Origin of the sequence: Streptomyces sp. SLBN-8D4 (genome assembly GCF_049739545.1) — a bacterium.
Classification (GTDB): Bacteria; Actinomycetota; Actinomycetes; order Streptomycetales; family Streptomycetaceae; genus Streptomyces; species Streptomyces canus_C.
In genome coordinates this window covers 8607300-9065045 of sequence record NZ_JBMGQC010000001.1, presented here as the reverse complement: position 1 = coordinate 9065045, position 457746 = coordinate 8607300, and the positions used below count along the sequence as shown (strand labels likewise).

Genomic DNA, 457746 nt, shown 5'->3' with positions numbered 1-457746 from the left:
GATGGGCCCGAGGAGCGCACCGTCCGGCCCTCCCCCGATGGCCGGGGGACGGCGAACCTGGAGGTGGGAGGCGGATGTGCGACGCCTTTGCGTCGCACCGAGCACCGGAGGTGCGCCATGACCGGACCTGGCGTGAACGGACCTGTCGTCGTCGGACTCGACGGCTCCCCCGCGAGTGTCACCGCCGCGTGGTGGGCGGCCCGTACGGCCATGGACCGGCGGCTGCCCGTCCTGCTGCTGCACTCCTGGACGACCCAGCCGCTCAGTGCGCCCATCCCTCAGGAAGCTCTCGCCAAGCGGCGCTACGGCGGTGAGGTGCTCGAGCGCATGGAGGCCGAGCTGCTGCACCGCTACGCCGACCTGAAGGTGACCACCGAACTGGTGTCCGCTCCCGCCTCGAAGGCCCTCGTGGACCTCGGCCGCACCGCCACCATGCTGGTGCTCGGCTCCCGCGGCCACGGCTCGGTCGCGAGCTTCTTCCTGGGCTCCATCAGCCTGCATGTACTGGGTCTCGCCCGGTGCCCCGCGGTGACGGTGCGGGCGGAGGACACCGACGACGACGCCGAGCGGTACGAGATCGTCGTCGGAGTGCAGGAGGCGGGGGCCGCCTCCGATCCGCTGCTGGAGTTCGCCTTCACCGCGGCCGAGGCTCGGGGGGCGCGAGTGCGCGCGGTTCGCGCGCTGCCGCTGTCGACCCTGGTGACCCACCTCCCCGGCGCGCACCTCGACGAGGGCTACGAGATGGACGAACAGGCCCGTCTCGCCGCCGCCGTGGCACCGTGGCGGGAGAAGTACCCCACGGTCGCCGTCACCTACCAGGTGGCCAGGGGAACCGCCGCGCAGGTGCTGCTGACGGTCTCGGCCCACAGCGCGCTCACCGTGGTGGGCCGACGGCGGCATCCGGCTCCGCTCTCCTGGAAGCTCGGTCCGGTCGCGCACGCGGCCCTGCACCACGTTCCGTGCCCCGTCGCCGTCGTCCCGCACGACTGAGCCCGGCGGAGGGGACTGTCATGGACCGTGCCGTTTCGAGGAGTCCGCTGCGCCGGTTCCTCGCGCCACCGGGGCTCGAGATCGGCCTGCTCGCCGTCACGGCGGTCGCGCACCGTCCTCGCGGGCTTCGCCGCCGTGCTCCTCACCGGCGCGTCACCGGCCCTGCGGCACCGCCTGACCGTCGGCTCGATGATGTGATCGCACCCGGTCCGCTCATCCGGTGACCGGGAGGTCCGGGCGGACCAGAGTGCCCGCGCGGCCGTGCAGCATCTCGTAGGCGGCGTCCAGAGCGCCGATCGCGGCCAGGCCACCTGTACGTTCGACGAATCGGGCGGCGGCCTCGGTCTTGGGCCCCATGGAACCGGCCGCGAAGTGTCCGTGGCGCAGGGTGGTGGGGGTGGCGTCGTGGAGCGCTTGCTGGCGCGGGGTGCCGTAGTGGGCGTAGACGTTGGGTACGTCGGTGAGGACGAGGAGGAAGTCGGCCTTGAGGTCCTCGGCGAGCAGGGCGGCCGTGAGGTCCTTGTCGACGACGGCTTCCGCGCCGGTGAGCGAGGCGGTGTCGGCGTCCGCGGTCACGGGGATGCCTCCGCCGCCGGCGCAGATCACGAGGGTCCCGCCGGTCAGGAGTTCGTGGATCGTGTCCGTCTCCACGATCCGCACGGGCAACGGTGAGGCGACCACGCGCCGCCAGCCGATCGTGTCCTCGGCGACCCGCCAGCCGTACTTGCGGGCGAGCCCGCCTGCCACGTCCTGCGGGTAGACCTGGCCGACGAACTTCGTCGGCCGCAGGAAGGCCGGGTCGTCCGCCCGGACCACCGTGTGGGTGACGAGCGCTGCGATGCGATGCCCGGGCAGGGTGTCGTACAGGGCGCGCAGCAGCAGGGAGCCGATCAGGCCCTGGGTCTGCGCGCCGAGGAGGTCGAGCGGATAGGGGGCGCTGAGGGCCGGGTCGGTGGCGCTCTCCACGGCGAGCAGGCCGATCTGAGGGCCGTTGCCATGGGTGAGGACGACCTCGTGGTCGATGGCGAGGGCGGCGATCGCCGTGGCCACCCGGTCGATGTTGGCGATCTGAACCTCCGCGTCGGGGCGTTCGCCACGGTGGAGCAGGGCGTTGCCGCCGAGGGCGACGACGATGCGCATGGGTCAGTCCTCCAGGGTGGCGACGAGAACGGCCTTGATGGTGTGCAGCCGGTTCTCGGCCTGGTCGAAGACGATCGAGGCGGGCGAGGAGAAGACGGCGTCGGTGACTTCCAGGGCATCCAGGCCGTAGTTGTGCAGTACGTCCCTGCCGAGACGGGTGCCGCAGTCGTGGAGGGCCGGCAGGCAGTGCATGAACCGGACGTCCGGGTTACCGGTGAGCGCCAGCGTCTTGTCGTTGACCTGGTACGGCAGCAGCAGGTCGATCCGTTCGCCCCAGGCCTCGGCGGGCTCGCCCATCGACACCCAGACGTCGGTGTGCAGGAAGTCGGCGCCCCGGACCGCGGTCTCCACGTCGTCCGTGACGGTGATCCGGGCCCCGCTGTTCCCGGCGAGGGCACGGCAGTCGTCGACCAGCGCGGGGTCGGGCCACAGGGGGGGCGGCGCGGCGATGCGCACGTCCATGCCGAGCAGAGCCCCCATCGCCAGCAGGGAGTTGCCCATGTTGTTGCGGGCGTCGCCGAGATAGCAGTAGGCGATGTCCTCCACGGGCTTACGGCTGTGCTCGCACATGGTGAGCACGTCGCACAGGCTCTGGGTGGGATGTGCCGTGTCGGTCAGTCCGTTGTAGACGGGCACGCCGGCGTGGGCGGCGAGTTCGGTGACGAGGGTGTGCGCGGAGCCGCGGTACTCGATCGCGTCGAACATCCGGCCAAGTACGCGGGCGGTGTCGGCGACGGACTCCTTGACGCCGAGGTGGGTGTCGCCGGGGCCCAGGCAGGTGGTGGCGGCGCCTTGGTCGGCCGCGGCCCGTTCGAAGGCGCAGCGCGTGCGGGTGGACGCCTTCTCGAAGATCAGCGCGAGGTGCCGGCCGGTGAGCCGGGGTGTTTCGGTGCCTGCCCGCCTGTCCGCCTTGAGCCGGGCGGCGAGGTCGAGGAGATGGTGGATCTCCCGGGCGGTGAAGTCGAGTTCGCTCAGGAAGGAGCGCCCTCGCAGGTCGACGGTCATGGTGGTCCCCTCCGCTCGGTCAGCCGGCCGCGTCTCGCTCGATCGGGCAGCTCATGCGGCGGGGTCCGCCTCGGCCGCGACCGAGTTCGGCGCCGCTGATGGTGACGATCTCGATGCCCTGCTTGCGCAGGTGGGTGTTGGTGGTGACGTTGCGCTCGAAGCCGACGATCACGCCCGGGGCGACGGCGAGGAAGTTGCTGCCGTCGTCCCACTGCTCGCGCTCGGCGCCCCGGATGTCCTGGGGCGCGGAGAGCATGCGCACCTTGTCCAGGTCGAGGGCTTCGGACAGTGCCGTGGCGAGGTCGAAGTTCGGCCTGACGTCGAACCCGGTCGCGAGGGCGGAGCTCGGCGTGAGCGTCCAGGAGCGCAGGGAGTCGGCGAGACCCGGACAGATGGTGAAGGCGTCCCGGTCGACCATGGTCAGCACGGTGTCGAGGTGCATGTATGCCCGTGTCGGGGGCAGTTGGACCGCGAGCAGTCGCTGTGCCGTGCCCGTGGTGAACAGCCGGGACGCCAGGTTCTCCACGGCCTGTGCGGTGGTCCGCTCCCCCATGCCGACCATGACGGCGCCGTTGCCGAGGACATGGACGTCCCCGCCTTCGAGGGTGCCGACCGGGCCCTCCAGGAGCGGTGGGGTCGCGAGGGCGGCGAACATCGGGTGGAACCGGTAGACGGCCTGGGCGTGCAGGCTCTCGCGGCGCCGGGCGGGCATGGCCATCGGGTTGACCGACAGACGGTCGTACACCCAGCAGGAGTTGTCCCGCGGAAAGAGGTGGTTGGGCAGCGGGGTGAGCGCGAAGTCGTCCATGTCGAGGGCGCTCCACACCAGACTGTGCGGGGTGGCGATCCTCAGGTCGCTCTTGAGGATCCCGCCGATCAGGTACTCGGCGAGTGTCTCCCCGTCCAGCTCCGTGCAGAGCAGGCGCACGGGATCGACCAGCGCCGGGCCGACAGTGGCCGGGGTGACTACCCGGTCGAGCAGCCAGTCACGGGCGTCCGGAACGTCCAGGGTCTGGGCCAGCAGATCGGCGAAGTAGTGCACCCGGGCCCCGTGGTCGCGCAGCACCTGGGCGAAGGCGTCGTGCTCCTCGCGGGCCCGCTTGGCCCACAGGATGTCGTCGAAGAGGAGCGCGTCGACGTTGCGCGGGGTCAGCCGGGACAGTTCGAGTCCGGGTCGGTGCAGGATCACCTGGCGGAGCGGGCCGGCCTCGGAGTCGACGTGGAAGCGGTTCATGGTGTGCCTTCCCAGGGCCGTACGGGCGGATCAGTCGTGGTGGCGCAGGAAGCTCCTGCGCGGGCGGCGGGGCCGCGGGATCCGGGTGACGGGCGATGGTGTCTCGGGCGCCCGGGTCCGCGGGACCTGCGGCCCGCCGGTCACCTCGACGCCGTACTCACCACGGTCACGCTTGAGCCAGACGTAGACCGGCAGGCCGAGCAGCAGCACGAACAGGCCGTAGTAGACGGTCTGGTAGCCGCTGCCCTGGATCGACCAGTACGAGAACGCCATCGCGAGCACGGCGACGGTCCCGTCCCGGGCGAGGCGGCGGGTACTCAGGCCGCCCCGGCCTCGGGCCAGCAGCCAGTACAGCTGGGCGGCGGCCGAGAACAGATAGGGGATCACGGCCGTGAGCACGCTCAGCAGCACGATCCGGGTGAAGACGTCCTCGAACCGGGTATAGCTGAACACGGTGATCAGCGAGGCGAGCACGGTCGAGGCGACGATGCCGAAGGCCGGGACTCCGCTCGTGCCGCGCAGCTTCGCGAAGGCCTCGGGGAAGAGTCCGTCGCGGGCGGCGGCGTACGGCATCTCCGCGCACAGCATGGTCCAGCCGTTCAGGGCGCCGATACCGGAGACGATGGCGGCCACGGCGACCGCGTCACCGGCCCAGGTGCCGCCCGCGATGTTGTTGGCGGCATCGGTGAACGGCGCGGTGGAGGCGCCGAGTTCACCGTGCGAGACGGTGCCGAACACCGCGAGGGTGCCGAGGAGGTAGATGACGGCGCAGGCGAGGGTGCCGTACACGGTGGCACGCGGCACGTTGCGCTCCGGGGCGCGGACCCGGCCGGCGACCACGGAGGCGGCCTCCAGGCCGAGGTAGCTGAACAGGGCGATGGCCCCGGCGGCCGAGATCGCACCGAGGGCGGACTGGTCACTGGCGTTGAACGCGCCGAAGTTGTCGGGATCGATGAACAGCAGACCGAGAGTGGCCATCAGGATCAGCGGGACGAACTTCAGTACCGTGGTGATCACCTGGAAGGCGCCGGTGCTGCGCACCCCGCTGAGGTTGACCGCGGCCGGGATCCACAGGCCGACGAGCGCGATGAGTATCGAGATCCCGGTCCTGTGGCCGGTGTTGACGAAGACCTCGACGTAGCCGACCCAGGCCACCACGATCGCGGCGTTCCCGGCCCAGGCGGTGATCCAGTACGACCACGCGTTGAGGAACCCGGTGAATTCTCCGAAGGCCTCGCGGGCGTACACGTAGGGGCCACCGCTCGCCGGGACGCGCTGCGACAGCGCCCCGAACGTGACGGCGAGTGCGAGCGCGCCGAGCGTGACCACGGCGAACGCCACGAGGGCGATCGGCCCGTAGGGGGCGAGCGCCGACGGGAGGGCGAAGACGCCGGTGCCGATGATGCTGCCGATGACCAGCGCGGACGCGGCGGGCAGGCCGAGTTGCGTACTGGGAGCGGGCCTTGCCCCGCCCCTCGCCGACCTGGACATGGCTGTACTCCTTGTTCTTCGAAGTGCTCGAAGTGCTCGAAGCTGCGGAAGTTCCCTCCTGCTTCGATCCTTCTCCGCCACGTCCGCCGTGGTGAGCGGCCACAGGTCCCGTTGCCGGGCCATTGGTCCTGGTCCGGCCTGCCCGCTCGGCCCACGCCACCGCTCAGAGCAGGTCGAGCACCTCGGTCACGGGCCGGCGGGGCGACGCGGTGCCGGGTGTGCCGTAGCCGAGGCGCAGCACCATGTGCACGAAACCCATGCCGGATGCGGGGTCCCGGGCCAGTTCGCGCAGGTCGCGCTCTTCCAGGGCATGTGAACTCAGGGCCGTGGCCAGTCCGTTCAGTGTGGCCAGCAGCAGGACCCGCTCCAGCGCCTGCCCTGCCCGCAACCAGTCGGCGGGGCGGTCGTCGCCGGTGCCCAGGAGCGCGAGGTTCGGGGCGGTCTCGAAGGCGGCCGTGGGGCGGCCGGGCACGTGTCGGCGGCCGGCGAAGTCCCGGACCGGGGCCCGGCCGGAGCGTGGGCGCGGCCCGAGGGCGTGGTCCGGGATCCCGTCGGTGGCCTGTGCGCCCCTGTGGGTCCACCGCCGCACGTCCTCCAGGCGCTGCGGTTCCAGCGTGTCGCGTCCCTCGGCGTCCCGGACGTGGTCGAGCAGGGCCTCCAGGTGCCAGGCGCGGGGGAAGAGGAGCTGTGCGCCCTCCCGGGCGGCGGCGGCCCGCAGCGCCTGCTGGACGTCGGCCGGCAGCGGCCGGTCCGCGAACGGGTTGCGGCTGGTGTGGCGCCGTTCGATCACCGGGAACAGCGCGGACGCTTCGCGGTCGGGTGGGCCGGTGTCTCCGATCCGGACCGTGGCCAGCAGGTACGGGTCGGACGGATCGGGCAGCAGCCGGGTGTGGGTGTCCAGCCCCAGGTGCGCCGCGGCCACTCGGAGGTTGAACAGGGCCGCGCCGCAGCCGAGGTGCAGGGCGCGGTGGTCGGGATCGGTGCGGGGCATCGCGCGGCCGAGGTCGGCACGCAGTTCGAGGATGCGTCCGGCGGAGCGCCAGCAGAAGTGCCACGGCTGGGCGTTGTGCAGCGAGGGAGCGGCCGTCGCGGCCGTGACCAGCGCCGTGACGGTCCTCTCGTCGAATGGTGGTGCCTGCATGGGGCGCACCTCCCCTCAGGGTTTGCTGAGACCCACGCCGTCGGAGCGCAGCACGGAAAGACGGCGCCCGTACTCCTCCTCGTCGATCTCGCCCCGGGCGAAGCGCTCGGCGAGCAGTTGCTCGGGGGACGGTGGGACGTGGGTGCGCGGCTGCTGCGGAGTACCGGTCAGGGATCGGTACAGCAGTACGGCGACGGTGATGATCAGGGCCCAGAACAGGACCGTGCCGATCGACGTGGTGAACCAGTCCCAGCCGGTCATGTCGTGAGGGTTCCGGTACACGGCGGTCACTCCCTCTCTGTCGTGTCCTCAGGGGTGCGGGACCACGGCGACCGGGCGGTCGACGTGGTGGACGGCCGCGTGGGTGACGGGACCGGTTCGGGGTCCCACGGGCCGGTCGGCGAGCCGGTGACCGACGACGAGGAGGGAGGCACCGGACGCGGCGCGCACCAGCACGGACTGTGCACGGCCGGTGGCGACGGTCGCCAGGACCTCGACGTCGGGGTACTTCTCCCGCCACGGCCTCAGCAGATCGTCGAGGAGTTCGCGCGGGGTGTCAGCGGTGGACTCCTGCGGTTGCGGACCGACCGCTCCCCCGGGCTGCCGCGCGTACACCGCACGCAGTCGGGCGGCGCGCAGCCGGGCCTCCTCGAAGGCGAACTCGATCGTCTCCCCGCTCGGGTCGGCGACATCGACACCCACCACCACGTCGCGACAGCCGGTGCGCGTGGAAGCGCTGCCGTCCGCCGCGGGCAGGTGCTCGTCCGTGGCCTCCTCTCCGGCCCGGACCAGCACCACGGGGCGTTCGGCCTTCGCGATCACGCCCAACGCCACGGATCCCACAAGAAAACCCGTGAAGCCGCTCGGGCCGCGCGAGCCCAGCACCAGCAGGTGCGCCTGTGCGGCCGCATGCAGCAGCACCTCGGTGGCCGGGCCCCTTGCCTGCTCGTCATCGAGGCGCGTGCCGGGGCTCGCCGCACGGACACGATCCTCCGCCTGTCGCAGCACGCGCCGTGCCAGGTGGCGCTGCACCGCGCCCGCCGACGCCTCCCCGCCGGGACGCGGTCCCCGGTCCCAGGCGTGCACCAGCCGCAGCCTCCGGCCGCGGCGCTCCGCCTCACGCGCGGCCCATTCGGCCGCGGCGAGACTCTCGGCGGACCCGTCCACCCCTGCGATCACCGGCGCGAGCATGACGTACACCTCACCCCTACTCGAACTGCCTCTCATGGCCAGCCTCGCGTACGGCGCCGTCGGCCGGTATGGGCTGCCTGGGGCTGTCCGAGGGCCTTCCGGCCCCAGGAGGGCTCGGTGAGCATCCGTCACCGGGTCCGGCCGCCCTCCGTCGGGCCGGCTGCGGCCGCTCGTGGACGGCCACTGTCCTGCTCGCCGACGACGGAACGCACAGCCTCGGGCGGGGTCCTTGCCGCGTGCGCCCCAGAAAGCCGGCGTCGTCCGGGCGGCGCGGAGGGCCGGGGCACGTGCTCGACCAGGTGCGCGCCGCAGGCCGTGTGCCCTGCGTCGGCGAGAACCACCGCCCGCGCCCCGCACCAATGGCTCGGTGCGTCGGGTCGGTCGCGAAGGCGAAGCCGGGTCACACCTGCTGGGGCACTATCGCCACCGGGCAGCGCGCGTGGTGCAGGAGCGTGTGGCCCACGCGGCCCAGTTGCAGGCCGAAGTGACCGGTCCGGCGGCGGGCTCCGACGATCACCAGGTCCGCCGCGGCGGAGCGGTTCAGCAGGACCTTGCGGGCCGGGCCCTCCACGGTGTGACGGTGCACCTGGATTCCGGGGTGGTCGGCCACCGCGTCGTGCAGCAGGGCGTCGAGCTGCGCCACCGCGCGCTCCTCGTGGAGATGCGCCGGGTCCTCGGCCGGCCGGGGCTCGTCGGCGCTCTCGTGCGCGGGGCAGCGCCAGGCGCGTACGACGTCGAGGACGCCGCCGCGGGCCTCCGCCTCACGAAAGGCGAACCGCGCGGCCTCGGCGCCGGACGCGGGCTCGCCCGCGCCGAGCAGGATCCGTGCGTGCGTTCCCTCCACACCGGCCTTGTCACCCCGGACCACGATCACCGGGCAGTGTGCCCGGGCCGCCACGGTCAGACCGACCGAACCGAGCAGCAGGCCCTTCAGCTCGCCGCGTCCACGCGAACCCGTCACCAGCGCGGAGGCTTCGTGTCCCGCACGCAACAGCGCGTCCACCGCTTCCTCGGGAACCACGTCCGCGGACACCTTCACCTCGGGATTGCGCCGCTGGACGCGCTCCACGGCGGTCCCCACGATGTTCTCCGCCATCACCTGCTCGGACGGACGGTCGGGATCCGTCGACGACACGACGTCCTCGTAACGCTCCCACAAGGAGGCGTACACCAGCCGCAGCGGCAGGCCCTGCCGGGCCGCTTCGTCCGCCGCCCAGTCGAGCGCGACCAGGCTCGAGTCCGATCCGTCGACCCCCACGACCAGGGGCAGCTCCATCGTCCCCACCACCTTTCGTCGGACCGCACGGGTGTGCGGCACAAGGCTCCACGTTCACCGTCGCGCCGGTGACCGGACTCTGCCAGGGGCCGTTCGGCTCCCGCGTGGGACAAGGGGAGCGAGCCCCCGCTCGCCAGGGCCACTCGGCCCGCTGACCTGCCCGCTCAGCCCCTGGGCCGGATCGAGCTCCGGCCGGACACTGCAAGCGAAACAGCGAAGGAGGACACACCATGAAAGCCACGAAGATCGGCTCTGTGATGGTCGGGGAGGTAGTCACCGTCGACCGCGGGACCCCGTTCAAGCAAGTCGCCCGCGTGCTGGGCGAGCACCGCATCAGCGGGGTGCCGGTCGTAGACGAGGACGACAAGGTCCTCGGGGTGATCTCGGAGACGGACCTGATGCTCCGGCAGGTCCAAAGCTCACAGGCCCACTCGTGGCTCGGCCGGCTGCGCCGCGGTGTCCGCAGGTCCGTGGCGAAGAGCCGTGCCCGGACCGCCGGTGGACTCATGTCGGCGCCGGCAGTGACCGTGCGGGCCGACGACACCGTTCCCGAGGCCGCCCGGCTCATGGCCCGTCGCCGCGTCGAACGGCTGCCCGTGGTGGACGAGGAGGACCGGCTCGTCGGCATCGTGACCCGCCGCGATCTCCTGGAGGTCTTCCTGCGCAGCGACGAGGAGATCCGCCGGACCGTGGAGCAGGAGGTGCTCCTCAACACCCTGTGGCTGGCTCCGCAGAACATCGATGTCTCCGTCCGCAACGGTGTGGTGACCCTCGCCGGGGAGCTGGAACGCCGCAGCGAGAAATCCGTCGCACTGCGCACGACAGGGCGGGTGGACGGAGTCGTCGGCGTGGTCGACCGCCTCACGTACCGGCTCGACGACACCCGGCTCCAGCCGGCCGAACAGGCTCTGCACGGCGTGGCCGGTGACTGGCTGCGCACGTTGTGACCCCTTGTCGGGCGCACTGAAGATTGGAGACAGCCATGGTTCCTCTCCTGCTGATGGGAGCCGCCGTCCTGGGTGCCTGCCTGGTGTTCGGGTACAGCTCGTTCGTCGTCGGCTTCTTCCTGATGGCCGCCGGCGTCCTGGGCCTGATCGCGTTCATGGCGACGCCGGGCGTGGTCCGGCGGCCCGGTGAGCATGAGGTGGTCATCGAGAAGCACTTCATCGGTGACGGCGACGACCACCGTCACTACCGCACATGACCGGGGTTCCGGCACACACCAGGGGCCGACCGGCACCGTATCGGTGCCGGTCGGCCCGGGCGGTTGCCGGCCCTCCCGAAGCACCGTGTCGGCAGGAGCGACTTCCCGGGAGGCGGCCATGACCGATCACGCCGACGGCGGCGACCGCATCGTGGTGGGTGTCGACGGTTCCGACGCGTCCCGGGCGGCGCTGCGCTGGGCGGCTCAGCAGGCGCGTCGGCTCGGGGCGGAGGTCGTCGCCGTGCACGCCTGGGCTCCGGCCTCCCTGGCCCCCTACGCCTGCGTGCGTGCCCGTCCCACGCGGGCGGAGCAGCGGGAGCGGGCCGCGGAACTCCTCGCCGCCGCCGTCCGGGAGACCTTCGGCCCCCGGATCGACCCCGCGGTACGAGCCGTCCTGGTGGAGGGTGTTCCCGCGCGCGTCCTGGTCCGGCAGGCGCGCGGCGCCCTGCTGCTGGCCCTGGGTCTCAGCCGCCCCGGGCCGGACCGACTGCTGCCCGCGGTCGGACCGGTGGCACGTGAGTGTCTTCGGCACTCCCCGATTCCCGTGGTGACGGTGCCGTCCTGCGGCCGGCCCGCGGCACCGCTGCGGGCCGTGGGGACACACGAGGTCGTCGCATAGCCGACCGGGGGAGCCGGCCCCCTCCGAAACCCGGTCCCCCGGTCGTCGCTGCCTCGGCGGTCCGGCGCCCGGCAGCGGGTCTCACCGACTCACGGGTGTTCTCAGTGGCTCACGGGAGTGCGGTGGTCCTTGGCCGCGGGCCGGGGCCGGACCTGTGCGGTCGGCGGTGTGGGCGGCATCTGCGCGCGGCGCCGTGCGATCCGCAGCGCGAGCGCGTCGAAGAACGCGGTGAGGACGATGGTCACGCCCATCGCCGCGAACAGCAGGAGCACGAACCTCTCCCAGAACTCCGGTGTGAGACTGGTACCCACGGTCCTCTCCCCCTCACGAATCGGCGTCGTTGTCCTCATGTCTCCAGCCAACTCCGCCCTGACCGCCGGCGCATGAGGCGACCGGCCCGTTCACAGGGCCGCAGCGGCCCTTGAACCGGGGCCGACGGCCTCATGTCACCGGACCAGGACCCGCTCGCCCGAGCGGGGCACGACCGCGGTCCAGCCCAGGGAGCGGTCAATGCGGTCGCGCAGTGCGGCGGCTGCCTCGGGCTCACCGTGCACCAGGTAGGTGACGTTCGGGGCAGGGGCGACGCGCAGACGGGGTGTGCGGCCCGACAGTTGTCCGACCGCACACCCACTCCGACCGCTCACCGCGGCGGGCGCTCAGCCCTGCTGCACGGGGATAGTCCTGGTCTCCGTCTTCACCTCCGGGACCGGAACCATGATGGTGAGCACGCCGTCCTTGTACTCCGCCGTGGCATCGTCACCCTTGGCTCCGGCCGGGAGCCGGACGGAACGGGTGAAGGTCCCGTAGCGGAACTCGGTGTGGCGCTTGTCCTCGGTCTTCTCGGTCCGCTCCGCGCGCAGTACGAGCACCCCCTCCGTGACGGTGATCTCGACGTCCTTCGCGGGGTCGACGCCCGGCAGCTCCGCACGCAGGACGTACGTGCCGTCCGTCAACCGCTCCTCGATCCGGATACCGTGCGTCCCCGGCGCGGTGTGCGCCACGGGAAGTCCGGTCTCGACCCAGCCGAACAGGTCGGGCAGTGCCGGCCAGCCGCTGAGCCGCTCGATCATGCCGCTCATGTCACCCTCCTCTTCGCTCTTGACGACTCAAGCGTCGCGCGCGAGGACGGGTACGCGCGTGAGCCGACCGGCCCCGCGAAGGACCCGGTCGGCTCTTTCGCCCGGTCATGCCGCTGCCCTTCCACCGGAGCGGTCGCGCCCTCCACCGCACGGGGCATGTCCTGCGATCCCACCGGTCATGTCCGTCCCCCGCTCGGCGCGACGCGCGCCCACTCCGCCTCCCAGTCGCGCATCCGCCGACGGTCCAGCCGCAGCCGGGCCAGCCGGCCGCAGCCGAAGGCAACGGCGCCGGTACCGACCGCGACCAGCACGCCCGTCAGTGCCGACTGCAGACCCGCCTGGTCGGCGGTGAGCGGTGCGCGCACCAGGTCGCCCTGGCGATCGATCCACACGGTGACCGAGCTCCCCTTCGCGCGACCCGGTTCGGTCCGGGTCAGTCCGGTGTGTGCGGAACCGTCGGGGGCCGTCCAGCACACCTTCGCGTGCACCGTGCCACCGATGCCGTCCTCCGTCACCGCGGGGGTCGCGTCCGCGTCCTTCGTGAGGACCGCCGACACGGCGTGCACGGCGGCTCGCCGGGTGGCGAGGTCGTCCTCCATGGCCGCGCCCGCCGCCTCTCCCGCGAGCAGGCCACCGGCCAGGGCCACGATCCAGGTGGCCAGGACGATCCAGCCCTCCACCCTGTCACTGCGCCGGCGGAGCGGGTTGGGCCGCCACCGCCACAGCAGCTTCCTCTTCACACGCGTACGCCTCGTCCCTGCCATGTGCCGACACCCCCTCTCCCTTGCTCTCGCACCGTCTCGTGCGCGGACGACCCTCCGAAGGGGGCCGTCCGGGCACGTCTGTCAGGAAGAGCGGCCCTCCGACGGCACCGCCCGGACCTCGGCCGCGTCGGCGGTCGGCCTGTCCTCGGGGAGATCCGGGTCGAGATCCGGCCTGCGGGGTGCGCCCAGGAGTGCGCAGTCCACATCGACCACTCCTTCCACGGCCCTCACGAGACGGGCCGCCACGGGCACGATCGAGGTGTCCCGCACCAGACCGGTCAAGGTCACGACGCCGTCGTGCGCCGCCACCCGGATCGGCTCCTCGGGATCGGGGAAGAGGAATGCGACGACCTGGTGACGAACCTCGCTCGCGATGTCCTCGTCGTCCCGCAGGAACACCTTGAGCAGGTCCGAACGGCTCACGACGCCCTCCAGGACTCCGTCGGCGTCCACCACCGGCAGCCGCTTGACCCTGCCGCGCGCCATGATCCGCGCCGCCCGGGCCAGGGTCTCGTCGGCCCGGACGGTGACAGCGGGGGCCGTCATCAGCTCTTCGGCGGTGCGTGCCCCGGCCTTGGCCAGGTCGGTGAGACGGCGCAGCCGGGCGTACCGGTCCGGATCGCGCGTTCACCGAGAAGTACCCGAAGGAGATCTTCGACCTGGTGCTCGGTCTCAACCGCTGGGTGCTGCGGGTCGCCGTATATGTGGCCCTGATGACGGACCAGTACCCACCGTTCCGCCTGGACATGGGAGGCACGGAACCGGACGGACCGGAGCCGCGGGACGCCTCGCCCGTTACCCCCTGAGCCCGCGACACAGGCCGTTCGGCACCGGGCAGGGGACTGGCGGCCCCTGCCCGGTGCGCCCATGCGCACGGATGCTGGAACCGGAGGGGGCCGCAGGAGAAAACATGGGACATCGGATCAGGGAGGTGTTGACCGTGCTTCGTCCGATTGTCGTAGGTCTGGACGGTTCACCTGAAAGCCTCGCGGCCGCCGACTGGGCGGCCCGGGAGGCCCTGCTGCGCGGACTTCCGCTGCGCCTGGTCCATGCCTGGGAGGGGCTGCCGTCCGACGCGGCCGACCTTCCCGAGCTCGAGGTGCCGCGCTACTGGGCCCGGCAAATCCTGCGCACCGCCATGGACCGCCTCGACGAGAAGTACCCGCAGTTGCCTCTGAGTGGGGACCAGATCGCCCGGCCTGCGGCCGACGCACTGGTCATCGCAGGCGCCGAGTCCGAACTGCTGGTCCTTGGCAGCCGCGCGTTCAGCGGTATCGGCGGCTTCATGGCCGGATCGGTGGCGTCGGCGACAGTGGCACACACGGAACGGCCCGTGGTCCTCGTACGGGCCGGCACGACCACCGAGGAAGAGCACCTTCCGGACGCGGCGGGACGGCCCTCGGCCGTCACCCCGTACCGTGCCGTCGTGGTCGGCCTCGACCCGGCGCACTCGTGCGAGGAACTGCTCGCGTTCGCCTTCGAGAGCGCCGCCCTGCACACGGCACCCCTGCGGGTGCTGCACACCTGGCAGTTGCCCTACATGCCGGTTGCGGCCCAGGCCAAGGCGCGCAGGGCACTGCGGGGGACCGCCACTCGGCGGCTGGACCGGGTGCTCGGCCCCTGGCGGGAGAAGTATCCCGGCGTCGAGCTGCACGCACTGACCGAGGAGGGCCGCCCGGCACAGCGGCTGCTGGACGTCACGAAGGACGCCGGCCTGCTGGTCGTCGGACGCCGGATCCGCCCGGCGGTGCTTGGCGCCCACACCGGGCCGGTCGCGCACGCGGTGGTGCATCACGCCCGCTGCCCGGTTGCCGTCGTACCGCACGAGTGACGGGGAACGCACCCTGTCCGGACCCTCGGTGAGGCCGTCCGGCCCCTGAGGGACCCCGCGGTGTCCGAGGCAGGACGGAACAAAGCCGTCTGGAAGGAGGGCGTCGTGTTCCAGGTACGGATTCACGGTCGTGGCGGACAGGGTGCCGTCACAGCCGCGGAGCTGCTGTCGGTGGCGGCGTTCATGGAGGGCCGGTACGCCCAGGCCTTCCCCAGTTTCGGATCCGAGCGGACCGGCGCCCCGGTGATGGCGTTCTGCCGCATCGACGACCGGCCGATCCGCGTGCGGGAGCCGGTGATGCGGCCGGACGCCCTGGTGATCCAGGACCCGACGCTGCTGCACCAGGTCAACGTCTTCGACGGACTGCACCCCGGAGGCGTTGTCCTCGTCAACTCACCTCTCACGGCAGCGGAGTTGGACCTTCCGGAGCTCGTGGACGCCGACCGTGTCCTGACCGTCCCGGCGACGGCTCTGGCCATGCGCCACTTCGGCCGTCCGGTGCCGAACGCCGTCCTGCTGGGCGGCCTCGCCGCGCTCACCGGCTGCGTGGGGATCGACTCGCTCGCCGCAGCCGTACGGGAACACTTCCCGGGCCGGCTCGGCACCGCCAACGCGGACGCCGCCCGGGAGGCGTACGAGCACGTCAAGCACCTGCGGGAGGAGCCCGTCCATGCTGAAACAGACTGAGGGTTCACGTGCGGTCGCGGAGGCCGTCGCGTGCTGCCGGCCGGAAGTGATCGCCGCGTATCCGATCTCGCCGCAGACCCACATCGTGGAGGAGCTCAGCCGGCTTGTGAAGTCCGGTGCGCTCGACCCTTGCGAGTACGTCAACGTGGAGTCCGAGTTCGCCGCGATGTCGATGTGCATCGGCGCCTCGGCGGCCGGCGCCCGTACCTACACGGCGACCGCGAGCCAGGGCCTGCTGTACATGGTGGAGGCCCTCTACAACGCCTCCGGGCTCGGCCTGCCGATCGTGATGACGGTGGCCAACCGGGCGATCGGGGCGCCCATCAACATCTGGAACGACCACAGCGACACCATGTCCCAGCGCGACTCCGGCTGGATCCAGTTGTACGCGCGCGACAACCAGGAGGCCGCCGACCTGCACCCGCAGGCGTTCCGGCTGGCCGAGGAGCTGTCCCTGCCGGTGATGGTGTGCATGGACGGCTTCGTGCTCACCCACGCCTGGGAGCGGATCGAGGTGCCGGAGCAGGCACAGGTGGACGCGTTCCTGCCGCCGTACGAACCCCGTCAGGTCCTGGACCCCGAAGAGCCGGTCTCGATCGGCGCCATGGTCGGACCGGAGGCCTTCACCGAGGTGCGCTACCTGGCCCACGCCAAGCAGATGCAGGCCCTGGAGCTGATCCCGCGGGTCGCCGCGGACTTCCGTGAGGTGTTCGGCCGGGACAGCGGCGGCCTGGTCCACCCGTACGCCTGTGAGGACGCCGACACGATCGTGGTGGCCCTCGGGTCCGTGCTGGGCACGGCCTGCGACGTGGTGGACGAGATGCGCGAGGACGGAATGCGGATCGGAGCGCTGGGGATCACCTCCTTCCGTCCGTTCCCACTGGACGCGGTACGGGCCGTACTGTGCGGTGCCCGCCGGGTCGTGGTGCTCGAACGGGCCCTCGCAGTCGGCATCGGCGGCATCGTCTCGGCGAACGTGCGGACCGCCCTGTCGGGCATCCAGCTGGAGGGTCACACGGTGGTCGCGGGGCTCGGCGGCCGGCCGATCACCAAGGCGTCGCTGCACCGGCTGTTCGGCGACGCGCTCGGCGGGCGACTGGAGCCGCTGACGTTCCTGGACCTCGACAAGCCGCTGGTGGAGCGGGAGTTGGCGCGGATGGCGCGGACCCGGAGGTCCGGTCCGTCCGCGGAGAACATCCTGCGCGATGTGGGGAGCAACCGATGAGTGCGACACCGCAGGTGAAGTTCTACCAGGTCGGCAGTCACGCGGCCGGAAACCGGCTGCTGGCGCCGGAGTTGCGCGCCGACCAGGCTGACCCGGGCCGTTCCAACGCTCTCACCTCGGGCCACCGCGCCTGCCAGGGCTGCGGCGAGGCGCTCGGCGCCCGGTACGTCCTGGACGCGGCACAACGAGCGGCCGGCGGCAAGGTGATCGCGGTCAACGCGACCGGCTGCCTGGAAGTGTTCTCCACTCCGTATCCGGAGACCTCCTGGCAACTGCCTTGGCTGCACTCGCTGTTCGGCAACGCGCCGGCCGTGGCCGCGGGTGTCGCCGCCGCGCTGCGCGCCAAGGGCCGTACCGACGTCCGGGTGGTCGGCCAGGGCGGGGACGGCGGCACCGTGGACATCGGACTGGGCTGCCTGTCCGGCATGTTCGAGCGGAACGACGACGTCCTGTACGTCTGCTACGACAACGAGGCCTACATGAACACCGGCGTGCAGCGTTCCGGTGCCACTCCCCCGACCGCGCGCACGGCGACCACGCAGGCGGTGGGCACGGACCCGGGCGCCCCGTTCGGGCAGGGCAAGAACCTGCCGCTGATCGCGATGGCCCACGAGATCCCGTACGTCGCCACGGCGACCGTCGCGGGCCTGCGCGACCTGGAGGCCAAGGTGCACCGGGCGATGGAGCTGCGCGGCGCCCGGTATCTGCATGTGCTGGTGCCCTGCCCGCTGGGCTGGGGCACGGCGTCCTGCGACACGGTGCGCATTGCCCGGCTCGCCGAACAGAGCGGTCTGTTCCCGGTGTTCGAGGCGCGCGACGGTGAGGTCACCGATGTCACGCCCATCCGGCGGCGGGTCCCGGTCGAGGACTATCTGCGCCCGCAGAAGCGGTACGCGCACCTCTTCGAACCCGAACCGCGCACGGAGGTCATCGCCCGCCTCCAGCGGGCCGCCGACCGCAACATCGCCCGCTTCGGTCTGCTGGAACCCACGCGGGCGCACGAGGAGGCGTCGTCATGAAGGAGAAGCCGTTCGCCATCACCCTGGACGTGGGTTCCAGCCTGGCCAACCGCACCGGGGCCTGGCGGACCGAGCGTCCGGTCTACGTCGACCGGATGCCGCCGTGCAACCAGGCGTGCCCGGCCGGGGAGAACATCCAGCAGTGGCTGTTCCACGCGGAGAGCGGCGACTACGAGTCCGCGTGGCGGCAACTGATGCGCGACAACCCGCTGCCCGCCGTGATGGGCCGGGTCTGCTACCACCCGTGCGAGACGGCCTGCAACCGGGTCCAGGTCGACAACGCGGTCGGCATCAACGCGGTCGAGCGCTTCCTCGGCGACGAGGCGATCCGGCGCGGCTGGACGGTGCAGGTGCCGGAGGACACCTCCGGCAAACGGGTCCTGGTCGTCGGCTCCGGACCCGCCGGACTGTCGGCCGCCTACCATCTGCGGCTGCTCGGCCACGAGGTGACGATCCGTGAGGCTCAGGACAGGCCCGGCGGCATGATGCGCTACGGCATCCCGCGCTACCGTCTGCCGCGCGAGGTGCTGGACGCCGAGACCGACCGCATCCTGGCTCTGGGTATCACGCTGGAGCTCGGGCGGCGCGTCGACGACGTGCTCGCCGCACAGCGCGAGGGCGGTTTCGACGCGGTGTTCCTGGCGGTGGGAGCCGGTATCGGCCGCCGCGCGTACATCCCGGCGGGCGACAGCGCGCGCATCCTCGACGCGGTGGCGCTGCTGGCCGGTGTGGAGGCCGAGGAGCGACCCCTGCTGGGGCGGCGGGTCGCCGTCTACGGTGGCGGCAACACGGCCCTGGACGCGGCCCGCACCGCCCGCAGGCTCGGCGCCACCGACGCCGTCGTGGTCTACCGGCGTACCAGGGACCGCATGCCCGCGCACGATCTGGAGGTCGCGGAGGCCCTGGAGGAGGGTGTGCGGATGAAGTGGCTGTCCACGATCAAACACGCCGACGGCGGGCGGATCACCATCGAGCGCATGGAGCTGGACGAGACCGGATTCCCGCAGCCGACGGGCGAGTTCGAGGAGCTTGCCGCCGACTCGGTGGTCCTGGCACTCGGCCAGGACTCCGATCTGTCGCTCCTCAAGGACGTGCCGGATCTCGCCGTCGACCACGGGACGGTACGGGTGGCCGACGGGCTGATGACGGGCCATGAGGGCATCTTCGCCGGTGGCGACATGGTGCCCGCCGAGCGGACCGTCACGGTGGCCGTCGGACACGGCAAGAAGGCGGCGCGGCACATCGACGCGTATCTGCGGGGCACGACCCACGAGCCCGGCCCCCAGCACGCGCCGGCCGACTTCGAGCGGCTGAACACCTGGTATTACTCCGACGCCCCGGCGGCGGTGCGGCCCACCCTCGCGCTGGCCCGTCGGGTCTCGACCTTCGACGAGGTGGTCCAGGGACTCGACCAGTCCACCGCCCTCTTCGAGGCCCGGCGCTGCATGTCGTGCGGGAACTGCTTCGAGTGCGACAACTGTTACGGCGTCTGTCCCGACAACGCCATCACCAAGCTGGGGCCCGGCAAGGGCTTCGCGATCGACCTCGACTACTGCAAGGGCTGCGGGCTGTGCGCGGCCGAGTGCCCGAGCGGGGCGATCGACATGGTGCCGGAGGAGTGACGCGCGCGCCGCGTGAGTGGGCCCCCGGCGTTCGCCGGGGGCCCACTCACGCGGCCGTCAGCCGACGAACTCCCCCACGGCCGCCTTCAGTTCGCTCAGTCCCTTCTTCGCGTCGGTGAAGAACATGCCGGTCTTGGGGTCGGTGTAGAGCTCGTTGTCGATGCCCGCGTAACCGTGGCCCATCGACCGCTTGATGACCACGACACTCCTGGCCTTGTCGACGTCCAGGATCGGCATCCCGGAGATGGCGTTGCCGGGCTTGCGGGCGATCGGGTTGGTCACGTCGTTGGCGCCGATCACCAGGGCGACGTCGGCCTGCGGGAACTCCGGGTTGATCTCGTCCATCTCCTTCAGCTGTGTGTACGGCACGTTCGCCTCGGCCAGCAGCACGTTCATGTGTCCGGGCATGCGCCCCGCGACCGGGTGCACGGCGTAGCTGACGTCGATGCCGTGGTCGGTCAGCAGCTTGGCCAGATCACCGAGTTCGTGCTGGGCCTGGGCGGCGGCGAGGCCGTAGCCGGGGACGAAGACGACCTTGCTCGCGTACGCCAGCTGGACCGCCACGTCGTCCGCGGACACCGGGCGCACCTGGGCCGGAGCCCCGCCCGTGCCGCCCGCCGCCGGTGCGCTGTCGCCGGTGCCGAAGCCGCCGACCATGATCCCCGCGATCGAGCGGTTCATGGCGTCGGCCATCAGCTTGGTGAGGATGCCGCCCGAGGAGCTGACGAGCATGCCCGCGATGATCAAGGCGGACTCGTCGAGGACGAAGCCCGCCATCGCGACCGCCGACCCGGTGAAGGCGTTCAGCAGGGCGATGACGACCGGCATGTCGGCGCCGCCGATGGGCAGCACCAGGGTCACGCCGAACAGGAGGGCCACGACAACCAGCCCGTACAGCGCCGTACGGGAGTCCGGAGCCAGCACCAGCCAGATCGAACCGGCGACGAAAGAGGCGGGCAGCAGCACGTTCAGCAGCCGTGCCCCCGGGAAGACGACCGGCGCCCCGGACACCAGGCCCTGGAGCTTGCCGGCCGCGACCAGCGACCCGGAGAAGGTCACCGCGCCGATGACGATGTCCAGAGCGCCCGGCAACGAGGTGCGCGCACCCGCGTTCTCGAGGCGAAGCAGGTCGTTCACGGCGATCAGCGCCGCGGCCCCGCCGCCGACGGCGTTGAAGAGGCTGACCAGTTGGGGCATGGCGGTCATCTTGACCTCTCGGGCGGCGTAGAGCCCGAGGGCCGCGCCGACGAGTCCGCCCGAGACCAGCACGAGCCATCCGGTGCGGCTGATCGTTCCTTCGTCGGCGACCAACCACACCGTGGCGGCGATCGCGAGGGCCATGGCCCCGGCCGACAGGGTGTTGCCGCGGCGGGCGGTACGCGGGTGGTTCATCAGGTGCAGGCCGAGCACGAAGCAGGCGGCCGCGGCGAGGAAGACGTAGTGGACGGTGTCGGAGACGTTCATGACGGTCACACCTCCTTTCCGGTGGGCGACTTGGCCTTCTTTCCGGTGGGCGGCTTGGCCTTGAACATCTCCAGCATCCGGTCCGTGACGACGTATCCGCCGACGACGTTCATCGCGCCGAACACCATGGCCACGAAGGCCAGGACGTAGCCGAGCCAGGTGTGCGACTCGGCCGCGATCAGCATGGCGCCGATGACGACGATGCCGTGCACCGAGTTCGAGCCGGACATCAGCGGGGTGTGCAGGGTCGCCGGGACCTTGCTGATGACCTCGATGCCGACGAGGACGCTCAGCACGAACACGGTGATCGCGGTGAGGAGATCGAGTTGGTTCATGACGACGTTCCTCCCATCAGGGCCCCGGTGATCTCGTCGGCCGGGTCGAGGACCAGTTCGCCCTCGCGCACCAGGTGGCGCAGCAGGGCGACAAGATTGCGGGCGTAGGCGGTGGACGCGGCGGTGGCCATCGCGGAGGGCAGGTGTCCGGCGCCGATGAGGGTGACGCCGTTGTCCAGCACCTCGGTCTTGTCGAGCTCACTGCCCTCGACGTTCCCGCCGAGTTCCCCGGCGGCGAGGTCGACGACGACCGAGCCGGACCGCATCCGCGCCAGGACTGCCGCGGTGACCAGCAGGGGCGGCCGGCGTCCCGGCACCTGGGCGGTGGTGAGGACGATGTCGGAGCGGGCGATGTGGTCGTCCAGTGCGGCCCGCTGGGCCTTCTGCTCCTGGGGAGTCAGCTCCCGTGCGTAGCCGTCCCGTTCGGTGCCCGGTTCCTCGTGTTGAGGGCTCTGGACGTCGAGGAACCGGGCACCCAGTGACTCCACCTCCCCTCGGGAATCGGGGCGCACGTCGTACGCCGTGACGACGGCACCGAGGCGGCGGGCCGTGGCGATGGCCTGGAGGCCTGCCACTCCGGCACCGAGGACGAGGACTTGCGCCGGGCGCATGGTGCCCGCCGCGGTGGTCAGCATCGGGAAGAAGCGGTCGTAGGAATCGGCGGCCAGCAGGGCCGCCTTGTAGCCGGCGATGTTCGCCTGGGAGGTCAGCGCGTCCATGGACTGGGCGCGGCTGAGGGTGCGCGGCAGCAGGTCGAGGCTGACCGTGTGCACTCCGCGCCGGTACAGGTCCTGGGCCAGGGCGGGCTGCCGGAGCGGTTCGAGCAGGCCGATCAGCGTCTGCCCGGCGCGGAGCGCCTCGGCGGCCTCCGGTGCGGGCGGTCCCACGCACAGCACGGCGTCGGCCCGCGCGTACAGCTCGTCCGGCTCCACGACGGTCGCTCCTGCGGCGGTGTAGTCGGCGTCGGTGAACCAGGCTCCGGAGCCGGCCCCGGTCTCGACCAGGACGTCGATCCCGGCGCGGCGCAGAAGGGTGACGGCCTCGGGGACGAGGGCGACGCGACGTTCGCCGGGTGCCCGCTCCCGTACGGCCCCTACGGTGACGGTGGCCATGATCTGCTGCCTTTCTCCGGGACCCGGGGGGGGGGGCCGGGTCCCGGACGTCTCAGAACTCGAAGACGAGCCGGGCTTCGGCCCGTCCGCCGAGGACCTCGTCGAAGGACTCGTTGACCTGGTCCAGGCGCCGCGGTTCGGCGATGACCTGGGTGCGTCCGGCCGCGTGCAGCGCGAACACCTCGGTCAGGTCCTGGCGGGTGCCGACGATGGAGCCGATGACGGAGATGCCGCCGAGGACGGTCTCGAAGATCGGCACCTTGATCGCCGCGTCGTCCGCGGGCAGCGCGACCATGACGAGGCGTCCGCCGCGGTTGAGCGACCGGTAGGCCTGCTCGAACGCCTTGGGCGCGGCGGCCAGCACGACGGCCACATCCGCGCCGCCGGCCTTCCTGATCTCCTCGACCGGGTCGTGGGTACGGGCGTTGACGATCTGGTCGGCGCCCAGGCGGTGGGCGAGGCCCAGCTTGTCGGGTTCGAGGTCGACCGCGGTGACGAAACCTCCGACCAGCCGGGCGTACTGGAGGGCGAGGTGACCGAGGCCGCCGACGCCGAAGACGGCGACGCGTTCGGCCGGGGTCACGCGCGCGACCTTGACGGCCTTGTAGGTGGTGACGCCCGCGCAGGTCAGCGGTGCCGCGTCGAAGGAGGTCACGGCCTCGGGCACCTTGACCACCGCGCCCGCGTTCGCGACGGCGTACTCGGCGTAGCAACCGTCGACGGAGTAACCGGAGTTGACCTGCGACTCGCACAGGGTCTCCCAGCCGGAGACGCAGAAGCGGCAGGTGCCGCAGGACGAGCCGAGCCACGGGACGGCGACCCGCTCGCCGACGAGGTCCTGGGCGACCCCGGTGCCGACGGCCTCGACGGTACCGATGCCCTCGTGGCCGGGGATGAACGGCGGCCGCGGCTTGACGGGCCAGTCGCCGTGGGCGGCGTGGATGTCGGTGTGGCAGAGCCCGGAGGCCGCCATCCTGACGAGCACCTGGCCGGGGCCGGGTTCGGGGATCGGCAGGTCCTGGATCTCCAGGGGCTTGCCGAAGTCGGTGACTACTGCTGCCTTCATGGTGCGCTCCTCAACTGACCTGGCGCCGGGGCGCCTTGATGCGGGTCACGAATCGCAGCCCGGTTCCGGCCGCGAGGGAGAAGCCGCCCGGCATGCCCGGTTCCACGTCGAGGACGAAGAAGGGACGGCCGAGGGCCTCGTACTGGTCGGCGTTCATGTGGAAGGTGCATCCGCACACCACGCCGACGAGCATGTCGCCGTCGCCCAGGGCGAATTCACCGTCCGGGAAGCACATCGGGTCGCTTCCGTCGCAGCAGCCGGCGGACTGGACGAACATCACCGGCCCGCCGTGGGCGGCGTGCAGGGCCGTGATCGCCCTGCACGCCGCCCGGGTGGCGGTGACGCGCCCTACGGTGCCGTTGTGCAGCTTCGTGGGCATGTCGGTGCACTCCTTGCGAGAGGGTGGGACTAGAACAGCCCGAGCGGCTTGCTGCCGTAGCTGACCAGGAGGTTCTTGGTCTGGCTGTAGTGGTCGAGCATCATCTTGTGGGTCTCGCGGCCGATCCCGGAGACCTTGTAGCCGCCGAAGGCCGCGCCGGCCGGGTACTGGTGGTAGCAGTTCGTCCAGACCCGTCCGGCCTTGATGGCGCGGCCCATGCGGTAGGCGAGGGCGCCGTCGCGGCTCCACACGCCGGCGCCGAGGCCGTAGAGCGTGTCGTTGGCGAGGGCGAGTGCCTCGGCCTCGTCCTTGAACGTGGTGACCGCGAGGACGGGTCCGAAGATCTCCTCCTGGAAGACCCGCATCCTGTTGTGGCCCTTGAGGACGGTCGGCTCGTAGAAGTACCCGTCCTTGAACTCGCCGCCGACGTCGGCCCGGTGGCCGCCGGTGAGCAGTTCGGCGCCTTCCTTGAGGCCGATCTCGACGTAGGAGGCGATCTTGTCGATCTGCTGCCGGGAGACCTGGGGTCCCATCATGGTGGCGGTGTCGAGCGGGTCACCTTGCTTGATGGCGCGAATCCGCTCCAGGCAACGCCCCATGAACTCCTCGTAGATGTCCTCCTGGACCAGTGCGCGGGAGGGGCAGGTGCAGACCTCGCCCTTGTTGAACGCGTAGAGCACCAGCCCTTCGACGGCCTTGTTCAGGAAGTCGTCGTCCTTGGCGGCCACGTCGTTGAAGAAGATGTTCGGCGACTTGCCGCCCAGCTCCAGCGTGACCGGGATGATGTTCTGCGACGCGTACTGCATGATCAGCCGGCCGGTGGTGGTCTCCCCGGTGAAGGCGACCTTGGCGATGCGCTTGTTGGTGGCGAGCGCCTTGCCGATCTCGGCTCCGGGGCCGTTGACGACGTTGAGGACGCCCGGCGGCAGGATGTCGCCGACGACCTCCATCAGCTTCAGGATCGACCACGGGGTCGGCGAGGCGGGCTTGATGACACTGCAGTTCCCGGCGGCGAGCGCCGGGGCCAGCTTCCACGCGGCCATCAGCAGCGGGAAGTTGAACGGGATGATCTGTCCGACCACGCCCAGCGGCTCGTGGAAGTGGTAGGCGATGGTGTCCTTGTCGATCTCGGTGATCGAGCTCTCCTCGGCGCGGATCGCGCTCGCGAAGTAGCGGAAGTGGTCGGCGGCGAGCGGCACGTCGGCGGCGAGGGTCTCGCGGACCGGCTTGCCGTTCTCCCAGCTCTCGGCGACGGCGAGTTCCTCGCGGTGGGCGTCGATCGCGTCGGCGACCTTGTTGAGGACCGCGGCCCGCTGGGCCGTGGTCGCCTCGCCCCAGGCGTCCTTGGCGGCGTGGGCGGCGTCCAGGGCGAGTTCGATGTCGTCGGCACCGGACTTCGGGATCTCACAGATCGGCTTGGCGGTGGCGGGGCACAGGTTGGGCGCGTACTCACCGGTGGTGGGCGCCTCCCACTTGCCGCCGATGAAGTTCTCGTAGCGGGGCGCGACATCCACGGGGCTTCCTGGCCTGCCCGGAGACTCGTACTTCATGACCGTCCCCTTTCTGAGGGGTTCCATCACGACGCTCGTGGTGACACTCGACACGCTAGGAGCGGGAACGCTGCAACCACGCTGCATGCCGTCCGGGCTGCGGCGGGACGCCTGTTCCGACGTCCAGGGCACGCGCTCTGGACGCGGCGGCGGCGCGCTGCGGGGAGCCGCCCGGCAGGACCCGGGTGAGCGCGGCCCACGCGGTGAGGTCGTCGGCTCCCCAGGAGGCGTCCACCCAGCGGCGCAGCAGCCCGGTGTCGCCGCTGCCGAGGACGGCACCGCGCAACTGCTGTTCCAGGCACCGGCGGTGCTCCACGACGACCGGCGCCTCGGAGCACGGCAGCAAGGGTCCCGGATAGCGGGTGAGGGCCTCGCCGACGCGGCCCTCGGCGAGCAGCTCGCCCACCTCCGTGTAGTCGCCGCGTACAGGATGCAGCAGGGCGTACGGCCGCGAGCCGAGCAGATCGGGGCCGAGGACGGCCCGCAATCGGGTGAGTTCGGCGCGCAGCGTCGAGGCGGGCACCTCCCGCTCCGACAGGTCCACGGCGAGCCGGTCTCCGCTCACGCCCCGGCCGGCCAGCGCGAGTACCAGGACGATCTCGCTGTGCCGCGGGCTCAGCCGGTGCACCTGCCCGGCGTACTCCAGGAGCACACGGTCGCGGCCGAGGGCCCGCAGCCGCACCACGTTCCCGGCGTGCAGCCGGGGTATCCGGGCCAGCTCGGCCTCGGCCGCCAGCGCGGCCCCCCGTACGGCCGCCAGGGCCGGTGGTGTGGCGATGCCGGCGCCGCCGGACAGGTCGATCACGCCGAGCAGCCGTCCGGTGCCGGGATCGTGGACCGGGGCGGCGGCACACGACCAGGCGTGCGCGGCGGCGCTGTAGTGCTCGCCCGTCACGATCTGGACGGGTCTGCCCAACTCCAGTGCGGTGCCGGGGGCGTTGGTGCCGGCCTGCTGCTCGGACCACACGGCACCGACGGCGAAGCGCATGCCCTCGGCCCGGCCGAGGGTGGGGGTGTCCCCCTCGACCCACAGGAGGGTGCCGTCGGTGTCGGCGACGGCGAAGACATGGCCGTCGTCCGCCGCGCCGGTGCCCAGCAGGTCACGGATCAGCGGCAGCACACCGTGCAGCGGATGGGCGTACCGACGGGCGTCGAGTTCCTCCAGGTCCGAGCGGAGCGGGGGCAGCCGGCTGCCGTCCGGGCGCACCTCCGATGCCGCGCAACGCCGCCAGGAGTCGGCCACGATGCTCCGTACGCCCGTCGCCGCCCCGAACGAGGCTGCCGCGCACCGCTCGTGCGCGGTGCGCGAATCCGCGTCCGAGGCAAGAGGGAAAGCGTCCATGGCACCTCCCGTGCACCTTCCGACGACCAGGCTCACCCGCGCGCGGGTGTGGTCGCAGGGGCCGAACGGCCCCGCGCCAGGGCCTGCTGGACCCGACAGGCCCAGGGGCCTCACCATCAGGGTCGTCGGGCGCACGAAAGAGCGCGAGGGGCCGCCCGGCCGTAACACCCGGCCACAGGGCCCCTGTTGGACGGTCGGCTCAGTCGGCCACCGGGGCCCGCCACACCAGGGTGGTGCCGCCCGGCTCGGGACAGTCGATGGTCAGCTCCCCGCCGAGCCCCTCCGCGCGGTCGGCCATGTTGCGCAGCCCGCTGCGGCGGCCCTCGGCCGGAATGCCGACTCCGTCGTCGGACACGGTCAGCCGGACCTCGCGCCCGTCGGTCTCCAGGACCACGTCGGCGCGCCCGGCGCGGGCGTGCCGGGCGACGTTGGTCAGCGCCTCGGAGAGCACGGCGATCACGTCGTCGGCGATCTCACGGGGCACGTCCGTGTCGACCAGGCCCTCCATCCGGATGCTGGGGGCGAAGCCCAGTACCGGTGCCGCCTCCCCGACCACCCGGACCGCCCGGGCCCGCAACCCTGTTCCGGCGCCGTCCTCGCGCGAGCGCAGGCCGAAGATGGTGGACCTGATGATCTTGATGGTCTCGTCCAGGTCGTCCACGGCGCGCACCACGCGTTCGGCGGCCTCCGCGTTCCCGATGCGACGCCCGGCGCTCTGCAGGGTCATACCGGTGGCGAACAGCCGCTGGATGGCCAGGTCGTGCAGGTCGCGGGCGATCCGGTCACGGTCCTTGAGCACCGCGATCTCCTCGGCGTCCTTGCGGCGCTCCGCGAGTTCCATCGCGACCGCGGCCTGCGCGGCGAAACCACGCAGAGGTTCGATCTCCTTGTCGGTGAACGGGGTCCGGCCCGCCTCTCGGATTAGCAGGACGACCCCACGCACCCCGTCGGCACCCGAGCCGATGGGCACCCCGACCGCTGGGCCCAGCCCGGCGAAACGGTCCGCGGCGCCCGCGACCCGCTCGTCGGTGGAGACATCCGCGCTGGTCACGGGCGACCCGGAGGCGAATGCGTGGCCGATGAGGCTGCCGTCCACCGGAAGGACGAGCCCTCGGTGCGCCTCGGCTCCCTGTCCCACGGCCAGTTCCACGGTGAGCGAGTCGGTGTCGCCCATGGGCGTCGCGACCAGAGCGAGCGCGGCGCCGGTGTTCTCCCGGGCCCGGTCCGCGATCAGCCGCAGGACCTCCGTGTGCGCGCCGCCCGACATCAGGCTGTGGGTGATCTCCGCGTTGGCCTGCAGCCAGCGCTCGCGCAGCCGGGAGTCCTCGTAGAGGCGGGCGTTGTCGATGGCGACGCCGGCGGCCACGGCCAGCGTGGACAGCACGGCCTCGTCCTCCTCGTCGAACTGGACGCCGCCTCGTTTCTCGGTCAGGTACAGGTTGCCGAAGACCTGTTCCCGGACCCGGATCGGGACGCCGAGGAAGGTGTTCATCGGCGGATGGTGGGGTGGGAACCCGTACGAGGCGGAGTGCGCGGACAGCTTGGTCAGCCGCAGCGGCTCGGGATGGCGGATCAGCTCCCCGAGGATGCCGTGGCCCTCCGGATAGGGGCCGATCCTGGCGATCTGCTCGTCGGTGACCCCGACGGTGTGGAAGGCGGAGAGACTCCTGCCGTCGGGGCCGATCACGCCGAGGGCCGCGTACTGGGCGTCCACCAGCGCGGCGGCCGCCTCGACAATGCTGTGCAGCGCCTGCTCCAGGTCCAGTTCCCGGCCGACCGAGAGCACGGCCTCCAGGAGGCTGTGCACCCGGTCGCGGGTGCCGCGGGCCGCGTCGAGACGGGCCTGCAGCTCCTCCAAGAGCTCGTCCAGCCTCAGCTGTGGCAGCCTGACACGAGCCTTTTCGGTTCCCTCCGAGCCACCCACCTGTGATCCTCCAGTCCCCCCCGGCCGGCCCCGTGCCGTCAAGTGCCACGGTAATGGTCCGGGGCACCGGGCGGTACGGGATCAGGTGGCCTGGTGACACTCGAGTGGACTCCGAAGATCAGCCGCGCGGGAGGCGGGCGGCGACGTACTCGGTGAGGTCGAGGAGCCGGTTGGTGTAACCCCACTCGTTGTCGTACCAGCCGAAGACCTTGACCAGGTCACCGTGCGCCTGGGTGAGGGGGGCGTCCAGGACGCAGGAGGCGGGGTCGCCCACGATGTCACGGGAGACGATCGGGGCGTCGGAGACCCGCAGCACACCCTTCAGCGGCCCGTCCGCGGCCTCCCGGAACGCGGCGTTGACCTCCTCGGCCGTCACCGGCCGCTCCAGCACCACGCTCAGGTCGGTCAGCGACCCGTCCTCGACCGGGACCCGTACGGCGATCCCGTCCAGCGTGCCGGCGAGCTCCGGCAGCACCAGGCCGACCGCGCGGGCGGCCCCGGTGGAGGTGGGGATGATGTTGACGGCGGCGCTGCGGCCTCGCCGCAGGTCCTTGTGCGGGCCGTCCAGGACGACCTGGTCGTTGGTGTACCCGTGGATGGTCGTCATCAGCCCCTTGACCAGGCCGAAATGCTCGTCGAGCACCTTCACCATGGGCGCCACGCAGTTGGTGGTGCAGGAGGCGTTGGAGACGACGTGGTCGCGCTCGGGGTCGTACGTGCCCTCGTTGACGCCCATCACGAGCGTGGCGTCCACACCCTTGCCCGGCACGGACAGCAGCACCTTGCGCGCTCCGCCCTTCAGGTGCGCCCCCGCCTGCTCACGGGTGCGGAACCGCCCCGTGGACTCGATGACGATGTCGACCCCGAGCTCGCTCCAGGCCAGCGCGGCCGGGTCGCGTTCGGCGGTGACCGTGATGCGGTGGCCGTCCACGGTCAGGGAGCCCTCGTCGTGCTCGACGGGGCGGCCGATGCGGCCGTACGTCGAGTCGTAGGCCAGCAGATGGGCCAGTGCCGCCGGCGAGGTGACGTCGTTGACCGCGACGACCTCCACGGGTGTGCCGGTGCCGTTCTCGGCGCGCTCCAGCACACAGCGCAGGTAGTTGCGTCCGATACGGCCGAAGCCGTTGATGCCCACGCGCACGCTCATGTCCGTCGTCCTCCCCGGTCGGTGTCCGTTTGCCTGCCAGTCTCCCGCCGGGTCCCGCTGCGGGACTTGGGCCGTACGGGGCAACCGCAGGCCGTCCGGCCCATCGGAGTCCGGCGGGGCCCTACAGGCCCGGGCCGGAGGGCCGAGTGGCCTCTGGGAACGGCGTGACACACCGGCCACTCTGGAATCGCCGGTACGAGATCGAAGGGGTGGCACGCATGACTCCCAGGGACACCGGGGCCGACGCCCCCGTCGCGGGGCCTGTCGGGGTACGGGCCGAGGGCGATGTGGACGACCAGGAGCTCGCCTACATCCGGGACAAGGTGCGGGCGGTCCTCGACCGCCCGGGCATCCCGCCCGCCATCGGCGAGGTGCGGATCTCCCGTGCGAGCGCGCATCACGCCGGGCAGCCGTGGACCGCGGCCGGTGAGATACGGGTGGGACGCGACGTGGTGGTCGTGCACGCCCGGGAGGCGAGCGCGCACGAGCTCGCCGACCGGCTGCAGGACCGACTGCGCGGCCAGGTGGAACGCATGGCGCACCGCGAGGATTCCGCACGCAGGGCCGCCGACCCGCCGCCGTGGCGGGGCGGCCCGGCGGGCGAAGAGCGGGGTTAGCAGGAGTGAGGGGCTCCCCGGGACGAGATCCCGGGGAGCCCCTCGTCGTCGCGGCCTTCAGAACCACGCGGGCCTCGTCGCCGCATGCGGAGGGTCCGGGTGGGTACTACATCGGGGCCGATCGGCCCTGTCGGCGCCGGCATCGACCAGCTCAGATGTTTGGACCACGAACGAGCGATCCCCACACTCCTACGGATTCCATCATGATCCTCGGCAACGCCCAGCCCGTCCCTGCCGAACCCCGACGCAGCACGGGGATCGACAGCGTCGAGGCACTGCGGCTCCTGGGCAGTGTCTCCTTCGGGCGGATCGTCTTCACCCAGCACGCGCTGCCGACGATCCGCCCGGTCAACCACGTCATGGCCGACGGCGACATCGTCATCCGGACCTATGCCGGCGCGGCCCTGACGTCGCGGACCCGGCAGGCTCGGGATCTCGGGGTCGTCGTGGCGTACGAGGCCGACAACATCGACCCGGACACCCATCTCGGTTGGAGCGTGGTGGTCACGGGTTACGCCCACCTGATCACCGATCCGGAGGAACTGGCCCGGTACCAGACGCTGTTGCGACCCTGGGTGGAGCAGACCATGGACTACGCGGTCCGTATCCGGCCGGATCTGGTCACGGGGATCCGCCTCACCGCGCCCGGCGTCTGATCCGTCGCCGAGCACACGGGCGCGGGGGTCGGCTCAGTCGTGTGGCACGACCGCCACCGGTGGGACCGCCTCCCGCAGGACGTGGTGTGTCACCGGCCCGATGTGCGGTCCCAGCTGCGCGGACCGGCGCCTGCGGCCCACGACGACGAGCCTCGCGTCGCGGGAGACATCCACCAGATGCGATCCGGCGGTGCCGACCACGGCTTCCTCGGCCACCTCGACCTGGGGGTACTTGTCTCGCCAGGGCCGTAGCGCTTCGGCGAGGATCTCGGCCCGGCGGGCCGGTTGCTCGTCGTTGGGGCCGGCGTCCTGAGGGGTGGAGGGGTTCCAGCCATGGACGACTTTCAGAGCCGCCCGATGGCGGGCAGCGGTGTCGAAGGCGAAGTCCAGGACGGTTTCGGCCTGGCTGTCGCACAGGTCGAGGCCGAGGACCACGTCACGTTGCGAACCGGGCGGCCACGCGGTTCCCGCCCCGTCCGGCCGTGGGCCGGCCGCGGCCCGGACGAGGACGACCGGCCGCTCGGCCCGGGCCACAACGGCCGAGGCCACGGAACCGAGCAGGTAGCCGGTGGTCCGGCCGAGGCCCCTCGATCCGAGGACCAGAAGGTCCGCCCCGCGGGCCGCATCGGTCAGCGCGGCCGAGGGGCTCCCGCCGAGCCGGGCCCACCTCAGACGCAGGCCGGGCCGGCGATGCGCGAGGACCGCCGCGACCTCGCGCAACATCTGGTCGGCACGGTCCATGCCCGGACCCGCCACGGGGTCACCCCCGAACGGCACGTAGTCGTGAGGCGGTTGGTCTTCGGCATGCACGAGGCGCAGTGGGATCGCACGCGACCGGGCCTCGTCGGCAGCCCACTCCGCGGCAGCGAGGCTCTCGGGTGAACCGTCCAGACCGACGGTTACGGTGCGGCACATAGGGGCCTCCTCAAGATCGTGCCTCCACTCTCCTCGGAGGTACGACGGTTGCAGAAGGGGCCACAGGTCTCCCGCGGGGCCGCCGGACGGCCCCCTGGTCACTCCCTGGTCATCGCTGCCGTTCAGCCGTGCCAGGTCCAGTCCGCGACCTCGGGCAGGTCGGTGCCGTGGGCGCGGATCCAGTCGTGGTGCCGCAGCCGGGTGTCCTCCATCCGCTGCCGTACGGCGGCGGCCCGCACCGCCAGCCCGGGCACGCGGTCGATGACGTCCATGACCAGCCGGTACCGGTCGAGGTCGTTGCTGACGACCATGTCGAACGGAGTCGTGGTCGTGCCGATCTCCTTGTAGCCGCGTACGTGCAGGTGCGGATGGCCGGCGCGGCGGTAGGCCAGCCGGTGGATCAGCCACGGGTAGCCGTGGTAGGCGAAGATCACCGGCTTGTCGCGGGTGAACAGCGCGTCGTACTCCGCGTCCGGCATGCCGTGCGGATGCTCCTCCTGCGGCAGCAGCCGGGCCAGGTCGACGACGTTCACCACCCGGACGGTCAGGTCCGGCAGGTGCCGGCGCAGCAACTGCGCGGCGGCCAGGATTTCCTGGGTGGGCACGTCACCCGCGCAGCCGAGGACCACGTCGGGTTCCCGGCCGCCGTCCTCGGTCCCGGCCCAGTCCCAGATCCCGGCGCCGCGCGCACAGTGCGCACGGGCCTGGTCCATGGACAGCCAGTCGAAGCAGGGCTGTTTGCCGGCGACCACGACGTTGACGTAGTCGCGGCTGCGCAGCACGTGGTCGGCGACGGACAACAGGGTGTTGGTGTCCGGCGGCAGGTAGACCCGGACAACTTCGGGGCTCTTGTTGAGGATGTGGTCGACGAAGCCGGGGTCCTGGTGGGAGAAGCCGTTGTGGTCCTGGCGCCAGACGTGCGAGGTGAGCAGGTAGTTGAGGGAGGCGATGGGCGCGCGCCAGGTCAGCCGGCGGGTGGTGCGCAGCCACTTGATGTGCTGGTTGACCATCGAGTCGACGATGTGCACGAACGCCTCGTAGCAGGAGAACAGTCCGTGCCGGCCGGTCAGGAGATAGCCCTCCAGCCAGCCCTGGCAGGTGTGTTCGGAGAGGATCTCCATCACCCGGCCGTGCCGCTCCAGATGTTCGTCGACGGGAAGCATCTGCGCCTGCCACGCCTTGCCGCTCGCCCCGTACACGGCCTGGAGCCGGTTGGAGGCGGTCTCGTCCGGGCCCACGATCCTGAAGTCGCGGCGCCCACCGGTGCGGCGCATGACGTACTCCAGCACGTCGCCCAGGACGCGGGTGGGTTCGTGCATTGTCGCGCCCGGCTTGTCGACCTCGACGGCGTACGCCTCCAGGTCCGGCAGCGGCAGTTCGCGCGTCAGCAGCCCGCCGTTGGCGTGCGGGGTCGCGCCGAGCCTGCGCGCGCCGTCGGGCACGCAGGACAGCACCTGGGCGCGCGGCCGTCCCTGCTCGTCGAACAGTTCCTGCGGGCGATAGGAGTGCAGCCACGCCTCCAGCTGCCGCAGGTGCTCGGGGTTGTCCCGGACGGCGGACAGCGGCACCTGGTGGGCACGCCAGGTGCCCTCGACCGGGAGGCCGTCGACCTCGGCGGGGCCGGTCCAGCCCTTCGGGGTGCGCAGCACGATCACCGGCCAGTGGGCCCGCTCGGGGACACCGTCCTCGCGGGCGCTGCGCTGGATCGCGTCGATGCGCTCCACAGCGTCGTCCATGGCCGCGGCCATGGCCCGGTGCACAGTCATGGAATCGTCGCCGGTGACATGGATCGGCGCATGGCCATAGCCGCGCAGCAGTTCGTCGAGTTCGGCCTCGGGGAGCCGGGCGAGCACGGTCGGGTTGGCAATCTTGTAGCCGTTGAGATGGAGGATCGGCAGGACCGCGCCGTCGTGGACGGGGTCGAGGAACTTGTTGGAGTGCCAGGAGGCGGCCAGCGGGCCGGTCTCCGCCTCGCCGTCCCCGATCACGCAGGCGACCAGCAGGTCCGGGTTGTCGAAGGCGGCTCCGTAGGCGTGCGACAGGGAGTAGCCCAGCTCGCCGCCCTCGTGGATCGACCCGGGCGTCTCCGGCGCCACATGGCTGGGCACTCCGCCGGGGAACGAGAACTGCCGGAACAGCCGCTCCATCCCGGCCGCGTCCCTGCTGACGTCGGGATACGTCTCCGAGTAGGTGCCCTCCAGCCAGGAGTTGGCGAGGACGGCCGGTCCGCCGTGCCCCGGGCCCCAGACGCACAGGGCGTCCCGGCCGCGGGACCTGACGATCCGGTTGATGTGGGTGTGCACGAGGTTCAGGCCCGGGGAGGTGCCCCAGTGCCCCAGCAGCCTCGGCTTGACGTGCTCCGGGCGCAGGGGCTCTGTGAGCAGGGGATTCGCCAGGAGGTAGATCTGACCGACGGACAGGTAGTTCGCGGCGCGCCAGTGGGCGTCCAGGGCTTTCAACTCGTCGTCCGTGAGCTCGGCGGGCGCCTGCTGCGTGTCGACGGACATCGGGATTCCCTTCCGTGGCGGGTCTCGGGACGAGTGTGCACGCTGATCCGCGCCTCACCACCTTCTGCCCGCCGACCGGGTACCCGACAGGGCCGTTCGGGCCACCCCCTGGGGCCCGGGTGCCCCTCATCGGGGTCGGCACCAGGACGACAGGGCGGTGGGGGGCGGCGCAGCAGGCTCCGCCCGACCGCGGCGAGCCCGGACCCGGACGCGTGCCCGTGGCAGTGGGCCCCGACGACCCGCGAGGCGGCCCTCCCGGGTGGCTTCCAGCAGGGCGTGCCGAGGCCGAGACCGGCACCGTCACACCCTCGTCACGGTCGGACACGGCGTACAGGATGTGCGGGGTGACACGCCGGTCTACGGCTTCCTCAGCCGGAGCCGGTCCGCCGTGTGCCTGCTCAGAAGGGCAGCCGCGTGCCGTACAAGGTGCGTCCGCCGACGAGTTCCCGACCCGTGATCAGCTCGGGCTCGATCCGCACGAACACCTCCCGTCGGCGAAGGCGCCCAGGAGCGCGGCCCGACCCGGCACAGGCGTGCGTGCTCGGCCGGGTCGGTCACGACGCCCGCCCGGCCGGTGACGACGACGCTCCAGCCGGACTGGGCCGCAACATCGACCTCGTCGGTCTCGAAGGCGACGACCACGCCGTCGACCGCGCGGACCAGCTCCGAGCCCGCAGCCGTGCGCAGCAGCACGGCCCCGCCGTCGTCCAGGCAGAAGTTGACCGGCAGGACGGCGGGCAGGGCATGACGCGTGTGCACGATCCGGCCCACGGGCACCTTCGCCATCAGGCGCAGGCACTCCTGCCGGTCCAGTTCACGGAAACCGTCGTCGGGATGCATGACCGGTCCCACCTTCGCCGTCCGCTGCTACGTGCGCTCCACACTGCCCCCGTCCGCGGCGGGCGGTGAAGGGCCAACGGTCCCGATTCCCGGGGCGGGACGGCCCTGAAGCGGGACAGGACGAGCGCGCCGATCCGGCAGCCGCGCCGGCCGCGCTCCGCCGCGCTCCTGAGCGGGAGGTACGTCGAGCCCGTACCGCCCCGGCCGGGCTCACGCGCCGGGCCGGGCCCCCTGGACGTGGAAGTTGAAGTCGCCGTGGCCGAGCGTGCCGTACAGGCGCAGCCAGATCGGCAGGAGCATCTCCACACCGCGGGCGCTGGTGATGTCGCCCAGGTCGATCACGCTCGCCTCGGGCCAGCCGAAGGAGCCCAGCAGCGCGGTGACGGTCTTCTTGGCGCCGGTGTCGTCGCCGCTGACGAACACGGTGTGCTCCCCTGTCACCCGGGCCGGCTCCACCATGACGAGGCAGTTCATGGTGTTGAGGGTCTTGACGACCTTGGCGTCGGGAAAGGCACGCTGGATGCGTTCGCCGAGACTGTCGGTGTTGACCGGGTCCAGCGTCGGCGGCATCCCGGCGGAGAAGTCCAACGGGTTGGCGACGTCGATGAGGACCTTGCCGCTCAGGTTGGCCGCGCCCGCCGCTTGGAGGGCGTTGAGGCTCTGGTCGCCGGCGGTGGTGTTGAAGACCGTCTCGGCGAAGGCCGCGGCCGCCTCGAAGGTCTCCAGACGCACCTGCCCGTGGTCGGCGTGCCACTGGGCGAACGGCGGATTGCCCATGCCGTCGGGTTCGGTACGTGCGAGAGTGGCTCCGGGGTCGCGGGTGCCGATCACGACGTCGTGGCCGAGGGAGGCGAGCTTTCCGGCGATCGTCCGGCCGACGATGCCGGTTCCGAGGACTGCGTAACGCATGGGAGTGGGTCCTTCCGGGACTCGGGCGACCGGCCGGGGCCGTGCCCACGACGAATCCGAACAAGGTCGTTCTCTGCCCCCTGATGACGGTAGCTGTCGTAGCGTCGGCCTGTTCCCCTCTATCGTGGAAAATCACATCATGATGGCTCGTGTCGAGGCAGGCTGCACATGAGGAAACCGCAGATCGACTACGCGGCGGTCTTCCGGGCCCTGCCCGGCATGGTGGCGCTCCTGACGCCCGAACTGGTGTACGTCGATGTCAACGACGACTTCGTACGCATCACCGGTCGCGCCCGCGAGCAGCTGCTGGGCCGCTACATCTTCGACGTCTTCCCCGAGAACCCCAATGACTCGGCCGCGGCCGGGATGCGCGAGACGCGGGAGTCGATGCTGCGCACGGTGGCGACCGGCGAGCGCGACACCATGGCGGTGGTCCGATACGACATCGAGGATCCCCAGCGTCCCGGCCACTGGCGGCAACACTTCTGGAGTCCGGTCAACGCCCCCGTCCTCGGCACCGACGACAAGGTGACGCTGGTCGTGCACCGGGTCGAGGAGGTCACCGAACTCATCCGCGCCCGCGGCGGCCCGGGCGGCGACAGCCGGGCACGCGTACTGGAGGCCGAGCTGTACACCCGGGCCCGGGAACTGCAGGAGGTGAACGAACGCCTGCGCCAGGCCCACGCCCACGAACGCGAGGTCGCCCTGGCTCTTCAGGAGGCCCTGCTGCCCGCCCCCGGACCCCTGGGCCACCATCAGGCGGCCGTCCGCTACCGGCCCGCCGTCGGCGCCCTCAACGTGTGCGGTGACTGGTACGACCTCGTCGACCTGCCGGGCGACCGCTTCGCCGTCGCCGTAGGAGACGTGGTGGGGCACGGTCTGGCGGCCGCCTGCGTCATGGGCCAGCTGCGCAGCGCGCTGAGCGCCGCCACCCGCGTCGCCGACGGGCCGGCCCGGGCGCTGGAGGCCCTCGGTCTGTACGCCCGTTCCGTCGCGGGCGCCGAGTCGACCACGGCGGCCACGGCCTTCATCGACTGGGACGACCACACCCTCACCTACAGCTGCGCGGGCCATCTCCCGCCCGCCCTGCTGCACCCCGACGGCACGGTGTCCTTCCTGGACCGGGCCACCGACCCGCCGCTCGGCGCCAGCCCCGAACACGCCACCCGCCCGGAGGCGACCACGCCCTTCGCGGAGGGCGCCACGCTGGTCCTCTACACCGACGGTCTGATCGAGCGCCGCACCGAGGACATCGACACCGGCCTGGCCCGTCTCACCGACGCGCTCACCCGCCACCGTCACGCCGAACCCGAGGAGCTGGCCGACGCGCTCCTGGCGGAGCTGCTGCCGCCGACCGGCAACGCGGACGACACCGCCCTCGTCGTCATCGCCCTCTGAGGGCGGTGACCCGTGCTCCGGGCGGCCCTCAGTCCTCCGCGGGCATGACGCGGGTCACCTTGCCCTTGGGGGTCGCCTCCAGATAGCCGGACTGGCTGTACTCGTTGCTCAGGTAGACGGCCATGCCCAGCGGGGTGTCGAAGGTGTCGTTGGGCTGTCTCACCGTCACGTAACGGGTTTCCGGACCGTCGACGTTGAGCTTCTTCCGGGCCTCTTCGAGCAGCGTGGGCACCTTGCCCCAGTCGAAGCCTCCGAGACGGAAGGGCCGGTCGCCGCCGGACAGGGTGCCCTTGATGATGCCCTTCTCCACGCCCTGCCCCGGGCGGTAGGTGTAGCTGTCGTACTTGCTGTCGCTGCCGTTGACCATCAGCTCGGCCGACACGTAGCCGTCGTACACGGTGAAGTCGCCGAACCTGTCCCGGCCGCTCTGCCGCTCCAGCGCCTTGACGGCGGTGCGGATGCCGTCGGCGGTCAGCAGGGTCGTGGTCGTCGTGTCCTTCGACTGCCGGGCCGCCGGGGCCGCGGTCGGTGAGCCGGTCGATGCCGGGGCCGAGACGGCGGAGGACGAGGCGCCGGGGTCCGCGGCGCCGCCCGAACCGCCCGAGCCCCCTCCGAAGGGCAGCAGCCACCACAGCAGGACCAGGGCGCCCGCGACCGAGGCCCCCGAGACCCCGAGCAGGACGCCCGGCCCGGACCGGTTCCCACGACCCGCTCGCACCGGCGAGGTCAGCGGCTGCCCCGGCCCCGCGAGGACGGGCGGCGGCCCGAATCCGGCGGGGGCATCGGCGAGGGGGGCCGTGGGCGGACCGAAGGCCCCTGGGTACGAAGGGGCCGCAGCGGCGGACGGCGGGTGCAGCGGGTAGGAGGTGGAGGACTGATGCCAGGCGGTCGCCGGACCGCCCTGCCCGGACTCGATCACGGCCAGCTGCCGGTCCAGCACGGCGGACGACGGCCGCGCCGCCGGATCCCTTACGAGCACGCTCATCAGTACGTCGCCCAGGGCACCGGCCCGCACCGGCGGCGCCACGTCGTCGTTGAGGACCGCGGCGAGGGTGGCGAGGGTGCTGCCGCGGCGCAGCGGGTGGTGGCCTTCAACGGCGGTGTACAGCATCATCGCGAGCGACCACAGGTCCGAGGCCGATCCGCCCTCGTGGCCCGAGATCCGCTCCGGTGCCATGAAGTCGGGGGTGCCGATGATGGAGCCGGTGACGGTGAGGCTCGTCGTCTCGCGGATCGCCGCGATGCCGAAGTCGGTGAGGACGGGGCGCCCGTCGGACCTCAGCAGGACGTTGGCGGGCTTGACGTCCCGGTGCTGGATGCCGGCGTCGTGCGCGGCGGCCAGCGCGGCCAGCACACCCCGCCCGATCCGTGCCGCCTCGGCCGACGGCATCGGCCCCTGGGCGAGGCGGTCGGCGAGCGAGCCGCCGCCGACCAGCTCCATGACGATCCACGGGTAGGTGCCCTCGCCACCGTCGACGATGTGGTGGATCGTGACCACGTTCGGGTGGTCGATCCGGGCCAGGGCCCGAGCCTCGCGCAGCACCCGCTCGCGCAGCGTCCGCGCGCTGTCGGGGTCGTACTCGGCGAGGTCCCGGTCGGGCGGGCGGACCTCCTTGACGGCGACCATCCTGTGCAGCACCAGGTCCCTGGCCCGCCAGACCGTGCCCATCCCGCCACCGCCGAGACGGGCCTCCAACTCGAAGCGCCCGTCGACGACTCGTCTGCCGGGGCCCTCGTCTGCCTCACTCATGGGCGGGAGCATACGGCGACGCCGTCAGAGCCACGCGGCCCAGGGGGGCGAAGGCCGGCACCAGGCCGCCGTAGCAGCGGACAGGCCGGTGAACCGGTCCGGTGTACGGGAGTTCAGTGGGCCGGGTTGCCCTCGGCCGTACCCCGCGCCGCCGCCGGCTCCCCGGGTGCGACCTGGACGCCCTGCGCGGCCGGCTCGGCCGGAGCGGCGGTGCTCTGCGCGGTGCCGTCCTCCTTCATGGCCTTGGCCTCGCTCTTGAGGATGCGCATCGACTTGCCGAGCCCGCGGGCGGCCTCGGGCAGCTTCTTCGAGCCGAACAGCAGGATGATCATGATCGCCACGATCAGCAGGTGCCAGGGCTCCAGTCCGTTGCGCAGCATGCCGTACGTCCCTTCTCCGCGCTCATTGTTGCCAGCTTGCGCAACTGTACAACCACGGACACGGCCCCCGCCTCACTCGTCGGAGTCCTTCTTGTTGGTCGCCGCCGCGTACGCCTGCGCCGGTGTCATCGGGACCCCGTTGAGCGCGACCGTTTTGTAGGGGCTGACCTGGGCGCATTTCTTGGCCTCGTCGGCGGTCTGGGCGTGGGCGTTGGAGACCGCGGCCTTCGTGTCGGCGGGCGCCGGCGAGGAAGAGCCGCCCGGGAACGTGGTGCCGCTCGTCCAGTCGCTGCCGATCACCAGAGTCAGGCCGGTACCCGTACCTTCCTTGAGGTGCGAGATGCGCAGCCCGAGCGCCTTGGCGACGGTCTGGGCCTCGGCCTTCCGGCCGGTGCCGTAGGTGAGGATGGTGGTCGTCGCGGGGCTCGGCGCATTGGCGGTGGTCGTGGCGGAGCTGAAGCCCTGGCCGGTGAGCGCGTTCGCGACGACGGAGGCGCGGCCGGTGATCTCGGTGCCGTTCTCGACGGTCACGGCGATCCGGGAGGCGGGCACCGCCGAGGCCTTGGCGGTCGCGGGGGCCGCCGAGGACTTCTTGCCGGAGCCGGTGGAAAGGGACTGGTCGTCGGAGATGCTGGAGAAGAGGGCCTTGGCACCCGCGCCCACCACCACCCGGTTGGTGTCGTTCGGGTCGGCGGCGGTCTGCATCGTGGTGAAGGTCATCCGCTTGGTGGGGACCTTGTTCACGTCGGCGGCGAGTCCGATCAGCTTCTTCACGCTGCCGAGGCCGTCGTCCACGGTCAGCGCCTTGGTCGCGGCGTCGGCCAGGTCGTAGACCGCGGTGGGGTCGGTGAGGGTGCCCGCGCTCTTGAACTTCCGGATCATCGCGCTGAGGAAGATGTGCTGGGAGACCGTACGACCGAGATCGCTGCCGTCCCCGAAGCCGTGCCGCGAGCGGACGAACTCCAGGGCCGCCTGGCCCTTGAGGGTGTGGTCGCCCTTGGACAGTTTCAGGTGCGAGTAGGTGTCGTACACGTTGTTGTCGACGCACACGGAGACACCGCCGACCGCGTCGGACATCTTGACCACGCCGGAGAAGTCGAGCTTGACGAAGTGGTCGATGGGGATGCCGGTGAGCTGGTGGATGGTGGCGACCTGGCAGGCGGGGCCGTACCGCAGCGCGCTGTTGATCTGGCCGTAGTAGCCGGACGTGGACTCGCCGCTCTTGCTGTCCTTGCAGGCCGGGACGTCGACCATGGTGTCGCGGGGGATGCTCATGACGGTGGCGTTGGAGCGGTCGGCGGATATGTGCACGACCATCTGCACGTCCGCGTTGCCGTTTCCGGTCTGCACACCGGTCTGGGAGCAGCCGCCGCCCAGCTTGCAGTCCGCCTTGCTGGTCCGGCCGTCCGAGCCCATGACCAGGATGTTGATCGGGGTACGGCCGAAGGCGTCGGCCTTCTCGGAACCGCCCTTGCCGTCGAGCGCGACGCTGTTGATGTTGCCGTTGAGGTGCTGGTAGAACCACCAGCCGACCCCGGCCGTGCCCAGGACGAGAAGTGCCAGACATATGCCGGCGATCTTCAGCACCCGCCTGCCACGCCGCACCGGGCGGGCCCGGCGACGCGACCGCTTGCCGCCTTGCGAGCGGGCCGCGGCCCGGGCCGCGGCCCGGCCGCCGGGGCGATGTCCGTCCGCCTCGCCCTCCCGCTGTCCCGGCACCCGGCCGGTGCGGCTGCGTGTGGCCTGACCGCCCGGGCTGTCCCACCGGTCGCTCATCTACCACTCCCACGAAACGGTCGGGCCCCTCAGGCCGGCCTTGGAGGGGGCGGCCGGGCGTGCGCGGCGGTGTACAGGCAGGCCAAGCGGGAACCCGCCTAGCTTGCGTAGTTGCGCAATCTAACAAACCCCTGGCGCGACCAGGACGGACCGCGTCGCATTTCACGGGTGAGAGATCTCATGACCGAATGCGGCAACCTCCGGGGCGCCTGGCCCTCCGGGGGGCGAGGTCCCGGTCCTCGGCAGATCCTCCGAGCCGCGGTCCGCCGACGTCCCGACCCTCCTTGACCTCGCCGAACGAGGAATCGCCCCGGGGGGCGCCGGCGCCTAGGAGCTGCGAGAGCCGGCGTTGTGCGCGACCGCCGGGCCGGTACGGGCGGTCAGCTGGCCGACCATCACGCGGACCACGGTCACGATGTCGGGGTCGTCGACGTAGTAGATCTGCCGACGACCTTCACGTCGGGAACGCACGAGCCCGGCGAGTTTCAGTTTCGCCAGGTGCTGGCTGACCGCGGGCAACGCGCCGCCGACCCGGTCGGCGAGGTGGGTGACATCGCTCTCGCCCTGGGACAGCGCCCACATGATGTGCAGCCGGGCCGAAGAGGCGAGCAGTCCGAACGCGGCGGCCGCCTCCGTCAGGACCTCGACGGACGGATCCTCGAAGCCACCGGCGAGTGTCGCCACGATCCCCTCCCGTCCCACCCCGGTCACCGTCGACGCACGTGTGCTGTCTCAGTGTAAGGGGGTGGCACCTCGGCCACGAGAGGGCCTCCACTTCGTTGGTTGCGCAATGTAATAAGCGTGTGAAAGAACATCGACGACTTGTCATCAGCAACCTGTCAGGCCTGCTCCTCCCTGGCCTCACTCCATAAGCTTGCGCAATCAGGCAACCGAAGGGTCGTGAACCGGGCGCACTCCGCCTGGCCTGGCCCGACTGGAGGACTACACCGTGGGCATCATCGGCTGGATCATTCTGGGTCTGCTCGCCGGAGCCATCGCCAAGATCCTGCTGCCCGGCCGCGACCCTGGCGGCCTGATCGGCACCACCCTCATCGGGGTCGCGGGAGCGTTCGTCGGCGGCTGGCTCTCCGCGCACTTCCTCGACCGCCCGGTGGAGAGCCACTTCTTCGACCTCTACACCTGGGGCGCCGCGATCGGCGGCTCCCTGGTGCTGCTGATCGGCTACCGCCTGCTGTTCGGCAACTCCCGGAACTGACCCGCGGGGACGTACCCGCTGCCGTCGCCGTGCCGGCGGCAGCGCAGAGGGGGCGACACACTCCGTACCGCCATGCGGGGGCGTGCCACCACCGCTCGGGGATCCGCGCTCCACGCGGCTCGCCGTGGTCGCCGTGGATGCCCGGCGCAGGGCCGCAGGAACTGGAGCGCCGCCGCCGCAGCAGCCCCTACGCGCGACGCCGCTACGGCGACAGTGGGCCGCACCTTCCGTCAGCGGTGGGAGATCTGGCGCGCCGCGCCCCCTCGGCCACCGAACGCGCGCCAACACCCAGGCGGATCACGCCTGTTCCTCCGGTCGCAACCGAACGTGCCGTTTCTACGGGCCACTCGCTCCCTTCGGCGGGCACTCGTGCCCGCCGACCACGGGTGGGGTGACACTTCATGGAGATCTCAGGCGTGATCACCCCCGCTGCCATCGACATCGTCGCCGACATCAAGGTGAAGGTGCGCCACTGACGGACCGCCGTGTCCGGAGGGCGTGCACATAGTTCGCCGACATGGACGCGGTGGTTGAGACGTTCGGGGACGCCCGCAAGCCGGACGGCGGACGCTACGCGTTCACCCATCGCCGCGACCAGTCTGACGAAGTTCTTCCAGCTGCTGGATTTCGAACGAACCTGCCGCCGCGCAGCCATACCTACCTGTTCCCGCTCTCAGCGGACACCGGGGTGCCGCGCTTGGTGTCCGGCAACCCGGCGCGGGCGATCCGCGCCTGGGCCGATGCCCTGCCGGCCCTGGACTCCGGAAACCTCGATCGCAACGGCGCCCCGCTGCCCTACGACACCGCGGGCACCCTCCCGTGTGCGTTCCGGCACTCCTACGCCCAGCGGTACGCCGACGCAGAGGTGCGCCCCGACCTGCTGCGCGATCACGCGTCTGCGGGTCGTCGAAGGCTCCGGGAAACCCGCGCTCATGGCCTCGATGACCGCCTACCAAGCGCGCTCGGTCGCCGTGCCCTACGGCAACTGCACTGAACCGACCAACATCAAAGCCGGGGGAAAGAGCTACCGTCCGCGCTTCCAATGCGCCGGCTGCGGAATCTACCGCCCCGACTCCTCCTGCCTGCCCGCCATCGAAGAGCACTTCCACCACCCGCGCGGCACTGAACACGAGACCGCTCACACGCTGGGCGCCGCCGCCCTCGTCACCCGCAACCTCCCCGACAAGATCGACGCCTGCACCGAGGCCGCCGAGAAGGTGCACAAGCAACTCCCGGGGGCCTCGCGAGCCGATCAACTTCACTCCGGTCGCCAAGGCAGCGGGCCTATCGAACTGGCTCGTCTACGCCCCAAGCGTCCGCGAGCACATCGAAGCCGCCCGTACCCAGCAGGCCCGCACCCCAGCCCAAGGCAACGAACCCCGATCGGCAGGCGGTGCCACGAGTACGGGCACCAACTTGGTGATTCTTCGTACCGACAACCCGACCGGCTACGGGCGACCGACCTCACAGACCGGATCGGTGAACTGACCGCACAGAATCAAGAGCTGTGCAGCCGGATCACCCAACTTAAATACGAGAATCAGTAACCCCGAGCGAGCCAACGGCGCATGATCCGAATCGAGAACTCAAACTATTGTCTCCACGTTAGAGCTCGTAACACGATCTTGCTGGCGTAGAACGGCTGGTCGGGGGCGCTGTTGAGCAGGTTGCCGCTGCCGGTGCCAAGGTCGTTCAGAGGCCATGACGGGGGGCATTCGGCCACCAGAGTGGAAGGTTGCCCCGGCAAAGCGGGGCTGGGGAGCCGGGCACCCGAGCCATTTGATGACGAACCAGGTGAACCACAAGGTGAAGATGAACCCTGCCATCAGGGCTGGCTTGCGATAACGACCCCTCCGAGGGTGCTGTGCAGGACCACCCACGGAACCGCAGCAGCGACCCGTATGAGATGCGCAAGAAACAGCAAAGTCATGCCACTGGCTCCTGCGCTGCTTCAGACGTCACAAGCAGCTCATGCCCTCCCAACCACAGCGATGGTCACCACTGAAGTCAGCCCACCGAAGAGGACACCAACACAATTCCGCTGCACCAGCGGCTCGGAGGACGCGACGGCCGTGCTCCCACGACAACGGCACCCTTCCGAGCAAAGGCCTCAAGCTATCCAGGGCGACTTGTTGCCGACCTGTTGAAGTCGGCCCACTGTCCATCAATGGATAAACGGGTACATGCTAGGAATATGAACCCTCCGTCGAGTCAACGGCGCCCCGCTCGGATCCAAAACCCTGCTCGATCACACCAGAACCAGCATCCCCGCCGGATTCGACGACGACTCTTATGGACTACCGTAACTTCGACTGCTCTAGTCACAGTAGTTACTGTTTTTGCCTCAGGATTCTCTACTGCTATAGCAACTCAAGTCGGGGGCTTTTTCTCATCTCCAGAGGCGCCGCGTGTCACTAGCACCGATGTGCGCTATGTCAGACTCTTCGATGAAGAAGGTCGCCCCGCAGCTGGATTCACAGAAGATCCCCGGACGAGGACACACGGTAAGTGCTGGGAATCCAGCATCGTAAGCGAGGATCCAGGCGCCTACCGTTGCATCGACGGACGTAGCGGTAGCTATCTCTATGATCCCTGTTGGGAGGTGCGACCTGCTCATAACCTTGTCGGCTGCGTTGAAGACCCATGGAGCCGAAGGATCATTCTAGTGCATCTGTCGTCAGAGCCGAGCTACGGCAGGCCACCCCGAGCCGTTGACCCCTGGGGTCTTGAGGTGCAGGACCCAATAGATTCGTGGAACTTCCTGCGATGCACGTTCCAGGGAGGCGTCAGTTCACCTATAGGTGGGCAGCCCACTCCCTGGGAATGCAAAGATGAGGAAGGGCGTCACACTGGATGGATCATCGGCAAAGTCGACACTCAAGCATCTCTTTGGTGGGTTTACTACGCCGCCGACGGGTCCGACGCCATTGTCCGGGCGACGGTACGCACAGCCTGGAAATAGGTTCAAGCGAGAGCCCAAGTTTGTCAAAGAATACACGCAAATAGCGCTCTATCCTGCGACCATCCGCCGTGCAGATCCACCTATGGCTTTCCCGGCAATCCGTCGGGTCCGCTAGGGACACTAAGAGCTCGTAACAGGATCTTGAATGAGCCTTCTTCAGCCGCTTCAGCGTCGACGGCGGATAGTTGACGAAGCGGGGCGATTAGCCCAGTCTTGGTCGGCTTGGACCCGTCGAGAGGGCAACAGGCATGACTGAGCACGGGAACGTCTACGTCGACATGGTCGGGGACCTGTTCCACCCGGGGCACGTCGCGCTGCTCAGGGCCGCGCGGGACTTCGGGGAGCGGCTGATCGTCGGGGTGCTCTCTGACGAGGTCGTGGGCAGGTACAAGCGCAAGCCCATCATGACGCTGGCGGAGCGGGTCGCGGTGATCGAGGCATGCCGGTACGTCGACGTGGTGGTCCCGAACGCGCCCTACCGTGTCACGAACGAGTTCCTGGACCTGCACGGAATCGACGTGGTCGTGCACGGGGACGACCTCACAGCTGACGCGCTCAAAGAAGTCTTCGGTCCAGTGGCCGATGCGGGAAAGCTGCGCCTTGTGCGGTACACAGCTGGCGTCTCCACGACCGAGCTAATCCGACGGTGTCGCGCGGCGGCCCCTTCATCAGAGGGCACGGCGATCTCGTAAGCTCGTAAGGCGGTCATGCGATCTGGCCTTCTTGAGCCGCCTGAAGCAGATGAGGCTGCAGCCCAACAAGACCAAGGCTTCGTGGAGTTCGAGGCGTCGTTCCCATCGTACGGCGAGGCGTTTGAACTGGTGGAGCAGGGCGAAGGTCTGCTAGACGACGTAGCGGAGCTTGCCCAGGCCCTTGATGTTCGGGGCGCCCTTGCGGGAGATCACCGGCAGGATCCGGCGGCGCCGCAGCTCCCGACGTACGGCCTTGGAGTCGCACGCCTTGTCACCCGGGATGGATTCGGGTCGCCGTCGTGGGCGGCCGGGCCGTCCGGCGACGGGAGGGATGCCGCCGACCAGGTCGAGGGTCTGTCGTTGACCTTCGCGGCGGTCGTGACGACGTGCAGCGGGGTGCCCCTGCCGTCTCAGATCAGGTGGTGTTTGCTGCCAGTCTTGCGCCGGTCGACCGGCGACGGGCCGGTCGCGGCTCCCCCTTTTTCGCGCGAACCGGGGAGCCGTCCACGCATGCGCGACTCCAGTCGAGTTCGCTGGCTGCGTTCAGCTCGGCGAGCAGCACGTGGTGCAGTTACTCGAAGACGCCGGCCTTCTGCCATCGGTCCAGTCGCCGCCAGCAGGTCTGTCCGGAGCCGAAACCCAGCTCCCGGGTCAGGAGTTGCCAGGCCATGCACCGGCGGAAGACGTACAGGATGCCCTGCAGGCATAGCCGGTCCTCCACCGGCTTCGGCTACGGTGACCGATTAGGCCAGGGCGGGAGCAGCGGTTCGATCCGTGCCCGCAAGCCGTCGTCCACGATCCAAGGCAGAGTTGCCACACGACACGAACGGCCTAATCATCACGTCGGTCACGCCCGACCAGGACACCTCAGCAAGATCCTGTTACGAGCTCTTAAGGCCTGTCAGCGGCTAGGCCAACCGAGGCAGGCGCCGTAGCCGCTGTCATGCGTATGGCACCTCGCCGAATCGCTGCCGCCATCAAGAAACCCGCGCCTAGGAGAAATGCCGCAGCAATAACCCATCCGGTGACCCCATTTGGCAGAATCAGAACGGTCACCAGAAACGGGCCGAGTACTTGACTCAATCCAACCCCTGTGGCGAATAGGCCCTGATATTGCCCCTGGGCATCCTCTGGCGCGAGTTCAAAGCTAGCTGCCCAGGATCCGGTTGCATGCAAGATCTCACCGAGCGCGTGCGCAGTGCCGGCCATCAATAGGATACCAATGGTGAGCCATCCCGTCACAGGCCCCGACAGCCCGAGCAGCAAGCATGCTGAAGCCAGGAGAACACCAGCCAGGGAAACGCAGCGGCCCGCATGGCGCAGCGGCCCGAAGCGGCGGCCGACGGGGACTTGCAGAACAAGAATCACCAACGTATTGAGCAAGAAAAGTACGGCAACGAGCCCGCGCGGCGCATCGGTGTATTCTGACACCCACAGAGGGATTCCGACCTCCAGAATGGCATAGTGCAACTGGAGCACTGAGTTGATCAGGACGACGGTCACGTACGAGCGGTCCGCCAGGGCAGCCCACCGGCTGACTTTATTTGCGCCAGCCATAGGAGGTACTGGGGGTACGCGCATTACCGCGACAGCTCCGCAGAGGAAACAGCCACTGCCGACGAAGAGGAGAGTTTCATAAGTCGCCTGGCGGTCGGAGGCTAGGGCGATGCTCGCCAGTGCGGTACCCACTGCGAACCCCAGGTTGGTCACGGATCGGAGATACGCGCGAGTCACTATACGTTCATTTGCCGGAATCAGGTTTGCAATCAGCGTCATGCGCACAGCTGAATCGCCCTGTATTGCGAACGCGAGAAGGCTCGCGGCAACAACGAAAGCGGAATATGACTCGGCTTGGGTGTACAGCAGAACTGCAGCCGCCTGACACGCGAGCAGCGCGATGAGCAGTCCGCGGGAACCCAGTCGGTCGGACAGCCTGCCGAGCGGAATCCCCGCAGTGAGACCAATGAGCGCCGCGACGGCAAGCCCCGCACCGACCTGTGAAACCGACAAACCGATGATACGGGTGAAATAGATCGAGCTCAGGGTCACGACGAGGCCAGTGCCCATCGTGTGCAAGGCAGTACTGAGAGCTAGCGGTCTCGCCTGCTGCGTTGGGGGTAACAAGCTTCGCGACAGCGCTTTTCCTCGGCTTTTTGATTCGACCGTCTCTTGAGAGTCATTGATCGACGTTGCACTGTTCGTCACGCCGATGCTCCCAAGAAGCACCATGAACTGGTGAAGTCGCCCGTCGCGTGGCCTTCGCGCTGCTCGTACTCAACTGGACAGTAAAACACCCCGCTCACCTCGCCGCCGACTTTCCGGTTGACTCGGAGAGATGTTTCGCGTGTGCGGCGGGAATTCCGGCACTCGCGACCACAAATGCGTCGAGAGCATCTCCGGGGATGGCCTGTACGGCGCTGTCCGGCGCATCACCAGTGGACGGGAAGATCGTGATATCGATCTGCGCAGCCAGCTCACGAGCCAAATCCATCGCCCCAGCCGGTGTACGACCGAGCGTGATGACATGGCCCACATAGTCACCACCCCACCTCAGCCCGAACGACCGCTGGCCCGGAGCAGGTACCTCCACCTCCGATACATCGTTGCGGGCCGCCACCTGTTCGACACCAGTGACGCCGGCAATAGTGCCCGCCTGGGCCGTGAGGAACCTGATTGCCGCTGACCTCTGGGCCACGGGCTGACTGCTGACAGAAACGCCCCGTCCGGCTGCGAGCTCGAAGACCAACTGCTCCATGTCGATGCCGTGAGCCAGCCTGACCAACTCGTTGATGTGGCCGCCGGCCCGGCGGCAATGTGACTCCACGACCTCCGGACCCGACGACGTCAGAATGATCTCCGTGTGCGACGGCCCCCACTTGAGACCCACAAGGTCCAGCAGGCCCTGCACAAGTCGGTGACAAGCTTCCAGCTCGTTGGGAGGAACGGGCGCGGGCACCGCGTGCCCGATCTCGATGAACTCATCACTGAGCTCTTTCGTCGTGGCGGCGAGCGGGATGTGCTGTCCATCGATAGAGAAAAACTCGACGGATATCTCGGTCCCGACGAGAAACACCTCAGCCAGCATCTCGGTCAGACCGGCATCGGCAACCCAGCGCCACGCCGCCTCGGCTTCCGCAGGAGCACGCACCAGCCGGACCCCCCAGCTGCCACTGCCCCCTCGAGGCTTGATGATGCTAGGTCCGTGGTTGCTTACGAACCTGGTGAGGTCATCCGCGCAGGTCACCATCTCCGAAGCGGCGTGGCTGAGACCGTGCTTACGCAGCAGGCTTCGGGTGGCGAACTTGTCGTTGAAGATCTCTGCGATCTCGAATGAATTCCCCGGTAATCCAAGTTCTGACGTGAGATGACCGGCGATCATCTGCAATGCTTCGGCATGGCAGACAATATTCGAGAAAGGTGATTCGGAATGCATCTCCCGAACCATCTGAACTATCCCAGCCATGTCGCTAAAATCGACGATTCTTACATCCTGGCAAATCTCAGATGCTCGCTCAGTTAGATCGTCAGTGGCCCTGATGTTTACTATGCGGAGCCCAAGCCCCTCAGCCTTCATGAGGAGTCTGCTGGTGCCCCCGAGGACGAGGATTCGGCGCGGTTCCATTGACTCAGTCCTTCATGTCCAGTCTGATTCAGCCACGGTAATGATCTCCTGCCGATCGACGGCTGGCGTCAGCGGCCTCAAAAACGCGTACAAGCCGGACACGGTTGCTATGGCGAGCGGCACCATGATGCGAGCGCTCGTACCGCCCTGCATACAGCCCGCGTCCAACTCGATGATCAACGGGCTTCTTCCAGCATTGGCAGATATGAAAAAACTTCGTCCGATTTCAAAATGTCGGACAAATCGAGGAGACGGTTGACTGATTCGGACGCTGCTATAACTCGCGCCAAACGGCCGGCAGACGTCCCGCGCTGCCATTCAGGAGATTCTCCGACCTTACAGAAGACTTCGGCCTCCACAACTCCGTCAAGAGCCAGGAGTTCATCAACTGTTGGCACCTTCGAGACCGTCACGTCCCTCGCCGGGGATTGCGGAATGTACTGCCCCGAACTGCGCAACCGCGGCCCCAGTGGCGCAACCTCACGTCCTGTCGCAACTGCAGCCATCGCAGCGACAACGTCGTAGTCGAAACAGAGATGAAGCATCTCTATGACGGCGCCACCGAGCCTGCTGTTGACCTCAATAATGCGAGGTCCGTCAGCGGTGAGCATTATTTCCGTGTGGACCATTGAATTTGTGATCCCGATGGCATCAATTGCTTCTGTAGCACACCCGAGTATCGCATCGACTCGCTGCTCGGGCAGTGTTGACGGCATCAGGTTGCCGTTTTCCCGGAAGGACTCCGAGAGCGGGAACTTGTCCGTAACTACTAGGTGATTGATCGAGCCGTTCTGTACCAATGACTCGACGCTCACGTAGTGGGCGAGGCGCGGATCATCGTGCCACTGCTGGCCTATCAGCATTTCTTCCAGAACGAAGTCCGCCGATCCATTGCCGCGGGGATCCGTCTTGTACCGCCTGGTCGCGTTCTCCCACAATTCCGTGAGATCGATGCCCGGCGTGATCTGATACGTCGCCACACTGCTGACCCCGACGGAGGGCTTGAGTATTGCCGGCAACCCAACCTCAGCCACTGCGCTAACCAGTTCACTCAGGCAGCGCACAGCGGAGAAGCGGGGTATTGGAGCTCCCGCCTTCGCGAGCGCCATACGCTGCTCCTCTTTGCTCCTGAGAGCAGGGAGCGATGAGGGCGAGTTCGCAGGAAGTCCCAACTCCAGCGCCGCAGCATGAGTCTCTGATACAACCAGCTCACTGAACCCGAGGATTCCTTCAGGCTGCCATTCACGGCAGAATTCTATGATCGACCCAAGGGGGTCGCTGCCGCCCAGCAGAGGTGAATGCTCACAAAACTGGCTGATAACTCGAGCGTGCGCCTCGTCCTTTTCTCGGTCACCTGTGGGGGCCCAGAGAACGTGTACGTCGTACCTCGCAGTGAGGCTTGGCATATACCACCTCGGTGGTGGCGGCCCCGGACCATCGAGGAACACCAGCCTTGGCAGTTTCGTTTCACCTGGCATTCGATTACTCCTTAGCAAGAGATCGCAAGGAACGTTCATGGTCAGTCGTAGGCAATTGAGAGGCCAGAACCTCATCAAAGCACTCTCCTGCACGGTTCGAGTGCGCCAGCCGACTAAGCTAGTCACAGACTGCACAAGGAGTCAAGCACTGAGTCATCTTTATGACTTGGGCATTAGCTGCAACCGGTGACATAAGGTGCATATGACCCACAGGTAGAGAGATTCGAGAGACCTCGCGAGGTTGCACGTGGCAGAGCAACCGACTTGATCGCAAGCTCAGTCACATCTGTGACTCTCTATTGACTCGCTAGTCAATCGTCCGTAACGTCAAGAGCACGAGGCGCACAGTCATGACCTACGCGCCAGACAGCATCAGACCAATATGCCAGGCGGATTAGTCGCTTTCTAGAATGAGAGGTCATTGGTGTCCACAAGTGTCACACTCTTAGTCGGCGGTCGGAGTACCGAACACGATGCATCTCTGCACGGATATCATCACGTACTTCACGAGCTACTCAAAGAATCGGACCGTGTCACAATCGACTCGGTCTTCTACATCAGCCGTTCAGGCGTCGTTCACGTCTTCAAAAACGGGCCGTGGCCCGAGGATGAGGCCGGACTCCTCGAAGGCAGCACGCTTCCGCTGGGCTCAGCTGTCGAACGTCTGCGAGAGAGCGGCTCCTTCGTATTCTCTCTCCTGCACGGCAATGAGGGCGAGGACGGGGGATGGCAAGGCTTGGCGGAGGTCTTCGGAGTTCGCGGGAACTTCGGCCCCACGCTGGCCTCGGCCGTGGGTATGAACAAGTATCTCCAAGCCAGCCTGGCGACGGCCTTGCTCCCCGCTCTGCATACCCCGCGTTCTGTGCTGGTGCAGGGGAACGCGTTCGATGCACAGCGCATCCTGAGCAAGATCGGTGCGGGCCCCGTGGTGGTGAAGCCGAACCGGATGGGCGCATCGTTGCTCACAACGTGCCTGCACGCTCCCACCGAAGAAGCCCTGGCAGCAGCAGTCAACGCAGTTGCGCCGTATGACACCCAGATCCTTGTGCAGGAGTTCATTCGCGGGCGCGAGTACTCCTGCAGTGTCTATCGGGAAGAGGGAAAGTTCGTCGATCTTCCGGTCGCCGAGATTGTTTCGCAGGGCTTTTTCGGCCACGAGGAAAAGCACGTCAAGGGGCGTGCGCGCATCGAGCTGTGCGATGAGGATGCAACAGTCACAGCCATCCGTGAGTTGTCGCACTCACTCTTTGAGGCGACCGATGTTGCCACGTTCGCTCGCTTTGACTACATCGTGAGAGACGCCGAGATCTACTTCCTGGAGGTCAACACCCTGCCCGGCTTGATGTCCGGCAGTATCTTCCCGCGTGCGCTCGCCGCATCCGGTCGCACTGTCGCCGATCTCGTCTTGGCCTCGGTTGGGGACTACGACGGCCGTCCTTCACGGAACAAGATCAAGGAATACGAGATCAGTCACTGAGTCCGCCCATTCCCCCGGGTGGGCCCCACACCCTGTCACCGTGAAGGACGGCAATGGCCACGCAGCAGAAGGAAACAATCGAGCCCACCCGCACTCGCATCGTCAGGATGCAGCCACACGGATGGCACAGCATCCTGATCAAGGATGAGTCACAGCAGATATCAGGCGCGTTCAAGTACCGAGGCAACGCTCATAAAGTGGAGCAGTTACCGTCGGAGAGTGCCCTGGTCACAGCATCCACCGGGAACCACGCCTCAGGCTTGGCCCACGCGGCATCGGCTCGCGGGCTGTCGCTTCGTGTCTTCGTGCCCCGAACGACGCCACTGGCCAAGCGGCGCAAGATCACAGGTGCTGGCGCTGACATCGAGTTGGTGGATGGCGGCTATGACGACTGCGAGGTTCTGGCGCGCAGGTACGCGTCCGCACGGTCCGCTGTTTTCGTACACAGCTTCGACGACCCTGACATCATCGAGGGACACCGGAGCCTGTACCGCGAGGTGCGCGAGGAGGCAGGCCTGCCCGACACTGCTTTCGTGCCCGTCGGAGGTGGTGGTTTGGTCGCGGCCGGCATCGCCGAGTGGGGCAATGAGGCCACTGAGATCGTCGGAGTGGAATATGAGGCCGCCCCGGCGATGCAGTTGTCGCTGCAGGCCAGCCGAAGAGTGCAACTCGCGTCGGCTCGCGGCCTGCCGGAGGGCCTGCTGGTGCGACGAATCGGAGCCCGTTCCTTTCAAGCGTGTCGCGACTACGGCCTGAACGTCCGCACCGTCGGCGATGAGGAGCTGCATCGGGCGATGCGCATCCTCTGGGCGGAGGCGGGGATCCGGGCCGAGGGAGCAGGAGCAGCAGCCTTCGCGGCAGCCTTGCAGAACCCTGACCCCCGCAGGAGGGCGCTCTGTGTCGTTTCGGGCGGGAACATCGACGACGAGGTGTGGAAGAACTGCATTCTCGGTTAGCCCATGTCCGGCCGCGTCTGCTGACCTATCGCTCGAGGACTACGCCTCGTTGAGCGAAAAACTGCGTCAGCACGGGCCATGGCACCTCGGCGAAGCGTTGGGAAATCCCAGGCAGGCCCGAGGGGTTGTGGATCTGCAAGTGGCCGGGCGCACACCCGACAGCGAGAACCAGATGCCCGCCGCGGCTGGGCGGCAGGGCCTCCGGGTCCCGGATCGACGGGTGCACGGACAGCATGACCAGCTTCCCGTCGCTGAGGAGCCCCGGGAGCTCGGCGGCCGTCAGGTCTGTCCGGACCTGTGCTTTGATCCCCCAGCGCTGGGCTGCGTGTTGGGCGAATGGCGCGTAGATAAGACCGTCCAAACCATTCTCACGACGCACATATGCGCCAGCATCCAGAAACTCCCGGGCCAGGGTCACCAGGCCGGCCGATGGCAAGTTCCAATAGTCCAGCGCCATGCGCAGGCAGGCCATTCCACATATGCGCCACGACCAAAAGGCATATTCATCTTCGCTGGTGGCTCCTGAACGCTGCCAGAGCGGATCGGCCTCAGCCTGCACCTGGCCTGCTAAAAGGCCGGGCACCAGGTCTGCCGATTCCCATTGCGAGTAGTACGGCACCTCATGCCGGATCGAAATTTCTTTGGCTGAAATTTGCTGCATGTCCTCATTTTCGCACACAGGCTGGCATGATTCGGCGGGCATGCCAGCAGAAGGACAGGACGATAGCACGACGCCAAGTCCTGCGCGACATCCGCTAGTCATGAACTGTGCGAGGGAATTTGCACATGAAGGTTTACATCAGTGCAGACATGGAGGGAATTTCCGGTCTGGTTGACGCGGAGGATGTTCAGCCACCCGGGAGGGATTACGAACACGGCCGTGTCATGATGACCGAAGATGTCAATGCCGCCATTTCCGGATCCTTGTCCGGCGGTGCGACGGACATCTTGGTGAACGACGCACACGGGCCCATGCGTAACTTGCTTCCAGACCGGTTGCACCCAAGAGGGCGCCTCATCAAGGGGCGATCCAAGCCGATGAGCATGCTCGAGGGGCTCGACAGCGATTTCGCCGTCGTGCTCTGCATTGGCTTCCATGCACGGGCCGGCTCGTTGGGAGTCATGAGCCACAGCTTCATGGGGCACGAGATCGAGGACATGTGGCTGAATGGTCAGCTTGTCGGCGAGATTGGGCTGCTGCATGCGACGGCGGCCGCCTTGCGCGTGCCAGTCGGATTGCTATCGGGAGACGACGCCGCATGCGAGGAGATGGCCGCATGGGACACCGGCGTGACAACCGTCCAAGTCAAGTTGGCGCGGGATCGGTTTGCCGCTGAACTGCGGCCGGTCATCGAAGCCCGAGCCTCGATCCAGACGGCAGCACACAATCTCCTCGCGGAACTGTCGGCCGCACCGCGTCAGCCGTCCGCCCCGGCGGCGTTGTTTCCAGCGCTGCCCGCCAGGTCTGAGGACGGCCGCGGCGGGCCGGCGCCCATGTAGACGGGGTCAGCCAGGACCGGGGACGCCTTGACGTTCGCAGATTCGGATGATCCGGTGGGTGCGGGCCGCACTCACGTCGTGAACGCGGCCGGGCAATGCGGGTGAGATCCACAGCAGCCGGCCACAAGGTCGATCACGAGCTGCACGTTCACGCCATGTCGGCGGTGCTTGGCGGAGTAGTCGGCCCGGCCGTCGCCGTTCCGGTCGCGCTCCGCAAGAGTGCCGTCAAGCAGAACGCAGTCGGGATCGGTCTCGCGTGAGACTTCGAACACCTCCCCCAACGGCACGGGAGCCACGTGCGTTGCGCACCCCGTCGGCGTCGCCCAATCGGCGGCCACGCTGAAAACGCTCCCTATGTAAAATCTGTGAGCTTGACTGTCGGTGTCATAGATTTGACATCCGTTTGCCACGTACCATGTCTCCACTTGACACTTAGAGACGCAACACCCGCCCCGCCGCGTCCCTAATCGCCGAGGACAGTTCGAGCAGCGCCGGGACTCTGATCCCCCATGTCAGGATCAGAGTCCCGGCACGACGCAGTTGGATCGCTAAGGCCACTCGATGTCCGTCGTCGTGCAAGGTAAGGAGGGCCGTTCGGCCTCTTCTGCAGCTTGACTGTTGCAGGGTCTCCTCATCGCCACGGCGGGTGTAGCGATTGGGTGGCGCGTAGTGCGGGTCACGCGGATCTCCTAGCGGGTCGAAGGATGTTCAATGGAGATTAGACAGCCAGCTTTCGGAAAAAAGCTGAGGACTCTTCGCCTTGAGAATGGGCTGACACAGGCGGATCTAGCGGGGGGTCCGGTCTCCACCAGTTATGTCTCAAGGATCGAGAGCGGCTCTCGCATTCCATCCGTGGAGACAGTCCGATATGTGGCAGCAAAACTTGGTGTCACCGCAGAAGAGCTTCTTTCCGTCGATACATCTGAAAACTCCTGGAACGTAACAGCAGCGGAGATCTCGACCCTGCTCGCAGATAAAGACTTTCCAGCCGTCATCGACGCGTTGCACCCATACGGTGCAGATCTGTCGGCACGGCTTCCCGAGGGATGGGCCTGGCAGATGCTGTGGGCCAGGTCTCGCGCCCATACGGAACTGCAGGACGGACAGGGGCGACGCACTGATCTGCACCAAATGGTGGCGCTGACCAGGAAATGGGATTCGCCATCTCTGCTTGCCAGACTTCTGGTCGACCTATCGGATTCCGCACGCGTCGTCGGCGACATTGGAGAGGCACTTGCCGCAGCCGAGGAGGCGCTTTCCATCGTCAATCACATTTCTCCGGTTATAAACACGCTAAGGATCCAGTGTTTTCTCGCGTTGATGGCAGCCCAGACCGAGGCCGGCTTGCTGCATCAAGCGATTACGAAGGTGCCACAGGTGCTTGACGCAGCAAGAGACGCTTCACCCTCGATGAAAGCTCGGGCGTATTGGAGCTGTTCCAGCGTCAAAGTGCGGCAGGGCGCCTTCCGAGAAGGGAAGGAACTGATCAACCTGGCCATTTCCACCATGCCGAGTCGGGACGATCTCCTCGGCTGGGCACGATTGCGTATGGCTGCGATTTCCCTTCACCTACGGTGCTCAGAATCCACCTCCCCCATGATGCACACGTGGCTCAAGGAATCTTCCGATGCTCTTGCCTATGTGGGGCATCCGGTTCATCACGCCGAACTCAAGGCCGTTGCCGCGCGTATGCACTTGGCAGAAGGCCGCACTGCCGAGGCGCAATCTGAGGCGGCCGATGCGGAAAATTCTGGGCTCCTGTCCTTCCACGACAGACTGCGCACAAAACTCTTGCGCGCCGAGGCTGCAATGAAACTGGGCCACGGCAGGGAAGGAGCTGGTATCGCAGAGGCGGTTGCCGAGGAAGCTGAATCCGCCGGCTACCTAGAACTCGCCGCCGAAGCATGGAAGACGGTGGCGGTCGCTCATAAATCCCCCCCCGTTCCTTAAGCCCGCCCGTTGCGCTTTCTTCGTACTGCGTTAATGGACCGTTAACGAATACACGTCTTGGAGCCCTTGCGAATCGGACTCAGAGGCATCTCACGATCTTCAACAGGATAACTGTACCGTGAAACGGGAGTGGCACATTAAGCCACAGCACAATGGCTGGAACTGTGCGCCAGTCACTCTCTGGCCTCTCCGCACTTAGGGGCATGACGCCAGGTCAGCCGCTGACAGAGAGATGAACCCGGTTCCCTCGTGGCGTCGCTCTCGCATCGTCAAGGTCCCGTGCTCGGGCCTGTTGTGGCTGAAACTGTTTACCGCTTCGAGGTGTGGCGCTTTCCCTTCCGTGCACATAGCGTCTCGCCTTCCTTGCTCAGGCTGAATCAGCGATGTCCGGGCTGTGGTGACGGGGCGTGATCCCTGCGGTACGACATCCGGGTGAAGCGGGAGGCCGTGCGGCTGGAGGCCGCCAAGCGGTTCGAAGCCGGGGCCGGGACGCCCGGGTTGCGGTGGAGTTACGGGTGTCGGACCGACTGGTGGGCGGCAGGGTGCTGCCGGAGCCTGGACGCGACGGCGGGCTCGATGGTGGTGGAAATGCTGTCTCTGCGGTTGGAGGCAGGGCTGGATGGTGAAGCGAGTGAAGCATGCGGCCTGGCCACCGTGTCCTGGAGATCGGCTCCGGCGGCGACGACAGAGTCCTGAACCCGCCGCCCTGGCCACCGAGCGCATCAGGAACAAGACGACGGCAAGGACCTGTACGAGCTCGTCGTCCACGGTTATAGCGACCAAGGGCGCCTCGCCGCGCAGGAGATGGCCGAGCAGGTCCAGCACTGGCAGCGCAACCACCGCGGCGCCCGCTGCCCCCTCATCACCGCCCGCCCAGCAGTCGGCCGCGCTCCGGCGGGCACGGTCCACGAACCGCATGTGTTCGCCAAGAAGCACACCTGTATCACCGTGGACTGGCCGATCGTGCCCGGCAGCACTGCCCTGCCCACCACTTGCGGGAGATGCGACGCCGGATGAAGGGCGGTGCCTCCTGATCATCGCTCGCCGATCGGACGCGAAATGTGCTGGGACCCGCACACGCCGAGCAGCGAGGTCGGGCTCGGTCTCTGAGGCCGGTCGCCTCTTACGCAACGACTCCGAGGCGATCAGCCCCAGATGTCCGAGCTCAACGGAGCGCGGTCAGCACCAAGTCAGCACGGGAGGCAGCACCGCACCCCCAACTCATCCGATCAGGGCAAGGACGTGCGGGTTTTCATGATTTGGAGCGCCGAAGTCAGCACGGAACCAGCACCGGGATCTCGGTGCGCTGACCGGCACTGACCAGGCCGCACCGCGATACCCGCCGCTGGGCCCGCCGACCGCCGAGGAGTGATCACAGAGCGTTCCGAACCACCGCCCGCCCATGGTTTGGTCCTGCAGAAGATCCGCGCTTTAGGGCCAGGACCGGAACCGGCACGCCCCGCAAGATGCCCGACCCGGCTTGAACCGGGTACCGTCCGCCCGCTGCCGGCTGTGACGATCAAGGACAGCAGGCGGCAGCGGCCGTCGGCGCTCAGACGGAGTTTGATGGTGAACCCGCCGCGTGAGCGGGGTCGCTTCCACCGCCACCACGGGCTCAGCGGCCCCAGCGCAGCGCCGCCGTCTGCACGGGTGCGTCCCACAGCCGCAGCATCTCCTCGTCGGCCCGGCAGAGTGTCACCGAGCAGCCCGCCATGTCCAGCGACGTGACGTAGTTGCCCACGAGCGCCCGCGCCACCGGCACGCCCCGGGCCTCCAGCAGCCGGGCCACCTCGGCGTGGAACCCGTACAGCTCCAGCAGCGGCGTCGCTCCCATCCCGTTGACCAGGGCCAGTACCGGCCCGTCGGCCGGAGGCACGTCCCCCAGCTCCTCGAGTACGGCGCCCACCGCGACCTCCGCGATCTCCCGGGCAGGCATCATCGCGCGCCGCTCTCGGCCCGGCTCGCCGTGGATCCCGACCCCGAGCTCCATCTCCCCGTCCGGCAGGTCGAAGGTCGGGCCTCCCTTCGCGGGAGTGCTGCAGGCGCTGAGCGCCACGCCGAAGCTGCGCGAGAACTCGTTGACGCGCCGGGCGATCGCGGCCACCTGCTCCAGCGGTGCACCCTCCTCGGCGGCCGCCCCGGCGATCTTCTCCACGAACAGGGTCGCCCCGGTGCCCCGCCGCCCGGCCGTGTACAGGCTGTCGGTGACGGCGACGTCGTCGTTGACCAGGACCCGCTCGACCCGGACGCCGTCCTCCTCGGCGAGCTCGGCGGCCAGCTGGAAGTTCAGCACGTCCCCGGTGTAGTTCTTGACCACGAACAGCACGCCCTGCCCGGCCTCGACGGCGCTCGCCGCGCGCAGCATCTGCTCCGGGACGGGCGAGGTGAACACCTCCCCGGGACACGCGGCCGACAGCATCCCGTACCCGACGAACCCGGCGTGCAGCGGCTCGTGCCCGGAACCGCCGCCGGACACCAGCCCGACCCGGCCGCCCTCCCGCGCGTCTCGCCGTACGACCACCCGCCGCTCCACGTCCACGTCCAGCTCCGGGTGGGCGGCAGCCATCCCCCACAGGGCATCGGCGACCACGGTCTCCGGACTGTTGATCAGCATCTTCATGGGACCTCCCGGGTGGAACCGGCGGCCGAGCCTGCGCCCAGTGTCCTCACGGAGCTCAGGCATGGCCGGTGACAGGCGGGCGCATTCGCGATCGCACGCCCCACGAACAGTGTGCCGTCACGCCGTGGACATCCGCGATCCGTGCTCGCTGCCGCCCGCCTGCCAGGGCGAGGGTGCGGCCAACGGTCCAGGCGGCCAGGGCGCCGCACCCGCCGCAGACCATGCCGCAGGTGGCGGCGCACCTCCGCGGCGGGTGCGGCGGCGGAGCTGGTGGTGACGACGACCGCCACGTCGGCCTCTGGACGGCGAAGCAGGTGCCGCCGAAGTGCCGCAGGTCCTGGGAGCCCACCCGGTTGCCGTCGGCGCAGTGCTTGCCCGGGATGACGACGAGGAACCCGTCCGCGTTCGTCGCGAGCACATCGGCGCCCAAGTCGGCTGCACCGCCGAACAGTTGTACCGGGGTGCAGCCGCCCCGCGCGCCCGGCGCGGGCGATGTGCGCTCGAAGGCGTCGGCCGCGGGGCTACGGACCCCGTGCCCTTGAGCTGGTGCAGAAGCGGCGGTCGCCCCCGCAGCGGAACATGCAAGGCAGGCCCAAGCGTCCCCTGCCGGCGGGCGGACTTCCGTCTCCTCCCTGGCCGGGCAGGGGGCGGTATCGCCCCGCACGCGTATGGCGCTGGCCGGTCCTACAATGATTTCTGAGGACTCGGGGCAGTCAACGGCCGACCCTCGGGCCGGCGGGAAGCGGGCACCCATGGCTGAGCGACTCAAGAGATCAGGACTGGTCGGCGAGCTTTCAGCGGAATTCGCCGGCACGATGATCCTCATCCTCTTCGGTTGTGGCGTGGTGGCTCAGGTAGTCGCCGGCGGGGCTCTCACGACTCCGCCGGGCGGCCTGGGAAACCACGACAGCATCGCCTGGGCCTGGGGCCTCGGCGTCACACTGGGTGTGTACGTCGCGGCGAGGCTGAGCGGTGCGCACCTCAATCCCGCGGTGACCCTGTCGCTGGCGGCGTTCAGGGGCTTCCCGTGGAGCAAAGTGGCTCCCTACGCGCTGGCCCAGACGGCCGGTGCCTTCGTGGCAGCCCTGCTCGTCCGGTGGAACTACACCGAGGCGCTGGCGAAGGCGGATCCCACCCACACGATCAAGACGCAGGGCGTGTTCTCCACCCTGCCCGCCAACGGCAACCCGAACCTGCCGGTCCACGAATGGGGCGCCTTCCGCGACCAGATCATCGGCACCGCGATCCTGCTGCTGCTGATCATGGCGGTCACGGACCTGCTCAACACGCCCCCCGGTGCCAACCTGGCGCCGTTCATCGTCGGTCTGATCGTCGTGGGCATCGGTATGGCCTGGGGTACCAACGCGGGTTACGCGATCAACCCGGCACGCGACTTCGGTCCCCGGCTGGCCAGCTTCTTCACCGGGTACGGCGGAGCGTGGCGAGATCAGTACGGGAACTTCTACTTCTGGGTGCCGATCATCGGTCCGCTGATCGGAGGTCTGCTGGGAGCGGGCCTGTACAAGGTCTTCATCGGCCGGTTCCTGCCGACCGCTGAGCCGGAACCCCCCGGACGGATCCCGGCCCCGGACGAGAACTGACCGTCTCCCGGGGTTGCCGTGACCGGCTGCCCCGGGAGAGCCCAAGGAGAGGCGGCACCCCATGGCGGACTTCGTCGGCGCGGTGGACCAAGGGACCACCAGCACCCGTTTCATGATCTTCGACCATGCCGGCAACGAAGTGGCGAGGCACCAGCTGGAGCACTCACAGATCCTCCCGCGCTCGGGGTGGGTCGAACACGACCCGGTGGAGATCTGGGAGCGCACCAACTCGGTGATCCAGAACGCGCTCCGGCACGGAAACCTCTCGCCGGAGGACCTGGCGGCCATCGGTATCACCAACCAACGGGAGACGACCGTCGTCTGGGACCCGCGCAACGGCCGCCCCTACTACAACGCCATCGTCTGGCAGGACACCCGTACCGACTCCATCGCGGCAGCGCTGGACCGCTCGGGCCAGGGCGACGTCATCCGCCGCAAGGCAGGGCTGCCGCCGGCCACGTACTTCTCCGGCGGCAAGATCCAGTGGATCCTGGAGAACGTCGACGGAGTCCGCGAGGCGGCCGAGCAGGGCCATGCCCTCTTCGGCAACACCGACGCCTGGGTGCTGTGGAACCTCACCGGCGGCCCCGACGGTGGCGTCCACGCCACCGACGTGACCAATGCCAGCCGCACCATGCTGATGGACCTGGAGACCCTCGACTGGGACGACGAGCTGCTGGGCTTCTTCGGCGTTCCCCGGGCGATGCTGCCGACCATCAGCCCGTCCTCCCACCGGGAGGCGTTCGGACAGACCCGTACGTCCCGGCCGCTGCGGGCGGCCATCCCCATCACCGGTGTGCTCGGCGACCAGCAGGCAGCCACCGTCGGGCAGGTCTGCTATGCGCCCGGCGAAGCCAAGAACACCTACGGCACCGGCAACTTCCTGGTGCTGAACACCGGCACGGAACTGGTGCGGTCCCAGCACGGCCTCCTGACCACCGTGGCGTACCAGTTCGGCGACAGCCCGGCGATCTACGCACTCGAAGGCTCCATCGCCGTCACGGGCTCCGCGGTCCAATGGCTGCGCGACCAGCTGAAGATCATCAACGATGCCGCCGAGAGCGAACGCCTGGCGCTCACCGTCGAGGACAACGGCGGGGTCTACTTCGTCCCTGCCTTCTCCGGCCTGTTCGCCCCGTACTGGCGTTCCGACGCCCGCGGCGCGATCGTCGGCCTCGCCCGGTACAACGACAACGGCCACCTGGCGCGGGCCACCCTGGAAGCGATCTGCTACCAGAGCCGCGACGTGGTGGAGGCCATGGAGCAGGACTCCGGCGTCCACCTCGACGTGCTCAAGGTCGACGGCGGCGTGACGGCCAACGACCTGTGCATGCAGATCCAGGCCGACGTCCTCGGCGTCCCGGTCAGCCGCCCGGTCGTCGCCGAGACCACCGCGCTCGGCGCCGCCTACGCCGCCGGTCTGGCCACCGGTTTCTGGCAGGACACGGACGAACTGCGCACCCACTGGCAGGAGTCCAAGCGCTGGGCACCCCAGTGGTCCGAGGAACAGCGCGCGGAAGGATACGCGGGCTGGAAGAAGGCGGTGGAGCGCACGCTCGACTGGGCCAAGGTCGAATAGGTTCCGGCCGGGAGCGACCGAAGGGGCCCGCCCGAGCCGCGTGCGCCGCCCGCACCCGCTGCACGAGGAGGAGACCATGGCGAACCCGGTGGCTCTCTCGCCCGGCGCACGCGCGGAGGCCCTCGTCCGGCTGGGAGAGGGCGAGCTTGACGTCCTCGTCGTCGGGGGCGGCGTAGTCGGCGCCGGCGCGGCCCTGGACGCCGCCACCCGGGGCCTGAGAGTCGGTCTCGTCGAAGCCCGGGACTGGGCCTCGGGCACTTCCAGCCGCTCCAGCAAGCTCATCCACGGCGGCCTGCGCTACCTGGAGATGCTGGACTTCCGGCTCGTCGCCGAAGCCCTGAAGGAACGCGGACTCCTGCTTCAGTTCCTGGCCCCTCATCTGGTACGTCCGGTCCCGTTCCTCTACCCCCTGAAACACCGGGTCCGGGAGCGTCCTTACGTCGGCGCCGGCGTGCTGCTGTACGACACCATGGCTGCGGCCTCAGGTAACTCCAGAGGTCTGCCCCACCACCGCCACCTGCTCAAGCGCCAAGCCCTGCACGAGGCGCCCGCGCTGCGCTCCGACGCCCTGGTCGGCGGGATCCAGTACTGGGACGCCCAGGTCGACGACGCCCGGCACACCATGTTCCTCGCCCGCACGGCCGTCGCCTACGGAGCGCTGGCCGCCAACCGCACCCGTGTCAGCCGCTTCCTGCGGCAGGGCGAGCGGGTGGTGGGAGCCGTTGTCACGGATCTGGAGACGGGCGACGAGACAGAGGTGCGAGCCAAGCAGGTCATCAACGCGACCGGCGTGTGGACGGACGACACCCAGGCCCTCGCCGGCACGCGCGGCCAGTTCCACGTCCGCGCCTCCAAGGGCGTGCACCTACTGGTCCCCCGCGACCGGATCAACTCCCGCACCGGGCTTATCCTCCGCACCGAGAAGAGCGTGCTGTTCGTCATCCCCTGGGGGCGACACTGGATCATCGGGACCACCGACACCGACTGGACACTCGACAAGGCCCATCCCGCCCTCAGCTCCAAGGACGTCACGTACCTGCTGGAACACGTCAACAGCGTCCTGACCACGCCGTTGGTTCCGGAGGATGTCGAAGGCGTCTACGCCGGTCTGCGTCCCCTCCTGTCCGGCGAGGCCGCAGAAACCAGCAAACTGTCACGGGAGCACCTGGTCGCACACCCGGTACCCGGTCTCGTCGTGGTGGCCGGCGGCAAGTTCACGACCTATCGGGTGATGGCCAAGGACGCGGTCGACGAGGCGGCCCGCGGCCTGGACGAGAAAGTGCCCGACTGCGTCACGCAACGCGTTCCGCTGCTCGGCGCCGACGGCTATCCGGCCCTCTGGAACTCCCGTCACATCCTCGCCGAGCGCTCCGGGCTGCATGTCGCCCGCATCGAGCACCTGTTGAACCGTTACGGCTCCCTGGTGCACGAGCTGCTCGCCATGGTCGCAGCCGACTCCTCGCTCGGCGAACCGTTGCCGAGCTCCGACGATTACCTGCGGGTCGAGGCCGTGTACGCGGTGACCCATGAGGGTGCCCGCCACCTGGAGGACGTGCTCGCCCGGCGTACTCGGATCTCCATCGAGTCCTGGGACCGCGGTGTGGACGCGGCGCGGACCGTCGCGGAACTGATGGCGCCTCACCTGGGATGGGACCAAGCGCACCGGGACCGTGAGGTCAACCACTACCTGAAGCGGGTGGCCGCCGAACGCGAGGCCCAGCAGCAGCCGGACGACCAGACCGCCGACGCGGTACGGCTCGACGCCCCCGACATCATCCCGGTGCACTGAGCAAGGTCGGACTGCGCGTCCCGGACGACACTCGTTTCGACACCATCGATAACCTGAACCGCCTTTCCACAAGCCGGCATGGTGGCCGCACGCATAGCGAACCCTCAAACTATGTAGCCGCGCCACATGTGTGCCTGACGTGCGGATTCCTACGGTGTGGCGACACGCAAAACGTCCCCGTCACACCCCAGGAAGTGGTGCCGATGTCGTCGCCCGCAGCCGCTCCACCAGCCCCGAACAATCTCAAGCGCATCGTCGCCGCCTCGCTCATCGGCACCACCATCGAGTGGTACGACTTCTTCCTCTACGGCTCCGCGGCCGCCCTGGTCTTCAACAAGCTGTTCTTTCCCGACTCGGACCCGCTCGTCGGCACTCTGCTGTCCTTCCTGACGTACGCCGTCGGATTCGCCGCCCGTCCGCTCGGCGCCCTGGTGTTCGGGCACTACGGGGACCGGCTCGGACGTAAGAAGCTGCTGGTCCTGAGCCTGCTGCTGATGGGCGGGGCGACCTTTGCGATCGGGCTGCTGCCGACGCACGCGACCGTCGGAGCGGCCGCTCCCGTGCTGCTGACCGTGCTGCGCCTGGTCCAGGGCTTCGCGCTCGGCGGAGAGTGGGGCGGGGCCGTCCTGCTCGTGTCCGAGCACGGGGACGCCCGGCGACGCGGCTTCTGGGCCTCGTGGCCGCAGACCGGCGCTCCGGCCGGGCAACTCCTCGCCACGGGTGTGCTGTCGCTGCTGACCGCCGTTCTGTCGGACACGGCGTTCGGGAGCTGGGGCTGGCGGATTCCCTTCCTGCTCTCCGGCGTCCTGGTGATCGTCGGCCTGTGGATCCGGCTGTCCGTCGATGAATCCCCCGTGTTCAAGGAGGCGTTGGCCCAGGCGGAGGCCCGCAAGGCGGCGCGGGACGGCGTGGCCGAGAAACTGCCGCTCGTGTCCGTGCTGCGCCACCACTGGCGCGACGTGCTGATCGCGATGGGCGCGCGCATGGCGGAGAACATCAGCTACTACGTCATCACCGCGTTCATCCTCGTCTACGCCACCACGTCCGCCGGCGTGTCCAAGCAGACGGCCCTCAACTCGGTGCTGATCGCCTCGGCCGTGCACTTCGCGGTGATCCCCGCCTGGGGCGCACTGTCGGACCGCGTCGGCCGGCGCCCGGTGTACCTGCTCGGCGCGGTCGGCGTCGGGCTGTGGATGTTCCCGTTCTTCTCGCTCGTCGACACCGGCGGCTTCGGCAACCTGGTCCTCGCGGTGACCGTCGGACTCGTCCTGCACGGCGCCATGTACGCGCCCCAGGCGGCCTTCTTCTCCGAGATGTTCGCGACCCGGATGCGGTACTCCGGTGCCTCCATCGGCGCCCAGTTCGCCTCCGTCGCGGCAGGTGCCCCGGCCCCGCTCATCGCCACCGCGCTCCTCTCCGACTACGGCAGCTCCACCCCGATCGCCCTCTACGTCATCGCCGCGGCCGTGTTGACGGTCGTCGCCGTCGGTGTCGCCAAGGAGACCCGCCACCGGGACCTGGCCGACGTCGAGACGGACGCCGAGCCCGAACCGGCGGCCAAGTCCCCCGCAGCGGACGCCCGGACCGTCTGAGCCCGGTTCCCCGAGCCCGACCGGCCCCCGCACGCCCGGCGTGCGGGGGTCAGTGCCGTGGCGGCGCCGACAAGCGGTACAGCCGCAGCGCGAGCTGGATCTCCAACGCACGGGAGGGGCTCTGCCAGTCCTCGCCGAGCAGACGGCCCACCCGCTCCAGGCGCTGGGCGACGGTGTTCACGTGGACGTGCAGCTCGTCCTTGGTGCGGGCCGGGCTCATCCCGCACGTGAAGTAGGCGTCCAGGGTGCGCAGGAGGTCGGTGCCCCTTCGCTCGTCGTAGGCGACCACCTGGCCGATGGTCCGCTCGACGAAGCCCGCGATGTCCCGGTCACCGGCCAGCAGAAGCCCGAGGAAGCCGAAGTCCTCGGCGGCCGCGCCGTCCCCCGAGCGGCCCAGAAGGCGCAGCGCGTCGAGGCAGCGGCGGCCCTCCTCGTAGGCGGCGGCCACGGCGTCCAGGTGGACGACGAGATCGCGGACCGGGGCGGAGGCGCCGACGGTCACCGCCTCGTGGACGGCCGTGCCGAGGTGTCCGGCGGTGCGGCGGGCCAGCTCGGTGGCCGTGTCCCCGGCGGTGAGGGGCAGCAGCAGGACGGTGCCGCCGTCGCGGGCGGCGGCCAGGCCGTGCCGGGTGGCGGCGAGGTGGGAGGCCGCGGACCACAGACGTCTGCGGGCGGCCGCCTCCTGGTCGGCGTCGGGCGCCGGGCCGTCGAGACGGGCGGCCAGCACGACGTGGGTGGCGTCGAGGTCGGCGTCCAGCCGGGCGGCCCGCTCGCGCAGCAGACGGGGGTCGCGGTCCCGGGCGTCGAGCAGGTCGTCCAGGAGCTCGCCACGCACCCGCTGTTCGGCCTCGGCGGCGGAACGTCTGGCCAGCAGGAGCAGCGAGGTGACCATCGCGGCGCGCTCCAGGGTGCGCTGGTCCACCGGGTCGAGTCCCGGGTGCCCGCGCAGGACGAGGGCGCCGAGGAGTTCGCCGCCGGCGGCGACCGCGGCGATCCAGTCGTCCCCGTGCCGTACGGCGTGGCCCTCGGCCCGGGATGCCTCCAAGGCCTCGGTGGGCGCGATCTCGGTGAACTCGACCGTGCCGTCGAGGATCTCCGAGACGGCCGCCGCCACGTCGTGCACCCCGCCACCGCGCAGCACCAGTTCGGCGAGCCGGTCGTGGACCTCTGAGGCGCGCTCGATCACACCGCTGTGGTCCCGGATGATCTCGTTGGCCCGCTCCAGTTCGGTCAGGGCCGAGCGGGTCTCGGTGAGCAGGTTCGCGGTGTCGATGGCGGCCGCGGCCAGCGCGGCGAAGGACCCGAGGAGCGCGATCTGCTCCCGCTCGAAGACCCGGGCACGCCGGTCCGCCGCGAACAGCACGCCGATGACGTGGTGCCCCAGCGTCAGCGGTACGCCGAGGATGGCGACCAGGCCCTCGTCCCGGACACCGGAGTCGATGGTGAGGGTGTGCTGGAAGCGGTCGTCCTTGAAGTAGTCGTCGGTGACGTAGGGGCGGGCGGTCTGGGCGACCAGTCCGCCGAGCCCCTCGCCCATCCCGAGCCGCAGCTGCTGGAAGCGGGCCGCGACCGAGCCCTCGGTCACCCGCATGTAGGTGTCGCCCCGCACCGGGTCGTGCAGGCTGAGATAGGCCACATCGGTGCCGAGCAGGGAGCGGGCGCGCTGCACGATGGCCCGCAGCACCGCGTCCAGGTCCCGGAGCCCGGCCAGGTCGTGGGCAGTCTCGAACAGGGCGGACAGCTCGGCCTCCCGCCGGCGCCGGCCCTCCAGCTCGGAGCGCACGCGCAGGGCGACCGCCTTGGCCTGTTCCAGCGCGGCGATCCGCCCGGCCGGCCTTCCCTCGGCGCGGGCGATCAGCACGGGCTGTTCGTAGGCGTCGGCGGACGCGCCCCTGGCCAGCAGTTCGAGGAAGGGTGCCTCGGCACTGCCGGCGGGGCGCTCGAGGGACTGCGGGTGATCGCTGGACATGCCCACAGGATTGCTCATCGCAGGCTCACCCCGTCAGGCCTGTGGAAAACTCCGGTCCGGTGCCGTTCAGTGCGCGGTCCAGCCGCCGTCGAGGACGAGTGACGTACCGGTGACGAAGGAGGCGTGCGGGCCGCACAGGTAGGCCACGGCCTCGGCGACCTCCTCCGGCTCGATGAGCCGCTTGAGCGCGCTGTCCTGGAGCAGCACCTCGGACACCACCCGCTCCTCGGGGATGCCGTGCGCCCGGGCCTGGTCGGTGATCTGCCGCTCGACCAGTGGGGTGCGTACATAGGCGGGGTTCACACAGTTCGAGGTCACGCCGTGGGGGGCGCCTTCGAGGGCGGCCGTCTTGGACAGACCCTCCAGACCGTGTTTGGCGGCCACATAGGCCGCCTTGTAGGCCGAGGCGCGCAGGCCGTGCACCGAGGAGACGTTGACGATCCGCCCCCACCCCTGGCCGTACATGTGCGGCAGGGCGCCGCGGATCAGACGGAACGGTGCCTCCAGCATCACGGTGAGCACCGTGTGGAACACCTCGGGCGGGAACTCCTCGATGGGGCGGACCAGTTGGATGCCGGCGTTGTTGACGAGGACGTCGGTGCCCGCGGCGGCGTGCTCGGCGGCGTCCAGGTCGGTGAGGTCGAGGACGTGCGGCTCGACGGTGCCCGCCAGTCCCGCGGCCCGCTCGGCGAGCGCCTCCAGGCCGGGCGCGTCCCGGTCGACCGCTCTCACCTTGGCCCCGGCCGCCGCGAGCCGCAGCGCGCAGGCACGGCCGATGCCGCCGGCTGCGCCGGTGACGAGGGCGGTGCGGCCGCCGAGGTCGAGTGCGGGGGCGTGGGGGCCCTGGTGGGCGCTGCTGGTGGTCATGTTCCGACCCTAGGCAGCGCCCGGCCCTGACCACATGTGGTCAGGGCCCATACTTCACTCGGAACTCGTGGGGTCGAACCATGTGGGTGCCTCCACCAGCGCCTGCTTGATCCGCAACATCCCGAACTCGTTCAGCTCCGGCAGGGCGTCCACCGCGAACCAACCCACTTCGAGGGACTCGTCGTCGTTAACCCGGGCCTCGCCGCCGACCGCCCGGCAGCGGAACGAGATGTCCATGTACTGGCACATGTCGCCGTTGTCGTACGTCACGGGCCTGAGCGCCTGGACCACGACGACCCGCTCGACGACGCAGTGGACGCCCGTCTCCTCCTCGACCTCCCGCACCGCGCAGGCCGCGGGCTGCTCCCCCGGTTCCGGGATGCCGCCGAGCAGCGACCACTTGCCATTGTCCGAGCGGCGGTTGAGCAGCACTCTGCCCTCGTCGTCGAAGACGACGGCACTGACGCCGGGGAGCCAGAGGAGGTCGTGGCCGATGGAACGCCGCAGGGTGCGGATGAAGTCAGGAGTAGCCATGCCTCGACCCTAACGGCCGCCTTCATGGCTCCAGTGATCTTTCCGGGACGTACGGCCTACGTGCGCCTACGCGCCTTCGGCGCGACGCCTGCGCACTCCGGCGCCGACGGCCCAGCCGAGCCCGCCCGCGGCGACCAGCACCAGAGCCATCTCGGGCAGGATGCCGAGCCGGGTCGCCGGGGTCTGCGTCGACCTCAGCGGCACCTTCTGCACCAGCGAGTCGGCCACGAACATGCCGGTCCTCTGGGTGATCCTCCCGTCCGGCATGATGATCGCACTGACGCCGCTGGTCACCGGCACCGTGACGGTCCGGCTGTGCTCCACGGCGCGCACCCGGGACATCGCCAGCTGCTGGTAGGTCATCTCGCTGCGGTCGAAGGTCGCGTTGTTGCTGGGCACGGAGATCAGCTGCGCGCCGTCGGTCACCTCGGAGCGCACGGCCCAGTCGAACGCGGCCTCGTAGCAGGTGACCAGGCCCACCTTGGCGTTGGCCATCTGGAAGACGCCCGGCTTGCTGCCCCGGCTGAAGTCCTGGCGGACCATGGAGGTCCAGTTCTTGTTGATCGCTCCGACGAGCCCCCGCAGCGGAAGGTACTCGCCGAACGGCTGGATCTGCCGCTTGTCGTAGGTGTCGGTGGGTCCCTTGACCGGGTCCCACAGGATCTGCTCGTTGTAGAGCTTGCCGTCCCGCTCGACGACCCCGCCGACGGAGATCGGTGCGTCGATGGCCTTGGCCGCCTGTTCGATGACGACGGCCGCGGTCGCGTCGGCGAAGGGGTCGACGTCCGAGGAGTTCTCCGGCCACAGCACGATGTCGGGCCGGTCGACCTTGCCGGCCTTCACCTCGGCGGCCAGCCGCTCGGTCTCGCGCGCGTGGTAGTCGAGCACGGCCCGCCGCTGGGCGTTGAACTCCAGGCCCGCGCGCGGCACGTTGCCCTGGATGGCGGCGACGGTCACGGTGCCGTCCTCGGCCTTGTCGCTCACCAGCGTCCGGGCCGCGAGTGCCCCGACCACCGGCACGGCCACGCTCAGCAGGGCCACGGCCGCGGCGGGCCGCCGTACGCCACCGGTGCCCCGCCGCTCGACGACCAGCCGCACGATTTCGTACAGGCCGAAGCCGCACAGGACGACGCCGAAGCCCAGGACGGGCGTACCGCCCACCGCGGCGAGCGGCAGGAAGACACCGTCGGCCTGCCCGAACGCGATCTTGCCCCAGGGGAAGCCGTGGAACGGCGCACGCGCGCGTGCCGCTTCTCCGGCGATCCACACCGCGGCCGCCCACACCGGCGCACCGGGCAGCTTGGAGACGGCGGCGATGCCCACGCCCACCAGCGCGACGAAGATCGCCTCGATCGCCACCAGGGCGAGCCAGGGCCCGGCGCCCACCTCCACACCGGTCCACACCAGCAGCGGCAGCAGAAAGCCCAGGCCGAAGAGGTAACCGAGACCGAAGGCCGCCTTCCAGCCACGGCCGCGCAGCACCCAGCCGAAGACGGCGAAGGCGGGCAGGGCCAGCCACCACAGGGTGCGGGGCGGGAAACTGACGTAGAGCAGCACTCCGGAGAGCGCCGCGGCGGCGGCCGGGACGAGGCGGCGGAGCCGGACGACCCAGCGGGAGGCGGGCGCGGACTGCGGTTCCAGCCGGTCCGACTCGTCCACGGAAGTTGCGGTGACGGTCACTCCGGGAGTGTACGGCGGTTGACCTCGGCGTCCACAGCGCGGTCCGCCCGGTGACCGTGACGCCGCCCACGCGCCCGTGCCGGAAGATCCCGCACAACTCGTCCACAAATCGTCCATCAGCCGTTACGGTGTGCCGGAGTCCCTGTCGTACGGGCCGTCGGCGTCCGGGCGGCGGGGGCCACAGGTCGGGGGACCGGGGTTTCGGGGGGCGGGGTGGGTTCCACGGGGATGACGTCTGTGGCCGGGTCCGAGGAGGACGGCGACAGACGAAACGTTTCTGACGGGGTGGGCGTCCTGGTGCTCGGCGCCTGTGCCGCCTGGTCGCTGATCACCGCGGCCGCGCACGACGGTCGCCCGGAGGGGGTGCTGCTCGCCCTGCTGGCCGTCGCCGCGGGATACGCCGCCGGCCGGATCTCGGGGGCGCTGCTGCCGGTCGCCGCTCCGTGCGCCGCCGCGCTGTCCGGAGTGGCCCTGGCAGCCGGGCTCCCCCACCTCACGCCCGGACCGGAGATCGTCGGTCCCCTGGGGCACGCGGGCGCCACGGCCGCCCTGCTGACCCTCGCCACCGGTGCCGCGTGCTGTGCCGCCTGGACCACCCCCTCCCTCACCCTCCGCGCCCTGCTGCGGCTGCTGGCCGTCGGCATCGTGCTGGCCGCGGCCGCCCTGGATTCGGTGTCCGGGCTGGTCACCTGCGCCGCGGTGCTGCTGTACTCGCTCGCCGCGGGCCGGACGCGCCACCGCGGCCCGGGCATCGCCGTTCTCGCCCTCGCCGCGACCGCGGCGACCGGCCTGACCTGGGCGGTGGCCGGGAACGCGGTGCCGGACGGGCTCACCGAGTCCCTGCGCGGCCGGCTCACCCCGCACCGGATCGAGCTGTGGCACGACGCCCTCCACCTGGCCCGCGAGGACACCGCCCTCGGTGTGGGTCCGGGCCGCTTCGGGGAGCTCAGTACGACGGCGGCCCAGTCCCTGGTCCCCGACGGGAAACCGCACTCGGCACCGCTTCAGATGGCCGCCGAGCAGGGGGTGATCGGAACGCTGCTGCTGGCCGCGGCCTTCTGCTGGCTGCTGTACGCGCTGTGGCGCTCTCCCCGCCCCACGCCGGTGGTCCTCACCGCGGCCGCGGCCCTGACGGTGCTGGCGGCGATCGCCGCGGTCGGCAACGCGCTGAGCTTCACCATGGTGTCGGTGGGCGTCGGGGTGCTGGCGGGCCTGGCGACGGCCCACCCGCTCACCGACGAACCGGCCCGGAAGTGACCGGGTCGGCCCGGTCTCAGCGTCGCGGACCCGAGGCCCTCGGCCGCAGCCGGTCGCGGATGATGCGTACGGCGGACTCCGCGTCGTCCACCGTGACCGTGAACGTATGGCCGTCCCACAGTTGGAGGACCACACCCTCACCACGGCGTACGACGACGGCGGTCCCCTTCTCGGGGCGCCAGCGATAGCCCCAGCCGCCCCACTGCCGCGGGTTGACGTGCGGGACGAACTCGGCTCCGGCGACATGGGCGAGCGGGATGCGGCGGCGCGGCACACCGATGTGGCCGCAGCGCACTTCCAGGGAGTCCATGTCGACCTTGAGGGCGACATGGACGAAGCCGAGCGTGAGGAAGAGGACCAGCAGTCCGGCCGCGATGCAGCCGACCACGGACATGACGAGCGGAGCCACGCCGGAGGTCCACGCCGAGTCGACCGCGAGCTCGATGCCGAGCGCCACGATCGCGGCGCCGCCGAGCGCCAGCAGCCACTGGATCCGGTTGGAGGCGCGGCCGGTCCAGACGTCGGTGTGGTGCGAGGAGTGCTCGCCGTGGAGGTGGTCCCTCATGCCTATGAGGTTACTCAGGTTTCGCCGTGCGGCTACCTCGTCGCGCTGAGTAACTGCTCCGGGCAGGGCTTTCCGGCCGTCCCCGGCGGTCAGCGGGCGGGTGTGGCCGTCCGCAGGAGCCGGCCCTCGGCGTAGGCCAGGGCGGGGGCGGGCAGGGCGGCGCCCTCGCGTCCGCTCAGCAGCACGGTGAGGGTGCCGGTGGCCGCGGCCTCGGGCGCGGGCTGCTCGCCGATTCGGCGCAGTGCCTGGGCGGCGACCGCTCCGGCGGAGCCGTGCAGGACGAGCGGCGGACGGCCGGGGCGCTGTACGGCGGCGCGGATGCGCTCGGCGACCAGTTCGTAGTGGGTGCAGCCCAGGACGACGGTCGTCACGTCCTCGGGGGTCAGGGCGGCGGCCGCGGCGACGGCGGCGTCGATGGCGGCCTCGTCGGCGTGCTCCACCGCCTCGGCGAGACCGTGGCAGGGCACCTCGGTGGCCGGCACCCCGTCGGCGAACTCCTCGAGGAGACCGCGCTGGTAAGGGCTGCCGGTGGTGGCGGGCGTCGCCCAGATGGCGAAGGGGCCGCCGCCGGACGCGGCGGGCTTGATCGCGGGGACGGTGCCGATGACCGGCAGATCCGGCTCCAGACGGGCGCGCAGGGCCGTCAGGGCGTGCACGGTGGCGGTGTTGCAGCCGATGATCAGGGCCTCGGGACCATGGGCGGCGGCGGCCTCGGCGAGGGTGAGCGCGCGCCCGATGATGTCGTCCGGGGTCCGGGGACCCCACGGCATGCCGTCGGGGTCGAGGGAGAGCACGAGATCGGCGTCGGGGCGCAGTCGCCGTACCGCGGCGGTGGCCGCCAGCAGACCGATTCCGGAGTCCAAGAGCGCGATCTTCACCCGGCCACGATAGACGATGAGCCCTTGGAGGCCGGTTCCGTGGGGCAGACTGCGCGCGTGAGCGCCATCGCGTGGACCGCCGCCCTGTCCCTCGCCGCCTGGCTGTGGCTGCTGCTCTGCCAGGGGTTCTTCTGGCGCACGGATGTGAGACTCCCGCCGGAGCGGGAGCCGGCGGCCTGGCCGTCCGTGGCCGTGGTGGTGCCGGCTCGCGACGAGGCGGAGGTGCTGCCCGCGAGCCTTCCCTCCCTCCTGGCCCAGGACTATCCGGGGCGGGCGGAGGTCTTCCTCGTCGACGACGGCAGCACGGACGGCACCGGAGAGCTGGCACGCGAACTGGCACGCCGGGCCGGCGGACTCACGCTGACCGTGTCCTCACCGGGTGAGCCGCCGTCGGGGTGGACGGGCAAGCTGTGGGCCGTACGCCATGGCATCGGCCTGGCACGCGCGCGTGACCCCGAGTACCTGCTGCTGACGGACGCCGACATCGCCCACGAACCGGACAGCCTGCGGCGGCTGGTCGCCGCCGCGCACGCCGGGGGCTTCGACGTCGTCTCGCAGATGGCCCGGCTGCGGGTGGAGAGCCTGTGGGAGCGGCTCGTGGTGCCGGCGTTCGTCTACTTCTTCGCGCAGCTGTATCCGTTCCGCCGGATCGGCAGAAAGGGTGCGCGCACCGCGGCCGCGGCGGGCGGCTGCGTCCTGCTGCGCGCCGAGACCGCCGAGCGGGCGCGGATCCCGGACGCCATCAGGCACGCCGTCATCGACGACGTGGCCCTCGCGCGGGCCGTGAAGGGCGGGGGCGGCCACATCTGGCTGGGCCTCGCCGAGCGGGTGGACAGTGTGCGCCCCTATCCCCGGCTGCACGACCTGTGGCGGATGGTGTCGCGCAGCGCGTACGCCCAGTTGCGCCACAACCCTCTTGTGCTGTTCGGAACGGTCCTCGGGCTCGCGCTGGTCTATCTGGTGCCGCCGGTCGCCGTCGTCACGGGCCTGGCGACGGGGAGCACGACGACCGTGGCGCCCGGCGCTCTCGCGTGGCTCGTCATGACGGGGACGTACGTCCCGATGCTCCGCTACTACCGGCAGCCGCAATGGCTCGCTCCCCTGCTGCCGTTCACCGCGTTCCTCTATCTCCTGATGACGGTCGACTCGGCGGTGCAGCACTACCGGGGGCGTGGCGCGGCCTGGAAGGGCCGCACCTACGCGCGCCCCGACGCCGTCGCCGGCGAGGAGCGGTGAGGCCTCACTTGCGGCCCGGTGTCCAGTTCATGCCCCAGCCGTAGACGTGGTCCACCGTCCGCTGCGGGCTCACCCCGCGGTCGGGCACCAGATAGCGGGCCTCCCGCTGCACGACCAGGTCGTCGCCGGTGTTGGTGATCAGGGCCAGCGCGCACACCGTCGAGGGCACCGTGCACTCGTCGAGGGAGAAGTCGATGGGGGCGCCGTACTGCGGCTGGAGGGTGACCGTGGCGTGCAGGTCGGCGAAGGAGCGCGCGCCCTCGTAGATGGTCACGAAGACGAGGATGCGCCGGAAGTCCCGTGTGTGGTCGAGGTTCACGGTGAGGTTCTCGCCGCTCGCCACGGCACCGGTGCGGTCGTCGCCGTCGAGGTGGATGTACGGCGGCTGGTGCAGGGCTCCATAGGCGTTGCCCAGCGCCTGGACGACTCCCTTGCGGCCGTCGGCGAGCTCGTACAGGGCGCACAGGTCGAGGTCGAGGTCGGCGTGCATGGCCACCGCGCGGCCGCGCTTGCTGCCCCAGCCCGAAAACTGTTTACGCACCTGCCAGTTGAGGTTCACGCGCATCGCGCCCGAGGTGCCGCCCTGTTTGGCGAGGGAGACGGAGGGAGCCGCCTTGGTCAGCGTGACTTTGGAAAGGCGGACCGGTTGCGAAGAAGGGGTGGGTGGTGGTGCCACCGGTGCCGCCTGCTGGGGCTCGTCCACGGTGATCCCGAAGTCCGTTGCCAGACCTTCCAGTCCGCTGTCGTAGCCCTGCCCGACGGCACGGAATTTCCAAGCGCCCTGACGGCGATAGAACTCCCCGAGGACGAAAGCGGTTTCTACGGTCGCGCCCGTGCTGTCGAACCGCGCCGCCACGGTTCCCCGCGCCTCATCCCGCACCTCGATGTAAAGATCCGGAATGCCGGCGAAGGTCCCGCCGTCCGCGGAAGCGACGAGCACGACGGTCTCCACCGACGGCTCCACGCGCGCGAGATCGACGAGCAGCGTGTCGGTCACCCGGCCGCCGTCGGTCCGTTTGCCCTCGTGGCGGACGGCTCCGGAGGAGTGCTGCGGCTGGTTGTAGAAGACGAAGTCGGCGTCGGAACGGACCTTTCCGTCGACGAGCAGCAGGGCCGAGGCATCCGCGTCGGGGACCCCCGGCCCGGAGCGCCAGCCCACTTCGACGCGCAGTGCCGTCGTGGGCACCGGCGCGTTCGACCCTTTCGGCATTGACATGTCCGCCCCCATCAGGTGTCGGCAGGCCAGGACGCGCCCCGGCGGTCCCTGGAGTTCTTCCCGCACAACCTATTCCCCCGGGCCGGTGAACTCCCATCCCGCGCACAGGAAGATCGCCGGGCAACCGGCGGTAACCCGCTCGGAACTCGGCCTTTACAAGGATGGGACCTGGATTCGCGTCCTTTTTTGCCGAGTTCGCTCGCATTGGGGATCCCGCGTCACTGCCGACACGGAAAACAACCCTCTTATCGGTCTCCCCAACCAGCACATCGTGGGCTTAACTTATGTGCCATGACCTCCCCCCGCTCCACTTATGGCGGCGGCTACTACTCCGCCTCCTTCCCGGACACTCCGATCTACGACTCACTCGTGGCCGAGCGGGGCACCCCGCAGATCGCCCCGATCCGGGTGCCGGCCGCGTACGACGTCCCGGCAAGCCACCTGCCCGCGCTGCCGTCCGCGCTGCCCGCTCTTCCCGCGGGTCCCTCCTACTCCTCCTACGGCTATCCGCAGGCGCAGCAGCCCGCTCCGCTGCAGCAGGCGCCCGCGGCGTACATCCCGCAGCAGGCCGCCGCGCCCCGCGGTTACCCCGGACCGCAGCAGCAGCCGCGTCCGGCCGGCCCCGGCATGGGCACGGGCTACGAGGCGATGCGCCCCGCGGCTCCCCGGCCCGCTCCGGCGGCTCCCTACCAGGACCCGTACAACAACCAGCAGTACCGCGGGTACTGATCCCCTCCCGGGCTGTCGGTGCCACCTGGCACGATGGCCCCATGGGGAATGCACAGCTGTTGTCGATTCACGTCCATCCGGTCAAGGCGTTGCGGAGTCAGGCACTCCAGGAGGCCGCGGTGGAGCCCTGGGGGCTGGCCGGAGACCGGCGCTGGGCGCTGGTCGACGACGGGGGAAAGGTCGTCACCCAGCGACAACACCCGCGCCTCGCGCAGGCCGCCGCCGAGCTGCTGCCCGGCGGCGGTGTCATGCTGTCGGCGCCCGGCGTGGAGCCGCTGGCGGTGCCGGTCCCCGAGCCGGGTGAGACCGTCACGCTGGACATCTTCGGGGACAAGGTCGAAGGGGTGCCTGCCGCCGACGCGGCCGCGCACGCGTGGTGCAGCGCATACCTCGGCGCCCAGACCCGCCTCGTCCACATGGACGACCCCGCCACGCGCCGTCCGGTCGAACCCGAGTACGCGCTGCCGGGCGAGACCGTCACCTTCGCCGACGGATATCCGCTGCTGCTGACTTCAGCGGCGTCCCTCGACGCCCTCAACTCCCTGGTCTCCGAGGGCCGACACGCGGCCGAGGGCCCCCTGCCCATGAACCGCTTCCGGCCGAACGTGGTCGTGGGCGGCACCGACGCCTGGGCCGAGGACGACTGGTCGCTCCTCGCCATCGGGGACGTCACCTTCCGAGTGGCCAAGATGTGCGGGCGGTGCGTGGTGACCACCACCGACCAGGACCGCGCCGTCCGCGGCAAGGAGCCCCTGCACAGCCTGGCCCGGCACCGCCGCTTCGGCAGCAATCTCGTCTTCGGACAGAATCTGGTGCCCCGCTCCCGCGGCACGATCCGGGTCGGCGACCCGGTCACGATCCTCGAATAGGGAGCGGGCGGCGGGTCGACGCAGCGGCCTTCGGACAAAGTTCCGCCAAAGATCCACCCGGCTACCGCCGACGGGAACACCGCCCGGGGGCCCGCACGTTGGGGCTTTCATGAGGAGTTCATGAGAGGACCCGGCCGCAGGTGATTTCGCTCTCTCTTCGGCCGGTCCCGCGCGTGAACAACTCCGTCCGGGGTTATCACGGAGCGGGAAGGGGGTGCGGACGGTGCGAGCGATCAGTGGACTCTGGCGTTGGCGGCGCAACCCGCTGCGCCGTGGGACCGACCTGGCCGAGGCCTGGGTCGCCCTCCTGGCCCTGCTCCTGATCCTGGTCCTCGGGCCGGTGATCGGCGCCGTCACCGGGCATGCGGCCCAGGGCGCGCTCCAGCGGTCGGTCCGTGAACAGCAGGCTTCCCGGCGGCTGGTGACGGCGATCGTGATCCGCAAACTGGAGCGCTCGCCGCTGGACGCCGACCCCGAGGCCACCGCGGGGCGGAATCCGCGCACCCGGGTGGTGGCCGACTGGACCGCACCGGACGGCACCAGGCACCACGGCACGGTCCTGGCCGGTCTCCAGACCCCGCACCGCGGTGACCACTTCGGCCTGTGGACGGACCTCCACGGACGGATCGCGGCCCGGCCGCTGGACTCCGCCACCGCCACCACCCATGCCGTTCTCGCGGGCACCGGGGCAGCTTTGCTGACCGCGGGCCTGACAGAGGGCGTCAGGCGGCTCGCCGTCTGGCGCATGGTCCGTCGCCGGTACGCCCGTTGGGACCAGGCCTGGGACCGCGCGGGCCCGGACTGGGGCCGGACCGGCACCGGCAGCTGACGGCCTTGGTGCTCTGGTCAACCCACCGCCCGCGCGCACGCTACGGTGGACCGGCCGAGGTTCCTCGGCAGCACAAACCCGCGTACTACGAGGTGGGGGCACAGCAACGCCATGGCACAGGGCACGGTCCAGGTGACGCACACCGGTACATCGCGGTGGCGGCGCCGCACGGGTGAGTACGCGTCGCTCGCCGCCGCCCTGGAGGCCGCGGCGGACGGTGACGTGCTCACGGTCGCGCCCGGCACCTACCGGGAGAACCTCGTCGTGCAGCGGGCGGTGACCCTGCGCGGCCCCGAGGGGTCGCCCGGTTCCGTGCGGATCGCGCCCCTGGACGGGGTGCCGTTGACCGTGCGCGCCTCCGCCGTGGTGCTGGACCTGCATGTGGAGGGCCAGGACGCGGCCGCGCCCGCCCTGCTCGTCGAGGAGGGCACCCCGGAGCTCGCCGACATCCGGATCGTCACGCGGTCCGCGGCCGGCATAGAGGTGCGCGGCGGCGCCCGCCCGACCGTGCGCCGCTGCACCGTCGACAACCCGGCCGGTGTCGGCATCGCCGTACTGGACGGCGCGGGCGGGGTGTTCGAGGAGTGCGAGATCGTGGCGGCCGGGCAGTCCGGCGTCGCGGTGCGCGGGGGCGCCCACCCCCGTCTGGAGCGCTGCCGGATCCACCACACCTCGGGCGCGGGCCTCTCGGCGACCGGGGAGAACTCCGCGCTGGAGGCGGTGGGCTGTGAGGTCTACGAGGTCCGGGGCAGCGGGGTCCAGGTCACCGGCCGGGCCACCGCGCACCTCACCGACTGCGATGTGCACCGCACCACCGGCGACGGCGTCACGCTCGACACCGACGCGGTCCTGACCCTGGCCGACTGCCGCATCCACGACATCCCGGAGAACGCGGTCGACCTGCGCTCCCGCTCGGTGCTCACCCTGACCCGCACGACGGTCCGTCAGTTCGGGCGCAACGGCCTGTCGGTGTGGGACCCGGGCACCCGCGTGGACGCCAACCAGTGCGAGATCTTCGACAGCACGGGCGATTACCCGGCCGTCTGGGTCAGCGACGGCGCCACCGCCGTACTGGACTCCTGCCGGGTGCACGACGTGCCGGACGCCCTGTTCGTCCTGGACCGCGGCTCGCGCGCGGACGTCGTCGACACCGACATCTCCCAGGTCCGCAACACGGCCGTGTCCGTGAGCGACGGCGCCACCGCGCAGCTCGACGACTGCCGGATCCGGGACGCGGCGACCGGCGCCTGGTTCCGTGACCACGGCAGCGGCGGCACCCTCAACAGCTGCACCGTGGACGGCACCCAGACCGGCGTGATCGTCACCAAGGGCGCCGACCCGACGATCGAGCGCTGCACCGTCGACTCCCCCGCCGAGGCGGGCTTCTACGTGTCGGCGGGCGGCCGCGGCAGCTTCCTGAACTGCCGGGTGACGGGCAGCGGCGGGTACGGCTTCCATGTCATAGACGGCTGCCGTACGACGCTGAGGAAGTGCCGCACGGAGCGCTGCGCGCGCGGGGGCTACGAGTTCGCGGACGCCCCGGACGCCGCCGCCGGAGCGGGCCCCGTCGTCGAGGACTGCACCAGCGACGAGAGCGGGGGCCCGACCCCGCCCGCGGCCCGGGAGACGGTCGTGCAGACGGAGTCCCGCTCCCCCGGTCTGCTGGGGACGATCCCCGGGCAGCGTGTCACCGAGCAGGACCCGCTGATCGCCCCCGCGGAGCCGGAGAAGCCCTCGCGTACCTCGAAGGCCGTGCTCGGTGAACTCGACGCCCTGGTGGGCCTGGACAGCGTCAAGCGCGAGGTGCGGGCGCTCACCGACATGATCGAGGTGGGCCGGCGACGCCAGCAGGCGGGCCTCAAGGCGGCGTCCGTCAAGCGCCATCTGGTCTTCACCGGCTCCCCCGGCACCGGCAAGACGACGGTCGCCCGGCTCTACGGCGAGATCCTCGCCTCCCTCGGCGTGCTGGAGAAGGGTCATCTCGTCGAGGTGTCCCGTGTCGACCTGGTCGGCGAGCACATCGGTTCCACCGCGATCCGTACCCAGGAGGCCTTCGACAGGGCACGCGGCGGAGTGCTGTTCATCGACGAGGCGTACGCGCTGTCGCCGGAGGACTCGGGCCGGGACTTCGGCAAGGAGGCCATCGACACGCTGGTGAAGCTGATGGAGGACCACCGGGATGCGGTCGTGGTGATCGTCGCGGGCTACACCGCCGAGATGGAGCGGTTCCTGTCGGTCAACCCGGGTGTGGCGTCCCGTTTCTCACGGACCATCACCTTCAGCGACTACAACCCCGAGGAACTCCTCCGCATCGTGGAGCAGCAGGCCGAGGAGCACGAGTACCGGCTGGCTCCGGGCGCCGCGGAGGCCCTGCGGAAGTACTTCACCGTGCTGCCCAAGGGTCCCGCCTTCGGCAACGGCCGTACCGCCCGCCAGACCTTCGAGGCGATGGTGGAGCGGCACGCGAGCCGGGTCGCCCACGTGGAGGACCCGACCAAGGACGACCTGACCCTGCTCTACGCCGAGGATCTGCCCGAGTCGTCCTGAGTGCGCGGGCCCGGCACATCCGACTGGAGCCGGCCCAGCAGTCTCGCCCGCTCCTCGGCGAAGACCGGGTCTGCCTGGTAGTCGGAGTGGCCGAGGATCGCCGACGGCAGCGGATGCAGATCGGTGCGGCCGTAGGCGAGCGGGTCCTTCAGGGGCTCCCGGTCCACCTCGGGGCCGCAGTCGCCGGGCAGCCGGACCGGGCCGCCGATGGGGTCGGTGAGCCGGTAGAGGTTGCGCCAGCAGTCCACGTCGTGGTGCAGGGCGGTGAGCGCGGCCGGGCCGAAGTGGGCCGGGAACCAGCGGCCGTAGAGGCGCTCCAGCGGGGAGCCGTAGGTGAGCAGGGCGACCCGCCCCCGGACCGCCGGCTCCAGCTGCCAGGCCGCGGCGGCCGCCAGCACGCTGCCCTGCGAGTGTCCGGAGATGACCAGCCGGCCGCGCGTGGCGCGGATCCAGGTCGCGATCCGCCAGGTCAGGTCCGGTACCGCGCGCTCGGCGTAGCAGGGCGGGGCGAAGGGGTGGGCGGCGCGCGGCCAGAAGGTGCCCACGTCCCAGAGGATGCCGATGGTCCGGCGCGCGGAGGGGTCCTTGTAGGCGCGGCGACCCCAGGTGACGAACAGGATGAAGCCGAGGCCGATCAGCCAGGAGCCGAGTGCCTGCGCGGTGTCGGCGGCGCCCTGGACGAAGGCGTACGCCCCCTCGGTGGCCTTTGCCGGTGTCCTGTGGGAGGTCAGGGCGCCGACGAGGGCTGCGGCTCCGAGGATCAGGGTGCTGGCCGACGTCACTCCGAGCAGGCGGGGTCCCCGGTCCGTCAGCGCCGCCATGGCGCGGGTGCGGGCGATACGGCGGGTGCGTGCCGCGTCCTTGGGCTCCGCGGGGTACTCGCTCTCGACGGCGCCCAGTTGGTCCCGGCCGGAGCGCCAGGTGCGCCGGCCGAGCCACGCGCAGTGGCCCAGCAGCACGAGGAGGACCAGCGGGATCACGGACGCCTGCCAGGTCAGCAGGACCGGCGGGCCGGGGATGGTGGCGCCGGTGCCGTCCAGCCAGTCCGCGACGCGCTGCGAGACGCCGCCGGACATCACGCCGCCCAGGGCGCAGGCCAGTGTCGCCACGGCGGGGCCGGCCAAGCCACGCATCGCGGCGCGCGGGTCGGGATGCGTGCGGTACAGCAGGTGCGCGACCACCGCCAGGGCGACGACCAGCAGGCCTTGCACGAAGGCGATCCCGCCGAAGGTGGCGTCGCCCGAGAGCCGGCCGTGCGACTGCCACCCCGGCCGTTCCCACCCGGCGTACACCGCGGCGAGGGCGAGCAGGACGAGCGCGGCGAGCGGCAGGCGCCGTACGAGATGCCCGTCGAGCTGCCGGTCGAGGTAGTTCTCGCTGCGGCCGCGGCGGCACACCACCCAGACGACGGCGACCCCGGCGGCGACGAGACCGGCCTCCAGGAGGCGGCCGAGCGTGTCGAGGAGGGCGGGGCCGCCCGGTTCGCGGTCGAAGCGGGCCGCCGTGGAGCTGACCGCCGCGGCGATCGTCAGCAGGCCCGCCGCGGTGTGCGCGGCCCGCAGGCGGGCGACCAGCCGGCGGCCGTACCAGAAGCCGGGCCGGCCGAGCGCGGTGCGGTCGTTGTCCTCCTCCGGCTCGCCGGGGCGGGCCATGGGCTGCTGGGACTCGTAGGCGCTCCAGGTGCGGTGGGACAGGTACCAGAGCAGGCCGGTCAGCGCGGCCGGGACCACGGCCGCCAGCGCGAGGCGGCGGCCCGGCCGGCTCCACCAGCCGCCGTCCGACAGGTCGGGCGACAGGAAGCCCAGCCAGGAGTGCGACTCGGCGCACGCGCGCGTGCCGGCGCACTGCCAGGCCGCGAGGTCCAGGGCGACCTCGCAGGCGGCGGCGACCAGCAGCACGGTCAGGGTCAGGCTCGCGAGCCGTACCAGGAGGCCGTAGAAGCGCACGGTGCGTCTGCGGTCGCGTGCGGTGGGGCGCATCCAGTGGGCGAGGTTGACCACCATGAACGGCAGCAACAGCAGCCACAGGGCGCGGGTGCCGTTGCCGGAGGTGAGATTGCACCAGACGTACGCCTCGGGCACCGGGCCGGTGCGCCCGTCGCGTGGTCTCTTCTCGGCGTCGACGTCGTCGGCGCGCCGGAAGACGGCCGCGACCTCGTCGCCGGTGATCCGTACCGTGCGCGGATCGTCGAGCATCTTCTCCGGCGTGGTGCCGCCCACTCCGTGGACCAGGAGTTCCAGGGCGGTTCCGGATTCCTCGGGCCGGGCGGCCGAGCCGTCCGCACCCATGGTGGTGAGAGGTTCCACTGCTTCGCACTTCCCCCGTGACGCGCCGTCGGCATCTGTCCGTGCGCGCACAAGGATCTCCGCTCAGCGCCCTGCGCGCACCACTCGTCACGGAATCTCCCCGATCCGGGTGACGGCCGGAGCCCACTGTCACCCGGGTGACGCGAGCGCGACGGGGCGGTCGGTGGCGCTCCTGGTGGGGGCCCGTGCGAGTATGGGACGTCCCGCGCACCAGGGACGGGCAAAATGTCCTCGTGGGAGAGGGTGCGCAGGGCGAGTCGGACGGCCCCAGGCGAAAGGACCGGAGCGTACGTGAGTGAGAATCAGAACCTCCTCGCGGAGCAGCGGCGCGCCCTGATCCTGGACGAGGTCCGGCGCCGAGGCGGGGTGCGGGTCAACGAGCTGACCCGCAAGCTCGGCGTGTCGGACATGACCGTGCGGCGCGATCTCGACGCGCTGGCCCGCCAGGGTGTGCTGGAGAAGGTGCACGGCGGCGCGGTCCCGGTGGTCGAGGCGAGCACCCACGAGCCCGGTTTCGAGGCGAAGTCGGGTCTGGAGCTGACCGCCAAGGAGGACATCGCGCGGTCCGCGGCGGAGCTGGTCGCCCCGGGCACCGCGATCGCGCTGTCGGGCGGTACGACGACGTACGCGCTGGCCCACCATCTGCTCGACGTGCCGGACCTGACCGTGGTGACCAACTCGGTGCGGGTGGCCGACGTCTTCCACGCGGCGCAGCGCACCACGGGCCCCCGTCAGGGCGCGGCGACCGTCGTGCTGACCGGCGGGGTGCGCACGCCCTCCGACTCGCTGGTGGGGCCGGTGGCCGACCAGGCGATCGGGGCGCTCCACTTCGACGTGCTCTTCCTCGGTGTGCACGGCATATCGGTCGAGGCCGGCCTGTCCACGCCGAACCTCGCCGAGGCCGAGACCAACCGGCGTCTCGTGCAGTCGGCACGGCGGGTCGTGGTGGTCGCCGACCACACCAAGTGGGGCACCGTGGGCCTGAGTTCGTTCGCCTCGCTGGAACAGGTCGACACGCTGGTGACGGACGCCGGGTTGCCGGCGTCGGCGCGTGCGGAGGTCTCGGAGCATCTGCGGCGGCTGGTCGTGGCGGGCGAGTCCGTTGACGGTACAGACATCTGACTGAGCGTCAACTAGGGTGGCCCTCCCGTCGGACTCCAGGGGAGTGTGCCCATGGCTCACCAACTGCGCGAGGTGGGGCTCGACTTCATAGCCGCCGCGCCCGTACGGATGGTGTTCGTGCAGGAGATGTCGGCTCCGCCCAAGGCGGTCCACCGGGCGCTCGCCGAGGACGTACCGGGCTGGGAGGAATGGTTCTCCGCGGTGACGCTGGCCCGCTCGACCGGGGACGGCTCGACCCGGGAGATCCACCTCAGGGGCGGCGGGCGCTTCCAGGAGACGATCCTCGCGGCCGACGCCCCGGAGGTGTACGCCTACCGGGTGGACGTGGCCAACGCGCCCGGCGCCCGTGCCATCGCCGAGGAGTGGCGGCTCACTCCCGCCGGGCAGGGTACCCACGTGCGCTGGACGTTCGCCGTGGACGGCACGGCGGCGTTCCGCACGGTCACCAGGCTCGGCAGGCCCGGGCTGGGACGGGCTTTCCGGGAGGCGGTCCGGACGCTGGACCGGCGGCTCGCGGCGCAGAGCGCGTAGCGGGAGCCCTTCTTTGGAGGGTCCATGGTGAGTCCGGCTTTGGAGGGTCCGTGGTGAGTCCGGGCGCCTGACGCGACGGTGCATGGTCAGCCCGGCCATCTGACGCGCACCCTCGCGCTCGGCGCCCGCGGAGCGGACGTGCGCCGGACCGGTGCCGAGTCGTGGACCGCCGGCCAGAGGCTGCCGGTTGACTAGAGGCTGCCGGAAGCCGCCTGACCAGGCCAGAGCCCCGTCTCCAGCAGGGAGGCGATCGCCGTCGTGTACGGCTCGATGTCCAGGCCCTGCTCGGCCAGCCAGGCGTCCGAGTAGTACTTGTCCAGGTAGCGGTCGCCAGGGTCGCAGAGAAGGGTGACGACGCTCCCCCGGCGACCCTCGGCCACCATCTCGGCGATGATCTTCAGCGCGCTCCACAGTCCGGTGCCGGTCGAGCCGCCCGCCCGGCGGCCGATGGCCCGCTCCAGGGCGCGCACGGCGGCGACACTGGCCGCGTCCGGGACCTTCATCATGCGGTCGATCGCCCCGGGCACGAAGCTCGGCTCCATGCGCGGCCGGCCGATGCCCTCGATGCGCGAGCCGCAGTCGCATGTGACGTCCGGATCGCCGGTGCTCCAGCCCTCGAAGAAACAGGAGTTCTCCGGGTCGGCCACACAGATGCGGGTGTCGTGCTGCATGTAGTGGACGTACCGGGCGATGGTCGCCGAGGTGCCGCCGGTGCCGGCGGTGGCGACGATCCACGCGGGCTCCGGGAAACGCTCCAACTCCAGTTGCCGGAAGATGGATTCGGCGATGTTGTTGTTGCCGCGCCAGTCCGTGGCCCGTTCCGCGTAGGTGAACTGGTCCATGTAGTGGCCGCCCGTCTCCCCCGCGAGGCGGGCGGACTCCTCGTACATGGTGCGCGGGTCGTCCACGAAGTGGCACCGGCCGCCGTGGAACTCGATGAGGCGGATCTTCTCGGCGCTCGTCGTGCGCGGCATGACCGCGATGAAGGGCACGCCGATCAGCTTCGCGAAGTACGCCTCGGACACGGCGGTGGAGCCGCTGGACGCCTCGATCACCGGGCGGCCCGGCCGGATCCAGCCATTGCAGAGGCCGTAGAGGAAGAGCGAGCGGGCCAGCCGGTGCTTGAGGCTGCCGGTCGGGTGGGTCGACTCGTCCTTGAGGTACAGGTCGATGCCCCACTTCTCCGGGAGCGGGAAGCGCAGGAGGTGGGTGTCGGCCGAGCGGTTGGCGTCGGCCTGGACCTTGCGGACGGCTTCTTTCAGCCAGCCGCGGTAGGCGGTGTCGCTGTGGTCGATGTCGAGGGTGTCGCCGGTCCGGATCTGCTGAGGGGTGCTCACGGCGGGGCTCCTAACACTTCGCGCCGACGGCGCGTCGCGCGGCCGATGACTCGATCATAGACACCTTCCGCACGCTTCTCACCTGCATAAACACTCCTTTGAGAGCCTCAAAGGCACCCTGGGGTCGCAACGGCGTGCGGGGGTGGGGGCGCATTCGGGCGAGTGCTCCGGGCGCTCCCTGCGAGATGTCGTGCGTACTGGTGCTCGACGCCCGTGGCGGGCAGACTGCACCGGGCGGGACGGACGTCTCGAACGGGGGCGCACACTGGATCACGACAGAACCCGGCTCTCGGCCCACGCGGCCGCACGGGTCGGCACACCGACGCGCACAAGGGGGCGGGGCGGCATGGCGGAGCCGGAGTTCAGGGCTACGGGCGTGCGGATCGGGAAGAGGTTGCGCTCGCTCACCCGAGCCGGTCAGGTCCGGATCAACGACGGCAGGCTGGAACTGCTCACCAGTTACGGCAGCGAGATCGACAGCGCGCCGGTCCAGGCGGTGCGCGCCTCCAAGCCCTGGTTCGCCGCGGACGACCGTGCTCTCGCGGACCTCAACGGCAACCGGTATCTGCTGACCCTGGGCGAGCACGACCCCGCTCCGGGCGAGCCGGGGCCGCCCGCGGCACGGCGGTTCATCGAGGCCGTACGCCGGGCTGCGGGGCGTAGCCAGTAGGTCACCGCGAGTTGCGGTACCGCGCCTCCTGCGTCACGCTGGTCTCACATCACTCTGGGTTAACCGGCGATCACGCTGCAAACCAGCCCGCCGGGCACGACAGCAGGCGGCCGTTCCACGCAGGCACCTGCTCGATCCGAACTCCGTGTTCTTCCGGACCTCACGTCGGGGAGTCGCAGCCGTGATCAGTCACCCAAGCAGGCATTGCACGGTGGAGCTTCAGGCTCTGCCGTCGCGGATCGGCCAGGTCCGCAGAATCCTTTCTGCGCAATTGCGCTACTGGCATCTTGATCCCCTCATAGACCGGGCCGTGCTCGGTGTGACGGAGCTGTTGACCAACGTCCACCGCCATGCGCAGCCCGACAAGACGTGCACCGTGAAGATCGAGCTGCTGCTCGACCGGCTCATGGTCTCGGTGCACGACCACGACCCGCGTCTACCGGTCGTTGCCGACATCAAGGACACCGAGCCGCTCGCCACGTGCGGGCGCGGGCTCGCGATGGTCGCCGCGGTCAGTGAGAGCTGGGGCGTACGGCCGGACGGCGAGTCGGGGAAGTTCGTGTGGTTCACCCTGCCGACGCCCTCCGCCGCACGGCCGCAGCGGCGCACCGTCCTCGACAAGACCGCGCTCAGGTTTGTCGAGGTGCGGACCGACGCCCGCAGGCCCGAACACGCTCCCGCCCGGTCCGCCGTTGCCGGCTGACCGGGCGGTGACGACTCCTCTGCTGGCGTTCGCTCGTCAGCCTGCGGGGCGCTTCCACGCGGTGTCGTTGCGGCGATCGTGCCCGGCCCATCGGGCCGCCTCGCGTCCGCCGTCGCGACACCGGCGCGCCCCTCCGGCTCGCGCGTGGCCGACGCGCCGGCTCCGTGAGTGTCGGTGGGCTCATGCCGGTGTCACCCGGTGGTTCGCTCCCGCCCGACTCGCGAACCGCGGTTCGGTCCCACGCGACTCACTCGGGGGCGATCGCACGTAGTACGACGAGACGCGCGGCGCGTCGGGCCGGGCGCAAGCCCACGAAGGCTCCCGCGCGTTCGCCGACCCGACACCGACGCGCCCCTCCCAGACTGACCCGGCCGACGCCCCGACTCAGCGAACTGCGGTTCGCTCCCTCGCTGGACCGCGAAGACTCCCGCACCTTGCCGTCCCGGCACCGGCGCGCCCCTCCCGCGGCCTCCCGGCCGAACCGCCGACCCAGCGATCGGCGGTCCGCTCCCTCACCCCAGTCACTCGGTCGCGATCGCCCGCAGTACGTCGAGACGCGCGGCGCGTCGGGCCGGGCGTAGGCCTGCGAGGGCTCCTGCGGTGAGGCCCACCAGGGTGACCACCGCGAGTTGCGGGGGCGGGACGGCGAAGGCGAAGGTGCTGTCGCTCGTGCCGTCCGAGGCCCTGACCAGGACCCAGCCCAGGAAGGCGCCGAGGGTGAGGCCACCGACCGTGCCGAAGGCGGCGACCAGGACCGACTCCCAGCGGACCATGGCGCGGAGTTGGGAACGTGTCTGGCCCACGGCCCTCAACAGGCCCAGTTCGCGGGTGCGTTCGTGGATCGCCAGGGTCAGGGTGTTGGCGATGCCCAGCAGCGCGATGAGGACCGCGAGGGCGAGCAGCGCGTAGACCAGCGTGAGCATCATGTCGATGCCGCCGGCCGACGACTGTGCGTACTCGTCGCGGGTCTGCACCTCGGGATGGCCGTACCGTGCCGCCACCCTCTCCACCGCCGCCTTGCCCGCGCCGGCGCTCACGCCGTCCTTGAAGGAGACCGCGACGAGCGTGTCGGAGTCCTGCGTGCGGTGCGGGGCCCAGGCCGCGCGGGTGATGACGTAGTCGCCCGCCAGCTCGGACCGGCCGTAGACCGCGCGGACCGTGAAGGTGTCCTTCTCGCCGTCGGTGAAGGTGAGTCGGGTCCTGTCCCCGGTTGTGAGGCCCTGTTTCTGCGCCTCCGTCCGGGTGATGGCGATGCCGTCGGTGCCGAGGCCGCGCAGGGAGCCCCGTACGGTGCCGAGGTCGAAGGTGCGCTCCAGGGCGAGTGGGTCCGTGACGGTCAACGCCCTTCCCTTGCCGTCGACTTCGGCGACACCGCGCCCGAGGCCCACGGCCGTGTCCACCTCGGGGAGTGCCCGAAGCGCTCCGGCGAGCCTGGGGCTCAGGCCGCTGCCGCCCGCCCCGAACGACGGGGTGCTGACGGCGACATCGCCCGCGAAGGACCGGGACACGGTCTGGTCCATGGTGGCCTTCAGGGACGCCCCGAACACCGTGAACAGGGAGACCACGGCCACACCGATCATCAGTGCGCTCGCGGTGGCGGCCGTCCTCCTGGGGCTGCGCAGGGCGTTGCGCCGGGCGAGGGAGCCGGTGACTCCGCGGAGCCGGCCGAGGGGACCGCCGAGTACGCGTACGGCCATCGTGGAGGCGACCGGGCCGAGGACCACAAAGGCCGCGAGGGCCAGGACAGCGCCGGTTGCCGCGAGCCAGAGGGACGGTGACACCAGGACGCCGGTGAGGGTGAGGCCCAGGGCGAGCGCGGCCAGACCGGCCCCGGTGACGGCACGGACGCGGGAGGCGCCCGACTGGTCCACGGCAGTCTCGCGCAGTGCGGCCAGGGGCGCGGTGCGTCCGGCGCGTACGGCGGGCAGCAGCGCGGAGCCCAGGCAGACCACGACGCCGACCGCGAGCGGCAGCAGCATCGACAGCGCGCTGATCACCAAGTCGCCCTCGGGAAAGGGGAATCCGATCGCCGGGAACAGCGCCTGGAGGCCGGCGGCGACCCCGATGCCGCCCGCGATGCCCAAGGCGGAGGCGGTGACGGCGACGACGCTCGCCTCGGTCAGGGTCGACGCGGTGACCTGGCGGCGGGAGGCGCCGAGTGCCCGCAACAGGGCGTTCTCGCGGGTGCGTTGGGCGACGACGATCGCGAAGGTGTTGTGGATGGAGAAGGTGGCGACCAGGAGGGCGACGCCCGAGAACACCAGGAGAAGGGTGGTGAAGACGGACAGGAACTGGCTGGAGATCATGTCTGTGTTCTCCTCGGTCGACTCCTGACCGGTGATCGCCTCGACGCCCTGGGGCAGTACGCGGGTCAGCCGGTCGACGAGCTCCCGCTGACCGACGCCGGGACCTGCGCGCACCTGGATGGTCGACGCCTCACCGGGCCTGGCCGTGAGGTACTTCTCGGCGTCGGCCCGGGTCATGCCGGTGAAGGTCACCTGGGCCATGCCGTCCTCGCCGCCGAAGGTCGCGAGACCGACGACGGTCACCTCGACGGGGGTCGGGCGTGCGCAGGACCGTGGTGTCGCCGATCTTCAGGTGGCCCTTTTCGGCGGTGCCACGGTTGACGACGACCTCGCCGGACCTCTTCGGCGCGCGGCCCTCGGCCAGTTCGTACGGGTTGAGCTCCGGGTCGTCGATCCAGTTGCCGGCGAGGGTGGGCGGACCCTGGCCGCCGATGGGTTTGCCGTTCGCGCCGACGAGCTGGCCGGCGCCCTGGATGTCGGGGACGGCGGCAGCGACGCCGGGGACCTGCTCGACGGTCCTGACCAGGTCGATGGTGACCGGCTCGCGCACCCCCTGGCTCTCCCCCGGCGTGGTGATGGCCTCGGCGCTGCGGACCACGGCGTCGGTGCCGCTGGTCGCGTTGCCGAACATGGTGTCGAAGCCGGCGCGGAGGGTGTCGCCCATGACGAGTGTTCCGGCGAGGAAGGCGACACCGAGGAACACGGCGAGGAAGGTGCCGGCGAAGCGCCGCTTGTGGGCGCGCAGGGAGGACACGCTCAGACGGAGGGAGGCGTTCATACGGGATCCTCCGTCCAGGTCCGCGAGGTCGCCGCTGCCCCCGAGGACACCTCGAAGGCCTTCATGCGGTCCAGGACCTTGTCGGCGGTCGGGTTCTCCATACGGTCCACCAGGCGTCCGTCGGCGAGGAAGACGACCTCGTCGGCGTGGGCGGCGGCGACCGGGTCGTGGGTGACCATGACGACCGTGCGGCCCGTCCGGCGCACGGTCCTGCCAAGGAGGCCGAGAACCTCTCCGCCGGAGCGGGAGTCGAGATTCCCGGTGGGCTCGTCGGCGAAGACGACGTCGGGCCTGCCGGCGAACGCCCGGGCCACGGCGACGCGTTGCTGCTGCCCGCCGGAGAGCTCGGCCGGCCGGTGACGGAGCCGGTCGCGCAGGCCGACGACGTCGATCAGCGCGTCGATCCACTCGGGGTCGCCCTTGCCGCCCGCGAGGTCCAGCGGCAGCCGGATGTTCTCCTCCACGGTCAGGGTCGGCACCAGGTTGAACGCCTGGAACACGAAACCGACGCGGTCCCGGCGCAGGAGGGTCAGACGGCGGTCGTCGAGGGAGCCGAGGTCGGTGTCGCCGATGCAGGCGGTGCCCTCGGTGAGCGTGTCGAGGCCGGCCGCGCAGTGCATCAGGGTGGACTTGCCGGAGCCCGAGGGTCCCATGATCGCGGTGAAGCGGCCGGCCGGGAAGTCGACGCTCACCCCGTCCAGGGCCCGCACGCCGGTGTCGCCGCTGCCGTACACCTTCACGGCGTCGACCACCCGGGCGGCCGGCAGGGTCCTCGTCGAGGCGGTCGTGACGGTCATGCCGCACCGCGCTTGCCGGCCGCACGGCCGAACTGCTCGTCCAGGACGGACAGTCGGCGCCAGTACTCGTCCTCGTCGATCTCGCCGGAGGCGAAGCGGCGGCCGAGCATGGCGATCGGCGAGTCGCCGGAGGGGCCGGCCTCGGCCATGGCACGCCACGGTCCGCGACGGCCGCGCCAGAGAGTGCGGCGCAGGACGGTGACGACGCCGAGCACGACGGCCGCCCAGATCAGCGGGAAGAAAAGGATCCACGGGCCGGGGCCACCGTCCCAGTTCGCGAGAGTCTGCATGTCGGTTCGTCTCCCTGGAGTTCTGAAGGTGTCGATCGGTGATGCTTCGAGACTGGCTCCGGGGAGGGGGTCGGGTCGTCGTACGGCCAGCGGCAGTGCGTGTACCTCCCGGGGAGTACGTGGCCCTGTTCGGCCTGCTCCCCAGGGTCTCGACTCTGTAACTACTAGTATGTACAGTGACGGCATGAGCACTTCGGACCGACTGATCGAGTCCACCCGTGAGCTGCTGTGGGAGCGCGGCTACGTGGGGACCAGCCCCAAGGCCATCCTGGAGCGCGCGGGCGCGGGACAGGGCAGCATGTACCACCACTTCAAGGGCAAGCCCGACCTCGCCCTGGCCGCGATCCGAAGGACCGCCGAGGAGCTGCGCGCCACCGCGGAGAAAGCGCTCGGCGGGCCCGGCACGCCGTACGAGCGCATCGAGGCGTACCTGCGGCGCGAGCGGGACGTGCTGCGGGGCTGCCCGATCGGCCGGCTCACGATGGATCCGGATGTCGTCGCCAGCGACGAACTGCGCGCGCCGGTCGACGAGACCATCGACTGGATCCGCGAGCGCATCGCCGGGATCGTCGAAGAGGGCAAGGAACAGGGCCAGTTCGCGACCACGCTCGACGGCGAGGAGATCGCGGCCACCGTGCTCGCGACGGTCCAGGGCGGCTATGTCCTCGCCCGTGCGTCCGGCTCGCCCGCCGCGTTCGACACCGGCGTGCGAGGCCTGCTCTCGCTGCTCGCACCCCACAGGTCGTAGCTGCTCGCACCCCTCTCGCCGTAAAGGAGTCGACACACATGCAGATCACCCGACAGCGCCCCGGGACCCGGCAGGGAGCGGCGGAGAACTTCACCGGGACGGTGTGGCTCGACGAGATAGCCGCGCCCGAAGCCCCGTCCCGGCTGCGGATGTTCAACGTCCACTTCGCCCCCGGCGCGCACACCGCGTGGCACCGACATCCGCACGGCCAGGTGCTCCATGTCCTGGAGGGCGAGGGACTGGTGCAGCGCAGGGGTGCTCCCGCCGAGCCGATCCGCGCGGGTGACACGGTGTGGATCGAGCCGGGCGAGTGGCACTGGCACGGGGCCGGGCCGCGCACCTTCATGACCCATCTCGCGGTCGTCGAGGCCGCGGAGGACGGCACGACAGCCGACTGGGACGCGCATGTCGCCCCCGAGGACTACCCCGCCTGAGGAGACGCCCGATGCACGCCATGCAGTACGAACTCACCCTGCCCGCCGACTACCACATGGACGTCGTCCGCGCCCGCGTGGCCCGGGTCGGGCATCTGCTGGACGACTGGGAGGGGCTCGGCTTCAAGACGTACCTGATGCGCGAGCGCGGGGTGAACGGATCGCCCGTCAACCAGTACGCGCCCTTCTACCTCTGGAACACCATGGAGGGCATGAACACCTTCCTCTGGGGAGGCGCCTTCCAGGGCCTCAGCAACGACTTCGGGCGGCCGTCGGTGCGCCAGTGGTCGGGTCTGTCGTACGAGGAGGGCGGCACCGTCGGCCACCCCGCCCGGTGGGCCGTACGGCGGAGGCAACAGGTGCCCGAGGGTGTGGAGTTGGCCGAGGTGATGGCGGACGCGGTGGGTGAGGCGGGGCGGCTGGCCGGGGAGGACGGCGCGGTGTGCGCGGCGGCCGCCGTGGACACGGCCCGCTGGGAGCTCGTCCACTTCTCGCTCTGGACGCACGAGTCGCCCAAGGCGGACGGCGAGATGTTCGAGGTGCTGCATGTGTCGGCGCCGGGTCGGGAGCGGCTGGGGCGGGGACGGCAGTGGTGAGCGCGGGCGCGGTGCGTACGGTGGCCGGTGACGCTCCCGCCGGGGAGCTCGGGGTGTGCGACGCCCACGACCATCTGTTCTTCGGCAGTCCCCAGCTGCCCGGGCAGGAGCTGCGGAGCCTTTCCGCGGCGCGGGCCGAGCTGGCGGCGTTCGCCGGGCTGGGCGGCGGCACCGTGGTGCAGTGGACGCCGTACGGGCTGGGGCGGCGGGCCGCCGATCTGCCGCCGCTGTCGCGAGAGACCGGGGTGCGGATCGTCGCCGCGACCGGGCTGCACCAGGCCGTCCACTACGACGACGCGACGCTCGCCGGACTGCGCGGTCGTCTCGCCGAGGTGTTCGTCGCCGAACTCACCGAGGGCATCGGCACGTCCGGCGTCCGCGCGGGGCTGATCAAGGTGGCCGGCGGCTTCCACGCGCTCGACGCGCACGCCCGCTGGACCATGTCCGCGGCGGCCGAGGCACACCACGCGACGGGGGCGCCGATCGCCGTCCACCTGGAGTTGGGGACCGGTGCGCTGGACGTATTGGACCTGCTGTGCGGGGAGTTGGGGGTGCCGCCGCAACGGGTGATCCTCGGGCACCTCAACCGCTCCCCCGACTTCACCGTGCACCGCCAGGCCGCGGCCTCGGGCTGCTACCTCGCCTTCGACGGGCCGTCGCGCGCCAACCACGCCACGGACTGGCGCATGCCGGACGCCGTACGCGCCCTCGCCGAGGCGGGTCACGGGGACCGTCTGCTTTTGGGCGGCGACACCACGACCGCGGCCGCCCGGTCCGTCAACGGTGGCCCCGGGATGCCGTATCTGCTGCGCCGGGTGCGTCCGCGGCTCGTGGTCGAGTTGGGTGAGGAACCGGTGGGGCACATCCTCGTCGACAACCCCGGTCGGGCCCTGGCCGTGGAGTGGCGTCGGCCTTGACGCCGCTCACCGGCAGAGCGCGTCGATGTCCTCGGAGAACGCCGGGAACTCGGACCGGGCGGCTGCGACGATGTCGCGGGTGGTCCGGCGCGGGGTGGTCGAGTGGCGCTCGGCGAGTTCGGTCAGCTCCGGATTCGGGCGGGCGTCGTACTCCTCGTGCTCCACGACCTCCATCGGCCCCAGTCCGTCGGCCAGCACCCACAGGAAGTCGGACAGGTTCGCCGCGACGACCCCGCGCTCGCCCTCCGAGCCCAGGAACACCACGGGCTGCTCGACGAGGGGCCGCCCCGGCCGCACGCACCACAGGGCGGCGAGGCCACCGGTGCCGTCCTGTCCGAAGACCCGGTAGGCATCGCCGTCCAGGTCGTGGTTGCCGGTCCAGTTGCGCAGCCAGTCGGTGGTCTCCTCGGCGGAGTCGAAGGCGTCGTACGGCTCGAAGTCGACGCCCTCGCCGTCGTCGTAGTCGAACTCCACGCGGGCCACGTCGGCCAGGGCGGGCGGGAAGGCGCGGTCGCCCTCGGTCGTCTCGATCATGCCCGCAGGCTAGTCGCCACCACTGACAACGGTCCTGCGCCACCGAGATGTCCACCGAGGGCTGCGGTTTCCGCCGCCGCGGCGAGCACCTCGTGCGCGGGACGGCTCACGAAGGCGGCCACCAGGCTCTGGTCCGCGGGGAGTTCGGCGGCCCGCCCATCCCCCGGTGCGGCCGGACCCGCGCACCGGCGACGCGGCTGACGCGCGGGACCGGCCGGACCCCGACCTGGACGGACCGTTCGTCCTCCCCCACCGCGGGCTCCTCCGGGAGGCACTGCTGACGCAGGTCGCGGCACGATGGAGCTTGACGGCGCCGCCGGGGGCCTGATCAGACTGGCCTGCCCGACCTGACACTGATGGGAAGAACATGCGAGTCGTCGTCATCGGCGGTAGCGGGCACATCGGCACCTTCCTGGTCCCCCGACTGGTCCGCGCCGGCCATGAAGTGATCAACATCAGCCGTGGCAGCCGTACCGCCTACGTTGAGGCTCCCGAATGGCGACACGTGCGTCAGGTGGCCGCCGACCGGGAGCAGGAGGACGGCGAGGGGACCTTCGGCGACCGCGTGGCCGGGCTGGAGCCGGACGTCGTGATCGACCTCGTCTGCTTCACCCTGGACTCGGCCGTCGCGCTGGTCGAGCGGCTGCGCGGCGAGGTCGGGCACCTGGTGCACTGCGGCAGCGTGTGGCGGCACGGCCCCGCCGACAAGCTGCCGATCTCCGAGACCACGGGCACCCCGCCCGTCGGGGAGTACGGCATCCAGAAGGACCGTATCGCCCGGATGCTGAAGGAGGAGACCGCTTCCGGGGGCCTGGTGACCACGTCCCTGCACCCCGGGCACATCGTCGGCCCCGGCTGGCACCCGATCGGTCCGCTGGGGAACCTCGACCCCGCGGTCTGGTACACGCTCTCGGCGGGACAGCCGCTGAAGGTCCCCGGCAGCGGCGTCGAGCTGATGCACCATGTGCACGCGGACGACGTGGCGCAGGCCTTCGAGCGGGCGGTCGAGCACCGGGACGCGGCGGCGGGAGAGGACTTCACCGTCGTGGCCCCCACCGCGCTGAACGTGCGCGGGTACGCCCGTGTCGCGGCCGGCTGGTTCGGCCGGAAAGCGTCGCTGGAGCCGGTGACCTGGGAAGAGTTCCGCAGCACCACGGCCCCGGAACACGCCGAGGCGAGCTGGGAGCACCTGCACCGCAGCCAGTGCCTCGCCATCGAGAAGGCGAGGACCCTCCTCGGCTACGCCCCGCGCTACGAACCGGAGGCCGCCGTACTGGAGTCGGTGCGTTGGCTGATCGACCACGAGGAGCTGAAGCCGGCAGTCAAGCTGAGCGTATGACCGGAAGCGCGCTTCTAGGCCCGGCCGGCGTCCAGGCGCCCCACCCGGGCGACGTTCTCCCGGTCCTCGGCGTCCTCGCTCGCCTCCGCGGCGAACCAGGCGTCGAGGATCTCCTTGAGGAGCGGCGCGGAGGTGAGGCGGAGGCTGAGGGCGAGGGCATTGGCGTCGTTCCAGCGGCGGGCGCCGTCCGCGGTGCAGGCGTCCGTGCACAGGGCGGCCCGTACGCCGGGGACCTTGTTCGCGGCGATGGAGGCGCCGGTGCCGGTCCAGCAGCACACGACGGCCTGGTCGGCGGTCCCCGCGGCGACTTCACGGGCCGCGGCCTCGGAACAGACGGCCCACTGCGGGTCGGCCCCGGGGCTCAGGGCGCCGTGCACGGCCACCTCGTGGCCCCGCGCGCGCAGCTCGTCGACGAGGGTGCGCGCCACTGGTTCGTCCATGTCCGAGGAGACGGAGATCCGCATGTCACGAGCCTACTCGGCGGCTCGTCCAGCGGACGACGGGTTCGAGGTATGCGACGTCCGGACCGGCGAGGTCCGGCAGTTCGGCCGGTGAGCCGACGAGGGCGACCCGGTCGAACTCCGGGGCGCGCCCTCGTGCCGTCTCGGCGGCCACGAGCGCCTCGAAACACTCGTGGAGCAGGGGCGCGGGCAGGGGCGGTGCCAGGTAGTGGACGCCGGTCTGTCCGTCCTCGCCGTGGGTGACCAGGCAGCGGGTGAGGTCGGCGGCCGGGAGGTCGACACCCGTCTCCTCGGCCAGTTCCACGGCCGCGTGGCGGCGCAGCGCGTGCTCGTCGAGCGGCTCGTCACCGGTGGGTGGTTCCACCGATCCGCCGGGGAACTGCCAGCGGCCGGGCGCGGCGGTGGACGAGGACATACGGCCCACCAGTACGCGTCCGTCCTCGGTCGGCTGCACGACGCTCACGAACAGGGAACGCGGGACGGTGGCGCCCGGGACGCGGCGCAGAGCGAAGCAGCGGTAGGTGGCGCGGGACCAGGAGACGAGCAGGGTGTCCGGGGTTTCCCGGGACAGTCCCGCGCACACCGCCACCGGGCCGTCGAAGAGGGCCGGGTTGGCCAGGACCGCGGTGTCCCACTCTCGGTCCATGGCTGCCCGCGCCTCGGCCGGGACCACCGGGGGCGCCACCTCGACCAGGCGCAGTCCCCCGGCTTCCAGCAGCTCAGCCACGGGTCAGTGCCCCCAGCGGATCGTCCAGCACCGGCTGCCACGCCAACTCGGCCGCTCCGACGAGGCTGTTGTGGTCCAGGGTGCAGGCCAGGATGGGGACGCCGCCGCTCTGTCCCCACAGGCTGCGCTCGGCGACGACCGCGCGCAGGCGCCCGGGGTCGGCGTCCAGGAGGGTGCGGTGAAGGCCACCGAGGATGATCCGGTCCGGATTGAGGATGTTGACCAGACCGGCGAGGCCCAGGCCCAGGCGGTCGATCAGCGACTCGGCCGCCCTGCGGACGGCGGGGTCGTCGTAGTGGTCGCGGACGAGGTCGTCGGCCTGCCGGAGCAGGGAGTGTTCGGGGCCGGGGTCGAGTCCGGCCGCCGTGAGCAGGGCCAGCGGGTCGGCCTCGACGTCCAGGCAGCCGCGGCTGCCGCAGTAGCAGGGGCGGCCCTCGGGGTTCACGGTGAGGTGGCCGACTTCCAGGGCGAGTCCCGAACTGCCCGTGTGCAGACGCCCGTCGAGCACCAGTGCGCCGCCCACACCCCGGTGGCCGGTCGCCACGCACAGCAGATCGCGGGCACCGCGGCCCGCGCCGTGCCGGTGCTCGGCGAGCGCGGCGAGGTTGACGTCGTTGCCCGCGAAGGCCGGCCCGGTGATGCCGGCGGCGCGCACGCACTCGTCGAAGATACGGCGGACGGGGGCGCCCGCGGGCCAGGCCAGATGCAGGGGGTTGAGGGCGAGCCCGTCGGGTTCGGCGACCGCGGACGGCACGGCGAGTCCGGCGCCCACGCAGCGCCGGCCGGTCGTGCGCAGCAGGTCGGCACCCGCCTCCACGACGGAGCCGAGGACCTTCGCCGGGTCGGCGTCGACGGTCTCGCAGCCGGGCGCGGTGGCGACGATACGGCCGCCCAGACCGACCAGGGCGGCCCGGAAGCCGTCGGCGTGCACCTGTGCGGCCAGCACGACGGGACCGTCCTCGGCGACCGCGAGCCGGTGCGAGGGCCTGCCCTGCGAACCGGCGGCGGCGGTGGGCCGGGCGTCGACGCGGATCAGCCCGAGCGCCTCCAGTTCCGCGGCGACCGCGCCGGCCGTCGCCCGGGTCACCCCGAGTTCGGCGGTGAGCACCGCACGGGTGGGCGCACGCCCGGTGTGCACGAGCTCCAACGCGGGCCCGAGCGCACCGCGCCCCCGGTCCAGCCGCGCCCTGGAGGTGGTCCCTTCCCCCGCCGGCCGGGGGTCCGCCTTGCCGCTCATGAGGGCGAGTCTCCCATGATCCGTTCGTTGTCCCGGTCTAGAGGCCGCTGACCCGCAGCGTGATGTTCAGCCGTCCCGTCAGCCCCAACTCGGGGGGCGCGGTGCCCGGATGCACGCGGGGCACCCCGTGGTAGGCGAGCCTCGACGGGCCGCCGAAGACGAACAGGTCGCCGCTGCGCAGCTCGACGTCCGTCCAGGGCCTGGTCCGGGTCTCGGGGTTGCCGAAGCGGAAGACACAGGTGTCGCCGAGGCTCAGGGAGACCACGGGTGCCTGCGACTTCTCGTCGCTGTCGCGGTGCATGCCCATGCGGGCGTCTCCGTCGTAGAAGTTGATCAGTGCGATGTCGTATCCGGAGGCCTCCGTCCCGAGCGCGTCCCGCACGGCTTCCCGGCCCAGCTCGCCCAGCCGGTGCGGGAAGGGCTTCACCGGTGCCCCGTCGCCGTCGACGACCGTGCGGGCGTAGCCGTACGGGTACCAGTGCCAGCCCAGGCAGACCTGCCGTGCGGTCATCGTGCCGCCGCCCGGGGTGCGGACCGTGCGCAGTCCGGCCGGCGGCCGCGCCCACTCCCGGCAGGCCTCCAGCAGCTCGCGCTGGCGCGCCGGAGCCAGCCAGTCCGGCACGTGCACCGCGCCCGGCGCGACCTCCGTACGGGCTCTGGGGAACAGCTCGGCTTCCATGGGTTCCATCCTGCCCGAGGGGCCTGAGCTGCGGCTCCGATAGCCTGGACGCACGATGGACGACCGAATGACCAGCCCCTGGGGCGAGCTCGCCCTCACCCGCTTCCCCGAGGACCCGCGCGACCGGCTGCGCGCCTGGGACGCCTCCGACGAGTATCTGCTGAGGCACCTCGCGGACGAGGGGGTGGCGCTGTCCGGCACCGTCGTCGTGGTCGGGGACCGCTGGGGCGCCCTGGTCACCGCGCTGGCGGCGCACCGGCCGGTGCAGATCACCGACTCCTTCCTCAGCCAGGAGGCGACCCGGGCCAACCTCGAACGCGCCGGCGTCGAACCCGGCACCGTGCGGCTGCTCACCGCACAGGACCCGCCGCCCGGCCGGGTCGACGTCCTGCTGATGCGCGTGCCGAAGAGCCTGGCCCTGCTGGAGGATCAGCTCTCGCGGCTGGCGCCCGCGGTGCACGAGGGCACGGTCGTGGTCGGCACCGGCATGGTGAAGGAGATCCACACCTCGACGCTCCAGCTGTTCGAGCGGATCCTCGGCCCGACCCGCACCTCGCTCGCCGAGAAGAAGGCCCGGCTGATCTTCTGCTCGCCGCAGCCGTCGCTCGAACGGCCCGCGAATCCCTGGCCGTACGGCTACACGCTCCCGGAGGGCGTCGGTGCCGTCTCCGGACGGCCCGTCGTCAACCACGCGGGCGTCTTCTGCGCGGACCGGCTCGACATCGGCACCCGGTTCTTCCTCCAGCATCTCCCGGACAGCCGCGGCTCCCAGCGGATCGTGGACCTGGGCTGCGGCAACGGGATCGTCGGCACGGCGGTGGCCCTGGCGAATCCCGAGGCCGAGGTGCTGTTCGTCGACGAGTCCTTCCAGGCCGTGGCCTCGGCGGAGGGGACGTACAAGGCGAACGGGGTGCCGGGGCACGCGGAGTTCCGGGTCGGGGACGGTCTGACGGGGGTCCCGGCGGACAGCGTCGACCTCGTCCTCAACAACCCGCCGTTCCATTCCCACCAGGCCACGACCGACGCGACGGCCTGGCGGATGTTCGCCGATGCGCGCAGGACGCTACGGCCCGGCGGTGAGCTGTGGGTGGTCGGGAACCGGCACCTCGGGTACCACGTGAAGCTGCGGAAGCTGTTCGGAAACAGCCAACTGGTCGCCAGTGACCCCAAGTTCGTGGTGCTCAAGGCGGTAAAAAGGTCGAGTGACTGATTCCTCGACGCGGGAGTTCTACGACTCGCTGGCACCTGACTACCACCGGATCTTCGCGGACTGGGACGCCAGCATCACCCGCCAGGCGGCCGCCCTGGGCGCTCTCCTGGGGCCGGGCCCGCACCGGATCCTGGACTGCTCGTGCGGGATCGGGACCCAGGCGATCGGGCTGGCGCTGGCCGGGCACCAGGTCGTCGGCAGCGATCTCAGTCCCGTCGCGGCCACGCGCGCCGCTGCGGAGGCGGCGGCGCGCGGTGCCCGGCTGCCGACGGCAGCCGCGGACATGCGACGGTTGCCGTTCGTGTCGTCCGTCTTCGACGTGGTCGTCTGCGCCGACAATTCCATGGCTCATCTGCTGACGGACCGGGACGTGGCGGCCGCGCTCGCGGACATGCGGCGGGTGCTGCGGGACGGGGGTCTGCTGCTGCTCACCCTCAGGGACTACGACGAGCTCCGCCGGACCAGGCCCGGGGGCGCGCCTCCGCAGGTCTCCGAGGGCTCCGAGGGCTCCGAGGGCTCCGACGGCCGGGTGATCACCTTCCAGCTGTGGCACTGGCACGAGGACGGCGAGCGCTACGACCAGGAGTACTTCCAACTGTTGCCCGGCGACGGGGACGACTGGGCCGTCCGTGTCCGTCGCACGGCCTCCTGGGCGCTGACGCGTGCGCAGCTGACGGAGTTCGTGACCGCGGCCGGTTTCGTCGACCTGCGGTGGCACGATCCGGCGTCCAGCGGGTTCTACCAGCCCGTCCTCACCGCCCGAGCAGCCGGATGATCCGCCGGGCCGCCTCGACCATGGCGTCCCGCCCGGCACTCAGGTACACGCGGGAGTCCACCGCCTCGGGGTGAGCGGTCAGGAACTCCCGGATCGCGCCGGTCATGGCGACGTTCAGCGCGGTGCCGACGTTCACCTTGGCGATGCCGCCCGCGACGGCCGCGGTGAGTTCCTCGTCGCGGACTCCGGAGGAACCGTGCAGGACGAGGGGGACGTCCAGGATGGCGGCGAGACGCTTGAGCAGGTCGTGGTCGAGCGTCGCGGTGCGTTCGGTCATCGCGTGGGCACTGCCGATGGCCACGGCGAGGGCGTCCACACCGGAGTCGGTGACGAAGGCGCGGGCCTCGGCGGGGTCGGTGCGGGCGCCGGGGGCGTGGGCGTCCAGCGGAGGCCGGCCCTGTTTGCCGCCCACCTCCCCCAACTCGGCCTCGATCCACAGCCCTTGGGAGTGCGCCCAGTCGGCCGCGGCCCGGGTCGCGGCGAGGTTCTCGGCGTAGGGCAGGTGGGCCGCGTCGTACATCACGGAGCCGAAGCCGGCGTCGGCCGCCTGCCGGAGCAGCTCGTCGCTCTGGACGTGGTCCAGGTGCAACGCGACCGGTACGGCGGCGCGTTCGGCCGCGGTGGCGGCGGCGCGGGCCAGCGGGCGGAGGCGGCCGTGGCGGAACTTGACGGCGTTCTCGCTGACTTGGAGGACGACGGGCGCATCAAGGGACTCGGCGCCGGCGATGACGGCCTCGACGTGTTCCAGGGTGATGACGTTGAAGGCGGCGACGGCGGTACGGGCGGCGGCGGCCCGGGTGACGAGCTCGCCGGTGGTGGCCAAGGGCACGGGGTCTCCTAGGGGCGGGCGAGGATCACCGAGCGGGTGAGGTGGCGGGGCCGGTCCGGGTCGAGTCCGCGGACCGCGGCGACGGCGACCGCGAGGCGCTGCACGCGGACCAGTTCGGCGAGCGGGTCCAGGGCGCCCGGTACCCACAGTCCGCCGGTCTCCCGCACCTGTCCGGCCAGTCCTTCCGGGGCCTCGCCGAGCATCCAGGTGGCGGTGCCGTGGGTGGTGACGCTGATGGGGCCGTGCCGGTACTCCATCGCCGGGTAGGCCTCGGTCCAGGCGAGACAGGCCTCGCGCATCTTCAGTCCGGCCTCGTTGGCCAGCCCCACCGTCCAGCCCCTGCCGAGGAAGGTGAACTGTGTGCAGTCGACGAGGCCTTCGGGCAGGGGCGTCGAGAGCGCGGTGCGGGCGTCGGCGACGACGGCGTCGGTGTGCAGGCCCAGGTGGGCGCGGAGCAGGGTGAGGGCGGTGGTCGCGAACCGTGTCTGGACGACGGAGCGTTCGTCGGCGAAGTCGAGGACGACGACCTCGTCGGCGGCGGTCATGACGGGGGTGGCGGGGTCTGCGGTGAGCGCGGTGGTGCGGGTGCGCCCCTTCAACTGCCCCAGCACGTCGAGGACTTCGGTCGTCGTACCGGAGCGGGTGAGGGCGACGACCCGGTCGTACGAGCGGCCGCGCGGGAACTCCGACGCGGCGAAGGCGTCCGTCTCGCCCTGGCCCGCGCCCTCCCGCAGCGCCGCCACCGCCTGCGCCATGAAGTACGAGGTGCCGCACCCGACGATCGCGACCCGCTCCCCGGCTGCCGGGAGCGCGTCGACGTGGCGGGTGGCCTCCGCCACCGCCCGGGTCCAGCACTCGGGCTGGCTGGTCAGCTCGTCCTCGACATGGGTCATGCCGTACGCCTCCCTCATTTTGATTTTTCTTGCAAGATACAGCGCCCTTTCAAGCACAATCAAGCATTGGCGCTCAAGGACGGTGCGCTAAGGTCGCCGGAGGTGGAGGAGCGGAGGGTACGGATGTCGCGGGACGCCCGTTGGAAGGCGCTGCTGGAGCTGCTCGTCGAGCGGGGCCGGCTGGACGTCGAGGAGGCGGCCGCCGATCTGGAGGTCTCGGCCGCCACGATCCGCCGTGACTTCGACCAGCTGGCCGAGCAGCAGATGCTGGTGCGCACCCGGGGCGGAGCGGTCGTGCACGGGGTGTCGTACGAGCTGCCGCTGCGGTACAAGACGGCCCGCCACGCCTCCGAGAAGCAGCGCATCGCGAAGGCGGTCGGGGAGCTGATCGCGCCAGGTGAGGCGGTGGGGCTGACCGGGGGCACGACCACGACCGAGGTGGCGCGGGCGCTCGCCGTGCGCGGGGACCTCGCCGGCGGCTCCCCCGCGCTGACGATCGTCACCAACGCGCTCAACATCGCCAATGAGCTGGCCGTACGTCCCCAGTTCAAGATCGTGCTGACGGGCGGGGTCGCGCGTCCGCAGTCGTACGAGCTCGTCGGGCCGCTCGCGGACGGCGTGCTGAGCCAGATCACCCTCGACGTGGCGGTGCTCGGTGTCGTCGCCTTCGACGTCACGCACGGTGCCGCCGCCCACGACGAGGCGGAGGCCGCGATCAACCGGCTGCTGTGCGAGCGGGCCGAGCGGGTGGTCGTCGCCGCCGACTCCAGCAAGCTGGGGCAGCGCGCCTTCGCCCGGATCTGCGCGGCCGAGAAGGTCGGCACACTGGTCACGGACGCGGCGGCGGCGCCGGAGACGGTCCGGCGGTTCGAGGAGGCGGGGCTGCGGGTCCTCACCGTCTGAAGGCCGGGGAGATTCGGTGTGCGGGCTGTTCCCCTGACACCCGTGGCCGATCCTGCCTAGGCTGATCCGCAGGAGGCTGCGATGAACGGATCAGCCAGGGATCACAGCGGATCACCCAGGGCCGACATGGGCTACCTGCCGATCGCCGAGCACGGTCTGATCGGCGACCTGCGCAGTGTGGCGCTCGTCGGGACCGACGGCACGATCGACTGGTACTGCTGCCCGTCCTTCGACGCGCCGAGTGTCTTCGCGTCGATCCTGGACGCGGAGCGCGGCGGCAGCTTCGAGCTGGCGGCGACCGTGCCGGCACGGACCAAGCAGTTCTACTTCCCCGACACCAACGTCCTGATCACCCGGTTCTACACCGAGGACGGCGTGGGCGAGGTCCAGGACTTCATGCCGGTCGACGGCGACACGGTGGAGACCGAGCGGCACCGGCTGATCCGGCGGGTGGTGTGCGTGCGCGGTTCGATCCCGTTCCGCACGCGTGTGGCGCCGCGCTTCGACTACGGCGCCCAGCCGCACACCGTGCGCATGGTCGGGGACGTGGCGGTCTTCGAGTCCCCGAAGCTGTCGCTGGGCCTGACCGCGACCGTGCCGCTGGAGACCGAAGGCCCGGACGCGCGCGCCGACTTCAAGCTCTCCGAGGGCGAGTCGGCGGTGTTCGCGCTGGACCAGGTCGGCGGCGAGGTGACCCCGCGCCGGTGCGCGCGCACCGAGGCCGAGGAGCAGTTCACCAGCACGGTCGCCTACTGGCGGCACTGGCTGTCCGCCTCCAAGTACCGGGGCCGCTGGCGGGAGATGGTGCACCGCTCCGCCCTCACCCTCAAGCTGCTCACCTACGCGCCCACCGGCGCCATCGTGGCCGCGCCGACCACCAGCCTGCCCGAGCAGCTAGGCGGCGAGCGCAACTGGGACTACCGGTACGTGTGGGTGCGGGATGCCGCCTTCTGCGTGTACGCGCTGCTGCGGCTCGGCTTCACCAGCGAGGCCGAGGCGTTCATGGACTTCCTCATCCGGCACGTCAGTCCGGACGGCAACGGCCACTCCGGGCCGCTCCAGATCATGTACGGCATCGACGGCCGCACCGATCTGACGGAGCGTGAACTCGGCCACCTGGAGGGGCATCAGGGCTCGGCGCCGGTCCGGGTCGGCAACGCGGCCGCCGACCAGCTGCAACTCGACATCTACGGCGCCCTGATCGACTCGATCTACCTCTACGACAAGTGGGCCAAGCCGATCTCCAGCGGCCAGTGGGACGACGTGTGCACGCTCGTGGAGTGGGTGTGCGCGCACTGGGACCAGCCCGACGAGGGCATCTGGGAGACCCGGGGCGGCCGCAAGAACTTCCTGTACTCGCGGCTGATGTGCTGGGTGGCGATCGAGCGGGCGATCCGCATGGCCAACCGGCGCGGACTGCCGGCCGACCTGAACCGCTGGCGGGAGAGCCGGGACGCGATCTACCGGCGGATCATGGACCGTGGCTGGTCGGAGACCCGGCAGGCGTTCGTGCAGCACGAGGACGGCGATGTGCTGGACGCGGCCGTGCTGATGATGCCGCTCACCAAGTTCATCGCGCCGACCGACCCGAAGTGGCTGTCCACGCTGGACGCTCTGACCGAGGAGCTGGTGTCGGACTCGCTCGTCTACCGCTACGACCCGACGGCCAGCCCCGACGGACTGCGCGGCGACGAGGGCACCTTCTCGATCTGTTCGTTCTGGTACGTCGAGGCGATGGTGCACGCCGGGCGGATCGACGAAGCACGCCTGGCCTTCGAGAAGATGCTCACCTACGCCAACCATCTGGGCCTGTACGCCGAGGAGATCAGCAACACCGGCGAGCAACAGGGCAACTTCCCGCAGGCGTTCACCCATCTCGCCCTGATCAGCGCCGCGTTCAACCTGGACCGGGCCCTCGGCTGAGCACCCGGAATAGCCGCCACCCGGTCCCACGTTGCCGCCAGCATGACGACGAACACGACGCGGCCCGAGGTCCTGCGATACACCGCCTTCTCCAGCTCTCCCGAGGGCGGCAACCCCGCCGGCGTCGTACTGGACGCCTCCACCCTGGACGACGGAGACATGCTGGCCATCGCCGCCGAGCTCGGATACTCCGAGTCCGCCTTTCTGACCGCGCCGCCCGAGGGACTGGACGGGCCGGAGGGACGGACGTTCACCATCCGTTACTTCAGCCCCAAGGCCGAGGTGCCGTTCTGCGGGCACGCCACCGTCGCGACCGCTGTCGCGCTGGCCGAGCGGATCGGCCCGGGAGAGCTGGTGTTCGCCACGCCCGCCGGAACCGTGCCGGTGTCGGTGGCCGAGGAGGGCGGGACGGTCAGGGCCACGCTCACCAGCGTCGCCCCGCACGTCCAGGAGGTCTCCGACGCAGATCTCGCGGAGGCGCTGGCCGCGCTCGACTGGCCCGCCACCGATCTCGACCCCGCGTTCCCGCCCAAGATCGCCTTCGCGGGTGCCCGCCATCTCGTCCTGGCGGCGGCGACCCGCGCGCGCCTCGCGGAGCTGGCGTACGACTTCGCGCGCCTCGAAGCCCTGATGCACCGACTGGACCTGACCACGGTCCAGTTGGTGTGGCGGGAGTCGGACACCGTCTTCCACGTCCGTGACCCGTTCCCCGTGGGCGGTGTCGTCGAGGACCCGGCGACCGGTGCCGCGGCCGCGGCGTTCGGTGCGTACGCCCGCGAGCTCGGGCTGGTCCCGGAGGACGCCGTCCTCACCCTGCACCAGGGTGAGGACCTGGGCCGCCCCGGCGAGCTCACGGTGACCCTGCGTGCGGGCGACCCCCGGGTGCGGGTCGGGGGCGCGGGGGCCCTCATCGGCTGAGGGTCAGTGGCCGTGTGCGCCGGAGGACTCGCGGGGGGCCTCGTCCATGGGCGCGGCGACCGCTCCTCCCGTGCTGACCGTGAACGCGGCGGTGTGCACCTTGCCGTCGTGCTTGAAGTCGAGGAAGAGCCGGTAGGTGCCGCTGCTGGGCGCCGTGGCCGTGAAGGAGATGTCCGGGCCGGCGGCGGTGGTGCCGTCGCCGGGCTCGCCGTTCGGATGGACGTGGAGGTAGGCGAGGTCGCCGGAGCGCAGGGCGACCAGGTGGCCGTAGGCGCCGAGGTAGGGCTGGAGGTCGGTGACCGGCCTGCCGCCTCGGGACACGGTCGGTTTCAGCTCGTGGGCGGCGCCGGGGCGCAGGGCTCCGCCGAGCTTCACCTCGTAGCCGTCGGTCGTGGCGGTGGTGTTCGGCGCCGGCAGGGGCTGTGGCGCGTAGGTGCCCGACACGGCCAGATCCGCGCCGAGGGTGACGTTCTCGGCGCCCTTCTTCTCCGGGGTGAAGTCGGCGAAGACCCGGTAGCCGCCCGCCCGGGGCAGGGACACGGGGATGCTCCAGGTTCCGTCGGCCGCCCTGGTGGGGTGCAGATGACGGTAGGTGTTCAGGTCGCGTGAGGCGACGATGAGGTGGAGTTCCTTGTCGTGCTCCCGGCGGTAGGCGGTGACCGCGCGCCCGTCGTCACCCCGGATGGCGAAGCGGAGGTCGGCGGTGCGGCCGGCCGCGAGACGAGGGGTCCGCAGATCGAGGGTGTAGCCGTTCTCGGAGATCTGGAGGCCGCCGGCCGGGGACATCTCGTGCCCCGAGTGCCCCTCGCGCCCCGAGTGTCCCGAGCGGTCCGGTTCTCCTGGGTGCTCCGATTGCCGTGAGCCGCCGCCCGTGTGCGCGTCGTGACGGGCGGGCGGCTCGTCGTCGACGACAGGGCCCATGCCCTGGCCCACGCCGTAGGCGGTGCCGAACGTCGCGGCCAGCGCGGCGGCGAATGCGGTGATCTTCAGTCCAGCGTGCATGACCGGCTCCTCCGGCTCGACAGGGGTTCCCGATGCACTTCACCATACCCCTGGGGGGTATCAAGTCAACCCACTCGATCGCTTGCCCTGAATACCTACCCGGGGTATACAGGAGTCGCATCACAGAATACCCCCACCCGGTATCCATGAGGAGCGTCGATGACCACCACCGCAGCGGCCGAGACCGAACTCGCGATCGGCGGCATGACCTGTGCCTCCTGCGCGGCACGCATCGAGAAGAAGCTCAACCGGATGGACGGGGTCACCGCCACCGTCAACTACGCCACCGAGAAGGCCAAGGTCACCCACGCCGCGGGCGTGTCGGTCCAGGACCTCATAGCGACCGTGGAGAAGACCGGGTACACGGCCCGGGAACCGGCGCCGCCGGAACCGTCCGCCCCCGACGACAGGGAATCCGACCAAGGGGAATCCGACGAACTGCGGTCCCTGCGCGAGCGGTTGACGACCGCCGTGGTGCTGGCGGTACCCGTCGTCGCGATGGCGATGGTCCCGGCGCTGCAGTTCGAGTACTGGCAGTGGCTGTCGCTGACGCTGGCGGCGCCCGTGGTGACGTACGCCGGATGGCCCTTCCACAAGGCGGCGTTCACCAACGCCCGGCATGGCGCGGCCAGCATGGACACGTTGATCTCGGTCGGCACGACGGCCGCCTTCGGCTGGTCGCTGTGGGCGCTGTTCCTCGGGACCGCCGGGACGCCGGGCATGAAGCACCCCTTCGAGCTGACGATCGCCCGCGGCGAGGGCACCGGGAACCTGTATCTGGAGGCGGCGGCCGGGGTGACCGCGTTCATCCTGGCCGGGCGGTACTTCGAGGCCCGCTCCAAGCGCAAGGCGGGCGCGGCCTTGAGGGCGCTGCTGGAGCTGGGCGCGAAGGACGTGACCGTGGTGCACGCGGGAGGCCACGAACAGACCGTGCCTGTCGGGGAGTTGAAGGTGGGAGACCGCTTCCTCGTCCGTCCCGGTGAGAAGATCGCCACCGACGGGACCGTCGTCGAAGGCTCCTCCGCCGTGGACGCCTCGATGCTCACCGGTGAGTCGGTGCCCGTGGAGGTCACGCCCGGCGACTCCGTCACCGGTGCCACCCTCAACGCGGGCGGACGGCTCGTCGTCGAGGCGACCCGGGTCGGCGCGGACACCCAACTCGCCAGGATGGCCAAGCTGGTCGAGGACGCGCAGAACGGCAAGGCGGCCGCGCAGCGGCTCGCGGACCGGATCTCCGCGGTGTTCGTGCCGGTGGTGATCGCCCTTGCGCTGGGCACCCTCGGCTTCTGGCTCGGCAACGGCGCGAGTACGGCCGCCGCGTTCACCGCCGCCGTCGCGGTGCTGATCATCGCCTGCCCGTGCGCCCTCGGCCTGGCCACGCCGACCGCGCTGCTGGTCGGGACCGGTCGCGGTGCGCAACTCGGCATCCTCATCAAGGGCCCTGAGGTCCTGGAGTCCACGCGCAAGGTCGACACCGTCGTCCTGGACAAGACCGGCACCGTCACCACCGGCCGGATGACCCTGCTGGCCGTGCACGCGGCCCACGGCACCGACGAGGCCGAAGTCCTGCGCCTGGCGGGCGCCTTGGAGCACGCGTCGGAGCACCCGGTGGCCCGCGCGGTCTCCGACGGGGCGCTGGAGAAGCTGGGTTCACTGCCCGTGCCCGAGGACTTCGCCAACGTTCCGGGGCTCGGCGTGCAGGGAATCGTCGACGGTCACGCGGTCCTCGTCGGACGCGAGCGGCTGCTCGCCGACTGGGCGATGGAGCTGCCCGAGGAGCTCCGGCTCAGGAAGGACGCCGCGGAGTCGGCCGGCCGTACCGTGGTCGCGGTCGCCTGGGACGGGGAGGCAAGGGCCGTGCTCGAAGTCGCCGACGCGGTCAAGGACACCAGCCGTGAGGCCGTCACCCGGCTGCGCGCGCTCGGGCTCACCCCGATGCTGCTGACCGGTGACAACCGGGCCGTGGCCGAGTCCGTGGCCCGCGAGGTCGGCATCGACCCCGGGCAGGTGATCGCCGAGGTGCTGCCGCAGGACAAGGTCGACGTCGTCAAGCGGCTTCAGGCGGAGGGCCGTTCGGTCGCGATGGTCGGCGACGGGGTCAACGACGCGGCCGCGCTGGCTCAGGCCGACCTGGGCCTGGCGATGGGCACGGGCACGGATGCCGCGATCGAGGCGGGCGACCTGACCCTCGTCCGGGGCGACCTTCGGGCCGCGGCGGACGCCATCCGGCTCGCCCGCCGGACCCTGGGCACGATCCGCTCCAATCTGTTCTGGGCGTTCGCCTACAACGTGGCCGCGCTGCCGCTCGCCGCGGCCGGGCTGCTCAACCCGATGCTGGCCGGTGCGGCGATGGCGTTCTCGTCGGTGTTCGTGGTGGGCAACTCGCTGCGGCTGCGGTCGTTCCGAGCGGCGTGACCAGGTGACCAGGGCCTCCTTAGGCGTGGGCGGCGACGGCGATGAGGGCCGGGGCGAGGCGGTCACCCCTCAGCTCCCGGATGTGGCGGCCAGTCGAACGTGAACGGCGGTCAGGGCCAGCGCCAACGGTCCGGGGACCAGGAAGGCCAGCGGCACCAGCATCCAGGCGCACAGGGCCGCCGTGGCCACGGCGAGCAGCACCAGGGCACTCCCGCCCACGTCCCGTACGGCATCGCGGGCGGCCTCGCGCACGGCGGCCGGCCAGTCGGTGAGCGACTCGGGGCGGGCGCAGGCCCTCAGGCCCACCACCAGGGCGGCCGTGCCGATGCCGGCGGCCACCACCGCGAACAGCGGTGCCCCCGGCAGCCCGGCCCCGGCGAGCGCGAGGTCCGCCAGGAACAGCAGCCCACCGGCCAGGGCGACGGCGCCCGCCGCCAGGTCGCCGGCCCGCAGCCGTCGCCGTAGCGCGGCGACGTACCGTCCCGCGGTGGCGGGTCGCCCCTCCCCCGCACCCCGCAGGACCGCGCACGCGGTCGACAGGGCGGCCGGGGCCGTCACCACCGGCAGACACACGACGGCTGTTGCCAGACCGACGCTCAGCATGTCGGCGAACAGGGTCATCCGGGGTCCGAAGACCTCGCCGGGTTCACGAGCACGCATCCCGCTCATCCCTTGAGTCCCGAACTCGCCATGCCCTCCACCAGGAACCGCTGGAAGGCGAGGAAGAACAGCACGATCGGCAGCAGCGCGATCACCGACATCGCGAACATCGGGCCGAACGCCGACTGGCTGGAGGCGTCCACGAACGACCTGAGGGCGAGCGTGAGCGTGAACTTGTCCGGGTCGAAGAGGTAGATGAGCTGGGTGAAGAAGTCGTTCCAGGTCCAGATGAAGGTGAAGATCGCCGTGGTGATCAGCGCGGGCCTGGTCAGCGGCAGCACGATCTGGAAGAAGCTGCGGAACGGACCGCAGCCGTCGATGCGGGCGGCCTCCTCCAGCTCACGCGGCAGACCGCGCATGAACTGCACGATGAGGAAGACGAAGAACGCCTCCGTGGCCAGGAACTTGGGCAGGATCAGCGGCCAGTAGGTGTTCACCAGGCCGAGCTGGTTGAAGATGATGTACTGCGGGATCAGGATCGCGTGGTGCGGCAGCATGATCGTGGCGATCATGAAGGCGAACATCGGGCCGCGGAAGCGGAAGCGCAGCCTTGCGAAGGCGTAGGCGGCCAGGGAGCAGCTGATGACGTTGCCGAGGACCGCGCCGCCCGCGATCAGCAGGGAGTTGGACAGCAGCCGCCAGACGGAGACGTCGTTGACGCCCTCGAAGGCGGTCCGGTAGTTCGACCACTCCAGGTGGCTGGGCAGCAGGTCGAGACTCGCGATCACCTCGTCGGCGGGCTTGAGCGAGGTGGCAAGGAGCCAGGCCAGCGGATAGAGCATCACGAGCAGGGCGGCCGGACAGCCGAGGTGCAGGGCGACCCGGCTCCAGCGAACGGGCTTGCGGGCGGCGGCAGTTGGTACGGAGGTCATCGCTCCCCCTCGGACGCGTAGAAGACCCAGGAACGCGAGGTGCGGAACAGCACCGCGGTGACGACGCCGATGACCAGCAGCAGCACCCAGGCCATGGCGGAGGCGTAACCCATGTGGGAGGCGACGAAGCCGCGGTCGTAGAGGTACATCGTGTAGACGAGGGTGGAGTCGGCGGGGCCGCCCTTGCCCGCGCTCACCGCGAAGGCGGGTGTGAAGACCTGGAAGGCCTGGATGGTCTGGAGGACCAGGTTGAAGAAGAGCACCGGGGACAGCATGGGCACGGTGACGGACAGGAACTGCCGCCATCGGCCGGCGCCGTCGACCGCCGCCGCCTCGTACAGCTCCGCGGGGATCTGCTGCAGACCCGCCAGGAAGATGACCATCGGTGCGCCGAACTGCCACACCGTCAGCAGGGCGACGGAGAGCAGCGCCCAGCCGGGCCTGTTGACCCAGCCGCCGGTGCCGAACAGGTTGTCCACGGTGCCGCCGTCGTTGAAGACGGCCCGCCAGACGAGCGCGATCGACATGGAGGCGCCGAGCAGCGAGGGGGCGTAGAACGCGGACCGGTAGAAGGCCTTGCCGCGCTTCATGGACTTCAGGGCGAGCGCGACGACCAGGGCCAGCGCCAGCTGCAGGGGCACGGCTATGACGACGTACGTCACGGTCGTGAGGACCGAGCGCCAGTACCGCGGGTCCTCGGTGAACATCTGCGTGTAGTTGCGCAGGCCCACCCAGTGGGGCGGGTCGAAGAGGTTGTAGTCGGTGAAGGACAGGTACAGCGAGACGGCCATCGGCAGCAGGGTGAGGACGCTCGCGCCGAGGACCCACGGGGAGAGGAACACCCAGGCGGCGCCCTCGCGTTCGCGCTTGGGGCGGCGCTTCGCGGTGGCGGCGGGTGCACGCTTCTCCCCGGTGGGGATCGCGGTGGTGGTGGTCATGACCTCAGCTCCGCCTTCGCCTCGGTGACGTAGTTCTCGGCCGCCTCGCGGGGCGTCATGCGCTCGTAGGACACCTGGTCGTAGTCGCGCTGGAAGGTGGTCTGGAGGGCGTTGTCGCCGGAGGGCGGAGCCTGCGGCGGATCCTTCAACTTCCCTTCAAGGGACGCCTGGTAGTCGGCGACCGTCCTGTCGAAGTCCTTCAGGAGGGGCGCGGTCTCCTTGCGGACGGTCTCGTTGACGGGGATGCCACGGGTGGCGCCGAGGATCTTCGCCGCCTCCCGGTCGTTGAGCAGGAAGTCGACGAGCTGGGCCGCTTCCTTCGCATGGCCGGTGTGGGCGGAGACGCCGAGGAACATCGACGGCTTGAAGTACTGGCCGGGTGAGCCGTCGGAGCCGGACGGCATGGGCGCCAGGGCGATCCCCGTCGGGACGATCGCGAGGTAACCGCTCGACGGGGCGTCCCAGTTGGTGTCGGAGACCGCCTTGCGGCGGCCCAGCGGGGTGTTCTCCACGGAGCCGTCGAGCTGGGTGGTCTGCTCGGCCGGGGAGACCACCCCCGCGCGCCTCAACTTGTCTGTGAACGTCCACCACTTGGCGAGGTCGTCGGCGGTGAAGCCCAGTCCGCCGCTCTTCGTGTAGAGGGCCTTGCCCCGGCCACGCAGCCAGACCTCGAAGGCGTCCTCGCTCTGGCCGGGGTCGGTGGCTCCGGGCTTGCCGGTCCTGTCCCGCAGTGCGCGCACGGCCTCGGCCCAGTCGTCCCAGGTCCAGCCCGTGCGAGGAAGCGGGACTCCGGAGTCCTTCCAGGTCTTGACGTCGTAGACGACGGTCTCGGTGCCGCGGCCCTGCGGGATCGCGTACTGGACGCCGTGCACGCGGCCGGTGGCGAGCAGCCCGGACTCGATCTCCGAGGTGCGCAGGACGGCCTTCTGCTTGGCCAGGTCGAGCAGGACACCGCCCGAGGCGTACTGGTCGATCTGGCGGTAGTCGAGCTGCATCACGTCGGGTGCGTCGCCGCCCGAGGCCTGGACGGCGAGCTTCTGCTTGTAGGCGTCGTATCCCGAGAACGACGTCTGGACGGATATGTTCGGGTGCTGTTTCTCGAACAGGGCGACGGCCTGGTCGGTGCGCTCCGCGCGGTCGGGGTTCCCCCACCACGTGTAGCGCAGCACGGCCTTGCCGCCGCCGACCGATTCCCCGGATCCCCCGCAACCGGCCGCCAGCGCGCAGAGCGCGAGTGCGACGGCCGAAGCGCAGAACCCCTTTGTCCTGTGTCCGGGCACGCCGAGGTCACCTCATCCCTTTCCTCGGACTTTCTACGGCCCCCCTCGGAACTCCCCCCGGGACGGACGGTGTTACTCGCCGCCGTACGGCAGTGTCGTGCCCGGCAGGTTGTACTCGTCGCGTCTGCCGCACATCCCGAAGCCGCCGAGCCGGGTCGGCGCGGTCTCGTGGGCGGTCGCCTCGCCCAGATACGACGGCTCGCCCGACGCCAGCGCGTCGAGCTGGTCACCGGTGCGCTCGGCGGTCGCCAGGGCACCGGCCTGCCACAGCTCGCGCCAGTGGGGCACCTTGTCCCGCACCAGCCGGGCGGCGGCCCGCTGGAACTCCAGGTACGGGCCGTTGTCGCCGGCGGCCAGGGCCTCGCGCAGCACGAGGTAGCCCTCGACGGCGAGGTCCCTGCGGCGGCGGGCGGCGTCCGCCGTGTCCGACCCGGTGCCGGGCGGGAGTTGGGCCGCCGACGCGTACCGCGCGGGGTCGGCGAGCACCTCCGGCGGGAAGGTGAAGACGGCGTCCCCGGCCTCGGGCAGGCCGCTGTTCTGCATCAGCACGGTGATGCGCAGGTCGCCGCGCTGGACCATGCGGTGCACGGTGCCCGGGGTGAACCAGGCGATCGAGCCGGGCTCCAGGGGGATCTCGCGGTAGCCGTCCGGGCTCAGCGTCTGCACGGCGCCCCGGCCGCCGGTGACGACGTAGGCCTCGGTGCACACCAGGTGCAGATGCGGGCTGCCGCCGCAGACGCCGTCGGCGGCCTCCCAGTCGTAGGCGCTGAGGTGGGACAGACCCACGGCTCCCGGCAGGGGGTGGGGAAGGCCGGGCTTCACCAGGACAGGCCTTCCAGACACGAGGACACGCGTTCCTCGTCCCAGGCGCCGTCGGCGACGACCAGCCGGTAGCGGTACTCGAAGGACTCCCCCGGCGGCAGCTCGAACTCCTCGAAGAACGCCCAGGAGAACGCGACCGTGGGGAAGGGCTGGGAGCGCACGAACCAGTGCGACTCGTGGATCGCGGTCCGCGGATCGAGGTTCTCGGGGGCGTGCGCGAAGACGAGCGTGGAGTGGGCGTCCACGTCGTCGTGTTCGGTGGTGAAGGCGAGCCAGGGGCTCTGGCTGCCCATCAGCTTGTCCGCGTCGCCGTCGGTGTCCGGGGCGAAGACCGCGCCGCCGGTGAAGTCGCGGGGGCCGCGCCACTGGAGCCCGGTGTAGCCGGCCATGTCACGGCCCGCGGTGGTGGGAGAACCGAAGGCGAGGGGCTCGGCCCGCAGGTTGGTGAGCCGGATCGACCAGTCGAGCGCCCAGGAGCCGGCGGCCTCGTCGACCGAGTGGACGGCCAGTCCCCGCTCTTCCCGGGCCCACTCCTCGCCGCCGTTCTCCACCCAGGTCAGCGCCTCGGTGACGTCCAGCCGGGCCTCCGAGACGGTGAACGCGGTGAAGCCGTCGTGCCGCATGGAGCCGACGCGCTCCGGCAGGGGCAGATAGCCCTTTCCGTGGACATAGCAGTTGCCGCCCCAGAAGTTCTGCCCCGACAGATGGCTCGCCGTCATCTGCAGGCCCTTGTGCCAGCGGTGGTCGTTGGGGCGGTAGCCGGTCACCGTACGGCCGCCGAGGGTGCGCACCGGGTGGGCATAGGGCTTCCGGGCCTCGAAGGCCTCGGGGTCGGGTCGGTAGACGTAGCGGAGGATCTCCGTGCCGTTCGCCGCCTCGACGGCGATGTGCTCGCCGTGGACGTGGCTGACGCGGATGCTCATGCGCGCTCCTTGGGGGCCCAGTGGGGGTGGTCGCCGTGCATGGCCGGGTAGAAGGGGTCGCCCGGCGCGATCTCGCCCGCGTGCACTGGCCGCCCGGTGAACGCGGACTTGTAGAGCGCGGCGGCGAACTCGAGGGTGGCACGCGCGTCGGCGCCGCTGCCGGGAGGCCTGACACCGTTGTCGTACGCATCGAGGAGCGTGGCGAGCTGGGCCGTGTGCGAGCTGGGCACGTCCGCGGCGGGGGTGCGCCAGGCGTCGACGCGGTCGGCGGCCACGTGGGGGGCGGGCGTGTAGGTCCAGTCCTCGTTGCGGTGCCCGTACAGATGGGTGAGTTCGACGGTCGCGTCGGCGCAGTCGATGCGGATGCGGCTCACCTCGTCGGGTGACAGCACGCTGTTGACGACGGTGGCGAGGGCACCGTTCTCGAACCGGACGAGGGCCGTGGAGACGTCCTCGCTCTCGGTGTCGTGGACCAGCCGGGCGGCCATGGCGCGGATCTCCGTCCACGGGCCGAGCAGGTGCAGGAGGAGGTCGTACTGGTGGATGCCGTGGCCCATGGTCGGGCCGCCGCCCTCGCTGGCCCAGGTGCCGCGCCACGGTACGGCGTAGTAGGCGGCGTCCCGGTGCCAGGTGGTCTGGCAGTGCGCGACCCGGGGGGCGCCCAGCTCGCCGGCGGCGATGAGCTCGCGCGCGTGGACGGCGCCGGAGCCGTAGCGGTGCTGGAAGACCACGGAGGCGTAGGCGCCGGACGCCTCCTCGGCCGCGGCGATCTCGTCGTACTCGGCCAGCGACAGGGTCAGCGGCTTCTCGCACAGCACCCAGGCGCCCGCCTTGAGGGCGGCCACCGTCTGCTCCCGGTGCAGCGACGGCGGGGTGCCGATGAGGACCAGATCGGGGCGTACGGCGTCCAGCATCGCTGCCATCGAGGTGTACCCGGCGACCTCGCCGCCCGCGAGCTCGCGGAAGGCGTCGAGTCTGCCCTGGTCCACGTCGACGGCGGCGACCAGCTCTGTGCGCTCGGTGTGGGCCCTGAGCGCGGACAGATGGCTGCCGCTGACGATGGCGCCGGTGCCGACCACGGCGACGCGGCGGCGGGCTGGACGGGGCATACGGTCCTCCTGGGACGTCCGGCAAGGGGACGCTGACGTGCGGGGAAAGCGCTTGCTCTCCCGGGGACGACCCTAGATGCCCGGCGATTGTCCTAACAAGACCCCGGGCGGTGATATCGGTGACCACGCCACGCACACCGGTCGTTCACCTGCCTGACTACGCACACCGTTCGCTCACGTGCCTGACTCAGGAGAGTGCGGCGAACAGGTCGTCGAGCGGTGCGGGCACCCGGTCCGGGGCCAGGGCCTCCACGAGGACTCGGCCGTAGTGGATCTTGCGGCCCTTCTTCGTGCCGAGGAAGCGCCGCAACTGCTGGTGCGCGGTGCGGCCCTGCTGGGCGGGCTGGGACAGGAAGGTCTGGAGGGGCCGCAGGTCGCCCTCCTCGCACACGAGCTCCTTCACCCGCGGCACACCCAGCGCACGGATGAGTTCGTCCTCCAGGTCCGCGGCGCAGACGAAGTACCCGTCCGGTGCCGCGCCGGCCCGCTCCCAGCCCCGGGCGTAGAAGGGCTGTTCCCGCTCGTCGCACAGTCCGGTCAGGCGCAGGCCCAGGCCGGACGGGCCGAGGAGGCTCGCGTAGCGACCGACGCTCATCGCCCCGCCCATCGCCAGGACGCAGAGTCCCTCGTCTGCCAGGTCCCGGCCCCGGCTCGCGGCCAGCGCGTCGATCGCCGCCGCGTCGCTCGGTCCTTCGAGCAGGACCACGGTCCGGACGGACAGCCGTGCGGCCAGTTCGTGTGCCGGGTCGCCGGGGCCGCCGGCCGCCCACGCCGTGACCGCGTCCCGGAACTCCCCCATGTCAGCCATGGGTCGAGTCTGTGCCCTCACCGGCCCCGACGACAGGCAATTTCCACGGGGCTCACCGGCCCCGGCGGGAGGCAATGTCCACCGGCCTCACCCGGCCCGACGGACGGCAGTGTCCACCAGCCACAGCCGGCCCGACGGGAGACAACTCGGGAGGCAACGTGCACCAGCCACACCCGGCCCGACGGAAGACAACTCGGGAGGCGACGTCCACCAGCCACACCCGGCCCGACGGAAGACAACTCGGGAGGCGACGTCCACCAGCCTCCACATGCCCTGACGGGACACAACGCCCACCCCCCTCACCGGCCCTCCTCCCCATGCGTCACCCGGATCTTGGACTGACCGTGCGGAAGATCCTCCCAGTCGGCCATGAAACGGGCGCGCAGCCCGTGCTTCTCGGCGAGGGTCACGAGCGTCTCGACGCGGTAGTAGAAGTCCTCCCGGAGCACATGGTGTTCCTCGCCCTCGGTGCGGTCGAAGGTGAAGTCGAACCAGCCGCCCGGGGCGAGGACCCGGCCGACGTGGGCCAGGCACTCCTCGATCACCGGCAGCGGCGAGTGCGAGAAGACGCTGTGCGCGTGGACGACGTCGAAGTGGGCGTCCGGCAGGAAGCGCAGTGTCAGGTCGCGCACCGGGGTCAGGTTCGGCAGCCGCTTCTGGAGGGACATCTCGGCGATCGTGTCCTGGGCGGCGAAGAGGATGTCGGGCGAGATGTCGATCCCGTGGTAGTTGCCCGGCTCCAGGTGGCGGATGAAGCGCCAGCCGCCGCGCAGGTTGCCGCAGCCGATCTCCAGCATGCGGTGCTCGGGACGCAGACCGTGGCCGAGGAGGTAGTCGAACTGCAGCGCCCCGAGCGCCAGCCAGCGCTCCCGGCTGCGGCTGCCGACGGCCGCGTCCGGGTCGGTGCGGGTGTCGGAGCGCATCACGGCGCGGTAGTAGGAGATGTGGTCCGGGTGACGGCGGCGCAGCCACAGGTCGCGGGCGGCGCGGGCCACGTGGTGGGGCACGCGCTCGGGGTGGCGCAGGGCGTAGCCGACCCGGTGGCCGAGGGCGGCACGGTTGGCGGTGAGGTTCTTGGCGGGCATCGGGAGGCCTTTCGGAGGTCTTCGCTCTGCTGCCAAGCCTCGGTGCGGCGGCCGGAGGTCCGGCTCGGTCAACCGGCTCGCGCCCGGGGGAGGTTCGGGCGAGAGCCATGTCAGCCGATCGGTTGATGCGGTCCCGGGTCCGGCACGTTAGACACGGAGCATGAACCACACCGATCCGGACGAGCGCTGGCTGGGCGCGATCGTGCACGGCGCGTTCTTCCTGCTGCTCGGCTCGTCGTTCGCCCGCTTCCTGAGCCGCGACCAGGGCGGGGCGCGCACCGGCTGGGTGGTGGCGCTGTTCGCCTTCTTCTGCCTGCTGTACGTCCTCGGTCATCTGCTGGCCCCGCCGCCCCGCCCGGGGCTGCCGCCCACCCGGCGTCATCTGGTCTGGCTCGGCTCGGTCACCGCCGTCTGGATCGTCCTGCTCGTGCTCGCGCCGAGCGCCACCTGGTGTGTGATGCCCCTGCTGTTCGCCGGGCTGCACGCGCTGCCGCCGAGGATCGCGGTGCCGGCGGCGGCCGTGCTCACCGCGCTGGTCGTGCTCTCGGAGATACGGGTGGCCGACGGGCCGCTCAACCCCAACATGGTCGTGGCCCCGCCGGCCGTCGCCGCGGTCGCCACCGCCGTACTCGTGCATCTGCAACGGCAGGGCGCCCGGCAGCGGGTGCTGATCGAGGACCTGGTGCGCACCCGCCACGAACTCGCCGCCACCGAGCGGCGGGCCGGTGTCCTGGCGGAGCGGCAGCGGCTGTCCGCGGAGATCCACGACACCCTCGCGCAGGAGCTGTCCAGCCAGCGGATGCTGCTCCAGGCCGCCGAGCGGGTGTGGGACACGGGCCAGGCTGCGGCCCGGGAGCACGTGCGGGCGGCGGCGGAGATCACCTCGCGCAGTCTCGCCGAGGCCCGCCGCTTCGTGCACGACCTGGCTCCGGCCGACCTCGCGGAGCGTTCCCTCGCCGAGGCGCTCGGCGAACTCGCCCGGCGGGAGAGCGGTCCGGGACTGACCGTGGAGTTCCGGGCGGACGGGGTGCAGGGCCCGCTGCCGGAGCGGGTCGCGGCGGCGCTGCTGCGGATCGCCCAGGGCGCGCTGGCCAACGTACGGGAGCATGCGGCGGCGACCCGGGCCGCGCTCACGCTGACCTGGCTGGACGACCAGGTCTCGCTGGACGTCGCCGACAACGGGCGGGGGTTCGAGCGGGCCGGGCCCCCCTCCTCGCCCGTACGGCTCCTGCTGTGCGACGACCATGCCGTCGTACGTGCGGGGCTGCGCGCCCTGCTCTCCAGCGCGGACGGCATCGACGTGGTCGGGGAGGCCGCGACCGGGGAGGAGGCGCTCGCCATGGCGGCCCACCTGCACCCCGACGTCGTACTGATGGATCTTCAACTCGACGGTGGCATGGACGGGGTGACCGCCACCCGGCAGCTGACCGCGCGGGGCGAGCGGGGCCCTCGGGTGCTGGTGCTCACCATGTTCGACACCGATGCCGACATCACCCGCGCCGTCGAGGCGGGCGCCATCGGCTATCTCCTCAAGGCGGAACAGCCCGAGGAGCTGTTCTCCGCCATCCGTGACGCGGCGTCCGGCCGCGGCGCGCTGTCCGCGCCGGTGGCCGACCGGCTGCTGACCCGGCTGCGCAGCCCGCGCCCCGCCCTGTCCGCCCGCGAGCACGAGATCCTCGCGCAGCTCGCCCGTGGCCTCGGCAACCGGGAGATCGCCCGGGCCCTGTTCATCAGCGAGGCGACGGTCAAGACCCATCTGGGAAGGATCTACGGCAAGTTGGGCGTCGAGACCCGGGCGGGCGCGGTGGCCGTGGCCAAGGAACGGCGGCTGCTGCCGTGACCGGCGGCGGGAACCAGAGACGTCCGATCCGCACTCTTCCGTTACGGCAGGCACCCTTGACAGCATGCGTACTGTTTGGCGACGTTTGGTCCTTGCCGGCATTTCGATCGGCGGGACGCGGGCGCCGCGTCGTGGGGGGAATTGGGGGGAACGATCGCCCATGCGATCAACGAGCAGTGACACGGACATATCGATCCACAGACCCGAAGAGCTCGACACCTCGCTCCGCAAGGCCTGGCACCGGGCGATGGACGAGTCGTCCGACTACGCCAACCCGTTCCTGGCGCCGGAGTTCGCGGCCGGGATCGACAGACACCGCGGCGGCGCCCGGGTGGCGGTCCTGCACCAGCGCGGCGAGGCCGTGGGCTTCCTCCCCTACGAACGCGGCTCCTTCGGTGTCGGCCGGGCCATCGGGCTCGGACTGTCCGACTGCCAGGGCCTGGTGCACCTCCCCGGGGTCACCTGGGACACCCGGGCACTGCTGAAGGCGTGCCGGCTCTCGGTGTTCGAGTTCGATCACCTCGTGGAGGAGCAGAGACCCTTCGCCCCCTATGTCACGGGTACGTTCGCCTCCCCGGTGATCGATCTGAAGGTGGGCAGCGACAGTTACCCGGAGTGGCTGCGCGGGGCGTACCCGGGGCTCGCGAAGACGACCCTCAAGAAGGAGCGCCGGCTCGCCCGCGACCTGGGGGAGATGCGGTTCGTGTTCGACGAGCGCGACCCGACGGCGCTGCGCACGCTGATGCGGTGGAAGTCCGCCCAGTACCGCAGGACGGGCCGGATGGACCGGTTCGCGCGGCCGTGGATCGTGCGCCTCGTGGAGGACCTGTTCCAGGTCCGCGAGGAGCACTTCACCGGGCTCCTCTCGGTGGTGTACGCCGGTGACCGGCCGGTGGCCGCCCACTTCGGGCCGACCTCGCGCACGGTGTTCGCCCCGTGGTTCACCGCGTACGACCCGGAGCTGCGCTACTACTCCCCCGGCCTGATCATGCACCTGCGGATGGCCGAGGCCGCGGGCCGGCGCGGGGCCCGGCTCATGGACATGGGGCGCGGCGACAAGGAGTGGAAGGACTGGCTCAAGACGCGTGAGCTGCGCGTGGCGGAAGGATTCGCCACCCGTCCCCATCCGGTCGCGACGACCCACCGTCTGTGGCGGCGGCCGGTGCGGGGGCTGCGCAACACGGTCAACGCCCACCCGGCCCTGCGCGAGCCCGCGGACCGCCTCCTGAAGACCGTCGGCACCCTGCGCACGTCCGCGCTCCGCCCGGACTCCGACAGCGCGGGACCGCGGGCGAGCTGAGCCCGTCGGCTCGGACTCCGCCGACGGGGCGCGTTGTTCTGCTCCACCGCCCTTCCCCGGGTTCTCCTGCACCGCCTTTCCCGGGTACTCGTCCATCGCCCTTCCCTGCGTACTCCTCCACCTCCCCTCCCTGGACCGTCGACACAAGGGGTGCCGATGCCGTACGGCTCGCGGCTGGCCGCGACGATGACCCGGCGACTGGGACGCGAGTGCGTCTACACGCCCTCGGCCCGGCTTGCCCTGTACCTGGCGCTCCGGCGCTGGTGCCGGCCGGGCGCACGGGTGCTGATGTCGCCGGTGAACGACGACGTGATCCTGTTCGTGGTCCTCGCGTCCGGACTGCGCCCGGTGACGGCGCCCGTGTCCGTGTGGGACGGCAACATCGACCCGGCCGCCGTGCCGGAGTCGACCTGGCGCGACGTGGACGCCGTCCTGACCACCAACCTGTACGGCGTTCCCGACCGGGTGCTCGAACTGCGCCGCCGGTGCGCGCAGTTGGGGATCCCGTTGTTCGAGGACGCGGCCCACGCGATCGGCAGCCATGTGGACGGGCAGCCGGTCGGGACCTTCGGCAAGGCGGCGGCGTTCAGCCTGTCCAAGCACGTGGCGGGCATGGCGGGCGGTTTCCTCGCCGTGGAGGACGCGCGCACGCGCCGCGAGCTGGAGCTGTTGCGGGACGACCTGCTGACCCCCGGCCGGCTGCGGGAGGACCTGACCACCACCCTGCGCCCACTGGCCCGGTCCGCCGTCCGGTCGCTCCATCTGGTGCGCCCCGTGTGGCGGACCATGGAACGCCTCGGGCTGATGGAGCGTGACGCGTTCCGGATGGACCTGCAGTCACCGCGGCTCGCCGCCGCCGCCCGGGAGGCACCGAGCCTGACCGCCTACGAGCGGTGGGTCCGTGTCGATCTGCACGGCTACCGTTCCCGGCACGGTGCGCTGGTCCGCGGTCAGTTGGCGCTGCGGACGGCCCGGCTCGACGAGGACCTGGCCCGGCGCAGGGCCGGGGTCGCCCTGCTGGCGGCCACCCCGTGGGCCTCGCCCGCGCTGCGCGACCGTACGGCGCACGACGGCCCCCTCCCTCTGTTCCGGGTGCCGCTCCTGGTCCATGACCGCGACGCCCTCGTGCGGCGACTGGTGCGGCACGACGTGGTCTGCGGCTACCTCTACGACCCTCCGCTGGACGACTACGCGGGCGCCGAGTTCGTCGAGCCCTCCCCCGACCCGGCGCCCGCCCGCTGGTTCGCCGCGCACACGCTCCCGGCCGATCCCCTGCTGGCCCGCAGGATCCTGGCCGCGTTCACGAAGGAGCAGGTGGCCGACGCGCACCCCGCGCTGTTGCGCCCGGTACCGGACGCCACACCGCCCCGGCTGCTGGGGCAGTGAACTGTGCCACCCCGACGATCGATCAAAACGTCAGGGGGTTAGCATATGAGCGCCGCCTAGCTCGAAAGAGAATTCTGTGACTGTCAAGGACGACTCGTTCACCGACTGGAAGAACCGCGAGGAGATCGCGGAATCGATGATCCCGATGATCGGGAGGCTGCACCGGGAGCGTGATGTAACGGTTCTCCTGCACAGCCGTTCCCTGGTGAACAAGTCGGTGGTCAGCATCCTCAAGACCCATCGGTTCGCCCGGCAGATCGCCGGCGAGGAGCTCTCCGTCACCGACACCCTGCCCTTCGTCCAGGCCCTGACCGCGCTGGACCTCGGCCCCTCGCAGATCGACATCGGCCGGCTCGCCGAGATCTACAAGTCCGACGACCGCGGTCTTTCGGTGGCCGGGTTCACCGCGGAGGCCGTGGCCGGCGCGACGGGCGGCAACAAGATCGACCGCCGTGAGCCGCGGGACGTCGTCCTCTACGGCTTCGGCCGCATCGGCCGCCTGGTGGCCCGGCTGCTGATCGAGAAGGCGGGCTCCGGCAACGGACTGCGGCTGCGCGCCGTCGTCGTCCGGGGCGGCGGCGGGCGGGCCTCGGAGGATCTCGTCAAACGGGCCTCGCTGCTGCGCCGGGACTCCATCCACGGCCAGTTCCAGGGCACCATCACCGTCGACGAGGCCGAGAGCGCGATCATCGCCAACGGCAACACCATCAAGGTGATCTACGCGAACGACCCCTCCGAGGTCGACTACACGGCGTACGGCATCAAGAACGCCATCCTCATCGACAACACCGGCAAGTGGCGCGACCGCGAGGGCCTCTCGCAGCACCTGCGCCCCGGCATCGACAAGGTCGTGCTGACCGCGCCGGGCAAGGGCGACGTCCCCAACATCGTGCACGGCGTCAACCACGACACCATCAAGCCGGACGAGCAGATCCTGTCCTGCGCGTCCTGCACCACGAACGCGATCGTGCCGCCGCTGAAGGCGATGGCCGACGAGTACGGCGTGCTGCGCGGCCACGTGGAGACGGTCCACTCGTTCACCAACGACCAGAACCTGCTGGACAACTACCACAAGGCCGACCGCCGGGGCCGCTCCGCGCCGCTCAACATGGTGATCACGGAGACGGGCGCCGCCTCCGCCGTCGCCAAGGCGCTGCCCGACCTCAAGGCCCCCATCACCGGCAGCTCGATCCGGGTGCCGGTGCCGGACGTCTCCATCGCGATCCTGAGCCTGCGCCTGGGCCGTGAGACCACCCGCGAGGAGGTCCTCGACCATCTGCGGGACGTCTCGCTGACCTCCCCGCTCAAGCGCCAGATCGACTTCACCACGGCCCCCGACGCGGTCTCCAGCGACTTCATCGGCTCCCGCCACTCCTCGATCGTCGACGCCGGCGCCACCAAGGTCGACGGCGACAACGCGATCCTCTACCTCTGGTACGACAACGAGTTCGGCTACTCCTGCCAGGTGGTCCGGGTCGTGCAGCACGTGACCGGCGTGGAGTACCCGACGTATCCGGCGCCCGCGGTCTGATTCCGCAGGCCCCATCGAGGGCAGCGATCGCGTCGGCGGCGGTGGGGCGGGGTGCGGGTGCAGGGCGCGGCATCCGGCCCCGGTCGCCGGTGGCGGTCGCGGTGCGTGTGCGGGTGCGGGTGCCTGTGCCGGTGCGGTGCCAGCGCCGGTGCGTGGTCCGGTGCCGGTTGGGTATGCCGGTGCCGGACGTCAAGGTCGCCCGCGCCCCGGGGCCGTCCGTACCGCCGCCGCACCGACCAGCAGTCCGACACCGACTCCACAGGTACTCCTAGTGCCCGCGGAACGCCTCCTCCAGCCACCACGCGCCGCGGTCCCGCACCACCTTGGCGTCGATCAGCAGCGGGGCGGAGCGTGGGCCGGCGACCCAGTCCGCCACGGCCTTCAGGTCCGTCCGCGTGCGCACGGTCACCGCTTCGAAGCCGTAGCCGCGGGCCACGGCCGCGATGTCGGTCGGCGGGAACTCGACGGTGTCGAGGGGGTGTCCGTCGGGGCCGAAGTGGTGCACCTCCGCTCCGTAGGCGTCGTCGTTGTACACGACGACGACCATGGGGAGCCCGAGCCTTCGTACGGTGTCGAGGTCGGCGGCGCCCATCAGCGCGCCGCCGTCGCCGAGCGCGGCCACCGGCAGCCGGTCCGGCCGGGCGAGGGCCGCGCCGATCGCGGTGGCGAGGCCGAGGCCGATCGACTGGTAGGCCTGGGTGAAGCAGAAACCGTCCTGGTCGGGCACCGACAGGAACATGCTCGGGTGGCCCATGAAGTTGCCGGAGTCCACGCCGATGACCCGCTCCGCGGGCAGGATGTCGTCGAGCGCGATGCTGAGGGTGCGGGGGTCGATCCGGTCACGGCTGCTCGTGTCCTCGTACGGCAGGTCACGCCAGCGCACGCGCGCGGCGACGGCCTCGGCGATGTCGGGGGTCCGCAGGCCCTGCCGGGTCCCGCCGAAGGCCGCGAGGGCGTGCCGCGCGGTGCGTTCGACATCGCCGGTGACCCCGAGATGCAGTTCCCGGTGCGCGCCGAGTGCCGAGGGGTCGTCGTCGACCTGCGCCACGGTCGCGTCGGCGCCGATGAGGGCGCCGTGCCGCATGGTCCACATGTTCAGTGCGCAGCCCCAGCCGACGATCAGGTCAGCGCTGCCGATGAGTTCGGACGCCAGGGGTGAGGCGAAGCCTCCGGACACGTCGAGCGACCAGGGGTTGCCGCGGAACAGGCCGCGCGCCACGGCCGAGGTCGCCAGCAGCGCGCCACAGCGCTCGGCGAGGGCTTCGAGGGCGTCCCGGGCGGCGGCTGAGCGCGCGCCGCGGCCGGTCACGAAGACCGGTCGCCGGGACTGCTCCAACAGCCGTGTCAGGGCGGCCACTTCGGGTGCGGCCGGTTCGACCGCCGGTCGCGGCGGCGGGGATGCCGCCTGAGCGAGGGCACCATCGGGGACGTCCGACGCCTGCACTTCCAGAGGGAGGTTGAGGAGCACCGTCCGCCGCTCGTGCAGAGCCCGCCGTACCGCCGTGCACGCCTGTTCCACCGCGTCCTCGGCCGAGGTGATCCGCATCGGCACCGCGCCCACCGCGGCGCCCAGCGCGTCCTGGTCGACGTAGAAGTTGGAGGTCGGCCGGGTGACCTCGGCCGCGAGCACCACAAGCGGTGTACGGCTCTTGGCCGCCTCGGTGATCCCCGTCAGCGCGTTGGTCAGCCCGGGCCCCTGGTGCACGCTGACGGCGGTCACCGCGCCGCTCACGCGCGCGTAGGCGTCGGCCATCGTCGCCGCACCGCCCTCGTGGCGGGCGGCGGCGAAACGGGCGCCGGCCGCGATCATGGCGTTTGTCAGATGGAAGTTCCCGGATCCGACGACGCCGAAGACCTGCTCGACCCCGGCCGCGTGCAGGGCCCGTCCGACGGCCTCCGCGACCTTCATGACCGCTCCACCAGTGCCAGCACGCGCGCGGGCGAGCCGGAGCCCGCGACGATGGGCAGCGGTCCCGCGAGGACGACGCTGCCGGTGGCGGGGAGTGCGGCCAGGTTCTGGAGCTGGGTCAGGCCGTACTTGTCGCTGCCCATCAGGTAGGAGTGGCAGGGGAAGGCGGGGTCGAAGGAGTGCCCGCGCCCGGCGTCCGTACCGACCGTCTCCACGCCGAGGCCGATGACGGGCGACTCCTCGGCCACCCAGCGGGCGCACTCCGGGGACAGGCCGGGAGTGTGTGGGCCCCTCTCGTCGGCGTTCAGGAAGGCCTCCTGGGAGTGCGCGCGGGCGTCCCAGCCGGTGCGCAGGAACAGCCAACCCCCGTCCGGCAGCGGCCCGTTGTGCTCCTCCCAGATCTTGATGTGGTCGACCTCCACGAGGAAGTCGGGGTCCTTGGCCGCCTCGGCGGTGAAGTCCAGGACGGCGGCGGGGGCGATCAGCCGCCGCGGCGGGACGGATGCCACATCGGTGAGGTCCTTGCCGGTCACCCAGTGGTTCGGGGCGTCGAAGTGGGTGCCGGTGTGCTCTCCGGTGCGGAAGTTGTTCCAGTACCAGGCCGGTCCGCGGTCGTCGTAGCGGCTGATCTCCTCCAGTTCGAAGACCGCCGTCTGGCCGAACTCCGGCGGCAGTTGGATCACCGGTGTGGACGAGGACAACGGCGAGGTGAGGTCGACGACTTCGATCGAACCGGTCCGCAGGGCGGACACCAGCGCGGCGAGAAGGGACGGCTGCTCGTGCATGAGGGCCTCCTGGAACGCTCCGAGACTGCCAGCATGGCACCGGCTCGGCCGTCGGCGTCACCGTCTCTCCCGAGGCGGCGCAGGCGTGGCACGGAGGGGCCCCGGGAACCACGACGGGCCCCCGATCGCAGGATCCGGGGCCCGTGGGAGTGTTCGGTCAGTTCACGCCGACGTGGGCGTTGACGCCGAGGGCGAGACCCTCGGCGGAGACGGCGGCACCGGCGTCGGCGCAGACCTCGAGGTGCGCCACCTGAAGGTGGAGACCGGCGGCGGTCGCGGCGGCGACACCGCCGGAGATGGTGTCCAGGGCGGCGTCGTCGATCTCGGCGGCCTCGATGTGGGGAGCGACGTTCATGGCGCGCGGTTCCTTTCTCATGAGCAATCCTCGGGGAGGGGGGACACCGGATGGAAGCACGCCGGGCATGGACACGGCCAGTCGGCCGACCGCGCCTTACGGTGCAGGCCGTTTCCCGGCTTCACCGGCATCGCAACACGGTCACCGAATCCATCGGGTTCTTCACAGGATTTGCTGCAGCGGTGCCCGCCCCTTCATCGCCGTGCGGTTCCGAAGACGGACACTCCACCACCAATGAGCCGCGCGGCCCGTGGGGCCATGACTACCGTTCAGTTTCCGCGTGACCGACCGGTGAACGGTGTGCGGGTTCACCGGATTTTCGATGTGGTCATCTCGGTTCCCGGGGCGGAAAACGTTTTATTCGGTGCCGGGGTAGACTTGCGTCGCCCATGGGAAAGAGCGTCCGAGGACTACGTCCTGCCTGGTCGTACGGCTGCAACAGCGAGGGGGTGGACGCCATTTCGGTTCGCCCCGCCCGTATCCAGGACGTCGCGGCCGCCGCCGGGGTCTCGGTCTCCACGGTGTCGAACGTCCTGAACCGGCCCGAGCGAGTCAACGCGCGCACCGCCGAGCGGGTCCGCGACGCGGTCGCCGCACTCGACTACGTCCCCCATCCGGGAGCCGCCGGTCTGCGCACCGGGCACTCCTCGTCGATCGGTCTGGTGCTGCCGGACGTGGCCAACTCGTTCTACTCGCGCATCGCGCGCGGCGCCGCGGACGCGGCGTACGAACACGGCTACTCCCTCGTCCTGTGCGACAGCGGGGACGCGCCGGAGCGGGAGCAGGGCTACTTCACCATGCTCACCGAACAGCGGGCGGTCGGCGCGGTGGTGGTCCCGCTCAGCGCCGACCCCACCCGGCTGTCCCGGCTGCGCGAGCGCGGTATCCCACTCGTGCTTGCGGACCGCGCGATGCCTGCGCAGGAGGGCTGTTCGGTCTCCGTCGACGACATCGCGGGCGGCCGTATCGCTGTGCAGCACCTCCTCGACCGAGGGGCGCGCGACATCCTCGTCGTCAACGGCGAGCGCACGATCCGTCAGTGCGCCGACCGCTACCAGGGCGCCCGCCAGGCCGTGCGCACCCGGCGGGAGGCCCGCCTCGGGCAGGTCGTCGCAGAGGAGATGACGGTGGCGTACGGCAGCGACATCGCCCACGGCCTCGACGAGTTGCCCGACGGGGTGTTCTGCACCAACGACTTCCTCGCGGCGGGACTGTGCCGGGCGCTGGGCGAGCGCGGTGTGAAGATCCCGGAGGACGTGCAGGTGGTCGGTTACGGCGACCTGGACATCGCGAGCTTCGTGGGCACCACCCTGACGACGGTCCGCCAGCCTGTCGAGGAGCTCGGCCGGGCGGCCGTCGAGATGCTCCTGGACGAGGTGGAGGCCCGCACGGAACACGCCCACGAGGCACGGGTGTTCGCCCCGGCGCTGGTCCTGCGGGACTCCACGCGGGCTTCCTCAGACGCGCCTTTCTAGCCGCACCGGCCCCAGCAGTCCCGACGGGAGCTGGGAGGGGAAGGCCCAGGCGGTCGGCGTGGCCTCGGCGAGATACGGCGCCAGGGTGTTGTGGACGGTCACGTCGAGACGGACGGTACGCCCGGCGGTGCCGCGCAGTGCGAAGCGGTACGGCGCGCAGAACGCCTCGCCGACGAGTTCCCCGTCGACGCGCACCTCGACGCTGCCGCGCACCCGCCCCAGGTCCAGCACCGGGTCCGGCCCGGCCGGCACCTCCAGCGTCCGCGCATAGGTCACACCCCCGCTCCAACCGCCCAGGCCCAGCTCACCCCACTCCCCCAGCGGCAGGGGCGCGGGTACCGTGCGCACCCGTACCGGTCCCCGCCAGGCGGAGCCGCCGCGCAGCACGGCTGTAGGAGCGGTGACGACCTCGCACTCGGCCGCCTTGCCGAGCGGTTGGTCCCACGTCAATTCATGTCCCTCCAGGGCAAGTTCGGGGCCGCCGTCGATGCGCACCCGGGCGGGGAGCTCCAGTGGCAGGTCGAGCGACACGGTCCCCGCGGGCACGGTGAACCGGAAGCGCTGCCCGGCCTCCCGGAGATCGTCGGTGGACCGCAGGGACAGTACGGAGGAGCCGAGCACCGGGGCGCCGGCCAGCCACTCGGCCCCGGGCAGCGGGTGCGGCCGTACCGCGGCGCCACAGTGCTGCAACTCCCCCCACCGGCCCTCGTGTTCGACGGTCGACCCGCGCCAGTCCCCCGTCCGGGCCTCCCAACCCGGGCCGCTGACCAGAGCGGTCGTGTCCGCCACGAGGTCGACATAGATCCCGTCGCGCGCATCGACGCTGTCGGCCACGACATCGAGCACGTGATCGCCACCGCTCAGTGTCAGTTCGTGCCGGAAGAACATCGGGACCGCGCCCCAGTCGGACTCGTAGTACTCCACCTTCTCCTGGCGTGCGACGACGGCTCCGTCGAGCAGGACGGTCACCCCGACCGCGGCGCCCACGACGAGGACCGCCGCCGCTCCCCGGTGCGGGGCGTCGACGCGGCCGCGGTAGGTCACGCTGCCGTCCGGCCGTACGCCGTCGGGCAGGCGCATGAACAGGGGGCGCGGCGCGAACCCGTCCGGGCGGGACAGACAGAAGTAGCTGCCCAACGGGGTGTCGGGGGCGCCCGAGATGGTCTGCGGCCGGTCCTGGGCGTCGGACAGCTCGTACTCCAGCACATTGCGGGCCCGTTCGACCTCCACCCGGGCCGACGCCAGATAGCCGCCGTCCGTCTCCAGCCGACTGCCGTTCCACCACACGCGTTTGACCGCCGCCGCGCCGATGTGCAGGTCGGCAGGCCCCCGATGGTCGGTCTCCACGACGGCTCTGACCCGGGCGACCGTCCCGCTCACGGGCACCGGGACGCGCACGAACTCCTCCGGCACCAGGCCCTTGTTGCCGAGCAGACCGTCCGGGTCCGGGATGCCGCGGCTCGTCGAGTACAGGGAGACAGTCCATTCCGGGGATGCCAACTCCCGCTCACCGCACAGGACTTGCTCGACACCGGCAGGGTCCAGGGGAGCCGGCGCCTGCGCGGCGGGCACGGGCGCGAGGACGCGGACACGGTTGCCGTAGGTCACCCGGACCGGCACCCAGGAGTCACCGGTCTCGGTCCACCGCATGGTCCAGATCTGCGGTTCGGCGAGCGGGGCTCCGGCGGGCAGGGCCAGGTCGCCCCAGGTGTTGTCCATGGTGGGAGCGAGCCGGCCCTCCCAGCCGGTCGACAGGTCGAGGGACTCCCTCGACGACATGGGCGACGTGGGCGACGGGGGTGCGGGATCCGTAGGTGTGCCTTCGCGCCACACGACGAGAGCGGCGGGGGCGCCCTCCAGCGGCACCTCGATGGTCGAGACGCCGTCGGTCACGGTGACGCGTCCAGGACGGCGGGTGCCGGTCGCCGGGTTCCAGATCTCGGCCTCGGCGACCGGGGCCCGCACGGTGACGGAGGAGGTGCGGGCGTAGCGCGCGGGGTCGATCTCGTGGCGGCCCCTGGGCGGATGCGTACGGGCGTCGGGGAACGTCCCCGTGACCAGCGCGACCGCCGCGTCGCCGTTCCTTTTGACCAGCAGCGGCACGTCGCCCGTGGCGTATCCGGAGGCGTCGGCCACCGCCGCCGCACCGGTCTCCGCGTCGGACACCCGCTCCAGGCGGGAATGGTCCAGCAGCGCGGCCACCACGGAGTCGTCACCGGCGAGCCCGGCCGCCTGTGTCGGCGGGCGGCCCACGACCACGACCCGCCCTCCGGCGTCGAGGAGTTCGGCCAGTCGGCGGGCCGTCTCGTGCTCCAGGACGCTCGCCGAGGGCAGCAGAACCGTGGTGTACGCCAGGTCCCTGATGCGCAGGGCCCCGTCGCCGGCCTTGGCGGCCTGGACGGAGGCGTCGTCGATGACGTCGAAGGAGATGCGCCGGCCGTCGAGGGCGCCGACGGCGGGCTCGAGCCAGTTGTTGGTGCCGCACAGCTCCAGGTAGTCGCGCTGGGTCTCGTCGACGTCGGCGTGGGCCTCGCCGAGGCGGCCGTCGCCGAAGTGCTGGACGGGAGCGTCCACGGGAAGGAGGGCCTGCATGGTGGCGGTGGGATGCAGGACCGCCACGTCGGCGCTGTAGGTGCCCCAGGACAGGATCGAGCAGATCCGGGCGACGGCACGGGAGAAGGCGGGGTACTGCCGCCAGTAGGGCTGGCGCCAGTCGGTGGAGGGCGGCGCCCATTCGAACCAGCCGCCCGCGGTCCCGAAGTAACTGGCGTGCGGGTTGTAGAGGTTGGCGCCGCTGCGCAGGAACGGCAGCAGCCAGTCGTAGGTCTCCTCCAGGGTGCCGCCCCAGCCGGAGGAGTGGAACGACTCGATCCAGACGCGCTCGTGGCCGTAGAGGTGGGCCATGGAGGAGTGGACCTTGGCGTCGCCGTGGTGGTCGCTGCCGGCGGCGCTGTACCAGCGGTGGGTGCGGAAGTAGTCGGTGTAGAGCTGCGTCGACTGGGCCGGGAAGCCGGAGCGGGCGGGGTGGCTCTGGTCGCAGCCCAGGAGCAGGCCGCGCTCTTCGTGCCAGGCGGCGAGGGGACGGAACAGGGCCTCCTCGGTGAGTTCGGCGCGGACGGCGTAGTAGTCGGCGCGGATCCGCTGTGTCCGGTCGGAGTCGTCCCCCGTGAAGAGGGCGGGAAGGTGTTCGAGGAGGTCGTAGCCGCGTCGGGTCCGGAACTCCTCGGGGAAGCGGCCGGTCCAGGAGTTGGTGGCGGGCAGTTCGTCCTGGAAGCTGCCGGCGATGACGTTGCCGAGGTACTCGGGTACGCGGCGGTCGTACTCGTGGTGGATGGCGTCGAACAGGCGACCGACGGATGCCGGGTTCAGATAGTCGAAGGCCGTGGGGACGGCGAGGACCAGGCGCACCTCGGTGCCGTCGTGGGCCTCGACGCGCGCCGGGCCGGTGACCGGCAGGCGGGCGCCCGAGCTGTCGTACGCGCCCAGCAGTGTCTCCGTGCCCTGCAGCGCGACGGTGCCGCCCGAGACGACCGTCCGGCGCGAGCGCAGGGCGCGGCCCGCCGCCTCGGGGTGCCTACGGGTGATGCCGCCCTGGACGTTGGCGCCGGAGAAGCCGATCTGGTCGTAGAACCACAGGCGCGTGCCCAGGTCCCCGGCGAGCTCGCAGGCGTCCGTGAAGCGGGCCCACCACTCCTCGCCGAACCACACCGGGTCGTCGGTGCGGGCGCCGAAGGTGGGGCCGGCCGGTGCCAGGTTGATCACCACGAGGTTGTGGACGCCGCCGTCCGCGAACCGACGCAGCTGCCAGGCCAGGCGGTCGCGGGTCACCTTCGCGCCGGACCACCACCACAGCGGGGTGGGACCGAAGTCCCGGGGCGGGTTGTCGAACAGCTGTCGCAGGGCTGGAGAGATCACGGATGGGTCCTTCCGACTACGGCCCGGACACTCTCACCGATCAAAAACGTTTTACGCCAGCCTCACCGTAGGACACACCCACGGTGCCCACCAGAGCTGCGGGGCCGTCAGGTCGTTTCCACGGATGGCCGCATGACGTCTTGTTGGAACGTTTTTACCCTCCTATAGTCGCTGGACATCGGCCGAGAACAGCGACGTCCCCCTCCGCTCGGACCCCCTCTCCCCAGACGGAGCCGCATCATGGCCCGAACCTCGCCTGCCCCCAGCCAGCCGGAACCGCCCATCGAGAAGCGCCTGTGGAAGGTCGCGACCCTCTCCGGCATGGCGTCCTATCTCGACGCCGCTCTCATCGTGAGCATCGGCGTCAACCTGGCCATCTACCGCGACGCCTACGACATGGGCGTCTGGATGGCCGGTGCGATCAGCGCGATCGTCACCATCTGCATCGCCGTCGGCTCCCTCGTCGGCGGACGGCTCGCCGACGTGTTCGGCCGCCGCCGGCTCTACAACCTCGACATCCTCTGCTACGCCGTCGGGGCGGTCGTCATCACCCTCGCGCCCGACGACATCACCCTTCTGGTGGGTGTCCTGCTCGCCGGTCTCGCGGCCGGCGCCGACCTGCCGACGTCCCTGGCGGTGGTCTCGGACGCGGCACCCGACCACGCCCGGGGGCGGCTCATCGCGTTCACGCAGGTCATGTGGATGCTGGGCATCATCGTCGTGGTCTTCGCCGGGTTCGCCCTGTCGGACACCGGCATGATCGGGGCGCGGCTCATCACCGCCCATCTGGCGGTCGCCGCGCTGGTCACCTGGCATCTGCGCTCGCGGCTGGAGCTGGCCACCGGTCCGGATCCGGCCCAGGACGAGGTCCCGGTGGACAAGCCGGCCGCCGAACAGGGTGTCGCGCTCAGGAACGTCTGGACCCGTGCCGCCCTGGTGCCCATGCTCGCGACCTTCGCCTTCTACGTCACCTGGGGCCTGGGCGCCAACACCATGGGCCAGTTCACGACGTATCTGCTGGTCACCGTCAGCGGCGCCTCGCAGAGCGTGGCCACCGGCATCAACCTCGCCTGTCTGCCGATCGGCCTGCTGCTGACGCTCGCCTTCGTCCGGATCGCCGACGGCCCGCGGCGCGACCGCATGTTCTACATCGCCACGGTCGTACAGATCGCGGCCTTCGCGATCGGCACGCTCACCCTGGGCGCCATCGTCGGCTTCCTCGTCTTCTACGTCCTCTACCAGCTGTCCTATCCCTTCGCGGGCGAGGCCAACTACAAGGTGTGGTCGCAGCTGACGCTGCCCGCGGACACCCGGGGCACCACACAGGGGATCACCTACGCCGTCTCGCGCGGGGTCTTCGCGGGCGTCGCGTTCGTCACCCCCGCCCTGCTCGACCGGAGCCCCAGCCTGCTGCTCTGGGTGATCACCGGCTGCATGGTGCTGTCGGCCTTCGCGGGCCTGTACATCGTCCGCGTCCTCGTCCCCCGCGCGTCCCCGGCCGCCACCGCACCGGCGGATCTGAAGGTCGCGCAGACCTGAACCGAATCCCGAAGGAGCGCCGACGATGGCGACGACCGAATCCACGACGACGTACGCCGGTGAACGGGAGGCCGGCCTGGGCGAGTTGCTCCCGCCCGTGACCCGGCGCCGCCCGCGGATCGGGCTCGTCTCCGGCGGGCTCGGCACCTACTGGCCGCAGTTCCCGGGGCTGCTGCCCCAGTTGAAGCAGTCGGCGGCCTATGTCGCCGAGCGGCTGGGCCGGTTGGACGCGGAGGTGACGGACGCCGGGTTCGTCTCCGACGCACAGGAGGGCGCGGCCGCCGCCGAACGACTCCGGCTGGTGGACTGCGATCTGATCGTGCTGTTCCTGACGACCTATCTGACCTCGTCGATGGTGCTGCCGATCGCGCAGCGCACGAACACCCCGGTGCTGGTGGTCGACCTCCAGCCGTCCGAGCGGATGGACCACGCCTCCTTCGACACGGGCGACTGGCTGGCGTACTGCTCGCAGTGCTCCGTGCCGGAGGTCGGCAACGTCTTCCGCCGGGCCGGTATCCCCTTCCGGTCGGTGTCGGGGTGGCTGCGGCAGGAGTCGGCATGGCGGCGCGTCGAGCGGTGGGTGCGGGCCGCGCACGTCCGGGCCGCGCTCCGGCACGCCCGGCACGGGCTCATGGGGCACGTGTATCCCGGGATGCTCGACGTGCAGACCGATCCGACGCTGTTGTCGGCGACGTTCGGCTCGCACGTCGAGGTCCTGGAGTTCGACGATCTGCGGCACCGGGTCGAGAAGGTGACGGAGGCGGAGACCCGGGAGCGGGTGGAGCTCGCCCGGCGGATCTTCACCGTCGACGACAGCGTGGTCGACGAGGACTTCGCCTGGGGCGCGACCGTGTCGGTTGCTCTCGACCGGCTGGTGGAGGACTTCGGCCTCGACACGCTCGCGTACTACCACCGGGGACTCGACGGCGAGCAGCACGAGCGGCTGGGCGCCGGCATGATCCTGGGCGCCTCCCTCCTCACCGCCCGGGGTGTGCCCGCGGCCGGCGAGTTCGAACTGCGCACCAGTCTCGCCCAGTTGGCCTCGCAGAGCGTCGGCGCCGGGGGGTCCTTCACGGAGATCCAGGCGCTGAACTTCGAGGACGGGGTGGTGGAGATGGGCCATGACGGTCCCGCCCACCTCGCGCTCAGCGCCCGCGATCCGCTGCTGCGCGGTCTCGGTGTCTACCACGGCAAGCGCGGCTGGGGTGTCAGCGTCGAGTTCGACGTCCGGCACGGCCCCGTGACCCTGCTCGGCCTCGGCCAGGACGCCGACGGCAGCCTGTCGTTCATCACGTCGGAGGGCACGGTGGTCCCCGGGCCGCTGCTGGAGATCGGCAACACCACCAGCCGGGTCGACTTCGGCCGGGATCCCGGGGAGTGGGTGGACGCGTGGAGCGCGACGGGGGTCGGGCACCACTGGTCGCTGGCGGTGGGGCACCACGGCGCCGACTTCGGGGCCGCGGCGAGCCTGCTGGGGATCGATCACCGGGAGGTGTGAGACGGGCGGACCGGGAGGCGGTCCCAAACGCCCCACGGTGTGCCGCGGACGGGTGCCTCGCAGCCGGCCCGCAGACCTGGCCAAGTCCCCCACGGGAGCGGCCCGCAGCAACCCAGCGGGCCATACTCGATCGGCGCCCGGCCGGCCACCCGCCCCACAGTGTGCCGCGGACGGGCGCCTCGCAGCCGGCCCGCAGACCTGGCCAAGTCCCCCACGGGAGCGGCCCGCAGCAACCCAGCGGGCCTACTCGACCGGCGGTCGGCCGGCCACACCCGGAGCCTGCGGAACGCGGCCCCGGTAAGCACTCCCTCCCTGCAGCCCCCTCAGTCCAGGCCCTCTTCCGTACCGTTCCGCCCCCGCACCCGGGCCAGCACCTCGCGGATCATCTCGGCGCTGATCATGAAGTGCTCCCGGGCGATCTCCTGCGCGCGCTCGGGCACACCGGCGGCGACGGCCTCGTACAGTGCCGTGTGTCCGTGACCGGCCCTCTCGTGATGGGACCGCTCACCCTTGCCCCAGGGCTCGACGGGGAAGCCCAGGCTGATCCGGGTCAGCAGGTCCCGGCTAAGCCGGGCGATCTGCGGATTGTGGGTGGCCGCGCAGATCGCCTGGTGGAACGCGCTGTCGGCGGCCTGCTCCTCGCGCGGTGTGCTCGCGGAGAGGTGCGCGGCCAGGGCCTCCCGCATCGGCTCCAGGTCCTCGGGCCGCCGTCGCCGGGCGGCCGTCGCGGCCACCATGCCCTCCACCAGTCCGCGCAGGTCGAAGAGTTGCTCGAACTCGGTCCAGCGGGGCAGCAGGGTGCGGCGGACCGCGTCGGCGGAGGACTCGGTCCAGCTGTCGCGGACGAACGCCCCGCCGTTGCGGCCCCGGCGGATCTCGACGACGCCCAGTGCCTGGAGGCGCGCCACCGCCTCGCGCACGGTGGGGCGGCTGACGTGCAGCAGCGCGGTGAGCTCGCGTTCGGCGGGCAGCCGCTCGCCGGGCAGGAAGTCCCCGACGGCGGTCGCGGTGAGCAGCCGGTCGGTGACCTCGTCGACCGCCGAGGTCACCCGGACCGGACGCAGCGAGGACGACGGGCCGCCGCCGAGCAGAACACGGTCGAGGACGCGGGAGAACTCGTCGCCGGGTTCGGGATCGGGATCAGGTTCGGGTTGGGGTATGGGTTCGGGTTCGGATGTCAGTTGTCCTCCCGTAAGTCGCCGCTTCTGTAAACGCGCGCGGGCCACGTGAACCCGCTGTTACGTCTTGCCCTCGCCCCGCTAAAAGGTCTTGTGGGCTGACCTTTTAGCGCCTCACTATCTCACTCATCCGTCACATCCACCTAGTTTCGGACAGCGGTCGGCTGGCTCCGGCCGGTCCGGGAGGCTTCCCCGTGGCGATCCCCGAACCGAACCACACCGGCACCGTCGACTTCAACGGCCATTCCACCTGGTACCGGATCACGGGCGAACCGGGCAGGACACCCCTGGTCGTCCTGCACGGCGGGCCCGGCGCCGGCCACCACTACACGCTCAGCATCGCGGGCATCTCCGAGCAGGGTCGCCCCGTGATCCACTACGACCAGCTCGGCACCGGGCACTCCACCCATCTCCCGGACAAGGGCGCCGACTTCTGGACGGTCCAGCTCTTCCTCGACGAACTCGACACTCTCCTCGCGGAGTTGGGCATCGCCGACGGCTACCACATCCTCGGCCAGTCCTGGGGCGGCATGCTCGCCGCCGAACACGCGGTGCGCCGTCCGCCCGGGCTGCGCGGGCTGGTCATCGCCAACTCCCCCGCGTCCATGGAGCTGTGGCTCGAGGCGGCCGCCGAACTGCGCGCCGAGCTCCCCGAGGCGGTCCGGCGCACCCTGCACGCCCACGAGGCGGCCGGGACCACGGACCACCCCGACTACCGGGCGGCCGAACAGGTCTTCAACGAGCGTCATGTGTGCCGCTTGACGCCCAATCCGCCTGAGGTGCAGGCCACTTGGGACAACATCGCCGCCGATCCGACCGTGTACCACACGATGAACGGCCCGAACGAGTTCCATGTCGTCGGCACCCTCAAGGACTGGTCCGTCATCGACCGGCTGCACCTGATCGAGGCGCCGACCCTGCTGGTGTCCGGGCGCTTCGACGAGGCGACTCCCGAGACCGTCCGCCCCTTCGCCGACCGCATCCCCGACGTCCGCTGGCACATGTTCGAGCACTCGAGCCATATGCCGCACGTCGAGGAGGAGGAGCTCTACCTCCGCGTCGTCGGCGCGTTCCTCGACTCCACCGACTGACCCCGGGAGTTCCCAGCCATGTCCCGCACCACCAGACGGGGGGCGCTCGCCGCCGCCACCGTCGCCCTCACGCTCACCGCGGCCGCCTGTTCGTCCTCCGATGACTCCGGCTCCTCCTCAGGCCCGAGCGCCTCCTCCTCCGGCTCCTCCGTCTTCCAGGCCCAGCACAAGGGCGGCACTCTCAAGCTGGTCGCCCACGCGGCGGCGGGCAGCTTCGACCCACAGGTCAACTACACGCTCCAGTACTGGCAGTTGTTCCAGTCGATGTACGACGGACTGCTGGCGTTCAAGAAGGTCGACGGGCAGGAGTCCTTCACCGTCGTCCCCGACCTCGCCGCGGCCATGCCGAAGGTGACCAACGGCGGCAAGACCTACACCTTCACGCTCCGCAAGGGCGTCACCTTCTCCAACGGCAAGGCCCTGACCACCGACGACGTGGTGGCCTCCTTCCAGCGCATCTTCAAGGTCTCCAGCCCCACCGCGGGCACCTTCTACAACGGCATCGTCGGCGCCGACGCCTGCCTCAAGACGCCCGCGTCCTGCACCCTGTCCAAGGGCGTGATCGGCGACGCGAAGACCAACACGGTCACCGTCAACCTGACCGCCACGGATCCGGAGTTCGCGTACAAGCTCGCCGTCCCGCACGCCGTCGTCGTACCGAAGGACTCGCCGACGAAGGACGCCGGCACCAGGCCGCTGCCGTCCACCGGCCCCTACATGGCGGCGTCCTACGACCCCAACCGGGCGCTCAAGCTGGTCCGCAACCCGCACTTCAAGGAGTGGTCGCGAGAAGCGGAGCCGCAGGGCTACCCGGACGTCATCGACTACGCCTTCGGCCAGACCGTCGAGTCCGAGGTGACCGCCGTCGAGAACGGCCAGGCGGACTGGATGTTCGACGCGCCGCCCGCCGACCGTCTCAACGAGATCGGCACCAAGTTCGCCTCGCAGGCGCATGTGAACCCGCTGACCGCGTTCTGGTACGCGACGCTGAACGTCAACATGGCACCGTTCAACAACAAGTTGGCGCGCCAGGCGATCAACTGGGCCGTCGACCGGTCCGCCGTGGTCCGGCTGTACGGCGGCACGAACCTCGCCTCTCCCGCGTGCACGGTTCTCCCGCCGGGCTTCCCCGGACACGTCGACTCCTGTGACTACACCAAGGGCGGCGGTACGACGTGGAAGGCCGCGGATCTCGCCAAGGCCAGGGCGCTGGTGAAGCAGTCCGGCACTGCGGGGCAGGAGGTCGGAATCGTCGTCCAGGACGACGACGTCAACAAGTCGATCGGGCAGTACCTGCAGAGCCTGCTCACCCAGCTCGGCTACAAGGCGACGCTCAAGCCTTTGTCGGGGAACATCCAGTTCACCTACATCCAGAACACCAAGAACAAGGTGCAGCTGGCCCTGACGTCCTGGTACCAGGACTACCCGGCGGCCTCGGACTTCCTCAACGTGCTGCTGTCCTGCGCCAGTTACCACCCCGGCAGCGACTCCAGCATCAACATCTCCGGGTTCTGCGACAAGGGCGTAGACGCGAAGATGCAGACCGCGCTGAAGACCATGCATACCGATCCGGCGAGCGCCAACAAGCAGTGGGGCGCCATCGATCAGCAGATCATGGGCGCGTCCCCGGTGGTGCCGCTGATCAACCCGAAGTTGATCGACTTCACGTCGACGCGGGTCGGCGACTACCGGTTCAGCAAGCAGTTCTACATGCTGGTCGGGCAGCTGTGGGTGAAGTGACCCTCGCCCCCTCGGCAGGGGCCCGGCGCTCGCCGGGCCCCTGGCGGACCGCCGCCCGTGACCTGCTGCGCGACAGGACGTCGCTCGTCGCCGCGGCCGTTCTGCTCCTCGTGGTGCTCGCGACCCTGTGCGCGCCGCTGTACGCGGACCACACCGCCCACACCGACCCGTTCCGGTCGCAGGTCTCCGGCACCACGGTCGTCGGCGGGAAGACGGTGCCGGTGCTCACCCCGAGCAGCACCGGCCTGGGCCTCGGCGTCACCCCGATCGGCCCTACCTGGGACCCCTCCCACTACTTCCTCGGCGCCGACAACCAGGGCCGGGACGTGATGGCCCGCCTGCTGTACGGCGGCCGTACGAGCCTGTTCATCGGGTTCACCGCGGCGCTGCTCACCTGCGTCGTGGGTACGGCCGTGGGAGTCGTCGCCGGGTACGCGGGCGGGGTCGTGGACGCCGTCATCTCCCGCGTCCTGGACGTCATCTGGGCGTTTCCGGTGTACCTGCTGGCCATCTGCCTGTCGGTGGTCCTGCTCACCAACGGGCTCAAGCTCGGTCCGCTGAGCGTGGACGCGGGAAGTCTCTGGCTGCCCGTCGCGATCATCGCGGCGATCTATGTGCCGTACATCGCAAGGCCGTTGCGCGGGCAGGTGCTGGTGCTGCGCAACAAGGAGTACATCCAGGCGGCCATCGGCTCCGGCGCGCCCACCGTGCGCATCCTGCGCCGGGAGGTGCTGCCGAACGTGGTGCCCACGGCGATCGTGTTCGTGCCGCTGATGACCGCGCTGGCCATGCTCACCGAGTCGGCGCTGTCCTTCCTGTCCGTCGGCGTCCAGCCGCCGGGCGCCAGCTGGGGCACGATCATCGAGGACGGCCTGGGGCTCCTCTACACCCGGCCCGCCGTGACGATCGCGCCCGGCCTGCTGATCGCGCTGACCACGGGCGCGCTCAACGTCCTCGGTGACGGGGTGCGCGACGCGCTCGACCCGAGCGCCCGGCTGCGCGGAGGGATGTGACCGTGCTCGCCTTCGCCCTGAAGCGTTTCGGCTCGGCCCTGGTGGTGATGTTCGCCATCAGTGTGCTGGTGTTCCTGATCTTCTTCGCCACTCCGGGGGTCGATCCGGCGGCCCGGATCGCGGGCCGCAACGCCGACCCCGCCACGCTCGCCCAGGTACGGCACTCCTTCGGGCTCGACCGGCCGATGCCGATCCGCTATCTGCTGATGATGCGTCATCTGCTGATCGACCGGGATCTGGAGTCGTTCGTCAACCGCGGCTCGCGGGTCGTCCCGCAGATCCTCCAGGCCACCCCCGTGACGCTGTCCCTGGTCATCGGCGCGGCCCTGATCTGGATGACGGCCGGCATCCTCATGGGCACGGCCGCGGCGACCCTGCGCGGCAAGGCCGCCGACCCACTGATCATGCTGGTCGGCGTGGTCGGCGTCTCGCTCCCGGCCTACTGGCTCGGCGAGGTCGTCAACCTCCTCACCCAGAAGCAGCTGCACGACTCGCTCTTCTCCTGGGTGCCCCCGCCCGGTTACGTCGGCCTCGGCCAGGACCCGGGCCAGTGGGCGCTGCACATGCTCTTCCCCTGGCTCACCCTGGCCCTGCTGTACGCCGGGATCTACGCCCGGCTGCTGCGCGGCGAGGTCGTCACCGCGCTGGGCGAGGACTACGTCCGTACGGCCCGCGCCAAGGGCCTGTCCGAGCGGCGGATCCTCGTCCGGCACGCCCTGCGCTGCTCGCTGATCCCGATCGTGTCGCTGTTCGGCCTGGACTTCGGGGCGCTCGTGGGCGGGGCCGCACTGCTCACCGAGGTGGTCTTCGGTCTGCCCGGCATCGGCAAGCTCACCTTCGACGCCCTGCAGAACCTGGACCTGCCCGTGATCATGGGCACGGTCCTGTACGCGGCGTTCTTCGTGGTCCTCGCCAACGCCCTGGTGGACATCCTGTACGCGCGACTCGATCCGAGGGCCCGCCATGCCTGAACCCCTGCTGGACGTACGCGACCTGAGAGTGCGGTTCCGCACCCGGCAGGGCCCTGTCACCGCCGTCGACGGTCTCTCCTTCCGCGTCGATGCCGGCGAAGTCCTGGGCGTGGTGGGCGAGTCGGGCTCCGGCAAGAGTGTGTCGATGCTGGCCGTACTGCGGCTGCTGACCAGTCCGAACGTGACCGTCTCGGGCGAAGTCCGCTTCCGTGGGCGGGACTTGCTCACCCTGCCCGACAAGGAGATGCGCGCGGTGCGGGGCCGGGAGATCGCGATGGTCTTCCAGGACCCGATGACCGCACTGACCCCGGTGTACACCGTGGGCTGGCAGATCGCCGAGCAGATCCGGGCGCACGAACAGGTCTCCCGCAAGGAGGCACGGGCCCGCGCGGTCCAGTTGCTCTCCGACGTCGGCATCCCGGACGCGGCCTCGCGGGTGAACGCCTATCCGCACGAGTTCTCCGGCGGCATGCGCCAGCGCGCGGTCATCGCGATGGCGCTCTCCTGCAGCCCCTCGCTGCTGATCGCCGACGAGCCGACGACGGCACTGGACGTCACCGTCCAGGCGCAGATCCTTGATCTCATGCGGGAGTTGAACGCCCGCGGTGCGGCGATGGTGCTCATCACGCACGACATGGGCGTGGTCTCCCGGACGGCCGACCGGGTCCTCGTCATGTACGGCGGACGGGCGGCGGAGGAGGGCCCGCGGCGGGCGGTGTTCCGCGGTCCGCGGCACCCGTACACCTGGGGACTGCTCGACTCGGTGCCCCGGGTGGGCGGTGCCCGGCTGCGGCGGCTGCCCACCATCGCGGGCGTGCCGGTCTCGCCGGGGGACATTGCGGAGGGGTGCGCGTTCGCACCGCGCTGCCGACTGCGGCACGACCGCTGCGAGGAGCGGCCCGCGCTGTCCGCGGGCAGCGGCGACGCGGCCCATCGGGACGCCTGCTGGCTGCCGCCCGACAACCGTGCCGGACTGCGGCTCACGGCCAGGGCGGCCGCGGGAGAACGCCTGACCACGGAGGCGGCGTCGTGACAGTGGAGGAAAGCGTGATCGTGGACAGGGTGACACCTGACGGGGAGATCCTGCTGCGCGCCACGGACGTCACCAAGCACTACCCCGTGCGCGGCAGACGCCAGGTGCTGCGCGCCGTGGACGGCGTCTCTCTGGAGGTGCGTGGCGGCGAAACCCTGGGTGTCGTCGGGGAGTCCGGCTGCGGCAAGTCCACGCTCGGCCGGTGCCTGGTCCGGCTCACCGAACTCACGGGCGGGCGCGTCGAGTTCGACGGGCGGGACATCTCGACGCTGTCCACGCGCCGACTGCGGCCGGTGCGGCCGGGCATGCAACTGGTCTTCCAGGACCCGCAGGCCTCGCTCAACCCCCGCCGCCGCGCCGGGGACATCGTGGCCGAACCGCTGCTGGTGCACCGGTACGGCGACGCGACCGCGGTCCGCCGAAGGGTCGGCGAGCTCTTCGACGTCGTAGGACTGGCGGCGGCCCATCTGGACCGGTATCCGCACGAGTTCTCCGGCGGGCAGCGCCAACGCATCGGTATCGCCCGGGCCCTGGCGACGAACCCGAAGCTGATCGTGGCCGACGAGCCGGTGTCCGCGCTGGACGTGTCGATCCAGGCGCAGGTGCTCAACCTGTTCGCCGACCTCCAGGAGGAGTTCGGCCTGACCTATGTCTTCATCGCGCACGATCTCGGTGTGGTCCGTCATGTGTCGGACCGGATCGCCGTCATGTATCTCGGTGAGATCGTCGAACTCGCCGGGACGGAGGCGTTGTACTCGGACCCGGCCCATCCGTACACCCAGGCCCTGCTGTCGGCGGTGCCGGACATCGACGACGGATCACCGTCGGAGGAAGGCCCGCCCCGGGAACGCATCGTCCTGACCGGCGAGGTGCCCAGTCCGGCGGACAAGCCCACCGGCTGCCCGTTCCGCACCCGGTGCCCCTGTGCCCGGGAGCGGTGCGCGGCGGAGCGTCCGCGCCTCGCGGTCACGGCTTCCGGCCGCCAGGTGGCCTGCCACTACCCGCTGGCCGGCTGAGGGACCGAGGTCGGGCCCGGGGTCTGCAGCCCCCGGGCCGGCCACCCGGTCCGTCAGGTTCAGCCGAACTGACCGACCACGTAGTCGCCGGCCGGCTGCTGGGTCATGACGTTCAGCCGGTTGAAGGCGTTGATGACGGCGATCAGCGAGACCAGCGCGAGGAGCTGGTCCTCGTCGTAGTGCTTGGCCGCGTTCTCCCAGACCCCGTCCGGGACGCCGGCGCCGTCGGCCAGGCGGGTGCCCTGCTCCGTCAGCTCCAGCGCGGCCCGCTCGGCCTCGGTGAAGACCTTGGCCTCACGCCAGGCAGCGACCATGTGGAGGCGCTGCGCGGTCTCACCCGCGGCGGCCGCCTCCTTGGTGTGCATGTCGAGGCAGAACCCGCAGCCGTTGATCTGGCTCGCGCGGATCTTCACCAGTTCCTGGGTCGTCATCGGCAGTCCCGAGTCCGTGACCACCTTGCCCGCCATGGCGAAATGCTTGAGCAGCTTGCCGGCCAGCGGGCTGGTGAAGACGTCGAGTCGGGCTTCCATGGTGTGCTCCTTCGGCCGTTGTTGATGGCTACACACCTATGACTGAATGGCCCGGCGGATTGTGACACGCACGGATGTGACCTGCGTCTCCTAGTCTCCGTAAGCCTGCTTCCAGCGGGTCCGGTGCCGGGCGTCGCCCTGGCCGCGGCCGTTCACGGGGCTCAGTGACATCAGTGAGGCCCCGTTGTTCCACAGGCCGAGGAGGTCGCGGTGCACGGCGAGGATGTCGTACTCCACGGCGAACCTCTCGGAGGGGCCGGTGAAGCGCGAGGTCGTGACGAACACGGCCACGTCGGCGCGGAAGTGCACCCGCGCGCCCAGCAGATCGCGCAGTTCGCGGTTGGGGATGGCCCTGCTCGGTGCGTACCGTTTGCACTGGACGACCATCGTCCGGCCGTCCGGCAGCCGCCCGAGGACATCGGCGCCGTTGTCGCCCGCGCCGCCCACCCGTCGGACCTCCGTGCAGCCGTCCCGGCGGCACAGCCCCGCGACCAGTTCCTCGAACTCGGTGCCCGTCATGGCGTCCACCTCGGCGAGGGTCCGCCGGCCGGCCTGCACCGCGTCCTCCTGGCGCCAGTGCCGGTCCCGGCCGCGCAGCAGCCGGTCCGTGCGCCACAGCCACCATCCGATCGTCCCCGCGGCACCGACCAGCAGGAAACCCAACAGGTACGGCCACACGCGCGTCCAGAACCCCACCAGGAGGACCAGCGCCAGCGCGCCGCCTCCCGCTCCCCACCTGATCCTCCGCGCCCGCCTTCTGCTAGCGGCCGTACCCCGTCGACGCCTGGCCATGGCGACCTCCCCCCGGTGTCCCTGTCCGGAAGTCTGGGCAGTTCAGGAGGGCGCGGGAAGGGCGCGAGTCGGCCATGTCCGAGCAGTGGCCGTGGACGCCGGTCGGCCGCGACGCCGAGAGGCACCGCGGCCGGCCGGGGAACGGGTCAGCCCTGGACGGGCTTGCCGCGTCCCCAGGCCCAGGCGAGGCGGTCGGCGCCGGTCTGGTTGGTGGTCTCCAGCCACGGGCGGTTGGCGGGCCCGACGAGCTTCTGCACCGAGTAGATGTCGTCGGTGCGCAGGCCCGGCCAGTACACCGAGCCCATCTTCAGCTCGCGGAAGGTGTCGGTGACGGCCTGCACGTAGTTGACGAAGTTGTCGTCCGGGGTCTTCACGTTGTAGTTCAGGCCGGTCGTCATCGGCGCGCCGAACTCGTCCGCCACGGTCCGGTTCGCGCAGTCGCCGATGCGCACCTTGAGGTCGGCGACCCACTCGTCATAGGTGGCGTACGACTTCCAGAAGCCGTAGTGGTGCAGCGACAGGTAGGTGCCCTTCAGGCGCGGGTCGGCGCACACCGTGGTGACGTGGTCGTTGTAGCCGGCGCCGCTGACGAAGACGCGGTTGCGCGGCACCGACTTGTAGGTGTCCAGCCACTTCGCGGCGATGTCGGCCCACTGGGCGTCGGTGTAGCCGTGCGGTTCGTTCATCGGCTCGAAGTAGACCCGGGAGTTGCCCTTGTAGGCCTTGACGACGGTGTTCCACATCGGCCAGTAGGTGGCCTCGTCGTCGATGTAGCCGTCCTTGCGGTCGCCCGTGCCCTCCCAGTAGGACACGATGACCTTGAAGCCGTGGGCCGTCGCGGCGTCTATGACGCCCCGGTACGACTTCCAGTAGGAGCCGTTGACGGTGTACGGGTTGATCGGCAGCCGGACGGTGTTCGCGCCGAGGTTGGCGCGGAACGCCGAGATGATGCGGCTCGCCTTGGTGTACGTCTGGGCGTAGGTGTCGGAGGTCGACAGGCCCGACAGCTGGAGCTCGTCGTCGGCGAAGTTGTCGCGCGGGTCGGCCCAGTTGACGCCCTTGAACTGGGTCGTGTCGGTGGTCGGCGCGGCGGCGGAGGCGGGGCTGCCGGTGAGGGTGGCGCCGCTGATCGCGGCGATCACCACGGCGACGAGCGAGGCACGCAGCCTCGGGGCGCGACGGGTGCTGACGGGGGTCTTGCGCATCGACCAAACCCTTTCGGAATGACAGCATGTTTACGTAAACATGACGGCGCCGGAATCGTGGCATCCGTCTCGGCGACCGTCAAGGTTTCCCACACGTAACATCCGGTGCGACACGCAACAGGTTCGTGTGCGGACTCAGGAGGCAGCAGTGGTGGAGCGGGGAGGTTCCGGTGTCCCCGGGGGCCGGCGCAAGCAGCGCGTGTCCATGGCCGACGTCGCCAAACTCGCGGGCGTCTCCTCGCAGACCGTCTCACGGGTCTCCAACGGTCACCCCGGGGTGATCAGTTCGACGCGCGAGCAGGTCCTGGCGGCGATGCGGGAACTGGGGTACCGGCCCAACAGTGCCGCGCGGGCCCTGCGCTACGGCCAGTTCAACACCATCGGCGTGATCCTGTTCAGCCTCTCCTCCACGGGCAACAGCCGCACGGTGGAGGCGATCGCCACGCACGCTGCGGCCGAGGGCTACGCGATCACGCTGATCCCCATCGACGTCCCGACGCAGGACAACGTCCTGGGCGCCTTCACGCGCATGGGCGAGCTGGCCGTCGACGCGGTCATCGTCATCATGGAGATCCATCTCCTCGACACCGGGACGGTGCAGCTGCCGCCCGGGGTGCATGTCGTCGTGGTGGACTCCGACGCGGGCGACCGCTACAGCGTGGTCGACACCGATCAGGCGGACGGCGCCCGGCAGGCCGTGCGGCATCTGCTCGACCTGGGCCATCGGACCGTATGGCATGTGACCGGTCCGCAGGCGTCCTTCGCGGGGCAGCGGCGAGCCCAGGCCTGGCGTGCGGTGCTCCGGGAGGCCGGGCGGCCGGTGCCGCCCGCGCTGTACGGGGACTGGTCGGCCGAGTCCGGTTACGCGGCCGGGCTCGTGCTCGCCGACCCACCGGACTGCACGGCCGTGTTCGCCGCCAACGACCAGATGGCGCTGGGGCTGCTGCGCGCGTTCCACGAGCGGGGGCTGTCCGTGCCGTACGACGTCAGCGTGGTCGGTTTCGACGACATCCCCGACGCGGCGTTCTTCGTGCCGCCGCTCACCACCGTCCACCAGGACTTCGCGGAGGTGGGGCACCGCTGTGTCCAGCAGGTGCTGCAGCAGATCCGCGCGGGCGAGGGCGGACAGCCCGGAACCGATCTCGTCCCGACGCGCCTGGTGGTGAGGGGCAGCACCGCGGCGCCGCGGTGCTGACGCGGGTCGGATCGCGGGGCGGGCGCCCGCGCCGGCGAGTGGTCCTGCATGATCCGAGGGGCGAGGTGTGCACGAGGAACCGGGGGAAACAGCTGTGATCGTGTGGGTCAACGGGGCTTTCGGCAGCGGGAAGACCACGCTCGTGGAGGAACTGCGCCAGCGGTGGCCCGAGGCGCTGGTCCTCGACCCGGAGATGGTCGGCTATGTGCTGCGGGAGATCGTGGACGTGCCGACCGGCGACTTCCAGGATCTGCCGCTGTGGCGGCGACAGGTCGCCGGCCTGGCCGTCGGCCTGGTCGAGGAGTACCGGCGCCCGCTTCTGGTCCCCATGACGTTGGTCGACCGGGGCTATCTGGACGAGATCTTCGGCGCCCTGAAGGACGCGGACGTCGTCGTCCACCACTTCTTCCTCAAGGTGGCGCCGGAGATCCTGGCGCGGCGGATCGACGCGCGGAGCTTCTTCCCCGACGACCCGGCCCGGGAGGAACGCGTGCGGGCGTGGTGCAGGGCCCGCATCGAGGCGTGCACGGCCGCGGTCGACACCCTGCCCGGTGACACGGTGTTCCTCGACGGCGAGTCCACCCCACGGGAACTGGCCGACCAGGTGCTCGCCCGCGTCGGTTGACCTTCCCCCGAGGGGAGCCCGCAGCATCGCCGCATGGTGCGAGGGAAACGACTGCTGGTCGACGTGGGGCCGCCGCGGGTGGGCGAGTTGCGGAGGCTGTGGGCGGCGGGGATCGTGACCACCCTCGGGGCTCAACTGACCGCGGTCGTCGTCCCGTTGCAGATCTACGAGTCCCCGGCTCGTCGGCCTGGGTGGGCTGCTGCTGGGATCGACACGGTGGTGGCGGCCGGAGGGCTACCGCTGGGCGTCCTCCTGCACGGCACGGTCGCCGCCGCCCTCGGTGTCCCCACGGACCCCGGGCCGGACAAGAGACGGCCGACCGGGCCGCCGGACCGTGACAGTCGACACAAGCGGGAGCGGGGAGCCACGAGCGGGGAGCGCGACCTCCCCGCCTCATGACGACCGTCCTCCCGAGAACCGTCAGACGTTGCGCCGGTACTGGCCGCCCACCTCGAAGAAGGCCTCCGTGATCTGCTGGAGCGAGCAGACCCGGGTGGCGTCCATGAGCACCGCGAACACGTTCTCGCCGCGTACCGCCGCGTCCTTGAGGGCGGTCAGCGCGGCCTGGGCCTCGTCGTGGTGGCGGGCGTGGAAGTCCCGTACCCGCTCCAGCTGGGACTGCTTCTCCTCCTCGGTGGCGCGGGCGAGTTCGACGACGCCGGGCTCGGCGGTGTCGGCGTGGGGGTTGCGGAAGGTGTTGACGCCGATCAGGGGCAGGGAGCCGTCGTGCTTGCGCTGCTCGTAGAGCATGGACTCGTCCTGGATGCGGCCGCGCTGGTAGCCGGTCTCCATCGCGCCGAGCACGCCACCGCGTTCGCTGATCCGCTCGAACTCCTGGAGCACGGCTTCCTCGACCAGGTCGGTGAGTTCGTCGATGATGAACGAGCCCTGGAGCGGGTTCTCGTTCATGGCCAGGCCCCACTCCCGGTTGATGATCAGCTGGATGGCCAGGGCCCGTCGTACGGACTCCTCGGTGGGGGTGGTCACGGCCTCGTCGTAGGCGTTGGTGTGCAGGCTGTTGCAGTTGTCGTAGATGGCGATGAGCGCCTGGAGCGTGGTGCGGATGTCGTTGAAGTCCATCTCCTGGGCGTGCAGGGAGCGTCCGGAGGTCTGGACGTGGTACTTCAGCTTCTGGCTGCGCTCGCCGGCGCCGTACTTCTCCTTCATCGCGACCGCCCAGATCCGGCGGGCGACCCGGCCGAGGACCGAGTACTCGGGGTCCATGCCGTTGGAGAAGAAGAACGACAGGTTGGGGGCGAAGTCGTCGACGCGCATGCCGCGGGCGAGGTAGGCCTCGACGTAGGTGAAGCCGTTGGCCAGGGTGAAGGCGAGCTGGCTGATGGGGTTCGCGCCGGCTTCGGCGATGTGGTAGCCGGAGATGGACACCGAGTAGAAGTTGCGGACCTGCTGCTGGATGAACCACTCCTGGATGTCGGCCATCATCCGCAGGCTGAACTCGGTGGAGAACAGGCAGGTGTTCTGGCCCTGGTCCTCCTTGAGGATGTCGGCCTGCACGGTGCCGCGCACGTTCGCCAGCGCGTGCGCGCGCAGTTCGGCCGCTTCCTCGGGCGAGGGGGCACGGCCCTCCTCGGCGCGGAACCGCTCGGTCTGCTGGTCGATCGCGGTGTTGAGGAAGAACGCCAGGACAGCCGGTGCGGGTCCGTTGATCGTCATCGACACCGAGGTCGTGGGCGCCACCAGGTCGAAGCCGTCGTAGAGCGCCTTCATGTCCTCCAGGGTGGCCACCGAGACGCCGGAGGTGCCGACCTTGCCGTAGATGTCGGGGCGTTCGTCGGGGTCGCGGCCGTAGAGGGTGACGGAGTCGAAGGCGGTGGACAGGCGGGTCGCCGGCTGGCCCTCCGAGAGGAGCTTGAAGCGGCGGTTGGTGCGGAAGGGGTCTCCCTCGCCGGCGAACATGCGGGCAGGGTCCTCGCCGTCGCGCTTGAAGGGGAACACCCCGGCGGTGAAGGGGAAGTGGCCGGGCAGGTTCTCCGCCCGCCAGAACCGGACCAGTTCGCCGTGGTCGGTGAAGCGGGGCAGGGCGACGCGGGGGATCTTGTTGCCCGACAGGGACTCGCGGGTCAGCTTGGTGCGGATCTCCCGGTCACGGACCTTCACGACCTGCTCGTCGCCCGAGTAGGAGGCGATCACCGAGGGCCAGTTCGTGATCTGTTCAGTGATCTCGTACGGCAGCTGCCGACGCGCCTCGGTCAGCAGGGACCGTACGTCCTCGGAATCCAGGCCGGCGTCGGCGAGTTCGGCCTCGACGAGCTCCAGCCGCTGAACTCGCCGTGCCTGTCCGGCCAGTTGAAGGGTCTCGGCGTGGTAGCCGCGGACGGCATCGGTGATCTCGGCGAGGTAGCGCACCCGGTCCGCGGGGACCACCTGGCGGATGCCGGAGGAATGCCGTACGTCCACCGGGACCAGGGACCCCTCGGACAGCGTCAGGCCCTTCTCCGCCAGAGTGCTTTTCAGATGCTGATGGAGCGCGGTGACGCCGTCGTCGTTGAAGGTGGCCGCGGAGGTGCCGTACACGGGCATGTCCTCGGGCCGCTTGCCGAACGCCTCGCGGTTGCGGACCAGTTGGCGGCCGACGTCCCGCAGGGCGTCCTTGGCACCGCGCCGCTCGAACTTGTTGATCGCCACGACGTCGGCGAAGTCGAGCATGTCGATCTTCTCCAGCTGCGAGGCCGCGCCGAACTCCGGAGTCATCACGTACAGGGACGCGTCGACGAACGGCACGATTGCCGCGTCGCCCTGGCCGATGCCCGGCGTCTCCACGATCACCAGGTCGAATCCGGCGGCCTTCACGACGTCGATCACGTCGGAGAGGTGCTCGGGCAGCTCGCGGCTGCCCCGGGTGGCGAGGCTGCGGAAGAACACCCGGTCGCCGTCGAGGGAGTTCATCCGGATCCGGTCGCCGAGCAGCGCTCCGCCGCCCCGCCGACGCGTCGGGTCGACCGCGATCACGGCGATGCGCAGGGCGTCCCGCTGGTCGACGCGGAACCGTCGTACCAACTCGTCGGTCAGGGACGACTTCCCGGAGCCGCCGGTGCCGGTGATACCGAGCACCGGCACGTTGCGCGCGGCCGCCGTGGTCCGCAGCTCGCGCCGGAAGTCCTCGGGCAGCTTGCCGAGTTCGGCACCGGTGAGGGCACGGGCGATCGCGAACCGGTCACCGGTCAGCACCGCGGTGAGGTCGGCCGGCCTGCCGTCCCAGAGGTCGAAGTCGCAGTCCTTGACGACGGTGTTGACCATTCCCGCGAGACCCAGTCGCTGGCCGTCCTCGGGGGAGAAGATCGTCACCCCGCTCTCCCGGAGCCGGGCGATCTCCTCCGGCACGATCACTCCGCCACCGCCGCCCACCACCCGGATGTGCTCCGCGCCCTGCTTCCGCAGCGAGGCCACCAGGTACTCGAAGTACTCCACATGTCCGCCCTGGTAGGACGAGACCGCCACGCCGTGCGCGTCCTCCTCCAGAGCCGCGTCCACGACCTCCCGCACGGACCGGTTGTGGCCGAGGTGGATGACTTCGGCGCCCTGCGACTGGAAGATCCGTCGCATGATGTTGATCGAGGCGTCGTGCCCGTCGAACAGCGCCGAGGCGGTGACCAGGCGGACGGGGTGGACGGGGCGATGCAGATCGCTCATGGCGGAGCCTTCCCGGGGCACGTCGAGGAACGCGAGCTGAGAAAATAGTAGGACGTCCTAGTAAATATATGGGGTCGGGTGACGAGAAGCACAGCGGGACACTCGGACGGCGAGCCGCCGGTACCCGCTGCGGACGCGCCGGGTGCCGCTTGGTGTGGACGGATGCCCACCCTCCCCCACGGTCCGCGGATCGCCGTCGTCGGCGCCGGCATCGGCGGTCTGGCCGTCGCCGGGGGGCAACGGCTGGATCTACGGGTACGACGCCGAGAAGGCCCTCGCGATGCCGTCCTGACCCCGGCCAGGATCCGGCACGGATCGTGGGCTGACTGACTCCCGGTCAAGCGATCTTCACCCGTGATCACTACGATGTGAGCCCAAGACAACTATCCGGCCGGTCCCACGGGGGGACCCTGGGGGACCGGCCGGGGGTCGCCGATGCCAGGGACCGCTCCCCGGGCTGCGGTGATCTTCCTTCCCAGGAGGACCTTCCGCATGTTCCGAAATATTGGCAACGCTGTCGTCCGACATCCCGTCTGGACGATCGTTGCGTGGTTGATCGCAGCTGTGGCGATCGTGGCCACCGCTCCGAGCCTGCCCTCGAACAGTGACGAGAGCAGCTTTCTCCCCAAGAGTTACGAGTCCATCAAAGCGGCACAGGTTCAGGAGAGGGCGTTCCCCAGCGCCTTCACCCCGTCCGCGATCGCGCTGTACCAGCGCACCGACGGCGGCAAGCTGACCGCCGCCGACCAGAAGGATGTCGCCCGGATCACCTCCGAGCTCGGCAAGAAGAAGATCGACCAGGTGCAGAAGGTCGTCCCCGGCCAGCCGTCCTCGGACGGCAGGTACGCCCTGACCCTGGTCCAGATGGACAGCAAGAAGGCCGGCCAGCCCGAACAGGCCGACGCGGCCAAGGTGTTGCGCGACGACGTCAAACAACTCGCCAAGGGCACGCACCTCGACGTCAAGCTCGGCGGCTCGGCCGCTCAGGCCCTCGACCAACAGGACTCGTCCAAGCGCGGCGAGGCACTGATCGGCATCGGCACCTTCCTCATCATCCTGGTGACCCTGCTGATCATCTTCCGGGCGCCGATCCTGGCCTTCCTGCCCCTGATCACCATCGGGTTGGTGTCCGCGATCGCCAACGGACTGATCGCCTACGCCACCAAGCTCTTCGGTCTCCAGGCCAACAGCTCGATCTCGTCGATCCTGATCGTCGTGCTGTTCGGCGTGGGCACGGACTACTTCCTGTTCCTGATGTTCCGCTACCGCGAACGCCTGCGGCTCGGCGACGAACCGAAGCAGGCCATGATCAACGCGGTCGACCGGGTCGGCGAGGCCATCGCCTCCGCCGCCGGAGCGGTCATCATCGCCTTCCTGGCGCTGGTCCTGTCGACGCTGGGCTTCCTCAAGCAGATGGGTCCGGCGCTCGCGATCGCGGTCACCGTCACCCTGATCGCCGGCCTGACGCTGATCCCGGCCATCGTCTCGCTCATCGGCCCGAAGGTCTTCTGGCCGTCCAAGTCGTGGCAACGCGAGCCGGAGAACGCCCGGTTCGCCGCGCTGGGCCGCGGGGTGCGGAACCGTCCGGCGCTGACCGCCGGGCTCTCCGGACTCGTCCTGGTCGCGCTGTCGCTCGGGACGTTCGGCTACAACGCCACGTTCGACCTGGCGTCCGGGTCCATGCCCAAGACCAAGGAGTCGATGGTCGTCCAGGACGAGATGCAGAAGGCGTACTCGGCGGGTGCAGCTGCTCCGACCGACGTGTATCTGTCCAGCACCGACGGCAAGCCGATCGACACGACGGTCTTCGACGCGTACGTGAAGAAGCTGGGGGCCGTCGACGGCGTGGCGAACGCGCGTCTGTCCCAGTTGAACAAGGACGGCACCACGATCGACTTCACCGTCACCCTCAAGTACGAGGCGTCGACGGACAAGGCCATCGAGACGGTGGGCCGGGTCCGCGACGTCGCGCACTCCGGCGCCCCGGACGGCACCGAGGCCCTGGTCGGCGGCATGTCCTCGATCTACAAGGACATCGACACCGCGGTCAACCACGACTACCGGACGGTCTTCCCCGTCGCCGCCGTGCTGATCATGCTCATCCTGGGTCTGCTGCTGCGCAGCGTGGTCGCCCCGTGGTACCTGATGGCCTCGGTGGGCCTCGGCTTCAGCGCCACGCTCGGTGCCACGGTCTGGATCTTCCAGGAGGGACAGGGACACTCGGGCCTGATGTTCATGCTCCCGGTGATCATGTATCTCTTCGTGGTCGCCATCGGCACCGACTACAACATCCTCATGATCGCCCGGCTGAGGGAGGAGGCCCGCGAGGGCCGCGAGCCGCGTGAGGCGGCCGGTATGGCGGTGCGGCACGCCGGTCCCACGGTGGCCGCGGCGGGCTTCATCCTGGCGGCGACCTTCGCCACGATGATGCTGGCCGGCAACGCCCTGCTCACCGAGATGGGCTTCGCGGTCTCCTTCGGCATCGCCGTCGCCGCCTTTGTCATGGCGATGTTCTTCACACCCAGCCTCACCGCCCTGATCGGCCACGCGGCCTGGTGGCCGGGGCACGCGGACCGGGCGAAGGAGACACCGGCCGCCGCCCCCGCGCCCGTCTCCGGCGGCGGCCGGGACACCGCGGTGCAGGATCCGGCAGGTCGGCGCAACTGACGCCGCTGACACCGCTGTGACGCGACGGCGTCTGCCGGGCCGCACGGCCCGGCAGACGCCGTCCTTCGTTTCCCCGTTTCCCGTCCCGCCGGGCGGACGCTTGCGGTCTCTGCCACCCTGGACCCCGTGCCGAACCCCACTCCCGTCACCCCGGACGCTCCCGCCCTCATACGGGTCCCGCTGCTCACCCAGCAGTGGCTCGACCTCGCCTTCATCCACTGGGCCGTCGAACCGGCGGTCGTGGCGGGGCTGTTGCCGCGCGGTACGGTCCCCGACACGCACGAGGGGCTCACCTACGTCGGCCTTGTCGCGTTCCGGATGCACCGGGTCGGCTGGCTGGGGCTGCCGGGGGTGCCGTATCTCGGGACCTTCCCGGAGACCAACGTGCGCCTGTACTCGGTGGACGCGCACGGACGGCGCGGAGTGGTGTTCCGCTCGATGGACGCCTCCCGGCTGATGCCGGTGGTGATGGGACGCCTCGGCTTCCGGCTGCCGTATCTGTGGTCCCGGATGAGCGTCCGCAGGGCCGGTGACACCGTCACCTACACCAGCTCCCGCCGCTGGCCCGGCCCGCGCGGCGCCCGCAGCCTGCTCACGGTACGGACCGGAGAACGCATCGGGAAGCCGACCGGCCTGGAGCACTTCCTCACCGCCCGCTGGGGCATGCACAACGCCTTCTTCGGCGGCCCCGAGCCGCTGGCCTACCTGCCCAACGACCATCCGCGCTGGCCCCTGTACCGCGCCGAGCTGCTCACCTGCGAGCAGGACCTCGTCACCGCGGCCGGCCTGCCCGCCCCGGCCGACGCCCCGGTCAGCGTCCTGTACTCCCCCGGCGTCCCGGTCCGCCTCGGCCGCCCGGCCCGCCCCGCGGGCATCCCCACGCCCTGACGGCGGCGGGAGCGCGTTCTTCGGACATTCACGGCGGGATCACGTCCGAGGGGTTGAACCGGTCCGCGACCGCACTAGCGTCTGTGGGCGTCCCGACCCACACGAGTGAGGTGTCGATGTCCTCAAGACATGTCCTCGCCGGCCTGGCGCTGGTCCCGGTGCTCACCCTGTCGGCCGCCGTGCCCGCGACGGCGTACGAAGGCCAGGGCCCGCCCGCGCCGAAACGGCACTTCGACCTCCAGGCCCACCGCGGCGGCCTCGGTATGACGACCGAGGAGTCCCTGGAGGGCTTCGGGAAGGCGCTGCGTCTCGGGGTGTCCACGCTGGAGCTGGACACCCATGTCACCAAGGACCTGAAGGTCGTCGTCAACCACGACCGGCAGATCAGCGCGGTCAAGTGCCGTGACACGGGGCCGGTGACGACCGGCGATCCGATGTACCCGTATGTCGGCAAGTACATCAAGGATCTGACGCTGGCTCAGATCAGGACGATGGACTGCGGCTACCAGCAGCTGCCCGGTTTCCCCGAGCAGGAAGTGGTCAAGGGCTTCCGGATGGTGGAGCTGAAGGACGTGCTGAACCTCGTCAGGCGTTACCGCGCGAGGCAGGTCAAGCTGAACATCGAGACGAAGGTCGAGGCCGGCGCGCCCGAACAGACCGCGCCGCGTGAGCTGTTCGTACGGCGCGTCCACGAGGAGATCCACCGCTCGGGCATCGAGCGGCAGGTCACCATCCAGTCCTTCGACTGGGGCGCGCTCAAAGAGATGCACGAGCTGGCCCCGAAGTGGCCGCTCGTCGCGCTCACCAACTACGACTTCCTCCAGGTCGGCAAGCCCGGCGCGTCGCCGTGGCTCGGCGGGATCGACGCCGACGACTACGGCGGCGACTTCGTCAGGGCGGCCGCCACGATCCCCGGGGTCAAAGCCCTCTCCCCCAACTACGGCTTCCCGCAGAGCGGCAAGGTCGGCGACCCCGACTTCCGTTTCTACGCCGACCGGACGATGGTCGAGGAGGCCCACGCCCGGGGGCTGAAGGTCATCCCGTGGACCTGCGACGACCCGGCCACCGTGGAGGGGCTCATGGACATGGGCGTCGACGGCGTCATCACCGACTATCCGAACCGCGTACGGCAGATCATGGCCGAGCGCGGCATGGCTCTGCCGAGGGCGTACCGGCCGCGCTGACGGGCTCGTCGCTGGGCGGGCTCAGAGTGGCCGCTCACCTGAACATCCCTTGCACGCCTCACAGTTGGGAAGGCTGTTCGCTGTACGGAGCGACTACGGCCCTCGGGCCTACGGCCGGTAGCTGATCTCCGGGAGAGCCCGCTTCGGGGCGGGACGCCGGGTCACCCATCCGTACAGGACCGCCGAGCAGACCGCCGCCAACGCGCACCAGGTCGACACGAACTCCAGCCGCCACAGCAGCCAGCACACCAGGGCGCCCGCCCCCGTCAGGATGCCGAGCGCGGTGAGCCAACGGTCGCCTGAGAACAGCAGGGCGCCGACCGTGGCGATCAGGTAGCCCGCGACGAGCAGTTCCGCCCGGGGCAGCCCGATGACGTAGGCCATGGTGTGGCCGCGGATCTCGGCCCGGGCCGGGCGGGTGGCGAGGCCGTGGGCGAGGAAGGCGGCGGTCAGCGCACCCAGCGCCACGAACGCGGTCGCCCGGCGGCCGGCTCGGCGTGAGGCCGCGCACCACACGCCCAGCGGCACCCACACGGCGAGCACGGGCAGGGCGATGACGGCCCAGGCCATGGTGGCGGCGCCGGTGCCTCCGCCGGCGTGCCAGACCTGGGCCTCGACCAGTTGGTGGACGCCGAGCAGCAAAGGCAGCGCGGCGAGGGGCAGGTCGCCGGCGCGCCGGGTGCGGATCAGGCAGGCCGCCCCGACGGAGGTGATGGCCGCGCCCGCCACAAGGTCCGCTGTCGCACTCCAGCACATGACACCACCATGTCAGGCCGGACCGTCGACCGTCCGCTCCGCCACGACGCGAACGGGCCGGGCGGCCCGCTCACGCGCTACGCGCAGATGTCCTGCGGTGGCCGGAAGGTGCGGTCGACGCCGGAGTCCGTGTTCACCTGGACGCGTACGGTCTCCAACTGCTGGAGCAGCGAGTCGAGTTGCCGCTGGGTCGGGTCGCGGAAGAACTCCAGGACCGCTCGGTGGAAGGCGTCCCGGAGTTCGGGCGGCATCACGTCGGAGGCGTCGAAGCACAGGGTGCGGGCGCGGGAGGTGAGCAGGGAGTCGATCTCCCGCTCGACCGGTGTCGCGGAGGCCGGCGGCGACAACCCGGCCGTGTCCGGGAACAGCGGCCGTACCGCGGGATCGGCCTCCGCCCACCAGAGCTCCCGGCCTGCCGGGCTCGACAGCCGTTCCACGAGTTGCTGGGCGTCCGGGTCGTCGCTGAAGACGGCGGCCATGTCACCGGAGACCTCGAAGGCGTCCCGGTACGCGGACTGGCCGTCCAGATAGCGGGCCGACGGCTCCACCGTCACGTCGTCGCCCGCGTAGACGTAGCGGATGAAGGCGCTCTGGTGCTCGTGCGTGCAGTCGAAACCGGGCGAGGCGAGCAGGCCGCGCGGCTGTCCGTCCGGGCCGGCCGAGCCCTCGAACGACGTGGTCAGGGAGTGTTCCACCGACTTCGGTGAGCGCTTGCCGAGCAGTTTCGCCCAGGTGGTCCAGGCACGTTCGACAGCCGGGTCCCGCCAGTCGAGGCGGCCGGTGGCCCACTCGGTGTAGAGGGCGGGGCCCGCCTGGTGGAGCACGAGGTCCTCGATCCAGTCGGTGCCGGGCCAGCCGGAGGTGGCCTGCGAGGCGAGGCCGACACACCAGGTGGGCCGTTTGCTCGACGCGCCGCGCTTGCTCCACACGAGGCTCTTGAGGTCGACCTTCAGCGGCACCCAGTAGGTGCGCCGCCGGCTGTCCACCAGCAGGGTCGGCGCCCAGGGCGGATAGGCGCGCTCGGCGCTCGCCTCGGCGAGCGGTTTCAGCTCGTCGCGGCGGGCGTACTCGGTGAGTTCGCCGATGCTGTTGAGGACCGCCACGTCCGGCGGATCGTCGGCCTCCAGCTGTGAGACGAGCGTCTCGCGCAGCGAGCGGGTGCCCTCGTAGGTGTACGTCCGTCCGGTCCCGTCGTCCAGTTTGTCGAGGGCGTCCTCGAAGGCCTTGCCCTCCTCGCCGGTCCACGGTCCGAGGACGACCAGCGGGTCGCGGGTGTCCGACCCGCAGCCGGGGACGAGGGCGAGCAGACACGCCACGAGGAGGACGCGCAGGACACGGCTCATGCGACGGCTCCGGGGCGGGTGACGACGAGGTACTCGCGGCGGTAGGCGTGCAGCGTGCCGGCGATCACGGCCGCGACAGCGAGGCCCGCGGGGAAGACGAACGGGGCGACGCCGTCGAGGAAGGCGAGCCGCCCGGCCGCCAGGTCCTCGTCGATCCGGGCCCGCAGCGTCTCGATGGCCTGCGGCTCCGGCCCGGCGAAGGGGCTTTCCTCGGCAGCCGTCTCCGTCCGGGGCGAGGTCTTCTCGGCCAGCGCGTCCGCGACGGGGACGGTCCCGTGCTGGGCGTCCAGGGCCAGCAGGGCGTCAACCGTCAGGAACGGTACGGCGAGCAAGGGCAGGGCGGCGGCCGCGAGGGGGATGCTCAGCCGGATCCGGAAGCGGTGGTGCAGGAAGGACACCGTCCGCCACAGCCCGGTGGCGAGCAGGGCGAAGGCGAGGACGGCGATCACCGCCGCGGTGATGGTGTCCGCGCCCCAGGCGGCCCGGTCGGCGAGCCGCGCGCGCAGCCGCCCCTCCAGGCCGGTCACCCGGTCGACGATGGAGGTGGCGGCGGAGCCGGTCGCGGCCGGGCAGGCCGGATACGGGTTCCTGCCGGTCGCCGCTACGGGTTGCGAGCAGAGCATGCTGCGCGCGTAGGTGAGTTCGGCGTCGCGCAGGACCGGGTCGGTGGCGTGGCCCTGGGCGCGGCCGATCCAGCCGGTGTAGTCGACGACCAGCGCGGACACCACGCGTAGTTCCTGTTCCTCGGCGACGGTGAGGGCTCCGCTGCGGGTGACCTGGTTCAGGCTCTGCGTGGCGCGGGCGATCCGGGTCCGGTACCGCTCGCTGAGCCCGCTGAGCTCGGCCGCCCGGCCCTCGGCGAGGTTCCGCTCGGCCTCGCCCTGCGCGATGAGCAGCGAGGCGCGGGCGTCCGCGAGGTCGACCAGCGCGGGCGCCGCGCGCTCCCGGATGTACACGGAGTCGCCCCGCACGCCCGCGTAGGCCCAGCCGAGCGCCCCGAAGGCCACCACGGCGAGCAGCGGCAGCGCGACCAGCCGGTCCCGCAGGTAGGCGCGGTTGCGGTGGCCGACGGCGGAGGGCCAGGCGTAGCGGTGGACCCGGCGGACGACTTCGGCGGTTACGGCGGCGACGGCCCGCGTGAGGCGGAGGGTGTCCTGTGCGACGGCGCGTAAGCGACCGTCCGGAGCCAGTCGGCGACTCTCTTGCCGAGCCATGGGCTGTCCCTGTGGTGTCGGAAGGCGAGCGGGCGGACCGCGTAGGCGCGGTCCAGGAGGATTTCGGCCACGGCCGCGTCCTCGGGGGCGGCGGAGCGGGCGGCCTGGTGGGCGAGGGTGACATAGCGGCGGGACAGGTCCTCCCGCAGGCCGTGTTCGTCGGGCGGGAGGCCGAGCCGGGGGTCCGCGCCGGCGGACAGGGCCGCGAGGTCCGCCGCGCCGAGGGCGCCACGGGCGAGGGCGCCCTGTACGGCCTCCCAGACCTCGACGGTCATCCGGACCCTGGCCTCCTCGTCGGTGAGGCCGTGCGCGTGGAAGAGCAGGGCGAGGCGCCCCAGTACCTCGCGCAACCGCTGCGGCGCCTCGTCGTCGTGCCCGGCCCTGCGCACGTACTCGATGCCGATCCGCACGGCCGCGGTGCGCGCGGCGGTCCGGTGCCGCGAGTGCTGGGGTACGGCGTCCAGTTCGCGTACGGCCTCCTCGCGTGCCCTTTCGCCGTCCAGCGCGAGCCGGGCCCGTGCGGCGCCGAAGGCCGCGCTGCCCAGGGACGGGTTGCGCAGCCGGACCGCCTCGTAGAAGGTCAGGGCCTCGTGCCGCCGCCCGAGGCGTTCCGCGCAGTGTCCGAGGGCCAGCTTGGGCGCGTACTCGCCGGGGATCGCCGCGTACACCCGGTCGAAGTGCCTCCAGGCCGCGGCCACTTGGCCGCGGGCGAGGGCCAGGAGTCCGTGGTGCCAGTCCAGCCGCCAGTCGTACGGGGCGCGGCGGGGGCCGATCCGTACCTCGGCCGCCCGCAGTTCCCGCTCGGCGGCTTCCGGTCCGTCGGCCGGGTTCCGCAACCGCAGCCGGCAGCGCAGGAAATGGACCTCCGTCGAGTCCCGCCAGTCGCCGATGTGCTGGAGCAGGGCCTCCGGGGCGGCGTCGGCGAGTCTGCTCAGCTCGGCGTGATGCTCGTCGTGGAGGTCGGGGCGCGGGACGGGCAGGCGCTGGGCGACTTCGGCGGGCGAGGGCGGGGCGAACGAGGACGGCGCGTCGGGGGCGGTCCAGTGGGCGAGGGGTGGCGCGGAGCCGAGGGCGCCGTCGAGGGCGTAGGCCGACTGCAGGAAGAGCGGCGAGGGCTCGAAGGTCTCGGCACCGGTACGCAGCGACCTCAACTCGCGGAATACACCCCGCAGTTGCTGCTCCATCTCCCGCGCGTCGGCGAACCGCCCCGCGGGCTCGCTGAGCGTGGCGCGATGCAGGACACGGGCGAGCGAGAGAAGCCCGAGACCGCGGGGAACGGGGGCGGTGGCGTCGCCGGGCACCCATGGTTCCTTGGCGGTCGCTTCCCCGCCGGCCGCCAGACCTTGCGGGACGGACACGTGGCCGGCGTCCGCTCCCTCCCCCACATCCGACGCGCCCTCAATGGCATCCGTGTCCCGTGGAGGGCTCGGTTCGTCGTGCGACGGCGTGGGCGTGGTGGCGGGGGCGGGCGCCTGTACCACATCCGCACACTCACCGACGTGCTGTGCCGCTTGGGCGCCTGGTCCTTGGGCGCCGCCCGGAGCATCCCCGCCGCCTGGCCCCTGGGCGACACCCGGCGCCTCGCCCCCCAAGTCGGGCTCTACGCTCCGGTCCTCAGCCGCTCCCCGGGCAGGACCCGATCTCCCCCCACCGCCAAAACTCTCCTCAGCCGCACGAGCGTCCCGGGCCGCGGGAGTCTCACCCGCGGCCAAAGCCTCCTCGACGATTGGTGCTCGCTCGGCGGCGAACAAGGCACCCCGGGCACCCCGGGCGGCCGGCCTCTCCTCGGTAGTCGACGCCATCCCCGCAGCCACCCCCGCTGCCCTTCCCGCGTCCACCCCAGTGGGCCCTCCGACACCCTCCCCGTCCTCCCCCGTCCCCAGCGTCCCGACATCCCCAAGGCGGCCCAAGTCCTCGGCCGACGTGCCCAGTCCGCTCAGGCGGCGCAGCGTTTCGCCCAGGCTGAAGAGGTCGTCCTGTGGTCTGGACTCGCCGTACGGCCCCACCGTGGGGGCGCTGAAGCCGGCCGTGGTCATCCCCGGCGCCCCGGCCGGGCGTACGCTGCCCACGTCGATGATCTTCGTCGTGGTGCCGTCGTGCATGACGTTGTCCGGCTTCAGGTCGCCGTAGACCTTGCCGGGCCGGTCGGCGTGCAGATACGCGAGGGCCGACAGGATCCGCACACCGTAGGCGAGCACGAACTCGTGGAAGCGCTGGTCGCCGAACTCCCCCGGGTTCAGCTTCGCCCGCGCCCGCACCTCCTCCAGTGTGAGCCCGTCCACGTACTGCAGGACGAGGAAGTCGCCGACCTCGGGGTGATGGCCGTAGTTGAAGACACGGATGATGTCGTCGTGGCCGAGGTCGACGAGGGCCCGCCGCTCCCGGGCCAGGGCACCCGCCGCGGCCGCCGCCTGATCCGGGTGCAGCATCTTGATGGCGACCTCGCGGTGGTCGACCTTGGTGTCGAGCGCGAGGTAGACCTCGCCCATGCCGCCGTAGCCGAGCGGCCGGATCAGCCGGTACTGGCCCGCGAGCAACTGACCGGGAGGCAGAGGCAGTTCGCCGGGGTCGCTGCCGGGACCCCAGCCGCGTCCCAGCAGCGTGATCGTGGGCAGCACGGTCGGGTCGGGGTTCTCCGCGGGAAGGTCGACATGCGCGGCCCTCAGATACATCGGCTGTCCGGTGACGACGAGCGGACCGAACGACCCCTCGGATTCCGGTGGTTCACCGCACGCACTCCCGCCCCGAGCCCCCTTCATGCCTCCTCAGAATAGGGCCAGGTGCCGGGATCTACCCCTTGCGTTCCCCCGAGAAGCGTGATGCCGCAGGGTTCCGGCCGCGCGACAAGGCCGGGATCGACGTCCCCCACGGTCCGACACCCCTCTAGAGTGAGGGGTTCCTGTCAGAAGAGTCCGGACCGCAGCCGTCCTGGCCAGCAGCGGTGAAGGAGACACGGTGACCCTGCGCGAGAACGATCCGGAGTCCGTCGGCGGCTACCGGATCGAATCGCGGATCGGGACCGGCGGCATGGGTGTCGTCTATCTCGGCAGATCGGCCTCGGGGCGGGCCGTCGCGGTGAAGGTCGTCCACACGCGGTACGCCGGCAACCCCGAGTTCCGGGCCAGGTTCCGGCAGGAGATCGCCGCCGCGCGCAGGGTCAGCGGCGCGTTCACGGCGCCGGTCGTGGACGCGGACCCGGAGGCGGCACGGCCGTGGATGGCCACCGCGTTCGTCCCGGGCCGTACCCTCGCGGAACTGGTCGACGAGTCGGGACCGCTGGACTGGCCCGCGCTGCGCCGGCTCGGCACCGAACTCGCCGAGGCACTGCGGGAGATCCACCGCGCCGAGGTCGTGCACCGGGACCTCAAGCCGAGCAATGTGCTGCTGCTGGAGAGCGAGGGCGACGACGGGGCCGTACGCGTCATCGACTTCGGTATCTCGCGCGCGGCCGACAGCGATGTCCGCACCCAGACCGGCATGGTGATGGGCTCGCCGCCCTTCATGGCGCCGGAACAGTTCAGCCGCCCGCACGAGGTCGGCCCCGCGGTGGACGTCTTCTCGCTGGGCGCGGTGCTGGTGTACGCGGCCACCGGGCACAGCCCCTTCGAGGCGGAGAACGCCTACCTGGCCGCGTACAACACCGTGCACGGTGAGCCCCGGCTCGGTGAACTGCCCGACCAGTTGCGCCCCTTGGTCTCGCGCTGCCTGGCGAAGGAACCCGCGGACCGGCCGACGTCGAGCGAGGTCCTGGAGGGGCTGGCGGGACTCCCGGAAGACCTGCCCGAGGGTCGACCGGCCGAAGAACCGGCCCCGGCGGCGCAGTTCCCTTCGACGGACATGGTGACCTCGCAGCTCGTCGACACCGGGCCGGTCCGGCGCGGGCGCCGCGGGCGGAGACTGTGGGCCGCCGTCGCCGCCGTGGCACTCCTCGGCGGGGCGGGGGCGGCCGCCGTCGCCGTGGTGGGCGACCGACCGGCGAGCACGGTCGACGAGTTCGACGCCCTCGCTCCGCGCACGACGCCCCGCGGGACGGCACCAGCGGGCTGGCGGCCCTGGCACAACGCACTCGGGTCGGACGGGAAGGACCAGCCGATGACCATCGGCCCGTCGTGCACCCCGGACGCACTCGGCGTCTTCTGCGCCTCCGAGCAGGTCGCCCTGATGCGGCTGAACCCGGCGACGGGCACCGTGGACTGGACGAAGTCCATGAGCCGCAAGCAGGTAGGCAGCTTCTCGGTGCGCGAGCCGCTCGTCCACGACGGTGTGGTGTTCGTGTACAGCGCGGACCGCTCGCAGGGCGTCGACGCCTACGACGCGAGGACCGGCACGCGGTTGTGGCAACTGAAGGGTCCGCTGGGCCAGTTCGAGTATCAGGGCGGAGTACTTCTCGTCCGTCTCGACCAGCTCGGCTCCTCCGACACGGCGCGCTATGCGGCCTACGAGCCGCGCACGGGCAAGGAGTTGTGGCGGCGCAAGCTGACCTCCACCTCCCCCAGCCCCTTCTACGCAGGTCCCGAGGGCACGCTCTACGCCGATCTGCGCGGCGGCGAGGGCGGCATAGCCCATCTCGACGCGCGGACCGGCAGGACCCTGGGCCGTGTCGACGCGCCGAAGGGCGACCTGTGGCTGGCGACGGTCCACGACGGCACCGCCTACTACGCGCGCTGGGAGGACGGCTCCGGTGTGTCCGCCGCCTTCTTCGTCCAGGACCTCGACAGCGGGAAGACCCGCCGGATCGACTTCCCCTGGAGCGTCCAGCCCGAGGCGCCGCCGCTGGTGCAGGGCGACACCATGTACATCTTCGACTACGGCAACGAGACCCTGCTCGCCCTCGACGTGAAGCACGGCAAGCCGCTGTGGTCCAGCTCGCGCGACCTGCGCGTGTTCAGCGAACCGGCCTACCACACGGGCCGGTTGTACGTGACGATGCCGGACACCGGCATCGTGGCCCTCGACCCGCGGACGGGGAAGGAGATCGGCCGTACCGCCCCGTCCTTCGACACGGGCGGCCGGTCCTTCGAGGAACTGTCGCCGAGTTCGGTGCCGCCGCTGCTGGTGGGGAAGGTGCTGTACGGGGTCAGCGGCCCGGGGATCTTCTCGGTGGCCGACGTCACCTGAGCCGGCGCGCACGGGTGGGCCCGGCCCGAGGACCGGGCCCACCCAACCGCTCAGGCGGTGTGCAGGGTGAGGCCGTACCGGTTGAGGATCTCGTTGACGGGCTGGAACCAGGTCTCGCCGCCGCTGGAGCAGTTGCCCCAGCCGCCCGAGGTGACGCCCTGGGCCTGGTCACCGCTGATGAACGAGCCGCCGGAGTCACCCGGTTCGGCGCAGACATTGGTCTTGGTCATCTGGTGCACCGCGCCCTGGCTGTAGTTGACGGTCTCGTTCATGGCGAGGACGGTGCCGCAGTGCCAGTGGCTGGTCGAGCCCGAGCGGCAGATCGAGGCGCCGACGGGGGCCACGTTCGAGCCGCGCACGAGCTGGTCGGAGACGGTGCCCCAGCCGAGCACGACCGGGACGGTCCACCAGCCGCTGCCCACGTTGACCCAGGCGTAGTCGTTGTCCGGGAACGACGAGCCCTGGAAGTTGCCGACGTAGCTGCGGTCCCAGCCGTAGACGCTGCCGGTGTGCTGGTCGCAGTGGCCGGCGGTGACGAAGCCGCCGTAGACCGAGAAGCCGATGGAACAGCGGACGTTGCCGGTGTAGAAGGGGTCGCCGCCGACGGTTCCGGCGGCGAGGGTGGTCGGCGCGGCGGCCACCTCGCGCACGGTGACGGGACCCGCCTTCCGGGCGCGGGCGACGAACGCCTGGACATCGTTGTCACGCTGTCGGCCGCTGACGACGCTCACCACCACGGTGCTGGCCTTCGGGTCGACGTGCCAGCTGCTGACGGCGTCCGGTGCGGGGAGGGCGTCAAGCCGGGCCTGGGTGGCGGAGAGTTCACGGGCGCTGTGGGCGACGGTGCGCACCGTGGCGCCGGTGGCGCGTATCTCGCGCAGGGCGGTGGCGGAGGTGCCGGGGGTGACGGCGACGGTCAGCGTGCCCTTGGCGGCGTCGAACCAGGAGCCGCCGAAGGACGCGCCCGCGGCCCGGCGGACCTTGGGCTGAAGAGCCGCGGCCTTCCGCTCGGCGGCGAGCCTCGCGACGGCCTGCTCGGGCGAGAGGCCGAAGTCCCGCTGCATCGCGGTGAGAAGACCGGCGGAGGCGGGCTGCTTCGCGTCGGCGGCGGCGGGGACCGTGCCCGCGGTCGCGCCGACACCGAGCAGGAGCAGCACGGCGAGGCCCGCGCGCATGATTCGGGTGCGTCTCATGGAGATTGCCCTTCGTCGTTCAACGGGATGGCAGAGTTCTCTGAGAGCGCTCTCAGGGTGGCCCGGCAGAGCCTAGTCGCTGAGTATTGACAGGTCCATACCAAACAATGAGGTTGTCGAAATCCCGTCCCCGCCCGGGGATTTCGTCCGGCTCTGCTGGGGGATCTCCCCCAGGAACCCGCTCCTGCCCCGCAAAGGAACAAGATGACACGGAAGAAAGCCCTGGTGGTCCGAGGCGGCTGGGAAGGACACCAGCCGGTCAAGGCCACCGAGCTATTCCTGCCCTTTCTGGAGAACCACGGCTACGACCTGCGCATCGAGGAGTCGACCGAGGTCTACGCCGACAGTGCCGAGATGGCCGACACCGACCTCGTCGTGCAGTGCGTGACCATGTCCGAGATCACCGGCGAGCAGGCGTCGGGCCTGAGCGCGGCCGTCGCGGCCGGTACCGGCCTGACCGGCTGGCACGGCGGGATCGCCGACTCGTTCCGGGCCTCGTCCGACTATCTCCACCTGGTGGGCGGCCAGTTCGCGACCCATCCGGGCAAGGAACCGTGCGAGCGCCGGGGCGGCGAGGAGGACAACTTCCTGCCACACACCGTCACCTTCACCGATCTGGGCCGTGAACACCCCGTCACCGCGGGCATCGAGGACTTCGAGCTGGTCACGGAGCAGTACTGGGTGCTCCACGACGACCTGATCGACGTCCTCGCCACCACCACCCATCCCGCCCGGCCGTGGCAGCCCTGGCAGCGTCCGGTCACCTCACCGGCGGTCTGGGCCCGTCAGTGGGGCGCCGGACGGATCGTGGTGACGACTCCCGGGCACAGCCTCGACGTCCTCGAGCACCCCGCCGTCCGTACCGTCATCGAGAGGGGCATGCTGTGGGCGACGCGCACCGCATAGGCGTCATAGGTCTCGGCGTCATCTCCCGCGCCTACCTGGACACACTCGTCGGCCGCTCCGCCGTGCGCGTCACCGCGGTCGCCGACCTGGACGCCTCCCGGTCGGCCGCCGTCGCCGCCGAACTGCCCGGCGTACAGGCCCTGTCCGTCGAGGAGCTGCTGGCCGCCCCGGACGTCGACACGGTACTGAACCTCACGGTCCCCGCGGCGCACGCCGACATCGCCCTCGGCGCCGTGAGCCACGGCAAGAACGTCTACGGCGAGAAGCCGCTGGCCGCCGAACTCACCGCCGCCCGTGCCGTCCTGGAGGCCGCGGAGAAGGCGGCGGTCGGTGTGGGGTGCGCGCCGGACACCGTCCTCGGCACCGGCGTCCAGACGGCACGGGCGGCAGTGGACGCCGGGGCCGTCGGCCGCCCGCTGTTCGCCTCGGCCGTCATGGTCACCCCGGGCCACGAACGGTGGCATCCCCAGCCGGACTTCTACTACACGGCCGGCGGCGGCCCCCTGCTGGACATGGGGCCGTACTACCTGTCCTCCCTGGTGCATCTGCTGGGTCCGGTGCGTGCCGTGATCGGGGCGTCCAGCCGGCTCCGCACCGAGCGGGTCATCGGGTCCGGCCCGCGCGCGGGCCAGCGGATCCCGGTCGAGGTGGACAGCCATGTCTCCGGAGTACTCGAACACGAGGGCGGGGCCCTGACGACGATCACGACGAGTTTCGACGGCGTCACCACCACGGCCGCACCGATCGAGGTCCACGGCGAGACGGGCACCCTCACGGTCCCGGACCCGAACACCTTCGACGGCGAGGTACGGCTGCTCGAACTCGGTGCGGACCAGTGGCGCACGCTTCCGCCCTCGGCCGGATACGTCGGCGCCGCCCGGGGTGTCGGACTGCTCGACTTCGTCGCCGCCGACGCACAGCGGCCCCCGCGCGCGAGCGGTGAACTCGCCCTGCACGTACTGGAGACGATGACCGCCCTGCTCCGCTCCTCGGCCGAGGGGCGCCGGATCGAGCTGTCGACCTCGGTCGAGCGGCCTGATCCGGTCCCGCTGACGGCTCCGGAGAAGTGGCGGTGATCAGTCCACGGGCCAGGTGTGCGCGGGTGCGTTGAGGTGCATGTAGTCCATGTACGTCAGCGTCATCCGGCGCAGCGCCTCCTGGCGGTCACAGCCCGCCTTCTCCAGGTGGTGGACCGTCTCCGTCTGCCACAGGGCGCCGTTGCGGGCGGTGACGCACCGCTGCTCGATCACGCCCAGCAGGGGTTCGCGCCATTCCGCGTCCATGCCGGCCAGCTCCAGGCCCCGGTGGGCGAGGGGCAGCAGCCGCCGCAACACCAGTTCCGTGACCGGCACTTCGCCCACCCCCGGCCAGTACAGGCGGGCGTCGATGCCGTCACGGGCGGCGGTGTGCAGGTTCTCCTCGGCGACCGAGAAGGACATCCGCGTCCACACCGGCCGGTCCTCGTCGACGAGGGCGCGGGTCAGGCCGTAGTAGAAGGCACCGTTGGCGATGATGTCGGCCACCGTGGGCCCGGCGGGCAGCACCCGGTTCTCGATGCGCAGGTGCGGACCGCTGTCGGTGACGGCGTAGATCGGGCGGTTCCAGCGGTAGATCGTGCCGTTGTGCAGGGTCAGTTCGCCGAGTTCCGGAACGCCGCCGCCGTCGAGCGCCCCCTGCGGGTCCTCCTCGTCGCAGATCGGCAGGAGCGCCGGGAAATAGCGCACGTTCTCCTCGAACAGGTCGAAGACGCTGGTGATCCAGCGCTCCCCGAACCACACCCGGGGCCGTACCCCTTGTGCCTTGATCTCCTGGGGCCGGGTGTCGGTGGCCTGTTCGAAGAGGGGGATGCGGGTCTCGCGCCACAGCTCCCTGCCGAAGAGGTACGGCGAGTTGGCGGCGAGGGCGACCTGTACGCCCGCGACGGCCTGTGCCGCGTTCCAGTATCCCGCGAACTCCTTGGGGGCGACCTGGAGATGGAACTGCGTGCTGGTGCAGGCGGCCTCGGGGGTGATGGCGTCGGCGTACATCGCGAGCCGGTCCACGCCGTCCAGCTTGATGTGCAGGTCCTCGCCGCGGGCCGCGAAGATCTGCTCGTTGAGCAGCCGGTAGCGCGGATCGCCGGACAGGGCGGTCTCGCCGACGTCCGCCTCGCCCAGCGTCGGCAGGATGCCCACCATGATCAGATGCGCGCCGACCGCCGAGGCGCGTTCCTCGGCGTGGTTGAGGGCGTCGCGGATCTCCTGCTCCCAGGAACCGGGGCCGCCGGACAGGAGGCGGCGGGGCGGGACGTTGATCTCCAGGTTGAAGCGGCCGAGCTCGCTCGACCAGGCGGGGTCGGCGATCGCCTGGAGCACCTCGGTGTTCCGCATCGCCGTGAGGCCGTCCTCGCCCACCAGGTTGAGCTCGATCTCCAGCCCGACCTGCGGCCGCTCGCTCTCGAAGCCGGACTCGCGCAGCATCTGCGCGAGGACGTCGAGGCAGGTGTGCATCTTGTCCCGGTACCGTCGGCGGTCCTCCCGCGTGAACACCAGGGCCGGCACGTCACGTCCCATCGGGCCCTCCCGAGTCCCCTCGGCGGTTACCTCTCCCGTCCCAGAGTCCCACCTCCGAGGCGCCCCGGACAGTCGGCGCACAGCACCGGGGCGGTGTGCGACGTCCCGCTCACAGAACGTGCGCCCCGGCCCGCAGCCAGAGCGGGGCCGCGGTGAGGGGGATGCGGACCCGACGCCAGGCGGGGCCGTCGATCGGACCTCCGGAGCCCGCGTACGGCAGCCACTCCCCCGGCGGGAACCAGACCTGTCTGCGGCCGCCGGGCGCGTACAACGGGGCGACCAGCAGATCCGGGCCCAGCAGGTACTGGAGGTCGGCCGCGTGGGCGTCCGGGCGGTCGGGGTGGTCCAGGGCCATCGGGCGGGCGAGCGGCTCGCCGGTGCGGACCGTGTCGGCGGCGGACCGGTGAATGTACGGCAGCAGGCCGGTGCGCAGCCGGGCCGCGTGCAGGACGGCCGCGTACCCCTCCTCGCCGAAGTCCCAGGGCAGCCGGGACGTCATGCCGTGGAACCGGCTGAGGGGTGACAGCAGTCCGAACTGAGCCCAGCGGACGAAGAGTTCGGGGTCCGGGGTGCCATGGAAGCCGCCGATGTCGTGGCTCCAGAAGGGGTGACCGGAGAAGGACAGCGAGAGGCCCGCGCGCAGGGTCGAGGCCAGGTCCTGCCAGCTCGCGTTGGGGTCCCCGGTCCACTTGGCACCGTGTCGCTGGCCGCCGGTCCAGGTGGAGCGGCCCCAGGTCATGCCGTGGCCGGCGACCTCCTGGGTGACCTCGGCGACCAGGTCGTTGAAGAGGAGCGGGTAGAGGTTGTGCAGTCGGTCGCCGGTCATGCCGTTGTGGGCCACCGCCGCCACGGGGACCGCCTCGCCGAAGTCGGTCTTCAGGACCGACACCCCGGTGGCCAGTACCTGGCGGACTCTGCCCCGCAGCCAGTCGGCGGCGGCGGGATGGGTCAGGTCGAGGACGGCCGAGTCCGGGTGCGCGCCGTTCCACACCTGCCCGATCCACGTCCCTCCCGAAGGGACCCGCAGGAACCAGCCGTTGCGGTCGATCTCGGCGAAGTGCGGGCTGTCGACACTGACGTACGGGTTCATCCAGAGCGAGACGTGGAAGCCCTGTGCCGCCAGGTCGGCCAGCAGCCCGCGGGGGTCCGGGAACGCCTCGCCGTCCCACTCCATGTCCGACCAGCAGCCGGGTCGCTGCCAGTACGTGTCGATGTGCAACACCTCGCAGGGGAAGTCGAGTTCGCGGATACGGCGGGCCCGCTCGCGTACCTCGTCCGCGCTGTCCCGGCGGAAGCCGCCGGAGATCCAGGGTCCGAAGGCCCACCGCGGGGGCAGCAGGGCGGGGCCGGTCAGGTCGCGGTAGGTGCGCAGGCACTCGGCGGGGGTGCCGGTGATCAGGTAGTAGTCGAGTTCCTCGTCGGGGACGGTGAGGGACCAGGCGCCGGTGTTGCTGTGTGCGAGGTCGAAGGAGGCCGCGGCGGTGGTGTCCACGAGGACGGCGTAGCCCCGGCTGGAGAGCAGGAACGGGACCGCCTTGTAGGAGCGGGTGCCGGTCGAGCCCTGGGCGTCCTCGACCCAGCAGTCCACGCGCTGCCCACGCAGGTCGAGGCCGGTGAAGCGTTCGCCGAGGCCGTAGAAGTGCTCGTCGGGCTCGGTGAACCAGCTGTTGTGGTAGGCGAGTTGGCCGTCGGAGAGCTCGGTCACCCCGAGGGGCAGGACGGTCGTGCGGTCGCCGGGGTCGCTCACGTCAGTCGCCTGCCATAGGTGACAGCCCTTCAGTTCCATTGTCAGGGGCGAGAGTTGGACGTCGAGTGCCAGGGCGTCGAGTCGGAGGGCGAGAGTGTCCGGTGATCGCTCCACCAGACAGCCGGTGCCGGCCGGTGCGGTCACGACGGAGACCCTGGGCGCCGTCGGCACCTCGTCCAACCGCAGGGTGATCCGCAGCGAGTTGTCCGTCGCCGGGCGCAGGCGGAGCGTGCCCGTACGTCCGGCCGCCGTGCGTACGTCGAGGGTCACGCCGTCCTTGCCGCTGGCGGCGACACGGGCACCGGCCAGGGGATCCAGCAGGGCCGGGACGAGGGGTGGAGGTGGTGCCACCCGGGGCGTGCTGTCACGGGGATGCATGGCGTTCAGCCCCTCACACTGCCCGCGGTGAGCCCGCCGACGATGAAGCGCTGGAAGACGGCGAAGACGCAGACCACCGGAATGCTGATGAGGGTCGCGGTGGCCATCAGGGCGCCCCAGGACGTCCCGTGCTGCCCGATGAAGGCGTTCAGCAGGACGGTGACGGGCTGGACGCCGGGCCCCTCGGTGAGCGTGAGCCCGAACAGGAACTCGCCCCAGCCGATCAGGAAGGACAGACCGGCCGCCGCGACCACGCCGGGCACCATGAGCGGCAGGACGACCCGCAGCAGGACGCCGGGCAGTCCGCAGCCGTCGACCAGGGCCGCCTCCTCCAGTTCCGGAGCGACGCTGCGCATCACGGGACGCAGCACGATCACCGTGAAGGGCAGCGTGAGCGTGGTGTCGGCGGCGATCAGGCCCAGGTAGGTGTCGGTGAGGCCGGCCCGGCGTTCGAGGATGAACAGCGGGGCCGCCAGCACGATGGCGGGCGGGAGCTGGGCGACGAGGAGGGCGAGCACCATCGCGCCCGAGCCGCGCATCCGGATCCGGGCGAGGGCGTAGGCGAGCGGAACGCCGAGCAGCAGGGTGAGCGCGACCACCCCGCAGGAGATGACGAGACTGTTGAACAGGGCGCGGGTCAGGCCCTCGTAGCCCAGGGCCGTCGAGTAGTTCTCGCCGGTGAGAGGGGTGGGCGCCCACTGCGGGTCAGGGGTCTGGATGCGGTCGGGCCGGGTGAGGCCGGTCTTCACCATCCAGTACACCGGCAGCAGGAAGGCGGCGGTGATCAGCGTGGCGAGCGCGGTCAGCAGCCAGGGGTGGCGCGGTGGTCTCATCCGGCACCTCCCGCCGGCGCCTCTTCTTCGCGCCGCAGCCGTCGTACGTACCAGACGCCTGCCAGCAGGGGGAGGACGAGCAGCAGCAGGCCCGCCGCCGCGCCCTGGCCGAACCGGAAGAACGTGAAGAAGACCTCGTAGACGTAGAGGGACAGCACGCGGGTGGAGTCGACAGGGCCGCCACCGGTCATCACGAAGACGAGGTCGAAGACCTTGAAGGTGTAGAGGAGGCCGAGCAGGAGGACGGTCACCGAGACGGGACGCATCAGCGGGAGGGTGAGGTGGCGGAAGCGCTGCCAGGCGTTCGCTCCGTCGATGGCCGCGGCCTCGTGGAGTTCGGGGTCGATGGTGTGCAGTCCGACCAGGAGCAGCAGCATGTTGAAGGGCACGCCGACCCAGACGTTGGCGAAGACCACCCCCGCCATCGAGGTGGAGGGGTCGGTGAGCCAGTCGTGGGAGAGGCCGCTCAGGCCGACCGCCTGGAAGAGGGCATTGTAGGCGCCGGACTCCGCGTCCAGCATCCAGCGGAAGAGGGTCCCGCTGACCACCGGTGGCAGCAGCCAGGCGACCAGAAGGAGGGAGCGCAGCAGGCCGTTGAGGGGGAACGGGCGGGCGAAGAGCAGGGCCAGGGCGAAGCCGATCGTGAACTGAAGCAGCAGCGAGGCCAGGGTGAAGACCAGGGAGAGGCGTACGGAGTGCCAGAAGGCCGGGTCCTCGGCCACGGCCCGGTAGTTGTCCAGTCCGTTGAACCGCTCGGCACCGCCGAGGAGTTGGCCCAGGTCGACGTCGTGGACGGAGGTCCACAGGTTGTAGAGGAGCGGGTAGGCCAGGAAAAGGGCGAGGAAGGCCAGGCCCGGCAGGCAGAACAGGTAGCCGGTGCGGCGGCGGCGCGCGGAGGGCGACAGGGGCTGTCTCATGGCGCGCCCAGAGCTTTGTCGATCTTTCCGGCGGCGGTCCTGGCCGCCGCGGACGGGGACGCGGATCCGGTGAGCACGGCCTGCTCCGCGTCCGCGACGGCCTGCGAGGCCTCGGCGTAGTGGGCGCCGTACTGGCGTGGCCGGGCGAGGGGCAGCTGGCTGAGGAAGAGCCGCAGGGCCGGGTCGGAGGCCCAGCTGCCCTGGTCGGCGAGGTCCTTGCGGGCCGGGAGTTCACCGAAGGACACCAGGTACGGCACCAGGACCGAGGGGCGTTGGGTGTACTCCAGGACCTCCCACACCTTGTCCACGTGCTTGCTGTTCGCCATCGCGACCCAGTTCTCCCCGCCCAGGCAGGTGGCGGCCTCCTTGTCGCGGGGCAGGGCGACGACGTTCCAGTCGAAGTCGGCCTTCTTGAGGGTCGGGATCTGCCAAGGGCCGTTGATCTGCATCGCGGCGCGCTGGCCGAGGAAGCGGGTGTTGACGTCCTGCTGGGTCCAGCCCACGCACTGTTCGGACAGGGAACCCTTGGCGATCAGTTCGTCGAGGAAGGCGAGCGCGGTGGTGCCGTGGGTGCGGAAGGTGTCCAGGTCGCCGCCCGCCTGCCAGAGGAACGGCAGGAACTGGAAGACGCCCTCCTCGGTCTTGATCGCGCTCAGTGCCAGGCCGTAGCGGTCGCCGCTGGTCAGCTTCTGGGCGGCGGAGGCCAGTTCGTCCCAGGTGGTGGGAGGTTCGACGCCGGCAGACTTGAGCACGCGGGTGTTGCAGTAGAGGGCGAGGCAGTTGCTGTTGTTGGGGATGCCGAGGGTCTTTCCGCCGACCTGGCAGCCGGACCACGGTCCCTTGTAGTACTGATCGGCCTGGCCCCATTTCTCGACTCTGGCGGTGAGGTCGGCCAGCAGCCGGCTGCCGCCGAGGGTGTTCATGGCCACGTTGTCGACGATGGCGAGGTCGGGCAGGTCGCCGGAGATCGCGCCCAGGGTGATCTGCCGTTCCAGCTCGGCGAAGGGGAAGGTCCGCCGCTCGATCCGCACGTCCGGGACACCGGCCTCGATGTCCTTGATCAGCCGGTCCATTCCGGGCTGGAAGTTGTCCAGGGTGAAGTAGTCCCACCAGCTCAGGGTCACCGGCCCCGTCGTGTCCGAGCTGCAGGAGGCCAGACCGAGGGCGGCGGTGGCCGCCGCCGCGCCGGAGACACGCAGGAAATCACGGCGGTCAACGGGGTACGACATCGTCTGCTCCCAGTGGTTCGATGATCGGGCACAGAAACCGACGTATCAGAAATCCAGGTCGATATCGGGGAACTCGGGGAGGTCCGGGAGCTCGGACTCGGGTTCCGAGCCCGGCACCGGCCGGCAGTGTCCCGTGCTCCCGCGCAGGGTGATCAGCGGTTTCAGCAGGACGTGCCGGGGCGGCGAGTCCGGTGACCGCAGCCGCCTCATCATCAGGTCGACGGCGACCCGGCTCATCTCCTTGGCGGGTATATCGGCGGCGGTGAGGGGCGGGTTCACCTGTTCGGCCCAGGGGCTCGCCGCCACGCCGACGACGGAGAAGTCGCGCGGCACGGTGCGGCCGTTCCGGGTGAGTCCGCGGTAGACCCCCTCCAGGGCCGCTTCGTTCATGGTGACCAGCGAGGTCGTCGCCGGGTCCTCGCTCAGGATGCGTTCCACGACCTCCTCCCCCGAGGCGAGGTCGTCGCCGCACAGGTAGGCATGCGGGGTGAGCAGCAGTTTCTTCATCGTCTCGGTGTAGCCCTCGTCCCCGAGACGGGCGAAGCCGTAGCCGCTGTCGAAGAGCTGTTCGGACCGGTTGACGAAGGCGATCCTGCGGTGGCCGAGGTCGGCCAGGTGCTGGACGCAGCCGCCGGCCAGACCGGCGAAGTCCAGGTCGACCCAGCCGGCCACGTCGGCCCGATGGTTGCGGCCGATGGCCACGAAAGGGAATCCCGCCTCGGCCAGGTACGCGACGCGGTCGTCCTCGCGGCGGATCTCCATGACGATGACGCCGTCCACCCGCCGGTCGTCGACCATGCGCGGGAACGAGGGGTCGTCGTGGCGACCGGCGGGCGCGAGCAGGAGGTCGTAGCCCTGCTGGGCGGCGGCCTCGGCCACCCCGCCGACGAAGGCGAGCTGCATGGTGGTGTACTCGCCGAGGCGGCCGGCGGGCGGATAGAGGAGCCCGAGCGTGTGGGTGCCACGGCCGGGGTCGTCGGTTGCGGGTCGCGCTGTCATGGTCAGCCGGCCGGGAGGTACTGTTCGGCCCAGATGGTCTTGCCCAGGGGGCCCTGGCGGGTGCCCCAGCCCTGGGTGAGCTGGGCGACCATGTGCAGCCCGCGACCGCCTTCGTCGTAGGTGCGGGCGCGGCGCAGATGCGGGGCGGTGTTGCTGGCGTCGGAGACCTCGCAGATCAGGGTCCGGTCACGGATGAGCCGCAGGCCGATCGGTACGGCGCCGTAGCGGATGGCGTTGGTGACCAGTTCGCTCACCACCAGCTCGGTGACGAACGCCAGCTCCTCCAGTCCCCACGCGGTGAGCTGGCGGGTGACCTGGGCGCGGGCGTCGGCCACGACCGACGGGTCGGAGGGCAGCGACCAGGCGGCGACCTGGTCGGCGTGCAGGGCGCGGGTGCGGGCGAGGAGCAGGGCCACGTCGTCGTAGGGGGTCGCGGGCAGCAGGGCCCTCAGGACGGTGTCGCAGGTGGCTTCCAGCGAGGTGACGGGACCGGCCAGGGCCTCGCAGAGCCGGTCGAGCCCCAGGCCGACGTCACGCTCCCGCGCCTCGACCAGGCCGTCGGTGCAGAAGGCCAGCAGACTTCCCTCGGGCAGCTCCAGCTCGGTGCACTCGAAGGGCAGTCCGCCGACCCCGAGCAGCGGGCCCGGAGTCAGCTCGACCACGCGGGTCGTGCCGTCGGGGAGCAGCACGACGGGCGGGACGTGTCCGGCGCTGGCGAAGGTGCACACGCGGGACACCGGGTCGTAGACGGCGTAAAGACACGTGGCGCCGATCTCGCCGCTGACGAGGTAGGGCTCGTCCGGGTGGATGTCCTCCAGGTCCGTGGCGAGATGCGCGACCAGGTCGTCCAGGTGGGTGAGGAGTTCGTCCGGGGGCAGGTCGACGTCGGCGAGGGTGCGGACCGCGGTGCGCAGCCGGCCCATGGTGGCGGAGGCGTGGATGCCGTGGCCGACCACGTCCCCGACGACCAGGGCCACGCGGGTGCCGGACAGCGGCACGACGTCGAACCAGTCACCGCCGACGCCCGCGCCGGTTCCGGCGGGCAGATAGCGGTACGCCACCTCGACGGCCGCCTGTTTGGGCAGGTCCCGGGGCAGCAGGCTGCGCTGGAGCGTGAGGGCGTTGGTGCGTTCGCGGGTGTAGCGGCGCGCGTTGTCGACGCCGACCGCCGCCCGGCCGGCGAGCTCCTCGGCGAGGATCAGGTCGTCCGGTTCGAAGGGCGGGGAACCGTGGCTGCGGGTGAAGACCGCGACGCCGAGGGTGATGCCCCGGGCGCGCAGCGGGGTGGCCATGACGGAGTGGAACCCGTACTCCGCCACGCTGGCGGTGCGCCTCTCGTGTCCCGCGATCCAGGCGTCGAAGTCGGGGTCGTCCACGCCGCTGAGCACCGGTTTGCCGTCGGCCAGGCAGCGGGCGGGCGGTGAGAACGGCGGGTAGGTGTCCATGTCGCCGAGGTCGATGGCGGCCTCGGGCACGTCCTGCCCTTCGGCGGTGGACTGATGGGCGACCCTGCGCAGCACCACGGCCGCGTCGACCGGTCCCGGTACCGGCTCCTCGCCGCGCAGCACCGAGTCGAGCAGGTCCACGCTGACGAAGTCGGCGAGGCGGGGCACGGCGAGGTCGGCGAGCTCCTGGGCGGTGCGGGCCACGTTCAGGGTGGTGCCGATGAGGGTGCCGGCCTCCTGCAACAGGGCGAGCCGCTGCCGGGCCGCGTGCTGGTCACTGCTGTCGAACGCGGCGGTGCCCACCCCGACGACCTCACCGGTGCCGGGGTCGCGGACGGGCCACAGCTCGATGACCCAGGCACGGTGACGGGCCGAGCCGAGGAGGACGGCGGACGTGGTTCCGGGGCCGCAGGACGGCTCCGGGGCCAGACACTCGTAGTGCAGCGGGACACCTTCATCGGCGACCCGGCGCACAGACCGGAGGAAGCCTTCGTCGGCGAGGGCCGGGGCCCGCCGCTCACCGCCCGTCAGGGGAGCGCGCTCCCCGCCGCCCTGCGCGACCGCGTTGCGCCGCCATGCGCCGGACGCCGTGGCGTGGGTCGAGAGCGCGATCGAGGACTGGTCGAAGGCCCACTGCACCAGGGGCGGGCCGGGGTCCGGGGAGAGGGCCACGACGAAGGACCGGGCCCTGCCGTCGACGTCCAGCGAGGGCTGGGCGTGCAGGGTCGTGGTGACGCGGTGGCCGTCCCGATGCCGTACTGCCGCCGTGCCCCGCCATTCCTGGGAGCCGGTGAGGGAGAGCCCGGTCGCCTCGGGAGCTCCCGCACCGAGGAGCAGCTCGGTCGCGGGGCGCCCTACGACCTCCGGGGCGCGGTGGCCCAGCAGTCGTCGAGCGCCTTCGCTCCACCCTGTGACCACTCCGTCCAGGCCGAGGGTGACCGTCGCAACATCCGATGACCACTCGCTGTGACCGTTCCCTTGATCAAATGTGGCCATTCTTGCTCTATTCGCGCGGTGAGGTGCCTCACAGACCCAGCGTGCGCGCCGCACCGGAATCGGACAAGTCAGATCCGGTGTCCCGTGGGCGCGCAGGCGTCAGCCCGGTATCGCTGACTGCCTCTCCGTATCTCTCGGCATCTTTCACAGCGCGGTCCCCGGGTCGCAGCAGCCCTCACGGCGCAGCTGCCGGCTCACCTCGAGCCATTCCGCGTCGGCCGAGGCATCGGACGGCGCGCCGGAGGACGTGCCTGCGCGCCGCGCGGAGTCGAAGGCGTCCACGAGGTCCGTCTGCTCGAAGGGCACGCCCCCGCGCAGCACCGCCACCGTGCGGATCAGGGTGTCGAAGTCGGTGAAGGGATCACCGTCCACGACCGTGAGATCGGCGAGCTTGCCCTCCTCCAGTGTGCCCAGATCGGCGTCCGCGCCGAACACGCGGGCGGGCAGCACGGTGGCGGTGCGCAGGGTCTCGGCCGGCGAGAGCCCTCCGCGGTGCAGCGCCCGCAGGCCGAGGTGCAGATGCAGGCCGACCGGCACGAGCGGCTGGTCGGTGCCGAGCGCGACGAGCCCGCCCTCGGCCAGGATCCGCCGGTAGACGGCCAGCTCCCGGTCGAGCGTGGCCAGTTGGGCGGCAGTGGGCGGCTGCCCGGACTGCTGACGGACCAGGGCGGTGTCCCACGGCGGCATCAGGGTGGTCACCCGGCGGTCCGCGGCGAGCGCGGGGTCGGCGCCCAGCAGGGCGAGCGCCGTGAACGGGGTGGCGATCAGGTGGAAGCCCGCCTCGGTGTAGATCTCCTGGACGTCCTGGTGGGCGCGGCCCGTGGCGGAGGTGGCGTGCCCGGACTCCAGTCGCTGTGTGGCCTGCAGATGGGTCGTCAGGTCCTGTCCGAGCTGGACGCCCGGGGTGCAGAGGTGGCTGCCGCTGCGCACCCCGAGCCGTTCGTGCGCGAAGTCCGCGGCCTCCTTCATCACCCAGCCCGGGGCACGGACGTACGTCTTGACGAAGTCCCAGTCCAGCGCCGCTGCGCGCGCCAGCGAGCGCCGCAGACCCTCGGGGGTGCGGTGCGCGCGGCCCATGCTGTAGGCGACCCGGGCGCCGTCGAGCAGTTCGCCGGTGGCCAGCAGCCGCGGCCCGGCGAGGGCGCCCGCGGCGACGGCCTCGCGGATGCGGGCCTGCTCGTAGGCGAAGCCGCCCAGGGAGACGGCGGTCGTGATGCCGTAGGCGAGTTGGAGCGCGGTCTGCCGGCCGCCGTAGGTGCTCTGCCAGGGGTGGGTGTGCGCGTCCCACAACCCCGGTAGCACGGTGCGCTCGCTCGCGTTGAACCGGCGTGCGGACGGCCGCCCGGCGCGGTGCGGGGAGACCTCCGCGACCCGGCCGTCACGGATCAGGACGTCGACGTCCTCGCGGACGTCCGGTCCGGTGCCGTCCCAGAACCGGCCGGCGTGCACGAGGATGTCGGCGGGACGGGGACGCCGGTAGTCCAACGGCACCCTGACGGTACGGGCCTTGCCGCTGCGGACGTCGATCAGGCGCAGGACGCCCGCGGAGAGGTAGAGCAGGGTGCGGGCGTCGGCCGACCAGGACGGGTGGTCGGCGGCCTCGGTGGTGAGGCGGCGCGGTTTCCCGTCGGGGCTGCCGTCCGCGTGGACCGGGAGCAGCCACAGGGCGGACTCGGCGATGACGGCCATCCAGCGGCCGTCCGGCGACCAGACCGGGCCCGAGTCGTAGCGGTCGGACAGGGAGGTGTGCGGGGCGAGGGCGTGCAGGGCGGCGGTGCCGGTGGTGGTGTCCACGACCCGGATGAGGTTGTAGCCCTCGCGGAAGCGCTGGTTGAGCCGGTTGCGATCGCACAGGGCGATGTACCGTCCGTCGGGGGACCAGCTGGGACGGCCGGGCAGACCGCCCGCGCCGAGCGGGGCGGCGAGGGTGCGTTCGTCGCCGTCGGGCAGGTCGCGCACGACCAGGTTGCCGGACATGTCCAGGCAGGCCAGCCGGGTTCCGTCGGGCGAGAGCGCGGGGAAGACCCGGCCGCCGTCGGCGAGCACGGTCTCCTCGCCGGAGTCGAGGTCGCGGCGGCGCACGGCGAACAGTCCGTCCCGGTCGTCCGCGTAGAGGAGACCGGTGCCGTCGGGGGTCCAGGTCGGTCCCAGCACATAGCGTGTGCGCGGGACCTGATGGACCTTGCGGGGCGGGCGCCCGCCGGAAGTCCCGGCTGTCCAGAGGGAGTTGAGTGCGGCGAAGGCGACGCTGCGGCCGTCGGGCGAGAGCGCGGGCAGATGCAGGGAGCGCACGGGCCGGATGCCGGCGCCCTCGAAGTCGTACGCCTTGCCGCGGTAGCGGGGCCGGTCCACGGGCATCGCGGCCGTGAAGGGGATCTCCTCCCCCGCCGCGGGTGCCTCGGGGTCGAGGAGGCGGAAGTGGCCGTCCACCGCGATCAGGAGCCGTTCGCCGTCGGTCCAGCGGGGCGGGGCGGGCAGGAGGTCGCCGTCGACGGTGACGGGCGCGCCGTCCACGACGAGGGCGCAGGAGGCGGTGGGTGCGGGCGTGGTGCGCACATACGCGAGGCGGCCGTGCGGTGAGACGGCCGGGGTCATCAGCTGGGCGCCGGAGTCGTCGGTGTGCTCGACGGTGACCGGTCCCGAGCCGTCGCCGGCGACGGAGGCCACGGTGTCGGCGCGCAGGGTGCCCGAGGCGGTGACGGCCGCGCGCACGAACAGCACGCGCTCGCCGTCCGCCGACCAGGTGGGGTCGAAGTCCTCCCAGGCACCGCCCTGCGCCGGGCCCTGCTGTCCGGGGTGTCCGGTGAGCCGGGTCAGCGCTCCGGAGCGTACGTCGACGACCCAGACGCGGTACGGGCCGCCGGTCACGGTGTCGCCGCCGCGCTCGGAGGCGAACGCGATCCGGGTGCCGTCCGGCGACCAGGCGGGACCGCGGTCGTCCCAGGGCCCGTCGGTGAGCCGGCGTACCTCACCGCCGTCGGGCCGCAGCGTCCACAGGTGGAAGCCGCCGCCGCGGTAGGCGCACACGACGAGGCGGCTGCCGTCGGGCGAGAACTGCGGGCGGGTGGGTTCGAGGCCGGGCGGGGTGAGCGCGACGGCGGTGCCGCCGGTGCGCGGGATCGACCAGAGCACGTTCTGCACTTCGGCGACCAGCCGGTCGCCGGCCGGGGAGAGCGTTGCGGAACCGCCGGTGGCGGCTGTGAGGGTGAGGGTGGCCGGTTGGGAGGGGGCGGCCGCAGCGGGTGGACCGACCACCGCGACGGCGGTGGCGGTGACGCCGGCGGCCTGGAGGAATCTGCGGCGGGAGAGCGGGCCGGTCCAGGAAGGGTCGGGTGTGCCGTGGACGTCCAAGGGTGCCTCCGGTGCGCGTGGGTGGTGCCGGACGACAAGGCCCTTCCCCTCAGGGGCGGGCCCTGCGCCCGAACACCGTGTCCGGGAGCGGTTTTTCGCCCCCGGACATCAACCCCCTCAGATCACAGACCGTCACGCACCATCGCGGCGACGATCCGCACGTGGCGGTCGGCCGCCGTACTGGAGAACTCGTTCTCGTAGTTGAGGCCGTAGGGCCAGAAGTGCCCGCCGCCGGTGGACAACTTGGCCGAGGAGCCGTCGTACTGCCGCACGAGGGCGGTCGCCTGAGCACCCGTCCAGGTACCGCTGCCGCCCAGTGCGGACCAGCCCGCGCTCGTGCCCACGCCGATGGTGTGGGCGATCTCGTGCAGCGCGGTGCGCTCGGTCATGTAACTGCGGTTGCTGCCGAAGCGGATGGTTCCGTTGAGGTTGCCGTCCGCGGTGGGCACGCTCGGGTCGTAGCGGACGGTGATGGACTTCCCCAGATCGCTGAGGTTGTTGTAGCGGGCCACCGCGGCGTTCATGGCCGAAGTGATCTGGGTGTACGCCGACTGCTGGTCCGCGGTGGGGCTGCTCGCCCGCTCCAGGGTCCAGGTGATGGTGGCCGCCGCGACCTGCTCGTGGGGTGCGGGCGCGGCGGCCGCGGCGGCCTGTGCGATGCCGGGGCCGGCCAGGAGCCCGGCGGCGAGCGCGGCGGCGACCGCGGCCTTTCGTGGGTTCATGTGGGGGTCCTCTTGTGGGGGGTGGATCCCGTGGGGGGAAAGTCGAGGCATGAACTGGAAAGCGCTTTCCGAAGCGTCCCGGATGCTAATGAGTTGTCTTGACCATGTCAATGATTCCGGCATCCGGCGACGCCTCTCGACCCTCGCCCGTCCCGCTCAGCGCACGAGACAGGGGCGCTTGGCGTCGAAGGCCCAGTCCTTGATCAAGTACCGCATCCCCGCGGCATCGTCACGGCCCGCCGAGGCCACCTTCGCGTGCAGGTCCTCGGCCGCCTGGAGCCGATCGCGGTCCAGCCGGACCCCGAGGCCGGGCGTGTCGGGGACGGCGACTTCGCCACCGGTGATCCGAGGCGGTTCGACGGTGAGCCGCTCCATGCCCTCCTGCCAGATCCAGTGGGTGTCGAGGGCGTTGTACTCACCCGGGGCGGCGGCACCGCAGTGCGTCATCATCGCCAGCGAGATGTCGAAGTGGTTGTTGGAGTGGCAGCCCCAGGTCAGGCCCATCGCGTGGCACAACTGGGCGACCCTGACCGAGCCCTGCATGGTCCAGAAGTGCGGGTCGGCGAGCGGGATGGACACCGACTGCAGGGCAAGGGCGTGAGTCAGCTGCCGCCAGTCCGTGGCGATCATGTTGGTCGCGGTGGGCAGCCCGGTGGCCCGGCGGAACTCCGCGAGGATCTCCCGGCCGGAGTAACCGCCTTCCGCACCGCAGGGATCCTCGGCGTAGGCGAGCGTGCCGACGAGCGGACGGCACAGTTCGACCGCCTCGCGCAGGGACCAGGCGCCGTTCGGATCGAGGGTGATCCGAGCCTCGGGGAACCGCTCCTTGAGGGCGTGTACGGCCTTCACCTCCTCGCTGCCCGGCAGGACACCGCCCTTGAGCTTGAAGTCGCGGAAGCCGTAGTGGTCGTAGGTGGCCTCGGCCTGGCGGACGATCGCCTCGGGGGTCAGCGCCTCCTCGCGCCGGACGCGGTACCAGTCGACGTCCGCGCCGGGCTCGCGGACGTAGTCGAGGTCGGTGCGGTCCGGGTCGCCGACGTAGAAGAGATAGCCCAGGACCCTTACGGCAGACCGCTGTTGACCGTCGCCGAGCAGCGCGGCAACCGGGACGTCGAGGTGCTGTCCGAGCAGGTCGAGAAGCGCCGACTCAACGGCGGTGACCGCGTGCACGGTCGTGCGGAGATCGAAGGTCTGGGCGCCGCGGCCACCCGAGTCGCGGTCGGCGAAGCTGTCGTGGATCGCGCGCAGGACGCGTTTGTAGTCGCCGACGCGGGCACCGACGACCAGGCTCTCGGCGTCGCGGAGGGTCCGGGTGATGCCGTCGCCGCCCGGCACCTCCCCGAGGCCGGTGCGCCCCTCGGAGTCCTCCAGGACCACGATGTTGCGGGTGAAGTACGGGGCGTGGGCGCCGGAGAGGTTCAGGAGCATGGAGTCCCGGCCGGCCACCGGGTGGACGGAGAACTTCGTGACGACGGGCTGGCTCATGCGGGGCGGAGTCCTTCCGGAGAGGTGGGGGATCAGGGGTCAGACCTTCAGGGCGTCCAGTACCTGTTCCAGGACCAGTACACCGCCGAGGCCCAGGATCGCGAGGACCGTCGTATAGGTGGTGCGTGCCTTGATCGCGTCGATGACGGACAGGTTGAAGTACTCCTTGAACATCCAGAATCCCGGGTCGTTGACGTGCGAGAAGGCGATCGACCCGCAGGAGACCGCGAGCACCATGACCTCGGCGTGGACCCCACCGCCCGCGAGCAGGGGCAGCGCCACGCCGGAGGCGGTGACGACGGCGACGGTCGCGGAACCCAGGGCCACGCGGAGAATGGCCGCGATCAGCCAGGCCAGGATGATGGGCGAGATGGACCAGCCCTCGGACGCGTCCTTGATGTAGTCGGATATCCCGCCCTCGACCAGGACGTTCTTGAAGGCGCCGCCCGCTCCGATGACCAGCAGGATCATCGCCATGGCCTGGGCCGCCTCCCGGCACGAGGTGCTGACCTCCGCCAGGCTGCGTCCCATCCGCGGCCCGAACACCCACACCGCGACGAGCAGGGTGAGCAGCAGGGCGATGGGCGCGGAGCCGATGAACGCGACGAAGTGCAGTCCGGCACTGTCCCCCGAGGTGGCCAGGTCGGTCACCGCGGCACCGGCGATCAGCACGACGGGCAGCAGGGCCACCGCCAGCGACCAGCCCATGCCCGGCATCTCCTCCTCCTCGAAGACCCGTTCGCTGACCAGGCCCTTGGGGATCTCGGGGTTCATCCGCCGGACGAACGGCAGGCGCGGCCACAGCAGCGCGATGAACGCGCCGACCGGGACGGCGATGAACAGGCCGTAGAACAGGGTGAGTCCGACGGAGGCGTGGAAGGTGGCCGCGACGGCCGTGGGGCCGGGGTGGGGCGGCAGGAAGCTGTGCATGGTGGACAGGGCGATCGACATCGGCAGCCCCACCCAGAGCAGGTTGACCCGGGTGACCCGGACGAGGGTGAAGGCGACCGGCACGATGATCACGAAGGCGACCTCGTAGAACATCGTGACGCCGATGAGCATCGCGGACAGCACCATGGCGACCTGCACCCAGCGCGGTCCGCACACGTCGAGGAGCTTGCCGGCGATGCGTTGGGCGGCGCCGGAGTCCCCCATCACGCGGCCCACCATGGCACCGAGCCCGATGGTGAGCATGGTGTCGCCGATCTGGTCCCCGATCCCCTCGGAGAGCACGTCCGGAATGTCCTCGAGGCCGATGCCCCGGACCAGCGCGACCCCCACGGCGACCAGCAGGAGGGCGGCGAAGCCGTTCAGTTTCAGCTTCGTCATCAGAAAGAGCAGGACCAGGACGCTGATCCCGACCACCACGAGCGGCATGTGTCAGTTCTCCCTTGAACTGGCAGGGCGGTGAGGAGAGTTCACCGGGCACTCCGCGAAGTCATCCCGCTGAATACGATCCTCATACAAAGACATCGTCTACATATGGGGACGGAGGCTAGATGCATGAATCGCCAACGGTCAATGGGTCTGCGTGAATCGCTTTACGATCGGCCCATGTCGCAGCGCCCAGGCGTACCCGAGGTCAAGTCGGCGGTCCGCACCGTCGCGGTGCTCGAACTGCTCGCCGCCCGGGGCGAACGGCCCGCGAGGTTGCGCGAACTCTCCGAGGCACTGGGCGTCCCCCGGAGCAGCATGTACGCCCTCCTCCAGACCCTCGTGGAGTGCGGCTGGGTCCGCACCGACGCGACCGGATCCCTCTACAGCGTCGGGATCCGCGCCCTGCTCACCGGCACGAGTTATCTGGACAGCGATCTGCGCGTCCGCGCGGTACGGCCGTATCTCGACGAGGCGTCCGACGCACTCGGCGAGACCATCCACCTCGCGCGGCTGGACGGTTCGGACGTCGTCTACCTCGCCACCCGGGAGTCGCACGAGTACCTGCGCACGATCAGCCGCGTGGGCCGGCGGGTGCCCGCGCACGCCGGGGCACTCGGGAAGGCACTGCTCGCGGAGCGCGCCGACGACGAACTCCCGCTCGGCGACGAGCCGTTGAGCGCCTTCACGGCCGGCACGCACACCAGCCGAGCCACCCTGCTGGCCGATCTCGCCGAGGTGCGGGCGCGCGGTTACTCGATCGAACGGGAGGAGACGGTCGCCGGGATCGCCGGGATCGGGTTCGCCCTGCGCTACGAGACACCTGCCGTCGACGCGATCAGCTGCTCGGTGCCGGTGTCGCGGCTCACGGGGGACCACGAGGGGCGCATCGTGGCCGTGATGCGGGAGATGCGCTCGAAGATCGAGTCGGCGGTGCTGCTGCACGGCCAGGGGTGAGGGTGGGGGCGCCTCGGACCGGGCGATGTGTCCATGCGGTCGCCCACCACGGACCATGGGCAGTTCTCACACCGTCGGCGCCTTGCTCCATTGAGCCGCACGGCGCAGAGCGGACGAACTCCTGTGCAGCCGTACGCCGTTGACGACCGATCCGGTTCCCGAGTCGACGAGGACGGATCGGCCGCGGCCGGCGCTCCCTGCGGCCTCGACGCATGCCCGGGCCGGTCGGACGGTCCCCCGCGCCATCCGACCGGCCGTCGTCGGCTCCCTGCTCCCTGCTCCAGAGAAACCCCACGGCACAGAGCCCACGAACTCCTGTGCAGCCGCACGCCGTTGACAACCGATCCCGTGCCCGATCCGCCAGAGACACCCCGGCCGAGGCCGGCACCCCTGCAGCCTCGACGCATGCCCAGGCCGGTCGGACGGTCCCCCGCGCCATCCGACCGGCCGTCGGTGGTGCCAGCGGGGACGTTATCGGCCCGCCACTGTCGCGGTCTTGGAAGAATTTGCACTCCCGGACAGAGCCATCGCCCCCTCCACCCGGCGCGCGGCCACCATCCGCCCCGGCGTGGTCCCGGCGATGGCCCGGAACTCGCGGTTGAGGTGCGCCTGGTCGTAGAAGCCGCAGGCCGTGGAGACCTCGGTCAGACTCGCGGTCCCGCGACCGAGCAACGCCACGGCGTGGCGGAAGCGCAGCACCCGGGCGGACGCCTTGGGGGCGAGCCCGATCTGCTGGGTGAACCGCCGGGTCAAGTACCCCTGGCTCCAGCCCACTTCGGCGGCGATCCGGGCGATCGGGATCGCCCCCGCGCTCCCGGAGAGCAGGTGCCATGCCTGCGCCACCTCGGGCGTGGGCAGCGGGCCGTACTCGAGCCGGGTGAGCAGCGCCTCGTCCAGCAGGTCGAATCGGGCGGCCCAGTCCGGCGCGGCCGCCATCCGCTCCACCAGCACGCCGGCCCCTGGCCCCAGAACATCCCGTATCTCGACGGCCAGGTTCGTCAACTCGCTCATCGGCATGCCGAACAGCCGATACGCGCCCAGTGGCGTGAACTCCACCCGGATCGCCTCCTGGCCTCCGGGATGCGTACATATCGCCGGCCGGTCCTCAAGCCCCACCACGAGCGACCCGATACGCCCGCTGCCCCCGCCCCGCACACCCAGCCGCAGCACCTGCGAGAACGGCTCCGCGAGACTGATCAACACGGTCGCCCGCCCGGTCGGCACCAGTCGGGCCTCGTACGGGGTGGCCACCGCTTCCCAGTAGCCGACGTAGCTGCGTAAGTACGGCCGTAACCCCGGATGCCAGGGCCTTGTCACCCGCCACAGCCCGCCGAGCCTCGCGATCTCAACCGCATTCGCATTCGCACTCGCACCCGCACCCGCACCCGCACCCGCCATGCCATCACGTACGCCAAGAACCACCTGGAGCGCTCCTCCCACCCACAAGGAACCGCCCTGAGCCAACCACCTGGCAGCCCCGTGTCATCCAGCATCCAACGCCATCGCGCCCGACTCACCAGTAACGCAGTGAAATTGGCATGCAGACGGGTGCAGATCTGATGGCGGTGACCGAAGAGCCCGTCCACCGCGCACCACCGACGCAGGTGCCGGTGAGGCCTCCGCACGAGAAGTCCGCTCACCCGAACACCCTTGCCGACAATCGAGCACACACCTACGCTGACTTTGTGCCGCTTATAAACAAAATGCGAACACGCATAACCGTGCCGGACAACTCCCTCACCCGACTCCGTATCGCCCTCACCGTCTTCTTCGCCCTCGACGGCTTCGTCTTCGCCGGGTGGGTCGTCCGCATCCCCGCGATCAAGGAACAGACCGGCGCCTCAGCCAGCGCCCTCGGCCTCGCCCTCCTCGGTGTCTCGGCCGGCGCGGTGATCACCATGATGCTCACGGGACGGCTGTGCCGCCGCTACGGCACCCACCGGGTCACCGTCGTCTGCGCCGTCCTGCTCTCCCTCAGCGTCGCCCTGCCGCCGCTGACCCACTCCGCGCCGGCACTCGGCGCCGTGCTGCTGGTCTTCGGTGCCGCGTACGGCAGCATCAACGTCGCGTTCAACAGTGCCGCCGTCGATCTGGTGGGCGTGCTGCGGCGGCCCATCATGCCCAGCTTCCACGCGGCCTTCAGCCTGGGCGGAATGCTCGGTGCCGGGCTCGGCGGGCTGGTCGCCGGCGGCCTGTCCCCCACATGGCACCTGTTCGGTCTCACCGTGATCGGACTGCTGGTCACGGCCGTCGCGGGCCGCACCCTGCTGCGGATCGAGCCCCCGACGCCCCCGACGCCCACGCAGGACAAGCCGGAGCAGAGGTCCGCACCCCACCTCTCGGGCAACCCCGCCCCAGCCCCCGCCCCTCCCCGCACCCGCGGCCTGGTCGTCACCTTCGGCCTGATCGCCCTGTGCACGGCCTACGGCGAGGGGGCCCTGGCCGACTGGAGCGCCCTGCATCTGGAGCACGACCTGGACGCCACTCCGGGTGTCGCGGCGGTCGGTTACTCGTGTTTCGCGCTGGCCATGACCATCGGCAGGCTGACCGGCACCAGGCTGCTCGAACGACTCGGCCAGACCCGTACGCTCGTGGGCGGCGGCACGACCGCCGCGCTCGGCATGCTGCTCGGCGCCCTCGCCCCCTCCGTCTGGGCGGCACTGCTCGGCTTCATGATCACAGGGCTCGGCCTGGCCAACCTCTTCCCGGTCGCGGTCGAGCGTGCGGGCAGGCTGGCCGGGCCCGACGGGGTCGCCATCGCCTCCACCCTCGGCTACGGCGGCATGCTCCTCGGTCCGCCCGCCATCGGCTTCATGGCCGACTGGTTCTCCCTCCCCGCCGCCCTCACCAGTGTCGCGCTACTCGCCGCCACCGCCGCGGCCATCGCAGCGCTGACCCGACGTGCGGCAGCGGGCTGACCACGGCCGGGCCGGCCCAAGATCTGGTGCCTGGTGCCTGGTGCCTGGTACCTGGTGCCTGGTGCCTGGTACCTGGTACCTGGTGCCTGGTACCTGGTACCTGGTGCCTGGTACCTGGTGCCTGGTGCCTGGTGCACTCTCCGGGATTCGACAGGCCAGGCAGGCCCATCCGGAGCACTCCGGATCACGCCGGTTCACTCGGGATGGGCCACCGCTTCCTTCTGCAACTGCACGGCCGCCAACAGGCTCAGCCCGGGCTCCGCCTTGCGCAGTGCCCGCACCGCCGCGACCGAGGCGATGTCACCCGTGAAGCCGACGGCGGCCAGCCGTGAGCGGACCCAGCGGGCGCGCAGCACGGTCTCGTTGGCCGCGGCGGTGGACTCGACGAGCGCCACGGCGCGTTCCAGCCCAGGGCGCTCCTCGGGCGAAGCTTCGTCCAGCGCTTGGCGCAGGGCGGCCCCGACGACGTCCGAGTCCCGGACGAGCAGCACGAAGTTGTGTTTCTTGTTCAGTCCCGCGATTCCCGGCATGCGGAACATCGTGGCGGTCATGTTCCGTGTGCGACAAGCGACTTGAGGAGCCTCAGAGACTCGGCCCCGCTCGACCCCGCCCGGCCGCCCACCGCTCCGTCACGCACGGGGCGTGACGCTCAGCCCAGCTTCTTCAGCAGTTCGACGGCGAGCGGCGCCGAGGACGCCGGGTTCTGCCCGGTCACCAGGTTGCCGTCGACGATCACATGCGGAGCCCACGGCTCGGCCACCTCGACCTGGACGCCGGCCTCGGTGAGCCGGTCCTGGAGCAGCCACTTCGCCTTGTCGGCGAGGCCGGCCTGGGTCTCCTCGGCGTTGGTGAAGGCGGCCACACGGCGGCCCGCGAACACGTTGGAACCGTCCGCCCTGGTGGCGGCGAGCAGTGCGGCCGGGGCGTGGCAGACGACTCCGAGGGGCTTGCCGCTCTCCAGTGCGCGGGTGAGCAGTCGGCCGGAGTCAGCGTCGACCGCGAGGTCCTCCATCGGCCCGTGGCCGCCGGGGTAGAAGACGGCCGCGTAGTCGTCGAGGTTCACCTCGTCCAGTCGTACCGGGTGCTGGAGTTCGGTGGCCGAGGTGAGCACCCCGGCGATACGGTCGGCGTTCTCCTGCCCGCCGTTGACCTCGGCCGCGAGGCTGCCCTTGTCCACGGTCGGCACGACCCCGCCCGGGGTGGCCACGACGATCTCGTGGCCCGCGGCCTTGAAGGCCTCGTAGGGGGCGACGGCCTCCTCGGCCCAGAAGCCGGTCGGGTGCTGGGTGCCGTCGGCCAGGGTCCACTGGTCGGCACCGGTCATCACAAAGAGGATCTTCGACATGGTGAAACCGTAGTCCTGCCCTGCTATAGAAATCCAATAGGCTCACGCATATGAGGGATAGGAACACCAATGGCTCCGAGGATGCGAGGCCGGGGCCGCCCGTCGGCGCGCCGCTCGACCTGAACCTGCTGCGGACCTTCCTGAGCGTGTACCGCACCGGCTCCTTCACCGCCGGGGCCCGTCTCCTCGGTCTGTCCCAGCCCACGGTCACCACGCAGATCCGCACTCTGGAACGGCAGCTGGGCCGGGAGCTGTTCGAGCGCCGGGCGCGGGGGGTGAACCCGGCGCCGTACGCGGACGAGCTCGCCGCCCGGATCGTGCAGCCCCTGGACTCGCTCGCCACGGTGGCGGGGCCCGCCGGGAGCACGGAGGACGGCCCGGCCGAGCCGGTGCACCTCGCCGGCCCGGCCGAGCTGCTGTCCCGGTGCGTCCTGCCCGGGCTCGCGCCCCTGGTGGACACAGGGCTACGACTGCGCATCACACCGGGTCTGACCGAACCGCTCCTGGACGACCTGCGGGCGGGCCGCCACGACCTGGTGATCGCCACGTACCGGCCACGCGGCCGCACGCTCACGGCCCTGCCGCTCAACGACGAGGAGTTCGTCCTGGTCGCCGCCCCCGCCTTGGCCCGGCGGATCGGCGCACCGGAACACCTCGCGGCCGCGCTGCACGTCGTCCCGCTCGTCGCCTACGCCGAGGACCTGCCGATCGTGCGCCGCTACTGGCGGCACGTCTTCGGCCGCCGCCTGGTACGGCAGCCCGCTCTCACCATGCCCGACCTGAACGGCGTGAAGGCCGCGGTGGTCGGGGGAACCGGATTCACCGTGCTCCCCCGCTACCTGTGCACCGAGGAGCTGACGTCGGGCGCACTGGTCCTGCTGCACGACCCCGCCGACCCGCCCATCAACACCGGCTTCCTGGTGCAACGCCCCGGCACCTCCGGCAACCCCCACGTGGCCCTGGTCCGCGACCACCTACTGCAGGCCGCCCGCGACTGGTAGACGGGCGGGGGCAGTGGCCGGGGGCGGGGCCGGTGACCGGGCCGGCGGCGGGGCAGGGTCTGCGGCCGGGCAGAGCTGGGAGAGGGGTGAGGTCCGCAGCCGTGCGCGATGGCCAGGCAGAGTTGGTGGCCGAGCCGGGTCCATGTCCGCGCGCCGTAGCCGGGCAGAACCGGTGGACGGGCAGGACCCGTGGTCGGGCAGAGCCGGTAGCCGGGCAGAGTCCCTGGCCGGGCGCGAGGTCGGTGGCCGGGCGCGAGGGCTGAACGGTGTCACTGGTGGCGGGCAGGGTCAGCGGCCGCACACAGTGGCCAGGCAGAGCCAAAGACCGGGCAGGCTCCGCAGCCACCCACCGCGGACGAGCAGAGCCAGAGACCAGGCAGGCTCCGCAGCCACCCACGGCAGACGGACGGGGCCGGTGACCAGACAGGGTCCGCAGCCACACACGGTGGCCAGGCAGAGCCAGAGACCAGGCAGGCTCCACAGCCACACACGACGGCCGGAGGGACCGGCGGCCAGGCAAGGTCGCCGCGCGGAGCCCCTGCCCGGGCGGGTCCGTGCTCGCCGCAGGGGCAGTCGCCGCAGGTTCAGCCGCCCGGCCTCGTCAGGCACACTCCCTTCATGGAGACAGCCGAGTTCATCCGGATCCTGGACCGTGAAGGCCAGTCGCTCGCGGCGGCGGCCGAGCAGGCCGGCCCCGACGCCAAGGTGCCGACCTGCCCGCAGTGGCAGGTGCGGGACCTGCTGCGGCACACGGGCACGGTGCACCGCTGGGCGAGGGCGTTCGTGGCCGAGGAGCTGACCGAATTCCGTCCCTTCCCCGACGAACCCGCCCTCGACGGGGAGGAGTTGCTCGGCTGGTTCCGCACCGGCCACCGCCTCCTGGTCGACACCCTGGACTCCGCCGCACCCGACGTCCGGTGCTGGCACTTCCTGCCCGCCCCCTCACCGCTCGCCTTCTGGGCCCGGCGGCAGGCCCACGAGACGGCGGTGCACCGCTTCGACGCCGAGGCGGCGCGCGGCGGCACCCCCGAGGAACCCGGGCGGGACTTCGCGGCCGACGGCATCGACGAGTTGCTGCGCGGCTTCCACGCCCGCGCGAAGAGCCGGCTCCGCAGCACCGAGCCCCGGGTGCTGCGGGTGCGGGCCGGCGACACGGACGGTGCCGTGTGGACCGTACGACTGACCGAGGAGCCGCCCGCGACCGAGCCCGGCGAGGCGGGGGACGCCGACTGCGAGGTGTCAGGGCCCGCCGCGCGGCTGTATCTCGCGCTGTGGAACCGGCTGCCGTTCCCGCGGGTGACCGGAGACGGGTCGGTCGCCGGGCTGTGGCGGGAGAAGTCCGCCGTGGGCTAGGAGGAGGGCTCCAACATCCGGGTGAGGACCGCGCGTTGCACCGGCAGGGCGTCACGGTGCAGCGCGCGCCCCTTGGACGTGAGCGAGACGCGTACGCCCCGCCGGTCCTCCGCGCACATCCCGCGTTCGACGAGTCCGTCCTTCTCCAGCCGGGCGATCAGCCGCGACAGCGCGCTCTGACTCAGGTGGACCCGCTCGGAGATCTCCTGCACACGGTAGGCGCAGCCGCCGTCGGCGAGGACGTCCAGCACCTCGAAGTCGCTGGCACACAGGCCGTGTTGATGGAGAGCGCGGTCCAGTTCGCACTGCGTGCGCGCGTGCAGCGCGAGGATGTCCCGCCACTGCTCCGCGAGTGCCCGCTCGGGCTTCTTCGCCACCATGCGCGGCACCGTAGCAGAGAAGACGAATTATTGCATCGGAATTAAATGTGCTTGCATTCAATGCATGCGCATGTAATGTCTTCGCCATGACCTCTCCGCTCACCACCCCCGCGGACCCGTCCTCAGCGGTCCGCTGGACACCCAGGCTCTGGGGCACCCTGCTGGTGCTGTGCGCCGCGATGTTCCTGGACGCCCTCGACGTCTCGATGGTCGGCGTCGCGCTCCCGTCCATCGGCGCCGACCTGGGCCTTTCCACCTCGACGCTGCAATGGATCGTCAGCGGCTACATCCTCGGCTACGGCGGTCTCCTGCTCCTGGGCGGCCGGGCCGCCGACCTGCTGGGCCGGCGCCAGGTCTTCCTGGTGGCCCTCGGAGTCTTCGCGGTCGCCTCGCTCCTCGGCGGCCTGGTCGACTCGGGCCCGCTGCTGATCGCCAGCCGTTTCATCAAGGGCCTCAGCGCCGCCTTCACCGCACCCGCGGGCCTGTCCATCATCACCACGACCTTCGCCGAAGGCCCCCTGCGCAACCGCGCGTTGTCCATCTACACCACCTGCGGCGCCACCGGCTACTCAATGGGCCTGGTCTTCTCGGGCCTGCTCACGGAGGCCAGTTGGCGCTACACCATGCTGCTGCCCGCCCCCGTCGCCCTGCTCGCCCTCGTCGTCGGCCTGCGGCTGCTGCCGCGCAGTGAGCGCGAGCAGAGCACCGGCGGCTACGACATCCCCGGCGCCGTCCTCGGGACCGCCTCGATGCTGCTGCTCGTGTTCACCGTGGTCCAGGCACCGGCAGCGGGGTGGGGTTCGGCCCGCACGCTCCTCTCCTTCGTCGCCGTGCTCGCCCTGCTGGCCGCCTTCGTGGCCGTCGAGCGGCGCAGCCCGAGCCCGCTGATCCGGCTCGGCGTGCTCCGCTCGGGACCCCAAGTGCGGGCCCAGTTGGGTGCGTTGACATTCCTCGGCAGCTACATGGGCTTCCAGTTCCTGGTGACCTTCTATATGCAGCAACTGCTCGGCTGGTCGGCGCTGCACACCGCGCTGGCCTTCCTCCCGGCGGGTGCGCTCGTGGCCCTGTCCGCCACCAAGGTGGGCACCGTCATCGACCGGTTCGGCACCCCCCGGCTGATCGTGGCGGGCTTCGCGCTGATGGTCGTCGGCTATCTGCTGTTCCTGCGCATCGACCTCGACCCGGTCTACGCGGCGGTGATCCTGCCGACCATGCTGCTGGTCGGCGCCGCCTTCGCGCTGACCTTCCCGTCGCTCAACGTCCAGGCCACCAACGGCGTGGACGAGCACGAGCAGGGCATGGTCTCGGGCCTGCTCAACACCTCGGTCCAGGTGGGCGGCGCGCTGTTCCTCGCGGTGGTGACGGCGGTCCTGACGGCGAACGCCCCCGGGGAGGGCGCGTCCCCGCAGGCCGTGCTCGACAGCTACCTGCCCGCCCTGACGGTGGTCACCGGGATCGCGGTCCTGGGTCTGCTGATCTCGCTCACCGGCCTGCGCGTCCGGCGCCGGCAGGAGAGCGTGGTCGTCGCCAAGTCCACCTCCCTGGAGGAGACGGAGCGCGTGGTCGTCCACGACTAGCGCGCACCGGGGGACGCCTCCTCCGACACCGGGTGCCCGGCGGAGCCTGCTTGCTCCGCCGGACACCCGGCTGTGAGACTCGGAGGATGGAGACGTACGGGGGACGCCGGAACCAGGCGGAGCGGGATGCCGTCACCGTCGAGACCGGATACGCGCTGTGCAGCGCGCTGTTCGCGGCGGCGGTGCTGTTCGGGGCGGTGGCGGGACCGGCGCTGCTGTTCGAACTGCCGGGAACCGTCGAGAAGTTGCTGCTGCGGGTCGGGCTCACGATCGCCCCCGTGGTCTTCGTCGCCCGGGTGATCAGTGTGCTGGTGCGCTTCCGGCGGGAGCGGCCTCAGCCCAGCCAGCCAGGCCGCACCAACCCCGACTCGTAGGCAAGGACCACCAGTTGGGCGCGGTCGCGGGCGCCGAGCTTGACCATCGTGCGGCTGACGTGGGTCTTGGCGGTGAGCGGGCTGACGACCAGACGGCGGGCGATCTCCTCGTTGGACAGGCCGATGCCGACCAGGGCCATCACCTCCCGTTCCCGCTCGGTGAGTCCGGCGAGGGCGCCTTCGGCCTCGGGCTCCTTGGAGCGGGCCGCGAACTCGGCGATGAGACGGCGGGTGACCCCCGGCGAGAGGAGCGCGTCGCCGTCGACCACGGCCCGCACGGCGCGCAGGAGTTCCTCCGGTTCGGTGTCCTTGACCAGGAAGCCGGAGGCGCCGGAGCGGATCGCCTCGAAGACGTACTCGTCGAGCTCGAAGGTGGTCAGCATGACCACCTTCACGTCCTTCAGGGCGGTGTCCTCGGTGATGCGCCGGGTCGCGGCGAGCCCGTCGAGCAGCGGCATCCGGATGTCCATCAGGACGATGTCCGGCCGCAGTTCGCGCACCTTGCGCAGCGCCGTCTCACCGTCCGGGGCCTCCCCCGCCACCTCGATGTCCGGCTGCGCGTCGAGCAGGGCCCGGAAACCGGCCCGCACGAGTGACTGGTCGTCGGCGAGCAGTACGCGGATCACCGGTCGCCCTCCTTGGCCCTCACCTTGAGCGGCAGTACGGCGAGCACCCGGAACCCGCCCTCGGGACGCTGCCCCGCCTCGATCGTGCCACCGAGTGCGGCGGCCCGCTCCCGCATTCCGGCCAGACCGTTGCCGCTGCCGCCCGCGTCGGCACCGGTCGGGGGCCCGTCGTCGTCGATACGGAGCCGTAGCGCGTCGGTGTCGTGATCGAGCCGCACGCGCGCGTGCCGCGATCCCGAGTGCCGTACGACATTGGTGAGCGCCTCCTGGACGATGCGGAAGGCGGCGAGGTCCGCGCCGGGCGGGAGCCCCGGCGCCGTTCCTTCCACCTCGACCGTGAGGCCCGCGCCGGCCGCCTGGGACACCAGCTCGGGCAGCCGGTCGAGGCCCGGAGCGGGGGCGCGCGGCGCGTCTCCGGGGGTGCGCAGGGTGTCGAGCACCTGGCGGACCTCGCCGAGCGCCTCCTTGCTGGCGGCCTTGATGGTGGTGAGCGCGGTACGGGCCTGTTCGGGGTCGGTGTCGAGGAGGGCGAGGCCGACGCCGGCCTGGACGTTGATGACGGAGATGCTGTGGGCGAGGACGTCGTGCAGCTCGCGCGCGATCCGCAGCCGCTCCTCGTCGGCGCGGCGCTGTGCGGCCCGGGCCCGCTCGGCCCGCTCCCGGGCCCACTGCTCGCGGCGGGTCCGGGCCAGCTCCGAGACGGCGACGATGGCGACGACCCAGGCGGCGATCACGCCCTCCTGCCCCCAGGGGGCGGCCGAGTCCTTGGACGGCGGCAGCCACCGGTAGAGCCAGTGGGCCACCAGGACGTGCCCGGCCCACAGCATCCCCAGCGCGGCCCAGGCGGCCTTGCGGTGTCCGGCCACGACGGCGCTGAAGCAGGCGAGGGCGACAGGGAGGAACACGGGCCCGTAGGGATATCCGGCCCCGAGGTACAGCATCGCGGCAGCCGCCGTACCGAAGACGACGAGCACGGGCCGGCGGTGCCGCCACAGCAGGAGCCCGGAGCCGATCACCAGCAGCGCCCGCGCGAACGGATCGAGCGCGGCCCGCTCGCCGACCTGCTGATGGGCCGCGTAGTTCGACCCGCCGAGCACGAAGAACGTGATCAGGAGGGTGGACGGCCACGGCCACCGGGCGCCCTGCCCTTCGCCGCCGGCACCGCGCCACCACGGCGGCCCGTGCCGCCACCGGCGCGGCGAACCTCCCCCGCGCACGTCCTGCTCACCGTCCATGACAGTCACGCTAAACGCCCCGGCCGGGCCAGGACGTCCCCCGAGCGTGGTGATCACGCCTACTCCCGGCGAAGTACGTCGGCGGCAGCGGGACCCGGTGTGGTCACGGCCTCGCCGGACACTCCCTACCGGAGCCCCACGCCTCGCCCCAGCTGCCGCACCGCATGCCGGAAGAACGGTTCCCGCTCCTGCACCACCCGGTGGAACTGGCCGAAGAGTTCGAAGCCGACCAGGCCGAAGAGCTGGGCCCAGGCCGCCGCCAGAGCCGCGGCCGCCGGGGCCGGGAGGTCCGGGGCGAGGTCGGCGGCGATGCGGTCGGCCTCGGCGCGCAGGTCTTCGGGCACTGCGGGCAGCTCCGCCAGGCCGCCCGGACCGCCGTGGGCGTCGCGGACGATGCCGATCAGGAGGAGGCCGACGCGGGCGGCGGGCGGGACGGTGGTCTGCGGTGCGGTGTAGCCGGGGACGGGAGAGCCGTAGATCAGGGCGTACTCGTGCGGATGGCCGAGCGCCCAGCGGCGGACGGCTTCGCACACCGCGACCCAGCGCTCCTGCGGGGCCGCCTGCGCGACAGGCTCGTGCGCCCGTTCCGCGCTCTCTCCCAGGGAGTCGTACGCGTCGATGATCAGCGCGGTGAGCAGGTCGTCACGGCTCGGGAAGTAACGGTACAGCGCCGAGGAGACCATCCCCAGCTCACGTGCGACGGCCCGCAGCGAGAGCTTCGCCGCGCCCTCCGCCGCGAGCTGCCGGCGCGCCTCGTCCTTGATGGCGGCGGTGACTTCGATCCGGGCACGGGCCCGGGCTCCTTGTGCGGTGCTCATACGGATCAGTGTTCCACAGACGCGAGAGCAGTGCACACAATCGAGAGCACTGCTCTTGCTTTAGGTAGCCGATCCGTGCAGACTGGTACCACCGAAAGCGAGAGCACCGCTCTCTCAAACAATGGGGGTCCTCGTGTCCACGCACGTCCAGAAGCCCGGCTGGTTCACGGTCAACGTCTTCAACCGCATGGTGGCCTGGCTCACCCGCCGTGGCCTCAGCGTCTGGGGTTCCCGTGTCCTGGCGGTCCGCGGCCGCAAGAGCGGAGAGTGGCGGACCACCCCGGTGAACCTGCTGACGGTGGACGGCCGGCAGTACCTGGTGGCTCCGCGCGGCCATGTCCAGTGGACGCACAACATGCGCGCGGCCGGCGGCGGCGAACTGCACCTCGGCAAACGCGTGGAGGCCTTCACCGCGACCGAGGTGGGCGACGACGACAAGGTCCCGCTCCTGCGCGCCTACCTCAAGCGCTGGAAGGCCGAGGTCGGCGTCTTCTTCAACGGGGTCGGCCCGGACTCCCCCGACGCCGACCTGCGCCGCATCGCGCCCGACCACCCCGTCTTCCGCATCACGGTCAAGAGCTGACCTCCCCGCCCTCGGGGGCCCCGGCGGGACGCGGGTCCAGCGCGGCCAGCGCCCGCTGGGCCATCGGCCGGCCCCGGACGAGCTCGCCCAGCGAGGTCGCGCCCTGGGTGATCTCCCGGAACGCGTTCCACGCGGGCCGGAAACCCGTCAGCGCCGCGTGGAACAGGCCGGGGCGGCGCTCGAACGCGGTCAGCATCCGCTTGCCGACGCTCATCTCGACACCGAGCCCCGCCTTGACGGCGAACGCGTAGTTCAGCGCCTGGCGCCGGGTGTCCACCGCGTCATGGGCCTCCGCGATCCGCACCGCCCACTCCCCCGCGAGCCGCCCCGAACGCAGTGCGAAGGAGATGCCCTCGCGGGTCCACGGCTCCAGGAGCCCCGCCGCGTCACCGCACACCAGGACCCGCCCGCGCGAGAGCGGCGAGTCGTCGGCACGGCAGCGGGTCAGGTGGCCGGAGGAGATGCTCGGTTCGAACCCGGCGAGGCCGAGCCGCCCGATGAAGTCCTCCAGGTACCGCTTGGTGGCCGCACCTTCACCCCGCGCGGAGATCACCCCGACCGTCAGGGTGTCCCCCTTGGGGAAGACCCAGCCGTAACTGCCGGGCATCGGGCCCCAGTCGATGAGCACCCGCCCCTTCCAGTCCTCGGCGACGGTCTCCGGCACCGGGATCTCCGCCTCCAGGCCGAGATCCACCTGGTCGAGCTTCACCCCGACATGCGCGCCTATCCGGCTGGCGCTGCCGTCGGCCCCGACGACCGCCCGCGCGAGCACCGTCGCGCCGCCCTGGAGGAGCACGGCGACCGTACGCCGGTCGGGCACCGCCGAACCGTGCTGCTCGACGCGCTGCACGGTGACACCGGTGCGCAGCTCGGCGCCCGCCTTCTGGGCGTGCTCGACGAGCTGCTGGTCGAACTCGGGCCGGTTGATCAGCCCGAACAGCATCTGCCTGGAGCGCCGGGTCCGCGTGAAGCGGCCGTTGTTCGAGAAGGTGACCGCGTGCACCCGGTCCCGGAACGGCAGCTCGAAGCCGGGCGGCAACGCGTCCCGCGAGGGACCGATGATGCCGCCGCCGCAGGTCTTGTAGCGCGGCAGCTCGGCCTTCTCCAGCAGCAGCACGCGCCGTCCCGCGACCGCCGCCGCATAGGCGGCCGAGGCGCCCGCGGGTCCCGCGCCCACCACGACGACGTCCCACACCCGCTGCGCGTCGTCCTGCACGCCGTCCTGCACGCCGTCCGCCGAAGAGTCGTCCGCGGAAGAGTTCTCGCTGCTCACGATGGTCTGCTGCTCCCGATCAAGCCGTTGCCGCACCTGTCTCCCGCATCCTACGGCGGGGCCGCCCACAGACCACTGTGGGAGGATCTACGGCACTCACAGGTACAACGTCGCACCCACAAGGAGCGTGCCCATGTCGTCGAATCCGGTCGCCGAGACCGTCGCCTCGCTGATGCCGAGCGCACGGGCGGAGCTCGCCGAACTGGTGGCGTTCAAGTCGGTGGCGGACTTCGACCAGTTCCCGAAGAGCGAGAGCGAGGCCGCCGCCCGCTGGGTCGCGGACGCGCTCACCGCCGAGGGATTCCAGGACGTGGCCCCGCTCGACACCCCGGACGGCACCCAGTCCGTGTACGGCTACCTGCCCGGCCCGGAGGGCGCGAAGACCGTCCTCCTGTACGCCCACTACGACGTGCAGCCTCCGCTGGACGAGGCCGGCTGGACGACCCCGCCCTTCGAGCTCACCGAGCGCGACGGCCGCTGGTACGGGCGCGGGGCCGCCGACTGCAAGGGCGGTGTGATCATGCACCTGCTCGCGCTGCGCGCCCTCAAGGCGAACGGCGGGGTGCCGGTCCACGTCAAGTTCATCGCCGAGGGCTCGGAGGAGCAGGGCACCGGGGGCCTTGAGCGGTACGCCGAGGAACATCCCGCCCTTCTGGAGGCGGACACCGTCGTCATCGGCGACGCGGGCAACTTCCGCGTCGGCCTGCCGACGGTCACCGCCACCCTGCGCGGCATGACCATGATGCGCGTGCAGGTCGACACCCTCGCGGGCAACCTCCACTCGGGCCAGTTCGGCGGCGCCGCCCCGGACGCGCTGGCCGCGCTGATCCGGGTACTGGACTCGCTGCGCGGGAAGGACGGCACGACCACGATCGACGGGCTCACGCCGGACGCGTCCTGGGACGGCCTCCAGTACGACGAGGAGCAGTTCCGGGCGGACGCCAAGGTCCTGGACGGCGTGGAGCTGATCGGTGACGGCACGGTCGCCGACCGCATCTGGGCCCGCCCGGCCGTGACGGTCCTCGGCATCGACTGCCCGCCGGTCGTCGGCGCCACCCCGTCCGTGCAGGCGAGCGCCCGCGCACTGGTCAGCCTGCGGGTGCCGCCGGGCATCGACGCGGCCGAGGCGACCAAGCTGCTCCAGGCGCACCTGGAGAGGCACACGCCGTGGGGTGCGCGGGTGCGCACCGAGCAGATCGGCCAGGGCCAGCCGTTCCGCGCGGACACGACCAGTCCGGCGTACGCGGCGATGGCCGAGGCGATGACGGTGGCCTACCCGGGCCAGGAGATGCAGTACGCCGGTCAGGGTGGCTCCATCCCCCTGTGCAACACCCTCGCGGCGCTCTACCCGCACGCCGAGATCCTCCTCATCGGCCTGAGCGAGCCGGAGGCCCAGATCCACGCCGTGAACGAGAGCGTCTCCCCGGAGGAGCTGGAGCGCCTGTCGGTGGCCGAGGCCCTGTTCCTGCGCAACTACGCGGCGAGCTGATCCGACGGCTCTGCTGTCGGCAGAAGGCCCTCGTCCCCGGACGGGGGCCTTTCTACGGTCGTCCCATGGACGTCATCGAACTCCTCCCCCGCCTCCACCTCCTGCGGTTCCCGGTCGGCCAGGCCTATCTCTGGCGCGACGGCGACGAGGCGACGTTGATCGACGCCGGTCCTGCGGGTTCCGCCGCCGCGATCGCCACCCGGGTCGAAGGGCGCCTACGACGGATCGTGCTCACCCACTTCCACGAGGACCACGTGGGCGGGGCGGGCGAGTTGGCCGCGATGACCGGCGCCGAGGTACTGGCGCACCGGCTGGACGCGCCCGCCGTACGAGGCGAAGTACCGGGCCCGCCCCCGGTGTTCGAGGACTGGGAACGCCCGCTGCACGCGGAAGCGCTACGGCATCTGCCGCAGGGCGAGTTCGCGAGGCCGTCCGAGGTCACCGAGCTGCGCGACGGCGATCAGCTCGACTTCGGCGGCGGGGCGCGGGTCGTCCACGTCCCGGGTCACACGCCGGGCAGCGTGGCCCTGCATCTGACCGCAGACGGGGTGCTGTTCACCGGGGACTCGGTGGCCGCGTCCCCGGTGGACGGCACGGTGATGCCCGGGGTGTTCAACGTCGACCGGGCCCAGCTGCTGCACTCCTTCGCACAGTTGGCGGCCATCGGAGCGAGCATCACGTGCTGTGGCCACGGAGGACCGATCATGGGGTCATGGTCTCCCCCGCGCGTCTCCGCAGCCACGCCGACACCGCCACCGCCCTCGCCCTCCTGAGCGACCGCGACCTCGCGGAGCTCGTGGCGTCCGGCACCCCCGCCGGCAACGGGATCGGCGGTCGGGCGACACTGCTGGAGGTGGACGGCGTGAGGGTGTTCGTGAAGCGGGTGCCGCTCACCGACGCCGAACTCCACCCGGACCACGTCCGATCCACCGCGAACGTCTTCGACGTGCCGGCCCACTGCCACTACGGCATCGGCGCCGTCGGCAGCCCCGGCTTCGGCGCCTGGCGCGAACTGGCCGCCCACGAGATGACGACCAACTGGGTGCGTGCCGAGGCCTTCCCGGGCTTTCCGCTGCTGCACCACTGGCGTGTCCTGCCCGACGCGCATCAGCGGCTTCCCGAGGAACTGGCCGATGTGGAAGGCGCCGTGGCCTACTGGGGCGGCGGCCGTGAGCGCATCGAGGCCCTGGGCACCGCGTCCACGAGCCTGGCGCTGTTTCTGGAGTACCAGCCCCGCACCCTCCACGCCTGGCTCCACGAGCAGCTGCGTTCGGATGACGCCGACTCGGCCTGTGCCCTCGTGGAACACGGCCTCGAAGCGGTGACCGACTTCCTTCAGAAGCAGCAACTCACCCACTTCGACGCCCACTTCCGCAACATCCTCACCGACGGGCAACAGCTCTACCTGGCCGACTTCGGGCTCGCCCTGTCCGACCGCTTCGAACTCGCTCTCCCGGAAGGCGACTTCTACGACAGCCACCGGCGCTACGACCGCGCCTACGCGCTCTCCTACCTGGTCCACTGGCTGGTCGTCGACCAGTACGGCCTCACCCGGGACGCCCGCGAGGACTTCATCCGCGCCTGCGCCGACGGCAAGCGCCCCGAGGCAATCCCCGGGGCCGCCGCCGCGCTCATCTCACGCCACGCCCGACTCGCAAGTGTCGTCGGGGACTTCAACCGGCGCCTGGAGCAGGAGAGCAGGCTCACCCCGTACCCTCACGCCGAGGTCGACGCGCTGTCCCCCGAAGCCGTCAGCGCCGGATCGAGCACGATGTCCTCCTCCCGGGCCTCGACACTCGGCTCCTCAGGGAAGTGACAGGCGGTCAGGTGGCCGTCCGGGTTGCCCGCCAGGCGCACCAGCGGCGGCTCCTCCCGAGCGCACCGCTCCTGGGCCTTCCAGCAGCGGGTACGGAAGCGGCAGCCGGAGGGCGGGTCGACCGGTGAGGGCACGTCGCCGGCGAGCCGGATGCGCTCGCGCCGCCGGGTCCCGTCCGGGTCGGCCTCGGGAACCGCGGACAGCAGGGCGTGGGTGTAGGGGTGCCGCGGCCTCGTGTACAGCGTCTGCCGGTCGGCGACCTCGACGATCTTGCCGAGGTACATCACCGCGACCCGCTCGCAGAAGTGCCGTACGACGGCGAGGTCGTGGGCGATGAAGACGAACGCGATCCCGAACTCCCGCTGGAGGTCCTGGAGCAGGTTGACGATCTGCGCCTGGATGGACACGTCCAGCGCCGACACCGGCTCGTCGGCCACGATCAGCTTGGGCCTGAGGGCGAGGGCGCGGGCTATGCCGATGCGCTGGCGCTGACCGCCGGAGAACTCGTTCGGGTAGCGGTTGTAGTGCTCGGGGCTGAGACCGACTGTCTCCAGCAGTTCCTGGGCCCGCTTCTTGTGCCCCTGCGGCGGGTTGATGCCGTTGAGCCGCATCGGTGTCTCGACGATCGTGCCGACCGTGTGCCGGGGGTTGAGCGAGGAGTACGGGTCCTGGAAGATCATCTGGAGGTTCCGGCGGGCCTCCTTCATCCGGTTCTCCGGGGTGTGGGTGATGTCCTCGCCGTCGAACACCACCTTTCCGGCCGTGGGTTCCAGCAGCCGGGTCACCAGCCGCCCGGTCGTCGACTTGCCGCAGCCGGACTCGCCGACCAGGCCGAGCGACTGCCCGGCGCCGACCGTGAAGTCGATGCCGTCGACGGCGTGCACGGCCCCGATCTGCCGCTGGAAGACGATGCCGTGGCGGATCGGGAAGTGCTTGGTGAGGCCGGTGACTTCGAGCAGGTGCTCCCCGGCGGTGGGCTCGGTGGTGCTCACGGGCTGCTCCTGTTCGTCCGCCGCGGTCACTGCGCCGCCCCGGCGGCCGTACGCACGCGGATCTCTTGCCTGGTCTCCGGGGTGAGGTGGCAGGCGGCGAGGTGACGGCCGGTGCCGGGGACCGCCACCAGCTCGGGCCGCCCCACCGCGCAACGCCCGCCGGGCACCCAGCCCTTGAAGGTGCAGCGGGGGTGGAAGGCGCAGCCGCCGGGCGGGTTGATGAGGCTCGGCGGGGAACCGGCGATCGGGTTCAGTCGTCGCTCCACATCACCCGTGATCTGCGGCATCGACTCCAACAGGCCCCAGGTGTAGGGGTGCTGGGGCTCCTTGAGGACGTCGTGCACGGTGCCGTACTCGATGCGGCGGCCGCCGTACATCACCAGGATGTCGTCGGCGATGTCGGCGACCACTCCTAGGTCGTGGGTGATGAGGATGACCGCGGAGCCGAACTCCTCCTGAAGATCGCGGATCAGGTCCAGGATCTGCGCCTGCACGGTGACGTCGAGGGCGGTCGTCGGCTCGTCGGCGATGAGCAGTTCGGGATCGCAGACCAGCGCCATGGCGATCATCGCGCGCTGCCGCATACCGCCGGAGAACTGGTGCGGGTGGTCCCGCACCCGGCGTTCGGGCTGCGGGATGCCGACCCGTTTCAGCATCTCCACGGCCCGCTCCCTGGCCTCCTTCTTCGAGACCTTGTGGTGGACCCGGTAGGCCTCGGCGATCTGGGCGCCGACGGTGAAGTACGGGTGCAGGGCGGACAGCGGGTCCTGGAAGATCATGGAGACCGTCCGGCCGCGCAGCGCGCGCATGTCCCGCTCGGGCAGGGAGACCAACTCCCGGCCGTCCAGCCGGATCTCGCCCGAGACCTCGGCGCGGGTGCCCTTGTGCAGCCCGAGCAGGGCCAGCGAGGTGACCGACTTCCCCGAGCCGGACTCGCCGACGATGCCGAGGGTGCTGCCCTTCTCCAGGGTGAAGGAGACGCCGTCGACGGACTTGACGATCCCGTCCTCGGTCGGGAAGTGCACCCGCAGGTCCCGTACGTCGAGGAAGGGGGCGGCCGCGGGATCGGCAGCCGCCGGTTGGGGTGAGGTCAGGAGGGACACGGGCTTTCCTTGCTGCGGTGAGGGGCTCAGACGAGGCGGACACGGGGGTCGACGAGGCCGTAGACCACGTCGACGACCACGTTGGCGAGCACGACGAAGGTGGCCGCGAAGAGCGTGGTGCCGAGGATGACCGGCAGGTCGGAGTTCTGCACCGAGTCGACCGCGAGCTTGCCGATGCCGTTGATGCCGAACACCGACTCGGTGATGACCGCGGAGCCGCCGATCAGCGAGCCGACGTCCATGCCGAAGATGGTGATGATCGGGGTGATCGCGGCCCGCAGGCCGTGCTTGAGGACGACCTTGCCGGTGGACAGCCCCTTGGCCCGGGCGGTGCGCATGTAGTCCTCGGCGAAGACCTCCAGCATCGAGGAGCGGGTGAGCCGGGTGTACAGGGCGAGGTAGACGATGACCAGGGTGGCCCACGGCAGGATCAGCCCCTGGAACCAGGCGCTCGGGTCCTGGGTGATGGGGGTGTAGCCGGAGGCGGGCAGGATCTGCCACTTGTCGACGAACAGGTAGAGCAGCAGCAGTCCGACGAAGTAGATCTGCACGGAGACACCGAGCAGGGCGAGCCCGACCGCCGCCTTGTCGGCCGCCTTCCCCCGGCGGACCGCGGCGAGTGTGCCGAGGCCGACGCCCAGGATCAGGAAGAAGACCGCGGCGCCGAGGCCCAGCGACAGGTCTGCGGGGAAGTCGCCCAGCAGGGTGCTGAGGACGGGGGTGTCGGTCTGGAAGGAGATGCCGAGGCAGGGCGCGCCGCAGTGCACGCGCACGCTCTGGTCGCCGAAGTCCCGGCCGACGAAGAGTCCCTTGAAGAACTCCCAGAACTGGGTGAGGAAGCCCTGGTCGAGCCCGAGCGAATGCTTGATCTCGGCCAGCCGGGACGGCGAGCAGGTCTTGCCGCAGGCCAGGAGTGCGGGGTCGGAGGGCAGCGCGAAGAAGATGAAGAAGGTGATCACGGTGATCACCAGCAGGATCGCCGCCGCTGCCAGCAGGCGCCGGATGAGGTAACGAAGCATGTCGTGCTGGACCCTGACGTGAGAGGGGGAGCCCGCCGGCCGGGGACCGCCGGCGGGCCGAGGAAGGCTGCGTCAGCTCTTGACGTAGGCGTGGACCAGGCTGGGCTCGGCGAGGATGGGGTCCGAGATGACCCCGCCGACCTTGGAGCCCGCCAGTTCGCTGAAGTTCATGTACATCAGCGGGACCACGGCGGCGTCCTTCATGATCTGCTCGTCCAGGGCGCCGTAGGCGGCGTCGGCCTGCTTGATGTCGGTCATCTTGGCGATCTTGTCGATCTGCGCGTTGACCGCGGGGTCGTCGAGGTAGGACAGGTCCTGGTTGGACTGCGGGAGCTTCGCGATCTGGCGTCCGTCGAACAGCACGGGCAGCACGGTCGAGGCGTTCGGCCAGTCCGCGATCCAGTCGCCCCAGGTGAGGTCGTACTGGTTCTTCACGTTGTCGATGGTGCTGAAGTAGTTCGCCGCGTCGATCGGCGTGATGTTCACGGTGATGCCGATCTTGCCGAGCGAGGTCTTCACGGCGTCGGCGAAGTGCTCCTCGGTCGTGGTGTTCTCGACCGCCAGCGACATGGTGAGCCTGGGGTTGCCCGCCTGCTTCATCAGCGCTTGGGCCTTGGTGAGGTCCCCGGCGGGGTTGGTGCTGTAGAGATTGAACTTCTGGTGGCCGCCGATACCCGGGCTGAGCATGGTGCTCGCGTAGTCGCCGTACGCCGAACCGCCGAACGCGCCGCGGACGGTGGTCTTGTCGATCGCGTCCTCGATGGCCTGACGGACCTTCAGGTCCTTGACCCGGGTGGTGTTGATGGCCAGGTAGTTGATGCCCGGGGCCGGGATCTTGTAGAGACGTGACTTCAGCGAGGGGTCGCTGGAGATCGTCGTCAGATCGGAGCCTGCGATCGGCCACTGCATGATCGAGGTCTGGGCGGTCCCGGCGTCGGACTTGATCTGCTGGTCGATCGCGGACTGGTCCTGGCCGAGCTTCACGTCGATCTCGTTGACGTTCTGCTGGCGGATCGGGTCGGTCGACTGCTTCCAGTGGGTGTTCTTGACGAGGACGAGTTCCTTGTTCTTGGTGTACGACTGAATCATGTACGGCCCGTCCGACCAGACGTGCGTGTCGTACGTGGAGCCCGTGTCGTGTGCCTTGGGCACCGCCGACCAGCCGGGCATGGCGGTCGTCTGGTTGAAGTCCGCGACGGGCTGGCCGAGTTGGAACACGATGGTGGACGCGTCCGGCGTCCGGATGGAGGCGAGCTCCTTGCCCGAGTAGGGCCCCTTGTAGGAGGAGCCGCCGACCAGCCACTGACTGGCGTACGGCGGGCCGCCGTTGATGTCGGGCGAGAAGGTCCGCTCGACGCCGTACTTGACGTCCTGCGCGGTGACCGCCGTGCCGTCCTGCCAGGTGACGCCCTTGCGCAGGTGGAAGGTCCACACGGTGCCGCCCTTGCTGGGCGTTCCGGTGTCGGTGGCCAGGTCGCCCACGAGCTTGGGCTGGGAGCCGGTCTCGTCCCAGCCGGTCAGGGTGCGCACGAGCTCCTGGTCCATGCTCGAACCCTCGGTCGTGTAGACGCGCTGCGGGTCGAGGTGGTCGAAGTCGGCGTGGTCGAGGACGGTCAGCGTGCCGCCCTTGGTCGGGGAACCGCTGCCGGTGGTGCTGGAGGAGCCCCCGCATGCGGTGGCCCCCAGGGCGATCGCCACGGCGGTGGCCGCGAGCGCGATCGAGCGCCTTCTGCGCGTCATGAGGTAACACTCCGTTCTTCTACGGCTCGGCGAGACGGCTCAAGTGGGGCCGTTCGCACCGGTGTTGAGGGGGACCGCGTCAGCCGCGGGCCGCGCGGGGATCCAGGGCGTCCCGGACGCCGTCGCCGAGGAGGTTCAGCGCCAGGACGAGCATCAGCAGCAGGACTCCGGGGACGAACAGGTACATGGGGTCCTGGAGGAAGAACTGGGAGGCGTCCGAAAGGAGCGCCCCCCAGTCCGGGTTGGGCGGGATGACACCCACGCCGAGGTAGGACAGGGCCGCCTCGGTGGTGATGTTCTGCGGGACGGCCAGCGCGAAGGAGATCAGGACCGGCGCCCACAGGTTCGGCAGCAACTGCCGGAAGAGGATGTGCCACTTCCCGGCGCTCATGATCCGCGCGGCGTCGACGAACTCCCGCTCACGCAGCGACAGGACCTGCCCGCGTACCAGCCGGGCGGTGTAGGCCCAGGCGAACACCGCGATGTTCAGGACGAGGACCAGCAGCCGCAGGTTCTCATCGGTGCCGCCGTGGCTGTTGGTCTGCATCGCGTTCTGGATGACCGGGGTGAGCGCGATGATGAACAGCAGCTGCGGGAAGGCCAGCATCACGTCCATGATCCGCGAGAGGACGGAGTCGACCCAGCCGCCGGAGTACCCCGCCGCGAGGCCGGCCACGACACCCACGACGGTGGACAGCACGGCCGAGGCGAAGCCGACGAACAGCGAGGTGCGCAGGCCGTAGACGATCCGGGCGAACAGGTCGAAGCCCGTGCCCGGTTCGACCCCCAGCAGGTGGGTGAGGCTGACGCCGCCCAGCGCCCCGCGCGGGAAGTTGCCGGTGTCCGGGTCGATCGCCTTGCCGTCGGGGGTGATCGGCCCCCAGCCGGTGATCGCCGTCAGGACCGGGGCCAGCAGCGCGATCAGGATGAAGAGCACCGTGATCACGAACGCGGCCAGGGTGACCTTGTCCCGTCTGATGCGCCGCCAGGCCATCCGGGCGGGCGAGCGCCCGGTGATGACCGTGCCGTCGCTCCCCGGGTCCGGCGAAGGTCGACCGGCTTGCGTGGTGCCGATGTCGGCGGGCATCGGCTGCTGTTGCGTCGTCATCGTGCGGACGTCCCGGGTATGTGCTGGGGTCGGCGCGGGGGTCTCGGCATGAGGCTGTCCCCTGAAGGAAAGGCGTCGGTCGCCGACCGTTGCCGGCGCCGTGAGATTCAGCGGACTTTCGCAACACGCCGAGAGGCCGGTCAAGGCGGAGAATGACCGAAAAGGGGATTGTTTAGGCTCCTTGCCAAAGGTTGACGAGGGCGGGAACTGTCGTTAGCTCTGGCATGGAGGTATCGCGACGATTCCCTTGGCGGGTTCTCGCACTCCGCTTGCCTGAACCGAACATGTCTCGAACATGGCGAGGCCCCGTCGGCGGCGTGCCGACGGGGCCTCACCCCGGATCTCAGCCGATCGGAATTCCGGCTTCCAGGTACAGCGCCGCCCCGCGCTCCCGGGCGCGCAGCGCCCACCTCAACCGCTCGTAGCGCACCGGCGGCAGCAGTTCCGCGGCCTCCTCCTCGCTGGCGAAACACCAGCCGCGCAGTTCGGGACCCGGCAGCAGAACAGCCTGCGCCCGGGTGGAGCCGAGCCGCCCGCCGTCGAAGAGCAGGCGCAGTCCGCCGTATCCGGGCGGGGCGGGCGGTTCCCAGTCGACGACGAGGAGACGCGGTACGTCGTCCAGTCGGATGCCGGTCTCCTCGGCGACCTCGCGCATCCCGGCCCGCGCGGGCGCCTCACCGCGCTCGACGACACCGCCGGGGAACTCCCAGCCCGCCTTGTACGTGGGGTCGACGAGCAGCACGCGGTCCTGCTCGTCGAAGAGGAGGACCCCGGCGGCCACGGTCTCGCCGGTGGGCTCGGGGGTCTGCACGATGTCGCACACGGGCACCGTCCCGGCGCCGAGGCCCTCGGCGATGCGGGCGGCCGTCTCGTACGGGGTGAGCGCACCGGTGTCGATCAGATGGGCGTCGGAGGCGAGCCAGGAGGCGAGGGCGGCCCGGTAGGGCTCGATGCGGTCGTACGCCCAGTGCCCCTGTCCGATTTCGCCGAGCGGCAGGGTCGGCGGGGTCTCCCGCCCGGCTATTCGCTCGCGCAGGATCGTTTCCGCCGGGGCGAGGAGAATGTGGTGCACAGCGATCCGGCGAGCGGCGAGGCCGCCGAAGATCTCGTCACGGTACTCCTGGCGCAGCAGGGTCATCGGGACCACGAGGGTCCCGCCGAGCTCGGCGAGCATCGCGGCCGCGGTGTCGATGACCAGTCGGCGCCAGATCGGCAGGTCCTGGAAGTCGCCGACCTCGGCGAGGTGCTTGGGCGGCAGCAGACGCACGACCGCCGCGCCGATGTCCTCGGGGTCGAAGAGCGTGCTGTTCGGGATCAGTTCGATCAGTTCCCGTGCGGTGGTGGTCTTCCCCGCACCGAACGCGCCGTTGATCCAGACGATCACGGACTCCCCCTCTTCTGTTTGGCCCCCTGTGGCTTGCCCGTTCCACCCTGCCACGGAAACCAGCCGCAGATGAGGGCGCACGAATCGGCGCCGGGGCCCCTCAGGACGAGGGGCCCCGGCGCCGGGTCGTGCGAACCTCGTCAGCCGTCCTGTCCGAGGGCGGTTCCGTCCAGGCCGTCCAGGCTCTCACCGGCGACGGTGTGATCGAGGGTGCTGAGGGTCTTGTCGACGTCGAGGTGATCGAGCTCCTCGCCCAGGGCGTGCGAGGGAGTGATCGCCGCGACGACGAAACCGGTGGCGAGGGAGGCGATGGCGAGCATGCTGCGCTTCTTCATGACCTGATCAACGGCACCGGACGGAATGGGTCACGCTGCCCTGCCCCGCGCCGCTCCCTTCCACCACAGTCGAACACGTTCTAACGTAAACGCCCACATGATGACGCGTACATGCCGTCATCACACCTTCCGCTGGTTCGGAGGAACGTAATGATGCGTCACCTTCACACCCGCACGACCCGCCGAAGGATGGTCGCCGCACTCACGGTGCTGGCGTTCGCGGTGCCCGGGGCGGCTCCCGCCGTCGCGGGCGAGGAGGGCACGGGCTCACCCGCCCTGGCCGACGGCCTGGCCCTCACCCCGCCCATGGGCTTCAACAACTGGAACTCCACCCACTGCCGTGCCGAGTTCAACGAGTCCATGGTCAAGGGGATCGCGGACATCTTCGTCGACAAGGGCCTCAAGGACGCCGGGTACCAGTACGTCAACCTCGACGACTGCTGGGCCCTGCCGAACCGGGACGCCGACGGCAAACTCGTCCCGGATCCGGTCCGCTTCCCGAACGGGATCAAGGCCGTCGCCGACTATGTGCACTCCAAGGGGCTCAAGCTCGGCATCTACACCAGCGCGGGCACCAAGACCTGCGACAGCGTCGGTTTCCCGGGCGCGCTGGGCCACGAGTACAGCGACGCCCAGCAGTTCGCCGACTGGGGCGTCGACTACCTCAAGTACGACAACTGCAACAACCAGGGCGTGGACGCCAAGCTGCGCTACACGACCATGCGCGACGCCCTCAAAGCCACCGGCAGACCCATCGTCTACAGCATCTGCGAATGGGGCCAGAACAAGCCCTGGGAGTGGGCCTCGGACGTCGGCCACCTGTGGCGCACCACCGGCGACATCAGCGACAGCTGGGGCTCGATGCTGTCGATCCTCAAGCAGAACCTGCCGCTGGCGCCGCACGCCGGGCCCGGCCACTGGAACGACCCCGACATGCTGGAGGTCGGCAACGGCGGCATGACGGACACCGAGTACCGCTCGCACTTCTCGATGTGGTCGGTCATGGCCGCGCCCCTGCTCATCGGCAGCGACCTGCGCTCGGCCTCCGCGGAGACCTTCGAGATCCTGTCGAACAAGGAGGTCATCGCCGTCGACCAGGACCCGCTGGGCAAGCAGGGCGGCGTGGTCTCGTCCGAGGGCGGGCGCTGGGTGGTCGCCAAGGAGATGCAGGACGGCAGCCGTGCGGTCGCCCTGTTCAACGAGTCGGGCAGCCCCCAGCGCATCGCCACCACCGCCGCGGCCGTCGGCCTGCCCGACACCCACGCGTACACGCTGCGGGACCTGTGGCAGCACCGGAGCTACAACACCGCGGGCACCATCTCGGCGACCGTTCCCGCACACGGAACGGTCCTCGTACGGGTCGCCGCCGACCGCAGGTGGCCCCAGCACCCGCCCGCCGTCGAACTCGGCCTGGACGGCAGTACCTTGGTCCAGGCCGGCACGCCCGCCGCACTGACGACCACGGTCACCGACCTCGGACGCACCCCGGCCAGGCAGGTCTCCGTACGGCTGACCGGCCCCGCGGGCTGGGCCGTGAAGGCGACGTCGCCCACCTCCGCCCCGGCCCTGTCCACAGGCCGCTCACTGCGCACGAAGTGGTCGCTCACCGCTCCCGAGGGGACGCCGACGGGGTCGTACGACCTGATCCTCAAGGCGAGTTACCGCTCACCGGCCGGTGCCCGGGTCGACAGCACGCTGCCCTTCAGCGCGACCGTGGTGGTCCCGCCGCCCTCGGGCAGCTCCGGCCTCGGCGATCTGCCGTGGCTGTCCGCCGCCAACGGCTACGGTCCCGTCGAACGCAACACCAGCAACGGGGAGAGCGCCGCGGGTGACGGTCACCCGATCACCATCGGCGGGGTCGTGTACGCCAAGGGGCTCGGGGTGCACGCGGAGAGCTCCGTCGAGTACTACACGGGCGCGGCCTGCGAGACGGTCACCGCGCAGGTCGGCGTGGACGACGAGAAGGGCGCGAACGGCACGGTCGCCTTCGAGGTGTGGGCGGACGGCACCAAGATGGCGTCCACCGGTGTCCTGACCAACGCCATGCCGGCCCGGCCGCTCACCGCGGACGTCACCGGCGCCCGGCTGGTCCGGCTGGTCGTCACCGACGGCGGCGACGGCATCGACTCGGACCACGCCGACTGGGGCGACGCGCAGTTGAGCTGCTGAGAGCCGCCGTACGCACGCGGCTGCCGGGCCCGCCTCCGGACCCGGCAGCCGCGTGAACGTTTCTCTCGCACCGGTCGGCTCGGGCGCGGTCAGACCACCGCGGCCGCGTCGGTCCGCTTCGCCAGTGCCGCCGCGGCCGCTCCGACCAGCCCGGCGTCCGTGCCCATCTGCGCGGGCACGATCGTCAGGCGCTGGACGAAGGACAGGGTCGCGTAGTCGGCCAGCGCCTTGCGCAGGGGGTCGAAGAGGACATCGCCCGCCTTGCCGACTCCGCCGCCGACGACCGCGATGTCGATCTCCACGAGGGTCGCGGTGGCCGCGATACCGGCGGCCAGCGCCTGGGCCGCCCGGGCGAACGAGGCCACGGCGACCGGATCGCCGCCCCGGGCCGCGTCGGCCACCGCGGCGGCGGACGTGTCGCCGTCGGGACCGGGCCGCCAGCCGTTCTCCAGCGCGCGCCGGGCGATGTTCGGACCGCTGGCTATGCGCTCCACGCAGCCGCGCGCCCCGCACGGGCACGGGTCACCGTCGAGGTCGACGCTGATGTGCCCGATGTGACCGGCGTTGCCGGTGGGCCCTGCGTGCAGCTGCCCGTTCAGCACCAGACCGCCGCCGACCCCGGTCGACACGACCATGCACAGCGCGTTGTCGTGCCCGCGCGCGGCCCCCTGCCAGTGCTCGGCCGCCGTGATGGCCACCCCGTCGCCGATCAGCTCCACGGGGAGCCCGCCGGCCGCCTCCCGGACCCTGCGGACCAGCGGATAGTCGCGCCAGCCCGGCACGTTCACCGGGCTCACGGTGCCGGTGGAGGCGTCCACCGGGCCCGCGCTGCCGATGCCGAGGGCACCTGCGCGCCCCCACAGCGGCGAGTCCGTGAGCTCGCCGAGGGTCTCCTCGACGGCACGCATCACGCTCTCGCCGTCCTCCTGGGCCGGCGTGGCGCGCTGGGCGCGGAGCAGGATCCGGCCGTGGCCGTCCACCAGCGCTCCGGCGATCTTGGTGCCGCCGATGTCGAGCGCGGCCACGAGGTCGGTGTGCATCAGTGTCAGTTCTCCCCGGTCAACCTTGAGGAATGGACAGGCCGGTCTCGCGGTGGGGGCGCTGGCCGACAGATTGCGGTGGACAGTGTCTCCCGCATCTGACAACGTTGTCCAGGCTCTATGCTCGACGCCACATCCTCATACAAAATCATGGACCAGCGCATCCCCGTCGACGACAGGACAGGACGCCGTATCGTGCCCGAGACCCACAGCCGAGCAGACCGCCTCTCCACGACCCGGTACGGCAACCGTCCGACCATGAAGGACGTGGCCGCGCGAGCCGGCGTCGGGCTCAAGACGGTCTCACGCGTGGTCAACGGCGAAGCAGGGGTCACCCCCGAGACGGAACACCGGGTCCGGGAGGCCATCGAGGCCCTCGGCTTCCGCCGCAACGACAGCGCGCGCGTACTGCGCAAGGGCCGCACCGCCAGCATCGGCCTGGTCCTGGAGGACCTCGCCGACCCGTTCTACGGCCCGCTCAGCCGCGCGGTGGAGGAGGTGGCCCGGGCCAACGGCGCCCTGCTCATCAACGGCTCCAGCGCCGAGGACCCGGAGCGCGAGCAGGAGCTGGTGCTGGCCCTGTGCGCCCGGCGCGTGGACGGCCTGGTGGTGATCCCGGCCGGCAACGACCACCGCTATCTGGAGCCCGAGCTGAAGGCAGGCGTCGCCACGGTGTTCGTGGACCGTCCCGCGGGCCGGATCGACGCCGACGTCGTCCTCTCCGACAACTTCGGCGGGGCCCGCGACGCCGTGGCGCACCTGATCGCCCACGGTCACCGGCGGATCGGCTTCGTCGGCGACATGCCCCGCATCCACACGGCCGCCGAGCGGCTGCGCGGATACCGGGCCGCCATGGAGGACGCCGGCATCGAGGTGGCGGACGCCTGGACGTCGCTGGGGGTCACCGACCCGCAGCGGGTGCGCCGGGCAGCCGAGGAGATGCTCTCCGGCCCCTCCCCCGTCACCGCGATCTTCACCGGCAACAACCGGGTGACCGTCACCGTGATCCGGGTCCTCGCCGAGCACACCCGCAGGGTCGCCCTCGTCGGCTTCGACGACATCGAACTCGCCGATCTGCTCCAGCCGGGCGTCACGGTCGTCGCCCAGGACGCGGCGACGCTGGGACGTACGGCCGCGGAGCGGCTGTTCCGCCAGCTGGACGGCACGCTGCTGACGCCGGAGCGGATCGAACTGCCGACGCGGCTGATCACCCGGGGCTCGGGCGAGCTGCCGCCCGCGGACTGAGCGGCCATGGACGGCTTCACACTGAAGGCACTCGGCCTGGCCGAGGCTCCTCGCGATCATCCGCTGCGGTACCCGGGCGCCTGGCCGGCGGACTCCGCGCTGCTCGACGGCGACCGGCTGGTGCCCCTGGCCGGGCCGCTGCCCCTGGACCGGTGGCGGCGCGAGGACCGCTCCCCCCTCCTCGCGGTCGGCTCCAACGCCAGTCCGGGACAACTGCGGCACAAGATGGCCGAGTTCGCGATCACCTCACCGGTCCCGATGGTGAAGGCACGGGTGACCGGCGTCGACGTGGGCGTCTCCGCACACGTGAGCCGCATGGGATACGTGTCCGCGTCACCTTTCGAAGCGCCGTACGCCGTCCGGGAGTTGTTCGTCATCTGGCTGGACGCCGAGCAGCTCGCGGTGATCGACGCGAGCGAGGGGGTGCCCCTGCCGCACGGCAACTACGGGCGGGCCTGGCTGCCCGCGCCCGAGGTGCGGGTCGAGCTCCCGGGCGGCGTCACGCTGCCCGGCGTCCACTCGTACGTCAACCGCCACGGCGTCCTGCACGACGGCACCGGCGCTCCGCGCACCCATCCCGGCCAGCGGGAGCTGCTGACCGAACTCCTCGTGGGGTCGGCCCGGTTGCGGGAGCTGTTCGGCGTCACACCGGAGGAGTTCGTGGCACGGGCCCGCGCCGACCGGCACCGGTGCGCGGCGGGCACCCGGCTCTTCGCCGACGAGAAGCGGGTCACGGAGTCCGGCCTGGAGCGGTACGTGACGGTTCAGCAGACCGGGAGTCCCGGCACCGGCTCGTCGTTGTTCCCGCCCTTGATGTAGACGTCGCTGACGTAGACACCGGTGTTGCCGCTGTCGTCGTCCGTCCTCGCCCACCACACGTTGGTCCACCCTCCGGACGTCTCGCGACGGCCCAGGTTCGACTGGCAGTAGAAGTAGTTGGTGCCCGCGTTGAGGACACCGGCCTCGGCGCCGGAGGCGGTGTAGGACTTGGCGGTCTTCCAGACGGTGCAGTTGTACTTGCCGCCGCCGATGGCGGTGCAGGCCGGTGCCGGTGCCGGGGTACTGGGGCCGCCTTCCCCGGTCGTGCCGCCGCCGTTCCCTGAGTCGCTGCCGCCCGCGTCGTCGCCACCCGAGCCACCGCCGGAGGAGTGCGCCTTGCCGGACGCGGAGGCACGGCTCGTGGGTTTGGCGCTGCCGTCCTTGCCCGGCGTCTCCTTCGCGCTCGGGGTCTTCTCGGCTTCCCCGTCCGTCAGCGCGGCGCTGCCTGACGGGTCGGCGTCGGTGCGGGCGGAGGCGGAGGAGGCCCGCGCGCTCGTGCCGGACGCGATCGGCCGGGCGTCCGCTTCGGCCTTGCCCGAGTTGTTCATCAACGTGACGGCCGTGCCGGCCACCGCGAGGACGGCCGCGACGGCCGCGGCGGCGAGCAGGACGCGCCTGTTGCGACGGGGCGTACGGGAGGGAGCCATGGGGGTCGTGTCGCGAGACAGCTCGTGGCTGTGCGCCGACGGTCCCTGCGGAGCGGCGGACGGTCCCGGACCGCCGCCTTGAGAAGGGGCACCGACGCCCTGCTCCGGCGAACCGGCCTGTCCCACGGCACCGTCCTGGGCAGCGGACCCCAACCACCAGGGCGCCGGGGCCGCGGCCTCGACCTGCCCCGCAGCACCCCCCGCAGGCTGAACCCGGGCGTGCTGCTGCCCGGTCTCCGCAGTCGGCTCGGTCCCTTCCGTCGCCTGCGATCCGGATTCCGGCGCCGACGCCGGCCTCGTCGGATCCGCCGACGCCGCACCGGCAGTGGCAACAGGCGCCGCCGGAACGTCGGGGACGGTCTCGGTCTGCCCCGCCGGTCCCGCCGTACCCCGCAAGGTCGTCGTGGGGCTGTCCGCCCCGGCCTCGGCGCCGTCCGCCACCGCCTGCAGCAGTTCGCGCGCCTCCTCGGCCCCCGGGCGGGCCTCGGGCCGCTTGTCCAGCAGGCGCTGGAGCACGGGGCCGAGGGGCCCGGCACGGTGGGACTCGGGGAGCGGTTCGCCGACGATCGCGGTGAGGGTGGAGAACGTCGACGTACGGCGGAACGGCGACGCCCCCTCGATAGCCGCGTACAGCGTGGCACCGAGGGCCCACACGTCGGAGGCCGGTCCCGGGTCGCCGCCCTGGGCGCGCTCGGGCGCCATGTAGTCCAGGGACCCGACGAGGTGGCCGGTGCGGGTGAGGCTGGTGGCCGATCCGTCGCCCGGGTCGTCCATGGTGGCGATGCCGAAGTCGGTGAGCAGGACGCGGCCGGAGCGGTCGAGCAGGATGTTGCCGGGCTTGACGTCCCGGTGCAGTACGCCCGCCTTGTGGGCGGCGGCCAGGGCGTCCATGACCTTGGCGCCGATGCCGGCCGCCTCCCGCGGGTCGAGAGTGCCCTGCTTGCGCAGCACCTGGTCCAGGGAGGGGCCCTCGACCAGCTCCATGACGATCAGCGGGCGTCCGTCGACCTCGGCCACGTCGTGCACCGCGACGACGCCGGGATGCCGGACCCTGGCCGCCGCGCGCGCCTCGCGCTGCATCCGCAGCCGCAAATCGGCGAGTTCGGGGCCGTCGGCGTCGGTGTAGGTCCGCAGTTCCTTGACGGCGACCTCACGGCCGAGGACCTCGTCCACGGCCCGCCAGACCACGCCCATACCGCCGCGCCCGAGCTGGGCCACGACACGATAACGCCCGGCCAGCAGCCGACCGGTCTCGTCGTCCTGGCCCTTTCCCCTGGTCTCCCCCGAAGACACCGCTGCCCCGTTCCTGTGACACGTCAATGCGTGCGGTACAGACTACGGGCAGGAGTGACAACTCCAGCCGGTGGTTGCGACTGTGACAGGGCCGCTACGTCTTCCGCCACTTCGTGGAGATGATCTCGTGGAGACGTTTCGTGAAGGCTGTCTCGCGGAGGCTATTTCGCGGAGGCGGTCAGGTCACCGCGCCGGGGCGCCGCGTAGCCCTCCAGGTCGGCCCGGGTCAGACCGGTCAGCCGCGCGACCTCACCGATGTCCAGGGCGCCGCAGTCGAGACCGCGCAGCAGATAGCCGCTGAGCGCCTTGGCGGTGGCGGGCTCGTCCATGACGTCGCCGCCGGCCCGGTTGGCGTACCGGGCGAGTCGGTCGGCCGCCTGCTCGAAGCCCTCGCGGTAGAAGGCGAACACGGCCGCGTAGCGGGTGGGGAGGTGGCCGGGGTGCATGTCCCAGCCCTGGTAGTAGGCGCGGGCCAGGGCCCGGCGCGTCAGGCCGTAGTGCAGCCGCCAGGCGTCGTGGACCTTGGCCGTGGGCCCGACCGGCAGGACGTTCGTGGAGCCGTCCGAGACCCGTACGCCGGTGCCCGCGGCCGCGACCTGCATGATCGCCTTGGCGTGGTCGGCCGCGGGGTGGTCGCTGGCCTGGTAGGCGGCGGAGACCCCGAGGCAGGCGCTGTAGTCGAAGGTGCCGTAGTGCAGTCCGGTGGCGCGGCCCTCGGCGGCCCGGATCATGCGGGCGACGGTGGCGGTGCCGTCGGTGGCGAGGATGGACTGGCTGGTCTCGATCTGGATCTCGAACCCGAGCCGGCCGGAGTCCAGGCCGTGGGTCTTCTCGAAGGCCTCCAGGAGCCGGGCGAACGCGGTGACCTGCTCGGCGTAGGTCACCTTCGGCAGGGTCAGCACCAGCCCCTCGGGCAGGCCGCCGGCGGCCATCAGGCCGGTGAGGAAGACGTCGAGGGTCCGGATGCCCCGGTCCCGGACCGCCGCCTCCATGCACTTCACGCGGATGCCCATGTACGGCGCCGCCGTGCCGTTCTTGTACGCCTCGGCGATCAGCCGGGCCGCGCGGGCCGCCGTCTCGTCCTCCTCGGCGTCCGGGCGCGGGCCGTAGCCGTCCTCGAAGTCGACGCGCAGGTCCTCGATCGGCTCGTGCTCCAGTTTGGCCCGCACGCGCGCGTGGACGGGCTCGGCGAGTTCGTCGGACAGCCCGAGGACGGCGGCGAAGGAAGCGGCGTCCGGGGCGTGGGTGTCGAGGGCCGTGCGGGCCTTCTCACCCCAGGAGCGGACGGTGTCGGCGGCGAAGACGTCACCGGGGACGTAGACGGTGTGCACGGGCTGGCGGGTGCCGGGGTCTCCGGGGTAGCGGCGCTCCAGTTCGGCGTCGACCGGCGCGAGGGAGGCGCTGATCTCCTCGCTGACGGCTCCCGCGAGGCTCGTCGCCACCTGCTCCTGCTGGCCCTGACCCATCCCACACCCTCCTATTTTCCGCTCTACGGAATCAACAATCCGTAGAGCGAAGTTATCCGCGAAGCCTCCCGAGGGTCAACACCCCGTCCACAGCATGAGCCGCCGCGTTCACGCAAGGTGCCGAGATCCCCTACGCCGTCTACCGCACACCGGCTCGACCATTCATCCTGTCCCGTCGGGAGGGAAACAACATGTCGGACACCCACAGAATGACGCGTCGCATGGGCCTCAGAACCGCCGTGGCCGCCGCCGTCACCGTGCCGCTGATGGGCACGCTGCCGGCCTCCGCCGCCAAGCCGTACCACCGCCGACTCGATGTCATGACGTTCAATCTGCGCTTCGCCAGTACCTCCGAACCCAACAGCTGGACCGTCCGCCGCCCGGTGATGCGCCAACTCCTGCGCCAGGAGGCACCCACCGTGATGGGCACCCAGGAGGGCCTCTACCAGCAGCTGCTCGACATCCACTCCGACCTGGGAGCGCACTACGACTGGATCGGCACCGGCCGCGAGGGCGGCAGTCACGACGAGTCCACGGCGGTCTTCTACGACACCCGGCGTCTGGCCCCCGTCGAGCACGACACGCTCTGGCTCTCCGACACTCCCCGGGTCATCGGCTCGAACACCTGGGGCGGCGCGCTCCCCCGGATCGTCACCTGGGTCCGCTTCCGCGACCGGGCAGCCGGCGGACGGGAGTTCTACGTCCTCAACACCCACTTCGACCATGTGGGGCAGTACGCGCGCGAGCGTTCGGCACAGTTTCTCGGGGAGAGGATCGCCGAGTTCGACCGCACGCTACCGGTCCTCGTGACCGGCGACTTCAACGCCGAGGCCCACGACAACCGGGCGTACGACATCCTGCTCGCGACGGGACTCGTCGACACCTGGGACGCGGCCGCCGAACGCAGCAGGCTGTACGCCACCTTCCACGGCTACAAGCCCCTCACCCCCGACGGTGACCGCATCGACTGGATCCTCGCCACCCCGGGCACGACCGTGCACCGGGCCGTCATCAACACCTTCGCGATGAACGGGCAGTTCCCGAGCGACCACCTGCCGGTGCAGGCCACGCTGACCCTGGGATGAGCCGAGGCCCCCGTGACCGCGTCGGCGGTCACGGGGGCCTCGTACGCCCGGAGCGGGATCAGCCCTTGCGGGTCTTGATCTCCTCGGTGAGGGCGGGGACCACGTCGAAGAGGTCACCGACGACGCCGTAGTCGACGAGGTCGAAGATCGGGGCCTCGGCGTCCTTGTTGACCGCCACGATCGTCTTCGAGGTCTGCATGCCCGCGCGGTGCTGGATCGCGCCGGAGATGCCGTTGGCGATGTACAGCTGCGGCGAGACGGACTTGCCGGTCTGGCCGACCTGGTTGGTGTGCGGGTACCAGCCGGCGTCCACCGCGGCACGCGAGGCACCGACGGCCGCACCGAGGGAGTCGGCGAGGGCCTCGATGATCGCGAAGTTCTCGGAGCCGTTGACGCCGCGGCCGCCGGAGACCACGATCGCGGCCTCGGTCAGCTCCGGACGCCCGGTCGACTCGCGCGGGGTACGGCCGGTCACCTTGGTGCCGGTGGCCTGCGCGGAGAAGGTCACGCTCAGCTCCGAGACCGCGGCGTCGGCCGGGGCGGCCTCGACGGCGGCGGAGTTGGGCTTCACCGTGATGACCGGGGTGCCCTTGGAGACCCGGGACTTGGTGGTGAAGGAGGCGGCGAACACCGACTGGGTGGCCACCGGGCCCTCGTCGCCGGCCTCCAGGTCGACGGCGTCGGTGATGATGCCGGAGCCGATGCGCAGCGCCAGACGCGCGGCGATCTCCTTGGCCTCGGCGGAGGACGGGACCAGCACGGCGACCGGGGAGACGGCCTCGACGGCGGCCTGGAGGGCGTCGACCTTGGGTACGACGAGGTAGTCGGCGTACTCGGAGGCGTCGTGGGTGAGGACCTTGACGGCGCCGTGCTCGCCCAGGACGGCGGCGGTGTCGGCGGCACCGGCACCGAGCGCGACGGCGACGGGCTCGCCGATGCGGCGGGCCAGGGTCAGCAGCTCCAGGGTGGGCTTGCGGACGGCACCGTCCACGTGGTCGACGTAGACGAGAACTTCAGCCATGGGAATGCTCTCCTGCGGATTGCGAAGGCTTAAGGGGCGGTAAGGGGGTGAGCCTCGGCGGGCCAGTGACCCTTAGATGAACTTCTGGCTCGCGAGGAACTCGGCGAGCTGCTTGCCGCCCTCGCCCTCGTCCTTGACGATCGTGCCGGCCGTGCGGGCCGGACGCTGCGCGGCGGAGTCGACCGTCGTGTAGGAGCCCTCCAGGCCGACCTGTCCGGCCTCCAGGTCCAGGTCGGACAGGTCCCAGGACTCCACCGGCTTCTTCTTGGCCGCCATGATGCCCTTGAAGGAGGGGTAACGCGCCTCGCCCGACTGGTCGGTGACCGAGACCACGGCCGGGAGGGAGGCCTCCAACTGCTCCGAGGCGGCGTCGCCGTCACGGCGGCCCTTGACGGTGCCGTCCTCGACGGAGACCTCGGAGAGCAGCGTGATCTGCGGGACGCCGAGGCGCTCGGCCAGCAGGGCCGGGACGACGCCCATGGTGCCGTCGGTGGAGGCCAGGCCGGAGATCACCAGGTCGTAGCCGGCCTTCTCGATGGCCTTGGCAAGGACCAGGGAGGTGCCGATGACGTCGGTGCCGTGCAGGTCGTCGTCCTCGACGTGGACGGCCTTGTCGGCGCCCATGGACAGCGCCTTGCGGAGCGCGTCCTTGGCGTCCTCGGGGCCGACGGTCAGGACCGTGACCTCGACGTCGTCGTCGGAGTTCTCGGAGATCTGCAGCGCCTGCTCGACCGCGTACTCGTCGAGCTCGGAGAGCAGACCGTCCACGTCGTCCCGGTCGACGGTCAGGTCATCGGCGAAGTGCCGGTCGCCGGTGGCGTCGGGCACGTACTTCACAGTGACAACGATCCTCAAGCTCACGCCGGCTCTCCTACTGCATCGTCATTTTTCGGCTGCCTCTTGCAGGCAGCATAGGCGCCCCAAGCGGCCGATCCCGGTCGGGGCGGGCTGTGCTCCGACCGCAATATTACTCACCAGTACATCCAGCATGTGCCCGCTAAGCAAGCGCTTTGAACTGTGACCTTCGCAACGCAGCGTAATCGGAACTCGACGGCCCCGCAGCACGGCGGAAGCGTCACTGAGCCGATCAGTCGCGCAAGCCGTTGAACCGGCCCTGGTGGTAGAGCAGCGGCCTGCCGACGCCGGCCGGGTCTCCGAGCCGCACCTCGGCCAGCACGATGCGGTGATCACCGGCGGGCACGCGCGCGTGGACCCGGCACACCAGCCAGGCCAGCACGCCGTCGAGGACGGGGACACCTTCGGGCCCCTCGCGCCAGGCGGTGGGCGCGCCGAAACGGTCGGCGCCGCTGCGGGCGAAGGTGGCCGCCAGCTCCTCCTGGTGCTCGCCGAGTATGTGCACGCCGACGTGATCGGCCCGGGATATCGCGGGCCAGCTGGAGGCGCCGGTCCCGATCCCGAAGGACAGCATGGGAGGTTCGGCCGAGACCGAGGCGAGCGAGGTGGCGGTGAAGCCGACGGGGCCGGCGTCACCGTTCGCGGTGATCACCGCGACTCCCGCCGCATGCCGCCGGAAGACGGAGCGCAGGAGGTCGGGAGAGGCGAGCCGGGGGCTGCCGAGGTCGGACGTGGCCGTCATGCGGTGTTCCTTCTGCGAGGAGTGTCGAGCCGGACCGTGACTGCTCAACAGACCGGACAGCGCGCGCTCGCGGTGCGGGCGAGGTCGACGTGGACCCGCCCGAACAGAAGGAGTTCCGTAGGCATACGGTCAGGCTGACGATAGGTGTGGTGCGCAGTCAAGTGGGTTCCGGCATATGGGAGATGCGTCACCGTGCGGGCACCCGGTGTCACACCGCCTCACCGATCGCCGCGATGACGTCCGCCTTGCGCGGCTGGCCGGTGGCCCGCCGTACGACCCTGCCCTCGGCGTCGAGGACCAGCACGGTCGGCGTCTTGAGGATGTCGAGCGCACGGACCAGGTCGAGGTTCTTCTCGGCGTCGATCTCGACATGGGCCACGCCCGGGACGAGGCCGGCGACCTCGCCGAGCACCCGCCGGGTCGCCCGGCAGGGCGCGCAGAAGGCGCTGGAGAACTGGACGAGCGTGGCGCGCTCACCGAGGTCCTCGCCCAACTCTGCCGCCCCGAGCCTCTTGCCGTCGTCGCGCCCGCGCACCCGAACTCTCCCGCTCCGCCGCCGTTGCAGCACTCCGTAGGCACTCGCCGCCGCGAGCACCGCCACGCACACCACCAGTCCAGTCATCACCCGCACAAGCATTCACGAGACTGCAAAGATTCCCGACTCCCCCCGGTCTTTCCGTTGCGGAATGCTTGATTCATGGACATCGATGCAAGGGGGCCGCGTTTCGGCGCGGCCGTGACGACCGTCGTGCTGGCGGCCGTTCTGATCACCGGCAGCGTCTGGCTGCTGGCCTGGCAGACGCTGGCGTTCGCGCTGGGCGCTGCGGGCGGGGTGGGCCGCTCACCGTACGGTCTGCTGTTCCGCAGGGTCGTACGGCCGCGGATCGGACCGCCGACCGAGTTCGAGGCGCCGGAGCCGCCACGGTTCGCGCAGGCCGTGGGCCTGGGCTTCGCGGCACTCGGGCTCATCGGCTACGGGATCGGACCGGAGTGGCTCGGGCTCGCCGCCACCGGCGCGGCGCTCGCGGCAGCCTTCCTCAACGCCACCTTCGGGTACTGCCTGGGTTGCGAGATGTACCTGCTCGTGCGGCGGGTGGCGGTACGCGCGGAGTAAAGGCGGTTTAAAAGCCCAAGGTGGATCACCGGGCGGACGTGACGAGAATCTCGCCCCAGGCGGGCACCGGGACTGGCTCCCCGCCCGTTCTTGGGGCACGATCTGCGAGATGCCGTAAACCTACGGCTGCGTAACTTATTGCCGGGAGTCGGCTTCCCGGGCAAAGCAGGAAAGGCTCACCCCGCCCATGGCAGAGCTTGTCTACCGTCCCGTCGTCGGATTCGCCCAGGCCCTGTTCAAGGCCTGGGATCTCAAGATCGACTGCAAGGGTTCGGAGAACATCCCGCGCTCGGGCGGCGCCGTGCTGGTGAGCAACCACATCAGCTACCTGGACTTCGTCTTCAACGGCCTGGCCGCGCTCCCGCAGAAGCGTCTCGTGCGGTTCATGGCGAAGGAGTCCGTCTTCCGTCACAAGGTCTCGGGCCCGCTGATGCGCGGGATGAAGCACATCCCGGTCGACCGCACGCAGGGCGAGACGGCGTACGCCCACGCTCTGGAGTCGCTGCGGTCGGGCGAGATCGTCGGGGTCTTCCCCGAGGCGACGATCTCGCAGTCCTTCACGTTGAAGAGCTTCAAGTCGGGTGCGGCGCGGATGGCACAGGAGGCCGGCGTCCCGCTGATCCCGATGGCCGTCTGGGGCACGCAGCGGCTGTGGACCAAGGGGCACCCGCGCAACTTCAAGCGCAGCCACATCCCGATCACCATGCGGGTCGGGGAGGCGATCGAGGCGTCCCGCGACAAGTACGCGGGGGCGATCACCCGGCAGCTGCGCGAGCGGGTCAACGAGTTGCTGGAAGCCGCCCAGCGGGCCTACCCCGTGCGCCCCAAGGGGCCGGACGACACATGGTGGATGCCGGCGCATCTCGGGGGCACGGCGCCTACTCCGGAGCAGGTGCGCGAGGCGGAGGCGCGGTAGCCGGCTCGATCCGCGCCCCCGGACTGAACCTCTCCAGCAGGAAGACGACCGAGGCCGTCTCCTCGGTGAGCCGGGTTCGAGGGCCCTGGCGCCAGTTCCAGCGACGGCAGGTCACGCCGGTCTCGTCGCGCCAGAGCACCTCGCCGGGGTCGGGGTGCTCGACGACCTCCATGCCGCCGGCCACGGTCACGAAGCCCACGTCACCCCCGGCCCGGACGAGGCGCATCCCGCCCTGGACGCGGTCGAGGTCCTCGCCGCCGACGGGGACGCGGTGCGCGGCGCCGATCGCGTTGCAGAGGTCGACCAGGAGGTTGATGCGGGCCGGCCCCGCGTCCGACAAGGCCCTCTTCGCCGGCGCCTCCGCCGGGTCGCGGGTGCGCGACGGCTTCGAGCCGAACGCCGTGCAGACCTCACGCCGGCCGCCATGTGCGGGTCCTCGTGCGGGGCGCGCCCGTCCGGTCGTACGGCGAGCCGGCGGGCCGCGTCGTCGAGCAGCGCCGAACCGGCTCAGGCGCTGGGCCCGTTGACGAGTCCGTGGGCCCTGATGGCGAGGTGCGTGAAGCCGGGTGCGGGAGCGCGCGCCTCGTCGGACACGGTCACGGAGAGGGTCATCGGGTGCCTCGGAGTGCGGTGGGGAGCGTCTTCCAGAGGTACGGCCGGTCGGGGGCGGCCTTGAGGACGCTCAGAACGGCCGGGTGCGGTTCGGCATACAGGACCGGGTAGTCCATCTCGTTGGACTCCGGGTCAGGCCTGAAGGCCAGTCGCTCGCCGTCGAGGGAGAACTGGGCGTCCACGCCCGGCTTGTTGCCCCGGGGGTCCTGGCGGTGCCAGGCGCCGTTGAACCGGACGGCGACCAGGCCGTGCACCACGTCGAACTTCTGGTAGCAGAGCGCGGCCGGGATGTCCTCGGCGCGCAGCAGGGCGGCCAGCGCGTGGGCCTTGGCGTAGCAGATGCCGGTGCCCTGCTCCAGGACGTCGGAGGCCCGCCAGGTGACGCGGAGGTCACCGGAGTCCTGGGAGTGCGGGATCGTGTCGCGGACGAACTCGAAGGCCAGTTGCGCATAGGAATACGAGTCGACCGCCTCTTTGGCGAGCCGTGCGGCCACCTCTCGGACGATCGGGTGGCCATGGTCGATGACCTCGTCGACGGCCAAGTATGCGGAAAGGTCAGGGGTGTTCTGGATCAGCTCCATGCCCGCAGAGCATAGGAAGACGATCACCCCGGAGTCAATCAATTTACCGTGCTCGGTATATTTATGCAGAGTAGCAATGGACGGTCACCACCTGGGACGCGCTCCACCGCTGGTCGACGGTGGCGAGCCTCGTCCAGCCCAGCCGTTCGTAGAGGGCCGCCGCGGCGGTGTCGGACGCGACCACGTCGAGCACCGGGTGCAGGCCGCGGTGCCGTGCTTCCTCCACCGCTCGACCGATCAGCAGGGCACCGATCCCGTGCCCTCTCGCCCACGGGGCGACGAACAACCGGCCGACCACCGCGGCCCGTTCCCCGCCCGTGCCGTTGCGCTCGCCCCAGAGGACAGGGGCCAGGTCGCCTTCGGCGCCGCGGGTGAGACCGACATGACCCGCCACCCGGCCGTCCAGATCGGCGACCCAACTGCCCAGCGCCGAAGCCTGCGTCAGCCAATCGCCGGGCCGGGCAGGCCAGTTCACCGGGTAACCGTCCTGCCGGTGCACCTCGGCCAGCACCCGCACGCACGCCTGGACGTCGTCATCGGTCCTCGGCCGGACCCGGCTCTGTGTCTTGGCCACTCCAGCATGCAACCACAGGTGTGCTCCGGCCCGGCCCGCGTCTAGCGCGCCATCTCCTCCTTCAGCGCCGCCACGAACGCGTCCACGTCGTCCTCGGTGGTGTCGAAGGCGCACATCCAGCGGACGACGCCCGCGGCCTCGTCCCAGAAGTAGAAGCGGAAACGCTTCTGGAGGCGCTCGCTCACGTCGTGCGGGAGCTTGGCGAAGACACCGTTGGCCTGGACCGGGTAAAGGATCTCGACGCCATGGACGGCACGGACACCCTCGGCCAGGCGCTGGGCCATCTCGTTGGCGTGGCGGGCGTTGCGCAGCCACAGGTCCCCGGCGAGCAGGGCCTCCAACTGCACCGAAACGAAACGCATCTTGGAGGCGAGCTGCATGGACAGCTTGCGCAGGTGCTTCATGTGGGAGACCGCGTCCTGGTTGATCACCACGACCGCCTCGCCGAACAGCGCGCCGTTCTTCGTCCCGCCCAGGGAGAGGATGTCGACGCCGACCGCGTTGGTGAACGTGCGCATGGGGACGTCCAGGGAGGCGGCCGCGTTGGCCATGCGGGAGCCGTCCAGGTGGACCTTCATGCCGTGCGCGTGGGCGTGGTCGCAGATCGCGCGGATCTCGTCGGGCGTGTAGAGGGTGCCGAGCTCCGTGGACTGCGTGATCGAGACGACCTGCGGCATCGCCCGGTGCTCGTCCTCCCAGCCCCAGGCCTGCTTGTCGATCAGTTCGGGCGTGAGCTTGCCGTCCGGGGTGGACACGGTGAGCAGCTTGAGGCCGCCCATGCGCTCGGGGGCGCCGCCCTCGTCCACGTTGATGTGCGCGCTCTCGGCGCAGATCACCGCGCCCCAGCGGTCGGTGACCGCCTGGAGCGCGACGACGTTGGCGCCGGTGCCGTTGAAGACCGGGAAGGCCTCGGCCGTGGCCCCGAAGTGGCTGCGGACGATCCGCTGGAGGTTCTCGGTGTAGTCGTCCTCGCCGTACGCGACCTGGTGCCCGCCGTTGGCGAGGGCCAGGGCGGCGAGCACCTCCGGGTGGGCGCCGGCGTAGTTGTCGCTGGCGAAGCCGCGGACGTCCGGGTCGTGATGGCGACGAGCCTGCGTAAAGGAGGCCTTCGGAGGGTTCACGGCTTCTCGGTCAGCCACAGACGGTTTCCGTTCACTTCGGCGGCGGGCTTGTCCCAGACACCTGCGATCGCCTCGGCCAGATCCTTGACGTCCGTGAAGCCCGCGAACTTCGCGTTGGGCCGCTCGGCGCGCATGGCGTCGTGCACCAGTGCCTTCACCACCAGGATCGCAGCCGCGGAGGTGGGCCCGTCGGCGCCCCCGGCCTTGCGGAAGGCGTCGGCGAGAGCGAGCGTCCAGGCCTCGGCGGCGGCCTTGGCGGCGGCGTACGAGGCGTTGCCCGCCGTGGGCTTCGTCGCGCCGGCGGCGCTGATCAGGAGATAGCGGCCGCGCTCGCTGCGCTGCAGGCCCTCGAAGAAGGCGAGGGAGGTGTGCTGCACGGTGCGGATGAGCAGCAGTTCCAGGAAGTCCCAGTCGTCCAGGCTCGACTTGGTGAAGGTCTCACTGCCGCGCCAGCCGCCGACGAGGTGGACCAGGCCGTCGACCCGGCCGAAGTCCTTCTCGATGTGCCTGGCCCAGTCCTGGGTGGACCCCAGGTCGAGCAGGTCGACCGGCTCACCGGTCACGGTGGCGCCGCCCGAGGCGTAGCGTGCCGCGTCCACGGCCTCCGCGAGCCGCTCCGGGTCGTTGTCCGCGCCGACGACGGTCGCGCCCGCCTCGGCAAGTCGCAGCAGTGTCGCGCGGCCCGCGGGACCGCCCGCGCCGGCCACCGCGATCACCGCACCGCTGAGAGCTCCGTTCCCCGTCATGCGCTTCGCCTCCTGAGCTGTTGTGGTGCGGTCGCTCACGCGGCGACCCGCTCGGCATTCTCCGCCGTGATGCCCCGCGTGGAGGCGATCACGTTCTTCAGCTTCTTGGAGAGTGCCTCATAGAACATGCTCAGCGGAAACTCGTCCGGAAGCACGTCATCGACGAGTTTCCGGGGCGGCAGCGACAGATCGAGGGCGTCGGGGCCCTTGGCCCACTTGGAGCCCGGGTGCGGGGCGAGGTACTGCGACACCAGGTCGTACGCGGCGAACCAGTGGACCAGCTTCGGGCGGTCGATGCCCGCTCGGTACAGGTCCTCGATGTCGGCGCACAGCTGGTTGGTGACCTGGGGGGCGCGCTGCCAGTCGATGAACAGCTTGTTGTCGGTCCAGCGGACGACGTCGTGCTTGTGCAGGTAGGCGAAGAGGAGCTGGCCGCCGAGGCCGTCGTAGTTGCGCACGCGCTCGCCGGTGACCGGGAAGCGGAACATGCGGTCGAAGAGGACCGCGTACTGCACGTCACGGGCCTGCGGGACGCCGTCGGCCTCCAGCTTCACGGCCTCCTTGAAGGCGGTGAGGTCGCAGCGCAGCTCCTCGAGGCCGTACATCCAGAACGGCTGGCGCTGCTTGATCATGAACGGGTCGAAGGGCAGGTCGCCGTGGCTGTGGGTGCGGTCGTGGACCATGTCCCACAGGACGAAGGCCTCCTCGCAGCGCTTCTGGTCGTGGACCATGGCGGCGATGTCCTCGGGCAGCTCCAGTCCCAGGATGTCGACGGCGGCGTCGGTGACCCGGCGGAAGCGGGCGGCCTCGCGGTCGCAGAAGATCCCGCCCCAGGAGAAACGTTCCGGCGCCTCGCGCACGGCGATGGTCTCCGGGAAGAGGACGGCGGAGTTGGTGTCGTAGCCGGCCGTGAAGTCCTCGAACTTGATGCCGCAGAACAGCGGGTTGTCGTAGCGGGTGCGCTCCAGTTCGGCCAGCCACTCGGGCCAGACCATGCGCAGCACGACCGCCTCCAGGTTGCGGTCGGGGTTGCCGTTCTGTGTGTACATCGGGAAGACGACCAGGTGCTGGAGGCCGTCAGCGCGGTTCGCCGCGGGCTGGAAGGCCAGCAGCGAGTCGAGGAAGTCGGGCACCTCGAAGCCGCCCTCGGACCAGCGACTGAGGTCCTTGGCGAGGGCGCCGTGGTAGTCGGCGTCGTGCGGCAGCAGGCGCGACAGCTCCTGCACCGCCTCGACGACACGCCGTACGGCGGCCTCGGCGTCCGCGCGCGCGGGCGCGCCCTCGGCCTGGAAGTCGATCGACCCGTCCTTGGACTGCCATGGCCGGATCCGCTCCACGGCATCCTTGAGCACAGGCCACGCCGGGTGCTCCACCACCCTGGTCACGGGAGGAACCAGGTCCCCCGAAGCCGTCTGCACAAGAATTTCCGTCATGTCCCATCCTCCACGGGAGAAGCTCGCGTACAGAGACCGTATACATACGAGGTTCCGCCCAGCAAGAGCGCACTCGGGAAGTTATCCTGCACACCCCAATGGTCACCGAATTTTTTCCTGTCGGAAGCCATGAACGCAGCGATTCCGGGTATCCGGGATCACTCCCTCGCCCGCCTCGGCGATCCCTCGCGCACGCACGGGTCCCTCACGCGGCGTAGCCGTTAGGCTGCGGCTCTGCACCGAGCCGCCGTCGACGGAAGCGAGTTGAACCTTGAACTTCCTTACCATCGGTCATCGCGGAGTCATGGGTACCGAACCCGAGAACACCCTCCGTTCCTTCGTCGCCGCCCAGCAGGCCGGCCTCGACGTCATCGAACTCGATCTGCACCTGAGCAAGGACGGCGCCCTCGTCGTCATGCACGACACCGACGTGGACCGCACGACCGACGGAACCGGCCCGATCGCCGAGAAGACCCTCACCGAGCTGCGCGCCCTGGACGCGGGTCGCGGGGAACGCGTCCCGGTGTTCGAGGAGGTCCTGGACGCGGTGCGGTCGCCGCTCCAGGCCGAGATCAAGGACATCGCGGCGGCCCGCGCGCTGGCCGAGGTCATGCTCCGGCGGGATCTGGTCTCCCGGGTCGAGGTGTCCTCGTTCCACGACGAGGCGATCGCCGAGATCGGCCGCCTGGTGCCCGGCGTGCGGACCGCGCTCATCGGCAGCCGGTTCGGCCCCGACATCGTGGAGCGCGCCGTCGAGTCCGGTGCGCAGACGGTGTGCCTGAACATCCGCCGGCTGACCCTGGAGGTCGTGCAGGCGGCCCGCAAGGCGGACCTCAGGATCATCGGCTGGGTGGTGAACACCCAGGACGATCTGCGCCTTGTACGGGCCCTGGGGCTGGACGGCGCGACGACCGACTACCCGGAGATCAAGCGCACCGGCCGCTTCACCGCGTGACCCGGGCCAGGAACGTCACACCAGCGGCTTGACCAGCAGCTCGAACTGCAGGTCGTCGCGCTGCGGAACACCGAAGCGCTCGTCGCCGTACGGGAACGGCGTCATCTGTCCCGTACGGCGGTAGCCGCGCCGCTCGTACCAGGCGATGAGGTCCTCGCGTACGGAGATCACGGTCATGTGCATCTCGGTGACACCCCAGGTCTCCCGCGCGATGCGCTCCGCCGCCGCGATGATCACCTTGCCGAGGCCGCCGCCCTGGAGGCCGGGGCTGACGGCGAACATCCCGAAGTACGCGTAGCTGCCCCGGTGTTCGAGCTGGCAGCAGGCGACCACCTGCCCGTCCCGCTCCACGGTCAGCAGCTTGCTGTCGGGCGACTTGATGACCGCGAGCACACCCTCCGGGTCCGTCCGCTGCCCCGCCAGGATGTCCGCCTCGGTGGTCCACCCGGCCCGGCTGTCGTCCCCGCGGTACGCCGACTCGACCAGCGCGACCAGCGTGTCCACGTCGGCGTCGGTGGCGTCACGGAAGGTGAGGCCGGCGGTGGTCTCCATGGGGCGCATCTCCACTTCAGGGGCACGACTCGGGCAGAGTCGAGAGTAGCCCCCCGGCTAGGCTCGCCCGCATGGTGCACGTACTGAGCGGCCGCGTCCTGCTGCGGCCCACGGATCCGGAGCGTTCCCGAGTCTTCTACGGCGACCAGCTGGGCCTCGCCGTGTACCGCGAGTTCGGTACGGGCCCGGAGCGGGGCACCGTCTACTTCCTCGGCGGTGGCTTCCTGGAGCTGTCGGGACGCTCCGAGGCCCCGCCGGCCGCGGACGTCCGGCTGTGGCTCCAGGTCCCGGACGTGACCGCGGCGCACGAGGAGCTGCTGGCCAAGGGTGTTGAGATCGTGCGACCGCCGGTCAGGGAGCCGTGGGGGCTGGTCGAGATGTGGGTGGCGGACCCGGACGGCACCCCGATCGTGCTGGTGGAGGTGCCGGCGGACCATCCGATCCGGTACCGGCCGGGAATCTGAGCGCCCCGCCTCGACGACAGGCATCCGATGTGATGCCGATCGTTGCGACGACTTGGATATGCTCCGCCGACCGCCGTGGCCCGAGGGCGCCGAGCAGTGGAGGAGCACATGAGCCTGGACCTGAACGCCCCGGTCTTTCGCCGGCAGAGATGGGCGGCCAGGACGTCCCTGGCGGCGGCCGTCCTCGCGGTCCTGCTCCCTCTCGCCTACGGCGGTCTCGGCGGCGTTCTGCTGCTGGCCGCCGGGCTCGCGGGCGCGGCCGTCACGGCGGCGACGGTGTGGTGGACGCTGACGCGGCGCGGACCGGAGCGCTGGCTGGCGGCGGGCCTCGCGGTCGTCACCCCGGCGCTCGTCCTGGTCCTGTTCGTGGTCACCCTGGGATGGGTGATCCTGCTGTCGCCGGTGCTGTGGAGCGTGGCCGTGTGGAGCGGGCGGTACGCGCTGCGCAGCGCCGGGACCCGGCCGAAGCGGATGAAGGAGCACCGGGCGCGGTCCGTGCGACGCCCCTTCCTGATCATGAACCCCCGTTCCGGGGGCGGGAAGGTCGGGCAGTTCCGGCTGCGGGAGAAGGCCGAAGAGCTGGGCGCCCAGGTGGTGCTGCTCGACCCGGAGGAGCACCTGGACGTGACCGCGCTGGCGCAGGCGGCCGTGGCGGAGGGCGCCGACCTGCTCGGTGTCGCGGGCGGTGACGGCACCCAGGCGCTGGTCGCCGCCGTCGCCGCGGAACACGACCTGCCGTTCCTCGTCATCTCCGCCGGCACCCGCAACCACTTCGCCATGGACCTCGGCCTCGACCGCACCGACCCCTCGACCTGCCTCGACGCACTCATCGACGGGGTCGAACTCCGGGTGGACCTCGGCTTCGTGGCGGACCGTCCGTTCGTCAACAACGCCTCCTTCGGCGCGTACGCGGCGGTCGTCCAGAGTCCCGCCTACCGCGACGACAAGATCGGCACCACGCTGGAGCTCCTGCCCGATCTGCTCACCCGTCAGCGCGGCCCCCAGCTGACCGCGCGGGTCGACGCGACCACCGTCGACGGCCCGCAGGCCGTGCTGGTGAGCAACAACGCCTACCGCACCGGTGACCCCGTGGGCCTGGGCCGCCGCGAGCGGCTCGACTCCGGGCTGCTCGGCATCCTCGGGGTCCGGGTGGACAGTGCGGCCGAGGCGGCGGCCCTGCTGCTCGACCCCGCTCCGCAGGGTCTCGCGGTGCTGTCCGCGCGGGAGGTGGTCGTCGACGCCGACCACCCGGAGATCGAGGTCGGCGTCGACGGCGAGGCCCTGGTCCTGCCCACCCCGGTCCACTGCCGTATCGCGCCCGGGGCACTCCGCGTCCGCGTCCCGAGGAAACGGCCTGGCGTACCGGCGGCCCAACCCCGCCTGAACTGGCGCCGGTTGCGCAAGCTGGCGGCACCGGCCGGGCGGCCGTGAGCGGGTTCCGGCGAAGCGGGTTGCGCTGGAGTGCGCTCCAGCTCCTGGCGTCGTACGCACGACCTGCCTGAAGGGGAACTGATCGTGCGGTACACACTGTTCGGCAAGACCGGTCTGCGCGTGAGCGAGCTGAGCCTCGGCGCGATGGTCATGGGCGAGAATCCCGCCTACGGCTCCGACAAGGAGACCAGCGCCAGACTTCTGGACGCCTACGCCGACGCGGGCGGCAACTTCGTCGACACGGCGGACATCTACTCGGGCGGGGCCTCGGAGCGCATCCTCGGCGAGCTGCTCGACGGGCGGCGCGAGGAGTTCGTGCTGGCCGGCAAGTACACCTGCGGAACCCGTGCGGGGGACGTCAACTCGGCCGGCAACCATCGCAAGAACCTCGTGCAGTCGGTGGAGGCGAGCCTCGGGCGGCTGCGGACCGACCGGCTGGACATCCTGTGGGTGCACGCCCACGACAACTTCACCCCGGTCGACGAGGTCATGCGGGCGCTCGACGACCTCGTCCGCACGGGCAAGGTGCTCTACGTCGGCGTGTCGGACTGGCCCGCCTGGGAGATCGCACAGGCCAGCACCCTTGCTGAGTTGCGGGGTTGGACGGCCTTCGCGGGTTCGCAGCTGCGCTACAACCTGCTGGACCGCACTCCGGAGCGTGAACTGCTGCCCCAGGCACGGGCGTTCGGCCAGGCGGTGCTCGCGTGGTCACCGCTGGCGGGCGGGAAGCTCACCGGCAAGTACCGGCGGGGCGAGACGGGCCGCCTCGACGCCTGGGGCGACAAGCCGAACGCGCGGGACGAGGAGATCATCACGGCCGTCGTGGAGATCGCCGAGCAGGGCGGCTGGAGCCCGGCCCAGGTGGCGCTGGCCTGGCTGCTCGGCCGACCCGGCAATGTGGTGCCCATCGTCGCGGCCACCCGGGAGAGCCAGCTCGCCGACAACCTCGGCAGCCTCGCCGTCCGTCTCGACGCCGACGCCGTCACCCGGCTGGACCGGGTGAGCGCGGTGCCGCTCGGCTTCCCGCACGACTTCGTACGGGAGCCGGCCATCGTCGAGAACATCTACGGCGACCGCTGGCAGGCCATCGACGACCGGCGCTGGGGATATCGGCGTACCGCGACCGACGTGCTCTAGAGCGGACGCCCGTCGGCCTCCGCGGGGGCGAGCGGGGTCACCGTGATCCGGTCGATGACGGGGGCTTGGGCGGAGCGTTGGCCGAACTCGTTCCTGGTGTCCCCGGCGAAGTCGGGGAGTTCGTCGGCGGTGAAGGTGAGCGTGTTGAGGCCCGGGCGCAGGGTGACCGGTAGGGAGAGGTTCCAGAAGTTGTTGAAGTGGAAGGTGGTGGGGAACAGGACGCGGTGGGCGGGGGCGCCGTTGACGGAGATGTCGGCGTGGCGGCAGACCGGGTCCGGGTTGTAGTGGGTGGACGGGGGCTGCTCGCCGTTGGAGTAGCGGATCGTCAGCGCGTGGCGTCCGGCGCGGTCCGCCGTGACCGTGAGGGTGAGCGCGTTCGCGGGCCCGGCACCGACGCCGTCGACCGCCTTGCCGCCGGTGGCGTACGGGAAACCGGTCACCGTCGCCGCGCCGGTCAGGATGCCTTCCTCGGCGGCGTACGCGGTCGTGGGCAGGAGGCCGCGCGAGGGGGCGACGCGCAGCCTGTCGACGATCAGCCGGTCGGAGGTCCCGGTGATCGTGATCTTGTTGACGCCTCCGGCGAGGAAGAGCGGTACGGCACCGCGCTCGACGCGTCCGACCTCCTCGCCGTTCACGCTCAGCACGCCCTCTCCGGGCCCGAGCACGTCGACGGTCACGGAGGCCTCGCCGTCGTCGGCCGCGTACGCCCAGAAGGTGACCGTGCCGCCCCGCGGGAGCACCGCCACGCCGGGCCCCGAGGCGCCGCGGTGCGCGAGGCTGACCCGGGCCCCGCCGCCGAGGTCGGCGAACTCGGCGTCGTACAGCGCGGTTTGGTCCTTCTCCCGCAGCACGACGTCCAGCTTGTCGACGACCGCGTCCCCCTTGGTGAGCCCGAGGTCGGGGTCCTGGGCCGCGAGGGTGATCCGGTGACGGCCCGCGGTCAGCTCCACCCGGGTGTCGGTGTGGCCCCACACCGCCCACTTGTAGCCGAGCGGCAGCCGCAGTTCGCGCGGGTCCTTGCCGTCGACGCGCAGGAAGACGTTGGTGGGGCCCTGCTCCCGCACCAGGTCGGCGAGGTTGTGGGAGCCCGCGAAGACGGCCAGGTCGTAGGTCCCGTCCTCCGGGACCTCGACGTCGAAGGCGAGCACGCCGTCGGATCCGGTGCGCAGTCCGCCCACGTGGTAGCCGCCGGAGGTCGCGAACCGGTCGACGGCGGACGGCGATCCCTCGGGCCCGTTCTTCGAGTAACCGCCGCCCGTGTAGGTGGCGTCCTCGGCCTCGTACGTCCGTCTCCAGCGCACCGCGGGCGGCAGCGTCACGGCCCCGTTGCCGCCCGGCGACAGGATCACCTGGTAGGCGGACATCGCGTCGAGGCCGGCCAGGCTCAGCGTCACCTTGCCCTCGACGACGGGGAGTTCCTCGTCCCGCAGCCGCAACGGCGGTGCGCCGGCCCCCACTTGCCCCGTCCAGGGAATCTCCACCAGGCGCGCGTGGACGACGGTGCCGAACACCTCCGCGTCCACGCCCTCGAACACGACGTCCGCCGCACCGTCCGCGCCCCCGAACAGCACCCTGGCCTGGCGCTTCTCCCCGTCGAGGGCGGCCACACCCTGGAGCGTGTACTGCTCGTTGGGGTGCGGGGCGACGACCCGGACGGTGTTCCCGGTCAGCTGTCCGTAGGCGTTGTACAGCCACCACTGGCCGTTGGCCTTGTTCGCCTCCACCGCCGAGTCGTTGAGGTTGCCGGCGATGTTCCAGTAGGCGAGGTCGGCGTCGACCTTCGACTCCTCGATCGCGGCGATCCACTGGATCATCTGCCCGGGGACCGAGACGTGGTAGTTGTGCGCGTACTCGTTGATGTTGACGGGCAGCGGGCCGATGCCCAACTCCCGTTCCCAGTCACGGTACTTGGCCACGTTCGTGCGGACCTCGGCGGGCGAGGACAGCTCATGCCAGGTGACGATGTCGGGCAGTACGTCGTGCGACTTCGCGAACTCCAGGAAGTCCCGGACCTCGGGGTACAGGACGCAGGTGTTGGGTCCGGCCACGCGGGCGTCCGGGTCGAGGTCCTTGATGAGGCGGTGGGCGGCTTCCCAGGCGGCGAAGTAGTGGTCCGGCCCGGTCCGCCAGGACACCCCGTCGTAGCTCCACTCCCCCTCGCCGAACATGTTGCCCTCGGGCTCGTTGAACGGCACGTACACGACGTGGGATCTCAACTCCCCCAGGGTCAGGACGTGTTCGACCTGGCGGCGGATCACGTCCAGGTGCCCGGCGAGCCGCTCCTCGCCGGTGGCACCCGGCCACTCGTACGGAAACCCCCGGTAGAAGTCGGGCAGATAGACGTACACGTCCTTCCCGCCCGCCGCGACGAACGGCGGCAGGATCTCCAGCGCGTCGCCCCCGGGATGCTGGGTGCCGTCCTGGGCCTTGGTCGTCACCGTCCGCGGGTACATGCCCTCGACCACGACACGGCTCGGTACACCGTCGCCGTACAGGCCGTAGAGCGTGCCGCTCGCTCCCCCGTGGAAGGGGCCGGTCTCGGTGCCGAGGTCGATGGTGAGCTTCTCGCGGGCGGGGCCTTCGGCTGCCACGGCATCCATCCTTCGTTCGACATTCCGTACGACAATCGATGATCCGCACCGACCTGGACGAACGTAGGAAGCGCGGGTGGACCGCGTCAACAGGCAACGGGCTTCGAAACTTCCGAAACCGCAGGTCGCAGGCGTCAGGCGCGCAGCGCGCCCAGGCTCCCCTCCAGTCGGCCGAGCAGCTCTCCCAGCCGGGCGGCGAGTTCGTCCCGCGCCTCGGGGGTCAGGACGGACAGCACGGCCGTCTCGTACTCCAGCTGCTCGGGCAGGATCCCGTCGACCAGCTCGCGGCCGGCGTCGGTGAGCCGGACGTGGGCGACGCGGCGGTCGCGGGTGTCGCCCCGGCGCTCCACCAGGCCCCGTTCGGTGAGCTGCTTGAGGCGCTTGGTGACGGCGGCGCCGGAGGAGAAGGTCTCGCGGGCCAGGTCACCGGGGGTGAGCTCGTGGCCGGTGCGGCGCAGCGCGCCGAGCAGGTCGAACTCGGGGCGGCTGAGCCCGGCCCGGCGCAGGGGGGCGTCCTCGGCCTGCTGGAGGAGGGCGGCACAGCGGTTGACGCGGCCGATGATCTCCATGGGGCCGGTGTCGAGTCCGGGGTGGACGGTCTGCCACTGCCGGACAACCGCGGCGACGGTGTCGTGCCTCGTCGGGTCCGCCGGTCGTCCGTTCGGTGCCGTCATGGACGTACGCCCTCCGTTCTGTGCTGCCGGATCGTCGCGGCGAGCGTACGGTGTCCGGCCCGCTCGGCGCGCACGACCCTCTCCTGGGGCAGGGCACGCTGCCACCATTCGCCGGACGCGGCCTCCATGGTGGCGCGCAGATCGACCAGGGCGGTGGCGAGGACGCGGCGGGCGGAGTCCAGGGCGCCGGGCGCGCGGTGCGGCTCGGCCAGGAGGCGGGCGATGTCTTCGTGGGCGCGTTCCACCGCGGCCAGCGACTGCTCGACACGGTCGCCCGCGCGCCGGTTGGTGACGGCCACGGCGGCGACGAATCCGACCAGCGCCCCGACGAGGGTGTCCATCACCCGCTCGGTGATCAGCCGGCCGGGCTCCTGGTACCCGGCGAACTCGGTGATGAGCAGGGCCATCGGGGTCACGCAGATGCTGCCGAGCCAGTAGTTGCGGGCGATGAGCGCCTCGGCGCCGAAGTTGAACGCGAGGCAGCACAGGACGAGCGCTGCGGGCCCGAGGTGGGCGAGCGGGACGACGGCGGCGAACACCAGCACCCCGACGAGATTGCCGACGACCCGCTGGACGCCCCGGCTCCAGGTGAGGGTGACGTTGGCCTGGTAGAGGGAGGCCGCGGTGACCAGGGCCCAGTAGGGGCGGCCGACACCGAGCGCGAGGGAGACGTAGCCGGCGAGGGCGCAGCCCAGGGCGGTGCGTACGGCGATCGGGGCGAGCATGCGCCACACCGGGTGGGCGGGGGCGGCGAGCTCGATCTCCACGCCGAGGAGTTCGTCGTCGTCCGGCGTCCGCGGGACCGGTGCGGTGCCGCGCAGTGCGCGGGCCCAGGCGCGGAGGCGGTCCGGGTCCGCGTCGGCCGGGGCGGCGAGGGCGACCTCGGCGCGGACGGCGAGGCGTTCGAGGGCGCGCCGGGTTTCGGAGCGGGTTCCGGCCGACAGGAGGGTCTGCCAGGCGGCCTGCACGGCGGCGTGGGCGGCTCCGCCGGCCTGCGGGCGCGGGTTCTCGGCGTACGCGGCGGCCGTGTCCAGGGCGCGGGCGGTGGCCCGTCGCTCCGGGCCGTGCGGCCGGAACAGGCCCGGTGCCATCCCCACCAACCAGGCCCAGGCGCCCGTCGCGAGGGCCAGGGCGAGGTGGCCGGGGACCTGGGCGAGGGTCTGCGGGGCGAAGAGGGAGGCGGAGCTGATGAAGGTGAGGACCACATGTCCCGGCGGCCCGATCCGGGTCGCGTCGCAGAGTGTCTTCTGTACGGCGGCCACCAGCGCGCCGACGGTGACCAGCACGACCGCGCTGCCGGTGAGCGAGGCGGCGACCAGGCCGGCCCCGAGGCCGGCGACCATGCCGAGCACCCCCCAGGCCAGGGCGCGGGCCCGGGCGGCGTAGGGCCGGTTGTGGGCGTAGAGGGCGCACAGGGACCCGGCCATGGTGTACATCGCCAGGTCGAGGCGGCCGAGGGCCAGCAGGGTGAGGTTGGGCGGGGCGACCGCGACCACCACGCTCAGGGCTGGCTTGAACCAGATGTCGGAGGGCCTGCCGAGGCGCAGCACACCGGCCAGCGGAAGACGGCGTACGCGTGGAGTGTCGGGCTGGGGGGTCGCACTGCTCATGAAGCAATACTTTAGCAGGTGTTTTATCTGTAAATGACTACGGGCGGCATTACCGTCATCACCCTGACCTGCTGTGCTCCGCCGCACGCTCCCCGCGTACACCCTTGCGCTCGATTGCGCGCCGCATGGCCCGGGCATTCCTTGACCGACCGTCGATCGGGGAGGTTGGCGTGCACGGACCGGCTTCGTCCGGCTGGCTGCTGGTGACGATCTGCGCGGCGACCGGGGCGTACTGCCTGCTGCGGATGCGCAGCAGCGTCGAGGAGCAACGCCGGGCCGCGGGCGGTGAGGCGCTGATGGGCTTCGGGATGGCCGCGATGGCCGTACCGGCCGCCGTGTTCACGCCCCCGCCGTGGGCCTGGCCGCTCTGTACGGCGGTGTTCGGCGGGGCCGCGCTGCGCGCGCTGTGGGCGGCGCGCTCCAGCACCCATCATCTGCATCACCTGGTGGGGGCGGGGGCCATGGTCTACATGGCGGTGGTGATGGCGGCCTCCCCCGGACACCACGGCGGTGCGGGAGTCCCCGTCGTGACGGGCGCGCTGCTCCTCTACTTCGCGGGGTACGTCCTGCTGTCCGGCGTCCGCCTGATACCGGTGACCGCGGGCGGCGGCACCGTCGGCTGGGGCGACCGGCCCGAACTCGCGCGCGCGTGCCGGCTGTCGATGGGCATCGCGATGGTGGCGATGCTGCTGACGCTCTGACGTGCGCGGCGACTGACGGCGACGGGACTTGCGGCTTCGGCGGCCGCGGTCGCACCCGCGGGAAGAGGAGTTCACCGCCTGCTGACGACCACGGCGGCGCCGGACGGCCGGGGGCATGGACCCGCGGACAACAGGGAACCCGGCAACGACCATGCCCCCATGGCGGACAGCCGGCCATGACCGCGGCCCCGGACAACGGCCGGTCCGGCCCACCCGCACCCCGGAATTCGCCTCCCACCGCACCGGTCGACGAGGATCGCACCATGCACACCCCGTCCGTCGACTCCCCGCCCCGCCCGCCGGAGCACCGGACCGCCGCCCGCGCTTCCGGGGTTCTCGCTGTGTGCTCGGTGCTGCTGCTCGTCCTGGTCGTGGTCAAGTGGCACCCGCTGCTCACCGTGGACGGCGACATCGCCGACGCCACCCACCGCTGGGCGGTCGACGAACCGGGGCTCACGCACGCCTTCCGGATCCTCACGGACTGGGTCTGGGACCCATGGACGATGCGTCTCCTGGCGGCGGCCGCGGCGATCTGGCTGGTCTGGCGCCACAACGCCCGCTGGGCCGCCATGTGGCTGGTGGCCACATGTGCGCTGGGCACACTGGTCCAGCAGGTCCTGAAGTCCGCGGTCGGCCGCGAACGCCCGGTCTGGCCCGACCCCGTCGACACCGCGCACTTCGCGGCCTACCCGTCGGGCCACGCCCTGACGGCCACGGTCGTGTGCGGCCTCCTCCTGTGGCTCCTGCACCACTACGGCGTCGGCCGCACCCTGTGGCTCACGGCCCTGGCACTCGCCGTGATCTCCGTCGTGGGTGTCGGCCTCACCCGTATCTGGCTCGGCGTCCACTGGCCCTCCGACGTGCTCGGCGGCTGGCTGCTGGGCGCGATGCTGGTCACGCTGGCGGTGACGGTCCACCAGCGGCACCGGCCGTGAACGACGGCCCGAGCCGGGTCTACGGCTACGTGGGTCCACCCGCGCCGCGCTCGACGGTACGGCCGGATCGCGCGGGCCGAACCATCCGTTCCGCCGCCGACCTCGACACCTGGCTGTCGGGGCGCGGGGCAGCCGAGACCTCGGAGCCCTTCACCTTCGTCGTCGCCCTGGGCCGCCGGCCGCTGGGCGGTCGACGAGGTCACCAACCACTCCACGGGCTACTGTCCGGACCTCGATTCATGGCAGGCGGTCGGGCGTGCGCTGGACCTGGCCGGCGTCGAGCACCCGGGCCGGTTCACCCACGAATGGTGTTCCGGCTCTGCGACGAGTGCGGGGAGCGGTCGATCGCGCGCGAGCAGGATTTCGTCTGCGTGTTCTGCGGAAACGCCCTCCCCCGGACATGGAACGCCGGCCCGTAAGATCATCGTATGGCTGCCGTCCTGTTCGACTTCTCGGGGACCCTCTTCCGGATCGAGTCCACCCACTCCTGGCTGAGGGCCGCCCTCGACGAGGCGGGACTCCCTCTCGCCGAGGCCGAGTTGACGGGGGTGGCGCGGGAGCTGGAGCACGTGGGGGCCTTGCCCGGTGGGGTCGCGCCCCGGGTGCCGATGCCGGACGGGCTCGCCGCCGTGTGGGACGTCCGGGACGAGAGCGCCGAGTTGCACCGGGCCGCGTACACCGGGCTTTCGCGGCTCGTCACGCTGCCGGATCCCGCCCTGCACGACGCGCTCTACGACCGGCACATGCTCCCCGCGGCCTGGCAGCCGTATCCCGATGCCGCCGAGGTACTGCGCGCACTCCGCGAGCGCGGGACCAAGGTGGGCGTCGTGAGCAACATCGGCTGGGACCTGCGCCCGGTCTTCCGCGCGCACGGGCTCGATGAGTACGTCGACGCGTATGTGCTGTCGTACGAACACGGCGTCCAGAAGCCCGACCCCCGGCTGTTCAAGACCGCCTGCACGGCGCTCGGTGCCGAGCCCCGGGACGTGCTGATGGTCGGCGACGACCGGCGGGCGGACGGCGGTGCGGCGGCCCTGGGCTGCGCGGTGCACTTCGTGGATCATCTGCCGGCGGCGCAGCGGCCCGACGCGCTGCGGCCCGTCCTCGACCTGGTGGACTGAGGCCGGGGTTCCGATCGGGGTTTCCGCTCGGAATCGACAGCAGAAAACTGTCCGAAAACGGGGTGGTCGCCCCGCCAGAAGGTCGCCTGAGGACACCATTGGGGCGTATGCTCGCCCACCCTGGACGATCCCCCGCGTCGCCCAGAGCAGGCAGCAGCCCCGACCAGGCCGTTTTCGGGCCGGTCCGGACGCACTGAGTATAGTTGGCTGATAGCCAGTCAACGCAGGAGTTACAGCATGTCCCCGCGCAGCGCCTCGGTCAACGAAGAGTTGCGCCGCCGTTCCCGGGAGCGGCTCCTGCAGGCGGCACTCGAACTGGTCTCCGAGCGGGGTTACGAGGCCACGACCCTCGGCGACATCGCGGACCGGGCCGGTTCGGCGCGCGGTCTGGTGTCGTACTACTTCCCCGGCAAGCGCCGGCTCGTGCAGTCCGCGGTGCACCGGCTCATGCACCGCACGCTGGAGGAGGCCCTGGAGCGCGAGCCGCGCACCGAGGACGGCCGGGAGCGGATGGCCCGCGCCATCGACGCGGTCCTCGGTCTGGCACAGGACCGGACGGTGCTCATGCGCCAGCACATGGCGGGACTGCTGGACACCGAGGGCTTCGTACAGTGCCCGGAACAGCAGCGCCTCGCCGAACTGCTGCGGGACACGATGGAACGGCACGGTTCGCAGACGGTCGGGACGGACTACCCGATGCTGCGCTCGCAGCTCATGGGCGCCGTCTACGCGATGGTCCTGCCGAACGTGCCCCTGCCGATCGCGACCCTGCGCGCCGAGCTGTTCACCCGCTACCGGCTGGATTGGGAGCAGGGCGTCCCGCCGGGCACCGAGGCACCCGACGGGACGTGCGACAAGGATCTGTCGCGTTTCTTCGAGACGGGCCCGGAGGCCGGGGATCAGTCGAAGTAGTCAGGCTGGGTCTGGACGTTGAGCTCGCCGAGCCGCACCTTCCTGGCCGGATCCGTCCGCTTGTCGCTGAGCTTCAGGACGTCGAAGCCCTTGGCGATGTCGTTGGAGTAGATGAAGCCGTTGTAGTAGTACGCCGACCAGGGGCCGGCGGTCGTCAGCCGCCCGGTGGTCACGGGTCCGCGCTCGAAGTAGCCGATTTCCTTCGGGCGCGAGGAGTTCGTGAAGTCCCAGACGGAGACACCACCCTGGTACCAGGCCTGGACCATGATGTCCCTGCCCTTGACCGGGATCAACGAGCCGTTGTGGGCCACGCACACCTCGACGTCCGCCTGGTAGCGGGGGATCTTGAAGTAGCTGCGGAAGACCAGCTTGCGCTTGTCGCCCTTCCCGACGATGTCGTAGATGCCGTCGGCACCGCGGTTCGGACCGATCTCCGCGTTGCAGGTGGCCGCACCGCCGCCGCCCAGCTCGTCGGTGAAGACGACCTTGTTCGCCTTCTGGTTGAAGGTCGCCGAGTGCCAGAACGCGAAGTTCACGTTGTCCTGCACCCGGTCGATGACCTTCGGGTTCTCCGGGTCCTTGACGGAGAACAGGATGCCGTCGCCCATGCAGGCGCCCGCCGCCAGGTCCTTGTCCGGGAGCACCGTGATGTCGTGGCAGCCTGTGGTCTTGGCGACGCCCGGGTTGGTGGGCGAACCGGGGTTGCCGCCGCCGTCGGGGCCCTCGCCGGGGAAGAGCACCGGGAAGCTGACGACCGCCGCCTCCTCGGGGGCGTCGCGCGGCACCTTGATGACGGAGATGCCGTCGTGCGGCGGCTGGCAGTCGGGGTAGGCGGCGCTCGGTGAGTACGAGGAGACGTAGATGTAGACGTTCCTGGGCTCGGGCACCAGCGTGTGGGTGTGCGAGCCGCAGGCGGTCTCCACGGCGGCGACGTACTTCGGGTTCTCCTTGTCGCTGATGTCGAAGACCTTCATGCCCTCCCACGAGGACTTCTCGGTCGCGGGCTGGGTGGTGCTGCTGCAACTGCTGTCGCTGCGCGAGGAGTCGGTGGACAGGAACAGCAGGTCGCCGGAGACGGAGATGTCGTTCTGCGAGCCCGGGCAGAGCACCTGGGCGATCGTCTTCGGCGCCTTCGGGTCGCTGATGTCGAAGACGCGGAAGCCGTCGTAGTTCCCGGAGAAGGCGTACCTGCCCTGGAAGGCCAGGTCCGAATTGGTGCCGGTCAGTGCGTCCTTGGGGATGTTGACGAGGTGCTCGATGTTGTCGGAGTGGACGATCTCGTCCTGCCCGGGTATCTCGCCGCCGGCGATCGCCGCCTTCACCTCGGCCTCGGTGCTCTTGGAGACACTCTTGCCCGCCGTCGGACCGTCCCCGGGGTCTGGGGTCGCGACGGCGGGGCCTGCGGTCAGCAGCGCGGCCAGGAGACCTGCGGCGGCCGCGGCAACTCCCAGACGTCTGTGGCGGGTTCGGGACTCTTGCAACAGGATCACTGTTTCCTCCCTGTGCCGTTCATGTGGAACGGTTCACGCGTCACCGCAGTATCGTCTTCGCCATGCACAGATCAACGGGAGGCAACGAAATCGTCATGAGGGGTCCACGGTGAGCACTGCGCTTTTCCGCCGCGCGCCGTACGCGACGGCCGCCCTGGTCGCGCTGGCAGCCCTGGTCCTCGGAGGGTGCGACTCCGACACAGACCCGAAGTCCGCCCCGGCGACCGGGCCTTCGGTGCTGGTGCCCGGCAAGCCCGGTGAGGCGAACCGCACACTGTCCGCCCAGGACGCGGAGGAGCAGCGGGCCGACGACGACACCCCCAACTCGGCGGACGTCTCGTACGCGCGGATGATGATCACGCATCATGCCCAGGCCCTGGAACTGACCGAACTGGCCCCGCAGCGCGCCGAGTCGGCGAAGCTCAAGGCCCTCGCCGAGCGGATCTCGGCCGCCCAGGGGCCGGAGATCGAGGCGATGAGGGCCTGGCTGAAGGAGTACGGCCAGTCCGAGAAGAGCGACGCCCACGCGCACGCCAGGATGCCCGGCATGGCGACCGAGGCCCAGTTGGAGAAGTTGCGAGCGGCGAAGGGGAAGGCCTTCGACGAGCTCTTCCTCACGCTGATGATCACTCACCACGAGGGGGCGATCACCATGGCGACGGACGTGAAGGGGCAGGGCAACAACGTCCGGATCGAGGAGATGGCGGACGACGTGGTGGCCCAGCAGACGAGCGAGATCAACCGCATGCGGAACATGCTCTGAACCGAGGCGACAGGTTCCGATAGGCCGGTCGGCCCAAGCGCCCGCTTCACCGCCGCGCGTGACGTGGCGTCAGGAAGCCCGCGTCGCGCGCCTGCGAGATGAGCCGGAGCGACTTGCGGCGGCTGTGTCCGGTCGCGCACATCACGGCGAGGACCGGGTCGACGCCGTCCTCCTGGGCGGCCCGGTACTCCTGCGCCACCAGCCACCGCCCCTCCGGGCCGCGCGGCCAGGCCGGGCGAGCACGACGCGGTCCGGCCTCACCGGCCACCGCCTCGGGCTCCCTTCCGCAAGCCGCGAAGAGCGGCCCCTCGATCCAGTCCGCGAGCACGCCCAGGTCGTCGAGCGGCAGGGCGGGCGTCGCCCGTACGTCCTCCAGGCAGACACCTCCCTGGCCCACCACGGCGAGTGCGTCGACCCGGGCGCCGTCGGAGAAGGCCAGCCGGACGGTGAACCACGCCATCGCACCGGCGTCCTCCCGCACTTCCCACGCGGGCCACACGGACACGCTGCCGTCCGTCGGACAACGATCAGAAAGATTAAGAAAGGATGCTTCTAGCACACACGCAACGTAACCGCATGATCACAATCCATTCGAACGGACACGCACACCCAGGTCGCTCCGGCACCCTGTCAGAGCAGCACCGGCGGTGCGATCCTGGAGGTGTCAGCGACTCCTCTCGTAAGGAGTTCCGCCGTGCTGCGTGTCGCCGTCGTCGGCTCCGGGCCCAGCGGGTGCTACACCGCCCAGAGCCTCGTCCAGCAGGACCCCGACGTGCTCGTCGACGTCCTGGACCGGCTGCCCTGCCCGTACGGTCTGGTGCGCTACGGGGTGGCACCGGACCACGAGAAGATCAAATCGCTCCAGACCAGTCTGCGGACGATCCTGGAGCACGAGCGGGTGCGGTTCCTCGGCAATGTCGGGGTCGGCCCCGGCGGGGTGCCGGTCGCCCGGTTGCGCGAGCTGTACCACGCCGTCGTGTACTGCGTGGGTGCCGCCACCGACCGGCATCTGGGGATCCCGGGCGAGGAGCTGCCGGGCAGTTGGTCGGCGACGGAGTTCGTGTCCTGGTACAGCGCGCATCCCGACTCCACGGCCGACGGCTTCGTGGCCGGCGCCCGGTCGGCGGTGGTCATCGGTGTGGGCAACGTCGCCGTCGACGTGACGCGGATGCTGGCGCGCGGGGTGACCGAGCTCAGCCCGACCGACATCCCGCATCCGGCGCTCACCGCGCTGGCGGCCAGCCGGGTGTCGGAGGTCCACATGGTGGGCCGGCGAGGCCCTTCCCAGGCCCGCTTCACCACCAAGGAGCTGCGCGAGCTCGGTTCACTTCCGGACACCGAAGTGGCCGTGCACGCACAGGAGTTGGCGCGGGACCCGGCCTACCTCGATCCCTCCGCCCTGCCGGCGCCGCAGCGCCGGAACGTGGAGGTGCTGCGGGGCTGGGCGGCAGCGGAGTCACGCCCGTCCGCCCACCGGATCTCGTTGCGCTTCTTCCTGCGCCCCGTCGAACTCCTCGCCGACGGCGGCCGCGTGGGCGCGGTCCGCTTCGAGCGGACGGTGCCGGACGGGCGCGGCGGCGTGCGCGGCACCGGCGAATTCGAGGACATCGAGGCCCAGTTGGTGTTGCGCTCGGTGGGCTACCGGGGAATGCCGGTGGAGGGGTTGCCGTTCGACGCGGACAGCGGCACGGTGCCCAACGTCGACGGCCGTGTGGTGTACGACGGTTCCGCCGTCCCCGGAGAGTACGTGGCCGGCTGGATCAAGCGCGGCCCGACCGGCGTGATCGGCACCAACCGCCCGGACGCCAAGGAGACGGTCACCTCGCTCCTCGCGGACGCCCCCGTGCTTGTACACGAAGAACTCCGCGAGGACCCGCTCGACGCCCTGCGGGCAGCGGGCGTCGAGCCGGTGGAGTGGGCGGGCTGGTGCGCGATAGAGCGAGCGGAGGCGGCGCTCGGCGCGTCCCTGGGCAGGGGTGTCGTGAAGCTCCCGGACTGGCAGTCCCTGATGGGGGTGGTGCACGGACACGCCCGCTAGGGGCGCGGGATACCGAGCCGTCGGCAGCGGATCAGCACCGGGCAACGAACCGGCAACACCGCCGAAATCAACAAACTGTTCAACACCCCTACGGTCTCGGACATGGCCCAAACCACCCCTGTGCATCCCGTGGACGAAGTACCTCCGGTACGACAGCTCGCCGCCTTCGGTCTCCAACACGTGCTCGCGATGTACGCGGGCGCCGTGGCCGTCCCGCTGATCGTCGGCGGCGCGATGCAGCTGTCACCGGCGGACCTGGCGTATCTGATCACCGCCGACCTGCTGGTGTGCGGCATCGCCACCCTCATCCAGTGCATCGGCTTCTGGCGTTTCGGCGTACGACTGCCGATCATGCAGGGCTGCACCTTCGCGGCCGTGTCCCCCATGGTCCTGATCGGCACCACGGGTGGCGGACTTCCGGCGATCTACGGCTCGGTGATCGTCGCGGGACTCGCGATCACGCTGCTCGCACCGGTCTTCGGCAAGCTGCTGCGCTTCTTCCCGCCGCTGGTCACGGGCACGGTGATCCTTGTCATCGGTATCTCCCTGCTGCCGGTCGCGGGCAACTGGGTGGCGGGCGGCGTCGGATCGGCGGACTTCGGCGCCCCGAAGAACATCGCGCTGGCCGTCTTCGTGCTGGCGGTGGTGCTGGGGGTGCAGCGGTTCGGGCCCGCGTTCCTGAGCCGGATCGCGGTGCTGATCGGCATCGTGGTGGGCCTGGCGGTGGCCGTTCCCTTCGGGTTCACGGACTTCGGCGGGGTCGGGGACGCGGACTGGGTCGGGATCAGCACGCCGTTCCACTTCGGGGCGCCGACCTTCGAGTTCTCGGCGATCGTGTCCATGCTGGTCGTGGCTCTGGTGACGATGACCGAGACGACCGGTGACCTGATCGCGGTCGGCGAGATGACGGACCGCAAGGTCGAACCGCGGCCCCTCTCGGACGGTCTGCGCGCGGACGGCCTGTCGACCGTGCTCGGCGGGGTCTTCAACACCTTCCCCTACACGGCGTACGCCCAGAACGTGGGCCTCGTCGGCATGACCCGGGTGCGCAGCCGCTGGGTCGTCGCCACGGCCGGCGGCATCCTGGTCCTGCTCGGCCTGCTGCCCAAACTGGGTGCGGTCGTCGCGGCCGTACCCGCGCCGGTGCTGGGCGGGGCGGGCCTGGTCATGTTCGGGACGGTCGCGGCAAGCGGCCTGAGGACCCTCACCCAGGTGGACTTCAAGGGCAACAACAACCTGACCGTGGTGGCCGTCTCGGTGGCCATGGGCGTGCTGCCGGTCGGCGTGCCGACGATCTACGAGAAGTTCCCCGACTGGTTCCAGACGGTGATGAACAGCGGCATCAGCGCGGGCTGCCTCACGGCGATCGTGCTGAACCTGCTCTTCAACCACCTGCCGGGGAAGTCCCGTTCAGCCGCTCCCGACCCGGACGGCCTGGCGGGCGGCGGCGTCGAGGAGACTGTCAAGAAGCCCCGGGAAGAGATCGTCTAGGTCGTCCCGGCGCAGGCCGTTCATCTTGGCCGTGCCCTGGTAGATCTGCCGGATCACTCCGCTCTCGCGCAGCACCCGGAAGTGGTGGGTGGTCGTCGACTTGGTGACGGGCAGGTCGAAGTGCGAACAGGAGAGCTCGTCGCTGACCGCGGCGAGCTCTCGCACGATCCGCAGGCGCATCGGGTCGGAGAGCGCGTGCAGGACGCCCTCCAGCCTGATCTCGCCACGCTCCGGATGTGGAAGGGCACGACTGCTGACGGCGGGGGAGGTCACGGCGGCTCCACTTCTCCAGGCTTTCCCGGGGCCCCGTGGACTCGGGGACCGGCCTCGGGCACCCCCATTGTACGAGACCTATCGTAGTTTGACATCCGACGTACTACGATGCCTATCGTACGAGTCGACCACCACCGGTCCCGTGACGAATGGAGCCCGCCGTGAGCGCACTCTTCGAGCCCTTCACGCTTCGCGACGTGACGATCCCGAACCGGGTGTGGATGCCGCCGATGTGCCAGTACTCGGCCGCTCCGGACGGCCCCGGGACCGGCGCCCCGAACGACTGGCACTTCGCGCACTACGCGGCCCGCGCGGCCGGCGGCGCGGGCCTGATCATCGTCGAGGCCACCGGGGTCAGCCCCGAGGGCCGTATCACCCCCTACGACCTCGGCATCTGGAACGACACCCAGGTCGAGGCGTTCCGCCGCATCACCCGCTTCCTGGTCTCCCAGGGCACGGTCCCGGGAATCCAGCTCGCCCACGCCGGCCGCAAGGCGTCGACCGACCAGCCCTGGAAGGGCGGCGCGCCGCTCGCCCCGGACGCAGGGGGCTGGCAGCCGCTGGGCCCGAGCGCGCTGCCGTACGACGAGGACCACCCGGTACCGGCCGCGCTGACCGGGCATCAGATCACCGAGATCGTCGCCCAGTTCGCGGACGCGGCCCGCCGCGCCCTCGCCGCCGGCTTCGAAGTCGCCGAGATCCACGGCGCCCACGGCTATCTGATCGGCAACTTCCTCTCCCCGCACAGCAATCACCGCACCGACGCGTACGGCGGCTCGTACCAGAACCGCACCCGCTTCGCGCTGGAGGTCGTCGACGCGGTGCGCGAGGTCTGGCCCGACGACAAGCCCCTCTTCTTCCGCGTCTCGGCGACGGACTGGCTGGAGGAGGGCGGCTGGACCGCCGAGGACACCGTCCGCTTCGCCCGCGACCTGCGGGCCCACGGCATCGACCTCCTGGACGTCTCCACCGGCGGCAACGCCTCGGGCGTGCGCATCCCCGTCGGCCCCGGCTACCAGGTCCCCTTCGCCGCCCGCGTCAAGGCGGAGACCACCCTGCCGGTGGCCGCGGTCGGTCTCATCACGGAGACCGAGCAGGCCGAGAAGATCCTCTCCAACGGCGAGGCGGACGCGGTGCTGCTCGGCCGCGAGCTGCTGCGGAACCCGTCCTGGGCGCGGCATGCGGCGCGGGAACTGGGCGGGAACGTGCATGTGCCGGACCAGTACCACCGGTCGGTCTGACGCCGTTTCCGCGAAGGGCCTTCGGCGCAGGGGGCACGGGCAGTAAGCTCGCCTGCGCACGGTCGGTTCGCCGACCGCGACGGGGAATGGGTCCGGCGTCCCTTTCGGGCGCGTCCACCGAGGGATCGGCGGCGCGTCAATCGCGACAACTTCACACGCGGCCTGCACGCCGGCAGGGCCTCAGTTGATCACCGTCGGTAGCGGGTGGTCGGCCTGAGACACCTGCCATCCCGCCTGCGGCTCGCGCTCGGTTCGATCACCCTCCCTCTCGGAGGAGGCCCCGAGCATGGAGTCGCGGATCGTCCTGGACATCCTGGGCGCGGCAAGCGTGGTGTCCGTGTTTCTGTACGCCCTCACCGGACTGCTCGACCAGGTGCGGGGTCTGCTGCGCTCCTGGCATGCCGTCCGGCGGGACGCCCGCGCACTGCGCCGGAACATCCCGCCGGAGGGCCGCGACGGCCGGTGAGCCGTCAACTCGCCGTACAGGCCTTGCCGTTGAGCGTGAAGGCACCCGGCGCCGCGCTGTTCCCGCCGTGGTTCGCCTGGTAGCCGATGCTGACACTCGCGTTCGGCGCGATCGTGCCGTTGTACGTCGCGTTCGTCCCCGTCACCGCGCCGGAGGACGGGCTGTACGTGGCGCCCCAGCCGTTGGTGATGGACTGGCCGGTGGGGAGGGTGAAGGCCAGCTGCCAGCCGTTGATCGCGGTGGTGCCGGTGTTGGTGATCGTCAGGGAGGCCGTCAGGCCGGTGCTCCAGGCGTTGGTCGTGGCCGTCACCTTGCAGGCGCCCGGCTGGGGTTGGGGCGCCGGGCCCGAGCCGTCGAGGCCGAAGAAGGTGAGGGCGCGGGCGGCCATGCCGGTGGTGTAGAGGTTGTGGCCGACGCCCTGGAGACTGATCGCCTCGACCGGGGCCCGGTCACCGGTGGCGCCGTAGCGGGTGCGGGTCCAGCCGGAGACGGGCGTGTCCGTGGCGGCCGGCGTCTGGCTGACGCCGAGGACGTTCGTCCACTGCTTGATCTCCTCACCGAAGTTGGGGTAGCGCAGCACGTCGTCGGTGGTGCCGTGCCACACCTGCATGCGCGGCCGGGGGCCGGTGTAGCCGGGGTAGGCGGCGCGGACCAGGTCGCCCCACTGCTGCGGAGTGTGGGTGACGGTGCCACCCGAGCAGGCGCTGTTCCACTCTGAGCCGTCCGTCGTGGCGAAGCAGCCGAAGGGGACGCCGGAGAAGGCCGCACCCGCCGCGAACACGTCCGGGTAGTCGCCGAGCAGGACGTTCGTCATCATCGCGCCGGAGGAGATGCCGGTGGCGTAGATCCTGCCGGTGTCGGCGGAGTAGGTGTTCACCGTCCAGTCGATCATCGACTTGATGCCCACGGGGTCGCTGCCGCCGCCCCGCTTGAGCGCCTGCGGCGAGGACACGTCGAAGCACTTGCTGGACCGGGTGACCGAGGGGTAGATCACCACGAAGCCGTAGGTGTCGGCCAGTCGGGCCCACTCGGTGCCGTTGTACATGGCCGGTCCCGAGCCGGTGCAGTAGTGCACGGCGACGACGACCGCCGGATGCGCGGTGACGTTGCCCGGCACGTACAGGTACATCTGGAGATTGCTGGGATTGGTACCGAAATTGGTGATTTCGGTGAGGGTCGCCGTGGGGACGGCCTCCGTGCGGGCGGATGCGGTGGGGACGGCGGCGAAGAGCACCGCCGCGAGTAACGACAGCAGGATCGCCATCATCGAACTCAGCGGTCTCGTGCGGGTGGTGGACACGTCCTTGCCCCTCTCTTTCGGAAGGATCAGCCGGATGAGTTGATCTGGGTCGACAGGGCAGCGCCACGACAGCGCAACAGCAGCAGGGCGAGCAGGGTGAGCACCGGGCCGCCGGCGAACGTACGCATGCATGGAGTCGCCACCTGCTCACCCCTCTCGGAAGGTCTCCGAGATCTCGCGGAAGGGAAGCGTCCGGCGAGCATCGTGGCATGCGCATGGCCGCCATGGAAGCGCTCCCACACCTCGAAAGAATTCGCTCGCGACCACCACCCCCTCCCCCACCTGGGTGGCCGGATGTCTTCTGCGCAAAGCGTTGACCAGAAAGCGCTTACCCTCTACGTTCCGTTCAGCGATGTGACCGGCTCGCCTCACCGGGTCCTTGCATTGCGGCACCGCACTGCGCACGTCGTTCAAGTTTGAGAACACTCTTCACGTACATGACCGACCAGGCACCATGCAGGCACCACGAAGGGACGCACCCGCATGCGTACTCGCCCCCCACGTACACACGCGCAAAGATCCGCTCTTGCCGCCGGTGCGGCCGCGCTCGCGACGGCGGCCGCCCTGGCCGTTCCGCAGCCGGCCGGGGCCGCCGAGACCTCCCCCATCGGTTTCGGCGCCGGCACCACCGGCGGTGGCAGCGCTTCCGCGGTCACCGTCTCCACGCTGAGCGCCTTCAAGACGGCCGTCACCGGCAGCACGGCGAAGGTCGTCAAGGTCAACGGCCTGATCTCGCTGAGCGGCACGGTCGACGTCGGCTCCAACACCACGGTGCTGGGCGTCGGTTCGTCGTCCGGGTTCACCGGCGGCGGGCTGCGGCTGAAGAAGGTCACCAACGTCGTGGTCCGCAACCTGAACATCAGCAAGCCCGTCGCGCCCGCCGACGGCATCGAGGTGCAGGCCTCGACGAAGGTGTGGATCGACCACAACTCCTTCTCGGCGGACCGCGATCACGACAAGGACTACTACGACGGGCTGCTGGACATCAACCACGGCTCGGACAGCGTCACGGTGTCCTGGAACACCTTCAAGGACCACTTCAAGGGCTCGCTCGTCGGCCACAGCGACAACAACGCGAGCCAGGACACCGGCCATCTGAAGATGACGTACCACCACAACTGGTTCAACAACGTCAACTCGCGCATCCCCAGTCTGCGCTTCGGCACCGGGCACTTCTACGACAACTACGTCGTCGGCGCCGAGACCGCGGTGCACTCACGCATGGGCGCCCAGATGCTCGTGGAGAACAACGTCTTCCGGAGCACCGGAGTCGCTGTCACCACGAACCGGAACAGTGACGTGGACGGATACGCCAACCTGCGCGGCAACGACCTCGGCGGAGCCGCCACCGAGGTCTCGCAGGTCGGCACCTTCACCACCGCTCCGTACAGCTACACCGCCGAGCCCGCCTCCTCCGTCGTCGCCTCGGTGACGGGCGGCGCGGGCGCCGGAAAGCTCTGACTTTCCCCCACCAGTCCACCCCCACCACAAGGAAGAAGGATTCGGGACATGACTTCTTCGGCACGCCCACGCGCGCGTACGCGCGCGCTGACCGGCGCCGCGGCCGCCCTCGGCCTCTCGGTTGGCATGATCATGACACTCAATGCGCCGACGGCGAGCGCCGCCACCTGGCCCACCGCGAACGGCAGCCAGGCGGTCTCCTCGACCATCCAGCTGTCCGGCACCAAGGACTACGGGATGAAGCGCCTGTACGGCACGGGCGACCTGGGCAGCGACAGCCAGGACGAGGACCAGGGGCCGATCCTGAACCTGGCCGCGGGCACCGTCCTGAAGAACGTCATCATCGGCGCCCCCGCCGCCGACGGCATCCACTGCGCGGGCAGCTGCACGCTGCAGAACGTGTGGTGGGAGGACGTCGGCGAGGACGCGGCGACCTTCCGCGGCTCCTCGTCGTCGAACGTGTACACCGTCTCCGGCGGTGGCGCGCGGTCGGCCAGCGACAAGGTGTTCCAGTTCAACGGCGCCGGCACGCTCAACGTCTCGAACTTCGCGGTGCAGAACTTCGGCACCTTCGTCCGCTCCTGCGGCAACTGCTCGACGCAGTACAAGCGGACGATCAACCTCAACACCATCGAGGCGACCTACTCGGGCAACAAGCTCGTCGGCATCAACACCAACTACGGCGACAGCGCGACCCTGAAGAAGATCACGATCGTCGGTGACTCCGGCAAGAAGATCGTCCCGTGCCAGAAGTACATCGGGAACAACACGGGCAAGGAGCCGACCACCAACGGTTCCGGACCCGACAGTACTTACTGCAAGTACGCCACCTCCGACATCACCTACAGGTAGCCGCTCGGCAGGTGAAGGCGGCCGTACGAAGCGTCCCCGCACGGCGCTTCGCACGGCCGCCGTGTCATGTGCGGGCGTGGTCCTGAGGGACGGTGTCCGCGAGCTCGCTCTGGTAGGCCGCGTACGCGGACCGCAGTGCGGCGCCCGGCCAGCCGGGCGGCAGGAGCTCGGGCGGCAGCACCGGATCGGCCAGCAGATGACGTACGACCGCCGCGAAGCCGGTGAGCCGGTCCGCGGGCCGGTCCGCGCGGGCGACATGGGCGAGCAGGGCCCGGGAGTCGGCCGCCCAGCGGTCCAGGGGCCACAGGGCCGCGGCCAGCTCGGGGCCGGAACCCGCGGGGCGGGCCGTGCAGCGCTGGGCGATCGTGTCGAGGTCGTCCGGGAGCGGTCGGAGCAGGTTGGCGGGGCGCAGCCAGACGCCCTCGCGGAGTTCGGCGAGCCGGAGGGCGGTCAGCCGTGCGCGCAGTTCGGCGCGTTCGGCCGGTCCACGGCCCGTCGCGGTGATCACGACCATCTCCCAGTCGCCGCTCCACGCGCGCGTGCGGGGGTGCACGGAGTCGTCCTGGCGGCGCTGACGGGCGAGAAGCCGGTCGCTGAGGCCGTAGACCCCCTCGGCGCGCCGCAGGTCACCGGCGCTCACCATCCGGCTGAGGGCGGCACGCAGCGTGGAGCCGCCGACCCCGAACGGCTCCACCGCGCGGACCAGGTCCTTCACCGGCAGCTGCGGGGGATGCGCGCCGAGCAGCAGGCTCAGCACGACCGACCGGGCGGACAGCTGCCGCAGGTCGACCTCACCGGGCTGTTCCGACACGTTCCTGTGCATGGTCACGTACTGTACGACCCCTTCCTGTTGCACTATTGCTACGATCGCACGTTAAGTGCAACATGGATGCCATGGACTCACTCGCCGCGCCAGGACACGCCGCCACCCACGCCGTCACCAACCAGCCCCCTCCCCTGGCCCCGTACGACGCCTCCGACGACCCGGTGCTGCTGGAGGGACTGCGCCGCGAGGGCGCCGACTGGGCCGAGGAGGGCCTCCGGCGGCTCGGTCTGCGGGCCGGCAGCGCCGAGGCCCAGGAGTGGGCGGATCAGGCCAACCGGCACGAGCCGGTGCTGCGCACGCACGACCGGTACGGCAACCGGGTCGACGAGGTCGACTTCCACCCGAGCTGGCACCACCTCATGCGGACCGCCGTCGCCGAGGGCCTGGCGGGCACACCGTGGGCGGAGAACCGTACCGGCGCCCATGTCGCCCGAACGGCGGGCGGCCTGGTGTGGGGACACACGGACGCGGGCCATGGCTGCCCCACGTCGATGACGTACGCGGCGATCCCGGCGCTGCGCAAGGAGCCGGAGCTGGCGAAGATCTACGAACCCCTGCTGACGGGCCGCGAGTACGAGCCGGAGCTCAGGGTGCCGACCGAGAAGCGCGGGCTGCTCGCGGGCATGGGGATGACCGAGAAGCAGGGCGGCTCCGACGTCCGGACGAACACCACCACGGCGACACCCACCGCAGAGGCCGGGATGTACACGCTGCGCGGGCACAAGTGGTTCACGTCGGCGCCGATGTGCGATGTGTTCCTGGTGCTGGCACAGGCGCCCGGCGGGCTGTCATGCTTCCTCGTCCCGCGCGTCCTGCCGGACGGCAGCCGCAACACCTTCCGCATCCAGCGCCTCAAGGACAAGCTCGGCAACCGGTCCAACGCCTCCTCCGAGCCCGAGTTCGACGGGACGGTCGCCTGGCTGGTCGGCCCCGAGGGACAGGGCGTCAAGACCATCATCGAGATGGTCAACTGCACGCGGCTGGACTGCGTGATGATGTCGGCGACCCTGATGCGCAGGACGCTCGTCGAGGCGGGACACCATGCCCGGCACCGCAGCGCGTTCGGCGCCCGGCTGATCGACCAGCCGCTGATGCGCAACGTCCTGGCCGATCTGGCACTGGAGTCCGAGGCCGCCACCACCCTCACGCTACGGCTGGCGGGCGCCGCCGACCGGGCCGTGCGCGGGGACGCCGGCGAGCAGGCGTTCCGCCGTATCGCCACCGCGGTCGGCAAGTACTGGGTCACCAAGCGGGGTCCGGCCTTCACCGCGGAGGCCCTGGAATGCCTCGGCGGCAACGGCTACGTGGAGGATTCGGGCATGCCCCGGCACTACCGGGAGGCGCCCCTGCTGTCGATCTGGGAGGGCTCCGGGAACGTCAACGCCCTCGACGTCCTGCGGGCGTTGCGCCGCGATCCGGACACCGCTCAGGCGCTGTTCGGCGAACTCGCCCTGGCCCAGGGGGCGGACGCCCGCCTGGACGCGGCCGTCGCCCGCCTCAAGGACCAGTTGGCCACGGCGTCCGAGGCGGGCGCCCGCCGACTGGTGGAGCACATGGCGCTGACACTCCAGGCCGCCCTCCTCGTCCGGCACGCCCCGCCGGCCGTCGCCGACGCGTTCTGCGCGACCCGTCTCGGCGGCGACTGGGGGCACGCCTTCGGCACGCTGCCCGACGCGGCGGACGTGGCAGCGATCCTCGGGAGGGCACTGCCCGGCGCCAACTGAGGCCATTCCAGGGCCGCCTGGCGAAAACCGGACTACCTCCCTGTCCGGATCGCTCACCGTCACACACTGATTCCGCTTCGTTGTCGGTCCCGTGGTGCAGACTCCGATCAGTTGGTACTTCGCCTGGGGAGGACAACGTGTTCACGGGGATCGACGAGGTCGACTGGGCCGCGCTGCGGCATGCGTACGGCAGCGCGGCTGACGTGCCCGGACTGCTGCGGGGGCTCGCCTCCGCTGACCCGGCCGAGCGGGAGACCGCCCTCGACGGGATGTACGGCGCCGTGCACCACCAGGGAGACGTGTACGACTCGACCCTGGCCTGCGTTCCGTTTCTGCTCGCGCTCGTGGCAAGCGGGGAGGTCGCGGACCGGGCCGGCATCGTCGAACTCCTCGTCAGCATCGGGGCCGAGAGCGCGGGCGCGGAGGAGGACGCCGAGGACGGTCCGCGCACGCGGGCCCGGGAGGGAGTGCGCGCCGGCGCCGAGGTGTTCGTCCGGCTGGCGGAGGACGCCGACCCCGCCGTCCGCCGGGCCGCCCCGGGAGCCCTCGTGCGGTTCCTGGACGAACCGGCCCGCGTGCTCGCCCTGTTGCGGGAGCGCTGCGCGCTGGAGCGGGACGACCGGGTCCTGCACGCCCTCATCGAGAGCCTGGGCCTCTTCGCACGGCGGCATCCCGGGCACGCGGCCGGGGCACTGGAGTTGCTGACGGCACAGAGCACCGCGCCGTACGACCCCGGGCTGCGCCTCGCCGCCCTCGGCCAGCTCGCCCACCGCGCCCCCGACCGGCTCCCGCCCGACCTGGTGACGGTCGCCGTCGGACTGCTCAGAGAGCGTTCCGCCCGGCGGTCCACCGGACGGCACGGTGCCGACTGCCCCCACGCCGACACCCTCGCGAGTCGGCTACGACGGCTGCGGCCCTCGGACGAGGAGGGCTCGCAGTTGCTGCGGACCCTGCACCGCGGGCTCGGTGACCGGCTCGACGAGCGCACCGCCCTTCTGAAGGGGCAGTTGACCAGCCCGGACGCCGTCGACCGGTGCAACGCCGTGTGGATGTCGGCGGGGCTGTTCCGTGAGTGGCGCGCCGACTGGGCCGAGCCCGTCACCCTTGTCGGCGCTCAACTGGCCACCGGGGAGGGCAGATTGCGTGACGCCGCGGTGTCCGTGCTGGAGGACCTGTTCGACCTGGCGGCACCCGCCGCCGACGACCTGGCCGCCCTGGTGGCCTCCCGGCCCGACCTGTGGGTACGGCGCCGGGAGCACGGGGCACCGGCACTGGGCGGTCCGCTCAAGGCGCTTGCCAGGAGCGGGGATTCCCGGGCGACGCCGGTACTGGCGGAGGTGCTGGCCGGTCAGGTCGTACCCGACGATCTGGGGCATGTGATCGGTCACCTGGGCCCCGGGGCGGCCCCGCTCGCGCCCGCGCTGCGTCGTCGGCTGGGTGAGGTGGTGCCGGACTCCGCCGGGACCTTCGAGCGGGCGGTGCCGCTGTTGTCGGCGCTCACCGCGCTGGGCGACGCGGAGGCCGTACCGGAGGTGTTGCGGCTCCTGCGGGGGCCGGTGCGGCTGCGGTCGCGGGACCCCGTGGTGGAGGCGGCTGTTCGCGCGCTGGAGGCGTTCGGGAGGGCGGCGCCCTCCCTGGTGATACCCGTGCTGCGCGAGCTGCTGGAGACGGAGTACGCGGCGCTCGCCGCAGGGGCGCTGTGGTCCGTGCAAGGGGACGCGTCGGCCGTACTGCCCGTGTTGACCGGCGAGTTGACGGACGGAACGCCTCGGCGACGACTGGCCGCGGGGGCGCTGGCGCGTCTTGGGGCGAAGGCCGGTGCGGCGCTGCCGGGGTTGCGGCGGATGGTTCTGGCGGAGGACCTGTGGGAGCGGGTGTCCGCCGCGTGCGCGGTGTGGCGGATCTCCGGGGACGCGGAGCTCGCCGCGCCGGTACTGCGCACGGCCTGGACGGAGAATCCGTACACGCGCCTGACGATCACCGCCTGCCTCGCCGCCCTGGGGCCTGCCTCAGCGCCGCTGCACGATCTTCTTCGTGCGGAACTGGCGGCTCGGCGACGGCATCTGGCGTCGCCGTCCGGTGGGTACGGCAGCCATGACGTGCTGGACGACGAGCGGTTGGTGCGGGCGTGCGGGGACGTGCTGGGGGGCGCGTAGGGGGCCGCTCACGCATGGAGGGAGCGTGGCGAGTGCGGCGAGGTCCCGGGTGCGGTTCGCGAGGTGTCACTCGCGTCCCGCACACCGGGCGGCCCCGCCTCGGGTGGTTGCACACCGCCGGCCCACCCCACGCGGCCCCGCCCCGCCGGTGCTATCTCCCGTCGGCCCGCCTCCCGCCCCACAACGGTCCGAAGTGCGCCCAGTCCGCGTCCCACTGGTCGAGGCGGCGGCGTTCCAGGCGGCCGCGGAGGACTCGGCCCCCCACGAAGGGGACGGCCGCGGTGCTGAAGCCGACCAGTACGCCGATCATCGCGGCGCGGATCTCGGCCTGACCCTTTGTGGCGGGCTGGGTCATCAGACGGCCCCGGGCGTCGGTCCAGACGGTGACCGGGGTGCCCTGGGTGCTGCCGGGATCGACGCGCACCTGGCCCGAGTGGGCCGAGCCGTCGGCCCCGATCCAGACCACCTCGCCCCACACCCTTTCACCACTCGACGTGCCCGGATCGGCCGTGCCGGGCGCCTGATCGGCGAGCCGGGCCACGACGGGCCGCCACTCGACACGCTCCAGCGCCAGCTGGTGCTCGACGGCCCGGCTCACCCCCAGACCCGCGAGCACCCCGGCCACCACGGTGAGCAGCCAGGCACCGAGCACGACCCACGCCTCGACGGCGTCGGCACGGCGTCTGAGCGGATTGCGCCGCCAGCGCCACAGCCAGACCTTGGGACCACGGAACGCCATCGAGGGCATCCTCCTCATGAGCGACGGGCGCACGAACATGCCGGACCGACCTCCCATACGGGAGAGCCCGCCCCGATGCTCACGGCTCAGGGCGAGTTCTCCGTCACGACGGTCCCACCACCCGCCCGTCCCCGCGCTCATCTTGCCGAAAGCCGCCCGGCAATCGCCGCTGCCGGTTACCATCCCCGCCCTGACCTGCGGTGAAGCCCTTTCCAGAGGTGACTGTCAGTGGCGGGGTGCAGACTGGCCGGTGGCTGGGACAAAGACGTCAGAGCACAGCGGAGGCGATCGGTATGACGGAGAAGCTGCTTGCCGTGGGCACGCGCAAGGGTCTGTTCATCGGGCGCGAGCGAGGCGGCACCTGGGAGTTCGACGAGAGCCCGTACTTCAACGCGCAGGCCGTGTACTCGGTCGCGATCGACACCCGGGGCGCGCGCCCGCGGCTGCTGGCCGGTGGCGACAGCGCGCACTGGGGCCCGTCGGTGTTCCACTCCGACGACCTGGGCCGCACCTGGACGGAGCCGGCCCAGCCCGCCGTGAAGTTCCCCAAGGACACCGGGGCCTCCCTGGAGCGGGTCTGGCAGCTGCATCCGGCGGCGGCCGAGCCGGACGTGGTGTACGCGGGCACGGAACCGGCCGCGCTGTACCGCTCCGAGGACCGCGGGGAGAGTTTCGAGCTGGTCCGGCCCCTGTGGGAGCATCCGACCCGTTCGAAGTGGGTGCCGGGCGGCGGTGGCGAGGGGCTCCACACCGTCCTGACCGACAAGCGGGACCCGCGCGCGGTGACGGTGGCGGTCTCCACGGCGGGGGTGTTCCGCACCAAGGACGGCGGCGCGAGCTGGGAGCCGTCCAACTCCGGTGTCTCCGCGGTGTTCCTGCCCGACCCGAACCCGGAGTTCGGGCAGTGCGTGCACAAGGTCGCCCGGGACGCGGCCGACCCGGACCGGCTGTACCTCCAGAACCACTGGGGCGTGTACACGAGCGACGACGCGGGGACGCACTGGACGGACATCGGCGAGGGGCTGCCGTCCACCTTCGGCTTCGCGACGGCCGCCCACCCCCACCGCGGTGGGACGGCGTACGTCTTCCCGATCAACGCCGACGCGGACCGGGTCCCGGCCGGTCACCGGTGCCGGGTCTTCCGCACGGCGGACGCGGGCAAGAGCTGGGAACCGCTCACGGCGGGCCTGCCTCAGGAGGACCATTACGGCACGGTGCTGCGGGACGCGATGTGCACGGACGACGCGGACCCGGCCGGCGTCTACTTCGGCAACCGCAACGGCGAGGTGTACGCCTCGGCCGACGACGGCGACAGCTGGCGGCAGCTGGCCTCGCATCTGCCGGACGTGCTGTGTGTGCGGGCGGCGGTGGTCGCGTGATCCTGACGGGGCCGCCCCGAGACCTTGGTGACCTGGGAGGGGGCCCGCCTGGTACAGCCGGATCAAGCCGTCGGTGACGCGCCGGTCATCCGGAGGTCGGAGTCATGTCCGGATTGCCGTAGTAGGCGCCGGGGACGTGTTTGCGGGTGTACTGGCGTTCCAGCAGGTGGGCGGGTGGTGGTGCCGTCGGGTTCAGGGACAGGGTGTGCAGGGCGATGTCGGCGACGGCCTCGCCGTTCGGTGTCACGGGCGGGTCGCCGAGGTCCGCACCACAAGGCTGGGCGGTATGACGATGTGGGGCCTGTCGCCGGATGCCGGGATCCCGGCATCCGGGTCACCGACGATCTCGATCAGCGCACGCAGCGCACGCCGGCCGAGTTCGTCGAAGTCCTGGCGGACGGTGGTCAGTGACGGGCCGAAGTACTCGGTCTCCGGCATGTCGTCGAAACCGACCACGCTGATGTCCTCGGGCACCCGGCGCCCGGCCTGCTGCACGGCCCGCAGCAGGCCGAGGGCCATGTGGTCGTTGGCGCAGAACACCGCGGTGACCTCGCGGTCGGCGGCGATCCGTCGGCCGTGCTCGTAACCGGTACGGGCCGTCCAGTCGGCACCGGTCAGCGGTTCGGGCACCGGGGCCCCGCGCTTGTCCAGGGTGGCGCGCCAGCCGGCCTCGCGTTCCTGCGCGTCGAGCCAGGTGCGCGGCCCGACCAGGTGGTGCACCGTGCGATGGCCGAGGTCGAGCAGGTAGGAGGTGGCGAGCGCGGCGCCCGCCTCGTTGTCCACGGCGACCGAGGCCAGCGCGGTGTGGGTGCCGCAGCCCACCGCGACCAGGGGGACGTCCGGCGGCACGTTCGCCAGTGCGGCCACCGCGGCCGTCTGCGGCGCGATGACGATGATGCCCTCCACGCCCTGGTTGCGCAGCCGGTCGACGGCGTCCAGCACCGAACGCCGGTCGAGCGTGCCGACCGCGGCCACGGTGACGAAGTACTCGTACTGTCTGGCCGCCTGCTCGATGCCGTAGAGCATGCAGGCCGGGCCGTACAGCGTGGTGTTGAAGCTGATCACACCCAGGGTGCGCGTGCGGCGCGTCGCCAGGGTGCGGGCGGCCGCGTTGGGCCGGTAACCGAGTTCGCGGACGGCTGCCAGCACCCGCTCCCGGGTGTTGGCCCGCACGTTGGGGTGGTCGTGGAGGACACGTGAGACGGTCTGGTGCGAGACACCCGCGATCCGGGCCACGTCCGCCATCACCGGTGCGCGATCCCCGTCCATGCTCCGCCTCCTCACGCACCGTCACGTTTCTTCGGTGACGAATTGTTAGCGCACACATTCTCGGGGGTCAAGGTCGTCCCGGCACCGTCCATGCGCGTTTTGCGAGTCCTACGCCTTTACCCGCAACCCCTCTGACCTGCCGTTACCTTGCCCGCCAAGACCCCTTTCGGCGCGGCGGCCCACCCGGGTAAACAGACCGCACAGGTTTTGTTTCCGCACTCTTGACCATCGAACGGTGTTGACCCCCTATTCATCCGGCCGTAAAAAGACGGGGGCGCGGAACCGGTCGTTCACTCTGCGACCACGCGAGAACGGCACCCGCACAGGTCTTCAGTTTCTTTCCAGTCCACCGCTCCGACCTGCCGTGATGTTCCCAGCGACACCGAACGACCGGCGCAGCTCGCCATCCGGCTCTCTCTCCCCCCTCCCCTTTCCCGCCCAACCCGACCGAGTGACGACACCCGAGGGCCCGCGTTGTGAGCGCCCACATCCAGATCTCCCGGAGCCTGCGGCGCCGGACGAGACAAGAACGAACGGAAGAGGTTCACAGTGACAGGTCGAGTGACAGGCCGACGCCTGAGAGGGCTCCTGCTCACCGTGGGGGCGGTCCTCACCCTCGTCGGCGGGATCCTCGCCGGGATAGTCGGCGTCGCGGGCACGGCCCAGGCCGCTTCGTCCCTGCCCTGCGACATCTACGCCGCCGCGGGGACACCGTGCGCCGCGGCGCACAGCACCACCCGGGCGCTCTACGCCTCCTACAACGGCTCTCTGTACCAGGTGAAGCGCGCCTCGGACTCGGCCACCACCAACATCGGCGTGCTCAGCGCCGGTGGCTACTCCAACGCCGCGGCGCAGGACTCCTTCTGCTCCGGCACGACCTGCGTCATCACCAAGATCTACGACCAGAGCCCGAACCACAACGACCTCACCGTCGAGGGACCGGGCGGCAACGGCGGCCAGGACGTCGGCGCGATCGCCAACGCCCTGCCGGTGACGGTGGGCGGTCACGCGGCGTACGGCGTCTTCGTGTCCGCCGGCGTCGGCTACCGCGACAACAGCACCACCGGCATCGCCACCGGCAGCTCTCCCGAGGGCGCGTACATGGTGACGAGCGGCCACCACGTGAACAACCGCTGCTGCTTCGACTACGGCAACGCGGAGACGTCCTCCAACGACACCGGCAACGGCCACATGGACGCGATCAACTTCGGCACGGAGTGCTGGTTCTCCCCCTGCTCGGGTTCGGGGCCGTGGGTCCAGGCCGACCTGGAGAACGGCCTGTTCGCCGGCGGCAACGGCTCGAACACCAACAACAAGGGCAACTCCAGCGAGTACGTCACCGCCATGGAGAAGAACAACGGCACGACGACCTACGCCATCAAGGGCGGCAACGCGCAGTCGGGCTCGTTGACCACCTGGTACAACGGGGCCCTGCCCAACCTCGGCGGGTACACCCCGATGCACCTGGAGGGCGCCATCGTCCTCGGCACCGGCGGTGACGACAGCAACGGGTCCGACGGCTCCTTCTTCGAGGGCGTCATGACCTCCGGCTACCCGACCGACGCCGCCGACAACGCCGTACAGGCCAACGTCACCTCCGTCGGCTACACCACCCCGACCGCGAACTTCCCGGTCGCCGGTACCGCCTACCGGCTGACCAACACCAACTCCGGCAAGGTCCTGGACGCGGTGAACTGCGGTACCGGCAACGGGACTTCGGTCGACCTCTGGTCCTCGCTCGGCAACACCTGCCAACAGTGGAAGTTCGCCGGCGCGGGCAACGGCCACTACACCATCACCAACGTCAACAGCGGCACGGTGCTGGACGACAAGAACTGTGCGCAGAGCAACGGCACGGCCGTCCAGTTGTGGGCCTCGCTCGGCAACGCCTGCCAGCAGTGGGACGTCACCAAGGTCGGCACCCACTACACGATCAGCAACGTCAACACCGGCATGACGCTGGACGTGACGAACTGCGGAACGGCCAACGGCACCGTGGTCCGCCAGTGGCAGCAGCTCGACAACACCTGCCAGCAGTGGGACATCGCGCCCTGACCGAACGGACGCAGTCACCGCGGGCCCGTCGGCCCTCCCCACCGACGGGCCCGCGCCCCTCCACACCGCGGGCCTGCTCCCCCGCCGCGCGAAGCCCCCTCCCGGCCGCCCCGGGCGCCCCGTCGATCGTCGATTCGTCCGATGAACAAAGGAACTTCCGCATGCCCTCACAACCCGGACCGTCCCGCAGGACCGTCCTGACCGCCCTCGGTGCCGCGTCCCTGGCCGGGACCTTCGCCGGTGCCGCTCCCGCCTCGGCCGCCGGGCGCTCCGGCACGACCGCGGACGCCGCTGCCGTGGCCCTCCCCGCCGCGGCCGCGCACTGGACCTTCGACGAGGGCACCGGTACCTCCGCCGCCGACTCGTCGGGCAACGGCCGCACCGCCACGCTCCAAGGGGCGGCCGCCTGGGACACCGGCAAGGTCGGCGCCCACAGCCTCAGTCTCACGGCCGGCGGCAACGCCACGGCGTCCGGGCCCGTCGTCGACACCTCCCAGGCGTTCTCGGTGGCCGCCTGGGTCAACCTCGCTCAACTGGGCGGCTACCAGACCGCCGTGAGCATCGACGGCAAGGTCGTCAGCTCCTTCTACCTGGGGCTGCGCGACGACACCGGCACCTTCGCCTTCGCCCGCCTCGACTCGGACGCCACCCAGAACGCCGCCGTTGCGGCCGCCGCCTCGGCCCCCACGGCCGGCACCTGGACCCACCTGGTCGGCGTCAGCGACCCCTCGGCCGGTGTCACCCGCCTCTACGTCGACGGCGTACTGGAAGGGGAGACCGCCTACACCGCGGGCTGGGCCGGCACCGGCGCCACCGCCATCGGCCGGGCGCTCTACGGCGGCGGGCAGGTCGACCAGTGGCACGGCCTGATCGACGACGTGCAGTTGTTCCCGACCGCCCTCACCTCCGACCAGGTCGCCACACTGGCCGGAGTGCCGGTGGAGACCACCACACCGCTGCTGAGCGTGGACGTCGCCCATCCCGCGCACGCCGTCTCCCCCATCCTTCCCGGCCTGATGTTCGAGGACATCAACCACTCCGGCGAGGGCGGCATCTACGCCGAACTGGTGCAGAACCGCTCGATGATGGCCGACGACACCGCACCCGTGCACTGGTCCGCCGTCGGCGGGACGACCCTCGCGCTCGACACCGCCACACCCCTCAACGACGTCCTCAAGCGCTCCCTCAAGGTCGTGCTGCCGAGCGGCACCGGCGCCGGGAACCGCGCCGGGGTGGCCAATGACGGTTTCTGGGGCATACCCGTGCGGCCCCGCACCACCTACACCGCCCGGCTGTTCGCCAAGGCGTCGCGCCGGATCGGCCCGCTCACGGTGACCGTCGAGTCGGCGGACGGCGCGACGGTGTACGCCTCCGCCCAACTGCCCCACATCGGCACCGCCTTCCCCGACCGCCCCTTCGAACTGACCCTGCGCACGGGTGCGGGCGCCCCCGTCACCGGTGACGCGAGACTGACCGTCACCACCGCCGACCCGGCCGCCGCGGGCGAGACGCTGTGGCTCCAGCACGTGTCCTTGTTCCCGCCCACCTACAACCACCGGCCCAACGGTCTGCGCGTCGACCTGATGGAGAAACTGGTCGCCCTGAAGCCGAAGTTCCTGCGCTTCCCCGGCGGTAACTTCCTCGAGGGCAACACCATCGCGACCCGCTTCAACTGGAAGAACACCATCGGTCCGGTCTGGGAGCGCCCCGGCCACCTGGACGACGCGTGGGGCTACTGGTCCACGGACGGGCTGGGACTCCTCGAATACCTGGAGTGGGTCGAGGACATGCGTGCCCAGCCGGTCCTCGCCGTCTTCGCCGGGTACGCGCTGAAGGGCGAACACCTCACCGGCGACGCTCTGAAGCCCTACATCCAGGACGCCCTCGACGAGATCGAGTACGTCACGGGCCCGGTCACCAGCACGTGGGGCGCCCGGCGTGCGGCCGACGGCCACCCGAAGCCGTTCCCGCTTGAATTCGTCGAGATCGGCAACGAGGACTGGTTCGACTCCTCCGGCTCCTACGACGAGCGGTTCGCGGCATTCCACGACGCGATCAAGGCGAAGTACCCGCACCTGAAGCTGATCGCCTCGACGACGGTCACCAGCCGCACGCCGGACCTGATCGACGAGCACTACTACCTCGCGCCGTCCGCCGCCCAGGCCGCCACGCACAAGTACGACAACAGGGACCGCAGTTCGACAAAGGTCTTCGTCGGTGAGTGGGCCGCGCAGGAGGGCCGCCCCACGCCCGACCTGAACGCCGCACTGGGCGACGCCGCTTGGCTGGCCGGTCTGATCCGCAACTCCGACCAGGTCCTCATGGAGTGCTACGCACCGCTGTTCTCCCACGTCAGAAACAACGTCTGGGCGACCAACCTGATCGCCTACGACAACCTGAACAGCTACGTCTCCCCGAGTTACTGGGCGCAGCAGATGCTGACGAGCAGGCTGGGCGACACGGTGCTGCCGGCCACCGCGCGGGCGCTGCCCGGCCTGGCCACCGTGGCCACCCGTGCCGGGAACCGTCTCTACGTCGCGGTCGTCAACTCCGGGACGCAGAAGGTGGATGTACCGGTCGAACTGAAGGGCCTGGTCAAGGGCGTCAGGAAGAACGCCACCGCCACCGTCCTGACCGGGCCCTCGCGCACCACCACGAACACGCTGACCGATCCCGCCGCGCTGGTGCCCAGGAAGAGCACGGTGACCGGGGCCGCGGCGGCCTTCACCAGCACCCTGCCGCCGCTCTCCGTCACCGTCCTGGAGCTCGTCCTGACCTGATCCTCGGGGGTCCGGCGTCTCTCCGTGCCCGTGGGAACGCCCGCGGGCACGGCGGGACGATGCGGCGCTCTACGGCAGTTGCCAGTTCACCGGCTGTCCGCCCTGGCCGGCCAGCAGGTCATTGGCCCGGCTGAACGGGCGCGAACCGAAGAAGCCGCGGTCCGCCGACATCGGTGAGGGATGGGCCGACTCGATCGCCGGGAGGTCGCCGAGAAGGGGGCGGAGGTTGCGCGCGTCGCGCCCCCACAGGATCGACACCAGCGGCTTCCCGCGCCCGGCCAACGCCCTGATGGCCTGCTCGGTGACTTCCTCCCAGCCCTGTCCGCGGTGCGCGCCGGGCTTGCGCGGGGCTGTCGTCAGCGCCCTGTTGAGCAGCAGCACGCCCTGTTCGGTCCACGGCGTGAGGTCGCCGTTGGACGGCCTGGGCAGCCCGAGGTCGGAGTGCATCTCCCGGAAGATGTTCTCCAGGCTCCCCGGCAGGGAACGCACCTCGGGCGCCACCGCGAAGCTCAGCCCGATCGCCATTCCCGGCGTGGGATAGGGGTCCTGGCCGACGATCAGGACGCGGACGTCGTCGAAGGGCTGCTGGAAGGCCCTCAGGACGTTCGCCCCGGCCGGCAGATAGGTCCGGCCCGCCGCTATCTCGGCCCGGAGGAAGTCCCCCATGGCCGCGATGCGTTCGGCCACAGGTTCAAGGGCCTTCGCCCAGCCTGCTTCGACAAGTTCATGCAAGGGTCGTGGTGCCACGGCGCGTCACTCTACTGGCACACGCTGACACCCCGCATATCCAGGGAAGTCTCCCGGCCCGGCCGTCCCGCAGGCGCTACTCTTCCTCCGCATCGAGCTCTTCGACGGGAAGGAAGGGGAGCCTCCCACATGGCGGCCGACCGCGGTTGCGGGGACGGATTCCTTGCCGTCGACTCCGGTGGCTCCGGCCTGCGGGTCGTCGTCGGCACACCCGGCCGGGGGACCACGGCCCCGCGGGAGTCGCGGGTGCCGGTCCGGACCGGCCCTCGCGGCATCGATCCGGACCATCTGATGGAGCAACTGACACCCATGGTCCGGGCCTTGTCGACAGAGGCCGGAGTGAGCGGGCTCGGCACCGCCGTCGTCGGGGCGGCCGGTATGGCGACCCTGGGCGATGCCCTGCGGGCCGAGCTTCCCGCCGCGCTGGAGCGGGAGTTCGGGGTACGGACCGTCGCGCTGGTCGCGGACGCGGTGACCGCCTACACCGGCGCTCTCGGACCGCGCCCGGGTGCGGTCGTGGCCGCCGGTACCGGTCTCGTCGCGATCGGCACCGACCTCAAGTCCTGGCGCCGGGCGGACGGCTGGGGGCATCTGCTGGGCGACTGCGGGGGCGGCGCGTGGATCGGGCGGGCCGGGCTTGAGGCCGCCCTGCGTGCCCACGACGGGCGGCCCGGGGGGTCGGCGGCGCTGCTGGCCCGGGCCGAGGAGTCGTTCGGGCCGGTGCGGGAGCTGCCCGGCCGGCTCTACCCGCGTACCGACCGGCCCGCCGTGCTCGCCTCCTTCGCTCCCCAGGTGGCCGACTGCGCGGAGGGCGACCCGGTGGCCGGGGGGATCCTGCGCGAGGCGGCCCGGCACATGGCCGATTCCGCGGCCGCGGTCTGTCCGGCGGAGGGGGCGGCGCATGTCAGCCTCACCGGTGGCTTGTTCAGGATGGGTGCCGCCCTCCTCGTACCGCTGGAGGAGGAGCTGGAGCGACGGCTGCCGCAGGCGCGGCGGGTCCCGGCGGCGGGCGGACCCTTGGAGGGGTCCGTACAGATCGCCACAGAACTGGCACATGGTGCGCTCAGCCTGCCCGCCGACGAGGCGATGTTGTACGTGGTGACCCCAAAGAGGGGCTGAAGCGGACGTAACTCATCAGACAAAACCGGACGGATACCGCTCACCTGCACCCTCCCCGAACAGGGAAGCCCAGGAAGCCAGTAACATGCGTCGCCATGAGCTCCCCCACTGGACCCGCGTCCGGCCTGCCAGTACGAATGCCGCGACCTCGCCAGCCCGGGCGGCACCGCCGACCCGAGCCGCTGGCGGCTCCCGAGGGCGCGCCCGCGCTCGTCCTCGCGGTGCCGGGCACGCCCGGCGCGGCCACGCGCAGCCTCGCCGAGGAGGTCGTGAGCATCGCCCGCTCCGAGCTGCCCGGCCTGGACGCGCGGATCGGTTACCTGGACGGAGACGACTCGGAGTTCCCCACACTCCAGGCCGTGCTGGCCCACACCGCCGGCGAGCGCACCGCGCGTTACGAGCAGGCCAAGGCCGCCGGGGTGGACGTCAAGGAGCCCGAGGGCCCCGTCGCCGTCGTCGTGCCGCTGCTCGCCGGGCCGGACAGCTCGCTGCTGCGCCGGATCCGCCAGGCCGTGATGGACAGCCGGATCGCGGCCGACCTCACCGATGTGCTGGGCCCGCACCCGCTGCTCGCCGAGGCGCTGCACGTACGTCTGTCGGAGGCCGGGCTGGCCCGCGCCGACCGCGCGCGCCTGTTCGCGGTGACGACCGCCGCGGACGGCATCATCCTCGGTGCGGTGGGCGGCGAGGAGGCCGTGCAGGCGGCCGGGATCACCGGCATGCTGCTCGCCGCGCGGCTGGCCGTGCCGGTGATGGCGGCGGCGCTCGACCAGGACGGCTCGATCGCGTCCATCGCCGAACAGCTGCGCTCCTCCGGTTCGCAGCAGCTGGCGCTCGCGCCGTACCTGATAGGGCCGGAGATCGACCCCGCCGTGATCGAGGACGCCGCCAGGGAGGCCGGCTGCTCCGCCGCCGATCCGCTCGGCCCCTACCCGGCGATCGGCAAGCTCGTGCTAGCCAAGTACACGACCGCGCTGGGCATCGCCCCGCAGCAGGCGCAGGGCGCCCCGGTGCGCTGAGCGCGCCCGCCGCGACCGCTACACCGAAAGGGCCCGCTCCGAGCGTCGGAGCGGGCCCTTCGGCGTGCGCGGTTCCCGGGTCAGCCGAAGATCACGCAGGAGGCGGCCGGTACCTCGACCGTGCCCTCGTACCGCGGCAGGCCGGTCGCCGGGTCCACAGCGAACCAGGTCACCTCGCCGGAGCGCTCGTTCGCCACGTACAGGAAGCCGCCGGACTCGGCGAGGTCCCGGGGCCAGTGGCCGCCGCAGATGACCGTGCCGACCAGCCGCACGTCGTCGCCCTCGACGGCGAACGTGGACAGGACGTCCTCGCCGCGGGTGGCGGTCCACACGAAGCGGCCGTCGGGGGACGCGACGACACCTGAGGGGTACGCGTCGCCCGCGGGGGCGCCCGCGAGCACCTGGGTCTCGTTCAGGGGCTTCAGGGAGCCTTCCTCGGCGTCCCAGCGGCACACGGTGAGGGTCGGGGTGAGTTCGTTGAGGACGTAGGCGCGGGTGCCGTCGGGGTGGAAGGCCAGGTGGCGGGGCCCCGAGCCGGGGCGCAGGGCGATCTCGCGGTGCACGTCGAGCGCCCCGTCGGTGAGGGTGCACACCCGCACGGAGTCCGTGCCGAGGTCGACGCTGACGATCCACCGTCCGCTCGGGTCGGGCTGCACCTGGTGGGCGTGCGGGCCCAGCTGGCGGGGGGCGTGCGGGCCCGAACCGGTGTGCCGGAGCACTCCGGAGGGGGAGCTCGCGAGGGAGCCGTCGGCCCGCAGCGGCACGGTGGTGACGCTGCCGGAGCCGTAGTTGGCGGTCAGGACGTGTCCGGCGTGCACGGCGAGGTGCGTGGGCCCGTTGCCGTCCACCGCCACCGGCGGGCCGGCCGGCTCGGGCCGCTCGCCGGTCACCCGGTACGCGGCCACCGCGCCCTCGGCCGTCTCACTGACCGCGTACAGCACGTCCCCACCGGCCGACAGGGCCAGATACGACGGATCGGGTACGCCGTTCAGCCCGCTCAGCACCTTCAGCGCACCCGTGTCCGGGGTTACCGTCGCCGTCACGATGCCGGGGCCTCCCGCCGCCGTGAACGACCCGATGTAGGCCCGTCGCCGCCCGCCGTCTGCCACCGTCGTCCCCTCTCGGTCCGTACCGTCCGGGGCGACGGTAGCAGTCGATCACTACCGGTCTAGACCAACTCCGGGGAAATTCCCGGCGCAGTCACGGACATGGCGGGGTACGTCAGGCACCGACCAGCGGCGATCCGGACGGGGACCGCAAGGGCGCCGCCAGCTCCGCGAAGGCCCGTTCCAGTCCGTGCAGATGGGCCAGTGCGGGCTCCTCGGCGAGCGGACGGTCCGCCACCGGGAAGTCCCTGCCGTCCGTGAGGGCCTCCACAGCGGCCTCCACCCGCCGGCACGCGGTGGTCAGGCGGGCGTCGTGCGAGGCCTCGGGGTCGGCGGCGACGGCGACCAGGCCCCGGATCTCCCGGGCGCAGCCGTCGAGGAGGGCGAGAACGTGGCGGGCACGCCTCTTGCGGGCCGCCATGGGGTTGAGGGGGTGGACCAGGGGGGCCACCGAGAGGCGGACCCTGCCGAGCAGTTGCTCCAGTTCGGTCACCCGGCCGCCCGGGTCGGCGCCCGGCACACCCGCGAGGCGCGCGGCGGCCTCGGCGGTGCAGGCGTGGACGCAGCGCAGGGCGCGCTGGATCCAGGCGTCGGTGACGCTGTGGGTGGTGATCGGCAGGACGAACAGCACCGCCAGGACGGCCCCGACCGCGCCCACGCCGGTCTCCGCGAGCCGCAGCGCCAGCAGGCCGGGGTTCAGGACGCCGAGAAGGCCGTAGAGGAGCTCGGCGAGCAGGGTGACCCAGAGCATCATCCACGTGTAGGAGACGGCGGCCGTGTAGAAGATGCCGAAGACGCAGACGGCGACCAGGACGGCCGTGGGCGCCGGTGCCCCCTCCAACGGTACGGCGACGAGCAGGCCGAGGCCGATACCGATCACCGTGCCGAGGACGCGGCGGAAGCCGCGCACCAGGGTCTCGCCGCGCGAGGCGGTGTTGACGAAGATCCACCAGGTGGCGCCGACGGCCCAGTACCAGCGCTGCCCGGAGACGAGCTGGCCGACGACGAGGGCGAAGCCGGCACCCGCCATGGCCTGGACCGCCTGGCGGGTGGTCGCGCGGGCGAGGCCGGTGCCGGCGGGCGGGGCCGGTACGGGGGCCGGGGGCAGCCGGCGCTCGTAGCACCACAGGCCGAAGCGGACCGCGGCCGCGGTGAGCACGGACAGCAGGACGGCGGTGTGGAGCTCGGGCAGTCGGTCGGTGGTCGCGTGCAGGAACTGCGCCACGAAGAAGGTCATGAACGCGAAGACGCCGAGGCTGTGGCCGCGCGGGCCCCAGCGCCGGGCGTACACACCCGCGCCGACCACGGCGAGGAAGGTGAGGTCGCGGGCGACGGGGTGGTCGTGGAGCTCGGCCGCGACCGTGAGGACGGGTAGGCCGACGACGGGCAGCAGGGCGGTGGTGAGCGCCTGCGCCCGGACGGTGGCGTCCGCGACGGTGAACAAGGCGAGGAGCGCGGCGAGGCCTCCGGTGACGGCACCGGCGAGCGAGTGTCCCGCGAGGCCGCACACCACGACGGCGAGGCCGATGCCGAGCACCGCTCGCGCGGCGAAGCGCAGCCGGACCCGTCCCGGGTCCGCAGCCATGAACACCCTCTTCAGCACGTACCGCCCCCTGAAACCCTCGGACACCGGGTGCACCGGCATGGAAAAGGCGCCGCGGGGTCCGCAGCGCCATCGACGGGCACATTGCAGCATCCTTGCCGCTGTCGGCTCAAGCGGGCCCGCATATGCTGGTCCATTGGTACAGGGGAAGCGGTCCCGATACGTCCATCGGCGGACCAAAGGACCAGGCACGAGGAGGTCGTACGCCATGGCCGTGGACGAGCTCGACACCCGCATCCTGCGGCTGCTGCTGGAGCGGCCGCGGACGAGCGTGCGGGAGTACGCGCGGATCCTCGGGGTCGCGCGGGGCACCTTGCAGGCGCGTCTTGACCGGCTGGAGCGGGACGGCGTGATCACCGGGACCGGGCCCTCGCTGTCGCCCGCCGCGCTCGGTCATCCGGTGCTGGCGTTCGTGCACATCGAGGTGACCCAGGGGCGGCTCGACGACGTGGGGGACGCGCTGGCCGCCGTGCCGGAGATCGTCGAGGCGTTCTCGATCGCGGGCGGCGGGGATCTGCTGACGCGGGTCGTGGCGCGGGACAACGCGCATCTGGAGGACGTGATCCAGAAGGTGATCAGCCTGCCGGGAGTGGTGCGGACGCGCACCGAGGTGGCGCTGCGGGAGCGGGTCGCACACCGGCTGCTGCCCCTGGTGGAGTCGGTCGGGCGCACGGCCCGGAGTTGAGCGGGCTCAGCGGCGTGCCCCGAGGTGCGCACGTTCGTGGAGGTGCGAGGTCGCCCTTGGCGAACTCGCGCCGGGCGTGGCCGCCGCCCATGACCGGCGCGGAACCGGAGTTGAGGATCAGCATTCGCCCCCGGTTCCGCTGCTGTCCTACGGCCGCGACCCGTGCGTCGGCCTCGGCGCCGGCTGGATGTTCTGGTTCAGGCGGAACACGTTGTCCGGATCCCGGTCGGCCTTGACACGGGCCAGCCGGTCGTAGTTGCCGCGGTAGCTGGCCCGGACGCGTTCCTGGCCCTCGTCCATCATCATGTTGACGTAGGCGCCGCCCGCCGAGTACGGGTGCAGGGCGTCGAAGTAGTCGACGGTCCACCGCTTGACCAGCTCCGCGTTGGCAGGGTCCGGGTCGACGCCGGCGAAGACGGAGGCCCAGTTGGCGTGGCGGTAGGCCCAGGGGGTCTCGTCCTGGCCCACGTCATGGGCGGCGCCGTCGATCGGGTAGAGGTGCATGGTCGACTGGACGGTCGGCGCCTCGGCGCCGAACTTGGCGTGCAGCTGGACCGCCTCGTCGGGAATGGTCTCGACGAAGTCGGCCCGCCAGTACCACTGGTGGCCGGGCGGGTAGAGCCCGTCGAACATGGCCTGGAGGTCGGGGTGCTGCATGACCATGGGCGCGTGCATCAGCGGCGCGGGCAGGGCGTCGAGCAGTGGGGCCATCTCGCGGGCGGCGGCCTCGGTGTCGTCGCCGGCGTAGCACCAGACCACGCCGGCCGTCTTGCGGAGCTGGATCTCCTCGGGGAACGGCGGGGCGGGCGGGACGGTGCCGTGCAGGAAGAAGCCGCCCAGCTCTCGGGGCGCGTTCAGGATGAACTCCCGGTAGGCGGAGAGGACTTCGGCACTGTCGTCGACGGACCAGAAGGTCGGTCCGGCGATCACCGTACTGATCTCGTGGAGCCGGAAGACGAACGAGGTGACGACGCCGAAGTTGCCGCCGCCGCCCCGGATCGCCCAGAACAGGTCGCTGTTCTCGTCGGCACTCGCCCGCACCCTGCTGCCGTCGGCGAGGACGACGTCGGCCTCCAGCAGGTTGTCGATGGTCAGCCCGCAGCTGCGGGTGAGGTGGCCGAGTCCGCCGCCGGTGGCGATGCCGCCGACGCCGGTCGTGGACACGATGCCGCTGGGCGTGGCCATGCCGTGCGCGTTGGTGGCACGGTCCACCTCGCCCCAGACACAGCCGCCGCCGACCCTGACGGTGCGGGCCGCCGGATCCACCTGGATGTCCTTCAGCGGTGACAGGTCGGCGACCACTCCCCCGTCGACGGTGCCGAGCCCGGCGCCGTGGTGTCCGCCGCCCCGCACGGCGAGTGGCAGGCCGTGGGCGCGGGCGAAGCCGATGGTGCGGGCCACCGCGTCGGCGTCGGCGCAGCGGGCGACGAGGGCGGGGCGCCGGTCGATCATCGCGTTGTAGACGGTACGGGCCTCCTGGTAGCCGGCGTCTTCGGGACCGATCAAGTCCCCCGTGAATCCGGTCAGTTCACTCCGTGCGGCCTGGGCGGCTGTGCTGGACATGAGATCCCCGTTCCAAATCGGGTCGATTCGCCCATTTTACTCGCGTCGCACCATGCCGGACATCCGTGACCGTCACCCAGTTCGGCGCCTCGGGCTACCTAGCTCGGGGAGTCGTCGGGCAGCAGGCCGAGCTCGGCCGCGCGCCGGGCGGCCTGGCGGCGGCCCGGGGCGTCGAGTTTGTCGAGCACCGCCCGCACGTGGTTGTCGATCGTGCGGACCGACACGACGAGCCGGGCGGCGATCTCCGCGTTGGTGAGACCTTCGGCGAGCAGCCGTATGACCTGGAGCTGGCGGTCGGTGAGGCCCGCGGGGTTCTCCCGGGTCGCGGCGAGGGGGCCGCGCGGGATGTGCCGCACGCCGAGCCGTCGCAGCTCGGCGCGGAGCATCCGGGCCGCCGGTTCGGCGCCGAGGGTGTCGAAGACGGCGAGAGCCTCCAACTTGTCGGCCGGGTCCGGGCTCTCGGCGAGCGCGGCGGCGTGTTCGTAAGGACAGCCCGCGGCCCGCCAGAGCGCGGCGGCCCGGCGCCACTGCCCGCGCGCCTGCAACGCGTACGGATGGTCCGAGTCGTCCGGTGGGACCGGACGGCCCGCTTTGGTGAGCCAGTAGCCGAGTTCGGACCGGTAGGGGGCGCCGGGCAGCCGGCTCGCCTGGGCGTGCACGGGCGCGGCCGCCGCCACGACGGCCTGCGCGTCCCCGCGCAGCCAGGCCGACTCCGCCCGCGCCACCGCCACCGGCCCGGTGCGCTGCAGCTCCTTGGTCCCTACGGCGATGTCCCAGGCCTCGGTGAGGAGTGCGTCGGCGCCGGGGCGGCCGCAGCGGATGCGGACCCGGGCGAGGACGGTCAGGGCGGGGCAGCGGGCCGGGACGAAATCGTGCATGCCGTACTCGGCGTGCCGCTCGGCGTCGGCCCAGTCGGCGGCCGCGAGCCTGCGCATGGCGAGTTCGACGTGGAGGTAGTTGAGGAAGCCCAAGTGCTCGGCCCGGTCGGCGAGTTCCATCGCCGGGGGCAGGAACGCGTCGGCCTCGTCGTACCGGAGGTTGTCGAGCAGGGTCCAGATGATGTTGGCGTAGGAGCGGCAGGCGTGTTCGACCTCGCCGGCGGCGAGCGCCACGTCGAGACTCTCCTCCAACTGCTCCCGTCCGCCGGGGTCTCCGGAGCGCCAGCGGGCGGTGCCGACGTTGTTCAGGGCGTGCGCGAGGATCGCGGGGTCGTCGGCCTTGCGGGCCAGGGCGATGGCGCGCTCGCCGTGTTCGACGGCCTCGGCGTAGCGCTCGGACAGCATGCGCAGTTGCGCGGTGTTGCTGACGGCGAGCGCCAACAGCCGGTCGTCGCCCGCGTGTTCTAGGACGGTCACGGCCTCCCTGGCGGCCTCCTGGGCCTGGTCGGCGTTGCCTGCCCACCAGTGGATACGGGACAGCCAGCGCAGGTCGGCGCCCAGGGCGAGGGTGTCACCGAGGGCACGGCGCAGGGTGACGGCCTCGCGCTGGGCGGCGACGGCTGCGGCCGAGTCGGCGATGGTGTAGCTCTCGACGGCGTAGCGTTCGAGCAGGTCGGCGAGTTCGGCGGGGGCGTAGCGGTGCCGTTCGCGCAGCACGAGCCGGAGTTGGGCGGCGGCCTCGCGGTGGGCGCCGGTGGCGGAGGCGTCCCTCGCCGCGTCGGGGCCGTAGCGGGCGACGGCGTCCTGGTCGCCGGCCTGGGCCGCGTGGTGGACGATCCGGGCGGCGTCGGAGCCGGGGCGGGCGACGAGTGCCGCTAGGACGGCACGGTTGAGGCCGATACGGCGGGCGGCGGGCAGCGAGTCGGCCACCGCCCGGCGGATCAACTCGTGCCGGAACGCCACCCGTTCAGGGGTGACGGTGAGCAGACCGCGCTGCTCCGCGGCGGCCAGAACGGCCACCCCGTCGGTGAGCGGGCCGCGCCGGTCCGTCGCCGACGGGGACTCCCCGGCAGCGGGCGGACCGCCTCGCTCCTGCGCGGCCATGACGGACGCCCCGTCCGTGAGCAGCGCGTCGACCAGCGGGCGTTCGACGGCCGAGGGCACGACGGCCAACTGCTCCAGCGCGTCCACGGTGGCGCCGGGCAGTCCGCGCAGCCGGGCGAGCACGGCGTCGACGACGGTCGGGGGCACTTTCCCGGTGCCTCCTGCGGCGACGATCTCGGCGACGAAGAAGGGGTTGCCGTTCGTGACGGCGTACACCTGGGCGGGGTCGACACGGCCCGCGCTGAGGGTGCGTACGGCGTCCAGGGAGAGGCGGGCCAGGGGCAGCCGGTGCACGCGGGGCGCGCGGGACACCTGGCCCAGCAACTGCCGCAGCGGATGCTCACGGCTCAACTCGTCGTCGCGGTAGGTCAGCACGAGGAGGGCAGGCAGGCGTTCCGTCCGCCGGACCAGGAAGCGCAGGGCGTCCAGGGAGGCCTCGTCGGCCCAGTGGACGTCCTCGACGACGAGTACCGCTCCGTGTAGTTCTTCGAGCAGGGCCTCGTGGACGCGATGGCGGTCACCGCCCTCCGTCACGGCGCCGGCGAGTTCACCGCCGACGCTGCCGATCAGGTCGCGGAAGGGGCCCAGCGGCCTGCGGGTGGCGAGGTCGTCGCACTCGCCGACGAGAATCCGGGTGCCCTCCGGGAGACGGTCCGGAAGGGCCCTCACCAGGCTGGACTTGCCGATACCGGCCTCGCCGGAGACGAGCACCACGGATCCGGCCCCGTCCGCCGCCTCCCGCGCGGCCGAGGCCAGTCGCGCCAGCTCCGGCTCGCGCTCGAGGATCCCCCAGTCCACGGGCCCGATTCTGCCACCGGGGAGGCCGGGCAGGGCCCTTCACGACGGAGGTGCCCGGCGGCTGCGCTCCGTCGATCAGCCGCATCGGTCAACTGTCGTACGGGAGGAACCGCCAGGGTCGCCCGGGGTGCGGGCGTCTCACACGCCGCCCGTCACCTTGGCGACGAAGGCGGCGAGGTTCGTCACCGTCCGCCGGATCTTCTCGTCCAGGGTGAGCGTCTCGTGCAGCCGGGCACCGGCGCCCACGTCCCTCTTCCCGCGCACATACAGCGAGCAGGCCAGGTCGTCGCAGATGTACGCCCCGACCGAGTTGCCCTGCTGCCCCGCCTTGCCCGCTCTCGGGGCGACCATCAGGGAGACCCCGCCCGAGTGGGTGGTCAGGCACATCGAGCACATGCTGCGCCGCGCCTGCCAGGAGCCGGCGGTCGAGCGGCGCAGTGCGAGGGCTGTGGGGCGCCCGTCCAGGACGGTCACCAGGTAGGCGCGGTCGGGGGCCTGCGGATCGCGCCAGCCGAGGTAGTCCAGGTCCTCCCACGGCTGCTCCGCCAGGTCCCGGGGCACGTTCAGCCGCTTCGTCTCGCCCTTGGTGCAGTTCACGAAGGCGGCACGGATCTCTTGCTCGGTCAACGGTTCCATAAGCTCACGCTAGTTTGCCTAAAAGCTTTAGGCAAATGCATAATCGAATCGGGCAAACGAGAGGACAGGCATGGCGCGGGTAGGGCTGAGCACGGAGAAGCTGGTCCGGGCGGGCGCGGAGCTGGCCGACGAGGTGGGCTTCGAGCAGGTGACCGTCTCGGAGCTCGCCCGGCGGTTCGACGTCAAGGTCGCGAGCCTGTACTCGCACGTGAAGAACTCCCTGGACCTCAAGACCCGGATCGCCCTGTTCGCCCTGCAGGAGCTCGCCGACCTCTCCGCCGACGCGGTCGCGGGACGGGCCGGCAAGGACGCCCTGACCGCCTTCGCCCACGTCTACCGCGACTACGCCCAGGCCCACCCGGGCCGGGCCGCGGCCGCCCGGCTGAGGCTCGACCCCGAGACCGCGGCCGCCAGCGCGGGCGTACGGCTGTCGCAGATGATGCGCGCCATCCTGCGCGGCTACGACCTGCCGGAACCCGATCAGACCCATGCCGTACGGCTGCTGGGCAGCACCTTCCACGGCTACGCGAGCCTGGAGGGGGCAGGCGGGTTCAGCCACAGCTCTCCCGACTCCGGGGAGTCCTGGACGCGGATCCTGGACGCCCTCGACACGCTGTTGCGCAACTGGCCCGCCCCTGACCGACCGACAGGCTGAGGAACATGCACGACTGGATCGCCACCCCCGTCACCGCCGACCTGCTGCGCGGCGCCCTCGACGTGGAGCACACCGAGCGCGGGGTACTGCCGCACCGGCTGCCGGCCCGGGCACGCGCCCAGAACACCGACGACCAGCTCGCCATGGCCGAGTCCCAGCCCTCCGGCGTACGGCTGGTCTTCCGCACCCGGGCCACCGCGGTGGAGCTGGACACCCTGCCGACCAAGCGGGCCTACGTCGGCGCGCCGTCCCGGCCCGACGGGATGTACGACCTGGTCGTCGACGGCCGCCCGGCCGGCCGGGGCAGTGTGCGCGACGGCAACGTCATCACCGTCGACATGACCGCGGGGACGTCCGACGTCCGGCCGGGACCTCCCGGGACCGTCCGTTTCGACGGGCTGTCCGGCGAGGTCAAGGACGTCGAGATATGGCTGCCGCACAACGAGACCACCGAGCTGATCGCCCTGCGCACCGACGCGCCCGTCGAGCCCGCGCCCCGCGGTGACCGCCGCGTCTGGCTGCACCACGGCAGCTCCATCAGCCACGGCTCCGACGCGGCGAGCCCGACGGGCATCTGGCCCGCGGTCGCCGCGACACTGGGCGGCGTGGAGCTGATCAACCTGGGTCTCGCCGGGAGCGCGCTCCTCGACCCGTTCACCGCGCGGGCCCTGCGGGACTCCCCCGCCGACCTCATCAGCGTCAAGATCGGCATCAACATCGTCAACCACGACCTGATGCGGCTGCGCGCCTTCGGTCCGGCCGTCCACGGCTTCCTCGACACGATCCGCGAGGGCCGTCCGGACACGCCCCTGCTGGTCGTGTCGCCCATCCTGTGCCCGATGCACGAGGACACCCCGGGTCCCTGCTTCCCGGACGTCGGTGAGCTCGGTGAGGGCCGGCTGCGGTTCAGGACGCTGGGCGACCCGGCGGAACGCGCGAGCGGGAAGCTGACCCTTCAGGTGATCCGGGAGGAACTGGCCAGGATCGTGAAGCAGCGGGCCGCCGAGGATCCGCACCTGCACTACCTCGACGGGCGCGAGCTGTACGGCGAGGACGACGCGGCGGAGCTGCCGCTGCCGGACGACCTGCATCCGGACGCGGCGACGCATCGACGGATGGGGGAACGGTTCGCGAGGATCGCTTTCGGAACGGACGGTGTGTTCGCCGACGACTCCGGAGACGCGGGCGGGTCCAGCGGCTGAGCCGGCGCGCCGCGCATGCCGGCCATGAGGGCTCCGGGCTGAGCGCTACCCCCTGCGCTTGGGCTTGCCCCGTCGGGCCCCCGCGCCCTTGGAGCCGCCGGACCCACCGGACCGGCCGGACCCCCCACGGACCCCCTTGCCCGCGCCGGAGGTTCCCCGCGCCGTGCCCTTCCCGGCGCCCGCCGGCTTGCGTCCGCCGCCCTTCTCGGGCCGTTGGCCGCGCTCCGGCTCGGGCTGGGTGCGGCCCCGCGAGCTGTTGACGGTCCGCCCCCGGACGATGCCGATGAAGTCCTCGACCATGTCCGTCGTCGCGTCCTCCCGCCAGGCCAGGGCGATCTCGGACTGCGGGGCGTCGGTGAGCGGGCGGTAGGTGAGGTCGCGGCGGTGGTGGAGACGGGCCAGGGACTGGGGGACGACGAGGACGCCGATGTCCGCCGCCACGAGCTCGATCGCGTCCGCCGTGGTGGCCGGGCGTTCGAAGGCCGGTTCGCCGGGCGGCCGTTCCCAGCCGATGACGTCGTCGAGGGGGTGGACGACGACCTCGTCCGCCAGGTCCTCCACGGTCACTTCCTCCACCGCGGTCATCACGTGGTCCTTGGGGACCACGACGACCGAGGTCTCGGTGTAGAGGGGGATCGCGCTGAACACCGTACGGTCGACCGGCAGCCGAACCAGACCGGCGTCCGCACCGCCGTCGCGCAACACGTCGGAGGCCTCCGCGGGAGCCACCTGGACGAGCTCCAGGCGGACGCCGGGGAAGCGCTCGGTCCAGATCCGCACCCACTTGGCGGGCGTCACCCCGGGGACGTACGCGAGCCGGAAGGAGGGGGGTTCTGGCGAGTCTGTCACGCGGCAAGGTTACCCACTGTGGTCGGAGGTCTCGTGCGCGGCCGATACTCTGGACCCCATGACGTCGCACCAGAACACCCAGACGATGAAGCCCGCGACCGCGGCGAAGAAGCTGGGTGTGTACCTCCCCGCCACCCCCGCAGAGTTCCAGGAGGGTGTCGTCACGCGCGCCGAGCTGAACGAGCTCCAGGCGAACCCGCCCCAGTGGTTGCAGGACCTGCGACGCACCGGCCCGCACCCCCGTCCGGTCGTCGCGGCCCGGCTGGGCGTCTCCATCGCCGGTCTCGCGCGCGGCGGGGTCACCGAACCGCTCACCACCGAGCAGATCGAGGCGCTGCGGGACGAGAGTCCCGAGTGGCTGGAGAAGGAGCGCGCCACGCAGGCGGAGGTCCGCAAGGAGGCGGCGCGCATCAAGGAGAAGAAGCAGGGCGAGGAGTCCTGACCCCGGGGCCCGCACCAGCCCGGGGCCCGTACTGATCAATCCCCGGGGCCCGCACCAACCACCCCCAGGCCCCGAAAACTCCGGTGCGCCGAGTCGAACACCTCTGCGACCATTCCGGCATGGTCCACCGTCTCGATTCCCTGGTCATTCGGCATGCCCTCCGGCTGCCCGTTCCCGCGGGCCCCGCCGGTGAGGGCGACGTCGCGGCGCGGCAGTTCGACGCCGCGCTGATGTCCGTCGGCTTCAAGCTGTCGGCGGACGCGCTGAAGGCGTTGTCGGAGCTGTCCGGGAGCACGGTCGTCGACACCGCCGTGCGCACGCTCGCCACCGTCCGTGAGATGGCCGGCGACCATGTGCGGCACAACGTCTACTTCAAGGACTTCCCGGCCAACGTCCCGGACACCTTCGAGTTCTGGATGCGCTGCGTGCGCGAGGCCCTGGAGGACGGCAAGGCCCGCTCCGGCGTCCTCGCCCAGCTGCGCAACGGCGTGGTCAACCTGCTCACCCTGCCGTCGTACGGCACCTACCGGCACACGTACGACGAGATGCTGGCGGCGCACGACGAGCTGACGGCCGCGGTCGGCGACCGGCTCACCGTCCTGCACCTGGGCTCCTGTCTGGAGGACGAGGTCAGCGCTCTGTACCTGGCGCTGGCCGGCAGCACCACGCCCCTCGGGGACGAGCACCTGGCCGATCTCAAGGTGCTCGCCGAGCACTGCGCGGACGGTCCCCAGCCCGAGACGATCCCGGTGCGGGAGAACCGTGCCGTCGTCAACGAGGCCCGGCTGAAGGCGGGTGCGGGCCTGCTGCTGGACACCGTGACGGATGTGCTGAGGCTGGCCTGCGCGTTGTCCGGCGGGGACGTGAGCCTTCAGGAGCCGACCCGGTTCCACAAGCTGTCCCGGCCGGTCCGCCGCGCCCTGCTCGCGGGTCTGGACGAGGTCGTCGCCCTGGCTCCCGCCAAGCTCGCCGACGTCCTCGCGCACCGCGAGGCCTTCAAGCGGCTCGGTGAGCGTCTGCACCCGCACGAGTACCCCCAGTGGCCGCGCGCCGCCGAGGTGTTCGCCGTGGCCCGGGGCGAGAAGAAGGCGTACACCTTCGAGGCCCGCCTGGAGGCACTGCTCGGCGCGGACGACGTCACCGGGGCGGCGGAACTGCTCAGGTCCGCGCCCGGCAGGCTGTTCCGTGCGCTGGACCGGTTGCTGCGCACCGCGCGCACGCGGGAGGAGCGGGACGCCGTGGTGGCCGTCGTCGAGGAGGTCGCTCCCCAGGTCTCCGGGCGGGTCGTGCTGTCGGTGCGCGAGTACCTGCAGAACCGGGCCGACGAGACGGGCCGGAAGCGGGTGTTCGTCAACCGTGCCGGCCGCGCGCACGTCGCCGACGACACGCGTGGGGTCGTACCGCAGGCGGAGCGGGGACGGCTGATCGCCGTGCTGGACGCGGAGATCGGCCGTCGACTCCCTTCCCCGGAGCGCGTGTTGGTCGATCCCGAGGTCCTCGGCGTGGCGCTTCCGCTCAGCGGGCGGGCGACCTCGGCGGGGCTCGGGGTGCTGCCTCGCGGCTCCGTCTCGCCGGTCGACGGGGAGCTGCTGCGCTTCTTCGTGTACTGGAAGCAGGCGCAGCGGGTCACCGACTACGACCTGTCCGCGCTGCTGCTGGACGCGGACTACGAGACGGTGTCCTGGCTGTCGTACACCAATCTCCGCGAGGTGGAGGGCGAGCACTCGGGTGACATCACCAACGCCCCGGACGGTGCCTCGGAGTTCATCAACCTGCGGCTCGGGGCCGTGCGGGGTACGTACATCGTGCCGCAGGTGAACATCTACTCCGGGGAGAAGTTCGAGGAGGCCGAGGAGTCGTTCTTCGGGTTCATGCTGCGCGAGGGGGAGCAGCGGGGCCGGCCCTTCGAGGCGCGTACCGTGCGGATGAAGTCGGAGCTGCGCGGTCCCGGCCGGGTGGCGCTGCCGCTGGCGTTCCGGCGTGCACAGGACGGGAGTTGGCACGCCAAGTGGCTGCACCTGTACCTGAAGGGGCAGCCGGCGTACAACCGCGTGGAGGACAACCAGGTGTCGGTGGCGACGCTGGTGCGCGGCATCGTCGAGCGCGAGCAGCTCACGGTCGGGTATCTGACCTCGCTGATGGCGAACGGCGGTACGGACGTGGTGACTTGGGACGCCGGGTCGGTGCCGGACGGGCCCGTGACCTACATCGGCCTGGAGCGTCCCGAGGGACTGCACCCGGACTCGGTGGTCATCACCCCGGAAAATCTGCGCGACCTGATCCCCGAGTGACTGTTACGGTTACGCGTGGCGAGGCCATGGAAGGGCTTCCTTCTCCATTCGATGAGCCCCCATGGGGCTTGGATCTCCAGCTCTTCCGCTTCCCTCGCCCTCGACGTCACGCACGAGGCCATGAAGGAGCTTCCTTCTCACCGGTTTCAAAACCGGCTTTCCTAGAGCTCCAGTTCCTTCGCTCTCCTCGTCGTCGACGTCACCGGCAGGCGGCCCGGACCGGTGGACTCACCGTTCCAGGGCCGCCTTCGCCGTGCTGAGCGCCTGTTCCGCGTACCCCCGCCCGAACAGCACGGCGTGCACCAGCAGCGGGAACATCTGGTGCAGCCCGATGCGGTCGGACCAGCCGCCGGCGAGCGGCGCCGCGCTCTCGTAGCCGCGCAGCACCTCGTCCAGGTGGGGGCAGCCGAAGAGGTGGAGCATCGCGAGGTCGGTCTCGCGGTGGCCGCCGTGCGCGGCCGGGTCGATCAGCCAGGCGTGGCCGTCGGCACCCCACAGCACGTTGCCGTTCCACAGGTCGCCGTGCAGCCGCGCCGGGGGCTCGGCGGGGCCCGCGAGACCGGGCAGCCGCGCGCAGAGCCGCTCGATCACCTCGGCCTCCGGGAGCGTGATCGTGCCGTCGTCCACCGCGCGCCGCAGATACGGCAGCACCCGGTGCTCGGCGTACCACTGCGGCCACTCGACGCCCTCGACGTTGCGCATCGGCGCCCGCCCGATGTACGCCTCCCGGGGGCCGCCGGGCGGTGCCGAACCGAAGGCGGGCGCCCCGGCGAGGTGCAGCCCGGCCAGCGCCCGGCCCAGATCGAGTGCCGCCTCCCGGTTCGGCCGCCCCCTCGCGACCATGTCGGTGACCAGCCAGCGGCCGTCCTGGCCGTGCCCGGTCGGCACCCGGACCGTGCCGGCCTCGGCCAGCCAGCGCAGCCCCGCCGCCTCCGCCCGGGCCTCCTCAGCGCTGTCGGCGCGCTTCACCATCACCGTGCGGCCGTCGTCGAGGGCCACCTCGGCCGGCGCGCCGGACACCGCGCGCTCCTGCGTCACCGTACGGCCGGTGAGCCGCGCCGCCGCCGCACCCGGGCCGTCGCCTTCGTCGTTGTCGTGCACCCGCGCCTCCCTGGTCCCTCACGCACCGACTTCGCCCCAGCGTTCCAAAAGAGTCTCGTGCACAGCCTCTGTGAAGACTTCCAGCCATGTCTTGACATACGGAAGAAACGATCCGTAGCTTGGCCGATCATTTAGATTCGTGAAGCGGGTTCACGGATATGAACGGAGAGTATCCATGGGCGATCGCCGACGACGCCGCCTGGTCGCGGCGGCCACCGTCGTGGGATTGACGTTCGGAACGGCCGCCTGCGGCTCCGGCTCCGACAGCGCGGGCAGCAGCGATCCGAACACGCTGGAGGTGTGGACCCGGAGCAATCCGGACGACGCCGCCACCTACGAGCGGGTATTCGCCGCCTTCACCAGGAAGACCGGCATCAAGATCGACTATCAGCGCCGGTCATCACCTTCGACCAGCAGCTCCAGAGCCGGGCGTCCACCAAGGACCTGCCGGACGTCATGATCAACGACACGGCGCTGATGGGCAGTTACCAGAGCCAGGGCCTGCTCAAGCCCATCGACCCCGACTCGATCGCGGGCGGCGACCAGATCACCGCCAAGTCCTGGTCCTCCACGGTGGGCGTCGACGGGAAGCACTACGGCATCCCCTACTCCCGTCAGGCCCAGACCCTGATGATCCGCAAGGACTGGCTGAGGAAGCTCGGACTGAAGGCGCCGACTACCTGGCAGGAGATGCTCTCCGTCGCCAAGGCCTTCGCCACTGAGGACCCGGACGGCGACGGCAAGGCCGACACCTACGGCATCGTCGCGCCGGCCAGCGCCCAGAACGGCTACGCGGCCATGTGGGGAGCGAGCTTCCTGTGGCAGGGCGGCGCCCGGATCATCACGTCGGACGGCAAGGGCAAGTACACCCCCGCCATGGACTCGGCAGCCGCCGTGAACACCGTGACCTGGATGAAGGACAACCTCTTCTGCGGCGAGAAAGGGGTCGTCCAGCCCGGCGCGATCACCGCCGTCACGGGAACCGCCACCAACTTCCAGGACGGCAACGCCGGGATGTACATGACCGGGCCGTACAACATCACCACCTACGACACCACGCCCGGCAAGAACACGTACGAGGTCGTCCCCGCCCCCGCGGGCCCGGCCGGGGGCGATGTGCTGGCCGACGGCGAGAACGTCTACCTCGGCGCCAAGACCGGCAAGGACAGGCAGGAACGGGCGCTGGCCGCGTTCCTCATCTCGCCCGAGGGCCAGCGGATCGCCATGACCAGCGTCGACGGCCACCAGCCCGTCGTCCGCATTCCCGTCAACTCCACGCTGGACGCGGCGAAGGTCCGCGGCGACGCGCGCTGGAGCGTCGTGCAGAAGGCCTACGAGGACGCCTCCGAGCAGTTCCCGAACGCGCCGGACTTCGCCCCGATCAAGCAGGACACCGCCGACTCGCTGAACTCGATCTTCACGTACTGCGGCGGTGACGTCCGCTCCCAGCTCAAGGAGCTCAACGACACGCTCGCCGGTGACCTCAAGGACCAGGACCTGCTGAAATGACCGCTACCGTCCCCGCGCACACAGCGCGCAGAGGCCTCGGCAAGAGGACCTTCGACAAGAAGGCCGTCGTCCCCTGGCTCTTCCTCGCCCCGGGTCTGCTGCTCGCCCTGGTCTTCAAGTTCTGGCCGATGGCCAAGGGCATCTGGCTCAGCTTCTTCGACGTCAGGCCCTTCCTCGGCGACCAGTGGATCGGCCTCGAGAACTACACGCGGGTCCTGACCGACCACCGCTTCCAGGACGCGATCGGGCACACCCTGATCCTCGGCATCGGCCAGGCGGTCGGCGCGATCGTGCTCGGGTTCGCCCTCGCGCTGCTCCTGGAGGGCCAGGCACGTTCGCTGAAGTTCCTCCGCACCGCCGTCTTCCTGCCCGCCGTCACGGCCACCGCGGTCGTCGGCGAGCTGTGGCGGCTGATGTACTACCCGACCTCCGACGGCCTGATCAACAGCGGCCTGCACTTCATCGGACTCGGGACCGTCCAGTTCCTCGACAACCCGAACATCGCCCTGTACTCGACGATGGTGATGGGCGTCTGGATCTGGGCCCCGTACAACATGGTGATCTTCCTCGCCGGTCTCGCGGGCGTGGACCGCTCGCTGTACGAGGCCGCGGCGATGGACGGGGTCTCCCTGTGGCAGCGGCTGCGCCACGTCACGCTCCCCGCGATCCGTCCGGCGCTCATGATCGTGCTCACCCTCGCCACGATCCGCGGGCTGCGGGTGTTCACCGAGGTCTACGTCCTCACCGGCGGCGGTCCCGCCGGGTCCACGGACGTCTGGATGACCCGCGCCTACACCCTCGGCTTCAGCCGCAACGACATCGGCGGCGCCTCGGCGGCCTCGGTCGTCCTGCTGTGCGTGACGCTGCTGCTCACCGTCATGGTCAACAACCTCCGCAAGAGGGGAGAAGCGCGATGAGCGCCCCCGTCATCGACCCCGTCCGGCCGGCGGCCCCTGACACCCCGGCCGGGCGGACCACCAAGGCACAACGCACCACCCCGGCCCGCTTCGACACCGCCCTCGGCTGGAACGACAGGCCCGGTCTCGCCTGGGCCCTGCGCCTGCTGCTCTGTCTGATCGCCCTGGCCGTGTTCGCGGCGCCGTTCCTCACCATCTTCTCGGGCGCGTTCACCACCGACCCCAGCGGTTCCTCGCTGTCGTTCCTGCCGCACGACAGCACGCTGTCGAACTTCACGGTGGCGGGCGAGCGCGGCATCTGGGACTACCTCGGCAACTCGCTGGTCATCGCGGGCGGCGGGCTGCTGCTCCAGCTCGTGGTGTGCACGCTGGCCGCGTACGCGCTGGCCCGGCACCGGTTCCGCGGCCAGGCGCTGATCATGATGTTGTTCATGATGACGCTGATGCTGCCCGAGGAGGTCATCGCGATCCCGCTGTCCCTGGTCCTGGGTGATGTGCCCGTGGTCCACGTGGACCTCAAAGGCACGGTCTGGGGCGTCATCCTGCCGCTGGGCGCCTGGGGCTTCTCGGTGATGATGCTGACCGAGTTCATGCGGGACATCCCCGCCGAGATCGAGGAGGCGGCCCGTCTCGACGGCGTCGGAGAGCTGCGGATGCTGTGGCAGATCGTCCTGCCGCTGTGCAGGCCCGCGCTGGGCGTGGCGGGCGTCCTCGGCTTCATCATGATCTGGGACCAGTACCTGCTCCCCCTGATCGCCTCCAAGGACCCCACCGACTACACGGTCACCGTCGCCCTGTCCATCCTGCGCACCGACCCGGAGGTCGGCTCGGGAGTGGTCCTCGCCGGAGCGGTCATCGCCCTGATCCCCAGCCTGATCGTCTACCTGCTCCTCCAGCGCTCACTGGTCACCGGCATCGCCGCCGGTGCCACGAAGGGCTGACCCCGACCCCCCCACGTTTGAGGGAGACATGAAGTTCCAAGGAGTGCTGTTCTTCCCGGTGACGCCGTTCGCCGCGGACGGCTCGCTGGACGAGGAACGGCTCGCCCAGCACATCGACAGCGGCGTCGCGGCCGGTGCGGGCGGCGTGTTCGTCGCCTGCGGCACCGGTGAGTTCCACGCGCTGACGCCCGAGGAGATCGAGCGGGCCACCCGGGTCGCGGTCGAGACGACCGCGGGCCGGGTGCCGGTCCTGGCGGCGGCGGGCGGCCCGACGCCGGTCGCCCGCGACCACGCGGCCCGGGTCGCCGGGGCGGGCGCCGACGGCATCCTGCTGCTCCCGCCCTACCTGGTGACGGCCCCGCAGCAGGGCCTGGTGCGCTACGTCGAGGAGGTCACCTCCGCGAGCGACCTGCCCGTCGTCTTCTACCAGCGCGGCACCGCCCGCCTCACCGAGGAGACGGCCGCCGAGATCGCCGCGCTCCCCAAGGTCGTCGGTCTCAAGGACGGCCTCGGCGACATCGAGCGGATGCACCGCGTCGTGCGCGCGGTGCGGGCCGTACCGGGCACGGAGGACTTCCAGTTCTTCAACGGCCTGCCCACGGCGGAGCTGACCGCGCCCGCCTACCAGGGCATCGGGGTCTGCCTGTACTCCTCCGCCGTGTTCGCCTTCGCACCCGAGATCGCCCTCGCCTTCCACGGGGCGCTCACCGCGGGCGACGGACCGCTGGTCGACACGCTCCTCGACGAGTTCTACGGCCCCCTCGTCCGGCTCCGCGACGAGGTACCGGGGTACGCCGTGGCGTTGGTCAAGTCCGGAGTGGCCCTGCGTGGCCTGGACGTGGGTGGCGTACGGGCGCCGCTGGTCGATCCGGCCCCGGAGCACATCGCGCGGCTGTCCGAACTCATCGACCACGGCCTGGAGGTGGTCGGCGTATGAGCGACCCGACTCGGATCAAGGAGCTGATCGTCACCCCGATCGCCTTCCGCGATCCGCCGCTGCTCAACTCCAACGGCGTGCACGAGCCCCTCGCCCTGCGGATCATCCTGCAACTCGTGCTGGAGGACGGCACGGTGGGCCTCGGCGAGTCCCCCGGCGGGGTCGCCCGCCTGGAGCGACTTGAGGCCGCCGCGAAGGTCGTCGTGGGCATGGACGTCTTCGACACGACGGCTGTCGGAGCCTCGATCGACGCCACCCTGCTGCCGACGGTTCCCTCCAGTCACGAGCGCGGCTGGACCACCTCCGCGGTGGAGGTGGCGTGCCTGGACGCGCAGGGCAAGCTGCTCGACCGCCCGGTCAGCGATCTGCTCGGCGGGACGGTCCGGGACTCGGTGCCGTTCGCCGCGTACCTCTTCTACAAGTGGGCCGAGCACCCGGCCCTCGACGGCCGCGCCGCGGTCGGCGACGAGTGGGGCGAGGCCCTGGACCCGGCCGGCATCGTGGAGCAGGCCCGGCTGATGCAACAGCGGTACGGGTTCAGGTCGTTCAAGCTGAAGGGCGGTGTCTTCCCGCCCGACGAGGAGATCGCCGCGATCAAGGCGCTCGCGGAGGCCTTCCCCGGGCAGCCGCTGCGCCTGGACCCGAACGTGGCGTGGACGGTGGAGACGTCGAAGTACGTCGCCCGCCGACTGGACGGAGTCCTGGAGTACCTGGAGGACCCGACCAGGGGCATCGAGGGCATGGCGGCGGTGGCGAAGGACGCGCCGATGCCGCTGGGCACCAACATGTGCGTGATCGCCTGGGAGCATCTCAGGCCCGCGGTCGAGCAGAACGCGATCCAGGTCCTGCTGACCGACCACCACTACTGGGGCGGCCTGCGCCGCACCCGTGAACTGGCCGCGGTCTGCGAGGCGTTCGGCCTCGCCCTCTCCATGCACTCCAACTCGCACCTGGGCATCAGCCTGGCCGCCATGACCCACGTGGCCGCGGCGATCCCCAACCTCGACCACTCCTGCGACACCCACTACCCGTGGAACCACGCCGACGACGTGATCCGCCCCGGTGTCCTGGAGTTCCGCGACGGCGAGGTCAAGGTCCCGACCGGTCCCGGGCTCGGCGTGGAACTCGACCCCGCCGCCCTGGAGCGCCTGCACCGCCTCTACGTCGACTCCGGGGTACGCAGCCGGGACGACACCGGATACATGCGGCGCTTCCAGCCGGACTACGAACTCCGGCTCCCCCGCTGGTGACAGGACCCCCGTGAGACAGGACGCCCGGTGAACCTGGGCGCCCTGTCTTCTTCGCGGCCGTCCGTGCCGGATGACCCTCCCGCCGAAGATCCGCCGGTGCTTCAATGTCACCCCCTGGGTGGAGGAGCGAGGGCATGGGCAGAGTCCTGGTGACCGGTGGCAGCGGTTTCGTCGGCAGCCATCTGGTACGGCGGCTGCTGGAGCGGGGTTATGAGGTGCACGCCACCGTGCGCAGTCTCACGAACCCGGCGAAGGTGCGCCCGCTGCGGGACATGCAGGGCCAGTTCCCCGGCCGGCTCACCCTGTTCGAGGCGGACCTCCTCAAGGAGGGCTCCTTCGACGAGGCCATGGCGGGCTGCCGCGTGGTCTTCCATGTGGCCTCGCCGTTCTTCATGCCGGAGAAGATCAAGGACGGCCAGAAGGACATGGTCGACCCGGCCCTGACCGGCACCCGCAACGTCCTGGCCGGCATCGAGCGCACGCCGACGGTGGAGCGGCTGGTGTTCACCTCCACGGTCGGTGCGATCTTCGGCGACTACTCCGACGTGCGGGACATGGCCGGGCAGGTCCTGTCCGAGAAGTACTTCAACACCAGCAGCACGGTGGAGAACAACCCGTACCACTACGCCAAGACGGTCGCCGAACGCGCCGCCTGGCACGCGGAGTCCGCTCAGGACCGCTGGCGCATGGTGTCCGTCAACCCCGGCCTGATCCTGGGCCCTTCGCTCGCGCCCGCCTCCGAGTCCGGCAGCCTCTTCCTCCTGGAGGAGCTGTTCAGGGGGTACTTCTTCTACGGCGCACCGGACTTCAGCTTCACCACGGTCGACGTCCGTGACGTGGCCGACGCGCACATCGCGGCGGCGGAGAAGCCCGACGCGAAGGGGCGTTACATCCTGGCCGCGGAGACGATGACGTCGTTCCACGAGATGTCCCGCGTCATCCGCACCCGGTACCCCCGCGGCCTGCGCATCCCGCGCACCGCGCTCCCCCACTGGCCGGTGCGCGTGCTGGGCCCCGCCTTCGGGCTCACCCAGGACTACATCCGCAAGCACCTCGGCATCCGCTTCCGCGTGGACAACAGCCGCAGCGTGAACGAACTGGGCCTCGTCTACCGCCCGGTCGAGGAGACGGTCCTCGACCACTACGAGGCATGGCTCGCTCAGCAGGGCAGACGCTGATCCGCACCGCGGGCAGGGGCCCGTACGCGACGAAGGTCACAGGTACATCTCACACTTTTCACACTTCAATCTTCACGTGAGCCTCACAAGTTGGCTAAGTTGACGGCGAGCAGCACGACGGAAGGGGCATGACTTTCATGGCGCCGGATCGAACTTCGCGCAATGGAGGGTTCAGCCTCCCGGCCAAGCGCAACTCCGCCCTCGCCACGGCCGCCATGGCCTCCGCGGCCCTCCTCTCGCAGACCGGGAACGCCGCGGCCGACGAGGGGCCGAGCCATGACGAGGTGAGCCGACGGGTCACCAACCTCTACGACCGGGCCGAGACCGACTCCGGCACCTACAACGCCACGCGCGCGGCCGGAACGGCGTCGAGCACCCGTGGCCGCACCTCTTCGTCGACCGGCGGTGGGAGCAGGGCGAGCGGCGATCCCGCCCTCGACGACATCGCCCGGCAGTGGTACGGCATGGCCCGCGCGAAGATCGGGCCCACGGTCGAGGCGGTCCTGCCCTCCGACCGCGTCGCCGCCCGCCGCGCCGAGCCACGGCGCCAGCGGCCCGCGGACGCCCCCACGGCACGCGAACCGAAGCCGGCCGCCGAGCGGCCCCAGCTGACCGCCGGACCGATGCTCGCCCTGCCCAGCGCACCGGAGCCAACCCCGGCCGCCCTCCCCGCCGCGCAGGCCCAGACGCCCTCATGGGCCTCGGAAGCGGCCCCGCAGGACCTCACCGGCACCGGCGGGATCCCCACCGTGCGTGCCGCGCAACCGGCCACGGGGGTCCCGGAGTACGCGCCGCAGCTCCTGCCCGTGGTGCCCGAGTACAACCCGCAATCCCCCGGCACCGCGATCCCCACGTACAGCACGCCATCCGACACCGGCCTCCCGGACTACACCGCGTCCACGACCACCGGCTTCCCCGAGTACAGCGCGCAGGCCGGTGCCGGAGCCCCGGAGTACGCCCCCCAGCTCCTCACCGGTGCTCCCGAGTTGGCGCCGCAGCTCCCCACCGGTGTGCCTGAGTACGCACCACAACCCGGCACCGCGATACCGACGTACAGCCCGCAAGCCGACGCCGGCCTCCCGGACTACACCGCGCACACCACCACCGGCATCCCCGAGTACACCTCGCGACCCGGCACGGGATTCCCCGACCACACCGGGCAACTCGGCACCGTCCTGCCCGAGTACACCGCGCAGACCACCACCGGCTTCGGGGACTACAGCGGTCAACTCGGCACCGGGCTACCGGAGTACGCCGCGCCGGCCGCCACAGGGTTCCCCGAGTACTCCGCACAGAACACCGCAGCCTTCCCGGAGTACGCCGCGCAACCGACCGCGGGCCAACCCGAGTACTCCGCCCTGACCGCCCCCCTCGCGACAATCGCACCCCCGCCGGTCGAGACGGCCCGAACCGCCCCGACCGCCCCGGCCTCGACGCAGGGCATTTCTGCCATCCCGGCCCCCCGCACTCCCGACCAGGCCTGGCAGACGCCCCAGCCGGCGCCGGCCCCCGCCGCACCCTTGACCCTGGCCCCCGCTCTCCCCGTCACCGATCCCGAACTCCCCACCCCCGACCCCGGTTACGACTCGAAGGTCATCCAGGTTCTCGCCTTCGCCCGTTCCCAGATCGGCAAGCCGTGTGTCTGGGGCGCTGCGGGCCCCGGGTCGTACGACAACTCCGGCCTCACGCAGGCCGCCTGGAAGGTCGCGGGCGTCTCGCTCCCCCGCACCTGCGTCGGTCAGGCGAGCACCGGCACGGCGGTTCCGCTGTACGCGATGCAACCCGGTGACCTCGTCTTCTTCCACGACGACTTCAGCCACGTGGGCCTGTGCACCGGCAACGGCATGATGATCCACGCGCCGGGTCCGGGAGCGTCCATCCGCGAGGAGTCGATCTACCCGACCGGTGAGTCGATCATCCGAGGCGCGATACGACCCGCCTGACCCGCCTCCCGCCCGGGCGCCGGACAGCGCCATGACGTGCCACTGAGATACCGGGTGCGGCGGCGGCCGTCGGGCTCGACGACCGGCCGGTGACCGTTCTGTCCGGGCAGGCCGTCGGGACCGGCAACCGGGGGGACGCCTGGGCCCGCCAGGTGGAGGACGGCGTCGAGCGGCCGGCCGCCACCGTGACGGCCGCCGAGGCCGGGGAGCTTGTGCTGAGGATCTTCATGGTCGATCCGGCGGTCGCCGTGGACCAGATCGTGATCGACACGAGCGGACTGCCCGCCACCCGGTGCTGAACCCGGCGCCCGGGTCCGGAGGCGCCGGATCAGTAGGGCCACGGCTTCGTGCGGGCCGCCGGTCCCCCGTGCCGGCGGCCCGCACGCGTCGCGGCCGGCGCTGCCGTCCCGCGGGGAGACAGGCGTGTCCGACGGGCCGCCCTCCCCCCACTGCGGCCCGCCGGAGCTTCAATGTGCTGGAGTACATGCGAGAACGTCGATGTTGCTCGGATGAAGTGTGGGTCAGCGAGGTACTGGGCCGGTATGGGTACAACTGCGTATGAGCGGATGCTGTCGGTCGCCGTGGCCGCGCTCCACGAACGCGCCCCCGAGCGGCTGTGGCCCCTGCTCGCGGCCGAACTGCCGGTGCTGTGCGGGGGCGACGCCCTGATCTACAAGCTGGACGACTGGAACGAGCACGAGGGCACGCTGGGGCTGTCCCCCGGAGCCGACGCGGAGTTCACCTCGCTCGGCGACGAGGAGGCGGGACTGCTGCGCGCGGGCTACCCGTTGGCCGCGCATTACGCGGGCAGAACGGACCGGACGCCGGTCACGGCCCGCCGGGTGGCCGGCCGTTCCTGGTCGGGGAGCCCGACCGCGCGGCTGCTCGACGACCTGCTCGACGTCGACCACGTGCTGGGGATTCCCCTGCCGCAGTCGACCACCCCGATCACCGGGTGCCTGGTGTACCGCTCCGGGCGGGACTTCACCGCCGACGAGCTGCGTCTGGCCGAGCAGTTGCAACCGCTGCTGGCCGCCGTCGAACAGCAACGGCAACTCCTGCGGAGGCTCAACGCCCCGTCCGAGGAGGCGGCCGACCTGGCGCTCACGCCCCGGGAGACGACCGTGCTGCTCCTGCTCGGTGACGCCCTGACCGCTGTGTCGATAGGCCGCAGACTCGGGATATCCGAGCGGACGGTCCACAAGCACATCGCGAACATCTACCGGAAGCTCGGCACGCACGACCGCGTCAGCACGGTGCTGCACGCCCAGCGGCTCGGCCTGGTCCCTACGGCATCGGCGGCCCGCCCTTGAGGCGTTCCAGGTCTGAGGGGCGGACCTGGATGACCACGACGGCGATCAGCGCGGCGAGCAGCGCGAAGATCGCGGCCACGACGAAGGCGGCCGAGACACCGGCGGTCAGGACCTCGTCGCCCCAGGAACCCGGGAGCACACCGGTGCGGGCGAACAGCCGGCGCGCCACCGGGGTGGCCTGGGCGAGGAAGAGGGGCACCTGCTTCTCCGCCTCGTTGGTGCTGGCCGTGCCGAACATGGTGACCAGGATGGACAGGCCGAGCGAACCGCCCACCTGCTGCGTGGCGTTGAGGAGCCCGGAGGCCGCGCCGGTCTCCGGGGTGGGCACGTTGGAGAGCGCCATCAGGGTCAGCGACACGAACTCCATGCCCATGCCCAGGCCGAACACGAGCATCGGCCCGAGGACACTGCCCGCGTAGGTGGAGTGCACGTCGGTCAGGGTCAGCCAGGCCAGCCCCGCCGCCGCGAGGATCGCGCCGCCCACCATGAAGGGCTTGGGCCCGTAGACCGGCAGGAACCGCGAGGCGAGGCCGGCGCCGACCGCGATGACCACGCTGACCGGCAGGAACGCGAACCCGGTCGCCAGCGGGCTGAAGTTCAGGACGTTCTGCGTGAAGAGGGTCAGGAAGAAGAACATCCCGAAGATCGCGGCCGCGAGACACAGCATGATGCCGTACGTGCCCGCGCGGTTGCGGTCGGCGAACATGTGCAGCGGGGTGATGGGCTGCCGGGACCGCTTCTCGATCAGCACGAACACCACGAGCAGGACGACCGCGGCGGCGAACGAGGCCAGCGTGAACGCGTCCCGCCAGCCTTCCTGGGCGGCCCGGATGAAGCCGTACACCAGCAGCACCATGCCCGCGGTGGCGGTCAGCGCGCCGGCGATGTCGAAGTTGCCGGGATGTCGCTCGGACTCGCGGATCCAGCGGGGCGTGGCGAGGGCGATGAGCAGTCCGATGGGGACGTTGACGAACAGCACCCACCGCCAGTTCAACCACTCGACGAGGACTCCGCCGGCCAGCAGCCCGATCGCGCCGCCGCCCGCCGAGACCGCGGCGAAGACGCCGAAGGCCCGGTTGCGATCGGGGCCTTCGCGGAAGGTCGTACTGACCAGGGAGAGAGCGGTCGGGGACGCGATGGCACCGCCGACGCCCTGGAGGGCACGGGCGGCGAGGAGTTGGCCCTCGTTCTGGGCGAGCCCGCCGAGCAGCGAGGCGAGCACGAACAGCAGCACTCCGCAGACGAACATACGGCGTCTGCCGAGGATGTCGCCGGTCCTGCCGCCGAGCAGCAGGAGCCCGCCGAAGGTGAGGGTGTACGCGTTGACCACCCAGGCCAGGCTGGTGGTGGAGAAGTCCAGGGAACGCTGGATGTCCGGGAGCGCGATGTTCACGATGGTGATGTCGAGCACCACCATGAGCTGGCAGGACGCGAGAACCAGCAGGGCCATGGCGTTTCCGCCCCCGCCGGAGTCCGGTGGGGTGGTCCGTGGTGCAGAACTCGCCTGCGGGTCGGTGCTCATAATCTCCGTTCGACCGTACGCCCGAGCCCTGGCCCTCACCACTTGAGGACGTGGCACCTCCATGCCTCCAGGGACACGAACAGACCGGAGTCGGTCAGTTCGTCTCCGTCACGGTCGTACACCTCCCCGGTGAGCAGGTCGGTCGCACGGCACGCGTGGCCCCTGAGGTCGTCCCACGGCAGCGGCAGCCTCGCCCGGGCGGGGCGGTCCGAGTCGTTCACGACGATCAGGTGGCGGGCCTCGGCGTGTGTCCAGGTCCAGGCGAGAAGGTGGTGATGGGTGGGGTCGTCCGGCAGGCCCGTCGGGGTCAGCGGCCGCCACTCCCCCCGGCGTACGGAGGCGGCGGCGGGGAGCAGGCGCGCGTAGAAGTCGCGCAGCGGCTCGTCGACCGGCTCCTGGGGACGGCGCGTCAGGAACACGGGCGGACGCACCCGCCGCCCCTCGAACTGGCCCTCGTGCCAGAGCGTGGCGCCGGGCAGCGTCGCGACGGCCACCGCAGCCGCCCGTCCCCGGTCGCCGGGCAGGGTGGCGGCGGCCCGCGGTTCGTCGTGGTTCTCCAGGAAGCGGACGAGACCGCGCTGGTGGGAGGGGTCGGCGGCCAGGTGGGCGCGCACGGAGCCGGCGTCCTCGTGCAGCAGGCGGTCGTGGAGGCGCTTGTCGTAGCAGTGGTCGAAGCCCTGCTGCTGGAGGGGCTGTTCGCGGTCCCAGTAGGCCTCGGCGACGAAGAGGAGGTCGGGGTGGCGGGCTCTGACGCGCGGGATGACGTACGGCCAGAAGTCCTCGGCGGGGGCCGGGCCCGCCCGGTCTCCCCAGGTCCTTTTGAAGATGTCGTTCATCAGCAGCATGGCCATGTCGCAGCGCACGCCGTCGGCCTGGTCGCCGATCGACACGAGGGTCGCGACGGTCGCCTCCCGGAGTGCGTCGCTGAAGGCGTTCAGCTGCACGACGTCGGGCCAGGGCGGGAAGTACGGGTCGCGGCCGCGGGCGTAGATCCCGGCTCCGGCCTGGAGGAAGTCGGCCGGGGCGCGGGCCAGGTCGTCGGCGCTGCCCTGGACGAGCCGGTCGGGGTGCGAGGCGAGCCAGGGGTGGTCGGGGGCCACGTGGTTGGGCACGTGGTCGAGGATCAACCGCACTCCGCGCGCGGCCAGTTGGGCCCGGGCGGCGGCCAGTCCGTCCGGGCCGCCGAGACGGGCGTCGACGACGTAGTCGCGTACGCAGTACGGCGATCCTGCGATGTCCGCCCCCGTGACGTCGGGCAGCGTTTCGCGGAAGGAGGCCACGAGCCCGGGGTCGCGCAGGGCGATCTCCCGGCCGGCCGGGCTGCGTTCCCACACACCCATCAGCCACACGGTGTCGATACCGGGGAGCGCGACGGAGTCCCAGACCTCGCCGGGCACGTCGCCGAGGGTGACGGGACGGCCGTGGTGGTGACTCAACTCGCCCAGCCAGACAAGGGTGTTGATCTCGTACAGCACTGTCATGACAAGGGCTCCTCCCGGCCACGGTTCGCCCACGGGGGAGCCCCCGCGGGCGACCGCGTTCCGGCTCAGGCGATCTCGACCAGCAGGTCACCGCCCTCCACCTGCTGGATCTTGTTGATGGCGAGGCGGGAGACCCGGCCGGCCTTCGCGGCGGTGATCGAGGCCTCCATCTTCATGGCCTCGATGGTGGCGACGGTGGCTCCGGCCGCCACCTCGTCGCCCTCGGAGACCGCGAGTGTGACCACTCCGGCGAACGGTGCGGCGACATGGCCGGTGTTGGAGCGGTCGGCCTTCTCCGTGGCCGGGATGTCGGAGGAGACGGCGGCATCGCGGATCTGGATGGGCCGCAGCTGGCCGTTGAGCGTGGACATCACCGTGCGCATGCCCCGCTCGTCGGCCTCGCCGATCGCCTCCAGCGCGATGAGGAGCCGGACGCCGGGTTCCAGGTCGACGGCGTACTCCTTGCCCGGACGCAGACCGTAGAAGAAGTCCTTGCTGTCCAGGACGCTGGTGTCGCCGTAGGACTGGCGGTGCGTCTCGAACTCGCGGGTCGGGGCGGGGAACAGGAGCCGGTTGAGGGTCGAGCGGCGGTCCTTCTCCAGGCCCTCGCGGTCCTCGGCGTTCAGTTCCTGGACGGGCTTGGCGTCGGCGCGGCCCTGCAACGCCTTGCTGCGGAAGGGCTCGGGCCAGCCGCCGGGCGGGGTGCCGAGCTCGCCGCGCAGGAAGCCGATCACGGAGTCGGGGATGTCGAAGCGGTCCGGGGTCTCCTCGAACTCCTTCGGCGTCACGCCGGCTCCGACGAGGTGGAGGGCGAGGTCGCCGACCACCTTCGAGGAAGGGGTGACCTTGACCAGGTGGCCGAGGATCCGGTCGGCGGCCGCGTACATCGCCTCGATGTCCTCGAAGCGGTCGCCGAGACCGAGCGCCACGGCCTGGGTGCGCAGGTTGGAAAGCTGGCCGCCGGGGATCTCGTGGTCGTAGACACGGCCGGTCGGGGAGGCGAGGCCCGCCTCGAAGGGGGCGTACACCCGGCGGACGCTCTCCCAGTACGGCTCCAGGTCGCCGACGGCCCGCAGGTCAAGGCCGGTCGGCCGGTCCGAGTGGTCGGTCGCGGCGACGATCGCGGAGAGGGAGGGCTGCGAGGTGGTACCGGCCATGGACGCCACGGCACCGTCCACGGCGTCGGCGCCCGCCTGGATCGCGGCCAGGTAGGTGGCGAGCTGGCCACCCGCGGTGTCGTGGGTGTGGATGTGCACCGGCAGGTCGAACTCGCGGCGCAGCGCCGAGACGAGCTTGGCCGCGGCGGGGGCGCGCAGCAGGCCCGCCATGTCCTTCACGGCCAGGACGTGGGCGCCAGCGTCCACGATCTGCTCGGCGAGGCGCAGGTAGTAGTCGAGCGTGTACAGGCGCTCGTTCGGGTCGGAGAGGTCCGAGGTGTAGCACAAGGCCACCTCGGCGATCGACGTGCCGGTGGCGCGTACGGCCTCGATGGCGGGGCGCATCTGGCTGACGTCGTTGAGGGCGTCGAAGATGCGGAAGATGTCGATGCCGGTCTCGGCGGCCTCCTGCACGAAGGCGTCGGTGACCTCGGTCGGGTACGGGGTGTAGCCGACGGTGTTGCGGCCGCGCAGCAGCATCTGCAGGCAGATGTTGGGGACTGCCTCGCGCAGGGCGGCAAGGCGTTCCCAGGGGTCCTCGGCGAGGAAGCGCAGGGCGACGTCGTAGGTCGCGCCGCCCCAGCACTCCAGGGACAGCAGTTCGGGCAGGGTACGGGCGACGGCCGGGGCGACGGCGAGCATGTCCTTGGTGCGCACGCGCGTGGCCAGCAGCGACTGGTGGGCGTCGCGGAAGGTGGTGTCGGTGACGCCGATGGTCGGCGACTCGCGCAGCCAGCGGGCGAAGCCCTCGGGGCCGAGCTCGGTGAGCTTCTGCTTGGAGCCGGCGCGTGGCTCCGCCGCGGTGTCCACCCGGGGCAGCTTGGAGACGGGGTCGATCAGGTCGGGCCGCTCGCCGTGCGGCTTGTTGACCGTCACGTCGGCCAGATAGGTGAGCAACTTCGTGCCGCGGTCCGCGGAGTGACGGGCCGTCAGCAGATGGGGCCGCTGCTCGATGAACGACGTGGTGACGTTGCCCGCCTGGAAGTCCGGGTCGTCGAGGACGGCCTGGAGGAACGGGATGTTGGTGGCCACACCGCGGATGCGGAACTCGGCGACGGCACGCCGGGCCCGGTTGACCGCGGTGGTGAAGTCCCGGCCCCGGCAGGAGAGCTTGACCAGCATCGAGTCGAAGTGGGCGCTGATCTCCGTACCGGCGTGGGTGGTGCCGCCGTCGAGGCGGATGCCGGAGCCGCCGGGCGAGCGGTAGGCGCTGATGCGGCCGGTGTCCGGGCGGAAGCCGTTGGCGGGGTCCTCGGTGGTGATACGGCACTGGAGGGCCGCGCCGTGCAGCCGCACCGCCTCCTGGGAGAGCCCGAGGTCGGCGAGGGTGGCTCCGGCGGCGATGCGCAGCTGGGCCTGGACGAGGTCGACGTCGGTGACCTCCTCGGTGACCGTGTGCTCGACCTGGATGCGCGGGTTCATCTCGATGAAGACGTGGTTGCCGTCGCGGTCGAGGAGGAACTCGACGGTGCCCGCGTTGCGGTAGCCGATCTCGCGAGCGAAGCGGACGGCGTCGGCGCAGATCCGGTCGCGCAGCTCGGGGTCGAGGTTGGGTGCAGGCGCGAGCTCGATCACCTTCTGGTGGCGGCGCTGCACCGAGCAGTCGCGTTCGTACAGATGGATGACGTTGCCCTGCCCGTCGGCGAGGATCTGCACCTCGATGTGGCGGGGCTCGACGACGGCCTTCTCCAGGAACACGGTCGAGTCGCCGAAGGCGGAGGCCGCCTCGCGCGCGGCCGCCTCGATGGACTCCCGCAGCTGGGCGGGGTCCTCGACCCGGCGCATACCGCGCCCGCCACCGCCCGCGACGGCCTTCACGAACACCGGGAAACCGACCTCGTCGGCGGCCCTGACCAGCTCGTCCACGTCGTCGGAGGGTGCCGAGGAGCCGAGCACCGGGACGCCCGCGGCGCGGGCCGCGGCGACCGCGCGGGCCTTGTTGCCGGTCAGTTCCAGGATGTCGGCGCTGGGGCCGACGAAGGTGATGCCCGCCTCCTCGCAGGCGCGCGCGAGCTCGGGGTTCTCCGAGAGGAAGCCGTAGCCGGGGTAGACGGCGTCGGCGCCGGCCTGGCGGGCGGCGCGGATGATCTCCTCGACGGAGAGATAGGCCCGCACGGGATGGCCCGGTTCGCCGATCTCGTAGGCCTCGTCGGCTTTGAGTCGGTGCAGTGAGTTGCGGTCCTCGTGGGGGAAGACGGCGACCGTCCTCGCGCCCACCTCATAACCCGCGCGAAACGCCCGGATCGCGATCTCACCACGGTTGGCGACCAGTACCTTGCGGAGCATTCCCGTTCCCTTCGGCCTGCCGTTGACGCCCCCATGGTCTCGGCAAAGACCGCCTCTGGCCATGAGAGTCAGGTCACGTGTCGCGGACGGTTTGGGGATGATCCGCGCAGGTACGGCGGCGAGGACGGCCCGCGGCCCCGGTCACTTCACCGTGCCGGTGAAGGGGGTCACCGGCCGCTCCAGGCGCTTACCGTCCACCGTGATGTCGACGGCCTCGTTGAAGAAGGCGAGCAGCCCCTTGACGGCACCCACGGCGGGGAGCGGGTCGGGATAGCTCCAGACGATGTTCGCGTGGCCGCCCACCGACCAGTACGCGGCGGTGCCCTTGTAGGGGCAGCCTGTGTGGTGGTCGGTGGCGTCGAGGAGGTCGAGGCGGACGTCCTCGCGCGGGATGTAGTACCGCGTGGGCAGCCCGGTCTCGAAGAGCAGGACGGGACGGCGGGTGTCGGCGACGACGGTCCCGTCGATCTCGACCTGGACATGGCGGCCGCTGGGCATGGCGTCGACGCGTTTGTGCGGGTCACGGGGGTGGACGAAGATCTCTTCCTCCTCCTCGTACCAGTGGTCGAGGCCGGTCCCCCAGCGCCGGAACCACGCGAACGCAATGTGGTCGGCGAGGTCGGCGGCCGGGAAGGTCCAGGCGGCGTTCTCGACGAGCTCGCCGTCGACCTCCAGGTCGTAGAAGACCTGTGATCCGGTGTGGGTGCCGGTCGCCGGGTTCTTCGCGGGGCGCAGCAGGTCCTCGCGGACGTCGGCGCGCGGGAAGGCGTACAGCGGTACCGGCACGTCGGGCTCCCAGACGAGGACGGGGTGCCGGCTGTCGACGACCGTGACGTCCCCCTTGCGGCCGCGCACCCAGCGCTCGCTGGGCTCCCACAGCAGGCCTTCCGGGGTGGTCCGTACGTCTCGTGCGGTGGGGAACGTGGTCATGAACGGCTCTCCCTTCACCTCTTCGCGAAGTTCGCCACTTCGGGAAGTTCACCTCTTCAGGAAGTCTGTCAGTCCCGTCAGGAGACGGTCGACGTCCTCCAGGTCGTTGTAAGGGGCGAGACCGACGCGCAGGCCGCCGGTGTCGCCGAGGCCGAGGTGGCGGGAGGCCTCGATGGCGTAGAAGGAGCCGGCCGGGGCCTGCACGCCGCGCTCGGCCAGGAACGCGTACGCGTCGGCCGTGCTGTGGTTCTCGAAGGTGAGCAGGACCGTCGGGGTGCGGTCGACGGCCCGGGAGTGGACCGTGACACCGTCGAGCGCGGCCAGCCCCTCGTCGATCCGGGTGCGCAGGACGTGTTCGTGGGCTTCGAGGGCGGCGAACCCGGCGGCCAGCCGCTCCCGTCTGCTGCCGGTGGCGTCCGCGTCCAGCCGCTCGGCGAGGAAGTCGACGGCCGCCGCCGTGCCGGCGAGGAACTCGTAGGGCAGCGTGCCCAGTTCGAAGCGCTCCGGGACGGCGTCGGTGGAGGGCAGGAGCTTGTCCGGACGCAGGGTCTCCAGCAACACCGGGCGGGCGGCGAGGACTCCGTGGTGCGGGCCGAGGAACTTGTAGGGGGAGCACACGAAGAAGTCCGCGCCGAGCGTCTCCAGGTCCACGAGGGAGTGGGCCGCGTGGTGGACGCCGTCCACGTACACGAGTGCGCCGAACTCGTGGGCCGCCCGGACGATCGCGGGGATGTCGGGGCGCGTGCCGATCAGGTTGGAGGCGGCCGTGACGGCGACGAGCCGGGTGCGCTCCGACAGCACGGACCGGATCGCGTCGACCGTCAACTCCCCTGTCTCCGGGTCGAATTCGGCCCACCGCACGGTGGCGCCCGACTGGACCCAGGGGCGGATGTTGGCGTCGTGGTCGAGGCGGGTGACGACCACCTCGTCGCCGGACGCCCACGTTTTGGCGAGCGTGCGCGAGAATTCGTAGGTGAGCTGGGTGGCGCTGCGGCCGAAGACGATGCCCGCCGGGTCCGCCCCCAGCAGGTCGGCCATGGCCCGGCGGGCCCCGGTGACGATCCGCTCCGCGTTGCGCTCCCCCAGCGTGATCCATCCCCGGTTCGACAGGGGCTGCGCCAGGGCGTCGGCGATGGCCCGGACGACCGGCTCGGGGGTCTGGGTGCCGCCGGGGCCGTCGAAGTGGGCGGTGCCGGCGGCGAGGGCGGGGAAGTGGGAGCGGAGGGCGGCGATGTCGTACGTCACGTGCGGCTCCTTGGTCCGGCCTGTTGCGGTGATCTCAGACTTTCACGCCGTCCGGAGCGTCTCCCGGTGAGCCCGGTTCACGGCCATCAGTGCGTCGAGGGAGTCCCGGGTGCGGATCAGGTCCGCGATGTGCGCGGAGAGCCGGTCGCGCTCCTCGGCCATCCGCACGAGCGCGGCGTCGGAGGTCTCCTCGCTCGGTGACTCGACGCAGGGCAGGAGCTCGGCGATCGTACGGCTGGACAGTCCGGCCGCGTACATCCGCTGGAGGAACACCACACGCTCGACCGCGCTCTCCGTGTAGTGCCGCTGCCCGCTCCCGCTGCGCGTGCTGGTGAGCAGACCCTGCTCCTCGTAGTAGCGCAGGGCCCGGACGCTGACCCCGGCCCGTGCCGACAACTCCCCGATGCGCACGTGTTCCTCCCTGACGGACTTGACCCTCACGTCGACGTCAGGTTTTAGCGTAACCGCGTGCCCGGGACACGGGTACGACGGATCACGAAGGAGATGTGACGTGACGACGCTTTTCACCGGTTTCCGGCTCGGCGGACTCCAGCTGCCCAACCGGGTGGTCATGGCCCCGATGAGCCGGGTGCGGGCCGCCGAGGGCGGTCTGGCGACCTTGTCGATGGCCCGCTACTACGCCCAGCGGGCCACGGCCGGCCTGATCGTCACCGAGGGGGTGCAGCCGAGCCTGATCGGTCAGTCCAATCCGGGCACACCGGGGTTGCACACCGATGAGCAGGTGGCCTCGTGGCGCCAGGTGACCGGGGCCGTGCACACCAACGGGGGCCGGATCTTCGCGCAGATCATGCACGGCGGGCGCGTCTCGCACCCGGACACCAACGGGCTGCGGCCCGTCGGGCCCTCGGCCGTCCCGGCCACCGGTGAGGTGTTCACGCCCACCGGACCGCAGCCCGCACCGGTTCCGCGGGCGTTGGAGACAGCGGAGGTGCCCGAGCATGCCGTGTCGTACGCCGAGGCCGCGCGCCGTGCCGTCGACGCCGGGTTCGACGGGGTGGAACTGCACGGCGCCAACGGCTACTTGATCTCGCAGTTCCTGTCCTCCAACGCCAATCTGCGCACGGACCGCTACGGCGGTTCGGTGGCCGGCCGGATCCGGTTCGCCGTCGAGGCGGCCGCCGCGACCGTGGACGCCGTGGGCGCGGAGCGGACCGGGATCCGGCTCTCACCGGGCGGCGGCTTCTGGGGAGTCGAGGAGTCGGACGTCCCCGAGCTGTACACCGCGCTCCTGACCGAGCTGGCCGGGCTGGGGCTTGCCTACGTCCATCTGGAGGCCACCGCCCCCGAGGAGACGCTGCTCGATCTGCGCCGGGCCTGGCCGGGCGCGCTCGTCATGAACCCGGTGCTGCCGATGGGCGCCAAGCAGACCGGTCGCTCCGAGGCCGACCACTGGCTGGGGCTCGGCGCCGATCTCATCAGCTTCGGCCGCGCCTTCATCGCCAACCCCGACCTGGTCGAACGGCTGCGCACCGACCTGCCGATCGCCCCCGCCGACGAGGCCACGTACTTCCAGGGCGGTGACAACGGCTATCTGACTTATCCCGCATACCAGTACACGGCATGACGTCCCGGTGGCGAGGACACCACGAATGGGTAACGGGGGTCAACCGCAGGCGATGGCGGGTGGTCTAGCCCGGCATGAAGATCTCTTTCCTGCTCCACAACGCCTACGCGATCGGAGGCACGATCACCACCACGTTCAACCTGGCCCAGGCCCTGGCGGAACGGCACGAGGTGGAGATCGTCTCCGTGCTGCGGCACCGGGAGCTGCCCAACTTCGTGCTGGATCCCCGGGTTTCGCTGCGGCCACTGGTCGATCTGAGACAGGAGAAGGATCACCCCTTGCACCAGAGACCGGCGCGGGTGTTCCCGCGCTCGGAGTACCGGTACGGGCAGTACAGCGAACTGACCGACCAGCGCATAGCGGAGGCCCTCGCCACCATCGACGCGGACGCGGTGATAGGCACCCGCCCCGGGCTCAACGTGCATCTCGCCGGCCAGGCGCCACCCCAGGTCGCCCGGATCGGGCAGGAGCACCTCACGCTCGACAACCACTCACCCCGGCTGCGCACCGCGCTGCGCCGGGCCTACCGCGGGCTCGACGTGCTCACCACGGTCACCGAGGCGGACGCGGCCGCCTACCGGCGCCGGATGCGGCTGCCCGGGGTACGGGTGGAGGCACTGCCCAACAGTGTGCCGGACCCCGTGCTGCCGGCCGCGGACGGCTCCGCCAAGGTGGTCGTCGCGGCCGGACGGCTGGTTCCGGTGAAGCGGTACGACCTGCTCGTCGAGGCCTTCGCCGCGGTCGCCGCCCGGCATCCGGACTGGCAGCTGCGCATCTACGGCAAGGGCGAGGAGCAGGACCGGCTGCGGCGGCTCATCACCGACCTGGGCCTGTGGAACAACGTCTTCCTGATGGGGGCCGCGGCCCCGATGGAGGCGGAGTGGGTGAAGGGTTCGATCGGGGCGGCCGCCTCCGACTTCGAGCCCTTCGGCATGACCATCGTCGAGGCGATGCGCTGCGGGCTGCCCGTGGTGAGCACCGACTGCCCGCACGGGCCCGCCGAGATCATCGCGGACCGGGTCGACGGCCGGCTGGTGCCGGTCGGGGACCGGGACGCGCTGGCCGCCGCCCTGCTGGAACTGGTCGGGGACGACGAGCTGCGCCGCCGTACGGGCCGGGCGGCCCTGGAGAACGCGCGCCGGTTCGCTCCCGGTCCCGTGGTCGAGCAGGCCGAGCGGCTCGTCACGGAGGCCGTGTCGGCGCGGCGGGCGGGCCGGCGGGTCGTGCGGCAGCGCCGGGGCGGGACGCTGACCGCCCGCGGCTCCGCCGCCAGGGACACCGCGCTGATCGCGGCGAGCGGCGCGCTGCGCCTCGTACGGAAGGGACGGTCATGACGACGCCACGCGCCGGATGCGCCATCGACGCGGAGGGCCGGATCACCTTCGCGCTGCCCGCGGGCCACGGGCAGGGACTGCTGCTGCGGCTGCGGCCGAAGAAGGGGCAGCCCGAGGAGACCCTGCACGTCCTCGACCTGGACTCCGTCGGCGAGGGGCGCGCCCAGGCCGTACTGGGCGCGGAACCCGTGCTCGCGGAGGGGCGCTGGGACGTGTATCTGCTGGACGGGTCCGAGCGCACGCGTCTGCGTCCGGGCCCCCGTGATCTGCGGACCCTGGTCGACGGACATCTGCGTGAGCGGCGCGGGCCGCTGGCCGTGCGGGTCCCCTATGTCACCAAGGACGGCTATCTCGCGGTGCGGACCTGGCTGCGGCCCGCGCATGCGGAGGCCGGCCGCGTCGACATCACGGGCGGGACGCTGAGGGTCGCGGCCCGGCTGCACGACTCCTTGCTGGTGGACGGCGCCGAGGTGCGGCTGCGGCTGCGAGGGGGCGAGGGGGCCGTGCGCACGGTGGAGCCCCTGGTCGCGGAGGACGGCCGGAGCTTCGCGTTCACGGTCGACGACGAGAGCCTGGACCCCGGCATCTGGGACATGTTCGTACGACCCGCTCCCGGAGCCCCGATGGTCCGGATCGCCCGCCTCCTGGACGATGTGGCGGACCGCAAGCATGTCCACGTCTACCCCGGTGCCACGGCCGGCGAAGTCGTCGTGCGCCCGTACTACACGGTCGACAACGACCTGTCCCTGGAGGTGAAGCGGACCGGCTGAGGGTCACTCCCGCCGCGGATCAGCCCCACAGCACATTTAGGGTGGGTGGCTTGCGGAAGACCAGGCCGTGCGGGGCGGTCGGATGGTCCGGGTCGAGGCGGAGGGCGGGGAGGCGGTCGAGCAGGTGCCGCAGGGCGATGCGGGTCTCCAGACGGGCCAGGTGGGCCGCGAGACAGTAGTGCGGGCCGTGCGCGAAGGCCAGTTGGAGGCGGGCGTTCGGACGGCGGACGTCGAAGCGGTCGGGGTCGGGGAAGACCGTGGGGTCCCGGTTGGCGCCGGTCAGGGAGACGGTGACGAGGTCGCCCCGGCGGATCGCGGCCGGGCCGAGGGTGAGGTCACGGGTGGCGTAGCGGTCCACGACGGCCGCGCCGGGTTCGAGGCGCAGCGACTCCTCGATCGCGTTGTCCAGCAGTGCGAAGTCGGCCTGGACGAGCGCGAGTTGGTCGGGGTGCCGGAGGAGGAGCAGCAGCGCGTTGGTGATCATCGCCTCGGTGGTCTCTATGCCGCCGAACATCAGCACGGCGGCGTTGGAGGCGACCTCCGGCAGCGCCAGCCGGGCGGCGGCTGATGTCAGGAGCGAGGAGCCGGCCCCCTGCTCGACGGTGGCCTCGACCGCTCGCCGCAGCTGTGCGTACGCCTCAGGGCCCGCCGCTCCCGCCGCACGGCCCTCCGTGATGTCCGAGACCGACCGCACGATGGCGTCGTACCAGGCGAGCACCGTGTCCGTGCCGGCGTCCACCAGTCCGAGCGCCTCGGTGACGACGGCGACGGCGAGCGGGCCGGCGAAGGCGCGGCGCAGTTCGGCGGCGCCCGCCGCTTCGAGTCCGGTGACGAGCCGGTCGGTCTCCCGCTCGATGAACTCGGCGAATCCGTCCCGCACCGCACGCGGGCGGAAGGGCGCGGTGAACGGCTCGCGGTGGCGGGTGTGTGCGTCGCCGTCCAGCGAGAGCATGCTCGGGCCGACGATCCGGGCGGTCGAGAAGCGGGGGTCGTCGACGGTGAAGGTCTCGGCGTCCCGCATCACGTCGAGCGCGAGATCGCGCCGGGTCACCAGCCAGCCGTTCAGCGAGGGCAGCCAGGACACGGGTTCGTGCGCGCGGAGCTCGGCCAGGCGCGGGTGCGGGTCACCGGCGAGGTCGGCCGGCGTGGTGGCCGCGCCGAGCGGGAATGCGATCACGCCCCAGGCTAACCCGGCGAAAAACCGATGGAAGGTGTGGGCGGGGCGGCCTACGCTGCTCCACGATGACGACTCACACTCCTGAACGATTGGGGGTCCCGTCCGCGCAAGGTGAGCGCTGATGCTCACTTCGACCGCGAACGAGGACATCCGTACGTCCTTCTGGCCGCGCGTGCGCGAGTTCGCCGTGCCGGCCTCCATGATCGAGACCGCTACCGCCCGTCGCCTCGCCGGGGACTGGTCGGGGGCGTGTGCCGCCGCGGGCTTCGACGTCGATCTCCACCTCCGTGCAGTGGCGCGCGATCACGGCCGGGAGCTGGCGTCCCGGGTCCGGTCCGATCTCCGCGCCCTCGCTCCCGACCTGCTGCGCTGGCACATGCCGAGGATCGCCCCCGACGGGCTGCTGCGGCCCGGGCTGACCCTGACCCTGGCGCGGTACGAGGCCGTCGAGGGCCCGGTGCATCTCGTGGCCCGGACCGCGCCCGCCTGGGCGGACGCCGGGCAGCGGATCAGCCTCGCCCTGTGGTCCCGCTCCACCGCCGACGCCGTACGGCATCCGCACCCGCGTCCGAACCGACGGTTCCGTCTGGACCTGCACCGGCATCTGTGGGATGCGGGCCGCGCCGGGGAGCTGCGGGGGCGGTCGGAAGTCGGTGAGCCCTCCTTCGGGTCGGCCACCCGTCAACCGCCCCTGACCGCAGCAGAGTTGGCCGTGTCTCCCGACTGCGCCGTCGACCGGTGGGCGGCCGAGGCGCGGATACTTCTCGGAGCCGAAGGGCGGGCCGGCGGTTGCCTGTTGGTGCGGTGGGGCGGACGGCACCGGCTGGTGCTGGAGCTCGCCGCGGACGACGACCTGATCCGTCCCGTGCCGACTCCCTCGGCCGATGTCGTCTCGGCGCTTCCCGTCCTGCCCGACGCGGCGACCTGGGTGCTGCCCGACCGCCGGCTGCTGCGCGCAGGGGCGATCGAGGCGGACCGCCTGCACCCCCTGGTCGCCGCCGCGCTGGCACCGGACCGCACGGCCACCGGACCGCCCCGCGCCTCCGACCTGGTGGAAACACCGCGCCTGGTGGAGTGCCGGGGAGCCCGCCACCGGATCGGCCTGGTCGACGGGGTGCTGGCCCCGCTGGACCACGACCCGGACGAGATCCGGCGGGAGGAACTGCTGGTCGCGCTGACCGGCACCCCGCTCCCCTGCCTCCAGGTGATCGACGAGGCACACCGCCGTCCGCACTGTCTGGAGGGCGTCCGCGAACGTCTCGCGCACGGCGACACCGCCGGCGCGCTGGCCGTCGTGGAAGGACTGCTCGGGCCCGAGGCGCCGCTGCGCGCCGGCCCCCTCCGGGACGCACTGGAGGCGGCCGCGCTACGCCGAATCACCTACGGCCTGTTCAGGACGGGCCTCACCGGACCCGGGCCCGCCTGGTTCCGTCCGCGTCCGAGCGGACGCGATTCCCGGAACCGGCGTACCCATCCCCGGCACGCGACCTGAGTCCCAACCCCCTTCCCCTGGCCCACTCCTAGCCCATAGGTGATCACTCATGCCCATGACCGCCCCTGCCCCCGTCTCCCAACTCGACATCGCCGCCGACCTGTTGACCCTCCTGCGCGACTCCACCACCGAACCGCGCCCCGACTCCCAGCTGGAGGCCCTCACCCTGGCCGTGGCCGCGGATCTGCCCGTGCTGCTGTGGGGGGAGCCGGGCATCGGCAAGACCGCGGCCCTGACCCAGCTCGCCACGGCCCTGGACCTGCCGCTGACCACGGTGATCGCCAGCGTGCACGAGCCGTCCGACTTCTCGGGGCTGCCCGTGGTCGGGGACGATCCCGCGACCCAGGGCGTTCCGATGGCCCCGCCGGACTGGGCGGTGCGGCTGGTGCGGGCCGGCCGGGGGCTGCTGTTCCTGGACGAGTTGTCCACGGCGCCGCCCGCCGTCCAGGCCGCGCTGCTCAGGCTCGTCCTGGAGCGGCGGATCGGCGCCCTCCGACTGCCGCCCGGGGTACGGATCGTGGCCGCCGCCAACCCCCGGTCCTCGGCGGCCGACGGCTGGGAACTGAGCCCGCCGCTGGCCAACCGGTTCGTCCACCTCCAGTGGACCCACGACCACGAGGTCGTCGTCCGCGGTCTCGGCGGAACCTGGCCCCGGGCCACCCTGCCACGGCTCGACCCGCGAAAACTGCCGGAGGCCGTGGCGTTCGCCCGCCGCGCGGTGTGCGGACTGCTCGCCGCGCGGCCCACGCTCGTGCACCGGCTGCCCACCAACGAGACCCGGCGGGGCGGTCCCTGGCCGTCGCCGCGGAGCTGGGACATGACACTGTCCCTGGTCGCCTTCGCGACCGCGGCCGGTTCCGCGCGGGACGTGCTCTCCCTGCTGGTCCGGGGCACGGTGGGCGACGGCCCGGGGCTGGAGCTCCTGGCGAGCCTGGACCGGCTGGACCTCCCGGACCCGGAGGACGTGCTGGCCGACCCCGCGGGGGCCGTCCTGCCCGAGCGGGGCGACCTGCGGCAGGCCGTGCTCGACGGTGTGGTGGCGGCCGTACGCGCGCGTCCGGACCGTAGCCGCTGGGACTCGGCGTGGGCGGTGCTGGTCCGGGCGCTGGAGACCGGGGCCCCGGACCTGGTGGTCGTGCCCGCGACCACGCTCGCCTCGCTGCGGCAGCAGGACTGGGACGTACCGGCCTCGGTCGAGCGGCTCGCCGGGACGGTGGCGCTGTCGCGGCGGGCGGACCGGGCGGCGGTCGCCTCCAAGGGCCGGTGATGACCATGAACACTTCCGAAGAGCTGAACACCGACACGTCCGAAGCGATGAGCGCTCACCCGCCCGAAGAGGGGGGCCGCCTGGACCGCGACAAGCTGTTCGCCGCCCGTCTCCACGCCGCCCGGGCCCGCCCGTACCTCGCCACCGCGCTGTTCGCCCTGCACACCGTCGAGTCGAAGCGGGTGCCGACGATGGCCGTCGACCGGCACTGGCGGTGCTACGTCTCTCCGGCGTTCGTGGACCGGATGCCGGTGGAGGAGCTGGCGGGCGTGTGGGTGCACGAGGTGTCCCACCTGCTGCGCGACCACCACGGGCGCGGTGACCGGGTCGCCCGGGAGCGCGGGCTGACCGGGGTCGGGGACCGGCTGCGGATGAACATCGCGGCGGACTGCGAGATCAACGACGACGTGTACGGCGACGGGCTGGTGCAGCCCGAAGGCGCCGTGCGGCCCTGGCAGTTGCAGCTGTCCGAGGGGCAGCTCATGGAGGAGTACCTGAGCGGGATCAGCCTCGGTGCGCTCACCCTGGACCTGTCCTGGCTGGACTGCGGCAGCGGTGCCGACGGTCTGGAGCGCGCGTGGGACCTGGGCCCCGACGGGGCGGACGGGCTGAGCGAGCAGGAGCGCGACGCGGTCCGCTTCCGCGTGGCGCAGGGCATCAAGGCGCGTCCGGGGAGCACCCCGCAGGGCTGGCAGCGGTGGGCGGAGGAGGCGTTCCATTCGCCGCAGCCGTGGCGGGACCTGCTGGGCGCGGCGCTGCGCTCGGCGGTCTCCGGTTCCGGCTCGGGCGACGACTACAGCTACGGCCGTCCGTCGCGGCGCTCGGCCTCAGTGCCCGGCGCGGTCCTGCCGAGCCTGCGGCGCCGCCCTCCCCGGGTCTGCGTGATCATCGACACCTCCGGCTCGGTCAGCGACGGCGAACTGGGCAGCGCGCTCCTGGAGGTCGCCGCGATCTCCCGTGCCGTGGGCGGCCGCCGGGACCTGGTCCACGTCCTCTCGTGCGACGCGGCGGCCGGGGTCGTACGTCCGCTGTGCCGGGCCGAGGGCATCCCGCTGGTCGGCGGCGGGGGCACCGACCTGCGCACGGGCTTCGAGAAGGCGCTGCGCTCGCGACCCCGGCCGGACGTCGTCGTGGCCCTGACCGACGGGCAGACACCCTGGCCGGCCGCGCGGCCCTCATGCCGTACCGTCGTCGGTCTGTTCCCCCGGCCGGGAAGGAGCCGGGCACGACGCGAGAACAATCCCGAGTACGAACCGGACTCACCGCCCGCGTGGGCCCGCGTGGTGGAGATCGGCTCGGCATCCGGAGCTCGCTGAGCCACACACCCCCGCGGGGTGGACGTGGGGGCGGTGGACCGCGAGATCATGGGGGTCCGCGGAGTCCGGAGCACATCGCGGGCCCGGGTGGGAGGAGCGCCATGACCAATGTCGACGTGCACCAGCATCTGTGGAGCCCGTCGCTGGTGACGGCCTTGAGGGCGCGCCGCGAGCCGCCGTACCTGGACGGCTGGACGCTGTACCTGGACGGTGAGCCGCCCTACGACCTGCCGCCCGCCGACCACGACGTGGCCCTGCGCGCGGACCTCGCCGCCACCGACGGCCTCGGCCTCGCGCTCGTCTCCCTCTCGGCGCCGATCGGCGTGGAGTGGCTGCCCGGGGCCGAGGCGCGGCCGCTCCTCGACGCCTATCACGAGGGCGCGGCCGCGCTGCCCGAGCCGTTCGGGGCGTGGGCCGCCGCCTGTGTGCGGGACATCGATGCCAGGGCGACGGCCGGTCACCTCGACCAGGGGTTCGTCGGTCTCCAGCTGCCCGCCAACGCCCTTGCGGACGCGGCCGGTTACGCCCGGTGCGCGCCTCTGCTGGATCTGCTGGAGGAGCGCGACCTGCCGCTGTTCGTCCACCCCGGGCCCGCGGCCGGTGGCTCCGAGGGGCCCGGCTGGTGGCCCGCGATGGTCCCGTACGTCCAGCAGATGCACGCCGCCTGGTTCGCCTTCCGCGCCTACGGCCGCCCCCGCCACCCACGGCTGCGGGTCTGCTTCGCGCTGCTGGCCGGGCTCGCGCCGCTGCACGGGGAGCGGTTCGCCGCGCGCGGGGGCGGCGGGAGCCGGCCGGACCCGTCGGTGTTCGTCGAGACGTCCTCGTACGGGCCGCGCGCGGTCGAGTCCGTCGTGCGCGCCCTGGGCGTGGAAGCCGTGGTCCAGGGCTCGGACCGGCCGTACGCGGAGCCGCCGCAGCACCCCGGCCACGGGCTCGGCGGAGCGGCGGCCTACGCCTTCCGGATCGCCAACCCCCGGCGACTGCTCACCGGGAAGGAATGACGGCGCGGTGAAGCGGCGCGTTCTCGACCGGAGCGCGCACCCCCCGCCGCGCGAGCCCGGTCGAGGGCGCCGATGCCACAGGCGGCGAGCCCCTCGTCCTCGGCGAGCACGTCCCGTCGTGATCCGCGGATCACGGAGCCTGCAGCCGTACGAGTTCCACGAGGCGGTACTCCACCGCCCGCCGTACGGCCATGGATCTGGCCAACCGGCGTCCAGCCGGCAGCCCTGTCCGCGCGGGCGCTGCTCCGCGCCCGTGACCTGGTGCGGTTCGGCATCGACGGTCACCGCTACGGCGCGGGCTCTCCTTCGCCTTCGTGATCGTGCTCGGCAGACACCGGACCCGGCGACCGAGCGCCCGGCGTACGGTCCCGGCACCCGCCTGGGCCCCGGCTCTGTCCGTGCCGCTCCCGTACGGCCCGCGGCGAGGCCCCCAGCTCCTTGCGGCAGGTCTTGTTGAAGGCCTGGAGGTCGGGAATGCCGACGGTCGCCGCGATCGCCGGGATGGCCAGCGTCGAGGCGATGAGCAGGTGCCGGGCGCGTTCCATGCGGCGGCGCCGGATGTAGGCGACGACGGTGTGTCCGGTGTCCTCGCGGAACAGCCGGGTCAGGTGGGTGTGCGAGACCCCGGCGGCACGGGCGATGCCGGGGACGGTCAGCGGGCCGGCCAGGTGCTCCTCGATGTGGGCGACCGCCGTCCGCAGCGCGGGGTGCCGCGCCCGGTCCTCGCCGGCGCCGGCCAGGCCGGTCGTGCGCCACAGCACCGTCCACAGCTCGGCGGAGGCCCGGGCCGGGGACTGCGCGCTCGCCGCGACCGTCTGCCGCAGCAGCCCGGTCAGCACCGCCGCGTCGGCGCCGGCGTCCTGCATCACCGGGACCCGGCGCCGCTCGCCCCCGCCCGGCAGCCGGAAGTGGGCGTACAGGTGCTCGCAGCGCTTGGCGTCGTAGTGGAAGTGCACCTCGGTGTCCGGCGGGACGAGGCTCACATGGCCGGGGCGGATCGGGTGCCGGGAGCCGCCGAGCTCCAGGGCGCCCGAGTAGCCGTAGAGATGGAGCTGCCACAGGCGCGGGAGGCGGAACACGTCGTGGGGGCCCGCCGAACCGTGCACGCCGACGCCCGCGTTCTCCACGTGCGGGGGCAGGTCGAGGGCCAGGTCGACATGGCGGGTCATGGTGGAAAATTACCAGTGGTCGTCGATTACAGCCCACGACCATCGAGGCGGTTGTTCCTACGGTTGCCGTATGTCAACCACACGACAGCTGCTGAACTCCGCCCAGGTGGCACGGTTCGTGGCCCACGGCTTTCTGCGCCTGGACGGCATCGTGCCCCCGGAGATGAACGAGGAGGCGCTCGCGGTCTTCGCCGCCGGGCTGCCCTCCGTGCCGTACGGCACTCCCGTGCCGAAGGCGTTCCCCGAGGGTTCCTTCGCCCGCCGGCTCGTCGAACTGCCCGCCGTCGCGGGGGCGTTGGAGAGTCTGGTGGGCCCGGACCCGACCGTCGACCACCATTTCGTGCACATCCGTGAGCCGCGTGAGGGCAGCGCGCAGCCGCTGCACGGGGACGCCGTGATCGATCTGCGGCCCGACGCGTTCGACGTCCAGCTCATGTACTACCCGCAGGAGGTCACCGCCGAGATGGGCGGCACGCTCATCGTGCCCGGCAGCCATCTGCGCCGCACCAACGAGTCCGACACCGGCCGCTACCAGAACCTGCGCGGCCAGACCCGGCTGACCTGCCCGGCCGGCACGGTCGTGCTGCTGCACCACGGGATCTGGCACGGCGGGCGGCGCAACGACAGCGACATCGTCCGCCACATGTACAAGATCCGCTTCAACCCGACCGTGCCGCAGGTACGGCTGTGGGACACGGCGGACCTGGACGCGCCCGCCGTCCGGGAGGAACTGGGACGCGGTTTCCCCTGGTACGAGCAGGCCACCGGCCGACTGGAGATCCTCAACCGGATCAGGCTGTGGCGGGCGCTGACCGGTGATCCCGCGTTCGACATCGAGTACTGGGCCACCCGTATCGCCAACCGGCCCGCCGCACGAAGGAGCCAGGCGTGACCAAGTCCACCACCGTGCGCCAGCAGGTTCTCGTCCTGTACCTGGACACCTCCGCGCTCGACTCGCGGGTCGTCGGCTGGGCCCGTTACGACGGCACGGGCGGCACCCGTCCCACGACCGGGGACAGCGACGAGCCGCCGTACGAGACGGGCGTCGCCGCCCTGGAGGACGGCTGGCGGCTCTTCCAGGCCGCGCAGCTCGTCCCGCCGTATCCGGGGACGGAGCACGAGACGTCGTTCCTCAAGCACGAGTTCTTCTTCGAGAAGCTGGTGAGCGGCGGATGAGACACAGCTCATAGCCGTGACACCTCGAAATATGGTCCAATACTCCATAAGTATGACGAAACGGACTCCGGATCTTCGAGGAATCACTCCAGATGACCCACCCCCGCCCGTCCGCGCGCTCCGCCCCCTTCCTGTCCTCGGGGACGCTGCGGGAGCTGTCGGAGGCCCGGGCGGCGGGGACGGGTCAGGCGCTGGACGAGTTGTGGACGGCCCGCCAGTTCCTGGACGGGACACCGGCGGCCGTCGCGGTCCTGGACACCGACCTGCGCTATCTGTACCTCAACGACACTCTGGCCGAGTTCAACGGGCTGCCCGTCGACGAGCACCTCGGCCGTCCCATGCCGGAGGTGATCCCCGGCTCCGGGCCCTCGGCGGAGGTGGCCCGCGAAGTACTCCGTACCGGACGACCGCGGACGGTCGTGTTCGACGGCCGGGTGCCCGACCACACGGTGGACGTGCCGCGCTGGTGGCTCGGCGCCTTTCACCGGCTCGAAGGTGATGACGGCGAGATCCTCGGGGTCGCCGCCGTCGCCATGGAGGTCACCGAGGACATCCGCCGGCGCGAGTCGCTCAGCCGGGCCCAGGAGCGTCTTGAGCTGCTGGAGGAGACCGCCACCCGGGTCGGCGGCACGCTCGACGCGGCCGAGGCCTGCCGGGCCCTGACCGACCTGCTGGTGCCGCGGTTCGCCGACTACGCCGCCGTGGACGTGCTCGACCCCGAGGGCACGCGCAGGGCCCCGGCCACCCCCGTCCCGGTGCGGCTGCGGCGCATGGCGGTGGCCGCCGCTCCCGGTGTGCCCGAGCCGCTCACCCCGGCGACCAGAAGCGGCGAGGTGATCTTCCACCAGGCCAGTTCGTCGATGTCCCAGGTGCTGACCGCGCACAAGCCCACGGTGCTCAACCGGCCCGACGACGACACCCTGCGCATGCTGGCCCCCACGCGACAGCGGCTGGAGCGCTACCGCGCCATGGAGCTGCACTCCGTGGCCTACCTGCCCCTCATGGTCGGCGGCGAGCCCGTCGGAGCGGTCATGCTCGGCCGCAGGGCGCACTCCCCCGAGTTCATGCCGGACGACGTCGAGCTGCTGGAACTGCTGACCGCGCGGGCCGCGACCGGCATCGGGCACGCCCTGCGCTACACCCACGAGCACGAGACCGCGCTGGAGATGCAGCGTGCCTTCCTGACCACCCCGCACATGCAGGGGCCGGGCGTGGAGATCGCCAGCCGTTATCTGCCCGCCGGGCGGGGCGCCGAGGTGGGCGGCGACTGGTTCGACTCCGTCGCGCTGCCCTCCGGGCGCACCCTGCTCGTGGTCGGGGACGTCATGGGGCACGGGGTGCGGGCCGCCGCGGCCATGAGCGAGTACCGCTCGCTGCTGCGTGCGCTGGCCCTGCAGGGGCTCGCCCCCGACCGGTTGCTCACCGAGGCGGACCGCACCGCCCACGCGCTCGACCTGGACCGCGTCGCCACCTGTGTGCTGGCCCTGCTGGACCCCGCCGCCGGACACGCGGTCCTGGCCACGGCCGGCCATGTCCCGCCCCTGCTGGTCCGGCCCGGCACCCGTCCCGAGCTCGCGGACCTGCCGGTCGGACCCCCACTGGGCACGGGTTCCGGCGGATACGAGAGCCGGCACTGCCAGATGCCGCCGGGCACCCTGCTGCTGGCCTACACCGACGGGCTCGTGGAGCGGCGCGGCGAGGACATCGACACCAGCCTCGCCGCTCTGGCCGGTACGCCCATCGCGGCCGGGCATCCGCTGCCGGACATCCTGAACACCGTCCTCGACCGGCTGGCCCCCGCCAAGTCCGAGGACGACGTCACGCTCCTGGCGGCCCGCACCCTGTAGGCGACCAGGAAGCGCGGAGTCCGCTCCAGGCGTCATCTTCGGCCCCTGGAAGGCCAGTTGTGACCCTCGGGCGGTCCTGTCGGTATGGCGTTCGGTCAACGGGAGGCAGTCCCGAAGACCCCCGTGCCCGGCCCCCCGCTCCGCGCATACGGTCCCGGAATCCGGCGGACGGGCCCGACCACGGGTCCGCCGCGATCCACAGACACAAGGGGAGGCACCGTGGCGAGTGTGGAAGTGTCGCTGAAGGAGATGATGGCCGGGACCGAGGGGGCGGTGGCGGCCGCGGTCGTCGACTACACCAGCGGAATGGCGCTGGGCACCCTGGGCGGCGGCAAGGACCTGGACCCGACGGTCGCGGCGGCCGGCAACACCGACGTCATTCGCGCCAAGGTCCGCACCATGGAACAGCTGGGGCTCAAGAGCAACATCGAGGACATCCTGATCACGCTGGAGAACCAGTACCACCTCATCCGCCTGGTGACCGGCCGCACCGGCAACGGGCTCTTCCTCTACCTGGTCCTCGACAAGGCCCGCTCGAACCTGGCGATGGCCCGGCATCAACTCAAGCGCGTGGAGGAGCAGTTGGAGATCTAGAGCGGCTTCCGGCCGGGACGCCGGGCGCCCACGATGTGAAGACTTCTTCAAGTCACCACATCCACATGAGCCCAATCCGTGGCCGCCCGGCGTCCCCGCCCAGCAGGATCGGCACCGACGACCCCGTACCGTCCGGCAGGGAGCGAGCGCCGCCCATGCACGTCCCCCTCTACCAGGCCAAGGCGGACTTCTTCCGCATGCTCGGCCACCCCGTGCGCATCCGCGTCCTGGAACTGCTCCAGCACGGGCCCGTGCCGGTCCGCGACCTGCTCGCCGACATCGACATCGAGCCCTCCAGCCTCTCCCAGCAGCTGGCCGTGCTGCGACGTTCGGGCATCGTGGTGTCCACCCGCGAGGGCTCCACGGTGAGTTACGCCCTCGCCGGCGGTGACGTCGCCGAACTCCTGCGGGCGGCCCGCCGCATCCTCACGGAACTGCTGGCGGGCCAGAACCAGCTCCTGAGCCAGCTCCAGCAGGCCGACACCGCCGAGACGGAACCTCCTGGGGCCGGACGACTCCTCACCGAGCGGGGCAGCCCTCGTCCGACCCCCTGACCCGCCGTCCGGCGCCGTCGGTCACCTCCGCGGTGACCGCGTCGACCGACGGGCGGGTGAGGCGGTACGCGGCGGCGGCCGTGCAGATCATCTGCCGCACCCCGGTGTCGCTCAAGGTGTCCATGCCCGGGGGGAGTTCGATCGTCATCGTGCTCCCCTCGACGGTCACCGTCGGGGCGTCCGACGAGGGTTTGCCGGGCTCGTCGGGGGTGTCTGCGGGGAGGGGTGCGGAGGTCGCCGGGCCCGGTACCTCGGTGAACAGGCCGCCCAGGCGCCCCTCCCCCTCCAGCGGACCGGCCATCAGCAGCCGCAGCGCCGCCTCGGGATCACCCGGCAGCTCGGTGGTGCGGGACGTCGCGACGAGGGCGCCGCTCTTCTCGACGAAGTAGACCGGCGTCTGCGGGAGGGTCCCGCTCGCGGGCCCGCCGGCCTGCACCACCCCGGTCGCGGGGATCCCGCAGGAGGTGAGCGCGAGGAGCGCCAGCAGCGGGACGCGGCGCAGGGCCTTCATGACGGGTCCTCCTCGGGCGATTCGTCCCGCCGCAGCGGCAGTTCCACGGTGAAGACGGCGCCGCCCGCCGGGTGGTTGGCCGCGTGGACGGTACCGCCGTGGATGCGGACGTTCTCGGCGGTGATGGCGAGGCCGAGGCCGCTGCCCTCGGAGCGGATCCGGGCGGTGTCCGACTTGTAGAACCGCTCGAAGACATGGGGCAGGACGTCGTACGGGATGCCGGGGCCGCTGTCCCGCACCTCGATGACGGCCATCGCGTCTTCGGTGCGCAGGCGCACCTGTACCGGCCGGTCGCCGTGCTTGAGCGCGTTGCCGACCAGGTTGGCGACGACCACGTCCAGGCGGCGCGGGTCGACGCGTCCGCGGACGGCGTCCGGTGGGGGCAGGTCGGTCGCCACCGTGTCGGTCCAGCCGCGGGAGGCGAGGGTGCGGCGGATCGACTCGGCGAGGTCGATCTCGTCCAGGTGCAGCACCGCCGCGCCCGCGTCGAAGCGGGAGATCTCCATCAGGTCGTCGACGAGACGGGCGAGTTTGACGGTCTCCTCGCTGATGAGCCGGACCGCGGTGGCCGTGTCCGGGTCCAGTCGGGCGGCGTCCTCGTCGAGGACGTCGGTGACCGCGGACATGGCCGCGAGCGGGGTGCGCAGTTCGTGCGAGACGTCGGCGGCGAAACGGCGGGCCCGGGACTCCATCTCGCGCAGCTCGGCGACCGACGCCTCCAGCGCGGCGGCCGTCTCGTTGAACGTGTGGGACAGGTCCGCGAGTTCGTCCGAGCCGTTGACCGCGAGCCGGGTGTCCAGGCGCCCTTCGGCGATCCTGCGGGTGGCGAGCCGCAGCTTGCGCACCGGCACCAGCACCCCGCGGGCGGCGAGGAGCGCGAGCACGACCGCGAGCGCGAGGGCCGCGACCATGGCCCGCTCGACCGCGGTGACCAGGGCGTCGACGTACGCCTGTTCCGTGGTCTGCGGCACGACGAGGAACACCTGGACCCCGGTGACCGTGGCGGCGGTGCCCCGGCCGCCGAAGAGGATCGACATGCCGACGACGAGGGAGGTGCGGCCCTGGTCGCGCACCCGTTGGAAGACGGTGGCCCGGCTGGATCCGACGGCCTCCCGCAGGGCGGGGGTCACCTCGGTGAAGGGGTCTGCCGGGGCGGAGGAGCCGCTGAGGTCCCCGTAGGTCACCAGCACCCGCCAGCTGCCCTGCGACTCGGTGGCGGCCGTGTCCTGCGCGAACTTCCGCAGCGCCGATTCGCCGGGGGGCACGGCGAGTTCGGCGGCGTGCTGGTTGAGCTGGGCCCGCAGTTGCCTGATGGTCGCGTCCTGGCTCTGCTGGAGCACTCCGGTGCGCGCCTCGCGGAAGGTGAGGGCTCCGGTCGTGATGGCCGCGACGGCGGCGACGAGCCCGAACGCCACCACCAGACGGGCGCGCAGACCCCGCAGCCGGCGTCTCCTCACGGCGCCGAGAAACGGTAGCCGAAACCGCGCACGGTGTGGATGTAGCGGGGTGCGCGCGGCGGCTCGGACATCTTGGTGCGCAGTCGTTTGACGCAGGCGTCCACCAGGCGGGCGTCACCGTGGTAGTCGTGCTCCCAGACCGCCTCCAGGAGTTGCTGGCGGCTGAACACCTGGCCCGGTGAGGCGGAGAGGGTGAGCAGGAGCCGCAGCTCGGAGGGGGCGAGGGCGATCGGCTCGCCGTTCAGCGCGACAGTCAGGCCTGCCCGGTCGACGGCGAGGTCGCCGTAGGTGTCGATCTTCGGCAGCCCCTCGGCGCCGGACGAGCCCCCCGCCGCCCGGCGCAGGACGGCGCGTATGCGGGCGTCGAGCACCCGGGCCAGGACGGGTTTGACGACGTAGTCGTCGGCGCCCGCCTCCAGACCGACGACGATGTCCACTTCGTCGCCCCGTGCCGTCGCCATGATGATCGGCAGGGTCTGGTCGACGGCGCGTATGCCCCGGCACACCTCCAGGCCGGTCATGCCGGGCAGCATCAGATCGAGGACAACGATGTCCGGCCGGAAGGCCCGCAGCCGGTCCATCCCCTCCTCGCCGGTCGCGGTGGCGTCGACGTCGTGGTTCTGGCGGCGCAGGGCCAGGGCGACGCCCTCCCGCACGGCGGGGTCGTCCTCGATCAGCAGTACACGTGACATGCGCACAGTATCCACACGACCAAGACCGCGAGGAGGGTTATCGGTTCGTTACCTTCCGGGCCAGGTCCGATCACATGGCGATCACATCGTGAACGACCGTGACAGCGCACAAACGAAACCCCGCCGGCCGCCGTCGCCGGAAGCGCTCCGAGCGGAGCGTCAAGCACCAACTGATGGGCGGACTGGCCGCGTTGGCCGCCTTCGCGGCCGTCGGTGGCGCGGTGGTGGCGTGGCTGCCGTCCGACTCGGCACCAACGTCCGCGGCACTCAAGCCCGTTGAGAGTCCGCAGTCCCAAGAGACCGCCGGGTCACCGGAGCGGGAAGAGACCTCCGAGTCACCGGAACCGGAAGGGTCCGGTGCGCCCTCCGGCCGCGCCACGGCCCCCCTCCCCCGGAGCGGTCCGGGGACCTTCGTCACCGCGCCCGGCGGGAGCGGGCGGGTCGGCAAGGGCACACCGCTGCGCTACCGGGTCGAGGTGGAGAAGGGCATCACGATCTCCCCCGAGGACGTCGCCGCACAGGTGGAGCGGACCCTGGCCGACCCGCGCGGCTGGACGGCCGACGGCCACTCGGCGTTCCAGCGGGTGTCCGGCGGCCCCACCGACTTCGTGGTCCGCCTCGCCACCCCGGCGACCGTCGACCGGATCTGCGCCGAGGGCGGCCTCGACACCGGCGGCAAGGTCAACTGCAGCGTGAACCACCAGGTGATGGTCAACCTCAGACGCTGGGTCCTGGCCACCGAGTTCTACCGCAAGGACGTCGTCGGGTACCGCTCGCTGATCATCAACCACGAGGTGGGCCACTTCCTCGGCCACGGGCATGTGACCTGCCCCGGCGAGGGGCAGCAGGCCCCCGCGATGATGCAGCAGATCAAGGGCCTGCTCGGCTGCGTCCCCAATGTCTGGCCGTACGACAGCGACGGCCGTCTCCTCACGGGCCCCGCCGCCCCGTGACGCATTGATTCCCCAACTGTCAGGAGTTCAGATGGAGTTACGCGTACGCCACAGACATGCGGCCATGGCCGCGGGGGTGGCTGCCGCCGCCCTGGTCCTCGCCGGGCTCCCGGCCGGTGCGGGAGCCGTCGACCACGTCTCGGCCGGGAGCGCCCGTACGGTCTCGGCGGTGAAAACCGTCACGCTCGTCACCGGTGACCGGGTCCTGGTGGACGGCACCGGCCAGGTCTCCGGGGTGGAGCGGGCACAGGGCCGCAAGGGCATGCCGTTCACGGTCCGGGTCGTCGCCGGGCACACCCGGGTCGTCCCCGGTGACGCCGAACTGCTGCTGGCCGAGGGCAAGTTGGACCCACGGCTGTTCGACGTCACCCAGCTGGTCAAGGACGGCTACGACGACGCGGGCCGCTCCGACCTGCCGCTGATCGTCACGTTCCGCGGCACAAAGGCGCACTCGACCACTCCCTTCACCGAGGCCGGGGCCCGGATGGGCCGTCAGCTGCCCGTCGTCAACGGCCGGGCGATGCGCTCCGCGAAGAGGCGCGGGACCGGGTTCTGGAAGGCAGTGACCCACAAGTCCGCGCAGGGCGCTGCGGAGTTCACCGCCGAGGCCGGGGTGGAGAAGCTGTGGCTGGACGGAAAGCGCCGGGCCTCGCTCGACAAGAGCGTCCCTCAGATCGGTGCACCGGCCGCCTGGGCCGCGGGCTTCGACGGCACCGGCACCAAGGTCGCCGTCCTGGACACCGGAATCGACACCGGCCATCCCGACCTGGCGGGCAAGGTGGTCGCCGAGCAGGACTTCAGCGGCACCGGCACCACCACCGACAACTTCGGGCACGGCACCCATGTCGCGTCCACCGTCGCGGGCAGCGGCGCGAAGTCGGACGGGAAGTACAAGGGGGTCGCGCCGGGCGCGCGGCTCCTCAACGGCAAGGTCCTCGACGACCAGGGCGGCGGCACTGACTCCGGGATCATCGCCGGCATGGAGTGGGCGGTGGCCCAGGGCGCGGACGTCGTCAACCTCAGCCTCGGCGGGCCCGACTTCCCCGACGTCGACCCGATGGAGGAGGCCGTCAACCGGCTCTCGGCGGAGTCCGGCACCCTCTTCGTCATCGCGGCCGGCAACGACGGTGAGTCCGGCGAGTCGACCGTCGGCTCGCCCGGCAGCGCGGCCTCCGCACTCACTGTCGGCGCGGTCGACGGGTCCGACGCACTCGCGGACTTCTCCAGCCGCGGTCCGCGCGTCGGCGACGGCGGGGTCAAGCCCGACCTGACCGCGCCGGGCGTCGCCATCACGGCCGCGTCCGCCGCCGGCAGCTTGCTGTCGGAGTGGTACCCCTCCGACATCCCCGGGTACCTCACGATCGAGGGCACGTCCATGGCCACCCCGCATGTCGCGGGCGCGGCCGCGCTCCTCGCCCAGCAGCACCCCGACTGGAGCGGTGAGCGCCTCAAGGCGGTGCTGACCGGTTCCGCGAAGCCGGGCGCGTACAGCTCCTACCAGCAGGGCACCGGACGGGTCGACGTGGCCCGGGCACTGGACGAACACGTCGTCACCGAGCAGGGTCCCGTCGACTTCGGCGTCCAGCAGTGGCCGCACGACGACGACAAGGCGCGGACCAAGCGGCTCACCTACCGCAACCTCGGCACCGGGCCGGTCACCCTCGACCTGTCGGTGGACGCCCGCGCGGTGGACGGAAAGCCCGCCGCCGAGGGCCTGTTCACCGTCTCCCCGCAGCGGATCACCGTCCCGGCGGGCGGCGAGGCGAGCGCCGAGGTCACCGCGGACACCCGCGCAGGCACCGCGGACGGCAGCTTCGGCGGCTCGGTGACGGCCTCCTCCGCCGACGGCAAGGTGCGGGTGCGGTCCGCCGTGGGCGTGGTCCGCGAGGTGGAGTCGTACGACCTGACGCTCAAGCACATCGACGAGCAGGGTGCGGCGACCGGCGACGCCGTGACCTCGATCGCGGGTCTCGTCGGCACCTTCTACGCCGACTACGCCGACGAGCAGGACGGCGAGCTGACGGTACGTCTGCCCAAGGCCGACTACGTCCTGACCGGGGTGATCCACCCGGCGCTGTCCGCCTCCCGGCACGCCGTACTGGTCCAGCCCAGGCTGCGGCTGGACAAGGACACGACCATCAGCGTCGACGCCCGGCAGGCGAAGCCGGTCGACATCACCGTGCCGGACCCGGCGGCCGTGAACAACGACGCCGTGGTCGCGATCGGCTACGGGCGGGGCGAGGGCCGGGACGACGCCTCCCTGCAGTTCCTGCTACCCACCTTCGAGGGTTCCCGGTTCGGGCGGCTGGGCTCCGACGAGGCCGTGGAGGGACTCAACTCCCTGTACTCCGGCAGGTGGACCGGCAAGGACAAGCAGGGCAGGCCGGTCGACTACCACCTGGGCTGGTACCGGAAGGACACCCTGGACGGCTTCACCGCGAACGTCGGGCGCAAGCAGCTGGCCAAGGTGGACCTCCAGGTCGGTGCGGCGGTCGAGGGCCGGCGCGTCCAGGCCGAGGTGACCGCGCATCTGCCCGACGGCCGACTGGTGAGCGGCTTCACCGACATGCGCGGGGAGCTGCCGTACCGGAGCACCGAGTACATCCTCGACAACGGCGTGAAGTGGTCGGTGCGCACCTGGCAGCGCTGGGGCGAGGGCCCGGACGCCCCCTTCGAGGGCTTCCTGATGCGGATGCCGAGGACCTGGAAGGCCGGTCACACCTACCGCGAGCGGTTCGGCGTGGGCGTCTTCGGGCCGGTCCTGAACGGGCCCGGTGATCTCGGTCCTGCCAGAGGCTTCCCGGGTGCCGGCCGCGACGGGAACACCCTCAGGGCCTACCTGCCGCTGTTCGGCGACGGCTCCGGGCACTGGGGCCTCAGCGACGCCACGACGATGACGACGAAACTGGAGGCGAACGGCAAGGAGATCGCCGACGACTACGGCGTCCCGCCGACCCTCGACGTCACGGAGTACACGCTGCCCGCCGAGGACACCGCGTACAAGCTGACCGTGGACAGCTCCCGGGACCGGGCCGTGTATCCGCTCAGCACCCGCGTCCACGCGGAGTGGACCTTCCGCTCGGCGAAGACCCCCGCGGGCGAGTTCGCCGCCGTGCCGCTGTCGACGGTCCGCTTCAGTCCCGACCTCACCCTCGCCAGTACGGCGAAGGCGGGCAAGCGCTTCGAGGTGCCCTTCACCGTCGAGGGCGCGGCGGCAGGGCAGCGCCCGGCGAAGCTCGCCTTCCAGGTGTCGTACGACGAAGGAAGGACCTGGCAGCCCGCCAAGGCCGTCGGCGGTACGCACCTGTCGCTCAGGCACCCGGCGACGGCGGGCTCCGTCTCCCTGCGCGCGGAGCTGACCGACCGGGTGGGCAACACCCTGACCCAGACGATCGAAAGGGCCTACCTGACCACCCCGTGAACCCTCCGTGCACGCGCCTCTGCCCGGGACGGCCTCGCCGCTGTCCCGGGCAGAGGCGCGTCTGCGCCGGCGGACAGCCGGTCAGCATCCGCAGGCAGTGGTGGAGCAGCAGGCGTCCGGGGAGGCGTCGGCCTTCTCCAGGGTGTCGGCGTCGGCCTTGACCACGTACACCTCCCACGGCTCCTTGCCAGGGCCGTGCACCCACACCTTGTCCTGCAGGGCGTAGCAGCAGGAGGTGTCGTTCTCCTCGAACGTGGCCAGGCCCGCCTCCTTCAGCCGGGTTGTCGCGGCGTTGACGTCCTCGGTGCCGGCGACCTCGACACCGAGGTGGTCCAGGCGGGTCTCCTCGCCGCTCTCGCCCTCGATGAGGACCAGCTTCAGCGGGGGCTCGGTGACGGCGAAGTTGGCGTACCCCTCGCGCCGCTTGGCGGGCTCGGTGCCGAAGAGCTTGGAGTAGAAGGCGATCGAGCCTTCCAGGTCGGCGACGCGCAGGGCCAGCTGGACTCGGGACATGGCGGTCTCCCTTCGGGACGACGTTGTATCGACGGATGTCGATACAGCCGAGGTTGCCACCTGGATAGACAGGTGTCAACATAGAGGAATGTCGAAACAAGCTGATCTGCCGCTGCTCGGCCAGGACGAGGCGTGCTGCGCCCCGATGGTGCGCGAGCCGCTGGGCGAAGCGGACGCGGCCGAGCTCTCGCGGATGTTCAAGGCCCTGTCGGACCCGATCCGGCTGCGGCTGCTGTCCCTGATCGCCTCCCACGAGGGCGGGGAGGCGTGCGTGTGCGACCTCACCGACCCCTTCGACGTCTCCCAGCCGACCATCTCCCACCATCTGAAGGTGCTGCGCGAGGCCGGGCTGGTCGGCTCCGAACGACGGGGGACCTGGGTGTACTACTGGGTGCTCCCCGAAGCGCTGGGCAGGCTGTCCGCCCTCCTCGAGACACCGGGGGTCCCCGCGAAGGCCTCCGCATGAGCGCCACGGTCCCTACGGGATCCAGGCGACCGAGTCGACCCGCGATATCGGTGTGCAGTTGCCGGCCGACTACCCGGCGACCGTGCTCGGCCTTGGCGTGCTCATCGCCCTGCTCGGACCCGTTTCCTGGGCGCACCTCAACCCCGTCGTCACCCTCACCGTGCACCGGTCGACGCACGACCGCTCCGCCGGACACCTGTGGCTCGGCGAAGTGGTGGCGGTCGCCGCCTGTATCGGCGCCGCCTACTGGTTCACCTCCTCCACCAGCTTCGCCCATCCGGCCGTGACGATCGGCCGGGCCTTCACCGACACCTTCGCCGGCATCGCCCCCGCCTCCGTGGCACCCTTCCTCGCCGCCCAGCTCGCAGGCGGGGGCCTCGGTCTCGTCCTGGTCGCCGTCGCGATCGGCCGCCCCGTGCCCGCGACCGGGGACGGGGTCGTCGTCACGCACGGCGAGCGCCGACCGACCTCCCCCGCCCGGCCCACAGAAGAAAGCGCCGTGTCCTCATGAGCTCTCCCGCCGTCCCCTCCGTGCTGTTCGTGTGCGTGCACAACGCCGGCCGGTCCCAGATGGCCGCCGCCTTCCTCACCCGTCTCGGCGGGGACGGCGTCCGGGTCCGCTCCGCCGGTTCCGCCCCCGCCGACGCGGTGAACCCCGCCGTGGTGGAGGCCATGAAGGAGGCCGGCATCGACATCTCCGCCGAGACCCCGAAGGTCCTCACCGCCGACGCGGTCCAGTCCTCCGACGTGGTCGTCACGATGGGCTGCGGGGACGCCTGCCCGTACTTCCCGGGCAAGCGGTACCTGGACTGGACGCTGGACGACCCGGCCGGACAGGGCGTCCGGGCCGTCCGGCCGATCCGCGACGAGATCGAGCGGCGCGTTCGCGGCCTGCTCGCCGAGCTCGGCGTCGAGGTGACGCGGTGAGCACGGCACGGGGGGCCGTGCCGGGATGACGCGGCCCGGAGAACACCGTGGCCCAGCCGGGCGGCGGTGGTGCCGGTGTACGTCGGGGGGATGCGCGTCGGGCGGCCCGGCCATCGAGGAGGGCGGGCCCTCCATCGGGGACTTCCCCCAGTTCCGCAGGTGAGACAAGGTCCGGGCGACGGCACGGACGACGCATGCACCGGCAAATCATGAGTCGGGGTTACCCCCCAGCCGAAGACCGGTTCATCGACCCAAGGCCCTCTACCCGCACCGGGTTCGGCCGGGCACACTGAAGCGTCGGCCACGCGGCGCGGGCTCGTCTCATCCTTCGCACCCGCACAGCGCGCCACAGCACGGAAGCACGGCACGCCCGCGATGGCATGGACGTGCGCCGAATCCGACCTGTCTCCCCGGGGGGGCCTCAGTGAGCAGAGCACGCCGTACCGACATCGGACGGCCACGACTGATCGCCTCGGTGATGAGCTTGCTGGTGGTGACCGCTCTCGCCCTGTCCGACACCGGCGCGGCCGCGGCGCCCCCGACCGGCTCCGCACCCTCCACCGCCTCGGTGTCCGGCGCGGCCTCGGCCGTGGCGTCCCTGGGTGTGGCCGGGACGACCTGGGCCGTCGACGGGCGCACCGGAAGGCTGCGGGTCTCCGCGGACTCCACGGTCGCGGACCCGGACCTGTCCAGAATCCGGCAGGTCACAGGGCGCTTCCCGGGCGCCGCGACCGTCGAGCGGCTCGGCGGCAGGCTGCGCACCCTCGTGTCGGGCGGCGACGGCATCCACGCCTCCGCCTGGCGCTGTTCGGCGGGGGTCAACGTGCGCAGCGGCTCCTCGTACTACTTCGTGACGGCCGGTCACTGCACCGAGACCCTGCCCACCTGGTACACCGACTCCGCCCTGACCACCACGATCGGACCCACCACCAACACCAGCTTCCCCGGCGACGACTTCGGTGTCGTCCGGTACGCCAACCCGGCCGTACCGCATCCCGGCACCATCGGAACCGTCGACGTCACCGGGACCGCGACCGCCTACGTCGGCCAGAGCGTCTGCCGCCGGGGAGCGACCACCGGGGTGCGGTGCGGCGCGGTCACCGCACTGAACGCGACCGTCAACTACGGCAACGGAAACACCGTCTCCGGGTTGATCCGGACGAACATCTGCGCCGAGCCGGGCGACAGCGGCGGCCCGCTCTACGCCGGCGACAAGGTCGTCGGAATCCTCTCCGGCGGCTCCGGGAACTGCACCACCGGAGGAACCACCTACTACCAGCCGATCCAGGAGGTACTGAACGCGTACGGGTTGTCCGTCTACTGAGGCCGGCGAGCGAATCAGGGAACCGGCGAGGAAGGAGAACCCTGCATCCACGACAGGACTTCGCCCGGGAACAAATCGGCTCACCCATACCGGCCAGACATCCAGCCACAGAGAGGTGCGAAGACCCTAAACTGGGAAAAGCACTCCATGGATGATCGAGGGCAGCGTGTCGGTCAACGGTATGGCATCGAGTTCATACCCGCTCAGCGCCGCGGGTGTCGGCGAAGCGCCCGAGCGCGACGACGCACTGGTGAGGGCCGTGGTCCATGCCGTGGAGGTCACCGGGGCGCATACCGGAAGCGTGTTCCTGCTCTCAGGCGACCATCGCTCGCTCGTCGTGGCCGCGTCCTGCGGGACACCGCCCTCACTGCTCAGCGGGTGGCGTCGGATCCCGGTCAACAGCCGTATGCCGGTGGCGGAGGCGTGCCGCTCCGGGCGCATGGTCCACCTGGCCGGCGCGGAGGAGACGATGCGGCGCTTCCCCCAGCTCTCGATCGCCCTGCCCTACCCGTTCGGCTCCGCATCGGTCCCCGTACGGGCGGGCGAGCGGACCTTCGGCGCCATCGCCGTCGTGTGGACGCCCAGGCCGGACGGGACCGGACTGTCGAGGGCACAGCGCGGGCGGTTGCGCTCCGCCGCCGACCGGCTGGGCACCGCCCTCGCCGGACTGCGGGCCCGGGGCACGCTCGGTGAGTACGACGAGCGGACGGCTCCGGTACTGGTCCCGCTGCCGTCCGCGCCGGCGATCCGGGTGGGCCTGTTCGACTGGAACCTCGGCACCGGCGCCCTCACTGCCGACGACGAGCTGTGCGCGATCTTCGGGATCGCGCCCCGCGCCTTCGACGGTCGGGCGGCCACACTGACGGCCTGCATCGAGCCGGCGGATCTGCCCGGTTTCGGGTCCGCCGCCCGCGCCGCGGTCGAGGAAGGACACCTACTGGCGCACCACCTACGCATCCTGGACGGCCGTGGCGGACACCGCGTCGTCGAGCTGTGGGGTCGGGTACCGGAGAGCCCCGGCGACTCGGAGGCCTCTTGCCACCTCGTCGGCGCCGTACTGGACTCCGGGAGCGGCATGGCCGCCGTGGCGGCGATCGAGCGGCTCGCGGACGGTTTCTTCGCGCTCTCTCCCGACGGGCGCCTCGCCTACGCCAACCACAGCCTGGAGGATCTGCTGCGGGTCCGCCAGGACGAACTGCTCGGCCGGCGCCCCTGGGACATCCTGCCTTGGCTGGCCGATCCCGTGTACGAGGACCGCTACCGGGCCGCCGCCGTCTCCCAGCAACCGGTCTCCTTCCTGGTCCGCCGCCCGCCGGACGAGTGGCTGGTCTTCTCCCTCCACCCGGGCGCTCAGGGCATGACGGGATGGGCCTCACGGGTACGGCAGCCCGTACCGGCCGGCACCGGGCCCGGTGCGCCGGTCACCGAGGAGGGGCCGCCCTTCTCCTCGGCGCCTGAGCCTGCGGCCCCCCGCGTGGGTTCCCTCTACCGGGTGCTCACGCTGGGCAGCGCCCTCACCGAGGCGGCCACCGCGGACGAGGTGTTCGATGCCGTCGCCGAACAGTTGCTGCCGGCCTTCGGCGGCCAGAAGCTGGCGATCGCCGTGGTGGAGGAACAGCGCCTGCACCTGCTCGCTCAGCGCGGCTACTCGAAACGCTTTCTCACCCGGTTCGAAGGCACCCCGCTGCACGCCCGGCTGCCCGTGACGGACGCGCTGACCTCCGGGGTCCCGCTGTTCATCGAGTCCCGGGAGCAGCTGCGCGAGAGCTACCCCGGGCTCATGGTGGGTCACACCAACTCCTGGGCGTTCCTGCCGCTGATCGCCTCGAACCATCCGGTCGGCGCCTGCATTCTCGGCTTCGACGACATCCACCGGTTCCCCGACGAGGAGCGCGGAGTCCTCACCGCGCTGGGCGGCCTGATCGGCCAGGCTCTGGCACGCGCCAGGCTCTACGACGCCGAGTTCGCCCTTGCCCGCGGCCTGCAGGACGCGTTGCTGCCGCACCGGCTGCCCACTCTGCCGGGGCTGCGCGTCACCGGGCGTTACCTTCCGGGCACCAGGGGGATGGACATCGGCGGCGACTGGTACGACGTCATCCGCACCGGCGACGAAGTCGCTTTGATCGTCGGGGACGTCGAGGGGCACAACGTGCCCGCCGCGGCCGCCATGGGCCAACTGCGCAGCGCCATGCGGGCGTTCGTCGCCGCCGGCCACCGACCGAGCGACGTCGTCGCCGGCACCAACCGGCTCCACATGGACCTCGACCCGGTGCTCCTCGCCAGCTGCTGCTACGCCCAGTTCCATCCCCGCTCGGGGATCGTGCGCATCGTCCGCGCGGGCCATCTCCCGCCCCTGCTGCGCCTGCCCGACGGGCACACCAAGGTCCTGGAGGTGCCCGGCGGCCCACTGCTCGGCATCGACGCGACGGCACGCTTTCCGGAGTCGGAGCTGCGTCTCGCTCCCGGGTCGGTCCTGGCCCTCTACACGGACGGGTTGATCGAGAGGCGCGACTCGGACATCGGCTCCGACATCGAGCGACTCCGGGAGTCGCTGGCCCGGCTCGGCGGGGGCGGCCTGGACGATCTGGCCGACGGGCTGCTGCGGGATGCCTGCCACGCCTCCCCCGACAGGGCGGACGACATCGCGCTCCTGCTCACCGAGTACGCCCCGCCGCGTTGACCGGCCCCACCGCCACTGTCACGTGCCCCAGATCTTCCGGTACGCCTCCCGGTATCCCGACGGATCCCAGGTCGTGGCGCCCTGACTGTTGTCGGCCGTGCTGATGTGGACGGGGGCCACATACCCGCTGGCCGGCCGGCCTGAGAAGGCGCGATTGAACTCGTCGACGATCTGCCAGCCCTGCAGGGACAGCGGCTCCGGCACGGTGGCCGCCTGGTACTGCTTGCTGTTGATGCGCTGGAAGGCGGACGGGTCGCCGTCGCCGGCGCCGATGTTGAAGGGCGGGCCGGAACCCTTCTTGCCGGCCGCGCGGAACGCCGGGGCTGCATCGGCGAAGTACAGGTCGTTGATGGCGACGGAGTGGGTCCATCTCTCCTGGAAGCGGGAAAGCAGTGAGGAGATCTCCCGGGGCGTGCGGCTGCCGGCATCCGGGATCGGGATGTTCTCGTACGCCAGCAGCTCTACCCCGGCGCAGGTGGCCAGCTCCTTCCTGATCAGGTCGGACTTGTACTTGGCGAAGGGGACCGAGGCATCGGTGAAGACCACGGTCCCGGCTGTGCCGTCGGAGCTCGAGATGACCCACTGCGCACTGGCTCTGGCCACGTCCTCGACTTTGGTGGTGACGTTGGTGAAGAGCCTGGGGCGCCGGCTGGGGCCGGGGGAAGCGACCGCGTGCCAGCCGATGAGCGGGATGCCCGCCGCGTTCGCATGCGCCACCTGCTGCGAGGTCGAGCCCGGGTCGAAGCCCCCGATGACGATGCCCGAGGGTCTGACGTCCACGGCCTCGCTCATCGCCGCCTGGATGCCGGCGGGGGTGCCGCCACCATCGATCACCCGGACGTGCCAGCCGATGACGCGCGCGGCTTTCCGCACGCTGTCCGCGGCGCCCGCGACTCCGGGATTGGTCATGGTCTGAGCGACGTAGACGATGGTCTTGCCGGCCACCGCGGGGGGACCGCTGGTCGGTCCGTTCCAGGGGATGTCGCTCCGCTCCGCCCGGCTGACGGCGGCCTGGGCCCTGGTCTGGGCCGCGGGGCAGCCGCTCGGACCCGAGGTGGAGTGCGCCGGGCCGCTCGACGAGCCGCGTTCACAGCCGGCCAGCACGAAGAGCGCGACCACCACGGCGGTGGCAGTGGACCGCGCGCTGCGGACGGTGGGAGTGTTGCGGTTGCGGTGCACGGAAGCTCCTTGCGGAGGATGCCGCCCGGGCACTTCGGCGGTGCGCGCGGCGTGGGTCATGGAGGGCTGCCCGGTGTGCCGTCGTCCTGTGTCACGGCGGGCGAGTCGCGGGCGCCGACCGCACCGGTGCGCAGTCGGCGACGAGCGGAGTAACCGGCCAGTCCGACGGCGAGGAGCAGGGTGCCGCCGTAGAACAACGGGACCGTCCAGAAGTCGCCGCCCATCTGGGCGATGCCGGTGAGGCCGACGGCGAGGACGGCGACGGCGACGAGGGTGCCCAGGGCGTTGGGGCGCCCCGGTTTGATGGCGGTGGAGCCGAGGAGGGCCCCGACGAACGCGGGCAGCAGGTAGTCGAGGCCGACGCTGGGATTGCCGATCTGCTGCTGGGCCGCGAGCAGCACTCCGTCGAAGCCGACGATCAGTCCCGACGCTGCGAAGGCGTAGACGGTGTACTTGCGGGTCGGGATGCCGACCAGGTCGGCGGCGCGCGGGTTCGACCCGATGACGTACAGGTACCTGCCGAGGGGCAGCCGCTCCAGAACCACCCAGAGGGCGACCGCGAGGGCGAGCACGTAAAAGGCGGGAACCGGCAGGCCGAGGAACGTCGAGTCGTAGATGTCGGTGAAGGCGGCCGGGAGGCCTTGCGGGCCGGGGACGATCCGGCCGCCGCCGGTGACCCATCCGGTCACCGCGTACATCATGCTGCCGGTTCCGAGCGTGGCGATGAACGAATCGATCCGTCCGAATACGACGACGACACCGTTGAGGACACCCACCACAACCCCTCCGGCGATCACCGTGAGGCAGGCGAGCGGCCAGGGCCACCCCTCGCCCACGACGAGCTGCAGCACCATGACGTGCGCCAGGCCGAGACCGTAGCCGATGGAGAGGTCGAACGCGCCGGTCACGATGGGGACCATCGCGGCGAGTGCGAGGACGGCCGGGATCGACTGGTTGGACAGGATCGAGTCGACGGTGTCCCGGGTGGGAAAGGTACGCGGCAGGGCGAGGGAGAAGACCAGGAAGAGCAGGGCGGTGAGGGTCAGGAGGCCGTAGGCGCCGATGAATTGCCCGCTACGGCCGTGCGGTCGGGCGAGTCGCCTCGGTGGTCCCGAGCGACGCGGCCGTGGCGGGGGCGCAGCCGGAGAGGGGGAGCCGGTCACGGATTCGCCGCGGTTCCGGCGGAGGGCAGGGCCGAAGCCGCCCGCGTGAGCTCGGTGACCGTGAGGGCCGGGCCGGTCAGCTCGGCCGTCACGGATCCGCGGACAAAGACCAGGGCGCGCCGGCACACGCCCGCGACCTCCTCGAAGTCGCTGGAGATGAGGAGGACCGCGAGGCCGGCGGCGAGCGCCTCGTCGAGCAGGCGGTGGATCGCGGCTTTGGCACCGATGTCCACGCTCGCCGTCGGTTCCTCGAGGATCAGCAGGCGCAGGGCCGGCCGCAGCCACCGGCCGATCATGACCTTCTGCTGGTTCCCCCCGGACAGCGTGGCGATGGCGGCCTCACTGTCGTGGGGACGCACAGAGAACCGTTCGATCAGGGTGCCGGCCTCGGCGCGTTCGCGGCGGGGACTGATCCAGCACAGCGCCGGCATGCCTCCCGCCCGGGGGTTGGCCAGGAGGTTCTCCCGTACGGTCAGCTCGGCGAGGCAGCCCTCCCGCTGTCTGTCACCGGGTACGAGGGCGACACCCCGTCCGACGGCGTCCGCGACCGTACGGGGACGGTACGGGCGACCGCCGAGAAGGGCCCGTCCGCCGAGGAGGGGCCGGGCGCCCGCAAGGGCTCGGGCCAGGCCCATGTGTCCGGCGCCCGTGAGGCCGACCAGGCCGAGGACTTCTCCCCGCCGCAGCTCCAGACTGACCGGTCCCGCGTCGGGGGTGCGCACCCCGTCCAGGGTCAGGACGGCCGGGCCGCCGGCCGGGGTGGTGGCGGGGCGGTGATCGATCGGCCCCTCGCCGGTGATGGCGCGCACCAGGCGGGCAGGAGGGTGGCTCGCCGGCGAGCCGTGGCTGACCAGGCGTCCGTCGCGCAGCACGGCGAAGGTGTCGGCGACCTCGTACGCCTCGTCCAGGCGGTGGCTGACGTAGAGGATGCCGTGCCCCCGGTCCCGCAGGGTGTGCAGCACCCGGAACAGCCGGGTGCAGTCCGCGGCGGGCAGGCGGGCGGTCGGCTCGTCGAGGACGATGAGGCTCGCCCGTGCCGCCAGGGCTCGTGCGACGGCGACAAGCGAACGCTCGGCCGGGGCGAGGCGGGAGATCGGCGTGTCGGGGTCGAGATGTCCGGCGACGGCCCGCAGGGCCTCGGTGCAGTGTTCTCGGGTGAGCCGCCAGGAGATCAGTCCGGCGCGGCGCGGATACCCGGCGCTCAGAGCGATGTTCTCGGCTACCGTCATCCACTCCACCAGCCCGAGATCCTGATGGATGAAGGACATGTGCCGGGAAGCGGCGCGGCTACCTAGCGGGTGCCCGGCCACGGTGACCTGCCCCGAGTCGGCGTGGTGAACGCCGGCGAGCACCTTGATGAGCGTGGACTTGCCGGCTCCGTTGGGACCGAGGAGGGCGAGGACGCTGCCGGCGTGGACATCGAGGTCGATCCCGTCGAGCGCGAAGGTTCCCCCGAAGCTCTTGGCAAGTCCGCGGACACGGACCAGAGGTTCCGCCCCGAAGGGCGGCACCGCATGCGCAGAGGTGTCGTGGGCCTCGTGCACGGGCCTCTCCGGGGGTCGGACCTGTCGTGTTCTTCCCGATGCGCATCAGTGATATTAGCGGCACATGTCGTACATTTTGCGACATCTGGCTGCTCTCTGTCACCCCAACGGAGCAGTGAATCGCCGGGGCCGGCGCCTCAGGCCCCCTCAAGCCCGCATTCGGCCCAGATGACCTTGCCCTGCTGGGTGTAGCGCGTGCCCCAGCTCTGCGTCAGCTGCGCCACGAGGAACAGGCCGCGGCCGCCCTCGTCGGTGGCGGCCGCTCGGCGCAGGTGCGGGGCGGTGTTGCTGGTGTCGGAGACCTCGCAGATCAGGGTGCGGTCGTGGAGCAGCCGTACCCGGATGGGGCCTGCGCCGTGGCGGATGGCGTTCGTGACCAGCTCGCTGAGCACCAGTTCAGCGGCGAACGCGGCCTCGTCGAGTCCCCAGTCGGTCAGTTGCCGGGTGGCGGAGGCTCGCACCTCGCTGACCAGGGCCGGATCGGCGGGCAGGTTCCAGGTGGCGATCCGCTGGGGGTCGAGGGCGTGCGTGCGGGCGACGAGCAGGGCGATGTCGTCGCAGGGGTGGGCGGGGGCCACCGTGTCGAGTATCGCCTCGCAGGTCTCGTCGGGGGTGCCGTTCGCTTGGGCCAGCGTGGCGCTCAGCTGATCGAGGACCACGTCGACGTCGCGGTGACGGTCCTCGATGAGCCCGTCGGTGTAGAGGACCAGCTGGCTGTTCTCAGGGAGGTCGAGCTCGGCGGCTTCGAACGGCAGACCGCCGAGGCCGAGCGGCGGTCCGGCGGGCAGGTCGGGGAACCACACGGTGCCGTCGGGGCGGACCAGAGCGGGCGGGGGATGGGCGGCCCGGGCCATGGTGCACTGCTGCGTGGTCGGGTCGTAGATGGCGTAGAGACAGGTCGCGCCGATGATGCCCGCGTCCACGGCGCCGGGGTCCTCCCGGTCCAGGCGTCCCACGAGTTTGTCGAGGTGGGTGAGGACCTCGTCCGGGGGGAAGTCGAGTTCGGCGAAACTGCGGGCGGCCGTGCGCAGCCGCCCCATGGTGGCGGCGGAGAGCATGCCGTGGCCGACGACGTCGCCGACGAAGAGCCCGATGCGGCTGCCGGACAGGGGTATGACGTCGTACCAGTCCCCTCCCACGTCGGATTCTGCGGGCAGGTAGCGATGGGCGACCTCGACGGCGTCCTGGTCCGGCACACCGTGCGGGAGCAGGCTGCGCTGCAGGGCCAGGACCATGGCACGTTCGCGCGTGTAGCGCCGGGCGTTGTCGATGGACAGTGCGGCACGGGCGGCCAGTTCCTGGGCCAGCGACCGGTCGTCGTCCCCGAACGCCGGCGAGTCCTGCGCGCGGTAGAAGGCGGCCACGCCCAGGACCGCGCCGCGGGCGACCAGGGGCACCGCGACGAGGGAGTGGACGTGGCTCAGCAGCTGTGCGGAGTGCTCGGGGTCCTGCGCGAACCAGCCCGCGGCAGCCTTCAGGTCCGGTTCGAGCACTGCCTGGCCGCTCGTCAGACACCGCGACTGCGGCATCGTCGGACCGTAGTCGACCTGCTTGCCGACCGGGTGGAAAGGACAGTCGTCATGGATGCCGTGGACCACCGTACGGCGTAGGTCACTGCGGGGATCGGCGGACTCCTCGCCGCGGAGCACGGCTCCCGGCAGGTCGATGGTGACGAAGTCGGCCAGTTGCGGCACCGCCGACTCGGCGAGCTCCCTGGCGGTACTGCCCACATCCAGGGTGGTGCCTATGCGGACGCCGGCCTCGGACAACAGCTCCAGGCGGCGGCGCGCGGCCAGGGCGTAGGTCCCCACGTGCGGCTCCCCCACCATCATGAGCCCTCTCGCCGGGGGCGGGGAGTCGGAGTGCCCGTCCGTCGTGCCGTCGCCGGCCGTGACGCCCTCGCCGCCCAGGGCGACAGGGCCGTGCTCCGTGCCAGGCAGATCCTCCGCCGGCGAGGTGACGTGGAGCTGCCCGGGCGCCGCGTCGCGAACAGCCCCCAAGAACGTGAGGGAGGTGGCGACGGCAAGCTCGGCAGACAGGCCCAGCGGCTCGTGGACCTGACGCGGGAGGGTGAGGGGCTCGCGCGGCGAGGGACCGGGGACAACGGCCTCGATGGCGAAGCCCTGCACTCCGGAGGCACTCGTCATCGGCCGGCTCACGAGCGTGACCCGACGGCCGTCGGACAGGGGCACGTCGACACGGGCCCGCTGCGCGTACGCGATCAGCTCGGCGGCCTTCTCCATGAGGATCGCCCGGTCGCGGGGGCTCATCTCCACGGCGAGTTCCCGCACCCCTACGCGGTGTCGAGGACCTGCGGCGGCCTCGGCTCCGCTGTCCAGGTACGCCTGCAGCAGAGCGCGCTCACGCGCGGAACTCTGCCCCAGCAGCCGCCGCTCGATGGTCTCGGCCGCCTTGTGTATCACGGTGTCCAGCGCCGGGTCCTCGGCGCTGCGCGGATAGCCGAAGCACAGGACGCCCTCGATGCGGCCGCTGAGCGGGTCGCGGACGGGAAGCGCGCGGCAGGCACTGCCCTGGGAGCGCTCGGCGAAGTGCTCGGCACCGTAGACCCGGATGGGTTGGCGCTCGGCCAGGGCGAGACCGATGCCGTTGGTACCCGCGACCTTCTCGGCGAACACGAAACCGGGGGCGGTCTGGATGGCCGGGAGAAGTCTGGCCAGCGACGCTTCTCCGAAACGACGCAGGAGAACCGTCCCGCTCGCATCGGCGACGGAGATGTTCATCGCGCTTCCGGCGAACATGACCTGCAGCCGGTCGAGCACCGGAACGGCCGCGCGGACGATCCGTCCGTCCGGTTCGAAGTCCTCCCGGAAGGGAAGGTCGGACTGGTCCGGCGACAGCCCCAGGGTCCGGCAACGCCGCCAGGAATCCAGGATCGACGTGCGCACGCCTGCCTCGACCGGCTCACCCTGCAGGAACCGCTCACGGAAACTGGCGGGCCCCGTGCCGCCTGGCGCACGCCCCGCCGGTATCGGGTCTTCGCCGGCCTGAACCACGCTCCGCCTCACTCGCGCCTTCGACAGTCAATTCTTGTGAAATGTCTGCTATGGACGAGGATACGGGCATTGGGGGCGCGAGTCACCGTTCGCAAGCCCCTCACACACGGTGACCGGACCGGATCGGCGTCACAGGACCGCGACCGGGTTGACGGGCGAGCCCGTCCCGCCCGGGACGTTCAGCGGCGCCACGACAAGCATGAAGTCGTAGCGCCCCGCCGTCGCGGTCGCGGCGGACAGCGCTTCCAGGTCGAGGTTGTCCAGCAGTGGCGTCCCCATCGCGGCCACGGCCAGGGCGTGGACCGGCGAGTGCACGCCGTCCACGGGTGAGGGCCGTACGTCACTGTCGCCGTCTCCGCCCAGCAGCGCGATGCCACGCTCGGCCAGCAGCGGCACGGCGTCCACATGAAAGCCCGCGCTGGCCGTGTCGGGGTCCCAGGCGCCGAGTTCCTCGCGGCGCCGGACCTGTCCGGAGCGCAGCAGTACCGCGTCGCCATCGCCGATCGTCACATCGAGCGCCCTCTCCACCGCGACGATGTCCCTCGCGTGCACCGCTCGCCCCGGCTCCAACCAGGGGGTCCCGAGGACGGCGGGCAGGTCGAGGAGCACCCCCCTCGTGACGAGGGACCCGAGCGTCGACACCGCGCCGAAGCGGGCGCCTGCGGCACCGACGACCTCGTGTGCCGTGCGGCCGTCGTAGAGCTGCCCCCGATAGGCGATGTGGCACAGCGCGTCGAGATGGGTGATGCCCTTGCCGTGGTAGTCGGCGGCGATGAAGTCCTTGTGGGTGGAGGGTTCCGGCGCCTCCACATCACCGAGGTCGGTCATGTGGTGCAGGGCGGGCTTGCGGTTGCCGGGGCCGGGCCGGGTGTTCCAGGGCAGCGCCAGCGGGACGACCGTCCCGGTCCGCACGCACGCTGCGGCCCGCCGCACATGGTCCGCGGTGACCCGGTTCCAGGCGCCGCGGTCGGCCGGGGACCAGCGACCCCACGTGCGAACCGCGTCGAAGAGTGCGTCGAACTCCCGTCTGGAGACGGCGGGCCCGTTGCCGACGCCGGTCGGCGCGGGAATCGCGGCATCCTCGGAACTCGGACTCATCTGTATTCACCGCTCCCGGGCTGGAACGGCTCCGACGGCAGGACGTCACCGGACGCGACACGGATCGGACTTACGGACTGTGCGCCCGGCTGACGCCGCGACACGGAGAAGCGCCGTCCTCGTGATCGGAAAACCAGCTTCGCACATTCGCGGATGGTTTGGAGAGGTATGCCCCGGATTCGGCCGGGGCATCGGTCGGTGGCGTGGCGAGTTTCATCCGCGACCGCGCAAGATCCTATGCGGGGATACTTGCCGCCAGGTCGTTGAGCACGGCGTTGACCGTGGACCAGCAGAGGTCGGCCGTGTCGAAGTCTGCGCTGTGTTTGGCGCGCTTCTCTGCGCGGGGGTGGACAAGGTTGCGGTAGGTCCGCAGCCGGTCTGAGGCCATTTTTGCGTCTTGGCGGCTGTGCGCCCTGGAAGCGTCAGGGATTCTCGCGAGTCCTTCGCATGCGGTCACCCAGCAACCCGGCGACAGCGTCGCCGAGTTCGGCATCGGAATGATGCTGAGCCATACGTCGAGTTCCGCGGCCAGGATCGAGTCCACCACCCTTCCTCGGAACCAGCCCACCTCCGACAGCAGGTTCCGCATGGTGAAAAGCGCCCGCAAATTCGCGGGCACGTCTTCGACGCCGTCCTCGATCGCCTTGCGCGCGAACACCACGTACTCGTGGGCGATGTGGTCCCAACTGGGCGTCTCCAGCTCACGATCAAGGAAGTCCAGAAGTCGACTCGCCTGCGCGGCGGCAGGCCAGGGCGCCTCCGCCGGCGGCCGGGTTCCGCACAGCCCGCGGCCCGTGCCGTGATCGTCGGTCGGCCGGTCGCGGGCGGGCTCACGCAGGTCCGGTCGGGACCGCGACCGCTGTCGGGGCCCTTCCCCGGCCCATGAGTTCGACGTACTCCTCGCCCCGCTCCTCGCGTGCCGTCCAGGGGCACCACGGGCTCGACGAACTCGTACCACCGCGTTTCATGACCCGGGACACCGCGCCTACGGGTGTGGGACGTTACGGATCGGCACCACCGGGCTCCTCGTCGTGGAGGACAGTCAGGCCGTGGTGAGCCGCGGTGGCGGCGACGCGAGGTCCACCGGTGGCATGTCAGGCAGACGCGGAACCGCGCCGGCCCCCTCTGCAGCAGTGTGCGCCGCGTCACGCATCGCAGAACCTCCTAAGTTGCCCAGATCACAGCGCAAACGCCCCGGTGGCATCCATGCTCGAAACGGACGCAGAGTCCTGAACCGGTGTGCACTGTCGTGGAATTGGATGAATCGCTTCCAATTGGCCTATGACACAGCGCCCGTGACAATTCCCCTCGTTCCCTGTAGAAAGGCGCCAATCATGGCCGCTTACCTGTGCCCGCCTGCCGTGATACACGGCAAGCACGCCGTGCGGACCAGCCAGATCGTGGACGAAGTGCGCGGTCGGCACCCGAACGCGGCGTGGGCGCCGCGGATCGACGGCATCGCGGCCAGTACGGGCATCGAAACCCGTGGCTGGATGCTGCCGTTGGAGGCCGCCGTCGCGCCCGGCAGCGGAAGCGGCCTGCCGGCCGCCGGCATCGGGCCGGCCCGAGAGGCGCTGGCCGGTGAGGGGTTCACCGAACAGGACGTGGATCGCGCGATCGCCGCCCTTGAGGCGATATCCGCGCCGCAGACCGTCCAGGAGCGCACCGCGCCGGCCTGGTCGGCAGTGCAGTCCTACGGTGAGCGTGCGGCGCGCGGGGCCCTGCAGATCGCCGGACTGGACGCCGCGGACGTCGACTGTCTGATCACCAGTCACTCCACCACCCCGGCGCTGCCAGGGCTGGACGTCTCCCTCGCCAACAGACTCCCGCTCCGGCGCGACGTGCTGCTGCTGCCCGCCACACAGTGGGCGTGCATAGCCGGGACCCGCTCCCTGGCGCTGGCGGCGGATCTCGTGGCCGCGGACCCCGACCGGGTGGTCCTGGTCGTGATCGCGGAGGCACTGAGCACGACCTACCAGCCCGCGGACGACACTCTGGAATCCCTGATCGTCCGGTTGCTGTTCGCGGACACCGCGGTCGCCGCGGTGGTCACGGGCCGCCCGAGGCCCGAGTCGACGCTGCGGCTGGACGCCGCCTGGCACCACACTCTGCCCGGCACCCAGGACCTGCACCGCCTGGAGACACGGGAGGACGGCACACACTTCGTGATGGACCGGCGCGGGCCGCGCGCCGTGCAGGAGACGGTCACCGCGATGTGGGAGTGGTTGCGCCTCCGATACCAGGATGCCCCCGGCTCCTGGCACCCCGACGTTCTGCTCGCCCACCCCGGCGGGACGCGTGTGCTGGAGTACATGGAGCAGACCATGCCCGACGGGTGGCCGTCGGGGCTCCTGCGCTACAGCCGGGACAGCTACACCAGCGGCAACCGCGGCGGCGCCGCCGTGTTCGACATCATGCGGAGGGCATACGACGCAGGGCAGAAGGCGGGCAGCCGTGCCGTCCTGTACGCGGCTGCCCCGGGCCTCACCGCCACCGCCCTGGAAGGGGAGTGGCTGTAGTGCGGACTCGCGCCCCTCGTAACGCCGGTGCCGCCGCCCGACGAACAGCTCCCGCGCCGCCCGGCCGGCGCCCCGTCAGCACCCGGCCGAAGCCACGCCACCACCCGGCCGGAGCCTCGCCACCAGCCCGCTGACACCTCATCACCGCCCGGCCGACACCCCGTCACCGCCCTGCCGGCACCCCGTCACCGCTCGACCGAAGCCCACACCACCTTCCCGGTGTCCGTCCACCGCACCCCCCACCGGGTGGTGAGCCCGTGCACTACGTGCAGGCCACGGCCGGCGTCGTCGAGGAGCCCGCCCGGGCCCAGTCGCGGCCTGCCGTTGCCGGTGTCGCCCACCTCGCACAGCAGCCCGTGACCGGTCCTGATCAGCCGTACCGTGATGGGTCCGCCGGCGAAGCGGACCGCGTTGGCGACCAGTTCGTCGACCACCAGCAGCACGCTGTCCCTGGTGTGCTCTCTGGTGGCCCACTGCCCCAGCAGCTCGGAGACCAGTGTGCGGGCCCGGGCGGCCGCGTCGCCGCGGGCGGGCAGACGCCACGTCGCGGTGTCCCCCTTGCGGTAGCCGATCATGCGGGCGATCAGCAGAGTCACGTCGTCGCGCCGACGCGTCGGTGCCACCGCCGAGACCACGCGCCGCGCGGCCGGCTCCAGGGCGTCCCACGGGTGCACCGAGGACACGGCGTCCGTCAGCCTGTTGATGCCTTCGTCGATCGACAGGGCGGGATCCTCCACCAGGCCGTCGGTGTAGAGGGCGAGCAGCGAGCCCGGGGGCGCACAGAACGCGTGCACGTCGTACGGCTCCCGCAGCGCGAACTCGGCGCCCAGCCCGGGGTGGGGGCGTATCGCGACCAGGCCGGCTGGACCGTCCGGGGGTACCAGGACCGGGGGAAGGTGGCCGGCGCTGGCCACCGCCACGTGGTGGCCGACCGGGTCGTACACGGCGATGCAGCAGGTCGACCCGAGGGCGCTGTAACCGGCCGCCAGTCCGGACTCCGCGTCGTCCAGGAGAGCCACGGTCTCGTCCAGGTGCTCCAGCACCTCGTCGGGCGCAAGCCCCGCCGACAGCAGCGCGCGGGCCTCCATGCTCAGCTGTCCCATGGTCGCCGCGGCGCCCAGCCCGTGCCCGACGACGTCTCCGACCACCAGCGCGGTACGGCCGTCCGGCAGCGGAAAGCTGTTCACCCAGTCGCCGCCGACGCCCGCACTGTCGGGGGTGGCGGGCTGGTAGACGCTGGCCGTCTGGATGGTGTCGCCGCCGGACCGTGGCAGCAGTCGGCGCTGCAAGGCCAGTACCTGTGTGTGCTCGCGCTGGTGCTGACGGGCCAGGTCTACGTGGTGGGAGGTCCTGGCCACCAATTCCTGCAGGTCGAACAGCTCGCTGTCCGCGAAGGGGCGGTCCGCCCGCCGCCAGACCTCCGCGACACCCAGGACGACGGGTGGCGTGCCGTCCAGGACCAGCGGTACGCACACCACGGCCACCGCCTGGTCGCCGGGCACCAGGGCACGTACCAGCCGAGGACTGCCGAGCACCCGTTCGATCGTTGCCCGGTCGGGTACGACGATGGCCTGCGCGGCATCGTCACGCCGTATGGCCTGCGACAGCAGCCGACTCGCGTCGCCGGGAAGATCGTCGCCCGGGGTCACATAGCCGTCGGGCCACGCCCGGTCCGGCACCAGGGCCGCCCGCCGCAGCCGGAGGCGCCCCTGCGGCTGATCGGTGACCGCCTCACCCGTCCACACGGCGAAGTCGAGGTCGATGGCGGTCACGTCACCCCAGGCCAGCAGGGACTCCGCCAGCGACTGCGCGGTCTCGCCGATGTCCAACGAGGTGCCGATCGCTGTCTCGGCGGCGTACAGGTGCAGCCTCCTGGCCATGGCGATCAGGGTGACGGTCAGCCCCTCCTGAGGCGCCGCGGCGGCCAGGATGCTCATGGAAACCACCAGCTCCGAACCGTCGCCGCGTCGCAGGCGCTGGACCCGGGCGACGTGCGGCTCACGTGTCTCGAGGACCTGCCGCAGCCGCCGGGTGACCGTCGGTACGTCCGAGGGAGGCAGGAGATCGACGAAAGGGCTCCCGGCCACAGCCTCCACCCCCGCGAAGACCGGGGCGCCCAGATTGCAGCGGGTGATTCTCAGGTCCCGGTCCAGATTGACCGCGCCGAGGATTTGCTCCTGACCGGTGGGGGTCGGGTTGTCGGATACGGCTCGGCGGGCGGCGTCGTCCCCCTGAGGGTCGGCGGAACCGGCGGCCGCTGCCGCTCCGTCGACTGGCATGTACTGACCCAAAGCGCTGCTGACCATGTCGAACGGTGACGCAGACGAGGGGGGTGGGGTGGAGTCCATACGACTCTCTCAGCTCGCTCGCCGACCCCGGCACCACGTCGGAGCCGTACCAGAACCCGGGCGACAGAGTCCCGGGATTCTTGACCGCAAACCTCATTCAATAACACCCGGGGCCGCTTCGCCTACACCAGCGGGCCTCACGGTGACGCGGTGGCAGCCGACGACCGGTGTTCCTTCGCAGTCGTTCCATGGTCGTCGCCGCTCTGTACCGGCACGCCGTCGAGGCCGAGTGGCATGGAGGCTGCGCACCCTCGGTGCGGGGCGGGCGGACGTCGAGCGACAGCGCGGCCCCGAGGTGTGCCCGGTGGCGAACCGCGTTGACACGGATGATCGCCGGACGTTGACTGACAACACGGCGCAGGACCGTGAACAGCAGGGGCGACCGGGCTTCCGGCGGCCCTGAGCAGCCGTCGAGAAGGCGAAGGGCGACTTCGGACGGTGACCCCATCGCGACGGAAACGGTGCAGACGACGATGTACGACCAGACACGCGCCCAGCAGCCCGACGACCGGTCCTCGGGCTTCGGGGCGCGCCGCGCCCAGGGCCCCGAACCGCTGATCCCGTCCGACGAGCGGGACAAGATCGTCCGGCACCTCGGGCACGCCGTCAACCACTTCCCGGACACCCCGCGCGAGGCGCTGGAGGAGGCCGAGGTCGCCTTCGACGCAGCGGCCGACGCGCTGGTGAAGGCCCTCGCGGAACGGCGGCGGGGCCTGCGCGAGGGCTGGCAGGATCAGGATGCCGAGGGGCAGTCCACCGAACTCCGGTTCGCGCTGCGGGAGTACCGGGAGATCACCGGGCGGCTGCTCCGCGTGTAAGCGGCCACGGGACCCGCACCCGCGGCAGCCGTCACCTGCGCGTCCTCGCCATGGGCGCGGGCTCTGGGCCGTCGGCGCGCAGCGGGTCGCACCCGGGCTTCGCCGGGTCGGCGACCGCCGTCTTCTCAGGTCGGGAAGTCGTGGCTGCCGAGCTCTGGCGGGATCGACACGACCCGCATGGGTGCCTTGACGGCCCTGATGAAGGCCCGGGTCTGCGGATAGCCGCGCTCACCGTGCCTTGCCGACGCGCCTGATCCCTCGGTCGCGGTCGCGGACAGTTCGTCCAGGCCCTGAAGAGCAACTGAACTAGGAGCCCGCAAGAAAGGTGAAACGCACCTTTCGTTGCGGATTATCCCTATTCGTGTCCACCAGGCACACCGACTGCCAAGTCCCCAGCTCCAGCTGCCCGTTCACCACCGGCAGCGTGGCATGCGGGGGCACGATCGCCGGGAGGACGTGGTCGCGGCCGTGGCCGGGGCTGCCGTGGCGGTGCTGCCAGCGGTCGTCGGCGGGCAGCAGGGTGTGGAGGGCGGCCAGGAGGTCGTCGTCGCTGCCGGCGCCCGTCTCGATGATCGCGACGCCCGCGGTGGCGTGCGGGACGAAGATGTTGAGGAGACCGTCGCGGCCCGCGGCGATCTCCCTCAGGAAGGCCTCGCAGTCGCCGGTGAGGTCGACGATCCGCTCCGACGAACCGGAGGCGACGTTCAGGACTCGGGTGGTGAAAGCGTCTGACATGCCACCATCCTCACCCCTCGCGCCGGATTCACTCGTCACACATGGCTCATCCAGCGATACGGCAGGTCCAGTCCGCGAGACACCGTTGACCGTGGACACGCCGACTGGCTAGCTTCGGCCGCATGTTGCGTTCAGTCCTGCTCACCACGCGCGGTCACATCGACCTGCTGCGGGTGGCCTCCGCCGCGTGTCGCAGCGGCCGCTGACGCCCCTTCCCTCTCCTCCCCCGCCCTCGCTCCGCTGACCGGCGCGCGCACTGATCCGTGCCGTCCCCGGTGGCGTCGAGGCGCGCCCTTCACCGATCGCTCTCCCCCTCCGTGGAGCATCATGAGCATCAGCCATGCCCCGCCCGGCTCTCCCGCGCCCGACATTCCGGAAACGTCCCCCCAGGGCGCTGTCGAGCCCACCAGCCCCGCCCCCGCTCCCGACCTCGAACCCATCGTCCCCACCTCCTCCCGCCGCACCCGGGTCCCCCGCTGGCTGCGCCGCACCACCGGCCCGGTCCTGCTGCTGGCGTTGTGGCAACTCCTCAGCAGCACAGGGGTGTTGACCGCCGACGTCCTCGCCTCCCCCGACCGTATCGCCCAGGTCGCGGGCGATCTGGTCGCCGACGGTTCGCTGACCTCGGCGATGACGACCTCGCTCCAGCGGGTCGCGGGCGGGCTGCTCCTCGGCACCCTCATAGGCACCGGGCTCGCCCTCGTCTCGGGCCTGTTCCGGGTGGGCGAGGACGTCGTGGACGCTCCGGTGCAGATGCTGCGGACCGTGCCTTTCGTCGGCCTGATCCCGCTGTTCATCATCTGGTTCGGCATCGGTGAGGCCCCGAAGATCGCCATCATCACACTCGGGGTGACCTTTCCGCTCTACCTCAACGTCTACGCGGGCATCCGTGGCGTGGACGCGCAGTTGATCGAGGCCGGCGAGTCCCTCGGTCTCTCGCGGTGGGGTCTGGTGCGGCATGTCATCCTGCCGGGCGCGCTGCCCGGCGCCCTGACCGGTCTGCGCTACTCGCTCGGCATCGCCTGGCTCGCGCTCGTCTTCGCCGAGCAGGTCAACGCGGACTCCGGCATCGGCTTCCTGATGGTGCAGGCACGGGACTTCCTGCGCACCGACGTCATCGTGGTCTGCCTGATCGTCTACGCCTTCCTCGGCCTGCTGGCCGACTTCGTCGTCCGCTCTCTCGAAAGGCTGCTGCTGCAATGGCGACCGACGTTCACCGGCCGGTGAACCCTCAGACGACCGGGGCATCCGGAGCCGAGGAGCCCCGCCGCCTCGGGCGGGCCGTGCGGGTCCAGGGCCTGACGCGCTCCTTCGACGGACGTGCCGTCATCGACGACCTGCAACTCGACGTCCGGCCGGGCGAGTTCGTGGCCCTGTTGGGCCGCAGCGGGTGCGGCAAGTCCACCCTGCTGCGCATTCTCGCCGGACTCGACCGGGACATCGAGGGCACCGTCCTGGTCCCCCGCCGCAAGGCGGTCGCCTTCCAGGCACCCCGGCTGATGCCGTGGAAGAAGGTGTGGCGCAACGTCCTGCTCGGCCTGCCCGGCAAGCCGGACCGCGCCGTCGCCGACCGGGCTCTGGAGGAGGTGGGACTGAGTCACCGTACCGACGCCTGGCCCAAGACCCTCTCCGGTGGCGAGGCCCAACGTGCCTCGCTGGCCCGGGCGTTGGTGCGCGAGCCCGATCTCCTGCTGCTGGACGAGCCGTTCGGGGCGCTCGACGCGCTCACCCAGATCAAGGCCCAGCGCCTGGTGGGCGAGTTGTGGCAGCGCCGCGGCTGCGCGGTGCTGCTGGTGACCCACGACGTCGAGGAGGCCGTCCTGCTCGCCGACCGGGTCCTCGTGATGGACGAGGGTGTCATCGCACACGAGCAGGAGATCGACCTCGCCCGGCCACGCGACATCACCGATCCCCGGTTCGCGGAGATCCGCGGGCAACTCCTGGAACGCCTGGGCGTCGACACCGCCGCCGAAGCCGCCTGAACTCCCCTACCCACACGTCAAGTTGCACAGAACGGATTCCCCATGCGACGTCGCCTCGCCCCCGCCACACTGCTCCTCCCCCTCGCCCTCCTGCTCACCGCCTGCGGCGGGAACGCGTCCGCCGGCACGGGCAGCGACACCGACGGCAAGGGCTCCCTCACGCTGAACGTCGGTGACCAGAAGGGGGGTTCGGAGGCGATCCTGCGCGCCGCCGGGGAGCTCGACAACCTCGACTACAAGATCAAGTGGTCGACCTTCAGCTCCGGTCCGCCGCTTCTGGAGGCCGTCAACGCCAAGGCCGTCGACATCGGCGGTGTCGGCAACACCCCGCCGGTGTTCGCGGCCGGCGCCGACTCGAAGATCACGGTGGTGGCCGCCTGGCACGGCACGTCCAAGGGCGACGCCGTCCTCGTACCGAACGACTCCAAGCTGAACGATCCCGCGCAGCTCAAGGGCAAGTCCATCGCGGTGGCGCAGGGTTCCTCCGCCAACTACCAGCTGGTCGCCTCCTTGAAGAAGGCCGGGCTGGGCCTCGCCGACGTGAAGGTCAAGTACCTTCAGCCGGCCGACGCGCTGGCCGCGTTCACCTCAGGCAAGGTCGACGCGTGGGCGGTGTGGGACCCGTACACCTCGCAGATCCTCCAGGGGAAGCAGGGCCGTGTGCTGACGACCGGGGACGGCGTCACCAACGGTCTGACCTTCCAGGTGGCGGCGCCGAGCGCGCTGAAGGACAAGAAGAAGGCCGCCGCGATCAGGGACTACCTGGAGCGGCTCCGGCGCGCCTACAGGTGGGTCTACTCCCATGAGCCGGAGTGGGCGAAGGTCTGGGCCAAGGAGACGGGGCTGCCCGAGGACGTGGCGCTGGCCGCGGTGAAGCGGACGTACACCACCCGGGTCGCGGTGGCGGTGGACCGGCAGCTCATCGCCTCGGAGCAGGAGATCGCCGACACGTTCACCTCGTTGAAGCTGATCCCGGGGAAGGTGGAGTTCGGGAACTTCGTGGACACGCGGTTCAACGGCGATCTGCCCGCGTCGACCTCCGCGCCCCGCCCCGCCGAGGACTGACACGGGAAGATCCACGCCCTCGCCACCGTTGGTAGAAACGTGAACGACATGCGCGAGGTCGAGGTAGTCGTCGTAGGCGCTGGTCAGGCGGGTCTGTCCAGCGCCTACCACCTGCGCCGCACCGGTTTCGAGCCGGAGCGTGACTTCGTGGTCCTCGACCACTCCCCCGCTCCGGGCGGCGCCTGGCAGTTCCGGTGGCCGTCGCTGACGTACGGCAAGGTCCACGGCATGCACGCGCTGCCGGGGATGGAGCTCAAGGACGCCGATCCGCAGCGGCCGTCCTCGGAGGTGATCGCCGAGTACTTCACGGCGTACGAGCGAGCCTTCGACCTGCGCGTACGCCGTCCTGTCGACGTCCGTGCGGTTTGCGAGGGCAGCGACGGGAGGCTGCTCGTGGAGACCTCGGACGGGGTCTGGTCGACACGGGCTCTGATCAACGCGACGGGCACCTGGGACCGGCCGTTCTGGCCGCGCTACCCCGGCCAGGAGACCTTCCGGGGGCGGCAGTTGCACACCGCGCGATACCCCGGGCCCGAGGCGTTTTCCGGGCTGCGGGTGGTCGTGGTGGGCGGGGGCGCCTCCGGCACCCAGCACCTCATGGAGCTCGCCCCGTACGCGGCCGCCACCACCTGGGTGACCAGGCGCGAACCCGTGTTCCGGGAGGGCCCCTTCACCGAGGATTTCGGCCGGGAGGCCGTGGCACTCGTCGAGGAGCGGGTACGGCAGGGACTGCCGCCGAAGAGCGTGGTGTCGGTGACCGGACTGGCGCTGAGCGACGCGGTCCGGCAGGCGATCGCGGACGGGGTCCTGAACCGGCAGCCCATGTTCGACCGGATCACGCCCGAGGGCGTGGAGTGGAACGACGGGCGGCACGTCGACGCCGACGTGATCCTGTGGGCGACCGGGTTCCGGGCCGCCATCGACCACCTGGCCCCGCTGAAGCTGCGCGAGCCGGGTGGCGGGATCCGGGTCGAGGGCACGCGCGCGGTCGCCGACCCACGGGTCCATCTCGTCGGCTACGGCCCGTCGGCGAGCACCATCGGCGCCAATCGCGCGGGCCGTGCGGCCGTACGGGACATCAGGCGGCTCCTGACGGCGGAACCCGTCGCCGCCTGACGCTCCGGCTCACCCCGCTCCGGCCGAGTTGCGCTGGTTCTTGTTGAACTCGGCCACGTTGCGCCGGTGTTCCTCGAAGCTGTTCGTGAAGCGGGTGTCCCCCGGCTTCACCGTCACGAAGTACAGCCAGTCCCCCGCGGGCGGGTTGATCGCCGCGCGCATCGCGGCCTCACCCGGGTTGTCGATCGGCGTCGGCGGCAGGCCCATGCGCTGGTACGAGTTGTAGGGGCTGTCGATCTTGAGGTCGGCGCCGGTCGTCCGCAGGGTGGAGCGGTTCAGCGCGTAGTTGATGGTGGAGTCCATCTGCAACGGCATTCCGCGCTCCAGGCGGTTGAAGACGACCCGGGCCACCTTCCCCATGTCGGCCTCGGTCGCCGCCTCGGCCTGGACGATGCTCGCGATGGTGACGGCCTGGTAGACGTTCATCGCGTTGCGCTGGGCGCCGGCCGCGACGGGGGCGCCGTTGAACTTCTTGTTCGCGGTGTCGACCATGAACGAGAGAAGCGCCTCGGGCGTCGTCTTCCTGCCGTGCCGCTCCAGCGGGTATGTCGCCGGGAAGAGGTAGCCCTCCGGGTTGCCCTCCGCGTCGGTGGGCAGCTTGAGGTGCGCCTTGGCCAGGGACTTCTTGGCGGTGCCCGGCGGCTGGGCGAGGGCCTTGTCGACGGCGTCGTAGATCTGCCCGGACCGCCAGCCCTCCGGGATCACCAGGGTGGTCGGCTCCCGCTCCCCCTCGCCCCGCAGGCTGAGCAGCGGCACCGCCACGGCGGTGCCGGCCACGACGGCCCCGGTCGCGATGAGGACGAGTCGGCCCCGGCGCGTCAGTCGAATCGTGCTCCGTGGCGGAGTGTTCCTGTGCATGCGGGCACGGTAACCCGCATATCGTCACAAACCAGGCATATCTTCGGCTTGTCGGTTTCGGTTCAGCTGGTCGGTTCCCGTTCAGCCGGTCGGTTCCAGTTGTGCGTCGCCCTGGGCGGAGTCCAGTCGGGCGTCCCGGCGCACGAGCTCCGCGTACTGTCCCTCCTGCTCCAGCAGCTCCTCGTGCGTACCGCGCTCGGCCACCCGCCCCGAGGCGAGGACCACGATCTGGTCGGCGTTGCGGATGGTGGACAGGCGGTGCGCGATGGTGAGTGTGGTGCGGTTGGCCGAGAGCGCGTCGATGGCTTCCTGCACGGCGTGCTCGGTACGGGTGTCCAGCGCGCTGGTCGCCTCGTCCAGGATGAGGACGGGCGGGTCTCGCAGAATGGTCCGCGCGATGGCCAGGCGCTGCTTCTCCCCACCGGAGAACCGGTGCCCGCGTTCGCCGACGATCGTGTCGTACCCGTCGGGCAGCGAGGCGATGTGGTCGTGGATCTGGGCCGCCCGCGCCGCCTGTTCGATCTCCTCGTCGGACGCGTCCGGCTTGGCGAAGCGCAGGTTGTCACCGACCGAGGCGTGGAAGAGGTACGTCTCCTGCGAGACGACCCCGACGCCCCGCGCGAGGGTGTCGAAGTCGAGGTCGCGGACGTCGACCCCGTCCAGGGTGACCCGGCCGCCCGTGACGTCGTAGAGCCGCGGGACGAGATAGCCCAGCGTGGACTTGCCGGCGCCGGTCGGTCCGACGACCGCGAGGCTGCTGCCCGCGGGGACGTCGATGTCGACGCCGTCGAGGACGGGCCCCCGCTGGTCGTCGTCGCTGTCGTACCGGAACTCCACCTTCTCCAGGCGCACCTCGCCCTTGACGCGGTCGAGGTGGACCGGGTTCTCCCGCTCGGTGATGTCGATCGGCAGGTCGAGGTACTCGAAGATGCGCTGGAAGAGCGCGAGGGAGGTCTGGATCTGGACGCCGGTCGACAGGAGGCTCACAGCCGGGCGGAACAGGCCCTGCTGGAGCGAGACGAAGGCGACGATGGTGCCGATGGAGATGTCCGGGCCGCCGGTCCGCAGGGCGAGACCCGCGGTCCAGTAGATGACGGCGGGCATCGCGGACATGACGATCCCGATGACGGCCATGCGCCAGCGGCCGGCCATGTTCGACCGTACTTCGAGGTCGACCAGGCCCTCGGACTCCTCGGCGAAGGACCGGGTCAGCGAGTCGGAGCGGCCCATGGTGCGGCCGAGCAGGATGCCGCTGACGGAGAGCGACTCGGTGACGGTCGCGGCCATCGCGGCCATCTGCTTCTGGCGCTGGGTGGTGATTTTCTTGCGTTCGTTGCCGACCCGGCGGCTGATCCACACGAACACCGGGAGCAGCAGCAGCGAGACGACGGTCAGCCGCCAGTCGAGGGCGATCATCGCGACGATCGTGGCGATGACGCTGGTCAGGTTGGAGACCAGGGAGGTGGCCGTCGAGGTGACGGTGGCCTGCATGCCGCCGATGTCGTTGGCGATGCGGGACTGCACCTCGCCGGTGCGGGTGCGGGTGAAGAAGGCGAGCGACATGCGCTGGAGGCGGCCGTAGACCGCGGTGCGCAGGTCGTGCATGACGCGCTGGCCGACCGTGGTGGAGATGAGGGTCTGCAGGACGCCGAAGATGCCGGTCAGGACGGCACTGAGGATCATGCCCAGCGCGAGCAGGCTGAGCAGTCCGGTGCGGCCCTGGGGGATGGCCACGTCCAGGGTTTCCTTCAGCAGGAAGGGGGTGGCCACGGTGACGAGGGAGGCGGCGCCGACCAGCAGGCCGACGACGGCGAGCTTGGCGCGGTAGGGCTTGAAGAGCCGGAGGATGCGGCGCACCTGACGGGGCTGGTCGGTCGAGGTGCCGGGTGCGGGGGTCCAGTCGATGTGATCGCGGGGCATGGTCTCCTACGGAGGGTGAGGTGAAGCGGACTGACGGAGCCTAGCTCATTGTTACCTATGCTCACAATGAATTAGATCCTGATATTGTTCCCGCATGACCACGCCAGATTCCGACAGCCTGCTCGCCGAGCAGTTGCTCAGGCTCACGCGCCGGGTGCACCGCATCCAGAAGCGCCAGCTCCATGAGCGCGGTCTCGGTGTGACTCCGGCCCAGTCCCGGCTGCTGCGCACCCTCGCACACTGGGAGACCCCGCCCCGCATGGCCGATCTGGCGGAGCGTCTCGAGGTGGTGCCGCGTGCGGTGACGAGCCTGGTCGACGGCCTGGAGGCGGGCGGCAAGGTCCGGCGCGTGCCCGATCCGGCCAACCGGCGGGTGATCCGCATCGAGCTCACCGAGGACGGCGTGAAGACGCTTCAGGAGCTGCGGGACGTGCGCAGGGCCGCCGCGAAGGAGATCCTCGCCCCGCTGTCGGGCGAACAGCGTGAGGTGCTCGGCCAGTTGCTGGACACCTTGGCGGACGGGCCGTGCTGAACGGGGTGTGGCCACCACTTCGGCGAAGTGGTGGCCACACCCCGTTCGGGGACCCGCGTCAGCCGACCTCGGAAACCGGCTCCCTGGGGGACTGCGCCGATACGGGTTCGTCCTCCACGGTGGGCACGCTCTCGCCGCCCAGCACCTTCTTCGCCCGGTCGAGGTCCAGCGCCCCCTCCCAGCGGGAGACCGCGAAGACGGCGACGCAGTTGCCGAGCAGGTTCGTCACGACGCGCATCGAGTCCATGATGCGGTCCACACCTAGGAGCAGGGCGACAGCGCCGGCCGGGATCGCACCGAGCGAGGAGGCGGTGGCGGACAGGGCGAGGAAGGCGGAGCCGGGGATGCCCGCCATGCCCTTGCTGGTCAGCATCAGCACCAGGACCACGGTGATCTGCTGGCCCAGGCTGAGGTCGACGCCCACCGCCTGGGCGATGAACAGCGTGCCGATGGAGAGGTAGAGCGAGGCTCCGTCGAGGTTGAAGGAGTAGCCGGTGGGCAGCACCAGGCCCACGGCGTCGTCGCGGGCGCCGGCCTTGCGCAGCTTCTGCATCACGCGCGGCATGACGGACTCGGTGGACGCGGTGCCGAGCGCGAGCAGCATCTCCTCGCGGATGTAGCGCAGGAACTTCCAGAGACTGAGCCCGGTGAGCGCCTTGAGCGCGACCGCGAGCAGCGCGATGAAGAGAGCGGCGGCCGCGTAGCACAGGATGATCAGCTTGGCGTAGGTCTCGATGACGCCGAGGCCGTACTGGCCGATCAGGACGGCCATCGCACCGAACACCGCGATCGGCGCGAGGCGCATCACGAAGCCGACGACCGCGAAGATGATCTCCTGCGCCTGCTCGATGGCGGGCAGCACCTGCGGCACCTTGGTGTGACCGAGGTGGAGCAGCGCGGCGCCCACCAGACAGGCCAGGATGAGCACCTGGAGCAGGGAGTTCTCGGCGAAGGCGCCGATGAAACTGGTGGGCAGCGCGTTGACGACGAACTCGGTCGTCGAGGGCAGGTGCCCGCCGCCCGTCTTGGCGTCGACCGCCGCGCTGTTGAGCGTGGCCGGGTCGACGTGCATGCCCGAGCCGGGCTGGACGAGGTTGGCGGCGAGCAGCCCGATGATCAGCGCGAGGGTGCTGGCCACCTCGAACCAGATCAGCGCCTTGAGCCCGATCCGGCCGAACGCCTTCAGGTCACCGGCCTTGGCGATGCCGACGACGACCACACAGAACACGAGCGGCGAGATGATCGTCTTGATGAGCCGGGTGAAGCCGTCGCCGAGCGGCTGGAGGTCCGAGGCGAAGCCCGGCCACAGCTTCCCGACGAGGATGCCGAGCACGAGGGCGACGGCGACCTGCGTGAAGAGAGAGGTACGCAGTATGTGTGCGACGCGTCGCGGCAGGGACGGGACGGACGGCGGCACGGGCACTCCTTGAGCGATGGGGGGAACGCAGAAGCCCGGGGAAGACTTCTGCGATACGGAAAACTGCTTCCGTGGCGATCACTCTGGAGGGACCGTTGATCACGCGAGAAACCGTCGCGTTTCAGCCGCGTAAATCACTCTGCCTGTGACGCATCGCACACAACTGCCGTCAGCAGCCGTCACGTTCCCGGATCAGCACCCCCTGGGCGGTGTCGACCGACCGGTCGTAGCAGCCGACCGAACCGCGGATCCGGTAGCGCTCGCTCGTCGCGCCGACCGCGTGCCGCTGGTCGCGCGGGACGTTGATCGTGTACGTGGCGTCGCCCGCGTAGGTGTCGTCGAGCCGGTACCACCGCGTGCGACGGCCCGCCCGGACCACCGTGACGTCGGCGCGGTCACCGAGGGTCAACACGGTGCGCAGCCGGTCGCCCGCGCCGATGGTGGTCGTGCCGTCCATCGAGTACGTCCGGTGGGTGCGGGTGGTCCGGGCCGGGCCGCGGCCGTCGACGGTGACCGACTCGTCGTCCGTCCAGGTCGCCTTGAGCGCGTCGGGGTTCTCGCCGTCGGCCCAGCGGTGCGTGGAGGTGTTCGCCAGCGAGCGGCGGACGGTGGTGGTGACGCGGCCGTGCGAGGTGTCGACGTATCCGGCGACGGTGAGCCGGTGGTCACCCTCGGTGTCCACGCGGTGTTCCGAACCGGGCGTGTACGTCGAGGAGTCGGCGAGGTCACCGCTCGTGTGTGCGGTGAGCTTCCCGGTTACGTGCACACGCTTGGCGTCCTGCCAGACGAGGACGTTCACGGGGGTGCTCCAGCCGGGCTGCCCCTCGGGGACGCCGACGACCGCGACCTCCACGCGGTGCGCCCGCCCGTCGTTGAGAAGGCCTGCGAAGGGGGTCAGGTCGTATTCGATCGGCTTGATGTCGAGGGCGCGCGGGCCCGGGACGACGTACCAGAGAAAGGGATTGGACCAGCCACCGGTCCACACGGTCGGGAACGGAGCGGCGATCCCGGCGAGTTGGCCGTCAACCTTGATCTGCACCTCGCGGTAGGGGCCGTTGTCGGCCTGGCAGGAGTACGGCGCGTTCGACGGCACCGTCAGGTACCAGTACTCCTCGCAACCGCCGCCCGAGCCGGTGGCGTACACCTCCGCGACGATGCGTTCGCTGTTGCGCGGAGTGGTGAGGGCGTTGTCGTGGAGCGTCAGCACGCGGTCCGGCACCGGGGCGCCGCGCCCCTCGTAGAACGTGAGCGTGACCTTCACGTCGATGATCCCGGTGTACGTGTCGTCGACGACGTTTCCGATGAGCATCTCGACGTCATGGCGGGCGCGGAAGGTGTCGCTGTAGCGCGTGACGTCCTTCTCGACGGACCACTCGATGCCGTCGGGCGAGGGCTCCGGTGTGGAGGTACGGAAGATCTCGACTCCGCCGAGGTGCAGATATCCGAGCCGGTCGAACTGCCGGCCCTTGACCTTGCCGTCCATGCGCAGCACGACCTTGCTCCAGCGGTCGCCGCAGCCCTCGGGCGGAGTGTAGGTGCCGGTGTACGGGGTGAAGTCGCGGAACTGCGCTTCGGCGAGCGTGACCTGGCAGGACTTGCCCGGGGGTCTGGTGACGGGCGGGGCCGCGGTGACGGGGTCGTGCCAGTCGCTGCCGAACTCGGCGGGGACGTCGGCCGATGGGACCTGCGCGGACTGTGCCTGGGCGGCGGCTGCCGGCTGCGCCTGGGCGGACTGGGCGGGCGCGGCACCGAGCAGGGTGCCCGCCAGGAGGGTCGCTCCTGCGAGCATGGACATGACGATCCGTCTCTTCATGGCCGTGTTCTACGGCGAGTTGGCCGTCTCCCGCAATGACGCCTCCCCCATAAGCCTCAGGCCTTCAGAGCTGACACAGGCCGACGTATCGCTGCCGTGGTCCATGTGCTGCCAGATGCCACCGCCGTCGGAGTAACGCCGGGGCCGGGTCTGGTTGTTCGGCGGGGTGCCCTCAGCCGGGCCCGCCCCGGGGTCCGGGAGCACGCCGCCCGCGTCGCTCAATGTGAACACGCTGACGGGCTGCGCCGGTCGCCCTCGCGGTGATCGGTGGTCCAGCCCTTCCTGCCGTTGCACGCGGGCCAGTCGCGGACCCGGTCCCAGCCGGAACCGTGCTTGGCGTAGAGCACGACGGTGGCGTCCGGGGAGTCCGGGGAATCCTTGCGCGTCGGGGATACGGGTCGGTCGGTCCGCCGGTTTGTCGGCGGACCGTCCCTCGGCCCGGGTGCAAAGCCGCCCGGGTGGGCCGGTCCCCGCCCACCGCAGCCCCCAGGGGGATCAGCAGTGCTGCCAGGACCGTCGTCGTGACCACGGCACGCCGTGCGCCTGCGCCTCGCATCGCTCCATGGCCGCACCGCGGTCCGGCGTAGGCAGACGCGGAAAGCGCGGCCGGTCCCGTACCGGGCGGCGGAAAACCGGTTGCCTCCGACCACGCTCTGCCGCGAACCTTTCACGGTTTGCAGCCGCCGTGTGCGGCTCCCTCTCATCCCCCTGACACGAGCCACTGGGACGTCACACGTCATGCAGATCCAAGACCTTCCGTATCCCGACCCGGGAGTGCCCGACGCGCGCTCGGGTCCCCGGTTCCTGTGGTGGCTCTTCAGGAACCAACTGGGCGGACAGCTCAAGTCACTGGCCTGGGGACTGCTGCACTTCCTCTCCGTCTCCGCGCTGCCCCTCTGCGTCGGCGTGGCCATCCAGGCGGTCGTCGACCACTCCGGCCACCGACTCGCCCTCGCGGGCGGCCTGCTGGCACTGTGCTGCGCCGCCAGCGCGCTCGGCGACACCTTCCTGCACCGCACCGCCGTCACCAACTGGATCACGGCCGCCGCACGCGTCCAGCAGTTGCTGGCCCACAAGGCCGCGAACCTGGGCTCTGCGCTGACCCGGCGGGTCGCGGCGGGCGAGGTCGTGGCCGTCTCCACCGGCGACGTCGAGAAGATCGGCTGGTTCGTGGAGGCCTGGTCACGGTTCACCGCGGCGGCGGTCACCGTCGTGGTGGTCTGCGCCGGCCTGGTCGTCTACCAGCCGGCACTCGGCGGGGTGGTCGCCGTGGGCCTGCCGGTGCTGGCCCTCGCGGCACTGCCGCTGCTGCCCCGCGCGACCCGACGCGCCGACTTCCAGCGCGAGAAGGCGGGCCGCGCCACCGAACTGGCCTCCGACACCGTCGCCGGTCTGCGGGTGCTGCGCGGCATCGGCGGCGAGGAACTCTTCCTCGACCGCTACCGCAGGGCCTCCCAGGAGGTCCGCCACGCGGCCGTGCGCAGCGCCCGGATGTGGTCCCTGATCGCCGCGATCCAGGTACTGCTGCCGGGACTGCTGCTGATCGCGGTCGTCTGGTACGGCGTCCATCTGGCCCGGCAGGGCCGGGTCGAGATCGGCGAACTGGTCGCCGTCTACAGCTCCGTCATGATCATGACTTATCCGCTGCGGCACTTCGAGGAGATCGCCATGGCGTACTCCTTCTCCCGCCCCTCGGCCACCCGGGCCGCCCGGGTGCTGTCCCTGGAGCGGGCCACCTCCGCCGAGGGCTCGCGGGACAGGGCAGGGGACGACCTGCCGGCCGGGGATCTGTACGACCCGGCCACCGGTCTGCTCGCACCCTCCGGCCGACTCACCGCGGTGGTGTGCGGCGACCCGGACACGGCGGGCCTGCTGGCCGAACGCCTCGGCGGGCACCCTTCGGGAGAAGGCACGCCGGTGCTGCTGGACGGGGTCCCGCTGGACGAACTGCCGCTCGGCGCGGCGCGTACGGTGGTCCTGGTCCAGGACAAGGACCCGGTCCTGCTCTCCGGAACCCTGCGCGAACTGTTCGACGTGCCCGCCTCCGGAGACGTCGGTGCCGAGGAGGCGCTCGCGGCCGCCCAGTGCGCGGACGTACTGGCGGCCCTGGTCCAGGGGTCCTTGGACGCCGGGGACCCGATGGACGCCCGCATCACCGAACGCGGGCGGTCCCTGTCGGGCGGCCAGCGCCAGCGGCTCGCCCTGGCCCGGTCCCTGTTCACCGACCCGGACGTGCTCGTCCTGGACGAACCGACCTCCGCCGTCGACTCGCACACCGAGGCACGGATCGCGCAAGGCGTACGGGATCTGCGGGCCGGACGCACGACCGTGGTGTTCACCTCCTCGCCGTTGCTCCTGGACCACGCCGACCGCGTGGTGCTGCTGCACGAGGGCGAGGTCGCGGCGGTCGGCGTGCACCGCGAACTGGTGCGCAAGGAGCCGCGGTACCGGGCGGTCGTCACCCGCGAGACGGACGAAGAGGCCGCGTCGCACGACGTACTGAACGAGCAGGACGTACTCAACGACCGAGACGTACTGAACGACCAAGACGTACTGCACGAACTGGAAGAGATCGAGGAGAGCGCATGATCGGCGTGGCGCCACCGGCGTACGACCCGGCGGCACCGACGACGGCGAACACCCTGCCCGTCGGGGCCACCGCGACCGTACGCGCCTACGTGGCCGAACTGTTCCGTCGGCACCGCCGCGCCTTCGCGCTCCTCGTCGGTGTCAACACGGTCGCGGTGCTGGCCTCCATGGTCGGCCCCTGGCTCCTCGGCGACCTCGTCGAACGGGTCTCGGACGGGGCCCGGGAACTCCATCTGGAGCTGACGGCCGGGCTGTTCGTGAGCGCACTGGTCGTCCAGGCCGTGTTCGTACGGCAGGTGCGGCTGCGCGGTGCGATGCTCGGCGAGCGCATGCTGGCCGACCTGCGCGAGGACTTCCTCGTACGGTCGGTCGGCCTGCCGCCGGGCGTCCTGGAGCGGGCCGGGACCGGTGATCTGCTGTCCCGGATCACGACGGACATCGACCGGCTCGGCAACGCCATGCGCGAGGCCGTGCCCCAGCTGGCGATCGGCGTGGTGTGGGCCGCCCTGCTCCTCGGCGGGCTCGTGATCACCGCGCCGCCGCTGGCCGCCGCCGTACTGCTCGCCGTGCCGGTGCTGGTGGTCGGCTGCCGCTGGTACTTCAGGCGGGCGCCCTCGGCCTACCGCTCGGAGGCCGCGGGGTACGCCGCCGTGGCCGCCGCGCTCGCCGAGACCGTGGACGCCGGACGCACCGTGGAGGCGCACCGTCTGAGCGCGCGTCGCATCGAGCTGTCGGAGCGGCGGATCAAGGAGTGGACGGCCTGGGAGCGGTACACACTGTGGCTCCGGTCGGTGCTCTTCCCCTGCATCAACGTCAGCCACGTGATGATCCTTTCCTCGGTGCTGATGATCGGCGGGGTGTTCGTCCTCCACGGCTGGATCGGAGTCGGCCAGCTGACGACGGGCGCGCTGATCGCGCAGATGCTGGTCGATCCCGTCGGGCTGATCCTTCGCTGGTACGACGAGCTTCAGGTGGCCCAGGTGTCGCTGGCCCGGCTGGTCGGCGTCCGGGACATCGAGCCGGCCGTCGGAGACGCCGGGCTCGCCCCCGACGGGCGGGATGTGCACGCGGACCAGGTGCGCTTCGGGTACCTGGAAGGCGTGGACGTCCTGCGCGAGGTGTCCCTGAGGGTCGCGCCCGGCACCAGGGTGGCGCTGGTCGGACCCTCGGGCGCCGGCAAGTCCACCCTGGGCAGGCTGCTGGCCGGCATCTACGCGCCCCGGGACGGCCGGATCACCCTCGGCGGGGCCGAGCTGTCCCGGATGTCCGCCGAACGGGTCCGTGAGCACGTGGCCCTCGTCAACCAGGAGCACCACGTCTTCGTGGGCTCCCTGCGCGACAACCTCCTGCTCGCCCGGACGGACGCCACGGACGCCGAGCTCTGGGCGGCTCTCGGCGCGGTCGACGCGGACGGATGGGCGCGGGCGCTCGACGACGGCCTCGACACCGAGGTCGGCTCGGGCGGCCTGACCGTCACTCCGGCCCAGGCCCAGCAGGTCGCACTGGCCCGGCTGGTGCTGGCCGACCCGCACACGCTGGTCCTGGACGAGGCGACGTCGCTGCTGGATCCCAGGGCGGCCCGTCACCTGGAACGCTCCCTGGCCCGCGTCCTCGACGGCCGCACCGTGGTCGCCATCGCCCACCGCCTGCACACCGCCCACGACGCGGACGTCATCGCCGTCGTCGAGAGCGGCCGCATCAGCGAACTGGGCAGCCACGACGAGCTGGTCGCGGCGGACGGGGCGTATGCGGCGCTGTGGAGGTCTTGGCACGGGTGACGGGGGGCGGGGCGCCGGGGGTGGGGAGGTTCGGGTGCCGTGTCTCGTGCCGGGGGCCGGGTGCCGGCTCCGGCTCCGGCTCCGGCCGCCGGAGCTGTTCCCACGCCACGGCTCCGACCTCCAGACACCCTGACAACGCACCCCGACCTCCGGCCCCACCCCCGCTCCAGCCGGCGCAGCGACCCCGTGGCGTTGCGCAGTCCCGAAAGGGGGTGGAAGGCTGGACAGCAGCACCGGCTCAGGGAGCGCACGCGGGCGGCACGGTTCGTCGGCGGGCGCGGCAGGTGCCCCGTCAGTCCGTGGCCCGCCCCGGGTCGCGAAAGGAACGGGTCCGTCCCCTTCACCTGGAGGTACCCGTGGACAGCTCCGACGGATGGGGAGACGACGTCTACCAGCCCGACGGCTCCGAGATCCAGGACGACGCGGGTCTGCTCGACGCGGAGGACACCCTGGAGGACGACGGAGTCGGCGATCCCCTCGACCGCGGCTGGTCCCCGCCGGAGCGGCCGTGGGCGGTGGAGCACCGCGGTGTGACGGCCGCGGAGCGCCGACAGGGCGAGACGCTGGACCAACGGCTCGCCGAGGAGACGCCCGACCTCGTGCCGTCCGACGGCGACGGCATCGGTGACTGCGACGGCTCCGACGGCGAGCTTCTGGACAACGAGGTCGGCTCGCTGCGTTCCGGCCGTCTCGTGGCCCCCGACGAAGGGGCTCACGAGGACGAGGAGAGTGCGCTGATCGCCACCGACGTGGGCATCGACGGTGCCGCGGCGTCCGCGGAGGAGGCCGCGATGCACATCGTCGACGAGGAGTCCCTGCCCGGCTGACCGTCGCGGCCGAGACCGTCGCGGCCGAAACCCGGCCGTCTTCACACCGCCCACCGACGCCGACACACTGCCCGTGCCGTATCCCGCACCTCCCGAGGAGCAGCCATGCAGCAGGACAAGCACCCCGACTACCACGAGGTCGTCTTCCGCGACCGCTCCGCCGGCTACGCCTTCCTGACCCGGTCCACCGCCACCAGCGACCAGACCATCGAGTGGGACGACGGCGAGACCTACCCGGTGGTGGATGTGGAGATCTCCTCCGAGAGCCACCCCTTCTACACCGGCAAGGCGCGGACGGTGGACTCGGAGGGCCGGGTGGCCGCCTTCGAACGGCGCTACGGAGGCGGGACCGGTCAGGGCAGCTGACGGGGAACGCGGGCGCCCCGGGCTCAGATGAAGTTGAGGGCCGCCGCGCAGCCCACGCCCCCGAGCAGCATGAAGGCCGGCATCAGCACCTTCAGCTCGACCCAGCTGCCCGCCCGGAAGCGCATGATCTTCGGCGGGCCGATCGGGTACCAGCGCTTGCGGCCCACCGGGATCGGCCACAGGATCGGGCAGCCGGAGACCGTCAGCGCGTCCCCGATGTCGTGCACGAGCGCGCCCAGCACGACCGGCAGTCCCAGCCACAGGTACTCCTGGCCCGGCTGCGTGAACAGCCAGTCCGAGCCGTTGCCCGGCTTGTCCAGGACGCCCGCGATGATCCACGCGCTGGTCGCGGCCAGCAACCAGACCAGGACGTCGGCACTGGAGCCCCGGGTCGCCCGCCACAGCAAGCCCTCGATGGCCAGCACCATGTGCACGAACAGGATCGCCAGCACCGCCCAGCGTCCCCCGGTGATCGCCGCCACCGAGCAGCCCGCACCGATCAGTACGGCCCACAGCCAGGTGTGGGTGAGCGTGCGGTGTCCGCCGGAGCGACGGGGGTCGCCCTGCTTCCTGGTGGCCTTGTAGACGGCGTACGAGAGTTTGTCGACGATCTCGCACAGACCCCGCGAGACCGGTCCGAAGGCCCGCGAGATCGTGGCCGCCTGGTGGTCGAGGTCGGGTGCGAGCGCGGCGCCCGCACAGATCAGGGCTCCGGCCAGCAGTACGGGCCACGGCATGGTGTGCCCCGTGGCCGCGGCCGCCGCTCCTACGCCCAGCCAGGCCGCGGCGCCCGACAGTGAGTGTGCTGGTCCCATCATCGGCGTTGCCCGCCCCATTCCTCGTGTGCCACTGTCCAGTTGACCGGCTGCGCTGACGCTGCGTCGGCGACACAGCGTACTGGTCGTGATCATCGGACTCGCATCCGATTCCCCCATCGGGCATCCGGGCAGGCAAGATGGGTGGGTGACCCTCATCGATCAGCTGCCGCCGACCGCCGACCCCGACGCCCTCTACGAAGCCTTCGAGTCGTGGGCCGAGGAACGCGGTCTCACGCTCTACTCCCATCAGGAGGAGGCGCTGATCGAGGTGGTCTCGGGGGCGAACGTGATCGTGTCGACGCCTACCGGCTCCGGCAAGAGCATGATCGCGGCGGGTGCGCACTTCGCCGCGCTCGCGCGTGACGAGGTCACCTTCTACACCGCGCCCATCAAGGCGCTCGTGTCGGAGAAGTTCTTCGAGCTGTGCAAGATGTTCGGCACGGAGAACGTCGGCATGCTGACCGGCGACGCCTCCGTCAACGCCGACGCCCCCGTGATCTGCTGCACCGCCGAGGTGCTGGCGTCGATCGCGCTGCGCGACGGCAAGGGCGCGGACGTCGGCCAGGTCGTCATGGACGAGTTCCACTTCTACGCCGAGGCGGACCGCGGCTGGGCCTGGCAGATCCCGATCCTGGAGCTGCCACAGGCGCAGTTCATCCTGATGTCGGCCACGCTCGGCGATGTCTCGATGTTCGAGAAGGACCTGACCCGGCGCACCGGCCGGCCGACGTCGGTGGTCCGCTCGGCGACCCGTCCCGTCCCGCTCTCCTACGAGTACAAGTTCACCCCGCTCACCGAGACCCTGACGGAACTCCTGGAGACCAGGCAGGCGCCGGTGTACATCGTGCACTTCACACAGGCGCAGGCCGTGGAGCGGGCGCAGGCGCTGATGAGCATCAACATGTGCACGCGCGAGGAGAAGGACCGGATCGCCGACCTGATCGGCAACTTCCGCTTCACCACCAAGTTCGGCCGCAACCTCTCCCGTTACGTCCGGCACGGCATCGGCGTCCATCACGCCGGCATGCTGCCCAAGTACCGGCGGCTGGTGGAGAAGCTGGCGCAGGCCGGTCTGCTGAAGGTCATCTGCGGCACGGACACCCTCGGCGTCGGCGTCAACGTGCCCATTCGCACGGTGCTGTTCACGGCGCTGACCAAGTACGACGGCAACCGGGTCCGTACCCTGCGCGCCCGGGAGTTCCACCAGATCGCGGGCCGCGCGGGCCGGGCCGGGTACGACACGGCGGGCTTCGTCGTCGCCCAGGCTCCCGAGCACGTCATCGAGAACGAGAAGGCGCTCGCCAAGGCGGGCGACGACCCGAAGAAGCGCCGCAAGGTGGTGCGCAAGAAGGCGCCCGAGGGATTCGTCGGCTGGACCGAGAACACCTTCGAGAAGCTGATCTCCTCCGAGCCGGAGCCGCTGACGTCCCGCTTCCGGGTCACCCACACGATGCTGCTGTCGGTGATCGCCCGCCCCGGTAACGCCTTCGCGGCGATGCGGCACCTCCTGGAGGACAACCACGAGCCGCGCAAGCAGCAGCTGAAGCACATCCGGCGGGCGATCGCCATCTACCGCTCGCTGCTGGACGGCGGCATCGTCGAGAAGCTCGACGAGCCCGACGCCTCCGGCCGCATCGTCCGCCTCACCGTGGACCTCCAGCAGGACTTCGCACTCAACCAGCCGCTGTCCACGTTCGCGCTCGCCGCGTTCGAGCTGCTCGACCCCGAATCGCCGTCCTACGCCCTGGACATGGTGTCCGTCGTGGAGTCCACGCTGGACGACCCCCGGCAGATCCTGGTCGCCCAGCTGAACAAGGCGAAGGGCGAGGCCGTGGCCGCGATGAAGGCGGACGGCGTCGAGTACGAGGAGCGCATGGAGCGCCTCCAGGACATCTCGTACCCGAAGCCCCTGGAGGAACTGCTCTTCCACGCGTACGACACCTACCGCAAGAGCCACCCCTGGGTCGGCGACCATCCGCTCTCCCCGAAGTCCGTCATCCGCGACATGTACGAACGGGCGCTGACCTTCACGGAGTTGGTCTCCCTCTACGACCTGGCCCGCACCGAGGGCATCGTCCTGCGCTACCTCGCCAGCGCCTACAAGGCGCTCGACCACAACATCCCCGACGACCTGAAGTCCGAGGATCTGCAGGACCTGATCGAGTGGCTCGGCGAGACGGTCCGCCAGGTCGACTCCAGCCTGCTGGACGAGTGGGAGCAGCTCGCCAACCCGGAGGAGATGACGGCCGAGGAGGCCCAGGAGCGGGCCGACGAGGTCAAGCCCGTCACCGCCAACGCGCGTGCCTTCCGTGTCCTGGTCCGCAACGCCCTGTTCCGCCGCGTCGAACTCGCCGCCCTCGACCAGGTCGAGGAGCTCGGCGCGATGGACGGCGAGGCCGGCTGGGACGCCGACGCGTGGGGCGAGGCGATGGACAAGTACTGGGACGAGTACGACGACCTCGGCACCGGCCCCGACGCGCGTGGGCCCAAGCTGCTGCGGATCGAGGAGGAGCCGCAGAACCGGCTGTGGCGCGTCCGGCAGACTTTCGCCGACCCGAACGGCGACCACGACTGGGGCATCAGCGCGGAGATCGACCTCGTCGCCTCCGACGCGGAGGGCCGCGCGGTCGTCCGGGTCACCGATGTCGGCCAGCTGTGAGCCCCAGGCCTGTTGTGAGCCCGAGGCCGGATGCAAGCCCCGGGCCGGGTCTGAGTCCCAGGCCGGATGTGAGCCAAGGAGAGTCCCACCCATGACCAACCCGGCCGAGAAACTCGTCGACCTGCTCGACCTGGAGCAGATCGAGGTCAACATCTTCCGTGGCCGCAGCCCGCACGAGTCCCTCCAGCGGGTCTTCGGCGGCCAGGTGGCGGGCCAGGCACTGGTGGCCGCCGCCCGCACCACGGACGGCGAGCGCCCGGTGCACTCGCTGCACGCGTACTTCCTGCGCCCGGGCCGCCCCGGGGTGCCGATCGTGTACCAGGTCGAGCGGGTGCGGGACGGTCGGTCGTTCACGACGCGCCGGGTCACCGCCGTGCAGCAGGGCCGCACGATCTTCAATCTCACCGCCTCCTTTCACAAGCCTGAGGAAGGTCCCTTCGAGCACCAGCTGCCTCCCGCCCGCAAGGTCCCGGACCCGGAGTCCCTGCCGAATGTCGGCGACGAGATCCGGGAGCATCTGGGCCAACTGCCCGAGCAGTTGGAGCGGATGGCGCGCCGCCAGCCCTTCGACATCCGGTATGTGGACCGGCTGCGCTGGAGCGCCGACGACGTCAAGGACGCCGAGCCGCGCAGCGCGGTGTGGATGCGCGCGGTCGGGCCGCTCGGGGACGACCCGGTCGTGCACACCTGCGCGCTGACCTACGCAAGCGACATGACCCTCCTGGACGCCGTTCGCCTCCCGGTCCAGCCCTTGTGGGGTCCGCGGAGCTTCGACATCGCGTCGTTGGATCACGCCATGTGGTTCCACCGTCCCTTCCGCACGGACGAGTGGTTCCTGTACGACCAGGAGTCGCCGATCGCGACCGGTGGGCGCGGTCTGGCCCGTGGCCGGATCTACGACCGGGAGGGACGTCTGCTGGTGTCCGTCGTCCAGGAGGGCCTGTTCCGGCCGCTGTAGCTCAGGCGCTTCTGCGGCGGAGCCAGCCCAGCAACCCGCGGGACGGTTCCTGGGCTGCCGGCTCCCCCGGTGGCGGGCCGGAAGGTGCCTGGCGGACCACGGGGCGTGGCGCGGGCCGGAACCGTCGCGCGTCCTGGAGGACACCGGTCAGTTCGGTCCTCAGCCAGGCGATCTCGGCCGGGTCGTCCGCCGTCATGATCTTCTCGATGAGGTGCGCGGCGGGCGAGCCCTGCGCCCCGTGCGCGGGTGGTCCCGGGCGGAAGCGATGAAGGTGGGACCGCTCGTAGGGATCCGGGACGAGCTCCGCGATCTGGACCGGGTCGAGGAAGGCGGCGAGGGCTCCGGCGCTCTCCCACGGGTCCTCGGCCAGGCGCAGGAGGAATCCGCGGTGGCGTCCGCGCCAGTTGCGGGCGCGCAGGTCCACGCCCTCGTCCAGCATGTCGCGCAGGCCCTCGGGCATACGCCGGGCGGTCAGCAGCGGGGTGTTGTCCTCGACCGTAGTGAACTCGTCGAGTTCGTCGGCCAGATACAGCCACACGACGGCCCGGTACCGGTTCAGATAGAAGCGCACCGGCGAGAACAGGCCGAGGCGCGCAAGGCGGGTGAACCTGCCGACGGGGATGCCCATGGCCTCCGCGCCCTCGGTGGTGCCAACGAGCCGTACGCGTTGACGCAGCGTGTCGGGAAAACCGCTCGTGGCCCGGAGCCGGTCGACCTCGGAACGCGTGACGCGTCGGCCCCCGCCCCCCTCGTCGGGCACCGTCCGGATCTGGCCCAGGTGGACGGCGAGGTCGAACTCGCTTCGCCTGAGGCCCAGTTCGCGCGCCGCGCGGCTGGGCGTGCAGGCATTGCGCTGGAGTTGGGTGACGGTGCTGCTCGTCATGGTCGCTCCCCCGTGGAGTCACTGCTCACGCTGTGTGCGTTCGCCATGACAGAAACCGTAGCCGGTGGGGCGCGAGGCGTGGTGAGCCTGTGGATAACTCCGGCGGACCGGAGAACACGCAGGTCAGCGACCCAGGGCGGCTTCGCCGCCCGCCGTGGGGCGGGTAAATGGGCGTGCCGAGCACCCCGTGGCCCTTGATCAACACTGCATCGCGGGGGCGGCAACGCAGGAGGCGGAGGTCAGCTGGTCAGCTGGTCAGCTACCTGCGGTTTTGCCCAGGCCAGTTGGTATTTACGCGTCAGAGGTCTGCTGCCGGGCTCCGCTCGGGTCTGCGGGCGTCCACGTCGAGGTGCTCGCCGACCCGGTTGACGAGCAGGGTCATCTCGTAGGCGATCCGGCCGAAGTCGGCGTCGGAGCCGCTGAGCACGCACAGACAGCTGCCGGTACCCGCCGCGGTGACGAACAGCACCGCGTCGTCGAACTCGATCATCGTCTGCCGTACGTTGCCCGCGCCGAAGTGGCGCCCCGAGCCCTTGGCCAGGCTGTTCAGTCCGGACGAGACGGCGGCGAGATGGTCCGCGTCCTCGCGGCGCAGTCCCGTGCTGGCGCCCGTCACCAGCCCGTCGTTGGACAGCACCAGCGCGTGCCGCACATGGTCGACGCGCTCGGTCAGATCGTCCAGCAGCCAGCCGAGCCCCTGCTTCTCCGGCATGTGTCCCGTCTCCCCGTGTGACGTCTCCTCCTGCCCGGAGGATCCCCAGCAAGCCTTCCCCACGACCGTCAACGGGGCAAGGAGAATGGGGACATGGCACAGAAGATGACCGATGAGGAATGGCGGGAGTTCGTCTCGCACGGCACCCGTACCGGCAAGTTGTCGACCGTCCGGGCCGACGGGAGTCCGCATGTGGCACCGATCTGGTTCGTGCTCGACGGGGACGACCTGGTGTTCAACACCGGGAAGGCGACCGTGAAGGGGCGCAACCTGGCGCGGGACGGGCGGGTCGCCCTGTGCGTGGACGACGACCGGCCGCCCTTCGACTACGTGGTGCTGCAGGGCCGGGCCCGGATTTCGGAAGACCCTGACGAGCTCCGGCACTGGGCCGGGCGGATCGGGGCGCGGTACATGGGCGAGAAACGGGCCGAGGAGTTCGGCGCCCGCAACGGCGTGCCGGGAGAACTCCTCGTCCGCGTGACGATCGACAAGGTACTGGCGGAGAAGGCCGTCGCGGAGTGACGTGCCGGTGAGAAGATCGCGCCCCGCGGTCAGCCCACCGAGTCGAGCAGCCGGGCGGTGTGCATCCGCCCGGCGTACTCGACCAGCCGGATCAGCACCTCCTTGCCCGAGTCGCGGTCCCGTGCGTCGCACAGCACCACGGGTGTGCCCTGGTCGAGGTCGAGGGCGCGCGAGACGTCCTCGGCGCCGAAGGCCCGGGCACCGGCGAAGCAGTTGACGGCCACCACGAACGGGATGTGCCGGTGCTCGAAGTAGTCCACGGCCGGGAAGCAGTCCTCCAGGCGCCGGGTGTCGGCGAGGACGACGGCTCCCAGAGCCCCCTGCGACAACTCGTCCCACAGGAACCAGAAGCGGTCCTGGCCCGGGGTGCCGAAGAGGTAGAGCGACAGGCCGGAACGGATGGTGATCCGTCCGAAGTCCATGGCGACCGTAGTGGTGACCTTCTGGTCCACCCCGTCGGTGTCGTCCACCGACTGCCCTGCCTCGCTGAGCAGTTCCTCGGTGCGCAGTGGCCTGATCTCGCTGACGGCGCCCACCAGGGTGGTCTTGCCCACGCCGAACCCGCCGGCGACCAATATCTTCAGCGCGAGGGCGGTCGTCTCGCCGCCCTGTGCGTCGGAGTTCTCGGAGACCATCGATCACTTCTCTCGGGAGGGCCGGCAACGGGCGGCGACGTCGGCGGTACGGGGTCGCGAAGGCAGCATCATGACAACTGGAGCTCCCCTTCGAGGGGTTGGACCACTTATTGCCCGGTTCTGAACGTTCATCTACAGCGCCCGGAGCCCTTCGATCACCTCGCGCAGAATCCGTTCGTCGGGGAGCTGCGCGGGGGGCACCGGACGGCTGACGGTGACACAGCCGAGTTCCAGGAGGTCCCCCAGGAGCACCCTGACCACGCCCACGGGCAGGTCGGCGCCCGCGGAGAGTTCCGCCACCGACTGCGTCTCCGTGCGGCACAGGTCGATCAGGGCCCGGTGTTCCGGCCCGAGCGCTGTGTCGTCGCCGGCCCCGGGCGCGCCGAGGTCGAGGGTGACGAGGGCGATCAGATCGAAACGCACGCCGGTGGGGCCGCCGGGTCTGGTGCGCCCGCCCGTCATCGCGTAGGGGCGGACGAGGGGCCCTGCCTCGCCGTCGTACCACTGGCTGCCCTGGTCGTACGGGACGCCCGCCATGTCCTCGGTCATCTGAGCCGACCGCCCTTCCCTCTCATCCGCCGGCAGGCGGCCGCGCGCCCACGCGCGGCGGCGTGTAGAGGTGCTCCCCGACGCGCTTGACCAGCCGTGCCATCTCGTAGGCGACCAGGCCTATGTCCGCGGTCACCGCGGTGAGGACGGCGAGACAGGAGCCGTCCCCCGCGGCGGCCACGAACAGGAAGCCGTCGTCCATCTCGACCATGGTCTGGCGCACTCCCCCGGCGCCGAAGTGCCGGCCGGCGCCCTTGGCCAGACTGTGGAATCCGGAGGAGACCGCGGCGAGATGCTCCGCGTCCTCGCGGCGCAGGTCCGTGGAGGCGCCCACGGCGAGTCCGTCGTTGGAGAGCACCACGGCGTGCCGTACCTCGCTCACGCGCAGCACCAGGTCGTCCAGCAGCCAGTCGAGTTCGCCGGACCTCCCCCACTCGCGGTTCCGCTCGCCCGGGGGGACCCCCATGTCGGCCCTCGTACTCGGGTCCTGGATCATCCTCGGTCTCCTTCGCTGCTGTCTCTGCCCGCTGGGGAATCTGGGGTGGCACCGCGTCCGGGCTGCCTGCCGCCGCCGCGGGCCCAGCCCTCGCGGTACGCCGCCATCCGGTCCCGCACGGCCTCGGGCGTACGGTCGTCGTCCCGGCGGGCGGCTGCCGGGGCCGCTTCCGCGGAGCGCTGCTCGCGCAGCTGGGGAGCGAGGCTGGCCTGCCGGACCCGGCGGGGAAGGTCCTCGGACTCCGCCGGCTCGTCCGGCGGCCGGTGCAGACGCAGGGCGGTGACTCCGGAGGGCGGTGTGTCGGCCGTTCCCCGGTCCGCCGCGGCCGTCAGCGGAGCCACCAGGGCGGGCCGCTCGGCCGGGGCGGGGACGGACTCCTGGTCCCGTTCGGGGTCCCGTTCGGTGGCGGCCACGCGCGCGTACTCGCGTTCCGTGCGCCGTTTCCGGTCCGAGGCCTGGGCGGGGGAACGTTCCGCCGCCTTGATGTGCAGCAGTGCCGTGGGCAGCAGGACGACGGCGGTGGTGCCGCCGTAGGGCGAGGTGCGCAGGTGGACCTTGATGCCGTGCCGGGCCGCGAGCCTGCTGACCACGAACAGGCCCAGCCGGTCGCTGTCGAACAGGTCGAGCGTCTCGGACTGCTCGATGCGGCGGTTGGCCTCCTCAAGGGTCTCCTTGCCCATTCCCAGACCTCGGTCCTCGACCTCGACGGCGTAACCGTTGCCGACGGGCTCCCCGGTGACACGCACGCGTGTGTGGGGTGGTGAGAACTGAGCGGCGTTCTCGATGATCTCGGCCAGCAGGTGAGTGAGGTCGGCGACCGCCGCGCCGACGACGGAGGCGTCGGGCAGCTGACGCACCTCCACGCGCGCATAGTCCTCGACCTCGGAGACGGCCGCGCGAACCACGTTGGTCAGCGAGACCGGCATCCGCCAGGCGCGGCCTGGTGCCGCTCCGGAGAGGATGATCAGGCTCTCCGCGTGGCGGCGCATGCGGGTGGTGAGGTGGTCGAGCCGGAAGAGGTCGCTCAGTTCGTTCGGGTCGTCGGAGCGGCGTTCCATGCTGTCGAGCAGGCTCAGCTGGCGGTGCACGAGGACCTGGCTCCGGCGGGCGAGGTTGACGAAGACCCCGGAGATTCCGCTGGCGAGTTCGGCGCGCTCCACGGCGGCCCGCAGCGCGGCGCGGTGGACCGTGGTCAGGGCCTCGGCGACCTGACCGGCCTCGTCCTCCGCGGGCGGCCCCGGCGGGGCCTCGGACCGGATGTCGATCTCGTCGCCGACGCGCAACCGCTCCATGGCCTCGGGGAGTTTGCGGCGGGCGATGTCCAGGGCGCTGTTGCGCAGGCTCACGAGCTCGATGACGAGCCCGCGTCCGATGCGCACGGAGATGACGAGCGACGCGGCGACGGCGAGCAGGCCGAGCAGGACCGCGGCCCCGGCCGGGGTGAGCAGACCCCGGGTGAACGGGTCGGCACGGCGGGCGACGCCGCTGCCCGCCGCCTGTTCGACGGTGCGCATGCCCTCCTGCACGCGCGCGTGTGCCGGCTGCCAGGTGGCCTCCGGCGTCGACTCGACCGCGCGGGCGCCGGGGGCGGCGGCGAGGGTCCGGTCCTCGGCGGAGGTCACGGTGGCGTAGGCGGCGCTGCCGGCGGACCTTCCGCCAGGCGGCGCGGTCGGAGCCGCGCAGGTCGGCGGCGGCGCCCTCGACGAGGGCTCGGCGGGTGTCGACGGCCCCGGTGAACAGCCGCAGCCGCTCTCCGGCGAGGACGCCTGACAGCCGCGCGCTGGACAGCACGGCGTCCTCCTGGGCCAGCGACTCGCCCGCTCGGGAGAACTCCAGCAGCACGCGCGCGTCGGAGCCGAGGTCGGCGTCCTGGATGCCGGTGAGGGCGCCGCCCACCGCGAAGGCGCCGGCGATGGTCCTGGTGTAGCGGCCGTACGTCTCGTCCCATCCGGCGCTGCGGTCGAGCACGGCGGCGCGCACGGGGCGCAGTTGTTCGACGCCGGTCACGAAGGCTTCGAGTCGCTGGGCGACACCGGGGGGCAGTTCCTCGCTGTCGGCGACGGTGTTGTCGTCGCCGAGCCGCAGTCGTGCCACGGCCCGGTCGGTGCGCACGGCGAGCTTGCGCAGGTCGTCGCTCTGCGCGGCGGACGGGTCGGTGGCGTAACGAACGGCGGCGGCGCGTTCCGCCTGGAGTGCGGTCACGGCGTCGGCGACGGGCGAGCGGACGGCGCCGTCCACGCGCTGCAACTGCCGTAGCCGGGACACGTCCTGGGCGGTGCTGACCGTGGCGTACGCCCACAGGGCGAGCAGCGAGACCACGGGCACCATGAGCAGGCAGACGATCTTGGCGCGGACCGTGCGGGGGCGTATCCGCCAGTGCCCCGCGCGCGCGGGTATGTCGTCCGGGAGACCCACGGGGTCGTCCGGGCTCTCGTCGGCCGGTGGTCCGGCATGCGCGCGACGCCCGCGCGCGGGTGTCTGGTGCGGCGTCTCGGCGCCGGCTGTGGGGGTCCTACGCGGTGTACGCATGGCCTCCTCGCTCGGGAGTGGTTCGGGGGCGTGTGGTCGGGCCGTCCGGGGCCCGGATCCGCCGCTAGGAGGCGACGTGCTCGACCGTGCGCTGGGCCGAGGCGGATGCCTCGCGCTCTCCTGTCGTGGGCGACAGCGCGACGAAGGCCGAGGTCAGGAACAGGTAGGAGCCGAGTCCGACGGCGAGCGGGAAGATGAACTGCATCGCCGTCGCCCCGGTCAGGACCTCGCCGGAGGGCGAGACCCGCACGCTCACCGCGAACATCCCGGTGTAGTGCATGCTGCTGACCGCGGCGCCCATGATGAGGGAGGCGAGGGTGACGGCGACGGGCGACTTGATGTTGAGCGCCGCCCACAGGGCCGCCGTCGCCGCGACGACCGCGATGAGGACGGAGAGTCCGACGAGCACCGGGTCGTAGTGGACGGCGCCGTGCAGCCGTACGGCGGCCATGCCCAGGTAGTGCATGCTCGCCACGCCCAGGCCGGTGGTGAGGCCGCCCAGGAAGAGCGCGCGGACCCGGTCACGGCTGTAGCCGACCGCGAACACGCCGGCGGAGACGACGACCATCGCGACCAGGAGGCTGGCGATGGTCAGTGGTACGTCGTAGCGGATGTCCGTACCGCTGACGCTGAAGCCGAGCATGGCCACGAAGTGCATGGTCCAGATGCCGGTCCCGATGGCCGAGGCCGCGGTGATGAGCCAGTTGCGGCGCGAGCGTCCGGTGGCGCCGAGCGCGCGCATGGTGCAGCGCAGGCCGAGCGCGGCGCCGATACAGGCCATGACGTACGAGAGTGTGGGCGTCAGCCAGCCCAGGGCTGCGTGGTCCAGGTGTCCCATGGTCAAGGGACGCTAGTCGGGGCAGGGGCGCACAAAGAGGGCGCATTTCGAAAGGTGTTGGAATATGGCGCAAGGGTGCGTCTGAACGATCGCGGCACGCTCGAACATGCGCGCCGGGGCTCCATCCGTGTCGGTGAGGGATCATGCGGAACATGAGCGACGACCACACACACGTTCAGGAGTTCTTCGCGGCCCGCGCCGCCGACTGGGACAGCCGGTTCCCTGACGACGGTCCGGCCTACGCCGCCGCGGTCGCGGAGCTCGGGCTGCGCGAGGGCGACCGCGTCCTCGACGCGGGCTGCGGCACCGGACGGGCCCTGCCGCCCCTGCGGGCGGCCGTGGGGCCCTCGGGAGTGGTCCTCGGAGCCGATCTGACCCCGGCCATGGTGCACGAAGCCGTACGCGCCGGACGGGACCGGGACGGACGGCTGCTGCTCGCCGACGTGGCCGCGCTGCCGCTGCGCTCTCGGTCGCTCGACGCCGTCTTCGGAGCGGGCCTGATCTCCCATCTGCCCAGACCGGCCGAGAATCTGCGCGAGTTGGCCCGAGTGGTGCGGCCCGGCGGTGTCCTGGCGCTGTTCCATCCGATCGGCAGGGCGGCGCTCGCGGCACGCCAGGGACGGCAGATCACCCCCGAGGACCTGCGCGCCGAGCCCAACCTCCGTCCTCTGCTGGCCGGTTCGGGATGGCGCATGACGTCGTACGTCGACGAGGACGCCCGCTTCCTGGCCCTGGCCGTCCGCGAGGACTGAACGCTCACAGCTTGCCGGCGACCACCGCAGCGAAGGCGTCGGGGTGATCGAACATGACGTTGTGCCCGGCGCCCGGGACGGTCACCACGCGCACGCCTGCCGCCTCCAGCGTCTTGCGCCCCTCCAGTTCACCGCTGAGCTCCCCCTGGAGATACACGCGATCGATCGGCAGGCCTTCGAGGACGGCGCGCATCATGGGCGTCGATCCGCGCCTGAGCCCGGCCGCGCTGCGGTGCAGGGCGCGCGGGTCGGCCAGCCGCATGGTCGCTGCCCACAGCGGGCCGACCTTCTCGAGCACGCGCGCGTGGCCGCCCGCGACGAAGTCGTCCTCGTCGTAGGCGTCGATCCGGGTGCTGCCCGCCGTGGCCGGGGGCGCCGCGTCGAGGTTGGCCTCGGTGAGGACCAGCCGGGACACGAGCTCAGGCCTGCGATGCGCGAGCACGAGCGCGACCGACCCGCCCATGCTGTGCGCGATCAGCTCGACGCCGGTCAGCCGCGCGGCGTCCAACGCGGCGGCCAGGGCGTCCGCGTGGTCCTCCAGCGTGTATCCGAAGTCCTCGGGACGGTCGCTGACGCCGTGTCCGGGCAGATCGACGAACAGGCTGCGCCGGCCCGCGAGTTCCCGCCGGGCCGCGATGTGTGCGTGATAGACGGCCGAGACCGCTCCCAGGCCGTGCACGTACACGCGTGCCGGTTCCTCGCCGGGGGTCTCGGTCCAGCGGATGCAGCTTCCCTTGCCGTCGAACTCGGCCTGCCTCATGCGCCCTCCCTCGGTGCGTCATCCGGAACTATACATCGCCGCCGAGGTATTCCGACATCGAGGTAATACGGTAGGGATGTACAGCGCCAATGCGAGAGAATGCGTGCATGCTGGAGCTCGCCATCCTCGGATTCCTGTACGACACCCCGCTGCACGGCTACGAACTGCGCAAACGCCTCACGGCCCTGGCGGGTCACGTACGCCCCGTGGCCGAGAGCACGCTGTACCCGGCCATCAAGCGGCTGGAGAAAGCGGGATTGCTGGCGCGCGCGACGGAACCCGGCGCCGTGGCCGCGCCCCGCCATGTCCTGACGCTCACGGACGAAGGACGTCAGGAGTTGCGCCGCCGGCTCGCCGAACCGTCCGCGCGCGACATCACCGACGAGAACCGGTGGTTCACGGTCCTCGCCTTCCTCCGGCACCTGGACGACGCCGGCTCGCAGGCGGCCGTACTGCGGCGCCGGCTCGCCTTCCTGGAGGAGCCCGCGAGCTTCTTCTACGAGGGTGACCGCCCGCTGAGCGCCGAGGAGGTGGACGATCCCTTCCGGCGCGGGGTGCTGACCATCGCCCGCGCCACGTCCCGGGCCGAACTCAACTGGCTGCGGGAGACGATCGCGTCCCTCGACGGGGCTTCCAAGTAGGGCCCGGCCCTGCGTCGAGGACCGCCGCGCAAGCCCACGGTCCGAGTGAGCCGATCACCGGGTCCGGGATCCGGGCTCCTCCGGTGTCGCGGGCGGCTCGGTCGGTGTCGGCGCGGCTGGGCCGAAGAGGACGGCCCTGGCCACGGGCGGGGCGAACAAGGCGGTGACGGGCTCGGAGAGGGTCAGGACCGCACGGAAGGCCCGCCCCACGACGGGGTCACCGGGGGCGCGCTCCTGGACGCGGCTCAGATACCACCCCGCGACCTGGTCCGCGGGCCCACCGTCGACCGCGGTGCCGACCGCGCCCGGCATCTTGCGGTCCGCTCCGGCGGAGATGTCCCACGCGAGCCGGGACGCCGCGAGGAGCGCCTGCTGCACGCGCCGTGTCGTCGGCGTCCGGCGCCGGTCGGCCAGCGCGTCCCGCAGGGCGACCGCGCTCATCGCGGCAACGGCCATGCCCTGCCCGTAGATCGGGTTGAAGGTGCACAGCGCGTCGCCGGTGGCGAGGAAGCCCGCCGGGCGGCCGGGGAAGTCGTAGCGTCGGCGGATGTTCGCGGTCCTTCGGTGGCCGAACGCCGGGGAGAGCGGTTCGGCCTCGGCCAGCCACCGATGCAGAAGCGGGTGCGGCAGCCTCTTGGCGTACGTCACGAACTCGTCGTCGGCCGTGGGCGGTTCGTCGCCGCGCAAGCCCGAGACGATCACCAGATGGCTGCCGTCCTCCAGCGGCAGCGCGCCTCCGGCGTGCACCTGCTCGGGGTCGGGATAGGCGTAGTAGCCGCGGGTCTCGCCATCGAGGGCGCCGTTCGTGCCGCGGTAGACGCGGGAGGCGTAGGCGAGTCCGGTGTCGATGGTCTCCTCGTCCGGGCGCTCGGCGCCGATCGCCGCGAGCCACTGCGGGGCCTTCGTGCCGCTGCCGGAGGCGTCGACCACCAGATCGGCCTCCAGGGGGCGGGACTCCGCGCGGGTGTCGCCGGAGCGGTCGCGCACCTGCACTCCCCGCACGCGCGTGGCGTCACCGAGGAACCCGATGACGTCGGTCCCCTCCAGCACGCTGATCACCGGGTTGGCGAGGACCCGCCGGCGCACCAGTTCCTCGAGCTGCGCACGGGAGCCGGTGTAGATGTGCGTCGACGCCGGCACCCGCCGGAACCAGCGGCCGCTCTGCCACAGCACCATGTCGGCCGGCATGCCCACGCGAGGCGCACCCGCCGCCTGCAGCTCCGCCAGGAATCCCGGCAGCAGTGACTCCAGGGCCGTCTGGCCGCCTTGGAGCAGGACGTGCGGGTGGCGGCCCTGCGGCACCCCCGGCCGTGGCTTGGCGCCGTCCGGGAACCGGTCGCGCTCGACGACGGTCACCCGGTCGGCGTGCCCGGCCAGGACATGCGCCGCGAGCAGCCCTGCGAGGCTCCCGCCCACGACGAGGGCATGCCGTCCGTCCTTGCCGCCGCCTTCTCCCCGATGGCCTGTCTCTCCGGCAGAGTTCACCGAATCCCTCCCCCTGGTCGTCACGTCGCGAGACGGCACAAGTATCCCGTCCCGCACAGGAGGTTGACCGTTTTCCGGCCCATCTGAGCGACACTGGACGTCCGCCCCAGGCCCGGCGCGGGGAGTGGACCGCGGACCGCGCACCGGCGATGACGGCACCGCCCCACTCCGGCCCTCTTCTGCCGCCGGGGCTCCGACTTTACGTTGAGAAGCAGAAGACGAACGTTCGCCAGGATCACGTCACGCAGGGGGAAGGTGATCGGCATGTGGGCCAGGTTCCGCAGGTCCAGCGCCAGAGTCGTCGATGCGCTGCGCACCGAGACACCCAGCGGCCGGGAAGGCCGCGCGCACAATCTTTTCGAGGCCGCGGCCGCGTACGTCTCGGCCTGCGCGGAGGACGACCAGGACCGGATCGACGAGGCTTCGGGCTGGGTGTCGCCGGAGGCATTGTCGTTCGGGGTCAACGAGCTGGCGTGCCGGGCCGTCATCGCCCTCGCGCGGGAGCGCGACGAGTCCCCGCGTACGGTGGCACGTGCGCTCCTCGGACTGCCGGCGGCCTGAACGGCCGGCAAGTGTGGTCGATTCGCCCCCGTCCAGCCGGGAAACTGCAGCTCCGGGTGTTCTTGGGAGTCGTGACAAGCGCCTTCCGCGCACACTAAGGTGCGCGCCGTTGGACCAACCGATGGGGAGGCTGTGATGGCCGGGACGGACGAGGACACCGTCGCCGCCGCGGACGACGCGCTCTATGTGCTGACGGCGGTGCTGCTGACGCCGGCGAAGTTCCCGAGCGTGCTGGGCGACGACTATCCGGAGGCCTGCGCAGCGCTCGGTCTGGCACCGCTGGCGGACGGCTACGGCCTGGTGATCGGCCAGGACGGCAGCGGCGCCCGGTGGACGGTCGTCATCGACGACGTCTCGCTGGTCGCCGTCGCCATCGCGTCCTGGGACTGCGGCATGGAGTACGACCTGTCGCCCGACGAGCGCACGGTCGTGGCCGCCCTGCCGGGCTGGCCGCTCGCGGTCGCCGTCGCCGCGCCCGGGGTGCCGGCGCCGCACGATCCCGATCCGGACGCCGCCGACGGCCCGGCGCTGACGCCGCCGGACACGTCCACGTGGGGTTCCGCCCAGCGGCGTCTGGGCGCCGACGAGATCGCGCTCCGGTGGGCGATGTGGCGGGAACAGATCAATGACACGGACTTCCTGAGACCGAACGGCGGGGCTGCGGGGGGTGACAGGGGTGACAAGGCCGGAGCCGGCAGGACCACCGACGGCGTGACTACGGACGCGGACGCCTTCGCCCGCGATGCCTCGCAGGGCAAGGCCCCGGGCGATGAAGCGGCGGCGGACAGCGCAGCCGGCGGCAGCGCTGCGGGCGACACGGCTGCGGGACCCACCGCCTCAGGTGGGCCGGGGAGGGAAGCCCCCAAGGGCCACAGCGGCGTCCGGCGTGTCCTCGCCGAGGCCCGCGCCTACGTGGATTCGCCGCCGCCCCTGGGGCGCGTCCGGTCGTCCTTCGCGTCGGGCGACGCACGGACGCTGCGAGCCGACGGTCCCGGCTGGTCACTGGTCGCCAGGACCGACGACATCGCGTTCGTGCTGCTCGACGACGAGCCCGGGGAGGTCCTGCCGGTGGGCCGGGGCCCCGAGCTGCCGGGGCTGCTGGAAGCGCTCGACAAGCTGGCCGTACGTCCCAGCTGAGCCGCCGCGCCGCACCGTCCGGGTCTGTCGTGATCCCGGCCGGTGCGGGTGGGTCAGCGGCCGATCCCCTTGCGGGTGACGCCGCGCAGCCGACGCCGCTGTGAGGGGTCCAGCGTGAGGTACGCGGCGGCCGGGACTCCCACGATGATCAGGAACGAGACCCACCAGGGCAGCCAGAACAGCAGGAGCAGCCCGACCGCCACTCCCCCTGCGGCGATCTTCGCGTTCTTCGACATGTACGTCGCCTCCTTCGCGGCGGTTGCCGCTCTCTGTCCAGGAAACGGGTCCGCGCTTCCCGCAGTTCCGCATCGCGACCCTGAGACATCCCTGAGACCTTGCCCTGAGACGCCCCGGATGCGCGTCGCCTAGCGGTCCGCCCGCAGCGGCTCGCCCACCTCGTGCATGTGGCTCAGGGCCTGTCGGTAGGAGTCGACGAGTCCTGTCTCCGTGTAGGGGATACCCAGATCCCGGCAGTGCGCGCGCACCAGGGGCTGCGCGAGGCGCAGATGGGGCCGGGGCATGCTGGGGAAGAGGTGGTGCTCGATCTGGTAGTTGAGGCCGCCGAGGAACCAGTCGGTGAGGGTGCCGCCGCGGATGTTGCGGGAGGTGAGCACCTGCCGGCGCAGGTGGCCCCAGGACTCGCCGTCCGGGTCAGGCATCTCCATGCCCTTGTGGTTGGGGGCGAAGGCCATCCCGAGGTGCAGGCCGAACAGCGCCTGGTGGACGGCCGCGAAGGCGAGCGCCTTTCCGGGGGACATGGTGGTCAGCAGCAGCGTGGCGTAGGCGGCGACGTGGCTCACCAGGAGAGCGCCCTCGACGGCACGCTCCCCCGGTGTCTGTCGACGCAGGTCCCGGAAGCCCTGGATCTTCAGGGCGACGCCTTCGAGGAGGGTGAGCGGGAAGAACAGCCAGGCCTGGTGGCGGGTGAGCCAGCGCCTGAAGCCGGTGCGTCCGGTCGCCTGCTCGCCGGTGAAGACGAGGACGTCGGCGGCGACGTCGGGGTCCTTGTCGATGTGGTTGGGGTTGGCGTGGTGACGGTTGTGCTTCTGGTTCCACCAGGAGTAGCTCATCCCGAGCAGCAGGTTGCCGTGGACGAGCCCTATGACGCGGCCGGTCGCCTTGTCGCCGGTGATCTGCGCATGGCCCGCGTCGTGCCCTATGAAGGCGCTGCGGGCGCAGAACACGGCCAGAAGCGGGGCCAGCAGCAGGGTGCGCCAGGAGTCGCCGGACAGGGCGACGGCCGTGACGATCGCGGCGAGGGCGAGCGCGTTGACGGCGACGGTCCGGGCGTACCAGCCGTGGCGGCGGTCCAGGAGGCCCCGGGCCTTCACCGCGCGCAGGAGCGGGGCGAACTCGCTGCCACCGGGCGAGGGGCCGGACGTACCGCGCGGGCGGGGTGCGACGGTGACGGTGCTCTGGGACATGTCCGGGCTCCGGCTCTCTCAGGAAACGTGCTGACCTGAGGAAACGTACGGACCGGCGACCTGTCGCGACCATGTGGCGACCCCCCGTGTGCGGGCGGGGGTCAGCACCGGGCGGGCAGGGGGGTTGCCAACACCCCCGCGCGACATGTGTTTCAGGCCACTGCCGCGAAGGCCCGAATGGTGATGTACCCTCGACCACCCCGACGACCTAGTCAAGTTTGAGGAGTCCCGCGATCTCTGTGCAGAGGGTTTCCGCGGCATCACCGTCCGAGATCTCCGAACTGGCCTCGTGCCGCGCCGTGTTCGTGCCCGGCGACCCGGCCCGCACCGGCCGTGTGGCCTTCTGGCAGCCCGACGGTGCTCCTCCTCCCGCTGTCGCGGCGGGAACGGTCGAGAACCTCGCGCTCGTGACGCCCGGCGACGACGCTGCGGAACTGGTCAGGCTGCCCGCGGTGTTGCTCCCGGTCCGCGTCGCCCTGCCGGTCCTCACGCGTGCGCGTACCTCCACGCACGGGCACCGGGCCACCGTCTTCTGGGGCGCCGCGGCCGTGCTGGCGCTGCAGTGCGTGGCGCGCGGGCTGCTGCTGCCCGGTCTGTCCGCCACCGACCACGACGCCTGGCGGGTGGGCCCTCTGGGCCCCGCGGACGTCGAGCGGGTACGCAGGCTGGCCGCCGCCATGCCGCCCGAGGCACACGCCGTACCGCTGAGTACCGCCGAGCCGCTGCGGCTGCCCGAGCCCGAACAGCTGCTGCGCGCCTTCCTGGACGCGGTCGCCGACGCCCTGCCCCGTTCTCCCGCGGCGCCCCTCGTGACGGGCGGACCCGTCTACGCCGCCCAGGAACCGCGGCACGTGCCCGAGCAGCGGGCGTGGGCGGCGGATGTCGCCGCGGGCCACGACGCGGGCGTACGGGTCTCGTTGCGGATCGAGGTGAGCGGCCTGACCGATGGTGAGGCACCCGCCTTCCGGGCCGTCCTCCAGGTGCACAGCGTGAGCGATCCGACGATCGTGGCGGACGCCGCCGACGTATGGGGCGGCGCCAGTGCCTTCGGCGCCCACGCGCGGATGGACTGCCTGCTCGCGCTCCGCAGGGCCGCACGCGCGTGGCCACCGCTCGCCCCTCTGCTCTCGGCGGCCGTCCCGGACGCGGTCGAACTCGCCGACGAGGAGATCACCGATCTGCTCGGGACGGGCGCGCACGCTCTGTCCGACCTGGGCGTAGAGGTGCACTGGCCGAAGGACATGGCCAGAAAGCTCATCACGCGCGCGATGGTCGGTCCGCCGGACGACCACGACCGGGGGGCGGCGGACACTCCGTCGTTCCTCTCCGGCGACGCCCTGCTCGCGTTCGACTGGTGGTTCGCACTGGGCGACCAGCAGCTCACGCGCGAGGAGCTGGACCGACTCGCCGAGGCCAACCGGCCTGTGGTGCGGCTGCGTGACCAGTGGGTGCTGGTCGACCCGCGCGAGATCCGCCGGGCCCGCGCCCGCCAGGACCGCAAGGTGACGCCCGTCGACGCCCTGAGGGCCGCCCTGACGGGCTCCGCCGAGGTCGACGGCCATCCGGTCGATGTGCAGCCCACCGGGTGGCTGGCGGCCCTGCGGGACAGGCTGGCGGACCCGGAGGGCCAGGAGCCGGTCCCGCAGCCCGCCGCGCTCGCCGCGCCCCTGCGGGACTACCAGCGCCGGGGCCTGAACTGGCTGGCCCGCATGACGTCCTCGGGCCTCGGCTGCTGTCTGGCCGACGACATGGGGCTCGGCAAGACGATCACGTTGATCGCGCTGCATCTGCACCGGCAGACCGACCCGGCGAGCGCGGGCCCCACCCTCGTGGTGTGCCCGACATCCCTGATGGGCAACTGGCAGCGCGAGATCGAGAAGTTCGCACCGGGTACGCCCGTGCGCCGCTTCCACGGTCCGCGCCGCGAGCTCGACGGCCTGGCCGACGGGGAGTTCGTGCTCACCACCTACGGCACCATGCGCCTGGACGCGCCCCGGCTCGCCGAAGCCGCGTGGGGCATGGTCGTGGCAGACGAGGCGCAGCACGTGAAGAACCCGTACTCGGCGACCGCCCGGGAGCTGCGCTCGATCGGGGCACGCGCACGCGTGGCGCTCACCGGAACCCCGGTGGAGAACAACCTGTCGGAGCTGTGGGCGATCCTCGACTGGACGACTCCGGGGCTGCTGGGCCGGCTCGGCACCTTCCGGGCCCGGTACGCACAGGCCGTCGAGAGCGGTCAGGACCCGGCCGCCGCGGAGCGTCTGGCCCGGCTGGTGCGCCCCTTCCTGCTGCGGCGCCGCAAGTCGGATCCCGGGATCGCCCCGGAGCTGCCGCCGAAGACCGAGACCGACCGTGCCGTGTCGCTGACCCCGGAACAGACCGGCCTGTACGAGGCCGTGGTGCGCGAGACCCTGGCGGAGATCTCCGGCGCGGACAGCATGGCGCGGCGCGGGCTGATCGTGAAGCTGCTGACCGGGCTGAAGCAGATCTGCAACCACCCGGCGCAGTTCCTCAAGGAGGAGGAGCCGGTCGTCGTCGGCCGTTCCGGCAAGCTGGAGCTGCTGGACGAGCTCCTCGACACCATCGTCGCCGAAGGGGCGAGCGTCCTGGTGTTCACGCAGTACGTGCGCATGGCCCGTCTGATCGAGCGGCATCTCGCGGCGCGCGGCCTGCCGTCGCAGTTCCTGCACGGCGGGACGCCGGTCGTCCGGCGTGAGGCGATGGTGCGCAGCTTCCAGGAGGGTGAGGTGCCCGTGTTCCTGCTGTCGTTGAAGGCGGCGGGCACCGGCCTGAACCTCACCCGGGCCGAGCACGTCGTGCACTACGACCGCTGGTGGAACCCGGCCGTCGAGGCGCAGGCCACCGACCGCGCGTACCGCATCGGCCAGACGCGCCCCGTTCAGGTGCACCGGCTGATCGCCGAGGGGACGGTAGAGGACCGTATCGCCGACATGCTGCGCCGCAAGCGGGAGTTGGCCGACGCGGTGCTCGGGTCCGGCGAGGCGGCACTGACCGAGCTGACGGACGCGGAGCTGGCCGATCTGGTGGAACTGCGAGGGGGCGCACGATGACCGGGCACGAGAGTGACGGGGAGCGCACGTTCGCGGCGCTGCCTCCCGCGCAGGGGCGGGGTTTCGCACAGACGTGGTGGGGCCAGGCTTGGTTGCGGGCACTGGAGGACGCCGCGCTGGACACGGGGCAGGTGAAGACGGGCCGCGGACTCGCCCGCGCGGGGGCGGTGGGCGCGGTCTCGGTACGTCCCGGGCGCATCACGGCCGTCGTGCAGGACCGTGACCGCACCACGCACCGCGCCGACGTCCTGCTGTCCGAACTGCCGGCCGAGCAGTGGGACCGCCTGATCGACATGGCCCTCGAACGCGCCGGGCATGTCGCGGCGCTGCTGGACCGCGAGATGCCACCGCATCTGGTGGAGGACGCGGCGTCCGCCGGGATCGAACTCCTGCCGGGGCTGGGCGATCTGGAACCGGAATGCGACTGCGGCGCCTGGGACCACTGCGGGCACACGGCGGCGCTCTGCTATCAGGTGGCCCGCCTGCTGGACCAGGACCCCTTCGTGCTGCTGCTGATGCGCGGCCGGGGCGAACACGCCCTCCTGGAGGACATGCAGGCGCGCGGTGCCGCGCCTGCGGAGGAAACTCCGGAACCGGAGGGGGTGGATGCCGCTGAGGCGTACGCGGCCGGCGACATCCTGCCGCCCCTGCCCGCGCCGCCGGAACTGCCCGCGGAGCCCGGCCTGCCGCCCTCGTTGGACACCGAGGCCCCGCCGGGTCCGGGAGTCGACCCGGTCGCCGTGCGTCATCTGGCCGCCCGGACCGCCGTAGAGGCACATCGGCTGCTCGCCGTGGCGCTGCGCCAACCGTCCGCACCGCCTCCTCCTGTAGTCGAATTGACTGCCGACCAGGACGCGGTACGACTCGCCGTCGCCGCGCCCGACCAGGCACTGACGGAACGGCTCGCCGGCGGCTCGGGACGTGACCCGCGGTCGCTGGCGGACGCCACGCGCGCGTGGGAGCTCGGTGGCGCGGACGCGCTGTCCGTGCTGGAGGAGGATTGGGAGCCGTCGGGCGGCGCACTCGCACGCGCGCGTGCCGCTCTGGACTCGGCCTGGGAAGAGGACGAACGGCCGTCGCTCACGGCAGGCGGCAACCGGTGGACGGTAGTCGGCGCACCGGCCCAGGTGCGCCTGGGCCGGGACGGGCGGTGGTGGCCGTACCGCGAGGAAGGGGGACGCTGGATGCTCGCGGGCCCCGCGGCCCTGGATCCGGCGACGGCTCTGGCTTCGGCGGAGTTCGTCTCAGCCGAAGAACAGCGGTAGTTCGGCCAGTCCCCTCAGGAGAGTGCTGCTGCGCCAGGTCAAGCCGCCCGGGCCGGTCGCGAAGGCGAGCGCGGGACGGTGGCGCAGCAGCAGACGCACGGCGACGGTCGCCTCGGCGCGGGCCAGCGGGGCGCCCAGGCAGTGGTGCGGGCCGTGGCCGAAGCCCAGGTGCGCGCGCGTGGGACGGCGCAGGTCGAAGCGGTCGGGGTCGGGAAAGCGCAGCGGATCGCGGGAGGCCGCCGCGAGCGAGATCTGCACGGAGTCCCCCGCCTCGATCCGGGTGCCGCCGATGTCGAGCGGCTCGGCCGCGAAGCGGAACGCCGTGGCGTGGACGGGCGAGTTGTAGCGCAGGGACTCCTCGACGGCCGGTCCGGTCAGATCCGGGTCGGCGCGGAGCAGGGCGAGTTGGTCCGGGTGAGTCAACAGTGCGTGGACGGTTCCGGAGATCAGGTCGACGGTCGTCTCGTGGCCCGCGACGAGGATCAGGAACGCCATGCCGAGGATCTCCTCGCAGGTGAGGTCGGCGGCTGCCACGAGATCACCGAGCAGGCCTGACGCCCGCCCTTCGCGTCCTCGGGCGATCAGATCGGTGAGGTACCCGGTCAGTGCGGCTGCGGCGGTGGTCGCCGCCTCGGGCGAGGTGGGCCTGACCAGTTCGTCGGACCAGGCGTGGAACACCGCGCGGTCGTCCGCGGGCACACCCAGCAGGCCGCAGATCACCGCGACGGGCAGCGGCAGCGCGTACCGGGCGACCAGATCGGCCGTTCCCCGCTCCGGCAGCGCGGCGAGGAGTTCGAGTGCGATGGCTTCGATCCTCGGGCGCAGCGCGGCGACGCTTCCGGCCGTGAAGTGCGCCGCCACCAGCCGGCGCAGCCGAGTGTGCTGCGGGGGATCGGTCTGGAGCATGTTGCGGCCGACCGCGTGTCCGCCGTCGCTCCGCCAGGACGAGGAATGCCGGATGTCGTTGCGCAGACGGGGATCGGTCAGCGCCGCTCGCGCCGCGTCATGGGCGACGACGAGCCAGCTCTCACCGCTTCCGGGGACGAGGACGCGATGCACGGGGCCCTTGGCCCGCAGCGCGGCGTAGAACGGGTACGGATCCGAGGCCGGTCCATGGCCGTCCGGGGCCGGCTCCTCCAGCGTGGGCGCGGGCATGCTGCTTCCCTTCGGTCGCGGTCATCAGGCTTACGGCGTTCCGGTCAGGCCTCTATCGCTCGGCGCGCCAGACCGCGTCCAGCGAGGCCGCGAGTGCCGTCGCCTGGGCGTGGCCCGCCCGGGCGGCCGCGGGAACGCGTGCGACGGAGGTCATGTCGCGGCCCATGGCACGGCGTGCGGCGCGGTCCGGGGTCACGAGAGCGATGTGGACGCCGTCGGCGGCCAGGTCCGCCGCCTGTTGTCCGGCGCTGGGATGGGGGCCCACGGCGGCGGGGATCGGGGCGATGGCCAGGACGTGGTGATGGCCACGCGCGAGGTGGATGTTGGCTGTGGCGCGACTGCCTCCGTCCATCCAGCGGCGCCCGGCCACGGTGACGGGAGGCCAGATCACGGGGACGGCGCAGCTTGCGGCGACCGCTTCGAGGAGGCTCACGCCCGAGTCGGCGTCGAAGGCTGTCAGGTCTCCGGACAGGGCGTCGACGGCCGTGATCCGCAGGGCGTGGTCGGGCCAGTCCTCCACGTCGTGCAGCAGGGGGCGCAGCGCGTCGAACACCTCGTACTCGGGGCCCGTACGTGCCTTCAACGCCGTTCGTCCCAGGCGCTGTACGGAGCGCTGCGGGTCACGGGAGCCCAGCGCGGCCCACAGGAAGCGGAGTGTCTGGCCGAGGCCGACGCGGAGGTCCACCCGGTCGGCGCCAACCAGTTGGCGTTCGTACAGCTCGCGCGCGGGCTCGCCGGCGAGGAGACGCGAACCGAAGATCGCTCCGGCGGAGGTGCCGATCACGACGTCCGCGCGGGTCGGGTCGACGCCGGCGTCGGACAGGCCCGCGAGAACTCCTGTCATCCAGGCTCCGCCGACGGGGCCACCCCCGCCGAGGACGAGTGCCGTACTGCCCATGTCTCACCCCTCCCATCAAAACGGGGAGCGGTCCCCATTTACCCGGTCGACGATAGCATCACTATCGGGGAGCACTCCCCGGTAGTGCGAAGGGGTGATCATGGCGGACGACGTGACGGTGCCGGTACGGCGCCGCGATGCGCGACGCAACCGGGAGTTGTTGGTCGAGGCCGCTCACGAGGTGTTCACGGAGCAGGGGTTGGAGGCGCCTCTGGACGTGATCGCGCGGCGGGCGGGGGTCGGGAACGCCACGCTCTACCGGCACTTCCCGAGTCGCGCCGCGCTCGTGGACGCGGTCTTCCGTGATCCGCTGACAAGCACCATGGCCGCCGGCGAGCGGGCCCGGGCCGCCACGGACCCCTGGGAGGGACTCGTCGGCTACCTGCAGACCGTGTTCGCCGTGCTGGCCACCGATCGCGGCACGAACGACCTGATGACCACCCACCTCGAGGGCATCGAGTCCTTGCAGGCCGTGCACGCCCACAACCGGGCGACGATGGACCTGCTGCTGCGTCGCGGCCGCGAAGAGGGAAGCATCCGCGCGGACGCCACGACGGAGGACGTCCTGTTCGCGCTGGCTGCGCTCGGCCGGGCCGTCCCCTCCCTCGCCACGGCCGCCGGTCCCGAAGCCTGGCGCCGCCCCCTCGCCCTGCTCCTCGACGGCCTGCGCGCCTCGCCGGCCGTCGCGCCCCTGCCCTCCCCGGCGCTCACCTCGGAGGAACTCGGCGAGGTCCTCCAGGGCTTGGGACCACACCGGGCGCCGCGCAGCTCCCCGGAGTGAGCGGGGGCGGGACGACGGCGACCCGTGTCAGGCCGCCGCACCGCCCCTGCGACTCATCCGATCAGGGACGGCAGCAGCGATTCCAGGCCGCTCGGGAACTCGCTGGGGATGTCGCTCGGAAACTGCGACGGGAGCTCGCTGGGCAACTCGCTGGGCAGCTGCGTGGGCAGGCTGAACGACGGCTTGGGCGAACCGCTCCCACTGGTCTGCGTGGAAGCCGGGCTCTTGTCCGGCGAGTCGTCACCGCCCGACGCCATGAGGACCACGACGACGACGGCCACGGCGGCCGCGATCACGGCGAGCAGGGCGAACAGTGGGCTGCGGCGCCTTCTCGGACCGATCGGGCCGGGGCCGCCGCCGACGGGAGCCATCGGCTGGGTCGACGGCATACCGCCGTACTGGTTCGGGCCCTTGCGCCCGAAGTCGTCGGGAGGTGGTCCGAAGCCACCGCCCGGAGGCGGTGTGTCACCCGGCGGTCCGGGCGGCTGGGGCGGTACCGGCGGCATGGCCATACCGTCCAGAGTCGCCTCGAACCGGTCATGGGGCGACCCCCGCGCGGAGGTTGGTACCGGCTCATGCCGTGGATCGCATGATTCCGGAACATTCCACGAGGGGGTCGGGGCCCGTCCGCACGGGTGCGTGCCGTCGGCGGAGGCCACTCACGGCCGACGGCACACGCGCGTGGGTTTCGTTCAGCCGCGCGCGCCCAGCAGGTGGTCCATGGCGAGCTGGTCGAGCTGCTCGAAGGCCATGCCGCGGGCCGCGGCCGCCTCCACGTCGAAGTCCTCGAAGGCGCTGCGGTCCGCGAGCAGCGACTTGAGGCCGTCCGCCGCCGTCTGCTGCGCCAGCTCGTCCAGACGCGAGGCGCGCAGCGCCTCCTGGACCTGCGGGTCGGCGCGGAAGGCGGCCGCACGCTCCTTGAGGATGAGGTAGTTGCGCATGCAGCCCGCGGCCGACGCCCACACACCGCCGAGGTCCTCGGTCCGCGGCGGCTTGAAGTCGAAGTGCTTCGGACCGGCGTAACCGGCGCTCTCCAGGAGATCGACCAGCCAGAAGGCGGCACGCAGGTCACCCGCGCCGAAGCGGAGGTCCTGGTCGTACTTGATGCCGGACTGGCCGTTGAGGTCGATGTGGAAGAGCTTGCCCGCCCACAGGGCCTGCGCGATGCCGTGCGGGAAGTTCAGCCCGGCCATCTGCTCGTGGCCGACCTCGGGGTTCACGCCGTACAGCTCGGGGCGCTCCAGGCGCTCGATGAACGCGAGCGCGTGGCCGACGGTGGGCAGGAGGATGTCACCGCGCGGCTCGTTCGGCTTGGGCTCGATGGCGAAGCGCAGGTCGTAGCCCTGCTCGCGTGACGTACTCGCCGAGGAGGTCGAAGGCCTCCTTCATGCGGTCCAGGGCGACCCGCACGTCCTTGGCCCCGCCGGACTCGGCGCCCTCGCGACCGCCCCAGGCGACGTAGGTCTCGGCGCCGAGCTCGACCGCCAGGTCGATGTTGCGGATCGTCTTGCGCAGCGCGTAACGGCGCACGTCCCGGTCGTTGGCGGTGAACGCGCCGTCCTTGAAGACGGGGTGCGTGAAGAGGTTGGTGGTCGCCATCGGCACCTTCATGCCGGTCGCGTCCAGGGCCTCACGGAAGCGCTTGATGTGGCCTTCGCGCGCGCTGTCCGACGCCCCGAAGGGGATCAGGTCGTCGTCGTGGAAGGTCACGCCGTGGGCACCGAGCTCGGCCAGGCGCTGCACCGTCTCGACCGGGTCGAGGGCACGGCGGGTGGCGTCGCCGAACGGGTCCCTTCCCTGCCAGCCGACGGTCCAAAGGCCGAAGGTGAACCTGTCCTCGGGGGTGGGCTGGTAGTTCATGACGCGGCTCCTTGCTGCTCCGGACTATTTCGTCATGGCGGTTTACAAATTAGTATGCACACACGTCTCCGGGAAGAGACAAGGTGTCTTCAGGGAAGACATCAGCCGCATCAAGATCATGAGCCGCGCAAAAAGGGAGAGCCCGATGTCAGCAGCCGAGGGTCCGCTCGTCGTCGGCGTGGACACGTCCACCCAGTCCACCAAGGCCCTGGTGGTCGACGCGGCCACCGGCCAGGTCGTCGCGCGCGGCCAGGCACCGCACACCGTGTCCTCCGGAGCCGGCCGGGAGAGCGACCCGCGCCAGTGGTGGGACGCCCTGTCCGAGGCCCTGCGCCAGTGCGGGGACGCCGCGCGCGAGGCCGCCGCGGTGTCGATCGGCGGCCAGCAGCACGGCCTGGTCACTCTGGACGCGCAGGGTGAGCCGGTGCGCCCGGCCATGCTCTGGAACGACGTCCGCTCCGCGCCACAGGCCAGGCGCCTCATCGAGGAGCTGGGCGGCCCGAAGGCGTGGGCGGAGCGGACCGGAAGCGTGCCGGGCGCCTCCTTCACGGTCACGAAGTGGGCCTGGCTCGCCGAGCACGAGCCCGAGGCCCTGCGCGCCACGAAGGCCGTCCGCCTGCCCCACGACTACCTCACCGAGCGGCTCACCGGGGAGGGCACGACCGACCGCGGGGACGCCTCCGGCACCGGCTGGTGGGCGTCCGCCACGGAGTCGTACGACAGCGAGATCCTGGCGCACGTGGGCCTCGACCCCGCCCTGCTCCCCCGCGTGGTCCGGCCCGGCGAGGTGGCCGGAACCGTCCGCGACGGCCATGACCTGCCGTTCTCCAAGGGCACCCTGGTCGCCCCCGGCACCGGCGACAACGCGGCCGCCGCGCTGGGCCTCGGCCTGCGCCCCGGGACGCCGGTGATGAGCCTCGGCACCTCCGGCACGGTCTACGCGGTGTCGAAGCGGCGCCCCACCGACCCGACCGGCACCGTGGCGGGCTTCGCGGACGCCCACGGCGACTGGCTGCCGCTGGCCTGCACCCTGAACTGCACGCTGGCCGTCGACCGCGTCGCCGCCCTGCTGGGCCTGGACCGCGAGGCCGTGGAGCCGGTCTCGGGGGTCACCCTGCTGCCGTACCTCGACGGCGAGCGCACCCCGAACCTGCCGAACGCCTCCGGGCTGCTGCACGGCCTGCGCCACGACACCACCGGTGGGCAGCTCCTCCAGGCGGCCTACGACGGCGCCGTGCAGGCGCTGCTCGGGGCACTGGACCTGGTGCTCGACGAGGACGCGGACCGTTCGACACCGCTGCTCCTGATCGGCGGCGGTGCCCAGGGCACCGCCTGGCAGCAGACCGTACGACGGCTCTCCGGGCGGCCTGTCCAGGTGCCCGAGGCCAAGGAACTGGTCGCCCTCGGCGCCGCCGCGCAGGCCGCGGGACTGCTGACCGGCGAGGACCCGGGCGCGGTCGCCCGGCGCTGGAACACGGCCGCCGGGCCGGTGCTGGAGGCCGTCGAGCGGGACGACGAAACGCTGGCCAGGATCGCCGGGGTACTCTCCGACGCGGCGCCGCTGCTGGAGCGGGGGACCTCTGAGAAGTGAGGGAGGCATGACCGCACCGCTGCACGACGCCCACCCGGCGGGACCCGGGCGCGGCCTGCCCGACACCCAGCAGGGCATGCGCCGCCGCAACCTGGCCCGGGTGATGCACACCGTGAGCGCCGAGGGACCGCTGTCGCGTGCCGCGGTCGCCTCCCGCATCGGCCTGACCCGGGCCGCGGTGTCGACCCTCGTCGACGAACTCATCCGGTCCGGGCTCCTGGAGGAACTCGGCCCCGAGCGCCCCGGCCGGGTGGGCAGGCCGGGTTCCGCGCTCGCCGTGAGCGGGCGCGGGCCCGCCGGAATAGGCGCCGAGATCGGCGTGGACCACCTCGCGGTCTGCGCGGTGGATCTGCGGGGGCAGGTGCGCACGCGCTCGGTGCGGCACGGAGCTAACCGGGGCCCGCGCCCCCGAGCCGGTGATCGCCGAACTCACCTCGCTGGTGCGCCGGGTGGTGGCGGAGGCGGAGAGCGAGGGCCTGTGGCCCGCCGGTCTCGCGGTGGCGGTGCCCGGTCTGGTGGCGCGTGACGCCCGGACCGTCGTCCGCGCCCCGAACCTCGACTGGCACGACACGGACCTGGGCACCCTGCTGCCCGGGGACCTTCCGCTGACCGTGGGCAACGAGGCCAACTTCGGCGCGCTGGCCGAACTCTGGCTCGGCGACGGCACCCCCCGTGACTTCCTGCACGTCTCGGCGGAGATCGGCATCGGCGCGGCCCTGGTCGTGGACGGGCAACTGCTGCGCGGCACCCGCGGTTTCGCGGGCGAGCTCGGCCATGTGCCGGTCCGCCCGGACGGACCCCGGTGCCCGTGCGGCGGGCGCGGCTGCCTGGAGCAGTACGCCGGCGAGGAGGCGGTGCTGCGGGCGGCCGGTCTGGAGCCGGGCGAGGACCGGGTCGGACTGCTCGCGCAGCACGCGGCGGACGGCGACGAGGCCGTACGGGGCGCCCTGCGCGAGGCCGGAGAGGCACTCGGCATCGCGCTGACCGGGGCGGTCAATCTGCTGGACCCCGAAGCCGTGGTGCTCGGCGGTGCGCTGGCCGGGCTCGCGCCCTGGCTGCTGCCCTCCCTGCGGGACGAGCTCGCCCGGCGCACAGCGGGTCCGGCCTGCCCGGTGTCCGTGTCCGGCCTCGGTTCGCAGGGGCCGCTGCTGGGGGCCGCGCACTCGGTGGTGCGGGCCGTGCTGGACGACCCGGCGGTTGTGGGCGAACGGGCCTGAGTACCCGTCAGCTCACCCAATCGAGTGAGCCGGTTGTCCACATTCCCCACGTTGTCCACCGGAACACCGAGCGTCCTTCTGCCCAACCGGCTGCCGCCGTACCGTCATTCACGCGAGCCACGCAGGTGCAAGTGAACGATCGGACTTCGCGAGGTCCTGGTCGTCCGCGACACCAGCCACACCTGCGTGGCGAAGATCCGTGAGGAACGGCTGTCGGCGCGCGAGACTCACCGCGGAGCGCACGACCGGCGCCGTGAGACCGCGGTGGTCCCGCGTGGCTGAACACCGCTGAGACGAAGGGCACTTGATCCATGGAACGCACCAGGCCGCTGCTCGACAGACGGCGGCTGCTGAAGGGGGCCGTGCTGGCCGCCGTACCGTACGCACTGCTTCCCGAGACCCTCGCCGGGGCGGCCCCGCAGCCCGTCGACCACCCGCTCGCCGAATGGCAGCCGGCCACACCGTCCAACTTCACGGCATCGGACCGCCCCTGGTCCTACCGGGTGGACCGGGTGGTCGTGCACGTCACCCAGACCACCTACACCGACGCCCTGGACATCTTCCGCAACCCGGCGAAGGCGGTGTCCGCCCATTACGTCGTGCGATCGGCCGACGGTCACGTCGCGCAGTGCGTGCGGGAGGCTGACGTCGCCTGGCATGCCGGGAACTGGGACTACAACACCCGCAGCGTCGGCATCGAGCACGAGGGCTGGGTGGACAAGCCGGCCTACTTCACCGAAGCCCTCTACCAGGAGTCCGCGAAGCTGGCGGCGGGGATCTGCGGGAGATACGGCATCCCCAGGGACCGCGCGCACATCATCGGGCACTACGAGGTGCCGGGCACCGACCATACCGACCCGGGCCCCTACTGGGACTGGGACCGCTACCTGCGCATGGTCCAGGCCGTGTGAGCCGCGCATCGTTCTGGTGACGCCGGTCGAAGAGGTTGTTTGCGCGCGCACCGGGAGTGACGATGTTCCCAGCCGCATCGCGTTCCGGGGAGGCCGAGTTGACCGATCCATGGGTGGCCCTGGAGCCGGGGGCCGACCTTGCCGAGCAGGTCAGGCTGCTGCGGCGCGCGCATGAGACGTTCACCGAGGCGGGCACGGTGCAGCGGCCGGTGCGCCCGGTGGTGGCCGACTCGTGGCGGCGTTCCGCGCGGGCCGGTGTCGGGCCCGACGGGACGGCGGACGTCGAACTCAGCGACGGTGACCTCGGCGCATACCGGGCCGAGCATCCGCTGGCGCGGGTCATGCCGCTGTTCCGCGAGCTGATGGGCACCTTCGCCTCCGACGGGGAGCATCTGCTCGCGGTGTGCGACGAGCACGGCAGGCTGCTGTGGGTCGAGGGCCACGCGAGGACCCGCCGGCAGGCCGAGTGGATGAACTTCGTGCCGGGTGCGCGGTGGGCGGAGACCGCCGTCGGGACGAACGCCCCGGGTACGGCGGTCGCGGTGGACCGTCCGGTGCAGGTGTTCGCGGCCGAGCACTTCATCCGTCGGGTGCAGCCGTGGACCTGCGCGGCGGCGCCCGTGCACGATCCGCGGACCGGGCGGGTGCTGGGGGCCGTGGACATCACCGGCGGGGACGGGCTCGCGCATCCGCACAGCCTGGGCTTCGTCCAGGCGGTCGCGCGGGCCGCCGAGTCCCAGCTGGCGCTGCTCCTCCCCCACCAGCCGGCCACCGACAGACCTGAGCTGAGCGCACTGGGCCGGGATGAGGCACTGCTGGTCGGCGGCGGCCGCAGGGTCAGGCTCAGCCGCCGGCACAGCGAGATCCTGGTGCTGCTGTCCCGGCATCCGGAGGGTCTGACCGGGGACGAGCTGTCGTGCGCGCTGTACGAGGACGAGTCGGTGACGCCGGTGACGCTGCGGGCCGAACTGGCGCGGCTGCGCCGGGTTCTGGGACCGGGGCTGCTGGCGTCGCGGCCGTACCGGCTGACCGTGCCGGTCGAGTCGGACGTGGCGGTCGTCGAACGGCGGCTGGAGAGCGGGGCGGTCGCGGCGGCGGCCACGGGGTACGCCGGTCCGCTGCTGCCGGCCTCGCAGGCTCCGGCGGTGGCGCGGCTCAGACGCCGGGTCGCGGACGGGCTGCGGACGGCGTTGATCGCCCGCCGGGATCCCGACCTGTTGGCGGACTGGGCACACGCTCCGTGGGGCGAGGACGACGTCGAGGTGTGGCGGGCGCTCGCGGCCGTACGGCCCACGGCGAGCGTCCGGGCAAGGCTGGCCGCGCTGGAGTCGGAGCTGACCGCGCCGACGGCAACGTGGTTGCAACGTCCGCGCTCCTAGCCTCACGCGCAGAGCCGCCCAACGGCGGGCGGCGCTGCTGAAGGAGGCTGGCCAGCATGACCCGTTACGCGGCACCCGGCACCGAGGGCGCGATCGTCTCCTACCAGGCGCGCTACGACCACTTCATCGGCGGCGAGTACGTGCCGCCGGCGCGCGGCCAGTACTTCGAGAACCCGTCCCCGGTGAACGGGCAGCCCTTCACCGAGGTCGCCCGGGGCACCGCGGAGGACGTGGAGCGGGCACTGGACGCCGCGCACGCCGCCGCCCCGGGCTGGGGCCGGACCTCGGTGACCGAGCGGTCCGACATCCTGCTGAAGATCGCCGACCGCATGGAGGCGAACCTGGAGCGGCTGGCCGTCGCGGAGAGCTGGGAGAACGGCAAACCGGTGCGCGAGACGCTGGCGGCCGACATCCCCCTGGCCATCGACCACTTCCGGTACTTCGCGGGGGCGATCCGCGCGCAGGAGGGTTCGCTCGGCGAGCTCGACGACGACACGGTGGCGTACCACTTCCATGAGCCGCTCGGTGTCGTCGCGCAGATCATCCCGTGGAACTTCCCGATCCTGATGGCGGTGTGGAAGCTGGCCCCGGCCCTCGCGGCGGGCAACGCGGTCGTCATCAAGCCCGCCGAGCAGACCCCGGCCTCCCTCCACTACTGGATGAGCCTGATCGCGGATCTGCTGCCGCCGGGCGTGGTGAACATCGTCAACGGCTTCGGGGTGGAGGCGGGAAAGCCGCTCGCGTCCAGCCCGCGGGTGGCCAAGGTGGCGTTCACCGGCGAGACCACCACGGGGCGGCTGATCATGCAGTACGCCTCGGAGAACATCAAGCCGGTCACCCTCGAACTCGGCGGCAAGTCGCCCAACATCTTCTTCGACGACGTCTGGGCACGGGACGACGACTTCCGCGACAAGGCGCTCGAAGGATTCACGATGTTCGCCCTCAACCAGGGCGAGGTCTGCACCTGCCCGTCCCGGGCTCTCATCCAGCGCGGCACCTACGCCGAGTTCCTCCAGGCGGCCGTCGCCCGCACCGAGCTCATCAAGCCGGGCCATCCCCTCGACACCGACACGATGATCGGCGCCCAGGCCTCCAACGACCAGCTGGAGAAGATCCTCTCCTACCTGGACGTCGGCCGGCAGGAGGGCGCGAAGGTCCTCACCGGTGGTGAACGCATCGAGTACGACGGCGAGTTGAAGGGCGGCTACTACGTCCAGCCGACGATCTTCGAGGGCGACAACCGCATGCGGATCTTCCAGGAGGAGATCTTCGGCCCCGTCGTCTCGGTGACGTCGTTCGACGACTTCGACGACGCCCTGAAGATCGCCAACGACACGCTGTACGGCCTCGGGGCGGGCGTGTGGACCCGGGACATGAACACGGCGTACCGGGCAGGCCGGGCGATCCAGGCGGGCCGCGTCTGGACCAACTGCTACCACGCGTACCCGGCGCACGCCGCGTTCGGCGGGTACAAGCAGTCGGGGATCGGGAGGGAGACGCACAAGATGATGCTTGAGCACTACCAGCAGACGAAGAACCTTCTGGTGTCGTACTCGCCGAAGAAACTGGGCTTCTTCTAGACGCCAAAAAAGGGCGTCTGACCAGGCATTTCACCTGTCAGGCACCCTTCCCGGCGCGCATCTAAGCCACGGGGTGAAGTGCAGAGTAACTCCCGATATGTCCCACTGCTATCCCACCTCTGACCAGCTGTTCCGGGGCATTTCCGGGCCAAGGCCCGGTTCATGCGTCCTCTGCACTGCCGTCCTGCCCCTCCCACCTTCGCATCGACTCCTCGATCAGGCTGTTGGCATGGTTCCGCGCCTCGGCCAGAAACTTGGCGTAGTAGCGGAAGAGAACCTGGATGCTTTGTCCGGCGCGGCGCGCACACTCTGCCGGGTCGACACCGGAGGCAAGCCAGAATGAGATTCCTGCGTGGCGCAGGTCGTAGGGGCGTTTCGCAAGCTCAAGGGCGTGTTCATCGAGAGTCAGTGTGGCCTCACGCGCACGTCCCCATGTGATGCCGTACGCGGAAGGATCGACGTAGTTTCCCGCTGCATTGCGGAACAGACGTCCATCGGGCGCGACACCGAAACTCTCTATGTGCTCGCGCAGCATGCGCACCAGCACAGGCGGGATGGGCACCGGCCTCGTCGCCTTGGCCGCCCGTCGCTTCAGTGAGTGGACCTCGTGAACGGCACCGTCATTCGTCCACTCCTTCCCCGCCGTGACCACCCCGCCCTTCAGGTTGAGGAGCCCCCATCCGCTCGCTGGGAGTCGGCACTGAGACTTCTGCAAGTGAATAACCTCAGCAGGACGCATCGCGGCGTAGTACATACACCCGAAAAAGGCGTACAGGTGTGGGCCTCGACCGGGCAGCGCCCTGACCGCAGCAAGCAGGCGGCCCACCTGCGCCGGATTGGGCACGCAGTCCGGATCGACTTCGTCGGCAACTTCCGGCGCAGACCACCGCAAGCCGCTCAGCGGGTTCTGGGTGAAGTACCCACGTTCCACTGCGGCCCCGAACACCTCGTTGACGGCAGCTTTCTTGCGCTTCACCGTCTTCGCTGCAGCGGCTGCCCCATCAACCTTGCGGCACAGAGCGTCGAGTCCCCGGCGCAGAACATCGGGCTCCGCCAACTCGCTCACGGGCAGCGAATGGCGCTGCAGCCAATCCAGTGCTGCCTGCCACTCCTCGGGCGGATCCTCCCTCCAGGCTTTTTTGTTGAAAGCCCATGAATACAGTGCCCTCCGCAGTTCATGAGGTGCCCGGGACATGTGCTCTGGCTCGACGAAGGCTGGAGTGATGGTCGCGAGAGCGTCGGCAAGCGTTCGACGTGTGTTTCCCGGCGTACGGTCCCAACGCTGCTCGATGTACTCCTGCGCCAGGACATACCAGGTGGTGCGCTGTTTCAGGGCCCGGAGCTCGGAGGCCGGCAGGCCCGTCCTTGTGTCGAACGGCTCGCCGTCGCGCGCGGCAGTCACGAGTTTGGAACGTCGGCTCTCCGCAAGCCCCTTCGTGAGAAAGGACTCGGATTTCTCCCGCCCATTGACCGTCCATCGAACCTCGAACCCCTTGCGACGGTCTGGCCGCTCACGTGTGTCCCAAAATCGAACTCTGTAACTCATCGCCATTCAGGCGTATCCCTCTCACACGCTTCCCACCACGCGTCTAGATCGACGCGGCGGCAGCGGAGTTCACCATTCGGAAGTTTGATCATTCGGGGTGCTTGACCGCGAGCGCGCAAGCGGTAAAACGCTGACGCGCTCATTCGGATTTCCGCTAGGACCTCGGCGAGTTTGAGCGCAGGAGGGCGAGCCATTTTTCCCCTGAAGATTTGAACGAGTCACCAGACGCTGGGCGGCGCAACAGAGCTAACTCAGTTGAGCGTTGGCATGGAAGTTCACCGCATCCGCACAGCTCCACCGCCAAGCGCAGCCGCTGCGAACTCCTCAATGGTCGCGACGATCGCCGGTTTGGCTAACCGGCGATCGTGGTCTATGTTGCGTGCCGCATCGCCAGAGTCCGGATGCTCCCGCGCTGGCCTCAGCTAGGAAGCCAACCGGTATGAGCGCAGTGCGGGGGTCGCGCCGTCCGGGACGATTACCAGCAGACCCTCATCAGTGAGTCTGTCAAGATTTCGCGCTGCGACATGCTCAGGAGCCCTAATGGCCGGGGCCACGTGCCAAGTTGCAGATCCGGGGTGCGTTGCTCGGTCGCGGCGATGGCTGCGTTGCAGTAGATCCTCGCCGAACAGTCCGGCCGCAAAGACGCAAACTCCCAGCCCAGTGGACACGGTGCCGTAGTCACCGGCCATGCCCGGACCAAGCGCTCAGTGCGCCGAACGCGAAGAGGACAGGGGAAGGGAAGCGGGCGGAACAAATAGCGGAATCCGACAGACCAACCTCCTAGCAAGGGACGACGCCAGAAGAAGCCCGGTGTGGGCGGTACTTCTGACCTGGTGTTTTCCGGGACGTTGTACGTTGACATGCTCCCGGCGGAGGTTTCCAGTCCTTTGGAGTTCTTTCTTGTCTGCCGTCGGCGAATGCATGCCGACAGCTGCGTGGAGCCCTTCTGTCACGGGGGCGTTGAGGCGCAAGACATGCCGGCGCCTTCGTCATGAAGTCGCTGCCCGTGTCTCGTCGACAAGAGGACCTTCACCGAGCTGGCGAAAGGGACGCGCCACCCTGGAAGACTGGCTGCCGACTCACTGATCCAGGCCGGTGGGTGAGTCCCTCCCATCTTGACCGGTAGCCACCGACTGTCGGCGTGCGCTGAACGGCTGGGTAGGGTCGCGGTACCCGAGCTGGAGAGGTAGTTGCATGGCCCACGAGATTGTGATCGCGCAGACGACCAGTGACAACGAGGATCAGGCGAAGGCGCTGGCTCGGGGTGCGGTCGAGAGCAAGCTGGCAGCGGGCGTTCACATCGATGCGCCTATCACCGCCTTCTACTGGTGGAAGGGGAAGGTCGAGACGGCGCAGGAGTGGCGGATCTCGTACATGACTTCAACGGACCGTCTCCCGGCACTGGAGGCGTGGCTGCACGAGAAGCATCCGTATGACGTCCCCCAGTGGGTCACGCTGCCCGTGACCGGAGGATCGGAGGCGTACCTGTCCTGGGTGGTCGAGGAGACTCACCCGCAGTAGGGCACGCCACCCGGCGTCTCACCGTCACCGAGCCTGCTCGCCGGATGGCTCACGACGCGAACGCCAGCAAGTGGCCGGCCAGTTCGCGCTCCGTGTCGGGGAGCCGGGCAGCGATGCTCTGCGCTCGCTGACGTCCCATGGTGTTCGGCTTTGACTCCGCTGCTGCGGCGAACTGGCGCGCGACGTAGACCCCACGGTCTACGTCGCCGCCGTGCAGAAGTGCCGACGCCAGGTCACCGAGGACCACCACTCCAGAGTCAGGCAGTTCCTCACCGAGACGCTCGACCGCGGAGTCGGCTGTGACCGTCAGTTCTTGGCGCTTGAGTTCGCCATATACCGAAAGCGCCAGTGAGTCCATCCGGTACGGCGTCACGAAGCGGACCCACGCTTGCTCGTTCGTGTGATCCGCGAAGTCATACGCGAATCTCGCCTGCTCCAAGGCCCGGAGAGCGCCGGCTTCGTCAGCTGATTGAGCCGCTTCCTCCGCGTACCGTCCCAATGCCCACGCCGCAGCGGTCGCGTTGCCATGCCCCCGCACATCCTGAGCCGCCTGTGACAGCATCTCCAGCGCCTTACCCGGGGTAGCGGCACCGTAGCTCGCGTAGCCAAGCGCCAGGGCGCGCAAGGGCGGGTGCCCGGCCTCCTTCGCGCACTCCGAGGTCACCCGGTAATAGGCAGCAGCCTTATCGTGTTCCCCCAGGTCCCAGGCGACCCATCCGGCAAGGGCCGCGGTTTCCCCCGCCGCGATGGTCAGCGCTCGCTCGTGGCCGCCAGCGCGCGGAAGGGCCGCCGTGATCGCGTCGAGGTGAGACTCGACCCGGTTCTGCAAACTGCGTGCGCTTTCACTCAGCTCGTCCACGTGCAACTCGGCCGCGTGATCGATGAGCACCGACGCGGACTCGGGGTCGATCCTGGCTCCCTTGCTGAGCGCGTAGGCGAGTCGGCCCCAAGGCTCGGCAGCGGCAGCGGCGCCGACGACGGCGCCTCCCAGCAGCGTTCGGCGCTTCACGTCGTCCAGGTCCTCCCCTTCAGCGTCGCCCTTCTTCCTCCGCCTGCCTCGGGCGGCCTTGGCCTCCCGCAGGAGCGGCTCCAATGGGACACCGCAGGCCACAGCGATGTGCCCAAGTGTGTGGTTCGTAGGGACGTTCTCACCGTTCTCGTACCGACTGACCTCTCGGCGGGTCACCGTCGCCCGGCCCGAGGCGGCGTTGATCGCATCCGCCTGCTCATCCTGCGATCGGTCCGCGTTACGGCGCAGCTGACGGAGTAGTTCGGCGAACGGATCTGCTGCCATGAGTGTGACCTCTATCGGTGGGGAATCCAATCCTGGCCCCAACTCCCCCCTCGTTTTCCCCCCTTGACAAAGTTTTCCCCCTCAGGTTTCCCCTGTTCCGGATCGCGACGCCACGGTGCGATGGGCACATGACCACGCACCGGGCAGCAACACCTCCCCAACATGGGATGACTGACGGCGGGCCCACCGCCGCCAGCAGCGCGCCGGCCGTGTCTCCGCTGGCATCCCGTGCCTTCGAGATGGTCATGGCGTCGGCGAGTATTCACGTCGCTCAAGCACGAGGCACTACAGCGGCCGTGCTGAGGCAGTGGGCCCTGCCGGACGCCCCGGCAGAAGACGCCCAGCTTGTCGTCTCAGAGCTGGTGACCAACGCGATCAGTCACGGCTCTGGGGCTGTGGGTCTGCGGGTGCGGTACGGCAACCACCAGCTCCGGATCGAGGTCACCGACGGAAGCACCACCTCGGCCAAGCGCCGACGCGCAGGTGCCAACGACCTGGGCGGGCGAGGGCTGCTCCTAGTCGCACGCCTGTCACATCGGTGGGGCGTGGCCGACAGCGGCCGGACTACATATGCGGTCATTCCCACTCTTACGGAGGCACCCCCATGTCGCCGCACGACGCAACCAACGTTGGATCCGACGTGTTGAGCCCCGTGGCCGACCGTGGTCTGGGTCTGGCGGTGCAGTCATCCGGTAGCTGGCCGAATACTGGCGATGACCGGATCCGGGGGCGGCACAGCGGTCCCGACCCGTTGGAGCGCCAGTCGCACAATGGGCAGCTCCGTAAGCTCCGCCAGCACTTCCATCGAGAGGCTGTCGGAAAACGCGGCCGTCAAAGCAGCGACCGGCTTCGCGTCCTGGCGTACAGCTTGGTGCCGAGTCCGGGGGCCAGCCCCGACGAGGACTGGAACACCCTCCATGCCGAGGCGGAGCAGCACGGCTACGCGATAGGAGCAAGGCTCCACGATGTTGCCGTACCCGTGCCCACAACGTACTTCCCCGGTTCGCGCACGGGCCGGAGCGTCTACACGCCCCCCTGGCAGCGCCCTGGATGGAGGGAAGTCGAGCGACAGATCCGAGGCGGATTCGCAGAGGGTGTGATCGTTCTCGACCGGCACAACATCAGCTCCAGCGACGACGAGTACCACGCCGTGATCAAGCATCTGGGCGAGCGGTACCAGGCGTTCGTGCACCTCGTGATTCCCGAGGAGCCTACTGCGCCGACTTGAAGGCGTCCGCTGCGCTGGATGGACAAGAAGGGCTGGGGCTGGAGACAGATCAGCGCCCAGGTCCTCCTCATCGCCACCGTGTTCGCCGTGCTCGCCATCACCTACGACTTCACCTGATCAGGGGGCCGTCATGACATTCGAGGGACACACCGACCGGGCACCGCGGCTCCTGCCGCACCGCGAGCAGGGCGAGGCCCTCCTCGCCATCCAGGAGGCCGCCCCAGAACTGCCCAGCGAGGCCGGGATCGATCTCTTCGCCGTCCCCGCCGGCGAGGTGCAGGGTGGCGGCTTCGACCTCTCCCGCTTCCACCGGCTCTCCCGCCTGCCGACTTCGGGGAACGGGGCGGCCTCGGCTTCGACTGATGTCCCGCAGGACGCAGCATGAAGTCGCTGTTGCATCGCCTCAGTCCCGACCAGTGGGATGACTGGTACAGCCAGGGTCGGGCCATAGACCGCCTCGTGACCGACGCCGAGGTCGACCGCTTTCTCCAGCACGTCAACCCGCACGCCGGGGCATCCGTACTCGACGTCGGCTGCGGCATCGGCAGCTTCAGCCGACAGCTTTCCCGTTGGGGTTATGACGTGCTGGGCCTGGACTTCTCGCCTGTCGCGATCCGGGCCGCGCATCGGCAAGGCGTCAACGGTCGGCTGCACTACGGTGTGCACGATTTCGACGCGGGGGCAATCCCGCCTCGACTGCAGCCCGGCTCGCTCGACCTCATCGTTTGCCGCAACATCCTGCCGTTCATCGACCACCCCCGTTTCATGGTCGACGCACGCCGTTGGTTGCGCCCTGGCGGGCAGTTGTACGTCCTTGTTCGTGTCTGGTCCGAGCGCGGGGGCGAACCGGCCGAGAGGCCCTGGCAGCGCGGCTTCACCGAGGAACAAGTGCAGGACCTCCAGAACGGCTGGGCCGAACAGAACCGCTGTTGGCTCGGCAGACACACCGCGCTGTTCCTGTCCAACCCGCGCAACCGGACCTTGTGACCGCCGGCATTTCCTTACCTCAAGTCGAGCCAGTGAGGGGGAAAGGCCGCTGCCGGTCGAGTGGATGAGTGAACCGTGAGTGATCCGATTTCATCGTCCCGTCACGGTGCCTTACAGCGGCTTCCTCGATCCGGTCGGTATCCGACGTGTGCTCGCCCGCCTCGCCCGCAACCGTCGCCCACACGGTCCGGCAGAGGAGTGCGAGTCGCCCCGCGTCACCACCCACCCACGAGCCTCAATGCGCCGTTCGAGAAGGCCGGCGGGCCCAGCCAGTACCCCGAGTGTGAACTCGACCCGGTCTCGGACCTCTGAGTCGCGCCGCCTGCTGCCAATAGCCACCCTGATGAGGAGAACGAGCATGACCGTTCCCGCCCCGATTACGACACCGGCTCCGGCCGCATCCGAGATCACAGCTGGCGAGAGACAGCACGCTGGCCGCGCGCAGCGTGCGCTTCTTCTCGACCTCGACGGCGTCCTGCTCGACACCCGCCCGGTGATGCAGAAGGCGTGGCGGAAGGTACAGGAGGCCCACGGCATCACCCTTCCGTTCACCGACTACGAGCGTCACCTGGGACGCGAGTTCGGCGACATCATGCATCGGCTAGGCGTCGCCGACGTCGACGCAGTCCGCCGGACGTACGAGACGGAATCCGTCGCCGTCGCACACCTCGCACACGAATTCACCGGCGTTGTCGAAGTGCTCCATGCCTTCGTGGCCGCCGGCTGGTGGCTGGGTGTGGTGACGTCGAAGCACATCAACCGTACCGCCCCGCTCCTCGCGCACCTCGGATGCCCCTTCGCCACCGTCCGCACCTCCGCTGGGCCGGGCCGGGCGAAGCCGGCTCCCGACCCGATCCTCCTGGCGTTGGTCGACCTCGGAGTCGACCCCGCCGCGGCTGTCTACGTGGGGGACATGGCGGTCGACCAGGAATCGGCGGCCCGCGCCGGTGTCGCCTACGTCCATGCCGGGTGGGGATACGGGCAGCCCACCTCGCCCGCACCCAAGATCGTCGCCTCGCCGGAGGAACTGCTCCAACTGCTTACCTCCGCCTCTCCGTTCGTCGAGGGGAGCCTGGTGTGAGCACCCGTGCGACCGGCGGTCTGGGCTTGGCCCGCTCCGACTTCGCCGGCCAGCCCCGATGGGCTCTCGTCGGCAGCGGCGCCCTGGACCACGCGAAGGCCGACCACATCCGGATCCGGGAACTGGAGACCATCCCGGTCGACCGGCAGGAACTGCGCGCCCTCGTCGAGGACGTCATGGACGCCTTGGAACCATACGGATCCTCGCGCGCCTCCACACCGGGCGGCGTTGGCTGGCTCCACGTCCAGCACGTTCCCGTTCGGCGCTTCGTGACCGAGATCCTGCGCAAGCTGCTGGCCCTGGACGCCTGGGAGCCGTTCGCGACGGCTCCGGGGCCCCTGTCCCTCGCCCCGTACGAGGGGCTCGTCGGGCTTCGTACCAGCAGCTCGCGGGAGTACCTCGCGTACACCGTGACGTGGTCCGGCATCGCCTATTTGCTCGGGGCAGCGGCTCCGCACAACCCGGCCCGCTCCGCCCAGTTACGCAACCGCTCCCGTTCCAGCACGGCGAACACGGAGCCGAGCCCGCTCCCTGCGGGCCTGCAGCAGCGAGACGTCGTAGCGCTGTCGTGGACCTCTCGGCATGCGGCCACCCTGATGCCGGTTCTCGCCGAACTGGAGCGCGATGGACGGACGAACCTGCTGCTCGACCTCGCCACCGATCCTGCGGAGCGGTGCTCCGCGCCGGCGGCGTCGGGCATCGACCTGCGCTCGGCGCCGAGCGACCTCTTCACCCTCTCCGGCGCTGCCGAGGGCCTGCATCTGCCCGACGACGAGCACATCGTCCGCGTCAAGGGTTTTTGCCTCCAACTCGCGCGTCTCGTACGGCTCTTGTCCGTACTCCTCGAAACCAGCGGCGGGTGCACTCAGCCGTCATGGCGGACACTCCTCCGCGCAGAGAGCTGGCTCGACGGTGTTCTGTTCGCGACCCGGCCGCACACCGTCCTCCTGAGCAACGACACCAGCCCGCTGGGCGCACTGGCCGCGCACGCGGCCGAGCGTCACGGCGCGAACACGGTCCACGTCCAGCACGGAGCGTGGACGGCAGAGTCGGTCGCCTGGCCGGCACTTCACAGCCGCGACATCGTCGTCATGGGCGAACGGGACCTCCCCCTGGCCCGAGCGTGGGTCCGCCACCCCGCGGGCGAGGTGCACGTGTTGGGACAGCCTCGCTTCGACGCGCTGGCCGCCCTCAGCCGTGAAGCACAGCGGCGGTACCTGGAGAAGGTGCTGGCTCCGGGCAACCGCCGCGCCCCTGCCCGGATCGCGGTGTGGGCCTGCCAGCCGTTCAGCCCCGGTCACCTCAAGACCCAGGCGGACCTCCTCCTGGACGGCTTGAGTGCGGCGGACGGCGACTGGGGTCTCATCATCGCTCCGCACCCGGCGCAGGGCGCCGATGCCTTCGCCACGTTGCTGAAGCAGGAGGGAGGGCCGCTGGTGGCCGTGGCCGACCCGCGGGTCGGCGCGCGGGGCTGCCTTGCCGGGGCCGACGCTCTGGCGAGTGCGTACTCGACGTGCGGGATCGAGGCCGCGCTGCTCGACGTCCCGGTCCTCGAAATCGGCACGCCGGGCGAACGCACGCTGAACCTATCCGGCCACGGCCTGGCGACCCGGTGCCACAACGCCGTTGACGTCGCCGAAGCGCTCTCCGCACTGCTTGAACCGGGCACGCCCGTTCCGAAGACGGCCATGGACGCGGTGTGCCGGTGGCGCGGCGACAGCGCGGCCCAGGTCGCTCGCCTCATCACCCAGCGCGCCGAAGCCAGCGCCAGATCATCCGACCACGTCCACCACGATGCCTTCGGCGCGACCTCTGCGTCGCCCCAGGGCGAAGGAGTTCCTGCCCGATGACACACCTCACCGCCGACAGCATGGCCGAGCTGTTCTCCGGCGCCATCACGCTGGCCAAGTCCGGCGAGAAGGTCAGCCCCCGGGGCATGGCCACGCGGGAAGTCCGTGACGTCCACCTGCTGCTCACCCAGCCGCGCGCCCGCCTGCTCTACGCTCCCCCGGCCCGGATCGTGAACCCGGCCTTCGCGGTCGCCGAGACCGTCTGGCACCTCTCCGGCTCCGACGACCCGTGGATCTTCGACTACAACGCGCGACTGCGGCAGTACGCCGACGACGGCGTACTGCTCGGCGCGTACGGGCCCAGGATGCGGAACTGGGGCGGCAAGGTGGACCAGCTGGCCCGTGTCGTGGAGATCCTCAAGGAGGACCCCGAATCCCGGCGGGCCCTGATCCAGCTCTACGACCCGGCCCAGGACGCCGCAGGGCACAAGGACGTGCCCTGCACCCTCGGCTTCCGCTTCCACCTGCGCGACGGCCGTCTGCACATGGCGACCATGATGCGCGGCCAGGACGTGTGGATCGGCATGCCGTACGACGTGTTCTTCTACACCGTGCTGCACGAGCTGGTCGCCGGGTGGCTCGACGCGGAGCTGGGCGAATTCCACCTACACGTCGGCTCGCTGCACATCTACGACGAGCACGTCGAGCAGGCCGAGCTGCTGACCTCGCTCACGGCGAGCCCGCTCATGCCCGAGCTGCGAACGCCGTGGACCGGCTTCGACGCCCTGCTCGACCAAGTCGAGGCCCGCGACGTGACCGGCCACCCCGGCTGGGACACGATGGCCGAGACGCTGCGCAGCTACCGGCTGTGGAAGGACGGTGAGCGCGAGCAGGCATGGCGGGCGGCCGACAAGATCGACGGTCCCCTCGGCCAGGCCGTCACCGCCTGGTACGGAGAACTGAAGCGGCGCTCGACCAAGCCCGCCGCGACGGCCGGGGCGAGGTGACCGCCGCCATGATGCGCACGCCTTCGGTCGTCCTCGGCCTGTGCTCGTACACCCACGACTCGTCGGCTGCCCTCCTCGTGGACGGCGAACTGGTCGGCTTCGTGGAGGAGGAGCGCCTCTCCGAGCGGAAGCACACCAAGCTCTACCCGTCCCGGGCCATCGAGTGGCTGCTCGGCCAGGCCAAACTCACCGCCGCCGAAGTGGACGCCGTCGCCTACAACTTCCAGCCCGCCCGCTACCTCGCCGAGTCGCCCGCCGCCCTACGCCTGGCGCTCTCCCCGGCGACACGCGAGCGAAGCCTGGCCCGAGCGCACGGGTTCGCCAAAGTGGCCGTGCGCACCCAACGGCGCCTGCGCATCCTCGGCCGGCAGTTCCCCTCTGCCCGCGTCGCGCCGATCCTGCACCACCGCGCCCACCAGCTCACCGCCTTCGCCGCCTCGGGCTGGGACGAAGCCGCCGTACTGGTGGTCGACAGTCTCGGCGAGCGGCAGACCACCACTATCGCCCGCGGCTACGGCGCACATCGCCCCGGCACACAGACCCTGGAAGCGATCAACGACCCGGCCTCCCTGGGGTACGTGTACGGCGCCGTCACTGAGCACCTGGGCTGGCGCCGGGGCGACGAGGAAGGCACCGTCATGGCGCTGGCCGCCCTTGGCGACCCCGCCCGCTTCCGCCACCTGTTCGCCCAGGCGGTCCGCACGACGGCTACGGGCTTCCGCATCAATGCCGGCTACTTCCCCACGCGCACCCTCACGTCGGGGTACCCGAGGACATCCCGGCAGTTCGTCGTCGAGACCTGCCCCGAACGGCACCCGAGCGAACAGCTCACGGACCTCCACCGGGACCTGGCGGCTGCCCTCCAGGAGCGGACCGAGCAGGTGATGGTGCACCTGGCCCGCCGCGCTCGCGTGCTCACCGGCTCCCGACGCCTGTGCGTGGGAGGCGGTGTCGCCACGAACTGCGTGAGCATCGGGAAGATCATCGAGGCCGGCATCTTCGACGAGGTCTTCGTGCCGCCCGCGCCCGGTGACGCCGGTACCGCGATCGGCGCCGCCCTCGCCGTACATGTCGACGGACGCAGCCCCCGCCCTCTGGCCGGCGTCGCCCGCAGCTGCTACCTCGGCCCCTCCTACGAGGACCAGCCCCTCGACCTCACGCCCTGGCCCGGCCTTCGCCAGAAGACCCTGGGCATCGAAACTGCCGAGTTCCTCGCCGACCAGCTGGCCCACGGCACGATCGTCGGCCTGTTCCAGGGGGCCGTCGAAGCCGGGCCGCGCGCCCTCGGCAATCGGTCGATCCTCGCTTCCCCACTGGAGCCCGGCGTCGTCGAGCGCCTGAACGCCACCGTGAAGTTCCGCGAACCCTTCCGGCCCTTCGCCCCCATGGTCCTGGCCGAGCGCGCCGGCGAGTTCTTCACGCTCGGGCAGCAGGCGCCGTACATGTCCATGGCCTCTGGCGTGACGGACAAGACGCGCGAGCGCGTGCCAGCTATCGTGCACGCCAACGGCACCTCCCGCCTGCAGACCGTCACCAGGTCGCAGAACCCGTTCATGTACGCGGTCCTGACCGCCTTCGGCCGCCGTACCGGCGTGCCCGTGCTGATCAACACCTCCCTCAACGTCAAGGGAAAGCCGATTTGCGGGACGCCCGAGATGGCGTTGGACTGCCTGGCCAACTCCGGACTCGACGCCCTGCTCCTCGAAGGGCGGTGGATCACCAAGTGAGGATCGGATACAGCTTCTGGGGCTTCCTCGGCAACGGCGTCACCGACACCCCGGACGGGGGACGCAGCCACCGGCGCCCCTTCATCGACGCCCTCATCGCCCGCGGCCACGACATCGTCTTCCTGCAGGCCGACCGCGACCGCCTCGAAGCCGGCGACGACCTCGGCGGCGCGTACACCTTCGACGACGGCACCCCGGGCATCGACGTCCTGTTCCTGGAATGGCGCTGGGCGATCACCGGCCGCAACACCACGGTCTGCGGGACCGAGGGGCACACCTGCGACCTGCACCGCCAGGCCCAACTCATCAACCACTACACCGTGCGGCACCGGACGCCCACCGTGATCTGGGACAAGGACCGCACCTTGCGGGCCGAGAGCGTGTGGCGGCATACCGCCCACACCCTCGTCTGCGAGGCCGCCCTCGCGCCGACCCTGGGCGCGCGCTCCCTCCTCTTCCCCATCGCCGACCACCTCATCGCCCAGGCAGACCCCGCCACCCTCGCCGCGCGACCGCGGGACCTCGCGCTCGGCTACGTGGGCAACCAGTACGACCGCGACGAGCCCTTTGACCGCTTCTTCGCCCCGGCCGCCGCCCGGGTCGAGCACCTGGTCGCCGGGAAGTGGACAAAGACCGATCGCTGGCCGGACGTCCACTTCGTCGGCCGAATCTCCTTCGAAGCCGCCGCCGACGTCTACGGCCGATCTCTGGCCACGGTCCTCATGCTGCCCGAGCGGTACGCCGCCGTCGGGCAGATGACACAGCGCATCTTCGAGGCCGTGCTCGCCGGGTGCCTGCCCTTAGTCCCGGCGGACGTCCGCTTCGCGGACCGGTTCGTACCGGAGGAGCTGATCGTGCGCTCCGGCCGAGACGTCATCGAACGGCTGTCATACCTCCGCGAGATCGCCGGCACCCAGCAGCACGCCGACCTGATCGCGGCGTGCGTGGACCGCCTGCGCCTGTTCGGCCTGAACAAGCAGGTCGACAACCTCGAATCCGCACTGCACGGGCTCGTCCAGACCACGGCGACCGAGCTGGGAGCTGCTTGATGGAGTCCGCTCGACAGGCCCTGCCGCCTGGATCATCCGAACGTGTCCGGGGGGATGGCTCCGCCGCACACTCGAACCTCTCTACGCTGGAGCACCATGAAAAAGGTCGCCATCGTCGGCTGCGGAGGCAGCGGCAAATCCCACGTGGCCCGCGAACTGGGCAGGATCCTCGACGCCCCGGTGACGCACCTGGACGCCGCGTTCTACGACGACGAGTGGAACGCGCTGCCCATGGACAAGTTCACCGAGGTGCAGCGCGAGCTGGTCGCGAAGCCGCGGTGGGTTATCGACGGCAACTACAACTCGACGCTGCCGGTGCGGCTCGAAGCCTGCGACACGGTGATCCTGATGGACGTGTCGACCGTGGCAGCGCTGTATGGGATCTTCTCCCGGCAGATCCGGCACGGGGCAGGGCACAAGGGCAACGGCGTACACAACCGCATCCACTGGGGCGTGATCAAGTACGTCGCCACGTACCGCCGCAAGATGCGACCCCGGGTCATGGCGAAGATCGAGGAGTACGCCGCCGGCCGAGCCGACGTGGTCCTGCTGGCCAACCGGCGCCAGACGCGCCGCTGGCTGCGGAAGGTGGCCGCCGAGCAGTCCTGAACGGCCCGCGCCCCCGGAGCGGGGGTGCGGCATGAACGAGCCCAACCCGTTCCTGGACCCCGCCCGCCAGCAGGAGCTGTACGGGCACGCCTCCCGGCTGGCCGGACGGACCAGCGCCCTGATGGGCGCGAAGACGTCCGGCCGCCCCGTGCCCGAGACGATCGTCAGCTTGGTGCAGGCCCACCACGCGCATCCGTACCGCCTCGGCATGGTGCTCGACATCGGTTGCGGTCGCGGCACGAGCACCCTGGCCATCGTCGAGCAGCTGAGGCCCCGGCGCATCATCGGACTGGATGCCGCCCCCGCCCTGCTCGTCCAGGCCCGCGCACGCTCCGAGGAACTGCCCGACACCGTGGCGGAATTCGTCGAAGGGGACTTCCACGACCTCTCGCTGCCCGCCGGGTCGTGCGATGTCGCCGTCGCCGCGTTCTGCCTCTACCACTCGCCGCGGCCCAACGACGTCATCGCGCAGATCGCGAAAGTTCTGGCCCCCGGGGGCCTGGCCGTACTCGTCACAAAGGGACTCGACAGCTACCGGGAGATGGACCAGCTGGTCGCTGCGGCCGGCCTCGATGCGCGGGCCGAGAAGCACGAGAGCCTCTACACCGCCGCGCACAGCGGCAACCTCGCCGCCCTGGCCACCTCCTCGCTCGAGGTGATCGCCACCCTGGACGAGGAGCACGCCTTCACCTTCGACGGCCACGACCACCTCGCGCAGTACCTCGCCACCAACCCCAAGTACGACCTTGCGCCCGGCCTGTACGGGAAGCCCGGGGCCCTGGCAGCGACCTTGCACGAATTCCTTCCGGACCAGCCGCTGACCACTCGGTCCCTCATCACCTTCGTCGTCGCGCAGGCGAAGGAGGAGCCGGCATGACCCTCCCACCGTTCACCAAGCACTACGAGACACCGGAGCGCGCGGCGAGAGCTGTCCGCCACTACCGATGGATCAAAGAGCACGCGAAGCCGCTGCGGCAGCCGGCCCTTCACGAGATCGGACCGGCCAGTCTGGCGTTCGAGCGGGTCGAGGGCCGCTCCGTACGCCCCGACGACCTGCCGCGCATGGCGGAACTGCTGGGCCGCGCGCACGGTGCCGCATGGCACAGCGACCTGCAGTCGGCATCGCTGGGCACTCCGCACCACTTCAACGACGGAACGCCGTTCGACGACTACCTCGGCCCGCGGGAGATCGCGCTCCGGCGACGCTACGAGCAGGGCTACCTGCCGAACAAGGTGGCCCTGTACGCGATGCTCGGCCTGTTGGAGGAGACCGCGCAGGGACCGCTCGCCTTCTACAAGGACAGCAACCCCCGGAACTTCATCATCACCGCGACCGGGGACATCGTCACCGTCGACACCGACGACCTGTCCCTAGCCCCGATGGGATACGACCTCGCGAAGCTCATCGCGACACTCCACCTGACGTACGGACCACTCACGGGCCAAGCGGTCAACGCCGCCCTGTTCGCGTACAACACGGCGGCCGGATGCTACGGCTCTCAGCTCGACGCAACAAACCGCGGACGCCTCGACGACTTCCTGGCCCTGCACGCCGTCCTGACCGCCCCGTACGTCGGGCGCAATGGCTACCGCTGGCCGCTCCGCTCCCACCTCCGAGGAACCCCATGATCACTACCGAACTCGTCTTCGTACGGCACGGCCAGGCCCAGTGCAACGCCGACGGCCTCGTCGGGGGCCCGCGCACCTGCACCGGACTGACCAACCTCGGGTACGCCCAGGCCGAACAGGCCGCGCGCCGCTTGGCCACCGAGCACCTGAAGAGGTCCTTCGACATGGTCTACGCGGGCCCGCGGATTCGCCTCGTCCAGACCGGCGAGATCATCGCCCAGACGCTCCAGATCCCGCTGCACTTCGACGACCGGCTCGACGGCCCCGTGCACGGCGATGCCGACGGCAAACCTTGGGATGCGGTGAAGACAGCCGCCAACGGCGGCCCGCATGCGCACCCCGACACTCCCTGGGCCCCTGGCTCCGACACCTGGAACGGGTACCTGAAGCGCGCCAGCAAGAACCTGAGTCAGCTCATCGAGGAGAACGAGGGGAAGCGCGTCGTGTTCGCCGCCCACGGAGAGACGGTGATCACCGCGCACACCCTGCTCCTGGACATCCCCATCGGCTCGCCGGCGGGCTTCACGCACAACCACGCCTCCATCACCCGCTGGCAGCACCACCGCAACCGCCTGGGCCAGACCCGCTGGATGCTCGATCGGCACAACGACACCGAGCACCTCAGTCTCCTCACACCGGAGCCGACCCCGTGATCGCCACATCGGACGACCCCCGGATCCAACTGGCGCACGATCTCCTCGGCGCCGTCGAGATCGCGCCGGACCCCCTGCTCCCTCCCCGGGTCGTGCGCGTGGTGGCCGACGACGGGCAGCACTTCGTCGCCAAACAGCACGCCGAGCCCGACCGATACGCGAGGGAACTCCACGCCTACCGGACATGGGGCACCCACCTGACCGGCCACGCGCCGGAGCTGGTCGGCCGTGACGACGCCACCCGCACCCTTCTGCTGACCGCGCTCGCAGGCGATCGGGCGGACACCGCGGCCCCGGGCTCGCCCGAGGAGGAACTGGCCCATCACGAGGCCGGCCACGTCCTCGGCAAGCTCCACCGGGCAACCGCCATGCCCCAGGGCGGCGCCGTCGGCGCCGCGCTCGCCGAGCGCCTCCAGAGCTGGATCGACCGGGCCGCTCGCGTCGGCCTCATCGACACGGCCGAGCGGAACCTGCTGAAGCACCACGCGACCATCCTGGGCAACAGCCTCATGGACAGCGCGATCTGCCACCTCGACTACCAGCCGCGCAACTGGCTGATCGGCGATGCCTTCGGCATCTGCGACTTCGAGCACATGCGACGCGACGCCCGCGTCCGCGACTTCGCCCGGCTCGAATTCCGCCGCTGGCAGGCCGCGCCCCACCTGCGAACCGCCTTCCTCGACGGGTACGGCCGCCCGCTGACCGACACCGAGCGGCGCCTTCTGGAGTCCTTTGGCGCCATCGAGGCGACCACCGCCCTGGTCAAGGGCCACAAAGAGAACGACCTCGCCCTGAGCGCGCACGGCCGAACCGTCCTGTCCCGCCTCACCTGACTTCCTCCCTTCGATCACCTTCCTGGAGATTCCCGTGCCGCAGCACGAGCAGCACCCGACCACCGCCGCCCCGCGCCGGGCTGTGGTGACCGGCTCCGCCGGATTCATCGGCTCCCACCTCGCACACGCCCTCGTACAGGCCGGCACCACCGTCATCGGCGTTGACCGCCGCGACCCCTCCTCCGACGCCACGACCATCGCCAACCTCGCCTCCCTGCGCGGTATCCCGGGGTACCACCACATCACCGCCGACCTCCTCAACTGCGCGATCGACCCACTCCTGATCGACGCAGACGCGGTCTTCCACCTCGCCGGCATTCCCGGCGTACGGCCCTCCTGGGGGCCCCAGTTCAGCGACTACCTCGCGTCTAACGTGCTGGCCACCCACCGGGTCCTGGAAGCCTGCACCCGCATCGGCGTCCCGCGACTGGTCGTTGCGTCCTCCTCCAGCGTCTACGGGCCGACCGACGGCGGCGCGAGTGTCGAGGCCGACCGTCCGAAGCCGGCCTCCCCGTACGCCGTGACCAAACTGGCCGAGGAACAGCTCTGCCTCGCCTACGCCGAGCGCCCCGCCGGTCCCAGCGTCGTCGCCCTGCGGTACTTCACCGTCTACGGCCCCCGCCAGCGCACCGACATGTTCACCCACCGCGCCCTGCAAGCCGCTCTGACCGGACAGCCGCTTCGCCTGTACGGAGACGGTCACCAGCGACGCGACTTCACCTACATCGATGACGTGGTCGCCGCCACGATCGCCGCCGCGACCGTGCCGACAGCGCAGGGCGCGATCAACGTGGGCGGCGGGTCGAACGCGTCCCTGCTGGAAGTGATCAACATCGCGACCAGCCTCACCGGCCGCGACATCCAGCTCCAGCAGGACCACGCGCGCAGCGGTGACGTCCTCCTCACCCGCGCCGACCCCAGCCGTGCCCGAGAGGTCCTCGGCTGGCAGCCGCGAGTCGACCTCCACAACGGGCTGCGCGCTCACATGCAGGCTCTGGCCGCCCAGGTCCCCAACTACAGCCGAGCCGCATAGCCCCGCGACCTGGAGCCCCAGAGGAGACACAATGGAAAGTCCCGAGCGAGCGCGGCTGGACGCCTTCTTCCGGCAGATCACCGCGCAGTTCCCCGCCGGCGAGGCGATCACGACGCTGGTCATCACGCATCTGCTCCCCGAGCGGCCGGCGTTCCTGCGCGCCATGACCGCAGTGTCCACGGTCGGCGCCGTACTGCCCAAGCCCCGGTCGATCCACCAGCCGACCCTCGACGACCTCCGCCGCACCCTCCCGGTCCACGACCTCACCCGGGAACGGTTCACCGACGAGGTCCAGGCTCTGGACTACCTGGAGGACACGGCCGGCGGCCGGGACGTCGTCCTGGTCGACATCGGCGGCTACTTCGCCGCAAGCCTCGACACACTCGTGGTTAAGTTCTCCGGCCGCATCCTCGGCATCGTCGAGGACACCGAGAACGGACACCAGCGGTACGCCGCCCTCGACAAACTGCCGTGCCCGGTCGTCTCGGTGGCCCGCTCCCCGCTCAAGGACTGCGAAGACCACCTCGTCGGCCGCTCGATCGTGTTCTCCACCGAAGCCCTCGTCCGCGCCCGCGGGGACATCCTCACCAGCCGCAACGCCTGCGTCATCGGCTTCGGCAAGATCGGCCGCGCCATCGCCCAGACCCTGCGCGCCCAGGACCTGCGCGTCACCGTGTACGACAGCGATCCGGTCAAGCGAGTTCAGGCGCACTCCCTCGGCTTCCGCACCAGCACCTCCACCGCCGAGGCCGTAAGCGACGCGGAACTCGTCCTGTGCGCCACCGGCAACCTCGCCCTGCGGCAGGGCGACTTCGCCGCCCTGCGCAATGGCGCCTACCTCGGATCGGTGACCTCATCCGAGGACGAGCTCGAACTCGGCAGCCTCGACGAGCTCTACCAGCGCACCCCAGTCAGCGCTCAGCTGACGCGATACGAGGTCACCGGCCACTACTTCTACGTTCTCGCCGACGGAGGTGCCGTCAACTTCGTGCACGGCGCTGCCGTCGGCGCGTACATCCATCTCGTCCAGGCCGAGATACTCGCCGCCACCGCCGCGCTCAGCCGCACCCGCTTCCAGCCCGGACTGCACGAGATGCCGGCGGCCGACCGCGACGCCATCGCCAGAACCTGGCTCCACCACTTCGAAAGGTGACCCCAGTGCCTCCCTCCGTCGACCACATCCGCTCCGTCGCCGAGGCGTACCTCGCCCGCCACTCGGACGAACGCGACTCCCTCACCCTGCTGTTCGCCGCGCTCGCCGCCGCAGATGACCCCACGAACCGCAAAACGTTCCCCGCCCACGTGACATGCAGCGCCATCGTCATCAACGGCGCCCGGCACGTGCTGCACATCGTGCACAAGGCGTCCGGGAAACTGCTGGCGCCCGGCGGCCACAACGAACCGGATGACCGGCACCTGCGCGACGCCGCCCTGCGCGAACTGCACGAGGAGGCAGGCATTCCGCGCAGCGCCGTCGTTTCCCTCTCCGGCTTCGAGGACGTTCCCCTCGACATCGACGTGCACACCATCGACGCGAACCCCTCGAAGGACGAGCCGGCCCACCACCACGTGGACTTCCGCTGGGTCTTCCTTCTCGGCGCAGGGCACGCGGTGACCCTCCAGGAAGAGGAGGTCGACGGCTACGAATGGCGGCCGTTCACGAGCGCCGCCTCGCCCACCGTCCGCTCCAAGCTCGCCCTGCTGCCCTGAAGGCCCGCCCCTACCCGACCACCAGGAGGACGCCGTGGCCGCCACCACAGCTCTAACTCCCGGCGCCACACCGCGTCGGCACATCGCCGTCATACCCTGCCGTTGGGGCGCTTCGCGCTTTCCCGGTAAACCGTTGGCTCGCCTCGGCGACAAGCCGCTGCTCTGGCACGTCCACCAGCGCTGCCTGGAGGCCAAACGTCTCGACGGAGCCATCGTGGCAACCGACGACGAACGCATCGAAGCGGCGTGCCGCCAGCTGGGCATCGAGTGCATCCGTACCGGAGAGCACCTCACCGGCACCGACCGCGTCGCGGAGGTCGCCGGGCGCCTGCCGGCCGAGGCGTACATCAACGTCCAGGGCGACGAGCCGTTCATCTCGCCGGCCGCCATCGACGCCATCTCCGAGGCCCTGGAGTGCCTGCCACCGGGCGCGTTCGCCGTGAACGCGTACACCGAACTGGTGGACGTCGGCGCCGTCCTGGACCACAACGTCATCAAGGTCGTTGTCTCGGCCCAAGGCGAGGCCCTGATGTTCTCGCGCCAGCCCATTCCCTATCCGAAGGGCGACCGACCGAAGTACCTCCGCCAACTGGGCCTCTACGGCTTCACCGGCCCAGCTCTCCGACGCTTCCTACAGCTCCAGCAAGGGCCCCTGGAGCGCGCCGAGGGAGTGGAGATGCTGCGCTTCGTCGAACACGGCCACGCCGTGCAGATGGTCCCTGTCCTGGACGACGGCGTAGCGGTGGACACCCCTGAGGATCTAGCGCGAGCCGAGAGCCTCCTCGCCCAGTACGCATGCCTAACCGCTGGCACCACGGGGCGGCCTGTCGGCCCTTGAGGTGAGAACGACTTCCTTCCGCCGCAGGAACTGACGGCCGCACAGCAGGACATCCTTCGGGACTCCACTGGCCAAGACCAACCCGCCCCGGGAAACGTGATCCCGCTGCGCCCGGACGGCGCCTGACCCAACCTTGGCTGCCAGCATCAGGAGCTGAGTCCCCCGGCAGTCGCTCTGAGAAGCGAACCCAGGTATTCGGCCATTGCGAGCAGGGTCCGGTCCGAGTGCGCCGGTCCGACGAGCTGCACGCCGATCGGGAGACCGCTCGCGTTTCGCGCAACAGGCATGACCAGGCTGGGCAGACCAACGTGGCTGGTGAGGTTGGCCCAGCCGGTCTGGTCGAAGAAGCTCCGCTCGACGCCGTCGACCGTGAGAGCGCGGGTGCCGGCCGGGATCGCCGCGGTGGGAGCGGCGGGGGTGATGAGGACATCGTGTTCGGCGTCGGCGAAGAACCGGTGCCACGTCTCCCGAAGCCGGAGGCGCTCCTCGTTGGCGCGGAGCCAGGCACGGTGTGTCTGCGTTCGGTGGCGGAGGAAGGTGGCCCGTGGGCTCGCGTCATCCTCGTGCAGGTCACGCGCCGCCGCGAGTTCGGCCGCTCCAGCTTCGTCGTCGGTGGCGGCCGTCGCGGTGGCATGGAGGAGCTGCTCGAAAAGGCGGAGAGAGCCAGCGAAGCCAACCGGTCCCGTGGTGCGGCGGACGTTCGTGCCCGAGGAGGCCAGTGCCTGCTCGACGGCGGCGAGAGCATCGGCAGTTTCACGGTCGACGGGGCAGCTCGCGTCCTCGGCCCACACCGCTACGCGGAGCTGGCCGACTGCGCAGCGCGCCGTGGGCAGCTTCACGAGCCAGGGGCTGTTCTCGGCGGGTGACGGTGTCGTCAGCGCGTCGAGGAAGAGGTCGAGGTCGCGGGGGTGGCGTGCCAGGGGGCCCGGGGTGACCATGTCGCTGCTCGTGATCCATCCCGATGGGCGGGGGATGTGGCCGCGAGCCGGGACGAGTCCTTGCGTGGGACGCAGGCCGTAGATGCCGCAGTAGTGAGCTGGAAGCCTCAGTGACCCGGCGAGGTCGCTGCCAAGGTCGGCGGGGGTCAGGTGGGCAGCGACTGCGGCGGCGGGGCCGCCGGAGGAGCCGCCGACGGTGCGCTCAGGATCGTGGGGGTTGAGCGTGCGACCGAACAGGCTGTTGTCGGTGTGCAGGTCCTGGCAGTACTTCGGGGTATTCGTCTTGCCCATGATCACGGCGCCTTGGTGGCGAAGCCGGGCGACCGCATCGGCGTCGCGTGCGGGGACGTGATCCGCCAGATCCTCGGCGCCGCTGGTGGTTCGCAGGCCGGCAGTCTCGAAGCTGTCCTTGATCGTGAGAGGAAGGCCATCGAGGGTCCCGCTGCTCTCGTTGCGGGCGCGGCGTTCGTCTGCTGCTCGCGCGGCGTTCCTGGCCGCGTCGTCGTCGCGGGTGACAACGGCGTTGACGTGGCTGGCGTCGATCCGGGCGAGGTGGAGGTCGAGCAGCTCGCGGCTGGAGATCTCGCGGCGGTCCAGGGCCTGGAGCTGGACGTGGGCGGGCTGGTGGGTGAGGTCGGTCGTCATGCGGAGACTCGCTCAAGGTGGGGGGCTCGTGCGGGCTGGCGGGGCAGGTGGCGAGCGACGTCGAGGAGAGCGTCGATGTCGTCCATGGGCCGGCTGGTTTGGCGTCCGGAGTCGGCGAACTCGGTGAGCTGGTCGGGCCCCGGGCGGGTGCCTGCGGCCCTGGCGGCGATTCCGGCGAGGATCTGGTCCGCCGTGACGGCCGCGGACAGATCCTTTCCGTGAAGCCCTCGGGCCCGGTGACGGGCTTCGCTGGCCTCGCGGACGGAGGCGTCGAGGTACTGGCGGATCACGAACCGGCCGTCCCGGATCTCGACTGCTCGGCGGTAGAGCCGGATCGAGATGCGGCGGAAGCGGCGCCTCTGGGCCGGGTCGACCCTGTCGATCGGCAGCTCGATCTCGGGTGCCTCGCTGTAGAAGGCCAGCCACAGGGGGCGCAGGCCGTAGTAGCTGCGGTACTGCTTGATCCGGTACCGGACGCTCTGGGCCTGGTCGCTGATGGTGGGCACGAGCCAGCCGATGAGCGTGAGCATGGCGCCGACATCGCCGCAGGTCCAGGCGAAGCCCTCCCAGTCTGCGAGGGAGGTGTCGAAGGCGCCGGCGATCACGTTGCCGATGCGGACCGCGCTGTATCCGAGGGTGACGGTGGCCCCGAGGGCGACGATGCGCAGGCCGACACGGACGGACCAGCGGGTGCTGCGGCGGGCCAGGCGCCAACAGGCGCGGGCGAGGAACAGCTCCCCGATGGTGTAGGCCGTGACGTACAGGGTGAGGTACGCGGCGTACCAGTCGTCGTGCGCGTAGTAGAGCGTGAAGTCGATCGGATGAGGCGCGCTGGGCGTCAGCAAGGCGAACAGCACCAGTAGCCCGGCGATCACCGCGAAGCCGGCTCCGATCCACCGGCGACTCCGCCAGCGGGCGACTTCGGGCGGGGAGCCCCAGTACGTGAGGACCACCTGCTGGCAGGCCAGGAGCGCGACCACGCAGCCTTGCGCGAGGGGCACGGAGAGGTTGACGGTGCCGAGGACTCGGTCGAGGTAGTTCCACATCGGTGTGATGGAGAACAGGAACGACAGTCCTGACAGCATGAAGACGGCGGCCAGCGCGGTGGAGGCGGGGTCTCGGCGGCGGGTCGGCACGTCCCGCAGCAAGCAGAGGAAGCCGAGCGTGGCGACGACGAGGCTGATCGGATGGAGCAGGTCCTTCACGGCCGGGCCTCCCGTCGGCGCAGCAGCGTGTGCGTCACCCGGTCCTGCACCTCGTCTCCAGAGGACTCGTCGCTGCGCAGCCACCGGTCGATGATCCGGCGCTGGAGCAGCGAAGCGAGGAGTTCGGTGTCCCGCTCCTCGTCGTCCTCGTACTTGGTGCGCCCCAGCATCATCTGCACGGTGGCCGAGTCCACGCTGGTGATGAAGGTCGGGGCCAGCGCGGACGCCGGGCGGTTCTCGTGGTGGCCGAGCAGGAGGTGGCTGAACTCGTGGGCGATGATGTGGTCTTGGTGCAGGGAGCTGGTCCGCGGGTCGTAGAACACGTGGACGGCACTCTCAGTGACGGCGCATGCCCCGCACACCGAGGGAGCCTGCTCGCGGGGCTCTAGGACCACCTTCCGTCTGGTACGGCGGGAGACCTCGTCGCTGAGATCGCGGATATTGGTGACGTGCGGGAGCTGCAGCTCGGCCAGAAGGTCAGGCCGGCGCAGCCTACGTGCGGACCACATTACTTTTCCTTGATCACTTACTGAACTAAGGCCGTTTTACGCGCCAGTTGAGGGCGGCAACCCCTCGGATTTTCGGACGCTCTCGACGATCCCCAGGACGGCATCTTTTCCGTCCGCGGAGACATCAGATAGGCGAAGAAGAACGTTCTTGATCTTCGCGTCGCGAAGCAATGCGAGCAACTCAAGCTCCTGCACGGTCTTTTCAGCGACGGCATCGTCGAACCAATAAGCGGGATCCACCCCGAAAAACCCTGCGAGCGCTTCGAGGTGACGCTTCGTCGGATTATCACGCTGCCCCGTCCGAAGCAGCCACAGGTACTGGGCCGACAGCTTGCCCAGGCCCCGCTTCTCCATCAGTTCGGCCACTTCAGCGTTGCTGAAGGGGCCGCGATCGGGCGGGTGCACCGTATCGAACAGGCGGTTTAGGCGGTCCATGAGCCCCTTGGGGTTCACCTGGCCTTCGGTCGACTCTTTCATGATCCTTTCCTGGGCGGGCTCCGTAGTCACTTCAACCACTCTACCTCGCGATAAACACCAGTTGACGAGCCGATCCCGGATATGGAAAGTTCTTCCTCGCCAGCACGTCTCTGCGTGGCGTGCCCCGTCTGTTTCAGGTCGACCTGTCCGTTTTATCAGCAGGAGCACGCCGGGCGACGTGGCGTGAGCCACATTTGCCCAGCGGCATACGCTACGCCTGGCGCACAGGAATTTTGATCTTCGACCGGAAAGCGTGGAGGCGGCAGTGGAAACTCCTCGTCCACATCGCATTTCCGTCGCAGGGAATACCAGATACCCACTTAAATCCGGACACAATGACGCCATCTCGGCGTTCGGGGCAACCGCGGCAACGGTGCTCCTCGACGCCGGAGGTCGACCCGCATCGAGCCCCACAGGCGGCTCCGGCGGTAGATCGCGCGGTGACTCTCTGCAATCAGTACAGAGTTTAAGAACCAAGTCTGGATCTTGACACGGGTCCGTGCGTATGTTCGTCGTCCCCCGGGCAGCCCGCCCGCAACGACGGACGTGAGGAGCCCGCGAGCACGGACCGGACCGAGTAGGTCCCGTAAAACAGCGACGGCGCCCGAGAGCGGTAACTCCCGGACGCCGAACGCTAAGTGGCACGTCCGCCCCGGCAAGGGCGGAGATTGCCCACCATCACCACGCTGAGTCCTTCCAGGGGCGCACCAGCGTGGCAACACTGCAAAGGGGAGTATCGCATGTCTCCTGCCCTGCGCAAAAGGCCCTTCCGCCTGGCCTGCGCGGCAGCCACCTCCGTCTCGGCACTTCAGCGCCCCGAGCCGGACCACACCATCCCGGCCCCGGCGCGCCGCCAGCCCCGCCCGCCCATCGGGAGCGGCCGATGAGCGGCGAAGCCCGCGAGTGGGTGTGGGAGCACAGCTCCAGCCGGGGAGCGGCGCGCCTGGTCATGCTGTCGATCGCAGACCGGGTGGCCGACGAGCAGTGCGTCTCCTGGGCCTCGCTGTCCAGCTTGGCCAAGCGCACGCACGCTTCCGTGTCCACGGTGCGCGAGGCCATCGACCGCCTGGTCGACGCCGGTGAGCTGGAGCAGCTCGACGACCTCGTCGGCCCTCAGCGCAGCACGGTCTACCGCCTGCCTCTCGCCACCGAAGCGGTCGCACAGGCCCTGCGAGCGCAGCAGCAGGGCCAGGAGGGGGACAGCGACACGGCAGAGTCAGACGAGCCCGCTGCCCCTCTGCAACTCCGGCTCTCAGCTCTGCGTCGGTTCGGAATCCGCCCGCGTGAGGTGCCGGAATCCCCCGCGACGGTCCGGAAACCGGCAGTACCGGAAACCGGCAGGTCCCGACGGAAACCGGCACCTCGACGTACCGGAAACCGGCACAGCGATGTACCGGAAACCGGCACACAGAACCGTAGTGAACCGGATTTGAACCGCAGGTACAGCAGTGGTGGTGCTGCCGTCCTCTCGGCTGCCGAGTGGCAGGTCGACCCTGCCACCCACGCCTGGACCCGCCAGCAGGGACATCTCGATCGCCTCGGCAAGCAGGGCCTGGAGGCAGCCGACGCGAAGTGGCGTGCCCACCGTGCCGACTTCAAGCCGAGGTCGGCGGATGCCTGGGCTGCCGACTGGCGCTCCTGGGTCGCCCGAGAGCACGCCCCGGGTCGCCCGAACCTCTACGCCGTGCCCGGCAAGGGCCCCGCCGCGCCGGGCGGCATGACGCGCGCCGAGGCTCACACGGCCGCCCTCCTCGCCGCCCTCGACGAGCCGACCGGAACGGAGTAGCCACACCGTGGACCGCCGCGAAATCGCCGCCCTGCTGGCCTACATCGGCCGACTCGACCCCCGCACCATCCGCACCGACCAGGGCGAGGCCCGCGACCAGCTCGCCCAGTGGCACGAGCTGCTCGGCGACGTGCCGATGGCCACCGCGCACGGCTGGGACGCCCGCGTCGCCGCCCGCCAGCACATCCGCACCTCGCCGTACCAGATCCTGCCCGCGGACTTGGCCCGTCCGTGGGAGAGCTACCGACGCGACCGCCTGGCCCGGCACTCCGATCCCACGCCGTCCGCCGATCCGGACGACCAGGCCGCGTGGACCGCCGAGTTGGTCGGCACCCGCCGCGCCGTCGCCGCCGGCACCGCGCAGCCCGCGCAGGCCCGGGCGATCACCAGCGGTCGCGACGGGATCGACCCGAGGCTGGAGGCGCGGCTGCGGGAGATCGGCTCCTGCATACCGCCCGCCGCCCGTGCCGCGCTCGCGCCCTACCGGCCCGCGCGAGCAGCCCGCGAGGCCGCCGTCGCTCAGGGGCTGCCCGACGCCCTGAGCGTTCGGTGCGCGTGGTGCCTGGCCCAGCCCAGCGAGCCGTGTCGTCGCCGCCGGATCGGCCCCGACGACGGGGTACGCGGAACCGCCCCACGCGCCACCCCGCATCCCGGCCGCCTCGACCTCGCCGCCGCCCAACAGGCCGAGCAGGTCCAGCAGCCCGCCATGGCCTGACCGGCGCATCCGGCCCGTGCATCCCGTCCGGTGCACCGCCACCCAACACCACCGTCCCGCCCCGGCTGCGGCGCACGCCCGCGCGCCGCAGCCGGCACCCGACGCCGCATCCGCCCAGCGCCGCCCCAGCCGGCCGACGCGGCAGCACACCGGAGATCGCCTTGCGCCACATCACCACCCACGACGCGCCGGCCACCGGCCTGCGCGGCATCGGAGACACCAGCTGGCACACCCGCGGGGCGTGCCACGGCATGGATGTCGAGGACGCGGACGCCGTCTTCTTCCCCCTCCCCCGGGACCACGAGGCCATCGCTGAGGCGAAGGAGCTGTGCGGCTGGTGCCCGGTACGCCGCGACTGCCTCGACTACGCCCTGGAGAACGTCCTCAAGGAGGGCATCTGGGGCGGCCTCACCGAGGCCGAACGGCGTCCCTGGCACGACGGACTGCCCCAGCGCCTCGACTACCGGCGCGTGACGGCCTTCTTCCGGGGACGCGACGTGCACCTGACCGAGGCCGAGAGGCAGGTCGTCATCGACCACGCCTACGTGCGCGGCTGGCGGCCCGACCGGCTCGCCGCCGCCCTGCAGATCAGCCCCAAGCACGCCCGAGACCTGCTCCGGCAGGCGGCCAACAAGGTGTTCGACCGCGACCGCACCTACGGCGTGCCGAGGCCCAAGAAGAAGCGGAAGAAGCCCACTCCGGCAGCAGGCAGCCCCGCGCCCGCCGCACCCGCCGCACAGCAGCCGGTAGCCCGCCCGGCAGCGTCGACTCCGGCGCCCGCCCCTCTCGGAAAGGCCGCATGACCCACCCCGTCCTGGCCCTCAGCGCCGCTCCGGACCTCCCTCTCCTCCTCGCCGCCGGCCTGCCCGCCGCTCTCGTGCTGGTGCTGACCGCCTGGGCGTTCCGGCGCCGCGGAACCCGCCCGCAGAAACGTCTCGGCGGCCCGGCAGTCAAGGTCGCCGCCCTTGCCGCCCTCGGCTGCACCGCCTACAGCGCAGACACGAGTTGGCGCTTCGCCGCCGACTACCTCGACATGGCCGGCACCGCTGAACGAGCCGGGATGTTCGCCGCGGCCGAGCTGGCGCTCTTCGCGACCGCGCTGATGGCACGGCAGAACCTGGCCGCTCAAGGCGCCCCCGGCCTGCCGGGCACGCTAGTCTGGGTGATCACCGGCGTGCAGGTGATCCCCGCCTACGCCGAGAGCGGCCCTGTCGGCGGCACGGTCCGGGCCTTCGTCGGGCCGGTCATGGCTGCGATGCTGTGGCACCTCGCCATGGGAATCGAACTGCGCCTGCGGACCCCGGGCGCTGCCTCCCACGGACTGATCGCCGTCCTGGGCAGGGAAGTGCGCGAGCGGCTGCTGTCCCGCCTCGGTATCGCCGCGCGAGACCGCGACGCCGCGCAGATCACCCGGGACCGGGCCACCACCCGCGCGGTCGCCCTGGCCGCCCGTCTCGCCGAGCGCACACCCGAGCAGCAGCGGAGTCGGAGCGGCCGTCGGCTCACCCGGCGCCTGTCGAAGGCGGTCGGCAGGGCCTCGGTCGGGACCGACGCCCGCCAGCGCGCGAAGCTGCTCGACCAGCTCGCCGCCCGCCGACACGCCCTCGCGCTCACTACGGTCCCGCTGCCCTCCCCCTGGTCCCCGGTACACAGCACCGCCACGGCAGCCACAGTCCCCTCGCGTCCGGCCTCGAAAGCGCCGGTCCCCGTAGCCGGTCCCGACGAGTCGAGCGGGGACCGGGGACCGTACAGCCTGAGGGGACCGGTCCCCGAAATCGCGGACTCGACGGAGTCGCCAAGCGCGGCGACCGAAGGCGACGACGCGGGGACCGGAGTGAGGATCGAGGCCCCAGAAAGGGACGCGGTCCCGGGGACCGGTCCCGCCGATTCGGAAGCCTCGTCGGGAGTCGCCAGAAGCGTGGGGACCGACCTTCCTGCGCGAGAAGTACGTGCTCAGGGCCCTGATTCGCATCGGGGACCGACCGCCACCGAGTCGGGGACCGAACCCACCGGGGACCGGGGACCGACCGGGGACCGGGGACCGACCGCCACCGACACGGGGACCGAACCCACCGGGGACCGGGGACACAAGGTCCCTCTCCGACGGAAGACGACCACGAAGACCAGGACGAAGAACAAGGGGAAGCGCGGCCGGTCCCGCACCCCGCAGACACAGCGCCCGCCACACGAGCTGGAGCAGTCGGTGGACCAGCTCGTCCAGCAGGTCCGCCCCCACGTCCCGGCCCTGCTCAAACGGGACGGCAACGAGTTCGTCACCCGGGTTCAGCTGCGGGAGATCCTCCGCCGCGAGGGCCTGAAGGGCGGCCGGAACGACCGGCTGAGCCTCGTCCTCCAGGAACTGCGGAGCGACGACACCACGAAGACAAGGAGCACCGCCCGATGAAGACCTGCCACCAGTTCAACACCATGCGTGCGGACTACGAACGGGAGATCGGCTTCATGCGCGCCCATTCCAAGCGGCACGAGGGCAGGCCGGCGGCGAAGTCCAGCGCAAAGCAGGCTGCCTCGACGAAGCAGCGGATGGCCCGGGCACTCAACAGCCACGTCGGTCGCTGCCCCGAGTGCGGCTGAACCCGCAAAATCCCAGCTCAGTGCCCCTATCCGCAACGGGTGGCCCGGCTCCGTGCCGGGCCACCGTCCCCGTTCCAGGAGACACCCCGTGCTTCCGCGTCCCCCTCGCTCTTCGGAGCCCACCGCCGCCGAGGCCAGCGCCTGGGCGGACGTCCTGGTCCGCCGACGACTCGTGCACGCCGCCGTCCTCGCGCCGACCGGCCAGTGGCTCATCCAGGACCAGCCCGACGGACCCGTCCGCGTCCTCATAGGACCGGCCGACGTCGTCACGCTGACCGCGACCATCCAGCACCACACCCGCACCCTGAGGCCCGAAAACCGATGACGAACCCCACCCAGAACGGCACCACCCCGGAACCTGCTCGCGACTCCAACTCCGTCTCGCGGCGAGCAAGTTGGGGCGGAAGCATAGCTTCCGCCAAACCCGCCCCCAAGGGGGCGGGAGAGGACCCGCACCGGGGGGCGCAGGTCCTCCAGGCTTCGACCGAGGGCGGATCGAAGCCGGGACAGGAGGAGCAGCAGACTGAGCCGCGTGCACGCCGACAGCGCGCTCCCCGCGCCCGTCAGCGCCCGCGTCAACCGCCCGAGACGAAGCGCCTGCACCAGCCCGCCACGCGTTTCAACGAAGACGAGTTCGCCCTGATCAAGTCCGCCGCCGCCCGATGCAATCTGTCCGTCGCCGGGTTCCTCGCCCGCTCCGCCCTCGCCGCCGCCCGCGACCTTGACCGCACCAGCACCGAGATCGCCGACGAACGCGAAGTGATCACCGCCCTGTTCGACAGCCGGCGTCGGCTCGGCTGGGCCGGCAGCAATCTCAACCAGGCAGTCAAGGCCCTCAACTCCGGAGCTGAGGCTCCTCAGCTCGAAGCGGCCGTCGCCGCCGTGCGGCGTGCCGCCGATACCGCGCACGAAGCCGCCACACGTCTGATCGATCACCACGGCTCATGATCCCCAGCGTCAACAACTCGGGATCACGGACCATCGGTCTCCTCAACTATCTCTACGAGACCGGCAAGTACGAGGATCACACCGACCCCCACCTCGTGGCCTCGTTCGACGGCATGTCCCCCGACCCCGGTCGCGACCCGGACGCCACCCTCCAGGACCTTGCCCAGATCCTGGACCAGCCCGTGATGGCGCTCGCCGAGCACGCCCGCCCGGCCAAGCACGTATGGCACACCTCCGTACGCGCGGACCCCGGAGACCGCACCCTGTCCGACGAGGAGTGGGCCGACATCGCCCGCCGCATCGTCGCAGCCACCGGTATCGACCCCGGCGAGGGACAGTCCGGCTGCCGCTGGGCGGCCGTACGACACGCGGACGACCACATCCACATCGTCGCCACCCTCGTCACCGAGGACGGCCACCGCCCCGACGACTACCGCTCCGGCGCCCGCGCCCAGGCCGAAGCCCGCCTCATCGAGAAGGAACTCGGCCTCCACCAGGTCGCACCCGGCGACGGCACCGCCGCACAGCGACCCACCAGCGCCGAACGCCACAAGGCCGAACGCCAGGGACGAGAGCGCACCGCCCGCGAAGAACTGCGCGAAACCGTGCGACGCGCGGTGACCGGAGCGAGGAGCGACGAAGAGTTCTTCGACCGGCTCGCCGCCGCCGGCCTCCTCATCCGCAAGCGCGCCGCGCCCTCCGGCGACCTCATCGGATACAAGGTCGCTCTGCCCGACGACCTCAATAAGGACGGCGAGCCGGTCTTCTACCCCGGCGCGCGCCTCGCCCCCGACCTCTCACTGCCCCGCATCCGAGAGCGCTGGTCCGGCGACACCCAGGACAACCCAGCTGCCCGGCAAGAGCAACCACCCCGTACGGGGCCGGGCACTCCGGCCGCCGCCCGCCGCAAGACGGCATCGGCCGCGTGGCAGGCCGTACTCGTCGTCGAGCACGGCGACGATGCGGTCGCCGCCGCCCACATCGCTGCCGCCGGCGAGGTCCTGGATGCCCTGGCGAAGACCTCCGCCGCACACACCCGCCGCGAACTGCGAGACGCCGCAACGGCCTTCGAGCGCGCCTCGCGCTCCCACGTACGCGCCGTACGCGGGCACGACCGAGCACTACGGCAGGCCGCCCGCGACCTCGTCCACAGCGGCCCCGCCCTCGGCCGCGGGGAAGACGGCGCCACCACCGCGATGGCCATCGACATGCTGTTCTTCCTCATCACCGCCACCGCGCACTGGCACGCCAGAAAGGGACACGCCCAGCAGGCCGAAGCCGCCACCCGGGCCGCCGAGCACCTGCGCACCGCCTACCAGGCCGCCTCCGCCCAACCCCTCAGCGTGCTCTACCAGCGAGGCCGGCGCCTGAGCCGGCCGATGCTCCAGCGGCAAACCGTAGTGCTTCGCGAGACGCTGCCGGAGCTGGCCGAGCAGATCCTCGCCGAGCCCGGCTGGTACGCCTTGGCCGCAACCATCGCGGAGGCCGAAGCCGCCGGCCACGACCCGGCCACCCTGCTGTCCGACGTTGTGGAAAGTCGCGAACTCGGCACCGCGGACTCTGTCAGCGACGTGCTCGTGTGGCGGATGCGGCGAACAGCCGACCTACCCGCCGACGCGTCTCACCTGCCCGAGACCAACACCGCAGGAAGCCGGCCCGCACCGCGCCGTTCGACATCCAGGCCCTCCGCGCCCGGTAGGCGGCGCAGCGGGGAGGAGGCATCGCGTAAGCCCCGGTAGGCCCGCCGGGTGCCGCTGCGCGGCCTCAACGCATCACCGAGAAAAGGGACAGCACCACCGCTCCGCCCGCAATCCACAGCATGGTCGTACGCCACACCGGACCTGGGTGGCGACCAGCTTCGCTTCGGAGGCCGTCGACATCCATGCATCGGCAGGACGGACGGGCACGACGCAGGTGCGGCCAGTCGAGCCAGTGCACGTCTTGAAGTTGAGCGGTCGAGGGAGACGACGACGTGTGATCGTGCACACCGTGGCAACGGCCATTCGCCGCACGGAGCCACGCACCGTGGCCAACTCGTCATCTGGGCAACCGAGAAGCCGAAGCACCCCAGCTGACCTGGCCAAAGGCGACTGTGAACTTTGTGAATTGAAACCACCGGGGGCATGGGGCACGATCATGAAGCGCGCAGGACGAGGTGACGAGGTAGAGGAGGACGCCAGGGTGTTTCACCGGATACGCCGCAGGGCCAAGGAGCCGAGCGAAGCGCAGAGACAGTTCGCCGAGCTGCACGCGCGGCTGCAGGACCAGGCCCCGCCCGGCTTCCAAGTGCCGGCGCCTGCCGAGCCAGCCGGCGCCGTGGATGACTTCCTTCCGCCCGAGCTGCGCGTGCCGAGCCACGACCAGGTCGACGGCAAGATGATGCCGTGGAAGCAGCCCCTCGTCCTCGACGGGGAGATGGCCACGTGTGCCCAGTGCGGCGCATACCGAGACTGGCTGATCCTCTCGACCCGCGGCGAGATCTGGCTGCGCTGCCGGGCAGGCCACCAGCAGCAGGAGACCCGCCTCGACACCGCCTGGTACAACCGCAACAGCGGACCCGCGGACGCGACGCACGCCACGTTCGAGGACTGCCTGCGCCACCTCGGGCACTGACCACCACTCCTACGACCCACCGGGCCCCCGGGCCCGCACTGACCACCCGTCGCCTAGCACCAAGGGGTCAGTTCCGTCATGCGCGTTCGCGTCGCCACCACCGCCCTCGGCATCACCGCCGCCCTCCTCTCCCTGCCCGCCTGCTCCGCCGACACCACCGGGGCCAAGCACCAGACCCCCTCCTCCGCCCGGACGAGCAAGCCGGCCGACGCCGTCCAGAAGCCGGCCTCGCTCTCCTCGGCCGCGCTCGAGTCGCGCCTGCTCGACCAGAGCGACCTCGGCAGCGGCTACCTGCCCGAGCCGGAGCGTCCGGCCCAGCACGACGACGTCACCGTCATCGGCTGCCCGGCCCTGAGCGAGCTGGGCGGCAACACAGCGACCGGCGGCACGCTCGCCTTCCCGCACAAGGCGAAGGCAGACTTCGCCTACGGCGGCAGCTCCTCGGAGATCTCCGAGGAGCTGTACAGCGACAGCGCGAAGAAGCTGTCCGACGGCATCGCCCGGATCTTCGACGCGATGACCGGCTGCCCGACCTACCAGGTCGTCGCGGGCGGCACCCCGGTCGACGTGGCCTCGCAGAAGCTGCCCGCGCCCCACGACCTCGGTGACGAGCAGTGGAGCCAGCTCCTGACGTTCACCACGGCAGGGCGGAGCACCGTGGTCAAGCAGACCGCGGTCCGCGACGGCAGTCTGCTGCTGATCGTCTCCGGCTCCCCGGCCCTCGTCGACCGCCACCTCGACAAGGCCCTCGCCAAGGCCACGGCAACGAGCTGACCTGCCTGCCCGTCACGCTGCTGCCTCCGACCCCCGTGGGTCGGAGGCAGCAGTGCGTTACTGGCCAACGCGTTGAGCGGCGCAAGCAGCCTGGCGGGGCACCCAGGCTCGAACCTGACCGGGCTGTACGTAGAGCACGTTCGGGTTGCGGCTGTGCGGCCCGTAGCCGCTGGAGGCGTTGACGAGGAGATACGCGCCTGCGGGAACGTGCCAGTTCCAGAACCAGGCGTCCTGTTGCCGACCGGTGTCGCACCAGGTCACGACGGCTTTTGAGCCACGGCGTCCGCGCTGGTAGACCCGCGTGACCTGAAGGAGGCGCCCCTGCCCGGAACTTCGGTGCTGCTGGAATGCCTGCCACTGCGCCGCGAGGACAGCCGTGCGCTTGCGGCGTGAACGGACCGTCAACGCGATCGTCACGGCGACGATGAAAGCGATGGCCATAACGGCGCCGGGGCTGGGGTGCATTGCCGCATCCTGCATCGTTCCATCACAGGGCGGCAAACCATCCTCGGCATCGAAGACCGAGTGACCACTTCACCCGAGAAGCAAGAAAGTCCGGCACCCCCAACTGGGAGGGTGCCGGACTGCGATCACCAAGAGTTGCGCGCGGGACGTTAGATGGCCGGCGCGCGCAGAAGGCGCTCCCGGGTGGCCTCGGGCAGCACCCGCCGCAGAACCGGTGCGGTCGAGCTGAGGGAGGCGGCGAAGACGGCGACAAGATCGTGCGGGACGCTGGCGGCAAAGGAAGCCGCCCACAGACACGGTGCGCCGAGCACCGGCTCGGCCCACGCCTGCCACCCGGCCGGTCCCGACTCGTCAGCCTCGGCCGCCAGGGTGTGCGGGTCGGCGTCCTGGATGAGGGGCGGCACCTCGCCGAGGCTGATGTGCGAGGTGAACGTCGGATCTGTCGCTGCCCCCTGGGGCTGGTCGATGTCGCGGAACCATCCGTGGGCGGCGACAGCGTCGAGGACAAGCTCGGATCCGTCCAGCCGCAAGGCAGGCTGCTCGCGGGCGTCGAGCGCGACGAGGAAGTCGGCCACCGACTCGCCGGGAACATCGCGGGTGAAGTAGGCCGACCACTGGGCGAGCGGGCTGCTCGTCTCGGCGCGGGCGGAGATCTGCCAGGCGATCGGCAGCTCCCCCAGGTGGAACGGCTCGTCCGCCAGGCTCCACTGGGCCCAGCGCAGGGCGTCGGGACTGATGTGCAGGACGGTGCTGCGCAGGACCTGGCGGTCCTCCGGCTCCTCGTCCGGCTCGTGCCGTCCGCGGACGATCGTCAGGCTCGTCCAGTCCAGGCTGGCCAGCGTGTCGGCGACCACGTCGTAGAGGCGCCCATCGTCACCGGCCAGATGCCTGGGGCCGACCCAGAACACGGGCTGGCCGCCACGCGAGGCGGACGGGTCGGGCGGAAAGTCGGGGTACAGTGGCGCCTCCAAGGGCTCGGTGCGGGTCTAGATGCCGCCAGCGCGGCGGCGGGGGCGGCGCGGGGGCGCCTGGACGGGGCCCTGCCACGTCAGGGCGATGGCGACCTCGGGCGGCAGGTAGCCGATCTGTGCGTCCTCGTCCGCTCCTTCGGCGAGGTAGACGACGGTCCGGCCGGTCTCATCCACCGACTGCACGACCTGCGCCAAGCGGTGGGCCATCGGGAAGAACGGGTTCATGGCCTGGCGGACCGGAGCACTCCGGTCGCAGCCGGACAGCAGGTCGATGAGATCGCCGACGGTCATCTCCGAGGACGTCACGGACAGCCTCCTGGGGTACAAGGAAAGGGGAGAGCGATGGAACGGTTCGGCGGGCGGTACAGCCGGCCGATCGCAGGGCGGACACTTCCTGTCGGTGTCCGCGTGTCAGAGGCGGCGTGAGGTCTCCAGCACGCGCGCTACGGCGGCGGCGACGATGTCCGCCGGCGTCTCGGTATCGAACGACAGGTGGTAGCCACGGACCTTGGCGGTGCCGGTGACGGCGATCTTCCATCCCTCGCCGTCCGTGCCGGGGCGTCCGAGCGGGAACCAGCCGAGGTAGAACCGGCCGTCCTTCGAGCTGACATGCACGTCCGCGCGATCATCGACGATCAGGTGGAAGTCTTCCGCGGAGAACTGGTCCATGACCAGCGTGGGTTGGCCGGAACCGAGCTGCCACTCGCGCAGGCGCAGGGCTTCGACGGTGGTGGAGAAACCGGGGCCCGCAGGAGCTACGGTCACAGGCAATCACCTCTCTGACCTGGTATTTCTTGCAAGGTCGTTTACGTTGACATGCCCGCGCACGCGTTGGCCAGTCTTTCCGCGATCTTTCCTGTCTGCCCCCGGCGAACTTGTTTCCTTTGACGATGAATCAGCCCGCCGGAACTCGTTGACCTGCGGCGGCTAACTTTGCTGTCAAGGTGGCGGTGTGGCACGTGTTTCTGCGTCCAGCCCTGTGGCCTGCGGCGACTGAGTTGGATGGCAGGGGTGGCCGTTGGGCTGAGTTCGATCTCGGCGGACAACTTGTCCTTGGACAACGTATCGAGGTTCATCTTTCTCGCGCCGAGGTCGGTGCTGGATTGGATTCAGTGAGGCACTTGCACCGGGTTCATTGAGGAAGGGCAAGTGCTCTGGTGAGCGTTCTGTCGCCGAGCGCCGAACTCCGTTTACGGTTGACGGCGCCACAAGGGCAGCCACGCTCCCCGGGCCGGCGCCTCGTGGGCACCAACCTTGAGAGCGGATCTGGCCACCTTCAAGAACAGGTTGTGCTGGCCGTGGTAGGCACCGGACAATCTGGTCCGAGCCGCCATCTGTTGGCCCCGGTCTCTTCGTACCGTGCCAAGCCGGACTGGTTCTGGGGCATGGTCGTAGAGGAGAGACTGCTGAAGCGCAGTGGCCATATCGACTAGGTCCATGGGAGCGCGAAGTTCGAGTGCAGCGAAGGCCCGCTTCAACGGTTGCGGAGCCAGGTCCCGGGCCCGGCGCTCCATCTCGTCCCAGCGTTCGTTGAACGCGTCCTCATACATGGCTTGATAGTCCTGGTAGACCTGCTCCGCCTGGAGGAGGAACTCTGCGCAGAGAGAGGGCAGGAGCTCTCTGATCCATGGGGCATCGGCTTGGTAGCGGGCCGCACTGGCCTGGCTGCGTCCGGCTATGGCTACAGCACCGGCGCCCAGGAGAGCTCCGCCGAACGCCGCTCCCGCAGCGATCAAGCCGAGCAGGAACTCGCTGTTCAAAAGCCCTCCAACTCGTCATGAGAACCGGGAAGTTACCACGGATGACCATGCTGATCATTTGGGTTTCAGTCGATGCGCGTTACCTCAGTAGTCAGACGGCGTCGAATACGTGGTGAACTGCGAACGCTCGCGATTTCACGCTTCGGCACGGCGAAGTCGCCGAAGATCGAGTGTGGTCGAGGCGCCCGTTCCCCGACGGGTAGAAGCCGGTGATGTGATAGCGGACCTGGTCATGCCAGACGTCGAATTCCATGACCCAGGACTCGGCCAGGTCATCCACGACGGTCAGTGCCGGGTGGGTGCCATCGGTGGGCCGGTACAGGAGTATGGCCACTGGAACCGGGCATTCGCCGAACACGGAGTCGGCATGGAAGGCCCTGGCTGTCACCATGTGTTCCATGAGCGCACCGGCCGCGTGGTATTCGGTCGGCACCTGCTGGAGGAGACCGTCCAGCTCGATCACGATGGTGCGGTAGCGCTTTTCCGTGCCTCTGCGGCGTGGCTGCAAGGTCACAGGGTCACCGTCGGGTGCGAGGCGAGCGGGGTGTCGTAGCGCATCCATGAACGCATGGCAGCAGCGGTGTGGGGCTTGCCGGAACCGAGAGCGCGGTATCCGTCAAAGATCCAGCCCGTCACTTCCAGGAAGGTGCCGCGGCCCGTGCTGATGTCAAGTTCCGTGTTGAGGAAGGCGGGCCGTTTGGCCACCGCGAAGCCCTGCCAGGCGCGGTCCCAGCGGAACAGTGTGCCGAACTCCTGGTCGTCCCAGACCAGGAGGCGGTTGCGCGCGTGTGCGGCTCGGCAGTCGAGGATCCAGAGGTCTGTGTGGGCCTCTCGGCCGGCGACTTCCACCGGGGTAAGAGGGTGGGCCTGGATCTCTGCCCGCTTGCCGCAGCGCAGCAGGCAGTCGGCTCTGCGGTTCCCGAGTGCGATTTCGGTGGCCACACCCCAGTCCTTGACTTCTTTGTGCCAGGTGGACTCGGTCACAGGGCGCCCGCGTACCGGAGGAGCTCGGCGTCTTCGTCGTCCAGGCCAAGGGCCGGGGCTCCGACCTCGGCAAGGTAGTCGGCGAGGTTGAAGATGCCGGGGATGCTGTCGATGCCGACGACAAGCCGGTCGTAGCGCTTGAACAGGGCGAGGATACGGTTTCCGCGGGCCCTGTGCTCCTTGGCTCCTTGGGCGGATTCCTTGGCCGCACTCTCAAGCCGGTCCGCTTCCATGAAGTCGCGCTCGGCAAGAGGAGGCAGGACTTCCATGATGCGGTCGAGGTCTTCCAGCACGAGTTGCTGGGCCGACTTCTCCGTGAGCTCGCCGCCCTCACCGATCAGGACCTTCGCCACGACCCTTTCGTCGTCGGATCCAGCGCCGTGCGAGCCGGGAACCGTAGCGTCGCCGGGGCCCGATGCTCCGGTTCCGCAGCTCGGACCCATGACGGTGGGGCCGCCCTGTGTGGGTCCGGCCGGACCAGCGAGAGCGGCGATACGAAGTTCCTTGCAGACCTTGTTGAACGAGGTGGTGCACATCGATTTCACCGCGCGGTCGAACACAGGACGGTATTCCTGAGAGAGCACGTTGATCTTCGACCGGATGACGCTTTGCATCTGGGCGAGCTGCTCGGCTTCGCTCCCGCCCTGGCGGATGCACCGCAGAGCCTCCCGGTCGAGGACGTCGCGTACGGCGTTGGGGTAGCGGCCAGCGGCATTGGGGATAGGCACGGGTTTCTACTTTCCGGAGAGGAGTCGGATCGTTCGGGGGCGCTTCTCCAGGACACGGCCGGCCCAGGAGACGACCGAGTCACGGATGGATTCGACGGACTGCCACACGTCGGGGTCGTCGACGTCTACGAAATCGTCGGGACCCAGCAGGAGGATTTCCCTGCACTTGTGGGCCAGGCCGAAGTAGCGGATGGTCCAGTCGGCACGCGGATCGCGTTCGTCGTCGCCGATCAGCTCGTTGACCAGTTCTTCGTCCGGATCCGGCGTGGGGCGCATCTGCTCGCGCACGTACCGGGCAACCTCCTGGTCCTGGAGGACCTCGCGCACGGTCGGCTGGCGCAGGATGGACAGGACGGCTTCCGGGGTTTTGGTCAGTTCCGCGACCACGGCCTCCCGCACCCCTGCACGGCCGAGCTGAGCGACGATCTCGCCCGGCGTCTCCGTACCGCAGGCCGCTCCGTCCGCCAGGCCCAGGGCCCGGCAGTACTCCCCGGCGTCGAGTACGGCCGGCCATCCCGCCCGCTCGGCGCCGGCGAGCCGCCCGAGCAGAAGCCCGACACGACGCGAACGCTCGGCCGGGTCGGTTACGCAGGCCGCGACCACGCACTTCCACGGCACGTGGACGGAGGACGTGGCGAGACGTTCACGGAATTCCGCGCCTGCCAACGCCGTGACGCGCTGGTATCGCTCAAGTGTGTCGGCCGCATAGCCGAGTTGACGTGCCAGCGGTTCCAGGGCGCTGCTCACCGCCAGGCTGGACTGCTCGGCGATCTCGGCGCACACGTCGCCGAGTCCGAAGCGCGCCGCAAGCTGCACCCGCGTCGCCTGGACGTCCTGCTCCGCGAACCGTCTCGCGCGTTTGAGCTGATCGTCGGTGTAGCCGGGATCTGCGCTGCTGCCCGGCTCGATCCACACGTTCTCCATGGCCGAGGACGGTAGAAGCCCGAGCCGTCAGAAACGGCCGCGAGCCACTCGAACAGCCGCGCAGAAAACGGGTCGACGGCCAAGATCTCAAAAATGTGCCATAAGGCCGGTCACCCCCGAAGTCCGGTTTGACCCGGCCCAGTCGAGGGCCTGAATCTGCCCCGCGTGACAATCCGATCGTCAGGAGAGGTAATGCTCGGCGCAGAGGAGCGGCAGGAGTTGAGCGCGGGGTACCCGTCGTTCGTCAATGGAATCCCGGAGCGCGACTGGCCCCATCTCCGGCTGGGCGAGGAAGACCAGCGGCTGATCCAGAGCAAGCGGGGGGAGCACAACCGTCTCGGCCTTGCCGTGCAGCTGACGGTCGTACGCTTCCTGGGTCGTTTCCAGACTGACATGGAGAGGATCCCCGAGGAACTGGTGCTGCGCGTGGGCGCGCAACTCGGCATCTCCGACCCGCTCGCCAAGATCAGGCTGTACGGGGAGAACGGCGACACCGTTCGAAAGCACGTCAGAGAGATCAGACGGGAACACGGTTGGACTTCCTTCGTGGAGGGCGAGGCCCAGTTCGTGGCCTGGTTGGAAGACCGGCTGAAGTACTCCACGGACGGCCCGAAGGCGATGACGCTCCAGGCCCTGGTCTGGCTCCGCGGGCAGCGTGTGCTCCTCCCCCGATACTCGACGCTGCGTGACCTGGTGACGCTCTGCCGAGGTAGAGCCGAAGACGCGGTGTCGAAGGAACTCGTCTCCAAAATGAGCCGTCAACAGGTCCGCATTGTCGACCGGTTGATGGAGGTTCCCGCCGACGAGCGCACCAGTCGCCTGGACGGCCTGCGTCGCGGGGTCGGCGTGCCCTCGTGGGCGAACTTCGTGAAGGCGCTGTCACGCGCGGACGAGATCCGCGCTCTCGGGTTCATTGGTGTGGATGTCTCGTCCATCCCCGACCGCAAGTTGGCGCAGCTAGCCGATCACGCCTTGACCGAGCGGGTACCGCGCTTGAAGGAGCAGACCGGCAAGCGGGCTGCGGTACTTGCGGCCATCAAGCGCCTGGAGACGAGCGCCTTGGACGATGCCATCGACATGCTCGACAAGCTGATCACCGAGGGCTTCATCGCCAAACCCAAGAGGTGGGCCGACAAGGCCCTCGTCGACTCCTACCCGAAGTTCGCCCCTGACGGCACCCTGACCGCACAGGCGCTGCTCGCCGTCCTGGAATCCGTGGCGGAGAGCATCGACCACGACAGCGGTGAAATCACCGACCCAGTCACCGACACCGACTCCACGCGCGCGGTGCTGGAGACGGTCGCTGACCGGGACACTCTCCTGCGGGCGGCCAAGAATCTCCTGGAGTACATGCCGGCCCAGGACTCCGATACCCATGAGGTCCGTCGTGCCAAGGCACTGGACCGGTTCCGAGACGTACGGACGTTTGTACCCGTCCTTGTCGGCAGGGTCCGCTTCGGCGCACGTCCCGCGGGCCAGGCAGCACTGACCGCGCTCCACGCTTTGCCGCCTCTCCTGGATCGCGAGGACGTACGGCTCGATGACATCGACACCAGGTTGTTGAAAGGTTCCTGGAAGCGCCTCGTGGAAGGTGAACCCGAACAGTCCGACGGCGCGGTGAACCTGGCGGCATACGCGCTGTGTGTGGTGGAGACCTTCCACCGGCATCTGTACAAACGAGAGATCTTCGTTCAGGGCTGTTCCCGCTGGGGAGACCTGCTCGCGCGACTCCTGTCAGGCGAGGTCTGGGCACAGGCCCGGCCCAGCCTGCTCACCAGCTTGGATCTGCCCGAAGACCCCGGCGCCTACCTCGACCGCGCTGGTAGAAGCCTGCACGCCGGCCTCGTCAGAGTCGCCTCCCGCATGCCCGAGGGCGCTCAAATCACGCTCGGCAGCGGTGACTTGGTCCTGCCGAAGGGGCGGCCACCGCGTCCATCGAGCCTGAGTCGCCAAGTGGAGAAGATGCTCCCCAAGGTAGAACTGCCCCAAGTGGTGCTGGACGTGCTGAGCCGGACCGGCGGGATCGCCGCGTTCACCACACGCAACGGCAACCCCTCCCCTTACCCGGAATTCGAGCTGTCCGTAGCCGCCGTGATGGTCGCGTACGGCTGCAATATCGGCCTCGAAGCCGTCGCGAACGAAGAAAAGGACGCCCTCAAGCTCGACCGCCTCACCAGCATCAGCCGCGAATACTTCCGCCCCGATGTGATCGAGGCGTGCACCACCCTCATGCTCGGCGCGGAGAGCGAGGCACTCACCAGCTTGCAGTTGGACGGGGAGCGCCTCGCCTCCGTGGACGGCCACCGCTTCGTCATCCCCACACCACAGCCTGACCTGCGCGTCGCGCCCGAAGGCAATTCCGAGGTCACCTGGCTGACGATGCTGACGGAGCAGGCCATCCAGCTGTCCGGGCGCATGGTCAGCGGCCGGCCCAGCGCTGCGCTGGAGGCACTCAACACCCTTACGACGTACCGGGACCAGACCAGCGTCCCGGACAGCCGCCACCCCGAAGCCATCGTCGCAGAGGCCGGAACGCACGAGGACCTCGTCTTCGGCCTTCTGACCCTGTCCGGCTACTCCTACCAGCCCGCCCCGCACCAGATCAACGACACCAGGCTATGGCGCATCGACAGGTCAGCGGACTACGGACCCCTCCAGGGCGCAACACGTCGGCAGATCGACCTTTCGCAGATCGCGGCAAACTGGGAAGACATCCTGCGGGTGATCGGCTCGATCCACCACGGTGCCGTCAGCGCACACGACGCGCTGCGGATCGTGACCCGCAACGGCCAGCCCACCGACCTCGGATCAGCGATCGTCTCCTTCGGGCGCATCGCCAAAACACGTCACCTGCTCCGCCTCTACGACAACCCTGAGTACCGGCACGGGATCGAAGCACAGAGCCGGCTGCACAAGGAACGCGCCGACCTCGCCAGGCGTATCTGTCACGGCATCGACGGCCCCTTCCCCGACTACTACCCCGGTCTGGAAAACCGGCTCGGTGTTCTTGGCCTCGTCCTCAACACCGTGGCCCTCTTCAACACGGTCTACATCCAGAAGATCGTCGAGAAGATGCGCGCCCAGGGCAAGGTCATCTCCCAAAGCGACCTCCGCCAGCTCCCTCGGATGATGTACGGCCACATCAACATGCGCGGCCGATTCCACTTCGAGCCGCCTACCGACACGATGTTCGAGATCCCCGACGTGGAACCGGATCCCCCCTGACGACCGCAGGCCCAGGTGGAGCCCTCCCTTAGAACTACTGAACGGTGAGCAGCTCCGCCTCCCGCCCCAGCCGGTACCTCACCGAGGTACCGGCTTCGTCCTTGCCCGCCCATGTCCACGTTCACCACCCGTGGAGGGTGGCCCCCTCGCACCCCGACGCCGCGTCAACTTCGATGGGGCCGGAGCAAGAGGAACTCCCGTTCTCAGTCCAGCCGAGTCAGGCCAGACCTTTGACCAGGTAACACACCCCTTAACCCACATTTTTGAGATCTTGGTCGCCGAACGGGAAGGCCGGCGTGAAACGAATGCCCCACAGGGAAACTGAGCGGGCGCGCCACGGAGATGGCCATCGTGCACAGACGGTTAGCGGCCACCGCCCTAGGACATCCCGGAGATCGGCACCTCACGGCATTGGGATAGGTCACAGGAGTTGAGCTCCCACAGCCTCGGATGTGTCCGAACCCCTATTCCGGAGGGCAGCCCGATCACTCCCACCGCGGCCCAGAACGCTCGGCACCCGGCGCCCCGGGCGGTCTGACCCCGTGCCAGAGTGATCCGCATGATCCCCGCGCACGTTCCCGATGAGCCACCGCTGACGTGGTGCAGGGCGCGGCTCAACGGGCTCGGCCGCCGCTACGGGCGACGGACACGGCGGGAGCCGTGTGCGCGGTCCGGCCCGCGGTGCGGTGCGGCGCGGACGCGGTCCAGGCGCCGGGGAACCAGACGGCGGTGTACTGCTCGATGGCGTCGCGCAACCCGGTGGTGACGGCCCCCTCCCACGGCGGCTGGCCGGGACGGTGGTACGTGTCGAAGGTGCCGTACTGCTTGGTGTTCGGCCGGGTGTTGGTGGCTTCGTCGCGGCGGTGGAACGTGCCGTGGTCCAGGAAGCTGAGGGCGACTGCGTCGATCTCGCCACGTTCCGGGTGGACGACCGCCAGGCGCAGGCCGCCGTAGGTGTCCGCGTGGATGGTGCGGCTGAAGTCGATCCGCAGCCGCGGGGGCGTGCCAGGGGTCGGGGCGGCGTAGTAGGTGTTGCCCACGACGGCGTGGTCGTGGAAGGGGAGGCACAGCTCGGCGAAGAACTCGGGAGCCTGCAGGGACAAGAGGTGTCTCCGGTCGGGTTCGGGCTGGTCCTACCGGCGTGGACCGGGCAGGGCCGGTCGGCTGGTGGTGGTGCTCCAGCGCGGGACGCTGGCCGCGGGGAGCGCGGCCGGGCGGCGGGACGCAACGGCCCGCTGCACGTCGAGCGGGGTGGGGGACTGCGGTCCGGGCGGAAGGATCGGGGTGAGCCGGGCCATGCCCTTGATGTAGCTGGAGGTCGCGTCGCGCCACCGGGGCAGCGGAGCCGGATCGGCGACGCACTCGGTGACGGCGGTGAGCAGGGCGACGGGGGTGTCGGTGCTGGCCGTGGCGTACCAGACGGGCCGGTCGATGGACTTGCCCGCCCACAGCTGCCAGCGGGCGTCCCGCGTCGTCAGCTCGGCTTCGGGATCGAGGTCGCCGGTGGTGAATTCCAGTCCGGCGAGGCCGTCCGGGGCCTGGACGGCGAAGACGCCCCAGCGCGGGCGGTCGATCTCCCAGCCCTGTTTCAGAAGCGGGACGACGGCGAGGAAGGGGTCGTGCTCGTCGTTCCCGGAGACCGGCCGGGCGAGGTAGGCGTCCGGCCCCTGTTCGTACGCCGTGGCGAGGACGGTGGTGAACGCCTGGACGAACTCGGTGGGGACGCGGTCGTTGAAACAAACGCCCCACGCCGGCGGGCCGAAGGAGTCCTTGTAGGCGTTGATGCGCCAGAGCCCGTCATCCTCACCTTCGGGCAGGTAGCCCAGGCCCACGCGCCGGTCAGGCGCGCTCAGGTACACGTTGGAGTCCTCGTCGTAGCGGAGGTCCCAGCCGAGGTCGAGCAGCGGGGCGAGGGCGGGGTCGCCGGTTCCGGTGGTGGAGGCGAGATGGCGGGGGGAGACGTAGACGTCGCCGTCGATCTCTTCGGTGTCGGGCACGAATGTCCTGGGGTCGGGATGGTGGTGGGTGGGGCGGCATGCCGGTCAGGAAGCAGGGTTGTTGGCCGGTGCGGGCAGCAACTGCTGTTCCAGATCTGCGGGTTGGCCGGTGTAGTGCAGGGTGCGCAGGCCCAGCTCGGCGGCGGCCCGGCAGTTGTCTTCGCGGTCGTCGACGAATAGCACGCGCCCGGGGTCGGCGATGCCGGTGGCGGCCAGGGCGTGTTCGTAGACGGCCGGATCGGGCTTGCACAGGCCCAGGCGGGCGGAGTACAGGGCGTCGGTCATCAGCTCGCGCCGCCAGTCGGTGGCGTCCAAGGCGTCGCTGAGGTGGGCCGGGGCGTTGGAGAGCAGCACCATCGGCAGTTCCGCGGCCCGGGCGCGGTGCAGGATGTCAAGGACGCGCGGGTCGGTGCGGGTCCACATGGTGGTGTCGGCGGCGCGCAGGGTGCGCAGCCACCGCGGGCCGGGGTGATGGCCGAGGACCTTGGCCCAGTACGCGAGATCGCTCAGTTCGCCTGCGTCGTAGGCGTTCCGGGGTGCCCAGAAGGCGTCCTGGAAGGAGGGGAGGTGTGGGTGGGGCCACTCCGCGAGGTCGGCGAGACGGGCCCACATGGCGGTGCTGGGCTGCAGCCCGAGGACCCCGTTGTAGTCGAGGATCGCGGCGTCCAGGCCGGTCGGGGAGGCGGAGGTGCGGGTCAAGGGGTCGTTTTCTCCAGGGCTTTGGGGGCGAGGGTGGCGACGACGGCGGCGAGGAGGGCTGGCAGCAGCAGCGCGTGTGGCAGGGCGGTGACGGTGGCGAGGGCGCCTATGAGAGCGGGGCCGGCGAGCAGGCCGACGTAGCCGGTGACCGCGACGGTGGCGACCGCGCGGGGGCCGCCGGCGCCGGCGGCAGTGATCAGGCTGGGGATGGTGACGGACAGCCCCAGGCCGAAGGCCGTCCAGCCGAGCAGGGCGAAAGCGATGGTGGAGCCGGCCAGTCCGGTGGCGAGCCCGAGCGCGGCCAGGACCGCGCCGGTGCGCACGATGGCGGGTGCGCCGAAGCGGACGGTGAGCTGGTCTCCGGCGAGGCGACCCGCAGCCATGGCGGCGCTGTAGAGGCCGTACGCCGCGGCGCTGGTCGCGGCGCTCGCGCCGAGGTCGTGCAGGTGGACGGACGCCCAGTCGGCAGCAGCTCCCTCGCCCAGCAGAGTTGCCGCCGCCAGCACGCCCAGCAGCCAGAACCGAGGCCGCGACAGGCCCTCGCGTTCGCCCAAGCCGTGTGCAGCAGGGTTACGGACGGGCTCGAGTCCAGAGCTGGCGAGAGTCCGGGTAAGAGCCGCCGTGGCACCTACCGCCGCGGCAGCGCTGACTGCGACGCCAGTGAACAGAACGGTGTGCGCGGTGTGGGCGGTGGCCGCGGCCAGTGCGGCGCCGGTGAGGGCGCCGAGGCTGTAACTCGCGTGCAGCCGGCCCATGATGGGGCGGCCGTGTGCCTCCTGACAGCGGACCGCTGCGGCATTGGCTGCGACATCGAGGACGCCGTGCGCGACACCGAAGACGAACGCCGCCACCAGGAGGCTTTCCAGACTGCGGCAGACCCCGAGAACGGCGAGGCAGGCGGCGAGCGCAATGGCGCCGCTGGTCAGCAATGCGGGCAGGCGGGCCGGGTGGGAGAGGCGTCCGCCCGCCTGGAGCCCGGCGACCATGCCGAGGGCGGCAGCCAGCAGGACCAGGGCGAGCCCGCCGGTGCTCACCTCGGCCGCGTGCTGGACGGCGGGCATCCGGGCACCCCAGACGGCCATCACCACACCCAGCCCGGCGAAGTACCCGGTCAGCAGCCGGCGGCTGCGCGCCAACTCGGGCGCCATGATCACGTTCACGCGCCGTGCTCCCTCGTGGTCAGGGCCGCCAGCGGGACCGGGGCAACCTGGACGTCGAGGTGGCGGTACGCCTGCTGGGCGCGGGCTTCGGCGACGACGGCGGTCGGCCCGCTGGTGATCAGGAAGCCGATTCGGGCGGTGTACAGGTCGCCGCCGTCCTGGGGCAGCACGAGCTGATCTCCGGGCTGTCGCTGGAAACACACGCGCTCCACTCCCCCGACGGGCTCCTTCAGGCGGCGGGCGGTGAGGGTGCCGGAGTAGGCGGGGTAGATGATGCGGATCGCCGCGGCCTGGCCGCGGGTGGGCGTCAGGTCCGGGACACGGCCGCAGGCGATGTCGGCGGCGGCACGGGCGAGGTCGATGCCGGTGGCGAGGCGGACGAGGTGGCCGATCATGTCGCCGCCGATCCTGGCGTTGACCTCGATCAGCCGGGGCCGGCCGTCCACGAGGCGCATCTCGACGTGCTGCACGCCGTCGGTGATCCCCAGGGCCTTGACCGCAGCAGCGGCTGCCGGGGCGACCTGGGCCAGGAGCGGGTCGGTGGCATCGACGGTGTGGCCGGTCTCGTCGAAGTACGGGGCGGGGCCCAGGTGCTTGCGGGTCACGGCGACCGCGGTGGTCTCGCCGTGGTGGGTGACGCATTCGACGGAGACTTCCGGCCCGTCGAGGTACTCCTCGACCAGGACGCTGGTGTCCTCGCGGCTGCGGCTCGCGCCGGCCGAGGCGAACGCGAACGCGCCGGGCAGCTCTTCGGGACGGTCGACGCGGATCACGCCGATGCTGCCCGCGAACGCGGCGGGCTTGAGGACGGCGGGATAGCCGAGGGTCATCGTCGCAAGGCTGGCCTCCAGCAGGGTCCGCGCCTTCATCGACGCGGCCGACGGCACCCCGTGGCGGGCGAACAACGTACGGGCGGTGGCCTTGTTGCGGCAGCCGCGCATCACCTCAACGGAGGGCGAGGACAGACCGAGCACACGAGCAAGGCGGGCGGTGGGGACGAGGTGCCACTCGTCCCAGGTGACCACGCCGGCGAGGTCGTGTCGTTCCGCCAGGGCTCGGCCGGCGGCGAGCAGCGCAGTGGTGTCGTGCAGATCGACGACGACGTGATCGACGATGAACGGCTTCTCCCACGACGGCTCGGCACCGGTGAGCAGGACGACGTCGTACGCGGCAGCCACCTGCTCCAGGCAGTAGCCGCGATAGGTCTCGTCGCCGGGAGAAACGACAAGCACGAGAGGACGAGCGGACAAGAAGGGGTTCTCCGTATCGGTGGACGGCAGGACGAGAGAAGAGAGGGGGGGTGTCTCAGGCGGCACGGCGGCGCAGCTCGAACACGCTCGCCCAGTGCGGGTGTTCATCGATCAGGCGGCGGGCGTAGAGGGCGGTGAAGTTGTTGTTCAGCCCGGCGACGCCGTACGGGAGTTGGCGGCGCAGGTCTTCGAAGAGATCCTTCAAGCTGACCCGTGTGTCGCCGGCGGCCAGGCGGCGGGCGGCCATGCGTTCCAGAGCGCGGTAGACGTGCGGGTTGTGTGCGTCGAAGGCGTGGAACTGTTCGGTGATGGTGCGACCGCTCGCGCGGTTCGTCCCGAGGATGGCGGTGGGCATGAGGTTCTCCGCAGGCTGTGGGCGTGTGTCAGGTGCGCAGGGCGGAATCGGTGCGCAGGCGGGCGAAGGCGCAGAACAGGCCGAGGGCCTGCAGGGCGGCGCAGGCGGTTATGACGTGACCCAGTGCGTCGGGCGGGGTGAGCGCGGTGAGCACGCCGCCGATGGGGAAGGGCAGCAGGAGGATGAGGATGGTCGCCGACAGGGTGCTGCCGAACTTCTCCGGGGGGATCAGGCGGGAGCGCAGGGTGCGCAGGACGACCGTCATGCCGCCGTCTGCCCCCATGAGGACCGCGACCAGGACCAGGTAGGACCGGTAGTCGGGGGCCTGGGCGGCGGCGAGACAGGCGAGCGAAGCGAGGGCGGCGCAGGCCGCGCCGACTGGCCACAGGCCCAGGCGGTCGAGCGCGAACCGGCAGATGGTGACGGCCACGAGGGTGGCCGCCGCAGCGGCGGACCAGACCAGGCCGACGGCAGTGGTGGACTGCCCGAAGTGCTTGACGGTGATCACGGGACCGGCCGCTTGGAGAAGCCCGGTGGCCAGGTTGGACAGGGTCAGCCCGGTCACGAGCCAGCCGAGCGCGGGAAGCGAGCGGATGGTGCGCCACCCGGTGAGCAGTCCGGCCCCGGACTGGCGCTTCGGCGCGCGGGCAGGGGCGACCGGCGAGGGGGGTGTGCGCAGGGCGAGCAGCGCGGCGAGAAGCGAGAGCACGGTGATCACCGCGAGCATCGGCGGCGGGCCTGCGAGCAGGAGTACCCCCGCGAGCGCCGGGCCGACCAGCGTCGCGGTCTGGTCGATGCCGAGCAGGACGGCCTGGACGCGGTAGGCCCGCGCCCCCGCTCGGCGGCCAGCGGCGGCGCCTGCGGTCTCGGCCGCGATGTAGCTGAACTCGGTGAGCACGCCGGTCGTCGCCGCGAGCACCATCACGGTCGCGCTCGCGACGGTGCCGGACGGGTGGAGGTGGAGCAGGACCGCGCTGGCGGCGAGGGCCAGCGCGCGTCCCAGGGAGGCGAGGTGGAAGACGACGGCCGCCCCGCGCCGGTCGACGATCGATCCGGCCCACCCGAACGCCGCCAGCCGCGGGATCCACTCCAGAGCGAACGCCGCTCCCGTCAGCGCGGCGGAGCGCGTGGTGGCCAGGACCAGCAGCGGGATGCCATAGGTGTACATCGCGAACGCGAGAGCGTCCGCCGTGCGCGGCAGGTAGATGCTGCGCATCAGCCCGGCGGTGTGACGTGCAGGCCGGGGTGTAACCGCTGCGCTCACGCGACCGGCTCAGGCTCGGACACCCGGGTGACCTGGGGGTTGCCAGCCAGCCACTGGATCAGCAGAGCGCGGGGACGGGCAAGGTCCCCCTCGGCCTCGGCGCTGGGCAGGCGCCCGGCGGACGGCCACGAGAGACCGTCGGAGCGCTCGGTCATGAGCGAGGGCGCGAGGAGGTCGAGGACGTGGCGGATGCGACCGCTGAACTCGCAGACCGGTGCCGGGTAGGCGTGGCGTCGGGCCCAACGCGCAACCGCGTCGTACAGGTCGGCCAACTCCGAGCCGGACTCGGTGAGTTCCAGACCGGCGCCGGGCGCGACCCAAACGAGACCGTGGGCGCGGGCCGTCTCGGTAGCGCGGCGCAGCTGGTGCGAGGAAAGGTCGGGAAGGGTACCGGCCAGCCGCCGCGGCGGTATCGCCCCGTTGTCGTCGATCTCGGTGACCAGGCGAATCAAGGAGCGCGACGCCAGCAGCTCGACAGTGGTGCGTACTTCGACAGAGGTGAAGAAGGCAGTCATCGGCGCGGCCCTCCCGCCTGGATGGCCGCCTTCGGACGGGCGGTCGTGGCATGGGAGAAGAGATCGCGGTTGTGCCACGTCGGCGAAGTCCCCACCGTTCGGGCGGATGGAAGCGCTGCGGGGGTCGGCCGGGACTGGCTGCTGACCCACGACCTCGGCGCAGGCTTCGCCTGCGGGTGCCCCCAGACCGGGTGATGGGCCGCCTGATTGAGGGGCTGCCCGGCGGACCATGCGGACAGGGCACCCAGAACGGGGGCCAGGCCGTCGCCCGCCGCGGACAGGCGGTAGGGCTGGCCGATGCTGTCGGTGTCGACCAGGCCGTCGGCGACGAGTTGCCGCAGCGGCGGGTACACGTTGGTCCAGTCGCTGCTGGGCATCACGATCCGGGCCAGGGCCCTCCCGCTGACCTCCTCGCGGGACTTGAGCACCCACAGGATGGCGGCGGCGTGCCGCCGGGTGAGCAGGGTGAGGCTGTCCTCGATCTGCTCGATCGCGGGCAGCGGGCGGTCCGCCGTCTCCAGATGCTCCTCGGCCCAGGTGACGATCAACGGCAGGACCGGCAGCAGGGCCACGCCACGCTCGGTGAGGCCGTAGGTCACATTCCGCGCGGTGTGTTCGGTGCGCTCGACAAGACCGGCGTCGCACAGTGACTTGAGCTTGGGATGGAGCTGGCCGTTCTGCAGCCAGGACACCTTGGCCGCCAGCTCGCTGTAACGCAGCGGCGGGCCAGAGAGTGCCAGCAGGATCCTCACGTTCCAGCGCGGGGTGATCATGGCGAGGGCCTCGGTAACCCGGCCGATGTCGGCGTCGGTGTCAGGGGGCAGAGCGGTGATGGCCAAGGGAGGAACTCCAGGGTGAATGAAGGGGGATCGCCTGCGGTCAGCGGCTGTGCGCCGTGCTTTGAGCCGGAAGGGCCGGAGCCGGTAGCGGCGGCGAGGCAGTCGGCGGGGACGGCGCCGGGGCCGGGACGCGAGCCAGGCTCTGCAGAACAGCCAAGACCGACTTGGCCTGAACGTCGCGGACTGCGACGGCTTCGGCGAGCCGGCGTGAACCCTCGAGAAGGTGGGAGACCTCGTGCCGGCCGATCTGCCGCTCAGGGTGGATGAGGCGGGCGAGTTGGTCGCGGTGGAAGTCGATGCTGCCCTCGGCGAGGGCGAGGTCGTCGTGCATGCCGAGCAGAGCGGAGAGCATGCCGGGCGGCTGGTCCTGAGCGTGGGCTTCGAGGTCGGCGAGCGGCGCGCCGTACAGGTCCTCGATCCGTCCGGCTATCTCGGTGGACGTGAGGTGAGGCAAGCGGGGGCTTTCACGGTCGGCGGGCCCGGGCCGCCCCGGCACGTGTGGGTGCCGGGGCGGCGGACAGGGGCAGGGTTGCGATGGCCCTGAGCTGCGTCGTGCGGACGGACCGGGCCCGCTGGTCGGGCGGCGGCATGGTGAGCAGCAACTCGCCGAGGGCTGCGCGGTAGCAGTCGCGGGCATCGAGCGCCGCCTCCAGCCACTGCGCGTCGAAGCGGAGCTTGTCCGCCGACAGCTCGCCCATGTCGCGGTCCGGATCCATGTCCGCGTGCACGCGGTCCCGGACGCGGGCGACCTGCTCCTCGGTCAGAGCCAGGAAGGAGCGCAGCTCCAGGGCACGGGCGAGCGCGGGAGAGGCGTCGGGTACGGCAGCCGCCTCGTGCAGCCCGGGGACCGGGTTCCCGAAGACCTTCTGCAGATCGGCGTCCATGGTGCTGGTCTTGAACCGGCTCATCGGACGGGCCTTCCCGCCCGCGACGCCGACGCCGGTGTACCCGCGGGCCAGTGGGGAGCGCTGGTTGGCACCGCCGGACCGGTTCGGGGGCGAAGGCGGGCGAGCCGTTCGGCGGCGAGGTCCTTCTTGCCCGGAGCGTCCGGATCGAGGAGCCACCGCACGACCAGGGCCCGGCCGTCGCGGGCGGTGACGGCCGCGTTCACGCGGTGTGCGAGGCCCATCGTCGGGTCGTCGACCTCGCTGGGCTGCGTTTCCAGCGCGGCGAGCAGGTCGTCCTCCGCGTGGTCGAGCACCAACTGGGCCTGGACGAGAAGGCCGTGCCACTTGACGACGTCAGTGGCGTCAGGATTCGCGGTCGGCGCGGCGGCGACCGCGGCCTTCAACTGGTCCATGTCCATGGCGAAGCTCGCTTCGATCCGTTCGGTGAGCACGCCCACGACATCCTCAGCGTCATCGGATATGCCGTCGGACAAAAGGAAACTCCTGTTCTGGAAAGGCGATGCCTGGGGGAATGTGAGGAGCGGCCGTACCCGGCGGCTCAGCCGCTTACGGGCACCTGCTGAATTCCTGTCAGTCCAGGCACATCCGGGTGTCGCGGTAGACGTAGGTGCCGGAGACCCAGCCCTTGACGCCAGTGGTCCGGTCGGTGATGTAAAGCCAGTTGCCGCTCTTCTTGTGCACGGTGAACTTGTGGCTCTTGTAGAGCACGCCGACCGCAGTGGACTTCGAGCTGGCCCTGGAGCGGATGGTCACAGCGGATGCGTGGACCTTGTACGGCAGCGGCGGGAGGTACGAGCAGGGGGTAACCACCGAGGCGGCAGCACCGGGGGCCGCGCTCGCGGGCGCAGTGGACAGGATCGGGAGTGCGAGTGCGCCGAGCATCGCCGCGGATATGACAATTCGGGTGGAGCGCATGCGGAAGAAACCTCCGTGAAGGCATAGGGATTGCGTGGATTGGCGCCGCGGGGTTGTCCCGGCGGCTGTATAAGAGTCCGGAGAATCGCCGGTTTGGCTAACCGGCGATCGTCGGCTATGTTGCGCCGCGCCCGGTCGGCTCGGCCGTTTAGCGCGAGCGGCCGGGCGGGCGCGGAGCAGAGGCCTTCGGCCCGGCGGCCGGGCGGGTGGCTGCCGCTTCCGGGCGGACCGGCGGCAGAGGGCCGGCCTCGCCGGTGAGCCGATCGTCGCACCACTGCAGGGCCTCGCCGACCGTGGCGAATCCGCCCTCGCGCAGGGTGTGGGTCCAGGCGTCGGTGTCGACCTCCTCGACCACGACGCGGAACGGGGAGGGGGCTCGCTCGTCCAGGGCGCGCAGGGCCACGACGGTGACCATGTCGTCCGGGTCGTCGCGGGTGTAGGAGTAGCCCATGGCGTAGTGGTCGCCGTCGCCCGCGAGGCGTCGCTCCAGCGCACGCGTCGCCTCGTCGGCCGGCGGTGGCCCCAACTCGGGGTTGAGTCCGATGGCGTCGGGCGGGCAGCCGCAGTGGATGAGCCAAGACTGCGCCATCGCGGGCAGCGGCAGCAGAGCCTGCTCGAAGTCGAACGTCGCCTTCTCCCGGTCCCGCTTCAAGTGCACGGCGACGTACTGCGGCATGCCTGGGTGCCCGTAAGTGGCGGTGCGATCGAACACGACGTAGTAGCTGTGCGCGCCGTCGGGAGTGTGGTGTTCGGCGAGGGGGACGAGCATGTCCTCGCGGACGGCGACCTGACGGTAGAAGTCGAGAGACATCTCCTCGTCGGCATCGAAGTCGTCCAGCTCGAAGTCGACTTGGGGAATGAACGTCCGAGTCAGCGCCGGTTCGGTGGGAGACAACAAGGGCCTTTCGATGGAGTTCAGCGACGCTGCGCCGGGGTGGACGGCCGCGTGCCGGACCGGGCCGGGAGCTTCGGCGCCTGGGTCGTGGGGGTCCGTCGGGTGGCGAACAGCGCGGCGCGTCCGGCGTCGGTGAGTGCGACCGGCTGGCCGGCGTGCACGGGGTGGCTGGTGTCCCGGACGACCAGGCCGACGTCCTCCAGCCGCTGCAGCTTGGCGTGAGGGATGCGGGTGCCGGAGGCGGCTGTGACGGACATCCGGCCGGTCAGTAGGTGTTCGTAGAGCTTGGCGCCGCCGGCGATGGCGAGCAGCGCCGCCTGGTCGTCCGTCGAGAGCGGCTTCGCGCCGGGCATCGAGGCCGCCGGGGCGGCCTCGATGGGCTCCAGGGCGGCGAGTACTTTCCGGGCAGCGGCGTCCCGTGCGACGGTGGCCTCCTTCAGCTGGTCCACGGAGCGGTCGATGCGCGTGAACAGGGCTGCATCGACGTCGAACTCGCCGCTGGAAAGGCGGTTGAGGAGGCGGAGGTAGAAGGTGACGCCGGTCTGGGTCTTGGCCAACTCGCGGTGTAGGTCGACCAGGTGGGCGTGTGGCTCGTCGAGGACGCCCCGGTCGCGGTAGGCCCACAGGGTGTCGATGTCGTGGCCGGTGACGGCTTCGAGACGATGGTCGAGCGGGGAGACCGCACGCCGGGCTGGTGTCGGCGTGGGTTGAGGGGGCATAGGCGACGCTCCGTGCGTTCAGCGGGTGTGATGGTGGTGCGCGGGGTTCTGTGCGGGACGGGGCAGACCCGGCAGTGCGGTGGGTGGCGGACCGGGCCGGGGCGCGGGAGTGCGGGTGGTCAGCTGCGGGGAGCGGGAACGGGCCGCGTGGGTGCGGGCGCTCAGCGGCCGGCGGGTCATCCCCAGGCGGCGGCCGACCTCGTCGTAGACGTCATTGCCTGCACGTGGCCGGACCGCGACGACGTGAATGTCCTTCTGATGCGCGGACTCCGCAGGCGCCGGACGGACGCCGTAGACGACGCGCCAGTCCTTGCGGGAGTCCACGAACAGCTTGCGATAGCCCTCCAGGTCACCGTCGAGGCGTAGCCCGAAGCGTTGCGCGTTCACGACGTCTTGCAGGTAGGCGAGGGTGAGGTCGCGGATATCGCTGGGTGCCTGGAGGAGATCGGTCAGCGCGCGGGGGTCGAAGCTCAGTCCGAAGGCGGGCTGTCCCGCTCCCGTGGTCATGAAGTCGGCTCGTCCGGCTCGGCGGTCCCGGCTGCCTGCGCCGTGGACGCCGTCTCCGTGCGCACGGACGGCGGCGGGCCGGGCAGAAGACGGTGCGCGGGTCGGTCGGGAGAGGTCATGCAGGCCGACAGCGGGCCGCCCGGTGCGCGGATCGCCGCGACAGCGTGGGTGAGGAAGTCCCGGTGCCACACGAACAGGCCGGAGAGTCCGGCTTCGGGGTCCTTGTGCTGCTGGTACGCGAGCCACAGAGCGTGGAGCCAGGCCACGACATCGTCGTGTTCCTGCCACTGCAGGCACCAGGGCGCCGCGGTGGTGACCTCCGACCCGTACACCGGGAGGAAGAAGTCGTCGACCCAGTCCGACAGAGCGTCGAGTTCGTCCTCCCTTTCCTCCCCGTCAAGTTCCAGGATCGGGCGGGGTTCCGGCGGAGCGGCGGCAGGCGGCCCGCCGAGCCCCGGCATGCCGAACGCGGCGAACGGCGATCCGCTCGGTGCCGGGGCGGACGCGAGGTGGTCGAGTTGCTGCGCCTGTTGCGCCGACTGCTCCATGAGCCTTCGGACGCTCGCCTCGATTCCCTCCAGCTGCGGATCGGGTAGGCGAACCGGCTCCAACTCCCCATCGTCAGGCGGTTTTGTGGATTCGGGCATGAAAGAGTTCGGCCTCCTACGAGACGCGGAATGAGAGAAAGACGGAAAGCGCGACGCGCGGGCCGGGCAGCGAGACAAGAGTCCGCTCCGCCGGAATGCCATCCAGGGCGTCAAGCTCCTTAACGTGGAGCGCGCTCGCGGCTCAAGCGGTGAGAATCACGTCGTCTTGTGTGAGGGTCTCGCGGATCGTCTCGGTGAGCCGGTCGGCCGCAATCGACGCGTAGTGCTCGGTCTTCTCCACGCCGATGAAGTCCCGGCCTTCCAGCAGGGCGGAGACGCCCGTGGAGCCGGAGCCGGCGCAGAAGTCGAGCACCGTGCCGCCCGGCGGTGAGATCTTGACCAGCTCGCGCATCACCTCGACGGGCTTCTGCGTGATGTGCTGGCGCTTCGCCCCCGAGGGCTGCGACGCCGAGTACAAGCCGGGCAGATAGACCGGGTTCCGGGAGCCGTCGATCGCTCCCTTCGACGCCCAGACGATGAACTCGCAGTTTTGCGTGAACCGGCCCTTCTGCGGCCTGGCCTGCGGCTTGTGCCAGGCCAGCACTCCACGCCACAGCCATCCGGCCGCCTGGATCGCGTCCGTCGTGGTGGGCAGTTGGCGCCAGTCGGTGAACAGCAGCGCGGTCCCGCCGGTCTTTGTGAGGCGGTGGGCTTCGGTCATGACCTGCGTCAGCCAGAACCCGTACGACCTCTGGTCCATGTTCTCGCCGGTGAAGTCCGGCAGGGTGTGCTGGGCGTCGGCGGAGGTGTACTTCTGCTTCGCGGAGCGGGTGGTGCGCTCCTTCGCGGTCCTACCCCCGCTGTTGTACGGCGGATCGGTGATGACGGAGTCGACGCAGTCGTCCGGGAGGCCGGTGAGAACGCTGAGGGCGTCGCCCTGGTGCAGGGAAAAAGGCAAAGAGGAACCCCTATTCGGGTGCGGAAGCGCGGAGGGAACTCACCGCCTCGCACAGGAGTCCTCGCGGGCCGGAAGTGGGCATGCAGAAGCCCAGGGCCACAGACCGAGGAAGGCGAGGGGGGAGTCCAAAAACTGTAGACGCGAAAGCGCCGACGACCAAAAAGTGCCCTGCCGAGGTACCGGTTTCCGGCACCTCACGCCGACTTTTTGGTCAACCGCCGATCCGCGCCTACTGTTTTTGAACCGCCCGCCGCACACCGCCGCTGGCTTACAACCCTGCCACACCTGACGGAGATACCCCCTGCCCCGGCACACCTAGAGATCGTCTTCAAAGGTGGCCAGGTGATGAGGGATCATGCTTGTCGTGGTGCGTCGTCATGAGCTTTCGGATGCCGAGTGGGCAGTGTTGTCACGGTTGTTGCCGAGTTCGGGGACTGCTGGGCGGCCCCGTTCTGACGACCGGGTGGTACTGAACGGGATCGTGTGGAAGCTGCGGACCGGGTCGGCCTGGCGTGATGTGCCGGAACGGTACGGTTCCTGGCAGACCTTGTACACGCGGTTCCGCAGGTGGGCGCTGGACGGCACGTTCTCGCGCATGCTGCGGGCGATCCAGGCGGAGAAGGACGCGGCCGGGGACATCGACTGGCTGGTGTCGGTCGACTCCACCGTCGTGCGGGCTCACCAGCATGCAGCCGGCGGCAAAAGGGGGCAGTCGACAGGGACGAAGCGGGTGATCACGCCCTCGGCCGATCCCGTGGCGGACTGAGCACGAAGGTCCACCTGGCCTGCGACGGACTCGGCCGCCCCCTCGGCTTCGTCTTATCGGGCGGCAACGCCAACGACTGCACCCGCTTCGAGCAGGTGATGGGCTCGATCACCGTGCCCAGAGTCGGGCCCGGGCGTCCGCGGACCCGGCCCGACCATGTGGTTGCCGACAAGGGCTACAGCTCTCGGAAGATCCGCGCTTACCTGCGACGACGAGGCATCCCACACACGATCCCCGAACGCGTGGACCAGGTTCTGGGCCGACTGAACCGCGGCACACGCGGCGGTCGGCCGCCCGGTTTCGACCGGTGCGTCTACCGCCGCCGCAACGTTGTCGAACGCTGTTTCAACCGTCTCAAGCAGTGGCGCGGGCTGGCCACCCGCTATGACAAGACCCGCGAGTCCTACGAGGCGGCCGTCACCATCGCCGCGATCCTGCTCTGGATCTGACCTTTGAAGACGATCCCTAGTTCACGGCCCGGCCACACGGAGCGAGCGGCAACTCGCCCCCACCGGCCCGCCTCCGATCGCCCACCCCGGCCGCCGCGCCCTTCCACCACGCCCCGCGCACGCGGCACGCCGGACACCGCACCCCCAAGGACACGTTCATGACGTCTCGCTACCCACCCATGCCCGAAACCGCTGACCGGCGAGCGGTCCGCTCGGATTGAAGGGGCTCGCCGCCGGCATCGGCGTCGTCTTCCTCTCCCCGATCCTGATCGCCGGTACCGGCATGATGCTGGCCTCCTCGGCCGACGCCGTGCAGAACAGCGGCTCCTTCAGCAGCTGCCTGAGCGACATCGACAGCGACAAGGTCGCCGAACAGGTCACCAAGATCCTCGACGGTGCCTCTGGCAAGGACGTGCACGTCGAGGGCCTGGACCTGCCCGCCGAGCAGGTCCCCAACGCGGCGACGATCGTGGCCGCCGGCCTCTCCCTCGACGTCCCCAAGAAGGGACAGATCATCGCGCTCGCCACGGCGATGCAGGAGAGCCGACTGCGCAACCTGAACTACGGCGACCGCGACTCCCTCGGCCTCTTCCAGCAGCGCCCTTCCCAGGGCTGGGGCAACGCCGAGCAGATCCGCGACCCCACCTACGCGAGCGAGCAGTTCTACAAGCACTTGCTCAAGGTGAGCGGGTGGCAGCAGATGACCGTCACCCAGGCCGCCCAAGCCGTGCAGAAGTCCGGCCTGCCGGACGCCTACGCGCAGTGGGAAAAGCTGGCCACCGCGCTACAGGGCGCCATCGCCAAGACCTTCCCCGGCAGCGGTGACGCGGACGGCAAGGACACAGACCAAGACAAGCAGTCGGCCACGACCGGCTGCGCGCCGGGCCAGGACGGTTCCGGGTTCGGCCGCATTCCCGAGGGGAGCGTCCCGAAGGGTTACTCGCTCCCCAAGGACGCGGATCCGAAGGCGCACAAGGCCATCGCCTGGGCGATGCAGCAGCTCGGGACGCTCTACCAGTGGGGCGGATCCTGCACGAACTCGCACGGTCCGGACCCCATGGGCCGCTGCGACTGCAGCTCTCTGATGCAGCAGGCGTACGCGCACGCCGGCGTCACACTCACCCGCACCACGTACACGCAGGTGGGCGAGGGCAAGGCGGTCTCGCCCGCCCACCTCAAGCCCGGTGACCTGATCTTCAGCCGCGGCAGCGCCGCACGGCCCGAGCACGTCGGCATGTACATGGGCGAGGGCCTCGTCATCGAGGCACCGCGCACCACCAAGCCGGTCCGGATCACCCCGATCAAGGACTGGACGATTCTCGCCGCCCGCCGGGTCCTCTGATACCGGCCGGGGCGCGACCGCCCCGACACACCATCTCTGACCGAGATCCCCCCGGCAGTAGGAGCATCCTTGATAACCCGCCACCGCGCCCTCGCGGCAGCCTCTCTGGGCCTGGCCGTCGCCACCGGCGGCCTGGCCACCGCCACCACGGCACAGGCGTACGACACCGGCACCACCACGATCAGTTGCAGTGCGGTCAAGGTCCGTACAGCCCCGTCGAAGACGTCCACGGTAGTGGGCATCGGCTACCGCCGCGACAAGGTCGTCTACGACCAGTGGGCGTACCGGAAGGTCGAGAAGACCTGGTACACCCACGGCACCGTCACCCGGAGGTCCGACGACAAGAGGATCCGCGGCTACATGATCTATAACTGCGCGAACCCGTACGAGACCAATCCCGCGCCGAAGCCGTCAATCCCGAAGTAGTGCACCCCGGCAGCCGGCTCGAAGGCTGAGCCGGCTCGCCGTCGACAGCAGCACCGGCCCGCTCCGCGGCCTCGCCCCCCTCCACGGTGCCGGAGCGGCTGTGTCCACGTGCACGCCACGCCGCCCTTAGCGGGCACCGAGCGGGTGCCAGCCGTTTCATGCAGGGCGTTTGCCTCCCTCTCTGCGG

General features: G+C 71.0%; 403 protein-coding genes and 13 pseudogenes. 202 read left to right on the top strand and 214 right to left on the bottom strand.

The features are described 5' to 3' along the window. Positions 1–117: 117 nt before the first annotated feature. Entirely contained in the window at positions 118–990 is an 873-nt protein-coding gene (locus RKD20_RS41065; protein WP_424882147.1) for a universal stress protein, read from the top strand. 213 nt (positions 991–1203) lie between these two features. On the opposite strand, the gene RKD20_RS41060 is transcribed toward RKD20_RS41065, so the two are convergent. The 8 genes from RKD20_RS41060 to RKD20_RS41025 form a co-directional block, all read right to left on the bottom strand. After that, positions 1204–2130, bottom strand: coding sequence for a carbamate kinase (locus RKD20_RS41060; protein ID WP_424882146.1), 927 nt, complete (start codon positions 2128–2130; stop codon positions 1204–1206). A 3-nt stretch (positions 2131–2133) separates the two neighbouring features. Beyond that, positions 2134–3135, bottom strand: a complete 1002-nt coding sequence (gene argF, locus RKD20_RS41055; RefSeq protein ID WP_424882145.1) for an ornithine carbamoyltransferase — start codon at positions 3133–3135, stop codon at positions 2134–2136. Positions 3136–3154: 19 nt separating this feature from the next. Beyond that, positions 3155–4369 carry an arginine deiminase gene (locus tag RKD20_RS41050; protein ID WP_424882144.1) on the bottom strand — a complete coding sequence of 405 codons (1215 nt, stop codon included), beginning with the start codon at positions 4367–4369 and terminating at the stop codon, positions 3155–3157. Positions 4370–4399: 30 nt separating this feature from the next. After that, positions 4400–5860: an amino acid permease gene (locus RKD20_RS41045; RefSeq protein ID WP_424882143.1), complete on the bottom strand. Its 1461-nt coding sequence runs from the start codon at positions 5858–5860 to the stop codon at positions 4400–4402. A gap of 163 nt (positions 5861–6023) precedes the next feature. Beyond that, on the bottom strand, positions 6024–7001 hold the full coding sequence (locus RKD20_RS41040; protein WP_424882142.1) for an Acg family FMN-binding oxidoreductase: 978 nt from the start codon (positions 6999–7001) through the stop codon (positions 6024–6026). A 15-nt stretch (positions 7002–7016) separates the two neighbouring features. Next, a complete protein-coding gene (locus tag RKD20_RS41035; protein ID WP_424882141.1) occupies positions 7017–7283 on the bottom strand; it encodes an SHOCT domain-containing protein in 267 nt (88 codons plus the stop codon). Positions 7284–7310: 27 nt separating this feature from the next. Continuing rightward, entirely contained in the window at positions 7311–8192 is an 882-nt protein-coding gene (locus tag RKD20_RS41030) for a universal stress protein (protein WP_424882140.1), read from the bottom strand. A gap of 400 nt (positions 8193–8592) precedes the next feature. Then, positions 8593–9468 carry a universal stress protein gene (locus tag RKD20_RS41025; protein WP_424882139.1) on the bottom strand — a complete coding sequence of 292 codons (876 nt, stop codon included), beginning with the start codon at positions 9466–9468 and terminating at the stop codon, positions 8593–8595. A gap of 230 nt (positions 9469–9698) precedes the next feature. On the opposite strand from RKD20_RS41025, the gene RKD20_RS41020 reads away from it, so the two are divergent. From RKD20_RS41020 to RKD20_RS41010, 3 genes are all read left to right on the top strand, one after another. Next, positions 9699–10415 carry a CBS domain-containing protein gene (locus RKD20_RS41020; protein WP_424882138.1) on the top strand — a complete coding sequence of 239 codons (717 nt, stop codon included), beginning with the start codon at positions 9699–9701 and terminating at the stop codon, positions 10413–10415. A 35-nt stretch (positions 10416–10450) separates the two neighbouring features. Then, positions 10451–10672, top strand: coding sequence for a hypothetical protein (locus RKD20_RS41015; RefSeq protein ID WP_359824058.1), 222 nt, complete (start codon positions 10451–10453; stop codon positions 10670–10672). Between the two features lie 118 nt (positions 10673–10790). Further along, complete coding sequence (locus RKD20_RS41010; RefSeq protein WP_424882137.1) at positions 10791–11291, top strand: universal stress protein; 501 nt, start codon at positions 10791–10793, stop codon at positions 11289–11291. 101 nt (positions 11292–11392) lie between these two features. On the opposite strand, the gene RKD20_RS41005 is transcribed toward RKD20_RS41010, so the two are convergent. From RKD20_RS41005 to RKD20_RS40985, 5 genes and pseudogenes are all read right to left on the bottom strand, one after another. Beyond that, complete coding sequence (locus RKD20_RS41005) at positions 11393–11602, bottom strand: hypothetical protein (RefSeq protein ID WP_424882136.1); 210 nt, start codon at positions 11600–11602, stop codon at positions 11393–11395. Positions 11603–11737: 135 nt separating this feature from the next. Next, positions 11738–11935, bottom strand: coding sequence for an MBL fold metallo-hydrolase RNA specificity domain-containing protein (locus RKD20_RS41000; protein WP_424882135.1), 198 nt, complete (start codon positions 11933–11935; stop codon positions 11738–11740). A 12-nt stretch (positions 11936–11947) separates the two neighbouring features. Further along, the gene (locus tag RKD20_RS40995) at positions 11948–12370 is read right to left on the bottom strand and encodes an Hsp20/alpha crystallin family protein (RefSeq protein WP_424882134.1); all 423 of its coding nucleotides are present in this window, start codon (positions 12368–12370) and stop codon (positions 11948–11950) included. Between the two features lie 176 nt (positions 12371–12546). Continuing rightward, positions 12547–13134 (bottom strand): Rv1733c family protein, encoded by a 588-nt coding sequence (locus RKD20_RS40990; RefSeq protein ID WP_424882133.1) that lies wholly within the window; start codon positions 13132–13134, stop codon positions 12547–12549. A gap of 81 nt (positions 13135–13215) precedes the next feature. Continuing rightward, positions 13216–13755: pseudogene (locus RKD20_RS40985) on the bottom strand (CBS domain-containing protein); the annotation flags it as partial. 2 nt (positions 13756–13757) lie between these two features. Between RKD20_RS40985 and RKD20_RS40980 the strand changes: the two are divergent. From RKD20_RS40980 to RKD20_RS40955, 6 genes and pseudogenes are all read left to right on the top strand, one after another. Then, a pseudogene (locus RKD20_RS40980) lies at positions 13758–13940 on the top strand (DUF4389 domain-containing protein); the annotation flags it as partial. Between the two features lie 134 nt (positions 13941–14074). After that, complete coding sequence (locus tag RKD20_RS40975) at positions 14075–14965, top strand: universal stress protein (RefSeq protein ID WP_424882132.1); 891 nt, start codon at positions 14075–14077, stop codon at positions 14963–14965. 60 nt (positions 14966–15025) lie between these two features. Continuing rightward, positions 15026–15652 (top strand): 2-oxoacid:acceptor oxidoreductase family protein, encoded by a 627-nt coding sequence (locus RKD20_RS40970; RefSeq protein ID WP_424882131.1) that lies wholly within the window; start codon positions 15026–15028, stop codon positions 15650–15652. Next, positions 15636–16877: a transketolase C-terminal domain-containing protein gene (locus tag RKD20_RS40965; protein WP_424882130.1), complete on the top strand. Its 1242-nt coding sequence runs from the start codon at positions 15636–15638 to the stop codon at positions 16875–16877. The genes RKD20_RS40970 and RKD20_RS40965 overlap by 17 nt, the downstream gene beginning before the upstream one ends. Continuing rightward, positions 16874–17896, top strand: a complete 1023-nt coding sequence (locus RKD20_RS40960; protein WP_424882129.1) for a thiamine pyrophosphate-dependent enzyme — start codon at positions 16874–16876, stop codon at positions 17894–17896. Before RKD20_RS40965 ends, RKD20_RS40960 begins: the two co-directional genes overlap by 4 nt. Continuing rightward, entirely contained in the window at positions 17893–19518 is a 1626-nt protein-coding gene (locus tag RKD20_RS40955) for an NAD(P)-binding protein (protein ID WP_424882128.1), read from the top strand. Before RKD20_RS40960 ends, RKD20_RS40955 begins: the two co-directional genes overlap by 4 nt. Before the next feature lie 57 nt (positions 19519–19575). On the opposite strand, the gene RKD20_RS40950 is transcribed toward RKD20_RS40955, so the two are convergent. The 9 genes from RKD20_RS40950 to gap form a co-directional block, all read right to left on the bottom strand. After that, positions 19576–20982, bottom strand: a complete 1407-nt coding sequence (locus tag RKD20_RS40950) for an NAD(P)(+) transhydrogenase (Re/Si-specific) subunit beta (protein WP_424882127.1) — start codon at positions 20980–20982, stop codon at positions 19576–19578. 5 nt (positions 20983–20987) lie between these two features. Further along, entirely contained in the window at positions 20988–21317 is a 330-nt protein-coding gene (locus tag RKD20_RS40945) for an NAD(P) transhydrogenase subunit alpha (RefSeq protein ID WP_424882126.1), read from the bottom strand. Then, complete coding sequence (locus tag RKD20_RS40940) at positions 21314–22429, bottom strand: NAD(P) transhydrogenase subunit alpha (protein ID WP_424882125.1); 1116 nt, start codon at positions 22427–22429, stop codon at positions 21314–21316. The genes RKD20_RS40945 and RKD20_RS40940 overlap by 4 nt, the downstream gene beginning before the upstream one ends. A gap of 52 nt (positions 22430–22481) precedes the next feature. After that, complete coding sequence (locus tag RKD20_RS40935) at positions 22482–23495, bottom strand: zinc-dependent alcohol dehydrogenase (protein ID WP_424882124.1); 1014 nt, start codon at positions 23493–23495, stop codon at positions 22482–22484. A gap of 10 nt (positions 23496–23505) precedes the next feature. Beyond that, positions 23506–23874: a DUF779 domain-containing protein gene (locus tag RKD20_RS40930; RefSeq protein WP_424882123.1), complete on the bottom strand. Its 369-nt coding sequence runs from the start codon at positions 23872–23874 to the stop codon at positions 23506–23508. Positions 23875–23903: 29 nt separating this feature from the next. After that, entirely contained in the window at positions 23904–25424 is a 1521-nt protein-coding gene (locus tag RKD20_RS40925) for an aldehyde dehydrogenase family protein (protein ID WP_424882122.1), read from the bottom strand. Positions 25425–25479: 55 nt separating this feature from the next. Continuing rightward, positions 25480–26766: a transcriptional regulator gene (locus tag RKD20_RS40920; RefSeq protein ID WP_424882121.1), complete on the bottom strand. Its 1287-nt coding sequence runs from the start codon at positions 26764–26766 to the stop codon at positions 25480–25482. 199 nt (positions 26767–26965) lie between these two features. Continuing rightward, complete coding sequence (locus tag RKD20_RS40915; protein WP_424882120.1) at positions 26966–28690, bottom strand: GAF domain-containing protein; 1725 nt, start codon at positions 28688–28690, stop codon at positions 26966–26968. A 118-nt stretch (positions 28691–28808) separates the two neighbouring features. Continuing rightward, positions 28809–29837 (bottom strand): type I glyceraldehyde-3-phosphate dehydrogenase, encoded by a 1029-nt coding sequence (gene gap, locus RKD20_RS40910; RefSeq protein WP_424882119.1) that lies wholly within the window; start codon positions 29835–29837, stop codon positions 28809–28811. 218 nt (positions 29838–30055) lie between these two features. Between gap and RKD20_RS40905 the strand changes: the two genes are divergently transcribed. Beyond that, complete coding sequence (locus RKD20_RS40905) at positions 30056–30454, top strand: hypothetical protein (RefSeq protein ID WP_424882118.1); 399 nt, start codon at positions 30056–30058, stop codon at positions 30452–30454. 203 nt (positions 30455–30657) lie between these two features. Further along, the gene (locus RKD20_RS40900; protein WP_424882117.1) at positions 30658–31110 is read left to right on the top strand and encodes a pyridoxamine 5'-phosphate oxidase family protein; all 453 of its coding nucleotides are present in this window, start codon (positions 30658–30660) and stop codon (positions 31108–31110) included. Between the two features lie 33 nt (positions 31111–31143). On the opposite strand, the gene RKD20_RS40895 is transcribed toward RKD20_RS40900, so the two are convergent. From RKD20_RS40895 to RKD20_RS40880, 4 genes and pseudogenes are all read right to left on the bottom strand, one after another. Next, entirely contained in the window at positions 31144–32025 is an 882-nt protein-coding gene (locus RKD20_RS40895) for a universal stress protein (RefSeq protein ID WP_424882116.1), read from the bottom strand. Between the two features lie 122 nt (positions 32026–32147). Then, positions 32148–34532 carry a phosphoketolase family protein gene (locus tag RKD20_RS40890; protein WP_424882115.1) on the bottom strand — a complete coding sequence of 795 codons (2385 nt, stop codon included), beginning with the start codon at positions 34530–34532 and terminating at the stop codon, positions 32148–32150. A 398-nt stretch (positions 34533–34930) separates the two neighbouring features. Next, positions 34931–35372 (bottom strand): annotated as a pseudogene (locus tag RKD20_RS40885) (pyridoxamine 5'-phosphate oxidase family protein). Between the two features lie 210 nt (positions 35373–35582). After that, positions 35583–36281 (bottom strand): NADPH-dependent F420 reductase, encoded by a 699-nt coding sequence (locus RKD20_RS40880; protein WP_424882114.1) that lies wholly within the window; start codon positions 36279–36281, stop codon positions 35583–35585. Between the two features lie 168 nt (positions 36282–36449). Between RKD20_RS40880 and RKD20_RS40875 the strand changes: the two genes are divergently transcribed. Continuing rightward, a complete protein-coding gene (locus RKD20_RS40875; RefSeq protein ID WP_424882113.1) occupies positions 36450–37679 on the top strand; it encodes a PP2C family protein-serine/threonine phosphatase in 1230 nt (409 codons plus the stop codon). Positions 37680–37707: 28 nt separating this feature from the next. Here RKD20_RS40875 and RKD20_RS40870 read toward each other — a convergent pair whose 3' ends face one another. The 4 genes from RKD20_RS40870 to RKD20_RS40855 form a co-directional block, all read right to left on the bottom strand. Continuing rightward, positions 37708–39429 (bottom strand): protein kinase domain-containing protein, encoded by a 1722-nt coding sequence (locus RKD20_RS40870; RefSeq protein WP_424882112.1) that lies wholly within the window; start codon positions 39427–39429, stop codon positions 37708–37710. 113 nt (positions 39430–39542) lie between these two features. Next, positions 39543–39809, bottom strand: a complete 267-nt coding sequence (gene tatA / locus RKD20_RS40865; RefSeq protein ID WP_424882111.1) for a Sec-independent protein translocase subunit TatA — start codon at positions 39807–39809, stop codon at positions 39543–39545. A gap of 72 nt (positions 39810–39881) precedes the next feature. Continuing rightward, positions 39882–41585: an LCP family protein gene (locus RKD20_RS40860; protein WP_424882110.1), complete on the bottom strand. Its 1704-nt coding sequence runs from the start codon at positions 41583–41585 to the stop codon at positions 39882–39884. Between the two features lie 327 nt (positions 41586–41912). Beyond that, positions 41913–42269, bottom strand: coding sequence for an ArsR/SmtB family transcription factor (locus RKD20_RS40855; RefSeq protein WP_424882109.1), 357 nt, complete (start codon positions 42267–42269; stop codon positions 41913–41915). 265 nt (positions 42270–42534) lie between these two features. On the opposite strand from RKD20_RS40855, the gene RKD20_RS40850 reads away from it, so the two are divergent. The 4 genes from RKD20_RS40850 to RKD20_RS40835 all read left to right on the top strand — a co-directional run bounded on the left by RKD20_RS40850 (position 42535) and on the right by RKD20_RS40835 (position 46455). Beyond that, positions 42535–42801, top strand: coding sequence for a GlsB/YeaQ/YmgE family stress response membrane protein (locus RKD20_RS40850; RefSeq protein WP_424882108.1), 267 nt, complete (start codon positions 42535–42537; stop codon positions 42799–42801). 517 nt (positions 42802–43318) lie between these two features. Next, positions 43319–43795 (top strand): hypothetical protein, encoded by a 477-nt coding sequence (locus RKD20_RS40845; RefSeq protein WP_424882107.1) that lies wholly within the window; start codon positions 43319–43321, stop codon positions 43793–43795. Then, positions 43743–44348 carry a hypothetical protein gene (locus RKD20_RS40840; protein ID WP_424882106.1) on the top strand — a complete coding sequence of 202 codons (606 nt, stop codon included), beginning with the start codon at positions 43743–43745 and terminating at the stop codon, positions 44346–44348. Before RKD20_RS40845 ends, RKD20_RS40840 begins: the two co-directional genes overlap by 53 nt. A 1663-nt stretch (positions 44349–46011) precedes the next feature. Beyond that, entirely contained in the window at positions 46012–46455 is a 444-nt protein-coding gene (locus tag RKD20_RS40835; protein ID WP_424882105.1) for an adenylyltransferase/cytidyltransferase family protein, read from the top strand. Here RKD20_RS40835 and RKD20_RS40830 read toward each other — a convergent pair. The 4 genes and pseudogenes from RKD20_RS40830 to RKD20_RS40815 all read right to left on the bottom strand — a co-directional run bounded on the left by RKD20_RS40830 (position 46432) and on the right by RKD20_RS40815 (position 51555). Beyond that, a pseudogene (locus RKD20_RS40830) lies at positions 46432–47263 on the bottom strand (IS5 family transposase). The gene RKD20_RS40835 and the pseudogene RKD20_RS40830 sit on opposite strands and share 24 nt — an antisense overlap. Before the next feature lie 83 nt (positions 47264–47346). Then, a complete protein-coding gene (locus RKD20_RS40825; RefSeq protein ID WP_424882104.1) occupies positions 47347–48660 on the bottom strand; it encodes an MFS transporter in 1314 nt (437 codons plus the stop codon). A 94-nt stretch (positions 48661–48754) separates the two neighbouring features. Further along, positions 48755–49888, bottom strand: a complete 1134-nt coding sequence (locus RKD20_RS40820) for an ATP-grasp domain-containing protein (RefSeq protein WP_424882103.1) — start codon at positions 49886–49888, stop codon at positions 48755–48757. Between the two features lie 365 nt (positions 49889–50253). Next, positions 50254–51555, bottom strand: coding sequence for an ATP-grasp domain-containing protein (locus RKD20_RS40815; RefSeq protein WP_424882102.1), 1302 nt, complete (start codon positions 51553–51555; stop codon positions 50254–50256). Between the two features lie 424 nt (positions 51556–51979). Between RKD20_RS40815 and RKD20_RS40810 the strand changes: the two genes are divergently transcribed. Both RKD20_RS40810 and RKD20_RS40805 read left to right on the top strand, forming a co-directional pair. Beyond that, complete coding sequence (locus RKD20_RS40810; protein WP_424882101.1) at positions 51980–53032, top strand: D-alanine--D-alanine ligase family protein; 1053 nt, start codon at positions 51980–51982, stop codon at positions 53030–53032. 53 nt (positions 53033–53085) lie between these two features. After that, on the top strand, positions 53086–53988 hold the full coding sequence (locus tag RKD20_RS40805; RefSeq protein WP_424882100.1) for a threonine ammonia-lyase: 903 nt from the start codon (positions 53086–53088) through the stop codon (positions 53986–53988). A gap of 25 nt (positions 53989–54013) precedes the next feature. Here RKD20_RS40805 and RKD20_RS40800 read toward each other — a convergent pair whose 3' ends face one another. Beyond that, entirely contained in the window at positions 54014–54649 is a 636-nt protein-coding gene (locus tag RKD20_RS40800) for a C39 family peptidase (RefSeq protein WP_424882099.1), read from the bottom strand. A gap of 125 nt (positions 54650–54774) precedes the next feature. Between RKD20_RS40800 and RKD20_RS40795 the strand changes: the two genes are divergently transcribed. Beyond that, positions 54775–55488, top strand: coding sequence for a M55 family metallopeptidase (locus tag RKD20_RS40795; protein WP_424882098.1), 714 nt, complete (start codon positions 54775–54777; stop codon positions 55486–55488). On the opposite strand, the pseudogene RKD20_RS40790 reads toward RKD20_RS40795, so the two are convergent. After that, positions 55470–55745: pseudogene (locus tag RKD20_RS40790) on the bottom strand (transposase family protein); the annotation flags it as partial. The gene RKD20_RS40795 and the pseudogene RKD20_RS40790 overlap by 19 nt on opposite strands. 454 nt (positions 55746–56199) lie before the next feature. On the opposite strand from RKD20_RS40790, the gene RKD20_RS40785 reads away from it, so the two are divergent. Then, the gene (locus RKD20_RS40785; RefSeq protein WP_424882097.1) at positions 56200–57438 is read left to right on the top strand and encodes a helix-turn-helix domain-containing protein; all 1239 of its coding nucleotides are present in this window, start codon (positions 56200–56202) and stop codon (positions 57436–57438) included. An 804-nt stretch (positions 57439–58242) separates the two neighbouring features. Further along, positions 58243–58455, top strand: coding sequence for a hypothetical protein (locus tag RKD20_RS40780; RefSeq protein WP_424882096.1), 213 nt, complete (start codon positions 58243–58245; stop codon positions 58453–58455). 598 nt (positions 58456–59053) lie between these two features. Here the strand turns inward: RKD20_RS40780 and dhaK are convergent. Beyond that, positions 59054–60058 (bottom strand): dihydroxyacetone kinase subunit DhaK, encoded by a 1005-nt coding sequence (gene dhaK, locus RKD20_RS40775; protein WP_424882095.1) that lies wholly within the window; start codon positions 60056–60058, stop codon positions 59054–59056. Positions 60059–60810: 752 nt separating this feature from the next. On the opposite strand from dhaK, the gene RKD20_RS40770 reads away from it, so the two are divergent. The 4 genes from RKD20_RS40770 (at position 60811) to RKD20_RS40755 (ending at position 66619) form a co-directional block, all read left to right on the top strand. Continuing rightward, the gene (locus RKD20_RS40770; RefSeq protein ID WP_424882094.1) at positions 60811–61659 is read left to right on the top strand and encodes an MIP/aquaporin family protein; all 849 of its coding nucleotides are present in this window, start codon (positions 60811–60813) and stop codon (positions 61657–61659) included. Between the two features lie 61 nt (positions 61660–61720). Next, positions 61721–63238 carry a glycerol kinase GlpK gene (gene glpK, locus RKD20_RS40765; RefSeq protein WP_424882093.1) on the top strand — a complete coding sequence of 506 codons (1518 nt, stop codon included), beginning with the start codon at positions 61721–61723 and terminating at the stop codon, positions 63236–63238. 76 nt (positions 63239–63314) lie between these two features. Beyond that, positions 63315–65027, top strand: coding sequence for a glycerol-3-phosphate dehydrogenase/oxidase (locus RKD20_RS40760; protein ID WP_424883441.1), 1713 nt, complete (start codon positions 63315–63317; stop codon positions 65025–65027). Between the two features lie 203 nt (positions 65028–65230). After that, the gene (locus RKD20_RS40755; protein ID WP_424882092.1) at positions 65231–66619 is read left to right on the top strand and encodes an MFS transporter; all 1389 of its coding nucleotides are present in this window, start codon (positions 65231–65233) and stop codon (positions 66617–66619) included. Between the two features lie 49 nt (positions 66620–66668). Here RKD20_RS40755 and RKD20_RS40750 read toward each other — a convergent pair whose 3' ends face one another. From RKD20_RS40750 to lnt, 4 genes are all read right to left on the bottom strand, one after another. Continuing rightward, positions 66669–68588 carry a helix-turn-helix domain-containing protein gene (locus RKD20_RS40750; protein ID WP_424882091.1) on the bottom strand — a complete coding sequence of 640 codons (1920 nt, stop codon included), beginning with the start codon at positions 68586–68588 and terminating at the stop codon, positions 66669–66671. A 66-nt stretch (positions 68589–68654) separates the two neighbouring features. Continuing rightward, entirely contained in the window at positions 68655–69455 is an 801-nt protein-coding gene (locus RKD20_RS40745; protein WP_424882090.1) for a 3-hydroxybutyrate dehydrogenase, read from the bottom strand. 54 nt (positions 69456–69509) lie between these two features. Further along, positions 69510–69989, bottom strand: coding sequence for an NUDIX hydrolase (locus RKD20_RS40740; RefSeq protein WP_424882089.1), 480 nt, complete (start codon positions 69987–69989; stop codon positions 69510–69512). A gap of 66 nt (positions 69990–70055) precedes the next feature. Then, the gene (gene lnt / locus RKD20_RS40735) at positions 70056–71669 is read right to left on the bottom strand and encodes an apolipoprotein N-acyltransferase (protein WP_424882088.1); all 1614 of its coding nucleotides are present in this window, start codon (positions 71667–71669) and stop codon (positions 70056–70058) included. A 228-nt stretch (positions 71670–71897) separates the two neighbouring features. On the opposite strand from lnt, the gene RKD20_RS40730 reads away from it, so the two are divergent. Continuing rightward, the gene (locus RKD20_RS40730) at positions 71898–72926 is read left to right on the top strand and encodes an O-antigen ligase family protein (RefSeq protein WP_424882087.1); all 1029 of its coding nucleotides are present in this window, start codon (positions 71898–71900) and stop codon (positions 72924–72926) included. Between the two features lie 16 nt (positions 72927–72942). Here the strand turns inward: RKD20_RS40730 and RKD20_RS40725 are convergent, their stop codons facing one another. Both RKD20_RS40725 and RKD20_RS40720 read right to left on the bottom strand, forming a co-directional pair. Further along, the gene (locus RKD20_RS40725; protein ID WP_424882086.1) at positions 72943–73491 is read right to left on the bottom strand and encodes a hypothetical protein; all 549 of its coding nucleotides are present in this window, start codon (positions 73489–73491) and stop codon (positions 72943–72945) included. Between the two features lie 89 nt (positions 73492–73580). Then, positions 73581–74369, bottom strand: a complete 789-nt coding sequence (locus tag RKD20_RS40720) for a glutamate racemase (protein WP_424882085.1) — start codon at positions 74367–74369, stop codon at positions 73581–73583. Between the two features lie 39 nt (positions 74370–74408). Between RKD20_RS40720 and RKD20_RS40715 the strand changes: the two genes are divergently transcribed. Beyond that, positions 74409–75605, top strand: coding sequence for a glycosyltransferase (locus RKD20_RS40715; protein ID WP_424882084.1), 1197 nt, complete (start codon positions 74409–74411; stop codon positions 75603–75605). A 4-nt stretch (positions 75606–75609) separates the two neighbouring features. Here the strand turns inward: RKD20_RS40715 and RKD20_RS40710 are convergent, their stop codons facing one another. Next, positions 75610–76815 carry a TerD family protein gene (locus tag RKD20_RS40710; RefSeq protein WP_424883440.1) on the bottom strand — a complete coding sequence of 402 codons (1206 nt, stop codon included), beginning with the start codon at positions 76813–76815 and terminating at the stop codon, positions 75610–75612. Between the two features lie 297 nt (positions 76816–77112). Here RKD20_RS40710 and RKD20_RS40705 point away from each other — a divergent pair, with 297 nt between their 5' ends. The 4 genes from RKD20_RS40705 (at position 77113) to RKD20_RS40690 (ending at position 81795) form a co-directional block, all read left to right on the top strand. Then, on the top strand, positions 77113–77550 hold the full coding sequence (locus RKD20_RS40705; protein ID WP_381338104.1) for a DUF6643 family protein: 438 nt from the start codon (positions 77113–77115) through the stop codon (positions 77548–77550). Positions 77551–77591: 41 nt separating this feature from the next. After that, on the top strand, positions 77592–78419 hold the full coding sequence (locus tag RKD20_RS40700; RefSeq protein WP_424882083.1) for an MOSC domain-containing protein: 828 nt from the start codon (positions 77592–77594) through the stop codon (positions 78417–78419). 223 nt (positions 78420–78642) lie between these two features. Then, positions 78643–79248, top strand: a complete 606-nt coding sequence (locus RKD20_RS40695) for an Rv1733c family protein (protein WP_424882082.1) — start codon at positions 78643–78645, stop codon at positions 79246–79248. A gap of 111 nt (positions 79249–79359) precedes the next feature. After that, positions 79360–81795, top strand: coding sequence for a right-handed parallel beta-helix repeat-containing protein (locus RKD20_RS40690; protein WP_424882081.1), 2436 nt, complete (start codon positions 79360–79362; stop codon positions 81793–81795). On the opposite strand, the gene RKD20_RS40685 is transcribed toward RKD20_RS40690, so the two are convergent. Further along, positions 81765–84083 carry a hypothetical protein gene (locus RKD20_RS40685; RefSeq protein ID WP_424883439.1) on the bottom strand — a complete coding sequence of 773 codons (2319 nt, stop codon included), beginning with the start codon at positions 84081–84083 and terminating at the stop codon, positions 81765–81767. The genes RKD20_RS40690 and RKD20_RS40685 overlap by 31 nt on opposite strands. A 309-nt stretch (positions 84084–84392) precedes the next feature. Here RKD20_RS40685 and RKD20_RS40680 point away from each other — a divergent pair, with 309 nt between their 5' ends. Together RKD20_RS40680 and RKD20_RS40675 are read left to right on the top strand one after the other, a co-directional pair. Beyond that, positions 84393–85223 carry a DeoR/GlpR family DNA-binding transcription regulator gene (locus RKD20_RS40680; protein WP_031060176.1) on the top strand — a complete coding sequence of 277 codons (831 nt, stop codon included), beginning with the start codon at positions 84393–84395 and terminating at the stop codon, positions 85221–85223. A gap of 51 nt (positions 85224–85274) precedes the next feature. Then, on the top strand, positions 85275–85754 hold the full coding sequence (locus tag RKD20_RS40675; RefSeq protein ID WP_424882080.1) for an SRPBCC family protein: 480 nt from the start codon (positions 85275–85277) through the stop codon (positions 85752–85754). 191 nt (positions 85755–85945) lie between these two features. On the opposite strand, the gene RKD20_RS40670 is transcribed toward RKD20_RS40675, so the two are convergent. Continuing rightward, entirely contained in the window at positions 85946–87091 is a 1146-nt protein-coding gene (locus RKD20_RS40670) for a PLP-dependent cysteine synthase family protein (protein ID WP_424882079.1), read from the bottom strand. A 346-nt stretch (positions 87092–87437) separates the two neighbouring features. Here RKD20_RS40670 and RKD20_RS40665 point away from each other — a divergent pair, with 346 nt between their 5' ends. After that, the gene (locus RKD20_RS40665) at positions 87438–87761 is read left to right on the top strand and encodes a hypothetical protein (RefSeq protein WP_351987199.1); all 324 of its coding nucleotides are present in this window, start codon (positions 87438–87440) and stop codon (positions 87759–87761) included. A 181-nt stretch (positions 87762–87942) separates the two neighbouring features. Beyond that, a complete protein-coding gene (locus RKD20_RS40660; protein WP_424882078.1) occupies positions 87943–88464 on the top strand; it encodes an ATP-binding protein in 522 nt (173 codons plus the stop codon). A 521-nt stretch (positions 88465–88985) separates the two neighbouring features. On the opposite strand, the pseudogene RKD20_RS40655 reads toward RKD20_RS40660, so the two are convergent. The 3 genes and pseudogenes from RKD20_RS40655 to RKD20_RS40645 form a co-directional block, all read right to left on the bottom strand. Beyond that, positions 88986–91548 (bottom strand): annotated as a pseudogene (locus RKD20_RS40655) (ABC transporter permease). After that, complete coding sequence (locus RKD20_RS40650) at positions 91545–92345, bottom strand: ABC transporter ATP-binding protein (RefSeq protein ID WP_424882077.1); 801 nt, start codon at positions 92343–92345, stop codon at positions 91545–91547. Before RKD20_RS40650 ends, RKD20_RS40655 begins: the two are co-directional and overlap by 4 nt. After that, positions 92342–92635, bottom strand: coding sequence for an SHOCT domain-containing protein (locus tag RKD20_RS40645; RefSeq protein ID WP_424882076.1), 294 nt, complete (start codon positions 92633–92635; stop codon positions 92342–92344). The genes RKD20_RS40650 and RKD20_RS40645 overlap by 4 nt, the downstream gene beginning before the upstream one ends. Positions 92636–92804: 169 nt before the next feature. On the opposite strand from RKD20_RS40645, the gene RKD20_RS40640 reads away from it, so the two are divergent. The 4 genes from RKD20_RS40640 to RKD20_RS40625 are packed head-to-tail and all read left to right on the top strand — an operon-like array spanning position 92805 to position 95330. Then, entirely contained in the window at positions 92805–93383 is a 579-nt protein-coding gene (locus RKD20_RS40640; RefSeq protein WP_424882075.1) for a TetR/AcrR family transcriptional regulator, read from the top strand. Between the two features lie 38 nt (positions 93384–93421). After that, positions 93422–93817 carry a (R)-mandelonitrile lyase gene (locus tag RKD20_RS40635; protein ID WP_020118201.1) on the top strand — a complete coding sequence of 132 codons (396 nt, stop codon included), beginning with the start codon at positions 93422–93424 and terminating at the stop codon, positions 93815–93817. An 11-nt stretch (positions 93818–93828) separates the two neighbouring features. Next, a complete protein-coding gene (locus RKD20_RS40630) occupies positions 93829–94413 on the top strand; it encodes a DUF4865 family protein (RefSeq protein ID WP_424882074.1) in 585 nt (194 codons plus the stop codon). Beyond that, positions 94407–95330 carry a phosphotriesterase family protein gene (locus RKD20_RS40625; protein WP_424882073.1) on the top strand — a complete coding sequence of 308 codons (924 nt, stop codon included), beginning with the start codon at positions 94407–94409 and terminating at the stop codon, positions 95328–95330. Before RKD20_RS40630 ends, RKD20_RS40625 begins: the two co-directional genes overlap by 7 nt. A gap of 6 nt (positions 95331–95336) precedes the next feature. Here the strand turns inward: RKD20_RS40625 and RKD20_RS40620 are convergent, their stop codons facing one another. Then, complete coding sequence (locus tag RKD20_RS40620) at positions 95337–95864, bottom strand: SMI1/KNR4 family protein (protein ID WP_424882072.1); 528 nt, start codon at positions 95862–95864, stop codon at positions 95337–95339. A gap of 367 nt (positions 95865–96231) precedes the next feature. On the opposite strand from RKD20_RS40620, the gene RKD20_RS40615 reads away from it, so the two are divergent. Further along, positions 96232–97203, top strand: coding sequence for an NAD-dependent epimerase/dehydratase family protein (locus RKD20_RS40615; RefSeq protein ID WP_424882071.1), 972 nt, complete (start codon positions 96232–96234; stop codon positions 97201–97203). A gap of 14 nt (positions 97204–97217) precedes the next feature. Here RKD20_RS40615 and RKD20_RS40610 read toward each other — a convergent pair whose 3' ends face one another. From RKD20_RS40610 to RKD20_RS40595, 4 genes are read right to left on the bottom strand one after another with little or no spacing between them, the layout of a single operon-like run. Further along, positions 97218–97667 (bottom strand): RpiB/LacA/LacB family sugar-phosphate isomerase, encoded by a 450-nt coding sequence (locus tag RKD20_RS40610; RefSeq protein ID WP_424882070.1) that lies wholly within the window; start codon positions 97665–97667, stop codon positions 97218–97220. Position 97668: 1 nt separating this feature from the next. Beyond that, positions 97669–98391 (bottom strand): NUDIX hydrolase, encoded by a 723-nt coding sequence (locus RKD20_RS40605; protein WP_424882069.1) that lies wholly within the window; start codon positions 98389–98391, stop codon positions 97669–97671. Continuing rightward, entirely contained in the window at positions 98384–99628 is a 1245-nt protein-coding gene (locus RKD20_RS40600) for an ROK family protein (protein WP_424882068.1), read from the bottom strand. The genes RKD20_RS40605 and RKD20_RS40600 overlap by 8 nt, the downstream gene beginning before the upstream one ends. 37 nt (positions 99629–99665) lie before the next feature. Then, on the bottom strand, positions 99666–100307 hold the full coding sequence (locus RKD20_RS40595; protein WP_424882067.1) for an alpha-ketoglutarate-dependent dioxygenase AlkB family protein: 642 nt from the start codon (positions 100305–100307) through the stop codon (positions 99666–99668). Between the two features lie 67 nt (positions 100308–100374). On the opposite strand from RKD20_RS40595, the gene RKD20_RS40590 reads away from it, so the two are divergent. Both RKD20_RS40590 and RKD20_RS40585 read left to right on the top strand, forming a co-directional pair. Beyond that, the gene (locus RKD20_RS40590) at positions 100375–101517 is read left to right on the top strand and encodes a methyltransferase (RefSeq protein WP_424882066.1); all 1143 of its coding nucleotides are present in this window, start codon (positions 100375–100377) and stop codon (positions 101515–101517) included. Then, complete coding sequence (locus RKD20_RS40585; protein ID WP_424882065.1) at positions 101510–102292, top strand: class I SAM-dependent methyltransferase; 783 nt, start codon at positions 101510–101512, stop codon at positions 102290–102292. The genes RKD20_RS40590 and RKD20_RS40585 overlap by 8 nt, the downstream gene beginning before the upstream one ends. On the opposite strand, the gene RKD20_RS40580 is transcribed toward RKD20_RS40585, so the two are convergent. Continuing rightward, on the bottom strand, positions 102270–103121 hold the full coding sequence (locus RKD20_RS40580; protein ID WP_424882064.1) for a class II fructose-bisphosphate aldolase: 852 nt from the start codon (positions 103119–103121) through the stop codon (positions 102270–102272). The genes RKD20_RS40585 and RKD20_RS40580 overlap by 23 nt on opposite strands. 8 nt (positions 103122–103129) lie before the next feature. After that, the gene (locus tag RKD20_RS40575) at positions 103130–104014 is read right to left on the bottom strand and encodes an SIS domain-containing protein (RefSeq protein ID WP_424882063.1); all 885 of its coding nucleotides are present in this window, start codon (positions 104012–104014) and stop codon (positions 103130–103132) included. 123 nt (positions 104015–104137) lie between these two features. Between RKD20_RS40575 and RKD20_RS40570 the strand changes: the two genes are divergently transcribed. The 3 genes from RKD20_RS40570 to RKD20_RS40560 all read left to right on the top strand — a co-directional run bounded on the left by RKD20_RS40570 (position 104138) and on the right by RKD20_RS40560 (position 107758). Next, positions 104138–104917, top strand: coding sequence for a DeoR/GlpR family DNA-binding transcription regulator (locus tag RKD20_RS40570; RefSeq protein WP_390102934.1), 780 nt, complete (start codon positions 104138–104140; stop codon positions 104915–104917). Positions 104918–105043: 126 nt separating this feature from the next. Then, positions 105044–106840, top strand: coding sequence for a glycoside hydrolase family 15 protein (locus RKD20_RS40565; RefSeq protein ID WP_424883438.1), 1797 nt, complete (start codon positions 105044–105046; stop codon positions 106838–106840). Positions 106841–106882: 42 nt separating this feature from the next. Then, positions 106883–107758 (top strand): PhzF family phenazine biosynthesis isomerase, encoded by an 876-nt coding sequence (locus RKD20_RS40560; protein WP_424882062.1) that lies wholly within the window; start codon positions 106883–106885, stop codon positions 107756–107758. Between the two features lie 3 nt (positions 107759–107761). Here the strand turns inward: RKD20_RS40560 and RKD20_RS40555 are convergent, their stop codons facing one another. Then, positions 107762–108760: a hypothetical protein gene (locus RKD20_RS40555; protein WP_424882061.1), complete on the bottom strand. Its 999-nt coding sequence runs from the start codon at positions 108758–108760 to the stop codon at positions 107762–107764. Positions 108761–108919: 159 nt separating this feature from the next. On the opposite strand from RKD20_RS40555, the gene RKD20_RS40550 reads away from it, so the two are divergent. Beyond that, positions 108920–111175, top strand: coding sequence for a heavy metal translocating P-type ATPase (locus RKD20_RS40550; RefSeq protein WP_424882060.1), 2256 nt, complete (start codon positions 108920–108922; stop codon positions 111173–111175). A 69-nt stretch (positions 111176–111244) separates the two neighbouring features. On the opposite strand, the gene RKD20_RS40545 is transcribed toward RKD20_RS40550, so the two are convergent. The 9 genes from RKD20_RS40545 to RKD20_RS40505 form a co-directional block, all read right to left on the bottom strand. Then, entirely contained in the window at positions 111245–111844 is a 600-nt protein-coding gene (locus tag RKD20_RS40545; protein WP_424882059.1) for a hypothetical protein, read from the bottom strand. Then, complete coding sequence (locus RKD20_RS40540; RefSeq protein WP_424882058.1) at positions 111841–112707, bottom strand: carbohydrate ABC transporter permease; 867 nt, start codon at positions 112705–112707, stop codon at positions 111841–111843. Before RKD20_RS40540 ends, RKD20_RS40545 begins: the two co-directional genes overlap by 4 nt. After that, a complete protein-coding gene (locus tag RKD20_RS40535) occupies positions 112704–113645 on the bottom strand; it encodes a carbohydrate ABC transporter permease (RefSeq protein ID WP_424882057.1) in 942 nt (313 codons plus the stop codon). The genes RKD20_RS40540 and RKD20_RS40535 overlap by 4 nt, the downstream gene beginning before the upstream one ends. Next, positions 113642–114925, bottom strand: a complete 1284-nt coding sequence (locus tag RKD20_RS40530) for an ABC transporter substrate-binding protein (protein ID WP_424882056.1) — start codon at positions 114923–114925, stop codon at positions 113642–113644. The genes RKD20_RS40535 and RKD20_RS40530 overlap by 4 nt, the downstream gene beginning before the upstream one ends. Before the next feature lie 72 nt (positions 114926–114997). After that, positions 114998–115768 carry a cupin gene (locus tag RKD20_RS40525; protein WP_424882055.1) on the bottom strand — a complete coding sequence of 257 codons (771 nt, stop codon included), beginning with the start codon at positions 115766–115768 and terminating at the stop codon, positions 114998–115000. Next, entirely contained in the window at positions 115744–116670 is a 927-nt protein-coding gene (locus tag RKD20_RS40520) for a PmoA family protein (protein WP_385990538.1), read from the bottom strand. Before RKD20_RS40520 ends, RKD20_RS40525 begins: the two co-directional genes overlap by 25 nt. Then, positions 116667–117779, bottom strand: a complete 1113-nt coding sequence (locus RKD20_RS40515; RefSeq protein ID WP_424882054.1) for a Gfo/Idh/MocA family protein — start codon at positions 117777–117779, stop codon at positions 116667–116669. Before RKD20_RS40515 ends, RKD20_RS40520 begins: the two co-directional genes overlap by 4 nt. Before the next feature lie 187 nt (positions 117780–117966). After that, complete coding sequence (locus tag RKD20_RS40510) at positions 117967–118587, bottom strand: TOPRIM nucleotidyl transferase/hydrolase domain-containing protein (protein ID WP_424882053.1); 621 nt, start codon at positions 118585–118587, stop codon at positions 117967–117969. 299 nt (positions 118588–118886) lie between these two features. Then, positions 118887–119672, bottom strand: coding sequence for a class I SAM-dependent methyltransferase (locus RKD20_RS40505; protein ID WP_424882052.1), 786 nt, complete (start codon positions 119670–119672; stop codon positions 118887–118889). A gap of 160 nt (positions 119673–119832) precedes the next feature. Between RKD20_RS40505 and RKD20_RS40500 the strand changes: the two are divergent. The 5 genes and pseudogenes from RKD20_RS40500 to RKD20_RS40480 all read left to right on the top strand — a co-directional run. After that, positions 119833–121230: pseudogene (locus RKD20_RS40500) on the top strand (response regulator); the annotation flags it as partial. A gap of 48 nt (positions 121231–121278) precedes the next feature. Further along, a complete protein-coding gene (locus tag RKD20_RS40495) occupies positions 121279–121512 on the top strand; it encodes a response regulator transcription factor (RefSeq protein ID WP_424883437.1) in 234 nt (77 codons plus the stop codon). Between the two features lie 160 nt (positions 121513–121672). After that, entirely contained in the window at positions 121673–122812 is a 1140-nt protein-coding gene (locus tag RKD20_RS40490; RefSeq protein ID WP_424882051.1) for a GNAT family N-acetyltransferase, read from the top strand. 156 nt (positions 122813–122968) lie between these two features. Next, on the top strand, positions 122969–124198 hold the full coding sequence (locus RKD20_RS40485) for a DegT/DnrJ/EryC1/StrS family aminotransferase (protein ID WP_424882050.1): 1230 nt from the start codon (positions 122969–122971) through the stop codon (positions 124196–124198). Between the two features lie 76 nt (positions 124199–124274). After that, the gene (locus RKD20_RS40480; protein ID WP_424882049.1) at positions 124275–125729 is read left to right on the top strand and encodes a glyceraldehyde-3-phosphate dehydrogenase; all 1455 of its coding nucleotides are present in this window, start codon (positions 124275–124277) and stop codon (positions 125727–125729) included. Positions 125730–125997: 268 nt separating this feature from the next. Here the strand turns inward: RKD20_RS40480 and RKD20_RS40475 are convergent, their stop codons facing one another. The 3 genes from RKD20_RS40475 to RKD20_RS40465 all read right to left on the bottom strand — a co-directional run bounded on the left by RKD20_RS40475 (position 125998) and on the right by RKD20_RS40465 (position 128799). Continuing rightward, on the bottom strand, positions 125998–127638 hold the full coding sequence (locus tag RKD20_RS40475) for a thiamine pyrophosphate-binding protein (RefSeq protein WP_424882048.1): 1641 nt from the start codon (positions 127636–127638) through the stop codon (positions 125998–126000). Then, positions 127635–128423 (bottom strand): cyclase family protein, encoded by a 789-nt coding sequence (locus RKD20_RS40470; protein WP_424882047.1) that lies wholly within the window; start codon positions 128421–128423, stop codon positions 127635–127637. The genes RKD20_RS40475 and RKD20_RS40470 overlap by 4 nt, the downstream gene beginning before the upstream one ends. A gap of 157 nt (positions 128424–128580) precedes the next feature. Next, entirely contained in the window at positions 128581–128799 is a 219-nt protein-coding gene (locus RKD20_RS40465; RefSeq protein WP_424882046.1) for a hypothetical protein, read from the bottom strand. Between the two features lie 428 nt (positions 128800–129227). Here RKD20_RS40465 and RKD20_RS40460 point away from each other — a divergent pair, with 428 nt between their 5' ends. Continuing rightward, positions 129228–130253: a LacI family DNA-binding transcriptional regulator gene (locus tag RKD20_RS40460; RefSeq protein ID WP_424883436.1), complete on the top strand. Its 1026-nt coding sequence runs from the start codon at positions 129228–129230 to the stop codon at positions 130251–130253. On the opposite strand, the gene RKD20_RS40455 is transcribed toward RKD20_RS40460, so the two are convergent. Then, positions 130236–134168, bottom strand: coding sequence for a glycosyl hydrolase (locus tag RKD20_RS40455; protein WP_424882045.1), 3933 nt, complete (start codon positions 134166–134168; stop codon positions 130236–130238). The two genes, RKD20_RS40460 and RKD20_RS40455, sit on opposite strands and share 18 nt — an antisense overlap. A 240-nt stretch (positions 134169–134408) precedes the next feature. On the opposite strand from RKD20_RS40455, the gene RKD20_RS40450 reads away from it, so the two are divergent. Together RKD20_RS40450 and RKD20_RS40445 are read left to right on the top strand one after the other, a co-directional pair. Then, a complete protein-coding gene (locus tag RKD20_RS40450) occupies positions 134409–135707 on the top strand; it encodes an MFS transporter (protein ID WP_424882044.1) in 1299 nt (432 codons plus the stop codon). Positions 135708–135732: 25 nt separating this feature from the next. After that, the gene (locus RKD20_RS40445) at positions 135733–137205 is read left to right on the top strand and encodes an arabinose isomerase (RefSeq protein WP_424882043.1); all 1473 of its coding nucleotides are present in this window, start codon (positions 135733–135735) and stop codon (positions 137203–137205) included. A gap of 323 nt (positions 137206–137528) precedes the next feature. Here RKD20_RS40445 and RKD20_RS40440 read toward each other — a convergent pair whose 3' ends face one another. Then, positions 137529–138254 carry a FadR/GntR family transcriptional regulator gene (locus RKD20_RS40440; protein ID WP_424882042.1) on the bottom strand — a complete coding sequence of 242 codons (726 nt, stop codon included), beginning with the start codon at positions 138252–138254 and terminating at the stop codon, positions 137529–137531. Positions 138255–138577: 323 nt separating this feature from the next. Here RKD20_RS40440 and RKD20_RS40435 point away from each other — a divergent pair, with 323 nt between their 5' ends. The 6 genes from RKD20_RS40435 to RKD20_RS40410 are packed head-to-tail and all read left to right on the top strand — an operon-like array spanning position 138578 to position 145247. Next, on the top strand, positions 138578–139474 hold the full coding sequence (locus RKD20_RS40435) for a proline iminopeptidase-family hydrolase (protein WP_424882041.1): 897 nt from the start codon (positions 138578–138580) through the stop codon (positions 139472–139474). 18 nt (positions 139475–139492) lie between these two features. After that, entirely contained in the window at positions 139493–141214 is a 1722-nt protein-coding gene (locus RKD20_RS40430) for an ABC transporter substrate-binding protein (protein WP_424882040.1), read from the top strand. Continuing rightward, positions 141202–142227: an ABC transporter permease gene (locus tag RKD20_RS40425; protein WP_424882039.1), complete on the top strand. Its 1026-nt coding sequence runs from the start codon at positions 141202–141204 to the stop codon at positions 142225–142227. The genes RKD20_RS40430 and RKD20_RS40425 overlap by 13 nt, the downstream gene beginning before the upstream one ends. Next, positions 142224–143198 (top strand): ABC transporter permease, encoded by a 975-nt coding sequence (locus RKD20_RS40420; protein ID WP_424882038.1) that lies wholly within the window; start codon positions 142224–142226, stop codon positions 143196–143198. Before RKD20_RS40425 ends, RKD20_RS40420 begins: the two co-directional genes overlap by 4 nt. After that, on the top strand, positions 143191–144231 hold the full coding sequence (locus RKD20_RS40415; protein ID WP_424882037.1) for an ABC transporter ATP-binding protein: 1041 nt from the start codon (positions 143191–143193) through the stop codon (positions 144229–144231). The genes RKD20_RS40420 and RKD20_RS40415 overlap by 8 nt, the downstream gene beginning before the upstream one ends. After that, positions 144228–145247 carry an ABC transporter ATP-binding protein gene (locus RKD20_RS40410; protein ID WP_424882036.1) on the top strand — a complete coding sequence of 340 codons (1020 nt, stop codon included), beginning with the start codon at positions 144228–144230 and terminating at the stop codon, positions 145245–145247. The genes RKD20_RS40415 and RKD20_RS40410 overlap by 4 nt, the downstream gene beginning before the upstream one ends. Before the next feature lie 59 nt (positions 145248–145306). Here the strand turns inward: RKD20_RS40410 and RKD20_RS40405 are convergent, their stop codons facing one another. The 3 genes from RKD20_RS40405 to RKD20_RS40395 all read right to left on the bottom strand — a co-directional run bounded on the left by RKD20_RS40405 (position 145307) and on the right by RKD20_RS40395 (position 147774). After that, entirely contained in the window at positions 145307–145777 is a 471-nt protein-coding gene (locus RKD20_RS40405) for a carboxymuconolactone decarboxylase family protein (protein ID WP_424882035.1), read from the bottom strand. 90 nt (positions 145778–145867) lie between these two features. Continuing rightward, positions 145868–146569, bottom strand: a complete 702-nt coding sequence (locus tag RKD20_RS40400; RefSeq protein WP_424882034.1) for a restriction endonuclease — start codon at positions 146567–146569, stop codon at positions 145868–145870. Between the two features lie 146 nt (positions 146570–146715). Further along, the gene (locus RKD20_RS40395) at positions 146716–147774 is read right to left on the bottom strand and encodes a glycoside hydrolase family 5 protein (RefSeq protein ID WP_424882033.1); all 1059 of its coding nucleotides are present in this window, start codon (positions 147772–147774) and stop codon (positions 146716–146718) included. 148 nt (positions 147775–147922) lie between these two features. On the opposite strand from RKD20_RS40395, the gene RKD20_RS40390 reads away from it, so the two are divergent. From RKD20_RS40390 to RKD20_RS40380, 3 genes are all read left to right on the top strand, one after another. After that, positions 147923–148969, top strand: coding sequence for a LacI family DNA-binding transcriptional regulator (locus tag RKD20_RS40390; RefSeq protein WP_424882032.1), 1047 nt, complete (start codon positions 147923–147925; stop codon positions 148967–148969). 94 nt (positions 148970–149063) lie between these two features. After that, positions 149064–149594 carry an AAA family ATPase gene (locus RKD20_RS40385; RefSeq protein ID WP_424883435.1) on the top strand — a complete coding sequence of 177 codons (531 nt, stop codon included), beginning with the start codon at positions 149064–149066 and terminating at the stop codon, positions 149592–149594. A gap of 33 nt (positions 149595–149627) precedes the next feature. Next, positions 149628–149993 (top strand): hypothetical protein, encoded by a 366-nt coding sequence (locus tag RKD20_RS40380; RefSeq protein ID WP_424882031.1) that lies wholly within the window; start codon positions 149628–149630, stop codon positions 149991–149993. Between the two features lie 21 nt (positions 149994–150014). Here the strand turns inward: RKD20_RS40380 and icmF are convergent, their stop codons facing one another. Beyond that, a complete protein-coding gene (icmF, locus tag RKD20_RS40375) occupies positions 150015–153245 on the bottom strand; it encodes a fused isobutyryl-CoA mutase/GTPase IcmF (RefSeq protein ID WP_424882030.1) in 3231 nt (1076 codons plus the stop codon). 492 nt (positions 153246–153737) lie between these two features. On the opposite strand from icmF, the gene RKD20_RS40370 reads away from it, so the two are divergent. The 3 genes from RKD20_RS40370 to RKD20_RS40360 all read left to right on the top strand — a co-directional run bounded on the left by RKD20_RS40370 (position 153738) and on the right by RKD20_RS40360 (position 157984). Continuing rightward, positions 153738–155912 (top strand): MMPL family transporter, encoded by a 2175-nt coding sequence (locus RKD20_RS40370; protein WP_424882029.1) that lies wholly within the window; start codon positions 153738–153740, stop codon positions 155910–155912. 126 nt (positions 155913–156038) lie between these two features. Next, positions 156039–156800 (top strand): YqjF family protein, encoded by a 762-nt coding sequence (locus tag RKD20_RS40365; protein WP_424882028.1) that lies wholly within the window; start codon positions 156039–156041, stop codon positions 156798–156800. A gap of 116 nt (positions 156801–156916) precedes the next feature. Next, positions 156917–157984, top strand: coding sequence for a glycerophosphodiester phosphodiesterase family protein (locus tag RKD20_RS40360; protein ID WP_424882027.1), 1068 nt, complete (start codon positions 156917–156919; stop codon positions 157982–157984). A 108-nt stretch (positions 157985–158092) separates the two neighbouring features. Here the strand turns inward: RKD20_RS40360 and RKD20_RS40355 are convergent, their stop codons facing one another. The 4 genes from RKD20_RS40355 to RKD20_RS40340 all read right to left on the bottom strand — a co-directional run bounded on the left by RKD20_RS40355 (position 158093) and on the right by RKD20_RS40340 (position 163969). Beyond that, positions 158093–158740, bottom strand: coding sequence for a DUF6629 family protein (locus RKD20_RS40355; protein ID WP_424882026.1), 648 nt, complete (start codon positions 158738–158740; stop codon positions 158093–158095). A 77-nt stretch (positions 158741–158817) separates the two neighbouring features. After that, on the bottom strand, positions 158818–160083 hold the full coding sequence (locus RKD20_RS40350; RefSeq protein WP_424882025.1) for an alpha-glucoside ABC transporter substrate-binding protein: 1266 nt from the start codon (positions 160081–160083) through the stop codon (positions 158818–158820). Further along, complete coding sequence (locus tag RKD20_RS40345; RefSeq protein ID WP_424882024.1) at positions 160080–161297, bottom strand: hypothetical protein; 1218 nt, start codon at positions 161295–161297, stop codon at positions 160080–160082. Before RKD20_RS40345 ends, RKD20_RS40350 begins: the two co-directional genes overlap by 4 nt. After that, positions 161201–163969, bottom strand: coding sequence for a tetratricopeptide repeat protein (locus RKD20_RS40340; RefSeq protein ID WP_424883434.1), 2769 nt, complete (start codon positions 163967–163969; stop codon positions 161201–161203). Before RKD20_RS40340 ends, RKD20_RS40345 begins: the two co-directional genes overlap by 97 nt. Positions 163970–164252: 283 nt before the next feature. On the opposite strand from RKD20_RS40340, the gene RKD20_RS40335 reads away from it, so the two are divergent. Then, complete coding sequence (locus tag RKD20_RS40335) at positions 164253–166415, top strand: protein kinase domain-containing protein (protein WP_424882023.1); 2163 nt, start codon at positions 164253–164255, stop codon at positions 166413–166415. A 50-nt stretch (positions 166416–166465) separates the two neighbouring features. Here the strand turns inward: RKD20_RS40335 and RKD20_RS40330 are convergent, their stop codons facing one another. Continuing rightward, positions 166466–167608 carry an alpha-lytic protease prodomain-containing protein gene (locus tag RKD20_RS40330; protein WP_424882022.1) on the bottom strand — a complete coding sequence of 381 codons (1143 nt, stop codon included), beginning with the start codon at positions 167606–167608 and terminating at the stop codon, positions 166466–166468. 204 nt (positions 167609–167812) lie between these two features. On the opposite strand from RKD20_RS40330, the gene RKD20_RS40325 reads away from it, so the two are divergent. Further along, a complete protein-coding gene (locus RKD20_RS40325) occupies positions 167813–168514 on the top strand; it encodes a ThuA domain-containing protein (protein WP_424882021.1) in 702 nt (233 codons plus the stop codon). Further along, entirely contained in the window at positions 168493–169590 is a 1098-nt protein-coding gene (locus RKD20_RS40320) for a Gfo/Idh/MocA family protein (RefSeq protein ID WP_424882020.1), read from the top strand. The genes RKD20_RS40325 and RKD20_RS40320 overlap by 22 nt, the downstream gene beginning before the upstream one ends. On the opposite strand, the gene RKD20_RS40315 is transcribed toward RKD20_RS40320, so the two are convergent. From RKD20_RS40315 to RKD20_RS40265, 11 genes are all read right to left on the bottom strand, one after another. Next, entirely contained in the window at positions 169591–171066 is a 1476-nt protein-coding gene (locus RKD20_RS40315) for a glutamate--cysteine ligase (RefSeq protein WP_424882019.1), read from the bottom strand. Between the two features lie 109 nt (positions 171067–171175). Next, the gene (locus RKD20_RS40310) at positions 171176–173191 is read right to left on the bottom strand and encodes an alpha-xylosidase (RefSeq protein ID WP_424882018.1); all 2016 of its coding nucleotides are present in this window, start codon (positions 173189–173191) and stop codon (positions 171176–171178) included. Positions 173192–173196: 5 nt separating this feature from the next. Further along, the gene (locus tag RKD20_RS40305; protein WP_424882017.1) at positions 173197–174024 is read right to left on the bottom strand and encodes a carbohydrate ABC transporter permease; all 828 of its coding nucleotides are present in this window, start codon (positions 174022–174024) and stop codon (positions 173197–173199) included. Continuing rightward, positions 174021–174941 (bottom strand): carbohydrate ABC transporter permease, encoded by a 921-nt coding sequence (locus RKD20_RS40300; protein WP_424882016.1) that lies wholly within the window; start codon positions 174939–174941, stop codon positions 174021–174023. Before RKD20_RS40300 ends, RKD20_RS40305 begins: the two co-directional genes overlap by 4 nt. Then, the gene (locus RKD20_RS40295) at positions 174938–176170 is read right to left on the bottom strand and encodes a sugar ABC transporter substrate-binding protein (RefSeq protein ID WP_424882015.1); all 1233 of its coding nucleotides are present in this window, start codon (positions 176168–176170) and stop codon (positions 174938–174940) included. The genes RKD20_RS40300 and RKD20_RS40295 overlap by 4 nt, the downstream gene beginning before the upstream one ends. A 45-nt stretch (positions 176171–176215) precedes the next feature. Further along, the gene (locus RKD20_RS40290) at positions 176216–177169 is read right to left on the bottom strand and encodes a LacI family DNA-binding transcriptional regulator (RefSeq protein ID WP_424882014.1); all 954 of its coding nucleotides are present in this window, start codon (positions 177167–177169) and stop codon (positions 176216–176218) included. 2 nt (positions 177170–177171) lie between these two features. After that, positions 177172–179610: a SpoIIE family protein phosphatase gene (locus tag RKD20_RS40285; RefSeq protein ID WP_424882013.1), complete on the bottom strand. Its 2439-nt coding sequence runs from the start codon at positions 179608–179610 to the stop codon at positions 177172–177174. Between the two features lie 144 nt (positions 179611–179754). Next, positions 179755–182961 (bottom strand): amidohydrolase family protein, encoded by a 3207-nt coding sequence (locus RKD20_RS40280; RefSeq protein WP_424882012.1) that lies wholly within the window; start codon positions 182959–182961, stop codon positions 179755–179757. Positions 182962–183083: 122 nt separating this feature from the next. Then, entirely contained in the window at positions 183084–183683 is a 600-nt protein-coding gene (locus tag RKD20_RS40275; protein WP_424882011.1) for a hypothetical protein, read from the bottom strand. Between the two features lie 156 nt (positions 183684–183839). Further along, positions 183840–185168: an enolase C-terminal domain-like protein gene (locus tag RKD20_RS40270; protein ID WP_424882010.1), complete on the bottom strand. Its 1329-nt coding sequence runs from the start codon at positions 185166–185168 to the stop codon at positions 183840–183842. A gap of 39 nt (positions 185169–185207) precedes the next feature. Continuing rightward, positions 185208–186545: a gluconate:H+ symporter gene (locus RKD20_RS40265; RefSeq protein ID WP_424882009.1), complete on the bottom strand. Its 1338-nt coding sequence runs from the start codon at positions 186543–186545 to the stop codon at positions 185208–185210. Between the two features lie 177 nt (positions 186546–186722). Here RKD20_RS40265 and RKD20_RS40260 point away from each other — a divergent pair, with 177 nt between their 5' ends. Continuing rightward, entirely contained in the window at positions 186723–187499 is a 777-nt protein-coding gene (locus RKD20_RS40260) for an IclR family transcriptional regulator (protein WP_424882008.1), read from the top strand. A gap of 471 nt (positions 187500–187970) precedes the next feature. Here RKD20_RS40260 and RKD20_RS40255 read toward each other — a convergent pair whose 3' ends face one another. Further along, complete coding sequence (locus RKD20_RS40255; RefSeq protein ID WP_424883433.1) at positions 187971–188897, bottom strand: helix-turn-helix domain-containing protein; 927 nt, start codon at positions 188895–188897, stop codon at positions 187971–187973. Positions 188898–189202: 305 nt separating this feature from the next. Here RKD20_RS40255 and RKD20_RS40250 point away from each other — a divergent pair, with 305 nt between their 5' ends. After that, entirely contained in the window at positions 189203–190417 is a 1215-nt protein-coding gene (locus tag RKD20_RS40250) for an MFS transporter (protein WP_424882007.1), read from the top strand. Positions 190418–190611: 194 nt separating this feature from the next. Here the strand turns inward: RKD20_RS40250 and RKD20_RS40245 are convergent, their stop codons facing one another. Together RKD20_RS40245 and RKD20_RS40240 are read right to left on the bottom strand one after the other, a co-directional pair. Continuing rightward, positions 190612–190947 (bottom strand): hypothetical protein, encoded by a 336-nt coding sequence (locus RKD20_RS40245; RefSeq protein WP_424882006.1) that lies wholly within the window; start codon positions 190945–190947, stop codon positions 190612–190614. Between the two features lie 119 nt (positions 190948–191066). After that, positions 191067–191762 carry a type 1 glutamine amidotransferase domain-containing protein gene (locus tag RKD20_RS40240; protein WP_424882005.1) on the bottom strand — a complete coding sequence of 232 codons (696 nt, stop codon included), beginning with the start codon at positions 191760–191762 and terminating at the stop codon, positions 191067–191069. Between the two features lie 50 nt (positions 191763–191812). Between RKD20_RS40240 and RKD20_RS40235 the strand changes: the two genes are divergently transcribed. Further along, positions 191813–192763: a LysR family transcriptional regulator gene (locus RKD20_RS40235; RefSeq protein ID WP_424882004.1), complete on the top strand. Its 951-nt coding sequence runs from the start codon at positions 191813–191815 to the stop codon at positions 192761–192763. Positions 192764–193381: 618 nt separating this feature from the next. Beyond that, positions 193382–194116: a maleylpyruvate isomerase family mycothiol-dependent enzyme gene (locus RKD20_RS40230; protein ID WP_424882003.1), complete on the top strand. Its 735-nt coding sequence runs from the start codon at positions 193382–193384 to the stop codon at positions 194114–194116. Here RKD20_RS40230 and RKD20_RS40225 read toward each other — a convergent pair. Then, positions 194113–194496, bottom strand: a complete 384-nt coding sequence (locus RKD20_RS40225) for a MarR family winged helix-turn-helix transcriptional regulator (RefSeq protein ID WP_020118276.1) — start codon at positions 194494–194496, stop codon at positions 194113–194115. The two genes, RKD20_RS40230 and RKD20_RS40225, sit on opposite strands and share 4 nt — an antisense overlap. 86 nt (positions 194497–194582) lie before the next feature. On the opposite strand from RKD20_RS40225, the gene RKD20_RS40220 reads away from it, so the two are divergent. Then, entirely contained in the window at positions 194583–196073 is a 1491-nt protein-coding gene (locus RKD20_RS40220) for an MFS transporter (protein ID WP_424882002.1), read from the top strand. 86 nt (positions 196074–196159) lie between these two features. Beyond that, a complete protein-coding gene (locus RKD20_RS40215) occupies positions 196160–196447 on the top strand; it encodes a DUF6332 family protein (RefSeq protein ID WP_424882001.1) in 288 nt (95 codons plus the stop codon). Here RKD20_RS40215 and RKD20_RS40210 read toward each other — a convergent pair. The 3 genes from RKD20_RS40210 to RKD20_RS40200 form a co-directional block, all read right to left on the bottom strand. Continuing rightward, complete coding sequence (locus RKD20_RS40210) at positions 196408–197073, bottom strand: response regulator (RefSeq protein ID WP_424882000.1); 666 nt, start codon at positions 197071–197073, stop codon at positions 196408–196410. The two genes, RKD20_RS40215 and RKD20_RS40210, sit on opposite strands and share 40 nt — an antisense overlap. After that, positions 197070–198308: a sensor histidine kinase gene (locus RKD20_RS40205; protein WP_424881999.1), complete on the bottom strand. Its 1239-nt coding sequence runs from the start codon at positions 198306–198308 to the stop codon at positions 197070–197072. The genes RKD20_RS40210 and RKD20_RS40205 overlap by 4 nt, the downstream gene beginning before the upstream one ends. Before the next feature lie 125 nt (positions 198309–198433). After that, a complete protein-coding gene (locus RKD20_RS40200; RefSeq protein WP_424881998.1) occupies positions 198434–199126 on the bottom strand; it encodes a TetR/AcrR family transcriptional regulator in 693 nt (230 codons plus the stop codon). 133 nt (positions 199127–199259) lie between these two features. Between RKD20_RS40200 and RKD20_RS40195 the strand changes: the two genes are divergently transcribed. After that, a complete protein-coding gene (locus tag RKD20_RS40195) occupies positions 199260–199709 on the top strand; it encodes a nitroreductase family deazaflavin-dependent oxidoreductase (protein WP_424881997.1) in 450 nt (149 codons plus the stop codon). Here RKD20_RS40195 and RKD20_RS40190 read toward each other — a convergent pair. Next, positions 199699–200982 (bottom strand): geranylgeranyl reductase family protein, encoded by a 1284-nt coding sequence (locus tag RKD20_RS40190; protein ID WP_424881996.1) that lies wholly within the window; start codon positions 200980–200982, stop codon positions 199699–199701. The two genes, RKD20_RS40195 and RKD20_RS40190, sit on opposite strands and share 11 nt — an antisense overlap. Positions 200983–201115: 133 nt before the next feature. On the opposite strand from RKD20_RS40190, the gene RKD20_RS40185 reads away from it, so the two are divergent. From RKD20_RS40185 to RKD20_RS40175, 3 genes are all read left to right on the top strand, one after another. Further along, positions 201116–202471, top strand: a complete 1356-nt coding sequence (locus tag RKD20_RS40185; RefSeq protein ID WP_424881995.1) for a dipeptidase — start codon at positions 201116–201118, stop codon at positions 202469–202471. Positions 202472–202536: 65 nt separating this feature from the next. Beyond that, positions 202537–203244: an MBL fold metallo-hydrolase gene (locus RKD20_RS40180; RefSeq protein ID WP_424881994.1), complete on the top strand. Its 708-nt coding sequence runs from the start codon at positions 202537–202539 to the stop codon at positions 203242–203244. After that, the gene (locus tag RKD20_RS40175) at positions 203184–204287 is read left to right on the top strand and encodes a protein kinase family protein (protein WP_424881993.1); all 1104 of its coding nucleotides are present in this window, start codon (positions 203184–203186) and stop codon (positions 204285–204287) included. The genes RKD20_RS40180 and RKD20_RS40175 overlap by 61 nt, the downstream gene beginning before the upstream one ends. Here the strand turns inward: RKD20_RS40175 and RKD20_RS40170 are convergent. The 7 genes from RKD20_RS40170 to RKD20_RS40140 all read right to left on the bottom strand — a co-directional run bounded on the left by RKD20_RS40170 (position 204188) and on the right by RKD20_RS40140 (position 211968). Next, positions 204188–205309, bottom strand: a complete 1122-nt coding sequence (locus RKD20_RS40170; protein ID WP_424881992.1) for an ABC transporter ATP-binding protein — start codon at positions 205307–205309, stop codon at positions 204188–204190. The two genes, RKD20_RS40175 and RKD20_RS40170, sit on opposite strands and share 100 nt — an antisense overlap. Further along, positions 205306–206382, bottom strand: a complete 1077-nt coding sequence (locus RKD20_RS40165) for an ABC transporter ATP-binding protein (protein WP_424881991.1) — start codon at positions 206380–206382, stop codon at positions 205306–205308. The genes RKD20_RS40170 and RKD20_RS40165 overlap by 4 nt, the downstream gene beginning before the upstream one ends. A 26-nt stretch (positions 206383–206408) precedes the next feature. Continuing rightward, a complete protein-coding gene (locus RKD20_RS40160; RefSeq protein WP_424881990.1) occupies positions 206409–207401 on the bottom strand; it encodes an ABC transporter permease in 993 nt (330 codons plus the stop codon). A gap of 72 nt (positions 207402–207473) precedes the next feature. After that, the gene (locus RKD20_RS40155) at positions 207474–209141 is read right to left on the bottom strand and encodes an ABC transporter substrate-binding protein (RefSeq protein WP_424881989.1); all 1668 of its coding nucleotides are present in this window, start codon (positions 209139–209141) and stop codon (positions 207474–207476) included. Positions 209142–209220: 79 nt separating this feature from the next. Then, complete coding sequence (locus RKD20_RS40150; protein ID WP_424881988.1) at positions 209221–210249, bottom strand: ABC transporter permease; 1029 nt, start codon at positions 210247–210249, stop codon at positions 209221–209223. Positions 210250–210592: 343 nt separating this feature from the next. After that, positions 210593–211633, bottom strand: coding sequence for an NUDIX hydrolase (locus RKD20_RS40145; protein ID WP_424881987.1), 1041 nt, complete (start codon positions 211631–211633; stop codon positions 210593–210595). Between the two features lie 140 nt (positions 211634–211773). Then, positions 211774–211968: a hypothetical protein gene (locus RKD20_RS40140; RefSeq protein ID WP_391172630.1), complete on the bottom strand. Its 195-nt coding sequence runs from the start codon at positions 211966–211968 to the stop codon at positions 211774–211776. Between the two features lie 153 nt (positions 211969–212121). Between RKD20_RS40140 and RKD20_RS40135 the strand changes: the two genes are divergently transcribed. Then, a complete protein-coding gene (locus tag RKD20_RS40135; protein WP_424881986.1) occupies positions 212122–214137 on the top strand; it encodes an NPCBM/NEW2 domain-containing protein in 2016 nt (671 codons plus the stop codon). Between the two features lie 89 nt (positions 214138–214226). Here the strand turns inward: RKD20_RS40135 and RKD20_RS40130 are convergent, their stop codons facing one another. Continuing rightward, a complete protein-coding gene (locus tag RKD20_RS40130) occupies positions 214227–215177 on the bottom strand; it encodes an ROK family protein (RefSeq protein ID WP_424881985.1) in 951 nt (316 codons plus the stop codon). A 195-nt stretch (positions 215178–215372) separates the two neighbouring features. Between RKD20_RS40130 and RKD20_RS40125 the strand changes: the two genes are divergently transcribed. Further along, positions 215373–216422 carry a LacI family DNA-binding transcriptional regulator gene (locus RKD20_RS40125; protein WP_424883432.1) on the top strand — a complete coding sequence of 350 codons (1050 nt, stop codon included), beginning with the start codon at positions 215373–215375 and terminating at the stop codon, positions 216420–216422. Positions 216423–216428: 6 nt separating this feature from the next. Further along, positions 216429–217241, top strand: coding sequence for a hypothetical protein (locus RKD20_RS40120; RefSeq protein WP_424881984.1), 813 nt, complete (start codon positions 216429–216431; stop codon positions 217239–217241). Here the strand turns inward: RKD20_RS40120 and RKD20_RS40115 are convergent. Both RKD20_RS40115 and RKD20_RS40110 read right to left on the bottom strand, forming a co-directional pair. Next, on the bottom strand, positions 217187–219181 hold the full coding sequence (locus RKD20_RS40115) for a protein kinase domain-containing protein (RefSeq protein ID WP_424881983.1): 1995 nt from the start codon (positions 219179–219181) through the stop codon (positions 217187–217189). The two genes, RKD20_RS40120 and RKD20_RS40115, sit on opposite strands and share 55 nt — an antisense overlap. 161 nt (positions 219182–219342) lie before the next feature. Further along, positions 219343–220647, bottom strand: coding sequence for a DUF6986 family protein (locus RKD20_RS40110; RefSeq protein WP_424881982.1), 1305 nt, complete (start codon positions 220645–220647; stop codon positions 219343–219345). Positions 220648–220868: 221 nt separating this feature from the next. On the opposite strand from RKD20_RS40110, the gene RKD20_RS40105 reads away from it, so the two are divergent. Next, positions 220869–221732, top strand: a complete 864-nt coding sequence (locus tag RKD20_RS40105; protein WP_424881981.1) for an endonuclease/exonuclease/phosphatase family protein — start codon at positions 220869–220871, stop codon at positions 221730–221732. Positions 221733–221790: 58 nt separating this feature from the next. On the opposite strand, the gene RKD20_RS40100 is transcribed toward RKD20_RS40105, so the two are convergent. The 4 genes from RKD20_RS40100 to RKD20_RS40085 all read right to left on the bottom strand — a co-directional run bounded on the left by RKD20_RS40100 (position 221791) and on the right by RKD20_RS40085 (position 224972). Next, a complete protein-coding gene (locus tag RKD20_RS40100; protein ID WP_424881980.1) occupies positions 221791–222753 on the bottom strand; it encodes an electron transfer flavoprotein subunit alpha/FixB family protein in 963 nt (320 codons plus the stop codon). A gap of 72 nt (positions 222754–222825) precedes the next feature. Then, entirely contained in the window at positions 222826–223614 is a 789-nt protein-coding gene (locus tag RKD20_RS40095; protein WP_028807794.1) for an electron transfer flavoprotein subunit beta/FixA family protein, read from the bottom strand. 226 nt (positions 223615–223840) lie between these two features. After that, complete coding sequence (locus tag RKD20_RS40090) at positions 223841–224350, bottom strand: flavin reductase family protein (RefSeq protein WP_424881979.1); 510 nt, start codon at positions 224348–224350, stop codon at positions 223841–223843. Positions 224351–224558: 208 nt separating this feature from the next. After that, complete coding sequence (locus tag RKD20_RS40085; RefSeq protein WP_424883431.1) at positions 224559–224972, bottom strand: TlpA family protein disulfide reductase; 414 nt, start codon at positions 224970–224972, stop codon at positions 224559–224561. 75 nt (positions 224973–225047) lie between these two features. Between RKD20_RS40085 and RKD20_RS40080 the strand changes: the two genes are divergently transcribed. Both RKD20_RS40080 and RKD20_RS40075 read left to right on the top strand, forming a co-directional pair. Next, positions 225048–225464: a DUF4395 domain-containing protein gene (locus RKD20_RS40080; protein ID WP_424881978.1), complete on the top strand. Its 417-nt coding sequence runs from the start codon at positions 225048–225050 to the stop codon at positions 225462–225464. Between the two features lie 187 nt (positions 225465–225651). Then, positions 225652–226380: a lysophospholipid acyltransferase family protein gene (locus RKD20_RS40075; RefSeq protein ID WP_424881977.1), complete on the top strand. Its 729-nt coding sequence runs from the start codon at positions 225652–225654 to the stop codon at positions 226378–226380. Here RKD20_RS40075 and RKD20_RS40070 read toward each other — a convergent pair. The 6 genes and pseudogenes from RKD20_RS40070 to RKD20_RS40045 all read right to left on the bottom strand — a co-directional run bounded on the left by RKD20_RS40070 (position 226343) and on the right by RKD20_RS40045 (position 231447). Then, positions 226343–226992, bottom strand: a pseudogene (locus tag RKD20_RS40070) (B3/B4 domain-containing protein). The gene RKD20_RS40075 and the pseudogene RKD20_RS40070 sit on opposite strands and share 38 nt — an antisense overlap. Then, on the bottom strand, positions 226989–227573 hold the full coding sequence (locus tag RKD20_RS40065; protein ID WP_424881976.1) for a transglutaminase domain-containing protein: 585 nt from the start codon (positions 227571–227573) through the stop codon (positions 226989–226991). Before RKD20_RS40065 ends, RKD20_RS40070 begins: the two are co-directional and overlap by 4 nt. 61 nt (positions 227574–227634) lie before the next feature. Further along, on the bottom strand, positions 227635–228147 hold the full coding sequence (locus RKD20_RS40060; protein WP_424881975.1) for a GNAT family N-acetyltransferase: 513 nt from the start codon (positions 228145–228147) through the stop codon (positions 227635–227637). Between the two features lie 41 nt (positions 228148–228188). Further along, positions 228189–229268 carry a threonine aldolase family protein gene (locus RKD20_RS40055; RefSeq protein WP_424881974.1) on the bottom strand — a complete coding sequence of 360 codons (1080 nt, stop codon included), beginning with the start codon at positions 229266–229268 and terminating at the stop codon, positions 228189–228191. Beyond that, positions 229265–230014, bottom strand: a complete 750-nt coding sequence (locus tag RKD20_RS40050; RefSeq protein WP_424881973.1) for an SDR family NAD(P)-dependent oxidoreductase — start codon at positions 230012–230014, stop codon at positions 229265–229267. Before RKD20_RS40050 ends, RKD20_RS40055 begins: the two co-directional genes overlap by 4 nt. 35 nt (positions 230015–230049) lie before the next feature. Then, on the bottom strand, positions 230050–231447 hold the full coding sequence (locus RKD20_RS40045) for a DUF6421 family protein (protein ID WP_424881972.1): 1398 nt from the start codon (positions 231445–231447) through the stop codon (positions 230050–230052). Positions 231448–231718: 271 nt separating this feature from the next. On the opposite strand from RKD20_RS40045, the gene RKD20_RS40040 reads away from it, so the two are divergent. Next, entirely contained in the window at positions 231719–232402 is a 684-nt protein-coding gene (locus tag RKD20_RS40040) for a glycerophosphodiester phosphodiesterase (RefSeq protein WP_424881971.1), read from the top strand. 15 nt (positions 232403–232417) lie between these two features. On the opposite strand, the gene RKD20_RS40035 is transcribed toward RKD20_RS40040, so the two are convergent. Further along, positions 232418–232954 (bottom strand): GNAT family N-acetyltransferase, encoded by a 537-nt coding sequence (locus tag RKD20_RS40035; protein WP_424881970.1) that lies wholly within the window; start codon positions 232952–232954, stop codon positions 232418–232420. A gap of 71 nt (positions 232955–233025) precedes the next feature. Here RKD20_RS40035 and RKD20_RS40030 point away from each other — a divergent pair, with 71 nt between their 5' ends. The 3 genes from RKD20_RS40030 (at position 233026) to RKD20_RS40020 (ending at position 235986) form a co-directional block, all read left to right on the top strand. After that, positions 233026–233418: a VOC family protein gene (locus RKD20_RS40030; protein ID WP_389817609.1), complete on the top strand. Its 393-nt coding sequence runs from the start codon at positions 233026–233028 to the stop codon at positions 233416–233418. 108 nt (positions 233419–233526) lie between these two features. Beyond that, positions 233527–234849, top strand: coding sequence for a diacylglycerol/lipid kinase family protein (locus tag RKD20_RS40025; RefSeq protein WP_424881969.1), 1323 nt, complete (start codon positions 233527–233529; stop codon positions 234847–234849). 84 nt (positions 234850–234933) lie between these two features. Next, on the top strand, positions 234934–235986 hold the full coding sequence (locus tag RKD20_RS40020; protein WP_424881968.1) for an aldo/keto reductase: 1053 nt from the start codon (positions 234934–234936) through the stop codon (positions 235984–235986). On the opposite strand, the gene RKD20_RS40015 is transcribed toward RKD20_RS40020, so the two are convergent. From RKD20_RS40015 to RKD20_RS40005, 3 genes are all read right to left on the bottom strand, one after another. Continuing rightward, positions 235983–238586, bottom strand: a complete 2604-nt coding sequence (locus tag RKD20_RS40015; protein ID WP_424881967.1) for a cellulosome protein — start codon at positions 238584–238586, stop codon at positions 235983–235985. The genes RKD20_RS40020 and RKD20_RS40015 overlap by 4 nt on opposite strands. Before the next feature lie 125 nt (positions 238587–238711). Continuing rightward, on the bottom strand, positions 238712–239251 hold the full coding sequence (locus tag RKD20_RS40010) for a MarR family winged helix-turn-helix transcriptional regulator (protein ID WP_424881966.1): 540 nt from the start codon (positions 239249–239251) through the stop codon (positions 238712–238714). Then, on the bottom strand, positions 239248–240861 hold the full coding sequence (locus RKD20_RS40005) for an FUSC family protein (protein WP_424881965.1): 1614 nt from the start codon (positions 240859–240861) through the stop codon (positions 239248–239250). The genes RKD20_RS40010 and RKD20_RS40005 overlap by 4 nt, the downstream gene beginning before the upstream one ends. Before the next feature lie 170 nt (positions 240862–241031). Here RKD20_RS40005 and RKD20_RS40000 point away from each other — a divergent pair, with 170 nt between their 5' ends. The 4 genes from RKD20_RS40000 to RKD20_RS39985 all read left to right on the top strand — a co-directional run bounded on the left by RKD20_RS40000 (position 241032) and on the right by RKD20_RS39985 (position 244530). Then, positions 241032–241562 (top strand): DUF5134 domain-containing protein, encoded by a 531-nt coding sequence (locus tag RKD20_RS40000; protein WP_424881964.1) that lies wholly within the window; start codon positions 241032–241034, stop codon positions 241560–241562. 263 nt (positions 241563–241825) lie between these two features. Continuing rightward, entirely contained in the window at positions 241826–242497 is a 672-nt protein-coding gene (locus RKD20_RS39995; RefSeq protein WP_424881963.1) for a phosphatase PAP2 family protein, read from the top strand. A gap of 428 nt (positions 242498–242925) precedes the next feature. Then, positions 242926–243618 carry an HAD family hydrolase gene (locus tag RKD20_RS39990; RefSeq protein ID WP_424881962.1) on the top strand — a complete coding sequence of 231 codons (693 nt, stop codon included), beginning with the start codon at positions 242926–242928 and terminating at the stop codon, positions 243616–243618. A 237-nt stretch (positions 243619–243855) separates the two neighbouring features. Then, complete coding sequence (locus tag RKD20_RS39985) at positions 243856–244530, top strand: TetR/AcrR family transcriptional regulator (RefSeq protein WP_424881961.1); 675 nt, start codon at positions 243856–243858, stop codon at positions 244528–244530. Here RKD20_RS39985 and RKD20_RS39980 read toward each other — a convergent pair. Further along, entirely contained in the window at positions 244518–246020 is a 1503-nt protein-coding gene (locus RKD20_RS39980) for an LVIVD repeat-containing protein (RefSeq protein ID WP_424881960.1), read from the bottom strand. The two genes, RKD20_RS39985 and RKD20_RS39980, sit on opposite strands and share 13 nt — an antisense overlap. A 109-nt stretch (positions 246021–246129) precedes the next feature. On the opposite strand from RKD20_RS39980, the gene RKD20_RS39975 reads away from it, so the two are divergent. Further along, positions 246130–246783 (top strand): DUF305 domain-containing protein, encoded by a 654-nt coding sequence (locus RKD20_RS39975; RefSeq protein WP_424881959.1) that lies wholly within the window; start codon positions 246130–246132, stop codon positions 246781–246783. Positions 246784–246829: 46 nt separating this feature from the next. On the opposite strand, the gene RKD20_RS39970 is transcribed toward RKD20_RS39975, so the two are convergent. Next, positions 246830–247288, bottom strand: coding sequence for a DUF6214 family protein (locus RKD20_RS39970; protein WP_424881958.1), 459 nt, complete (start codon positions 247286–247288; stop codon positions 246830–246832). Positions 247289–247477: 189 nt separating this feature from the next. On the opposite strand from RKD20_RS39970, the gene RKD20_RS39965 reads away from it, so the two are divergent. Beyond that, positions 247478–248821: an FAD-dependent oxidoreductase gene (locus RKD20_RS39965; RefSeq protein WP_424881957.1), complete on the top strand. Its 1344-nt coding sequence runs from the start codon at positions 247478–247480 to the stop codon at positions 248819–248821. 102 nt (positions 248822–248923) lie between these two features. After that, positions 248924–250312 (top strand): nucleobase:cation symporter-2 family protein, encoded by a 1389-nt coding sequence (locus RKD20_RS39960; protein ID WP_424881956.1) that lies wholly within the window; start codon positions 248924–248926, stop codon positions 250310–250312. Here RKD20_RS39960 and RKD20_RS39955 read toward each other — a convergent pair. Beyond that, entirely contained in the window at positions 250232–250585 is a 354-nt protein-coding gene (locus RKD20_RS39955; RefSeq protein WP_424881955.1) for an ArsR/SmtB family transcription factor, read from the bottom strand. The genes RKD20_RS39960 and RKD20_RS39955 overlap by 81 nt on opposite strands. A 161-nt stretch (positions 250586–250746) precedes the next feature. Here RKD20_RS39955 and RKD20_RS39950 point away from each other — a divergent pair, with 161 nt between their 5' ends. Further along, positions 250747–251826 carry an NADH:flavin oxidoreductase/NADH oxidase gene (locus tag RKD20_RS39950; protein WP_424881954.1) on the top strand — a complete coding sequence of 360 codons (1080 nt, stop codon included), beginning with the start codon at positions 250747–250749 and terminating at the stop codon, positions 251824–251826. Positions 251827–252112: 286 nt separating this feature from the next. Then, positions 252113–252292 carry a hypothetical protein gene (locus tag RKD20_RS39945; RefSeq protein ID WP_359426111.1) on the top strand — a complete coding sequence of 60 codons (180 nt, stop codon included), beginning with the start codon at positions 252113–252115 and terminating at the stop codon, positions 252290–252292. A 4-nt stretch (positions 252293–252296) separates the two neighbouring features. Here the strand turns inward: RKD20_RS39945 and RKD20_RS39940 are convergent, their stop codons facing one another. Further along, the gene (locus RKD20_RS39940; protein WP_424883430.1) at positions 252297–253559 is read right to left on the bottom strand and encodes a PHB depolymerase family esterase; all 1263 of its coding nucleotides are present in this window, start codon (positions 253557–253559) and stop codon (positions 252297–252299) included. A 516-nt stretch (positions 253560–254075) separates the two neighbouring features. On the opposite strand from RKD20_RS39940, the gene RKD20_RS39935 reads away from it, so the two are divergent. Next, entirely contained in the window at positions 254076–255053 is a 978-nt protein-coding gene (locus RKD20_RS39935) for a pectate lyase family protein (RefSeq protein ID WP_424881953.1), read from the top strand. 48 nt (positions 255054–255101) lie between these two features. Further along, the gene (locus RKD20_RS39930) at positions 255102–255905 is read left to right on the top strand and encodes a pectate lyase (RefSeq protein WP_402265538.1); all 804 of its coding nucleotides are present in this window, start codon (positions 255102–255104) and stop codon (positions 255903–255905) included. 64 nt (positions 255906–255969) lie between these two features. Here the strand turns inward: RKD20_RS39930 and RKD20_RS39925 are convergent, their stop codons facing one another. Further along, complete coding sequence (locus tag RKD20_RS39925) at positions 255970–256728, bottom strand: PaaX family transcriptional regulator C-terminal domain-containing protein (protein WP_424881952.1); 759 nt, start codon at positions 256726–256728, stop codon at positions 255970–255972. 71 nt (positions 256729–256799) lie between these two features. Here RKD20_RS39925 and RKD20_RS39920 point away from each other — a divergent pair, with 71 nt between their 5' ends. After that, entirely contained in the window at positions 256800–258455 is a 1656-nt protein-coding gene (locus RKD20_RS39920; protein WP_424881951.1) for an acyl-CoA dehydrogenase family protein, read from the top strand. Between the two features lie 137 nt (positions 258456–258592). Further along, entirely contained in the window at positions 258593–260611 is a 2019-nt protein-coding gene (locus tag RKD20_RS39915; protein WP_424881950.1) for a HEAT repeat domain-containing protein, read from the top strand. A 151-nt stretch (positions 260612–260762) separates the two neighbouring features. Here RKD20_RS39915 and RKD20_RS39910 read toward each other — a convergent pair whose 3' ends face one another. Next, positions 260763–261350 carry an Rv1733c family protein gene (locus RKD20_RS39910; RefSeq protein ID WP_424881949.1) on the bottom strand — a complete coding sequence of 196 codons (588 nt, stop codon included), beginning with the start codon at positions 261348–261350 and terminating at the stop codon, positions 260763–260765. A 293-nt stretch (positions 261351–261643) separates the two neighbouring features. On the opposite strand from RKD20_RS39910, the gene RKD20_RS39905 reads away from it, so the two are divergent. Beyond that, positions 261644–262729, top strand: coding sequence for a WD40/YVTN/BNR-like repeat-containing protein (locus RKD20_RS39905; RefSeq protein ID WP_424881948.1), 1086 nt, complete (start codon positions 261644–261646; stop codon positions 262727–262729). A gap of 85 nt (positions 262730–262814) precedes the next feature. Here RKD20_RS39905 and araD read toward each other — a convergent pair. Together araD and RKD20_RS39895 are read right to left on the bottom strand one after the other, a co-directional pair. Further along, a pseudogene (gene araD, locus RKD20_RS39900) lies at positions 262815–262961 on the bottom strand (L-ribulose-5-phosphate 4-epimerase); the annotation flags it as partial. Positions 262962–262972: 11 nt separating this feature from the next. Next, on the bottom strand, positions 262973–263998 hold the full coding sequence (locus RKD20_RS39895) for a substrate-binding domain-containing protein (RefSeq protein WP_424881947.1): 1026 nt from the start codon (positions 263996–263998) through the stop codon (positions 262973–262975). Between the two features lie 561 nt (positions 263999–264559). Here RKD20_RS39895 and RKD20_RS39890 point away from each other — a divergent pair. Together RKD20_RS39890 and RKD20_RS39885 are read left to right on the top strand one after the other, a co-directional pair. Next, a complete protein-coding gene (locus tag RKD20_RS39890; RefSeq protein ID WP_424881946.1) occupies positions 264560–266053 on the top strand; it encodes an arabinofuranosidase catalytic domain-containing protein in 1494 nt (497 codons plus the stop codon). 161 nt (positions 266054–266214) lie between these two features. Then, complete coding sequence (locus RKD20_RS39885) at positions 266215–268833, top strand: LamG-like jellyroll fold domain-containing protein (RefSeq protein WP_424881945.1); 2619 nt, start codon at positions 266215–266217, stop codon at positions 268831–268833. Positions 268834–268902: 69 nt separating this feature from the next. Here RKD20_RS39885 and RKD20_RS39880 read toward each other — a convergent pair whose 3' ends face one another. Then, the gene (locus RKD20_RS39880) at positions 268903–269580 is read right to left on the bottom strand and encodes a uracil-DNA glycosylase (RefSeq protein ID WP_424881944.1); all 678 of its coding nucleotides are present in this window, start codon (positions 269578–269580) and stop codon (positions 268903–268905) included. A gap of 129 nt (positions 269581–269709) precedes the next feature. Here RKD20_RS39880 and RKD20_RS39875 point away from each other — a divergent pair, with 129 nt between their 5' ends. Both RKD20_RS39875 and RKD20_RS39870 read left to right on the top strand, forming a co-directional pair. After that, positions 269710–270699, top strand: coding sequence for an N-acetylglucosamine kinase (locus RKD20_RS39875; protein ID WP_424881943.1), 990 nt, complete (start codon positions 269710–269712; stop codon positions 270697–270699). A gap of 95 nt (positions 270700–270794) precedes the next feature. Beyond that, on the top strand, positions 270795–271718 hold the full coding sequence (locus tag RKD20_RS39870) for a sirohydrochlorin chelatase (RefSeq protein WP_118082856.1): 924 nt from the start codon (positions 270795–270797) through the stop codon (positions 271716–271718). Positions 271719–271798: 80 nt separating this feature from the next. Here the strand turns inward: RKD20_RS39870 and RKD20_RS39865 are convergent, their stop codons facing one another. Both RKD20_RS39865 and RKD20_RS39860 read right to left on the bottom strand, forming a co-directional pair. After that, on the bottom strand, positions 271799–272827 hold the full coding sequence (locus tag RKD20_RS39865; RefSeq protein WP_424881942.1) for a lactonase family protein: 1029 nt from the start codon (positions 272825–272827) through the stop codon (positions 271799–271801). A gap of 112 nt (positions 272828–272939) precedes the next feature. After that, positions 272940–274427: an FUSC family protein gene (locus RKD20_RS39860; protein WP_424881941.1), complete on the bottom strand. Its 1488-nt coding sequence runs from the start codon at positions 274425–274427 to the stop codon at positions 272940–272942. A 208-nt stretch (positions 274428–274635) separates the two neighbouring features. On the opposite strand from RKD20_RS39860, the gene RKD20_RS39855 reads away from it, so the two are divergent. Further along, positions 274636–275112, top strand: coding sequence for an Lrp/AsnC family transcriptional regulator (locus RKD20_RS39855; RefSeq protein ID WP_007380227.1), 477 nt, complete (start codon positions 274636–274638; stop codon positions 275110–275112). Between the two features lie 147 nt (positions 275113–275259). On the opposite strand, the gene RKD20_RS39850 is transcribed toward RKD20_RS39855, so the two are convergent. The 3 genes from RKD20_RS39850 to RKD20_RS39840 form a co-directional block, all read right to left on the bottom strand. Beyond that, positions 275260–276675: an FAD-binding oxidoreductase gene (locus RKD20_RS39850; protein WP_424881940.1), complete on the bottom strand. Its 1416-nt coding sequence runs from the start codon at positions 276673–276675 to the stop codon at positions 275260–275262. A 98-nt stretch (positions 276676–276773) separates the two neighbouring features. Beyond that, complete coding sequence (locus RKD20_RS39845; protein ID WP_424881939.1) at positions 276774–279455, bottom strand: AAA family ATPase; 2682 nt, start codon at positions 279453–279455, stop codon at positions 276774–276776. Between the two features lie 138 nt (positions 279456–279593). After that, a complete protein-coding gene (locus tag RKD20_RS39840) occupies positions 279594–280091 on the bottom strand; it encodes an FBP domain-containing protein (RefSeq protein ID WP_424881938.1) in 498 nt (165 codons plus the stop codon). A gap of 70 nt (positions 280092–280161) precedes the next feature. Between RKD20_RS39840 and RKD20_RS39835 the strand changes: the two genes are divergently transcribed. Both RKD20_RS39835 and RKD20_RS39830 read left to right on the top strand, forming a co-directional pair. Beyond that, positions 280162–280746, top strand: a complete 585-nt coding sequence (locus RKD20_RS39835) for a TetR/AcrR family transcriptional regulator (RefSeq protein ID WP_424881937.1) — start codon at positions 280162–280164, stop codon at positions 280744–280746. Between the two features lie 5 nt (positions 280747–280751). After that, positions 280752–281948: a GDSL-type esterase/lipase family protein gene (locus RKD20_RS39830; protein WP_424881936.1), complete on the top strand. Its 1197-nt coding sequence runs from the start codon at positions 280752–280754 to the stop codon at positions 281946–281948. 45 nt (positions 281949–281993) lie between these two features. Here RKD20_RS39830 and RKD20_RS39825 read toward each other — a convergent pair whose 3' ends face one another. Continuing rightward, positions 281994–282797, bottom strand: a complete 804-nt coding sequence (locus tag RKD20_RS39825; protein WP_424881935.1) for a LysR family substrate-binding domain-containing protein — start codon at positions 282795–282797, stop codon at positions 281994–281996. Between the two features lie 58 nt (positions 282798–282855). Here RKD20_RS39825 and RKD20_RS39820 point away from each other — a divergent pair, with 58 nt between their 5' ends. Together RKD20_RS39820 and RKD20_RS39815 are read left to right on the top strand one after the other, a co-directional pair. Continuing rightward, positions 282856–283239 (top strand): DUF5997 family protein, encoded by a 384-nt coding sequence (locus tag RKD20_RS39820; protein WP_020118351.1) that lies wholly within the window; start codon positions 282856–282858, stop codon positions 283237–283239. 119 nt (positions 283240–283358) lie between these two features. Next, complete coding sequence (locus RKD20_RS39815; RefSeq protein ID WP_424881934.1) at positions 283359–285530, top strand: hypothetical protein; 2172 nt, start codon at positions 283359–283361, stop codon at positions 285528–285530. A 228-nt stretch (positions 285531–285758) separates the two neighbouring features. Here the strand turns inward: RKD20_RS39815 and RKD20_RS39810 are convergent, their stop codons facing one another. After that, positions 285759–286631, bottom strand: coding sequence for a fructosamine kinase family protein (locus RKD20_RS39810; RefSeq protein WP_424881933.1), 873 nt, complete (start codon positions 286629–286631; stop codon positions 285759–285761). 175 nt (positions 286632–286806) lie between these two features. On the opposite strand from RKD20_RS39810, the gene RKD20_RS39805 reads away from it, so the two are divergent. The 10 genes from RKD20_RS39805 (at position 286807) to RKD20_RS39760 (ending at position 296619) form a co-directional block, all read left to right on the top strand. Then, positions 286807–287091, top strand: a complete 285-nt coding sequence (locus RKD20_RS39805) for a hypothetical protein (protein ID WP_424881932.1) — start codon at positions 286807–286809, stop codon at positions 287089–287091. Next, complete coding sequence (locus RKD20_RS39800; protein WP_424881931.1) at positions 287088–288140, top strand: sugar ABC transporter substrate-binding protein; 1053 nt, start codon at positions 287088–287090, stop codon at positions 288138–288140. The genes RKD20_RS39805 and RKD20_RS39800 overlap by 4 nt, the downstream gene beginning before the upstream one ends. Further along, positions 288137–289057: a carbohydrate ABC transporter permease gene (locus tag RKD20_RS39795; RefSeq protein ID WP_424881930.1), complete on the top strand. Its 921-nt coding sequence runs from the start codon at positions 288137–288139 to the stop codon at positions 289055–289057. The genes RKD20_RS39800 and RKD20_RS39795 overlap by 4 nt, the downstream gene beginning before the upstream one ends. After that, a complete protein-coding gene (locus RKD20_RS39790; RefSeq protein ID WP_424881929.1) occupies positions 289054–289998 on the top strand; it encodes a carbohydrate ABC transporter permease in 945 nt (314 codons plus the stop codon). The genes RKD20_RS39795 and RKD20_RS39790 overlap by 4 nt, the downstream gene beginning before the upstream one ends. 28 nt (positions 289999–290026) lie before the next feature. Then, entirely contained in the window at positions 290027–290935 is a 909-nt protein-coding gene (locus RKD20_RS39785) for a 5-dehydro-4-deoxyglucarate dehydratase (protein WP_424881928.1), read from the top strand. Then, positions 290932–292185 (top strand): glucarate dehydratase family protein, encoded by a 1254-nt coding sequence (locus tag RKD20_RS39780; RefSeq protein ID WP_424881927.1) that lies wholly within the window; start codon positions 290932–290934, stop codon positions 292183–292185. Before RKD20_RS39785 ends, RKD20_RS39780 begins: the two co-directional genes overlap by 4 nt. Positions 292186–292319: 134 nt before the next feature. Further along, positions 292320–293363, top strand: a complete 1044-nt coding sequence (locus RKD20_RS39775; protein WP_424881926.1) for an NAD-dependent epimerase/dehydratase family protein — start codon at positions 292320–292322, stop codon at positions 293361–293363. 128 nt (positions 293364–293491) lie between these two features. Further along, positions 293492–295306, top strand: coding sequence for an NlpC/P60 family protein (locus tag RKD20_RS39770; protein ID WP_424881925.1), 1815 nt, complete (start codon positions 293492–293494; stop codon positions 295304–295306). Between the two features lie 47 nt (positions 295307–295353). Beyond that, positions 295354–295605 carry a hypothetical protein gene (locus RKD20_RS39765; protein WP_424883429.1) on the top strand — a complete coding sequence of 84 codons (252 nt, stop codon included), beginning with the start codon at positions 295354–295356 and terminating at the stop codon, positions 295603–295605. A gap of 243 nt (positions 295606–295848) precedes the next feature. After that, the gene (locus RKD20_RS39760) at positions 295849–296619 is read left to right on the top strand and encodes a response regulator transcription factor (RefSeq protein WP_424881924.1); all 771 of its coding nucleotides are present in this window, start codon (positions 295849–295851) and stop codon (positions 296617–296619) included. On the opposite strand, the gene RKD20_RS39755 is transcribed toward RKD20_RS39760, so the two are convergent. From RKD20_RS39755 to RKD20_RS39730, 6 genes are all read right to left on the bottom strand, one after another. Continuing rightward, the gene (locus RKD20_RS39755) at positions 296594–298069 is read right to left on the bottom strand and encodes an MFS transporter (protein ID WP_424881923.1); all 1476 of its coding nucleotides are present in this window, start codon (positions 298067–298069) and stop codon (positions 296594–296596) included. The genes RKD20_RS39760 and RKD20_RS39755 overlap by 26 nt on opposite strands. Positions 298070–298176: 107 nt before the next feature. Beyond that, positions 298177–299622 carry an alpha-amylase gene (locus tag RKD20_RS39750; RefSeq protein WP_424881922.1) on the bottom strand — a complete coding sequence of 482 codons (1446 nt, stop codon included), beginning with the start codon at positions 299620–299622 and terminating at the stop codon, positions 298177–298179. 65 nt (positions 299623–299687) lie between these two features. Further along, on the bottom strand, positions 299688–303065 hold the full coding sequence (locus RKD20_RS39745; RefSeq protein ID WP_424881921.1) for a pyruvate carboxylase: 3378 nt from the start codon (positions 303063–303065) through the stop codon (positions 299688–299690). A 141-nt stretch (positions 303066–303206) separates the two neighbouring features. Beyond that, on the bottom strand, positions 303207–303995 hold the full coding sequence (locus RKD20_RS39740) for a DUF427 domain-containing protein (protein WP_424881920.1): 789 nt from the start codon (positions 303993–303995) through the stop codon (positions 303207–303209). Between the two features lie 48 nt (positions 303996–304043). Then, positions 304044–305240: a cysteine desulfurase-like protein gene (locus tag RKD20_RS39735; protein WP_424881919.1), complete on the bottom strand. Its 1197-nt coding sequence runs from the start codon at positions 305238–305240 to the stop codon at positions 304044–304046. Positions 305241–305282: 42 nt separating this feature from the next. Next, positions 305283–305651 (bottom strand): MerR family transcriptional regulator, encoded by a 369-nt coding sequence (locus RKD20_RS39730; RefSeq protein ID WP_424881918.1) that lies wholly within the window; start codon positions 305649–305651, stop codon positions 305283–305285. A 100-nt stretch (positions 305652–305751) separates the two neighbouring features. On the opposite strand from RKD20_RS39730, the gene RKD20_RS39725 reads away from it, so the two are divergent. From RKD20_RS39725 to RKD20_RS39715, 3 genes are all read left to right on the top strand, one after another. Beyond that, the gene (locus RKD20_RS39725; RefSeq protein ID WP_424881917.1) at positions 305752–306825 is read left to right on the top strand and encodes an alkene reductase; all 1074 of its coding nucleotides are present in this window, start codon (positions 305752–305754) and stop codon (positions 306823–306825) included. Positions 306826–306899: 74 nt separating this feature from the next. Continuing rightward, a complete protein-coding gene (locus RKD20_RS39720) occupies positions 306900–308159 on the top strand; it encodes a glycosyltransferase family 4 protein (protein ID WP_424881916.1) in 1260 nt (419 codons plus the stop codon). Continuing rightward, positions 308156–308929 carry a hypothetical protein gene (locus tag RKD20_RS39715; protein WP_424881915.1) on the top strand — a complete coding sequence of 258 codons (774 nt, stop codon included), beginning with the start codon at positions 308156–308158 and terminating at the stop codon, positions 308927–308929. The genes RKD20_RS39720 and RKD20_RS39715 overlap by 4 nt, the downstream gene beginning before the upstream one ends. Before the next feature lie 19 nt (positions 308930–308948). Here RKD20_RS39715 and RKD20_RS39710 read toward each other — a convergent pair whose 3' ends face one another. Beyond that, positions 308949–310106 (bottom strand): cytochrome P450, encoded by a 1158-nt coding sequence (locus tag RKD20_RS39710; protein ID WP_424881914.1) that lies wholly within the window; start codon positions 310104–310106, stop codon positions 308949–308951. 121 nt (positions 310107–310227) lie between these two features. Here RKD20_RS39710 and RKD20_RS39705 point away from each other — a divergent pair, with 121 nt between their 5' ends. The 4 genes from RKD20_RS39705 to RKD20_RS39690 all read left to right on the top strand — a co-directional run bounded on the left by RKD20_RS39705 (position 310228) and on the right by RKD20_RS39690 (position 315182). Beyond that, the gene (locus RKD20_RS39705) at positions 310228–311598 is read left to right on the top strand and encodes a hypothetical protein (RefSeq protein WP_424881913.1); all 1371 of its coding nucleotides are present in this window, start codon (positions 310228–310230) and stop codon (positions 311596–311598) included. 49 nt (positions 311599–311647) lie between these two features. After that, positions 311648–312865 (top strand): AAA family ATPase, encoded by a 1218-nt coding sequence (locus RKD20_RS39700; RefSeq protein WP_424881912.1) that lies wholly within the window; start codon positions 311648–311650, stop codon positions 312863–312865. Between the two features lie 47 nt (positions 312866–312912). Next, positions 312913–314181 (top strand): DUF2201 family putative metallopeptidase, encoded by a 1269-nt coding sequence (locus RKD20_RS39695; RefSeq protein ID WP_424883428.1) that lies wholly within the window; start codon positions 312913–312915, stop codon positions 314179–314181. 101 nt (positions 314182–314282) lie between these two features. Continuing rightward, the gene (locus RKD20_RS39690; protein WP_424881911.1) at positions 314283–315182 is read left to right on the top strand and encodes an amidohydrolase; all 900 of its coding nucleotides are present in this window, start codon (positions 314283–314285) and stop codon (positions 315180–315182) included. Positions 315183–315469: 287 nt separating this feature from the next. On the opposite strand, the gene RKD20_RS39685 is transcribed toward RKD20_RS39690, so the two are convergent. Continuing rightward, a complete protein-coding gene (locus RKD20_RS39685; RefSeq protein WP_424881910.1) occupies positions 315470–316351 on the bottom strand; it encodes a helix-turn-helix domain-containing protein in 882 nt (293 codons plus the stop codon). A 70-nt stretch (positions 316352–316421) separates the two neighbouring features. Here RKD20_RS39685 and RKD20_RS39680 point away from each other — a divergent pair, with 70 nt between their 5' ends. The 5 genes from RKD20_RS39680 (at position 316422) to RKD20_RS39660 (ending at position 320522) form a co-directional block, all read left to right on the top strand. Then, complete coding sequence (locus RKD20_RS39680) at positions 316422–317243, top strand: phytanoyl-CoA dioxygenase family protein (RefSeq protein ID WP_424881909.1); 822 nt, start codon at positions 316422–316424, stop codon at positions 317241–317243. Further along, complete coding sequence (locus RKD20_RS39675) at positions 317240–317527, top strand: hypothetical protein (RefSeq protein ID WP_424881908.1); 288 nt, start codon at positions 317240–317242, stop codon at positions 317525–317527. The genes RKD20_RS39680 and RKD20_RS39675 overlap by 4 nt, the downstream gene beginning before the upstream one ends. 92 nt (positions 317528–317619) lie before the next feature. Then, complete coding sequence (locus RKD20_RS39670; protein WP_424881907.1) at positions 317620–319374, top strand: SpoIIE family protein phosphatase; 1755 nt, start codon at positions 317620–317622, stop codon at positions 319372–319374. Between the two features lie 219 nt (positions 319375–319593). Then, entirely contained in the window at positions 319594–319968 is a 375-nt protein-coding gene (locus tag RKD20_RS39665) for a hypothetical protein (protein WP_424881906.1), read from the top strand. A gap of 155 nt (positions 319969–320123) precedes the next feature. Further along, positions 320124–320522 carry an ArsR/SmtB family transcription factor gene (locus RKD20_RS39660; protein WP_424883427.1) on the top strand — a complete coding sequence of 133 codons (399 nt, stop codon included), beginning with the start codon at positions 320124–320126 and terminating at the stop codon, positions 320520–320522. Here RKD20_RS39660 and RKD20_RS39655 read toward each other — a convergent pair. From RKD20_RS39655 to RKD20_RS39645, 3 genes are read right to left on the bottom strand one after another with little or no spacing between them, the layout of a single operon-like run. Continuing rightward, on the bottom strand, positions 320488–321033 hold the full coding sequence (locus RKD20_RS39655) for a hypothetical protein (protein WP_424881905.1): 546 nt from the start codon (positions 321031–321033) through the stop codon (positions 320488–320490). The genes RKD20_RS39660 and RKD20_RS39655 overlap by 35 nt on opposite strands. Then, the gene (locus RKD20_RS39650; protein ID WP_424881904.1) at positions 321030–322490 is read right to left on the bottom strand and encodes an ATP-binding protein; all 1461 of its coding nucleotides are present in this window, start codon (positions 322488–322490) and stop codon (positions 321030–321032) included. Before RKD20_RS39650 ends, RKD20_RS39655 begins: the two co-directional genes overlap by 4 nt. Then, positions 322487–323182: a response regulator gene (locus tag RKD20_RS39645; protein WP_424881903.1), complete on the bottom strand. Its 696-nt coding sequence runs from the start codon at positions 323180–323182 to the stop codon at positions 322487–322489. Before RKD20_RS39645 ends, RKD20_RS39650 begins: the two co-directional genes overlap by 4 nt. Positions 323183–323280: 98 nt before the next feature. Here RKD20_RS39645 and RKD20_RS39640 point away from each other — a divergent pair, with 98 nt between their 5' ends. Both RKD20_RS39640 and RKD20_RS39635 read left to right on the top strand, forming a co-directional pair. Beyond that, entirely contained in the window at positions 323281–324135 is an 855-nt protein-coding gene (locus tag RKD20_RS39640) for a DUF3152 domain-containing protein (protein ID WP_424881902.1), read from the top strand. A 31-nt stretch (positions 324136–324166) separates the two neighbouring features. Further along, positions 324167–327556 (top strand): S8 family peptidase, encoded by a 3390-nt coding sequence (locus tag RKD20_RS39635; RefSeq protein WP_424881901.1) that lies wholly within the window; start codon positions 324167–324169, stop codon positions 327554–327556. A gap of 81 nt (positions 327557–327637) precedes the next feature. On the opposite strand, the gene RKD20_RS39630 is transcribed toward RKD20_RS39635, so the two are convergent. After that, on the bottom strand, positions 327638–328069 hold the full coding sequence (locus tag RKD20_RS39630; RefSeq protein ID WP_424881900.1) for an ArsI/CadI family heavy metal resistance metalloenzyme: 432 nt from the start codon (positions 328067–328069) through the stop codon (positions 327638–327640). An 88-nt stretch (positions 328070–328157) separates the two neighbouring features. Here RKD20_RS39630 and RKD20_RS39625 point away from each other — a divergent pair, with 88 nt between their 5' ends. From RKD20_RS39625 to RKD20_RS39605, 5 genes are all read left to right on the top strand, one after another. Further along, positions 328158–328535: an ArsR/SmtB family transcription factor gene (locus RKD20_RS39625; RefSeq protein ID WP_007380269.1), complete on the top strand. Its 378-nt coding sequence runs from the start codon at positions 328158–328160 to the stop codon at positions 328533–328535. A 19-nt stretch (positions 328536–328554) separates the two neighbouring features. Continuing rightward, a complete protein-coding gene (locus RKD20_RS39620) occupies positions 328555–329046 on the top strand; it encodes a hypothetical protein (protein ID WP_424883426.1) in 492 nt (163 codons plus the stop codon). Next, a complete protein-coding gene (locus RKD20_RS39615; protein ID WP_424881899.1) occupies positions 329043–329462 on the top strand; it encodes an arsenate reductase ArsC in 420 nt (139 codons plus the stop codon). The genes RKD20_RS39620 and RKD20_RS39615 overlap by 4 nt, the downstream gene beginning before the upstream one ends. 478 nt (positions 329463–329940) lie before the next feature. Next, positions 329941–330786, top strand: a complete 846-nt coding sequence (locus RKD20_RS39610; RefSeq protein WP_424883425.1) for a S1 family peptidase — start codon at positions 329941–329943, stop codon at positions 330784–330786. Positions 330787–330937: 151 nt separating this feature from the next. Next, positions 330938–333466 carry a SpoIIE family protein phosphatase gene (locus RKD20_RS39605; protein WP_424881898.1) on the top strand — a complete coding sequence of 843 codons (2529 nt, stop codon included), beginning with the start codon at positions 330938–330940 and terminating at the stop codon, positions 333464–333466. An 18-nt stretch (positions 333467–333484) separates the two neighbouring features. Here the strand turns inward: RKD20_RS39605 and RKD20_RS39600 are convergent, their stop codons facing one another. From RKD20_RS39600 to RKD20_RS39575, 6 genes are all read right to left on the bottom strand, one after another. After that, a complete protein-coding gene (locus RKD20_RS39600; RefSeq protein WP_424881897.1) occupies positions 333485–334645 on the bottom strand; it encodes a substrate-binding domain-containing protein in 1161 nt (386 codons plus the stop codon). A gap of 56 nt (positions 334646–334701) precedes the next feature. Further along, a complete protein-coding gene (locus RKD20_RS39595) occupies positions 334702–335808 on the bottom strand; it encodes an ABC transporter permease (RefSeq protein ID WP_424881896.1) in 1107 nt (368 codons plus the stop codon). Further along, positions 335805–337352: a sugar ABC transporter ATP-binding protein gene (locus RKD20_RS39590; RefSeq protein ID WP_424881895.1), complete on the bottom strand. Its 1548-nt coding sequence runs from the start codon at positions 337350–337352 to the stop codon at positions 335805–335807. The genes RKD20_RS39595 and RKD20_RS39590 overlap by 4 nt, the downstream gene beginning before the upstream one ends. Before the next feature lie 137 nt (positions 337353–337489). Beyond that, positions 337490–340366, bottom strand: coding sequence for a SpoIIE family protein phosphatase (locus RKD20_RS39585; protein ID WP_424881894.1), 2877 nt, complete (start codon positions 340364–340366; stop codon positions 337490–337492). Positions 340367–340495: 129 nt separating this feature from the next. Then, positions 340496–341464: a cyclase family protein gene (locus RKD20_RS39580; RefSeq protein WP_424881893.1), complete on the bottom strand. Its 969-nt coding sequence runs from the start codon at positions 341462–341464 to the stop codon at positions 340496–340498. 235 nt (positions 341465–341699) lie between these two features. Further along, a complete protein-coding gene (locus RKD20_RS39575; protein WP_424881892.1) occupies positions 341700–342122 on the bottom strand; it encodes a hypothetical protein in 423 nt (140 codons plus the stop codon). 676 nt (positions 342123–342798) lie between these two features. Here RKD20_RS39575 and RKD20_RS39570 point away from each other — a divergent pair. Next, positions 342799–343983 (top strand): type III polyketide synthase, encoded by a 1185-nt coding sequence (locus RKD20_RS39570; RefSeq protein WP_424881891.1) that lies wholly within the window; start codon positions 342799–342801, stop codon positions 343981–343983. A gap of 185 nt (positions 343984–344168) precedes the next feature. Here RKD20_RS39570 and RKD20_RS39565 read toward each other — a convergent pair whose 3' ends face one another. Beyond that, the gene (locus RKD20_RS39565) at positions 344169–346331 is read right to left on the bottom strand and encodes a SpoIIE family protein phosphatase (protein ID WP_424881890.1); all 2163 of its coding nucleotides are present in this window, start codon (positions 346329–346331) and stop codon (positions 344169–344171) included. Positions 346332–346804: 473 nt separating this feature from the next. Between RKD20_RS39565 and RKD20_RS39560 the strand changes: the two genes are divergently transcribed. After that, on the top strand, positions 346805–347149 hold the full coding sequence (locus RKD20_RS39560) for a hypothetical protein (RefSeq protein WP_424881889.1): 345 nt from the start codon (positions 346805–346807) through the stop codon (positions 347147–347149). 306 nt (positions 347150–347455) lie between these two features. On the opposite strand, the gene RKD20_RS39555 is transcribed toward RKD20_RS39560, so the two are convergent. Continuing rightward, complete coding sequence (locus RKD20_RS39555) at positions 347456–347884, bottom strand: secondary thiamine-phosphate synthase enzyme YjbQ (RefSeq protein ID WP_424881888.1); 429 nt, start codon at positions 347882–347884, stop codon at positions 347456–347458. 122 nt (positions 347885–348006) lie between these two features. Between RKD20_RS39555 and RKD20_RS39550 the strand changes: the two genes are divergently transcribed. The 5 genes from RKD20_RS39550 (at position 348007) to RKD20_RS39530 (ending at position 352047) form a co-directional block, all read left to right on the top strand. Further along, positions 348007–348090 (top strand): putative leader peptide, encoded by an 84-nt coding sequence (locus tag RKD20_RS39550; RefSeq protein WP_424883424.1) that lies wholly within the window; start codon positions 348007–348009, stop codon positions 348088–348090. Positions 348091–348211: 121 nt separating this feature from the next. After that, positions 348212–349111, top strand: coding sequence for an ABC transporter permease (locus RKD20_RS39545; RefSeq protein ID WP_424881887.1), 900 nt, complete (start codon positions 348212–348214; stop codon positions 349109–349111). Then, complete coding sequence (locus RKD20_RS39540) at positions 349084–349866, top strand: ABC transporter ATP-binding protein (RefSeq protein ID WP_424881886.1); 783 nt, start codon at positions 349084–349086, stop codon at positions 349864–349866. The genes RKD20_RS39545 and RKD20_RS39540 overlap by 28 nt, the downstream gene beginning before the upstream one ends. Positions 349867–349908: 42 nt before the next feature. Then, positions 349909–350931: an ABC transporter substrate-binding protein gene (locus RKD20_RS39535; RefSeq protein WP_424881885.1), complete on the top strand. Its 1023-nt coding sequence runs from the start codon at positions 349909–349911 to the stop codon at positions 350929–350931. 39 nt (positions 350932–350970) lie between these two features. Further along, positions 350971–352047 carry an NAD(P)-binding domain-containing protein gene (locus tag RKD20_RS39530; RefSeq protein WP_424881884.1) on the top strand — a complete coding sequence of 359 codons (1077 nt, stop codon included), beginning with the start codon at positions 350971–350973 and terminating at the stop codon, positions 352045–352047. A 9-nt stretch (positions 352048–352056) separates the two neighbouring features. Here RKD20_RS39530 and mltG read toward each other — a convergent pair whose 3' ends face one another. Both mltG and RKD20_RS39520 read right to left on the bottom strand, forming a co-directional pair. Beyond that, on the bottom strand, positions 352057–352905 hold the full coding sequence (gene mltG / locus RKD20_RS39525) for an endolytic transglycosylase MltG (RefSeq protein ID WP_424881883.1): 849 nt from the start codon (positions 352903–352905) through the stop codon (positions 352057–352059). A gap of 81 nt (positions 352906–352986) precedes the next feature. After that, a complete protein-coding gene (locus RKD20_RS39520; protein WP_424881882.1) occupies positions 352987–354825 on the bottom strand; it encodes an ABC transporter ATP-binding protein in 1839 nt (612 codons plus the stop codon). A 94-nt stretch (positions 354826–354919) separates the two neighbouring features. Between RKD20_RS39520 and RKD20_RS39515 the strand changes: the two genes are divergently transcribed. After that, positions 354920–355357: a MarR family winged helix-turn-helix transcriptional regulator gene (locus tag RKD20_RS39515; RefSeq protein ID WP_020118404.1), complete on the top strand. Its 438-nt coding sequence runs from the start codon at positions 354920–354922 to the stop codon at positions 355355–355357. A 58-nt stretch (positions 355358–355415) separates the two neighbouring features. On the opposite strand, the gene RKD20_RS39510 is transcribed toward RKD20_RS39515, so the two are convergent. From RKD20_RS39510 to RKD20_RS39500, 3 genes and pseudogenes are all read right to left on the bottom strand, one after another. After that, a complete protein-coding gene (locus RKD20_RS39510) occupies positions 355416–356774 on the bottom strand; it encodes a cation:dicarboxylate symporter family transporter (RefSeq protein WP_424881881.1) in 1359 nt (452 codons plus the stop codon). A gap of 169 nt (positions 356775–356943) precedes the next feature. After that, a complete protein-coding gene (locus tag RKD20_RS39505) occupies positions 356944–358587 on the bottom strand; it encodes a peptide-N4-asparagine amidase (RefSeq protein ID WP_424881880.1) in 1644 nt (547 codons plus the stop codon). A 69-nt stretch (positions 358588–358656) separates the two neighbouring features. Further along, positions 358657–358955: pseudogene (locus RKD20_RS39500) on the bottom strand (hypothetical protein); the annotation flags it as partial. 370 nt (positions 358956–359325) lie between these two features. On the opposite strand from RKD20_RS39500, the gene RKD20_RS39495 reads away from it, so the two are divergent. From RKD20_RS39495 to RKD20_RS39480, 4 genes are all read left to right on the top strand, one after another. Then, the gene (locus tag RKD20_RS39495; protein ID WP_424881879.1) at positions 359326–361176 is read left to right on the top strand and encodes an ABC transporter transmembrane domain-containing protein; all 1851 of its coding nucleotides are present in this window, start codon (positions 359326–359328) and stop codon (positions 361174–361176) included. Continuing rightward, positions 361173–362954: an ABC transporter ATP-binding protein gene (locus RKD20_RS39490; RefSeq protein WP_424881878.1), complete on the top strand. Its 1782-nt coding sequence runs from the start codon at positions 361173–361175 to the stop codon at positions 362952–362954. The genes RKD20_RS39495 and RKD20_RS39490 overlap by 4 nt, the downstream gene beginning before the upstream one ends. Positions 362955–363310: 356 nt before the next feature. After that, positions 363311–363781 carry a DUF5709 domain-containing protein gene (locus RKD20_RS39485; protein ID WP_424881877.1) on the top strand — a complete coding sequence of 157 codons (471 nt, stop codon included), beginning with the start codon at positions 363311–363313 and terminating at the stop codon, positions 363779–363781. A gap of 105 nt (positions 363782–363886) precedes the next feature. Beyond that, positions 363887–364147 (top strand): type B 50S ribosomal protein L31, encoded by a 261-nt coding sequence (locus RKD20_RS39480; protein ID WP_020118411.1) that lies wholly within the window; start codon positions 363887–363889, stop codon positions 364145–364147. Between the two features lie 23 nt (positions 364148–364170). Here RKD20_RS39480 and RKD20_RS39475 read toward each other — a convergent pair whose 3' ends face one another. Continuing rightward, the gene (locus RKD20_RS39475) at positions 364171–364965 is read right to left on the bottom strand and encodes a metal-dependent hydrolase (RefSeq protein WP_402265319.1); all 795 of its coding nucleotides are present in this window, start codon (positions 364963–364965) and stop codon (positions 364171–364173) included. Between the two features lie 145 nt (positions 364966–365110). Here RKD20_RS39475 and RKD20_RS39470 point away from each other — a divergent pair, with 145 nt between their 5' ends. Together RKD20_RS39470 and RKD20_RS39465 are read left to right on the top strand one after the other, a co-directional pair. Next, the gene (locus RKD20_RS39470) at positions 365111–367624 is read left to right on the top strand and encodes a DEAD/DEAH box helicase (protein WP_424881876.1); all 2514 of its coding nucleotides are present in this window, start codon (positions 365111–365113) and stop codon (positions 367622–367624) included. Between the two features lie 91 nt (positions 367625–367715). Further along, complete coding sequence (locus RKD20_RS39465; RefSeq protein WP_424881875.1) at positions 367716–368582, top strand: acyl-CoA thioesterase; 867 nt, start codon at positions 367716–367718, stop codon at positions 368580–368582. A 1-nt stretch (position 368583) separates the two neighbouring features. Here the strand turns inward: RKD20_RS39465 and RKD20_RS39460 are convergent, their stop codons facing one another. Then, positions 368584–369465 (bottom strand): DUF6397 family protein, encoded by an 882-nt coding sequence (locus RKD20_RS39460; protein WP_424881874.1) that lies wholly within the window; start codon positions 369463–369465, stop codon positions 368584–368586. A gap of 298 nt (positions 369466–369763) precedes the next feature. Beyond that, positions 369764–370177, bottom strand: coding sequence for a roadblock/LC7 domain-containing protein (locus RKD20_RS39455; RefSeq protein WP_424881873.1), 414 nt, complete (start codon positions 370175–370177; stop codon positions 369764–369766). 93 nt (positions 370178–370270) lie between these two features. Here RKD20_RS39455 and RKD20_RS39450 point away from each other — a divergent pair, with 93 nt between their 5' ends. Next, the gene (locus tag RKD20_RS39450; RefSeq protein WP_424881872.1) at positions 370271–370699 is read left to right on the top strand and encodes a PPOX class F420-dependent oxidoreductase; all 429 of its coding nucleotides are present in this window, start codon (positions 370271–370273) and stop codon (positions 370697–370699) included. A 29-nt stretch (positions 370700–370728) separates the two neighbouring features. Here RKD20_RS39450 and RKD20_RS39445 read toward each other — a convergent pair whose 3' ends face one another. The 5 genes and pseudogenes from RKD20_RS39445 to RKD20_RS39425 form a co-directional block, all read right to left on the bottom strand. Then, positions 370729–371334 (bottom strand): GTP-binding protein, encoded by a 606-nt coding sequence (locus RKD20_RS39445; protein WP_020118418.1) that lies wholly within the window; start codon positions 371332–371334, stop codon positions 370729–370731. Between the two features lie 132 nt (positions 371335–371466). After that, positions 371467–371883, bottom strand: coding sequence for a DUF742 domain-containing protein (locus tag RKD20_RS39440; RefSeq protein ID WP_020118419.1), 417 nt, complete (start codon positions 371881–371883; stop codon positions 371467–371469). A 22-nt stretch (positions 371884–371905) separates the two neighbouring features. Continuing rightward, a complete protein-coding gene (locus RKD20_RS39435) occupies positions 371906–372379 on the bottom strand; it encodes a roadblock/LC7 domain-containing protein (RefSeq protein WP_424881871.1) in 474 nt (157 codons plus the stop codon). Beyond that, a pseudogene (locus RKD20_RS39430) lies at positions 372376–374908 on the bottom strand (nitrate- and nitrite sensing domain-containing protein). The gene RKD20_RS39435 and the pseudogene RKD20_RS39430 overlap by 4 nt, the downstream one beginning before the upstream one ends. Before the next feature lie 64 nt (positions 374909–374972). After that, the gene (locus RKD20_RS39425; protein WP_424881870.1) at positions 374973–375746 is read right to left on the bottom strand and encodes an MHYT domain-containing protein; all 774 of its coding nucleotides are present in this window, start codon (positions 375744–375746) and stop codon (positions 374973–374975) included. Between the two features lie 152 nt (positions 375747–375898). Here RKD20_RS39425 and RKD20_RS39420 point away from each other — a divergent pair, with 152 nt between their 5' ends. Beyond that, the gene (locus tag RKD20_RS39420; protein ID WP_424881869.1) at positions 375899–376498 is read left to right on the top strand and encodes a class I SAM-dependent methyltransferase; all 600 of its coding nucleotides are present in this window, start codon (positions 375899–375901) and stop codon (positions 376496–376498) included. 4 nt (positions 376499–376502) lie between these two features. Here the strand turns inward: RKD20_RS39420 and RKD20_RS39415 are convergent, their stop codons facing one another. Further along, a complete protein-coding gene (locus RKD20_RS39415; RefSeq protein WP_424881868.1) occupies positions 376503–377258 on the bottom strand; it encodes an alpha/beta fold hydrolase in 756 nt (251 codons plus the stop codon). A 107-nt stretch (positions 377259–377365) separates the two neighbouring features. Between RKD20_RS39415 and RKD20_RS39410 the strand changes: the two genes are divergently transcribed. Further along, complete coding sequence (locus RKD20_RS39410; protein ID WP_424881867.1) at positions 377366–377899, top strand: PadR family transcriptional regulator; 534 nt, start codon at positions 377366–377368, stop codon at positions 377897–377899. Between the two features lie 54 nt (positions 377900–377953). Here the strand turns inward: RKD20_RS39410 and RKD20_RS39405 are convergent, their stop codons facing one another. Beyond that, on the bottom strand, positions 377954–379315 hold the full coding sequence (locus RKD20_RS39405) for an FAD-dependent oxidoreductase (RefSeq protein WP_424883423.1): 1362 nt from the start codon (positions 379313–379315) through the stop codon (positions 377954–377956). 333 nt (positions 379316–379648) lie between these two features. On the opposite strand from RKD20_RS39405, the gene RKD20_RS39400 reads away from it, so the two are divergent. Both RKD20_RS39400 and RKD20_RS39395 read left to right on the top strand, forming a co-directional pair. Then, entirely contained in the window at positions 379649–379945 is a 297-nt protein-coding gene (locus RKD20_RS39400) for a hypothetical protein (RefSeq protein ID WP_424881866.1), read from the top strand. Positions 379946–380080: 135 nt separating this feature from the next. After that, positions 380081–381082, top strand: a complete 1002-nt coding sequence (locus RKD20_RS39395) for a hypothetical protein (protein WP_424881865.1) — start codon at positions 380081–380083, stop codon at positions 381080–381082. 53 nt (positions 381083–381135) lie between these two features. Here RKD20_RS39395 and RKD20_RS39390 read toward each other — a convergent pair whose 3' ends face one another. Together RKD20_RS39390 and RKD20_RS39385 are read right to left on the bottom strand one after the other, a co-directional pair. Continuing rightward, positions 381136–381318 carry a hypothetical protein gene (locus RKD20_RS39390; protein ID WP_424881864.1) on the bottom strand — a complete coding sequence of 61 codons (183 nt, stop codon included), beginning with the start codon at positions 381316–381318 and terminating at the stop codon, positions 381136–381138. A 129-nt stretch (positions 381319–381447) separates the two neighbouring features. Next, the gene (locus RKD20_RS39385; protein WP_424881863.1) at positions 381448–382506 is read right to left on the bottom strand and encodes an acyl-CoA desaturase; all 1059 of its coding nucleotides are present in this window, start codon (positions 382504–382506) and stop codon (positions 381448–381450) included. 239 nt (positions 382507–382745) lie between these two features. On the opposite strand from RKD20_RS39385, the gene RKD20_RS39380 reads away from it, so the two are divergent. Both RKD20_RS39380 and RKD20_RS39375 read left to right on the top strand, forming a co-directional pair. Further along, positions 382746–385577 (top strand): SNF2-related protein, encoded by a 2832-nt coding sequence (locus tag RKD20_RS39380; protein WP_424881862.1) that lies wholly within the window; start codon positions 382746–382748, stop codon positions 385575–385577. Beyond that, positions 385574–386842 (top strand): SWF or SNF family helicase, encoded by a 1269-nt coding sequence (locus RKD20_RS39375; RefSeq protein WP_424881861.1) that lies wholly within the window; start codon positions 385574–385576, stop codon positions 386840–386842. Before RKD20_RS39380 ends, RKD20_RS39375 begins: the two co-directional genes overlap by 4 nt. On the opposite strand, the gene RKD20_RS39370 is transcribed toward RKD20_RS39375, so the two are convergent. After that, positions 386822–387997 (bottom strand): cytochrome P450 family protein, encoded by a 1176-nt coding sequence (locus RKD20_RS39370; RefSeq protein WP_424881860.1) that lies wholly within the window; start codon positions 387995–387997, stop codon positions 386822–386824. The genes RKD20_RS39375 and RKD20_RS39370 overlap by 21 nt on opposite strands. Positions 387998–388049: 52 nt before the next feature. After that, entirely contained in the window at positions 388050–388895 is an 846-nt protein-coding gene (locus RKD20_RS39365) for a patatin-like phospholipase family protein (protein WP_424881859.1), read from the bottom strand. Positions 388896–388995: 100 nt separating this feature from the next. Between RKD20_RS39365 and RKD20_RS39360 the strand changes: the two genes are divergently transcribed. Continuing rightward, entirely contained in the window at positions 388996–389676 is a 681-nt protein-coding gene (locus RKD20_RS39360; protein ID WP_424881858.1) for a TetR/AcrR family transcriptional regulator, read from the top strand. Between the two features lie 53 nt (positions 389677–389729). Here RKD20_RS39360 and RKD20_RS39355 read toward each other — a convergent pair whose 3' ends face one another. Both RKD20_RS39355 and xylA read right to left on the bottom strand, forming a co-directional pair. Continuing rightward, positions 389730–390188: a hypothetical protein gene (locus RKD20_RS39355; RefSeq protein WP_424881857.1), complete on the bottom strand. Its 459-nt coding sequence runs from the start codon at positions 390186–390188 to the stop codon at positions 389730–389732. Positions 390189–390368: 180 nt separating this feature from the next. Further along, positions 390369–391536: pseudogene (gene xylA, locus RKD20_RS39350) on the bottom strand (xylose isomerase). A gap of 145 nt (positions 391537–391681) precedes the next feature. On the opposite strand from xylA, the gene xylB reads away from it, so the two are divergent. The 5 genes and pseudogenes from xylB (at position 391682) to exaC (ending at position 398214) form a co-directional block, all read left to right on the top strand. Further along, the gene (xylB, locus tag RKD20_RS39345; protein WP_402265260.1) at positions 391682–393127 is read left to right on the top strand and encodes a xylulokinase; all 1446 of its coding nucleotides are present in this window, start codon (positions 391682–391684) and stop codon (positions 393125–393127) included. Between the two features lie 7 nt (positions 393128–393134). Then, positions 393135–394344: pseudogene (locus tag RKD20_RS39340) on the top strand (ROK family protein). Positions 394345–394655: 311 nt separating this feature from the next. After that, a complete protein-coding gene (locus RKD20_RS39335; RefSeq protein WP_424881856.1) occupies positions 394656–395255 on the top strand; it encodes an N-acetylmuramoyl-L-alanine amidase in 600 nt (199 codons plus the stop codon). A 62-nt stretch (positions 395256–395317) separates the two neighbouring features. Next, entirely contained in the window at positions 395318–396634 is a 1317-nt protein-coding gene (locus tag RKD20_RS39330; protein ID WP_424881855.1) for a GAF domain-containing protein, read from the top strand. 56 nt (positions 396635–396690) lie between these two features. Further along, positions 396691–398214 carry an acetaldehyde dehydrogenase ExaC gene (gene exaC / locus RKD20_RS39325; protein WP_424881854.1) on the top strand — a complete coding sequence of 508 codons (1524 nt, stop codon included), beginning with the start codon at positions 396691–396693 and terminating at the stop codon, positions 398212–398214. Between the two features lie 160 nt (positions 398215–398374). Here exaC and RKD20_RS39320 read toward each other — a convergent pair whose 3' ends face one another. Together RKD20_RS39320 and RKD20_RS39315 are read right to left on the bottom strand one after the other, a co-directional pair. Then, entirely contained in the window at positions 398375–399766 is a 1392-nt protein-coding gene (locus tag RKD20_RS39320) for a tyrosine-type recombinase/integrase (RefSeq protein ID WP_424881853.1), read from the bottom strand. Further along, a complete protein-coding gene (locus RKD20_RS39315) occupies positions 399757–399954 on the bottom strand; it encodes a helix-turn-helix transcriptional regulator (RefSeq protein ID WP_079022982.1) in 198 nt (65 codons plus the stop codon). Before RKD20_RS39315 ends, RKD20_RS39320 begins: the two co-directional genes overlap by 10 nt. Positions 399955–400954: 1000 nt before the next feature. On the opposite strand from RKD20_RS39315, the gene cutA reads away from it, so the two are divergent. Next, positions 400955–401281 carry a divalent-cation tolerance protein CutA gene (gene cutA, locus RKD20_RS39310; RefSeq protein WP_053748156.1) on the top strand — a complete coding sequence of 109 codons (327 nt, stop codon included), beginning with the start codon at positions 400955–400957 and terminating at the stop codon, positions 401279–401281. A gap of 49 nt (positions 401282–401330) precedes the next feature. Here the strand turns inward: cutA and RKD20_RS39305 are convergent, their stop codons facing one another. Then, positions 401331–402575 carry a helix-turn-helix domain-containing protein gene (locus RKD20_RS39305; protein WP_424881852.1) on the bottom strand — a complete coding sequence of 415 codons (1245 nt, stop codon included), beginning with the start codon at positions 402573–402575 and terminating at the stop codon, positions 401331–401333. 128 nt (positions 402576–402703) lie between these two features. On the opposite strand from RKD20_RS39305, the gene RKD20_RS39300 reads away from it, so the two are divergent. The 18 genes from RKD20_RS39300 (at position 402704) to RKD20_RS39215 (ending at position 418749) form a co-directional block, all read left to right on the top strand. Beyond that, positions 402704–403222, top strand: coding sequence for an ATP-binding protein (locus RKD20_RS39300; RefSeq protein ID WP_424881851.1), 519 nt, complete (start codon positions 402704–402706; stop codon positions 403220–403222). Then, positions 403180–403803 carry a hypothetical protein gene (locus RKD20_RS39295; RefSeq protein ID WP_424881850.1) on the top strand — a complete coding sequence of 208 codons (624 nt, stop codon included), beginning with the start codon at positions 403180–403182 and terminating at the stop codon, positions 403801–403803. Before RKD20_RS39300 ends, RKD20_RS39295 begins: the two co-directional genes overlap by 43 nt. 130 nt (positions 403804–403933) lie before the next feature. Next, the gene (locus tag RKD20_RS39290; RefSeq protein WP_329439231.1) at positions 403934–404188 is read left to right on the top strand and encodes a hypothetical protein; all 255 of its coding nucleotides are present in this window, start codon (positions 403934–403936) and stop codon (positions 404186–404188) included. Continuing rightward, complete coding sequence (locus RKD20_RS39285; protein ID WP_424881849.1) at positions 404185–404790, top strand: class I SAM-dependent methyltransferase; 606 nt, start codon at positions 404185–404187, stop codon at positions 404788–404790. Before RKD20_RS39290 ends, RKD20_RS39285 begins: the two co-directional genes overlap by 4 nt. Positions 404791–405148: 358 nt before the next feature. Further along, positions 405149–405871: an HAD family hydrolase gene (locus RKD20_RS39280; RefSeq protein ID WP_424881848.1), complete on the top strand. Its 723-nt coding sequence runs from the start codon at positions 405149–405151 to the stop codon at positions 405869–405871. After that, positions 405868–407721, top strand: coding sequence for a hypothetical protein (locus RKD20_RS39275; protein WP_424881847.1), 1854 nt, complete (start codon positions 405868–405870; stop codon positions 407719–407721). Before RKD20_RS39280 ends, RKD20_RS39275 begins: the two co-directional genes overlap by 4 nt. Then, positions 407718–408668: a thymidylate synthase gene (locus RKD20_RS39270; protein ID WP_424881846.1), complete on the top strand. Its 951-nt coding sequence runs from the start codon at positions 407718–407720 to the stop codon at positions 408666–408668. The genes RKD20_RS39275 and RKD20_RS39270 overlap by 4 nt, the downstream gene beginning before the upstream one ends. Before the next feature lie 8 nt (positions 408669–408676). Beyond that, entirely contained in the window at positions 408677–410395 is a 1719-nt protein-coding gene (locus RKD20_RS39265) for a carbamoyltransferase family protein (protein ID WP_424881845.1), read from the top strand. Continuing rightward, entirely contained in the window at positions 410392–411444 is a 1053-nt protein-coding gene (locus RKD20_RS39260) for a glycosyltransferase family protein (protein WP_424881844.1), read from the top strand. The genes RKD20_RS39265 and RKD20_RS39260 overlap by 4 nt, the downstream gene beginning before the upstream one ends. A 96-nt stretch (positions 411445–411540) precedes the next feature. Next, positions 411541–412053: a topology modulation protein gene (locus RKD20_RS39255; RefSeq protein ID WP_329295952.1), complete on the top strand. Its 513-nt coding sequence runs from the start codon at positions 411541–411543 to the stop codon at positions 412051–412053. Between the two features lie 31 nt (positions 412054–412084). Further along, the gene (locus RKD20_RS39250; protein WP_424881843.1) at positions 412085–412930 is read left to right on the top strand and encodes a class I SAM-dependent methyltransferase; all 846 of its coding nucleotides are present in this window, start codon (positions 412085–412087) and stop codon (positions 412928–412930) included. Then, complete coding sequence (locus tag RKD20_RS39245; RefSeq protein WP_424881842.1) at positions 412927–413682, top strand: phosphotransferase; 756 nt, start codon at positions 412927–412929, stop codon at positions 413680–413682. The genes RKD20_RS39250 and RKD20_RS39245 overlap by 4 nt, the downstream gene beginning before the upstream one ends. Next, a complete protein-coding gene (locus RKD20_RS39240) occupies positions 413679–414335 on the top strand; it encodes a histidine phosphatase family protein (RefSeq protein WP_358282789.1) in 657 nt (218 codons plus the stop codon). Before RKD20_RS39245 ends, RKD20_RS39240 begins: the two co-directional genes overlap by 4 nt. Next, positions 414332–415168 carry an aminoglycoside phosphotransferase gene (locus tag RKD20_RS39235; RefSeq protein ID WP_358282791.1) on the top strand — a complete coding sequence of 279 codons (837 nt, stop codon included), beginning with the start codon at positions 414332–414334 and terminating at the stop codon, positions 415166–415168. Before RKD20_RS39240 ends, RKD20_RS39235 begins: the two co-directional genes overlap by 4 nt. A gap of 34 nt (positions 415169–415202) precedes the next feature. Further along, positions 415203–416201: an NAD-dependent epimerase/dehydratase family protein gene (locus RKD20_RS39230; RefSeq protein ID WP_358282793.1), complete on the top strand. Its 999-nt coding sequence runs from the start codon at positions 415203–415205 to the stop codon at positions 416199–416201. 31 nt (positions 416202–416232) lie between these two features. Further along, positions 416233–417354: an adenosylhomocysteinase gene (locus RKD20_RS39225; protein WP_402138267.1), complete on the top strand. Its 1122-nt coding sequence runs from the start codon at positions 416233–416235 to the stop codon at positions 417352–417354. A gap of 5 nt (positions 417355–417359) precedes the next feature. After that, positions 417360–417911 carry an NUDIX hydrolase gene (locus RKD20_RS39220; RefSeq protein WP_424881841.1) on the top strand — a complete coding sequence of 184 codons (552 nt, stop codon included), beginning with the start codon at positions 417360–417362 and terminating at the stop codon, positions 417909–417911. A 34-nt stretch (positions 417912–417945) separates the two neighbouring features. Further along, positions 417946–418749: a 3-deoxy-manno-octulosonate cytidylyltransferase gene (locus RKD20_RS39215; protein ID WP_424881840.1), complete on the top strand. Its 804-nt coding sequence runs from the start codon at positions 417946–417948 to the stop codon at positions 418747–418749. 146 nt (positions 418750–418895) lie between these two features. Here RKD20_RS39215 and RKD20_RS39210 read toward each other — a convergent pair whose 3' ends face one another. From RKD20_RS39210 to RKD20_RS39195, 4 genes are read right to left on the bottom strand one after another with little or no spacing between them, the layout of a single operon-like run. Next, positions 418896–420332 (bottom strand): amidase family protein, encoded by a 1437-nt coding sequence (locus RKD20_RS39210; protein WP_358282799.1) that lies wholly within the window; start codon positions 420330–420332, stop codon positions 418896–418898. Continuing rightward, positions 420329–421537 (bottom strand): MAB_1171c family putative transporter, encoded by a 1209-nt coding sequence (locus tag RKD20_RS39205; RefSeq protein ID WP_424881839.1) that lies wholly within the window; start codon positions 421535–421537, stop codon positions 420329–420331. The genes RKD20_RS39210 and RKD20_RS39205 overlap by 4 nt, the downstream gene beginning before the upstream one ends. Continuing rightward, positions 421534–422046, bottom strand: coding sequence for a hypothetical protein (locus RKD20_RS39200; RefSeq protein ID WP_424881838.1), 513 nt, complete (start codon positions 422044–422046; stop codon positions 421534–421536). Before RKD20_RS39200 ends, RKD20_RS39205 begins: the two co-directional genes overlap by 4 nt. Positions 422047–422082: 36 nt before the next feature. Next, complete coding sequence (locus RKD20_RS39195) at positions 422083–422523, bottom strand: helix-turn-helix domain-containing protein (RefSeq protein ID WP_046773884.1); 441 nt, start codon at positions 422521–422523, stop codon at positions 422083–422085. A gap of 883 nt (positions 422524–423406) precedes the next feature. Here RKD20_RS39195 and RKD20_RS39190 point away from each other — a divergent pair. The 10 genes from RKD20_RS39190 (at position 423407) to RKD20_RS39145 (ending at position 431951) form a co-directional block, all read left to right on the top strand. Continuing rightward, a complete protein-coding gene (locus tag RKD20_RS39190) occupies positions 423407–424309 on the top strand; it encodes a helix-turn-helix domain-containing protein (RefSeq protein ID WP_424881837.1) in 903 nt (300 codons plus the stop codon). 7 nt (positions 424310–424316) lie between these two features. After that, positions 424317–425024: a zinc finger domain-containing protein gene (locus tag RKD20_RS39185; RefSeq protein WP_402138253.1), complete on the top strand. Its 708-nt coding sequence runs from the start codon at positions 424317–424319 to the stop codon at positions 425022–425024. 161 nt (positions 425025–425185) lie between these two features. Continuing rightward, a complete protein-coding gene (locus RKD20_RS39180; RefSeq protein WP_402138251.1) occupies positions 425186–425827 on the top strand; it encodes a WhiB family transcriptional regulator in 642 nt (213 codons plus the stop codon). After that, the gene (locus RKD20_RS39175; protein ID WP_424881836.1) at positions 425824–427428 is read left to right on the top strand and encodes a hypothetical protein; all 1605 of its coding nucleotides are present in this window, start codon (positions 425824–425826) and stop codon (positions 427426–427428) included. The genes RKD20_RS39180 and RKD20_RS39175 overlap by 4 nt, the downstream gene beginning before the upstream one ends. Then, positions 427425–427616 (top strand): hypothetical protein, encoded by a 192-nt coding sequence (locus tag RKD20_RS39170; RefSeq protein ID WP_424881835.1) that lies wholly within the window; start codon positions 427425–427427, stop codon positions 427614–427616. Before RKD20_RS39175 ends, RKD20_RS39170 begins: the two co-directional genes overlap by 4 nt. Before the next feature lie 88 nt (positions 427617–427704). After that, positions 427705–427941: a hypothetical protein gene (locus RKD20_RS39165; RefSeq protein ID WP_424881834.1), complete on the top strand. Its 237-nt coding sequence runs from the start codon at positions 427705–427707 to the stop codon at positions 427939–427941. Then, positions 427938–428564, top strand: a complete 627-nt coding sequence (locus tag RKD20_RS39160) for a hypothetical protein (RefSeq protein ID WP_424881833.1) — start codon at positions 427938–427940, stop codon at positions 428562–428564. Before RKD20_RS39165 ends, RKD20_RS39160 begins: the two co-directional genes overlap by 4 nt. After that, positions 428561–430303, top strand: a complete 1743-nt coding sequence (locus RKD20_RS39155; protein WP_424881832.1) for a relaxase/mobilization nuclease domain-containing protein — start codon at positions 428561–428563, stop codon at positions 430301–430303. The genes RKD20_RS39160 and RKD20_RS39155 overlap by 4 nt, the downstream gene beginning before the upstream one ends. A 442-nt stretch (positions 430304–430745) precedes the next feature. Beyond that, the gene (locus tag RKD20_RS39150) at positions 430746–431177 is read left to right on the top strand and encodes a hypothetical protein (protein ID WP_424881831.1); all 432 of its coding nucleotides are present in this window, start codon (positions 430746–430748) and stop codon (positions 431175–431177) included. Positions 431178–431255: 78 nt separating this feature from the next. After that, on the top strand, positions 431256–431951 hold the full coding sequence (locus tag RKD20_RS39145) for a hypothetical protein (RefSeq protein ID WP_424881830.1): 696 nt from the start codon (positions 431256–431258) through the stop codon (positions 431949–431951). 57 nt (positions 431952–432008) lie between these two features. Here the strand turns inward: RKD20_RS39145 and RKD20_RS39140 are convergent, their stop codons facing one another. From RKD20_RS39140 to RKD20_RS39100, 9 genes are all read right to left on the bottom strand, one after another. Beyond that, positions 432009–432431 carry a hypothetical protein gene (locus RKD20_RS39140; RefSeq protein WP_424881829.1) on the bottom strand — a complete coding sequence of 141 codons (423 nt, stop codon included), beginning with the start codon at positions 432429–432431 and terminating at the stop codon, positions 432009–432011. A 134-nt stretch (positions 432432–432565) separates the two neighbouring features. Further along, the gene (locus RKD20_RS39135) at positions 432566–433387 is read right to left on the bottom strand and encodes a DUF317 domain-containing protein (RefSeq protein ID WP_424881828.1); all 822 of its coding nucleotides are present in this window, start codon (positions 433385–433387) and stop codon (positions 432566–432568) included. A 15-nt stretch (positions 433388–433402) separates the two neighbouring features. Then, positions 433403–433693, bottom strand: coding sequence for a hypothetical protein (locus tag RKD20_RS39130; protein WP_424881827.1), 291 nt, complete (start codon positions 433691–433693; stop codon positions 433403–433405). A gap of 105 nt (positions 433694–433798) precedes the next feature. After that, a complete protein-coding gene (locus tag RKD20_RS39125) occupies positions 433799–434152 on the bottom strand; it encodes a DUF317 domain-containing protein (protein WP_424881826.1) in 354 nt (117 codons plus the stop codon). Positions 434153–434577: 425 nt separating this feature from the next. Then, positions 434578–435147 (bottom strand): hypothetical protein, encoded by a 570-nt coding sequence (locus tag RKD20_RS39120; RefSeq protein ID WP_424881825.1) that lies wholly within the window; start codon positions 435145–435147, stop codon positions 434578–434580. 91 nt (positions 435148–435238) lie between these two features. Next, on the bottom strand, positions 435239–435661 hold the full coding sequence (locus RKD20_RS39115; protein WP_424881824.1) for a hypothetical protein: 423 nt from the start codon (positions 435659–435661) through the stop codon (positions 435239–435241). Further along, the gene (locus RKD20_RS39110) at positions 435658–436089 is read right to left on the bottom strand and encodes a hypothetical protein (RefSeq protein WP_424881823.1); all 432 of its coding nucleotides are present in this window, start codon (positions 436087–436089) and stop codon (positions 435658–435660) included. Before RKD20_RS39110 ends, RKD20_RS39115 begins: the two co-directional genes overlap by 4 nt. 38 nt (positions 436090–436127) lie before the next feature. Next, positions 436128–436859, bottom strand: a complete 732-nt coding sequence (locus tag RKD20_RS39105) for a hypothetical protein (protein ID WP_424881822.1) — start codon at positions 436857–436859, stop codon at positions 436128–436130. Positions 436860–436865: 6 nt separating this feature from the next. Beyond that, a complete protein-coding gene (locus tag RKD20_RS39100; protein ID WP_424881821.1) occupies positions 436866–437783 on the bottom strand; it encodes a hypothetical protein in 918 nt (305 codons plus the stop codon). Positions 437784–437975: 192 nt separating this feature from the next. Between RKD20_RS39100 and RKD20_RS39095 the strand changes: the two genes are divergently transcribed. After that, positions 437976–441008 (top strand): Tn3 family transposase, encoded by a 3033-nt coding sequence (locus RKD20_RS39095; protein ID WP_424881820.1) that lies wholly within the window; start codon positions 437976–437978, stop codon positions 441006–441008. 614 nt (positions 441009–441622) lie between these two features. Here the strand turns inward: RKD20_RS39095 and RKD20_RS39090 are convergent. The 18 genes from RKD20_RS39090 to RKD20_RS39005 form a co-directional block, all read right to left on the bottom strand. After that, the gene (locus RKD20_RS39090; RefSeq protein ID WP_424881819.1) at positions 441623–442111 is read right to left on the bottom strand and encodes a hypothetical protein; all 489 of its coding nucleotides are present in this window, start codon (positions 442109–442111) and stop codon (positions 441623–441625) included. A gap of 30 nt (positions 442112–442141) precedes the next feature. Beyond that, positions 442142–443005 (bottom strand): DUF317 domain-containing protein, encoded by an 864-nt coding sequence (locus RKD20_RS39085; RefSeq protein ID WP_424881818.1) that lies wholly within the window; start codon positions 443003–443005, stop codon positions 442142–442144. A 45-nt stretch (positions 443006–443050) separates the two neighbouring features. Continuing rightward, the gene (locus RKD20_RS39080; RefSeq protein ID WP_424881817.1) at positions 443051–443704 is read right to left on the bottom strand and encodes an HAD family hydrolase; all 654 of its coding nucleotides are present in this window, start codon (positions 443702–443704) and stop codon (positions 443051–443053) included. Beyond that, a complete protein-coding gene (locus RKD20_RS39075) occupies positions 443701–444864 on the bottom strand; it encodes an MFS transporter (RefSeq protein WP_424881816.1) in 1164 nt (387 codons plus the stop codon). The genes RKD20_RS39080 and RKD20_RS39075 overlap by 4 nt, the downstream gene beginning before the upstream one ends. Then, a complete protein-coding gene (locus RKD20_RS39070; RefSeq protein ID WP_424881815.1) occupies positions 444861–446096 on the bottom strand; it encodes an ATP-grasp domain-containing protein in 1236 nt (411 codons plus the stop codon). The genes RKD20_RS39075 and RKD20_RS39070 overlap by 4 nt, the downstream gene beginning before the upstream one ends. 73 nt (positions 446097–446169) lie before the next feature. After that, positions 446170–446469, bottom strand: a complete 300-nt coding sequence (locus RKD20_RS39065; RefSeq protein WP_424881814.1) for a hypothetical protein — start codon at positions 446467–446469, stop codon at positions 446170–446172. A 28-nt stretch (positions 446470–446497) separates the two neighbouring features. Then, positions 446498–447733, bottom strand: a complete 1236-nt coding sequence (locus tag RKD20_RS39060) for an MFS transporter (RefSeq protein ID WP_424881813.1) — start codon at positions 447731–447733, stop codon at positions 446498–446500. Beyond that, positions 447730–448248, bottom strand: a complete 519-nt coding sequence (locus RKD20_RS39055; RefSeq protein ID WP_424881812.1) for a regulator — start codon at positions 448246–448248, stop codon at positions 447730–447732. Before RKD20_RS39055 ends, RKD20_RS39060 begins: the two co-directional genes overlap by 4 nt. Beyond that, the gene (locus tag RKD20_RS39050; RefSeq protein ID WP_424881811.1) at positions 448245–449087 is read right to left on the bottom strand and encodes a winged helix-turn-helix transcriptional regulator; all 843 of its coding nucleotides are present in this window, start codon (positions 449085–449087) and stop codon (positions 448245–448247) included. The genes RKD20_RS39055 and RKD20_RS39050 overlap by 4 nt, the downstream gene beginning before the upstream one ends. A gap of 40 nt (positions 449088–449127) precedes the next feature. Beyond that, entirely contained in the window at positions 449128–449541 is a 414-nt protein-coding gene (locus RKD20_RS39045; RefSeq protein ID WP_424881810.1) for a hypothetical protein, read from the bottom strand. A 10-nt stretch (positions 449542–449551) separates the two neighbouring features. Beyond that, positions 449552–449995: a hypothetical protein gene (locus RKD20_RS39040; RefSeq protein WP_424881809.1), complete on the bottom strand. Its 444-nt coding sequence runs from the start codon at positions 449993–449995 to the stop codon at positions 449552–449554. Then, positions 449992–450468, bottom strand: a complete 477-nt coding sequence (locus RKD20_RS39035; protein WP_424881808.1) for a hypothetical protein — start codon at positions 450466–450468, stop codon at positions 449992–449994. Before RKD20_RS39035 ends, RKD20_RS39040 begins: the two co-directional genes overlap by 4 nt. Before the next feature lie 97 nt (positions 450469–450565). Beyond that, the gene (locus RKD20_RS39030; RefSeq protein WP_424883422.1) at positions 450566–450877 is read right to left on the bottom strand and encodes an SH3 domain-containing protein; all 312 of its coding nucleotides are present in this window, start codon (positions 450875–450877) and stop codon (positions 450566–450568) included. 181 nt (positions 450878–451058) lie between these two features. Next, a complete protein-coding gene (locus RKD20_RS39025) occupies positions 451059–451808 on the bottom strand; it encodes a hypothetical protein (RefSeq protein WP_424881807.1) in 750 nt (249 codons plus the stop codon). Between the two features lie 17 nt (positions 451809–451825). After that, the gene (locus RKD20_RS39020; RefSeq protein ID WP_424881806.1) at positions 451826–452524 is read right to left on the bottom strand and encodes a hypothetical protein; all 699 of its coding nucleotides are present in this window, start codon (positions 452522–452524) and stop codon (positions 451826–451828) included. 18 nt (positions 452525–452542) lie between these two features. Beyond that, positions 452543–453031, bottom strand: coding sequence for a hypothetical protein (locus tag RKD20_RS39015; protein WP_424881805.1), 489 nt, complete (start codon positions 453029–453031; stop codon positions 452543–452545). After that, the gene (locus tag RKD20_RS39010) at positions 453028–453579 is read right to left on the bottom strand and encodes a DUF4913 domain-containing protein (RefSeq protein WP_424881804.1); all 552 of its coding nucleotides are present in this window, start codon (positions 453577–453579) and stop codon (positions 453028–453030) included. Before RKD20_RS39010 ends, RKD20_RS39015 begins: the two co-directional genes overlap by 4 nt. A 241-nt stretch (positions 453580–453820) precedes the next feature. Next, a complete protein-coding gene (locus tag RKD20_RS39005) occupies positions 453821–454576 on the bottom strand; it encodes a DNA-methyltransferase (RefSeq protein ID WP_424881803.1) in 756 nt (251 codons plus the stop codon). A gap of 367 nt (positions 454577–454943) precedes the next feature. On the opposite strand from RKD20_RS39005, the gene RKD20_RS39000 reads away from it, so the two are divergent. The 3 genes from RKD20_RS39000 (at position 454944) to RKD20_RS38990 (ending at position 457559) form a co-directional block, all read left to right on the top strand. Next, a protein-coding gene (locus RKD20_RS39000) for an IS5 family transposase (RefSeq protein WP_424883421.1) occupies positions 454944–455791 on the top strand; the annotation gives its coding sequence in 2 pieces (ribosomal slippage) (positions 454944–455307 and positions 455307–455791; 849 coding nt in all). Positions 455792–456008: 217 nt separating this feature from the next. Beyond that, positions 456009–457133, top strand: coding sequence for a C40 family peptidase (locus tag RKD20_RS38995; protein WP_424881802.1), 1125 nt, complete (start codon positions 456009–456011; stop codon positions 457131–457133). 69 nt (positions 457134–457202) lie between these two features. Next, positions 457203–457559: a hypothetical protein gene (locus RKD20_RS38990; RefSeq protein ID WP_424881801.1), complete on the top strand. Its 357-nt coding sequence runs from the start codon at positions 457203–457205 to the stop codon at positions 457557–457559. Positions 457560–457746 lie beyond the last annotated feature (187 nt).

Excerpts from the sequence above, each read along its gene's own strand:
- RKD20_RS41065 (WP_424882147.1), top strand. The coding sequence starts at position 118 with ATGACCGGACCTGGCGTGAACGGACCTGTCGTCGTCGGACTCGACGGC.
- RKD20_RS41060 (WP_424882146.1), bottom strand. The coding sequence starts at position 2,130 with ATGCGCATCGTCGTCGCCCTCGGCGGCAACGCCCTGCTCCACCGTGGC.
- argF (WP_424882145.1), bottom strand. The coding sequence starts at position 3,135 with ATGACCGTCGACCTGCGAGGGCGCTCCTTCCTGAGCGAACTCGACTTC.
- RKD20_RS41050 (WP_424882144.1), bottom strand. The coding sequence starts at position 4,369 with ATGAACCGCTTCCACGTCGACTCCGAGGCCGGCCCGCTCCGCCAGGTG.
- RKD20_RS41045 (WP_424882143.1), bottom strand. The coding sequence starts at position 5,860 with ATGTCCAGGTCGGCGAGGGGCGGGGCAAGGCCCGCTCCCAGTACGCAA.
- RKD20_RS41040 (WP_424882142.1), bottom strand. The coding sequence starts at position 7,001 with ATGCAGGCACCACCATTCGACGAGAGGACCGTCACGGCGCTGGTCACG.
- RKD20_RS41030 (WP_424882140.1), bottom strand. The coding sequence starts at position 8,192 with ATGCTCGCGCCGGTGATCGCAGGGGTGGACGGGTCCGCCGAGAGTCTC.
- RKD20_RS41025 (WP_424882139.1), bottom strand. The coding sequence starts at position 9,468 with ATGGAGCTGCCCCTGGTCGTGGGGGTCGACGGATCGGACTCGAGCCTG.
- RKD20_RS41020 (WP_424882138.1), top strand. The coding sequence starts at position 9,699 with ATGAAAGCCACGAAGATCGGCTCTGTGATGGTCGGGGAGGTAGTCACC.
- RKD20_RS41015 (WP_359824058.1), top strand. The coding sequence starts at position 10,451 with ATGGTTCCTCTCCTGCTGATGGGAGCCGCCGTCCTGGGTGCCTGCCTG.
- RKD20_RS41010 (WP_424882137.1), top strand. The coding sequence starts at position 10,791 with ATGACCGATCACGCCGACGGCGGCGACCGCATCGTGGTGGGTGTCGAC.
- RKD20_RS40995 (WP_424882134.1), bottom strand. The coding sequence starts at position 12,370 with ATGAGCGGCATGATCGAGCGGCTCAGCGGCTGGCCGGCACTGCCCGAC.
- RKD20_RS40990 (WP_424882133.1), bottom strand. The coding sequence starts at position 13,134 with ATGGCAGGGACGAGGCGTACGCGTGTGAAGAGGAAGCTGCTGTGGCGG.
- RKD20_RS40965 (WP_424882130.1), top strand. The coding sequence starts at position 15,636 with ATGCTGAAACAGACTGAGGGTTCACGTGCGGTCGCGGAGGCCGTCGCG.
- RKD20_RS40960 (WP_424882129.1), top strand. The coding sequence starts at position 16,874 with ATGAGTGCGACACCGCAGGTGAAGTTCTACCAGGTCGGCAGTCACGCG.
- RKD20_RS40955 (WP_424882128.1), top strand. The coding sequence starts at position 17,893 with ATGAAGGAGAAGCCGTTCGCCATCACCCTGGACGTGGGTTCCAGCCTG.
- RKD20_RS40950 (WP_424882127.1), bottom strand. The coding sequence starts at position 20,982 with ATGAACGTCTCCGACACCGTCCACTACGTCTTCCTCGCCGCGGCCGCC.
- RKD20_RS40945 (WP_424882126.1), bottom strand. The coding sequence starts at position 21,317 with ATGAACCAACTCGATCTCCTCACCGCGATCACCGTGTTCGTGCTGAGC.
- RKD20_RS40940 (WP_424882125.1), bottom strand. The coding sequence starts at position 22,429 with ATGGCCACCGTCACCGTAGGGGCCGTACGGGAGCGGGCACCCGGCGAA.
- RKD20_RS40935 (WP_424882124.1), bottom strand. The coding sequence starts at position 23,495 with ATGAAGGCAGCAGTAGTCACCGACTTCGGCAAGCCCCTGGAGATCCAG.
- RKD20_RS40930 (WP_424882123.1), bottom strand. The coding sequence starts at position 23,874 with ATGCCCACGAAGCTGCACAACGGCACCGTAGGGCGCGTCACCGCCACC.
- RKD20_RS40925 (WP_424882122.1), bottom strand. The coding sequence starts at position 25,424 with ATGAAGTACGAGTCTCCGGGCAGGCCAGGAAGCCCCGTGGATGTCGCG.
- RKD20_RS40920 (WP_424882121.1), bottom strand. The coding sequence starts at position 26,766 with ATGGACGCTTTCCCTCTTGCCTCGGACGCGGATTCGCGCACCGCGCAC.
- gap (WP_424882119.1), bottom strand. The coding sequence starts at position 29,837 with ATGAGCGTGCGCGTGGGCATCAACGGCTTCGGCCGTATCGGACGCAAC.
- RKD20_RS40905 (WP_424882118.1), top strand. The coding sequence starts at position 30,056 with ATGACTCCCAGGGACACCGGGGCCGACGCCCCCGTCGCGGGGCCTGTC.
- RKD20_RS40900 (WP_424882117.1), top strand. The coding sequence starts at position 30,658 with ATGATCCTCGGCAACGCCCAGCCCGTCCCTGCCGAACCCCGACGCAGC.
- RKD20_RS40895 (WP_424882116.1), bottom strand. The coding sequence starts at position 32,025 with ATGTGCCGCACCGTAACCGTCGGTCTGGACGGTTCACCCGAGAGCCTC.
- RKD20_RS40890 (WP_424882115.1), bottom strand. The coding sequence starts at position 34,532 with ATGTCCGTCGACACGCAGCAGGCGCCCGCCGAGCTCACGGACGACGAG.
- RKD20_RS40880 (WP_424882114.1), bottom strand. The coding sequence starts at position 36,281 with ATGCGTTACGCAGTCCTCGGAACCGGCATCGTCGGCCGGACGATCGCC.
- RKD20_RS40875 (WP_424882113.1), top strand. The coding sequence starts at position 36,450 with ATGAGGAAACCGCAGATCGACTACGCGGCGGTCTTCCGGGCCCTGCCC.
- RKD20_RS40870 (WP_424882112.1), bottom strand. The coding sequence starts at position 39,429 with ATGAGTGAGGCAGACGAGGGCCCCGGCAGACGAGTCGTCGACGGGCGC.
- tatA (WP_424882111.1), bottom strand. The coding sequence starts at position 39,809 with ATGCTGCGCAACGGACTGGAGCCCTGGCACCTGCTGATCGTGGCGATC.
- RKD20_RS40860 (WP_424882110.1), bottom strand. The coding sequence starts at position 41,585 with ATGAGCGACCGGTGGGACAGCCCGGGCGGTCAGGCCACACGCAGCCGC.
- RKD20_RS40845 (WP_424882107.1), top strand. The coding sequence starts at position 43,319 with ATGGACGCGGTGGTTGAGACGTTCGGGGACGCCCGCAAGCCGGACGGC.
- RKD20_RS40840 (WP_424882106.1), top strand. The coding sequence starts at position 43,743 with ATGACCGCCTACCAAGCGCGCTCGGTCGCCGTGCCCTACGGCAACTGC.
- RKD20_RS40835 (WP_424882105.1), top strand. The coding sequence starts at position 46,012 with ATGACTGAGCACGGGAACGTCTACGTCGACATGGTCGGGGACCTGTTC.
- RKD20_RS40820 (WP_424882103.1), bottom strand. The coding sequence starts at position 49,888 with ATGCATTCCGAATCACCTTTCTCGAATATTGTCTGCCATGCCGAAGCA.
- RKD20_RS40815 (WP_424882102.1), bottom strand. The coding sequence starts at position 51,555 with ATGCCAGGTGAAACGAAACTGCCAAGGCTGGTGTTCCTCGATGGTCCG.
- RKD20_RS40805 (WP_424882100.1), top strand. The coding sequence starts at position 53,086 with ATGGCCACGCAGCAGAAGGAAACAATCGAGCCCACCCGCACTCGCATC.
- RKD20_RS40800 (WP_424882099.1), bottom strand. The coding sequence starts at position 54,649 with ATGCAGCAAATTTCAGCCAAAGAAATTTCGATCCGGCATGAGGTGCCG.
- RKD20_RS40795 (WP_424882098.1), top strand. The coding sequence starts at position 54,775 with ATGAAGGTTTACATCAGTGCAGACATGGAGGGAATTTCCGGTCTGGTT.
- RKD20_RS40785 (WP_424882097.1), top strand. The coding sequence starts at position 56,200 with ATGGAGATTAGACAGCCAGCTTTCGGAAAAAAGCTGAGGACTCTTCGC.
- RKD20_RS40780 (WP_424882096.1), top strand. The coding sequence starts at position 58,243 with ATGGCCGAGCAGGTCCAGCACTGGCAGCGCAACCACCGCGGCGCCCGC.
- dhaK (WP_424882095.1), bottom strand. The coding sequence starts at position 60,058 with ATGAAGATGCTGATCAACAGTCCGGAGACCGTGGTCGCCGATGCCCTG.
- RKD20_RS40770 (WP_424882094.1), top strand. The coding sequence starts at position 60,811 with ATGGCTGAGCGACTCAAGAGATCAGGACTGGTCGGCGAGCTTTCAGCG.
- glpK (WP_424882093.1), top strand. The coding sequence starts at position 61,721 with ATGGCGGACTTCGTCGGCGCGGTGGACCAAGGGACCACCAGCACCCGT.
- RKD20_RS40760 (WP_424883441.1), top strand. The coding sequence starts at position 63,315 with ATGGCGAACCCGGTGGCTCTCTCGCCCGGCGCACGCGCGGAGGCCCTC.
- RKD20_RS40755 (WP_424882092.1), top strand. The coding sequence starts at position 65,231 with ATGTCGTCGCCCGCAGCCGCTCCACCAGCCCCGAACAATCTCAAGCGC.
- RKD20_RS40750 (WP_424882091.1), bottom strand. The coding sequence starts at position 68,588 with ATGTCCAGCGATCACCCGCAGTCCCTCGAGCGCCCCGCCGGCAGTGCC.
- RKD20_RS40745 (WP_424882090.1), bottom strand. The coding sequence starts at position 69,455 with ATGACCACCAGCAGCGCCCACCAGGGCCCCCACGCCCCCGCACTCGAC.
- RKD20_RS40740 (WP_424882089.1), bottom strand. The coding sequence starts at position 69,989 with ATGGCTACTCCTGACTTCATCCGCACCCTGCGGCGTTCCATCGGCCAC.
- RKD20_RS40730 (WP_424882087.1), top strand. The coding sequence starts at position 71,898 with ATGACGTCTGTGGCCGGGTCCGAGGAGGACGGCGACAGACGAAACGTT.
- RKD20_RS40725 (WP_424882086.1), bottom strand. The coding sequence starts at position 73,491 with ATGAGGGACCACCTCCACGGCGAGCACTCCTCGCACCACACCGACGTC.
- RKD20_RS40710 (WP_424883440.1), bottom strand. The coding sequence starts at position 76,815 with ATGCCGAAAGGGTCGAACGCGCCGGTGCCCACGACGGCACTGCGCGTC.
- RKD20_RS40705 (WP_381338104.1), top strand. The coding sequence starts at position 77,113 with ATGACCTCCCCCCGCTCCACTTATGGCGGCGGCTACTACTCCGCCTCC.
- RKD20_RS40700 (WP_424882083.1), top strand. The coding sequence starts at position 77,592 with ATGGGGAATGCACAGCTGTTGTCGATTCACGTCCATCCGGTCAAGGCG.
- RKD20_RS40690 (WP_424882081.1), top strand. The coding sequence starts at position 79,360 with ATGGCACAGGGCACGGTCCAGGTGACGCACACCGGTACATCGCGGTGG.
- RKD20_RS40685 (WP_424883439.1), bottom strand. The coding sequence starts at position 84,083 with ATGGGTGCGGACGGCTCGGCCGCCCGGCCCGAGGAATCCGGAACCGCC.
- RKD20_RS40675 (WP_424882080.1), top strand. The coding sequence starts at position 85,275 with ATGGCTCACCAACTGCGCGAGGTGGGGCTCGACTTCATAGCCGCCGCG.
- RKD20_RS40665 (WP_351987199.1), top strand. The coding sequence starts at position 87,438 with ATGGCGGAGCCGGAGTTCAGGGCTACGGGCGTGCGGATCGGGAAGAGG.
- RKD20_RS40650 (WP_424882077.1), bottom strand. The coding sequence starts at position 92,345 with ATGACCGTCACGACCGCCTCGACGAGGACCCTGCCGGCCGCCCGGGTG.
- RKD20_RS40645 (WP_424882076.1), bottom strand. The coding sequence starts at position 92,635 with ATGCAGACTCTCGCGAACTGGGACGGTGGCCCCGGCCCGTGGATCCTT.
- RKD20_RS40640 (WP_424882075.1), top strand. The coding sequence starts at position 92,805 with ATGTACAGTGACGGCATGAGCACTTCGGACCGACTGATCGAGTCCACC.
- RKD20_RS40635 (WP_020118201.1), top strand. The coding sequence starts at position 93,422 with ATGCAGATCACCCGACAGCGCCCCGGGACCCGGCAGGGAGCGGCGGAG.
- RKD20_RS40630 (WP_424882074.1), top strand. The coding sequence starts at position 93,829 with ATGCACGCCATGCAGTACGAACTCACCCTGCCCGCCGACTACCACATG.
- RKD20_RS40620 (WP_424882072.1), bottom strand. The coding sequence starts at position 95,864 with ATGATCGAGACGACCGAGGGCGACCGCGCCTTCCCGCCCGCCCTGGCC.
- RKD20_RS40615 (WP_424882071.1), top strand. The coding sequence starts at position 96,232 with ATGCGAGTCGTCGTCATCGGCGGTAGCGGGCACATCGGCACCTTCCTG.
- RKD20_RS40610 (WP_424882070.1), bottom strand. The coding sequence starts at position 97,667 with ATGCGGATCTCCGTCTCCTCGGACATGGACGAACCAGTGGCGCGCACC.
- RKD20_RS40600 (WP_424882068.1), bottom strand. The coding sequence starts at position 99,628 with ATGAGCGGCAAGGCGGACCCCCGGCCGGCGGGGGAAGGGACCACCTCC.
- RKD20_RS40595 (WP_424882067.1), bottom strand. The coding sequence starts at position 100,307 with ATGGAAGCCGAGCTGTTCCCCAGAGCCCGTACGGAGGTCGCGCCGGGC.
- RKD20_RS40590 (WP_424882066.1), top strand. The coding sequence starts at position 100,375 with ATGACCAGCCCCTGGGGCGAGCTCGCCCTCACCCGCTTCCCCGAGGAC.
- RKD20_RS40575 (WP_424882063.1), bottom strand. The coding sequence starts at position 104,014 with ATGACCCATGTCGAGGACGAGCTGACCAGCCAGCCCGAGTGCTGGACC.
- RKD20_RS40570 (WP_390102934.1), top strand. The coding sequence starts at position 104,138 with ATGTCGCGGGACGCCCGTTGGAAGGCGCTGCTGGAGCTGCTCGTCGAG.
- RKD20_RS40565 (WP_424883438.1), top strand. The coding sequence starts at position 105,044 with ATGGGCTACCTGCCGATCGCCGAGCACGGTCTGATCGGCGACCTGCGC.
- RKD20_RS40560 (WP_424882062.1), top strand. The coding sequence starts at position 106,883 with ATGACGACGAACACGACGCGGCCCGAGGTCCTGCGATACACCGCCTTC.
- RKD20_RS40555 (WP_424882061.1), bottom strand. The coding sequence starts at position 108,760 with ATGCACGCTGGACTGAAGATCACCGCATTCGCCGCCGCGCTGGCCGCG.
- RKD20_RS40550 (WP_424882060.1), top strand. The coding sequence starts at position 108,920 with ATGACCACCACCGCAGCGGCCGAGACCGAACTCGCGATCGGCGGCATG.
- RKD20_RS40545 (WP_424882059.1), bottom strand. The coding sequence starts at position 111,844 with ATGAGCGGGATGCGTGCTCGTGAACCCGGCGAGGTCTTCGGACCCCGG.
- RKD20_RS40540 (WP_424882058.1), bottom strand. The coding sequence starts at position 112,707 with ATGACCTCCGTACCAACTGCCGCCGCCCGCAAGCCCGTTCGCTGGAGC.
- RKD20_RS40535 (WP_424882057.1), bottom strand. The coding sequence starts at position 113,645 with ATGACCACCACCACCGCGATCCCCACCGGGGAGAAGCGTGCACCCGCC.
- RKD20_RS40520 (WP_385990538.1), bottom strand. The coding sequence starts at position 116,670 with ATGAGCATCCGCGTCAGCCACGTCCACGGCGAGCACATCGCCGTCGAG.
- RKD20_RS40515 (WP_424882054.1), bottom strand. The coding sequence starts at position 117,779 with ATGCCCCGTCCAGCCCGCCGCCGCGTCGCCGTGGTCGGCACCGGCGCC.
- RKD20_RS40510 (WP_424882053.1), bottom strand. The coding sequence starts at position 118,587 with ATGGCTGACATGGGGGAGTTCCGGGACGCGGTCACGGCGTGGGCGGCC.
- RKD20_RS40505 (WP_424882052.1), bottom strand. The coding sequence starts at position 119,672 with ATGCCCGCCAAGAACCTCACCGCCAACCGTGCCGCCCTCGGCCACCGG.
- RKD20_RS40490 (WP_424882051.1), top strand. The coding sequence starts at position 121,673 with ATGCGATCAACGAGCAGTGACACGGACATATCGATCCACAGACCCGAA.
- RKD20_RS40485 (WP_424882050.1), top strand. The coding sequence starts at position 122,969 with ATGCCGTACGGCTCGCGGCTGGCCGCGACGATGACCCGGCGACTGGGA.
- RKD20_RS40475 (WP_424882048.1), bottom strand. The coding sequence starts at position 127,638 with ATGAAGGTCGCGGAGGCCGTCGGACGGGCCCTGCACGCGGCCGGGGTC.
- RKD20_RS40470 (WP_424882047.1), bottom strand. The coding sequence starts at position 128,423 with ATGCACGAGCAGCCGTCCCTTCTCGCCGCGCTGGTGTCCGCCCTGCGG.
- RKD20_RS40465 (WP_424882046.1), bottom strand. The coding sequence starts at position 128,799 with ATGAGAAAGGAACCGCGCGCCATGAACGTCGCTCCCCACATCGAGGCC.
- RKD20_RS40450 (WP_424882044.1), top strand. The coding sequence starts at position 134,409 with ATGGCCCGAACCTCGCCTGCCCCCAGCCAGCCGGAACCGCCCATCGAG.
- RKD20_RS40445 (WP_424882043.1), top strand. The coding sequence starts at position 135,733 with ATGGCGACGACCGAATCCACGACGACGTACGCCGGTGAACGGGAGGCC.
- RKD20_RS40430 (WP_424882040.1), top strand. The coding sequence starts at position 139,493 with ATGTCCCGCACCACCAGACGGGGGGCGCTCGCCGCCGCCACCGTCGCC.
- RKD20_RS40415 (WP_424882037.1), top strand. The coding sequence starts at position 143,191 with ATGCCTGAACCCCTGCTGGACGTACGCGACCTGAGAGTGCGGTTCCGC.
- RKD20_RS40405 (WP_424882035.1), bottom strand. The coding sequence starts at position 145,777 with ATGGAAGCCCGACTCGACGTCTTCACCAGCCCGCTGGCCGGCAAGCTG.
- RKD20_RS40400 (WP_424882034.1), bottom strand. The coding sequence starts at position 146,569 with ATGGCCAGGCGTCGACGGGGTACGGCCGCTAGCAGAAGGCGGGCGCGG.
- RKD20_RS40395 (WP_424882033.1), bottom strand. The coding sequence starts at position 147,774 with ATGCGCAAGACCCCCGTCAGCACCCGTCGCGCCCCGAGGCTGCGTGCC.
- RKD20_RS40380 (WP_424882031.1), top strand. The coding sequence starts at position 149,628 with ATGGTGCGAGGGAAACGACTGCTGGTCGACGTGGGGCCGCCGCGGGTG.
- icmF (WP_424882030.1), bottom strand. The coding sequence starts at position 153,245 with ATGAGCGATCTGCATCGCCCCGTCCACCCCGTCCGCCTGGTCACCGCC.
- RKD20_RS40370 (WP_424882029.1), top strand. The coding sequence starts at position 153,738 with ATGTTCCGAAATATTGGCAACGCTGTCGTCCGACATCCCGTCTGGACG.
- RKD20_RS40360 (WP_424882027.1), top strand. The coding sequence starts at position 156,917 with ATGTCCTCAAGACATGTCCTCGCCGGCCTGGCGCTGGTCCCGGTGCTC.
- RKD20_RS40355 (WP_424882026.1), bottom strand. The coding sequence starts at position 158,740 with ATGTGCTGGAGTGCGACAGCGGACCTTGTGGCGGGCGCGGCCATCACC.
- RKD20_RS40350 (WP_424882025.1), bottom strand. The coding sequence starts at position 160,083 with ATGAGCCGTGTCCTGCGCGTCCTCCTCGTGGCGTGTCTGCTCGCCCTC.
- RKD20_RS40345 (WP_424882024.1), bottom strand. The coding sequence starts at position 161,297 with ATGGCTCGGCAAGAGAGTCGCCGACTGGCTCCGGACGGTCGCTTACGC.
- RKD20_RS40340 (WP_424883434.1), bottom strand. The coding sequence starts at position 163,969 with ATGTATCTGAGGGCCGCGCATGTCGACCTTCCCGCGGAGAACCCCGAC.
- RKD20_RS40330 (WP_424882022.1), bottom strand. The coding sequence starts at position 167,608 with ATGAGACGCACCCGAATCATGCGCGCGGGCCTCGCCGTGCTGCTCCTG.
- RKD20_RS40325 (WP_424882021.1), top strand. The coding sequence starts at position 167,813 with ATGACACGGAAGAAAGCCCTGGTGGTCCGAGGCGGCTGGGAAGGACAC.
- RKD20_RS40315 (WP_424882019.1), bottom strand. The coding sequence starts at position 171,066 with ATGGGACGTGACGTGCCGGCCCTGGTGTTCACGCGGGAGGACCGCCGA.
- RKD20_RS40310 (WP_424882018.1), bottom strand. The coding sequence starts at position 173,191 with ATGCATCCCCGTGACAGCACGCCCCGGGTGGCACCACCTCCACCCCTC.
- RKD20_RS40305 (WP_424882017.1), bottom strand. The coding sequence starts at position 174,024 with ATGAGACCACCGCGCCACCCCTGGCTGCTGACCGCGCTCGCCACGCTG.
- RKD20_RS40300 (WP_424882016.1), bottom strand. The coding sequence starts at position 174,941 with ATGAGACAGCCCCTGTCGCCCTCCGCGCGCCGCCGCCGCACCGGCTAC.
- RKD20_RS40295 (WP_424882015.1), bottom strand. The coding sequence starts at position 176,170 with ATGTCGTACCCCGTTGACCGCCGTGATTTCCTGCGTGTCTCCGGCGCG.
- RKD20_RS40290 (WP_424882014.1), bottom strand. The coding sequence starts at position 177,169 with ATGACAGCGCGACCCGCAACCGACGACCCCGGCCGTGGCACCCACACG.
- RKD20_RS40285 (WP_424882013.1), bottom strand. The coding sequence starts at position 179,610 with ATGGCCACATTTGATCAAGGGAACGGTCACAGCGAGTGGTCATCGGAT.
- RKD20_RS40275 (WP_424882011.1), bottom strand. The coding sequence starts at position 183,683 with ATGAACCCACGAAAGGCCGCGGTCGCCGCCGCGCTCGCCGCCGGGCTC.
- RKD20_RS40270 (WP_424882010.1), bottom strand. The coding sequence starts at position 185,168 with ATGAGCCAGCCCGTCGTCACGAAGTTCTCCGTCCACCCGGTGGCCGGC.
- RKD20_RS40265 (WP_424882009.1), bottom strand. The coding sequence starts at position 186,545 with ATGCCGCTCGTGGTGGTCGGGATCAGCGTCCTGGTCCTGCTCTTTCTG.
- RKD20_RS40260 (WP_424882008.1), top strand. The coding sequence starts at position 186,723 with ATGTCGCAGCGCCCAGGCGTACCCGAGGTCAAGTCGGCGGTCCGCACC.
- RKD20_RS40255 (WP_424883433.1), bottom strand. The coding sequence starts at position 188,897 with ATGGCGGGTGCGGGTGCGGGTGCGGGTGCGAGTGCGAATGCGAATGCG.
- RKD20_RS40250 (WP_424882007.1), top strand. The coding sequence starts at position 189,203 with ATGCGAACACGCATAACCGTGCCGGACAACTCCCTCACCCGACTCCGT.
- RKD20_RS40245 (WP_424882006.1), bottom strand. The coding sequence starts at position 190,947 with ATGCCGGGAATCGCGGGACTGAACAAGAAACACAACTTCGTGCTGCTC.
- RKD20_RS40240 (WP_424882005.1), bottom strand. The coding sequence starts at position 191,762 with ATGTCGAAGATCCTCTTTGTGATGACCGGTGCCGACCAGTGGACCCTG.
- RKD20_RS40235 (WP_424882004.1), top strand. The coding sequence starts at position 191,813 with ATGAGGGATAGGAACACCAATGGCTCCGAGGATGCGAGGCCGGGGCCG.
- RKD20_RS40230 (WP_424882003.1), top strand. The coding sequence starts at position 193,382 with ATGGAGACAGCCGAGTTCATCCGGATCCTGGACCGTGAAGGCCAGTCG.
- RKD20_RS40225 (WP_020118276.1), bottom strand. The coding sequence starts at position 194,496 with ATGGTGGCGAAGAAGCCCGAGCGGGCACTCGCGGAGCAGTGGCGGGAC.
- RKD20_RS40220 (WP_424882002.1), top strand. The coding sequence starts at position 194,583 with ATGACCTCTCCGCTCACCACCCCCGCGGACCCGTCCTCAGCGGTCCGC.
- RKD20_RS40215 (WP_424882001.1), top strand. The coding sequence starts at position 196,160 with ATGGAGACGTACGGGGGACGCCGGAACCAGGCGGAGCGGGATGCCGTC.
- RKD20_RS40205 (WP_424881999.1), bottom strand. The coding sequence starts at position 198,308 with ATGGACGGTGAGCAGGACGTGCGCGGGGGAGGTTCGCCGCGCCGGTGG.
- RKD20_RS40200 (WP_424881998.1), bottom strand. The coding sequence starts at position 199,126 with ATGAGCACCGCACAAGGAGCCCGGGCCCGTGCCCGGATCGAAGTCACC.
- RKD20_RS40185 (WP_424881995.1), top strand. The coding sequence starts at position 201,116 with ATGTCGTCGAATCCGGTCGCCGAGACCGTCGCCTCGCTGATGCCGAGC.
- RKD20_RS40180 (WP_424881994.1), top strand. The coding sequence starts at position 202,537 with ATGGACGTCATCGAACTCCTCCCCCGCCTCCACCTCCTGCGGTTCCCG.
- RKD20_RS40175 (WP_424881993.1), top strand. The coding sequence starts at position 203,184 with ATGGTCTCCCCCGCGCGTCTCCGCAGCCACGCCGACACCGCCACCGCC.
- RKD20_RS40160 (WP_424881990.1), bottom strand. The coding sequence starts at position 207,401 with ATGCTTCGTTACCTCATCCGGCGCCTGCTGGCAGCGGCGGCGATCCTG.
- RKD20_RS40155 (WP_424881989.1), bottom strand. The coding sequence starts at position 209,141 with ATGACGCGCAGAAGGCGCTCGATCGCGCTCGCGGCCACCGCCGTGGCG.
- RKD20_RS40150 (WP_424881988.1), bottom strand. The coding sequence starts at position 210,249 with ATGACGACGCAACAGCAGCCGATGCCCGCCGACATCGGCACCACGCAA.
- RKD20_RS40140 (WP_391172630.1), bottom strand. The coding sequence starts at position 211,968 with ATGAAGAAGCGCAGCATGCTCGCCATCGCCTCCCTCGCCACCGGTTTC.
- RKD20_RS40135 (WP_424881986.1), top strand. The coding sequence starts at position 212,122 with ATGCGTCACCTTCACACCCGCACGACCCGCCGAAGGATGGTCGCCGCA.
- RKD20_RS40130 (WP_424881985.1), bottom strand. The coding sequence starts at position 215,177 with ATGCACACCGACCTCGTGGCCGCGCTCGACATCGGCGGCACCAAGATC.
- RKD20_RS40120 (WP_424881984.1), top strand. The coding sequence starts at position 216,429 with ATGGACGGCTTCACACTGAAGGCACTCGGCCTGGCCGAGGCTCCTCGC.
- RKD20_RS40110 (WP_424881982.1), bottom strand. The coding sequence starts at position 220,647 with ATGGGTCAGGGCCAGCAGGAGCAGGTGGCGACGAGCCTCGCGGGAGCC.
- RKD20_RS40105 (WP_424881981.1), top strand. The coding sequence starts at position 220,869 with ATGGGCCTCAGAACCGCCGTGGCCGCCGCCGTCACCGTGCCGCTGATG.
- RKD20_RS40100 (WP_424881980.1), bottom strand. The coding sequence starts at position 222,753 with ATGGCTGAAGTTCTCGTCTACGTCGACCACGTGGACGGTGCCGTCCGC.
- RKD20_RS40090 (WP_424881979.1), bottom strand. The coding sequence starts at position 224,350 with ATGACGGCCACGTCCGACCTCGGCAGCCCCCGGCTCGCCTCTCCCGAC.
- RKD20_RS40085 (WP_424883431.1), bottom strand. The coding sequence starts at position 224,972 with ATGACTGGACTGGTGGTGTGCGTGGCGGTGCTCGCGGCGGCGAGTGCC.
- RKD20_RS40080 (WP_424881978.1), top strand. The coding sequence starts at position 225,048 with ATGGACATCGATGCAAGGGGGCCGCGTTTCGGCGCGGCCGTGACGACC.
- RKD20_RS40075 (WP_424881977.1), top strand. The coding sequence starts at position 225,652 with ATGGCAGAGCTTGTCTACCGTCCCGTCGTCGGATTCGCCCAGGCCCTG.
- RKD20_RS40065 (WP_424881976.1), bottom strand. The coding sequence starts at position 227,573 with ATGGAGCTGATCCAGAACACCCCTGACCTTTCCGCATACTTGGCCGTC.
- RKD20_RS40050 (WP_424881973.1), bottom strand. The coding sequence starts at position 230,014 with ATGACGGGGAACGGAGCTCTCAGCGGTGCGGTGATCGCGGTGGCCGGC.
- RKD20_RS40045 (WP_424881972.1), bottom strand. The coding sequence starts at position 231,447 with ATGACGGAAATTCTTGTGCAGACGGCTTCGGGGGACCTGGTTCCTCCC.
- RKD20_RS40035 (WP_424881970.1), bottom strand. The coding sequence starts at position 232,954 with ATGGAGACCACCGCCGGCCTCACCTTCCGTGACGCCACCGACGCCGAC.
- RKD20_RS40030 (WP_389817609.1), top strand. The coding sequence starts at position 233,026 with ATGGTGCACGTACTGAGCGGCCGCGTCCTGCTGCGGCCCACGGATCCG.
- RKD20_RS40025 (WP_424881969.1), top strand. The coding sequence starts at position 233,527 with ATGAGCCTGGACCTGAACGCCCCGGTCTTTCGCCGGCAGAGATGGGCG.
- RKD20_RS40015 (WP_424881967.1), bottom strand. The coding sequence starts at position 238,586 with ATGGATGCCGTGGCAGCCGAAGGCCCCGCCCGCGAGAAGCTCACCATC.
- RKD20_RS40010 (WP_424881966.1), bottom strand. The coding sequence starts at position 239,251 with ATGACGGCACCGAACGGACGACCGGCGGACCCGACGAGGCACGACACC.
- RKD20_RS40005 (WP_424881965.1), bottom strand. The coding sequence starts at position 240,861 with ATGAGCAGTGCGACCCCCCAGCCCGACACTCCACGCGTACGCCGTCTT.
- RKD20_RS39995 (WP_424881963.1), top strand. The coding sequence starts at position 241,826 with ATGCACACCCCGTCCGTCGACTCCCCGCCCCGCCCGCCGGAGCACCGG.
- RKD20_RS39990 (WP_424881962.1), top strand. The coding sequence starts at position 242,926 with ATGGCTGCCGTCCTGTTCGACTTCTCGGGGACCCTCTTCCGGATCGAG.
- RKD20_RS39985 (WP_424881961.1), top strand. The coding sequence starts at position 243,856 with ATGTCCCCGCGCAGCGCCTCGGTCAACGAAGAGTTGCGCCGCCGTTCC.
- RKD20_RS39960 (WP_424881956.1), top strand. The coding sequence starts at position 248,924 with ATGGCCCAAACCACCCCTGTGCATCCCGTGGACGAAGTACCTCCGGTA.
- RKD20_RS39945 (WP_359426111.1), top strand. The coding sequence starts at position 252,113 with ATGGAGTCGCGGATCGTCCTGGACATCCTGGGCGCGGCAAGCGTGGTG.
- RKD20_RS39940 (WP_424883430.1), bottom strand. The coding sequence starts at position 253,559 with ATGATGGCGATCCTGCTGTCGTTACTCGCGGCGGTGCTCTTCGCCGCC.
- RKD20_RS39935 (WP_424881953.1), top strand. The coding sequence starts at position 254,076 with ATGCGTACTCGCCCCCCACGTACACACGCGCAAAGATCCGCTCTTGCC.
- RKD20_RS39930 (WP_402265538.1), top strand. The coding sequence starts at position 255,102 with ATGACTTCTTCGGCACGCCCACGCGCGCGTACGCGCGCGCTGACCGGC.
- RKD20_RS39925 (WP_424881952.1), bottom strand. The coding sequence starts at position 256,728 with ATGCACAGGAACGTGTCGGAACAGCCCGGTGAGGTCGACCTGCGGCAG.
- RKD20_RS39920 (WP_424881951.1), top strand. The coding sequence starts at position 256,800 with ATGGACTCACTCGCCGCGCCAGGACACGCCGCCACCCACGCCGTCACC.
- RKD20_RS39910 (WP_424881949.1), bottom strand. The coding sequence starts at position 261,350 with ATGGCGTTCCGTGGTCCCAAGGTCTGGCTGTGGCGCTGGCGGCGCAAT.
- RKD20_RS39905 (WP_424881948.1), top strand. The coding sequence starts at position 261,644 with ATGACGGAGAAGCTGCTTGCCGTGGGCACGCGCAAGGGTCTGTTCATC.
- RKD20_RS39895 (WP_424881947.1), bottom strand. The coding sequence starts at position 263,998 with ATGGACGGGGATCGCGCACCGGTGATGGCGGACGTGGCCCGGATCGCG.
- RKD20_RS39885 (WP_424881945.1), top strand. The coding sequence starts at position 266,215 with ATGCCCTCACAACCCGGACCGTCCCGCAGGACCGTCCTGACCGCCCTC.
- RKD20_RS39875 (WP_424881943.1), top strand. The coding sequence starts at position 269,710 with ATGGCGGCCGACCGCGGTTGCGGGGACGGATTCCTTGCCGTCGACTCC.
- RKD20_RS39870 (WP_118082856.1), top strand. The coding sequence starts at position 270,795 with ATGAGCTCCCCCACTGGACCCGCGTCCGGCCTGCCAGTACGAATGCCG.
- RKD20_RS39855 (WP_007380227.1), top strand. The coding sequence starts at position 274,636 with ATGGCCGTGGACGAGCTCGACACCCGCATCCTGCGGCTGCTGCTGGAG.
- RKD20_RS39850 (WP_424881940.1), bottom strand. The coding sequence starts at position 276,675 with ATGTCCAGCACAGCCGCCCAGGCCGCACGGAGTGAACTGACCGGATTC.
- RKD20_RS39840 (WP_424881938.1), bottom strand. The coding sequence starts at position 280,091 with ATGGAACCGTTGACCGAGCAAGAGATCCGTGCCGCCTTCGTGAACTGC.
- RKD20_RS39835 (WP_424881937.1), top strand. The coding sequence starts at position 280,162 with ATGGCGCGGGTAGGGCTGAGCACGGAGAAGCTGGTCCGGGCGGGCGCG.
- RKD20_RS39830 (WP_424881936.1), top strand. The coding sequence starts at position 280,752 with ATGCACGACTGGATCGCCACCCCCGTCACCGCCGACCTGCTGCGCGGC.
- RKD20_RS39820 (WP_020118351.1), top strand. The coding sequence starts at position 282,856 with ATGACGTCGCACCAGAACACCCAGACGATGAAGCCCGCGACCGCGGCG.
- RKD20_RS39815 (WP_424881934.1), top strand. The coding sequence starts at position 283,359 with ATGGTCCACCGTCTCGATTCCCTGGTCATTCGGCATGCCCTCCGGCTG.
- RKD20_RS39805 (WP_424881932.1), top strand. The coding sequence starts at position 286,807 with ATGGGCGATCGCCGACGACGCCGCCTGGTCGCGGCGGCCACCGTCGTG.
- RKD20_RS39800 (WP_424881931.1), top strand. The coding sequence starts at position 287,088 with ATGATCAACGACACGGCGCTGATGGGCAGTTACCAGAGCCAGGGCCTG.
- RKD20_RS39795 (WP_424881930.1), top strand. The coding sequence starts at position 288,137 with ATGACCGCTACCGTCCCCGCGCACACAGCGCGCAGAGGCCTCGGCAAG.
- RKD20_RS39790 (WP_424881929.1), top strand. The coding sequence starts at position 289,054 with ATGAGCGCCCCCGTCATCGACCCCGTCCGGCCGGCGGCCCCTGACACC.
- RKD20_RS39785 (WP_424881928.1), top strand. The coding sequence starts at position 290,027 with ATGAAGTTCCAAGGAGTGCTGTTCTTCCCGGTGACGCCGTTCGCCGCG.
- RKD20_RS39780 (WP_424881927.1), top strand. The coding sequence starts at position 290,932 with ATGAGCGACCCGACTCGGATCAAGGAGCTGATCGTCACCCCGATCGCC.
- RKD20_RS39775 (WP_424881926.1), top strand. The coding sequence starts at position 292,320 with ATGGGCAGAGTCCTGGTGACCGGTGGCAGCGGTTTCGTCGGCAGCCAT.
- RKD20_RS39770 (WP_424881925.1), top strand. The coding sequence starts at position 293,492 with ATGACTTTCATGGCGCCGGATCGAACTTCGCGCAATGGAGGGTTCAGC.
- RKD20_RS39760 (WP_424881924.1), top strand. The coding sequence starts at position 295,849 with ATGGGTACAACTGCGTATGAGCGGATGCTGTCGGTCGCCGTGGCCGCG.
- RKD20_RS39755 (WP_424881923.1), bottom strand. The coding sequence starts at position 298,069 with ATGGCCCTGCTGGTTCTCGCGTCCTGCCAGCTCATGGTGGTGCTCGAC.
- RKD20_RS39750 (WP_424881922.1), bottom strand. The coding sequence starts at position 299,622 with ATGACAGTGCTGTACGAGATCAACACCCTTGTCTGGCTGGGCGAGTTG.
- RKD20_RS39745 (WP_424881921.1), bottom strand. The coding sequence starts at position 303,065 with ATGCTCCGCAAGGTACTGGTCGCCAACCGTGGTGAGATCGCGATCCGG.
- RKD20_RS39740 (WP_424881920.1), bottom strand. The coding sequence starts at position 303,995 with ATGACCACGTTCCCCACCGCACGAGACGTACGGACCACCCCGGAAGGC.
- RKD20_RS39720 (WP_424881916.1), top strand. The coding sequence starts at position 306,900 with ATGAAGATCTCTTTCCTGCTCCACAACGCCTACGCGATCGGAGGCACG.
- RKD20_RS39715 (WP_424881915.1), top strand. The coding sequence starts at position 308,156 with ATGACGACGCCACGCGCCGGATGCGCCATCGACGCGGAGGGCCGGATC.
- RKD20_RS39705 (WP_424881913.1), top strand. The coding sequence starts at position 310,228 with ATGCTCACTTCGACCGCGAACGAGGACATCCGTACGTCCTTCTGGCCG.
- RKD20_RS39700 (WP_424881912.1), top strand. The coding sequence starts at position 311,648 with ATGCCCATGACCGCCCCTGCCCCCGTCTCCCAACTCGACATCGCCGCC.
- RKD20_RS39695 (WP_424883428.1), top strand. The coding sequence starts at position 312,913 with ATGAGCGCTCACCCGCCCGAAGAGGGGGGCCGCCTGGACCGCGACAAG.
- RKD20_RS39690 (WP_424881911.1), top strand. The coding sequence starts at position 314,283 with ATGACCAATGTCGACGTGCACCAGCATCTGTGGAGCCCGTCGCTGGTG.
- RKD20_RS39685 (WP_424881910.1), bottom strand. The coding sequence starts at position 316,351 with ATGACCCGCCATGTCGACCTGGCCCTCGACCTGCCCCCGCACGTGGAG.
- RKD20_RS39680 (WP_424881909.1), top strand. The coding sequence starts at position 316,422 with ATGTCAACCACACGACAGCTGCTGAACTCCGCCCAGGTGGCACGGTTC.
- RKD20_RS39670 (WP_424881907.1), top strand. The coding sequence starts at position 317,620 with ATGACCCACCCCCGCCCGTCCGCGCGCTCCGCCCCCTTCCTGTCCTCG.
- RKD20_RS39660 (WP_424883427.1), top strand. The coding sequence starts at position 320,124 with ATGCACGTCCCCCTCTACCAGGCCAAGGCGGACTTCTTCCGCATGCTC.
- RKD20_RS39655 (WP_424881905.1), bottom strand. The coding sequence starts at position 321,033 with ATGAAGGCCCTGCGCCGCGTCCCGCTGCTGGCGCTCCTCGCGCTCACC.
- RKD20_RS39645 (WP_424881903.1), bottom strand. The coding sequence starts at position 323,182 with ATGTCACGTGTACTGCTGATCGAGGACGACCCCGCCGTGCGGGAGGGC.
- RKD20_RS39635 (WP_424881901.1), top strand. The coding sequence starts at position 324,167 with ATGGAGTTACGCGTACGCCACAGACATGCGGCCATGGCCGCGGGGGTG.
- RKD20_RS39630 (WP_424881900.1), bottom strand. The coding sequence starts at position 328,069 with ATGTCCCGAGTCCAGCTGGCCCTGCGCGTCGCCGACCTGGAAGGCTCG.
- RKD20_RS39625 (WP_007380269.1), top strand. The coding sequence starts at position 328,158 with ATGTCGAAACAAGCTGATCTGCCGCTGCTCGGCCAGGACGAGGCGTGC.
- RKD20_RS39615 (WP_424881899.1), top strand. The coding sequence starts at position 329,043 with ATGAGCTCTCCCGCCGTCCCCTCCGTGCTGTTCGTGTGCGTGCACAAC.
- RKD20_RS39610 (WP_424883425.1), top strand. The coding sequence starts at position 329,941 with ATGAGCTTGCTGGTGGTGACCGCTCTCGCCCTGTCCGACACCGGCGCG.
- RKD20_RS39605 (WP_424881898.1), top strand. The coding sequence starts at position 330,938 with ATGATCGAGGGCAGCGTGTCGGTCAACGGTATGGCATCGAGTTCATAC.
- RKD20_RS39580 (WP_424881893.1), bottom strand. The coding sequence starts at position 341,464 with ATGAGTCCGAGTTCCGAGGATGCCGCGATTCCCGCGCCGACCGGCGTC.
- RKD20_RS39570 (WP_424881891.1), top strand. The coding sequence starts at position 342,799 with ATGGCCGCTTACCTGTGCCCGCCTGCCGTGATACACGGCAAGCACGCC.
- RKD20_RS39565 (WP_424881890.1), bottom strand. The coding sequence starts at position 346,331 with ATGGACTCCACCCCACCCCCCTCGTCTGCGTCACCGTTCGACATGGTC.
- RKD20_RS39560 (WP_424881889.1), top strand. The coding sequence starts at position 346,805 with ATGTACGACCAGACACGCGCCCAGCAGCCCGACGACCGGTCCTCGGGC.
- RKD20_RS39555 (WP_424881888.1), bottom strand. The coding sequence starts at position 347,884 with ATGTCAGACGCTTTCACCACCCGAGTCCTGAACGTCGCCTCCGGTTCG.
- RKD20_RS39550 (WP_424883424.1), top strand. The coding sequence starts at position 348,007 with ATGTTGCGTTCAGTCCTGCTCACCACGCGCGGTCACATCGACCTGCTG.
- RKD20_RS39545 (WP_424881887.1), top strand. The coding sequence starts at position 348,212 with ATGAGCATCAGCCATGCCCCGCCCGGCTCTCCCGCGCCCGACATTCCG.
- RKD20_RS39540 (WP_424881886.1), top strand. The coding sequence starts at position 349,084 with ATGGCGACCGACGTTCACCGGCCGGTGAACCCTCAGACGACCGGGGCA.
- RKD20_RS39535 (WP_424881885.1), top strand. The coding sequence starts at position 349,909 with ATGCGACGTCGCCTCGCCCCCGCCACACTGCTCCTCCCCCTCGCCCTC.
- mltG (WP_424881883.1), bottom strand. The coding sequence starts at position 352,905 with ATGCACAGGAACACTCCGCCACGGAGCACGATTCGACTGACGCGCCGG.
- RKD20_RS39520 (WP_424881882.1), bottom strand. The coding sequence starts at position 354,825 with ATGCCCCGCGATCACATCGACTGGACCCCCGCACCCGGCACCTCGACC.
- RKD20_RS39515 (WP_020118404.1), top strand. The coding sequence starts at position 354,920 with ATGACCACGCCAGATTCCGACAGCCTGCTCGCCGAGCAGTTGCTCAGG.
- RKD20_RS39505 (WP_424881880.1), bottom strand. The coding sequence starts at position 358,587 with ATGAAGAGACGGATCGTCATGTCCATGCTCGCAGGAGCGACCCTCCTG.
- RKD20_RS39495 (WP_424881879.1), top strand. The coding sequence starts at position 359,326 with ATGCAGATCCAAGACCTTCCGTATCCCGACCCGGGAGTGCCCGACGCG.
- RKD20_RS39490 (WP_424881878.1), top strand. The coding sequence starts at position 361,173 with ATGATCGGCGTGGCGCCACCGGCGTACGACCCGGCGGCACCGACGACG.
- RKD20_RS39480 (WP_020118411.1), top strand. The coding sequence starts at position 363,887 with ATGCAGCAGGACAAGCACCCCGACTACCACGAGGTCGTCTTCCGCGAC.
- RKD20_RS39475 (WP_402265319.1), bottom strand. The coding sequence starts at position 364,965 with ATGATGGGACCAGCACACTCACTGTCGGGCGCCGCGGCCTGGCTGGGC.
- RKD20_RS39465 (WP_424881875.1), top strand. The coding sequence starts at position 367,716 with ATGACCAACCCGGCCGAGAAACTCGTCGACCTGCTCGACCTGGAGCAG.
- RKD20_RS39460 (WP_424881874.1), bottom strand. The coding sequence starts at position 369,465 with ATGACGAGCAGCACCGTCACCCAACTCCAGCGCAATGCCTGCACGCCC.
- RKD20_RS39455 (WP_424881873.1), bottom strand. The coding sequence starts at position 370,177 with ATGCCGGAGAAGCAGGGGCTCGGCTGGCTGCTGGACGATCTGACCGAG.
- RKD20_RS39450 (WP_424881872.1), top strand. The coding sequence starts at position 370,271 with ATGGCACAGAAGATGACCGATGAGGAATGGCGGGAGTTCGTCTCGCAC.
- RKD20_RS39445 (WP_020118418.1), bottom strand. The coding sequence starts at position 371,334 with ATGGTCTCCGAGAACTCCGACGCACAGGGCGGCGAGACGACCGCCCTC.
- RKD20_RS39440 (WP_020118419.1), bottom strand. The coding sequence starts at position 371,883 with ATGACCGAGGACATGGCGGGCGTCCCGTACGACCAGGGCAGCCAGTGG.
- RKD20_RS39435 (WP_424881871.1), bottom strand. The coding sequence starts at position 372,379 with ATGATCCAGGACCCGAGTACGAGGGCCGACATGGGGGTCCCCCCGGGC.
- RKD20_RS39425 (WP_424881870.1), bottom strand. The coding sequence starts at position 375,746 with ATGGGACACCTGGACCACGCAGCCCTGGGCTGGCTGACGCCCACACTC.
- RKD20_RS39420 (WP_424881869.1), top strand. The coding sequence starts at position 375,899 with ATGAGCGACGACCACACACACGTTCAGGAGTTCTTCGCGGCCCGCGCC.
- RKD20_RS39415 (WP_424881868.1), bottom strand. The coding sequence starts at position 377,258 with ATGAGGCAGGCCGAGTTCGACGGCAAGGGAAGCTGCATCCGCTGGACC.
- RKD20_RS39410 (WP_424881867.1), top strand. The coding sequence starts at position 377,366 with ATGCTGGAGCTCGCCATCCTCGGATTCCTGTACGACACCCCGCTGCAC.
- RKD20_RS39400 (WP_424881866.1), top strand. The coding sequence starts at position 379,649 with ATGTGGGCCAGGTTCCGCAGGTCCAGCGCCAGAGTCGTCGATGCGCTG.
- RKD20_RS39395 (WP_424881865.1), top strand. The coding sequence starts at position 380,081 with ATGGCCGGGACGGACGAGGACACCGTCGCCGCCGCGGACGACGCGCTC.
- RKD20_RS39390 (WP_424881864.1), bottom strand. The coding sequence starts at position 381,318 with ATGTCGAAGAACGCGAAGATCGCCGCAGGGGGAGTGGCGGTCGGGCTG.
- RKD20_RS39385 (WP_424881863.1), bottom strand. The coding sequence starts at position 382,506 with ATGTCCCAGAGCACCGTCACCGTCGCACCCCGCCCGCGCGGTACGTCC.
- RKD20_RS39375 (WP_424881861.1), top strand. The coding sequence starts at position 385,574 with ATGACCGGGCACGAGAGTGACGGGGAGCGCACGTTCGCGGCGCTGCCT.
- RKD20_RS39370 (WP_424881860.1), bottom strand. The coding sequence starts at position 387,997 with ATGCCCGCGCCCACGCTGGAGGAGCCGGCCCCGGACGGCCATGGACCG.
- RKD20_RS39365 (WP_424881859.1), bottom strand. The coding sequence starts at position 388,895 with ATGGGCAGTACGGCACTCGTCCTCGGCGGGGGTGGCCCCGTCGGCGGA.
- RKD20_RS39360 (WP_424881858.1), top strand. The coding sequence starts at position 388,996 with ATGGCGGACGACGTGACGGTGCCGGTACGGCGCCGCGATGCGCGACGC.
- RKD20_RS39355 (WP_424881857.1), bottom strand. The coding sequence starts at position 390,188 with ATGGCCATGCCGCCGGTACCGCCCCAGCCGCCCGGACCGCCGGGTGAC.
- xylB (WP_402265260.1), top strand. The coding sequence starts at position 391,682 with ATGTCAGCAGCCGAGGGTCCGCTCGTCGTCGGCGTGGACACGTCCACC.
- RKD20_RS39335 (WP_424881856.1), top strand. The coding sequence starts at position 394,656 with ATGGAACGCACCAGGCCGCTGCTCGACAGACGGCGGCTGCTGAAGGGG.
- RKD20_RS39330 (WP_424881855.1), top strand. The coding sequence starts at position 395,318 with ATGTTCCCAGCCGCATCGCGTTCCGGGGAGGCCGAGTTGACCGATCCA.
- exaC (WP_424881854.1), top strand. The coding sequence starts at position 396,691 with ATGACCCGTTACGCGGCACCCGGCACCGAGGGCGCGATCGTCTCCTAC.
- RKD20_RS39320 (WP_424881853.1), bottom strand. The coding sequence starts at position 399,766 with ATGGCGATGAGTTACAGAGTTCGATTTTGGGACACACGTGAGCGGCCA.
- RKD20_RS39315 (WP_079022982.1), bottom strand. The coding sequence starts at position 399,954 with ATGGCTCGCCCTCCTGCGCTCAAACTCGCCGAGGTCCTAGCGGAAATC.
- cutA (WP_053748156.1), top strand. The coding sequence starts at position 400,955 with ATGGCCCACGAGATTGTGATCGCGCAGACGACCAGTGACAACGAGGAT.
- RKD20_RS39305 (WP_424881852.1), bottom strand. The coding sequence starts at position 402,575 with ATGGCAGCAGATCCGTTCGCCGAACTACTCCGTCAGCTGCGCCGTAAC.
- RKD20_RS39300 (WP_424881851.1), top strand. The coding sequence starts at position 402,704 with ATGACCACGCACCGGGCAGCAACACCTCCCCAACATGGGATGACTGAC.
- RKD20_RS39295 (WP_424881850.1), top strand. The coding sequence starts at position 403,180 with ATGTCGCCGCACGACGCAACCAACGTTGGATCCGACGTGTTGAGCCCC.
- RKD20_RS39290 (WP_329439231.1), top strand. The coding sequence starts at position 403,934 with ATGACATTCGAGGGACACACCGACCGGGCACCGCGGCTCCTGCCGCAC.
- RKD20_RS39285 (WP_424881849.1), top strand. The coding sequence starts at position 404,185 with ATGAAGTCGCTGTTGCATCGCCTCAGTCCCGACCAGTGGGATGACTGG.
- RKD20_RS39280 (WP_424881848.1), top strand. The coding sequence starts at position 405,149 with ATGACCGTTCCCGCCCCGATTACGACACCGGCTCCGGCCGCATCCGAG.
- RKD20_RS39270 (WP_424881846.1), top strand. The coding sequence starts at position 407,718 with ATGACACACCTCACCGCCGACAGCATGGCCGAGCTGTTCTCCGGCGCC.
- RKD20_RS39265 (WP_424881845.1), top strand. The coding sequence starts at position 408,677 with ATGATGCGCACGCCTTCGGTCGTCCTCGGCCTGTGCTCGTACACCCAC.
- RKD20_RS39255 (WP_329295952.1), top strand. The coding sequence starts at position 411,541 with ATGAAAAAGGTCGCCATCGTCGGCTGCGGAGGCAGCGGCAAATCCCAC.
- RKD20_RS39250 (WP_424881843.1), top strand. The coding sequence starts at position 412,085 with ATGAACGAGCCCAACCCGTTCCTGGACCCCGCCCGCCAGCAGGAGCTG.
- RKD20_RS39245 (WP_424881842.1), top strand. The coding sequence starts at position 412,927 with ATGACCCTCCCACCGTTCACCAAGCACTACGAGACACCGGAGCGCGCG.
- RKD20_RS39240 (WP_358282789.1), top strand. The coding sequence starts at position 413,679 with ATGATCACTACCGAACTCGTCTTCGTACGGCACGGCCAGGCCCAGTGC.
- RKD20_RS39225 (WP_402138267.1), top strand. The coding sequence starts at position 416,233 with ATGGAAAGTCCCGAGCGAGCGCGGCTGGACGCCTTCTTCCGGCAGATC.
- RKD20_RS39210 (WP_358282799.1), bottom strand. The coding sequence starts at position 420,332 with ATGACGACCGACCTCACCCACCAGCCCGCCCACGTCCAGCTCCAGGCC.
- RKD20_RS39200 (WP_424881838.1), bottom strand. The coding sequence starts at position 422,046 with ATGTGGTCCGCACGTAGGCTGCGCCGGCCTGACCTTCTGGCCGAGCTG.
- RKD20_RS39195 (WP_046773884.1), bottom strand. The coding sequence starts at position 422,523 with ATGAAAGAGTCGACCGAAGGCCAGGTGAACCCCAAGGGGCTCATGGAC.
- RKD20_RS39190 (WP_424881837.1), top strand. The coding sequence starts at position 423,407 with ATGAGCGGCGAAGCCCGCGAGTGGGTGTGGGAGCACAGCTCCAGCCGG.
- RKD20_RS39175 (WP_424881836.1), top strand. The coding sequence starts at position 425,824 with ATGACCCACCCCGTCCTGGCCCTCAGCGCCGCTCCGGACCTCCCTCTC.
- RKD20_RS39170 (WP_424881835.1), top strand. The coding sequence starts at position 427,425 with ATGAAGACCTGCCACCAGTTCAACACCATGCGTGCGGACTACGAACGG.
- RKD20_RS39160 (WP_424881833.1), top strand. The coding sequence starts at position 427,938 with ATGACGAACCCCACCCAGAACGGCACCACCCCGGAACCTGCTCGCGAC.
- RKD20_RS39155 (WP_424881832.1), top strand. The coding sequence starts at position 428,561 with ATGATCCCCAGCGTCAACAACTCGGGATCACGGACCATCGGTCTCCTC.
- RKD20_RS39145 (WP_424881830.1), top strand. The coding sequence starts at position 431,256 with ATGCGCGTTCGCGTCGCCACCACCGCCCTCGGCATCACCGCCGCCCTC.
- RKD20_RS39140 (WP_424881829.1), bottom strand. The coding sequence starts at position 432,431 with ATGCAGGATGCGGCAATGCACCCCAGCCCCGGCGCCGTTATGGCCATC.
- RKD20_RS39100 (WP_424881821.1), bottom strand. The coding sequence starts at position 437,783 with ATGGAGAACGTGTGGATCGAGCCGGGCAGCAGCGCAGATCCCGGCTAC.
- RKD20_RS39095 (WP_424881820.1), top strand. The coding sequence starts at position 437,976 with ATGCTCGGCGCAGAGGAGCGGCAGGAGTTGAGCGCGGGGTACCCGTCG.
- RKD20_RS39065 (WP_424881814.1), bottom strand. The coding sequence starts at position 446,469 with ATGCCCACCGCCATCCTCGGGACGAACCGCGCGAGCGGTCGCACCATC.
- RKD20_RS39055 (WP_424881812.1), bottom strand. The coding sequence starts at position 448,248 with ATGACTGCCTTCTTCACCTCTGTCGAAGTACGCACCACTGTCGAGCTG.
- RKD20_RS39040 (WP_424881809.1), bottom strand. The coding sequence starts at position 449,995 with ATGAGCCGGTTCAAGACCAGCACCATGGACGCCGATCTGCAGAAGGTC.
- RKD20_RS39030 (WP_424883422.1), bottom strand. The coding sequence starts at position 450,877 with ATGCTCGGCGCACTCGCACTCCCGATCCTGTCCACTGCGCCCGCGAGC.
- RKD20_RS39020 (WP_424881806.1), bottom strand. The coding sequence starts at position 452,524 with ATGCCCCCTCAACCCACGCCGACACCAGCCCGGCGTGCGGTCTCCCCG.
- RKD20_RS39015 (WP_424881805.1), bottom strand. The coding sequence starts at position 453,031 with ATGACCACGGGAGCGGGACAGCCCGCCTTCGGACTGAGCTTCGACCCC.
- RKD20_RS39010 (WP_424881804.1), bottom strand. The coding sequence starts at position 453,579 with ATGGAGCAGTCGGCGCAACAGGCGCAGCAACTCGACCACCTCGCGTCC.